General features: G+C 70.2%; 432 protein-coding genes, 9 tRNA genes, 1 other RNA gene, 1 pseudogene and 2 riboswitches (1 of these 445 cut by a window edge). Of the genes and pseudogenes, 256 read left to right on the top strand and 187 right to left on the bottom strand.

Annotated features, from left to right (window positions below; genetic code table 11):
• Positions 1-45, bottom strand: the beginning of a protein-coding gene (gene arcA, locus ACFFQA_RS21315; protein ID WP_377854866.1) for an arginine deiminase. It extends 1,203 nt beyond the left edge of the window; the window shows 45 of its 1,248 coding nt (coding positions 1-45); it begins with the start codon at positions 43-45; its stop codon lies off the left edge, out of view.
• 186 nt (positions 46-231) lie between these two features.
• Between arcA and ACFFQA_RS21310 the strand changes: the two genes are divergently transcribed.
• Positions 232-1,065, top strand: a complete 834-nt coding sequence (locus ACFFQA_RS21310) for a glutamate ABC transporter substrate-binding protein (protein ID WP_377854863.1) — start codon at positions 232-234, stop codon at positions 1,063-1,065.
• A gap of 161 nt (positions 1,066-1,226) precedes the next feature.
• Positions 1,227-2,204, top strand: a complete 978-nt coding sequence (locus tag ACFFQA_RS21305; protein ID WP_377854860.1) for an SDR family NAD(P)-dependent oxidoreductase — start codon at positions 1,227-1,229, stop codon at positions 2,202-2,204.
• A gap of 87 nt (positions 2,205-2,291) precedes the next feature.
• Here ACFFQA_RS21305 and ACFFQA_RS21300 read toward each other — a convergent pair whose 3' ends face one another.
• From ACFFQA_RS21300 to ACFFQA_RS21290, 3 genes are read right to left on the bottom strand one after another with little or no spacing between them, the layout of a single operon-like run.
• The gene (locus ACFFQA_RS21300; RefSeq protein WP_377854858.1) at positions 2,292-3,104 is read right to left on the bottom strand and encodes a CPBP family intramembrane glutamic endopeptidase; all 813 of its coding nucleotides are present in this window, start codon (positions 3,102-3,104) and stop codon (positions 2,292-2,294) included.
• Between the two features lie 26 nt (positions 3,105-3,130).
• Positions 3,131-4,252 carry a hypothetical protein gene (locus tag ACFFQA_RS21295; RefSeq protein ID WP_377854855.1) on the bottom strand — a complete coding sequence of 374 codons (1,122 nt, stop codon included), beginning with the start codon at positions 4,250-4,252 and terminating at the stop codon, positions 3,131-3,133.
• Between the two features lie 51 nt (positions 4,253-4,303).
• Entirely contained in the window at positions 4,304-5,056 is a 753-nt protein-coding gene (locus tag ACFFQA_RS21290; RefSeq protein WP_377855926.1) for a DUF2470 domain-containing protein, read from the bottom strand.
• A gap of 143 nt (positions 5,057-5,199) precedes the next feature.
• Here ACFFQA_RS21290 and ACFFQA_RS21285 point away from each other — a divergent pair, with 143 nt between their 5' ends.
• Positions 5,200-6,291 (top strand): hypothetical protein, encoded by a 1,092-nt coding sequence (locus tag ACFFQA_RS21285; RefSeq protein WP_377854853.1) that lies wholly within the window; start codon positions 5,200-5,202, stop codon positions 6,289-6,291.
• A gap of 52 nt (positions 6,292-6,343) precedes the next feature.
• A complete protein-coding gene (locus ACFFQA_RS21280; protein WP_377854850.1) occupies positions 6,344-7,456 on the top strand; it encodes a hypothetical protein in 1,113 nt (370 codons plus the stop codon).
• On the opposite strand, the gene ACFFQA_RS21275 is transcribed toward ACFFQA_RS21280, so the two are convergent.
• The gene (locus ACFFQA_RS21275; RefSeq protein ID WP_377854847.1) at positions 7,414-8,601 is read right to left on the bottom strand and encodes a homogentisate 1,2-dioxygenase; all 1,188 of its coding nucleotides are present in this window, start codon (positions 8,599-8,601) and stop codon (positions 7,414-7,416) included. The two genes, ACFFQA_RS21280 and ACFFQA_RS21275, sit on opposite strands and share 43 nt — an antisense overlap.
• Before the next feature lie 80 nt (positions 8,602-8,681).
• On the opposite strand from ACFFQA_RS21275, the gene ACFFQA_RS21270 reads away from it, so the two are divergent.
• The 8 genes from ACFFQA_RS21270 to ACFFQA_RS21235 all read left to right on the top strand — a co-directional run bounded on the left by ACFFQA_RS21270 (position 8,682) and on the right by ACFFQA_RS21235 (position 19,694).
• Positions 8,682-9,572, top strand: coding sequence for a hypothetical protein (locus tag ACFFQA_RS21270; protein ID WP_377854844.1), 891 nt, complete (start codon positions 8,682-8,684; stop codon positions 9,570-9,572).
• Between the two features lie 58 nt (positions 9,573-9,630).
• Positions 9,631-10,842: a fumarylacetoacetase gene (gene fahA, locus ACFFQA_RS21265; protein WP_377854841.1), complete on the top strand. Its 1,212-nt coding sequence runs from the start codon at positions 9,631-9,633 to the stop codon at positions 10,840-10,842.
• 3 nt (positions 10,843-10,845) lie between these two features.
• Positions 10,846-11,499 carry a helix-turn-helix domain-containing protein gene (locus tag ACFFQA_RS21260; protein WP_377854838.1) on the top strand — a complete coding sequence of 218 codons (654 nt, stop codon included), beginning with the start codon at positions 10,846-10,848 and terminating at the stop codon, positions 11,497-11,499.
• Positions 11,500-11,631: 132 nt separating this feature from the next.
• Positions 11,632-12,633 (top strand): sporulation protein, encoded by a 1,002-nt coding sequence (locus ACFFQA_RS21255; RefSeq protein ID WP_377854835.1) that lies wholly within the window; start codon positions 11,632-11,634, stop codon positions 12,631-12,633.
• Between the two features lie 117 nt (positions 12,634-12,750).
• Positions 12,751-14,253, top strand: coding sequence for a cytochrome ubiquinol oxidase subunit I (locus ACFFQA_RS21250; protein ID WP_377854833.1), 1,503 nt, complete (start codon positions 12,751-12,753; stop codon positions 14,251-14,253).
• Between the two features lie 11 nt (positions 14,254-14,264).
• Entirely contained in the window at positions 14,265-15,272 is a 1,008-nt protein-coding gene (cydB, locus tag ACFFQA_RS21245; protein ID WP_377854831.1) for a cytochrome d ubiquinol oxidase subunit II, read from the top strand.
• Between the two features lie 83 nt (positions 15,273-15,355).
• Positions 15,356-18,553, top strand: coding sequence for a thiol reductant ABC exporter subunit CydD (gene cydD / locus ACFFQA_RS21240; RefSeq protein WP_377854829.1), 3,198 nt, complete (start codon positions 15,356-15,358; stop codon positions 18,551-18,553).
• Between the two features lie 10 nt (positions 18,554-18,563).
• Positions 18,564-19,694 (top strand): GAF domain-containing sensor histidine kinase, encoded by a 1,131-nt coding sequence (locus ACFFQA_RS21235; RefSeq protein ID WP_377854826.1) that lies wholly within the window; start codon positions 18,564-18,566, stop codon positions 19,692-19,694.
• Here ACFFQA_RS21235 and ACFFQA_RS21230 read toward each other — a convergent pair.
• Entirely contained in the window at positions 19,663-20,313 is a 651-nt protein-coding gene (locus ACFFQA_RS21230; protein WP_377854824.1) for a response regulator, read from the bottom strand. The genes ACFFQA_RS21235 and ACFFQA_RS21230 overlap by 32 nt on opposite strands.
• Before the next feature lie 101 nt (positions 20,314-20,414).
• Between ACFFQA_RS21230 and ACFFQA_RS21225 the strand changes: the two genes are divergently transcribed.
• Positions 20,415-20,867: an Hsp20/alpha crystallin family protein gene (locus ACFFQA_RS21225; RefSeq protein ID WP_377854821.1), complete on the top strand. Its 453-nt coding sequence runs from the start codon at positions 20,415-20,417 to the stop codon at positions 20,865-20,867.
• A gap of 68 nt (positions 20,868-20,935) precedes the next feature.
• Here the strand turns inward: ACFFQA_RS21225 and ACFFQA_RS21220 are convergent, their stop codons facing one another.
• On the bottom strand, positions 20,936-21,451 hold the full coding sequence (locus ACFFQA_RS21220) for a macro domain-containing protein (RefSeq protein ID WP_377855924.1): 516 nt from the start codon (positions 21,449-21,451) through the stop codon (positions 20,936-20,938).
• 265 nt (positions 21,452-21,716) lie between these two features.
• On the opposite strand from ACFFQA_RS21220, the gene pheA reads away from it, so the two are divergent.
• Positions 21,717-22,643: a prephenate dehydratase gene (pheA, locus tag ACFFQA_RS21215; protein ID WP_377854818.1), complete on the top strand. Its 927-nt coding sequence runs from the start codon at positions 21,717-21,719 to the stop codon at positions 22,641-22,643.
• Positions 22,640-23,254: a histidine phosphatase family protein gene (locus ACFFQA_RS21210; RefSeq protein ID WP_377854815.1), complete on the top strand. Its 615-nt coding sequence runs from the start codon at positions 22,640-22,642 to the stop codon at positions 23,252-23,254. The genes pheA and ACFFQA_RS21210 overlap by 4 nt, the downstream gene beginning before the upstream one ends.
• A gap of 107 nt (positions 23,255-23,361) precedes the next feature.
• On the opposite strand, the gene ACFFQA_RS21205 is transcribed toward ACFFQA_RS21210, so the two are convergent.
• Complete coding sequence (locus ACFFQA_RS21205; protein ID WP_377854812.1) at positions 23,362-23,517, bottom strand: hypothetical protein; 156 nt, start codon at positions 23,515-23,517, stop codon at positions 23,362-23,364.
• A gap of 542 nt (positions 23,518-24,059) precedes the next feature.
• Between ACFFQA_RS21205 and ACFFQA_RS21200 the strand changes: the two genes are divergently transcribed.
• Positions 24,060-24,350, top strand: coding sequence for a DUF6355 family natural product biosynthesis protein (locus ACFFQA_RS21200; protein WP_377854810.1), 291 nt, complete (start codon positions 24,060-24,062; stop codon positions 24,348-24,350).
• A 308-nt stretch (positions 24,351-24,658) separates the two neighbouring features.
• Positions 24,659-25,000 (top strand): metallopeptidase family protein, encoded by a 342-nt coding sequence (locus ACFFQA_RS21195; RefSeq protein WP_377854807.1) that lies wholly within the window; start codon positions 24,659-24,661, stop codon positions 24,998-25,000.
• A 118-nt stretch (positions 25,001-25,118) separates the two neighbouring features.
• Here the strand turns inward: ACFFQA_RS21195 and ACFFQA_RS21190 are convergent, their stop codons facing one another.
• On the bottom strand, positions 25,119-26,186 hold the full coding sequence (locus ACFFQA_RS21190) for a septum formation family protein (protein WP_377854804.1): 1,068 nt from the start codon (positions 26,184-26,186) through the stop codon (positions 25,119-25,121).
• Between the two features lie 164 nt (positions 26,187-26,350).
• Here ACFFQA_RS21190 and ACFFQA_RS21185 point away from each other — a divergent pair, with 164 nt between their 5' ends.
• The 6 genes from ACFFQA_RS21185 to ACFFQA_RS21160 all read left to right on the top strand — a co-directional run bounded on the left by ACFFQA_RS21185 (position 26,351) and on the right by ACFFQA_RS21160 (position 32,456).
• Positions 26,351-27,133 carry a hypothetical protein gene (locus ACFFQA_RS21185; protein ID WP_377854801.1) on the top strand — a complete coding sequence of 261 codons (783 nt, stop codon included), beginning with the start codon at positions 26,351-26,353 and terminating at the stop codon, positions 27,131-27,133.
• Positions 27,134-28,300 carry a glutathionylspermidine synthase family protein gene (locus tag ACFFQA_RS21180; RefSeq protein WP_377854798.1) on the top strand — a complete coding sequence of 389 codons (1,167 nt, stop codon included), beginning with the start codon at positions 27,134-27,136 and terminating at the stop codon, positions 28,298-28,300.
• A 67-nt stretch (positions 28,301-28,367) separates the two neighbouring features.
• Positions 28,368-28,835, top strand: coding sequence for a DUF350 domain-containing protein (locus tag ACFFQA_RS21175; RefSeq protein WP_377854796.1), 468 nt, complete (start codon positions 28,368-28,370; stop codon positions 28,833-28,835).
• A gap of 70 nt (positions 28,836-28,905) precedes the next feature.
• Entirely contained in the window at positions 28,906-30,171 is a 1,266-nt protein-coding gene (serS, locus tag ACFFQA_RS21170) for a serine--tRNA ligase (protein ID WP_377854793.1), read from the top strand.
• Between the two features lie 195 nt (positions 30,172-30,366).
• Positions 30,367-30,918: a TetR/AcrR family transcriptional regulator gene (locus ACFFQA_RS21165; protein WP_377854790.1), complete on the top strand. Its 552-nt coding sequence runs from the start codon at positions 30,367-30,369 to the stop codon at positions 30,916-30,918.
• Positions 30,915-32,456 (top strand): MFS transporter, encoded by a 1,542-nt coding sequence (locus ACFFQA_RS21160; protein ID WP_377854787.1) that lies wholly within the window; start codon positions 30,915-30,917, stop codon positions 32,454-32,456. The genes ACFFQA_RS21165 and ACFFQA_RS21160 overlap by 4 nt, the downstream gene beginning before the upstream one ends.
• Before the next feature lie 9 nt (positions 32,457-32,465).
• Here ACFFQA_RS21160 and ACFFQA_RS21155 read toward each other — a convergent pair whose 3' ends face one another.
• Together ACFFQA_RS21155 and ACFFQA_RS21150 are read right to left on the bottom strand one after the other, a co-directional pair.
• Positions 32,466-33,281, bottom strand: coding sequence for an alpha/beta fold hydrolase (locus ACFFQA_RS21155; protein ID WP_377854784.1), 816 nt, complete (start codon positions 33,279-33,281; stop codon positions 32,466-32,468).
• A gap of 52 nt (positions 33,282-33,333) precedes the next feature.
• Entirely contained in the window at positions 33,334-34,194 is an 861-nt protein-coding gene (locus ACFFQA_RS21150; RefSeq protein ID WP_377854781.1) for an LLM class flavin-dependent oxidoreductase, read from the bottom strand.
• 73 nt (positions 34,195-34,267) lie between these two features.
• Here ACFFQA_RS21150 and ACFFQA_RS21145 point away from each other — a divergent pair, with 73 nt between their 5' ends.
• Positions 34,268-35,068 (top strand): HAD family hydrolase, encoded by an 801-nt coding sequence (locus ACFFQA_RS21145; protein WP_377854779.1) that lies wholly within the window; start codon positions 34,268-34,270, stop codon positions 35,066-35,068.
• Between the two features lie 212 nt (positions 35,069-35,280).
• On the opposite strand, the gene ACFFQA_RS21140 is transcribed toward ACFFQA_RS21145, so the two are convergent.
• Genes ACFFQA_RS21140 through ACFFQA_RS21130 form a run of 3 tightly spaced genes read right to left on the bottom strand, consistent with a single transcriptional unit; the run spans position 35,281 to position 37,833 of the window.
• The gene (locus tag ACFFQA_RS21140; protein WP_377854776.1) at positions 35,281-35,832 is read right to left on the bottom strand and encodes a hypothetical protein; all 552 of its coding nucleotides are present in this window, start codon (positions 35,830-35,832) and stop codon (positions 35,281-35,283) included.
• Entirely contained in the window at positions 35,829-36,587 is a 759-nt protein-coding gene (locus tag ACFFQA_RS21135) for a helix-turn-helix domain-containing protein (RefSeq protein ID WP_377854773.1), read from the bottom strand. The genes ACFFQA_RS21140 and ACFFQA_RS21135 overlap by 4 nt, the downstream gene beginning before the upstream one ends.
• The gene (locus ACFFQA_RS21130) at positions 36,571-37,833 is read right to left on the bottom strand and encodes an MFS transporter (protein ID WP_377854770.1); all 1,263 of its coding nucleotides are present in this window, start codon (positions 37,831-37,833) and stop codon (positions 36,571-36,573) included. The genes ACFFQA_RS21135 and ACFFQA_RS21130 overlap by 17 nt, the downstream gene beginning before the upstream one ends.
• Positions 37,834-38,094: 261 nt before the next feature.
• Between ACFFQA_RS21130 and ACFFQA_RS21125 the strand changes: the two genes are divergently transcribed.
• Together ACFFQA_RS21125 and ACFFQA_RS21120 are read left to right on the top strand one after the other, a co-directional pair.
• Positions 38,095-39,489: a hypothetical protein gene (locus ACFFQA_RS21125; RefSeq protein ID WP_377854768.1), complete on the top strand. Its 1,395-nt coding sequence runs from the start codon at positions 38,095-38,097 to the stop codon at positions 39,487-39,489.
• Positions 39,490-39,581: 92 nt separating this feature from the next.
• Positions 39,582-40,436 carry a helix-turn-helix domain-containing protein gene (locus ACFFQA_RS21120; RefSeq protein WP_377854766.1) on the top strand — a complete coding sequence of 285 codons (855 nt, stop codon included), beginning with the start codon at positions 39,582-39,584 and terminating at the stop codon, positions 40,434-40,436.
• On the opposite strand, the gene ACFFQA_RS21115 is transcribed toward ACFFQA_RS21120, so the two are convergent.
• The 8 genes from ACFFQA_RS21115 to wsfD all read right to left on the bottom strand — a co-directional run bounded on the left by ACFFQA_RS21115 (position 40,417) and on the right by wsfD (position 48,999).
• Positions 40,417-41,175, bottom strand: a complete 759-nt coding sequence (locus ACFFQA_RS21115) for an ESX secretion-associated protein EspG (protein WP_377854763.1) — start codon at positions 41,173-41,175, stop codon at positions 40,417-40,419. The genes ACFFQA_RS21120 and ACFFQA_RS21115 overlap by 20 nt on opposite strands.
• Positions 41,176-41,177: 2 nt before the next feature.
• On the bottom strand, positions 41,178-42,278 hold the full coding sequence (locus tag ACFFQA_RS21110) for a PPE domain-containing protein (protein ID WP_377854761.1): 1,101 nt from the start codon (positions 42,276-42,278) through the stop codon (positions 41,178-41,180).
• 45 nt (positions 42,279-42,323) lie between these two features.
• Positions 42,324-42,920, bottom strand: a complete 597-nt coding sequence (locus ACFFQA_RS21105) for a DUF3558 family protein (RefSeq protein WP_377854758.1) — start codon at positions 42,918-42,920, stop codon at positions 42,324-42,326.
• Positions 42,913-43,338, bottom strand: a complete 426-nt coding sequence (locus ACFFQA_RS21100) for a hypothetical protein (RefSeq protein ID WP_377854755.1) — start codon at positions 43,336-43,338, stop codon at positions 42,913-42,915. The genes ACFFQA_RS21105 and ACFFQA_RS21100 overlap by 8 nt, the downstream gene beginning before the upstream one ends.
• 74 nt (positions 43,339-43,412) lie before the next feature.
• Positions 43,413-44,402: a lysylphosphatidylglycerol synthase domain-containing protein gene (locus ACFFQA_RS21095; RefSeq protein WP_377854752.1), complete on the bottom strand. Its 990-nt coding sequence runs from the start codon at positions 44,400-44,402 to the stop codon at positions 43,413-43,415.
• Positions 44,403-44,711: 309 nt separating this feature from the next.
• Positions 44,712-46,106, bottom strand: a complete 1,395-nt coding sequence (locus tag ACFFQA_RS21090) for an AMP-binding protein (RefSeq protein WP_377854750.1) — start codon at positions 46,104-46,106, stop codon at positions 44,712-44,714.
• 222 nt (positions 46,107-46,328) lie between these two features.
• Positions 46,329-47,423: a hypothetical protein gene (locus ACFFQA_RS21085; RefSeq protein ID WP_377854747.1), complete on the bottom strand. Its 1,095-nt coding sequence runs from the start codon at positions 47,421-47,423 to the stop codon at positions 46,329-46,331.
• 103 nt (positions 47,424-47,526) lie between these two features.
• Positions 47,527-48,999: a glycan biosynthesis hexose transferase WsfD gene (gene wsfD, locus ACFFQA_RS21080; protein WP_377854744.1), complete on the bottom strand. Its 1,473-nt coding sequence runs from the start codon at positions 48,997-48,999 to the stop codon at positions 47,527-47,529.
• Positions 49,000-49,207: 208 nt separating this feature from the next.
• Between wsfD and ACFFQA_RS21075 the strand changes: the two genes are divergently transcribed.
• The 7 genes from ACFFQA_RS21075 to ACFFQA_RS21045 all read left to right on the top strand — a co-directional run bounded on the left by ACFFQA_RS21075 (position 49,208) and on the right by ACFFQA_RS21045 (position 55,471).
• Positions 49,208-50,305 carry a DegT/DnrJ/EryC1/StrS family aminotransferase gene (locus ACFFQA_RS21075; protein WP_377854741.1) on the top strand — a complete coding sequence of 366 codons (1,098 nt, stop codon included), beginning with the start codon at positions 49,208-49,210 and terminating at the stop codon, positions 50,303-50,305.
• Entirely contained in the window at positions 50,302-51,273 is a 972-nt protein-coding gene (locus ACFFQA_RS21070) for a Gfo/Idh/MocA family protein (RefSeq protein ID WP_377854738.1), read from the top strand. The genes ACFFQA_RS21075 and ACFFQA_RS21070 overlap by 4 nt, the downstream gene beginning before the upstream one ends.
• A gap of 308 nt (positions 51,274-51,581) precedes the next feature.
• Complete coding sequence (locus tag ACFFQA_RS21065) at positions 51,582-52,412, top strand: hypothetical protein (RefSeq protein WP_377854735.1); 831 nt, start codon at positions 51,582-51,584, stop codon at positions 52,410-52,412.
• A 115-nt stretch (positions 52,413-52,527) separates the two neighbouring features.
• Complete coding sequence (locus ACFFQA_RS21060; RefSeq protein ID WP_377854732.1) at positions 52,528-52,923, top strand: GntR family transcriptional regulator; 396 nt, start codon at positions 52,528-52,530, stop codon at positions 52,921-52,923.
• Positions 52,924-52,931: 8 nt separating this feature from the next.
• A complete protein-coding gene (locus ACFFQA_RS21055) occupies positions 52,932-53,810 on the top strand; it encodes an ABC transporter ATP-binding protein (RefSeq protein WP_377854729.1) in 879 nt (292 codons plus the stop codon).
• A complete protein-coding gene (locus ACFFQA_RS21050) occupies positions 53,807-54,520 on the top strand; it encodes an ABC-2 membrane transporter-related protein (protein WP_377854726.1) in 714 nt (237 codons plus the stop codon). Before ACFFQA_RS21055 ends, ACFFQA_RS21050 begins: the two co-directional genes overlap by 4 nt.
• Positions 54,521-54,598: 78 nt before the next feature.
• A complete protein-coding gene (locus ACFFQA_RS21045) occupies positions 54,599-55,471 on the top strand; it encodes an ABC-2 membrane transporter-related protein (protein WP_377854724.1) in 873 nt (290 codons plus the stop codon).
• Here ACFFQA_RS21045 and ACFFQA_RS21040 read toward each other — a convergent pair whose 3' ends face one another.
• The gene (locus ACFFQA_RS21040) at positions 55,472-57,691 is read right to left on the bottom strand and encodes a glycosyltransferase family protein (RefSeq protein ID WP_377854721.1); all 2,220 of its coding nucleotides are present in this window, start codon (positions 57,689-57,691) and stop codon (positions 55,472-55,474) included.
• 171 nt (positions 57,692-57,862) lie between these two features.
• Here ACFFQA_RS21040 and ACFFQA_RS21035 point away from each other — a divergent pair, with 171 nt between their 5' ends.
• The 3 genes from ACFFQA_RS21035 (at position 57,863) to ACFFQA_RS21025 (ending at position 61,228) form a co-directional block, all read left to right on the top strand.
• Positions 57,863-58,618, top strand: a complete 756-nt coding sequence (locus ACFFQA_RS21035; protein ID WP_377854718.1) for a glycosyltransferase — start codon at positions 57,863-57,865, stop codon at positions 58,616-58,618.
• A 4-nt stretch (positions 58,619-58,622) separates the two neighbouring features.
• Complete coding sequence (gene lhgD / locus ACFFQA_RS21030; RefSeq protein ID WP_377854716.1) at positions 58,623-59,801, top strand: L-2-hydroxyglutarate dehydrogenase; 1,179 nt, start codon at positions 58,623-58,625, stop codon at positions 59,799-59,801.
• A gap of 377 nt (positions 59,802-60,178) precedes the next feature.
• Positions 60,179-61,228, top strand: coding sequence for an HNH endonuclease signature motif containing protein (locus ACFFQA_RS21025; protein WP_377854713.1), 1,050 nt, complete (start codon positions 60,179-60,181; stop codon positions 61,226-61,228).
• A 269-nt stretch (positions 61,229-61,497) separates the two neighbouring features.
• Here the strand turns inward: ACFFQA_RS21025 and ACFFQA_RS21020 are convergent, their stop codons facing one another.
• Together ACFFQA_RS21020 and ACFFQA_RS21015 are read right to left on the bottom strand one after the other, a co-directional pair.
• The gene (locus tag ACFFQA_RS21020; RefSeq protein WP_377854711.1) at positions 61,498-61,680 is read right to left on the bottom strand and encodes a hypothetical protein; all 183 of its coding nucleotides are present in this window, start codon (positions 61,678-61,680) and stop codon (positions 61,498-61,500) included.
• A gap of 26 nt (positions 61,681-61,706) precedes the next feature.
• Positions 61,707-64,154 (bottom strand): GcvT family protein, encoded by a 2,448-nt coding sequence (locus tag ACFFQA_RS21015; protein WP_377854708.1) that lies wholly within the window; start codon positions 64,152-64,154, stop codon positions 61,707-61,709.
• Between the two features lie 117 nt (positions 64,155-64,271).
• Here ACFFQA_RS21015 and ACFFQA_RS21010 point away from each other — a divergent pair, with 117 nt between their 5' ends.
• Positions 64,272-65,198, top strand: a complete 927-nt coding sequence (locus ACFFQA_RS21010) for a phosphotransferase (RefSeq protein ID WP_377854706.1) — start codon at positions 64,272-64,274, stop codon at positions 65,196-65,198.
• A gap of 29 nt (positions 65,199-65,227) precedes the next feature.
• Complete coding sequence (locus tag ACFFQA_RS21005; RefSeq protein ID WP_377854703.1) at positions 65,228-65,782, top strand: DUF3558 family protein; 555 nt, start codon at positions 65,228-65,230, stop codon at positions 65,780-65,782.
• Between the two features lie 4 nt (positions 65,783-65,786).
• On the opposite strand, the gene ACFFQA_RS21000 is transcribed toward ACFFQA_RS21005, so the two are convergent.
• Positions 65,787-67,673: a PIG-L family deacetylase gene (locus ACFFQA_RS21000; protein ID WP_377854700.1), complete on the bottom strand. Its 1,887-nt coding sequence runs from the start codon at positions 67,671-67,673 to the stop codon at positions 65,787-65,789.
• Between the two features lie 171 nt (positions 67,674-67,844).
• Here ACFFQA_RS21000 and ACFFQA_RS20995 point away from each other — a divergent pair, with 171 nt between their 5' ends.
• The 7 genes from ACFFQA_RS20995 to ACFFQA_RS20965 all read left to right on the top strand — a co-directional run bounded on the left by ACFFQA_RS20995 (position 67,845) and on the right by ACFFQA_RS20965 (position 76,787).
• The gene (locus ACFFQA_RS20995) at positions 67,845-68,861 is read left to right on the top strand and encodes a glycosyltransferase family 2 protein (protein WP_377854697.1); all 1,017 of its coding nucleotides are present in this window, start codon (positions 67,845-67,847) and stop codon (positions 68,859-68,861) included.
• On the top strand, positions 68,858-69,292 hold the full coding sequence (locus ACFFQA_RS20990; protein WP_377854694.1) for a GtrA family protein: 435 nt from the start codon (positions 68,858-68,860) through the stop codon (positions 69,290-69,292). Before ACFFQA_RS20995 ends, ACFFQA_RS20990 begins: the two co-directional genes overlap by 4 nt.
• Positions 69,289-71,583, top strand: coding sequence for a hypothetical protein (locus ACFFQA_RS20985; protein WP_377854691.1), 2,295 nt, complete (start codon positions 69,289-69,291; stop codon positions 71,581-71,583). Before ACFFQA_RS20990 ends, ACFFQA_RS20985 begins: the two co-directional genes overlap by 4 nt.
• 481 nt (positions 71,584-72,064) lie before the next feature.
• Positions 72,065-73,255 carry a UDP-galactopyranose mutase gene (gene glf, locus ACFFQA_RS20980; RefSeq protein WP_377854688.1) on the top strand — a complete coding sequence of 397 codons (1,191 nt, stop codon included), beginning with the start codon at positions 72,065-72,067 and terminating at the stop codon, positions 73,253-73,255.
• 3 nt (positions 73,256-73,258) lie between these two features.
• Positions 73,259-75,232, top strand: a complete 1,974-nt coding sequence (locus ACFFQA_RS20975; RefSeq protein WP_377854685.1) for a glycosyltransferase — start codon at positions 73,259-73,261, stop codon at positions 75,230-75,232.
• Between the two features lie 113 nt (positions 75,233-75,345).
• Positions 75,346-75,858 (top strand): phosphatase PAP2 family protein, encoded by a 513-nt coding sequence (locus tag ACFFQA_RS20970; RefSeq protein ID WP_377854682.1) that lies wholly within the window; start codon positions 75,346-75,348, stop codon positions 75,856-75,858.
• A 2-nt stretch (positions 75,859-75,860) separates the two neighbouring features.
• A complete protein-coding gene (locus ACFFQA_RS20965) occupies positions 75,861-76,787 on the top strand; it encodes a decaprenyl-phosphate phosphoribosyltransferase (RefSeq protein WP_377854679.1) in 927 nt (308 codons plus the stop codon).
• A 135-nt stretch (positions 76,788-76,922) separates the two neighbouring features.
• On the opposite strand, the gene ACFFQA_RS20960 is transcribed toward ACFFQA_RS20965, so the two are convergent.
• The 4 genes from ACFFQA_RS20960 to dprE1 all read right to left on the bottom strand — a co-directional run bounded on the left by ACFFQA_RS20960 (position 76,923) and on the right by dprE1 (position 82,840).
• A complete protein-coding gene (locus ACFFQA_RS20960; protein ID WP_377854676.1) occupies positions 76,923-79,757 on the bottom strand; it encodes a PQQ-dependent sugar dehydrogenase in 2,835 nt (944 codons plus the stop codon).
• A gap of 143 nt (positions 79,758-79,900) precedes the next feature.
• A complete protein-coding gene (locus ACFFQA_RS20955) occupies positions 79,901-80,527 on the bottom strand; it encodes a DUF6518 family protein (protein WP_377854673.1) in 627 nt (208 codons plus the stop codon).
• A gap of 205 nt (positions 80,528-80,732) precedes the next feature.
• Entirely contained in the window at positions 80,733-81,488 is a 756-nt protein-coding gene (dprE2, locus tag ACFFQA_RS20950) for a decaprenylphospho-beta-D-erythro-pentofuranosid-2-ulose 2-reductase (protein WP_377854670.1), read from the bottom strand.
• Positions 81,485-82,840, bottom strand: coding sequence for a decaprenylphosphoryl-beta-D-ribose oxidase (gene dprE1, locus ACFFQA_RS20945; protein ID WP_377854667.1), 1,356 nt, complete (start codon positions 82,838-82,840; stop codon positions 81,485-81,487). Before dprE1 ends, dprE2 begins: the two co-directional genes overlap by 4 nt.
• Positions 82,841-83,060: 220 nt before the next feature.
• Here dprE1 and ACFFQA_RS20940 point away from each other — a divergent pair, with 220 nt between their 5' ends.
• On the top strand, positions 83,061-85,058 hold the full coding sequence (locus ACFFQA_RS20940) for an arabinofuranosyltransferase (RefSeq protein ID WP_377854664.1): 1,998 nt from the start codon (positions 83,061-83,063) through the stop codon (positions 85,056-85,058).
• Here ACFFQA_RS20940 and ACFFQA_RS20935 read toward each other — a convergent pair whose 3' ends face one another.
• Together ACFFQA_RS20935 and ACFFQA_RS20930 are read right to left on the bottom strand one after the other, a co-directional pair.
• Positions 85,059-88,109, bottom strand: a complete 3,051-nt coding sequence (locus ACFFQA_RS20935; protein WP_377854661.1) for an arabinosyltransferase domain-containing protein — start codon at positions 88,107-88,109, stop codon at positions 85,059-85,061.
• A gap of 52 nt (positions 88,110-88,161) precedes the next feature.
• Positions 88,162-90,885, bottom strand: coding sequence for an arabinosyltransferase domain-containing protein (locus ACFFQA_RS20930; RefSeq protein WP_377854658.1), 2,724 nt, complete (start codon positions 90,883-90,885; stop codon positions 88,162-88,164).
• Between the two features lie 172 nt (positions 90,886-91,057).
• Between ACFFQA_RS20930 and ACFFQA_RS20925 the strand changes: the two genes are divergently transcribed.
• Positions 91,058-91,444: a GtrA family protein gene (locus ACFFQA_RS20925; RefSeq protein WP_377854656.1), complete on the top strand. Its 387-nt coding sequence runs from the start codon at positions 91,058-91,060 to the stop codon at positions 91,442-91,444.
• 200 nt (positions 91,445-91,644) lie between these two features.
• Here ACFFQA_RS20925 and ACFFQA_RS20920 read toward each other — a convergent pair whose 3' ends face one another.
• From ACFFQA_RS20920 to wzm, 6 genes are all read right to left on the bottom strand, one after another.
• On the bottom strand, positions 91,645-94,254 hold the full coding sequence (locus ACFFQA_RS20920) for an arabinosyltransferase domain-containing protein (RefSeq protein ID WP_377854653.1): 2,610 nt from the start codon (positions 94,252-94,254) through the stop codon (positions 91,645-91,647).
• 145 nt (positions 94,255-94,399) lie between these two features.
• Positions 94,400-97,003 carry an arabinosyltransferase domain-containing protein gene (locus ACFFQA_RS20915; RefSeq protein ID WP_377854650.1) on the bottom strand — a complete coding sequence of 868 codons (2,604 nt, stop codon included), beginning with the start codon at positions 97,001-97,003 and terminating at the stop codon, positions 94,400-94,402.
• Between the two features lie 165 nt (positions 97,004-97,168).
• Complete coding sequence (locus ACFFQA_RS20910) at positions 97,169-97,432, bottom strand: hypothetical protein (RefSeq protein ID WP_377854647.1); 264 nt, start codon at positions 97,430-97,432, stop codon at positions 97,169-97,171.
• Between the two features lie 82 nt (positions 97,433-97,514).
• Positions 97,515-98,450 carry a galactofuranosyltransferase GlfT1 gene (gene glfT1, locus ACFFQA_RS20905; RefSeq protein ID WP_377854644.1) on the bottom strand — a complete coding sequence of 312 codons (936 nt, stop codon included), beginning with the start codon at positions 98,448-98,450 and terminating at the stop codon, positions 97,515-97,517.
• Positions 98,447-99,238 carry a galactan export ABC transporter ATP-binding subunit Wzt/RfbE gene (gene wzt, locus ACFFQA_RS20900; protein WP_377854642.1) on the bottom strand — a complete coding sequence of 264 codons (792 nt, stop codon included), beginning with the start codon at positions 99,236-99,238 and terminating at the stop codon, positions 98,447-98,449. The genes glfT1 and wzt overlap by 4 nt, the downstream gene beginning before the upstream one ends.
• 16 nt (positions 99,239-99,254) lie before the next feature.
• On the bottom strand, positions 99,255-100,118 hold the full coding sequence (wzm, locus tag ACFFQA_RS20895) for a galactan export ABC transporter permease subunit Wzm/RfbD (protein ID WP_377854639.1): 864 nt from the start codon (positions 100,116-100,118) through the stop codon (positions 99,255-99,257).
• A 143-nt stretch (positions 100,119-100,261) separates the two neighbouring features.
• Here wzm and ACFFQA_RS20890 point away from each other — a divergent pair, with 143 nt between their 5' ends.
• From ACFFQA_RS20890 to ACFFQA_RS20875, 4 genes are read left to right on the top strand one after another with little or no spacing between them, the layout of a single operon-like run.
• On the top strand, positions 100,262-101,248 hold the full coding sequence (locus tag ACFFQA_RS20890; RefSeq protein WP_377854637.1) for an ABC transporter substrate-binding protein: 987 nt from the start codon (positions 100,262-100,264) through the stop codon (positions 101,246-101,248).
• Complete coding sequence (locus ACFFQA_RS20885; RefSeq protein ID WP_377854634.1) at positions 101,245-102,225, top strand: FecCD family ABC transporter permease; 981 nt, start codon at positions 101,245-101,247, stop codon at positions 102,223-102,225. The genes ACFFQA_RS20890 and ACFFQA_RS20885 overlap by 4 nt, the downstream gene beginning before the upstream one ends.
• A complete protein-coding gene (locus ACFFQA_RS20880) occupies positions 102,222-103,241 on the top strand; it encodes a FecCD family ABC transporter permease (protein ID WP_377854631.1) in 1,020 nt (339 codons plus the stop codon). Before ACFFQA_RS20885 ends, ACFFQA_RS20880 begins: the two co-directional genes overlap by 4 nt.
• On the top strand, positions 103,238-104,014 hold the full coding sequence (locus ACFFQA_RS20875; RefSeq protein WP_377854628.1) for an ABC transporter ATP-binding protein: 777 nt from the start codon (positions 103,238-103,240) through the stop codon (positions 104,012-104,014). Before ACFFQA_RS20880 ends, ACFFQA_RS20875 begins: the two co-directional genes overlap by 4 nt.
• Before the next feature lie 8 nt (positions 104,015-104,022).
• Here ACFFQA_RS20875 and ACFFQA_RS20870 read toward each other — a convergent pair whose 3' ends face one another.
• Entirely contained in the window at positions 104,023-105,279 is a 1,257-nt protein-coding gene (locus ACFFQA_RS20870) for an MFS transporter (protein WP_377854625.1), read from the bottom strand.
• Between the two features lie 61 nt (positions 105,280-105,340).
• Between ACFFQA_RS20870 and amiA the strand changes: the two genes are divergently transcribed.
• The 5 genes from amiA (at position 105,341) to ACFFQA_RS20845 (ending at position 110,228) form a co-directional block, all read left to right on the top strand.
• Positions 105,341-105,505 (top strand): streptamidine family RiPP, encoded by a 165-nt coding sequence (gene amiA / locus ACFFQA_RS20865; RefSeq protein ID WP_377854622.1) that lies wholly within the window; start codon positions 105,341-105,343, stop codon positions 105,503-105,505.
• 70 nt (positions 105,506-105,575) lie between these two features.
• On the top strand, positions 105,576-106,415 hold the full coding sequence (locus tag ACFFQA_RS20860) for a hypothetical protein (RefSeq protein WP_377854619.1): 840 nt from the start codon (positions 105,576-105,578) through the stop codon (positions 106,413-106,415).
• Entirely contained in the window at positions 106,412-107,818 is a 1,407-nt protein-coding gene (locus tag ACFFQA_RS20855; protein WP_377854617.1) for a CocE/NonD family hydrolase, read from the top strand. Before ACFFQA_RS20860 ends, ACFFQA_RS20855 begins: the two co-directional genes overlap by 4 nt.
• Positions 107,815-109,170: a YcaO-like family protein gene (locus ACFFQA_RS20850; protein WP_377854614.1), complete on the top strand. Its 1,356-nt coding sequence runs from the start codon at positions 107,815-107,817 to the stop codon at positions 109,168-109,170. Before ACFFQA_RS20855 ends, ACFFQA_RS20850 begins: the two co-directional genes overlap by 4 nt.
• Positions 109,167-110,228: a hypothetical protein gene (locus ACFFQA_RS20845; protein ID WP_377854611.1), complete on the top strand. Its 1,062-nt coding sequence runs from the start codon at positions 109,167-109,169 to the stop codon at positions 110,226-110,228. The genes ACFFQA_RS20850 and ACFFQA_RS20845 overlap by 4 nt, the downstream gene beginning before the upstream one ends.
• A 59-nt stretch (positions 110,229-110,287) precedes the next feature.
• Here ACFFQA_RS20845 and ACFFQA_RS20840 read toward each other — a convergent pair whose 3' ends face one another.
• The 3 genes from ACFFQA_RS20840 to ACFFQA_RS20830 form a co-directional block, all read right to left on the bottom strand.
• Positions 110,288-110,632 carry an RNA polymerase-binding protein RbpA gene (locus ACFFQA_RS20840; protein ID WP_377854608.1) on the bottom strand — a complete coding sequence of 115 codons (345 nt, stop codon included), beginning with the start codon at positions 110,630-110,632 and terminating at the stop codon, positions 110,288-110,290.
• A 148-nt stretch (positions 110,633-110,780) separates the two neighbouring features.
• Positions 110,781-112,076: a YncE family protein gene (locus tag ACFFQA_RS20835; RefSeq protein ID WP_377854605.1), complete on the bottom strand. Its 1,296-nt coding sequence runs from the start codon at positions 112,074-112,076 to the stop codon at positions 110,781-110,783.
• Between the two features lie 96 nt (positions 112,077-112,172).
• On the bottom strand, positions 112,173-112,736 hold the full coding sequence (locus ACFFQA_RS20830; RefSeq protein ID WP_377854604.1) for a bacterial proteasome activator family protein: 564 nt from the start codon (positions 112,734-112,736) through the stop codon (positions 112,173-112,175).
• 123 nt (positions 112,737-112,859) lie between these two features.
• Between ACFFQA_RS20830 and ACFFQA_RS20825 the strand changes: the two genes are divergently transcribed.
• Together ACFFQA_RS20825 and ACFFQA_RS20820 are read left to right on the top strand one after the other, a co-directional pair.
• Positions 112,860-114,059, top strand: coding sequence for a cysteine desulfurase-like protein (locus ACFFQA_RS20825; protein ID WP_377854601.1), 1,200 nt, complete (start codon positions 112,860-112,862; stop codon positions 114,057-114,059).
• A gap of 35 nt (positions 114,060-114,094) precedes the next feature.
• The gene (locus tag ACFFQA_RS20820; protein ID WP_377854598.1) at positions 114,095-114,751 is read left to right on the top strand and encodes a class I SAM-dependent methyltransferase; all 657 of its coding nucleotides are present in this window, start codon (positions 114,095-114,097) and stop codon (positions 114,749-114,751) included.
• Between the two features lie 288 nt (positions 114,752-115,039).
• Here the strand turns inward: ACFFQA_RS20820 and ACFFQA_RS20815 are convergent, their stop codons facing one another.
• Positions 115,040-116,032, bottom strand: coding sequence for an NAD(P)H-quinone oxidoreductase (locus ACFFQA_RS20815; RefSeq protein ID WP_377854595.1), 993 nt, complete (start codon positions 116,030-116,032; stop codon positions 115,040-115,042).
• 60 nt (positions 116,033-116,092) lie between these two features.
• Between ACFFQA_RS20815 and ACFFQA_RS20810 the strand changes: the two genes are divergently transcribed.
• Together ACFFQA_RS20810 and ACFFQA_RS20805 are read left to right on the top strand one after the other, a co-directional pair.
• Positions 116,093-116,752, top strand: coding sequence for a GNAT family N-acetyltransferase (locus ACFFQA_RS20810; RefSeq protein ID WP_377854592.1), 660 nt, complete (start codon positions 116,093-116,095; stop codon positions 116,750-116,752).
• Between the two features lie 68 nt (positions 116,753-116,820).
• Positions 116,821-118,380 carry a M28 family metallopeptidase gene (locus tag ACFFQA_RS20805; RefSeq protein WP_377854590.1) on the top strand — a complete coding sequence of 520 codons (1,560 nt, stop codon included), beginning with the start codon at positions 116,821-116,823 and terminating at the stop codon, positions 118,378-118,380.
• 40 nt (positions 118,381-118,420) lie between these two features.
• On the opposite strand, the gene ypfJ is transcribed toward ACFFQA_RS20805, so the two are convergent.
• Positions 118,421-119,344, bottom strand: a complete 924-nt coding sequence (gene ypfJ, locus ACFFQA_RS20800) for a KPN_02809 family neutral zinc metallopeptidase (RefSeq protein ID WP_377854588.1) — start codon at positions 119,342-119,344, stop codon at positions 118,421-118,423.
• 89 nt (positions 119,345-119,433) lie between these two features.
• On the opposite strand from ypfJ, the gene ACFFQA_RS20795 reads away from it, so the two are divergent.
• From ACFFQA_RS20795 to ACFFQA_RS20785, 3 genes are read left to right on the top strand one after another with little or no spacing between them, the layout of a single operon-like run.
• Complete coding sequence (locus ACFFQA_RS20795; protein WP_377854585.1) at positions 119,434-120,594, top strand: alpha-hydroxy-acid oxidizing protein; 1,161 nt, start codon at positions 119,434-119,436, stop codon at positions 120,592-120,594.
• A 45-nt stretch (positions 120,595-120,639) separates the two neighbouring features.
• Entirely contained in the window at positions 120,640-121,758 is a 1,119-nt protein-coding gene (locus ACFFQA_RS20790) for an endonuclease/exonuclease/phosphatase family protein (protein WP_377855921.1), read from the top strand.
• Positions 121,755-122,333, top strand: a complete 579-nt coding sequence (locus ACFFQA_RS20785) for a GNAT family N-acetyltransferase (protein ID WP_377854582.1) — start codon at positions 121,755-121,757, stop codon at positions 122,331-122,333. Before ACFFQA_RS20790 ends, ACFFQA_RS20785 begins: the two co-directional genes overlap by 4 nt.
• Positions 122,334-122,779: 446 nt before the next feature.
• Here ACFFQA_RS20785 and ACFFQA_RS20780 read toward each other — a convergent pair whose 3' ends face one another.
• Complete coding sequence (locus ACFFQA_RS20780) at positions 122,780-124,165, bottom strand: NAD(P)/FAD-dependent oxidoreductase (protein WP_377854579.1); 1,386 nt, start codon at positions 124,163-124,165, stop codon at positions 122,780-122,782.
• A gap of 111 nt (positions 124,166-124,276) precedes the next feature.
• Positions 124,277-126,016, bottom strand: coding sequence for a bifunctional metallophosphatase/5'-nucleotidase (locus ACFFQA_RS20775; RefSeq protein WP_377854576.1), 1,740 nt, complete (start codon positions 126,014-126,016; stop codon positions 124,277-124,279).
• Between the two features lie 182 nt (positions 126,017-126,198).
• Between ACFFQA_RS20775 and ACFFQA_RS20770 the strand changes: the two genes are divergently transcribed.
• The 5 genes from ACFFQA_RS20770 to ACFFQA_RS20750 all read left to right on the top strand — a co-directional run bounded on the left by ACFFQA_RS20770 (position 126,199) and on the right by ACFFQA_RS20750 (position 128,188).
• Positions 126,199-126,630, top strand: coding sequence for a MarR family winged helix-turn-helix transcriptional regulator (locus tag ACFFQA_RS20770; protein WP_377855918.1), 432 nt, complete (start codon positions 126,199-126,201; stop codon positions 126,628-126,630).
• 38 nt (positions 126,631-126,668) lie between these two features.
• Positions 126,669-126,753 (top strand) — tRNA-Ser (locus ACFFQA_RS20765).
• Between the two features lie 173 nt (positions 126,754-126,926).
• Positions 126,927-127,694, top strand: a complete 768-nt coding sequence (locus ACFFQA_RS20760) for a DddA-like double-stranded DNA deaminase toxin (protein ID WP_377854573.1) — start codon at positions 126,927-126,929, stop codon at positions 127,692-127,694.
• Positions 127,691-128,110, top strand: coding sequence for an Imm1 family immunity protein (locus ACFFQA_RS20755; protein WP_377854570.1), 420 nt, complete (start codon positions 127,691-127,693; stop codon positions 128,108-128,110). Before ACFFQA_RS20760 ends, ACFFQA_RS20755 begins: the two co-directional genes overlap by 4 nt.
• Positions 128,076-128,188: transfer RNA gene (locus ACFFQA_RS20750), tRNA-Ser, on the top strand. The genes ACFFQA_RS20755 and ACFFQA_RS20750 overlap by 35 nt, the downstream gene beginning before the upstream one ends.
• Before the next feature lie 82 nt (positions 128,189-128,270).
• On the opposite strand, the gene ACFFQA_RS20745 is transcribed toward ACFFQA_RS20750, so the two are convergent.
• Genes ACFFQA_RS20745 through ACFFQA_RS20735 form a run of 3 tightly spaced genes read right to left on the bottom strand, consistent with a single transcriptional unit; the run spans position 128,271 to position 129,709 of the window.
• Positions 128,271-128,675 (bottom strand): hypothetical protein, encoded by a 405-nt coding sequence (locus ACFFQA_RS20745; RefSeq protein ID WP_377854567.1) that lies wholly within the window; start codon positions 128,673-128,675, stop codon positions 128,271-128,273.
• A 48-nt stretch (positions 128,676-128,723) separates the two neighbouring features.
• Positions 128,724-129,263 carry an HIT family protein gene (locus tag ACFFQA_RS20740; protein WP_377854565.1) on the bottom strand — a complete coding sequence of 180 codons (540 nt, stop codon included), beginning with the start codon at positions 129,261-129,263 and terminating at the stop codon, positions 128,724-128,726.
• Positions 129,260-129,709 (bottom strand): Lrp/AsnC family transcriptional regulator, encoded by a 450-nt coding sequence (locus tag ACFFQA_RS20735; protein WP_377854562.1) that lies wholly within the window; start codon positions 129,707-129,709, stop codon positions 129,260-129,262. Before ACFFQA_RS20735 ends, ACFFQA_RS20740 begins: the two co-directional genes overlap by 4 nt.
• Positions 129,710-129,801: 92 nt before the next feature.
• Between ACFFQA_RS20735 and ACFFQA_RS20730 the strand changes: the two genes are divergently transcribed.
• The 3 genes from ACFFQA_RS20730 to ACFFQA_RS20720 are packed head-to-tail and all read left to right on the top strand — an operon-like array spanning position 129,802 to position 131,497.
• Positions 129,802-130,611: an LLM class flavin-dependent oxidoreductase gene (locus ACFFQA_RS20730; protein WP_377854559.1), complete on the top strand. Its 810-nt coding sequence runs from the start codon at positions 129,802-129,804 to the stop codon at positions 130,609-130,611.
• Positions 130,608-131,024, top strand: a complete 417-nt coding sequence (locus ACFFQA_RS20725; protein WP_377854556.1) for a nucleoside deaminase — start codon at positions 130,608-130,610, stop codon at positions 131,022-131,024. Before ACFFQA_RS20730 ends, ACFFQA_RS20725 begins: the two co-directional genes overlap by 4 nt.
• Positions 131,025-131,062: 38 nt before the next feature.
• A complete protein-coding gene (locus tag ACFFQA_RS20720) occupies positions 131,063-131,497 on the top strand; it encodes a VOC family protein (protein WP_377854553.1) in 435 nt (144 codons plus the stop codon).
• On the opposite strand, the gene ACFFQA_RS20715 is transcribed toward ACFFQA_RS20720, so the two are convergent.
• Together ACFFQA_RS20715 and ACFFQA_RS20710 are read right to left on the bottom strand one after the other, a co-directional pair.
• Complete coding sequence (locus ACFFQA_RS20715) at positions 131,498-131,947, bottom strand: hypothetical protein (RefSeq protein ID WP_377854550.1); 450 nt, start codon at positions 131,945-131,947, stop codon at positions 131,498-131,500.
• Between the two features lie 3 nt (positions 131,948-131,950).
• Complete coding sequence (locus ACFFQA_RS20710; protein ID WP_377854547.1) at positions 131,951-132,409, bottom strand: hypothetical protein; 459 nt, start codon at positions 132,407-132,409, stop codon at positions 131,951-131,953.
• 366 nt (positions 132,410-132,775) lie between these two features.
• Here ACFFQA_RS20710 and ACFFQA_RS20705 point away from each other — a divergent pair, with 366 nt between their 5' ends.
• The 4 genes from ACFFQA_RS20705 to ACFFQA_RS20690 all read left to right on the top strand — a co-directional run bounded on the left by ACFFQA_RS20705 (position 132,776) and on the right by ACFFQA_RS20690 (position 134,787).
• Positions 132,776-133,294, top strand: a complete 519-nt coding sequence (locus tag ACFFQA_RS20705) for a hypothetical protein (RefSeq protein WP_377854544.1) — start codon at positions 132,776-132,778, stop codon at positions 133,292-133,294.
• Positions 133,295-133,456: 162 nt separating this feature from the next.
• Complete coding sequence (locus tag ACFFQA_RS20700; protein WP_377854542.1) at positions 133,457-133,978, top strand: hypothetical protein; 522 nt, start codon at positions 133,457-133,459, stop codon at positions 133,976-133,978.
• Positions 133,979-134,086: 108 nt separating this feature from the next.
• On the top strand, positions 134,087-134,347 hold the full coding sequence (locus tag ACFFQA_RS20695; RefSeq protein ID WP_377854539.1) for a hypothetical protein: 261 nt from the start codon (positions 134,087-134,089) through the stop codon (positions 134,345-134,347).
• A complete protein-coding gene (locus tag ACFFQA_RS20690; protein WP_377854537.1) occupies positions 134,344-134,787 on the top strand; it encodes a PIN domain-containing protein in 444 nt (147 codons plus the stop codon). The genes ACFFQA_RS20695 and ACFFQA_RS20690 overlap by 4 nt, the downstream gene beginning before the upstream one ends.
• A 213-nt stretch (positions 134,788-135,000) precedes the next feature.
• Here the strand turns inward: ACFFQA_RS20690 and hisC are convergent, their stop codons facing one another.
• Positions 135,001-136,056, bottom strand: a complete 1,056-nt coding sequence (gene hisC, locus ACFFQA_RS20685; protein ID WP_377854534.1) for a histidinol-phosphate transaminase — start codon at positions 136,054-136,056, stop codon at positions 135,001-135,003.
• Positions 136,057-136,242: 186 nt separating this feature from the next.
• On the opposite strand from hisC, the gene ACFFQA_RS20680 reads away from it, so the two are divergent.
• From ACFFQA_RS20680 to ACFFQA_RS20660, 5 genes are all read left to right on the top strand, one after another.
• The gene (locus ACFFQA_RS20680) at positions 136,243-136,947 is read left to right on the top strand and encodes a dienelactone hydrolase family protein (protein WP_377854531.1); all 705 of its coding nucleotides are present in this window, start codon (positions 136,243-136,245) and stop codon (positions 136,945-136,947) included.
• A gap of 51 nt (positions 136,948-136,998) precedes the next feature.
• Positions 136,999-138,987, top strand: coding sequence for an acetoacetate--CoA ligase (locus tag ACFFQA_RS20675; protein ID WP_377854528.1), 1,989 nt, complete (start codon positions 136,999-137,001; stop codon positions 138,985-138,987).
• Positions 138,988-139,312: 325 nt separating this feature from the next.
• Positions 139,313-139,402: transfer RNA gene (locus ACFFQA_RS20670), tRNA-Ser, on the top strand.
• Positions 139,403-139,440: 38 nt separating this feature from the next.
• Positions 139,441-139,513, top strand: a tRNA-Arg gene (locus tag ACFFQA_RS20665).
• Between the two features lie 144 nt (positions 139,514-139,657).
• On the top strand, positions 139,658-140,800 hold the full coding sequence (locus tag ACFFQA_RS20660) for a hypothetical protein (RefSeq protein WP_377854525.1): 1,143 nt from the start codon (positions 139,658-139,660) through the stop codon (positions 140,798-140,800).
• 5 nt (positions 140,801-140,805) lie between these two features.
• On the opposite strand, the gene ACFFQA_RS20655 is transcribed toward ACFFQA_RS20660, so the two are convergent.
• The 4 genes from ACFFQA_RS20655 to ACFFQA_RS20640 are packed head-to-tail and all read right to left on the bottom strand — an operon-like array spanning position 140,806 to position 144,309.
• Positions 140,806-141,534 (bottom strand): hypothetical protein, encoded by a 729-nt coding sequence (locus ACFFQA_RS20655; protein ID WP_377854522.1) that lies wholly within the window; start codon positions 141,532-141,534, stop codon positions 140,806-140,808.
• A 35-nt stretch (positions 141,535-141,569) separates the two neighbouring features.
• Entirely contained in the window at positions 141,570-142,376 is an 807-nt protein-coding gene (locus ACFFQA_RS20650) for a class I SAM-dependent methyltransferase (protein ID WP_377854519.1), read from the bottom strand.
• A complete protein-coding gene (locus tag ACFFQA_RS20645) occupies positions 142,376-143,020 on the bottom strand; it encodes a response regulator (protein WP_377854516.1) in 645 nt (214 codons plus the stop codon). The genes ACFFQA_RS20650 and ACFFQA_RS20645 overlap by 1 nt, the downstream gene beginning before the upstream one ends.
• Positions 143,008-144,309 carry a sensor histidine kinase gene (locus ACFFQA_RS20640; protein ID WP_377854513.1) on the bottom strand — a complete coding sequence of 434 codons (1,302 nt, stop codon included), beginning with the start codon at positions 144,307-144,309 and terminating at the stop codon, positions 143,008-143,010. The genes ACFFQA_RS20645 and ACFFQA_RS20640 overlap by 13 nt, the downstream gene beginning before the upstream one ends.
• Before the next feature lie 162 nt (positions 144,310-144,471).
• On the opposite strand from ACFFQA_RS20640, the gene ACFFQA_RS20635 reads away from it, so the two are divergent.
• Together ACFFQA_RS20635 and ACFFQA_RS20630 are read left to right on the top strand one after the other, a co-directional pair.
• Positions 144,472-144,894 carry a trypsin-like serine protease gene (locus ACFFQA_RS20635; RefSeq protein ID WP_377854510.1) on the top strand — a complete coding sequence of 141 codons (423 nt, stop codon included), beginning with the start codon at positions 144,472-144,474 and terminating at the stop codon, positions 144,892-144,894.
• A gap of 1 nt (position 144,895) precedes the next feature.
• Positions 144,896-145,693, top strand: a complete 798-nt coding sequence (locus tag ACFFQA_RS20630) for a S1 family peptidase (RefSeq protein WP_377854507.1) — start codon at positions 144,896-144,898, stop codon at positions 145,691-145,693.
• Positions 145,694-145,746: 53 nt separating this feature from the next.
• Here the strand turns inward: ACFFQA_RS20630 and ACFFQA_RS20625 are convergent, their stop codons facing one another.
• On the bottom strand, positions 145,747-146,517 hold the full coding sequence (locus ACFFQA_RS20625; RefSeq protein ID WP_377854504.1) for a glucose 1-dehydrogenase: 771 nt from the start codon (positions 146,515-146,517) through the stop codon (positions 145,747-145,749).
• A gap of 423 nt (positions 146,518-146,940) precedes the next feature.
• On the opposite strand from ACFFQA_RS20625, the gene ACFFQA_RS20620 reads away from it, so the two are divergent.
• The gene (locus tag ACFFQA_RS20620; RefSeq protein ID WP_377854501.1) at positions 146,941-148,092 is read left to right on the top strand and encodes a thioester domain-containing protein; all 1,152 of its coding nucleotides are present in this window, start codon (positions 146,941-146,943) and stop codon (positions 148,090-148,092) included.
• A 78-nt stretch (positions 148,093-148,170) separates the two neighbouring features.
• On the opposite strand, the gene ACFFQA_RS20615 is transcribed toward ACFFQA_RS20620, so the two are convergent.
• Complete coding sequence (locus ACFFQA_RS20615) at positions 148,171-149,556, bottom strand: BNR-4 repeat-containing protein (protein ID WP_377854499.1); 1,386 nt, start codon at positions 149,554-149,556, stop codon at positions 148,171-148,173.
• A gap of 278 nt (positions 149,557-149,834) precedes the next feature.
• Here ACFFQA_RS20615 and ACFFQA_RS20610 point away from each other — a divergent pair, with 278 nt between their 5' ends.
• Together ACFFQA_RS20610 and ACFFQA_RS20605 are read left to right on the top strand one after the other, a co-directional pair.
• Positions 149,835-150,011: an antitoxin gene (locus ACFFQA_RS20610; RefSeq protein WP_377854497.1), complete on the top strand. Its 177-nt coding sequence runs from the start codon at positions 149,835-149,837 to the stop codon at positions 150,009-150,011.
• A 2-nt stretch (positions 150,012-150,013) separates the two neighbouring features.
• Positions 150,014-150,634, top strand: coding sequence for a putative glycolipid-binding domain-containing protein (locus ACFFQA_RS20605; protein ID WP_377854495.1), 621 nt, complete (start codon positions 150,014-150,016; stop codon positions 150,632-150,634).
• A 211-nt stretch (positions 150,635-150,845) separates the two neighbouring features.
• On the opposite strand, the gene ACFFQA_RS20600 is transcribed toward ACFFQA_RS20605, so the two are convergent.
• From ACFFQA_RS20600 to ACFFQA_RS20585, 4 genes are all read right to left on the bottom strand, one after another.
• Positions 150,846-151,232 carry a nuclear transport factor 2 family protein gene (locus ACFFQA_RS20600; protein WP_377854493.1) on the bottom strand — a complete coding sequence of 129 codons (387 nt, stop codon included), beginning with the start codon at positions 151,230-151,232 and terminating at the stop codon, positions 150,846-150,848.
• A 76-nt stretch (positions 151,233-151,308) separates the two neighbouring features.
• Complete coding sequence (locus ACFFQA_RS20595; protein ID WP_377854491.1) at positions 151,309-152,493, bottom strand: thiolase family protein; 1,185 nt, start codon at positions 152,491-152,493, stop codon at positions 151,309-151,311.
• Positions 152,494-152,521: 28 nt separating this feature from the next.
• Positions 152,522-154,483, bottom strand: a complete 1,962-nt coding sequence (locus ACFFQA_RS20590) for a fibronectin type III domain-containing protein (protein WP_377854489.1) — start codon at positions 154,481-154,483, stop codon at positions 152,522-152,524.
• Positions 154,484-154,552: 69 nt separating this feature from the next.
• On the bottom strand, positions 154,553-155,545 hold the full coding sequence (locus tag ACFFQA_RS20585; protein WP_446681686.1) for a prephenate dehydrogenase: 993 nt from the start codon (positions 155,543-155,545) through the stop codon (positions 154,553-154,555).
• 190 nt (positions 155,546-155,735) lie between these two features.
• Here ACFFQA_RS20585 and ACFFQA_RS20580 point away from each other — a divergent pair, with 190 nt between their 5' ends.
• The 5 genes from ACFFQA_RS20580 to ACFFQA_RS20560 all read left to right on the top strand — a co-directional run bounded on the left by ACFFQA_RS20580 (position 155,736) and on the right by ACFFQA_RS20560 (position 157,397).
• A complete protein-coding gene (locus ACFFQA_RS20580; protein ID WP_377854483.1) occupies positions 155,736-156,224 on the top strand; it encodes a tRNA adenosine deaminase-associated protein in 489 nt (162 codons plus the stop codon).
• Between the two features lie 4 nt (positions 156,225-156,228).
• The gene (locus ACFFQA_RS20575; RefSeq protein ID WP_377854480.1) at positions 156,229-156,711 is read left to right on the top strand and encodes a nucleoside deaminase; all 483 of its coding nucleotides are present in this window, start codon (positions 156,229-156,231) and stop codon (positions 156,709-156,711) included.
• Between the two features lie 86 nt (positions 156,712-156,797).
• Positions 156,798-157,010, top strand: a complete 213-nt coding sequence (locus tag ACFFQA_RS20570; RefSeq protein WP_377854478.1) for a CsbD family protein — start codon at positions 156,798-156,800, stop codon at positions 157,008-157,010.
• Positions 157,011-157,104: 94 nt separating this feature from the next.
• Positions 157,105-157,257, top strand: a complete 153-nt coding sequence (locus tag ACFFQA_RS20565; RefSeq protein ID WP_377854477.1) for a hypothetical protein — start codon at positions 157,105-157,107, stop codon at positions 157,255-157,257.
• A gap of 50 nt (positions 157,258-157,307) precedes the next feature.
• Positions 157,308-157,397, top strand: a tRNA-Ser gene (locus ACFFQA_RS20560).
• 131 nt (positions 157,398-157,528) lie between these two features.
• On the opposite strand, the gene ACFFQA_RS20555 is transcribed toward ACFFQA_RS20560, so the two are convergent.
• Positions 157,529-158,281, bottom strand: coding sequence for an APH(3') family aminoglycoside O-phosphotransferase (locus ACFFQA_RS20555; protein WP_377854474.1), 753 nt, complete (start codon positions 158,279-158,281; stop codon positions 157,529-157,531).
• 127 nt (positions 158,282-158,408) lie between these two features.
• Here ACFFQA_RS20555 and ACFFQA_RS20550 point away from each other — a divergent pair, with 127 nt between their 5' ends.
• The gene (locus ACFFQA_RS20550; protein ID WP_377854471.1) at positions 158,409-160,880 is read left to right on the top strand and encodes a DUF8508 domain-containing protein; all 2,472 of its coding nucleotides are present in this window, start codon (positions 158,409-158,411) and stop codon (positions 160,878-160,880) included.
• A gap of 493 nt (positions 160,881-161,373) precedes the next feature.
• Positions 161,374-161,556 carry a hypothetical protein gene (locus ACFFQA_RS20545; RefSeq protein ID WP_377854468.1) on the top strand — a complete coding sequence of 61 codons (183 nt, stop codon included), beginning with the start codon at positions 161,374-161,376 and terminating at the stop codon, positions 161,554-161,556.
• Positions 161,557-161,605: 49 nt separating this feature from the next.
• Here ACFFQA_RS20545 and ACFFQA_RS20540 read toward each other — a convergent pair.
• The 3 genes from ACFFQA_RS20540 to ACFFQA_RS20530 form a co-directional block, all read right to left on the bottom strand.
• Positions 161,606-161,690: transfer RNA gene (locus ACFFQA_RS20540), tRNA-Ser, on the bottom strand.
• A gap of 67 nt (positions 161,691-161,757) precedes the next feature.
• Complete coding sequence (locus ACFFQA_RS20535; protein ID WP_377854465.1) at positions 161,758-162,300, bottom strand: zeta toxin family protein; 543 nt, start codon at positions 162,298-162,300, stop codon at positions 161,758-161,760.
• Positions 162,297-163,547, bottom strand: a complete 1,251-nt coding sequence (locus tag ACFFQA_RS20530; protein ID WP_377854463.1) for an ATP-grasp domain-containing protein — start codon at positions 163,545-163,547, stop codon at positions 162,297-162,299. The genes ACFFQA_RS20535 and ACFFQA_RS20530 overlap by 4 nt, the downstream gene beginning before the upstream one ends.
• Before the next feature lie 152 nt (positions 163,548-163,699).
• On the opposite strand from ACFFQA_RS20530, the gene ffs reads away from it, so the two are divergent.
• An RNA gene (ffs, locus tag ACFFQA_RS20525) (signal recognition particle sRNA small type) lies at positions 163,700-163,794 on the top strand.
• 57 nt (positions 163,795-163,851) lie between these two features.
• A complete protein-coding gene (locus tag ACFFQA_RS20520; RefSeq protein ID WP_377854460.1) occupies positions 163,852-165,918 on the top strand; it encodes a DNA polymerase III subunit gamma and tau in 2,067 nt (688 codons plus the stop codon).
• Positions 165,919-166,296: 378 nt separating this feature from the next.
• Here ACFFQA_RS20520 and ACFFQA_RS20515 read toward each other — a convergent pair whose 3' ends face one another.
• Positions 166,297-167,109: a DUF3592 domain-containing protein gene (locus ACFFQA_RS20515; RefSeq protein WP_377854457.1), complete on the bottom strand. Its 813-nt coding sequence runs from the start codon at positions 167,107-167,109 to the stop codon at positions 166,297-166,299.
• Between the two features lie 119 nt (positions 167,110-167,228).
• Positions 167,229-168,074 (bottom strand): N-acetylmuramoyl-L-alanine amidase, encoded by an 846-nt coding sequence (locus ACFFQA_RS20510; RefSeq protein WP_377854454.1) that lies wholly within the window; start codon positions 168,072-168,074, stop codon positions 167,229-167,231.
• Positions 168,075-168,188: 114 nt separating this feature from the next.
• Between ACFFQA_RS20510 and ACFFQA_RS20505 the strand changes: the two genes are divergently transcribed.
• From ACFFQA_RS20505 to ACFFQA_RS20460, 10 genes are all read left to right on the top strand, one after another.
• A complete protein-coding gene (locus tag ACFFQA_RS20505) occupies positions 168,189-168,518 on the top strand; it encodes a YbaB/EbfC family nucleoid-associated protein (RefSeq protein WP_377854451.1) in 330 nt (109 codons plus the stop codon).
• Positions 168,519-168,530: 12 nt separating this feature from the next.
• Positions 168,531-169,139 carry a recombination mediator RecR gene (gene recR / locus ACFFQA_RS20500; protein ID WP_377854448.1) on the top strand — a complete coding sequence of 203 codons (609 nt, stop codon included), beginning with the start codon at positions 168,531-168,533 and terminating at the stop codon, positions 169,137-169,139.
• A gap of 21 nt (positions 169,140-169,160) precedes the next feature.
• The gene (locus ACFFQA_RS20495; RefSeq protein ID WP_377854445.1) at positions 169,161-169,727 is read left to right on the top strand and encodes a uridine kinase family protein; all 567 of its coding nucleotides are present in this window, start codon (positions 169,161-169,163) and stop codon (positions 169,725-169,727) included.
• Positions 169,728-169,900: 173 nt separating this feature from the next.
• A complete protein-coding gene (locus tag ACFFQA_RS20490) occupies positions 169,901-171,592 on the top strand; it encodes an ABC transporter substrate-binding protein (protein ID WP_377854442.1) in 1,692 nt (563 codons plus the stop codon).
• Between the two features lie 47 nt (positions 171,593-171,639).
• On the top strand, positions 171,640-172,650 hold the full coding sequence (locus ACFFQA_RS20485) for an ABC transporter permease (protein ID WP_377854439.1): 1,011 nt from the start codon (positions 171,640-171,642) through the stop codon (positions 172,648-172,650).
• A 13-nt stretch (positions 172,651-172,663) separates the two neighbouring features.
• Positions 172,664-173,602: an ABC transporter permease gene (locus tag ACFFQA_RS20480; protein ID WP_377854436.1), complete on the top strand. Its 939-nt coding sequence runs from the start codon at positions 172,664-172,666 to the stop codon at positions 173,600-173,602.
• Between the two features lie 6 nt (positions 173,603-173,608).
• Positions 173,609-174,589 (top strand): ABC transporter ATP-binding protein, encoded by a 981-nt coding sequence (locus ACFFQA_RS20475; RefSeq protein WP_377854433.1) that lies wholly within the window; start codon positions 173,609-173,611, stop codon positions 174,587-174,589.
• Positions 174,586-175,683: an ABC transporter ATP-binding protein gene (locus ACFFQA_RS20470; protein WP_377854430.1), complete on the top strand. Its 1,098-nt coding sequence runs from the start codon at positions 174,586-174,588 to the stop codon at positions 175,681-175,683. The genes ACFFQA_RS20475 and ACFFQA_RS20470 overlap by 4 nt, the downstream gene beginning before the upstream one ends.
• Before the next feature lie 286 nt (positions 175,684-175,969).
• Positions 175,970-176,818, top strand: a complete 849-nt coding sequence (locus tag ACFFQA_RS20465) for a lysozyme (protein ID WP_377854427.1) — start codon at positions 175,970-175,972, stop codon at positions 176,816-176,818.
• 79 nt (positions 176,819-176,897) lie between these two features.
• The gene (locus ACFFQA_RS20460) at positions 176,898-177,545 is read left to right on the top strand and encodes a class II aldolase/adducin family protein (protein WP_377854424.1); all 648 of its coding nucleotides are present in this window, start codon (positions 176,898-176,900) and stop codon (positions 177,543-177,545) included.
• A gap of 4 nt (positions 177,546-177,549) precedes the next feature.
• Here the strand turns inward: ACFFQA_RS20460 and ACFFQA_RS20455 are convergent, their stop codons facing one another.
• The 3 genes from ACFFQA_RS20455 to leuA form a co-directional block, all read right to left on the bottom strand.
• Positions 177,550-178,152, bottom strand: coding sequence for a DedA family protein (locus tag ACFFQA_RS20455; RefSeq protein WP_377854421.1), 603 nt, complete (start codon positions 178,150-178,152; stop codon positions 177,550-177,552).
• A gap of 63 nt (positions 178,153-178,215) precedes the next feature.
• A complete protein-coding gene (locus ACFFQA_RS20450; RefSeq protein ID WP_377854418.1) occupies positions 178,216-179,184 on the bottom strand; it encodes a DNA topoisomerase IB in 969 nt (322 codons plus the stop codon).
• A gap of 68 nt (positions 179,185-179,252) precedes the next feature.
• A complete protein-coding gene (gene leuA, locus ACFFQA_RS20445) occupies positions 179,253-181,046 on the bottom strand; it encodes a 2-isopropylmalate synthase (protein ID WP_377854416.1) in 1,794 nt (597 codons plus the stop codon).
• 260 nt (positions 181,047-181,306) lie between these two features.
• Here leuA and ACFFQA_RS20440 point away from each other — a divergent pair, with 260 nt between their 5' ends.
• Positions 181,307-181,609: a hypothetical protein gene (locus ACFFQA_RS20440; RefSeq protein ID WP_377854413.1), complete on the top strand. Its 303-nt coding sequence runs from the start codon at positions 181,307-181,309 to the stop codon at positions 181,607-181,609.
• A 60-nt stretch (positions 181,610-181,669) separates the two neighbouring features.
• Positions 181,670-182,005, top strand: a complete 336-nt coding sequence (locus ACFFQA_RS20435; protein ID WP_377854410.1) for a hypothetical protein — start codon at positions 181,670-181,672, stop codon at positions 182,003-182,005.
• A 196-nt stretch (positions 182,006-182,201) separates the two neighbouring features.
• Here the strand turns inward: ACFFQA_RS20435 and ACFFQA_RS20430 are convergent, their stop codons facing one another.
• Both ACFFQA_RS20430 and ACFFQA_RS20425 read right to left on the bottom strand, forming a co-directional pair.
• Positions 182,202-182,840, bottom strand: coding sequence for a nitroreductase family protein (locus tag ACFFQA_RS20430; protein WP_377854407.1), 639 nt, complete (start codon positions 182,838-182,840; stop codon positions 182,202-182,204).
• Entirely contained in the window at positions 182,822-183,952 is a 1,131-nt protein-coding gene (locus tag ACFFQA_RS20425; protein WP_377854404.1) for a hypothetical protein, read from the bottom strand. Before ACFFQA_RS20425 ends, ACFFQA_RS20430 begins: the two co-directional genes overlap by 19 nt.
• A gap of 391 nt (positions 183,953-184,343) precedes the next feature.
• Here ACFFQA_RS20425 and ACFFQA_RS20420 point away from each other — a divergent pair, with 391 nt between their 5' ends.
• The 3 genes from ACFFQA_RS20420 to ACFFQA_RS20410 are packed head-to-tail and all read left to right on the top strand — an operon-like array spanning position 184,344 to position 188,177.
• Positions 184,344-185,609 (top strand): aspartate kinase, encoded by a 1,266-nt coding sequence (locus ACFFQA_RS20420; RefSeq protein ID WP_377854401.1) that lies wholly within the window; start codon positions 184,344-184,346, stop codon positions 185,607-185,609.
• Between the two features lie 5 nt (positions 185,610-185,614).
• Complete coding sequence (locus ACFFQA_RS20415; protein WP_377854398.1) at positions 185,615-186,670, top strand: aspartate-semialdehyde dehydrogenase; 1,056 nt, start codon at positions 185,615-185,617, stop codon at positions 186,668-186,670.
• Between the two features lie 19 nt (positions 186,671-186,689).
• Positions 186,690-188,177, top strand: coding sequence for a gluconokinase (locus tag ACFFQA_RS20410; protein ID WP_377854395.1), 1,488 nt, complete (start codon positions 186,690-186,692; stop codon positions 188,175-188,177).
• Here ACFFQA_RS20410 and ACFFQA_RS20405 read toward each other — a convergent pair.
• Complete coding sequence (locus tag ACFFQA_RS20405) at positions 188,114-189,313, bottom strand: MFS transporter (protein ID WP_377854392.1); 1,200 nt, start codon at positions 189,311-189,313, stop codon at positions 188,114-188,116. The genes ACFFQA_RS20410 and ACFFQA_RS20405 overlap by 64 nt on opposite strands.
• A 205-nt stretch (positions 189,314-189,518) precedes the next feature.
• Here ACFFQA_RS20405 and ACFFQA_RS20400 point away from each other — a divergent pair, with 205 nt between their 5' ends.
• The 3 genes from ACFFQA_RS20400 to ACFFQA_RS20390 all read left to right on the top strand — a co-directional run bounded on the left by ACFFQA_RS20400 (position 189,519) and on the right by ACFFQA_RS20390 (position 191,185).
• Positions 189,519-190,094, top strand: a complete 576-nt coding sequence (locus tag ACFFQA_RS20400) for an NADPH-dependent FMN reductase (protein ID WP_377854389.1) — start codon at positions 189,519-189,521, stop codon at positions 190,092-190,094.
• Positions 190,095-190,103: 9 nt separating this feature from the next.
• Entirely contained in the window at positions 190,104-190,649 is a 546-nt protein-coding gene (locus ACFFQA_RS20395) for a DUF1707 SHOCT-like domain-containing protein (RefSeq protein WP_377854386.1), read from the top strand.
• A gap of 65 nt (positions 190,650-190,714) precedes the next feature.
• Positions 190,715-191,185: a Dps family protein gene (locus ACFFQA_RS20390; RefSeq protein ID WP_377854383.1), complete on the top strand. Its 471-nt coding sequence runs from the start codon at positions 190,715-190,717 to the stop codon at positions 191,183-191,185.
• Positions 191,186-191,244: 59 nt separating this feature from the next.
• Here ACFFQA_RS20390 and ACFFQA_RS20385 read toward each other — a convergent pair whose 3' ends face one another.
• Positions 191,245-193,080 carry a S9 family peptidase gene (locus tag ACFFQA_RS20385; protein WP_377854380.1) on the bottom strand — a complete coding sequence of 612 codons (1,836 nt, stop codon included), beginning with the start codon at positions 193,078-193,080 and terminating at the stop codon, positions 191,245-191,247.
• The gene (locus tag ACFFQA_RS20380; protein WP_377854377.1) at positions 193,077-193,310 is read right to left on the bottom strand and encodes a hypothetical protein; all 234 of its coding nucleotides are present in this window, start codon (positions 193,308-193,310) and stop codon (positions 193,077-193,079) included. Before ACFFQA_RS20380 ends, ACFFQA_RS20385 begins: the two co-directional genes overlap by 4 nt.
• 409 nt (positions 193,311-193,719) lie before the next feature.
• Here ACFFQA_RS20380 and ACFFQA_RS20375 point away from each other — a divergent pair, with 409 nt between their 5' ends.
• Both ACFFQA_RS20375 and ACFFQA_RS20370 read left to right on the top strand, forming a co-directional pair.
• A complete protein-coding gene (locus ACFFQA_RS20375) occupies positions 193,720-195,033 on the top strand; it encodes a sensor histidine kinase (protein WP_377854374.1) in 1,314 nt (437 codons plus the stop codon).
• Positions 195,030-195,686, top strand: coding sequence for a response regulator (locus ACFFQA_RS20370; protein WP_377854371.1), 657 nt, complete (start codon positions 195,030-195,032; stop codon positions 195,684-195,686). The genes ACFFQA_RS20375 and ACFFQA_RS20370 overlap by 4 nt, the downstream gene beginning before the upstream one ends.
• 1,727 nt (positions 195,687-197,413) lie before the next feature.
• On the opposite strand, the gene ACFFQA_RS20365 is transcribed toward ACFFQA_RS20370, so the two are convergent.
• Positions 197,414-198,025, bottom strand: coding sequence for a GNAT family N-acetyltransferase (locus tag ACFFQA_RS20365; protein ID WP_377854369.1), 612 nt, complete (start codon positions 198,023-198,025; stop codon positions 197,414-197,416).
• A 117-nt stretch (positions 198,026-198,142) separates the two neighbouring features.
• On the opposite strand from ACFFQA_RS20365, the gene ACFFQA_RS20360 reads away from it, so the two are divergent.
• From ACFFQA_RS20360 to ACFFQA_RS20350, 3 genes are read left to right on the top strand one after another with little or no spacing between them, the layout of a single operon-like run.
• The gene (locus ACFFQA_RS20360) at positions 198,143-198,661 is read left to right on the top strand and encodes a hypothetical protein (protein WP_377854366.1); all 519 of its coding nucleotides are present in this window, start codon (positions 198,143-198,145) and stop codon (positions 198,659-198,661) included.
• A 59-nt stretch (positions 198,662-198,720) separates the two neighbouring features.
• Positions 198,721-199,167, top strand: coding sequence for a hypothetical protein (locus ACFFQA_RS20355; RefSeq protein ID WP_377854363.1), 447 nt, complete (start codon positions 198,721-198,723; stop codon positions 199,165-199,167).
• 2 nt (positions 199,168-199,169) lie between these two features.
• Positions 199,170-199,811, top strand: coding sequence for a hypothetical protein (locus tag ACFFQA_RS20350; RefSeq protein ID WP_377854360.1), 642 nt, complete (start codon positions 199,170-199,172; stop codon positions 199,809-199,811).
• A 659-nt stretch (positions 199,812-200,470) separates the two neighbouring features.
• Here ACFFQA_RS20350 and ACFFQA_RS20345 read toward each other — a convergent pair.
• Entirely contained in the window at positions 200,471-201,268 is a 798-nt protein-coding gene (locus ACFFQA_RS20345; protein WP_377854357.1) for a GntR family transcriptional regulator, read from the bottom strand.
• A gap of 707 nt (positions 201,269-201,975) precedes the next feature.
• Between ACFFQA_RS20345 and ACFFQA_RS20340 the strand changes: the two genes are divergently transcribed.
• From ACFFQA_RS20340 to ACFFQA_RS20245, 20 genes are all read left to right on the top strand, one after another.
• Positions 201,976-202,257 (top strand): hypothetical protein, encoded by a 282-nt coding sequence (locus ACFFQA_RS20340; protein ID WP_377854354.1) that lies wholly within the window; start codon positions 201,976-201,978, stop codon positions 202,255-202,257.
• Positions 202,257-202,727, top strand: coding sequence for a transcriptional regulator (locus tag ACFFQA_RS20335; protein WP_377854351.1), 471 nt, complete (start codon positions 202,257-202,259; stop codon positions 202,725-202,727). The genes ACFFQA_RS20340 and ACFFQA_RS20335 overlap by 1 nt, the downstream gene beginning before the upstream one ends.
• Positions 202,728-202,744: 17 nt before the next feature.
• On the top strand, positions 202,745-202,999 hold the full coding sequence (locus ACFFQA_RS20330) for an NUDIX hydrolase (RefSeq protein ID WP_377854348.1): 255 nt from the start codon (positions 202,745-202,747) through the stop codon (positions 202,997-202,999).
• A gap of 35 nt (positions 203,000-203,034) precedes the next feature.
• Positions 203,035-203,361, top strand: a complete 327-nt coding sequence (locus tag ACFFQA_RS20325) for a hypothetical protein (RefSeq protein WP_377854345.1) — start codon at positions 203,035-203,037, stop codon at positions 203,359-203,361.
• Positions 203,362-203,402: 41 nt separating this feature from the next.
• Complete coding sequence (locus ACFFQA_RS20320; RefSeq protein WP_377854342.1) at positions 203,403-203,723, top strand: hypothetical protein; 321 nt, start codon at positions 203,403-203,405, stop codon at positions 203,721-203,723.
• A gap of 40 nt (positions 203,724-203,763) precedes the next feature.
• Positions 203,764-203,937, top strand: a complete 174-nt coding sequence (locus tag ACFFQA_RS20315) for a hypothetical protein (RefSeq protein WP_377854339.1) — start codon at positions 203,764-203,766, stop codon at positions 203,935-203,937.
• Between the two features lie 87 nt (positions 203,938-204,024).
• Positions 204,025-204,357, top strand: coding sequence for a hypothetical protein (locus tag ACFFQA_RS20310; protein WP_377854336.1), 333 nt, complete (start codon positions 204,025-204,027; stop codon positions 204,355-204,357).
• Positions 204,357-204,605 (top strand): hypothetical protein, encoded by a 249-nt coding sequence (locus tag ACFFQA_RS20305; protein WP_377854334.1) that lies wholly within the window; start codon positions 204,357-204,359, stop codon positions 204,603-204,605. The genes ACFFQA_RS20310 and ACFFQA_RS20305 overlap by 1 nt, the downstream gene beginning before the upstream one ends.
• Positions 204,602-204,901 carry a hypothetical protein gene (locus ACFFQA_RS20300; RefSeq protein ID WP_377854332.1) on the top strand — a complete coding sequence of 100 codons (300 nt, stop codon included), beginning with the start codon at positions 204,602-204,604 and terminating at the stop codon, positions 204,899-204,901. Before ACFFQA_RS20305 ends, ACFFQA_RS20300 begins: the two co-directional genes overlap by 4 nt.
• A gap of 11 nt (positions 204,902-204,912) precedes the next feature.
• On the top strand, positions 204,913-205,905 hold the full coding sequence (locus tag ACFFQA_RS20295; protein WP_377854329.1) for a hypothetical protein: 993 nt from the start codon (positions 204,913-204,915) through the stop codon (positions 205,903-205,905).
• A complete protein-coding gene (locus ACFFQA_RS20290; RefSeq protein WP_377854326.1) occupies positions 205,902-206,108 on the top strand; it encodes a hypothetical protein in 207 nt (68 codons plus the stop codon). The genes ACFFQA_RS20295 and ACFFQA_RS20290 overlap by 4 nt, the downstream gene beginning before the upstream one ends.
• 116 nt (positions 206,109-206,224) lie before the next feature.
• Complete coding sequence (locus ACFFQA_RS20285; RefSeq protein ID WP_377854323.1) at positions 206,225-206,518, top strand: hypothetical protein; 294 nt, start codon at positions 206,225-206,227, stop codon at positions 206,516-206,518.
• Positions 206,515-208,734, top strand: coding sequence for a zonular occludens toxin domain-containing protein (locus ACFFQA_RS20280; RefSeq protein ID WP_377854320.1), 2,220 nt, complete (start codon positions 206,515-206,517; stop codon positions 208,732-208,734). The genes ACFFQA_RS20285 and ACFFQA_RS20280 overlap by 4 nt, the downstream gene beginning before the upstream one ends.
• Before the next feature lie 235 nt (positions 208,735-208,969).
• The gene (locus ACFFQA_RS20275; RefSeq protein ID WP_377854317.1) at positions 208,970-209,239 is read left to right on the top strand and encodes a hypothetical protein; all 270 of its coding nucleotides are present in this window, start codon (positions 208,970-208,972) and stop codon (positions 209,237-209,239) included.
• 95 nt (positions 209,240-209,334) lie between these two features.
• Positions 209,335-209,598 carry a hypothetical protein gene (locus ACFFQA_RS20270; protein WP_377854314.1) on the top strand — a complete coding sequence of 88 codons (264 nt, stop codon included), beginning with the start codon at positions 209,335-209,337 and terminating at the stop codon, positions 209,596-209,598.
• Positions 209,595-209,879, top strand: coding sequence for a hypothetical protein (locus ACFFQA_RS20265; protein WP_377854311.1), 285 nt, complete (start codon positions 209,595-209,597; stop codon positions 209,877-209,879). Before ACFFQA_RS20270 ends, ACFFQA_RS20265 begins: the two co-directional genes overlap by 4 nt.
• Positions 209,880-209,919: 40 nt before the next feature.
• Complete coding sequence (locus ACFFQA_RS20260) at positions 209,920-210,087, top strand: hypothetical protein (protein ID WP_377854309.1); 168 nt, start codon at positions 209,920-209,922, stop codon at positions 210,085-210,087.
• 234 nt (positions 210,088-210,321) lie between these two features.
• The gene (locus ACFFQA_RS20255) at positions 210,322-211,371 is read left to right on the top strand and encodes a bifunctional DNA primase/polymerase (RefSeq protein ID WP_377854306.1); all 1,050 of its coding nucleotides are present in this window, start codon (positions 210,322-210,324) and stop codon (positions 211,369-211,371) included.
• Positions 211,368-212,996 (top strand): hypothetical protein, encoded by a 1,629-nt coding sequence (locus ACFFQA_RS20250; RefSeq protein ID WP_377854304.1) that lies wholly within the window; start codon positions 211,368-211,370, stop codon positions 212,994-212,996. Before ACFFQA_RS20255 ends, ACFFQA_RS20250 begins: the two co-directional genes overlap by 4 nt.
• Before the next feature lie 630 nt (positions 212,997-213,626).
• On the top strand, positions 213,627-215,132 hold the full coding sequence (locus ACFFQA_RS20245; RefSeq protein WP_377854302.1) for a LacI family DNA-binding transcriptional regulator: 1,506 nt from the start codon (positions 213,627-213,629) through the stop codon (positions 215,130-215,132).
• 111 nt (positions 215,133-215,243) lie between these two features.
• Here the strand turns inward: ACFFQA_RS20245 and ACFFQA_RS20240 are convergent.
• Positions 215,244-215,317, bottom strand: a tRNA-Pro gene (locus ACFFQA_RS20240).
• 18 nt (positions 215,318-215,335) lie between these two features.
• Positions 215,336-216,337: a metallophosphoesterase gene (locus ACFFQA_RS20235; protein ID WP_377854300.1), complete on the bottom strand. Its 1,002-nt coding sequence runs from the start codon at positions 216,335-216,337 to the stop codon at positions 215,336-215,338.
• 44 nt (positions 216,338-216,381) lie between these two features.
• Here ACFFQA_RS20235 and ACFFQA_RS20230 point away from each other — a divergent pair, with 44 nt between their 5' ends.
• Positions 216,382-216,852, top strand: coding sequence for a GatB/YqeY domain-containing protein (locus ACFFQA_RS20230; RefSeq protein ID WP_377854297.1), 471 nt, complete (start codon positions 216,382-216,384; stop codon positions 216,850-216,852).
• A 92-nt stretch (positions 216,853-216,944) separates the two neighbouring features.
• On the opposite strand, the gene ACFFQA_RS20225 is transcribed toward ACFFQA_RS20230, so the two are convergent.
• Complete coding sequence (locus ACFFQA_RS20225; protein ID WP_377854295.1) at positions 216,945-219,338, bottom strand: penicillin-binding protein; 2,394 nt, start codon at positions 219,336-219,338, stop codon at positions 216,945-216,947.
• A 238-nt stretch (positions 219,339-219,576) separates the two neighbouring features.
• Here ACFFQA_RS20225 and ACFFQA_RS20220 point away from each other — a divergent pair, with 238 nt between their 5' ends.
• The gene (locus ACFFQA_RS20220; protein WP_377855915.1) at positions 219,577-219,858 is read left to right on the top strand and encodes a WhiB family transcriptional regulator; all 282 of its coding nucleotides are present in this window, start codon (positions 219,577-219,579) and stop codon (positions 219,856-219,858) included.
• Between the two features lie 185 nt (positions 219,859-220,043).
• Here the strand turns inward: ACFFQA_RS20220 and bagB are convergent, their stop codons facing one another.
• Genes bagB through ACFFQA_RS20205 form a run of 3 tightly spaced genes read right to left on the bottom strand, consistent with a single transcriptional unit; the run spans position 220,044 to position 222,469 of the window.
• Positions 220,044-221,180: an ATPase BagB gene (gene bagB, locus ACFFQA_RS20215; RefSeq protein WP_377854292.1), complete on the bottom strand. Its 1,137-nt coding sequence runs from the start codon at positions 221,178-221,180 to the stop codon at positions 220,044-220,046.
• Positions 221,177-222,178 (bottom strand): ATPase BagA, encoded by a 1,002-nt coding sequence (bagA, locus tag ACFFQA_RS20210; protein ID WP_377854289.1) that lies wholly within the window; start codon positions 222,176-222,178, stop codon positions 221,177-221,179. The genes bagB and bagA overlap by 4 nt, the downstream gene beginning before the upstream one ends.
• A 39-nt stretch (positions 222,179-222,217) precedes the next feature.
• Positions 222,218-222,469: a hypothetical protein gene (locus ACFFQA_RS20205; protein ID WP_377854286.1), complete on the bottom strand. Its 252-nt coding sequence runs from the start codon at positions 222,467-222,469 to the stop codon at positions 222,218-222,220.
• 43 nt (positions 222,470-222,512) lie between these two features.
• Between ACFFQA_RS20205 and sp36 the strand changes: the two genes are divergently transcribed.
• Both sp36 and ACFFQA_RS20195 read left to right on the top strand, forming a co-directional pair.
• A complete protein-coding gene (gene sp36 / locus ACFFQA_RS20200) occupies positions 222,513-222,671 on the top strand; it encodes a Sp36 family protein (protein ID WP_086823907.1) in 159 nt (52 codons plus the stop codon).
• A 4-nt stretch (positions 222,672-222,675) separates the two neighbouring features.
• The gene (locus ACFFQA_RS20195; protein ID WP_377854283.1) at positions 222,676-223,134 is read left to right on the top strand and encodes a RidA family protein; all 459 of its coding nucleotides are present in this window, start codon (positions 222,676-222,678) and stop codon (positions 223,132-223,134) included.
• A 52-nt stretch (positions 223,135-223,186) separates the two neighbouring features.
• Here the strand turns inward: ACFFQA_RS20195 and ACFFQA_RS20190 are convergent, their stop codons facing one another.
• The 3 genes from ACFFQA_RS20190 to ACFFQA_RS20180 all read right to left on the bottom strand — a co-directional run bounded on the left by ACFFQA_RS20190 (position 223,187) and on the right by ACFFQA_RS20180 (position 225,832).
• Positions 223,187-224,398 carry a hypothetical protein gene (locus ACFFQA_RS20190; protein ID WP_377854281.1) on the bottom strand — a complete coding sequence of 404 codons (1,212 nt, stop codon included), beginning with the start codon at positions 224,396-224,398 and terminating at the stop codon, positions 223,187-223,189.
• A gap of 75 nt (positions 224,399-224,473) precedes the next feature.
• Positions 224,474-225,364: a Gfo/Idh/MocA family protein gene (locus tag ACFFQA_RS20185; protein ID WP_377854278.1), complete on the bottom strand. Its 891-nt coding sequence runs from the start codon at positions 225,362-225,364 to the stop codon at positions 224,474-224,476.
• Positions 225,365-225,382: 18 nt separating this feature from the next.
• Positions 225,383-225,832, bottom strand: a complete 450-nt coding sequence (locus ACFFQA_RS20180) for a hypothetical protein (protein ID WP_377854275.1) — start codon at positions 225,830-225,832, stop codon at positions 225,383-225,385.
• A gap of 51 nt (positions 225,833-225,883) precedes the next feature.
• Between ACFFQA_RS20180 and ACFFQA_RS20175 the strand changes: the two genes are divergently transcribed.
• Both ACFFQA_RS20175 and ACFFQA_RS20170 read left to right on the top strand, forming a co-directional pair.
• Positions 225,884-226,753, top strand: coding sequence for an NUDIX hydrolase (locus tag ACFFQA_RS20175; protein WP_377854272.1), 870 nt, complete (start codon positions 225,884-225,886; stop codon positions 226,751-226,753).
• A gap of 79 nt (positions 226,754-226,832) precedes the next feature.
• A complete protein-coding gene (locus ACFFQA_RS20170; protein WP_377855912.1) occupies positions 226,833-227,606 on the top strand; it encodes an MBL fold metallo-hydrolase in 774 nt (257 codons plus the stop codon).
• On the opposite strand, the gene ACFFQA_RS20165 is transcribed toward ACFFQA_RS20170, so the two are convergent.
• Together ACFFQA_RS20165 and dnaN are read right to left on the bottom strand one after the other, a co-directional pair.
• Positions 227,588-228,121 (bottom strand): CGNR zinc finger domain-containing protein, encoded by a 534-nt coding sequence (locus ACFFQA_RS20165; RefSeq protein WP_377854269.1) that lies wholly within the window; start codon positions 228,119-228,121, stop codon positions 227,588-227,590. The two genes, ACFFQA_RS20170 and ACFFQA_RS20165, sit on opposite strands and share 19 nt — an antisense overlap.
• Before the next feature lie 231 nt (positions 228,122-228,352).
• Positions 228,353-229,462, bottom strand: a complete 1,110-nt coding sequence (gene dnaN, locus ACFFQA_RS20160) for a DNA polymerase III subunit beta (protein ID WP_377854267.1) — start codon at positions 229,460-229,462, stop codon at positions 228,353-228,355.
• Positions 229,463-229,577: 115 nt separating this feature from the next.
• Between dnaN and ACFFQA_RS20155 the strand changes: the two genes are divergently transcribed.
• Positions 229,578-231,041 (top strand): CehA/McbA family metallohydrolase, encoded by a 1,464-nt coding sequence (locus tag ACFFQA_RS20155; protein ID WP_377854264.1) that lies wholly within the window; start codon positions 229,578-229,580, stop codon positions 231,039-231,041.
• Positions 231,042-231,044: 3 nt separating this feature from the next.
• On the opposite strand, the gene ACFFQA_RS20150 is transcribed toward ACFFQA_RS20155, so the two are convergent.
• From ACFFQA_RS20150 to ACFFQA_RS20140, 3 genes are all read right to left on the bottom strand, one after another.
• Positions 231,045-232,310, bottom strand: coding sequence for an MFS transporter (locus ACFFQA_RS20150; RefSeq protein WP_377854262.1), 1,266 nt, complete (start codon positions 232,308-232,310; stop codon positions 231,045-231,047).
• 451 nt (positions 232,311-232,761) lie between these two features.
• Positions 232,762-233,436 carry a Crp/Fnr family transcriptional regulator gene (locus ACFFQA_RS20145; RefSeq protein WP_377854259.1) on the bottom strand — a complete coding sequence of 225 codons (675 nt, stop codon included), beginning with the start codon at positions 233,434-233,436 and terminating at the stop codon, positions 232,762-232,764.
• Positions 233,437-233,672: 236 nt separating this feature from the next.
• A complete protein-coding gene (locus ACFFQA_RS20140) occupies positions 233,673-233,936 on the bottom strand; it encodes a hypothetical protein (RefSeq protein WP_377854256.1) in 264 nt (87 codons plus the stop codon).
• 168 nt (positions 233,937-234,104) lie between these two features.
• Between ACFFQA_RS20140 and nth the strand changes: the two genes are divergently transcribed.
• From nth to ACFFQA_RS20120, 4 genes are read left to right on the top strand one after another with little or no spacing between them, the layout of a single operon-like run.
• Positions 234,105-234,800: an endonuclease III gene (gene nth, locus ACFFQA_RS20135; RefSeq protein WP_377855909.1), complete on the top strand. Its 696-nt coding sequence runs from the start codon at positions 234,105-234,107 to the stop codon at positions 234,798-234,800.
• Complete coding sequence (locus ACFFQA_RS20130; RefSeq protein ID WP_377854253.1) at positions 234,797-235,417, top strand: TlpA family protein disulfide reductase; 621 nt, start codon at positions 234,797-234,799, stop codon at positions 235,415-235,417. Before nth ends, ACFFQA_RS20130 begins: the two co-directional genes overlap by 4 nt.
• Positions 235,414-236,109 (top strand): NUDIX hydrolase, encoded by a 696-nt coding sequence (locus ACFFQA_RS20125; protein ID WP_377854250.1) that lies wholly within the window; start codon positions 235,414-235,416, stop codon positions 236,107-236,109. Before ACFFQA_RS20130 ends, ACFFQA_RS20125 begins: the two co-directional genes overlap by 4 nt.
• Complete coding sequence (locus ACFFQA_RS20120; RefSeq protein ID WP_377854247.1) at positions 236,106-237,290, top strand: MarP family serine protease; 1,185 nt, start codon at positions 236,106-236,108, stop codon at positions 237,288-237,290. The genes ACFFQA_RS20125 and ACFFQA_RS20120 overlap by 4 nt, the downstream gene beginning before the upstream one ends.
• Positions 237,291-237,299: 9 nt before the next feature.
• On the opposite strand, the gene ACFFQA_RS20115 is transcribed toward ACFFQA_RS20120, so the two are convergent.
• Both ACFFQA_RS20115 and nhaA read right to left on the bottom strand, forming a co-directional pair.
• Entirely contained in the window at positions 237,300-237,803 is a 504-nt protein-coding gene (locus tag ACFFQA_RS20115; RefSeq protein ID WP_377854245.1) for a phage holin family protein, read from the bottom strand.
• Positions 237,804-237,868: 65 nt separating this feature from the next.
• The gene (gene nhaA, locus ACFFQA_RS20110) at positions 237,869-239,065 is read right to left on the bottom strand and encodes a Na+/H+ antiporter NhaA (protein ID WP_377854242.1); all 1,197 of its coding nucleotides are present in this window, start codon (positions 239,063-239,065) and stop codon (positions 237,869-237,871) included.
• Positions 239,066-239,240: 175 nt separating this feature from the next.
• Between nhaA and ACFFQA_RS20105 the strand changes: the two genes are divergently transcribed.
• Both ACFFQA_RS20105 and ACFFQA_RS20100 read left to right on the top strand, forming a co-directional pair.
• Positions 239,241-240,020: a sulfite exporter TauE/SafE family protein gene (locus ACFFQA_RS20105; protein WP_377854239.1), complete on the top strand. Its 780-nt coding sequence runs from the start codon at positions 239,241-239,243 to the stop codon at positions 240,018-240,020.
• A 72-nt stretch (positions 240,021-240,092) separates the two neighbouring features.
• Positions 240,093-240,728, top strand: a complete 636-nt coding sequence (locus ACFFQA_RS20100) for a hypothetical protein (RefSeq protein WP_377854237.1) — start codon at positions 240,093-240,095, stop codon at positions 240,726-240,728.
• Between the two features lie 192 nt (positions 240,729-240,920).
• Here ACFFQA_RS20100 and acs read toward each other — a convergent pair whose 3' ends face one another.
• Together acs and ACFFQA_RS20090 are read right to left on the bottom strand one after the other, a co-directional pair.
• Entirely contained in the window at positions 240,921-242,906 is a 1,986-nt protein-coding gene (acs, locus tag ACFFQA_RS20095) for an acetate--CoA ligase (protein WP_377854234.1), read from the bottom strand.
• 110 nt (positions 242,907-243,016) lie between these two features.
• Positions 243,017-243,619 (bottom strand): GNAT family N-acetyltransferase, encoded by a 603-nt coding sequence (locus ACFFQA_RS20090; RefSeq protein WP_377854231.1) that lies wholly within the window; start codon positions 243,617-243,619, stop codon positions 243,017-243,019.
• A gap of 142 nt (positions 243,620-243,761) precedes the next feature.
• Here ACFFQA_RS20090 and ACFFQA_RS20085 point away from each other — a divergent pair, with 142 nt between their 5' ends.
• The gene (locus ACFFQA_RS20085; protein ID WP_377854228.1) at positions 243,762-244,466 is read left to right on the top strand and encodes an oxidoreductase; all 705 of its coding nucleotides are present in this window, start codon (positions 243,762-243,764) and stop codon (positions 244,464-244,466) included.
• A gap of 49 nt (positions 244,467-244,515) precedes the next feature.
• On the opposite strand, the gene murQ is transcribed toward ACFFQA_RS20085, so the two are convergent.
• The 6 genes from murQ to ACFFQA_RS20055 form a co-directional block, all read right to left on the bottom strand.
• Positions 244,516-245,448 (bottom strand): N-acetylmuramic acid 6-phosphate etherase, encoded by a 933-nt coding sequence (murQ, locus tag ACFFQA_RS20080; RefSeq protein ID WP_377854225.1) that lies wholly within the window; start codon positions 245,446-245,448, stop codon positions 244,516-244,518.
• On the bottom strand, positions 245,445-246,380 hold the full coding sequence (locus ACFFQA_RS20075) for a MurR/RpiR family transcriptional regulator (protein WP_377854222.1): 936 nt from the start codon (positions 246,378-246,380) through the stop codon (positions 245,445-245,447). Before ACFFQA_RS20075 ends, murQ begins: the two co-directional genes overlap by 4 nt.
• A 546-nt stretch (positions 246,381-246,926) precedes the next feature.
• On the bottom strand, positions 246,927-248,672 hold the full coding sequence (locus tag ACFFQA_RS20070) for a serine hydrolase domain-containing protein (RefSeq protein WP_377854219.1): 1,746 nt from the start codon (positions 248,670-248,672) through the stop codon (positions 246,927-246,929).
• 9 nt (positions 248,673-248,681) lie between these two features.
• A complete protein-coding gene (locus ACFFQA_RS20065; protein WP_377854217.1) occupies positions 248,682-249,965 on the bottom strand; it encodes an exo-beta-N-acetylmuramidase NamZ family protein in 1,284 nt (427 codons plus the stop codon).
• Between the two features lie 17 nt (positions 249,966-249,982).
• Positions 249,983-251,740 (bottom strand): glycoside hydrolase family 3 protein, encoded by a 1,758-nt coding sequence (locus tag ACFFQA_RS20060; protein WP_377855906.1) that lies wholly within the window; start codon positions 251,738-251,740, stop codon positions 249,983-249,985.
• Positions 251,741-252,471: 731 nt separating this feature from the next.
• On the bottom strand, positions 252,472-253,326 hold the full coding sequence (locus ACFFQA_RS20055) for an HAD family hydrolase (protein WP_377854214.1): 855 nt from the start codon (positions 253,324-253,326) through the stop codon (positions 252,472-252,474).
• A 662-nt stretch (positions 253,327-253,988) separates the two neighbouring features.
• Between ACFFQA_RS20055 and ssd the strand changes: the two genes are divergently transcribed.
• The 8 genes from ssd (at position 253,989) to ACFFQA_RS20015 (ending at position 259,623) form a co-directional block, all read left to right on the top strand.
• Entirely contained in the window at positions 253,989-255,035 is a 1,047-nt protein-coding gene (ssd, locus tag ACFFQA_RS20050) for a septum site-determining protein Ssd (protein ID WP_377854211.1), read from the top strand.
• Positions 255,014-256,201 (top strand): TadA family conjugal transfer-associated ATPase, encoded by a 1,188-nt coding sequence (locus ACFFQA_RS20045; RefSeq protein WP_377854209.1) that lies wholly within the window; start codon positions 255,014-255,016, stop codon positions 256,199-256,201. Before ssd ends, ACFFQA_RS20045 begins: the two co-directional genes overlap by 22 nt.
• An 83-nt stretch (positions 256,202-256,284) precedes the next feature.
• A complete protein-coding gene (locus ACFFQA_RS20040) occupies positions 256,285-257,004 on the top strand; it encodes a type II secretion system F family protein (RefSeq protein WP_377854207.1) in 720 nt (239 codons plus the stop codon).
• Positions 257,001-257,726, top strand: a complete 726-nt coding sequence (locus ACFFQA_RS20035; RefSeq protein ID WP_377854204.1) for a type II secretion system F family protein — start codon at positions 257,001-257,003, stop codon at positions 257,724-257,726. Before ACFFQA_RS20040 ends, ACFFQA_RS20035 begins: the two co-directional genes overlap by 4 nt.
• A gap of 102 nt (positions 257,727-257,828) precedes the next feature.
• Entirely contained in the window at positions 257,829-258,032 is a 204-nt protein-coding gene (locus ACFFQA_RS20030; RefSeq protein ID WP_377855903.1) for a DUF4244 domain-containing protein, read from the top strand.
• 2 nt (positions 258,033-258,034) lie between these two features.
• Positions 258,035-258,388, top strand: a complete 354-nt coding sequence (locus ACFFQA_RS20025; RefSeq protein WP_377854201.1) for a TadE family type IV pilus minor pilin — start codon at positions 258,035-258,037, stop codon at positions 258,386-258,388.
• Positions 258,389-258,417: 29 nt separating this feature from the next.
• On the top strand, positions 258,418-258,741 hold the full coding sequence (locus ACFFQA_RS20020; RefSeq protein WP_377854198.1) for an Rv3654c family TadE-like protein: 324 nt from the start codon (positions 258,418-258,420) through the stop codon (positions 258,739-258,741).
• Positions 258,742-259,002: 261 nt separating this feature from the next.
• Positions 259,003-259,623, top strand: coding sequence for a bifunctional DNA primase/polymerase (locus tag ACFFQA_RS20015; protein WP_377854195.1), 621 nt, complete (start codon positions 259,003-259,005; stop codon positions 259,621-259,623).
• Here the strand turns inward: ACFFQA_RS20015 and ACFFQA_RS20010 are convergent.
• Complete coding sequence (locus ACFFQA_RS20010) at positions 259,607-262,018, bottom strand: DNA 3'-5' helicase SftH (protein ID WP_377854193.1); 2,412 nt, start codon at positions 262,016-262,018, stop codon at positions 259,607-259,609. The genes ACFFQA_RS20015 and ACFFQA_RS20010 overlap by 17 nt on opposite strands.
• Before the next feature lie 264 nt (positions 262,019-262,282).
• Between ACFFQA_RS20010 and ACFFQA_RS20005 the strand changes: the two genes are divergently transcribed.
• The 7 genes from ACFFQA_RS20005 to ACFFQA_RS19975 all read left to right on the top strand — a co-directional run bounded on the left by ACFFQA_RS20005 (position 262,283) and on the right by ACFFQA_RS19975 (position 272,941).
• Positions 262,283-264,622: a sodium-translocating pyrophosphatase gene (locus ACFFQA_RS20005; RefSeq protein WP_377854190.1), complete on the top strand. Its 2,340-nt coding sequence runs from the start codon at positions 262,283-262,285 to the stop codon at positions 264,620-264,622.
• A gap of 201 nt (positions 264,623-264,823) precedes the next feature.
• Positions 264,824-265,441 (top strand): hypothetical protein, encoded by a 618-nt coding sequence (locus ACFFQA_RS20000; RefSeq protein WP_377854187.1) that lies wholly within the window; start codon positions 264,824-264,826, stop codon positions 265,439-265,441.
• A 121-nt stretch (positions 265,442-265,562) separates the two neighbouring features.
• Positions 265,563-266,144 (top strand): hypothetical protein, encoded by a 582-nt coding sequence (locus ACFFQA_RS19995; protein ID WP_377854184.1) that lies wholly within the window; start codon positions 265,563-265,565, stop codon positions 266,142-266,144.
• 171 nt (positions 266,145-266,315) lie between these two features.
• Positions 266,316-269,132, top strand: a complete 2,817-nt coding sequence (gene topA / locus ACFFQA_RS19990) for a type I DNA topoisomerase (RefSeq protein WP_377854181.1) — start codon at positions 266,316-266,318, stop codon at positions 269,130-269,132.
• 101 nt (positions 269,133-269,233) lie between these two features.
• Entirely contained in the window at positions 269,234-269,653 is a 420-nt protein-coding gene (locus ACFFQA_RS19985) for a hypothetical protein (protein ID WP_377854178.1), read from the top strand.
• 52 nt (positions 269,654-269,705) lie between these two features.
• Complete coding sequence (locus ACFFQA_RS19980; RefSeq protein ID WP_377854175.1) at positions 269,706-271,655, top strand: bifunctional MFS transporter/dTMP kinase; 1,950 nt, start codon at positions 269,706-269,708, stop codon at positions 271,653-271,655.
• Positions 271,656-271,732: 77 nt separating this feature from the next.
• Positions 271,733-272,941, top strand: a complete 1,209-nt coding sequence (locus tag ACFFQA_RS19975) for a DNA polymerase III subunit delta' (protein ID WP_377854173.1) — start codon at positions 271,733-271,735, stop codon at positions 272,939-272,941.
• Here ACFFQA_RS19975 and ACFFQA_RS19970 read toward each other — a convergent pair whose 3' ends face one another.
• A complete protein-coding gene (locus tag ACFFQA_RS19970) occupies positions 272,942-273,703 on the bottom strand; it encodes an SDR family oxidoreductase (RefSeq protein WP_377854170.1) in 762 nt (253 codons plus the stop codon).
• A 282-nt stretch (positions 273,704-273,985) separates the two neighbouring features.
• Between ACFFQA_RS19970 and ACFFQA_RS19965 the strand changes: the two genes are divergently transcribed.
• Positions 273,986-275,197 carry a glycoside hydrolase family 88 protein gene (locus ACFFQA_RS19965; protein ID WP_377854167.1) on the top strand — a complete coding sequence of 404 codons (1,212 nt, stop codon included), beginning with the start codon at positions 273,986-273,988 and terminating at the stop codon, positions 275,195-275,197.
• Here ACFFQA_RS19965 and ACFFQA_RS19960 read toward each other — a convergent pair.
• Positions 275,194-276,726, bottom strand: a complete 1,533-nt coding sequence (locus tag ACFFQA_RS19960) for a hypothetical protein (RefSeq protein ID WP_377854165.1) — start codon at positions 276,724-276,726, stop codon at positions 275,194-275,196. The genes ACFFQA_RS19965 and ACFFQA_RS19960 overlap by 4 nt on opposite strands.
• A gap of 174 nt (positions 276,727-276,900) precedes the next feature.
• Between ACFFQA_RS19960 and ACFFQA_RS19955 the strand changes: the two genes are divergently transcribed.
• Positions 276,901-276,974 (top strand) — tRNA-Thr (locus ACFFQA_RS19955).
• 564 nt (positions 276,975-277,538) lie between these two features.
• Positions 277,539-278,468 (top strand): hypothetical protein, encoded by a 930-nt coding sequence (locus tag ACFFQA_RS19950; RefSeq protein WP_377854162.1) that lies wholly within the window; start codon positions 277,539-277,541, stop codon positions 278,466-278,468.
• 135 nt (positions 278,469-278,603) lie between these two features.
• Here ACFFQA_RS19950 and ACFFQA_RS19945 read toward each other — a convergent pair whose 3' ends face one another.
• Together ACFFQA_RS19945 and ACFFQA_RS19940 are read right to left on the bottom strand one after the other, a co-directional pair.
• Complete coding sequence (locus ACFFQA_RS19945; RefSeq protein ID WP_377854159.1) at positions 278,604-279,581, bottom strand: serine hydrolase domain-containing protein; 978 nt, start codon at positions 279,579-279,581, stop codon at positions 278,604-278,606.
• Positions 279,581-280,123 carry an MOSC domain-containing protein gene (locus ACFFQA_RS19940; RefSeq protein ID WP_377854157.1) on the bottom strand — a complete coding sequence of 181 codons (543 nt, stop codon included), beginning with the start codon at positions 280,121-280,123 and terminating at the stop codon, positions 279,581-279,583. Before ACFFQA_RS19940 ends, ACFFQA_RS19945 begins: the two co-directional genes overlap by 1 nt.
• Before the next feature lie 50 nt (positions 280,124-280,173).
• Here ACFFQA_RS19940 and ACFFQA_RS19935 point away from each other — a divergent pair, with 50 nt between their 5' ends.
• Entirely contained in the window at positions 280,174-281,310 is a 1,137-nt protein-coding gene (locus ACFFQA_RS19935; protein WP_377854154.1) for a winged helix DNA-binding domain-containing protein, read from the top strand.
• A gap of 163 nt (positions 281,311-281,473) precedes the next feature.
• Positions 281,474-281,869, top strand: a complete 396-nt coding sequence (locus ACFFQA_RS19930) for a hypothetical protein (RefSeq protein WP_377854151.1) — start codon at positions 281,474-281,476, stop codon at positions 281,867-281,869.
• Here ACFFQA_RS19930 and ACFFQA_RS19925 read toward each other — a convergent pair.
• Together ACFFQA_RS19925 and ACFFQA_RS19920 are read right to left on the bottom strand one after the other, a co-directional pair.
• A complete protein-coding gene (locus tag ACFFQA_RS19925) occupies positions 281,846-282,814 on the bottom strand; it encodes an N-acetylmuramoyl-L-alanine amidase (protein WP_377854148.1) in 969 nt (322 codons plus the stop codon). The two genes, ACFFQA_RS19930 and ACFFQA_RS19925, sit on opposite strands and share 24 nt — an antisense overlap.
• 121 nt (positions 282,815-282,935) lie before the next feature.
• A complete protein-coding gene (locus ACFFQA_RS19920; RefSeq protein WP_377854145.1) occupies positions 282,936-283,394 on the bottom strand; it encodes a DUF4442 domain-containing protein in 459 nt (152 codons plus the stop codon).
• A 99-nt stretch (positions 283,395-283,493) separates the two neighbouring features.
• Here ACFFQA_RS19920 and ACFFQA_RS19915 point away from each other — a divergent pair, with 99 nt between their 5' ends.
• The 3 genes from ACFFQA_RS19915 to ACFFQA_RS19905 all read left to right on the top strand — a co-directional run bounded on the left by ACFFQA_RS19915 (position 283,494) and on the right by ACFFQA_RS19905 (position 286,177).
• Positions 283,494-283,841 carry a MerR family transcriptional regulator gene (locus tag ACFFQA_RS19915; protein ID WP_377854142.1) on the top strand — a complete coding sequence of 116 codons (348 nt, stop codon included), beginning with the start codon at positions 283,494-283,496 and terminating at the stop codon, positions 283,839-283,841.
• Between the two features lie 123 nt (positions 283,842-283,964).
• Positions 283,965-284,489: a MarR family winged helix-turn-helix transcriptional regulator gene (locus tag ACFFQA_RS19910; RefSeq protein WP_377854139.1), complete on the top strand. Its 525-nt coding sequence runs from the start codon at positions 283,965-283,967 to the stop codon at positions 284,487-284,489.
• Complete coding sequence (locus ACFFQA_RS19905; RefSeq protein ID WP_377854136.1) at positions 284,489-286,177, top strand: MDR family MFS transporter; 1,689 nt, start codon at positions 284,489-284,491, stop codon at positions 286,175-286,177. The genes ACFFQA_RS19910 and ACFFQA_RS19905 overlap by 1 nt, the downstream gene beginning before the upstream one ends.
• Before the next feature lie 84 nt (positions 286,178-286,261).
• Here the strand turns inward: ACFFQA_RS19905 and ACFFQA_RS19900 are convergent, their stop codons facing one another.
• The gene (locus ACFFQA_RS19900; RefSeq protein ID WP_377854134.1) at positions 286,262-286,771 is read right to left on the bottom strand and encodes an inorganic diphosphatase; all 510 of its coding nucleotides are present in this window, start codon (positions 286,769-286,771) and stop codon (positions 286,262-286,264) included.
• Positions 286,772-286,938: 167 nt separating this feature from the next.
• On the opposite strand from ACFFQA_RS19900, the gene dacB reads away from it, so the two are divergent.
• The 5 genes from dacB (at position 286,939) to hpt (ending at position 292,229) form a co-directional block, all read left to right on the top strand.
• On the top strand, positions 286,939-288,606 hold the full coding sequence (dacB, locus tag ACFFQA_RS19895) for a D-alanyl-D-alanine carboxypeptidase/D-alanyl-D-alanine endopeptidase (protein ID WP_377854131.1): 1,668 nt from the start codon (positions 286,939-286,941) through the stop codon (positions 288,604-288,606).
• Positions 288,607-288,686: 80 nt separating this feature from the next.
• A complete protein-coding gene (locus tag ACFFQA_RS19890; protein ID WP_377854129.1) occupies positions 288,687-289,760 on the top strand; it encodes an Rv3626c family coenzyme F420 biosynthesis-associated protein in 1,074 nt (357 codons plus the stop codon).
• A 339-nt stretch (positions 289,761-290,099) separates the two neighbouring features.
• Positions 290,100-290,525: a hypothetical protein gene (locus ACFFQA_RS19885; RefSeq protein WP_377854126.1), complete on the top strand. Its 426-nt coding sequence runs from the start codon at positions 290,100-290,102 to the stop codon at positions 290,523-290,525.
• A gap of 146 nt (positions 290,526-290,671) precedes the next feature.
• Positions 290,672-291,658: a tRNA lysidine(34) synthetase TilS gene (gene tilS / locus ACFFQA_RS19880; protein WP_377854123.1), complete on the top strand. Its 987-nt coding sequence runs from the start codon at positions 290,672-290,674 to the stop codon at positions 291,656-291,658.
• A gap of 19 nt (positions 291,659-291,677) precedes the next feature.
• Positions 291,678-292,229 (top strand): hypoxanthine phosphoribosyltransferase, encoded by a 552-nt coding sequence (gene hpt, locus ACFFQA_RS19875; protein ID WP_377854120.1) that lies wholly within the window; start codon positions 291,678-291,680, stop codon positions 292,227-292,229.
• Positions 292,230-292,232: 3 nt separating this feature from the next.
• Here hpt and ACFFQA_RS19870 read toward each other — a convergent pair whose 3' ends face one another.
• Positions 292,233-293,912: a substrate-binding and VWA domain-containing protein gene (locus ACFFQA_RS19870; RefSeq protein ID WP_377854117.1), complete on the bottom strand. Its 1,680-nt coding sequence runs from the start codon at positions 293,910-293,912 to the stop codon at positions 292,233-292,235.
• A 448-nt stretch (positions 293,913-294,360) separates the two neighbouring features.
• On the opposite strand from ACFFQA_RS19870, the gene ftsH reads away from it, so the two are divergent.
• From ftsH to ACFFQA_RS19835, 7 genes are all read left to right on the top strand, one after another.
• Positions 294,361-296,685, top strand: a complete 2,325-nt coding sequence (gene ftsH / locus ACFFQA_RS19865) for an ATP-dependent zinc metalloprotease FtsH (protein ID WP_377854115.1) — start codon at positions 294,361-294,363, stop codon at positions 296,683-296,685.
• Positions 296,682-297,290, top strand: a complete 609-nt coding sequence (folE, locus tag ACFFQA_RS19860; protein WP_377855900.1) for a GTP cyclohydrolase I FolE — start codon at positions 296,682-296,684, stop codon at positions 297,288-297,290. Before ftsH ends, folE begins: the two co-directional genes overlap by 4 nt.
• Positions 297,290-298,147, top strand: coding sequence for a dihydropteroate synthase (folP, locus tag ACFFQA_RS19855; RefSeq protein ID WP_377854112.1), 858 nt, complete (start codon positions 297,290-297,292; stop codon positions 298,145-298,147). The genes folE and folP overlap by 1 nt, the downstream gene beginning before the upstream one ends.
• Entirely contained in the window at positions 298,144-298,524 is a 381-nt protein-coding gene (folB, locus tag ACFFQA_RS19850) for a dihydroneopterin aldolase (RefSeq protein WP_377854109.1), read from the top strand. Before folP ends, folB begins: the two co-directional genes overlap by 4 nt.
• On the top strand, positions 298,521-299,006 hold the full coding sequence (gene folK, locus ACFFQA_RS19845) for a 2-amino-4-hydroxy-6-hydroxymethyldihydropteridine diphosphokinase (RefSeq protein WP_377854106.1): 486 nt from the start codon (positions 298,521-298,523) through the stop codon (positions 299,004-299,006). The genes folB and folK overlap by 4 nt, the downstream gene beginning before the upstream one ends.
• A gap of 139 nt (positions 299,007-299,145) precedes the next feature.
• Positions 299,146-299,619: a DUF3180 domain-containing protein gene (locus ACFFQA_RS19840; protein WP_377854103.1), complete on the top strand. Its 474-nt coding sequence runs from the start codon at positions 299,146-299,148 to the stop codon at positions 299,617-299,619.
• Positions 299,620-299,717: 98 nt separating this feature from the next.
• The gene (locus ACFFQA_RS19835) at positions 299,718-301,322 is read left to right on the top strand and encodes a DUF6779 domain-containing protein (RefSeq protein ID WP_377854100.1); all 1,605 of its coding nucleotides are present in this window, start codon (positions 299,718-299,720) and stop codon (positions 301,320-301,322) included.
• An 8-nt stretch (positions 301,323-301,330) separates the two neighbouring features.
• Here ACFFQA_RS19835 and ACFFQA_RS19830 read toward each other — a convergent pair whose 3' ends face one another.
• Both ACFFQA_RS19830 and ACFFQA_RS19825 read right to left on the bottom strand, forming a co-directional pair.
• Positions 301,331-302,485 carry an NADH-quinone oxidoreductase subunit D gene (locus tag ACFFQA_RS19830; RefSeq protein WP_377854097.1) on the bottom strand — a complete coding sequence of 385 codons (1,155 nt, stop codon included), beginning with the start codon at positions 302,483-302,485 and terminating at the stop codon, positions 301,331-301,333.
• A gap of 66 nt (positions 302,486-302,551) precedes the next feature.
• On the bottom strand, positions 302,552-303,505 hold the full coding sequence (locus ACFFQA_RS19825; RefSeq protein WP_377854094.1) for an SAM-dependent methyltransferase: 954 nt from the start codon (positions 303,503-303,505) through the stop codon (positions 302,552-302,554).
• 84 nt (positions 303,506-303,589) lie between these two features.
• On the opposite strand from ACFFQA_RS19825, the gene ACFFQA_RS19820 reads away from it, so the two are divergent.
• The 5 genes from ACFFQA_RS19820 (at position 303,590) to ACFFQA_RS19800 (ending at position 308,019) form a co-directional block, all read left to right on the top strand.
• A complete protein-coding gene (locus tag ACFFQA_RS19820) occupies positions 303,590-304,816 on the top strand; it encodes a PrsW family intramembrane metalloprotease (RefSeq protein WP_377854091.1) in 1,227 nt (408 codons plus the stop codon).
• Between the two features lie 106 nt (positions 304,817-304,922).
• Positions 304,923-305,819 (top strand): Rossmann-like and DUF2520 domain-containing protein, encoded by an 897-nt coding sequence (locus tag ACFFQA_RS19815; protein WP_377854088.1) that lies wholly within the window; start codon positions 304,923-304,925, stop codon positions 305,817-305,819.
• The gene (panC, locus tag ACFFQA_RS19810; protein WP_377854085.1) at positions 305,816-306,724 is read left to right on the top strand and encodes a pantoate--beta-alanine ligase; all 909 of its coding nucleotides are present in this window, start codon (positions 305,816-305,818) and stop codon (positions 306,722-306,724) included. The genes ACFFQA_RS19815 and panC overlap by 4 nt, the downstream gene beginning before the upstream one ends.
• 16 nt (positions 306,725-306,740) lie before the next feature.
• Positions 306,741-307,220, top strand: a complete 480-nt coding sequence (panD, locus tag ACFFQA_RS19805; protein WP_377854082.1) for an aspartate 1-decarboxylase — start codon at positions 306,741-306,743, stop codon at positions 307,218-307,220.
• A 13-nt stretch (positions 307,221-307,233) separates the two neighbouring features.
• Positions 307,234-308,019, top strand: a complete 786-nt coding sequence (locus tag ACFFQA_RS19800) for a type III pantothenate kinase (RefSeq protein WP_377854079.1) — start codon at positions 307,234-307,236, stop codon at positions 308,017-308,019.
• Here ACFFQA_RS19800 and ACFFQA_RS19795 read toward each other — a convergent pair.
• Positions 308,016-308,780, bottom strand: coding sequence for a class I SAM-dependent methyltransferase (locus ACFFQA_RS19795; protein WP_377854076.1), 765 nt, complete (start codon positions 308,778-308,780; stop codon positions 308,016-308,018). The two genes, ACFFQA_RS19800 and ACFFQA_RS19795, sit on opposite strands and share 4 nt — an antisense overlap.
• Before the next feature lie 113 nt (positions 308,781-308,893).
• Here ACFFQA_RS19795 and lysS point away from each other — a divergent pair, with 113 nt between their 5' ends.
• Both lysS and ACFFQA_RS19785 read left to right on the top strand, forming a co-directional pair.
• On the top strand, positions 308,894-310,348 hold the full coding sequence (lysS, locus tag ACFFQA_RS19790; protein ID WP_377855897.1) for a lysine--tRNA ligase: 1,455 nt from the start codon (positions 308,894-308,896) through the stop codon (positions 310,346-310,348).
• 139 nt (positions 310,349-310,487) lie between these two features.
• Positions 310,488-310,835: a histone-like nucleoid-structuring protein Lsr2 gene (locus ACFFQA_RS19785; protein ID WP_377854074.1), complete on the top strand. Its 348-nt coding sequence runs from the start codon at positions 310,488-310,490 to the stop codon at positions 310,833-310,835.
• Between the two features lie 105 nt (positions 310,836-310,940).
• On the opposite strand, the gene ACFFQA_RS19780 is transcribed toward ACFFQA_RS19785, so the two are convergent.
• Together ACFFQA_RS19780 and ACFFQA_RS19775 are read right to left on the bottom strand one after the other, a co-directional pair.
• Positions 310,941-311,951, bottom strand: coding sequence for an ABC transporter substrate-binding protein (locus ACFFQA_RS19780; RefSeq protein ID WP_377854071.1), 1,011 nt, complete (start codon positions 311,949-311,951; stop codon positions 310,941-310,943).
• 328 nt (positions 311,952-312,279) lie between these two features.
• Positions 312,280-313,281 carry an ABC transporter substrate-binding protein gene (locus ACFFQA_RS19775; protein ID WP_377854068.1) on the bottom strand — a complete coding sequence of 334 codons (1,002 nt, stop codon included), beginning with the start codon at positions 313,279-313,281 and terminating at the stop codon, positions 312,280-312,282.
• 91 nt (positions 313,282-313,372) lie between these two features.
• Between ACFFQA_RS19775 and ACFFQA_RS19770 the strand changes: the two genes are divergently transcribed.
• From ACFFQA_RS19770 to ACFFQA_RS19760, 3 genes are read left to right on the top strand one after another with little or no spacing between them, the layout of a single operon-like run.
• Positions 313,373-314,464, top strand: a complete 1,092-nt coding sequence (locus ACFFQA_RS19770; RefSeq protein WP_377854065.1) for a FecCD family ABC transporter permease — start codon at positions 313,373-313,375, stop codon at positions 314,462-314,464.
• Entirely contained in the window at positions 314,461-315,549 is a 1,089-nt protein-coding gene (locus ACFFQA_RS19765; protein ID WP_377854062.1) for a FecCD family ABC transporter permease, read from the top strand. The genes ACFFQA_RS19770 and ACFFQA_RS19765 overlap by 4 nt, the downstream gene beginning before the upstream one ends.
• A 31-nt stretch (positions 315,550-315,580) precedes the next feature.
• The gene (locus ACFFQA_RS19760) at positions 315,581-316,444 is read left to right on the top strand and encodes an ABC transporter ATP-binding protein (protein ID WP_377854059.1); all 864 of its coding nucleotides are present in this window, start codon (positions 315,581-315,583) and stop codon (positions 316,442-316,444) included.
• Positions 316,445-316,456: 12 nt separating this feature from the next.
• Here ACFFQA_RS19760 and ACFFQA_RS19755 read toward each other — a convergent pair whose 3' ends face one another.
• Entirely contained in the window at positions 316,457-317,314 is an 858-nt protein-coding gene (locus ACFFQA_RS19755; protein WP_377854057.1) for a (2Fe-2S)-binding protein, read from the bottom strand.
• A 352-nt stretch (positions 317,315-317,666) separates the two neighbouring features.
• On the opposite strand from ACFFQA_RS19755, the gene ACFFQA_RS19750 reads away from it, so the two are divergent.
• Together ACFFQA_RS19750 and ACFFQA_RS19745 are read left to right on the top strand one after the other, a co-directional pair.
• Positions 317,667-320,195 carry an ATP-dependent Clp protease ATP-binding subunit gene (locus tag ACFFQA_RS19750; RefSeq protein ID WP_377854054.1) on the top strand — a complete coding sequence of 843 codons (2,529 nt, stop codon included), beginning with the start codon at positions 317,667-317,669 and terminating at the stop codon, positions 320,193-320,195.
• An 89-nt stretch (positions 320,196-320,284) separates the two neighbouring features.
• Complete coding sequence (locus tag ACFFQA_RS19745) at positions 320,285-321,310, top strand: endonuclease/exonuclease/phosphatase family protein (RefSeq protein ID WP_377854051.1); 1,026 nt, start codon at positions 320,285-320,287, stop codon at positions 321,308-321,310.
• Positions 321,311-321,314: 4 nt separating this feature from the next.
• Here the strand turns inward: ACFFQA_RS19745 and ACFFQA_RS19740 are convergent, their stop codons facing one another.
• The 3 genes from ACFFQA_RS19740 to ACFFQA_RS19730 all read right to left on the bottom strand — a co-directional run bounded on the left by ACFFQA_RS19740 (position 321,315) and on the right by ACFFQA_RS19730 (position 323,273).
• Positions 321,315-321,689 carry a hypothetical protein gene (locus ACFFQA_RS19740; RefSeq protein ID WP_377854048.1) on the bottom strand — a complete coding sequence of 125 codons (375 nt, stop codon included), beginning with the start codon at positions 321,687-321,689 and terminating at the stop codon, positions 321,315-321,317.
• Between the two features lie 443 nt (positions 321,690-322,132).
• Positions 322,133-322,972, bottom strand: coding sequence for an SIR2 family NAD-dependent protein deacylase (locus ACFFQA_RS19735; protein ID WP_377854045.1), 840 nt, complete (start codon positions 322,970-322,972; stop codon positions 322,133-322,135).
• Entirely contained in the window at positions 322,959-323,273 is a 315-nt protein-coding gene (locus ACFFQA_RS19730) for an antibiotic biosynthesis monooxygenase family protein (RefSeq protein WP_377854043.1), read from the bottom strand. The genes ACFFQA_RS19735 and ACFFQA_RS19730 overlap by 14 nt, the downstream gene beginning before the upstream one ends.
• A 55-nt stretch (positions 323,274-323,328) precedes the next feature.
• Between ACFFQA_RS19730 and ACFFQA_RS19725 the strand changes: the two genes are divergently transcribed.
• The gene (locus ACFFQA_RS19725; RefSeq protein WP_377855895.1) at positions 323,329-324,081 is read left to right on the top strand and encodes an alpha/beta fold hydrolase; all 753 of its coding nucleotides are present in this window, start codon (positions 323,329-323,331) and stop codon (positions 324,079-324,081) included.
• Here the strand turns inward: ACFFQA_RS19725 and ACFFQA_RS19720 are convergent.
• The gene (locus tag ACFFQA_RS19720; protein WP_377854040.1) at positions 324,078-324,584 is read right to left on the bottom strand and encodes a 2'-5' RNA ligase family protein; all 507 of its coding nucleotides are present in this window, start codon (positions 324,582-324,584) and stop codon (positions 324,078-324,080) included. The two genes, ACFFQA_RS19725 and ACFFQA_RS19720, sit on opposite strands and share 4 nt — an antisense overlap.
• A gap of 86 nt (positions 324,585-324,670) precedes the next feature.
• Positions 324,671-325,552 carry an HhH-GPD family protein gene (locus tag ACFFQA_RS19715; RefSeq protein ID WP_377854037.1) on the bottom strand — a complete coding sequence of 294 codons (882 nt, stop codon included), beginning with the start codon at positions 325,550-325,552 and terminating at the stop codon, positions 324,671-324,673.
• A gap of 177 nt (positions 325,553-325,729) precedes the next feature.
• Between ACFFQA_RS19715 and ACFFQA_RS19710 the strand changes: the two genes are divergently transcribed.
• Positions 325,730-326,323, top strand: a complete 594-nt coding sequence (locus ACFFQA_RS19710) for a hypothetical protein (RefSeq protein WP_377854034.1) — start codon at positions 325,730-325,732, stop codon at positions 326,321-326,323.
• Positions 326,324-326,579: 256 nt separating this feature from the next.
• On the opposite strand, the gene ACFFQA_RS19705 is transcribed toward ACFFQA_RS19710, so the two are convergent.
• Complete coding sequence (locus ACFFQA_RS19705) at positions 326,580-326,915, bottom strand: hypothetical protein (RefSeq protein ID WP_377854032.1); 336 nt, start codon at positions 326,913-326,915, stop codon at positions 326,580-326,582.
• On the bottom strand, positions 326,912-327,601 hold the full coding sequence (locus tag ACFFQA_RS19700; protein ID WP_377854029.1) for a hypothetical protein: 690 nt from the start codon (positions 327,599-327,601) through the stop codon (positions 326,912-326,914). The genes ACFFQA_RS19705 and ACFFQA_RS19700 overlap by 4 nt, the downstream gene beginning before the upstream one ends.
• A gap of 67 nt (positions 327,602-327,668) precedes the next feature.
• Between ACFFQA_RS19700 and ACFFQA_RS19695 the strand changes: the two genes are divergently transcribed.
• Positions 327,669-327,932, top strand: coding sequence for a hypothetical protein (locus tag ACFFQA_RS19695; RefSeq protein ID WP_377854026.1), 264 nt, complete (start codon positions 327,669-327,671; stop codon positions 327,930-327,932).
• A 645-nt stretch (positions 327,933-328,577) separates the two neighbouring features.
• Here the strand turns inward: ACFFQA_RS19695 and ACFFQA_RS19690 are convergent.
• Positions 328,578-329,144, bottom strand: a complete 567-nt coding sequence (locus tag ACFFQA_RS19690; protein WP_377854023.1) for a hypothetical protein — start codon at positions 329,142-329,144, stop codon at positions 328,578-328,580.
• A gap of 80 nt (positions 329,145-329,224) precedes the next feature.
• The gene (locus tag ACFFQA_RS19685; RefSeq protein ID WP_377854020.1) at positions 329,225-329,734 is read right to left on the bottom strand and encodes an HNH endonuclease; all 510 of its coding nucleotides are present in this window, start codon (positions 329,732-329,734) and stop codon (positions 329,225-329,227) included.
• On the opposite strand from ACFFQA_RS19685, the pseudogene ACFFQA_RS19680 reads away from it, so the two are divergent.
• Positions 329,733-329,990 (top strand): annotated as a pseudogene (locus ACFFQA_RS19680) (TIGR00366 family protein); the annotation flags it as partial. The gene ACFFQA_RS19685 and the pseudogene ACFFQA_RS19680 sit on opposite strands and share 2 nt — an antisense overlap.
• A gap of 193 nt (positions 329,991-330,183) precedes the next feature.
• Here ACFFQA_RS19680 and ACFFQA_RS19675 read toward each other — a convergent pair.
• Positions 330,184-330,675, bottom strand: a complete 492-nt coding sequence (locus ACFFQA_RS19675) for a beta-class carbonic anhydrase (protein WP_377854018.1) — start codon at positions 330,673-330,675, stop codon at positions 330,184-330,186.
• A gap of 184 nt (positions 330,676-330,859) precedes the next feature.
• Between ACFFQA_RS19675 and ACFFQA_RS19670 the strand changes: the two genes are divergently transcribed.
• A complete protein-coding gene (locus tag ACFFQA_RS19670; RefSeq protein WP_377854016.1) occupies positions 330,860-331,594 on the top strand; it encodes a hypothetical protein in 735 nt (244 codons plus the stop codon).
• On the opposite strand, the gene disA is transcribed toward ACFFQA_RS19670, so the two are convergent.
• A complete protein-coding gene (gene disA / locus ACFFQA_RS19665; RefSeq protein ID WP_377854013.1) occupies positions 331,591-332,670 on the bottom strand; it encodes a DNA integrity scanning diadenylate cyclase DisA in 1,080 nt (359 codons plus the stop codon). The two genes, ACFFQA_RS19670 and disA, sit on opposite strands and share 4 nt — an antisense overlap.
• A 443-nt stretch (positions 332,671-333,113) precedes the next feature.
• On the opposite strand from disA, the gene ACFFQA_RS19660 reads away from it, so the two are divergent.
• Entirely contained in the window at positions 333,114-334,145 is a 1,032-nt protein-coding gene (locus ACFFQA_RS19660; RefSeq protein WP_377854010.1) for a S1 family peptidase, read from the top strand.
• On the opposite strand, the gene radA is transcribed toward ACFFQA_RS19660, so the two are convergent.
• Positions 334,142-335,539 carry a DNA repair protein RadA gene (radA, locus tag ACFFQA_RS19655; protein WP_377854008.1) on the bottom strand — a complete coding sequence of 466 codons (1,398 nt, stop codon included), beginning with the start codon at positions 335,537-335,539 and terminating at the stop codon, positions 334,142-334,144. The genes ACFFQA_RS19660 and radA overlap by 4 nt on opposite strands.
• Before the next feature lie 127 nt (positions 335,540-335,666).
• Entirely contained in the window at positions 335,667-336,473 is an 807-nt protein-coding gene (locus tag ACFFQA_RS19650; protein WP_377854005.1) for a copper chaperone PCu(A)C domain-containing protein, read from the bottom strand.
• 350 nt (positions 336,474-336,823) lie between these two features.
• Here ACFFQA_RS19650 and ACFFQA_RS19645 point away from each other — a divergent pair, with 350 nt between their 5' ends.
• The 4 genes from ACFFQA_RS19645 to ACFFQA_RS19630 are packed head-to-tail and all read left to right on the top strand — an operon-like array spanning position 336,824 to position 338,976.
• The gene (locus ACFFQA_RS19645) at positions 336,824-337,312 is read left to right on the top strand and encodes a CarD family transcriptional regulator (protein WP_030428277.1); all 489 of its coding nucleotides are present in this window, start codon (positions 336,824-336,826) and stop codon (positions 337,310-337,312) included.
• A gap of 25 nt (positions 337,313-337,337) precedes the next feature.
• Positions 337,338-338,036, top strand: coding sequence for a 2-C-methyl-D-erythritol 4-phosphate cytidylyltransferase (gene ispD, locus ACFFQA_RS19640; RefSeq protein ID WP_377854003.1), 699 nt, complete (start codon positions 337,338-337,340; stop codon positions 338,034-338,036).
• Positions 338,037-338,044: 8 nt separating this feature from the next.
• Positions 338,045-338,527, top strand: coding sequence for a 2-C-methyl-D-erythritol 2,4-cyclodiphosphate synthase (ispF, locus tag ACFFQA_RS19635; protein WP_377854000.1), 483 nt, complete (start codon positions 338,045-338,047; stop codon positions 338,525-338,527).
• Between the two features lie 56 nt (positions 338,528-338,583).
• The gene (locus ACFFQA_RS19630; protein ID WP_377853997.1) at positions 338,584-338,976 is read left to right on the top strand and encodes a PPOX class F420-dependent oxidoreductase; all 393 of its coding nucleotides are present in this window, start codon (positions 338,584-338,586) and stop codon (positions 338,974-338,976) included.
• A gap of 49 nt (positions 338,977-339,025) precedes the next feature.
• On the opposite strand, the gene ACFFQA_RS19625 is transcribed toward ACFFQA_RS19630, so the two are convergent.
• Positions 339,026-339,277: a hypothetical protein gene (locus ACFFQA_RS19625; RefSeq protein WP_377853994.1), complete on the bottom strand. Its 252-nt coding sequence runs from the start codon at positions 339,275-339,277 to the stop codon at positions 339,026-339,028.
• 216 nt (positions 339,278-339,493) lie between these two features.
• Between ACFFQA_RS19625 and ACFFQA_RS19620 the strand changes: the two genes are divergently transcribed.
• The 6 genes from ACFFQA_RS19620 (at position 339,494) to ACFFQA_RS19595 (ending at position 346,920) form a co-directional block, all read left to right on the top strand.
• Positions 339,494-340,810, top strand: a complete 1,317-nt coding sequence (locus tag ACFFQA_RS19620; RefSeq protein WP_377853991.1) for an MFS transporter — start codon at positions 339,494-339,496, stop codon at positions 340,808-340,810.
• 9 nt (positions 340,811-340,819) lie between these two features.
• Positions 340,820-341,476 carry an HAD family hydrolase gene (locus tag ACFFQA_RS19615; protein ID WP_377853988.1) on the top strand — a complete coding sequence of 219 codons (657 nt, stop codon included), beginning with the start codon at positions 340,820-340,822 and terminating at the stop codon, positions 341,474-341,476.
• Between the two features lie 56 nt (positions 341,477-341,532).
• Complete coding sequence (gene cysS, locus ACFFQA_RS19610) at positions 341,533-342,924, top strand: cysteine--tRNA ligase (protein WP_377853985.1); 1,392 nt, start codon at positions 341,533-341,535, stop codon at positions 342,922-342,924.
• Entirely contained in the window at positions 342,924-343,880 is a 957-nt protein-coding gene (gene rlmB, locus ACFFQA_RS19605; protein ID WP_377853982.1) for a 23S rRNA (guanosine(2251)-2'-O)-methyltransferase RlmB, read from the top strand. The genes cysS and rlmB overlap by 1 nt, the downstream gene beginning before the upstream one ends.
• A gap of 165 nt (positions 343,881-344,045) precedes the next feature.
• Positions 344,046-345,479 (top strand): MBOAT family O-acyltransferase, encoded by a 1,434-nt coding sequence (locus tag ACFFQA_RS19600; RefSeq protein ID WP_377853980.1) that lies wholly within the window; start codon positions 344,046-344,048, stop codon positions 345,477-345,479.
• A 91-nt stretch (positions 345,480-345,570) separates the two neighbouring features.
• Positions 345,571-346,920 (top strand): alginate O-acetyltransferase AlgX-related protein, encoded by a 1,350-nt coding sequence (locus ACFFQA_RS19595; RefSeq protein WP_377853977.1) that lies wholly within the window; start codon positions 345,571-345,573, stop codon positions 346,918-346,920.
• Here ACFFQA_RS19595 and ACFFQA_RS19590 read toward each other — a convergent pair.
• The 7 genes from ACFFQA_RS19590 to ACFFQA_RS19560 all read right to left on the bottom strand — a co-directional run bounded on the left by ACFFQA_RS19590 (position 346,917) and on the right by ACFFQA_RS19560 (position 354,161).
• Positions 346,917-347,780 (bottom strand): metal ABC transporter permease, encoded by an 864-nt coding sequence (locus ACFFQA_RS19590; protein WP_377853974.1) that lies wholly within the window; start codon positions 347,778-347,780, stop codon positions 346,917-346,919. The genes ACFFQA_RS19595 and ACFFQA_RS19590 overlap by 4 nt on opposite strands.
• 5 nt (positions 347,781-347,785) lie before the next feature.
• Complete coding sequence (locus tag ACFFQA_RS19585; RefSeq protein WP_377853972.1) at positions 347,786-348,607, bottom strand: metal ABC transporter ATP-binding protein; 822 nt, start codon at positions 348,605-348,607, stop codon at positions 347,786-347,788.
• 90 nt (positions 348,608-348,697) lie between these two features.
• Positions 348,698-349,663 carry a metal ABC transporter solute-binding protein, Zn/Mn family gene (locus ACFFQA_RS19580; protein WP_377853970.1) on the bottom strand — a complete coding sequence of 322 codons (966 nt, stop codon included), beginning with the start codon at positions 349,661-349,663 and terminating at the stop codon, positions 348,698-348,700.
• Between the two features lie 133 nt (positions 349,664-349,796).
• Positions 349,797-350,897 (bottom strand): ABC transporter ATP-binding protein, encoded by a 1,101-nt coding sequence (locus tag ACFFQA_RS19575; protein WP_377853967.1) that lies wholly within the window; start codon positions 350,895-350,897, stop codon positions 349,797-349,799.
• A gap of 124 nt (positions 350,898-351,021) precedes the next feature.
• A complete protein-coding gene (locus ACFFQA_RS19570) occupies positions 351,022-351,924 on the bottom strand; it encodes a sugar ABC transporter permease (protein ID WP_377853964.1) in 903 nt (300 codons plus the stop codon).
• Positions 351,924-352,841: a carbohydrate ABC transporter permease gene (locus ACFFQA_RS19565; protein ID WP_377853961.1), complete on the bottom strand. Its 918-nt coding sequence runs from the start codon at positions 352,839-352,841 to the stop codon at positions 351,924-351,926. The genes ACFFQA_RS19570 and ACFFQA_RS19565 overlap by 1 nt, the downstream gene beginning before the upstream one ends.
• A 60-nt stretch (positions 352,842-352,901) precedes the next feature.
• Positions 352,902-354,161: an extracellular solute-binding protein gene (locus ACFFQA_RS19560; protein WP_377853958.1), complete on the bottom strand. Its 1,260-nt coding sequence runs from the start codon at positions 354,159-354,161 to the stop codon at positions 352,902-352,904.
• 252 nt (positions 354,162-354,413) lie between these two features.
• Here ACFFQA_RS19560 and ACFFQA_RS19555 point away from each other — a divergent pair, with 252 nt between their 5' ends.
• Positions 354,414-355,442 (top strand): LacI family DNA-binding transcriptional regulator, encoded by a 1,029-nt coding sequence (locus ACFFQA_RS19555; RefSeq protein ID WP_377853955.1) that lies wholly within the window; start codon positions 354,414-354,416, stop codon positions 355,440-355,442.
• Between the two features lie 63 nt (positions 355,443-355,505).
• Here the strand turns inward: ACFFQA_RS19555 and ACFFQA_RS19550 are convergent, their stop codons facing one another.
• From ACFFQA_RS19550 to ACFFQA_RS19540, 3 genes are read right to left on the bottom strand one after another with little or no spacing between them, the layout of a single operon-like run.
• Positions 355,506-355,940: a VOC family protein gene (locus ACFFQA_RS19550; RefSeq protein WP_377853952.1), complete on the bottom strand. Its 435-nt coding sequence runs from the start codon at positions 355,938-355,940 to the stop codon at positions 355,506-355,508.
• The gene (locus ACFFQA_RS19545; protein WP_377853949.1) at positions 355,941-356,186 is read right to left on the bottom strand and encodes an acyl carrier protein; all 246 of its coding nucleotides are present in this window, start codon (positions 356,184-356,186) and stop codon (positions 355,941-355,943) included.
• A 7-nt stretch (positions 356,187-356,193) separates the two neighbouring features.
• Positions 356,194-358,050 (bottom strand): HAD-IIIC family phosphatase, encoded by a 1,857-nt coding sequence (locus ACFFQA_RS19540; protein ID WP_377853946.1) that lies wholly within the window; start codon positions 358,048-358,050, stop codon positions 356,194-356,196.
• A gap of 126 nt (positions 358,051-358,176) precedes the next feature.
• Here ACFFQA_RS19540 and ACFFQA_RS19535 point away from each other — a divergent pair, with 126 nt between their 5' ends.
• Entirely contained in the window at positions 358,177-358,863 is a 687-nt protein-coding gene (locus tag ACFFQA_RS19535) for a UDP-N-acetylglucosamine acyltransferase (protein WP_377853944.1), read from the top strand.
• A 248-nt stretch (positions 358,864-359,111) separates the two neighbouring features.
• A complete protein-coding gene (locus ACFFQA_RS19530; protein ID WP_377853941.1) occupies positions 359,112-360,209 on the top strand; it encodes a LacI family DNA-binding transcriptional regulator in 1,098 nt (365 codons plus the stop codon).
• 4 nt (positions 360,210-360,213) lie between these two features.
• Here ACFFQA_RS19530 and ACFFQA_RS19525 read toward each other — a convergent pair whose 3' ends face one another.
• From ACFFQA_RS19525 to ACFFQA_RS19510, 4 genes are all read right to left on the bottom strand, one after another.
• Entirely contained in the window at positions 360,214-361,446 is a 1,233-nt protein-coding gene (locus ACFFQA_RS19525; protein WP_377853938.1) for a hypothetical protein, read from the bottom strand.
• A gap of 109 nt (positions 361,447-361,555) precedes the next feature.
• Positions 361,556-363,529: a tachylectin-related carbohydrate-binding protein gene (locus tag ACFFQA_RS19520; RefSeq protein WP_377853935.1), complete on the bottom strand. Its 1,974-nt coding sequence runs from the start codon at positions 363,527-363,529 to the stop codon at positions 361,556-361,558.
• Positions 363,530-363,814: 285 nt separating this feature from the next.
• A complete protein-coding gene (gene otsB, locus ACFFQA_RS19515; protein ID WP_377853932.1) occupies positions 363,815-366,346 on the bottom strand; it encodes a trehalose-phosphatase in 2,532 nt (843 codons plus the stop codon).
• 79 nt (positions 366,347-366,425) lie between these two features.
• Complete coding sequence (locus ACFFQA_RS19510) at positions 366,426-367,868, bottom strand: alpha,alpha-trehalose-phosphate synthase (UDP-forming) (protein ID WP_377853929.1); 1,443 nt, start codon at positions 367,866-367,868, stop codon at positions 366,426-366,428.
• 278 nt (positions 367,869-368,146) lie between these two features.
• Between ACFFQA_RS19510 and ACFFQA_RS19505 the strand changes: the two genes are divergently transcribed.
• From ACFFQA_RS19505 to thpD, 6 genes are all read left to right on the top strand, one after another.
• Positions 368,147-368,219: transfer RNA gene (locus ACFFQA_RS19505), tRNA-Thr, on the top strand.
• Between the two features lie 347 nt (positions 368,220-368,566).
• Complete coding sequence (mgrA, locus tag ACFFQA_RS19500) at positions 368,567-369,595, top strand: L-glyceraldehyde 3-phosphate reductase (RefSeq protein WP_377853926.1); 1,029 nt, start codon at positions 368,567-368,569, stop codon at positions 369,593-369,595.
• 140 nt (positions 369,596-369,735) lie between these two features.
• Positions 369,736-370,254 carry a diaminobutyrate acetyltransferase gene (gene ectA, locus ACFFQA_RS19495; RefSeq protein WP_377853923.1) on the top strand — a complete coding sequence of 173 codons (519 nt, stop codon included), beginning with the start codon at positions 369,736-369,738 and terminating at the stop codon, positions 370,252-370,254.
• A 55-nt stretch (positions 370,255-370,309) separates the two neighbouring features.
• On the top strand, positions 370,310-371,551 hold the full coding sequence (ectB, locus tag ACFFQA_RS19490) for a diaminobutyrate--2-oxoglutarate transaminase (protein ID WP_377853920.1): 1,242 nt from the start codon (positions 370,310-370,312) through the stop codon (positions 371,549-371,551).
• Positions 371,548-371,940 (top strand): ectoine synthase, encoded by a 393-nt coding sequence (locus ACFFQA_RS19485; RefSeq protein WP_377853917.1) that lies wholly within the window; start codon positions 371,548-371,550, stop codon positions 371,938-371,940. The genes ectB and ACFFQA_RS19485 overlap by 4 nt, the downstream gene beginning before the upstream one ends.
• A gap of 20 nt (positions 371,941-371,960) precedes the next feature.
• Positions 371,961-372,890, top strand: a complete 930-nt coding sequence (gene thpD / locus ACFFQA_RS19480; RefSeq protein WP_377853914.1) for an ectoine hydroxylase — start codon at positions 371,961-371,963, stop codon at positions 372,888-372,890.
• 117 nt (positions 372,891-373,007) lie between these two features.
• Here the strand turns inward: thpD and ACFFQA_RS19475 are convergent, their stop codons facing one another.
• The 6 genes from ACFFQA_RS19475 to ACFFQA_RS19450 all read right to left on the bottom strand — a co-directional run bounded on the left by ACFFQA_RS19475 (position 373,008) and on the right by ACFFQA_RS19450 (position 377,697).
• Positions 373,008-373,448, bottom strand: coding sequence for a hypothetical protein (locus ACFFQA_RS19475; RefSeq protein ID WP_377853911.1), 441 nt, complete (start codon positions 373,446-373,448; stop codon positions 373,008-373,010).
• Between the two features lie 69 nt (positions 373,449-373,517).
• Complete coding sequence (locus ACFFQA_RS19470; protein ID WP_377853908.1) at positions 373,518-374,267, bottom strand: ESX secretion-associated protein EspG; 750 nt, start codon at positions 374,265-374,267, stop codon at positions 373,518-373,520.
• Between the two features lie 13 nt (positions 374,268-374,280).
• Complete coding sequence (locus tag ACFFQA_RS19465) at positions 374,281-375,444, bottom strand: PPE domain-containing protein (RefSeq protein WP_377853906.1); 1,164 nt, start codon at positions 375,442-375,444, stop codon at positions 374,281-374,283.
• Between the two features lie 26 nt (positions 375,445-375,470).
• Positions 375,471-376,061, bottom strand: coding sequence for a DUF3558 domain-containing protein (locus ACFFQA_RS19460; protein WP_377853904.1), 591 nt, complete (start codon positions 376,059-376,061; stop codon positions 375,471-375,473).
• 14 nt (positions 376,062-376,075) lie between these two features.
• On the bottom strand, positions 376,076-376,459 hold the full coding sequence (locus ACFFQA_RS19455; protein ID WP_377853902.1) for a PE domain-containing protein: 384 nt from the start codon (positions 376,457-376,459) through the stop codon (positions 376,076-376,078).
• Between the two features lie 131 nt (positions 376,460-376,590).
• Positions 376,591-377,697: an ADP-ribosylglycohydrolase family protein gene (locus tag ACFFQA_RS19450; protein WP_377853899.1), complete on the bottom strand. Its 1,107-nt coding sequence runs from the start codon at positions 377,695-377,697 to the stop codon at positions 376,591-376,593.
• Between the two features lie 100 nt (positions 377,698-377,797).
• Between ACFFQA_RS19450 and ACFFQA_RS19445 the strand changes: the two genes are divergently transcribed.
• From ACFFQA_RS19445 to ACFFQA_RS19435, 3 genes are all read left to right on the top strand, one after another.
• A complete protein-coding gene (locus tag ACFFQA_RS19445; protein ID WP_377853896.1) occupies positions 377,798-380,629 on the top strand; it encodes an AfsR/SARP family transcriptional regulator in 2,832 nt (943 codons plus the stop codon).
• Positions 380,626-383,439 carry an AfsR/SARP family transcriptional regulator gene (locus tag ACFFQA_RS19440; protein WP_377853893.1) on the top strand — a complete coding sequence of 938 codons (2,814 nt, stop codon included), beginning with the start codon at positions 380,626-380,628 and terminating at the stop codon, positions 383,437-383,439. Before ACFFQA_RS19445 ends, ACFFQA_RS19440 begins: the two co-directional genes overlap by 4 nt.
• 205 nt (positions 383,440-383,644) lie before the next feature.
• On the top strand, positions 383,645-384,133 hold the full coding sequence (locus tag ACFFQA_RS19435) for a hemerythrin domain-containing protein (RefSeq protein ID WP_377853890.1): 489 nt from the start codon (positions 383,645-383,647) through the stop codon (positions 384,131-384,133).
• Between the two features lie 88 nt (positions 384,134-384,221).
• On the opposite strand, the gene ACFFQA_RS19430 is transcribed toward ACFFQA_RS19435, so the two are convergent.
• From ACFFQA_RS19430 to ACFFQA_RS19400, 7 genes are all read right to left on the bottom strand, one after another.
• Positions 384,222-385,010, bottom strand: a complete 789-nt coding sequence (locus ACFFQA_RS19430) for an SGNH/GDSL hydrolase family protein (protein WP_377853887.1) — start codon at positions 385,008-385,010, stop codon at positions 384,222-384,224.
• 166 nt (positions 385,011-385,176) lie between these two features.
• Positions 385,177-386,178, bottom strand: coding sequence for an N-acetylglucosamine kinase (locus ACFFQA_RS19425; RefSeq protein WP_377853884.1), 1,002 nt, complete (start codon positions 386,176-386,178; stop codon positions 385,177-385,179).
• A 169-nt stretch (positions 386,179-386,347) separates the two neighbouring features.
• On the bottom strand, positions 386,348-387,613 hold the full coding sequence (locus tag ACFFQA_RS19420; protein WP_377853881.1) for a 6-phospho-beta-glucosidase: 1,266 nt from the start codon (positions 387,611-387,613) through the stop codon (positions 386,348-386,350).
• Positions 387,610-388,479 carry a carbohydrate ABC transporter permease gene (locus ACFFQA_RS19415; RefSeq protein WP_377853879.1) on the bottom strand — a complete coding sequence of 290 codons (870 nt, stop codon included), beginning with the start codon at positions 388,477-388,479 and terminating at the stop codon, positions 387,610-387,612. The genes ACFFQA_RS19420 and ACFFQA_RS19415 overlap by 4 nt, the downstream gene beginning before the upstream one ends.
• Entirely contained in the window at positions 388,476-389,465 is a 990-nt protein-coding gene (locus tag ACFFQA_RS19410) for a carbohydrate ABC transporter permease (RefSeq protein WP_377853876.1), read from the bottom strand. Before ACFFQA_RS19410 ends, ACFFQA_RS19415 begins: the two co-directional genes overlap by 4 nt.
• Positions 389,466-389,468: 3 nt before the next feature.
• Positions 389,469-390,803, bottom strand: coding sequence for an extracellular solute-binding protein (locus ACFFQA_RS19405; protein WP_377853873.1), 1,335 nt, complete (start codon positions 390,801-390,803; stop codon positions 389,469-389,471).
• Between the two features lie 18 nt (positions 390,804-390,821).
• Entirely contained in the window at positions 390,822-392,030 is a 1,209-nt protein-coding gene (locus tag ACFFQA_RS19400) for an ROK family transcriptional regulator (protein ID WP_377853870.1), read from the bottom strand.
• 183 nt (positions 392,031-392,213) lie between these two features.
• On the opposite strand from ACFFQA_RS19400, the gene ACFFQA_RS19395 reads away from it, so the two are divergent.
• Together ACFFQA_RS19395 and ACFFQA_RS19390 are read left to right on the top strand one after the other, a co-directional pair.
• Positions 392,214-392,876 (top strand): DUF3159 domain-containing protein, encoded by a 663-nt coding sequence (locus tag ACFFQA_RS19395; protein ID WP_377853868.1) that lies wholly within the window; start codon positions 392,214-392,216, stop codon positions 392,874-392,876.
• A gap of 45 nt (positions 392,877-392,921) precedes the next feature.
• The gene (locus ACFFQA_RS19390; protein WP_377853865.1) at positions 392,922-393,857 is read left to right on the top strand and encodes a hypothetical protein; all 936 of its coding nucleotides are present in this window, start codon (positions 392,922-392,924) and stop codon (positions 393,855-393,857) included.
• A gap of 9 nt (positions 393,858-393,866) precedes the next feature.
• Here the strand turns inward: ACFFQA_RS19390 and ACFFQA_RS19385 are convergent, their stop codons facing one another.
• Both ACFFQA_RS19385 and ACFFQA_RS19380 read right to left on the bottom strand, forming a co-directional pair.
• A complete protein-coding gene (locus ACFFQA_RS19385) occupies positions 393,867-394,817 on the bottom strand; it encodes an N-acetylglucosamine kinase (RefSeq protein WP_377853862.1) in 951 nt (316 codons plus the stop codon).
• Between the two features lie 93 nt (positions 394,818-394,910).
• Positions 394,911-398,189, bottom strand: coding sequence for a S8 family serine peptidase (locus ACFFQA_RS19380; protein WP_377853860.1), 3,279 nt, complete (start codon positions 398,187-398,189; stop codon positions 394,911-394,913).
• Between the two features lie 256 nt (positions 398,190-398,445).
• Here ACFFQA_RS19380 and ACFFQA_RS19375 point away from each other — a divergent pair, with 256 nt between their 5' ends.
• The 11 genes from ACFFQA_RS19375 to ACFFQA_RS19325 all read left to right on the top strand — a co-directional run bounded on the left by ACFFQA_RS19375 (position 398,446) and on the right by ACFFQA_RS19325 (position 408,427).
• Positions 398,446-399,300 carry a fumarylacetoacetate hydrolase family protein gene (locus ACFFQA_RS19375; protein WP_377853857.1) on the top strand — a complete coding sequence of 285 codons (855 nt, stop codon included), beginning with the start codon at positions 398,446-398,448 and terminating at the stop codon, positions 399,298-399,300.
• Position 399,301: 1 nt separating this feature from the next.
• Positions 399,302-400,690, top strand: coding sequence for an enolase C-terminal domain-like protein (locus ACFFQA_RS19370; protein WP_377853854.1), 1,389 nt, complete (start codon positions 399,302-399,304; stop codon positions 400,688-400,690).
• Positions 400,690-401,427, top strand: a complete 738-nt coding sequence (locus ACFFQA_RS19365; protein WP_377853851.1) for an SDR family NAD(P)-dependent oxidoreductase — start codon at positions 400,690-400,692, stop codon at positions 401,425-401,427. The genes ACFFQA_RS19370 and ACFFQA_RS19365 overlap by 1 nt, the downstream gene beginning before the upstream one ends.
• A gap of 31 nt (positions 401,428-401,458) precedes the next feature.
• Positions 401,459-402,484, top strand: a complete 1,026-nt coding sequence (locus ACFFQA_RS19360) for a sugar ABC transporter substrate-binding protein (RefSeq protein WP_377853848.1) — start codon at positions 401,459-401,461, stop codon at positions 402,482-402,484.
• A complete protein-coding gene (locus ACFFQA_RS19355) occupies positions 402,485-403,987 on the top strand; it encodes a sugar ABC transporter ATP-binding protein (protein ID WP_377853845.1) in 1,503 nt (500 codons plus the stop codon).
• Complete coding sequence (locus tag ACFFQA_RS19350) at positions 403,980-404,966, top strand: ABC transporter permease (protein WP_377853842.1); 987 nt, start codon at positions 403,980-403,982, stop codon at positions 404,964-404,966. Before ACFFQA_RS19355 ends, ACFFQA_RS19350 begins: the two co-directional genes overlap by 8 nt.
• Positions 404,967-404,969: 3 nt before the next feature.
• Complete coding sequence (locus tag ACFFQA_RS19345) at positions 404,970-405,293, top strand: L-rhamnose mutarotase (protein ID WP_377853839.1); 324 nt, start codon at positions 404,970-404,972, stop codon at positions 405,291-405,293.
• Positions 405,275-406,258: an aldo/keto reductase gene (locus ACFFQA_RS19340; protein ID WP_377853837.1), complete on the top strand. Its 984-nt coding sequence runs from the start codon at positions 405,275-405,277 to the stop codon at positions 406,256-406,258. The genes ACFFQA_RS19345 and ACFFQA_RS19340 overlap by 19 nt, the downstream gene beginning before the upstream one ends.
• A complete protein-coding gene (locus tag ACFFQA_RS19335) occupies positions 406,255-407,088 on the top strand; it encodes an amidohydrolase family protein (protein ID WP_377853834.1) in 834 nt (277 codons plus the stop codon). Before ACFFQA_RS19340 ends, ACFFQA_RS19335 begins: the two co-directional genes overlap by 4 nt.
• Positions 407,089-407,199: 111 nt before the next feature.
• Positions 407,200-407,736, top strand: coding sequence for a M23 family metallopeptidase (locus ACFFQA_RS19330; RefSeq protein WP_377853832.1), 537 nt, complete (start codon positions 407,200-407,202; stop codon positions 407,734-407,736).
• Between the two features lie 370 nt (positions 407,737-408,106).
• Entirely contained in the window at positions 408,107-408,427 is a 321-nt protein-coding gene (locus ACFFQA_RS19325) for a hypothetical protein (protein ID WP_377853829.1), read from the top strand.
• Positions 408,428-408,481: 54 nt separating this feature from the next.
• Here the strand turns inward: ACFFQA_RS19325 and ACFFQA_RS19320 are convergent, their stop codons facing one another.
• Positions 408,482-411,310 (bottom strand): helix-turn-helix transcriptional regulator, encoded by a 2,829-nt coding sequence (locus ACFFQA_RS19320; RefSeq protein WP_377853826.1) that lies wholly within the window; start codon positions 411,308-411,310, stop codon positions 408,482-408,484.
• Positions 411,311-411,493: 183 nt separating this feature from the next.
• On the bottom strand, positions 411,494-412,171 hold the full coding sequence (locus ACFFQA_RS19315; RefSeq protein ID WP_377853823.1) for a FadR/GntR family transcriptional regulator: 678 nt from the start codon (positions 412,169-412,171) through the stop codon (positions 411,494-411,496).
• Positions 412,172-412,428: 257 nt separating this feature from the next.
• Between ACFFQA_RS19315 and nagA the strand changes: the two genes are divergently transcribed.
• The 3 genes from nagA to ACFFQA_RS19300 all read left to right on the top strand — a co-directional run bounded on the left by nagA (position 412,429) and on the right by ACFFQA_RS19300 (position 415,049).
• Positions 412,429-413,655: an N-acetylglucosamine-6-phosphate deacetylase gene (gene nagA / locus ACFFQA_RS19310; RefSeq protein ID WP_377853820.1), complete on the top strand. Its 1,227-nt coding sequence runs from the start codon at positions 412,429-412,431 to the stop codon at positions 413,653-413,655.
• Positions 413,656-413,958: 303 nt separating this feature from the next.
• On the top strand, positions 413,959-414,585 hold the full coding sequence (locus tag ACFFQA_RS19305) for an FMN-dependent NADH-azoreductase (RefSeq protein ID WP_377853817.1): 627 nt from the start codon (positions 413,959-413,961) through the stop codon (positions 414,583-414,585).
• A gap of 26 nt (positions 414,586-414,611) precedes the next feature.
• On the top strand, positions 414,612-415,049 hold the full coding sequence (locus tag ACFFQA_RS19300; RefSeq protein ID WP_377853814.1) for a YybH family protein: 438 nt from the start codon (positions 414,612-414,614) through the stop codon (positions 415,047-415,049).
• 406 nt (positions 415,050-415,455) lie between these two features.
• Here ACFFQA_RS19300 and ACFFQA_RS19295 read toward each other — a convergent pair whose 3' ends face one another.
• From ACFFQA_RS19295 to ACFFQA_RS19275, 5 genes are read right to left on the bottom strand one after another with little or no spacing between them, the layout of a single operon-like run.
• Positions 415,456-416,508, bottom strand: coding sequence for an SIS domain-containing protein (locus tag ACFFQA_RS19295; RefSeq protein ID WP_377853811.1), 1,053 nt, complete (start codon positions 416,506-416,508; stop codon positions 415,456-415,458).
• On the bottom strand, positions 416,505-417,953 hold the full coding sequence (locus ACFFQA_RS19290) for a glycoside hydrolase family 3 protein (protein ID WP_377853808.1): 1,449 nt from the start codon (positions 417,951-417,953) through the stop codon (positions 416,505-416,507). The genes ACFFQA_RS19295 and ACFFQA_RS19290 overlap by 4 nt, the downstream gene beginning before the upstream one ends.
• A 7-nt stretch (positions 417,954-417,960) precedes the next feature.
• Positions 417,961-418,776 (bottom strand): carbohydrate ABC transporter permease, encoded by an 816-nt coding sequence (locus ACFFQA_RS19285; protein WP_377853805.1) that lies wholly within the window; start codon positions 418,774-418,776, stop codon positions 417,961-417,963.
• The gene (locus ACFFQA_RS19280) at positions 418,773-419,741 is read right to left on the bottom strand and encodes a carbohydrate ABC transporter permease (RefSeq protein ID WP_377853803.1); all 969 of its coding nucleotides are present in this window, start codon (positions 419,739-419,741) and stop codon (positions 418,773-418,775) included. The genes ACFFQA_RS19285 and ACFFQA_RS19280 overlap by 4 nt, the downstream gene beginning before the upstream one ends.
• 7 nt (positions 419,742-419,748) lie before the next feature.
• On the bottom strand, positions 419,749-421,023 hold the full coding sequence (locus ACFFQA_RS19275; protein WP_377853800.1) for an extracellular solute-binding protein: 1,275 nt from the start codon (positions 421,021-421,023) through the stop codon (positions 419,749-419,751).
• A gap of 306 nt (positions 421,024-421,329) precedes the next feature.
• Here ACFFQA_RS19275 and ACFFQA_RS19270 point away from each other — a divergent pair, with 306 nt between their 5' ends.
• Entirely contained in the window at positions 421,330-422,088 is a 759-nt protein-coding gene (locus ACFFQA_RS19270) for a GntR family transcriptional regulator (RefSeq protein WP_377853797.1), read from the top strand.
• Between the two features lie 16 nt (positions 422,089-422,104).
• Positions 422,105-423,613, top strand: coding sequence for an MFS transporter (locus ACFFQA_RS19265; protein WP_377853794.1), 1,509 nt, complete (start codon positions 422,105-422,107; stop codon positions 423,611-423,613).
• Positions 423,614-423,639: 26 nt separating this feature from the next.
• Here ACFFQA_RS19265 and ACFFQA_RS19260 read toward each other — a convergent pair whose 3' ends face one another.
• Positions 423,640-424,590: a threonine ammonia-lyase gene (locus tag ACFFQA_RS19260; protein WP_377853791.1), complete on the bottom strand. Its 951-nt coding sequence runs from the start codon at positions 424,588-424,590 to the stop codon at positions 423,640-423,642.
• Positions 424,591-424,717: 127 nt separating this feature from the next.
• Between ACFFQA_RS19260 and ACFFQA_RS19255 the strand changes: the two genes are divergently transcribed.
• The 3 genes from ACFFQA_RS19255 (at position 424,718) to ACFFQA_RS19245 (ending at position 428,432) form a co-directional block, all read left to right on the top strand.
• Entirely contained in the window at positions 424,718-425,467 is a 750-nt protein-coding gene (locus ACFFQA_RS19255; RefSeq protein ID WP_377853788.1) for a hypothetical protein, read from the top strand.
• 389 nt (positions 425,468-425,856) lie between these two features.
• Positions 425,857-426,978, top strand: coding sequence for a S1 family peptidase (locus ACFFQA_RS19250; RefSeq protein ID WP_377853785.1), 1,122 nt, complete (start codon positions 425,857-425,859; stop codon positions 426,976-426,978).
• 254 nt (positions 426,979-427,232) lie between these two features.
• Positions 427,233-428,432 (top strand): S1 family peptidase, encoded by a 1,200-nt coding sequence (locus tag ACFFQA_RS19245; RefSeq protein ID WP_377853783.1) that lies wholly within the window; start codon positions 427,233-427,235, stop codon positions 428,430-428,432.
• A 50-nt stretch (positions 428,433-428,482) separates the two neighbouring features.
• Here ACFFQA_RS19245 and ACFFQA_RS19240 read toward each other — a convergent pair whose 3' ends face one another.
• The 7 genes from ACFFQA_RS19240 to thiE form a co-directional block, all read right to left on the bottom strand.
• Complete coding sequence (locus ACFFQA_RS19240) at positions 428,483-429,220, bottom strand: ESX secretion-associated protein EspG (RefSeq protein ID WP_377853781.1); 738 nt, start codon at positions 429,218-429,220, stop codon at positions 428,483-428,485.
• Positions 429,221-429,223: 3 nt separating this feature from the next.
• Positions 429,224-430,378 (bottom strand): PPE domain-containing protein, encoded by a 1,155-nt coding sequence (locus tag ACFFQA_RS19235; protein WP_377853779.1) that lies wholly within the window; start codon positions 430,376-430,378, stop codon positions 429,224-429,226.
• Positions 430,379-430,406: 28 nt separating this feature from the next.
• Positions 430,407-430,988 (bottom strand): DUF3558 domain-containing protein, encoded by a 582-nt coding sequence (locus tag ACFFQA_RS19230; RefSeq protein ID WP_377853776.1) that lies wholly within the window; start codon positions 430,986-430,988, stop codon positions 430,407-430,409.
• On the bottom strand, positions 430,981-431,367 hold the full coding sequence (locus ACFFQA_RS19225; protein WP_377853773.1) for a hypothetical protein: 387 nt from the start codon (positions 431,365-431,367) through the stop codon (positions 430,981-430,983). Before ACFFQA_RS19225 ends, ACFFQA_RS19230 begins: the two co-directional genes overlap by 8 nt.
• A gap of 140 nt (positions 431,368-431,507) precedes the next feature.
• Complete coding sequence (locus ACFFQA_RS19220) at positions 431,508-432,086, bottom strand: DUF3558 domain-containing protein (RefSeq protein WP_377853771.1); 579 nt, start codon at positions 432,084-432,086, stop codon at positions 431,508-431,510.
• Positions 432,079-432,465, bottom strand: coding sequence for a hypothetical protein (locus tag ACFFQA_RS19215; RefSeq protein ID WP_377853768.1), 387 nt, complete (start codon positions 432,463-432,465; stop codon positions 432,079-432,081). The genes ACFFQA_RS19220 and ACFFQA_RS19215 overlap by 8 nt, the downstream gene beginning before the upstream one ends.
• Before the next feature lie 71 nt (positions 432,466-432,536).
• Positions 432,537-433,223 carry a thiamine phosphate synthase gene (gene thiE / locus ACFFQA_RS19210; protein ID WP_377853766.1) on the bottom strand — a complete coding sequence of 229 codons (687 nt, stop codon included), beginning with the start codon at positions 433,221-433,223 and terminating at the stop codon, positions 432,537-432,539.
• 45 nt (positions 433,224-433,268) lie between these two features.
• Positions 433,269-433,378: riboswitch (TPP riboswitch) on the top strand.
• On the opposite strand from thiE, the gene thiO reads away from it, so the two are divergent.
• The 3 genes from thiO (at position 433,372) to ACFFQA_RS19195 (ending at position 435,417) form a co-directional block, all read left to right on the top strand.
• A complete protein-coding gene (gene thiO / locus ACFFQA_RS19205) occupies positions 433,372-434,451 on the top strand; it encodes a glycine oxidase ThiO (RefSeq protein ID WP_377853763.1) in 1,080 nt (359 codons plus the stop codon). Its footprint overlaps the riboswitch before it by 7 nt.
• Positions 434,448-434,648, top strand: a complete 201-nt coding sequence (gene thiS, locus ACFFQA_RS19200; RefSeq protein WP_377853760.1) for a sulfur carrier protein ThiS — start codon at positions 434,448-434,450, stop codon at positions 434,646-434,648. The genes thiO and thiS overlap by 4 nt, the downstream gene beginning before the upstream one ends.
• 4 nt (positions 434,649-434,652) lie before the next feature.
• Entirely contained in the window at positions 434,653-435,417 is a 765-nt protein-coding gene (locus tag ACFFQA_RS19195; RefSeq protein WP_377853757.1) for a thiazole synthase, read from the top strand.
• Here ACFFQA_RS19195 and ACFFQA_RS19190 read toward each other — a convergent pair.
• Positions 435,414-436,340 carry an NADP-dependent oxidoreductase gene (locus ACFFQA_RS19190; RefSeq protein WP_377855892.1) on the bottom strand — a complete coding sequence of 309 codons (927 nt, stop codon included), beginning with the start codon at positions 436,338-436,340 and terminating at the stop codon, positions 435,414-435,416. The two genes, ACFFQA_RS19195 and ACFFQA_RS19190, sit on opposite strands and share 4 nt — an antisense overlap.
• 120 nt (positions 436,341-436,460) lie before the next feature.
• On the opposite strand from ACFFQA_RS19190, the gene ACFFQA_RS19185 reads away from it, so the two are divergent.
• On the top strand, positions 436,461-436,868 hold the full coding sequence (locus ACFFQA_RS19185; RefSeq protein WP_377853754.1) for a winged helix-turn-helix transcriptional regulator: 408 nt from the start codon (positions 436,461-436,463) through the stop codon (positions 436,866-436,868).
• On the opposite strand, the gene ACFFQA_RS19180 is transcribed toward ACFFQA_RS19185, so the two are convergent.
• The 5 genes from ACFFQA_RS19180 to ACFFQA_RS19160 all read right to left on the bottom strand — a co-directional run bounded on the left by ACFFQA_RS19180 (position 436,861) and on the right by ACFFQA_RS19160 (position 442,091).
• Positions 436,861-437,649, bottom strand: coding sequence for an ion transporter (locus ACFFQA_RS19180; RefSeq protein WP_377853751.1), 789 nt, complete (start codon positions 437,647-437,649; stop codon positions 436,861-436,863). The genes ACFFQA_RS19185 and ACFFQA_RS19180 overlap by 8 nt on opposite strands.
• Positions 437,650-437,721: 72 nt before the next feature.
• Entirely contained in the window at positions 437,722-438,696 is a 975-nt protein-coding gene (locus ACFFQA_RS19175; protein ID WP_377853748.1) for a GNAT family N-acetyltransferase, read from the bottom strand.
• Between the two features lie 70 nt (positions 438,697-438,766).
• Complete coding sequence (gene thiD / locus ACFFQA_RS19170; protein WP_377853745.1) at positions 438,767-439,639, bottom strand: bifunctional hydroxymethylpyrimidine kinase/phosphomethylpyrimidine kinase; 873 nt, start codon at positions 439,637-439,639, stop codon at positions 438,767-438,769.
• Positions 439,636-441,288, bottom strand: a complete 1,653-nt coding sequence (gene thiC / locus ACFFQA_RS19165; protein ID WP_377853742.1) for a phosphomethylpyrimidine synthase ThiC — start codon at positions 441,286-441,288, stop codon at positions 439,636-439,638. The genes thiD and thiC overlap by 4 nt, the downstream gene beginning before the upstream one ends.
• A riboswitch (TPP riboswitch) is annotated at positions 441,279-441,404 on the bottom strand. Its footprint overlaps the gene before it by 10 nt.
• Before the next feature lie 114 nt (positions 441,405-441,518).
• On the bottom strand, positions 441,519-442,091 hold the full coding sequence (locus ACFFQA_RS19160; protein WP_377853739.1) for a peptide deformylase: 573 nt from the start codon (positions 442,089-442,091) through the stop codon (positions 441,519-441,521).
• A gap of 151 nt (positions 442,092-442,242) precedes the next feature.
• On the opposite strand from ACFFQA_RS19160, the gene napA reads away from it, so the two are divergent.
• On the top strand, positions 442,243-442,554 hold the full coding sequence (gene napA, locus ACFFQA_RS19155) for a nucleoid-associated protein NapA (protein WP_377853737.1): 312 nt from the start codon (positions 442,243-442,245) through the stop codon (positions 442,552-442,554).
• Positions 442,555-442,591: 37 nt separating this feature from the next.
• Positions 442,592-443,209 carry a LytR C-terminal domain-containing protein gene (locus ACFFQA_RS19150; protein ID WP_377853734.1) on the top strand — a complete coding sequence of 206 codons (618 nt, stop codon included), beginning with the start codon at positions 442,592-442,594 and terminating at the stop codon, positions 443,207-443,209.
• Positions 443,210-443,263: 54 nt separating this feature from the next.
• On the opposite strand, the gene ACFFQA_RS19145 is transcribed toward ACFFQA_RS19150, so the two are convergent.
• The 6 genes from ACFFQA_RS19145 to moeA all read right to left on the bottom strand — a co-directional run bounded on the left by ACFFQA_RS19145 (position 443,264) and on the right by moeA (position 450,844).
• Complete coding sequence (locus tag ACFFQA_RS19145) at positions 443,264-445,474, bottom strand: AAA family ATPase (RefSeq protein ID WP_377853731.1); 2,211 nt, start codon at positions 445,472-445,474, stop codon at positions 443,264-443,266.
• 90 nt (positions 445,475-445,564) lie between these two features.
• Positions 445,565-446,509, bottom strand: coding sequence for a CDP-diacylglycerol--serine O-phosphatidyltransferase (gene pssA / locus ACFFQA_RS19140; RefSeq protein ID WP_377853728.1), 945 nt, complete (start codon positions 446,507-446,509; stop codon positions 445,565-445,567).
• Entirely contained in the window at positions 446,510-447,220 is a 711-nt protein-coding gene (locus tag ACFFQA_RS19135; protein WP_377853725.1) for a phosphatidylserine decarboxylase, read from the bottom strand.
• Between the two features lie 76 nt (positions 447,221-447,296).
• Positions 447,297-447,560 (bottom strand): GlsB/YeaQ/YmgE family stress response membrane protein, encoded by a 264-nt coding sequence (locus ACFFQA_RS19130; protein ID WP_377853722.1) that lies wholly within the window; start codon positions 447,558-447,560, stop codon positions 447,297-447,299.
• 4 nt (positions 447,561-447,564) lie between these two features.
• Positions 447,565-449,502 carry a M48 family metallopeptidase gene (locus ACFFQA_RS19125; RefSeq protein ID WP_377853720.1) on the bottom strand — a complete coding sequence of 646 codons (1,938 nt, stop codon included), beginning with the start codon at positions 449,500-449,502 and terminating at the stop codon, positions 447,565-447,567.
• A 130-nt stretch (positions 449,503-449,632) separates the two neighbouring features.
• On the bottom strand, positions 449,633-450,844 hold the full coding sequence (moeA, locus tag ACFFQA_RS19120) for a molybdopterin molybdotransferase MoeA (RefSeq protein ID WP_377853717.1): 1,212 nt from the start codon (positions 450,842-450,844) through the stop codon (positions 449,633-449,635).
• Positions 450,845-450,916: 72 nt separating this feature from the next.
• On the opposite strand from moeA, the gene ACFFQA_RS19115 reads away from it, so the two are divergent.
• From ACFFQA_RS19115 to ACFFQA_RS19105, 3 genes are all read left to right on the top strand, one after another.
• A complete protein-coding gene (locus tag ACFFQA_RS19115) occupies positions 450,917-451,606 on the top strand; it encodes a TIGR00266 family protein (protein WP_377853714.1) in 690 nt (229 codons plus the stop codon).
• 101 nt (positions 451,607-451,707) lie between these two features.
• Positions 451,708-451,911, top strand: a complete 204-nt coding sequence (locus tag ACFFQA_RS19110; protein WP_377853711.1) for a cold-shock protein — start codon at positions 451,708-451,710, stop codon at positions 451,909-451,911.
• 83 nt (positions 451,912-451,994) lie between these two features.
• The gene (locus ACFFQA_RS19105) at positions 451,995-453,308 is read left to right on the top strand and encodes a serine/threonine-protein kinase (protein WP_377853708.1); all 1,314 of its coding nucleotides are present in this window, start codon (positions 451,995-451,997) and stop codon (positions 453,306-453,308) included.
• The last annotated feature ends 248 nt before the right edge of the window (positions 453,309-453,556 follow it).

Raw genomic sequence — 453,556 nt, 5'->3', positions numbered from 1 at the left:
GGCCCCGGGCGTTGGCTCTGCTGTCGCGCTGGAAGGAGCTGTCACGCCGCGGAGACTAACCGGATCGCCGGTCCAGGCGGAGGGGACAAGTCGGGAATCACTCGGCCCCCGGCACCCCGTTCATTCGAAAAGACTCCAAGTGCGACATTCATCCGTTCGGGTAGGGTCCGACCAGTGCGGGCAGTGTCGCCCGTGCGAGGGAACGTGCAACCTGGCGGAGGGTCGGCACAGATGCGTCAGTTCCGTGCGCTGTCGGTCGCCGTGACCGCGGTGGCCGCGATGGCGGTCGCAGGCTGCGGCATGTTCGCCTCGTCCGAGCAGCCACCGCCGCCCAACGGCCCCAAGCTCACCGTCGGCATCAAGTTCGACCAGCCGGGCGTTGGCCTGCGGTCGCCGTCGGGCACCTTCCACGGGCTCGACGTCGAGGTGGCCCGCTACGTGGCCAAGGAGCTCGGCGTCGACCCGCGCAACATCACCTTCGTCGAGGCCCGCTCCGGGGACCGCGAGGCCATGCTGGAGCAGGGCAAGGTCGACATGATCGCGGCAAGCTACTCGATCACCGACGCGCGCAAGCAGAAGGTCGACTTCGCAGGCCCGTACTTCGTCGCGGGGCAGTCCCTGCTGGTCCGCAGGACCAACGGCGACATCACCGGGCCGGAGTCGCTGGACTACAGCGACTGGAAGCTGTGCTCGGTGACCGGCTCCACCCCGGCGCAGAAGGTCAAGGACTCCTACGCGCGCAACGTGACCCTGGAGGAGTTCTCCTCCTACAGCGAGTGCCTGACCGCGCTGGACATGGGCGAGATCGACGCGCTGACCACCGACGACGTGATCCTCGCCGGGTACGCCGCGCAGCAGCCGGAGAAGTTCAAGCTGGTCGGAAAGCCGTTCTCCACCGAGCGCTACGGGGTGGGCGTCCGCAAGGGCGACGAACGCCGCGCGAAGATCACCGAGGCATTGCGCAAGATGATCTCCGACGGCAGCTGGAAACGGATCGTCGACGACAGCGTCGGAAAATCCGGATACAAGATTCCTGAACCCCCGAAGGTTGACGAGAACCCCTGACGTCGGGTCCGCCCCCATTTCCTCCGCGCCGCTTCCTGCGGGTTCGGCCACCTCGCCAGATGTACTCCGGGTCAACCCAGGGTTGGACTACTCTCCGACTCGAGCGTGAAAGTAACCCTCGTACGGGTGAACGAAGGGGTTTCGCGGCTACTCTTCGATACATGGGCGGCAAGGGCGTTCTTGATCGCAACGTCGTGGTCGTGACCGGGGCCGGTCGTGGCCTCGGCCGGGCGATCGCGCTGGAATGCGCAAGGGAGGGCGCCGACGTCCTGGTCGCGGACTCCGTCGCCGCCGCAGGTCAGGGCGTTGTCGACGAGATCAGGGCCGAAGGCCGCCGGGCCGAGCTGGTGCTCGGCGACGTCTCCGACTCGCGGGTCGCCGACCGGCTGGTGCGGGTGGCGACGGACCGTTTCGGCAGCCTGGACGCGCTGGTGAACAACACCGACGACCTCCGCGTCGGCAACGGCCCCAGGGTGGCCGACACCGAGTGGGACGAGGTGGTCAGGGGCCACGTCAGCGGCAGCTCGGAACCGTCGAGGGCCGTCTGCGGGTACTGGAGGGAAAACCGCAGGCCAGGCCGGATGGTGCACACCACGTCGGCGCTCGGTTTCGGCGGCAGGGACGGCTACCTCGGCTACGGCGCGGCCAAGCTCGCGCTGAGCTCGCTCTCGGCCATCGTCTCGATGGAAATGGCACCTTTCGGCGTCACCAGTAATGTCATCGCTCCGGTGGCCAGAACCCGAAACTTTGCCGCGTTGACCCGATCCGGTGAAGGATCGTCGGCCAAAGCGGCCTCCGGCCGTGACTTCGAACTTTTTACCCTCGACAACGGCGCCGCTCTGGTGGCATTCTTGGTCTCGGAAGCAGCCGCTTACATCAGCGGCAAGGTGTTTGGCGTCCAGGAAAGCAATGTCGAGATCTACCAGTCCTGTGTGGCGGCCGCTGAAATCACGGCCGACTCCTCTCGGTGGAGCGCTGGCGAACTCGTCGGGCGAATTGATGAACTGTTCTTCGCGACAGGCATTCACCCGGGTGCCGAATACCGGACGGAAAGAATGCGTTACTACGACGTATTGGGACTTCCCTCGCCAAGTGGTCTGGCTCCGCCCAGTCAGACCACTCAAAGCCGGCCGGGCTAGCTGCCTGCCCTGTCGGCTTCCGGCGGGCGGAGCGGTTACTCCTTGCCCCCCACCCAAGAGACCGCTCCGCCCGCCGTATACCTCGGGTCACGGCAGCCAGGGGACGGCGCCTCTCAGCAGCGCGTAGCCGACGAAAGCCACCGTGTCGATCAGCGCGTGCGCGGCCACCAGCGCCCACAGCCGCTGGTGGCGCTGCCAGAACCGGCCGTAGACCAGGCCCATCACGATGTTGCCGACGAAACCGCCGAAGCCCTGGTAGAGGTGGTAGGAGCCGCGCAGCACCGACGACAGCAGCAGGGAGCGGTTCTCGCTCCAGCCGAGCTGGCGTAGCCGGGTGATCAGGTAGCCGACCACCAGCACCTCCTCGGCCCACGAGTTGCCGATCGCCGACAGGACCAGCACCGGCGCCCGCCACCACACGTCGTCCAGGGTGCTCGGCATGACCGTCAGGTTGAGCCCGACCGCCCGCATCACCAGGTAGAACGCCAGCCCGGGGACGCCGATCAGCGCGGCGAGGCCCAGGCCGGACGCGAGGTCCCCGCCGCGGCGCGTGCGGTCGAGGCCGATCGAGGACAGCCTGATCCCGGCGCGGTAGAGCAGGTAGGCCCCGAGCCCGCCCCATGCGACCAGCTGCACCACCCCGAGCAGCTGGTAGGCGAGGTCGATCAGGCTGAGCGCCGCGCGCGGCACGTTGATCGCGACGGACTGCTGGCTCAGCGGCTCCGGCCGCAGCAGCGAGCTGAGCAGCGACAGCAGGCTGCGCGCGCCGGAGAGACCGAAGGTGATCGAGAAGACCAGCAGGATCTCGACGCCGACGGCCCGCCGCCGCGCCGGGTCGGTGATCGTCTCGACGCCGTCCGGCCGGGCGGGCGCCAGCCAGGCGCGCAGGCGGTTGGTCACCAGCGCACGCTACCCACCCGAGGTGTTCAGCCGGTGTTCGATCCGGTGCGCAGCCGCACGTCACCGCTGGGGATCGCGCACGGCGCTCCACCGGCGTTGGTCAGCCCCTCCGGGCTCAGCGTCCACGCGGGCAGCGCGGCGGCTCCGGTGTAGTTCGTGCCGAGCCTGTTGTGGAAGAACCGGTTGTGGAACGACGAGCACTGCCTGTCGATCTTGTTATTGCGCGCACAAGCAAGATCGCAGAATTCGTCCTTGTAGTGAGCGAACCGCCCGGTGCGATCGAAGTTGTTGTGTTCGAAGGCGTTGTAGTTGCTCATGTTGCGGACCTTGATCGGATCGCCGCTGATCCACACGAACTTGTTCCTGGTGACCGTGTTCGACGAACTGAAATGCGTCACGTAGGTCCCGTGGATGTATCCGCCGTCGGGCGCGGCGTTCTCCACGTGGTCGAAGGTGTTGTTCTCGATCCGGTTGCCGGAGGAGTTGGTCAGCACCACCGCGCCGTAGCCGTAGGCCGCGCCAGGGGCGTGTTTGTTGCCGAGGTTGCGCAGCACCATGCCGAACAGGGTGTTGCCGTTGAGCCCCTTGCTGCCGCGCATCCGCAGCGGCGGGTTCAGGCTCTCGTCGCTGACGTCGCGCTCCGAGTCGCCGAAGATCGAGATCGCGCCCGCCGCGTACTCCTCGATCTGCAGGTAGTAGAAGCGCAGGCCGCTGTCGCCGCCGTTGTGGAGCGGATCAGCCGAGTCCCTTGGCAGCCGCGGCTGGAGCCAGAAACCGTTGGGGTGCGAGGAGATGTTGCGGAACACCGGTCGCCCGCCCGGCGGCAGTCCCGCGCCCTGCGCGTAGTCGGCCGGCATGAACGAGATCGTGTGCCCGGGAATGTAGAAGCGCCAGTCGTGCATGGGCGCGGAGCGGTAGGTGCCCTGCTTGATCCGCACCTCGACGTCGGAGCTCGGCCGGTGCTGCCGCAGCACCTCCTGCACGCGGGTCAGCGTGCCGACGGGTGTCCTCGCGGTCAGGCCGTCGTTGCTCGCGGGCGCGCCCGGAGCCATGTGCACGGTGAAGACCGGGGCCGCCGCCTTCGCCGGGGTGACCGCCGTGAGCGGCAGGGCGAGTGCGATGGCGGCCGCGAGCAGGGGACGGCGCATGCCGACAGCGTCTAAGAAAGTCGTTTACCGAACAAGGGTCAATCAGGGGAATCAGTGACCGTGAACCTGGGCGAGGAACGGGCAGCCCACCAGGCGGCGCAGCTCGGCGGCCAGTTGGCGCGAATCGCACACCGGCCGGGAGAACGCCAGCCGCACGTCGTGGTCCCCGGTGGGCGACTCCACTCGCAGCCGCAGGCCGTAGCGGTCAAGGCCGAGCGGCCGCACGTGCCCGCCGCGCAGGTCCTCCGGCAGGTGCCTTGCCAGCAGGTCGACCACGTCGCCGTGCGAGGACTCCAGGTGCCGCAGCCAGTTCGTCTCCATCAGGCAGAACGGGTCCGGCCTGGCGTCGGCGAACTCGGCGGGCTCCACCGACGCGGTGCCCTCGGCGTCGGCGAGCACCAGCGATGCCGGGACCAGCCGCAGCATCACCGCGCCGTGCCCGACGTCGAGCAGCCGGTGGTCGGGTCGCCGCTCGGCCACCGCGAGCGCCTCGGCCCGCGACTCCGCCGGGTCCAGCGCCTGCAGCCAGCCGGTCAGCCAGAGCAGGCCCCGGACCGGTTCCCGCAACCGGACCGGGGCCGAGTCGGTGATCTCCAGCATCGCGGTGAGCTCGCCGCGCGGCGCCTGCCACGCCGCGCCGACCAGCTCGTGGTGCGCGGGCATCAGCAGCGCGGTCGTGCCGTCCGCGTGCACGTGGTGCAGCAGCGGCTCGACCCTGGCGGGGTCGCTCACGCCGACCGGCATCAGCGCGGCCGCCCCGCCCCGCGTCGCCATGGTCCGCGCCCGCTCCGCCGGGGCCGGCATCGGGGCCTTCGTTGTCTCGACGTCCACCGCTCACCTCCAACTTAGGTGAGCCTAACCTGTGTTCGGGATAGGGGGAAGGGCCCCGTTCAGGGGTGCTGATTCAGGGGCTCACTTCCGGCGCTCCTGCCGCCACCATGGGGGGCGTGCACCCCAGCCAGGCCGCAGCGCAGTCCGTCCCGGTCCCGCCGACCGACCGTCCAGCAGCTGAGACACCCCACCTGCGGATGGCGATCCGGCTGATGAAGCGGCAGCTGCTGAGCTGGTGGCTGCTGCTCGCCGTGCTTGTCGGCCTCGCCACCTGGGCCAGCCTCGCCGACGTCTCCGGCTTCCTCCAGGTCGTGGTGTGGCTCGGCGTCAGCCTGTTCGCCGCCGTGGTCGCCGACCTGCTGCTGATGCTGGAGGGCTGGACCCGCGCGACCGGCAGGCTGCTGCCGAACAGCACCTGGCGCCCGGCGACCGCCGAGCTGGAGCAGGCGGGCCGAAACTCGCTGATGATGACCGTGACCGAGAAGGACGGCGACGCCTTCCGGCTGCGCACCCTCGGCATGCCCACCCTCCACCGCGAGGTCATCGCGCGCACCAGGAACGTGTGGGTGGTCGGTCCCGACCGCAACGGCTGGGCGGTGCTGGTGACCCCCGGCCTGCACTCGCCGCTGGGCGGGCGGCTGGAGAAGGGCAAGAGCCGCCCCGCGCACCCGGTCCTGCCGGAGGCCCCGATCACCGGGCCGGACGCCCCCGCCGCCGACGACTTCGTGGTCGCCAGTCAGGCCAAGAACAAGGCAGGTGCCGCGGGGCGCGGCTACGCGTCGGCGGGAGCGGTCGTCGCGCTCGGCGTGGTCGCGCTGGTCGTCGCCCTGCTCCTCGGTGAACCGCTGGTCGGCGCCGCCGTCCTGGTGGCATGCGTTGCCGGAGCGGTCCCGCTGTTCCTCTCCGCCCGCGCGCTCGCGGTGTGGAAGCCGCTGCCGGAGCTGCTGGCGGCGGGCACGTGGACGCGGCTGCCCGCGACCTTCGACGAGGGGTGGCGGCCGAACTCGCGCGGTCACGCAGACGCCGAGGCCGCGGTGCGGCTGCCCTCCGGCGAGACGGTCGCGGTGAAGCTGCCCCAGGTCAGCTGCGACATCGTCGAGTACACCCGCGCCACCGGCACGATGTGGTTCGCCGGAATGCCCCAGCCCGGCTCGGCCAGCGCGGTCGGCGTGCCCGGCTACCCGCTGGTCGACGTCGCGAGACTGTGATCCGGCCGGTCGGATGACCCCCGAACCGAAACCGCCCGGTTACGTTTCTCCGGTGCCGCACCAGAACCCACCGATCCCGGCCCCGCCGACCGACCGGCCGGCGGGCGAGCTCCGCTACCTCGACCTGGCGCTGCGCGCGACGCGGCGGCACGTCCGGGGCATCGCGCTCGGCGCCGTGGTCATGTGGCTGCTTGCCGCGCTCGCGTTCGGCCTCGGCGGTATGCCGCTCACGACGGTCTCCATCACCGTGCTCGCCGTGCTGTTCAGCCTCCTGGCCCTCGCCCAGTACGCGGCGGTCGGCCGATGGCTGCGCGCCGCCCCACGGCTGTTCGCCACCGAGCCGTGGCGCCCCGTGGACGTGCGCGCCGTCCGGCGGGACTCCCGCGCGACCGTCCTGGAGCTCACCGAGTCCTCCGGCGCCGAGGTGCACGTCCGGCTCACCGCCGCCGTGGACCTGCTCCGGCACGCGGTCGGTCGTGCCGAGCGGCTGTGGCTGGCCGGACCGGACGAGCACGGCTGGGTCGCGGTGCACCTCGCCGGAGTGCGGGCCCCGCTGCCCGGCCGGATCGTGCCGGAGGCGCGGCGGCGCTCCGACCTGCCGCCGATGGCGATCTCCGCGTTCGACCCGGCGGCACCCGCCTCGGCCGACGTGGTCACCGCCGGGACCGCGCGAGCGCTGCTGCGGTACTCCAGGCAGCTGTACGTGCCCGCCAAGACCCTGCTCGCCATCGGACTCGGCGTGCTCATCCCCGCACTGTGGATCAAGCAGTACGCGCTCCTGGTGATCAGCGCGGTCGCGTTCGCCGCCGCCGTTCCCGTGTTCCTGAGCGCGCGGAAACGGCTGGGGGACTGGCCGAAGCTCTTGCGGCTGCTGGACGCCGGCCCCTGGCAGCGGGTGCCCGCCGAACTCGACCCGCTGTGGCAGCCCGGAGGGCGCGGCTTCGCGGACGGCAAGGCAACGCTGACCCTGCCGACCGGCGAGAACCTGGCCGTGCGGCTGCCGATGCTGGGCTTCGACGTTGCCGAGTACGTCAGGAACACGGGCACGGTGTGGATCGCGGGCGAGCCCGGGCCGTCCTTCGCGATCGGTGTCCCGGGCAGCCCGATCCTGGCCGTGGCCCATCAGCTCCAGTCGGGTCCGCGCCGCGCCCAGCTCCACGCGTAACGCGGGTCCTCGCTCGCCTGCGCGGCCTCGCCGAGGTTGAGCGGGCGGAACGTGTCGACCATGACCGCGGTCTCGTCGAAGCGCTCAGCGCCCAGCGATGCCTCCACGGCGCCCGGCTGCGGCCCGTGCGTGCAGCCCGACGGGTGCAGCGACAGCGAACCGAGCCCGATGCCCGAGCCCTTGCGCGCCTCGTAGTCGCCGCCGACGTAGAACATCAGCTCGTCGGAGTCCACGTTGGCGTGGTTGTACGGCACCGGAACGGCGAGCGGGTGGTAGTCGACCTTGCGCGGGCAGAACGAGCACACCACGAAGTTCGGGCCCTCGAAGGTCTGGTGCACCGGCGGCGGCTGGTGCACGCGCCCGGTGATCGGCTCGAAGTCGGCGATGTTGAACACCCACGGGTAGAGGCAGCCGTCCCAGCCGACCACGTCGAACGGGTGGTTGGCGTAGGTGAACCTGGTCAGCCCGGTGCGGTGCCGGACGAGCACCGGCACGTCCTCCCCGTCGGCCAGCATCGGCGCGGTCGGCACCCGCAGGTCGCGTTCGCAGTAGGGCGCGTGCTCCAGGAACTGGCCCTTGCTGGACAGGTACCGCTTCGGCGGCCCGATGTGCCCGGTCGCCTCCAGCACGAGCAGCCGCAGCTCCTCATCGCCCTCCGGCACGATCCGGTAGGTGCACGAGGTGGGGATCACCACGTAGTCGCCGACGCCGACGGTCAGCGCGCCGTAGATCGTCTCCACGGTGCCGGCGCCGGTCTGCACGTAGAGCAGCTCGTCGCCGAAGGCGTTGCGGTAGAGCGGGCTCGCCTCGTTCGCCGCGACGAAGCAGATCGCCACGTCGGCGTTGCCGAACAGCAGCCGCCGCCCGGTCACCGCGTCAACGCGGTCCGGCTCCGCCCACTTCAGCTCCTGGGTGCGGAAGTGCCGCGGCTTCAACGGAAGGTTGGCGACGGTACCGCCCCTGGTGTCCTCCACCTGCTCGGCGTTCACGATCGCCGTCGGCAGGTGCCGGTGGTAGAGCAGCGCCGAGTCGGAGGAGAAGCCCTCCACCCCCATCAGCTCCTCGGCGTAGAGACCACCGTCCGGCCTGCGGAACTGGGTGTGGCGCTTTCGGGGTAGTTCCCCGACCGTCCGGTAGTACGGCATCGCTCCTCCGGCCCCTCTCGCAGGTGTTCGCAGAGCGGACATTTTTGTTCGTTCAGGTAGACACCACTAGCGTGTCAGGCGTGTCAAGCGTCGAGGAGCTCCGCGCGCCCGGTCCGCGCGGCACACCGCCCCTGCTAGCCCGACTGGTTGACGACGCGGCCCTGTTCCCACCGGGCAACGCCCCGATGGCGGACGCGGTGCGTCACCACCTGGACTCCCGCTCGGAGAACTGGGCCGGAATGATCGGGTTGTTCCTCTGCCCGGCGTCCCGGTTGCCCGAGCTGATCACCGAACTGATCAAGGCGAAGCCGGCCAAGCCGGTCGGCCTGTCACTGGTGATCGACACCGGGCTCGGCGGTGTCCCCAAGGCCGTTTCCATCGTTGAGTCGCGCAGCGAGCTGCTCGCGCTGCGCATGGTCGAGATGCCCGCCCCCTCCGACGTCGACGACGTCTGGCTGGAGCGCGTCTCCGAGTTCGTCCCCGAGGACGTCATCCGAGTCGTCGAACCCCGGCGGCCCGGCACCACCAACGGAACCATCAGCCACGAGGAGTGGCTGGCCAGCGTGCGCCGGGTCGCCGACCACGGCAGCTGGCCCAAGCTGCGCTGCGGCGGCATGACCGCCGACGCCTTCCCCGGAGTCAACGAGGTCGCCGACTTCCTCGCGGTCAGCAGCAGCGCGGGCGTGCCGTTCAAGGCCACCGCCGGACTGCACAACGCCGTGCGGCACGTCGACGAGAACACCGGCTTCCAGCACCACGGCTTCCTCAACCTGCTGGTCGCCACCGCGCGCACCCTCTCGGGCGGCGACGCCCGCGCGGCGCTGACCAGCGACGACCCGCAGGCACTCGCCGAGGAGGCGGGCAGCCTCTCCGAGGCGGCCGCGCACGCCGTCCGCGGCGTGTTCGCCTCCTACGGGTCGTGCTCGCTGACCGAACCCGTCGAGGACCTCCAAGGACTGGGGCTGTTGTGAGCGAGCTCGCGAGCGAACCATCCACTGCGGCAGCGCCCCTCGCTTGCGAGGTGTGGCCGTGAGCTGGATCGAGGACCCGGCCTTCGGTGCCGACCAGCCCTTCGGACCGCAGACGCTGCCCTACGGCGTCGTCGAGTCGCCTGAGCTCGACGGCCCCGCGGTGGCGGTGCGCGTCGGCGACCACGCCCTGCCGCTGCGGCCCATCGCGGGCTCCTTCAGCGACCGGCTCGCCGACCTGGTCGGCGCGGACTCCCTCGACGCGGTCCTGGCCGCGGGCCGGCCGGTGTGGAGCGAGCTGCGCGCTCGGCTGACCGAGCTCGTCACCGCGGGCTCGGCGCCACGCGGGGCGAAGCTGCTGCCCCTGGGCGAGGTCACCAACCGGCTGCCGTTCACGGTGGCCGACTACGTCGACTTCTACTCGTCGCGGCACCACGCGGAGAACGTCGGCCGGATGTTCCGCCCCGACGGCGACCCGCTACTGCCCAACTGGACCCACCTGCCGATCGGCTACCACGGTCGCGCCGGGACCGTCGTGGTCTCCGGCACCGACGTGGTGCGCCCCAACGGCCAGCGCAAGGGCCCCAAGGACCCGGCCCCGGTGTTCGGCCCCAGCATCCGCCTGGACATCGAGGCCGAGGTCGGCTTCGTCTGCGGCGGACCCGTCACCTCGCGGGTCTCCGTGAACAAGGCGCCGGAGCACATCTTCGGCGTCGCGCTGGTCAACGACTGGTCCGCGCGGGACCTCCAGGCCTGGGAGTACGTGCCGCTCGGCCCGTTCCTCGCCAAGTCCTTCCTCACCTCGGTCGCCGCGTGGATCACCCCGCTGGACGCGCTGTCCCAGGCCAGGGTCGCCCCGCCTGCCATGGGCAACGAGCTCCAGGACTACCTCGTCGAGGACCGGCCGCTGGGCCTGGACCTGCGGATGGAGGTCCGCTGGAACGACACCCTGGTCAGCCGCCCGCCGTTCGCGTCCATGGCGTGGACCTGCGCCCAGCAGCTCGCGCACATGACCGTCAACGGCGCCACGCTGCGCCCCGGCGACCTGTTCGCCTCCGGCACGGTCTCCGGGCCGGAGAAGAACGAGCGCGGCAGCTTCTTGGAACTCTCGTGGGGTGGCAAGGAGCCCGTTGTGCTCGATGATGGTGCCGAACGCACCTTCCTCGAGGACGGGGACACCGTGGTGATCACAGCGACCGCGCCGGGGCCTGACGGCTCCGTTGTCGGCTTCGCCGAGGTGAGCGGCACCGTACTGCCCGCTCCGGTGGCCTGACAGATGTCCGCGGGTGCCTCTTCGGGCGTTCCCAGGGAGAGTTCGCTGACCCTGGAGCGGGGCCTCGCCCTGCTCCAGGCGGTGGCCGACGCGGACACCGAGGCACCCAGCATCAGCGACCTGGCGGCGGCGATCGGGGCCAGCCGCGCCGCCGTCTACCGGCTGCTGGTGCCGTTGCAGGCCAGGGGACTGGTGCGCAGGGAAGGCTCCCGCGTCCGCCTCGGGCTCGGCGTCCTGCGCCTGGCCGGACGCGTCATGCCGCAACTGCGGTTCGCCGCGCTGCCCGCTCTGCGCTCCCTCGCGGAGCGGGTCGGCGCGACCGCCCACCTCACCGTCGCCGACGGCAACGAGGCGCAGGCGGTCGCGGTCGTCGAACCCTCCTGGACCGCCTACCACGTCGCCTACCGGGTCGGCACGCGTCACCCGGTGCAGCGCGGCGCTGCGGGCAAGGCGCTCACCCTGCCGCCGGACGGCCAGCCCTGGCTGGCCACCTCCGGGGAGCTGCAGCCGGGGGCGTTCGGGGTGGCCGCCCCGGTGCTCGGCGTGGTCGGGCTGCGCGCGAGCGTCGGCGTGGTGTCGATGGAAACGCTGGTCAGCGACGAGGTCGGGCCGCTGGTGGTCGCCGCGGCCACCGAGGTCGCCGCCGCGCTGAGCTAGCCGTTTTCTGGCTTTTGCTTGGTTTCGGTCCCGATCCACTCGGTCGGGCACTTTGTGAGATCCCGGTACGTTGAGCGACCAAAGGGGCCCGTGCCCGTAATGGTTGATTCATCCCAATTGAGGGGGATCTCGGTGGTCTTCAAGAAGCTGCTCGGCGCGTTGGGCATCGGCGGCCCGTCCGTTGACACCGTGTTGTTCGACCCGAACACCCGCCCCGGCGGCGTGCTCTCCGGCGAGGTCCGCATCCAGGGCGGTGACCGGGACGTGGAGATCGAGCACGTCGCGCTCGGCCTGGTCACCCGCGTCGAGGTGGAGCGCGGCGACCACGAGCGCAACATGAACGCGGAGTTCCACCGCGTCGTCGTCGAGGGCCGGTTCCGGCTCTCCGCCAAGGAGAACCGCACCATCCCGTTCCAGTTCCCGGTGCCGTGGGAGACCCCGATCACCGACGTCTACGGCCAGCGCCTGCCCGGCATGACCATCGGGCTGCGCACCGAGCTCGCCGTGGCCAGCGCCGTGGACAAGGGCGACCTCGACCCGGTCTTCGTGCAGCCGCTGCCCGCCCAGGAGCGCGTGCTCGACGCCTTCGGCCAGCTCGGGTTCCGCTTCCGCAGCGCGGACGTGGAGGGCGGCCGCATCCACGGCCTGCACCAGCAGCTGCCGTTCTTCCAGGAGATCGAGTTCCTGCCGCCGCACCAGTTCGCAGGGCGGATCAACGAGGTCGAGCTGACCTTCGTCACCGACCCGCACGGCATGACGGTGGTGCTGGAGGCCGACAAGCGCGGCGGCTTCTTCAGCTCCGGCCAGGACGCCTTCGGCCGGTTCCAGCTGACCCACGAGGACGCGATGAGCGCCGACTGGGCCGGAATGATCGACGGCTGGCTGCACGAGGTCGCCTCCCGTCGCCAGGCGCACTACGGACACCAGCAGCAGTACGGCCAGCCGCAGTACGGCCACCAGCAGTACGGACACCCGCAGTACGGGCACGACGGTCACCACGGGGGCCAGCGCGGTGGCGGCATGGGCGTCGGCGGCATGGTCGCCGCGGGCGCGGCCGGCGTGGTCGGCGGCATGATCCTCGGCGAGGTCTTCGAGGAGGCCGGCGAGGCCTTCTTCGGCGACGAAGAGGGCTGATCCGGATGTACCCCCGCTGGTCAGGACCTAGGTCCTGACCAGCGGGGGACCCTCGGTCGGGGGACTGGGGACGTGTTGACCTGATGGTGACGGGGTCCAAAGGGCACCGTTGAGCACGTGGACGTACTCGACGTTGCCCGGTGGCAGTTCGGCATCACCACCGTCTACCACTTCCTGATGGTCCCGCTGACCATCGGACTGTCCCTGCTGGTCGCGGGCATGCAGACCGCGTGGTACCGCACGGGCAAGCCCCAGTACCTGAAGATGACCAAGTTCTGGGGCAAGTTGATGTTGATCAACTTCGCCATGGGCGTGGTCACCGGAATCGTCCAGGAGTTCCAGTTCGGCATGAACTGGAGCGCCTACTCCCGCTTCGTCGGCGACGTCTTCGGCGCCCCGCTGGCCATGGAGGGCCTCCTCGCCTTCTTCGTCGAGTCCACCTTCCTCGGCCTGTGGATCTTCGGCTGGGACCGGCTGTCCAAGCGGCTGCACCTCGCGTCGGTGTGGGCCTTCTCGCTGGCCACGATGCTGTCCGCGTACTTCATCCTCGCCGCCAACTCGTGGATGCAGCACCCCGTCGGCATCGAGCTCGTCGACGGCAGACCCCAGCTGAACTCGATCTGGGCGCTGCTGAGCAACTCCACGGTGCTCGCCGCCTTCCCGCACGCGATCGCGGGCTGCTTCGCGGTCGCCGGGACCTTCCTGGTCGGCATCGCCGCGTGGCACCTCGCCCGCAAGCACCGCGACACCGCCGCCGACGACCCCGACCGCAAGGTCTGGTTCGCGTCGCTGCGCCTCGGCAGCTGGGTCGGCCTCGTCGCGTTCGCCGCTGTCGCCTTCACCGGTGACCTCCAGAGCAAGCTGATGTTCGAGCAGCAGCCGATGAAGATGGCCGCCGCGGAAGCCTTGTGCCACACCGAGCAACCAGCGGGGTTCTCGGTCTTCGCCTACGGCGACGTGCAGCGCCCGGACTGCGAGAACGTCAAGAGCATCACCGTGCCCGCGCTGCTGTCCTTCCTCGCCAACGGCGACGTCGACAGCGAGGTGAAGGGCGTCCAGCAGCTCGTCGGCGAGTACAAGGCCCGCTACGGCGAGAACTACCCGGTCGACGCGCGCCTCGGTGAGCTGTCCGGCAAGCCGATCGACTACGTGCCCAACCTGCCCGTGACCTACTGGGGCTTCCGCCTGATGATCGGCTTCGGCGCGATCGCCGCGGCCGCGGCCGCGCTGGCGCTGTGGCTGACCAGGCGCGGCCGGGTGCCGAGGAGCAGGTGGTTCGCGCCGCTGGCGCTGGCCTCGATCGCGACCCCGTTCCTGGCCAACAGCTTCGGCTGGATCTTCACCGAGATGGGCAGGCAGCCGTTCGTCGTCGCGCCCAACCCGACCGGTGTCGACGGGGTGTGGATGTACACCGCCCAGGCGGTCTCGGCAGGAGTGACCGTCAGCGAGGCGTTGTTCTCGCTGGTCGCGCTGACCACCGTCTACGGGGTGCTCGCGGTGGTGGAGGTCTTCCTGCTGCGCCGCTTCGTCCGGGCGGGCGTCGAAGGCGTGATGCCACCGGAGCCCGACTCCGGCGCCAAGCCGGACTCCGGCGACGACGTGCTGGCCTTCGCCTACTAGGAGCGTCCACAGTGGACTTGCCTGTCATCTGGTTCGTGATCATCGCCCTGCTGTGGCTGGGCTACCTGTTCCTCGAAGGCTTCGACTTCGGCGTCGGCATGCTGCTGCCGGTGCTCGGCCGCGACGAGACGGAACGCCGCGTGCTGATCAACACCATCGGCCCGGTCTGGGACGGCAACGAGGTGTGGCTGCTCGTCGCGGCCGGAGCCACCTTCGCCGCCTTCCCCGGCTGGTACGCGTCGCTGTTCAGCGCCGCCTACCTGCCGCTGCTGATCGTCCTGCTCGCCCTCATCGGCCGCGGTGTGGCGTTCGAGTACCGCGGCAAGGTGGACTCGGCGCGGTGGCGGCGCAACTGGGACCGCGTGATCGTCATCGGCTCGTGGGTGCCCGCGCTCGGCATCGGGCTCGTGTTGTCCACCAACGTCTTCGGCCTGCCGATCGACGCGAACGGCGACCGCGTCGGCTCCGCCTTCTCGGCGTTCCAGTGGCCCGCGCTGCTCGGGGCGCTGGCGGTGGCAGGCTTCGCGCTGGTGCACGGCGCGGTGTTCCTGTCGCTGAAGACGGCTGGCGAGATCCGCGCTCGTGCCCGCGCCCTGGCGCTGCGCATGGCACCGGTCGCGCTGCTGCCGCTCGTGCTGTTGCTGGTGCTCGTGCAGTTCGGCGACGGCTTCACCTGGACCGTGGCGCCCATCGCGGTCGCCATCGTCGCGGTCGTGGTCGCGCTGCTCCGCTTGCGCGTCGGCCGTGAGGGCCAGGCGTTCGCCGGACTCGGCGTCGCACTCGCCGCGACCGTGGTGACGCTGTTCGGCGCGCTGTTCCCGGACGTCCTTCCGTCCACACTGGACCCGGCGTTCTCGCTCACCGTGGACAACGCCTCGTCCAGCCCCTACACGCTCGGAGTGATGAGCTGGGTCGCGCTCTTCGGCACCCCGGCGGTCCTGGTGTACCAGGGCTGGACCTACTGGGTCTTCCGCAAGCGCATCGGCACCGACCACATCCCCCCGGTGCACGTCCCATGATCGCCCCAGCGCGCCAAGACCCCACCACCAGCGTGGTTGCCGAGAAAACGGGAACGCGCGGCCCCCTGGGTTCGTTGCCGAGAATGTCGGTGTCGGCGCGGCGGGCCCTCACCCTGGCGGGGGCGCTGTCGGTGCTCAACGCCATGGTGCTGGTCACCCAAGCCTGGGCGCTGGCCACCGCACTGGCCACGGTGGTCACCACCGGCGCTCCGGCGGGCGCGCTCCTGGAGCAGCTCCGGTTCCCGCTGGCCGTGCTCGCGGGCGCGGTCGTCGCGCGGGCGTTGCTGGCCTGGGCCACCGAAGCGGTCTCCGCGCGGGCCGCTGCGGGAGCGAAGGAGGAACTGCGCGCGCGGGTACTGGACTCCGCACTGGCCCGCGGGCCGGAGTGGATCGCCGAGCGCGGCCCTGCCGAGCTGACCGCGCTCGCGACGCGGGGACTGGACGCGCTGGACCCGTACTTCACCCGCTACCTGCCCGCGCTGCTGTCGGCGGCCACCACGCCGCTCGTGGTCGGAGCGGCGATCCTGTTCTCCGACTGGGTGTCGGCGGTGGTGATCGCCGTGACGATCCCCCTCATGCCGCTGTTCGCGATCCTGGTCGGCAAGCACACCCAGGACCAGGTCGCCCGCGCCTCGGACGCCACTGAGCGGTTGTCCGGGCACCTGCTGGAGCTGGTGCGGGCGCTGCCCGTGCTGACCTCGCTGCGGCGGGCGTCGGCGCAGGTGGAGGCGGTGCGCCGGGTCGGGGAGGCGCACCGCCGGGCCACCGGGGTGACGCTGCGGGTCGCCTTCGCGTCGGCGTTCGTGCTGGAGCTGGTCGCCACGATCTCCGTGGCCGTGGTCGCCGTGTTCATCGGCGTGCGGCTGGTCTCCGGTGATCTCACCCTCGCGGTCGGGTTGTTCGCGCTGATCCTCGCGCCGGAGTGCTACCTGCCGCTGCGCGCCGCCGGGGCGGCCCACCACGCCAGCGAGGACGGGGTCGAGGCGGTGCGCCGGGTGGCGGAGATCGTCGCCGACCCGCCGCCCGCCGGGACAGCGCGGCCGGTGTTCCGGCACGCGGTGGTCGTCGACTCGCTGCGGGTCGAGCGGCGGGGGCGGTGGGCGCCCGACGGGCTCAGCTTCACGCTGCGGCCGGGCGAGATCACGCGGCTCGACCTGCCCAGCGGGGGCGGGAAGTCGACCGCGCTTGCGGTTCTGCTCGGCTTCGCGCGCGCCGACTCCGGCACCGTGACCGTCGACGGCACCGATCTGTCCACTGTGGATTTCGAGGAGTGGCGGCGGCAGATCGCCTGGGTGCCGCAGCGGCCCGCGTTCGCGGCGGGCACGGTGGCCCAGGAGCTCGCGCTCGCCGTCGACGACCCGACCGCCGAAGAGCTGGCCGCTGCACTGGACGCCGCCGCCGCACTGCACCTCCGGTTCCGCGACATCGACGAGCTCTCCCTCGGCGAGCGGCAACGCGTCGCGGTCGCCCGTGCGCTCCTGCGCGTGAACCGTGGCGCGCGGATCCTGCTGCTGGACGAGCCGACGGCGCACCTGGACGCCCCGACCGCACGGCGCGTGATGGCCGCTGTGCATGAGGTGGCCAGTGACGGCGTCGCCGTGCTGCTCGCCGCCCACCACACCCATGAACCTGCCGCCGAACTCGACGCCGGCGGCCGGGGCGCGGTGCGGGTGATCAACCAGGCTGATCGCCCGCACCGCCAGCCCACGTCGATCCGCGGACTGATCACCGCGCGGTCGCTCGGCGGTGCGCTGCTCGGGGCCGCGGCGTTGTGCAGCGGCATCGCGCTCACCGCGTTCTCCGCGTGGCTGATCGCGAAAGCTTCGCAGCAGCCGCCGATCCTCACGCTCACGGTCACCGTCGTTTCGGTGCGCACGTTCGGCATCGGGCGGGCGCTGCTGCGGTACCTGGAACGGCTCGCCTCGCACGACGCGGCGTTCCGCCTCGCGGGCAGGCTCCGGGCGCAGCTGTGGGAGTCGCTGGTCGCGCTCGGCCCGGCCCGCGTCGACCGGGAAGCCGCCCAGCGCATGGCCGAGGACACCGACACCATCCGCGACCTCGTGCCCCGCGTGCTGGTGCCGCCGCTGGTGACGCTCGCGGTGCTCACGACGGCTGTCGTCGTCGAGGCGGTGATCCTGCCGGAGGCGGGGTTGGTGGCGCTCATCGCGTTGGGCCTGGCCGCCGTGATCGCGCCGTTGACCGCCTTGGCCGTGGAGCGGCGGGCGTCGGTCGCCCTCGCCAACGGGCGACGCGACGTGAGCGCGAAGACGCTCGTGCTGCTCGAAGCCTCGGCGGACCTGGTTTCCTTCGGCGCGCACCGCGATCGCCGCGCCGACCTCGCGGAGGCCGATGCGGACCTCGCCGCCAAGGCACGCCGACAGGCACTGGGCGCAGGGGCGGCCAACGCGGTGATCGTCCTCGCCACCGGGATCACCGCGCTCGCGGGCGTCGTGCTCGGCGCCGCCGCCGGGATCGACCCACTTCTGGTACCGGTCCTCGCGCTCATCCCCCTGGCCACCGCTGAACCCCTCTCGCTCCTCCCGCCCGCCTCCCAGCACCTCCGCCCCCTCCTCACGCTCTACCGCCGCCATTCGCGGGCTTATGGACCTCCGGAGCCCGTCAAACACGTCCATAAGCCCGCGAATGGCGTGAAGTTGCGTGGGGTGGATGTGGGGTGGGGGGAAGGAGGAGAAGGAGGAGAAGGGGTGTTGTGGGGGGTTGATGTGGAGTTGGTGGAGGGGAGCTACAACGTGGTCGTGGGGGAGTCGGGGAGCGGGAAGTCCACCCTGATGGCGTTGCTGCTCGGGTTCCTGGAGCCCAGCGCCGGACGGGTGGAGGTGCCCGAGCGGGTCGCATGGTGCCCGCAGGACGCGCAGCTCGTGTCCACCACCGTGCGGCAGAACCTGTTGCCCGCCAAACCCGACGCCGACGACGAGCAGCTGAGGGACGCGTTGCGGACCGCCGGGCTGGACGAGTGGGTCGATCGGCTCGACGTGCGGCTCGGGGCGGGAGGCGCCGCGGTGTCCGGTGGGGAGGCACAGCGGCTCGCGTTGGCACGGATGCTGCTGGCCGTGGACGACGCCGAGCTCGTGCTGCTCGACGAGCCCACTTCGCACCTGGACGAGGTGACCGCCGGCCAGGTGTTGGAGCGGCTGCGGGTCGCGCTCGCGGGGCGGACCGTCGTGCACGTGACCCACCGGCTCGACGAGATCCGCGCTGCCGACACCGTTTTCGAGGTCGCCGCAGGTCGTGTGCTGCTCCACGAGTCCGCGTATGCGTAGTCTGGAAACTGTGGACCCCACGCTCGCCGCCCGCGCGCTCGCGGCTTCCACGGAGATCACCACCGCCGCCCTCGCCGGGGACGACGTGGACGGTGTGCTGCCGTTGGTCGTGCGCAGGGCCGCCGCCCTCGCCGAGGCCGACCTCGGGCTCGTCATGGTCCGCACGGAGGACGGCAGGCTGACCGTCGAGGCCGCGCACCCCACCACGGACGACGACCCCGTGGGGCTGACGCTCTCGGCGCGGTCGGCCGCGGCGCGGGTCGCCAGGGGCGGGGTGCCGGTCGCGGTGGACGACTTCGTGGTCGATCCCCGCACGGCGCCGTTCGTCCCGCCCGCGCTCCGCGGCTACGGGCCGTTCGCCGTCGCGCCGTTCGGGACCAGGGAACGCCGTCTGGGGGCGCTCGCGGTCTACCGCCGCCGAGGGGCCGAGCCGTTCAGCCAGGTCACCGTCGACCTCTTGGCCAGCTTCGCCGCGCAGGCAGGGCTCGCGATCGTGCTCGCAGAGGGGGCGACGGCCCGCCGCCGCATCGCCGTCTACGAGGAGCGCGAGCGCATCGCCCGCGACCTGCACGACGTGATCGTGCAGCGGCTCTACGCAGCCGGAATGCAGTTGGACCTGCTCGGGCGGCGGTTGGCCTCTCGGCTGGACCGGGCCGACTCGGCGCGGCTGGCCGAGGCCGTCGACCAGCTCGACCAGACCATCGAGGAGGTCCGCGGCACCGTGCGCGCGTTGCGCTCGGCCGATCCGGAGCCGCCCGCCGACCTGCTCGCCTCCGTTCGCGCCGAGGTCGGCATCGCCGGGGAGCTGCTGGGCTTTCCGCCGCGCCTGGAGACCAAGGGGGACCTGGACAACGTGCCGTCCGAGGCCGCCGACCACGCGCGGGCCGCACTCCGGGAAGCACTGTCCAATGTGGTCAGGCACTCCGGTGCGCGGACGGTCGGCGTGCACGTCCGGCGCAAGAACTCCTTGCTGCGCCTGGAAGTCGTCGACGACGGCTGCGGGATTCCCAAGGACGTGTCCAAGCGCGGGCTGCGTCACCTCGAAGAGCGTGCCGTCGCCGCGGGCGGGCGCTGCCGGGTCACCTCCTCCGCGCGCAGCGGCACCAAGGTCACGTGGGAGATTCCCCTCGCGTTCGCTTAGCGATCCAGGCGGCGGCCTGCGTGCGCCGCTGCATGCGCAGTTTCGCGAGCACGGAGGTGACGTAGTTCTTCACCGTCTTCTCCGCGAGGAACAGCCGCTCGGCGATCTCCCGGTTCGACATGCCCTCGCCGATCAGCTCCAGGACCTTGCGCTCCTGCTCGGTCAGCGACGCCAGCTCGTCGGCGGGCTTGGACGCCTCGCGGCGCATCCGGTCCAGCACCCGCGCCGTCGTCTGCGGGTCCAGCAGTGAGCGCCCCGCGGCCACCTCGCGGATCGCGGTCACCAGGTCCTGGCCGCGCACCTGCTTGAGCAGGTAGCCCGACGCCCCGGCCAGGATCGCGCCCACCAGCGCCTGTTCGTCGTCGAAGGCCGTCAGCACCAGGCAGAACGGCGGTTCCGGCAGGGCGCGCAGCCGCTGGCACAGCGTCACGCCGTCCCCGTCCGGCAGCCGCATGTCCACCACCGCGACCCGGGGTGCGACCGCCTCCGCCCGCACCACCGCCTCGCCGGCCGTCCCGGCCTCGGCGACCACCTCGACGTCGGACTCCGAGTCGAGCAGGTCCCGCAGTCCTCTTCTGACGACCTCGTGGTCGTCGACGAGCAGCACTCTGATCGGCACGGATCACACGGTACTGGGAACAACCGCGAGGGGTCGACCGTTAGCACTCGTAGACGCCGAGTGCTAAAGCCGGTGTTCAGAATGCATAGGGAGGGATTCGGATGGCTCTCGCAGTGCGGTCACTGAGTGACCCGTTCACCACGCTGATCCGTCAGATCGACGCCGACTTCGACGCGCTCACCCGCCGTGCGAACGGTGTCAACAACCGCGCCGGGACCTTCGTTCCCCCGGCGGACGTGCACCGCGACGGCGAGGACGTCGTGATCACGCTGGAGCTGCCGGGCATCGACATCACCGACGGTGTCGATGTCGAGGTCAGCGAGGGCAAGCTCGCGATCAGCGGGCGCCGCGAGGCGGGCAAGGACGACGGAGTGCTGGTGCGCGAGCTGCGCGGTGGCGAGTTCCGTCGCGAGTTCCGCCTGCCCGAGGGCGTGACCGGCGAGAACGTCGAGGCCGACTACGACCGCGGCCTGCTCCGCGTTCGAGTGCGCGAGGTCGTTCGCAAGCCCGCCGCACCCGCGAAGATCAAGGTCCGCGGTATCGAGGGCAGCTGAGCGCTGCCACCGAGAGCGCCCCGGTTCCCCGGCCGGGGCGCTCTCGGCATGCCCGCTCCTCACACCACTCACGCCACCGGGGTCATGACCTCGTCCCACGCCGCGGCCACCTGCCGCGCGCAGGCCTTCGGGTCCACCCCGCCGACGCCCGTGCCGAGCCCGGGCATGGCCAGCGCGCTGACCGCCCTGCGCAGCGGGGTCCCGCTCTCCAGCCGCCCGCCGGACCACAGCCGGAACACCGCCCGAGCCGCCAGGTAGGGGTGCACGGTGTCCTTCGGCAGCCGTTCGCCCGGCTCCCGCATCGTCGGCGCGCTCACCAGCCACGCCGGTGTCGGCCGCCCCGTGCGCACCACCAGCGCCTCGCCGACCGGCAGCTCACCGCCGTGGTAGGCCAGCACCGCCCGGCGCACGCTCTCCTCGATCTGGGGGAACACCTGCGCGTAGGTCGCGTCGATCCCGCCGCGCATCCAGCCGTAGGAGTTCGCCGGGCTGACCACGGCGTCCACGTCCAGCTCCAGGATCGAGCCCAGGTGCACGCTGAGCTCGGGCCGGTCCTGGGCGATCTCCCGCCACGCCTCGGCCATCTCCTCGTCGACCGCGCACAGCACGAGTTGCGGGGTGCGTCGTGGGGCGGGGATCACCGTGTGGGCCTCGTAGGTGCTTCGACCGGCCGTCTCCGTGCGTTCCGCGTCACCGCTCACGTCTCAAGCATCGCCTGAGAGGGGGGAAACATTGCAAGGGGCGAACAGGGGACTGAATATGTCTTTCGCATCTCACCCTGAGCTGGCCCGTTCGGGCGCACCCGATTCGTCCTCAGGGCGTGCCGGATGCGCGGCATAAGGTGGACGCGTGCCGCGCATCGCGTATCTGGGCCCGGAGGGGACGTTCACCGAGCAGGCCGTGTGCCGGTTGCTCGCCGACTCCACCGCCACGGGGCTGAACACCGCCGAACTGATTCCCGCCGAGTCCGTCGCCGCCGCGCTGGACGCCGTCCGCTCCGGTGAACGCGACGCCGCGTGCGTGCCGATCGAGAACTCCGTCGAGGGCTCGGTCACCTCCACCATGGACGCGCTCGCCGACGGCGCCCCCCTGGTCGCGGTCGCCGAGACGATGCTGCCGGTGCGCTTCGACATCCTCGTCCGCGAGGGGACTCGCGCGGAGGACGTCCGGACGATCACCAGCCACCCGCACGCTCTCGCCCAGGTGCGCCGCTGGCTGGAGGTCCACCTGCCCGGCGCGGCCCAGTCGGCGACGACCTCCACCTCGGCCGCCGCGGTCGCCGTGCGCGACGGGCAGGCCGACGCGGCCGTGTGCTCGCCGCTGGCCGCCGAGCGCTACGGGCTGAGCGTGCTCGCCGGACAGGTCGCCGACATCGAGGACGCGGTCACCCGGTTCCTGCTGGTGCGCCGCCCCGGCGCGGTGCCGCCGCCCACCGGGGCCGACCGGACGACCGTGGTCGTGGTGACCGGCGACGCGATCGGCTCGCTGGCGCGGGTGCTCAACGAGTTCGCGCTGCGCGGGGTCAACCTCACCCGCATCGAGTCGCGGCCGATCAAGGGCAGCTTCGGCGAGTACCGCTTCTTCCTCGACTTCGCGGGGCACGTCGCACAGGCGCACGTGGGGGAGGCGCTGGCCGCGCTGCGGCGGCACTGCCAGGACGTGCGCTTCCTCGGCTCGTTCCCGCGCGCCGACGAGGGCGGCCCCAGCGGCTCCGACGAGGCGTTCACCGCGGCCGCCGAGTGGCTCGCCGAGATCAGGTCCGGAGGACGTGCGTGAGGTCCTTGCGCCTTGTTCTGGTCAGGCACGGCCAGACGCAGTCCAATGTGGACCTCGTGCTGGACGCCGTGCTGCCCGGCCCGCCGCTGACCGCCGAGGGTCACAGGCAGGCGTTGAAGGTCGGCGTCGAGCTGGCCGACGAGCCGGTGCGCGCGGTCTACGCCAGCGAGGCCGTCCGCGCGCGGGAGACCGCGGCGCCGATCGCCGACGCGCACGGGCTGGACGTCGTCGTGGTCCCCGGCGTGCACGAGGTGCAGCTCGGTGAGCTCCAGGGCCGCAACGACATGGAGTCCGTCGAGCGCTACCGCGAGGTCTTCGGCACCTGGCTGGCCGGGGACCTCGACCGCCCGATGCCCGGTGGCGGCGAGACCGGCCGTCAGATCCGCGAGCGGTTCCTCGACGCGCTCGACCGCATCACCGCCGAGCACCCCGAGGGCACGGTCGTGCTGGTCAGCCACGGTGGTGTGCTGCGCTTCATGGCTGGTCAGCTCGTCGAGGGGCTGGACAACCAGCTCGTCGGCCGGGCCTACCTGCCCAACACCGGACGCGTGGTGCTGCAGGACGACGGGGACGGCTGGCGTTGCCTGGAGTGGCCAGAAGCGCAGCTGTAGCCAGCCCCGGCCCATCTCGTGCACCTCTCGGTTGCGTGACTGCGGTTCGGGGCAGGCGCGGTGACCACCACAACCGACCGCTTCTGCCCGATCAGCGTTTCCCCTGGTCATCGGGCTTCCACGCGCACGTTGACCTGCCGGGCTTCCGTGCAGGCCTGGAAATGCTCAGAACGGGCGAGATGAGCGTCCTCATTGCCTTCAAAGTCGGTCGGGCAACGCGTCAGGGTATTCCCCAGGCTGCTGAAATCATCCGTGTTGTTCATGAGGCCGGAACGGTATCGACTCTTCTCGTGAAGGTTGGGAGATTCAACTCGTTCTTGCGGCTCCACTGTCACTCCGGAGCGGAAGCTCTCATTGCACGAGGAAGAGGCTTCGCGCATCCGCAGGACTCAGTTCGCCGCGAGTCAGGTTGTCCCTGAAGTGCACGCGGGTGCGGATGAAGGTGCGCCCCGTGTCAGGTCGGGGAGACAACGTGGTCAAGTCTGCTCACACCGGACGCGGCGGGTCCACGAATCGCGTCCCGGGTGGGTAAGAGGCGAGCGACTCGTACATGTGTTCCCCCGGGTATCACATGCTCTTGTGGTCGCTGATCAGGTGTTTCGCCTTGCTGGCGAGTCGGTCGCGGAGATCTCGGCAGTCCCGCCAAACTGACAGAGCCCGCGATTGCCGAAGCCACCCACGCGCACGTCGCGGCATCCCTCGTTCAGGTCGTCACATTCACCCTCACGTGAACTGGTTGTGCATCCGCATGGAGTAGTGGGAAAGATCGTCGCCCGTCCCTTGCGCATACGAGACGAGGAAAGTTGTGAAGAAGCGAATTCTGGGCGTGCTCGCCGCTGCCCTGACCGTCGCTGGCACGCTCGGTGGAGCCATGGTGGTCTCCAGCGGAACGGCCTCCGCAGGCCCGTGCGGTCACTGGACCTCGGGTGTGTCCTACTGGACCAAGCACTACTACAAGCACTGCGGCGGCCAGCGCGTCTGGGTGGACATCAGCATCAACAACGAGCCCCAGCCGAGCATTTGCTTCAATCCGGGGGAAGAGCTGTACATCGGCAAGAACGTCACGAAGGCTTGGTCCGGCGGCGCCCGCTGCTGATGGCTCACTGAGCCCGTACCGCCCCGGCCTTCACGGCAGCTGAGCCCCGGTTCTCGCAACGTGGCGAGGGCCGGGGTGTCCAGCGCGTCAGGCACCTGGTGCGGGCGCGACAGCACGGTGACCCCGCGCGATCCCGCGCCTGGACGGGCGGCTGCCCACCACGGCCACCGACCGGGCGTCCCGCGCTTCGAGCACGTCCCGGAGGGCGAGGAGGAGCACGGCCCGAGCCCGCACGTCCCAGGGACAAAAGCGATCATCACAAGGGGCGCACTGGCGGCACGTCTCCACGCAGAATGGGGAACGTGGAGATGGCCGCGCGAGAGTTCGACACCCTTGTTTCGGAAGCACTCGACACGATCCCGCGAGAGCTGACACGGCTCATGGACAACGTGGTCGTGCTCGTCGAAGACGAGCCGGACGGATCAGAGCCGGAACTACTGGGGCTCTACGAAGGTGTCGCGCTGACCGAGCGCACCTCGACCTACGGCGGGGTGCTCCCGGACCGGATCACCATCTACCGGGGGCCGACGCTCCGCATCTGCGAGACGCGCGACGACGTCGTGTACGAAGTCGCAACGACCGTCGTGCACGAGGTCGGTCACCACTTCGGCATCTCTGACCAGCGCCTTCACGAACTCGGCTGGGGCTAGGGGAAGCGGTGTGCGTCGTTGGGAGCCGCACCGCGGTGATCGCCACCCCGTCGACGACCTCGTAGAGCCCGAGCGGGCCGGGCTCCTCCGGGCGCCGCTCCTCGACCGGCACCGGGGATCAGCCGCCGCCCTGCTCCGTTGTCGGCGCCGGCCCGCCGCCCTCCGGGGTGGTGCCCTGCGGCTCGTTGGGCACGTCGATCTGGCCGGAGGTGTCGGTGCCCGGCGAGCCGGGCGGGGCGGGCGCGCCCGGCGGCACCAGCGGGACCTGCGCCAGCGCCGGCTCCTTGCCGACGTTGATCGCGTCCTGCTTGTCCTTGCTCACGCTGCCGCTGATCGGGGCGAGGCCGCTCTTGTCCGGCAGCTGGGCGCCGACCTTGCAGTCCACCCGGCGCGAACCAGCCATCCAGCTGTCCTGCTTGCGGGTGTCCCAGTAGACCGTCAGACCCTTCTGCTCGACCACGTTCGGGCCGCCCGCGTACTCGGCGGCCAGCTTCGGGCACTGCGCGCTCAGCAGCTGGTTCTGCTTGGTCTCGTCGGGGAACTCCGAGGGGAAGTGCGCGCCGAGGTCGACGACGCCGACCACCTCGTAGGCGTGCGCCTTGGTGCAGTCCACCGGATCGGCGACGGAGCGGCCGCTGATGCCGACGCACAGCCCGACCGAGTGCACGTCGGACTGGTCGATGGTCCTGGCACTACCCACGATCGGGTACAAAGCGCCGGACGGTCCGGCCGCCTGGACGCCGCACCAGAGCTTGCGGTCGCCGTTCTCCCAGCTCTTCTGGGTCGGTTTGAGCGCGCTCACACTGAGCCGCCCTGCGGGGTCCAGCCGCCCCTGGAGCGCCTCGACGGACTTGTCGCCGCACCACGACTGACCGATCTGGGCCCACCGCAGCGCGTCCGGGAACGCCACGTCCTCGCCGAAGTTCGGGTCGGTCGCGAGGTCCGCCGTCGCGGTCAGCTCGAACAGGTGCGGTTTCTCACAGGCCACCTTGGAGACGTCGCTGGCGTCCGGCTTCGTCCAGGTCAGGCACGTTCCCGAGGGTGCGTCGGCGAGCACGTGACCCGGTCCGTCGCTGGCGACGTCGGAGCCGAGCCGCCAGCCGAACACCGTGCTCGCCGCCAGGATGAGCAGTGCGCCGGCGAAGGCCCCCGCCATCACTCGGCGGGTGCTCTGGGTGTGATCCATGCGGCGGGTCCGATCGCGGTCTCGACGGCAACGGCTAACGGCATTTACCCCATGATGCCGGGTCCGGCCAACCCAAGCGGCTATCCGGGTGACATGGGTTGCTATTTGGCCACTGTCCTCCGTCACACGTATGACCTAGGTACGGTGCGGCGCGGGAGTGGTTGATGACGAACAACGAAACGCCGGGCGGCGAGCAGCGGCCCGAGCCGAAGGAGACCCCGTCGGCCCAACAGGGGTCGTCGGCGTCCGAGCCTGCCCCCGCAGGGGCGCACGCCGAGTCCGCCAAGACCGAGCCGACAGCCGAGCCGACACCGGAGCCGAAGGCCGAGCCCGGCGCCGGACCGGCGGCAGCGGCGAAACCGGTCGACACGCCGGAGAAACCGAAACCCCGGCGCGGCCAGATCAACTTCCAGGACCCGAACACCACGAGGGCCCGGCCGCCGACGGTCGCGGAGCAGCGGGCGCGCGAGGCGGCCCGCCGCGAGGAGCGGGAGCGGCGCGCGGCCGAGGAGGCCGAGGCCGCGCGCAAGGCCAAGCTGCGCAAGCGGCTGCTCATCGGCGGTGGCGTCTCCGTCGGCGTGGTCGCGCTGATCGCGATCTGGTACGCCGCCTCGCAGCCCGACGACGTCGAGGCGCGCTGCGTCGACAACAACAACGTCGTGGTCGACGACTACTACTGCGACGACGACTACGCGCGCAGTCACGGCGGCTACAGCAGCGGTGGCGGCAGCACGTTCATCTACCTCGGTGGTGGCGGTCGCCAGTACAGCTACAACTACGGCGGCAGCGGCGCGATCGGGCAGAGGGTGACCGGCGGGACCTCGATCAAGCCCAGCGGCGCCAACATCTCCACCCCGTCCGGCAAGTCCATCCAGCGCGGCGGCTTCGGTGTCCGCAGCGGCGGCAGCAGCGGTGGCAGCAAGGGCTCCACCAGCGGAGGAAGCTGAGTGCACAGGGAGAGCTCCGAACCGCGCGCCGACTGGGAGCGCAAGGTCGCCGACCAGGGTCTGGTCTTCGGCAGCCCCGCCGCGGGGCCGGGTGGCGTGCAACGCCCGTACTGGGACGAGTCGGTGAACTACGTCTTCAGCCTCGACGAGGTGCTCGCGCTGGAGGCCGACGTCGAGCTGCTGCACTCCATGTGCCTGGACGCGGTGGACAACGTGGTCACCACCGAGCGCTACCGCGACTTCGGGCTGCCGGAGTGGGTGTGGCCGGCGATCGCGGACTCGTGGAAGCGCGGCGACCCCCACCTCTACGGGCGCTTCGACCTGCGCTACGACGGCTCCGGCCCCGCGAAGATGCTGGAGTACAACGCCGACACGCCGACCTCGTTGCTGGAGGCGGCCGTGGTGCAGTGGCACTGGCTGACCGACACCCACGAGGGCGACGACCAGTGGAACTCCATCCACGAGAAGCTGGTCGAGCGGTGGAGCCAGCTCACCGACCGGCTGCCCGCGGGGCAGGCGCACTTCACCTGGTCGGCGGCGGACTCCTCCGGTGAGGACCACGTCACCGCCGCGTACCTGCAGGAGACCGCGGCCGAGGCCGGGCTGGACACCGTGGGCCTGGCCATCGAGGAGATCGGCTGGGACCCGGAGCTCAAGCGCTTCGTCGACCTGCGCGAGGACCCGATGTCCACCGTGGTGAAGCTCTACCCGTGGGAGTGGGTCGTCGACGACCCGTTCGGCAGGCACGCGGTGGAGAGCCAGCCCAACACGCTGTGGGTCGAGCCGCTGTGGAAGATGCTGCTGTCGAACAAGGCGCTGCTCGCGGTGCTCTGGGAGATGTACCCGGGCCACCCGAACCTGCTGCCCGCCTTCCTCGACGAACCCGGCTTCCTCACCGAGTACGTGCGCAAGCCGCGGCTCGGCAGGGAGGGGTCGAACATCCAGATCGTGGCTCCCGGCATGGAGCACGAGACCGGTGGCGTGTACGGCAAGGAGGGCTACGTCTACCAGCTCTTCGACCCGCTGCCGGAGTTCGACGGCATGCGCCCGGTGCTGGGCGCGTGGGTGGTCGGCGACCACTCGGCGGGCCTGGGCATCCGGGAGACCGTCGGCCTGGTCACCGACGACGGCGCGGCTTTCGTGCCGCACCGCATCCCTGAGTCCTGAAACCGCCAATCACTATCCATAATGGACAGTCTGGGACGTTTCCGGACTGGGTCGTAGGAGGAAGTACGTGACCACCCATCTCGCCGTCTCCAGCCTGGCGCTGGAGGAGGGCTTCGGCGGTGCGCTCCTGCGGGGCGTCGGTGCCATCGCGTTGTACGCGGTCGTCGGCCTGCTGCTCATGCTCGTCGGCTTCTACGCCATCGATTTCACCACGCCCGGCAAGCTCAGCCAGCTCGTCCGCAACGGCGCGCCGAACGCGGTGGTGATCACCTCCGCCGGCCTGATCAGCATGGCGTTCATCGTCGTCGTCGTGATCAACAACGCCGGCGGCAAGCTGTCGGAGGGCCTGCTCTCCGCGCTGGTCTTCGGCTTCGCCGGGGTGATCGTGCAGGTGCTCGCGGTGCGGCTGCTGGAGTGGGTGACCCGGATCGACATCGGCAACCTGATCCGCTCCGACGTCTACACCCCGGCCAGCCTGGTGGTGGCCTCCGCGCACATCGCGCTCGGCCTCGTGGTCGCCGTCGCCATCAGCTAGTAGATCTTGTGGGACCGGGATCGGCGGTCGGCCGACTCCCGGTTTCCCGCCACCACTAAGCTCACCTGCTGTGATCGACCTCAAGACGCTCCGCGAAGATCCGGAAGCCGTACGCGGTTCGCAGCGCGCGAGGGGCGAGGACCCGTCCCTCGTCGACGCCCTGCTCTCCGCCGACGAGCGGCGACGCTCCACGGTCTCCCGCGCGGACTCCCTGCGCGCCGAGCAGAAGCAGTTCGGCAAGCAGGTCGGCCGCGCCCAGGGCGAGGAGCGCGCCGCGCTCCTGGTCAAGGGCAAGGAGCTCGCGGCGGAGGTCAAGGCGGCCGAGGCGGAGCAGGCCGAGGCCGAAGCCGCGTTCGTCGCGGCGCACCGCCGGGTCTCCAACCTCGTCGAGGACGGCGCCCCGCACGGCGGCGAGGACGACTACGTCGTGCTCAAGCACGTCGGTGACAAGCCGAGCTTCGACTTCGAGCCCAAGGACCACCTGGAGCTCGCCGAGTCGCTCGGCGCGATCGACATGGAGCGCGGGGCCAAGGTCTCCGGCTCGCGCTTCTACTTCCTCACCGGGGTTGGCGCGCAGCTGCAACTGGCCATGCTCAACCTCGCGGCGCAGCAGGCGATCGCGGAGGGCTTCACCCTGATGATCCCGCCGGTGCTGGTGCGCCCGGAGATCATGGAGGGCACCGGCTTCCTCGGCGCGCACGCCAGCGAGGTCTACCGGCTGCGCGACGACGACCAGTACCTGGTCGGCACCTCCGAGGTGCCGCTCGCGGGCTACCACGCCGACGAGATCATCGACCTCGGCGCGGGGCCGAAGCGCTACGCGGGCTGGTCCACCTGCTTCCGCCGCGAGGCGGGCTCCTACGGCAAGGACACCAGGGGCATCATCCGCGTCCACCAGTTCGACAAGGTGGAGATGTTCGTCTACACCCGCCCCGAGGACGCCCACGACGAGCACCTGCGGCTGCTCGCCTGGGAGGAGGAGATGCTGGCCAAGGTCGAGCTGCCCTACCGGGTGATCGACGTGGCCGGTGGCGACCTCGGCAGCAGCGCGGCCCGCAAGTACGACTGCGAGGCGTGGCTGCCGACCCAGCAGGCGTTCCGCGAGGTCAGCTCGACCTCCAACTGCACCACCTTCCAGGCGCGCAGGCTGTCGGTGCGCTACCGCGACGCCGACAACAAGAGCCAGATCGCGGCCACGCTCAACGGCACGCTGGCCACCACGCGCTGGATCGTGGCGATCCTGGAGAACCACCAGCAGGCCGACGGTTCCGTTCGGGTCCCGGCGGCGCTGCGGCCGTTCATGGGCGGCAAGGACGTGCTCGAACCCATCCGCTGAACCCGTGCTCCCAGGGCGGGGGCGTGGTGTCCTTCTCGGACACCGCGCCCCCGCGCCGCCTTCGGCGGGCTGAAATACGTCTGAAGAACTCCCTGGCATTGTTGCGAGTGGACAGTTCGGCGTTGGAAGATCATTGGTTCACCACGTTCTCGCATTACTGAGACGCCACTGTCTCAGCCGTGTTAGCGTCCCGCCGTGGTGACCGATCGGGACCAGGTGCTGCGCGCCGCCGCCGCACTGCTGGTGCGCAACCACGGCGCGTCCATGACCGAGGTGGCCGAGGCCGCCGGGATCAGCAGGGCGACCCTGCACCGGGTCGTGCCCAGCCGCGACGCCCTGCTCGACCAGCTGCTCTGGCTCGGTCTCGGCGAGACCGTGGCCGCGCTCACCGCCGCCGCCCCCGAGTCCGGGGAGCCGCTGGCCGCGCTCGGCCGGGTCGTCGAGTCGCTGACCCCGGTCGCCGAGCTGTTCCGCTTCGTCACCACCCAGCCGCTGGACGCGGCCACCCCCGAGTTCCAGTCCGGCTACCACGCCCTCGACGAGCGGCTGACCGCGCTGTTCCTGCGCGGCCAGGCCTCCGGCGCCTTCCGGAGCGACCTGCCCGCGACCTGGATGGTCGACGCGCTCGCCAGCCTGCTCTTCGCCGCCGCGCTCGCGGCAAGGGAGGGCAGGCTGCCCGGGAACGACAACCCCCGCGCCGTCATCGAACTGATCGTCGGTGGCGTCACGCGAGGAGAAACCGAGTGACCGCTTTGTCCTCCGTCCACGAGACCAGTCCGGTGACCACCCGCCACCGGTGGCTCGCCCTCGCCACGCTGGTCCTGGCGATCCTGCTGGTGTCGCTGGACACCACGGTGCTCAGTCTGGCCATCCCGCACCTGACCGAGAGCCTGAAGCCGACGAGCACCCAGATCCTGTGGATCGGGGACATCTACGCGTTCGTGCTGGCCGGGTTGCTGGTCACGATGGGCACGCTGGGTGACCGGATCGGCCGCAAGAAGCTGTTGATGATCGGCTCGGCAGGGTTCGGCGTCTTCTCCGCGGTCGCCGCCTTCGCGCCCAGCGCGAACCTGCTGATCGCGGCCCGCGTGGTGCAGGGCGTCGCGGGCGCGACGCTGATGCCCTCGACGCTGTCGATCATCCGCAACATCTTCACCAACCCCAGGGAGCGCGGGTTCGCGGTCGCGGTGTGGGGCGCGATGGCCTCCGCGGGCGCGGCGCTCGGCCCGCTCGTCGGCGGTGTGCTGCTCCAGCACTTCTGGTGGGGCTCGGTCTTCCTGATCAACGTGCCGGTGATGGTGGTGCTGATCGGCGTGGGCATGTGGGTGCTGCCGGAGTCCAAGGACCCGGTGCCCGGTGCCTGGGACCTGCCGAGCGTGTTCGCCTCGCTGGTCGGCGTGGTCGCGGTCGTCTACGGCGTCAAGGAGATCGCGGTCTACGGCTGGGCGCAGCCGCTGGCGGTGGTCGCCGTGGCGCTGGGCGTGTTCGCGCTGGTCTGGTTCTCCCGCAGGCAGCTGGTGATCCCGCACCCCCTGGTCGACGTGCGGCTGTTCGCCAACCCGAGGTTCAGCAGCGCGATCCTGTCCACGCTGCTCGCCGTGCTCGGCCTCGCGGGCGCGTCGTTCATCCTCTCCCAGTTCCTGCAGCTCGTTCAGGGCTACAGCCCGCTGAGCTCCGGCCTGCTGAACCTGCCCGGCACGGTCGGCGCGGTCACCGGCGGCCTGATGTCCAGCACGATCGCGCACCGCTGGTCGGCGCGGAAGGCCACCTCGATCGGGCTGGTGGTGATCGCGGCGGGCCTGTGCATCGCGCTCGGTTTCGAGCCGGACACCAGCGCGTGGACGGTCGGTCTCGTCATGTTCACCGCGGGCGGCGGCGCCGGGCTGGCGTTCACCGTCAACGCGAACATGGTGCTGACCGCGGCCCCCAAGGAGAAGTCCGGCGCGGCCTCCGCCCTGTCCGAGACGGCCTACCAGCTCGGCGCGGCGCTGGGCATCGCGCTGCTGGGCTCGGCGACCACGATCGTCTACCGCAACAGCATGAACACGCTCGCCGCGGTGGTGCCGCCCGACGTCCTCGCGGTCGCGCGGGAGTCCATCGGCGGCGCGTTCTCCGTCGCCCCGAAGCTCCCGCCGGAGCAGGCGTCCCAGCTCATCGACGTGGCCCGGCACGCATTCGTCGACGGCGCGGTCGTCGCGGCCGGGGTCGCGGCGGCCCTGCTGGTCGGCGCCGCGGCCGTCTCCTGGTTCGCGCTCAGGGAGAAGTCCGGGCCCACCAAGGACTAGACCGGTGAGCTAGAGGACGCCCAGGTGGTCCCGGGCGGCGGTGACGAAGGCCGCCGGGTGGGACAGCTGGGGCGCGTGACCGGCTCCCGGGATCTCGCGGACCCGCGCCTCCGGCAGGCGGTCGGCGATCTCCCGGACCACGGCTCGGTAGACGGGCAGCGTCCGCTCACCCGTCGTCACCGTGACCGCGACGCCGAGCCCGGCCAGTGACGACGGGTCCACCGCCAACCGGTCCAGGTCGCGGTACTGGTCGAGCCAGGTCTCCGCGTTGGCCATCATCGCGGCGCGCTGCTCGGCGTCGAACAGGTCGAGCCAGCTGCCCTCGCCGAAGCCGACGTGCTCGACGAACATCCGCGTGCCGCCTTCGACGTCGCCGAACCCGAGCAGCTCGGCTGCCTGGCGCATCCATCGGGCGGCCGTGAGCCGCAGGTCGTCGTCCTCCGTGGGCAACAGGGCGAACGCCGGTGGCTCGTGCACCAGCGCGCTGCGCACCACCTCCGGTCGCTTCGCCGTCGCCAGCAGCACGATCGACGAGCCGTAGGAGTGCCCGACCAGGTGCGCTCGGCCGCCCGCCAAGTGCTCGACCACGGCGGAGAGGTCGTCCACGTCCTCCAGGATGCTGCCCTGGCCGCGCGGCGCTGTGCTCGCCGTGTGCCCGCGCCGGTCGTAGCGGATCACCGTGTGCCGTTCGCCGAGCGGCCCGGCCACGCGATCCCAGCTGCGGTGGTCGTCCCAGGACCCGTGCACGAGGACGACCGGATCGCCGCTGCCGGCGCTGGTCCACGCCAGCCGCGTCTGTCCGAGGTCGAGTTGTCCGGTCCGCACGGTGGCCCCCGCCTTCCCCGTTGGCAGTTCCCCCCGGGGACGCTACGCGCGCTCAGCGGTACCGCGGCATGACGCTCGTCACGACCTCCTCCAGCACGTCCACGCTGCCCGCGTACCAGTCGCTCTCGCGCGGCCAGTGCGTGATCACGTCCGTGAACCCGAGCTCCGCCGCGCGGCCGGTCGCCTCGGCGAAATAGTCCACACTGGACAGTGAGAACACCGGGCAGGCGTCGAGCGAGAGATGTCTGTCCATAGTGGACTCGTCGAGGATGTCGTCCATTCGCTTGGCCAGCTCGGCGACGCCCTGCCACCAGCCCTCGGCGTCCTCCGCCTTCGGACCGGTCGTCACCCAGCCCTTGCCGAACCGCGCGGCGACCCGCATCGACCGCGGACCGTTGGCCGCGACCACGAACGGCAGCCTCGGGCGCTGCGCGCAGCCCGGCAGCGTGCGCGCGTCCACCGCGCGGAAGTACTCGCCGTCGTAGCTCACGTGGTCGGTGGTCAGCAGCTTGTCCAGCAGCTCGACGAACTCGCCGAGCCGGGACACCAGCTGTCGCGGGGCCAGCGGGGTGTCGCCGAGGATCGTCGGGTCCAGCGCGGAAGCACCCGCGCCCACCCCGAGGGTGAACCGCCCGCCGGAGATGTCGTCCAGCCCCATCAGCTGCCGAGAGAAGGTCACCGGGTGGCGGAAGTTCGGGTTGGCGACCAGCGTGCCCAGCCTGATCCGCGAGGTGGTGAGCGCGGCGGCGGTCAGCGTGGACACCGCGTCGTACCACGGGCCGTCGGCCAGCGTCCGCCACGCCAGGTGGTCGTAGGTCCACGCGTGGTCGAAGCCGTAGGACTCCGCCCGACGCCAGCGGTCACCGCCCTGGGACCAGGGCTGATCAGGGAGGATCACGATTCCGAAGCGCATCCGGCGACGCTAGCTCACGAGTCCGACACCGTGGGTTCACCGCCCGCCCACCGCCGTTGGGCAGGATGGGCGGGTGAGGACACCCCGACTGATCGCCTCGGACGCCGACGGAACCCTGCTCAACCCGCTGGAGCGGGTCAGCGACCGCACCGGAGCGGTCGTGCGGCGGGCGCTGGACGCGGGCGCGATGTTCGTCGTCGCCACCGGCAGGCCACCGAGGTGGACCCTGCCGGTCATGCGCCAGCTGGACCTGGTCGGCCCCGCGGTCTGCAACAACGGGTCGATGGTCTACGACTTCGCGGAGAACCGGGTGATCAGCCGCTCGGCGCTCGACGCGGTCCTGCTGCGCGACGCGGCCGAGGCGGTCACCCGCGCGATCCCCGGCAGCACGCTCGCGGTGGAGCGGCTGGAGGACTCCAACGCCGACTGCTTCCTCATCGAGGACGGGTACACCCACGCGTGGCCGGACACCGAGTCGGTCCGGGTCGCGCGCGACGAGCTGCTCGGCATGCCCGCGGTCAAGCTCCTGGTCCGCAACGCCCTGATGACCAGCGACGAGATGGCCACCGCGGCGAAGGCCGTGCTCGACGGGGTGGTCGACGTGACCTTCTCGATCGGCACCGGGCTGATCGAGATCGTGGTCGCGGGTGTCACCAAGGCGACCGGCCTGGAGCTGCTCGCGGACGCCTACGGCATCGATGCCGCCGACGTCATCGCCTTCGGCGACATGCCCAACGACATCGCGATGCTGTCGTGGGCCGGGCAGGGCGTCGCGATGGGCAACGCCCACGCCTCCGTGTTGGAGGTCGCCGACGAGGTCGCGGCGCCCAACTCCGAGGACGGCGTCGCCCAGGTGCTGGAGCGCTGGTTCTAGCGCCTGTCCCGCAAGTGGTAACACCACCTCACCACCCCCTGACGCCTCATCCACGTGCCCCTCATTTCGCGTTATGTAGCCTTGATGCGACTTGGGAGCGCTCTTTTGCGCATGAAGGTGACAAAACGCGAAAACCCCGACCACGCCAGCCAGCGCACGGGGGCACGGGGTGGTGCCGCCTCGGGGCATCGGGACGACTTGCAGGACAGCGACTAGGTCGGGTTCACCAACCGCAGCATTCGGACCGCGGTCTTCGCGTCGTCGGCGTGGAAGCGGACCCGCCGCACGGCGTGCCGACCGCGTTTGCCGAGGTCCACCTCGCACGACCGGTCGAACTCGACGACGACCGTGGTGGTGTCGCCGTTGGGGAGGACCAGCGTCTCGCCGTCCACGGTGACCGAGCCCCCGTGGTTGCCCTTGCGCTCGGTCCACGCCGCTCGTACGGCAGTGACCGGAAAGGACAGTTCGACGCGCGATCCGCTGCGCAGCACCAGCTCCTCCGGCCCGACGAGATGTGGCCGGGTGATCAGGGACGCGATGTAGCCGACCAGCCACAGCACGCTGTAGACGCTGAGCGCCAACAGGATCCAGCGTACGACGGCCCACGGGACCAGGAACTCCACCGCGACCAGTTCGATCACCGAGACCACGAGCAGCGCGACCAAGGTGCTGGTGGACTCGCCGGAGCAGGGGAGAGCCGTCGCGCCCTCCGGCACGTCACGTCGCCCGCGCAGCAGCAGGAACAGCGCCCTGAACGCGATCACGACGACTCCTTTCCCACCGCGCGCTCGGCCATGAGGTAGATGAACCGTCGCTGCGCTGGTGCGAACGAGTCGATGAAGTCGGTGAACATCGCGTCCATCGGCCCGACGTCGCCGACCTCCTGCCGCTGCATCATCGCGGTGATGTTCGGGTTGTCCGCCAACAGGTTCTCCGCCAGCCGCTCGACCTCCGGGCTGTCCTCCGGCTCGCTGGCCAGCTCCTGGAAACCGCGCATCAACCGGAGCAACGACTCGGAGCGGACCGGTCCGCCCCAGAACGTGCGGTAGGCCTCGGTCAGCTGCCCGAGGCTCTCCGGTGAGGTGATGGTGACCAGCAGCAGCGCCTCCTTCTCCCAGCGGAGCAGCTTCCCGTCCACGCCCTCCGCTTCCAGTCGGCGCAGCATCTCGCCGAGCTCGCCGGGAATCTCGGGGTCCTCCGCGGACGCGCGCAGCTCGGCGATCCGCTTGCGCTGGGCCGCGATCCGCTTCTCCTGTTCGGCGAGCTCATTGTCTAATGTGGACAGAGCATCGTCGAGTGCCCGCGGTTTCTCGCCCAACAGCTCGCGAATCTGGTCCAGGGACAGGCCGAGGTCGCGCAGGCGCTTGATCCGCGAGACGGTGATCAACGCCATCGTCCCGTAGCTGCGGTAGCCGGAGGAGTTCCTCGGCGGCTCGTCGATCAGCCCCTCCGCCGTGTAGTGCCGGACCGCGCGCACGGTGGTGCCCGCGAGCCTGGCCAGCTCACCGATCGTCAGCATCGACCGGCACCTCCTCGTTCTGGCTCTCCAGCTGCCGGGCGCCCGGCAGCAGCAACGCCCCGAGTGCGAGCGCGGCCCACACCACCGTGATCAGTGTGCCGGTGCCGTGCACGCCGAGTCCGGTGATCAGCCAGCCGCCGGCGAACGCGCCGACGGGTGAGGCGCTCAGCATCACCGCGTTCTGCACGCCGAAGACCCGTCCACGCGCCTGCTCCGGCACCCGTTCGCTGGTCAGCACGAGCATCAGCGGCTGCATGGGCCCGCTGACCACGCCGAGGACGGCCGAGGCGGCCACCACCCACCAGTAGGCGGGCAGCGCGGTGAGCCAGGCGATCGCGCCGATCGAACCGAGCACGGACACCGACAGCCACGTGCGCCGCGACAACCGCGTGCCGATCGCGGAGTAGACCAGGTTGCCCCCGATCATGCCGAGGGCCGAGGCCATGATCACCGGACCCAGCTGGCCCGCCGAGCCACCCGTCTGCACGAAGTGCGCGGGCAGCAGCAACATCTGGATCGGCGCCATGACGAGCAGGCTCGCCGTGGACAGCGCGGTCAGCATGATCAGCACGGGTTCGCGGCGCAGCACGCTCGCCGCGAACCGCAGGTCCTTGGCCCAGTGCTGCTTCTCGGCCACGGTGCTGGTGCCCAGGTTCGCGGGCAGCGCGGCGGTGAGCAGCGCCGCCGTCGCCGAGGTCGCCGCGGTCACCCACAGCGCGGTCGAGCCCTCCAACCAGGTCAGCACCAGGGCGCCGAGCGCGGGTCCCACGATCAACGCGGCCCCGGTGAACGCCTGGCGCAGGCCGCTGAGCCGCTCCAGCGACATCCCGGCCGACGTGGCGACATCGGGCAGCAGGGTCTCGCGCGCGGTCATCCCGGGAATGTCGAAGACCGCGCCCGCGATGCCCAGCACGATGAACCAGCCGAGGTTCAGCCCGAAGACCGCGTCCACCACGGGCAGGGCGGCGACGCAGGCCGCGGACGCCAGGTCGGCGCCGATGGAGATCCGCCGCCTGCCGACCCGGTCGATCACCACGCCGCCCGCGACCGCGGCGACCAGCATGGGCAGTCCGGAGGCCGCGGCGACCGTGCCCGCGGCCGCGGCGTCCTCGGTCCGGACGAGGACCAGCCACGGCAGCGCGATTCCGGCGATCGAGTTCCCCAGCAGGGACAACGTCTCCGCGGCGAGGAAGAGCACCGGAACCCGTCTGCCGTGCCCCCGCTCCGCGGCCGTCAGTCTCTTCATGGGGCCAGCGTCCAGGGTTGACGCTGCGTCAGGGTCAACCCTGAACCCGGGTCGTCCGCCTGCTCGCCGCCGACAGTCCGAAAAGGACGACGGCGTCACGTCGTCCCTGCTCGTCCCGCTCGACCGGCCATTCGTGCGCTCGTGACGTGCCGAATGGACCTTGGCGGACAGCGTGATCGTCTCGCTCGTGTGGCGCTAGCTGTCACCAGCCGGCGTCACTAGCTTGGGAGATCACCACGTCGCAACGAGGGGGAGTCCAGCATGGCCGAGTTCTCCGTCGCGTTCACCCGCGCTGACATCACGCCGGGGCCCAACACCGTGCGCAACCGATGGATGGCCGGATACGGCTGGGACCCTCGTGGCAACCCCAACTTCACGGCGGCGCGGCCACTGCGCGCCGAGTGCGTCATGATCAGCCAGGCCAACGGCGACCCGCTCATCATGGTCCGCGTCGACCTGCTGAACCTGCCAACGTTCCTGTCCAGCAGGGTTCGCACGCGCGTCATCAACGAGCTCCGCCTCACCGGCAACGCGTCCTTCATGATGAACGCCAGCCACACCCACTCCGGCCCCGCGCTGCCGGAGGAACCCGACCCGTACATCATCTACGGGCTTTCCGGGAGCCAGCTCGACGAGGTCAACAACTACGCGGAATGGCTCATCAAACGGCTGGTCTCGCTCGTGCGCGAGACCAGGGCCAAGGCCACCGTCCCCGTCACGCTCTCCTACGGAGAAGGCGTCGCGAAAGCCGCCGTCAACCGCGTCGGGCTGGGCTGGCAGACCGACGAGGTTCCCGTGCTGCTCGCCAGGAGGGAAGGCACCAACACCCCCGTCCTCGCCCTCTTCGGCTACGCCTGCCACCCCGTCGCCCGCGGCAACGAACCCGTCTTCGACAGCGACTTCCCCGGGATCGCGGGCAAGCTCATCGAGACCGAGTTCGGCTGCCCCGCCTTCTTCTTCAACGGCGCGGCGGGTGACCGCAACCCCGACCGCACCGGCGGTGACGCCGACGTGGTCAACGTTGGGACCCGCGTCGGCCAGGGCGCGATCAAGGTCATCCGCGACGGCGGCCTCACTCCGGTGCACGGGCCCGTCAAGACCGTCCTGCGCGCGGCGCGGCTGCCGCTCGCCGAGGACCTCACCGACTTGGACACGTTGATCCGCCTCGACAACGCCTACGAGCAGGAACGGCTCCGTGCGGTGGAGGAGGGCGACACCCCCGGCGCGCGCTTCTGCGAGGCGATGCGCCGCGAGCTCGCCGACGGCTCCACCCCGGTGGTCTACAACGTGCCGGTGCAGTGCTGGAAGTTCGGCGCCGACTTCGCCATCCTCGCCCTCGGTGGCGAGGCGCTGTCCGGCTACAACGTCGGCACTCGCGGTCTGACCAAGCGCAAGCTCTGGGTGATGGCCTACGCCAACGAGATCCCCGGTTACGTGCCCGCCGACGACGTGCTCTGGCACTGGCCCGGCCCCGCGTGCCACTACGAGTCCGGCTGGACCAACAATCCCAAGATCACCGGCAGGGGCACCAGCATGATGGCTTTCGGCTGGCCCGTGCCCCTCGCCTCCTCGCAACCCGTCGGCACCAGTCCGGCGACCCCGCAGAGCGCGGAGGGACAGCTCATGGCGATGTGCCGGAAAGTGCTCGCCGACTGAGCCGTGTACCTACACGGTGCAGCTACCCGATCCGGTGAAGCTGCGCCACGGCCCTGGTCCGGTCCCGCCCGGCGCCACGAACATGATCGGCTGTGACCGACACGCCGACCGTGCGCAAGCGCCAGGTGGGGCGGATCCTGCGTGAGCTGCGGGAACGCGCCGGAATGACCCACGACGACGTGGCGGGCCGGATCGAGTTCTCCACCGCCAAGATCTCCAGGATCGAGAGCGGTCAGAACAAGATCGTGGTGCGGGACGTGCGCGACCTGCTCGACATCTACGGCGCTCCTGACGACCTGCGCAGCCAGGTCCTGGACCTGGTCGGGCAGGCGGAGGGACCGCGCTACTGGCAGCCGTTCGAACGGCACCTGCCCAAGGTCCAGCGCACCTACCTCAGCCTGGAGTCGGAGGCGTCGCTGCTGCGCGGCATCGACATGTACGCCTTCCACCCGCTGCTCCAGACCACCGACTACGCGCGCGCCGTGCTCGCCGCCGACTGGCGCGGCGGTGTCGACGACACCCGCAGGGCGCAGCTGCTCGCGCTGCGCGTCGCCCGGCAGGACCTCATCGGCCGCGCCGAGAACCCGCTCGGCGTCAGCCTCTTCGTTGACGAGTCGGTGCTGCGCAGACCCATCGGCGGCGTCGAGGTGCTCCGCGAGCAGCTCCACCACGTGCAGGCGCTCGTCGAGTCCCCGCACATCGACATCCGCGTCGTGCCCACCAAGGTCGGGCTGCACCCCGGCATGGACGGCGCCTTCACCCTGCTGCACTTCGACGAGCCCGACATGGAGGTCGGCTACGTCCAGCACCGCGACGGCTGCCTCTACCTGCAACGGTCCCGGGAGCTCGACGAGCTCGGCAGGAGGATCAGGACGCTCGAAGCGCTGGCGTTCCCGGCCTCGGCGACCGCCGGGTTCATCGGCTACCTCATGGGCGAGATCGGCTGACCAGCTCGGCCAGCAGCTGGTCGATCCGCGTGGCCAGCCGTCGCACATCAGCGGGCGCGACGGTGGTCCACCCGCGCTGCTCCTCCATCATGTAGCGCCCGGCCGGAGTGTCGAAGCACGCGATGACGCGGTCGGCCCGCCGCGGTTTTCCCGCACCGTCGGCCGTGGTCACCCCGAACTGGGCGCCGTTGCTCCGGCCCCGGACCATGCTCCCCAAGCGACGGGCGTCACCGCTCGGCACACCGCCGGCCGTCAACGCGTCGACCAACGCCCATTCCGAGTCGCCAGCTGACTGTGCGGCCGCGCCGAGCACCTCGCGAGGCACGCTCACGGACTGACCGGCGCCAGCCGCAAGCGGCGGGAGCACCGAGACCACGGCACGAGCGAGGTCACCGGGTTCGATCCGCTGGACGGTGAACAGATCGTCGGCGAGCACGCCGAGCACCGCACGGCCCCGCGCCCGCACGGCGAGCGCTCGCACATGCCGATCGACCCACAGCCGACCGTCCACAGAGCACTCGGCGTGCGCCAGCAGCCACAGTGCTTCCGCAAGCTCGGGATGTGGCTCCTCGCGGTAGAGAAAACCGTTGGTGCGCAACTCTTCCAGGCCGTTCGCGAGCTCAGCGCGCCGCTCGTGCTCCTCAATGCCGCGCGGCGACACCATCAACTCGATCGGCATCTGCGGCAGTGCGAGCCTTTCCCACAGCACCTGATACGCGGAGACGGTGAGCGTGAACACCGCTACTCGCCGATGACCGGAGGCGCGACCTTCGGCAACTCACCGACGAGGTCGTCGGTGACCGAGTACTTGCGCTTGTGCTCGCCGTCCTCTTCCCGCTGCGACGACGGGAGCGCGGGCTGCATGAACGATTGTCCCGGCTTGCCCGCCACGTTCCGAGCGGTACTCGGGGCGATCGGCGCAGCCGCTCCGCTTCCTCGTCCGGCACCAGTGCCCGGCTGGCCGCCGCGCACGGCACCACCACCACCACCACCGGAACCACCGAGCCTGCCACCCAGGCCCGCGACGCCTCCAGCGAAACCGCCGACCCCGGAACCGGAGTAGCCACCACCGCCAACACCACCATCTCGTGGCGAGGGCAGTGGAACCGGATCAGTGGGCGACGGACGGAATCCCTGCTGCTCCACATCGCCGCGGCGAACCGGGTCACTCTGACCAGGGTCGCGCCGGTGCTGATCGACCACCCCGCCGTCCTGCTGGTGCGAGGTGGAACGGCCGCTGTCGTCGATCCGACCACCCTTGGGGTGGCGGACGGGAGGCGTACCGCCGATCGGCGGGGTAGGCGCCGGGGCGGGCGCGTCCGGCACCTCGATCCCGATCTGGGGCGGCGGGGCGAAAACCGGGAAGCCGGACGTCGTCTCCTGAGAGCTCCGCGCGTAGGACCGCATCACCTCGACGGCCCGGACATGCGCCTCGTGCGCCGCCTTCTCCTGCACCTGCCGATCGGTGGTGATGCCGAAGAAGTTCGCCAGACCCCGGATCACGGTGTTGTCCGGCATCGCCGTCACCCGCTTCGGCTCAGGCATGCTGTCCCTGGCCCGCGTGTAGTGCGAGGACTGCCGCTCGGTCGCATTTCTGCGATCGATCGCGCTGGACGACGCGACCTCCGACCACGGCCCGAAGCGCCCGATGCTGGCCCGCGCGTTGTCGGCGGCCAGCCCGCCCCAGGCGGCGCCAAGGGCCTGCAGCCCCTTCGCCAGGTCGTCCCTGGCATCGACGTATTCCCTGAAGAGCTTGTGGTAGAACGCCCTGCTCGGCTCCGCCGCGGCCACACCGAATCCGGAGCGGATGTCCTTGTAGAGCTGTTCGTGCGGAATCGCCATCCAGTTGATGTTCGGCGCGTCGCCCATCTCGTCCCCCCGGACTTGTCAGTTCTTGTTCATGAGCGTGGTGATGGCCGCATCAGCCGCCTGAGCCGCACGCTTGCAGACGTCATCGCGGGTGAGCACAGGCGGCCCACTGCGTGCGGTTTCGGTGTACTGGGTTTCGAGCACCTGGCCTGGGGCGACGTCGACTATGACGAAGCAGAAGCGTGGAAGATCAGGGTTCCTGAGAGGGGTGAAGTTCTCCTTGGCGGGGAAGCCGCTGGCAGTGAGGTTTCGAACCTCGGCGTTGACCTTGCCGGGAGCAAACTGGTCGATGCCCTTGTGCGGGATCGGGGTGAAGCTGAGGCCTTCAAAGCCTTTCTCATTGGCAAAGTAGCAGGACTTGGCCTGGTGAACGGCGCTGTCGTCGGGGCTGGGTGGTAGATCGATGCCGAAGGTGCGTTGTTGTTCAGGCGTCAGCAGTGTGCAGGGGTCGATGTTGGTCATGTCGAGGACGCGTGGCCGCTGGACCGCAGGCGTGGTCGGTGTCGTGGTGGCGGTGTCGCCGCCCGCGACGACGGTGACGCAGCCGGTGAGGGGCAGGGCGAGCAGTGCGAGCCCGAGCAGGGCGAACCCGCGACGCGGGGTGGGATCAGCCATGGTGACCGCCCTGCAGTCCTTGACGATTGGTGTCCTCGATGGTGGTCATCGTGCGCTGTGTCGCTTCCAGTCGATCGATCATGCCTTGGAGCTGCGTGCTGAACGCCTTGATCGCGTTGTAGGCGCACTCCGGATCGGTCAGTCCCTTGGCGGTCAGCTGCTCCGACACGTACATGCTGACTCTGTCGTCAGCCATCGGCTCCGTCTTCAAAGCTCGCTGGGCTTCCACGGTCAGCTTGTCCATGCGTTGCTTGATGTTGCGGAACAGGTCGATGGCGGCCGGGATCTTGTCCCGGTTGATGCGCAGCGTTCCCGGTTGGCTCGCTTCCTCGCGGGTCGGAGGCGTGGTCCATTCGGTTCGCCATCTCGGATCCACCGGTTCCACCGGTGCGACGTACAACCCCCCGTTGTCAGTCATGCGCCGACCGTAACAAGGCCGCGGGGCCCGCGAAGGTGGCTTCGCGGGCCCCGCACTGTAGTTGACCTGGTGTTTCAGGCGTTCGCCGGCTTGCGGGACATCTGCCAGCGGGCCAGGCCGGCCGCGCCGCCCGCCATGGCGATGTCGGCGATGGTGAACATCAGGCGGGACACCACGGTGAAGGCCAGCGCCTGCTCCACCGGCATCGTCGTGCTCAGCGCCGAGATCAGCACGAGCTCACGGGCACCGGCCCCGGACGGCAGGATGAACGCGATCAGGCCGACCGTCATGCCGATCGCCGCCGCGCCCGCGCACAGCAGCAGCACGCGCACGCTGACCGGGCCGGAGCTGATCGACAGCAGCCACAGGTGCACACCGAAGAGCACGTAGGACAGCAGCGCGTAGCCCAGCGAGCGGCCGACGGTGCTCCACGGCAGGACGTGGTCGAGCGGCGCCTTCTTCAGCAGCTTCAGCACGAGCGAGGCGCCCCAGGTCAGCACCTTGGGGTGCAGCGCGATCAGGCCGATCGGCAGCGCCAGGTAGAGCCACATCAGGCCGGGCGTGGAGCTCAGCATCACGGGCAGCGCGAGCACGCCGAGCAGCAGCGAGGCCACCACGCCGACGCCCAGGTTGATCAGCGTCGCGGTGAAGACCCGCGCCCTGGGCAGGCCGGCCTGGCGGCCCAGCTCCATCTGCAGCAGGTAGGCCCACACCGAGCCCGGGACGTACTTGCCGAGCGAGCCGACCAGCATGATCTGCGCGCCCCGGAAGGCGCCGATCGGCTTGCCGAGACCGTCGACGATGGTCTGCCAGCCCAGCGTGCCCGCGGCGATGCCGAGCACGACGGCGAGCTGGCTGAGCGCGGTGGAGTGCCACGGGACCGCGACCAGCGTCTTGCTGACGCCGTCCCAGTTCGTGTAGAGCGCCCAGGCGGCCGCGGCGAGCACCAGGACCAGCAGGCCTCTGCGCAGCCAGGTCATCAGCACTGCCTTGCCGGAGCTCGGGCCCGGCTGCGGGGCGGGCGCTGCCGATGCGTCCGGCGCGGCCTCGTCCTGCACGGTCATGGGACCTCCGTTGCTCCCGTTGGCTTTCTTCGTCCTGAACAGCATGCTGCGACTACCCGCCAACCCTGGTCAGATGCCCGGCGCCGGTGACAGCGGCCTCGAAGACCACGGCGGCGCGTGATGACTGTCGACGCGACGGCGATGACGAGACCGGACCCTGTGGGGGCCGGGCGAGGGCAGCACGCCACGGGGCAGGCCCGGGCACAGCGCTCACCACCTCAAAGACGTCTGGTTCAGCCCCCGGTTGCCCCGCGCGTCGAAGTGTCATCGGATTCACCGTGATGGGGTAACCGGAACAAGGGCCGCGACTCATCGCTCCTCCAGCGCGCGGTAGTCGATCTTCCCGCTCGGCAGCAGCGGCAGCCGCTCGGCCGACAGCACCCGGAACCCGGAGACGTGCAGGTGGAGCCGCTCGGAGAGCTCCTTCGCCGCCGCCGTGCACGCCTCGGCGTCCGCGTCCTCCAGCCAGACGACCACGCGGTCGTCGTCACCGGGCACCGCCGCCGCGACCCCGTGGCCGCGCAGCAGCTGTTCCAGGTCGTCCAGGTTGACCCGGTTGCCGAAGACCTTGCCGATCCGCTTGAGCCGTCCCGTGACGTAGAGGAAGCCCTCCTCGTCCAGGTAACCCAGGTCGCCCGTCGCCAGCTCGCCGCCGAGCTCGTCCGGCCCTGCCAGCTCCTCGGCGTTCTCCGCGTAGCCCATCATCACGTTCGGGCCCCGGTAGACCACCTCGCCCTGGGCCTGCGCGGGCTCGTCGTCCAGCGGCCGGATGGTGAACTCCGCGCCCGGCAGCGCCTGCCCGGCCGAGCCGATCTTCGCCGCCAGCCGCTCCGCGGGCAGCACCGCCATCCGCGTCGTCGCCTCGGTCTGGCCGTACATCACGTACATCCGGCCGCCGACCGCCTCGATCCGCCCGGCGAACTCGGTCAGCCGGTCGGTCCGCAACCGCCCGCCCGCCTGGGTGAGCGTGCGCAGCGACGGGTGCCGTGCCGGGTCGAACCCCGCCCGGTGCAGCAGCTCGTAGTGGTACGGCACCCCGGCCAGCGAGGTCGCGCCGTGCTCGTCCACGGCCTGCCAGAACGACGGCGCGGTCACGCCGTTCGGTTCGATCAGCACCGAGGCGCCGACGACCAGATGGCTGTTCAGCACGGACATGCCGTAGGCGTAGTGCAGCGGAAGGCTGGTCGGCGCGACCTCGCGCGCGTCCAGCCGGAGCACCTGGGCGATGGCTCGCGCGTTGGACAGCACGGCCTCGCGGGAGAGCCGCACGAGCTTGGGGTTGCCGGTGGACCCGCTGGTCGACAGCAACACGGCGAGGTCCGGGTGCGGCGCGACGCCCTCGGGGTTCTCGCGGACCCAGGCCGGGCCGGTCAGGTCGGCGGGCGCGTAGCCGCTCGGAACCTCAGCCGCCGGGTCGACCCCGAGCACCGCGGCAGGCTGAAAACGTTCGACAAGGTTGTTCAGCGGTTCGGCGTCCAGGTCGGGCCCGATCACCGCGACAGCGCGTCTCGCCTGGAAAGCGCCCAGGTAGCGAAGGACGCTCGGCAGGTCCACGGCGGTCAGCGCGAGCAGGACGCCCGTCGGCAACGCGGCCAGCTTGACCGAGGTCGCCGTGATCCGCGCCTGGAGCTCCGCGCCGTCGAGCACCGTGCCCGTCGGCGCGTCGACCAGGCGCGCGCCGTCGGCGACCAGCGGGCCGCTCACCGGGCCGCCACAGGGCTGCGACCGGCGGCTTCGTCGCTGAGGTCCGTCACAGTGCTCGCTCGTCCCGTACGTCTGCGTGCCGCAGCCGTGCTGCGGGCCTTCCCCGGAAAAGCCCAGTCCGGGCCCCTGGAGGCTACCGGCCGTCTCCTCGGGAAACGCATCCGGTCCTGCGCCGATCGGCGGGAAAACGCTCTATTAGGACACCCGGGTGAAAGATCTGTGCTATTCGCCCGTCACGTGTCGGCGGTGCCCGAAACCGAGCCCGAGGTCACGCAGCGCCGTCACCGAGCAGCGCAGGACCAGCGGTCGCAGCGTCTCCGTCGCCGGCAGCGGCAGCCGTTCGACGCCGACCGCGAGTGCGCCGCCGTCCGGCAGCGCCAGCACCCCGTTCAGCGTCAGCCTGCCGCGCGGGCCCAGCGGCCTCGGCGTGCGCAGGCGGTGCCAGGTCCGCTTGGCGAGGCGGGCCGCGTAGGCGTCGTCACCCTCGGAGTAGCCGACGGAGATGCGTCCGTCCACCGCGTTGAGCTGGCCTTCGTCGCTCGGGGCCGCGGTGGTCCGCCAGCCGGAGCCGGTCCACGCCATCGCCAGCGGCGTGCGTGCCCCGGTCGCGTCGGTGCGGTAGCCGACCGCGACGGTCTCGCCGGTGTTCGAGATGCTGGCCACGTCCTGGAGGCTGTGCTCCAGCCCCGGCTCGACCGGGGTGGCGAACCGCTGCCAGTAGTCGCCGTCGTAGTGCAGCACCACGGCGGTTTCCAGGCCGTCCTCGAACGCCCAGCCCACCGCCCAGACGTCGGTGGCGGAGGTGCCGGAGATCCCGGACAGACCCCAGTGCTCCCCGAGGTCCGGCACGGTGAGCTCGGTCCAGCGGTGGCCGTCCCAGTGCTGCACCACGCCGCGCCGGTGGTTGTCCGAGCGGCGGCACGCGTCGCCGACCGCCCACACGCTGTCCGGGCCGAAATGCGTCATGCCCAGGTAGGAGCCGTGCGAGTCGGCGGGGAACGGGCTGTCCACCCGCCGCCAGCCGGTGCCGGGGTTGTGCAGCAGCCTGCCGTTGTTCCCGGCCGCCCAGATCTCGTCGCCGGGCGCGGTCGCGGCGGTGATCCGGCCGATGTCGGGAATCCCTGCCTCGCGCCAGCCGTCGGGGTCGTGCCGCAGCGCCTTGCTCGTGAAGCCGGTCCGGGTGACCAGGAAGCCCAGTGCCCACACCGCGCTCGTGGTGCTCACCACCTCGGTGAGCACCACGTTCAGCTGCGGCGTCCGCTCCTGCTGCCACAGGCGCGTCGCCGTGCCCTCCAGGGGCGAACGTGAAGCGTCCATCACTTCTGTATTCGCTTCCGGGGGCCCCGGCGTTCGCACTCCGGCACCGTGTCGTATCCCATATCCCCGAGAACGGGGGACGCAAGCGCGCCGGTCCGTGGGTTCAGGCGGTGACGAACTCGCTGACACCGACTTCGTCGGCGGGCTCGGTCGGCTTCTCGACGCGGCCCGACCACTCGTCCGGCCTTGGGAACAGACCGAACGCCGCGATCATGCCCGCGAACATCGTGGCGAATGCCGCGATCACCTGGTGCTTGACGTTTTCGATGCCCTCGCCGAGCCCTGCGACCAGGAACTGCACCAGTGCCATGCAGAGCACCATCAGCACGATCACACAGAACTCTCGCCGGTTCCGCCAGAACCGGACGGCCGCGTAGCCCGTCATCAGCCACAGGGGCAGCAACACGACCAGGCCGAACGGTGCGGCCAGGCGCATCAGGCCAGAGAGAACCGGAACCCGCCACTCCTGGGCCTTCGGCGCGAAGCCTTGGTTCTCCCCGAAGCTGCCGGATGCCTCGGGGCGGAGGGTGAGCAGGTCCTCCGCAGCCCGGTCCAGGATGCCGACCGTTCGCCAGGGATGGGTCAAGTAGAAGTTCATCAGGTTCTCCGCCGTGAACTTCCCCCGGTACTGCGGCCAGAGGGGGTCGTTCTGGGCGTTGCCCGGGCCCCAATGCATCGTGCCCCGGTACCTCTCGAACGACTCTGGCAGGCCGAGGGCGCGCAGATCGGCTCTCGCGTCGTGCTTGCCGTCGAGGACGGTGTTGAACACCGCGTGGTACGAGTTGATCTCACGGGTGTCGCTTCCGGGCAGCCCCGTCGCGGAGGACAACTGCAGGAATCCGGTCACACCGCTGACCGCGACGGCGACCAGCACGGGCAATCCCCAGCGCGCCCAGCCCTGCTGCCCGCCCTTCCGCAGCAGCAGTACCGCCACGACCAGGAACGGGAGCAGGATGACGGCCTGCATCTTGGTGTTGCACAGTACGACGCCCCCGACTGTGGTCACCGCCGCGCCCGTGTAGCGCCACCGGCCGTCCCGGCACATCAGCAGCAGTCCGCCCACCGTCACCGTGATGCCGAGGAACGAAGCTCCCTCGGTGGTCACCGAGGCGAAGTAGCCGAAGAAGGCGGAGTCGCCGAGCAGGAGCAGCAGGGCCGTTGCGGCGACCAGTCGCCACCGCAATGCGGTCCGCAGGCCCATCACGACGAGCGTGATGCCGGTGGCCACCGCCAGGCAGTAGACACCGCCGAGCAGCACGAGATTCAGGCCGGGTGCTGTGCCGAGCACCCTGCCGGCCAGCTGGGACAGCTTCGCCGGCCACAGGTGACTGGTGACGTAGTTCACGTCCGGGCAGACCGGTGTGGCTTTGTAGTGGAACCGCACGAAGAAGTCGGTGGACGGGCCGCCGAGCTCGTGGGCGCCGACCTGGCACAGCACCCGCCAGCCGTCGCCGTTGTCGGAGAACCCGACCGGTCGAGGGACGAGGAAGCGGAAGAGCAGGATGCCGAGCGAGGTGACGAAGACCCCCGCGCCGAGCAGTGCGTCCTGGGAGGCGAACCGTCTGACTCGGCTCACCGCGGCCCGACCATGTCCCGTGTGTGAGCAATCAAGGACTCGTGGTCATCCATGGGAAGCCGTTCCTCATTCAGGGGTACGAGTTGCCACAGGCCCAGCACAGGGAGACCGGCAACACATCGGTAACGTGGCGGCGCGTCAGGACAGTGCCAGGTCGGGCACTGTACCGGACGCCCCTGTTGGTCCTGCCGAGCCGAAAGACGAGTGAATGATCCCCATCACCGTCGTCGACGTCGCCGACGCGGAGCCGCTGGTCATCGAGGTCCTGCGTTCGGGCGTCATCGCCCAGGGACCGATGGTCAAGCGGTTCGAGGATGCCTTTGCCGAGGTCGCCGGAGTCCGCCACGCCGTCGCCGTGAACAGCGGCACCACAGCGCTGGTCGCCTCGATCCAGGTCTTGGACCTGAAGCCGGGCGACGAGGTCGTCACCTCCCCCTTCACCTTCGTCGCCACGCTGAACGCGATCCTGGAGGCGGGCGCGACCGCGCGCTTCGCCGACATCTCCGAGGACGACTTCTGCGTGGACCCCGACGCCGTCGCCGCGGCGATCGGCCCGCGCACCAAGGTCCTGATGCCGGTGCACCTCTACGGGCAGATGGCCGATATGAGCCGCATCGCGCCGCTCGCCCAGAACAACGGCCTCGCCCTGGTCGAGGACGCGGCGCAGGCCGTCGGCGCCAGCTTCGCCGGGAACAAGGCCGGCAGCTACGGGCTCGGCTGCTTCTCGCTGTACGCGACGAAGAACATCACCACCGCCGAGGGCGGTGTCATCACCACCAACGACGACGAGCTCGCCGACCGGCTGCGCGTGCTGCGCAACCAGGGCATGCGGGCCCGGTACCAGTACGAGGTCGCGGGGCACAACTACCGGCTCACCGACCTGCACGCCGCCGTGGGAATCCCGCAGCTGGAGAAGCTGGCCACGGTCACCGAGCAGCGCCAGCGCAACGCCGAAGCGCTGTCCAAGGGCCTGGCGGACGTGCCCGGCCTGCGGCTGCCGCAGGTGCTCGCCGACCGCACCCACGTCTGGCACCAGTACACCGTGCTGGTCGGCCCGGACGCGGCGGTCGACCGCGACGAGCTGTCGGCGAAGCTGACCGAGAAGGGTGTCGGCAACGGCATCTACTACCCCAAGGTCGTCTTCGACTACGACTGCTACCGCGACCACCCCGGCGTGATCGCCTCCGACGTGCCGGTCACCGCGCGGGTCGCCCAGCAGGCGCTGTCGCTGCCGGTGCACCCGAAGCTGACCGACTCCGACGTCGAGCGGGTCGTCGGCACCGTGCGGGAGGTGCTCGGCGCATGAGCAACCCCAGGATCGCCCTCATCGGCGGTGGGCAGATGGGCTCGCTGCACGCCCGCGTGCTCGCCCAGTCCGCGCGCGCCGACTTCGTCCAGCTGATCGAGCCGCGCCAGGAGTCCGGCCGGCTGCTCGCGGACAAGCACGGCGCGTCGTGGGCGCCGGACTTCGACAGCCTGTCCGATGTGGACGCCGTCGTGGTCGCTGCCGCGACCGAGGCGCACTACGCGCTGGCCAAGCGGGTGCTGGAGCTCGGAAAGCCGCTGCTGGTGGAGAAGCCGCTCGCGGCCACCTACGAGCAGTCCGCCGACCTGGTCGCCGAGTCCGAGCAGCGCGGCCTGCCGCTGGTGTGCGGGTTCCTCGAGCGGTTCAACCCGGCCGTGCTGACCGCCAAGCAGTTCATCGGCGACGTCGTGCAGATCAACGCGACCAGGCACTCGCCGTTCGTGTCCCGGATCAAGACCGGTGTCGCCACCGACCTGCTGATCCACGACGTGGACCTGGCGATCGGCTTCACCGGCCAGGAGCCGGACTCGGTCAAGGGCTCCTTCGGCTACTTCCACACCCAGTCGAAGTCCAACCGGTCCGAGGACAGCGCGGACGCCACCATGTCCTTCGCCAACGGCGCGCTGGCCACCATCTCGGCCAGCCGGATCAGCCAGCGCAAGATCCGCGAGATCGCGATCATGGAGCTGCACCGGCTGATCGAGGTCGACCTGCTGCGCAAGGGGATCACGATCTACCGGCACGTCGCCGACTCGCCCGCGTCTGACGGCGTCGGCTACCGGCAGCAAACGGTGATCGAGATCCCGTCCATCCAGCACAGCGCGGAGCCGCTCGCCGCGCAGCTGGACCACTTCCTCAACCTGCTCGCCACCGGCGACGGGGTGGACGCGGAGCGCAAGGCGATCCTGCCCGCCCACCGCGCCGTGCACGAGGCGACCGTCTCGGCGACCGCGGTCGCGGCCGTCTGACGGAGGAATCGCCGAACGGCGGTGACGGCCTCGGTCGTCACCGCCGTTTCGCGTATCGGGGCGCCCAGGCGCCCACGAAGACGGGGGAGCCGGCCGCACTCGCCGCACGAAGCTCTGGTTGGTGAACGCGGCGAATCCGAGCAGGAACAGCCCCGTACCTGAGCGGGGTATCCCGTTTCTTGACTTTCGTGCCATTCACTTCTGGGCGAAGTACGCCCCTCGGGGCGTTCTTTTCTGTGGCGGTGTTCTATGTTCTCGCCGTGCGTAGAACAATTGTTGCTTTTTCTGCCTTTTCCCTTGTCGTGGGCATGGCGCCCGCGGCTGTCGCCGAGTCCGTCGACATCACCGCCGCGGTCGCCGTCTACGACCGCCAACGCGCGAGGTTCTCCGTCGAACGCGACGTGGACAAGCCTTATCGCTCCGCGTCGGTGGTCAAGCTGCTGATCGCGCTCGACCACCTGTACGAGCACGACCCGGTGCTGGTCCTGGAGAACGCGAAGACCGACGCCGAGCGCAACGACATCCTCTACCTTCGCGCGATGCTGCGCGGAAGCTGGGACTACGCGGCCAGCGTTTTCTGGGTGCGCGGTGGGTACACCGACATCGTGGCGCGCATGGTCAAGCGCGTCGGGCTGAAGGGGACGCGTCCACCGGAGAAGCCCGGAATGTGGGGTTACACCGCTTTGACACCCGCCGACGTCGTGCGCGTTTACAACCACATTCTCGACGAGGCCCCGGCGAAGTACCGCGACTTCATCATGACCAACACGCACATGTGGGAGAGGTGCGGCGAGGACGCGTGGGACCAGTCCTTCGGAATTCCCCGCGCCTTCGGTCAGCCGTGGAGCGCGAAGCAGGGGTGGTCGGGTTGGGGCGCGACCCCGCCTGCCGGGCAGGACTGCTCGCTCGGCTCGCCCCGGGTCGCCGGGCCGGTCGCGGCGGCCAAGGAGGACGAGGTCGACTTCGCCAGCCCGCTGCTGCACACCACCGGCACCGTCGGCAAGGACGACCGCAGCGTGGTCGTGGTGTTCTCCACCTTCCCCAAGGGGACGACCTGGCGGCAGGGGGCCGACCGCATCACCAAGTACACCCGCGCGCTGTTGCCCTACGTGCCCGGCGCCAGGCCCGGTCGCGGATAGACCCCTCTGACCTGCTCTTTCAGGACGTGGTTCGACTTCTTGGTACCCGGCTGTGCCCCGAATGGAGGAACAGTTAACCTATGGTCGTAGGTAAATAGATCTATGGGGGAACCGCGTGATCGAGTTCCGGGTCGAGGTCGGCACCGGCGTCCCGCCGTACCGGCAGCTCGTCCACCAGGTCGAGCACGCGCTGCGGCTGGGGCACCTCCGGGTCGGCGACCGCCTGCCCACGGTCAAGGACGTGGCCAAGACCCTGGTGATCAACCCGAACACGGTGTTGAAGGCCTACCGGGAGCTGGAGCACAAGGGCCTTGTCAAGGGCAGGCCGGGCCTCGGCACGTTCGTCGAGCGCGGTCTCGGCGGGCTTCCCGTGCTGAAGCAGGCCGAGCTCCGGGCCGGTCTGGAGAAGTGGCTCGCGGAAGCCTACGAGGCGGGAATGGACGCCGACGGGGTCGCGGCACTGGTCGCCACCGTGCTGCACGAGTTCCGTACTGACGAGTTTGGTGTTTGAGGAGAACGATGACCGAGACGGCGATCGCCACCAAGAAGCTGGGTAGGCGATACGGGCGCAAATGGGGCCTGAAGGACTGTTCGCTGCGCATCCCCGCGGGCCGCGTCGTCGGCCTCGTCGGGCCCAACGGGGCGGGCAAGTCCACGCTGATGAACATGATGGTCGGCCTGCTGCGGCCGACCGAGGGGGAGCTGGAGCTGCTCGGCGAGCCGGTCGGGCCGAACAGCGTGCTGGAGCGGGTCGCCTACATCGACCAGGAGCACTCGCTCTACCGCAACTTCAAGGTGCGCGACATGCTCACCGCGGGCCGGATGCTCAACACCCGCTGGGACCAGCAGATCGCGGTGGAGCGCCTGCGGGAGCGCAACATCCCGCTCGACCGCAAGGTCGGCGAGCTCTCCGGCGGCCAGCGCGCGCAGGTGGCGCTCGCCGTCGCGCTGGCGACCACGCCGGAGCTGCTGATCCTCGACGAGCCGGTGGCCAGCCTGGACCCGTTGGCGCGCAAGGAGATGATGTCCGCGCTGATGGCGGCGAAGGCCGAGACCGGCTGCACCGTCGTGCTCTCCTCGCACGTGGTCTCCGAGCTGGAGCGGTTGTGCGACTACCTCGTCGTGCTCGACTACGGGCAGCTGCGGCTGGTCGGCGACATCGACGAGCTGCTCGACCAGCACCGGTTGCTGATCGGCCCGGTGCCCACCGCGGACCAGGTCGCCGCCGGGCAGGACGTGGTTCACCGCGAGGACGACGTGGACCGCACGACCCTGCTGGTGCGCGGTGCCCGCCCGGTCGACCATCCACAGTGGAGGGTCGAGCGGGTCAACCTGGAGACGCTGGTCATGCAGTACCTGTCCATGGCGTACCGGCCGACCCCGGAGACCGTGGCATGACCTGGGTCGCCTGGCGCCAGCACCGTTGGGTCGTCGCGGGGTTCGCGGGCCTGTTCGCGGTGCTCGGCGCGGTCTTCCTGGCCGCGGAGCTCAGCGGCAACGGTTCGCTGCTGGTCTGGGGCGGCACCGTGGTCGGTGGGGTTCCCGGGTTCCTGCGCGGCCTGGGTGAGGTGAACAACGGCTTCGCCCCGCTGCCGATCGCGGTGGGCATGCTCGCTGGCGCACCGCTGCTCGCCGCCGAGCTGGAGCACGGCTCCCACCGCTACTCATGGACCCAGGCGGTATCGCGGAACCGTTGGCTGACAACGAAAGCGTTGATGCTCGGCGGTGCCGTCACCGCGTTCAGCGCGGGCTACGCCGCCGTGCACACGTGGTGGTACGAGCCGTTCGCCGCCGAGCGCGGCTGGTTCGCGATCGCCAGCCAGGGCCTGCTCGCGCTGCCCGCCGCCTGCCTGTTCACCTTCGCACTCGGCACCGCCGCGGGCGCGGTGCTCGGCCGGACGGTGCCCGCGATGGCCACGGTGGTCATCGGGCACCTCGTGGTGCTCGGCGCGGAGCGAGTCCTGGTGCGACGGCCCTTCGTGCTGGCGTCGGGCAGCTCCGCCGACGCCTTCTGGAACTACCAGATCATTCAACTGGGAATGTACGTCGGACTCGCGGCGTGTTGTTTCGCGGTGGCCTTCTGGGCCGTGCGCAACAAGTCTTCCTGATATCGCTTTCTTTCTTTTTCGAAAGGTTCTTCCATGCTGTGGATGACCTGGCGGCAGCATCGCCTTGCCATTTTTTCGTTGGCTGTCGCCTTTCTTGGCATCGCCGCGCACTTCCTGGTTCTCGGCACCACGATGCGCGGGGAGCTCGCCCCCGACGTCCTGCCGTCCTGCTTCGGGGGCGGAGCCGGTGACGGTTGCGGGGACTGGCCGATCGCCGTCAACGGCGTGCTGAACTTCTCGGTGCTGCTGCCGGTGCTCGCCATGGCGGCCGGGGTCTTCCTCGGTGCTCCGCTGCTGGCAAGGGAGCTGGAGCAGCGGACGTACCGCTACGCCTGGACCCAGGGCGTCTCCCGGCGGAGCTGGTTGACCACCAAGCTGGCCGCGCTCGGCGGCGCCGTCGTGCTCCTCAGCGTGGCTATCGGCGGGGCGCACATGTGGTGGTACGCGCCCGCCGCCGAGACGGAGGGGCTGTTCGACATCTTCGGGATGAGCCTTCCGGTATTTCCCGCGGTGTGCCTCTTCGGTTTCGCGCTCGGTGTTCTCGCGGGCGCGCTCACCAAGCGAGTGCTCAGTGCGATCACGCTGACCGTCGTCGGTTTCCTCGCCTGCGTGGTGCCGATTCAGGCGTGGTGGCGGCCGAACTACCTTCCCGCGCTCGACGGTAGCTTCAGCGACGTCGGGAACGGCATGGTGATCGACTTCCTCTTCACCGACGGTTCGGGCACCTACACGTTTCTGAACGCCATGCGGAAGGCGGGCGTCGGCAACGGGACCTCGTTCGGCTCGCGGGACATCGAGCAGCTCAAGGCCCTCGGGTTCCGCGAACACGTGAGCTACCAGCCCGCCGACCGCTTCTGGCTCTTCCAGTTCATCGAGGCCGGGCTCTTCCTCGCCCTCGCCGCCGCCTGCGTCGCGCTCACCTACCGGTTGCTGCGCGACCGACTGGCGTGATCAGCCGGTCCGCGGCCTGCGCTTGCGGACCGCGACCAGCACGCTGAAGCCGACGCCGACCAGGACTCCGAAGCCCAGCAACGGGATGCCGAGGCTCCAGCCGGGCGGGAAGTACCGCAGTTGCACGGTGCCGTTGGCGGACTGCGGCAGGTCGAGCTGGAGCAGTCCGGCCGGTCCCTGCCGCACCTCCAGCGGCTTCCCGTCCACCGTCGCCGACCAGCCCGGCCAGGCCAGCATCGCGAAGGTCACCCGGCCGGAGCCGGAGTACTTCATCGTCTCCCCGGTGAAGCCCGTCGAGAGGTCGTCACCGACCCGGACACCCGGCGCGGCGTTGGCGAGGCGGCCCTGCGGCCAGTCGATCTTCGCGTCGCGGTGCAGCACGGTGACGATGTCCGTGGTCTGGCGGACCGACCAGCCCGCGGGCGGTCTGGACGCGTCGAATCCCGGCACGAAGCCGTTGAGCACCACCACGGTCTCCAGCCGCATCAGGTCCGCGAGCGTCCTGCCGGTGCCGCCCGCCTCCTTCCACAGCTCGTTGTAGGACTCGGGGCAGACTCCGCCGTGGTACTCCATGCACAGCGCGTTCGCGAACGAGTTGTAGCCGATGCCGGTGTAGCTGTTCTGCGCCTTCACCCCTGCTACGTGGTACATGTTGCCGAACAGCAGGTCTCGCCAAGCGCCGTTCGGTGAGTAGCCGTGCCGCTCGATCGCGGGCCAGATCTCGGCCACCTGCAACGTGTTCCCGGTGTAGCGGTCGGCGAAGCGGTCCTTGAGCTCGGCCACGTTGTGCGGGAAGTACCACGGAGTGACGTTGCCGTTCATCGGCATCACCAGCACCTGCATCAACAGCACCAGCGCGGTGCCGGTCACCAGGACCGGCGGCAGCAGCTTGGCGCGGTGCTTGAACACCACCCAGACCGCCGCCGCGGTGCCGCCCGCCGCGAGCACGAACGCGGGCGCGTGCCACTCGATGTTCTGCGGGCTCTGCGCCCAGGACTGGTACGTGCCAACGAAGATCAACGCCGCTGAGCCGAGCGCCCGCCGCCGCCAGTTGCTGGTGCGCAGGCCGACCGACAGCGCGATGGCCACCAGAACGCACACCGGAAGGTAGACGTACTGGATCAACCGCGCGGGCCACCGGAACAGCCACAGGTCCGACGGTGCGATCGTCATCAGCAGGTAGATCGTGCCGAACAGGAAGATGCCGAAGCGTTCGCGCAGGCGGGCCCGCATCGCCCGGAAGGACAGCCAGGGCGCCAGCGGCAAGATGAACCAGGCCAGGTAGGCCATGGGGAAGGTGGTGAAGTCCGGCTCGAACATCTGCACGCGGGGCAGGTAGGTCGGAGAGGACATCGCCAGCAGGTCGCCGAGCCCGGGGACCATGAAACCGCTGTTGTAGATGCCCGAGGGCTGCCGCCAGGTCACCGCCGCGCCGGTGAGCAGCGGGAGGAAGGCCACCAGGCCGGTCATCCCGACCGCGCCGCCGACGAGCACCAGCTCCCAGAACTTCCGGATGTCCTTGATCAGCAGGCGTTCCACCCCGATCACCAGCAGCACCACGATCACGCCGAGCGCGCCGTAGGGGTTGCCGGTGGTCATCGCGAGCGCGCCGAACACGAACGGCACGATCGGGTTGAGCCTGCCGCGGGAGAAGCGGCGCAGCGACCACCAGAAGTGCGTCAGGTAGGCGAAGCCGATCAGCCCGGCCACCCACGCGGAGGCGTCGACGTAGAGGGTGTAGCCCGAGACCGGCAGCGAGATCGCCACGACCGCCGCCGCGAACTCCTTGGCGCCGTACTCGCGGGCCAGGAAGTACACGCCCAGCGCGAGCACGATCATGAACTCGATCTTGACCATGGTGGCCGCGACCGCGAGGTCCGGCAGCAGCGCCACGAGCACGTAGTTCAGCAGCGACACCGGGTTCCACAGGCTGATCTGCGCCTCGCCCGCGAGGTTGCCGCCCATCCACATGTCCGGCCGCAGCACCGGCCAGGTGCCGGAGAGCAGCTGGTTGCCGATCTCGTGCCAGTACGGGAGGAACGCCGCCGCCGAGTCGTCCCAGAAGTAGAAGATCCGGTTCTTGATCAGTGGGAACAACGCGAGCAGGCCGACGACCACCGAGACCACCAGTGGGGTGCGCCAGCCGCTGAGCCGCTCGGTCGCCTGTCGCCGGTTCTCCTGAGCAGGAGCGGCGTCCGCGTCTCTGCGGGTCTCCGTCACCGTCACTGGAGTCCTTCCTGGGACCGCGCCGCGCGCGGCGAGCTGCTCGTACAGGGGCCGACGGCCGTCGCGAGTCAGCTGCGGTCGAGCCCGTCGAGCCTGCGTGTAAGGTCTGGGCCGCCGTAGCCGGACTTATGTCCACCGGCGGCCATATCGTGCCAGGGAGCTTTAGTGCCGACTTCAGGGACCACCGTCTCACTCAGCTACGTGGTGCCGGCGCACAACAGCGCCAACATCATCGAAGCCACAGTGCGCGAGCTGGGCGAAAAGCTGGCGGGTGGCAACGCCGAAATTCTAGTCGTGGAGAACGGATCCACCGACGGGACCGGTGACGTGCTCGCGCGCATCGCGAAGGACTGGTCCGTTCCCGGCGTCGAGCTCCGTCCCCTGACCAGCGTGAAGGGCCTCGGCAACGCGCTGAAGCACGGTCTGCTCGCCACCCGCGGCGAGGTCGTCGTGATCACCGCCGACGACCTGCCCTTCGGATTCGACGAGTACGAGGCAGGGCTCAAGGTCGACCTGAACCGGTTCCGGATGGTGGTCGGCTCCAAGGCGCACCGCCAGTCCGACGTGGGCCGCGGCATCGTGCGCTGGGTGGCCACCACCGGGTTCCACGTGCTGCGCACCCTGGTGCTCAACATGCGCACCGGTGACCCGCAGGGCACGTTCGTGCTCAACGGCGACTGGGCGCGCGAGGTCGCGCCGCGCCTGACCGAGCAGGGCTTCCTGCTCACCACCGAGCTGGTCTACGTCGCCGAGCGGCAGGGCATCCGCCCGATCGAGGTGCCGGTGCGGTTGCGCGCCTCGCACGGCGAGCACCGGACCCGGATCAAGATCGCCGACGTCTGGTACATGGGTGTCGGCCTGCTCAGCGTGCGGCGCAGGCACCGCAAGACCGCGAAGCTCGCCGCGCCGACACGCGTCTGAGCCCGTGCACGTCGCGGTCGTCGGCGGCGGCATCGTCGGGCTCGCCGTCGCACACGAGCTCGCCACCACCTCCGGGCACCGGGTCACGGTGCTGGAGAAGGAGTCCGACTGGGCGAGGCACCAGACCGGGCGCAACAGCGGGGTGATCCACGCCGGGCTGTACTACAAGCCGGGCAGCTTCAAGGCGAAGATGTGCGTCGCGGGCAACACCTCCATGGTCGAGTTCGCCCGCGAGCACGGCATCGCCGTCGACGTCTGCGGCAAGCTCGTGGTCGCGACGGCACCCGATGAGCTGGCCCAGCTGCGGATGCTGGAGGAGCGCGCGGCGGCCAACGGGGTGCCCGCGGAGTTCCTGGACCCCGCCGCCGCGATGGAGATCGAGCCCGAGGTGTTCTGCACCGCGGCGTTGCACGTGCGCAGCACCGGGATCATCGACTACCGCGAGGTGTGCCGGGTCCTCGTCGACCGGCTCCGCGCGCGGGGGGCGGATCTGCGCACCGGCGCAGAGGTCCTCGGCATATCGTCCACAGTGGATGGAGTGGTCGTCGCGACGGCTGCGGAGGAGATCAGGGCGGACTTCCTGGTCAACTGCGCCGGTCTGCACAGCGACCGGGTGGCAAGACTGGCCGGACTGCGCCCCGCGGCTCGGATCGTGCCGTTCCGCGGCGAGTACTACGAGCTCCGCGCCGACCGATCCGACCTGGTGCGCGGGCTGATCTACCCGGTTCCGGACCCGCGCTTCCCGTTCCTCGGCGTGCACCTGACCCGCATGATCGACGGCACGGTGCACGCGGGCCCCAACGCGGTGCTCGCGATGCGCCGTGAGGGCTACCGCAGGCGCGACATCACCCCTCGTGACGTCGCGAGCACGCTGAGCTTCCCCGGGTTCTGGCGGATGGCCCGCAAGCACACGCGCACCGGGATCGACGAGATGGCCCGCTCGATGTCCCGCAAGCGCTTCGCGGCCAGTCTCGCCCGCCTGGTCCCGGCGATCACGGCCGCGGACCTGGTCCCGGCGGAGTCGGGCGTCCGCGCCCAGGCCCTCAACCCGGACGGCAGCCTGGTGGACGACTTCCTGATCGAGACGGCCCCGCACCAGGTCCACGTGCTGAACGCCCCGTCCCCGGCCGCGACCAGTTCGCTGGAGATCGCCCGCCACATCGCCACCCGCATTCCCGCCTAGCGCTTGTCCGGTTGTCCTCGGTGGCTTCGCGGTGGGCGCGGCCGCTGGCGTTCGTAGCAGGTCGTGGCGGGCTCAGGTCCCCGGACCAACCCGCCGGTGCGCGGGTCCAGGACAGCCAGTGACTGCTCGTCGTGGTGTGCCGTCGCCCGAGACACCGTCCGCATGGGCACCCGAGCTTGCCCGGGCCATGACGTGGAACTCCACGATTCGCTGCTCGTCTCCTCTCCGGTGCGCTGCGGTGATCTCCACCTAGCGACAGCCTTTCCCGGAACACCCAAGTTTTGATGCTGTTTTCCCGTCCGCTGGCAGTGAAAGAATTGGCGCTATTTCACCCTATAGAGCCATGATCACCATTTTTGGCTAGATAGAATGGGAATATGACCCCGGATGAGACGCTCGATGCAATCGAGGACGCCTACCGCGCGGTGAATCACGCGCACGTCGGGGCATTGTTGTCGATTTCCTCGCGCAAGGCGAGCACGCTGATCTGTCACGCCGAAACCCTCGCCTCCCGCCCCGCCGTTCTCGCCGCCTTGGAGGAGGGTCGGATCGATCAGGGCAAGGCGTTGTTGATCGTGGACCAGCTGGAGCCGCTCACGGCTGTGCAGGCGGAGATCGTGGAAGCGGTGTTGATCGAGTACGCCCGTACCCACCACTACAGCCGGATCCGGCAGCGCGCCCAGCGCCTGATCGCGAAGGTGGATCCGGAGGCGGCAGCTCGGCGGCATGAGGAGAAGAAGCGCACCCGCCGGGTGGAGAAGCTGAACCTCGATGACGCGATGTGTGCGTTGCGGTTCCAGTTCACCGCCGTCCAGGGTGCGTTGGTGTGGGATCGGATCGACCGCATCGCCCGAGGTCTCGACGATGAGCGGACCATGGACCAGCGCCGCGCCGATGTCGCGTTTGACCTGTTGATGGGTAAGGAGACCGGTGCGCCGCAGGGTGAGGTGAAGGTCCTGGTCACCCTCCCCGCCACGACGTTGATGGGGATGGATCAGGAGCCGGGGATGCTGGCGGGTTATGGGCCGATCCCCGCAGATGTGGCGCGGGATATCGCGGCGGGTGGCACGTGGAAGCGGATCCTGACCGACCCCGTCACTGGGGTGGCGGTGGATGTGGGGCGGACGAACTACCGTCCCTCAGCCGCCCTCGCGGACCTGGTGAGAGCCCGCGACGTCACGTGTGTGGCGATCGGCTGTCGGCAACCGGCGCACCGCTGCGACTTGGACCATTGCGAACCCTTCGACGGCACGAACACCATCGCGGATGATCTGGGCGCGAAGTGCCGACGACATCATGTGATGAAGCATCACACTCGGTGGAAACGAACCCAGCTCCCGGGTGGTATCCATATCTGGACCACGCCGATGGGAAGAACGTATGTGCGGGAGCCTGAGCCGATAGCGGATCCTGCTCCTCCGTTTTAAAACCCGGCCCCGGCTAGCCCGCCGCCACATTAGGTGAGCGGGCTAGCGGTAGTGGGTGGTCAAGGAAATCCGCGCCCGAGTCCGGGAGAATTATCCGGCAGCACACCCGCACGGCGCAGAACCGCGCCGGAAGGAGATCGCGCTCCTCGCTGAGGTCGGCCGCGTCGCCGAGCCGCCGCCCGCGTTCTGCCGGGGAATACGAGGAGGTGGCGCACTGCCCCGCGGCCCTGGCGGCTGCTGCCGCTGACGCGGACCCCGGACGGCGCGTCCTAGACGGGGGCGACCAGGCCGGGGAGGCGGCCGCGGCCGTCGCAGGAGCGGCAGCGGCGGGTCTCGTCGAGCGTGGCCGGACGCCCCTCGGTGATGCCGCAGCGGCCGACGGTGCGTTCCCTTGTGCCCAGACACCCCGGACAGAGGGTGTAGGCCGTCGTCGCTCGATTGGGGGTGCTCACGAGTGACGAAGGTACCGGCTCGTCGCTCACTGTCGAACGCGTTCGCTTTTCGGATCGAACAGCGGTTGCTTGGACACGACCGCCGGTACCCAGGTGCCGAACAGTTCCACCTCCGCCGCGGTGCCGGGGCTGGCCAGCTCGGGCGGCAGGTAGGCGTAGGCGATCGACGCGCCGACCGTGTAGCCGAAGCCGCCGGAGGTGACCCTGGTCAGCACCGTGCCGCCGACCCGGACCGGCTCGCTGCCGAGCACCACGTGGCGCGGGTCCTCCAGCACCAGGCAGGCGAGCTTCCTGGTCAACCCGCGCTCGCGGGCGGCGAGCAGGGCCTCGCGGCCGAGGAACGGCTTGTCCGGCCGCACGCAGAAGCCCAGGCCCGCCTCGTACGGGTGAACCTCGGGGGTGAGGTCCGAGCCCCACAGCCGGTAGCCCTTCTCCAGGCGAAGGCTGTCGATCGCCCGGTAGCCGCCCGCGACGAGGCCGTGCCCCGCGCCCGCCTCCCACAACGTCCGCCACAGGGCCGCGCCGTACTCGGCCGAGCAGTACAGCTCCCAGCCGAGCTCGCCGACGAAGGTCACCCGCAGCGCCCGCACCGGCACGTCGCCGACCGTGGTCTCCTGCGCGGTCAGGTACGGGAACGCGTCGTTGCCCAGGTCGGCGGGCGTGAGCGGGGCCAGGATGTCGCGCGCTCGCGGTCCCCACAGCGCGAAGCACGCGTACTGCCCGGTCACGTCGGCGATGCGGACACCGTCGCCCGCGTGCCCGCGCAGCCACGCCATGTCGCGCGAGCCGAACGCCGTGCCCGTGACGATCATGAACTCGTCCTCGGCGAGCCGGGTGACGGTGAAGTCGCACTCGATGCCGCCGCGCTCGTTCAGCGCCTGGGTGTAGGTCACCGTGCCGATCTCGCGGTCGATGTCGTTGGCGCACAACCAGTTCAGCGACTCGGCCGCGCGCGGGCCACTGACCGAGATCTTGGCGAAGGAGGACTCGTCGAACAGTCCGGCGCGCTCGCGGGTGGCGATGTGCTCCGCGCCGATCGCCGGGGACCAGTTGCGGCCCGCCCAGTCGTGCGGGCGAAGCCCGGGATCTCCACCGTCCACATTGGACTCGTAGTGGTTCACCCGCTCCCAGCCGGACTTCTCGCCGAAGCTGGCTCCGTGCCCGACGTGCCACTGGTAGGCGGGGGAGACACGCAGCGGTCGTCCCGCCGAGCGCTCGCGGTGGGGGTACGGGATGTCGTAGTAGGTCTCGTAGTTCTCCACCACGCGCTTGCGGGTGTAGCTCGGCGAGCCGTAGTGCCTGCCGAAGCGGCGGATGTCCATGTGCGAGACGTCCAGGCCCGGATCGCCACTGACGATCCACTCGGCCATCACCTTGCCGACGCCGCCCGCCCCCGCGATCCCGTGCGCGCAGAACCCCGCCGCGACGAAGAACCCGCCGAGCTCGGTCTCGCCGAGGCAGAACTCGTTGTCCGGGGTGAACGCCTCCGGTCCGTTGATCATGCGGCGGACCCCCACCGTGCCCATGACCGGCACCCTGGCCTCGGAGTTGGCGCCGATCTCGGTGAACCGGTCCCAGTCCTCGGCGAGCAGCTTCCCGTTGAAGTCAGCGGGAACCGCCTCGAACGCCGCGCCGTTCTGCGCCCACGGCCGCGAGTCCCGCTCGTAGCCGCCCATCAGCAGCCCGTCGACCTCCTCGCGCCAGTACACGAGGTTGTCCGGGTCGCGCAGCGTCGGCAGGTGCGTGCCGTCCCGCGGCCGCACCGGGTCGGTGACCAGGTACTGGTGCGACATCGGCACGATCGGGACGCGCACGCCCGCCATCCGGCCGATCTCCGCGGCGAACATGCCGCCGCAGTTCACCACGACCTCCGCCTCGATCTCGCCCTTGTCGGTGCGCACGCGGTGCACGCGGCCGTCCCGCACGTCGATGCCGAGCACGCGGGTCCTGGTGTGGATGCGGACACCGCCCGCCCGCGCGCCCGCCGCGAGCGAGTACGTCAGCTGCGAGGGGTCCACGTAGCCGTCGGTCGGCAGGTACGAGGCGCCGAGCACGCCCTCGGTGCTCATCAGCGGGAACAGCTCCTTGGCCTCGGCCGGGGAGATCTCCCGCAGCGGCAGGTCGAAGGTGCGCGCCCAGCCGATCTGGCGACGGGTCTCCTGCAACCGCTCCGGCGTGCAGGCCAGCCGGATGCCGCCGCACGGCACCCACCCCACCGGGTGCTCGGTCCGCTGCAACCGCGCGTACAGCTCGGCCGAATAGGTGTTCATCCTGGTCAGCGTCGGGTCCGCGCGGAGCTGGCCGACCAGGCCCGCGGAGTGGAAGGTCGAGCCGCTTGTCAGCTCGTCGCGGTCGAGCAGCACGACATCGCGTTCGCCCAGCTCGGCGAGGTGGTAGGCGATGCTCGTGCCGCCGACGCCACCACCGATCACGACGACGCGGGCGCGGGCGGGGAGCGTTCGGTCCGTGGCCACGTCCCATTCGTACCGGCACGCCGCGCCGGGCGGAACGCCTTGACGGAGACGATCACCCGGCAAGACACTCTGTGACCCAGCTCTCTTCCCGGCGCGTTTCCCGAGGAGACTCCACGGATGACCGCGAACCTCTCCGACGTGCTCGCGCTGGTCCCCGGCTGGGCCGGGCGGGAGGTCGAGCGGCTTCCCCTGGTCGGCGGGCTGAGCCACCAGGTCGGACTCGTCCGGGTCGACGGCGCGGAGTTCATCGTGCGCGTGCTCGACCCCGCGGTCTCCCGCGCGGGCCTCGGCGTTCCGCTGGAGCAGGAGATCGCCAACACCGTCCGCGCCGCCGAATCCGGTGTCGGCCCCGCCGTGCTGCACGTGCTCGACGAGCCGCCGACGCTGGTCCTGGAGTACCTGCCGGGGCGCACGCTGCGCGCGGCGGACGTGCGCGACCCCGGACGCATCCCGAAGATCGCCGCCGCTGTCCGCGCCCTGCACCGCAGGACCCGGCCGTTCGTCAACGAGATGGACATCTTCGACAAGCTCACCGAGCTGCTCGGGTTGTGCGACGAGCACGGCCTGACCGTGCCGCCGGACTACCGCGACCACCTGCCGCTGGTCGCCGACGTGCGCGCGGCGCTCGCGGCGGTCCCGCTGCCCAAGGCTCCGTGCCACAACGACCTGCTCGCGGAGAACCTGATCGAGACCGACGACGGCGTGCGGATCGTCGACTACCAGCTCAGCGGCATGAACGACCCCGGCTTCGAGCTCGGCAACATCGCCGCCGAGTCGCAGCTGGCGCCCGAGCTGACCGAGCTGCTGGCCCGCGAGTACTTCGGTGCCGAGCACAGCAGGGGGCTGCTGGCCAGGGTGCGGCTGTTCTCGGTCATGTCGGACTTCACCTGGACGCTGTGGTTCTGCATCCACCACGGTCTGCTGGCCAAGCCGGGCAGCGGGTTCGACTACTGGGGCGAGGCCGCCTCGAAGTGGGGCCGGGCCAGGGCCGCGCTGACCGGCGCGGAGCTGGGTCCTCTGCTTGACCTTGCCCGCCGGGGGTGATGGACACTCTCCGGGTGAGGCGAACACCCGTGACCGCAGCAGCCCTGCTCGTCGTCGCCTTCGTCGCGACCGGATGCGCTCAGCAGGTCCGCGGTGAGGCCCTGTCCGGACCGGTGCCGACCACGACCGCCCGCCCGGCGGGCTCCGCGCCCTTCGACCCCTGCACGGTTGTGACCTGGGCCGACTTCCCGCTGGAGGTTCGCACCGTCGAGACGGTCAAGCCGAGGCACCGCCCGCCGCAGGCCGCCGACGAGGTGTTCCAGGACGGGTGCAGCTTCGACAACAACGAGATCGGCGACGACGGGTTCAAGGCCTTCATGACCCTGGTCGTCTGGGGCTCGATCGCCAAGATTCGGGTGGACCCGAAGGGCGCCGACGACAAGCCGGTCACCTACGGCACCCGGCGCGGCGTCCAGAACCGCGAGGTCGGCCCCGACAACGCCAAGCAGTGCATCACCCGGTTCACCCTCGACTACGGCCAGGTGGCCGGGGTGTCGGTGATGAACGGCCGGTTCCCGGACGTGGATCCGTGCACGGTCGCGGACGTGATCTCGCAGAAGATCGCCGCCCGCGTCGGCTCCTGATCCGTCAGGACCCGACCGCGCCCCAGCCGCCGAACGCCCCGCCGGGCGCACCCTGCCGGTTGGCGAGCAACCGGCCGTCGAGTCCGAGCGCGAGCAGCACCAGCCGCCCGTCGCGCCCGAGCACCGCCGGGCTCTCCGCGACCTGACCGGCCAGTGGTGTCCAGCGGCCGAACCCGTTGCCCGCCGACACAGCCGCCGACACACCGCCGTCGTCGCGGGCGAAGACCACCAGCTGCTCCGGCCGTTCCGTTCTGGCCAGCGCCGGGACGCCGAGGCCTCCCGGATTCGGGAGCACGACGGCGGGCCGGGTGTCGTCGGTGCGCACCACGGCGATGTCCGCGGTGTCGGCGATCCGGTAGGCCAGCGCGGCGCGGTCGCCGCCGATCCCGGTCGCGGTCAGCGGCCCGGCCGGACGCGGTGCCCGGAAGCCGGGGTCGAGCGCGGGCGGGCCACCTCGGCGGTGCCAGCGCAGCACGGCCTGCCTGGTCGGCGCGAACAGGTCCCACCCGGTGCCGGTCACCGCGACGGCCAGGCCGTCCTGCACGTCGGAGCCACCGAGGTCGGTCCACGTCGTCGGCCAGGAGCGGCCGTCGGACGAGGCCAGCATGCTCACCCCGCCGCCACCGTTGCGCACGAAGACGGCGACACCACCGTCCACCGCGGACGCCATCGGGGTGCCGACCTCGGACTCGGTCGCACCGCCGCGGTTGGGGTTGCCCAGGCTGGTCCAGGCCGTCGCGCCTTCCGCGAGCACGAGGATCTCGTTGGTGTCCAGGCGTCGCGCGAAAACGTGCTGCCGTGCCACGGACACCGTCGGAGCGAGCGGTCCGCCCGCGTCCGCCATCGGCGTCGGTCCGGCCCAGCGGCCGTCCTCGGCCTCGCTCCACCGCACGAGCCTGCCCGAGAGGACGGCGAACGCCTCTCCACGGCCGGACCGGTCGGTGCCGGCCCAGCTCACTCCGCGCGGCCAGCGGTAGTAGGTGCGCCGGGCCCAGGTGTTGTACGGCTCGCTCATGCTCACCTGGTCGTCGTGCGGGACGTAGGCGGCGAAGGTGTCCAGCTTGTCCTTCTGCTGCGCGGGGGAGAGGTTGATCGGCGCCTCGTCCACGTTGTAGTCGCGGTAGCTCACCGACACGAAGCGCGGACCGGCCCCGGACAGCTGGTAGAGCTGGGCGGCCTCCCTGGTGAACAGCGCGGCCATCACGTGGTCGGGGTGGTCGTGGAAGGGCACCCAGTTGCCGGTGTAGCGGCGGTCCGGGGCCGCGTCCTGCGAGCGGACCATCGTCGGCCGGAACCGCGCGAAGATGCCGACCAACGTGTCGATCACCGTCTGGCGGTCGTAGACGCAGTTCACGCCCTCGACCCCGCCGTTCGGCTTGAGAGCGCGCACACGCACGGCGTTCGACCGGTCCTGCCACAGCCGGACGAGCGCCCGCGCGCCGCCGAGCGCCTTCGTGTCGGCGTTCTCCGGCAGGTTCACGAACACCACCTGCACCGAGGGACGGGCCTTGAGCGTGTAGAGCTCCACGCGGTGATCGCGGTCGAGCTCCAGCGGCTCAGCCCGCCAGTCGTCGGGCGCACCCGCCATCCGCGCGTACGCCGCACGTGTACCGGCCTGGCGTTTCGCGGCGTATCCGGCGGTGTCCGCCACGTTCGCCTCGCCGGCGGTCAGGTACACGGTCATCGTGGGTCGCGAGGACCTGATCGCGGCGCTGACGTCGGGGTTCATGAACAGGATGTCGTCGTCCTGGTGCGCGACGACCTGGAGGTGCCGGATCTCGGGGACGCTCGCCGGGGCCGACGCGGGCGGCGTCACGGCCGGATCCGTGCAGGAGAGCAACGTCACCGCGAGTACCGCGGTGAAGACGACCCGGATGCCACTGCGACGCATGGTGGCGACGGTAGCCAAGTACGGAGTACGACGAAGTCGGGGCCCATACCAAGGCAACCTGAAGCGGAGCTGAACCGTCACTTTTAGCGTGATAGCTTGGCGGAGCGGCTGGTTGGGCCGTTTGTCGCAGTCATTCAGCGTCGGGCACGGGCGCTGCACGGGGGAGAACCCATGCGTCTGTCCGTAGTCGTGCCGTGCTTCAACGAGGAGCGCGGTCTTCAGCATCTGCACGATGCGCTCAGCGCCGTCCTGCCGGAGGCGTCCGAGGACTTCGAGGTGCTGCTCGTCGATGACGGCAGCAGTGACGGAACCCTCGCGGAGCTGCGTCGGATCTGTGCCGACGACCCCCGTTTCCGGTTCATCGCGCTGAGCCGCAACTTCGGCAAGGAAGCCGCGATGCTCGCCGGTCTGTCGCAGGCCACCGGCGACGCGGTCGCGCTGATGGACGCCGACCTCCAGCACCCGCCCGAGCTGCTCGCGCGGATGGTGGAGCTGCTCGGCCACGGCTACGACCAGGTCGTGGCGCGCCGGACCCGCAAGGGCGACAAGCCCGTGCGCACCCTGGTGTCGCGCCTGTACTACCGCCTGATCAACAAGATGGTGGACGTCGAGCTCAAGGACGGCGTCGGCGACTTCCGGGTGCTGTCCCGGCGCGCGGTCAAGGCGCTGCTGTCGCTCGGTGAGTACAACCGCTTCTCCAAGGGCCTGTTCTCCTGGATCGGCTTCGACACCGCGGTCGTGCCCTACGAGAACGTCCAGCGGCAGCACGGCGAGACCAAGTGGACCTTCGGCAAGCTGCTCAACTACGGCATCGACGGCGTGGTGTCGTTCAACAGCAAACCGTTGCGCATGGCCATCTACCTCGGCCTGCTCACCACCGGGCTGGCCTTCATCTACGCGGTCTACGTCATCCTCGACTCGATCATCGGCGGCGTTGACACGCCCGGCTACGCGACGGTGATGGTCGGCGTGATCGCCTTCGGCGGGCTCCAGCTGCTGTTCCTCGGCGTGATGGGCGAGTACCTCGGCCGCATCTACTACGAGAGCAAGCGCAGACCGCACTTCCTGGTCAAGGAGTCCAGCGACGGCGCACCCGTGACCGTCGCGCTCGGCACAGAGGCCATGGAGCACGCGGAGTTCCTGCAGCACGCCCACTCGCACTCGCACACCGAGGCCAAGGCCAAGTGAACTTCGGCAGATACGACCGGATCATCCGGTTCGCGGGCGTCGGCGTGATCAACACCGGCGTCTACTACGGCCTCTACCTGCTCTTCGGCCAGGTGCTGCACTACCAGGTCGCGCACATCACGGCGTTCCTCATCGCGATGGTCGGCTCGTACTTCCTCAGCTGCTACTTCACCTTCAAGGTGCGGCCGACCTGGAAGAAGTTCCTGCTCTTCCCGCTGTCCAACGCGACGAGCTTCACCGTGCAGACCCTCGGGCTCTACCTGCTCGTCGACATCATCGGCATGAACCCCGACCACGCCCCGCTGATCACCATGGCGGTGGCCATCCCGATCACCTACGTGGTCGCCAGGTTCGTGCTCACCGACCGTCCCGCCGCCGCAGGACCCGAAGTGGGTCCCCTGGCCGCCGCCCCCCAGGAGAACAAGCGGTGACCGCTGTGCCCACTTCGTCCTTCTCGGACTCTTTGGACCACAAGGCCTCTTCGCGTGAGAAGACCGAAAAGTCCCAGCGCGGCAAGGCTTCCTGGCTTGTGCACCTCGGGGTGCCCACCGGGGTCGCGTTCCTGGTCGCGGTGCTCTCGCAGATCCCGACGCTGACCAACCGCGTCTTCTACTTCTGGGACGACAGCGCCGCCCAGTTCCTGCCCATGTGGTACCGGCTCGGCCAGCGGCTGATGGCCGGCGACTTCCCGCTGCTGCTGGACACCGAGGCGTGGATCGGCGGCAACCTGACCGCCGAGGCCATGTTCGGCGTGTGGAACCCGGTCAACCTGGTCAACTACCTGCTCGTCGCGAACTTCGACGACCTGGCGACCGCGGGCGCCGTGGTGAAGGCCGAGTTCCTGGTCATCCTCGCGCTCGGCGTGTACCTGCTCGCCCGCGAGTACGGCGCCTCCCGCTGGGCCGCATCGGCCGTCGCGGTCGCGCTGCCGTTCTCCGGGTTCACCCTCTACTTCGAGGCCAGCATCTGGATCGCCGGGCTGATGGCCTTCGCGTGGGTGCCGCACTTCTGGTGGGCCGCGCGCAAGATGGCCCGTGGTCGCATCAGCACGATCTGGCCGTTCCTGCTCGGCGCGCTGTGCGTGACCGTCGGAAACCCCTACGGCCTGCTCGGAATCGGCCTCGTGCTGCTCGTGCTGCTGATCGAGTTCAAGGTCGGCGGCACCGTCAAGGGCGCGTTCACCCGGCTCTTCCTGCTGGGCGCCACGGTCGGTGGCGTCGCGCTGCTGGTGTTCCTGCCGCTGCTCGGCAACTCCGGCGTCAGCTGGCGCAACAGCAAGGAGCTGTTCAACAACACGCAGCTGGTGCCGTCACTGCAGGACTACCTGAGTTCGAGCCTGCCCAGCTACGTCCCGGACATCCACTCCTTCGCCACGGTCTCCGTGCGGATGACGTTCCCCGCGATGTACCTGGCGTGGTTCGTGGTCCCGCTGCTGGCGTGGCTGGACTGGTCGGTGCTGCGGCGCGGGTGGAAGCAGCTGCTGGGCGTGCTGGTCATCGGCGGCGTGTACCTCGTCGCCACCGTCGGCCCGTCGAACTTCTGGATGTTCCGCTGGCCGCTGCGGCTCGTGGAGTACTTCTACCTCGCGGTGATGGTGCTCTTCGCGGTCCTGCTCTCCGCAGGGCTGAAGCTCGACCACGTCCGGCGCCGCGCGTGGATCACGGTCGGCGCGCTCGCGGTGACGGCCTACCTGTCGTTCGCCTCCTGGCCGAAGATCGCCGCATGGCACATCGTCGCCGTGCTGCTCCTGGGCGTCCTGGTCGCGCTGGCGGTGATCGCGTTCCGCAACGGCGGCAGCCGGCCCCTGGTGGCGGTGCTGCACGTCGGCACCGCCGCGGCGTTGGCGCTCCAGGTGGTGTGGTTCCCGATGAACCGCGACGTGGCGCCGTACAACTTCCCCAGCTCCGTCGCGGAGCTGAAGACCTTCGCGGCGCGCTACCCCGGCACCATGGTCCAGGTCGCGGACCGGGACCCCGTCATCGCGCGCGGCAAGGGGCAGTTCCTGGAGCCGGACCCCGAGGTGTGGCGGGACCTGTTGTTCGGCAACGTCTACCGGGTCGCGGGTGTGGACACGACCACGGCGTACTCCGGCATGGGCTTCAAGCCGTTCCACAAGGCGTTGTGCCTCAACGACTACGGCGGCTCCAAGGTGCGGGAGTGCCCCGGCGACACCTTCGGCAACCTGTGGGCGCCCACCGTCGGCGGTGGGCCGCCGCTGGCCGATCTGATCAAGGCCCGCACGGTGGTCGTGCAGCGCGCGATGATCGACACTCCGCAGGTGCCACCGGGGTGGAAGGTCGCCGAGCGCACCGACTACGTGACCGTGCTGCGGCGCGAGCGGGACGTGCCGACGTGGGGCGCCGGCCGGTTGAGCCACGTCACGCCGGGCACGAAGGTCACCAACGACACGATGCCCGCTCAGCACGAGGAATCCGTGGTCTTCGAGCGCGCGACGGCCAAGGGGCCGATCTCGCTGACGTTCGCGCGGCTGAACTGGCCGGGCTACAAGGCCACCGTGGACGGTCGGCCGGTCGGCGTGCGCAACGGCCCCGGCGGACTGGTGACCGTGGACCTGCCGGAGAACCTCAGCGGCGGCAAGGTGGCGCTGACGTGGACGCCACCCGGGCTGTGGATCGGCCTCACGGGCGCGCTGGCGGGTCTTGTGGGCGCTCTGCTGCTCTCCGCCTTCCAATGGCGCCGTCGCCGGTCTGACGCCCGCTGAGCCACGTTGGACGGACCGTTCTTTGGGGGAGCGGTCCGTCCAACCTTCACCCGGCGACCATCGGCGGACGGCCCCAGTACCGGTCGACCGGTCGTGCTCGCGCTGTGCCTTCTCCGCGTGCGGAACGTGCCGAAGCTCTCCGTGGCGAGATGTGACACTCCTTCTGGTTACGGTCCGTGGTTGACCGACCCCGGAGGGAGTGGCGGCCGATCGCTCCGCCGGATGATGTCCCTGCGCGCGCCCCAAAGGGGATGAACCGGAGTCGCCGCTGTTCAGCGAGCGCCCAGAAGCCCTGTCACGTGAGTGGATCACCCGATCCGCCCCGTGGTGCGTTGGGCCGAACGGGTCAGTTGCGCCAGAAGGGACGACGGTGCCTTCGGCCATTCCGGCAATGACTGAGCGCGGTGAGTGATAACACCTGATCAAGCCCTTGACAGGGCCGGTTCGGAACCTCGGCGAGACGTCGGTACCCTGGCCAACCGTGAGCTTCGCAGGCTATGACCTGATTGTCGTCGGTTCCGGATTCTTCGGCCTTACGGTCGCCGAGCGTGTCGCCAGCCAGCTGGACAAGCGGGTGCTGGTCATCGACCGTCGCGACCACATCGGAGGCAACGCGTACTCCGAGGCCGAGCCAGAGACCGGTATCGAGGTGCACCGCTACGGCGCCCACCTCTTCCACACGTCGAACAAACGCGTCTGGGACTACGTGAACCAGTTCACTGAGTTCACCAGCTACCAGCACCGCGTCTTCGCCAAGTACCAGGAACAGGTCTACTCGTTCCCGATGAACCTGGCGTTGATCAACCAGTTCTTCGGCAAGTCGCACTCGCCGGACGAGGCTCGCGCCCTGATCGCCGAGCAGTCCTCGGAGATCAACACCGCCGACGCGCAGAACCTCGAGGAGAAGGGCATCTCCCTCATCGGGCGCCCGCTCTACGAGGCGTTCGTCCGCGGTTACACGAAGAAGCAGTGGCAGACCGACCCGACGGAGCTCCCCGCAAACGTCATCACGCGGCTCCCGGTCCGCTACAACTTCGACAACAGATACTTCAACGACACCTTCGAGGGTCTTCCGGTCGACGGCTACACCGCCTGGCTGGAGAAGATGGCGGAGCACGCCAACATCGACGTCAAGCTCGGCACGGACTTCTTCGAGATCCGCGACGAGATCCCCGCGGGCACCCCGATCGTCTACACCGGCGCGCTGGACCGCTACTTCGACTACTCCGAGGGCTGGCTGGGCTGGCGGACCCTGGACTTCGAGCAGGAAGTCCTCCCGGTCGGCGACTTCCAGGGCACCTCCGTCATGAACTACAACGACGAGGACGTCCCCTACACCCGCATCCACGAGTTCCGGCACTTCCACCCGGAGCGGGACAGCTACCCCAAGGACAAGACGGTCATCGTCCGCGAGTTCTCCCGCTCCGCGGAGAAGGACGACGAGCCGTACTACCCGATCAACACCCCCGAGGACCGCACCAAGCTGGAGCGGTACCGCGAGCTCGCCAAGGCCGAGGCCAAGAACAACAAGGTCCTCTTCGGCGGCCGCCTCGGCACCTACAAGTACCTCGACATGCACATGGCGATCGGTTCCGCGCTGAGCATGTTCGACAACAAGATCGCCCCGTACTTCACCGAGGGCCGGGCGTTCGACGGTTCGCTGGAGGATTGAAGAGTGGCCGAGCAGCAGAGCACCGCGACCGCGCAGGGGCGTGACGACGCGCCGGACGCCAAGCTGAGCGATGTCAGCTCGGTCCGCGTTGGTGGCCGGAACAGCGAGGTTCCGGCCAACCGCGTACTGCAGCGAGTGATCTTCCCCCGGGACGAGGACCCGTTGGACGTTCGCCCGCTCTACGTGGACGAGCCCGAGAACGTGGCCAACCGCGTGCACTTCACGTCGCGCCGCTCGGTGACGGTCCCGGCCTCGACCAAGACCTCCTTCGCCGCGTACTTCAACGCGTTCCCCGCCAGCTACTGGAAGCGGTGGACGTGGGTCAGCGATGTCACCCTGCGGATGACGGTCCGCGGCTCCGGGCGGGTGGACGTCTACCGCTCCAAGCCCAGCGGCGACATCGTGCACCTGCAGGGCAAGGCGGTCCGCGCCGCCAAGAACTGGACGGTGCTGGAGTTCCACGTCTCGCTGCAGCCCTTCGAGGACGGCGGCTGGATCTGGTTCGACGTCTTCACCGAGGACGCCAACCTGGAGATCAAGGACGCGGTCTGGGCAACCGACAAGGACCTGCCGGAGCAGAAGGTCTCCGTCGGCATCTGCACCATCCGGCCGCAGGACGCGGTCATCGCCCTGCACGCGCTCGGCGAGGACCCGGCCGTGCTGGACGTGGTCGGCAAGGTCTTCGTCGTCGACCAGGGCGCCAAGAAGGTCCGCGAGACCGAGGGCTACGACGAGGCGGTCCGCCGCCTCGGCGACAAGCTGGAGGTCATCGAGCAGGCCAACCTTGGCGGCTCCGGCGGCTTCACCCGCGCGCTCTACGAGGGCGTTGAGAACACCGACTGCGAGCAGATCCTGCTGCTCGACGACGACATCCGGCTGGAGCCGGACAGCGTGCTGCGCGCCAACGCCTTCGCGCGGGCCGCGTCCAGCCCGGTGGTCGTCGGCGGTCACATGCTCAACCTCCAGGCCAGGGCCCGGCTGCACAGCTTCGGCGAGGTGGTCGACCTCAAGACCGCCATGTGGCGCAAGGCTCCTGGTGCCGTCACCGACCACGACTTCGGTGCGGAGCCGCTGCGGGAGACCGAGGAACTGCACCTGCGGATCCACGGCACCTACAACGGCTGGTGGATGTGCCTGTTCCCGCGTCAGGTGATCGACCAGATCGGTCTGCCGCTCCCGCTGTTCATCAAGTGGGACGACGCCGAGTACTCGCTGCGCGCCGGTGCGCACGGTTTCCCGACCGTGTCGCTGCCCGGTGCCGCGGTGTGGCACATGCCGTGGACGGACAAGGACGACGCCACCGACTGGACGGCCTACTTCCACGTCCGCAACCGCTACATCATGGCCGCGCTGCACAGCCCGTACGACGTGCGCGGTTCGCTGCTCAAGCAGGGCCTCAAGCTCTCGCTGCGGCACCTGTTCTCCATGGAGTACTCCACGGTCGCCCTGCACCAGAAGGCGATCGAGGACTTCCTGGAGGGGCCGGGCAAGCTCTTCGAGACCCTGGGCACCAAGCGCCCGGAGATCCTCAAGATCCGCAACGAGTACACCGACGCGCACATCCTGCCCTCGGCCAGGGAGTTCCCGCCGCCGACGTTCGACCCGGTGAAGGCCGAGCGCCTGCTCAAGCCGCCGGTGAACCCGGTGGTCATCGCGGCCCGCGCCGCGCTGTCCCTGGCGCACCACCTCAAGGAGCCCGACCGCGAGACCATCGACCGCCCGCAGATCAACGTCTCGGCGCAGGCCGGTCGCTGGTTCCTGCTCGGCGCGCTCGACAGCGCGACGGTCTCCAACGCCGACGGCAGCGGTGTCGCCTTCCGGCGGCGTGACCCGAAGCTGTTCAAGCAGCTGATGGCACGGGCACTCCACAACCACAAGCGGCTCGTCCAGGAGTGGCCGCGGGTGCAGCGCGAGTACCGTCAGGCGTTGCCGCAGCTGTCCAGCCGGGACGCGTGGAAGCAGCTCTTCGGCTCCTGACACGAAAGCTCGAACAGCGGTCGCGGCGCCGAGGCACCGGGGGAGTTCCCGGGGCCGAGGCGCCGCGATCCGTTACCGGGCAAGGTGTCTCACCCGTGAACGCTGGGAGAAAGATGTCTACGCAGGAAACCGCCGCGCTCTCCGAGGTGCAGCGCCGGATCGCCAAGCCCCCGGTGGTCAAGGCGGCCCGTGCCCTGTCGTTCTTCGGTGAGCACGCGGCGGGCTGGCTGGCCATCGGCGCGCTCGGCGCGGTGGTCGACCGCAAGCGCCGCAAGCAGTGGCTGGCAGGCGCGGCCGGGGTGGCCGCGGCGCACGGCGCCTCCATCGCGGTCAAGCGCGTGGTGCGGCGGCCCCGTCCGGACAGCCCCGACGTGGAGATCCTGGTCGGGACGCCGAGCAAGCTCAGCTTCCCGTCATCGCACGCCACCTCCACCGCCGCGGCCGCGGTGATCTACGGGGGGTTGACCGGCAGGCGGTTGACGCCGCTGCTGGTCCCTCCGATGCTGGTCAGCAGGCTGGTTCTCGGCGTGCACTACCCGACCGACGTGCTGGCCGGGTCCGTCCTGGGCGCCACGATCGGCGCTGGCGTCAGCCGCTGGCTGCGCAAATCAGAACGTACGGAGTAACGATGACCTCGTCCGCCACCGAGTCCGCCACCGCGGAGCCCGGCGAGACCAAGCCCAGTCTGGTGCGCACCACGAAGGGCCTGATCAAGGCCGCCCGCCCGCGCCAGTGGATCAAGAACGTCCTCGTCCTCGCTGCACCCTTCGCGGCCGGCCAGGCGGACAACCTGCACGTGCTGGTGAACGCGCTGATCGCCTTCGTCGCGTTCTCCCTCGCCGCGTCCGCGATCTACCTGGTCAACGACAGCAAGGACGTCGAGGCCGACCGCGCCCACCCGACCAAGCGCAACCGGCCGATCGCCGCGGGCATCGTCCCGGTGCCGCTGGCCTTCGGCGCGGCGGTGGCGCTGCTGCTGGGCGCGCTGGGCGTCTCCACGCTGGCCAGCTGGGACCTGGTGATCGTGATCGCGGTCTACGAGGTCGTGCAGCTCGGGTACTGCTTCGGCCTGAAGCACCAGCCGGTGATCGACATGTGCATCGTGGCCTCGGGCTTCCTGATGCGCGCCATCGCGGGCGGCGCGGCGACGGGTATCGCGCTCTCCCAATGGTTCCTGCTGGTCACCGCGTTCGGGTCGCTGTTCATGGTGGCGGGCAAGCGCTACGCCGAGATCCGGCTCGCCGAGCGCACCGGCGCCAAGATCCGCAAGTCGCTGGAGAGCTACACCGCCAGCTACCTGCGCTTCGTCTGGGCCATCGCGGCCGCGATCGTGATCATGACCTACGGCCTGTGGGCGTTCGAGATCAACGAGCGGGTGGACTCGGCCTGGTCGGTGGTCTCGATGGTGCCCTTCGTCGTCGCGGTGCTGCGCTACGCGGTGGACGTGGACAGCGGCAACGGCGGTGAGCCGGAGGAGATCGTGCTCAAGGACCGCTGGCTGCAGATCCTCGGCGTCGCCTGGGTCGTCTTCCTCGGCCTCGGTTACTACTCCTAGCCCTTTTCCTCGCGCAGAGCCGCTGTCCCGTTCCGGGGCGGCGGCTCTTGTGCTTGCTCCACCAGAAAAAACGGCGGCGACGGTGCCCTGCACACCGTCGCCGCCGTCCGTCCACAAGGGACATTCAGGTGGTCCTCATCGCGGGCTGTCGACGGCCCTGTTGGCCGCCCGGTCCCAGTCGATCTTCCCGTTCTGGAAGGTGTTGCGGCGCCCGCCGGGGATGTCGTGCTCGCCGCTGGTCGGGTAGCCGAGGTAGGACCGTTCCCAGCCCAGCGCCGCCCACCGGTCCTTGATCGCGCCGTAGATGTCGTGCGGACCCGTGGCATAGGTCCAGTAGATCGAGCCGCCCTTGCTGAAGTGGTTGTAGCGGCCGATGCCGTCCGGGGTGCCGAGCTCGTCGGTCGTCGGGTAGCCGAGCGGTCCGAGCTCCCAGCCGCTGCGCTCCCACGCCTCGCGGATGCCGCCGTAGATCACGTGCGAACCCGTCGCGGGCGTCCAGTAGGCCGAGGCGGCCTTGCTGAAGTGGTTGAACCGGCCGATCCCGTCCGGAGTGCCCAGCTCGCTGGTGACCGGGTAGCCGAGCGGACCGGCCTCCCAGCCCGAGCGGGCCCACGCGCCCCGGATGTCGCCCCAGATCGCGTGCGCGCCGGTCTGCGGGGTCCAGTACACCGACGCGACGCCGGTGTACTGGGTGCCGGCGAAGTGGTTGTACCGGCCGATCCCGTCCGCCGTGCCCAGCTCGTCGGTGGTCGGCGCGCCGAAGCGCGCGTGCCCGCCGCTGGCCAGGTAGGTGTCCATGATCGCGCCGTAGACGGCCTTCACCCCGGCCTCCGGCGTCCAGTACAGCCTGCCGCCCTGGTACCTGCGGTAGCGCAGACCGCCCTCGGCCACCTCCGGCTCCAGCGGCGTCCCGAACTGCGCGCGCACTGCGGCGTCGCTGGCGTAGCGGCGGTCGATCGGCGTCACGTACTCCGCCGTCACGGTGATGTCGGAGCCGGCCATCACCACGTTGCGGGTGCGCGCGGTCGAACCGTCGGTCCACTTCGCGAAGGTCGACGCGCCGTCGGAGGCGGTCTCGGCGGCCTCGATGCCGACCTCGGAGCCCACGGTCATCAACGCGGAGGTGGTCGCGCCGTTGGAGCCGATCCGCACCGCAGCCGGGATGTTGCTGGCCACGGTGAGTCGCTGCTGCCAGGGCTTGGCGGAGTAGGTCCGGACGGTGGTCACGCCGTACCGGTCGGTCGCCTTGGCGGTGATGTCCACCCGGGACTCGGGGTGGTCGGTGAACGGCATGCCGAAGTTCGGGCCGGTGCCGCCGACGTCCGGGTGCGAGTGGCACGCGGCGTTGGTCGGGCAGTGCACCAGGTCGCTGGTCCACGTCACGGTGAGCGCGCCGTCCTCGACGTCGTTCGCGGTCGCGCTGAGCTGGATCTGCTCGTTGACCGCGAAGACCTTGCCCGGCTGCGGCGCGGTCATGGAGATCGTGGGCGCGTTGTTGGACGGTGCCACGGTCAGCTGGATGGTGCTGGACTTGCCGAGGGCGTCGGTCACCGTGAGCTTCGCGGTCAGCACGTTCGGACCGGACGCGTACTTGTGCGTCGCCGCGACGCCCTCACCGGTCGTGCCGTCGCCGAAGTCCCACTTGTAGGTCAGCGCGTCGCCGTCGAAGTCGTAGGAGCTGCTGGCGTCGAAGCTGACCTCGCGCGTGGCCGGTGTCGTCTTCGTGGTCGCCTTGGCGACCGGCGCGTGGTTGGCCGAGGAGTAGCTGAGCCTGCGCAGCTGGCCCCCGTAGATGTCGGCCATCACGATGTCGCCGTTGCTGGCCGCGCCGAACTTCACCGGGCCGCCGATCTGGGTGCCGAAGGGCGGCTTCTGCGAGCCGGGCACGAGCTTGCCGTCGCTGGTGTAGCGCAGCGTCCAGATCTTCTTCTGCGCGTAGTCGCCGTAGAAGTACGCGCCCCGGTACTCCTCGGGGTAGGAGCTGCCGGAGTAGACGATGCCGCCGGTGATGGCGTTGCCCTCGTTGCGCAGGTAGGTCAGCAGTGGCGGGGTGTTGACCAGGGTGGTGCACACCGGGATCTGGCTGTAGGCGGGCGTGGGGATGTCGCCTTCCCAGCACGGCCACTTGTAGTTCTGGCCGGGCTGCACCAGGTTGATCTCCTCGCGGCGCTCCCAGCCGACGTCGGCGAGCACCGGCGCGCCGGAGGACGGGTCGAGCGAGAAGCGGAACGGGCTGCGGAAGCCGCTCGCGTAGACCTTGCTGCGCCACGAGCTCGGGTTGTCGGCCTGGTAGAACGGGTTGCCCCGCACGCCGCTGCCGTCGGGGTTGAGGCGGAAGAGCTTGCCGTAGGGCTCGTCGATCTCCAGCGAGCGCAGCGCGAACTTGTCCACGTTGTCGGGGGTCGCGCCCTCGGAGTAGCGCACGCCCGCGCTGTCGCCGACCGAGACCCACAGCGAGTTGTCCGGGCCGACGGCGAGGCCGGTGATGCCGTGGATGTCGGTGTTGCCGGGTATCTGCAGCAGCGGCACCTCGTCGGTGAGCCCGGTCGGCTGCTGCTGCGCGTCCACCGTCAGCGTCCAGCGGCTCATCCGCAGCTCTTTGCCGCTGCCCACGTTCAGTGCCCGCGTGGTGTAGAGCTGCCGGGTGGTGGCGAAGTCGTTGGCCAGCACGAGCGAGGTCAGGCCGAGGTCACCCGCGGAGCGGGTCGGAATGGTCGCGATGGTGCGCGGTTCGCCCGTGGTCGGCACCCAGGCGACGGTGCCCTTCTTGCCCGAGGTCAGCACGCTGCCGTCGGGCAGGTAGGCGAAGTCGGTCAGCTCGAAGGGTTCCTGGCCGCTCTTCTGGTCGGTGAAGACGAAACCGGCGGGCAGGACGGGGACCTCGTCAGCGGCGGCCGTGCCCGGCACGGCGACCATGGTGGAGACAACCGCGGTGGTCACGGCGGCGGACAAGAACTGGCGAAGGCGCACGATCCCTCATTCGTAGGACTGGCCAGCCGTGTTACCGACCGTGGATAACGTCTTGGACAGCGACAAGCCCCAGGTCAAGGGCGTGGAACGTGGTCGGAAAAGAACCACCCGGCTAGCGCTGGATCGGGTTGGGGCTCGCATCGTCACACCGACAGGAAGGCGAGCTCGATGAGCTTCTCGGCGGCCATCATGGCCACCGCGCCACCCGCGGTCGACGCGAGCGCGAGGAGCCGGTCCCACGTCGAGCGGCCGAGCGCGAGCGCCACGACGACACCGACGACGATCTGCACCCAGCCGGTCGGCCCGTAGCCGGACTGCTCGGTCAGGCCGAGGACGTGGATGCCCTCGCCGACCCAGATCCCGCCGAACAGACCACCGGCGAGCCACGGCCACCGCCGCTGCCGCCACAGGGCTCCGGCCAGCGTGAAGACCGGGCCGCCGACCACGCCGACCAGGCACCACAACAGGACCGAGCGCGGCGACGAGGCGTAGCCCGCGAGCGGGGCCGCGCCGTAGTAGCCGAGCACCAGGGCGATCTCGACGGCCGCGCCGGACAGCAGCGCCGTGACGGTCGTCAGCCCCGGCAGCACCATGCCGAGCACCAGCGCGACGGTCAGCCAGACCGCGCCGGAGTTGGCCAGGACCGACCAGCCGTCCGGCAGCACTCCCTGGAGCAGGAAGGTGATCACGCCCAGCACGGCGCCGACACCGACCGCGATACCCGAGGACGCCCACCAGGAACGGGTCCCTGGTTCGTCAGTGCCGATCACAATAATGATGATATTGCGCTGGTCCATACCACTTGACCAGCGCAAAAGGCCGAACGCTATTACCGGAAGTCACGCACCTCGCCGGTCGCGGCGGTCCATTGTGTCTGCGCACATGTGGGGGTCGTCCGGTATGCGGCTTTTGTTGGCTTGCTCAGCAGAAAGGCGTACCCGCTGAGCAGCGGATACGCCTTTCTGTGAGTGAAGATCAGATCGGCAGCTTGCGGAAGATCGCCCTCGGGATGTGCCGCAGCGCCGACATCACGAACCGCCACTGACCCGGAGCCCACACCAGGTCCTGACGCCGCCGCACCGCGGTCACCGCGATCTCGGCGACCTGCTCCGGCTGCGCGGCGAGAGGAGCCGCCTTGAGGCCCTTGGTCATCTTCGTGTGCACGAAACCGGGGCGCACCACGGCCACGTGCACGCCGTGCGGCTTGAGCGCCTCACCGAGGCCGAGGTAGAACCCGTCCAGGCCCGCCTTGGTGGAGCCGTAGACGAAGTTCGACCTGCGGACCCGCTCACCGGCCACCGAGGACAGCGCGACCACGGAGCCGTGGCCCTGCTGCCGCAGGCGGTTCGCCAGCGCGACACCGACGGTCACCGGCGCGAGGAAGTTGACCTCGGCCATCTCCCGCGCGTGCTCCACGTCCTGCCACGCCCGCTCCGCGTCACCGAGCACGCCGAAGGCCACGACGGTCACGTCGATGTCGCCGTCGGCGAAGGCCTTGTCCACGATCTCCGCGTGCGTCTCCGGCTTGCGCGCGTCGAAGGCCAGCGTGCTGACCGTGCAGCCCTTGGCGCGCAGGCGCTCCGCGGCCTCGTCGAGCCGCTCGGACGGGCGTGCGGCGAGCACGACGCGCAGGGGACGCTGGCTGGCGAAGCGGTCCACGATCGCCAGGCCGATCTCGGAGGTGCCCCCGAGCAGCAGCAGGGACTGGGGGTTGCCAACAGCGTCGATCACAGCATCAGCCTTCTGGAGAGGTCGGAGTTGAACACGCCGCGCGGGTCGACCGCGTCCCGGACCTTCTGCCACTCGGCCAGGCGCGGGTACATCGAACGCAGCGCGTCCGGGGTCAGCCTGGAGTCCTTGGCCAGGTACAGCCGGCCACCGGCCTCCAGCACGAGCTGGTCCAGCTTGTCCAGCAGCGGCGCGAGGTTGTCGGTGATGGGGATGTCCACCGCGAGGGTCCAGCCCGGGGACGGGAAGGACAGCGGGGCGGCGTTGCCGGCACCGAAGCGCTTGAGCACGTTGAGGAACGACACCGCGCCGGACGCGGAGATCAGCTCCATCGACCTGCGGACGGTGTCCTCCGCGCCGTAGGGCACGACGTACTGGTACTGCAGGAAACCGCGTGGTCCGTAGACCCGGTTCCACTGCCCGACGATGTCCAGCGGGTGGAAGAACTGGGTGATGTTCTGCACCTCGCCGCGCCGCTCCTTGGGCGCCTTGCGGTACCAGACCTCGTTGAACGCGCTCACGGTCAGCTTGTTCAGCAGGCCGCTGGGGAACACCGGCGGCACGGTCGCCAGCTGCGGCGCGTTGAACTTCAGCGGCTCGTCGCGCAGCTTCGCTGGCAGGTCGTCGCGCTTGGCCGACCAGCCGCGGGTGAGCACGGCGCGGCCCATCTTCGAGCCGGTGGACGCGGAGTCGAACCAGGCGACCGAGTAGGTGTACTGGTCGTCGTTGTCCATCAGCCTGGCCATCAGGTCGTCCAGGTCCGCGGTGCGCTCGGTGTCGACGAGGAAGTACGCCGTCTCCACCGACTTGAGCTGGATGGTGGCCCGCAGCACCACGCCGGTCAGGCCCATCCCGCCCGCGGTCGCCCAGAACAGCTCCGAGCCGGGGCCGTCCGGGGTCACCGTCCTGATCTCGCCGTCGGCGGTGAGCAGCTCGATCGCCAGCACGTGGTTGCAGAAGCTGCCTTCCACGTGGTGGTTCTTGCCGTGGATGTCCGCGGCGATGGCGCCGCCGACGGTGACCTGGCGGGTGCCCGGAAGCACCGGGATCCACAGTCCGAACGGCAGCATCTGCCGCATCAGCTTGTCCAGGCTGACCCCGGCGTCCACCGTGACGATGCCGGTCTCGCTGTCGACGTGGTGGATCTCGTCGAGCGCGGTCATGTCCACGACCAGGCCGCCCGCGTTCTGCGCGGCGTCGCCGTAGCTGCGGCCGAGCCCGCGCGGGATGACGCCCCGCGCCCCGCTCTCGCGGACGGCGGCTGCCAGCTCCTTCGCGGCCGTGACCTGGCGCACGGTGGCCGTGCTCGGCGCGGTCCGCCCCCAGCCGGTGAGCCTCCGAGTCGCCTCGGGCATCGAGTCCGCCTTTCGCCTTCGACCAGCTCGGAACTTCGCAGCCAGGCTACTCGTTTCGCATCTCCGGTCCCGTCCAGGGGCGAGGCGGTGTGGAGGTCACCCGGCCGGGCGGTTACCGTGCCGCTTTAACCTGGGTCGTCGGACTCGGGCTCCTTGGGGTGCAGGAGTAGTCGTCGTGAATGGATCTGCTGCGGCCGAATCGCCAGTCGTCGATCCGACCGTGGAACACGGAGTCAACACCTCGCAGTCGGTGAACACCGGTTCCAGCGAGCCGTCCGGCCCGCGTTCGGCGCTGGGGATCGTCGGCGAGCTGGCTGTGGGGATCACCGTGGCCACGGTGACATCGGTTGTGCTCCAGTGGCTGGTCAACCGGCTGCACTGGCCGACTCCGACGCACGCTCCGACCGCCGTGCTGTCGCTGCTGGCGGTGCCGCTGATGGCCGGGCTCGCGGCACTGGTGATGATTCGCCGCCCCTGGTCGGTGCTTTCACGGATCGGCGCGTGGAGCGGCCTGTCCGCGTTGACCACTCTCGGACTGGCGCTGCCGCTGTCCGGAACCCTTTTCTATTACGGCGGAATCTCCGTCGACCAGCTCTTCCGCACCCAGTACCTGGTGCGGATGACGTCCACGTCCGGCTTCGCGGACATGAACTACGTCGATCTTCCGCCCTTCTACCCGGCGGGCTGGTTCTGGCTGGGCGGCCGGTTCGCGAACCTGCTCGGGCTGCCCGGCTGGGTCGCGTTCAAGCCGTGGGCGATCCTGACCATGGCGGTCACGGCCGTGATCGTCTTCGTGCTGTGGAGCACGGTCGTGCGCCGCAGGACCGCGGTGCTGATGGCCGTGGCGACCTCGATGGTCGGCATGCTCGCCGGGGCCACCGAGCCCTACGCCTGGTTGATCATCGCGAACACGCCGCCGCTGCTGGTGATCGCGCAGCGGGCCCTGCGCTCGGCGCTGCTGGACGAACGCGGACCGGGCCGTCGGCACGGCTGGGGCGCCATGGTCGGCATCGGTGTCTTCGTGGGCATCTCCGGTTCGATCTACACCTTGTACACCGGCTTCGTCGTCGTCGGCCTCGCCGTTGTCGCGGTGACCAGCGTGGTCGAGGCGCACCGGGCCGCTCGGACCCGGCCGGGAGTGCCGCGCTGGCCCGCAGCGCTGCGCATGGTGCTGCTCCGGCTGATCGGCGCGGCAGCGGTGTCCGTGCCGATCATGTTGCTGGTGTGGGCGCCGTTCCTGCTCAAGGCGTTGAGCACGGGCATGCCCCCCGGGATGGCCCAGCGGTACCTGCCGCCGGACAGCGCGGTGTTCCCGACACCGATGTTCGAGCTGTCGGTGCAGGGTCTGCTCTGCCTGGCAGGCACCGTGTGGCTGATCTTCGCCGCGCGCCGGGACCAGGTCGCGCGGGCGCTGCTGACCGTGGTGCTCGTGGTCTACGCCTGGTTCGCGCTGTCGACGTTGATGCTGGCGCTCGACACGAGCCTGCTGGCGTTCCGGATGCGGGGCGTGCTGCTGGTCGTGCTGTACTGCGCCGGAGCGCTCGCGGTGCGGGAGGGCTGGCGCTGGGCGCGCGGCCGGATCACGGCCCAGCACCTGCGGACCACGACGGTCGCGGTCGTCGTGTTCGGGGTGTTCGGTGCGGTCTCGATCGTCCAGTCGGTGCCGCAGGCGCACAGCGGCGAGATCAACGCCGCCTACTACGACTACTACCCGACCGGGCACAACTCGACCCAGAACCCGAAGTCGCCGCTCAAGGAAGACCGTCCGGACCCGAGCAACGACGGGGCCGTCTACGACGAGCTGATCGGCAGCATCCAGGAGATGACCGGCAAGAAGCCGAAGGACCTCGTGCTGCTGACGACCGTGTACCCGCTCATGGCCTTCGAGCCCTACTGGGGCTTCCAGATGATCACCGATCACTACGCCAACCCGCTGGCGCAGTACAAGGAGCGCGCGGCGGAGATGGCGCGGTGGGCGAGCGCGAAGAACGGTGACGAGCTCGCGCGGATGCTCGACAAGAGCAAGTTCCGGGTGCCGGACGTGTTCGTGCTGCGCGGGAACAACAACGGCGGTCTGACGATCCAGCTGAGCGAGGACAGGTTCCCCCGGTACCTCAACACCATGTCCTACGAGATGGTGTTCCCGGAGAAGATCTTCGACCCGGCGCACTTCACCAGCAAGAACGTCGGCCCGTTCCGGATCCTGGTCCGGAAGTGATCAGCCCATCGGGTCGTCGGTCCCCGGGGTGTTGAGCCTGCCGGGGCCGCCGATGCCGGAGACCTGTTCGCGGTGCACCTCGGCCTCGGGGAGTCCGAGGTGCTGCGTTGGCACGATGCGGTAGACCACGGCCGCCTCGCGCTGCCAGTCGTTGACCAGGTAGGTGGGCAGCGGCTGCTGCGTCGCCAACGCGTTGACGGGGGCGAACGGGCCGCCTCCCTGGGCGGAGTAGGACATGCCGGTCAGCTGGTCGTAGCCCCCGGCGGGACCGATCCGGAAGTGCGGCATCTCGACCGTGCCCAGGCGCAGCGCCGCCGGTCGGTTGCAGGGGAACAACGCGGCAACCGGCCAGTCGATGATCGTGGCATCGGTGCTGGGCACCACGTCCGGCATCGGCACCAGGACCGGGGCCTTGGGCGGGCTGAACGCCAGCCAGCCACCCGCGCCCACCGAGGAGTCGGTGGCGACCACCCGGACCGCGTCGGCGTCGGCGACCGCCTCCCGCACGTCGATCCGCACGTCCCTCCACTGTGGACCGTCAAGGGGGGAGTCGACCGGCATGCGCCCCCGAGGCCGCACCTCCTCACCTGAGGTGGCACCGAATTCGAGCGCGATCTCGTTGCCCCCGTGCAGCCGTCCGGCGACCGAGAGCACCAAGGGCGCGTTGCCCCTGCGCAGCGACTCGTCCACCCGGTACCAGCCGGTGGTGGCGGTGCCGGTGGTGCGGTCACCGTCGACGAGGCTGCCCCACACGGGAACCCCGGTGCTCGGCTTGTCGAACAGGTAGGGCGGCCCGTGCTCGGGGTCGTAGCCGCCGTTGACCGCGAACGGCCCGACGTCTCCGCGACCCGCCTCTCCCGGCAGCGGAGTCAGGATGCCGCGTTCCGGTGTCGGTTCGACCTTCAACGCGGAAGCCAGCCCGCAGTCCTGAGCGAGCACGCTTCGAACGTTCTGCTTGGCCAGCGAGTACGTGTTCGTGCGCGCCTCGGTCACCACGACGAACGTGCCCACCTGGAGCACCACCGAAGCCGCGCAGCCGATCACCATGATCAGCGCGGGGCTGGGCAGCCAGGTCGGCCGCTCGGGCCGCCGGTGCGCTACCCGCCACGCGGCCTGCGTGACGGCGGCCAGCGCCACGAGCACGCCGACCACCAGGAGAGCTGTGTTCAGTTGTATGCCGAAGACGTTGGGCAGCTCAGTGGTCCACGGGCCGTCCGGCGCGGAGATGAGCCACCAGCGGTTCGGGCTGCTGAGCGCCAGGGCGAAGGCGACCATGAGACAGCAGACCGCGGCCGCCCTGGCCCTGGTCGAGCGGAACGCGGGGGTGCTGAGCGCCCACATGCCGAGCACGACGACCGCGACACCGAGTCCGGCGAAGGCGCCGAAGTGGTGCGTCCACTTGGTCGGGGTGAACGCGATCGCCCCCAGCGACAACACGGTCACCGACAACAGCCGGACAGCAGGTCCGGTCGCGACTCCGTGGATTCGCTTGTGCCGCAACAGGATCGAGGACACCAGGGCCAACGACGCCAGCAGCATCAGCACGGGGACCCGCCGGGTCAGCGAGCCTTCGTCGAAGATCGGGTTCAGCAGCCGGGCGTAGCGTTCGAACTCCGTGTCCCACGTCAGGCTCGGGCCGATCGCGCTGCGGGAGCGCGTCGCCTCCATCACCGCGCTGAAGGTCTGGTCGTAGAACATCAGCAGCAGTCCGAACAACCCGCTCGCGGCCACCACCGACAGCAGCGGCATCCAACGCAGGTCCGAGCGCTCCCTGAGCACCGCCAACAACCTGCGCGGAGCCACCAGCATCGGCAGGAACGCGATCACACCGGTCGGCGTGATGCCCACGGCCGCGACGGCGACCAGCACACCGAAGGCCAGCGGCAGGAGCCGCCTCGTCGCGAGAACCCGTTCCACCGCACAGAAAACCCCGAGCGTGCCGACCACGATGAAGGGCTCGGGGCGGATGCCGTTGTTGTAGGGCAGCCACCACGCCAGGAACACCGCGGCCGCGCCCCAGGGCACCCAACGGGACCTCGCGAACGCGCCACCGAGGCGGGGCAGCACCAGCCTGCTCAGCAGCAGCCAGGCCGTGATCGCCAGTCCGACGGCGGGCAGCCGCATCCACAGCAGCGAGTCGCTGATCCGGGTCAACGCGTAGTACAGCTCGTAGAAGTAGCCGAACGGCGCCTCGGGCGCGTTGAACCACCGGTAGTAGTTCCCGACGAACCCGGTCGCCTCCCGTGCCCTGATCATGGTCAGGATGTAGCCGTCGTCGACGGTGAGCGAGCCGATCACCGCCCAGCCCAGCACGGTGCCGCCGACCACGTAGTCCGGCGCGCGTGGCCGCCAGAACCGCTCGGGGAGCAGGCGGCGCACGGGCAGGCCCCGTTCCCGGTCGGCCCGGCGCAGCGCCAGCAGCGCGACCGCCAACGCGATCACCGACAGCGCCATCAGGCCGTACTTCCACACCGACGGGGAGGTCTGGAACCGGGTGTCGGCGACCACTCGGACGCTGAGCCCGTCCAGGTCGCGAACCGCTCCGTCCACTGTGGAGAACACCCCGAGCACGTGCGGCCGCGCGTCCGAGTCCACTCCGGCCACCCGTCGGCCGTCCAGGGTCACCGTGGTGCCCGTGCTCGTGGACGAGATCCGCCACGAGCACGCGGTCCGCTGGGCATCCACCTGTTCACGGTGCAGCAGGCGACCCCGGTTGCTGATGGTCAGCGCGGAACCCGCCGTCTCGACGACCAGACCGTCGCCGCGCCCCTCCTCGGTGTCCGGTGTGGTGCTCAGCACCACCGTCCGCTCGGCCCCGCGTCGCGCCGCCTCGGCGACCGTCGCGCAGCTGAACGTCGCGTCCAAGCTGGCGGGCTGGTACGGGTAGAGCAGGAGCTGCACCGGTTGCGCGGAGCCCTCGACCGGCCAGGAGAACGTCGCTTTGTCCTGGTTCACCGGAGCGAAGGGCACCAGCAGCGCGGACAAAACGCTGATCAGCCCGGCTACCAGCACCAATGTGCGGGCACGTGGTCGCGAAAAGGGCGTCGACACGGCAACACAGGCTACCGAGCGCCCTCAGCTCCCCGCCCGATAGGTCCGTTCGTCAGTTGCGCCAGGACTCCCTTCGCACCTCGTTGAGCCAACCGTTGCGCGTCTCCACGTAGTCCAACTGGGCCAGTCGCGGTCCGCCCGCGAGGCCGGACTCCACCCTCGTGGTCCGCGAGAGCGTGTAGCGGCCCGGTGGGTGCCGGTAGACGACGCGCTCCAGGTGTCCCCACGGCGCGCGCGGCCTTTCGGTGTGCTGCACGTTCACGGGGATGCGCTCGAACGTGGCGACCCGCCGCTGGAACGCCTGGGTGCCGCCGACCATCTCGTTGATCGCGACCGAGCTGCTACCGGCGAGCATGTCCGACGCGATCAGCCGGTACTCCGACGGCGTCGCCATCCCGTCGGTCACCGGCAGCACCGGAACGCACGGGTACGCCATGGAGACCGGCCAGTCCACGAAGGTCGGCTGGCCGCGCAGCAACTCGGTCAACCGCACCTCCTCGCCCGCGTGCAGGGCCGGACGGTCGGGGCCGCGCATGACGTCGGTCAGCTTCGCCACCGGCACGGTCAGGTCGTCCGCCAAGCCGCAGGAGGTGCCGGTGACGCTGCGCGCGTTGTTCTTCGCGATCGACCACTGGGGGTACTGCCGGATCGGGGCGGCGACGAAGACCGTCAGCAGCAACAGGACCACCACGCCCTGCACCAGCACCAGGAACCGGGTGGTGCCGACCCCGACCCACTGGCGCTTGCGGGCCCGCGCGGCCAACCAGAGGCAGACGCCGAGCACCGCGGCCCACACCAGCGGACTGTTCAGCCACACCGGGCCGAGGTGGGTGATCTGGGTGTCGAGCACCTGTCGCATGAGGGGCTGGCTGAGGTCCTCCGGCGGCGCGTAGATGTCGACCACCGTGGTGTGGTCACCGAACGCCTGCCCCCAGTCGGAGAACGCGTACCAGGTGTTGGGGCCGCTGAAGATCACCGCGGTCAGCAGCACCGCGCCCGCCGCCGCGACCAGGCTCGGCCCCGCCCGCCGGACCGTCGCCGGGATCGGCACGGAGAGCATCGTGACCGCGAGCAGCACGGTCGCCGGAACGGCGAGACCGCCGAAGTGGTGCACCCACTTGGTCGGTGAGATCGCCAGCGTGACCATGCCGAACACGACCAGCCCACCGCAGTGCAGCAGCATTCGCTGCCTGGCGTCCAGTCGTCCCCGTGAGGTCAGCCAACGCACTGCGGCCAGCCCGAGCGCGAGCAGCGTGAGCAGCACTGCGGCGCGCTTGGCCCAGTTGCCGAGCGGTCCGGGGTACAGCAGGCTCCGGTAACGCTCGATCTCCTGGAACCACGGTGTGACGAACCAGTACCAGGAGTGAATCCGGGTCGTCTCAACGAGATCACTGAGACGCAGGTCGGCGAAGAGCACGCTGAACGCGGCGGTGCCGGAGGCGACGAGCGCGGTGCCGTAAGCCACTCGCTGCGCGACGGGCCGCGCCTGGAGCTCACGGAACAGGTACGGAGCGGAGAACAGCAGCGGCCCCCACGCCAGCAGACCGGTCGCCGTGGTCAGCGTGGTCAGTGACGCCACGACCACGGCGGGTGCGAACACCCCGAGACGCCCACGTTCGCGAGCGTGGGCGCACAGTGCGAGCGTCGCGGCAACACCAAGGCACACAAGGGATTCCGGTCGCAGCGTGAGGTTGAAGGGCAGCCACCACACCAAGAGCGCGAGCCCCATCAGGTAGGGCAGCACCCGATACGCCCGACGCAGCATCCGCTGTGGCCCCAACACGATGTGCAGGTACCACCGCAGCAGGAACCACACCGCGATGCCGATCGCGGTGGGCAGCAACCGCAGCCACAGCATCGACGTGTTGATCGAGGCCCACCCGGCGAGCACGTACTGGCTGAGCAGGAAAGGCGCTTCCGGTGCGTTGAACGAGTGGTAGTAGTTCCCGACGTAGCCCACGTTCGGCAGGTTCAGCGCGTGCCGCAGGTACCAGCCGTCGTCGTCGTTGACCGGACCGATCACCGACCACGTGACCAGCAGCGCGGGCACTCCCAGATCCGCCCACGTCAGCCGCAGCCGTCCCGGGGTCGGTCGCCGCTCCTGCCGATAGCGGAGCAGGCACAGCGCCGCGCACCCGAGCAGCGACAGCCCGTGCAGCACGAGCAGCGCCATCTTCAGCGGTGACGGCGAGGACTGGAACCGCGCGTCGGTCTCCAGCTCCGCGAGCAGCCCGACCGCCTCGGGGAAGCCCTCCGCCGCCGTCTCCAGCATCGCGACCTGCGGCGGCAGCAGCTCCTCCGCACGGGTCAGTTGCTCGCCGTCGCGCAGCACCGTGACACCGGCCTGATCGGCTTCGAGCCGGTAGGTGCACGAGCCGGTCGGCCGCTGCTCGTCGACGAGGGTCCGGCCGGACGCCGAGATGAGCACCCGTCCCGCCTTCGTCCGCGCCAGCAGCCCCCGCTCGGCCCCGGCGTCCCCGTTCCCGCCCTCCGAGGGGGGAAGGGTGCGCAGCAGGTCGGCCCACTGGCCGTCGGCGGCGAACCGGCTGCGGTCCAGCGCGTCCATCGTGGCGCAGGGAAAAGTTGCCGACATGCGCAGGGGCCGGTATGGCACGAGCGGGACCACCGTGGAGCGCGGCGCCGCTCCGGCTTGCGGCCAGGACAGCACGGGCTGCTGCACCACTACCGGAGCGAGCGGCAGCAGTGCGGCCAGTGCCAGCGTGACCAGGGAAAACGCACACAGCAGCCAAGCGCTGCTGAAGGAACGGCGTAGCATGCCCAGGCAGCCATTTCGTGAAGTGAGATGGGTGTGGAGATCGCCGTTTCGGCGACGAACGACTATCGGCAGCCGGGAATGGTGGCTCAAGTTGACCGAGCAGATCCGCGAAAAGGTAGCTGGAGCGAGTGAAGGCGTTCCCCCGATCAGGGAAGCTGAGCAACCTCGTCCCATGAGTGCGTTTTCGCAGCTCCTGCGCTTCGTCGCAGTCGGTGGCTTCTCCGCGTTGATCGACTACGGCAGCTACCAGGGGCTGCTGGCGCTGGGTCTCTGGGTACACGCGGCGAAGGCGCTGGGATTCGTGGCGGGCACCACGACGGCGTACTTCCTGAACAGGAAGTTCACCTTCCAGACCACCCAGGGCGGCGCGGGCCGGATCGGCGGCTTCGTCCTGCTCTACGGCGTGACGTTCTTCGTCAACGTCGGGGTGAACGCCCTGTTCCTCGCGGTGCTCCCGGAGTCCTTCCTCAAGATCACCCTCGCCTGGGTGATCGCGCAGGGCACCGCCACCGCGATCAACTTCGTGATGCTCCGCATGGTCATCTTCAAGCAGCGCTGACGCCGGTCCTGCACATCCCGACGCCCCGGAACAGCGGGCCGACCCGGCACCGCACTGCGGCGTGCGCGCTAACTGGCGTGGCCGAGACTTTGGCGTTTTGTCACCTTATTGCGCAAAAGAGCGCTCCCATTTCGCATTAAGGCGCAAAAACGCGAAGAAGGGGGCGCCGAGGTGACCGCGTTCCTCCGGTCCCGGGAACCTCAGCGCAGTCCGAGGGTGTCGTAGCGGTCGTCGTCGATGTCGGAGGGCAGCCGCGACGGGTCGATCGCCTGCTTGACGTACCCCGCGGGGAGACCGACGTAGTCGAACTGCGCGATGGTCGGCGGGGCCTGGAGGCCGTTCTCCACGCGGTGGGTCATCGTCGTGGTGAAGCGACCCGGCGGGTGGAGGTACTTGACCTTCTCCAGGCCGCCCCACGGCGAGTCCCCGCTGTTGGGCGCGTCCGCCGGCACCTTGACCATCTCGGCCACCCTGCCGAGGAAGCCGTGGGTGCCGCCGATGCCCTCGTACACCGACACCAGGCCGCCCATCGTGAACTTCTCCGCCGCGAGCACCCGGAACTCCGGCGGCGTCACCATGCCGTCCTTCACCGGAACGACCGGGACGCACGGGTAGCCGATGCCGATGCTCCAGTCCACGTAGGCCGGCCGGTCCGCCAGGTACTCGGTGAGGGTCCTGCCGTCGTGCACCCGCACGGTGTCGGCGAGCCCGCAGCCGTTGCGCAGCGTGCCGCTGGCCAGCGACCAGCCGGGCAGCTGGCGCAGCGGCGCGACCACGAACAGCGCCAGCAGCAGGCCGACCGTGAGCACCTGCGTGCCCGCGAGCACCCGCGCCGAGCCCGTGTTCGCCCAGCGCCTTCGGCGGCGCAGCAGGAACCACGCCAGCCCCAGCAGACCGGCCCAGACCAGCATGTTGTTGACCTTCACCGGGCCCACCGCGAGCATCAGCGACTCGACCAGGTCCTTCTCGTCCGGGTCGAGGGTGCGCATCGGGTCGATGGTGCCGCGCACCGAGAACGGCTGGCCCCAGTTGCCGAAGCCGTGCCACATGTTGGGGCCGCTGAAGATCACCACGCCGGTGAAGGCGATGAACAACCCCGCCGCGACCGCTGGCGCGACGCGGCGCACCCGTGCCGGCAGCGGTCCGGTCAGCGTGGTCAGCGCCAGCAGCGCGATCGCGGGCGCGGCGATGCCGACGAAGTGGTGCGTCCACTTGGTCGGGATGATCGCCAGCGCCACCACGCCGAAGCCGAGCACCCCGGCCAGCCGCAGCATCACCGAGTCGATCCGCCACCGCCGTCGCCGCGCCCGCACCCCGACGAACACCAGGCAGACGATCATCAGCAGCACCGGGGCGCGCTTGGCCCAGTTGCCGGAGCCGGTGGGCACGAGCAGCGTGCCGTAGCGGCCCCACTCCTCGGTCCAGCTCATGGTGATCCAGTAGTAATAGTGGATCCTGGTTGCTTCGAGCAGGTCGGCGAGCTTGCCGTCGGCGAAGAGCACAGTGAACGCCACGGTGCCCGAGGTGAGCGTGGCCGCGGCCAGGGCGAGCCGGTCCCGCACCGGGGTCGCCCTCATCGAGCGCCACAGCCACGGCAGCTGCATCGCCACCGGAGCCCACGCGACCAGCCCGGCGCCCATGGTCAGCGTCGTGAGCGCGGCCAGCAGCACTGCGGGCGCCATCAGACCGGGCCACTCGCGGCGCCGCGCGTACTCGCACAGCGCCAGCGTCACCGCGACGCCGAGGCAGGTGACGGGCTCCGGCCGGAGCGTCGGGTTGTACGGCAGCCACCACACGAGGAACGCCAGTGCCAACAGCCACGGCAGCGCGCGGTAGGCCCGGCGCTCACCCAGCGCGCTGTGCAGGAACCACCGCAGCGCGAACCACACGCCGATGCCGATCACCGTCGGGAACAGCCGCACCCACAGCATCGAGGTGCTCACCGACGTCCACCCCGCCAGCAGGTACTGGGCGAACAGGAACGGCGACTCGGGCGCGTTGAACGAGTGGTAGTAGTTGCCGACATAACCGGAGTTGCCGAGGTTGAGCGCGTGCCGCAGGTACCAGCCGTCGTCGTCGTTCGTCGGCCCGATCACCGCCCACGCGAGAAGTGCGCCGGGCACGAGGAAATCGGCCACACGCCACCGCATCCGGCTTTCGGCGGCACGCTTCGCCCGGTATCGAATAATCGCAAGCGCGACGCAACCGGCCAGCAGAAATCCATGCATGAGCAGAAGTGCGAATTTCGCGTCGGTCGGCGAGGACTGGAAGCGCGCATCCGTGTTGATCACAACACGCATGCCTTCGGACTCCGCGAGCCCGGCGGCCCCGGTCTCCAGCATGGCGACCTGGGGCGGCAGCAGCCCGGCGTGCTTCGCCAGCAGCATGCCGTCCCGCCACACCTCGGTCCCCGCGGTGGTGGAGCGCACCCGGTAGGTGCAGTCGACGACCGGCAGGTGCTCCTCGACTATGGACTTGCCGGACACCCTGACCTGCACAATGCCGTTCACCACGCGCATCGTCATGCCGTGGTTCTGTTGCGCGGCGTCCCGCGCGGGCGGCAGGGTGCGCAGCACCTCCCCGCCTCGCGCGTTCACCGCGGAGATCGCCCGGCAGGGCACCTCGGCGGTCAGCTCAAGCGGCCGGTAGGGCAGCAGGGGGACCACGGTGTTGCTGACCCGCTCGCCCTCTTCCGGCCAGGTCAGCACCGGCTGGTCGACCCGGACGGGGGCCAGCGGAAGGATCAGTGCCAGTGCTGCGGTGATGAGCGTTGCGCCCAGGAAAATCCACGCGGTGAAGCGCTGTGGCATTGGGCATCCCCGATCGCGGTTACGAGCTTACGCAAATTTTGTAACCGAGACCCGTGCGTTATTGCCACTCGCAATGAAGATGTCGAAGCCTCGCAATCTTAATCGGTTAAGTAGAAAGATCGATGTTTAACGTGGCGAATTGTGGTTATCGGGGAGGTCCGGCGGCGTTGTCATCTCCAGGTGACTGGAAGACGCGCATGAAGCCCTCGGGCACGCCGACGTAGCTGAACTGCGCCAGTGTCGGCGCGCCGTCCAGACCACTGACCGTCCGCGAGGTGTGCGTGACGGTGTACCTGCCGACGGGGTGCGCGTAGAGCACCCGCTGCAACTCGCCCCATGCCGGGACGCTCCCGTCGTTCAAGGGGCCGAAAGTCGGTACCGGTTCGGTGCGGCCCACCTGGCTCAGGAAGCCGTGGGTGCCGCCCGCGAACTCGCCGGTCTGCATGGAACCACCCATGGCGCCCTGTCCCGCGGGCAGCACCCGGTACTCCGGCGGTGTGCTGAGCCCGTCGGCGACCGCCGGGATCGGCACACACGGGTAGACCAGGCCGATGCCCCAGTCCACCGAGGTCGGCCGGGTTCGCGCCAGCTCGGCCAGCGTTGTGCCCTCCGGCAGCCTGACCTGGTCGGCGAGCCCGCAGTCGTCGCGCAGCACGCTCCCGGCCAGCGACCAGCCGGGCGTGCGCAGTGGAGCGATGGTGAACACCGACACGAGCAGCACCACAGCGGTCGCCTGGACGGCCACCAGCAACCGGGCGGAGCCGACCGACGCCCACCGCCCGCCGCGCCCGCGAAGCCCGAGAAGCAGGCACACGGCGAGCGCCAGGCCCCACAGCAACGGGCTGTCCAGCGACACCGGCCCGAGCGCGGGCCGCATCGTCTCCGCCTGGGCCGTGGCGTCCGCGATCTGCTGCTTCGTGAACGCGAACTGCGGGATCGGCACGCTGTGGTCACCGAACGGCTGGCCCCAGTTGGAGAAGCCGTACCAGAAGTTCGGCCCGCCGAAGGTCAGCACAGCGGCCACCCCGGTCAACGCGGCGGCGACCAGCCCGGGCACCAGCGCGCGTGCCCCGCGCGGCGTGGGAGTCCCGATCGCGCTCAACCCGAGCAGCGCGATCGCGGGCGGAGCGACGGCCAGGAAGTGGTGCGCCCACTTCGTCGGCGACAGGGCGAGAGCCGCGAGCCCCACGGCCACGACGACAGCCAGCCGCAGCATCGTGCCGTCGAGCTGGGCGCGGCGCCGCCTGATGCGGAACAGCACGAAGACCAGTGCCGCCAACGTCAGGAGCACCGCGGCGCGCTTCGCCCAGTTGCCGTGGTGGTCGAACCCGAGGAGCTTGGAGTAGCGGAACCACTCCTCGTACCACCGCATCGCGATCCAGTAGTGGTAGTGCACGCGAGTGGCTTCGACGACGTCGGTGAACTTCGCGTCGGCGAACACCGCTACGAACGCGGTCGTCCCGGACGCCAGGGTCGCGCCGACGTAGGCGAGGCGGTCACGCACCGGGCGCGTCCGCAACCACCGCCACAGCCACGGCAACTGCACCAGGACGGCACCCCAGGCCACGAGCCCGGCCACGGTGGTCAACGTGGTGAGCGCGGCGATGCCGACTGCGGGAGCGACCAAGCCCGGCCACTCGCGGCGCCGCGCGTACTCGCACAGCGCCAGCGTCGCGGCGACCCCGAGACACGCCACCGGCTCCGGGCGCAGCGTGGGGGTGAACGGCAGCCACCACACCAGGAACGCCAACGCCGTCAGCCACGGCACCGCCCGGTACGCGCGTCGGTCGCCCAGCGCGCTCGCGAGGAACCACCGCAGCAGGAACCAGACGCCGATCCCGAGCACTCCGGCGAACAATCTCAGCCACAGCAGCGAAGTGCTCACCGACGCCCAGCCGCCGAGCACGTACTGCGACACCACGAACGGCAGTTCTGAGGTGTTGAACGAGTGGTAGTAGTTGCCGATGTAGCCGCTGTTGGCCGAGTTCAGCGCGTGCCGCAGGTACCAGCCGTCGTCGTCGTTGGTCGGCCCGATCACGGTCCAGCCCAGCAGGACGGCGGGCACGACGAGGTCGACGGGGGACAAGCGCAACCGGCTGCCCGCGCGGTTCGCCCCGAAGCGGAGCACGGCGAGCACTCCGCAGCCAACGAGCAGAATCCCGTGCAGCACAAGGAGAACAGCCTTGAGCGGGCTGGGCGAGGACTGGAAGCGCGCATCGGTGTGCAGCGTGACCTTGAGCCCGTCCGCCTCGGCGCGGCCGACACCGGCCGTCTCGAACATCGCCACCTGCGGCGGCAGCAGCCCGGCGTGCTGGGCGATGACGCGGCCGTCGCGCAGCACTCTGGTCCCGCTCGCGTCGGCGCGCACCTGGTAGGCGCAGTCACCGGTCGGCCGGGCCTCGTCCAGCAGCCGCGTCGACGAGGAGCTGATCAGCAGCCTGCCATCGTTTGCCTGGACCACGAGGCCGCGGCCGGGGTTCTGGTCCTGGCGCTGCGGGAGCGTGCGCAGCACATCGCCGTCAACGGCGGCCAAGGTGCGGCACGGCAGGTCCGCGGTGAGCTCAAGCGGACGGTAGGGAACCAGGGGCACGACCGTGTTCTCCACCCGGCCGCCCGCCTGCGGCCAGCTCAGCACGGGGTCGTCCTGGTTGACCGGAGCGAGGGGGAGCAGCAGCGCGAACACCGCGGTCAGCAGTGCCGCGCCGAGCAGAACCCAGGTTGTCAGCGCATGACGAAGCCCTCGTGCCATTGGGCAAGTGTGTTGCCCATTCGGCTCGTCCCTCTATCTCGATTCAGAAACCTTGAGGCGAACCGTCGAAATATGCCGCTCAAGTTTCAGGCTCTGGGAACTTGAGTCATATTTTGCGCCGATTATCGCCCATTGGTGCGTCATTCGACCGAGGTATTGACTCGCTCAGCTCAGTCCGCGCATTCGCCGTCCCGGCGCGCCGTAGACCTCGCCGACGGTCGGCAGCAGGCCGATGTGCGCGGTCACGATCTTGCCGAAGTCCACCACCACGTCGGAGTCATCGGCGCAGCGCACCGAGGAGGTGGTGCCGGAGCGGACGAGCTCGGGCAGCCTGCCGGTCAGCTCGACGGCGGTCTCGTCGCTGATCGCGAACATCAACGGGGTGGACACTCCGGTCTGGTGCAGCACGAGGGTCTTCTTCTCAGCCATGCCCCCACCAGACCAGCGCACGGAGATGGCGACAAGACGGGTTCGCCGTCAGCGGATCAGCTGACGGCGAACCCGGCTTTCCTCAACGGCGGAAGAACTTCTCCGAGCGGCCCTGGTTGACCAGTTTCGCCCATTCCACGAATGCCTTCGGGTCCTTGCGCTGGGCGAGGAAGTACAGCCCGAAACGGGCCACCTCCAGCATCCCGAGCTTGCGCATTCCCGGCTGCGAGAGCAGGTACCCGCGGTTGCGGTAGGTGTAGTAGCGCTTGGTCGAGTCGCCGGGGTCCTGGGCGTGGAACCGGCCGCCCAGCATCGGCTTGAACTCGTCGGAGCCGTCCGGGTGCGCGTAGGCCACCCGCAGCGTGGTGCCGAACCGCAGCCCGGTGCGCACGATCCTGCGGTGGATCTCCACCTCGTCGCCGCGCACGAACAGCCGGTAGTCCGGGACGCCGATGACGTCCAAAGTGGACGCCCGGAACAGCGCGCCGTTGAAGAACGAGGCGATGCCGGGCAGGAAGTCCGGGCTCTCCGCCGAGGACAGCTCCTCGCGCTCGCGCTTCCAGGTCAGGCCGCGGCGCAGCGGGAAGGCGAGCTTGTCCGGGTGGTTGATGTTCACCACCACCGGGGAGACGGCCGCGAGCTTGCGCTTGTCGGCCTCCTCCAGCAGCACCTCCAGCACGGAGTCGTCCGCGGGCCTGCCGTCGTCGTCGGCCAGCCACACCCACTCCGCGCCCATGGCGAGCGCGTGCAGCATGCCCAGCGCGAACCCGCCCGCGCCGCCCAGGTTGCGCCGGGACAGCAGGTAGGTGGTGTTCAGCGGGCAGTTGTCGACGATGTCCTTCACCGGCTGGTCCGGCCCGTTGTCGACGACGATGAGGTGGTCCGGCTGCCGGGTCTGCGTCGCCATCACCTTCAGCGACTGCGTGAGCAGCTCGCGACGGCGGCACGTGACGATGACCGCGACGACCGCCCCCGCCGGCAACGCTGGCGGGTTCTCGGGGGTGGTCTCGTTGCTCATCGGCTCTCGCCGATCCTTTCCAGAACGTGCTGGGGGAGGTTCTCGAACGGGTCGCGGCCCTTGTAGTCGGTCAGCACCTCGCGCAGGCTGCCCTGCTGCTTGATCTGGCCCCGGTCCATCCAGATGACCGAGTCGCACAGCTCGATGAGCAGCTCGTCGGAGTGGCTGGCGAACACCAGCAGACCGGAGCGCTTGACCAGGTCTTTGAGCCGGTCGCGCGCCTTCTCCATGAACTCCGCGTCGACGGCGCCGATGCCCTCGTCGAGCAGCAGGATCTCCGGGTCGATCGAGGTCACCACGCCGAGCGCGAGGCGGACCCGCATACCGGTGGAGTAGGTGCGCAGCGGCATGGATAGGTAGTTGCCGAGACCGCTGAAGTCGGCGATGTCGTCGACCCGCTTCAGCATCTCCTTGCGGCTCATGCCGAGGAACAGGCCGCGGATCATGATGTTGTCGTAGCCGGAGATCTCCGGGTCCATGCCGACGCCGAGGTCGAACACGGGTGCCACCCGGCCGATGATGCGCGAGCGGCCCCTTGTCGGCTCGTAGATGCCGGACAGCAGCCGCAGCAGCGTGGACTTGCCCGCTCCGTTGTGGCCGACCAGGCCGATCCGGTCGCCGTGCTGGATCGACAGGTTGATGTCCTGCAGTGCCTCGATGATGGGCACCTTCTGGTCGGTGCCGATCTTGCCGCCCGCCTTGCCGAGCACGGCCTTCTTCAGCGATCGGGTCTTCGCGTCGAAGATCGGAAACTCGACGGAAGCGTTCCAGACGTCAATGCTGACCATTGGTTTTCGGCCTCACTCAGACCCAGTAGGACACGCGGGCGCGGTAGTTGCGCATGAACAGCAGGGCCAGCGCCCAGCCCACGACGGTGATGATGCCGGCGACCACCCAGTGGTGCCAGATGATGTCCCTGCCCAGCATCGGCTGCCGGACCATCTCGACGAAGTGCAGGAACGGGTTGAACTCCAGCACGCCGCCGGTGATCCCCGTGCGCTGGCTGATCTTGTCCAGCTCCCAGACGATCGGGGTGCCGAAGAACAGCAGCTGCATGACGCTGCCGATGATCGGCGGGATGTCCCGGAACCGCGTGGAGATCACACCGGTCAGGAAGGCCACCCAGAGCCCGTTCAGCGCGAGGATGACGAACGCGGGGATCGCCATCAGCATGGTGAACTTCCAGTGCGCCACCTCGCCGTCCGGCGGGAAGACGGCCAGCATCACGACCCAGACGATCAGGTTGTGCAGGAAGAACAGCACCTGCCGCCAGATCAGGCGGTAGACGTGCACCGACAGGGGTGATGGCAGGAACTTGATCAGGCCCTCGTTGGCGATGAAGACCTCGGCGCCCTCGGACACGCAGCCGGAGACGAAGTTCCAGACGATGAAGCCGACGGTGACGTACGGCAGGAAGTTGTGGAGCTCGGTCTCGAAGAGCTGCGAGTACAACAGGCCCAGACCGGTGGCGGTGACCGCCATGCTGAGCGTGATCCAGATCGGGCCGAGCACCGAGCGGCGGTATCGCTGCTTGATGTCCTGCCAGCCCAGATGGCCCCACAGTTCCTTCTGCTGCCAACCGCGACGCAGGTCGTCGAAGGCCTTGCCCCAGCTGCGGTGCGTGTGAACCGGCGGGGCGGCGTGCTCGTCAATGGTGCTGGTGGACACGCGGACGAGAGTACCGGCGGTCGAAGTCGTCTCTGGCTGGCCCTCGACTGTGCCGGTTATGCCTTGATAACGATGCTCGACAGGCGGTTTTGAAAACCGTTATCGTCTTCGGTGTTTCCCGCGGCCGACCCCGGAGGTGACCTGTGCGCAGCTCGCGCACCCTGCCCGCCTTATTCGCCCTGTTCGCCCTCGCCGGGTGCACCTCGGCGCCCGCGGAAGCCCCTGCCGCGCAACGGCGGGTGGATCAAGTGAGCACCCAGGTCGCGCCCCTGGAGGCGGCGCTGGGCATCACCGACCCGCGTGGCACCGCGATCACCCTGCGCAAGGCCCCGGAACGCGTCGTCTGCCTCACCGGCCTCTGCGACGACATCCTGGCCGAGCTGGGCATGCGACCGGCCGGGACGAGCAATGCGGCCCTGCTGACCCACCCCGCGCTGCTCGGCGAGGAGGGCAGGGCGGTCCCGGTGGTGCCGGGCAGCTTCGGCTCCGAGGACGTCGAGGCGATCGCGGGGATGCGCCCGGACCTGGTGATCGGCCTCGCCGGAGTGCACGACCAGCTGCGCCAGGCGATCGGCAAGTTCAACACTCCACTGTGGACCGTCGATCCGAGGGACTGGCAGGACTCGGTCGGCTACCTCCGCAACGTGGGCGCGCTGACCGGCCGCGTCCAGCAGGCGACGGACGCCGAACACCGCTTCCGCGACAAGCTGGCCGCCGCGGTGCGGACGAGCCGCGACAAGGGCTACGACAAGAAGACGGTCCTGCTGATGTACGGCAGCGCCGACTCGATCGGCGTGGACACCACGGACTCGGTGACGGGCAAGCTCCTCGGCGCGCTCTACACCTACCCCTGGACGGCCAAGGGCACGAACGCGGAGACGGCGAGCACGTTCAGCGTCGAGGAGATCCTGGCGAAACAACCAGACACCGTCTTCGTCTACTCGCTGTTGTTCGGCACGGACAAGAAGCTGTCCGAGCAGTTGGCGACCAACCCGGTCTGGTCCCAGGTCAAGGCGGTCAAGGCGGGCCAGGTCCACGAGGTGGCCCCCAAGCCCTGGGGCTCCGGCAGGGGGACCCGTTCCCTGTCCTTGATCATCGACGAGTCCCAGTCCCTGCTAGCCAAGGCATGAGCAGAAGCGTGGTGGTGGCCGCGCTCGCCCTCCTGGTGGTGAGCGCGGCCGCGCTCTGCCTCGGCACTCCGCTCGTCGGGGTGAACCGGCTGCCCGCCGCGTTCGCGGGCGAGACCGACCTCGAACACGCGGTCGTCGTGCTGCTCCGCGCCCCACGACTGGTGCTCGGCCTGCTCGTCGGCGCCGCGCTCGCGGTCGCGGGGCTGCTGCTCCAGGAATCCCTGCGCAACCCGCTCGCGGTGCCCGAGCTGCTCGGAGTCTCCAGCGGTGCGGCGGTCTTCGTCGCGGTCTGCGTGGTGTGGGCCGTCCCGATCCCCGGAGCGCCCCTGGTCCCCGCACTGATCGGTGCGGTCATCGGCGGCCTCATCACGTTGCTCGCCGCGCGCCGCGTGGTCGGTCCCGCCGCGGTGCTCCTCGTCGGAGCGGCGGTGAACGCGGCCATGCAGGCGTTGATGCTCACCGCCGTCTCGCTCTCCGACTCCCGCGAACAGGGCGTGCTGTTCCGCTATCTCCTCGGTTCGCTCACCGGCACCACCTGGTCCTCCGTCGGCCTGGCAGCCCCCGGTCTGATCGCGTTGCTGCCACTGGCCCTGCTGTGCGTTCCGCTGCTCGGCGTGCTCCGGCTCGGCGACGAGACCGCCTCAGCCCTGGGAGTCCGGGCCGACCGCGCGCGGATGATCGTCCTCGTGGTCGCCTGCGCCCTGGTGGCGATCGCCGTGGGGCCGTCCGGCCCGATCGCCTGGGTCGGCTTCCTCGGCCCGCATCTCGCCCGCCGTCTCCGCCCCGGCGCCGACCCGAGGATCTGGCTGGGCTGGTCGGCGCTGTTCGGCGCGTTGCTGGTGGTGGTCGCGGACCTGGCCGCGCGCACGGTCATCTACCCGGTGGAGCTCCCGGTCGGCGGTCTCACCGCACTCGTCGCGATCGCGCTCGCCGCCCTGCTCGTCCGCAGGCGCTCCGCTCGTGAGGTGCTCGGATGAGGAAGCCGGTCGTCGTCCTACCCGTCCTGGCGGTGCTCGCGGCTGTCGCCGCCCTCGCCGCTCTCCTCGTCGGAGCGACAGTCTCACCCGCGGACACCCTCGCAGCGGTGTTCGGCGGAGGAGACGACCTCACCCGCGGTGTCCTCACAGAGCTCCGGGTCCCGCGAGTGCTTGTCGGCCTCGGCGTCGGCGCCGCGCTCGGCCTTTCCGGCACCGTCCTGCAAGCGGTCCTCCGCAACCCGCTCGCCTCACCGGAGGTGACCGGGGTCGGCTCCGGCGCGGTCCTCGGCGCGGTCGCGGGCACGGTGTTCCTCGGCATCGCCGACCAGCCGGAGGCGTTGACGATCACCGCTGTGCTCGGCGGAGTGCTCGGCGGCGCGTCGCTGTGGCTGATCGCGGCGAAGGCGGAGCCGTTGCGGCTGGCGGTGCTCGGAGTGCTGGTCTCCGCGGTCCTCGCGGGCGCGTCCCTGGTCCTGCTGACGGCCCGCCCGCAGCTCGCGGGAGCGGCGGCGAGGTGGCTGGTCGGTTCGTTGTCCGGGCGCACCTGGGAGCACTGGAACGGTCTGTGGCCGTGGTTGCTGCTGGTGGCGCTCGCGTCGGTGGTGCTCGCCCCGGCGCTCGACCTGCTCGCCGTCGACGACGACCACGCCCGCACCGTCGGCCTCGCGGTGGTGCCCTGGCGGCTGACCGCTCTCGGAGCGGCAGTGCTCGCGACGGCGGCTGCGGTTGCCGCCGCGGGCACGGTCTCGTTCGTCGGCCTGCTCGCGCCGCACGCGGTCCGCAAGGTCCTTGGGGCCGAACACCGATGGCTCCTGCCCGCGTCCGCGCTGGTCGGAGCGGCCTGCGTGGGTGGAGCGGACTTCGCGGCGCAAGCCCTCACCGCCCTGGTCCCGTCGGTGGGCTCGCAACGGCTCGGCATCCCGACCGGAGCGGTGACGGCGGTCCTCGGCGCGGTCGTACTCGTGGTGGTGGCCCGGCGTGCGTCGAGGGCACCCTTGGAAGGAGGTTCGCGGTGATCACCGCCTCCGAAGTGACCGTCCGGTTCGGGCAGCGCACCGTGTTGTCCACAGTGGACATAAAGATCGACGAGGGCCAGTGGGTGGCGCTCGTCGGGAGGAACGGCTGTGGCAAGAGCACGCTGCTCCGGGTGATCGGTGGCCTGCACAAGCCAGACTCGGGAGCCGTCCTCCTGGGGGAGCGGAACCTGGAGTCCTTGTCCCGCAGGCAGATCGCTCGACAAGTCGCGACGCTGCCGCAGGCGATGCCCGCCGTTCCCGGCATGACGGTCCGCCAACTCGTCCGCCAAGGCCGCTACGCGGTCCGAGGACCGTTGGGGATGCTCAGGACGGGCGACGACGACCAGGTCCGCACGGCACTCGCCGCGACTGGTGTGGAGACCTACGCGGACACCGCGGTCGACCACCTCTCCGGCGGCGAACGCCAGCGAGTCCGCCTCGCCCTCGCGCTGGCCCAGGACGCCCCGGTGCTGCTGCTGGACGAACCGACGACCTACCTGGACGTCCGGCACCAGCTCGAAGTCCTTGAGCTGATCGCGCGTCTGCGGTCAGAGCGCGGTCTGACAGTGGTGAGCGTGCTGCACGACCTGCAACAGGCGGCGCGGTACGCGGACCGAATCGTGGCTCTGCACAAGGGAACCGTGCACACCGACACCAACGCCGCCGAAGCCGTGGACACCGCGCTGCTCGCCGACGTGTTCGGAGTCCGAGGCCGCGTGTGGAACGACGACATCACCGGCCGCCCCGCCTGCACCTACGACGCGGTCCTCTGAGCTCGGGTTCACGCCACGGCAGGAGCGCGGTCACGGGCCTCCGCGCGCAGCGGTGAACACCAAGCGGCGACGACACCCACGGCCAGCACGGCCACGGCGGAGGCCAGCCCAACGCGCGGGTCGGTCCACACCGCGACAGCACCCGCCAGCGCGGCGCCGACCGGGTGCCCGACACCCCACGCCAACATGCGCGCGGTGGTGTTCACCCGCCCCTGCAACTCGTCGGGCGTGACCTGCTGCCGGTACGTGATCGCGTTGATCACCACGGTCGTGTAAGCCATCCCCCACAACGTGATCGCGAAAACCGCCACCACCCAGTGCGACGTGGCGATCACCACCAGCCCGGCCCCCAGCGACGCCGGCAGCGCGAACAACGCCAGCCGCGCCGCGCCGAGCGCCTTGGTGAGCCGGGGGACCAGCCGCGACGCGACCAGGCCGCCGACCGCCCAGCAGCTCAACAGCACGGCCAGCCGCGCGTCGCCGGACGGTGCGACCCCGAGGACGCGGTCGGCCCACGGGAGCTGCATCGCGATCCACGCACCGCCGACGGCGGAGTGCGTCGCGCCGACCAACGTGAGTGTGCGCACGGTCTTGTTCTGCCACAGGAAAACGAGTCCGCCGCGCACGTCGGCGAGCACATCGTTCGCCGAGCGCGGGCGTCCTCGGTCCGATGTGGACAGAGGACGGACGATGGCCCTGATCAACATCGCGGAGGCGGCATAGGTCAAGGCGTCCAACGCGATCAGCGGCGCGGGTGCCCACATCGTGACCGCGAGCGCGGCGAGCGGGGGCACCGCCAGCTCGACGACCGTGGTGGTGCCGAAGACCGCGGAGAAGGCGGCCGTGGTGCGCTCGCGGCCCACGAGGGTCGGCAGCGCGCCGAAGTTCGCCGCGTCGAAGAGCACGAACATCGTCTGCGTGACAAACGCCACGACGAGGACGTGCGGCGCCGTGAGCGTCCCCGTGGCCCACGCGAGCGGCACGCTCGCCAGCAGGACACCGCTGACGACGTCGGCCCACACCATCAGCCGCCGCCGGTCGAGCCGGTCGGCGAACGCGCCCGCGAAGAGGCCGAAGAGCAGGTACGGCAAGGCTTCCGTCGCGGCAACGGCCGAGGTCCAGCCCGGGGAGCCGGTCAGTTGGTAGACCAGGACGGGCAGGGCGACGACGCTCACCAGGGTGCCCGCGACGGAGATCGCCCTGGCCAGCAGGTAGCGCCGGAAGTCGGGGTCCTGGCGCAGGTGCTCGGCTGACACGAGCCGCATGCTAGCTGATAACGGTTGTCAAAGTCGTCACCCGTTCAGCCCTGTTGGTAATGATTATCGTTTGTGGTACTCCTGGAAACCGGTACGCAGCAACGACATCGTCGAGGAGGTGAACTGCGAGATGGAGAAGATCTTCGTGCGCGTCGAGTCCGAGCGGGAGCTGCCGCACAACTCGGCCAGCCACAGCAACGCCCTGGTGGAGAACCCGTTCGACGACCAGGACTGACCCCTGCCGGTGGCCGTCGCGTCCCTCGTGGACGCGGCGGCCACCGCCGTGCACGACCTTGGAGATCCCAGTGGGCGAACGACTCGTTCCCGGAGCGGTCCTCTTCGACGTCCCCGGCCGGGGGGCCGCGCTGCGCTGCCCGGACGGCGAGATCGTGGACGTCGCGCTGCCCGCCGAGCGGACGGTCGCGGTCCGTGCCGCGCTGGCTGTGGACGACTCCGGCGACCCGCCCGCTGAGCTGGGCGCCTTCCGCGCGGCCGGTTACCTGGGTGGTCGCTCACAGTGGCCTGTGGATAACTCCTTCGTGGGAATCATCGGCTCATCTGGGCTGGTCGAGGCCGTGCACGCGGCCCTGAGCAGGGCGGGCGCACAACCCTGCGTTCTTCCTCCGCTCACTGGGGAAGGTGATCTGTGGACAACTGGCGCCCTGTTGTCCACAGAGTTGTCCACAGGTCGACTCGGGGCTGTGTGTGCCGTGCACGACGGCCCCGCTCCCGCGTGGTGGAGCAACCTCGATGACCTGCCCGAACACGGGATCGCGTGGCAGCGCGTGAGCCGTGAGGGCAGACACGCCCTGCTGGAGCCGATCGCCGCTCAGCCTGGGGACACCCGCCACTCCGACGTGCGCAAGCGCCGCCTCGCCGCCGCCGGGTCCGGCCACGAGCACCTCACCGCTTTCTGGTCCGCGCAGGAGCCGGTCACCGGCGACGACGCCATGGACGAGCTCGACCGCGCCGCCGTGGCGACGCTGGCCGCCCTCGACCTGCGCGCGTGGGCCGTCCAAGCTGCCGAGCGCGACGGATCGCTCACCTCGCCGCTCCCGGCCCGCCGACGCCTTCGCGTGCTCGACCTGGACTCGGCCGCGATCACCGACCACCCGGTGCTGCCGGTGCCCGGGGCAGCCCCGTGATCTCCGAGCACGTGATCGACGCCGACGGCGCCCGCTTGGCGGCCACCGTCGTCAGGGCCGCGGACCCCGGCCCGGCGGTCCTGTTGAGAACCCCGTACGGCCGCCACCAGCACCTGGCCGAGGCGTTCGGCTGGGCGAAGCGAGGCTTCACCTGCGTCGTGGTCGACGTGCGCGGTCGCTACGGCTCCACAGGGGAGTTCCTGCCATACGCCCACGAGCGCGCTGACGGTCGCGTAGCCCTGGAGTGGTTGCGCGACAACGATTTCTGCGACGGCAGGGTGATCGCTGTCGGGGCCTCCTACGCCGCGTACTGCGCGGTCGCGACCGCCCTGGAAGGCCAACTCGCCGGAGTGATCGCCGCCGTCCCCGCGTTGGGCCTCGGCGAAACGGCACGCGAGCCCGGCGGAGCGGCGCGCCTGGCCTGCCGCCTCGGCTGGTGGAGCGAGCACGGCGGCACCTCCGTCGCCCGCACGACGCCGCTGGACCACGACCTGGAAGCCCTGCCGATCCGCGATTCCCTCGACGTTCCCGGCTGGTCCACCCTCTGGGACGCACCACCGCTGTCCCCACTGTGGACAGAATTGTCCGAAGTGGACACCCCACTGCTCGCGGTCGGCGGCCTCCGCGACCCGTTCCTCCGCCACACCCTCCGCCTCGCGGACACCTGGCGCGGCCCCACCACCCTGGTGGTCGGCCTCTGGGGCCACAACCTCGACACAACCCAAGCGCTCGGTGGCAAGCGCATCGGCGCCCTCTACACCGCCTGGGCCCGCGCGCTCCACGCCACACCCCCCACCTCCACCCCCACCCCCAACTCCTGGGTCGGCGCTTCTTCGCGTTTTGTAGGCTTAATGCGAGATGGGTGCGCTCTTTCTCGCATTAAGCCTACAAAACGCGAGTTCAGCGCCGACCCACTGCGGCCGTTCCCGTCCCGCGACGTGGGCGTGGACCTGCGGTGCGATGCGGATCGGACGGATCGGGCGCTCGCCGTGACGGACGAGCTCGGCGGCGGAGTCCTGGCGGGGCTCGTGCGCGTGGAGATCGACGCGGTCGCCGACGCTCCGGACGCCGACTGGGTCTTCCGGTTGGCGGTCGAGCTGCCCGACGGGACCTGGCCGCAGCTCGGCCACGCTGTGGAGCGGCGCAGGCACACGCCGGGCGAGCCCACGACCGTCACCGCCGAGATCGGACCGGTGGGGTTCGAAGTGCCCCCGAACGCGCGGTTGCGGCTGGAGATCGCCGGGCACCACTGGCCCCGCCACGCCCGCAATCCGCACACCGGGGTCGATGCCGTTGACGCCACCGAGCTGCTGTCCAGCCGCCGCGAGGTCCGCTCGTGCGCGGTCGAGCTGCCGTGGACCACGGCCGAGCCCGTCGACGTGATCAAGGAGGTCGCCAGGTGACACTGCCCGTTGACGCGCTGATCGACCCGCTGACCGGGGTGATCCGCAGGCTGGTCGACGTCGAGCACGTGCCCGGCGCGCCCACCCGCTACCGAGGCGTGACCGCGGAGGTCGCCGACGCGCGCAGGCTCGGGGCCTGGCCCGCCGACCGGGTCAGCCTCGGCACCACCTTCGGCGACGTGGACGGTGCGCGCATCGCCGCGATCGGTGAGGCCGTCGAGCGGTACTGCGGCAACCGGGTGCCGACCGGGCTGCGCCGCGCGACCGCGGCAGAGCTCGAAGCGGAAGGTTCGCGGTTGTTCGGGCCGACGGACCTGCCGTTCTTCGCACCGTGGCAGCACGAGCTGCCCAAGTTCCCCTACAAGCCCTTCGACCGCGATCTGCCCCAGCTGTGGGTGGCAGGCGAGGAAGATCAACTTCCGTGCTGGCTGCCCGCGTCGTGGGTGTACCTCAACTTCTTCTCCGGGCAGCGCCGCGGCGAGCCGCGCACGCATCACCTCAACTACGCGGGCATCGCCACCGGGGCCGACGGTGACGACGCGTTCCGGCGCGGGCTGCTGGAGCTGCTGGAGCGCGACGCTCTGGAGCTGTGGTGGCACCTCGGCGGGCCGAGCCGGGGCATCGACCTGGACTCGGTGCCCGGCCTCGCGGGGGAGCTGACCGGGTCACGGCTGCGCGTTCACCTCGTCGAGCTGCCGACCGAGCACCCCGTCGCCTGCGTCGCGGCCGTCGCGGTCGACGAGGTGACCGGCATCGTCGCCGGAGGGGGCGCCGCGCGGTTCGATCCGGCCGAGGCGTGCGTGAAGGCCGTGCTGGAGGCGGTGCACACGTGGGTCTTCACGCTCGGCCTGCTCGACGCGGACGGGTGGGTCTTCGCCGCGATCAAGGCGGGAGTGCTCGCTGAGGGGTTGTACCTCCAGCACCGCGAGGACCGCGCCTACGCCGAGGACACCGGTGTCCACTTCGGACGGGTCCGCGATCTCGGCGCGCAGCCGCAGGTCTGGCTGGACAAGCGCGTCCAGGACCGCCTCCTGCCGAGGTTCACCGCACCGGCCGAGGTGATCGGCGTCGACGGGCTGCCGCGTGGTGATCTCCCGTCGCTGCTGGCCAGCCTGCGCGCGAGCGGCTGCCGAGTGGCCAGCGCCGACCTCACCACTCCCGACATCGCCGAGACGCCGCTGCGGGTGCGGCGCGTGTGCGCGACCGGCCTGGTGCCCAACGCGCCCGCGGCCTTCCGCTACCTCGGCCTGCCGCGGTGGCGGCAGGTGATCGCCGAGCGCGGGTGGGCGCGCGGAGCAGATCCGCTCGCGGGCCCGGACGGCCTGGTGCTCGACCCGCCGCCGTTCCTGTGAGCGCGGTCCTCGAAGCGCTGCGCGCCGCCTGGTCCGGCGCCGACCCCGGTCCGACCGTGCCGGAGCACCGCCCACCGGCGCATCGGAGCTGGCCGGGCGAGCTGCTTCCCCTGCCGCGCTGGCCAGACGACGGGGTCGGCGGTCTGCTCGACCTCGCGTTGGCCGCCGATCCGGTGCGAAAGCTCGGCGGAGTCCGGTTGCGCCGGGTGCCTTCGGCCGGCGGGCGCTACCCGATCGACGCGCACGTGGTCATCGACGGCGTCGCGTGGAGCTACGACCCGCTCGCCCACGCTCTTGCCGCGCCCCGCGAGGTCGGCGGGACGGGCACCGCGATCGTGCTCTCCGTGGTTCCGTCGCGGACGACCTGGCGTTATGGGCCCCGCTCGCTGCCGGTGCTGCTGCTGGACCTGGGGCACGCGCTGGCCGGGTTCGCCGGGGCGGAGATGGTCGTCGGCGGCGTCGCGCCCCGGTTGGGCTGGCCGGGGCGGGCGACCGAGTACCCGCTCGCGATGATCACCCCGGCCGCCGGTGTCCACTGTGGAGCGCCACCCGCGCCGGAGCCGGATGCGACCGTGCCGGTGCTGCCGCTGATCGAGAACGCGCTTGCCGAGCTGGCGGAGCTGCCGCCGACGCCGGTGCCGCGGACCACGCCACCCGTGCCGGGACAGGTCCTGGCAAGGCACAGCGCCCCATGGCCCCTGTCCGGGCGGCTCACCTCGGCGGTGGCCGAAGAGGTGCTGGCCGCGGCGGACGGGGTCGGGGCGCTGCTGGTCGAACCGGCGGAACACCCCGAGCTGGCCGAAGCGCTCTCCGTCCGGTCGTGCGGGCAGCCCGAGGTGGCTGAGAGCGGCGCGCTGCTGCTCGTGCCAGGCGAAGTGGAGCCGACACCGCAGCAGGCGTTGCGCAGGCACGTGCTCGCCGGGATGGCCGTGCACCGGGCGTGGTTGCGCGCGACGGGGCTCGGGCTGCGGTGCCGCCCGGTGGGGTGCTGGACCGACGCCGTGCTCGATCTGGGGGAGCGGCACAGGCTTGTTCACGCGCTCGCGATCAGTGCGTGAGATTCGGTCAATCGATTGCGTGAATAGGTTGCCGAAAAAATCGGCGGTGCGTTTTTCGGCTAGGTCACTTCGTTGTCGAGTTCACGCCGCTGACGCAGGATCTCCAACCGCTCGTCGAGCAGCTCCTCAAGATCGCTGATGGTGCGCCGCTCGCGCAGCATGTCCCACGGCGTTCGGCCGGACTTCGCCTGCTGCTCGGCGGGCTTGCCGTCGACGATGACGGCCGTGACCCCGTGCTTTCGGCAGATCCAGGTGTCCTGCGGCTCTGCGTCGGCGGCGAAGATGACACCGAACTCGTGGCCGCGTGGGCAGGCGAAGCGGGTCACCTGACGCGGTGCCAGATCCTTGTCGGTGTCGGCTTCGTAGCTCACGCCGCCGATTTTGCTGCCACGGAGCGCATTCACAGGGGGCTCCTCCGAATTAGAGGTCAGGGACACTGCTGCGCCCCCCAGTGTGCAACCCGGCGCAAATTCCCGCTCCTCCAGCTGTTTCCCCTTCCGGTGGAAAGAAGCGCGCGTCCCACGACTGGGCGAGACGCGCGCCTTCCCGGCATCAGCGACCGACGGTGTCCGCGTGCGACACGCCGGGCTCCCAGACGGCGACCGCCCCGCCGCGGTCGAGCGCGCTCGGCACCTTCAGCGACCCGGTGACCCGCCCGCTCGCGGTCTCCACGACGTCCACCCTGCCCTGGCCGCCGGCCGTCAGGAACGCCGTCCGCCCCGCGTCGTCCAGCGCGATCTTCCTGGTCTGCGCGGTGAACGGATCCGTGCCGCTCTGCGGGCCACCGGGCAGGACGCCGAGGTCGATCCGCCGGGTGAGCTCGCCGAAGCCGCCGTCGCGGGCGTTGACGTCGACGAGAACCAGCTCGTCCCGCGCCGCGCCGTGCACCACGTAGCCCGCCAGCGAGTCGGAGAGCCCGAACCGGAACACGTAGCCGTTGCCCAGCGGTGTCCGGGTGGCCCTGCCGCTGCGCACGTCGAGCAGGTACGCGTGCTCCGTCCACTTCGTCCAGTCGGGTGAGGTGCTGTCGCGCACGTAGGTCACCGCCGTGTCGGCGTCGTCGTGCAGCCGCAGGTAGAAGCCGCGTCCGGGGCCGCCCCACGTGGCAAGGCGCTGCGCGCCGAATCCACCCGAGCGGGTCACCTCGGTGAGGTCCACCCCGTGTTCGGTCGCGGTGACCGCCCGTCGGTGCTTGGGGGAGAACGCTTCGCCGTGCCCGTGCTCGCCGATCGCCTTGGTGGCGCCGACGGTCAGGTGCGCACCGCCCGCCTTGGTGATCGCGTCGAGCCGGTAGCTCTCCAGCTGCGCGGGCGCGTCGTTGCGGTGCAGGACCGTGGTGTTGTCGATCAGCACGCCCGGTTCGCCGCTGTGCACCACGCCGTGTCCCGACGTGAAGGTCGTGAGATCGACCGCGGTGAGCGCCGCGTGCCCGTGCTCGTGGTCGTGGTCGGAAGGGTGTTCGTGGCCCTCGCTGCCCGCGACGACGGCGAAGCGGCCGGTGGCGTCCACGGCGAAGTGGGAGACCTCGCCTTCGACGTGGGCCGTGCCGACGACGCGGGGCCGGCCGCTGACGTTGACCACGACGAGCTCGTTGGCCGCGTCGTCGACGAAGACCACGCGGCCGTCGGCCAGGGTGACCGTGCCCGCGTGATCGTTGAGCTTGCGCCCGGGGAAGGTGCCGGTGACCTGCCCGGCGCTGGGGTCGAGCACGTACACGGCGCTCGCGGCGGGATCGGCCACCAGCAGCCTGGTGGTGGCCGGCGCGGCCTGGGCGGACCCGGCGAGCGGGAGCAGGCCCGCCGCGGTGAGCAGCGCGGTCGCGACAGGGGTGAACAAGCGCACGGTCATCGCCTCTCTGGAGTGAACATCCAGAGAAGACGATAACCATTTTCAATTACGGTTGGGTTCCGCCGGATGGAGCAAGGCCGCGGCGGACCCGCTGCCTCACAGGTACTGGCCGGTCCCGCTGATCTTCGGGCCGCCGTGCTCGCCGTGCTCGCCGCCGAGACCGGGCGGCAGCGCGCCCCGCCGCATCTGCTCCAGCTGCACCCGCGCGGCCATCTGCTGCGCGAACAGCGCCGTCTGGATGCCGTGGAACAGCCCCTCCAGCCAGCCGACCAGCTGGGCCTGGGCGATCCGCAGCTCCGCGTCCGATGGCGTCGAGCCCTCCTCGAAGGGCAGCGTCAGCCGCTCCAGCTCCTCGCGCAGCTCCGGGGCCAGCCCCTGTTCGAGCTCGCTGATCGAGGAACGGTGGATCTCGCGGAGCCGGTTGCGGCTGGCCTCGTCCAGCGGCGCCGCCCGCACCTCCTCCAGCAGCTGTTTGATCATGGTGCCGATCCGCATGACCTTGGCGGGCTGCTCGACGAGATCGGTCACCTCCTGCTGGCCCTCGGCGGGCTCCTCCCCGTTGTGGTCGAAAGCTCCGGACGGCAGCGCGCCCATCGGGGTGCCGTCCGGTCCGATGACCACGACCCGCTGCTCGCCGTCGTTGTCGCTGGGCTGAGTCATGCCTCCATCCTGGCCCGATCCAGGGCTTCGATGCGAGCCGATCGCTGTAACCGACCGACTCTGCTCCGTGACGTCGCCTACCCGCCGACCACGCGGCTGGACATCCTCCGTACGGTGTGTCGCATGGCGTTCGACGTCGCTCAAGTCCGTGGGCTGTTCCCCGCGCTGGGCGACGGTTGGGTGCACCTGGACACACCGGCCGGTATGCAAGTACCTGAACAGGTGGCAACCGCGGTGTCGACGGCGTTGCGCGCCCCCGTCTCCGGCCCTGGGGGAATTTTCCCTGCCTCCCAACGGGCGGAGGCGATCGTCGAGGCCGCTCGCCGCGCCTTCGCCGACCTGGTCGGAGCCGACCCCGCCGGGGTGGTGCTCGGGCCCAGCTCACCCGTTCTGCTCGACCGGCTCGCCGACGCCGTCGGCCAGGGCTGGCTGCTCGGCGACGAGGTCGTCGTCTCCCGTCTCGACCACCCCGGCAACTGCCTGCCCTGGCAGCGCGCCGCCCAGCGCTCCGGCTGCACCGTCCGCTGGGGCGAGGTCGACATCGAGACCTGCGAGCTGCCCGCGTGGCAGTACGACGACCTGGTCAGCTCCCGGACCAAGGTGGTGGCGATCACCGCTGCCTCCGGCGCCGTCGGCACCCGCCCGGACGTCCGCAAGATCGCCGACTACGCCAGGGCGGCGGGCGCGCTCGTGGTGGTCGACGCCTCGGCGGCTGCCCCGTTCCTGCCGCTGGACATGACCGCGATGGGCGCCGACGTGGTCGCCGTCTCGGCGTCGGCCTGGGGCGGCCCGCCCGTCGGGGCGCTGGTCTTCCGGGACGCGAGCCTGCTCGACCGGCTGCCGTCCTGCTCGCTGGACCCCGGCGCGCGCGGCCCGGAGCGGCTGGAGCTCGGCCCGCACGCCTACCCGCTGCTCGCCGGGGTGGTGGCCTCGGTCGACTACCTCGCGGCCCTGGACGACGCCGCGGTCGGCCCCCGCCGCGAGCGGCTGCTGACCTCGCTGGGCTCGGTCAAGGCGTACCAGGCGGGCCTGATGGCGAGCCTGATCAACGAGCTGCGCGCCCTGCGCCACGTCATGGTCATCGGCGACGCGATGCGCCGGATCCCGTCCGTGGCCTTCACCGTCGCGGGCACCAAGGCGTGGGCCGCCGTTGAGCACCTCGCCGACCGGGGCGTCTGCGCCTTCTCCGACAACGGCCAGAACGGCGTGTTCGCCGCGCTCGGCGTCGGAGAGGTCGGCGGTGCCGTCCGCATCGGCCTCGCGCACTACACCAACACCGTCGAGGTGGACCAGCTCGTGCGGGCCATCGCCGAGCTGCGCTGATCCGCGCTCGGTCGGCAAACGAAGCTGGAGGCTGGGTGGACGAGTCGCTGCGCCGTGCGATGGCGGACCTGAACGCGTGGATACGCCTCGCGCCGCTGCTCACGGAGTACCTGCCGTTCTCGGCGACCGCGACGCTGCGCCCCACCGGCCTGACCGCGCTGCTGGACGAGGTCCTGCTCGGCAGCCGCACGGTGCTGGTGGAGTGCGGCAGCGGCCCGTCGTCGATCGTGCTGGCCAGACTGCTCGCCAGGCGCGGTTTCGGGCACCTGCTCTCGATCGAGAACGACCAGCGGTGGGCGGCCTACGTCGACACCCAGCTGCGCCGAGAGGGCCTGCACGGCATCGCCAAGGTGGTGCACGCCCCGCTGGCCAAGAACGCCAGCGGCCTGCTCTGGTACTCCTCGGAGGTCGTCTCGGAGGCGGTCGCGGCCTACGTCGACCAGCACGGCCTGGTGGACATGCTGATCGTGGACGGACCGCCCAGCACGGACCCGGGCCAGTCGATGATCAGGTACCCCGCCCTGCCGTCCCTGCGCTGGGCGCTGGCCCCCGGAGCCACCCTGGTCCTCGACGACGTGGACCGGCCCGGAGAGCTGACGGTCGCGGCCCGCTGGCAGGACGAGTACGACCTGCGCACCCGCTCCGACCCCTCCGGCACCCGCCTGGCGATCGCCACCCTCAACACGGAGTGACCCCGCCCCGCGCCGGCGTGTTGGCGCTGTGGGGGAACTGAGGCCCCCCGAATCCACATGGTCGCGCGTGGGGGTGTCGGCGTGGTGGTCGGGAGCGCCGGCGGAAGGGGAGTTATCCACAAGTGGCGGAGTTGTCCACAGTTTGTGGGTAGGTGCTTTCGGGCTGGTCACACCGTGCTGAACACTGGAAATGGGGGATCCCCGCGCCGGGGGCCCGCGCTGCGTGCTGCCCTCATCCACAGCGTCGACCCGGTTGTGGGCCGACGCTGTGGACAACCCGGTTCCGGGTCAGGAACGGACAACGAGGATGATCTTGCCGATCACGCCGCCCGCCTCCAGGATGCGGTGCGCGTCGCCGGCGTCCTTGACCGGCAGCTTCGTGTGGACCACCGGCTTCACCCGGCCACTGGCGATCAGCGGCCACAGGTTCTTGCGGACCTGGGCGACGATCTCGCCCTTGCCGTTGCGGCCGTCCACCGGGCGCCCGCGCAGGCCCGTGGCGGTCACCGTCGCCCGCTTCGCGAGCAGCGAGCCCACGTTGAGCTCCGTCTTCACGCCGCCCTGCATGCCGATGATCACCAGGCGGCCGTCCGGCGCGAGCACCTCGACGTTGCGCTCGAAGTACGCCGCGCCCATGTTGTCCAGCACCACGTCCGCGCCGTGGTCACCGGTCGCCTTGCGCACCACCTCGACGAAGTCCTCGGTGCGGTAGTTCACCGTGATCTCCGCGCCCAGCTCCCGGCAGCGCTCCAGGCCGGTGTCCGTGCCCGCGGTGACCGCGACCCTGGCGCCCAGTGCCCGGCCGACCTGCACCGCGAACGTGCCGATGCCCCCGGCTCCTCCGTGCACCAGCAGCGTCTCGCCCTCGGTCAGACCGGCGCTCATCACCACGTTCGACCACACGGTGCACGCCACCTCGGGCAGGCCCGCCGCGGTCACCATGTCCACGCCCTGCGGGATCGGCAGCAACTGCGCGGCGGGCACCACGACCCGTTCGGCGTAGCCGCCGCCCGCGAGCAGCGCGCACACCTGGTTGCCGACCTTCCAGCCGCTCACCTCGGGGCCGACGGCCGCGATCGTGCCGGAGCACTCCAGGCCGAGCACCTTCGACGCCCCGGGCGGCGGCGGGTAGAAACCCTTGCGCTGCAACAGGTCGGCGCGGTTGACGGCTGTCGCCGTCACCTCGATGAGCACCTCGCCCTTGCCCGGCTTCGGGTCGGGGAGCGGTGCCCAGCGGAGCACCTCGGGGCCACCTGGTTCACGGATCACGATCGCCTGCATGGTTCCGACGCTATCGGCAAATGGCTGGCGTGCCTCGCCGATCACCGCCAGCATCACCCCATGAATGCCGACCCCTGGCCGCTGCGCGGACTCGTCGTCCGGACGCCGAGGCTCGAACTGCGCCCAGAGGACGACCCCGGCATCTTCGAGCTTGCCGAGGTCGCGGCGCGTGGCGTGCACCCGCCGGAGGTGATGCCCTTCGTGCCCGAGTGGACCGACGCGCCCCCGGAGAAGCTGCGCACGAACCTCCTCCAGTTCTACTGGCGCTCGCGCGCGTCGTTCACCCCGGAGAAGTGGACGCTCCACTTCCTCGTCCGGCTCGACGGCCGGGTCATCGGCACCCAGGCCATCGGCGGCGAGCACTTCGCGATCACCAGGGAGCTCGGCACCGGTTCCTGGATCGGCATGGACCACCAGCGCAACGGTTACGGAACCGAGATGCGCGCGGCGGCCCTCATGTTCGCCTTCGACCACCTCGGCGCGGAACGGGTCAACTCCACCGCCATGGCCGACAACCCGAAGTCGCGCGCGGTGAGCCGCAAGCTCGGATACACCGAGGAGACGGGCCCCCGCGCCGTCCGAAGGGGGCGGTCGACCGAGACCGTGCGGTTCGCGCTGGACGCCGACCGCTTCGCCCGGCACCGCCCCGACTGGGACGTCACCGTCACCGGCCTGCCCGCCTGCCTAGGGCTGCTTGGCCTAACCGACAAGGCCGTATAACCCCTTGAACAGGGAGGATGTGCGCATAAGGGTGACGTCCAATGGGCGGAACTAATTCAGGAGCGTGCATGCGTCCTCCCCGTACGGCTCTTCGAACAAGCCTGATCGCGTCCGCGGTGTGCGCGGGCCTGGCGATCAGCTCCGCGTCGGCCGGTGCGATCCCCGGTCCCGCGGCTCCCGGCGGCGCGATCGACGGACCCGCGCTCGCCAAGCAGCTCGACCGCAAGGTCAACGTCGACAACGTGCAGCGGCACCTGCGCGCCCTGCAGCGCATCGCCGACGCCAACGGCGGCAACCGAGCGGCGGGCAGCAAGGGCTACGACGCCAGCGTCGAGTACGTGGCGGGCAAGCTCCGCGACGCGGGCTTCGACGTCACGACGCCGACCTTCACCTACGACGAGGAGGTCATCGACGCGGGCCTGGTGGACGCGGGTGGACTGAAGGCAACGGCCGACCCGCTGGAGTTCTCGCCGAACACCGCGGTCGGCGGCATCAGCGGCCCGCTGGTCGTCGTCCCCGAGGACGGCACGCCCGGCTGCGAGACCAGCGACTTCGCCGGGCTGCCGATCAGCGGCGCGGTCGTGCTGATCCGCCGGGGCGCGTGCTCGTTCGCGCAGAAGCAGCTCAACGCCGCGGGGCTCGGCGCCAAGGCCGTGATCATCTCCGACAACAGCGACACCGGGCCCGAGGGCTGGACCCTCGGCGACGCGGCCAGCGCGAAGGTCCCGACCGGCGGCGTGAGCAAGGCGGAGGGCACCGCGCTCGCGGCCAAGGCGGGCGCGGCCACCACCGTGGACCTGCGCGTGCACACCGAGCAGCGGACCAACCGCAACGTGGTCGCGCAGACCCGCACCGGCCGTGTCGACAACGTGGTGATGGCCGGGGCGCACCTGGACAGCGTGGGGCTCGGCCCCGGCATCAACGACAACGGCACCGGCTCCGCGGCGCTGCTGGAGACCGCGCTCCAGCTCGGCGGCACCGCGAAGGTCAAGAACGCCGTGCGCTTCGCCTGGTGGGGCGCTGAGGAGCTCGGCCTGGTCGGCTCCACCAAGTACGTCCAGAGCCTGGACTTCGAGCAGCAGGTGGACATCGCGCTCTACCTGAACTTCGACATGGTGGGCTCGCCGAACGCGGCGTACTTCGTCTACGACGGCGACAACTCCGACAACACCGGTGCGGGCCCCGGCCCGTACGGCTCGGCGCAGATCGAGAAGACCTTCGTCGACTACTTCGCCGCCCGGGGCATCCCCAGTGAGGGCACGGACTTCTCCGGCCGCTCCGACTACGGCGAGTTCATCAAGGTCGGCATCCCGGCCGGTGGACTGTTCACCGGGGCCGAGGGCATCAAGACCGCCGCGCAGGCCGAGAAGTGGGGCGGCCAGGCCGACGTGGCCTACGACAAGTGCTACCACAAGGCCTGCGACAACCTGGGCAACATCGACCGGACGGCGCTCAACCGGAACTCCGGCGCGATCGCCTGGTCCGTCGGCGTCTACGCGACCAGCACGGAGGACGTCAACGGAGTGCCCTCGCGCGCGGTCCGCAAGAACGCCAGGCTCGCGGCGCTGCGTTCGGCCCCCGCGCTGAAGCTCGCCAAGCCGCACGCGCACGACCACGTCACCGCCTGACCCACCGCGGCCCCGGGTCAACGCCCGGGGCCGCGCGGTGTCAGCCGAGGTCGTTGGCGCGGAAGGTGTCGCAGGAGCCGGGGTCGCCGGTGCGCAGGCCCGTGGTGAACCACTTCTGCCGCTGCTTCGAGGTGCCGTGGCTGAACTGGCTCGGATCGACCTGCCTGCCGCCCAGCTGGGACTGGATGAAGTCGTCGCCGATGCGCGCCGCCGCGTCGAGCGCTCCGTTGATGTCCTGCTGCGTGACCTGGGTGATCAACGGCTTGCCGGAGCTGGTCGGCGTCGTGGTCGCGTGGTTCGCCCACGCCCCCGCGTAGCAGTCGGCCTGGAGCTCCAGGCGCACCGAGCCGGACGTCGGGCCGGTCGCGTTGCCCCGCACCTGCCGTGAGGTGCCGAGCAGGTTCTGCACGTGGTGCCCGTACTCGTGGGCCAGTACGTACGCCTGGGTGAACGTGCCGCCCTGCGCCCCGAACTTCTCGCGCAGGTCCTTGAAGAAGCCCAGGTCGATGTAGACGTCGGAGTCCGCGGGGCAGTAGAACGGCCCCACGTCCGACGTGGCGCTGCCGCAGCGGGTGTTCACGCCGCCACGGAAGAACTTCGTCGGCGCGGCCTCGTAGGTCTTGCCCTGGGCGGCGAACTGCTGCTTCCAGTAGCCCTGGATCGAGTTGATCACCGCGACCAGCGCGCAGTCCTGCTTGGAGTTCGCGTCCGCGCCGCTGCGGCACTCCTCGGCCAGCCGGGTGTTGTCGGCCTGTCCGCCGCGCTCCACCTGGTCCAGGCTGAAGCCCGGCACCGCAGGCAGCCCGGCCCCGCCGCCGAACTGGGAGAACAGGAAGTAGATCACCAGGCCGACGATGCCGAGGCCGCCGCCGCCGATGGCGACCCGGCCGCCGACCCCGCCGGAGGACTCGCGCAGGTCCTCCACCTGTGAGACGTCGAGATCGGCGTCCTCGTTGAACCGCACCTTGCCTCCAGCAGTGACATCCCCCAGCGCTGTCGAAGATATCGCCGATGCGCTTCCCAGCACTCCGCGTGGCAGGTAGACATACCCCGGTGGGCCACTTCGGGGACTTCCAGCACGAGATCTACGCCGATGACGGCGAAGGGCTGCCGATCAGCTACGACGGGCTGGAACAGGCCGCCAAGGCCGCGATGACCCCCCAGTCGTTCGCCTTCGTCGCGGGCGCGGCGGGCACCGAACGCACCGCGCGGGCCAACCTCTCCGCCTTCGACCGCTGGCGCCTGGTGCCCCGGGTGCTGCGCGACGTCTCCGAGCGCGACCTGTCCACCACGCTGTTCGGCACGCCGATGGCCGCGCCCGTGCTGCTCGCGCCGGTCGGGCTCAACAGCATCGTGCACGACGACGCCGAGTCCGCCCCGGCAGCCGCGGCCGCCGCGCTCGGGCTGGTGCACGTCGTCTCCACCGCGTCGACCACCCCGCTTGAGAAGATCGCCAGCGCCGAACCGGAAGGTCGCCGCTGGTTCCAGCTGTACTGGCCGCGCACGGACGAGCTGGCCAAATCCCTTGTGACACGGGCGGAACGCGCCGGGTACCAGGCGATCGTGCTCACCGTCGACACCTGCGCCGTGTCGTGGCGGCCGCGCGACCTCGCCTACCGCAACCTGCCGTTCCACACCGGCCAGGGCATCGGCAACTACCTCACCGACCCGGTGTTCCGCGCCGGGCTCGCCGAGCCGCCGGAGTCCAGCGAGGACGCGCTCCGGGCCGCCATCGGCGAGTGGTCCAGGCAGTTCGGCAACCCCACGCTGACCTTCGCCGACCTCGCCCGGTTGAAGTCCTGGACCAGCCTCCCCGTTGTGGTCAAAGGGATCTGTCACGCCGAGGACGCCCGCGCCGTGCTCGACGCCGGGGCGGACGGGATCATCGTGTCCAACCACGGCGGCCGCCAGGTCGACGGAGCGCGGGCCGCGCTCGACTGCCTGCCCGACGTGGTCGCCGCCGTCTCCGGCCGGGTCCCGGTGCTGTTCGACTCCGGAATCCGCTGCGGCGCCGACATCCTGGTCGCCCTCGCGCTCGGCGCGTCCGCCGTTCTCGTCGGCAGGCACTGGGTCTACGGCCTCGGCGTCGGCGGACGGCGCGGTGTCGAACACGCCATGCGCTGCCTGCTCGCCGAGTTCGACCTGATGCTCGCGCTCTCCGGTTACGCCCGCCCTGCCCAGTTGGACCGCACCAGTGTGGTGCGGGAGTCCTGAGGAGTTCCGAAGTTGTTCCGTCGCAGTCTCGCCGTGGCGCTGGCGATGGTCGTCGTGGCCGCGCCGACCGCCTATGCCGCAGACAAACCGATCACCCGCTTCGCCACCTTCAACGCTTCGCTGAACCGCGCGACCGAGGGCGAGCTGCTGGCAAATCTGTCCACTAAGGACGATCCGCAGGCGCGCAAGGTCGCCGAGGTCGTGCAGCGGGTCCGGCCGGACGTGTTGCTGCTCAACGAGTTCGACTACGTTTCCGGCAACAGGGCGGTGGACGCCTTCCGGCGGAACTACCTCGAAGTCGGCCAGCAGGGCGCGAGCCCGATCACGTACCCCCACGCCTTCACCGCGCCGGTCAACACCGGTGTGCCGACCGGGGTCGACCTCAACAACGACGGCAAGATCGGCGGCGGGGACGACGCGTACGGCTTCGGGCTGTTCCCCGGGCAGTACGGCATGGTCGTGCTCTCGAAGCACCCGATCGACACCGCGGCGATCAGGACCTTCCAGAAGTTCCGCTGGGCGGACATGCCGAACTCCTTGTTGCCCAAGGACTTCTACTCCAAGCAGGCTCAGGAGATCCTGCGGCTGTCGTCGAAGTCGCACTGGGACATCCCCATCCGGACCGGCCGCGACCAGGTCCACTTCCTCGTCTCACACCCCACCCCGCCCACCTTCGACGGGCCGGAGGACCGCAACGGCAAGCGCAACCACGACGAGATCCGCTTCTGGGCCGACTACGTCAACCCGGGGCACGGCGGCTACATCTACGACGACGCGGGCAAGCGCGGCGGGCTGCGCACCGGCCCGTTCGTCATCGCCGGAGACCAGAACGCCGACCCCGTGGACGGCGACAGCGTCGACCGCGCCGCGAAGCAGCTCCTCAACGCCCGCAGGGTGATCGACCCGATGCCGTACAGCGTCGGAGCCGTCGAGGCCGCCCGCGTCCAGGGCGGCGCGAACAAGGACCACCGTGGCGCGCCCTGGCTGGACACCGGCGACTTCAACGACAAGAGCCCCGGCAACCTGCGCATCGACTACGTGCTGCCGTCGTGGCCGCTGGTCCCGGTGCGGGCCGGGGTGTTCTGGGAGCCGAGCGGCTCGCCGCTCGCGCGCCTGAACGACGCCTCCGACCACCACGCCGTCTGGGTGGACGTGATCAGATGAGCCGGCAGGTGGTGACAACGTGGTCGCTCCAGCAGACCACGCCGGACAGCCTCCGCCCCGCCAAGCCACCGGCCGAGCCGGTCGACCTGGTCCGCGTCGACGTGCCGAGCCCGGAGTTCAGCCGCTTCCTCTACACGGCAGTCGGCGGCGACTGGCACTGGACCGACCGGCTGGGCTGGTCCCACCGGCGCTGGTCGCACTGGCTGGAGCGGCCGGGGAGCGAGACGTGGGTGCTGTGGTCGCGCGGCACCCCGGCCGGGTACGTGGAGCTGGACGCGCAGCCCGAGGACCAGGTCGAGATCACCTGCTTCGGGCTGCTGCCCGGCTTCCTCGGTCGCGGCCTCGGCGGGCACATGCTGCACGAGGCCGGAGTCCGCGCGTGGAACCTCGCCCAGCGCTGGCCGCAGCTCCGGCCGACCAGGCGCGTGTGGGTGCACACGTGTTCGCTGGACGGCCCGGCGGCGCTCGCCAACTACAAGGCCCGCGGGTTCGAGGTCTTCCGAGTGGAGGACGAGCCCGTTGAGGTCGCCGACACCCCGATCGGCCCGTGGCCCGGAGCCAGAGACCCCGACTAGCGCCTGTCCTGCAAGTCGTCCCGATCCCCCGGCCTCGCCCCCTCACCCCCGTACCCCCGTACCCCCGTGCACGCGAGGGCTGGCCGGCGTGGTCGAGGTTTTCGCGTTTTGTCACCTTGATGCGCAAAGGAGCGCTCTCATTTCGCGTTAAGTTTCCAAAACGCGAAGAGAGGGGCGCGGGGGTGAGGGGGCCAGGGGGATGGTGAGGTGGTGTTACCACTTGCAGGACACGACCTAGCTGGTGTCCCGGGGCTGCCCGGATGACCGCATCGGTGCGGCACCCCCGGCGCTCCGAGGCGCTGCGCGTGGGCTGGCGTGGCCGGGGTTTCGCGTTTTGTCACCTTGTTGCGCGAAAGAGCGCTCTCAATTCGCATCAAGGTGACAAAACGCGAACACGGGGACTGGCGTGATGGGGTTCCGGGGGTGGAGGGGAGGGTCTGTCGGCCCTAGCCGATGCGCAGCGCGGCGCGTTCCCGTTCGGTCAGCGGAGGTTCGGTCGGGCCCGTCGCGCGTGGCCTGCGCATCGCCTGCCGGATGATCTTCGGTGCGAGCAGCTGCGTCGGCGGCCCGGCCAGCTCGAAGACGGACAGCTGTGCGGCGACGATGTCCCGCGAGCCGATCGCCGCCCGCTGCAACCGCCGCCCGTAAGCCTCCTGTACGCGGTCGAGCATGGTCATCCGCGTGCCCGTGGTGCCGCGGAACCGGACGTCCTGGCTGCGCGCCATCGCCCACACCGGGTCCGTCGCGCGCGCGACCGCCTTCTGCGCGAGGCGTGCGGTGCTCGGCTGAAGACCTTGCCGCCCAAGCGTTTCGTGCAGTGCGAGCGCGCCGAACACCGACACGGTCATGCCGTGCCCGTACACCGGGTTGAAGCTGCAGTGCGCGTCGCCGATCGCGACGAACCCCTCCGGCGCCGGACGCAGCCGGTCGTAGCGCCGCCGCCGGTTGCTCGTCAGGTCGTAGCGGAACATCCGGGACACCGGCTCCGCCATCTCGATGATCTTGCTCAGGATCGGGTGCGGCAGCTCGCGGGCGAACGCGTGGAAACCCTCGTCGTCGGAGGGCGGGGTGACACCCCGGCGGCCGGAGAGCGTCAGCATCCACTGGCCGTCCTCGACCGGCAGCAGCAGCGCTCCCCGGCCCGGCCGCTCGGACCGGGGGTCATCGGCGATCATGATCGCTGGGAAGTCGTCCTCGGTGCCGGGCAGCGCGCGGAACACCTTGGTGACGTAGACGATCCCGGGATCGACCAGCTCCTCGCGCACCTCGGGAACCCCGATCTCGCGCAGCCACCTCGGCGCGTGCGAGCCGCGGCCGGTCGCGTCGACCACCAGGTCCGCGGCGAGCTCGTCGGTCGCCCTGGTCTCCCGCGACCGCAGCCGCACCCCGGTGACCCTGCCCGCGTCCCCGGCCAGCCCGGTCACGTCGGTGGCCTGCCGCACGGAGATCCGGACGTCGGCCAGCACCCGCTCCCGGATGCTCCAGTCGATGACCCGCCTGCTGGCGCTGAGGAAGGACTCCATGTCCTGGTAGCGCGGCAGCCACCCGGCGGTGGTCAGGATCAGCACGTCCTCCGGGTTGCGGATCCGCCGCGCGCCCGCCTTGACCAGCTCGTCGACCATGCCGGGCAACAGCCGGTCCAGCGCGGCCACGCCGCCCCCGGCGAACGCGTGCGTGTGCCGCCCCTGCGGAGAACCGGCCCGGTCGAGCGGTCCGGCGGGCAGTCGGTCCCGCTCGATCACCGTGACCGCGTCCAGGTGCCGCGCGAGCACCGACGCGGTCAGCATCCCCGCGAGCCCGCCCCCGAGAACAACTCCGTGCCGCATTCCCATGAACCCGAAGCTAGTTCGGGTCGAAACGCGAAAGGACGCCCTGAGAGCGTTTCCACCTACTCAGGGCGTCCCTGCACCTGACCCAGTGACTACTGAAGTCGTGCCGTCACATCACGGAGCGGCGGTGATCCGGTCCGTCGCGGGCGGGGCCGCGTTCGGCTTCAGCTTCAGGTAGTCGATGAACGAGTCCAGGTCGATCGGGCCACCGGTGAGCTCGGTGCCCTTGGACAGCTCGGTGAAGCCGTCACCGCCAGCCTGGAGGAAGTTGTTCACCGTCACCCGGTACTTCGTGTCCGGCTGGACCGGTTGGCCGCCGACGGTGATCCCGGAGATCTTGGAGCCCTTGGGAGCCGAAGCCGACCACGAGTACTTCAGCGTGCTCGACGGCTGCAGGATGCGCACGATCGGAGCGCCGTCCGGCCCGGTCTGGAACTGCTGCTCCAGCACCGCCTTCAGCTGCGCGCCGGTCAGCGAGATCGTCTGCAGGATGTTGGCGAAGGGCTGCACGGTGAACGCCTCGCCGTAGGTGACAACGCCGTCGCCCTCGTTGGCGGGGGAGGACTTGTAGACCAGGTCGGCCCGCACACCGCCGGGGTTCATCAGCGCCAGCTGCGCGCCCGCGCTCTTGGTGGACTCCAGCTGCGCGTCGGCGATCATGTTGCCCAGCTGCGACTCGCCGGAGGGCACCGCGGCGCGCAGCACGTCTGCGCTGATGGTGCCGACCGGCCGGTTCGCGATCGGGGCGGCCTTGGTCCTGGCCTCGTCGACGAGGGCCTTCGCGGCCTTGTCCTCGGGAACGTCACGGGTGACGACCTGGTTGAACGCCTTCACCGAGGAGCGGACGATGTCGCGCGTCCGCCAGTCGATCTTGGCGTCCACCACGGACAGGATGCGGCCGAAGGACGCGCCCTGCAGCACCGGACGGGGCTGGCCGGACGGGTCGTTGATGGAGCAGACGTACTGCTGGTGGCTGTGCCCGGTGAAGATCACGTCGACCTTCGAGCTGGCCCGCTGCGCGATGTCACGGGCGGGACCGGGCGTGGTGCGGCAGTCGTTGGGGCCGCCGCCCTCGGTGTTGTCGCCCTGGTGCAGCAGCACGACCTGCGCCTTGACACCGAGCCGGTCGAGCAGGTTGGCGGTGCGGTCGATCGCGGCGACCTCGTCGGAGAACTTCAGGCCCTTCACGGCCTCGGCGGAGACGACGGTCGGCAGGTCCTTCAGCGGCACACCGATGATGCCGACGGGCATCGGTCCGGAGAACTCGATCGAGAACGGCAGCAGGGCGGGCAGGCCGGTCTTCTCGAAGGTCATGTTGGCGGCGAGCATGGGGAACTTGGCACCGCGGAAGTTCTTGCGGAACTGGCAACCGTCCTTGGGGTGGCAGCCGCCGCGGGCCATCCGCAGCAGCTCCTGGTAGCCCTCGTCGAGCTCGTGGTTGCCGATCGCCGACGCCTTCAGGTCGAGCGAGTTCAGCAGCTCGATGGTCGGCTCGTCGTGGAACAGCGCCGAGACGGCGGGCGACCCGCCGATGTTGTCACCCGCGGACAACACGATCGAGTCGCGTGCCTGCCCACGCAGCTTCTTGAGGTGGGTGGCAAGGTAGGCCGCCCCACCCGCGTCGACGGTCTTGCCGTCGGAGAGGGTGATCCGGCCCGACGAGCCGGATGGCGGTTCGAGGTTGCCGTGGAAGTCATTGAAGGCGATCAGACGGACATCGCTCGTCCAACCTCCTGGGGCGGCGGTGGCGGTCCCGCTCGTGCCCGTCACCAGTGCGGCGGCGGCAAGGGCGACAACCGCCACGGCGCGGCGGCGCCGGTGCGGCCTGGTCGCCGACCGGGTGGTCGTTGTCATACTGCTTCCTCCTCCAGGGCGCCTGCTGGGCGCACGGGCGAGGAGTGTGCCTGCTACCGCTCGCCGACACCAGGCCAGACGGTTACATCACGATGAAGGGCGGGTACCGGGTGGGTACGCATAGCCTTGACGGCGTGACGTGGGCTGCTGATACCGAGCCGCGCTGGCTCGACGACAAAGAGATGCGGGCGTGGCGCGCCTACATCGTCGGCTCCCAGATGCTGTCCTACCGGCTGCACAGGGAGCTCCAGGACAACCACGGACTGGCACTCGGGGACTACGAGATCCTGGTCCGGCTCTCCGAACAGCCCGGCCTGCGCATGCGGATGAGCGTGCTCGCGGGCGAGCTGGCCTCCTCCAAGAGCAGGCTCTCGCACCAGATCTCCAGGATGGAACAGGCGGACCTGGTGACCCGCACGGAGTGCCCCAGCGACGGCAGAGGCGTCTTCGCGGAGCTGACGGAGAAGGGCATGGCCGTGCTGCGCGCCGCAGCCCCCACCCACCTCGACGGTGTCCGCACCCACCTGATCGACCTGATCAGCGATGAGGAGCAGGCGGTCCTGGCCAGGGTCTTCGAGCGCGTCGACGACCACCTGCGCGGCCAACGAAACTGATCTTGACGCGTCGGGTTAGGCTGCCCATGACGCACCAGGGAAGTGTGGCAGAGCGGCCGAATGCACCCGCCTTGAAAGCGGGAGACCTTCACGGGTCCGGGGGTTCAAATCCCTCCACTTCCGCAAACCAACTCTGACCATGGGCGATGCCTTCATGTCCGGGTCTCCCGGTGTCCGCCGCCGAGCGTGCACACCACGTCCAGTGCATGCGCTTGGCTCCATGCCAGCCGCACTGATCGAGTGGAGCGCGCTGGAACTGGTCCATCGATGAGTCGGCAGCGGCAGGGTCGAGTTCCGTGTCCCTTCGCAGTGAGGTCGCCGACGCCGCTCGTCGAGCGGTGGCCGCGTTGCCCGTCGAGCTGGTCGACGCCGCTGAGGACGCCATCGACTCCGCCGCTACGCACTGGCAGCACGCCACCCAGGGTGGACTCGATGACGCGGTCAGCGAGGTGCACACCAGGTTCGAGGCCGTCAAGGACGATCTGCACGCGGTGCGGCAACTCCTGGCCCAGGTGCCTGTCCGAGTCGAGGCGTGGATCGCCGGTCTTGGCGGTCACCGTGTCCCGGACGGCAGTCCCACCGTGGCCGAACCGCCGGACCACACGACACTCGCGCCAACTCAGGCCGAGCGCGCCCAGCTGTTCGAACGTGCCCGCGCCGAGCTGCCGGTTCCCCTGGACCATGGCCGTACATCGGGTGCGTGGGTCGCTCCGGACGGGACGGTCGTGCCGCTGGTCTCCGGTGAGAACAGCCGGTGGTTCGGTGTGGCGGCGAAGCACGCACAGGCGCTGGGGCTGTGTCGGCCGATCGCGCCGCCGACGTTGGCACGTCACGTGGAGATCCAGTTCGCCATGCGCATGCGCGAGATGACCGCCGCCCGACCTCCCGGTGCGGAGCCGATGCGCGAGACCATCGTGATCAACCGCAAACCGTGCGGTATCGACCCACCGCCCCAGGATCTGTCGTGCGACAAGCACCTGGCAGTGTTTCTGCCACCCGGAGCCGAACTCACAGTCGTGGTCCGTGACGGCAGCAGCTACACCTATCGAGGAGTCGAGCAGTGATCGACGTGATCTTCCGGGACCTGAGCACCTCGGACGGTCGACAGGTTGGCCTTCAAGCCCGTACGGCCGACGATGTCGAGGTGGTCATCGATGCCCTCGCGCAGCCGAAGTCCGCTTCTGGCATGGTCACCCACGACGGCCGCGAGCTTTGGGAGGGCAAGTATCCCGATCACGAACTCGTGGTCGTGATCGACGGCGCTCTGGACCTCGGCGCGCTCTGCTACTGGGACCGCGACACGCCGCGAGCGCGGACACTCGGCCCAGGTGACGGCCCCGACTTCGAAGACGAGAACGTCGACTTCCCACCTGACTCTTGGCTTCCTCGCGCCCAGATCACCGAGGCGTTGGCGGAGTTCGTCACCACCGGTAACAGGCCGACGTGCGTGAGCTGGCAGGTCATCCCCCAGACCTGGTAACCAGAGCGGCCGAATGCACCCGCCTTGAAAGCGGGAGACCTTCACGGGTCCGGGGGTTCACATCCCTCCACTTCCGCAGGAGCTGAGCAGCAGGAACGGGGATGTCCCGCCACCGGCGGAGCATCCCCGTTCCCCTCTGTCGACGAAGCCGTCGAGCCGCTCAGCCGCGGGTCGCGTAGGGGCTGCAGAACGTCACAGTCCCCACGTTCGCCTTACCGCACACCCGGTAGGTGCCGTGGCTTCTCCACGAGCTGGTGTCGACCGAGAACTTGTTCGCGGGCACGACGGCGCTGCCGACGACGTTGCCCCACCAGTTCTCCGCCCAGACCCGGTCGCCCTCGGCGCCGTACTCCAGGTGCCCGTGCCAGGTCAGGTCTCGGGTGACCCACAGGTTGATCTTGCGTCCGAGGTGCTGGGCCGACGCGGCCAGCTCAGGGACCTCCGCGGTGCCCGCAGTGCTCGGGGAGGTGATGGGTGCCGCCGTCGCGGTGGCCTGGCTTGCCAGGGTGAACGACGCAGCAAGGGCCGCGACGCACGCCCCCAGCTTCTTCCGTGTGACCGACACAGGTTCTCCCGTTCTCGCTTGCCCTCGCACCGGTTCGCGGGGTCTCCCTCAGCGTTGACCGTCGTGGCGGCCGTGCCGTCCGACCGACGAAGGACCCTCGTGTCCACCGGGTGACCGATGCGGGCGGGCGAGCTCGCGCGAGAATCGCCGCAGCAGGTGCGCGCGGTCCAGCTGTTCGGCGTGATCCGGGTAGTGGGTCTCGGCTGAGCGCTCGTACAGGTTGTCGTCGGTCCACCGAGGGAACACGTGGACGTGCAGGTGCCAGACGTCCTGGTTGCCCGCGGGTTCGTTGTGCTGCCGGATCGACGTGCCATCGCAGCCGTCGGCCCTTGTCAGGAGGACGGCCGTTCTCCTGACCGTGCGCATCAGGGGACCTGCGACCTCGTCTGGCAGGTCGTAGATGTTCTCCACGTGGGCTGTCGGCACCACCAGGACGTGACCGGGACTTGCCTTCCACCACTTGCCGCTCACCAGCGCGACTGTGTGGTCGTCGCGGTAGAAGACCGCCTCTGGCGGGCTCATCCGGGTGCCGACGCCCCGCACGAGGCGGCACATCGGGCAGTCGTAGCCCTCCGGCGCGTGGGTCACGGGGCCCGCTGGGGGCCGCGGTAGGGCAGGGTCTGGCTGTAGACCACGTTCGTCGTGGTGCTGCCGAAGCGGGCCAGGTCGTCGATGATCTCTTCGAGGTGCGCCATCGATCCGGCGGCCACCTTCAGGGTGTAGCAGTCGTCGCCGGTGGTGCGCAGGCACTCCATGATCTCCATGCGCTCCCCGAGCAGCTGGTGCAGCGGCTGGTGCTGGCTGCCGGGGTACTTGAGGCGCACGACCGCCATGACCGCGTAGCCGACCTTCGTCAGGTCGACCTGCGCCCGGTAGCCGGTGATCACGCCGGCCGCCTCCAGGCGCTTCACCCGCTCCGTCGTCGCGGACGCGCTGAGGTTGACCCGCCGCCCCAGCTCGGTCAGCGGGATGCGGCCGTCGCGCTGGACCTCGACGAGGATCTCCCAGTCGGTCTGGTCAAGGCTCTCGGACATCTGCCGAAAATACCGGCAGATCCACGGTGAACGGGGTGATATGCCGTGATGAGTCTCTTCACTGGCCGCGGCCCGTTTCCTAGCCTTGAGCTGTGCGAATTGGTGTGAACGTCCCCAACTTCGGCCCCGGGACCGACCCGGGGATGCTGCGCGAGTGGGCCCGGACGGCGGAGGGTCTCGGCTACGACCTGCTGATGGTGTCCGACCACGTCGCGGTCACCCCGGATGTCGCCGGGCAGTACCCGGCGCCGTTCTACGAGCCCTTCACCACGTTGTCCTGGCTCGCCGGGATCACGCAGAAGATCCATCTGGGCACCACGGTGCTCGTCGCGCCGTACCGTCATCCGCTGCTCGTGGCGCGGATGGCCGCCAACCTCAACGACCTCAGCGGCGGGAGGTTCGTCCTCGGCGTCGGGGTCGGCTGGGCACGGCAGGAGTTCGAGGCGCTCGGTGTGCCCTTCGAGAAGCGCGGGCGGCTGACGGACGACCTGCTCCAAGTGCTCCGCGACGCCTGGGCTGACGAGAGCGACTACCGCAGCGGACAGCCGCCGATCTGGGTCGGTGGCAACAGCGCGGCCGCGCAGCGCAGGGCGGTGCGCTTCGGCGCGGCGTGGCATCCGCTGCGGTTCACCATGCCTTGGCTGCGCGAGGCGGTGCAGCGGTGCGAGGTGCCCGCGTTGACCCCGCGGATCGCGTTGCGGCTGACCGAGAAGCCGGTCACCGAGCCCGAGCGGATGGCCGGAACGGGCACTGTCGACCAAGTTGTCGACGACCTCGACCAGTTGCGGTCGCTCGGAGCGGACACCGTTCTGCTCGACCCGTTCAACGGTGATCCAGAAGAGACGCGGCGTCCCGAAGCCGCCTGGGAAGCACTCGCCATCGTGCGGAAGGAGCACAAGTGAACGAGGACTTTCTCCGCAGGGCGATCCAGCTCGCCGCGGTGGCACGGGAGAGCGGGAACCCGCCGTTCGGCTCGTTGTTGGTCGGACCCGGCGGCGAGGTGCTCGCCGAGGAGCACAACACCTCGGTCACCGATGCCGACATCACGGCTCACCCCGAGCTGAAGTTGGCGCGGTGGGCGGCGCGCGAGCTCGATCCGGCGACCGCCGCCGGGACGACCATGTACACCAGCTGCCAGCCCTGCGGCATGTGCGCGGGGGCGATCGCGCGGTCCGGCCTCGGGCGTGTGGTGTTCGCGTTGTCGACCGAGCAGTTGCTCACCCTCAAGCCCGGGGGCGACTTCCCAGTGGTGCCGCAGGATGGACCGGCGTTGTTCGACGAGGCGCGGATTCCCGTTGAGGGCTACTACCGCTGAGGACATCATCTGACCTACATGGCTGTCATGGTCGCCCCATGACCACTGAGACCACGCGCCCCGCCGCGCTGCACGCCTACTTCAGCTACCGCGACGCGCCCGCCGCTCTGCGCTGGTTGGAGCGGGCCTTCGGCTTCGAGACCACCTCGGAGTTCCCCGACGACAAGGGCGGGATCATGCACGCCGAGCTGCGGCGCGAGGACGTCGCGATCATCGTCTTCAGCGACGACGGCGCCGGGTATGACCGCTGCGAACAGCGCGGACCGACCGTTGGTCACGGGGCCTACATCAGCGTCGCGTCCAAGGAGGCGGTCGACGCGCTTTACGCCAGTGCCGTCGCCGGTGGCGCCACGGTGGTGTGGAAGCCCGAGGCCACCGAGTGGGGCAACTACCGGTTCCGGGTGCTGGACCCCGAGGGCTACGAGTGGACCTTCGGCATCCACCGGCCGGGACTGAGCTCCAACGGCGGCTGATCAGCGCCGGAACTGGTTGCGGTGCTTGCGGCCGATGGCGCGGGCCCGCTGGAAGAGGTCGTCGACCACTTCGGCACTGGTCAGCGGCGCTTCGCCGGTGGGGGAGCAGCACTCCGGGCGGGTGCGCTTCCAGCCGGCGGGCGGGCGCACTCCGGCGAGCTCGTAGAGCCGGTCGTAGACGTTGCGGCCGGGGTCGTCCTCGTGCGGGCCGACCAGCAGGATCCACACCGACGTCCGGTTCTCGAAGGCGACCACCACGCGGTCGTTGCCCCGCAGGTGTTTCACGCACAGGCGGGGCAGCGGCTCCGGCCCCGTGACGCGGTAGCCCAGTGCCGCGCAGCCGCGGTTGGCGAGATCGTCGAGGAACGTTTCGTACGCCTTGCGCGCCGGGCCGCGCAGCCCGGCGACCTGGGTGCTGGCGAGCCAGGTCTCAGCAACGTTGACCGGCACGTCTCAGCTGTCCGCCTTCGCCTGCCGGACCACTCGGCCCTCACCGCGGTGCATCTGGTCGATGCTCCTCGCCAGGTCTTCGCGGTCCAGCAACGCCTGGTCGCTGAGCCGCCGGTAGACCTCGTCGAGCAGGCCTCGCGTCTTGCCCGCCCGCCGCAGGTCCGTCACCAGGTGCAGCACCTCGTGCAGCCGCGCCGGGTCCAGCAGCATCCGCGGCTCCGTGCTGAGCACCGTCAGCACGCCCTCGTTCGCCCACGCCCGGACCGTCTTGTCCGTCATGTCCAGCAGGGCACCCGCGACGACCGGCCGGACCGGGGGCACCTTCGCCAGGATGCGGTCGGCGACGTCGGCCAGCTTCTTGCGGCGGTGGTCGTCCAGCGGCAGCGACTCCGCCACCTCTTCGATGTCCTCGACCTGCTCGAACAGCTCCATCAGCAGGCGGGTCTCCTCCGTGACCGTCATCGCGACCTCCCGGTTCCACTACCGAGTATGACCCCGTTTTTCGGTAGTCGTCAAGGTGGCCGATGTGGACGCTTTGGCTGGGGCCGAAGCATTGAAGATGTGAAAGTGAGCGATCTACGCGTTGTGGCGTCCACTTGATGTGCGCTTGACCTGCGCTTTTGGCGAACGGAGTAGCGCGTGATCGGTTCGCAGCGTATTCGGTCGCTCACATAAAGCTCTCTCGCCGATCGAATGTCCGTCGATGCATGTTGTTCAAGTAATGTCAATATGGTTCCACGAAAAAGCGCTGACTAGTCTCTTGGCTACTAGGGGAACTGAGGTGCCGATCACATCGGCGCTTTGGTGTGAAAAACATCAGGAGACTTGATGCGAATCCGGACCGCGGTTACATCGACCGCCCTCGCATTGACCGCCGTCGTCGGGCCCGCCGCGGCCGGCATCGGCGCCCAGGCGCTCGCGGCCTGCCCGGAGGTCGGGCAGAACTTCTACGCGATCTCCAACGGCAAGGTGGCCTGGAAGGCCACCAACCTGCGCAGCGACTACCTCACGGGTCCGGGTGCGATCACCTACAGCAAGAACTCCACCTCGGAGACCAACGCCTCGCTCACCGGCACGACCACCGCCGAGGCCGGTGCCATCTTCGCCAAGGCCAGCGTCTCCCTGGGGGTCCAGGTCGGCAAGAGCTGGTCCAAGGGTGACACCTGGTCCTACCGCGCCGACGTTCCCGCCGGAAAGACGATGCGCCTCCAGCAGTTCAAGGAAGCACGTTCTTTCACGGTCAAGAAAACGACCATCGTGGCGCCGTGCAACGTCAAGACGGTGTGGACGAAGAGCGTCGTCGCGCCGGTCAAGAACAACAACTTCAAGTGGAGCCTTGTGGGCTGAGGCTCTGGGGGTAATGGGGCGGTCGGTGGCGGCCGCCCCATTTTTTTGCCCAGTGAACGGAAACATGAGTCGCATTCGGCGCAATGTCCTGCGTCCGGCATTTCATCAGCTTTGCTGATATGACGGTCGCCAGCCATTCGGATAATGCCATTATCACACCCCGTGATACGCATCCGGAGTGCCGCGGCCTCAGCCGCCCTCGCCTGCGCCGCCGTGCTGGCGCCGGCGGTCACCGGGCTCGGAGCACAGGCGTTCGCGGCCTGTCCCGAGGTCGGCCAGACCAGCTACGCCGCGACCGACATCGCCAAGGCGTGGTTGCCGACGAACCTCACCAGCGACTACCTCGTCGGCCCTGGCGCGATCGGCATCGACCGCAAGGCCAAGTCACGGGCCAAGGCCGCACTCGCCGGGATCACCCCCGACGAGGCCAAGAGCGTCTTCGGCAGGACGAAGCGCTCGCTCACCGTGGCTGTGGGCGTCAGCTACTCGCGTAGCCAGCACTGGGCCTACAGCGCCGAGGTGCCCGCCGGGCAGACGCGTCGCCTCCAGCACTTCAAGGAGGCCCGCTCGTTCACGGTCAAGAAGACCACCATCGTGGCGCCATGCAAGGTCAAGACCTTGTGGACGAAGCAAATCGTCGCGCCGGTCATGAACGACAGCTTTCGCTGGGGCCTGGTGAGCTGAGCCCCCTTCACAGCGGGGCGGCCGGACGTCGGCCGCCCCTTTTCCGTGCCCGCCGCCTCCTTGTGGGAAGCATCGACACCGTCCCACCCCGGGCGTACCGTGGGTGATGTGACCAGTTACCGGCTCGTCCTCGACGCCAAGCGACGGCCGACCCTGCCCGCGCAGCTGCTGCGCGACGCGGAGCTGCCCGAGGCGAAAGAGCTGGTGGCCAGGGTGATCGGGCCCGGCCGCATCGTGCTGGAGGACCCCAGGGCAGCGCTCGGCAGGCTTCAGGCCGCCGTCGCGGAGGGCAAGCGCGCCAGGAAGGTCTCCGCCTCCCTGGAGGCCGAGCTGCTGGAGACGCGAGCCCAGGACACCGAGCGCGGGTGAGCCTTCCGGAAGGGCCGGTGCTGCTCGACGCCTCGTTCGTGCTCGCGTTGCTGGACGGCACGCCGCAGGCCCAGCCCTACGCGGACGTCCTGCCGAGCTCGGTGATCACCTCGGTGAACCTCGGCGAGGTGCTGTACTGCCTCGCGTCCTTGGCCGGGATCGACCCGGAGGAGGCCACCGCCGAGATCCAGGCGATGGGCATCGCCGTTGCGCCCCTGGAGGCCGAGCACGCCCTGCGCTTCGCCGAGCTGAAGCGGATCGACGCGGGCATCCGCCGGGACCGGGGACGCAGGCACGGCAGGCTCTCGCTCGGCGACCTGTGCTGCCTCGCCTTCGCGTGGGAGGAGGGCGTGCCCGTCCTCACCGGTGACCGGCACTGGACCACCGTGGCCGAGGCGGGCATGCCCGTGGAAGTGATCGACTTCCGGCTGGCGAACTAGCTGCACGTGGTAACACCACCCCACCGCCCCTGGCGCCCTCACCCGCATGCCCCTCATTTCGCGTTGTGGAGCCTCAACGCGAAATGAGAGCGCTCTTTCGCGCAACAAGGTGACAAAACGCGAAAACCCTGGCCACGGCAGGCCACGTCGGCGTGTGCGCGGGGGTGCGGGGGCGGCGCCATCTCGGGGGATCGGACCCGTAGGGCTGGTGAACTAGCCCTGGGGGAACGAGCGGGCCGCCGCGAGGAAGAGGTCGTTCTCCTCCGCGGTGCTGATGGTGACGCGCGCGCCCTCCTCGCCGAACGCGCGCACCACGAGCTTGTGCTCCAGGCAGTGCGCGTTGAACACCGGAGTGCGCTCCGCGAGCGGCAGCCACACGAAGTTGGCCTGCGTCTCGGGCACCTCGTAGCCCATCGCCAGCAGCTCCGCGCGCACCCGCTCCCGCTCGGCGGAGATCATCTGGCAGCGCTGCATGAGCTCGTCCTCGGCGTCCAGCGAGGCGATCGCCGCGGCCTGCGCGACCAGGTTCACGCTGAACGGCACGCAGACCTTGCGCAGCGTCTCGGCCACCTCCTCCGGCGCGTAGCAGTAGCCGATCCGCAGTCCGGCCAGGCCGTACGCCTTGGAGAAGGTCCGCAGCACGGCCACGTTGCCGCGGGTGCGCGCGAGGTCGACGCCGTCCGGCACGTCGGTGTCGGTGATGAACTCCTTGTACGCCTCGTCCAGCACGACCAGCGGGCCCTGCGGGACGGCGTCGAGGAACCGCTCAAGCTCCTCGCGGCGCAGCGTGGTGCCCGTCGGGTTGTTCGGCGTGCACACGAAGACCAGGCGGGTGTTCGGCGTGATCGCGGCGAGCATCGCGTCGAGGTCGAGAGCGTGGTCGGCGGTCAGCGGAACCTTGATCGCCTGCGCGCCCGCGATCTGGGTGACGATCGGGTACGCCTCGAACGAGCGCCACGGGAACAGCACCGCGTCCTGCGGGCCGCACAGCGCCTGCACCAGCTGCTGGCACAGCGCGACCGAGCCGCAGCCGACCGCGAGCCGGGACCCCGGCACGTCCAGCTTCGCGGCCAGCCGGTCGACCAGCGCGGTCACGCCCATGTCCGGGTAGCGGTTGACGCCCGCCGCCGCCTCGGCGATCACACCGCGCACGCTGGGCAGCGGGCCGAGGGAGACCTCGTTGCTGGCCAGCTTGATCGCGCCCGGGATCGTCCTGCCGGGCTGGTAACCGGGAAGGGTCTCCAGGTCCGGGCGGGTCCGCACGGTCATCGCCGCTCCTTGGTTCTCGACTTGGGGTTCTCGACTTGGTTCTCGACGTGAAACAGCCTCGGGGCGAACCTAATGTACGAGTGACGGGACACGACGGACTGAAATTCCAACGCCGCGCTCACGGTTGTTGCTCCGTATGGTTGGTCACGTTGACTGGTGTTCACCCTCACGTGATTGGGTGGCTTCATGACGCAGACCCGCACCGAAACGCTCCAGCTCACCGACGGCAGCGAGCTCCGCTGCACTGTCGCGGAACCGGACACGGCGGTTCGTGGCGGTCTTGTCCTGCTGCACCAGGCCAGGGGCGTTACCGACGCGATCCGCGACGTCGCGGCCAGCCTCGCGCAGGAGGGCTGGCTGACCATCGCGCCGCACCTCTACCACCGCGACGGCGACGACCAGGTGCACGACCCCGCGGATGCCGAGAGCATCCTCGACCAGGTCAGCAGGCTCTCCGCCGACTCCGTGCTCGCCGACACCGACGCCGCCTTCGTCTGGCTGGCCCAGCAGGGCGTCGAGTCCGACCGGATGGGCGTCGTCGGCTTCGGCATCGGCGGCTCGGTCGCCATGATCGTGGCCACCAACCGCAGCCTCGGCGCGGCGGTCACCGTCGCTGGCGCGGGCATCGTCTCCCCGCTCTCGCCGAACCTGCCGCCGCTGGTGGACGTGGCGGGCGAGCTGACCTGTCCGTGGCTGGGCATCTACAGCGAGCAGTACACGATGATCCCGCGCGAGGACGTCGAGAAGCTGCGCGACGCCGCGTCCTCGGCGAAGGTCGCCACCGACGTGGTGCTCTACTCCGGGCCGATCGACCCGCACGCCGAGGACCCGCGCGCCGCTGCCGAGACCTGGCAGCGCACGCTGAACTGGTTCGACTCGCACCTGCGCTAGATGTGAAACACATCCCTGGTCCTTCGCCTGCCGATGGGTTAGGAAGCAGGCATGAGCGAGAACCTCACCGCCGAGGACCCCGAGCTGCTGTGGCGGCCCGACGCCGACCGGGTCGCCGCCAGCAGGATCACCGCGTTCCGCGACTGGCTGCGCGCCGAGCGTGACCTGGACCTGCCGGACTACCCGGCGCTCTGGCAGTGGTCGGTCGACGACCTCTCCGGGTTCTGGGGCGCGCTCGCGGAGTTCTCCGGCGTGCGCTTCCACGACCGGCCGCGGGCGGTGCTCGACGGCGAGGAGATGCCGGGGACGCGCTGGTTCCCCGGCGCCACGCTGAACTACGCCGAGCACGCGCTGCGCGACGGCGACGGCAAGGGCGACGACGAGCCCGCGGTGATCTTCGCGCGGGAGGACGGTCTCGGTGCCACGCTGACCTACGGGCAGCTGCGGGCCGAGGTCGCGGCGGCGCGCGCCGGACTCGTGGAGCTCGGTGTGCGCAAGGGCGACCGGGTCGCCGCGCTGGTGCCGAACTCGCCCGAGGCGCTGATCGCCTTCCTCGCCGCCGCGAGCCTCGGCGCGACCTGGTCGTCCTGCTCCCCGGACTTCGGCGCGCGGGCGATCTCCGACCGGTTCACCCAGATCGAGCCGACCGTGCTCGTCGCGGTGAACGGCTACGTCTACAACGGACGGAAGTTCGACACCCGGTCCACTGTGGACGAACTTCGCGGGAGGATCCCCGGCCTCAAGGCGACCGTGCTCGTCGACTACCTCGCGACCGGCGCCGCGCTGCCCGGCGTCCTCGACTGGCGCGAGCTGCTGGACCGCAACGCTGGTGCGGCGCTGGAGTTCGACCCGGTGCCGTTCGACCACCCGCTGTGGGTGCTGTACTCCTCGGGAACCACCGGGTTGCCGAAGGGGATCGTCCAGGGGCACGGCGGGATCGTGCTCGAACACATCAAAGCCCTTGCGCTGCAGTGCGACCTGGGTCCGGGCGAGCGGTTCTTCTGGTTCACGACCACCGGCTGGATGATGTGGAACTTCCTGATCTCGGGCCTGGTCGTCGGCAGCACGATCGTGCTCTTCGACGGCAACCCGGCCTACCCGGACCTCGGCGCGCTGTGGCAGCTCGCCGAGCGGCAGCGGATCAGCTTCTTCGGCACGTCCGCCCCCTACATCCAGTCCTGCCTGAAACGCGGTCTCAGGCCCGCGCAGGAGCACGATCTCTCGGCGCTGAAGGTGCTGGGCTCCACCGGCGCCCCGCTCTCGCCAGAGGGCTTCCGGTGGATCATCGACGAGGTCGGCGGGGTGCAGATCGCCAGCGTCTCCGGCGGGACCGACCTGTGCACCGCCTTCGTCGGCGCGGCGCCCGACGTGCCGGTGTGGCTCGGCGAGATCTCCTGCCGGATGCTCGGCGCGGCCGTGGACTCCTTCGACGAGGCGGGGAAACCCGTCTCCGACGAGGTCGGTGAGCTGGTGGTCACCAAGCCGATGCCGTCGATGCCGGTGTCGTTCTGGAACGACTCCGACGGCGCCCGCCTGCGTGAGGCGTACTTCGAGACCTTCCCCGGAGTCTGGCGGCACGGCGACTGGATCCGGATCACCCCGCGCGGGTCCTGCGTGATCTACGGCCGCAGCGACTCCACGCTCAACCGGGGCGGCGTCCGGATGGGCACCAGCGAGTTCTACCGCGTCGTCGAGGGCTTCGACGAGGTGCTGGACTCGCTGGTGATCGACACCTCCGGCGCGGGCGAGAGCGACGGCGAGCTGCTGTGCTTCCTGGTGCTGGAAACCGGTGTGGCGCTCGCGGACGTGGAGCCGCGACTGCGCGCGGAGCTGCGCTCGCAGCTCTCGCCGAGACACGTGCCGAACCAGTTCGTGGCCGTCGCCGACGTGCCGCGCACGCTCAACGGCAAGAAGTGCGAGGTGCCGGTGAAGAAGATCCTCACCGGCACGCCCGCCGACCGCGCCGTGAGCCGCGAGGCGCTGAGCAACCCCGACGCGCTGCGGCCGTTCGAGGAGCTCGCCAGGAAGGCCCAGCGGTAACGCCGCGTCACCGCGCGGCGCCACCCGTTTGGGGCGTTGCCGCGCCGATCGCCCCCTGGAAGCTTCTCCGCATGGCCTTGGACGAGCAGGACCTCTGTGGGCACACCCCGGATCCGGACGGCTACGGCGAGACCAGTCGCTCGGGATCGGGATTCGGCACGGTCGACGCGGACCGCGAGGAGATGTAGCTGGCAGGAGTGGCCGGGGAGCCGACTGGCTCCCCGGTACCCCCGCTGAGCTGGGCAAACGCGCTTAGGGGACCCCCGTTTTGCTTTGCGGGAGACGCTCTGTGTAAGGTTTACCCCGGCGGTCAGAGATGGCCCCGGGAGGCTTCGCCTAGTCCGGTCTATGGCGCCGCACTGCTAATGCGGTTTGGGCTTATCACCCATCCCGGGTTCAAATCCCGGAGCCTCCGCAAGGTTCGACCCCGGTCGGGCCACAACTGAAGAACACGCGCTCGTAGCTCAACGGATAGAGCACTTGACTACGGATCAAGAGGTTACAGGTTCGAATCCTGTCGAGCGCACGTCTGGTTGAGACAGTGAGAAGGGTCGTCCGCGAGGACGGCCCTTCTTTCTTGTGCGGACCGTCCCGCGTTTCCCGCACCGGGGCCAGGCGGTTCCCTCCGCGGAGGGAGGTCCGCTCCCGACCTGCTGCCGAGACTCGGTCCATGACCGATCGAGCCCTGACCCGGATCTCCGCGCTCACCCTGTTCTGGTCGCTGCTCGCCACCGCGTTCGGGTTGTGGTGGGCCGTCGACACCACCGCGTATCCGTTCGGAGCCAACGACTCCCGCCCCGGTGGTGGTTCCCTGCTCGCCTTCGTGGACGTGCGGGTCGGCGCGATCGTCCTGCTCGCGCTCGGGGTGCTCGGTGTCGCCGCCGCGCTCTCGTTGCGCAGGGGCATCGGCAGAGCCGTCGTGCCGTGGCTCGGCGGTCTCCATGCCGTGCTCTTCGGCTTGTGCGTGCCGGACATGCAGGTGGTGATCCTGGTTGGTTACCTCGTCGCGCTGGTCGGTCCGATCGTCTTGGTGGTGGCCCTGGTCGCCGGGGCGCTGCGCAGCCTCCGGAGCTCGCTGATCGTGTTCGGCGGGCTGATTCTGATTGGGCTGATCGGGTGGTGGAGCGGAATCCTCGACGGCACAGCGTTCTCCGCGCTCGTGAACGCCGGGGTGGCGCCGGAGAACCAGCTCTCGGCGCGACCGCTGTACATGGTGTTCTTCCTCGCCGGTGGCCTGGCGTGGGGCTGGGCGGCCGTGGTCGCCTTCCGCACGCGGAAGGACCGCTGCGGGTCTTGCGGGCGGCAGGGAGCCGCGTGGACCGAGCCCGCCGAGGCCGCGCGCTGGGGGCGGGTGGTGACCATCGCCGCCGCGCTGTGCCCGTTGCCGTACGGGTTGTTGCGGATGACGTGGCTGACCCCGGTCGCGGTGCTCGGACCGGAGGACGTCTCGTCCGAGCCGGGGATCCGGTTGATGGGCTTGCTGCTGGGGTTCGCCGCGATCGGCGGAAGTGTGCTGACGCTCGGGCTGATCCAGCGGTGGGGCGAGATCTGGCCACGTTGGGTGCCCGTCCTGCGCGGCCGGCCGGTGCCGCTCGCCTTCCCCGTGGTCTTCGGCTCGCTCATCGCCGCCGTGATGGCCTTCGCCGGGGTCTCGTTCGGGATCACGGCGTTCTCCGGGCCGGACCCACGACCGTTGTTGCTACTGGTCTTCCCGTTCCCGCTGTGGGCGCCGTTGCTCGCGGCGGCGGTGCTCGCGCACTACTACCGCCGCCGCCCGGCCTGCCGCCACTGCGCGGTGGCGGCAGGCCGATGAGCGGTCTACTCGGCGTCGGTGTCCGGGAAGCCCGCGCTGGCCGCCAGCTCGAAGGCGGCGGAGCGCGCCACGATCTCCATGGGCGCGTCAGCGAGGTTCCACTCGACCATGTCCAGCACGTCGGGGTTGCCGGAGACGCGATCGCGCAGCTCCTCCGGGTCCAGCTCCTCGCCGCGCAGCAGCGCCACCGCGATCCACGCGGCCGCGGCCAGGTCACCGCCACCGGTGGCCAGCTTGGCGAACTCCTCGACCAGCAGCGGCGACACCGCCTCCGGCGCGACCGTGGCCAGCGCGACCATGCCCGCGGCGTCGCGGTCGATCGTCAGGTGCTCGAAGAGCGCGGGGGCGACCTCGGCGACGGCGGCCCGTGCGGCGAGCACCGTCTCCGGGATGTCGGTCTCCGCACCGGACTCGTCGTAGGAGGCGCACACGATCTCCGTGCCGTCCTCGGAGAACGCCGAGGTCGTGTTGGCGATCCCGGCGACGAAGAAGGTCAGGTGCGTGCGGATCTCCGCGTCCAGGTCCGGCCGCGGGATCAGCGCGGCGAGCAGCGGGACGGCGTGCGGAGTGGCCTCGGACAGCGTGTCCTGGTGCAGCAGCCTGCCGTAGAGGTCGTTGATCGCCGACTGGCGGCCGGCCTCCTCCGTGCCGGTCAGGGCGTCCAGCAGACCCGGAACCTCGGTCGCGTGCCCGTAGGCGTCGCGCAGCCCGCTCCAGTCGAGAACCCCGGTCACTTTTCCTCCTGGCCTGCCGATGGTGATGGCCGAGGCTAGTGGATCACTGGTGGCCGCCACGACAGGGTGACAACGTCGTCGCCTGAGGAACCGAGGTCCGGCGGCAGCGCGGGGTCGATCCCGAACTCGCGCAGCTGAACGTCTACTTCGGACAGACGACTCGGTGGCAGGCACAGCCGCCGCCTGGTGGCCTCGACGAGCGCGGCGAAGTCGGGGTGCTCGGCGGCCGGGGCTCGGCGCCAGCGGTCGACCCTCGGCTCGATCCCCAGCTCGCGCAGGCAGTCCACGAGGTCATCGGCGGTGGGGCCGCTCGGCCGCTCGACGCCGTGGAAGTGCCGCCACAGCGGGTTCAACGCGGTCAGCGGGTGCCGCTCGGCGGTCTCCAGCACGACGAGCCGCCTCGCGTGCGCGGTCAGCGCGGCCACGAACGGCGCGAGGTCGGGCACGTTGTAGGCGACGTGGTGGCACACGACGACGTCCGCGACGGTGCAGCTCGCCGCGACCGCGGGCCAGTGACCGAGCACGGTTCGCGCCCCATCGGCTCGCCGGGAGAACTCCGCGAGCAGCTCGGCGTCGCCGTCAACGGCGGTGATCTCGGTGGCTCCTCGCAGCGGGAGGCTGGCCGCGCCCGCCGCCGCTCCGATGTCCAGCACCGTGCCGCCGCTCGGGCCGATGGCCTCCTCCGCCAGCCGCAGCGACGCGCCCTCACGCCGTTCGAGCTGCCGGTCGGCGCGGCGGACGAAGACCTCGCGCGGCAGCACCCACGGCGACTCCTCGGCCCGGATCTCCGGCGGAATCGCCCACGCGGCAAGGGATTCACGCCACCTCAGCAATGCGGACATCAGCTCTCCAAGTAGCGCAGCACGGCCAGCACCCTGCGGTGGTCCGACCCGGCGGGGGGCAGGTCGAGCTTGCCGAGGATGCTGCCGACGTACTTCTCCACCGCGCGCTCGGTGATGGTCAGCGCCGTGGCGATCCCCGCGTTGGACCTGCCCTCCGCCATCAGCTGGAGCACCTCCCGCTCGCGCGGGGTGAGCGGGCCGAGTGGGTCACGGCGGCGGTTGCGCGCCAGGATCTGCGCCACCACGTCCGGGTCGAAGACCGCCCCGCCCGCCGCGACCCGCTCCAGCGCGTCGAGGAAGTCCGACACGTCGGCGACCCGGTCCTTGAGCAGGTAACCGACCCCGTTGAGCGCGCCGCTGATCAGGTCGGCCGCGTAGCGCTCCTCGACCCACTGCGAGAGCACCAGCACACCGGTGGGCCGCTGCGAGCTCCTGATCAGCAGCGCGGCCCGCAGGCCCTCGTCGGTGAAGGTCGGCGGCATCCGCACATCGACCACGGCGACGTCCGGCTGGTGCGTCGCGACAGCGCGCAGCAGCTGCTCGGCGTCGCCGACCGCTTCGACGACCTCGTGCCCGTTCTCGGTGAGCAGCAGGCTCAGTCCGGTGCGCAGCAGCGCGGAGTCCTCGGCGATCACGATGCGCATGGCAGCTCCATGGTCAGGGTGGTCGGCCCGCCCTCCGGGCTGTCCACGGTCAGGATCCCGTCCACTCCGCTCGCGCGGTCGGCCAGCCCGGCCAGCCCGTGCCCCGGCCGGGCGACCGCGCCGCCGACCCCGTTGTCCCGCACGGTGATCCGCAGCACGATGCCGGACTGCTCCACCGTCACCGACACCCGGCTGGCGTCCGCGTGCTTGGCGATGTTGGTCAGCGCCTCGGCCACCATGAAGTAGGCGATGGCCTCGATTGTCCTGGGTGGACGGTCGGGAACGTCGTAGCGCACCTTCACCGGGACCGGGGACCGCGCGGCCAGCCCGGACAGCGCGGCGTCCAGGCCGCGGTCGGCGAGCACCGGCGGATGCAGGCCGCGGACCAGGTCGCGCAGCTCGGTGATGGCCTCCTTGGCCTCCTTGTGCGCCTGTTCCAGCAGGACGCTCGCCCCGTCCGGGTCGGAGTCCTTCTTGCTGCGCGCCCGGCCGAGGGTCATCGCGAGGGACACCAGCCGCTGCTGCGCGCCGTCGTGCAGGTCGCGTTCGATGCGCCTGCGCTCCGCCTCGACCGAGTCCACCGTCGCCGCCCTGCTCACTTCGAGCACGCCGACCCGCTCAGTGAGCTCGTGCACCTTGCTGCCGCGCAACAACAACTTCGCGAGTCCGATGTGGACGTTGGCGAGCGCGCGCCAGAGCAGGGGAGCGCCGATCAGCAGCGGCAGCCCCAGCGCGATGCAGAGCGGGCCGAGGGAGAGCAGCTTCTCCGGGCCGTGCAGGAAGGCGAAGACGGGCGTGGGGTTCGGGGCCAGTGCCAGCCGCACCGGTTCCTCGACCAGCACGACCCCGGCGACCACCGCGAGCAGCGGCAGCGCCATCGTCAGCCAGGCCAGCGGCAGCCGCACCAGGTTGTACGCGGCGAGCAGCCAGAAGCCGGAGTCGGTGAGCAGCGCTCGCGCGTCGCCGAGCATCGACGCGCCGCTGGGCACCGTGCGCGGGGAGATCCGGATCTCGACGCCGAAGATCCGGCGGAACCACACAGCTTCCGTCCGGGCCGCGCTGATGAGCAGGTCACCGGTGACCACGAACAACGGGACCCCGAGCAGCAGCAGCGGAAGCCCCATCAGGGCACCGGCCAGACCCACGACGGTGGCGAGCGCGGTCAACAGCGCCCACCACGGGGCGAGCAGCAGGTGCAGTGCGCCGAGCCAGCTCCGCCTGCCAAACACGTACCCGAGCACAGCGCCAGCCTCGCGCCTCCGGCCGCTCGCGGCCAAGTCGCTCCTCACGAACCCATCCTTTAGGGGCCCTGGTGACCTGCGCCAACCCGTGAGCAGGTGAGTCCGCACACCGGCTAGCACCCCTGTGGATTCCGGTGTTGCCCCCGCAGACTCCGCCCGCTCCGTTCGCCAGCCTTACCGGTAAGCGCACCGGAGGGAGAGGAGGCGACCATGGCGAAGGCCCTTCTGCCGTGCCTGTTGATGATCGCCGCCACGGCCGTCGTCGTTCCCGCGTTGGGCGGTGACAAGGAGTTCGTGGCCTCGCTGCGCAGCGCGGAGACCGGCACGTACCTGTGCGACGCGACGATCGTCTCGCCGGAGTGGCTGGTGACTGCCGCCCGCTGCCTGGAGTCCCGCGGCCCGGCGGAGCTGACCGTGCGCATCAGTCCCCGGCGCGGTGAAGGCCTCAGCGCGACCGTCGGTGTCGCCGAGCGCATCACGCATCCCGACTACACGCCGAGCACTCCGCCGCGCGCGGACGTCGGCCTCGTCCGGCTGAGCATCCCGGTGTCGATGAGCTCCACCGCTCGCCCCGCACCCGATGTGAGCGCTCATCGCGACTGGATCGCCCACCACCTGAACAAGGAGTCCTGAAGTGCGGAAGAAGTCCCTCTTGGTCGGCCTGCTCGTCGCCGCGACCGCGGTGCTGAGCGCGACTCCCGCCGGAGCGATCGTCGGTGGCAAGAAGGCCGACGAGAACTACCCGTTCATGGCGTCGTTGCAGCACCCGGTCATGCCGTGGAAGCCCAACCACTACTGCGGTGGCGCGGTGATCGCACCGGCGTGGGTGCTGACGGCCGCCCACTGCGTCGACTCGGTCGGTGAGGCGGAGATGCCGATCGAGGAGTTCGCCGTCCGCGTCGGCTCCAACCGCACCGACAGCGGTGGTGAGGTCGCCAAGGCGAAGCGGGTCGTGGTCCACCCGGACTACCGCCCAGCGGGGCCGGGCGAGGGCAACGACATCGCGCTCGTGGAGCTGGCCGAGCCGGTCTCGGTGCGCCCGGTCGCGCTTCCGGCGCGCACTCCGGGCCCGGGCACGCCCGCTCGCGCGATCGGGTGGGGCAGGACGTGCGCCAAGGACACCGAGAAGAACTGCCTCACCCCGCCGCGCGAGCTCAAGCAGCTGGAGGAGACGGTCGTGGCGGGGAAGACCTGTGCCCGGCTGTCCACCGCCGGGGCCGAGCTGTGCGTTCAGACCCCGGAGAAGGCCGGAGCCATCTGCTTCGCCGACTCCGGCAGCCCGCTGATCGGCAAGGTCGACGGCAGGTGGACCGTGCTCGGTTCGGCTGACAGGTTCGGCACGTCCAATGGCAGGGACGACTGCGACGACTCGACCGCGCTCTACGCCGACGTGAGCGCCCACCTGAGCTGGATCGCCCGGTACGTCCGCTGACCCGGCACCGCGCGCGGGCCGCCCCGGGGAGACCGGGACGGCCCGCTTTCGTCTCACACCAGGCCGCCCGCCGCGACGATGGACTGCCCGGTCACCCAGCGCGCGTCGTCGCCGGCCAGGAACGCCACGATGTCGGCGATGTCCTGCGGCTGTCCCAGCCTGCCCAGCGGCGTCATCCCGATGAACTCGTCCAGGTTGGCCCGCACGTCGTCGGTGATGCCGTCGGTGTCGGTGATCCCCGGCAGCACCGAGTTCACCGTGATCCCGCGCGGCCCCAGCTCCTTCGCCGCCGAGATCGCGAACTGCTCCACGGCGGCCTTCGTCCCCGCGTACACGCCGACGAAGGGACTGGGGTAGCGGGTGTAGCCGGTGGAGATGTTGATGATCCGCCCGCCGTCGCGCAGCTCCCGCGCCGCGTGCCGCAGCGCCAGGAACGTGCCCTTGAAGTTGACCGCGACGGAGCGGTCGATGTCGGCGTCGGTCACCTCGGCGAGCGGGCTCGGGGTCGCGATCACCGCCGCGTTGTTGACCAGGATGTCCAGCCCGCCGAACTCCCGCAGCGTCACCGCGAACAACCGGTCCACGTCGGCGGGCACGCCGATGTCGGCCTGGACCTCGATGGCGGTGCCGCCGGCCCCGGTGATCGCGGCGACGACCTCCTCGGCCGCCTCGGCGTTGCGGTGCCAGTTCACCGCCACCCGCGCCCCGTCCGCGGCGAGGCGGAGCGCGATGGCCCGGCCGATCCCGCGCGAGGCCGCGGTGACGATGGCGGTCTTACCGGTGAGCTTTCCGTTGAGCGGCAACGGTTCCACGGTGGCTGTCATGGCTTCGACGCTAAAGTTTGACACCGATGTCAAGGTCAACGTGCCGTGCGCCACAGGTCGCGCCGCCCGTTATGGTCGACGTGCCTTGAGGATTCGGAAACGGGCGCGAAGCGTTTTCCGCCGCGTTACACACAATGCGTGTCTTCGCCCGTTCGGACTCATTTCGGTAACGCTGTCCAGGGCTTTTGTCGGGCGTTACCCAGCGTGAAGATCGTTTTCCCGCTAAGGGGCACCCCCGCGTTCTGGCGTTGACACGAACGAGTATTGTTCTGCGCGTCGTTCCGCGAACCTGAGATTTCTCGCCGAGGAACTAGCCCGAACGGGCTAACCGGCTCGACGTTGAGCGACTGTGCGCGTCCACCTCAACAATTCCAGCCCTTTATGGCCCGTTTCCGGGAGCGATCCCGAGCGGGAAGGAGAGTTATGGCATCCGGGTTGCGTTCCGCGCGTCTCGGCGCAGTGCTGCTCAGCACGGCGGCGATCACCCTGGCCGTCGCGGGTCCGGCGTTCGCCGAGGCCGCCAAGGCCAAGGTCGACCACTCGGCCAACGTCGACGGCCTGCACGTGAAGCTCACCGACGGCTCCTCGTGGCACGCCAAGCTGCTCGGCGTCCAGCTCGAGGACGGCACCAAGGTCAAGACCTACTGCGTCGAGCTGACCGTCAACAACGTCAACGGCGCGCCGCTGGTCGAGTCGCCGTGGGAGAAGTACCCCGACGGCTCGAAGAGCTTCAAGTCGCAGCCGGAGAAGGTCAACTGGATCCTGCACCACTCCTACCCGGCGGAGAAGGACCTCGTCGCCCTGGCCAAGGCCGCGGGCAGTGGCACGCTGGACGAGCGCGAGGCCATCTCCGGCACCCAGGCCGCGATCTGGCACTTCAGCAACAACATCGCGCTCAGCGACAAGGCGGGCGACAACCCGGCCGACGTCGTCGCGCTCTACAAGTACCTGACCGGTCCGAAGAACGTGGGCATGAAGAACCAGCCCGCGCCCGCGCTGAAGGTCGAGCCCGCCGAGAAGTCCGGCGTCGCGGGCAAGCCGATCGGCCCGTTCAAGGTCAACACCACCGCCGACAAGGTCAACGTCGAGCTCAAGGGCGCCGAGGGCGCCAAGCTCGTCGACGCCAAGGGCGCCGTCGTGGACGGTGCCAAGGACGGCAGCGAGCTGTTCGTCTCGGTCCCGGCCGACGCCAAGGCGGGCAAGGCCACCATCGACTTCAACGCCAAGGCCACCCTGCAGAAGGGCCGCCTGTTCGTCGGTGACGGCACCCGCACCCAGACGCTGATCCTGGCGCAGGCGGAGAACACCAAGGTCAAGGCGAAGGCCAAGGCGGAGTGGACGGCCGCTCCGGTCACCACCACCACGCCCGCGCCGACCACCACGCCCGCCCCGAGCACCACCCCGGCGCCCACCACGGCCCCGGTCACGACCAGCCCCGCGCCGGTCGTGGACACCAACACCGACAACCTGGCCAACACCGGCGCGTCGATCCTGTTCCCGTCGATCCTCGGCGGTCTGCTCGTCGCCGGTGGCGCCACCGCACTGGTGCTGCAGCGCAAGCGCAAGAAGGCGTAACGCCTGACCCAGCGCGCTGAGGCGGGGCCGTGTCCACTGTGGACACGGCCCCGCTTCGCGTCTTCAAGGAGGAACGGGTCAGCGGGAGAGGCAGCCCAGCACTGGTAGCTGAAGCCTGCAAGGCCTGAGCCCCGCCACGTAGATGTCGCCGTCGGCCACCTTCACGTCGCGGTCACTGGAGGCCCCGGTGGCGATGATCCTCGCGGGATCGCGGAACCCGGTCACCAGCTCGACTCGCTGGACCGGCTTCGCGGTGGGGATCACCGTCTCCGCCCGCCAGCGCTCCCCGTCGGAGAGCAGGTGGGTCTCGATGTCCGGTTTGCCGTCCCGCGTGGCGTAGACCCGCCAGGTCGACGCGTCCACCCGCTCCGCCTCGCGCACCCGCAGCCCGGTGGCCACCTCCGTCGTCCGCCAGCGGGTCCCGGTCCACACCGACGCGAAGTCGTGCAGCACCTTGTTGTCGTCGCCGGTGAACCACAGCACGAACGGCCTGGCACCCGTCACGCCGACCAGCTGGATGTAGTCCGGGGTCTTCATCCCACCCGGCAGCACCAACGGGGTGTCGGCGATCTTGAGGTGCTGCTCCTGGTCGGCGTCGTCGATCTGCGTGCCGAGATCCCGCCCGCCCGCGGAGTGGAACGTCCGGTCGGCCGGGTCGAACCACGCGTAGTACATGTTGCGGTGGTAGCGGTCGTGCTTGTGGCCTTCCGGACCGCCACCGGCCAGCGTGTAGACGAGGTGCACCCGTTCCCGGCCGCCGACCCGCTCGTAGCGCATCTGGCCGATATAGATCTCGTTCATGTTGTCCGCGCGGCCCGTCGAACCGATTGCGAACGGCTTGCCGGTGAGCTGCTCGGAGTTGCGCCAGGTGCGCCCGTCGTCGGTGGAGACCACGTAGCGCATCGGGCGCGTGTCGGTGGGCACCGACGGGTCGAGCTCCTGGGTGGTCTCGCGGAAGAACACGTAGATGTCGCCGTTGGCGGTCTTGAACGGCATCGGGTAGCTCGCCGCCTTGCCCTGGGAGATCTCCGTCTGCGTCCACTCGCCCTCCGCCGAGTGCGGACGGGCGGAGCGGGTCATCACCAGCGCCTTGTTGTGCATGCCCTGGAAGACCAGCACGTGACCGTCGTCGGCGAGCAGCATCGTCGGGTAGTTGTGCGGGTCCGACTCACCCGCGGCGATCTTCCGCGGCGGGCTCCACGTGCCGCGCCGGTGGTCGTAGGCCTGCACGTAGTTGTCGGCGTGCTGGCCCGACCAGGTGATGTAGGTGGAGCCGGACACCGGGTCGTGCACCGCTCCGGCCATCGGCCTGCGGTCGGTGCGCGAGGCCACGGTGCTCGCCGTGGTGGTCACGGTGAACTCGGGAGCCACCGAGCCCGCGACCGCCGCCGAGGCGGCCGGTGTTGCGGTGACCGTCGCCGCGAGCAGCGACAACGGCACGAGGGCGCGAAACAATCGCGACATTGGCGGGGACCTCCTGGTAGCGACCCCTGCGGGGCCGCGCTCCAGGCGGCGGCAAGACATGGTCGCACGCGGCTACCGGCCGGGGCCACAACGGCGGTAGCGTGATCTTGTGCCCGGCTGGCTCGTGGCTCTTGGTGACTCACCGCCACGGGCATGCGGGCTTGTCGGGGCGACGGTAGGAACGCACGGGTGAAGTCGAGTACGCTGCGTGGCTGGTGCTCGGCTCACATTGTTCGTGATCCGGCCGGGCCGGAACGCGGTGAGCACGAGGAGCGCCAGTGAACTTCGACGAACTCCTGAAGAAGGCCCAGGGGCTGGCCGAGGAGCACTCCGACAAGCTGGAGTCGGCGGCGGACTCCCTCGGCGACTTCGCGAAGACGAAGTTCGAGGGACACGACGAACAGATCGACACCGCCGTGCAGAAGGTCAAAGACCTCATCCCGAACAAGGAATGAGCGTGCCCAACACCGACCGCGTCACCGCGGCCACCCCCGGCCAGCGCCGCCCGCTGCTGCTGACCTGGCAGGGCGTCGGCGCCCCGCGCCTGGAGTCGGCGCGGCTGCTGCTCTCCGACAACCGCAGGCTGCGCGCCGCGGGCCGGATGATCGCCCCTCGCACCCGCGAGACCGAGGCGTTCAACGCCACCTACGACGTGACGGTCGGCGAGAACGGCGTGGTGAAGCGGGTCTTCCTGCACAGCATCACCGCCGAGGTCGAGCGGCAGCTCTCCTTCAGCCGCTCCGACGACGGCTTCTGGCTGATGGACCGGGGCCAGGGCGCCCAGCGCACCCAGTTCGACGGCGCGGCCGAGGTGGACGTGCAGCACTGCGTGCTGTTCAACACCCTGCCGGTGCGGCGGCTCAACCTGCACCGCGAGGCCGGTGAGCACGACCTGCCGATCGCCTACGTGAGCCTGCCGGACCTCACGGTGGAGATCAAAAGGCAGAGCTACCGCACGGTCTCGGTCGGGGAGAGCACCTCGGTGGTCAACTACTCCTCCGAGGGCTTCAGCTCCGACATCACCGTCGACCCGGACGGCATCGTGGTCGACTACCCCGAGATCGCCCGCCAAATCTAGGTCGTGTCCCGCACGTGGTGACACCACCTCACCATCCCGGCCGCCCGCACTCGCATACCCCCAAATCGCGTTTTGTCACCTCGATGCGAAATGAGAGCGCTCTTTTGCGCATTAAGGTGACAAAACGCGAAACCCTGACCACGCCAGCCAACCCACGAGTGCACCGGGGCGGCGCGGCCTCGGGGCATCGGGACGACTTGGCGGACAGGCGCTAGCCGGTCACCGCGGCGATCGCGGCGGTGTCCCAGTAGAACGGGCGCACCTCGCTGATGCGTCCGCCGGTGACGGTGATCGTCTGCAGGATGCGGAAGTCGATCTCCTTGGCCGTCGCGCGAGCGTGCGCGTGCACGTCGGTCAGCACCACGAGCGGTCCCTCGGTCGCCAGGAACTCCTGCCGCACCATCTCGAAGGACTCCCACGTCTTGCTCATCGCGACGAAGAACCGCTCCATGCCGTCGTGCCCGCGCCAGAGCCCGCCGTAGGGCAGCGCGTCGGCCTGGTGCAACACGACGTCCTCGGCGAAGAACGGCGCCAGCTCCGCGAAGCTCGCCTTTCCTGGTCCGCCCGCGGCGAGGTACCTGGACTCGGCTGCGTACATCCCTTTCAACACCTTCAGCATTCCCTGAGCCTGCCCGCGCCCCGCCCCGGGTTCTCGCGGCGATCGGACCTCGGGATCAGGCTCGGATGGCGACGGCTTGTGCCTGGCCGACCGCGATGCTGGTGACCGCGATGCCGGTGCCGCCGCCGCGGGCTCTGAGGTGGCGGCAGAGATCCGCGATCACCCGGGGCATCGAGGCGCCGAGCGGGTGTCCGTAGGCGATCGCCCCGCCGTGCACGTTGACCCGTTCCGGTGCGATCTCCGGCAGGTGGCGCAGCACCGACAGCACCACCGCCGCGAACGCCTCGTTGATCTCCCACAGCGCCACGTCCTCGGCGCGCACGACCATCCTGGTCAGGAGCTTCCGCACCGCCGAGACCGCCGCGAGCGGGAAGCACTGCGGTTCGCAGGCGACCACCGCGCTGCCGACGACCTCCCCGAGCGGCTCGATCGCGAGCTCCGCCGCCGTGCGCTCCGAGCCGAGCAGCAGCGCCACCGCGCCGTCGCTGAACGGGGAGGAGTTGCCCGCCGTCACCGGCCCGTCCGTGGAGAACGCCGAGCTCAGGGCTGCCAGCTTCTGCGCACTCGTCTCGTGGCGCACCGACTCGTCGCGGCGCAGCGGATGGGACGAGTCCGGAGCCAGCACCGGGAACACGAAGCCGTCGTGCACGCCCGCGTCCCAGGCCGCCGCGGCTCTGCGGTGCGAGCGGAGCGCGAAGTGGTCCATCTCCGCCCGGTCGATGCCCAGCCGCACCGCGACCCGCTCCGCGCCCAGCCCCATCGGCACTGTCCACTCCGGACGCATCCGCCGGTTCACCAGCCGCCAGCCCAGCGTCGTGACCAGCTCCATCCGGTCCGGCATCGCGCGCTCCGGCCGGGGCATCACGAACGGCGCGCGGCTCATGCCCTCCACGCCGCCGGCGACGACCAGCTCCGCGTCGCCCGCCGCGATCGCGCGCCCCGCCTGCGCGACGGCCTCGCCGCCCGAGCCGCACAGCCGGTTGACCGTGCTGCCCGGCACCGTGACCGGCAGCCCGGCCAGCAGCGCCGCCATCCTTCCGACGTTGCGGTTCTCCTCGCCCGCTCCGTTGGTGTTGCCGTAGACCACGTCGTCGATCCGGGTCGGGTCCAGGGTCGCGCAGTGCCGCTTCAGCAGCTCCACGATCGGCAGGGCGGCGAGGTCGTCCACCCGGACGCTGGAGAGGCCACCTCGGTAACGGCCGAACGGAGTGCGTGCTGCGTCCAGGATGAGCGCGGGCATGAACCCCATGCTGCCCTGTTCCAGCGGGCTACGCGGGCCCGAGCAGGAAGGACACGAACGCCTGCGCTGGTGGGGTTTCCGGATTCACCCCGATGGCCCGCACCTCGATGGTGTGCGGGCCGAACGGCAGCTCCCCGGTGCTCAGCCCGAACCGCCAGCGGCCCGCGACGCCCGGTCCCTGCGCGGTCGTCGGCAGCCGCGCGACGCGCTCGTTGTCCACGAGCACCTCCAGCCCGGCGAGCGGGGCCAACTCCCCGGCGACGATCTGCGCGACCGGGCCGTCCAGCTCGACCTCCAGCACCACCCGCCCCCGTGTCAGGGTCTTGCCTGGCGTGAGCGGCTTCGCCGCGGCGTCCAGCAGCTCCGCGCGCGGTTCGGCGACCACCGGCTTGTTGCGACGGGTCACCGGGCGGCTGGGCGGGGGCGTCGGCGGTGCGACCCGAGCTCCCGGCTCCGGCACGACCTCGATCCCGGCCTGCACGATCTCCAGCGGCCCGTCGTTCTCCACCACCACGTTCAGCGTGTTCTGCTCGCCGACGACCGCGAGCGCCTCCTTGGGCAGGTCAACGACCACCGGGAAGCCCGCGCCGGGGATGATCTCCGTGCCGGGAACGGCCATCCGCACCGGCAACCGGAGACCGCCGACCCGCACGGTGAGCTTGTCCAGCCGCACGGTGCCCCGGGAGAGCAGGCCGAGCCGCAGCTGCCCGCCGGAGAACTCGGTCAGCTGACGCGCTCCCGCCGGCCGTTCCACCGACGCCGACGGGCTGCCCTGCGACCAGTTCAGCCTCGGTGGCGTCACCGCGGGCGGTGTGGTGGTCGGCGCGCCGAGGAAGCCGACGAGGTCCACCGCGCTGCGGGTCTGGCCGGTGCCCCTGCCGGTGAAGCCGAGCAGCATCGTGGCCTCGCGCCAACCGACCACGATGTTCGCCGCGGCCACGGGTTGCTTGTCCCGCAACACTTCCACGCGATCGGTGTAGACGACGACCTCCCAGCGCTGTCGCACCGAGATCGGCATCGGCGGCAGGGCCGCGGGCACGGACCTCGGGTCGATCACCGCCGAGGACCTCGGCGTCCCCGGCGGCACCAGCAGCTGGGCAGCGCCGCTGTGGCTGAAGGAGGTCGCGCGCAGCCGCACGGTCCCCGGCGGCAGCGACTGGTCCTCCTGGGCGGCGGTCGGCCGGGTCGAACCCTCGACCTCCTTGACGTTGCCCAGCACCAGGTCCACCGGTCCGGGCACGAGGTCGATGGTGAACTGCTGCGCGGTGCCGGAGCCGTCGGTCTCCACCACCGCGCGCCCCAGCTCGCCGTTGGCCTGCGGGGTCTGCGCGAGCCGGAACGGCGTGCGGGGCCGCAGCACCGCCGGTTCGCTGCCGCAGTTTCCGGTGATCACCAGCCGCCCGGCGTCCTCGCCCTCACCCGGCAGCGCGGTACCGCAGGAGCCCCGCTGCGACAGCCGCCAGTTCTCCGCGATGGTCCTGGCGTCGTCGAACTCCTCGACGTAGCTCCACGGCTCGCGCAGCACGTAGGGCTCGGGGCGGCCGGTGCCGCCCACCGCCGCCGAGCGCTGGCCGAAGGAGTCCACCGAGCGCACCTCGACGCGGTACTCAGCACCGTTCTCAAGGCCGCCGAGCTGCACCAGGGACCGCGACACCAGCCGGGTGTGCTCCAGCTCGCGGCCCTTGCCCCACCGCACCTCGTAGCCCGCCGCCCCCGCCGGTTCCACACCGTCGGCGAGCGAGCTGCCCCAGCGCACCAGGAGCTGGCGCGGACCGGACTCGACGGAGAGCACGGAGACGGGCGCCGGTGGCCCCGACGGGTTCGGCAGGATCACGCCCGAGGTCGAGAAGCGCTCCAGGTGCCTCGGTTCCGTGCCGCGCGAGCCCTGCCGGACCGGGTCCGGGCCGTCGCCGGTCGCGCGCAGCACCGCGACGGCCCCGACGAGTACCACCACTGCTCCGAGCAGGATCGCGAGACGCCGACGTTCCACCCGGCCACGCTAGTCCCGGCGCGTGACAGCGGTCACGACTAGTTGCCGAGCCGCAACCCGCTCCGATCTTCAGATCGGCCAGTCGGCGTACTCGCCGATCGCGGTCATGCCGTCCAGCGACGTGATCCGCCCGCCGAGGATGCCGAGGCTGCGCAGCAGCTCCATGGCCTCGGGCGCGGTCAGCTCGACGCTGGTCAGCGGCTCTGGCGACTGCTCGCGACCGGCCTCCCAGGCCCGCCGCGCCTTGTACCCGGACTCCAGCGTCGCGCCGAGCGAGCCGGTCGAGGCCAGCGAGCCGCGCGCCGCGCCGAGCCTGCCGAGCGCGTCGTCCACCGCGTCCAGCAGCGCGTCCCGGTTGCCCTCGCACATCGCCCTGACCAACGCGGGATCGCTGCCCGCGACGCGGGTGCCGTCCGCGAAGGACCCGGCGGCCAGCGCCATCGCCATCGGCCCACCGTCGGCGCCGACCGCGGCGAGCACGGCGGCCAGCACGTGCGGCAGGTGCGAGATCCGCGCGACCGCGGCGTCGTGGTCGCCCTCGCCCGCCGGGACCACGTACGCGCCGCACTCCAGCGCGAGCGTGGCCACCTCGGCCCAGACGATCGGGTCGGTGCCCTCGTCGGCGGCGACCACCCAGGCCGCGCCCTCGAAGAGCTTGGCGTCGCCCGCGGCCCAGCCGGACTCCGCCTTGCCCGCCATGGGGTGCCCGCCGACGTAGCGGGCCTCGGGCGCGTAGCGCCGGACCGCCTCCGCGATCGGGCCCTTCACGCTGACCACGTCGGTCAGCCGGGTCTTCGCCGCGAACCGGTTGATGATCGTCAGCACGTCCGGAGCCGCGGTCAGCGGCACGGCGAGCACGATCAGCGAGTCCCGTTCGGCGGCGTGGATCACCGCCTCGTCCACCGTGGACACCACGGTGAAGCCGTCGGCCTCCGCCGCGGCCCGGTCACCGGCGGAGGCCGCCGTGCCGAACACCTGGTAACCGGCGGCGGCAGCTGCCCGCAGCACCGACCCGCCGATCAGACCCAACCCGATCACACACACCGAACGCACCCCGCACATCCTGCCCGTAGCCCGCCCGTTCCGTCAGCAGGTGATCGGGTCGAACCTTCACCCGATCACGTGAGTCGTCGCTCTCAGCGCGCCTCCCGGGCGGTGCCGGCCCGCCCCAGGTGGCCCGTATCGGGAATTCGCAGGTCTCCGGACGCGCTTTCGGCTTTCGGGGCGGCCCGGATGCGCATAACGTGTTGCCATGACGGTGCAGGAACCGATCGGGGGAATTGCGGTCGCCGTCGTCCGCGAGGACGGCAGGTGGCGGTGCAGCCCCATGGACAGCTCGGTGCTCACCGATCTCGACAAGGCGATCACCGAGCTGCGCGGGCTGCGGTCCACCGGCGCGGTCTTCGGCCTGCTCGATGTCGACGACGAGTTCTTTGTTGTTGTCCGCCCGACCCCGGGCGGAGTTGACCTGCTGCTCTCCGACGCGGGAGCGGCGCTGGACTACGACGTGGCGGCGGACGTGCTCGACCTGCTCCGGGTCGACCCGCCCGACCCCGACGACGAGGAGATCTGGCCGGAGGGCGACGTCGGGCTGCTCAGCGACGTCGGCATGCCCGAGCCGGAGCTGCGCCTGATCGTCGGTGAGATCGAGCTCTACCCCGACGAGCAGCTGCGCATGATCGCCCAGCGCTGCGGTTTCGTCGACGAGTTCGACAAGGTCGCAGAGCCTCTGCTGACCTGAGCGCATGAGACCGTTCGTCCTCCCGGCCGACCGGGCGCTGATGCGCGCCGCCCTCGACGCGGCCCGCACCGCGCCGGACACCGGTGACGTGCCGATCGGCGCGGTGGTCCTCGCCCCGGACGGCACCGAGCTGGCCCGCGCGTGCAATGCCCGCGAAGCGCTCGGCGACCCGACGGCGCACGCCGAGATCCTCGCGCTGCGCGCCGCCGCGGCCCGATACGGCGACGGCTGGCGGCTGGAGGGCTGCACCCTGGCGGTGACCGTCGAGCCCTGCACGATGTGCGCGGGCGCACTGGTGCTCGCCCGGATCGGCCGGGTCGTCTTCGGGGCGTGGGAGCCGAAGACCGGGGCCGCCGGATCGCTGTGGGACGTGCTCCGCGATCGCAGGTCCACTCACCGCCCCGAGGTGGTCGGCGGTGTTTTGGAGGCCGAATGCGCGGAGCTGATGAACGCGTTCTTCGCCACCCTCTCTCACCGTAATGAGTGATCTGTCTCACGGCGCCGTGATGTTTTCGACAAGCGGGGCATCTCTGCTGTTGACCCGCCCGAACGCACGAGAGGGAGAAAGCGGCGATGAGCGTTTTCGACAAGGCCAAGGACAAGGCTGAGCAGCTCGTCGGTCAGGCCAAGGAGGGTCTTGGCAAGCTCACCGGAAACGAGGAGCTGGAAAACGCGGGCAAGCGCGACCAGCTTTCCGGCGAGATGAAGGAAGCCGGTCACGACCTCAAGGACAAGGCGGCCGGTGTGGTTCAGGACGCCAAGGACAAGCTTTCCGGTGACAAGTGACCGAGTGAGCGCCTGATCCGCGGCTCACGAATTCTCGTCGGCCCGTCCCCGTTCTCGGTGGGCGGGCCGACGTGTGTGCCGTGGGAGGGCGCTGGTGGCTGGGGTGACACCGGCCGAGCTATGGCGCGGTGTGCGCGCGGTCCTGGAGCAGGTGATCGCCCAGGAGGTGGCGGTGCCGCCGTGCCTGCCGGAGCGCGCGATGCGGGCCGTTCGTGCCGATCAGGTCGCTGAACAGGGAAAACCCTGATCGAGGGGCTGCGTGAAAACTCGGCTGAGGCCTCGGGTAGGCTGTCCCGCGGTAGCGTGTCCGAGCGGCCGAAGGAGCACGCCTCGAAAGCGTGTGAGGGTTCACGCCCTCCGTGGGTTCAAATCCCACCGCTACCGCCAGCTACGAAGAAAGCGCCCGGGTGCCTGAACTGGCACACCGGGCGCTTTCTCGTTGTGGTCTCGATCCTCCGCCAGGGCGGGGTCGAGCGGCAGCCTCACCGCCCGCGTTTCGTGTCCTCGGGACCGTCGCGTCAGAAGAACTCGTCCAGCAGTTGGTAGAAGGCGAGGCGTTCAGGGACCGGGACCTCGCCGTAGCTGTCGAAGAACCGCTGGGCGCTCGTCGGGCCGAGGCTGCGCGCGGTGAGCGCGAGGTCGTTGTAGCGATCCGCGACCCCGAGCCGCCCCACGTCGATCAGCCCGGTCACCGCGAACGTCTCGGGATCGAGCAGCACGTTGGGCGTGCACAGATCGCCGTGGCAGACCACGAGGTCCTCGTGGGCGGGGCGGGTTGCCTCAAGTTCCTCGAACAGCTCCATCGCGGTGCGACCGAGCCGGTGCTCGTCGAAGTCGGTCTCGTCGACCAGCCCGGCCTCGGCGTTGCGCAGAGCCTGCGGGACGACCACGTCGAGAGTGCGGTCGAACGGGCAGTCCGCCACCGGGAGCGCGTGCAGCTCACGGGTGATCGCGGCCAGCGCGTCGATCTCGCGGAAGCCCCAGATCCGGTCGTCACCGCCGAGCTCGGCGAGTGAGCGTCCGGGCACCGCCGTGGTCACCATCCAGCTCGACCGCTCGTCCCCGCCGAGCTCGACCACCTCGGGCGCGGGCAGGCCCTGGGCCCGGAGCCAGTGGAGTCGTTCCGCCTCCTCGGCCAGCTCCGTGCTGTTCTCGACGGTCTTCAGGTAGTAGGCGGGCGAACCCGTCAGGCGCCAGACACCGGCACCGGAACAGCCGATGGTGACCGGCTCCCACGTGTGCTGGGGGTAGCGCGAGCGCAGCGTGGTCATCACTCTTCCAGCTTCGGCCACCACGCAATCGGTTTTGAACTGGTGGCAAGTCGTTGCATACAGGTCTGGGAAAGTTCACCCGCCCGGGGAAAGATTCCACCTCCCGAACACCTGCACGGGAGGACGCGTGACCCTGCACCGCCGCCGAACCACCCTGTCGGCGCTGGCCGGCACAACCCTGCTGGTAGCGCTCGCCCCCGCCGCGACCGCGGCTCCCTCGACCGATGCGGTCATCGCCGAGGTCTACGGCGGCGGTGGCAACTCCGGAGCCGCGCTGACCACGGACTTCGTCGAGCTGACCAGCCCGACGGCCGTCTCCCTCGACGGCTGGAGCGTGCAGTACCTGCCCGCCTCACCGTCGCCGACCAGCAAGTGGCAGGTCACCAAGCTCGCCGGGAGCATCGCCGCGGGCAAGCGCTACCTGGTCGCGCAGGCCAAGGGCAGCGGCGGCACGGTGGCCCTGCCGACCCCGGACGCGACCGGCTCGACCAACCTGTCCGGCACCGGGGGCACCGTCGCGCTCGTCCGGAGCGACCAGGCCCTGACCTGTCTCACCGCGGCGGACTGCGCCGCCGTCCCCGTCATCCGTGACCTGGTCGGTTTCGGCTCCGCCGTGGTCCGCGAGGGTTCCCCGGCCCCCGCCGCGAGCAACACCACCTCGGTCGCGCGCAAGGCCACGCCGGTCGACAACGACGACAACTCGGCTGACTTCGTGGCGGGTGAGCCGACTCCGGAGAACAGCAAGGGCGAGCGTCCCGGCGGTGGCGAGCCCGGCCCCGCGCCGGAGAAGGCCCGCATCCACCAGATCCAGGGCACCACGCGGCTGTCCCCGTTCGTCGGCAAGCAGGTCGCGGACGTGCCCGGCGTGGTCACCGCCGTCAGGACCTTCGGCTCCTCGCGCGGCTTCTGGTTCCAGGACCCCGAGCCGGACGCCGACCCGCGCACCAGTGAGGGCCTGTTCGTCTTCACCGGCACCACCACCCCCGACGTCAAGGTGGGCGACTCGGTCCTCGTCGCGGGCAATGTCGCGGAGTTCTACCCGCTGGCCAGCGGAGAGACCGTCGCGACCACCGCGAACCAGTCGATCACCCAGCTGACCGGTGCGCGGTGGACGGTGCGGTCCGCTGGCAACGCCCTCCCCGCGGCCGAGGTGCTCAAGCCCGACACCGTGCCCGTCGCGCTCGCGCCGAGCCCGGGCGGCAACATCGAGTCGCTCGACCTGGAGCCCGCCAAGTACGCGCTCGACTTCTACGAGTCCCGCGAGGGCATGCGACTGCGGCTCGACGACGCGCGGGTGGTCGGCCCGACCGACGGTTTCAACGCGCTGTGGGTGACCAGCAAGCCCGACCAGAACCGCACCCCGCGCGGCGGCTCGAACTACCAGTCCTACGTGGACGCCAACACCGGGCGGGTCAAGATCGAGTCGCTGATCCCCTTCGCGGAGCGCCCGTTCCCGATCGCCAACGTCGGCGACCAGCTGACCGGCACGACCGAAGGGCCGCTGGACTACAGCCGCTTCGGCGGCTACGTGCTCCAGGCGAGCACCCTCGGCAAGCACGTCGCCGGTCCGCTCGCCCCGGAGACCACGCGCAAGCAGCGCACCCACGAGCTGGCCACCGCGACCTACAACGTGGAGAATCTGTCCACAAAGGATGCCCAGGCCAAGTTCGACCGCCTCGCCACGGGCGTCGTACGCAACCTGGCCGCCCCGGACATCGTTGCCCTGGAAGAGATCCAGGACGACAACGGGCCCACCAACGACGCGGTCGTCTCCGCCGAACAGACCCTGCGCCGCTTCACCGACGCGGTCGCAGCCGCCGGTGGTCCCCGCTACGAGTGGCGCCAGATCAACCCGATCGACGACGCCGACGGCGGTCAGCCGGGCGGCAACATCCGGGTCGCCTTCCTGTTCAACCCGCTCCGAGTGTCCTTTGTGGACCGACCGGGCGGCGACGCGGTCACCCCGGTCAAGGTCGAGCGGGAGCGGGGCCGCGCCAAGCTGAGCGTCTCCCCGGGCCGCGTCGCTCCGACCGACCCCGCGTGGCAGGCCAGCCGCAAGCCGCTCGTCGGCGAGTTCCGCTTCCCGGCCGACGGGCCGCTCCAGCGCAGCGTCTTCGTGGTGGCCAACCACTTCAACTCCAAGGGCGGCGACCAGCCGCTGCACGGCCGCATCCAGCCGCCCGTGCGCTCCAGCGAGGTCCAGCGGGTCGCCCAGGCCAAACTCGTGCGCGGGTTCGTCGACAGCCTGATGAAGACCGACCGCAACGCCAACTTGGTGGTCCTCGGCGACCTCAACGACTACGTGTTCTCCCCGGCTGTGCAGACCCTGATCGACCCGAACGCGCTCGCCGCGCCGATGGACCGGCTGCCGGTTGGGGAGCGCTACAGCTACGTCTACGAGGGCAACTCGCAGACGCTGGACCACATCCTGGTCGGCAGCAAGCTGCTGAAGCGGACCAACCTCGACGTGGTGCACATCAACGCCGAGTTCCACGACCAGGCCAGCGACCACGACCCGCAGGTGGTGCGCTTCCTGCCGCGCACCGGCATCGACTGGCTCGACGACCTGGAGCACCTGCTGTACGGCCTGCTCGGCTGACGTCCCGTGTGCGGGTCCGGTGCTTGCCGGACCCGCACACGGCAATCCTGTGCACTGAGCCAGCACATCGGGTGACGCATTGCTGTGTCGGCAACGGCTTCTGCGATGGGAGCCTGGTGCTTGACCGCGACGGGATGACGAGGGAGGCGGTGCTGGATGCGGATCCGCTGCTGACGGCGTCACAAACCGGTCTGCATTTGCGTATCCCACCATTCACCGTTCGGAACCGGCTGGCGCACGGCCTGGTGCACCCAGTTCTCCGTCGCGGAGCACCAGGTGTTCCGCGCGTTTCGGCAAGCTGGTGTGAAATGAAAGTCGCTGCGTCGCTCCGTGAAGCTCGGGCATCCATGTGAGAGCCGTCTGTGCTGCTGGGAATGCATCTTGGTCGTTCTCTTGTGAGCGGCTCGGCGCCGCATGGCATTAGTGAGAACTCGTGCTTGTCCGAGCCTCTTGGGCGATGTATTGCCATAGTGGCAAATGGGAGAATGGCACTGTGTCGGACTCAGAGATTCGAAAGCCGTTGTTCGCCGCCGCGCAGGTGGTCTCATTCCCGGAGGAGGCCGCCTCGACGGCCGTGGACAACGCGGCGGTGCTGGAGACGCTGATCAACGTCACCGAGGCGCTGCTCATGGTGCTGCACAACGCCAGGGGGTCTGACGCGCTCGGCGGCCGGTGAGCGCGCAACGCGAGAGGCCCCGGCGCGTGAGCGTCCGGGGCCTCGTCAGCGGAGGATGCGGGATTTGAACCCGCGAGGGTTTTACCCCAACACGATTTCCAATCGTGCGCACTAGGCCACTATGCGAATCCTCCGTCGAAGACCTTACCGGAGGAGGGGTGAGCGCCCAAAACCGGGGGTCAGACGGGGTGCGTCGAGCGGTCAGGGCTCCTCGGCGGGCAGCCGGTAGACGCCCCGCGCGATGCCGTCCAGCACCTCGGTGGCCGTGGCGTCCGCGTCGAGGCCGCTGGAGTCCACCACGTGGCGTTCGAGCTCGCCCAGGTCGGCGAACTGCCGGTGCATCTCCCGCACCGGGTCCTCCGCCGTGAGCTCCCCCTCTCCCCGGCTCACCGCGCGGGCCACGGTGGTCGCCTCGTTCGGCCGCAGCACCACGTAGTGCACTGTGATCTCGGTGTCCCCCTTGCGGAACGCGTCCAGGAACCACGGGCCGAGCACTCCGTCGCAGACCACGTCGTAGCCGCCCGTCGCATAGCCGAACGCGGCGGTGGCGAAGACACCGACGACGACCTCGTTCTGCTTCTGGGCCTCCGGCAGGTAGGGCTCGATCCCTCCGCGCCGGATGTAGCGGTAGAAGTCGTCGGTGTGCAGGTGCACGCTGGGCGAAAGTTCGTCGGCGACCAGCCTGGCCACGGTGGTCTTTCCGGCTCCGGGTGGTCCGGTGAGGACGATGACCTGTCCGCTCATGCCGTCGATGATGACGGCTCGACGCTGAGTTCGGACTCGATTTTCCTGATCAGCTGCTCGTCGGCCTCGATGGCTGCCGCGTCGTCGGAGGCGAGGACCACGTGCCCGAGGCTGGTCCACAGGTCCACGGTGCGCGAGACCGTCGAGCCTTCGCGATGCGCGATCACCGCGCTGTGGAAGGTCGGCAGCAGCTCATCCAGGCGGGCCAGCCGTTCCGCGTTGCGCAGCACGCCCGTGCTCGGCGCCGACAGGTACACCGAGCGGACGTGCCGCAGCAGCTCGTAGCCGCTGACCGCGTGCTTGCGGTCCACCCAGTGCCGCACCGTGCGGTCCACCTGCGAGTCGCCGACCGCGAGCCGGGTGACGTCCTGCTGGTCGGAGCCCGCGAGCCGCGCACCGACCTCGATCAGCCTGGGACCCGACGGAGTCAGCATCACCTCGACGTGCGCGGGGCCGTTGCGCAGACCCACCGCGTCGAGCACCCGGCGCACGTAGGCGAACAGGGGCGCGATGACCTCGTCGCCCGGCGGGACCACCGTGGTGGACAGGTACACGCCGAGCCGGTTTCCCTGACGCTGCTTGGCATACCGCCACACCGAGACCAGTCCGTGCGCGCCGTCGACGGAGTAGGTGTCGACCTCGTACTCCACGCCCTCGGCCAGCTCCTGCACCAGGACCTGGGTGTTGGGCAGCTCCAACCTGTTGACGCTGCCCAGGATCCGGTCGAACAGCGGTCGCCAGTCCTCGCCCGGCCGCGTGACGAACACGTCGTCGGCGCCCGCGCTGTTCTGCGGCTTCACCACGATCGCCGAGTCGCTGAGATCGTTGGCGCGCAACCACTCCGCGACCTCGCCGGGGTCGGAGGAGCTCAGCTGCCGCAGGTGCGGGACGCCGGCGTCGGCCAACGCCACGCCCATCAGCCACTTGTCGCGACGCGCGGCGGACAGCTCCAGCACGTTGCTCTGTCCCGGCAGGACCAGCTCCGACAGGTGCTCGGCCGCCTCGACCCCGGTCTCGGTCCCCGGCAGCACGCACAGCGGGTCCAGCTCGCGCAGGCGGCGTGCGAGCTTGTCCACGTCGTCGAGCACGAAGGTCTCGACGAAGTTCTCCTGGTGCCACGTCGACGCGAAGGACGCCGTCGGTTCCGGCGTGGTGAGCACCGCGACCGCGGGGACACCGCGCTCGGCGAAGGCCGGGGCGAGCGCGCTGCCCGCCGAGTACGGGTCGACGAGTACCACGTTGCGCATTGGCGCAGGTTAGCGGCCGATTCGACGCTTCTTCGCCCTGATATCAGGCTCTTGGCGGGCGGGTGTCCTCCGACCGGCGTACGGGTGTGTCCGAGACCTCCTGCCCGTTCGCGACCCCGTACACGTCGAGCCCAGCGGGGCGCTACACTGGCCGTGGACCCCATGCGGTGCGCATCTCGTGAACCTCCCCAGGGCCGGAAGGCAGCAAGGATAAGCGGGCTCTGGCAGGTGCGTGGGGTCCCCTTATATCTCCCGACGGCCCGGATGCGGGCATTGTCGGTGTCCGCCAGTAAGGTGCGAGACCGTGGCGCTGGCTCTGTATCGCAAGTACCGCCCGGCGAGCTTCTCCGAGGTCGTCGGGCAGGAGCACGTCACCGACCCGCTGCGCATGGCGCTGCAGGCCGGGCGGATCAACCACGCCTACCTCTTCTCCGGGCCGCGCGGCTGCGGGAAGACTTCGAGCGCGCGCATCCTCGCGCGCTCGCTGAACTGCGCGCAGGGGCCCACGCCCGACCCGTGTGGCGAGTGCAGTTCCTGCGTCGCGCTGGCCCCCGAGGGCAGCGGCAACGTCGACGTCGTCGAGCTCGACGCGGCCAGCCACGGTGGTGTCGACGACACCAGGGAGCTGCGCGACCGCGCCTTCTACGCGCCTGCCGAGTCGCGCTACCGCGTCTTCATCATCGACGAGGCGCACATGGTCACCACGCAGGGCTTCAACGCCCTGCTGAAGATCGTGGAGGAGCCGCCGGACCACCTGATCTTCATCTTCGCCACCACCGAGCCGGAGAAGGTGCTCGGCACCATCCGCTCGCGGACCCACCACTACCCGTTCCGGTTGATGCCGCCCGGCGTCATGCGGGAGCTGGTCGAGCGGATCTGCGCCGACGAGGGCGTTCAGGTCGAGCCCGCGGTGTTCCCGCTGGTCATCCGCGCGGGTGGGGGCTCGGCCCGCGACACGCTCTCGGTCATGGACCAGCTGCTCGCCGGTGCCGGGCCGGAGGGCGTCACCTACGCGCGCGCCGTCTCGCTGCTGGGCGTCACCGACGTCGCGTTGATCGACGAGATGGTCGACGCGCTCGGCGACCAGGACGGCGCCGGGGTCTTCGGCACGGTGAACCGCCTGGTCGAGGCCGGGCACGACCCGCGCCGCTTCGCCACCGACCTGCTCGACCGGCTGCGCGACCTGGTGCTGCTGCACGCGGTCCGCGACGCGGGGGAGCGCGGTCTGGTCGACGCGCCCGCCGAGCAGCTCACCAAGATGCTCGGCCAGGTGGAGAAGATCGGTCCCGGCACGCTGACCCGCTACGCCGAGATCGTCCACACAGGACTGATCGACATGCGCGGGGCGACGGCGCCGCGTCTGGTCCTGGAGCTGCTCTGCTCCCGGATGCTGCTGCCCGGCGCCTCCGACACCGAGTCCGCGCTGCTCGACCGCATGGACCGCCTTGAACGGCGTGCCGCCGTCGCCGCCCCCGCGGCACCAACCGCACCAGCCGCACCAGCCGCACCCGTGGCCTCGGCTGTCGCTCCCGCCGCGACCCCGGTCGCCGCGCCGCCCGCTGGGGACCGCCCGGTGTTCCAGCGCCGCTCGCAGGCGCCCGCGCCCGTCGCCGAACCGCAGCCCGAGGCGCCCACACCACCGCCACCCGCCACTCAGCCCCGCCAGGCGGCGCCCGCGCCGGTCGCCGAGCCCACTCCGGCCCCGGCGGCCCCGCCCGCCCCCGAACCCGAGCCCGCCGCCGCTCCGGCGGCGTCCGGTGGCGTGGACGTGGCGGCGGTCCGGCAGTCGTGGCCCGCCCTGCTCGCGGCGGTCCGCACCCAGAGCCGCAGCACCGAGGCGATGCTGACCAACGCGACGGTGCTGTCGGTCGAGGGCAACACGATCACGCTCACCCACACCGCGGAACCGCTGGCGAAGCGGCTGTCGGACCCGCGCAACAGCGACGCCATCGCCGCGGCGGTGGAGAGCGTCCTCGGCGGCAAGTGGCAGGTTCGCTGCGTGCACGGCAGCGCGCCCGCCCCGGCGCGTCCGGCTCCCGCCGCCAAGCCCGCGGCGGAGCGGCCCGTTGTGCAGCGGCGCAGCCAGCAGCAGCAACAGCAGTCGTCCGCCGACTCCGCCGCGCCCGCGCCGAGCAGGCCGGAGCCGGTGCGCCGGTCCACCCAGGTCTCCGAAGAGCCCCCGCCGCCGGAGCCGCCCGCCGACCTGGACGAGCAGCTCCCGCCCGATCCCGCCAGCGAGCGCGAGGACGAGGAAGCGATGCTGGACGAGGTCGCCGCCGCTCCGATGGGCAGCCCGGACGTGAAACAGCACGATCCGGACGAGGAGATCATCAAGCTGTTCAGCCCACTCGGCGCCCGCCGCATCGACTAGGCCGCCTCCGGCACTCGCCGTCGTGCGCTGAATGAGTCATTCACGTGACCGCACCCGGTGCGCGCCCCGGGTTTTCCGTTCGGCGCCGCCGCTGGAGGACTCGCAGGTCAGAACCCGGCCCGTGTCCTCCACGTAGCGCCACCACGTCGCTGGCGCACACCCCCAACACCCCGGCGCCTCCACCACACGCGCCCCCCATTTTTCGCGTTTTTCCACCTTGACGTGAAATGAGAGCGCTCTTTTGCGCATCAAGGTGACAAAACGCGAATAGCCGCGGGCGCGAGCGGCCACGAGCGGCCGCGTGAGCCCGCGAGAGCCCGTGTGCGGTGCGGCCAGGTCGGGGTTCCGTGGGCTGGTGGGGCCAGCCGACGTACGCCTTCACCACCAGCGCAGGAAGGCCACGCCGGTGGTCAGCCCGACCAGCCCGAGCACGAGCAGCGTGACCGGGAAGATCCACGTCCACACCGTGTAGAGCGTGCCGATCGCGGGTGCTCTCGGGTCCACGTACACGCACACCCTCTTGCCCACCCCGAACGAGCTCTGCCGCCGGGTACCGGTCCAGCTCCGTCGCACCCGGCCGTCGATCTCGTACTCCACCTGCGGCTCGTACCCGCTCTCCCCGGCGCGCGAGCGGTTGGCGACGATCATGCCGCCGACCTTGCGGGAGGCGCGCGCGAAGCGGAGGGCGCCCACGAGCACGCCGAGCCCCGCCACCCCGAGCAGGGCGGAGAACAGCGGGAACACCAGCGGGGCCAGCTCGACCAGACCGGCGGTCGCGTGCGCCGGGGCCAGCCAGGCCGCGACCAGCAGCAGGACTCCGTAGCCGACCAGCGCGCCCGGCATGACCGTGCGCGGTGTGGTGGTCAGCCGCAGCGCCGAGGGGTGCTGGCGGCAGGGGTGCACCAGGATCTCGTCGCCGACCTCGACGGCGAGGCGGGTGGGCGCCAGCTCGATCCGCTCGCCGTCACGCGGACCGGCCAGCAGCCGTAACGTCGCGGTCCGCTTCCCTCCGGTGCTCGGCACCACCTCCTCGACCCGCGCCCGTGCCAGGGAACGCATCGCGGTGCGCCGTTGCAGCAGCCAGCCGACGCCACTGACCAGCACGAGCCCGCCGATGACGGACAGGGCGATGCGGGTGGTGTCCTTGGCGACCACGACGTCGGTGGCGAAGTCGGCGAGGATGCTGCTCATGGCTCCGTGATAGCTCTCTCACCCGTTCGTGTTGCTACTCCGGTGGCGATCGATACCAACTCGGCGCATGCCGGAGGCCGCTCGGCCCAGTCGGCGGAGCCGCTCGGAGCAGCCCGGTCTCAGCCGAGGTAACGAAGCAGTCCGTCGGTGATCGCGTCCGCGTACCGGGCCCGCCCCGCCGCGCTGGAGATCTGCGCGGCGTCCTCGGGATGGCGCATGTTGCCACATTCGATCATCACGGCGGGCCGCGTGGAGTGGTTCACGCCCGCGATGTCCGCCCTGCCGTGCAGCCCGTTGGAGCCGATGTAGTTCGACAGCGGGAAACCCTTGGCGCGCAGGGTGTCCCGCAGCGCCGCGGCCAGCTTCGCGGTGGGTGCGCCCTGTGCCGAGTTCAGCGGTGGGGCGGAGTAGATGATGTGGAAGCCGCGGGCGGTCGGCGAGTTGGAGCCGTCGGCGTGGATGGAGACCACCGCGTCGGCCCCGGCCTGGTTGCCGATCCTGGCGCGCTCGTCGACGCAGGGCCCGACGCCGCTGTCGCTGTCGCGGGTCATGACCACCTTGACGCCCTTGGCGGTCAGCTCCTCGCGCACCCTGACGGCGACGTCCCAGGTGAAGGAGTGCTCGGCGTACCCGGCGTTGGTGGACGCGCCGGTGGTGTTGCACGCCTTCGTCCCGCCGCGCCCGTCCGGGACCTGCTTCTTGATCGCCGACGAGTTGGTGCCGTTGCCGCCGTTGTGCCCCGGATCGAGCACGACGGTCCTCCCCGCCGGTTTGGCCGTGGTGGTCGGTGCGGGCGGCTGGGAGGTCGTCGGCGACGGGTCGGCCGGCAGCGGCGGCGCCGCGTCCGACGTCGCCGCGGGTGGCGGGGCCGTGCCGGACGGCGGGGCCGCGGAGGGGTCCCCGCACGCGGTGAAGACCAACGCAACGGAACCGGCCAGCAGGATGCTCAAGTCGCGGCGTCGCACGTGCTACACGGTGCCAGACGCGACGCGACTACCCTGAACCACGCTTGTTCTGCGCGTTCGACGACGCGCGCCCCGCCGAGAGGAGCCGTTTTGCAGCCCGGTGGCATGCCTGACATGCAGCAGATCCTGCAGCAGGCCCAGCAGATGCAGCAGCAGCTCATGGTCGCCCAGCAGGAGCTGGCCGAGGCCGAGGTGACCGGCAACGCCGGTGGCGGCCTGGTCACCGCGACCGTCTCCGGTGCGGGTGAGCTCAAGGCGCTCACCATCGACCCCAAGGTGATCGACCCGGAGGACCCGGACACGCTGGCCGACCTGGTGGTCGCCGCGGTCCGCGACGCCAACACCAACGCGCAGCAGCTCGCCGCGCGCACCATGGGCCCGCTCGCCGGCGGCCTCGGTGGCTTCGGTGACGGTCCCGGCGGTCTCGCGCTGCCCGGGATGTAGGCGAAGGCAGACGTGTACGAAGGACCGGTCCAGGACCTGATCGACGAGCTCGGCCGACTGCCGGGCGTCGGGCCCAAGAGCGCGCAGCGCATCGCCTTCCACCTGCTGGCCGCCGAGCCCGCGGACATCACGCGGCTCCAGGAGGTGCTGCAGAAGGTCAAGGAGGGCATCCAGTTCTGCGAGGTGTGCGGCAACGTCTCCGAGGAGACGACCTGCCGCATCTGCCGCGACCCGCGCCGCGACCTGTCCATGGTGTGCGTCGTGGAGGAGCCGAAGGACGTGCTCGCCATCGAGCGCACCCGCGAGTTCAAGGGCCGCTACCACGTGCTGGGCGGCGCGCTCGACCCGTTGTCCGGCGTGGGCCCCGACCAGCTGCGCATCCGCGACCTGCTGTCCAGGATCGGCACCACCCTGGACGGCGTGGACATCACGGAGATCATCATCGCCACCGACCCGAACACCGAGGGCGAGGCGACGGCGACCTACCTGACGCGCATGCTCAAGGACTTCCCCGGTCTCACGGTCACCCGCCTCGCCTCCGGCCTGCCGATGGGGGGCGACCTGGAGTTCGCCGACGAGCTCACCCTGGGCCGGGCCCTCTCCGGCCGCCGCGCCATGTGACCTTCCCTTCCGCGGGAGGAGATGCGCGTGGGGATCGACGAGGTCGTGGGGTTGGTCGAGGCGGCTCCGGCCAGGCTCGGCGCGGTGAAGCTGGTCGCCGTGGACGGGCCGTCCGGGGCGGGCAAGACCACCGCCGCCGCCCGGCTGGTCGAGGCGCTGGGCGTCGAGCGGACCGCGCTCGTGCCGACCGACCACTTCGCCACCTGGGACGAGCCCGTGTCGTGGTGGCCGAGGCTGGTCGCCGGGGTGCTCGACCCTTTCCGGCGTGGGGAGCCCGCACGGTACCGGCGGGTCGAATGGTCGGATGGGTCGCCCCGGGAGGGCGCCGAGGTGCGTCTCGACACGCCCGAGATCCTCGTGCTGGAGGGAGTTTCCAGCGGGCGTCGTTCGATCGGCCCGTTGCTGTCCGTGTTGGTATGGGTCCGTTCCGGTGATCGTGAGAGTCGCCTGATCAGGGCGGTTGCCCGAGACGGCGAAGCGTGCCGGGAACCGCTCCGGCGCTGGCAGGACTTCGAGTCCGGCTGGTTCGCGGTGGACGGGACCGCCTCACGCGCCGACTGCGCGCTGTCCGGACACCGCCGTGAGTAGCAGCGCATTGACGCCAGAAAGCGGTGTGACTCGCAGGTAACACCGGCGAAAATTCACCCGATCTTACGGCGTTCTGCGTGGCCGGATCGTGACCTCAGACACTCGGCAACAGAGCCGTAAGGGGTTAGTGTCGGCCACCACACACAGTGACATCGGACCATGAGGTGTGCGCGATGCCCAAGAATTTCACTGCGCTCAGATCCCCCATGCGCAGGTTGGCGGTGGTCGGCGTCGCCGGCGCCACCGTGCTGTCTCTGGCGGCGTGTGCCCAGTCTCAGCGCGGCAACGACACCGCGGGACAGGGCAAGGTCGGCGGGACCATGACCTTCGGCGCTGAGGGTGCGCCGAAGCTGTTCGACCCGTTCTACGCCACCGACGGCGCCACCTTCCGCATCTCCCGGCAGATCTTCGAGGGTCTGGTCGGCTTCGAGCCGGGCACCGCCAAGGCCACGCCAGAGCTCGCCGAGAAGTGGGCATCGAGTCCGGACGGCAAGACCTGGACCTTCACGCTGCGGGAGGGCGTGAAGTTCCACGACAACACCGACTTCAACGCCGAGGCGGTCTGCTTCAACTTCAACCGCTGGTACAACCAGAAGGGCGCGGGGCAGAGCGACGCCGTCTCGCAGTACTGGGTGGACAACTTCGGCGGGTTCTCCGACGGCGCCAAGCCCTCGCTGTACAAGTCCTGCACCGCCAAGGACCCCAAGACCGCCGTCGTCGAGCTGACCGCGACCACGTCGAAGTTCCCCGACGTGCTCGGCCTGCCGTCGTTCTCGATGCAGAGCCCGACCGCGATGCAGAAGTTCAAGGCCGACGACGTCGAGGCCCAGGGCGACAGCTTCAAGTTCAACGACTACGCGCTGAAGAACCCGACCGGCACCGGGCCGTTCAAGTTCGTCAACTACGACACCGCGAACAACTCGGTCGAGCTGGCCCGCTTCGACGGCTACCGCGGTGACAAGGCCAAGCTGGACAAGCTGATCTTCAAGATCATCCCCGACGAGACCGCGCGCAAGCAGGCGCTGCAGACCGGGGACATCGACGGCTACGACTACCCGGCCCCCGCGGACTGGGCGCAGCTGAAGAACCAGGGCTTCAACGTGGCGATCCGCCCGGCGTTCAACATCATGTACCTGGGCTTCACCCAGAAGAACAACGCCAAGCTCAAGGACATCAAGGTCCGGCAGGCCATCGCGCACGCGATCAACCGCGAGCAGCTGGTCAAGTCGCAGCTGCCCGAGGGCGCGAGCGTGGCCACCCAGTTCATCCCGGACACCGTCGACGGCTACAACCCCGACGTCAAGAAGATCGAGTACAGCACCGCGAAGGCGAAGCAGCTGCTCGCCGAGGCGGGCGCGTCCGACCTGACGGTCAACTTCTACTGGCCCAGCGAGGTCACCCGGCCGTACATGCCCAACCCGAAGGACATCTTCGGCGCGATCTCGGCCGACCTCCAGGCCGCGGGCATCAAGGTCAACGTCACCACCAAGCCGTGGAACGGCGGCTACCTGACCGACGTTGACCAGGGCAAGGCCGACCTGTTCCTGCTCGGCTGGACCGGTGACTACAACACCGTGGACAACTTCGTCGGCACCTTCTTCGGCAACCCGGAGAACCGCTTCTACACCGCGGGCTCCGCGTGGGGCACCAAGCTCGCCGCCGACCTGAAGAAGGCCGACGCCGAGCCGAACAAGGCCGCCCGCGACCAGCTCTACAAGGGGCTGAACAAGCAGATCATGGAGGAGTACCTGCCGGGTGTCCCGCTGTCGCACTCGCCGCCGGCGCTGGTGCTGAAGAAGGACATCAAGGGCCTGGTTCCCAGCCCGCTGACCGCAGAGGAGTTCGGTCCCGTCAGCAAGGGCTGACGAGCGGTACCGAACTCGCTCCCACCACGAGAACAACGGGATAGCCAGTGCTCCGCTTCACCGTGCGGCGGCTGATCCAGCTTGTCGGGGTCGTCGCGGTGTTGTCACTGCTGCTCTTCGCGTGGCTGCGCTCGCTCCCAGGAGGGCCGGTAACGGCCCTCCTGGGTGAGCGCGGCACCGAGGAGTCGCGCGCGCGACTCACCGCCGAGCTCGGCCTCGACCAGCCGATCATCACGCAGTACTTCAAGTTCATCGGTCGTGCCCTCTCCGGCGACTTCGGGACATCGACGGGGGTGCAGCCGGGGACGCCAGCCATGGACATCTTCCTGGAGCGCTTCCCTGCCACGTTGGAGCTGAGCATCTTCGCGATCATCATCGCGGTGGCGTTCGGCATCCCGCTCGGCTACCTCGCGGCCAAGCGCCGCGGTGGCTGGCTGGACAACGCCGGTGTCGTCGGCTCGCTGGTCGGCGTCGCCGTGCCCGTCTTCTTCCTCGCGTTCCTGCTGAAGTACGTCTTCGCGGTGAACCTCCAGTGGCTTCCCTCCTACGGGCGCCAGTCCGACGCGCTGGAGGCAACGCGGGTCACCGGGTTCTTCGTGCTCGACGGCATCCTGACGCAGGAGTGGGACGCCGCGTGGGACGCCTTCGTGCACCTCATCCTGCCCGGCGTCGCGCTCGCGACCATCCCGTTCGCGGTGATCTTCCGGATCACCCGCGCCGCGGTGCTGGACGTGCTGGACGAGGACTACGTGCGGACCGCGGAGTCCAAGGGCCTCACCCTCCAGACCATCCGGACCAGGCACGTCGTGCGCAACGCGATGCTGCCGGTGGTCACCACGATCGGCCTGCAGACCGGCGCCCTGCTCGCGGGGGCGGTGCTGACCGAGAAGGTCTTCGCCTACCCGGGGCTCGGCGAGGCGCTGGCGATCAGCTTCGAGCGCCGGGACTACGCCGTGCTCCAGATGGTGATCCTGATGGCCGCGCTGGTGTACGTGGTGATCAACCTGTTGGTCGACCTGTCCTACGCGTTGATCGATCCGCGCATCCGGACCAGGTGAGGGGAGGAAAGCAGTGACCACAACTCGTAAGGAGCGCCTCGACGCGCTCGCCTCCACCTCAGGAGCCAAGGCCGACGACAGCGGTGTCAGCCTGGCCGCCAGCGCGTGGCGCAGGCTCCGCCGCAACCCGGTCTTCCTGCTGGGTGCGGGGATCGTGGCGGCGTTCGTGCTCGTCGCGCTGCTCTCGCCGTTGCTGGCGCCGCACGACCCGAGCGCCCGCATGCTGGCCGACCAGGTCATCAAGGCGCGCAACGAGATCCCGCCCGCCCAGGCGGGGCATCCGCTCGGCGGCGATCTCCAGGGGCGGGACCTGTTGTCCCGCTTGCTGATCGGCTCCCAGCAGACGCTGATGGTCGGCGTGCTGGCCACGTTCCTCGGCCTGATCGGCGGCATGGTGCTCGGCACGCTCGCCGGCGCGCTCGGCGGCTGGGTCGACTCGCTGGTGATGCGCGCGGTCGACGTCATGCTCTCCATCCCGAGCCTGCTGCTGGCGGTCTCGGTCGGGGTGCTGTTCTCGCCGCCGAACATCTACACGGTCATCGTGGCGGTGGCCATCGTCCAGGTGCCGATCTTCGCCCGGCTGCTGCGCGGATCGATGCTGGCGCAACGGCACAGCGACCACGTGCTGGCCGCGCGCTCGCTCGGTGTCAAGCCGGGGGCGATCGTGTTCCGGCACATGCTGCCGAACTCGCTCGGCCCGGTGATCGTGCAGTCGACCCTGGTGCTCGCGGTGGCCATCATCGACGCCGCCGCGCTGTCCTTCCTCGGCCTCGGCAACCCCGACGACTCCATTCCGGAGTGGGGCCAGATGCTGGGCACCTCGCAGCAGGTCTTCGACAGCCACCCCAACCTGGCGTTCTGGCCCGCGGGCTGCATCATCGTGGTCGCGCTCGGCTTCACCCTCATGGGCGAGGCGCTGCGCGAGGCACTCGACCCGAAGAACCGGCGGTGATTTCCCTTGGCACTGCTTGAGGTTCGCGATCTCAGCGTCGTGTTCCAGCGCAAGGGCGAACAGCCCTTCACCGCGGTGGACGGCGTGAGCTTCGACGTGGAGCCCGGCCAGACGGTCGGGCTGGTCGGTGAGTCCGGCTGCGGCAAGTCGGTCACCTCACTGGCGATCATGGGTCTGCTGCCCCGGCGCGGCCCGAAGATCTCCGGCTCCGTGCGCTTCGAGGGCACCGAGCTGTTGTCCTTGTCGGACAAGCAGATGCGCGACCGCCGCGGTCGCGACCTCGGCATGGTCTTCCAGGACCCGTTGTCCTCGCTGAACCCGGTCATCCCGATCGGGCTCCAGGTCACCGAGGTGCTGGAGCGGCACCGGGGGATGAGCCGCAAGGCCGCCCAGCCGCACGCCGCCGACCTGCTGGACAAGGTGGGAATCCCGGACCCGAAGCGGCGGCTGGACGAGTACCCGCACCAGCTCTCCGGCGGCATGCGCCAGCGCGCGCTGATCGCGATGGCGCTGGCGTGCAAGCCGAGGCTGCTCATCGCCGACGAGCCCACCACCGCGCTCGACGTGACCATCCAGGCCCAGATCCTGTCGCTGCTGGCGGAGCTGGTGAAGGACACCGAGACCGCGCTGGTCATGATCACCCACGACCTCGGGGTGGTCGCGGGCCTGTGCGACGAGGTGAACGTGCTCTACGGCGGGCGCGTCGTGGAGCGGGCGCAGCGGCACGAGCTGTTCAAGCGGCCACGGCACCCGTACACCCACGGCCTGCTGGAGTCGATTCCCCGGCTGGACGCGCCGCGCGGTGAGCGGCTGCGGCCGATCAAGGGCTCCGTCGCGGACAACATCCCGTGGACCGGTGGGTGCGCGTTCGCGCCGCGCTGTCCGAACGCGCTGGACACCTGCGTGGAGCGGACCCCGGCGATGGAGGCCGACGACGGCCGCCTGCTGCGCTGCCACAACCCGGTTGAGCAGGAGGTGCCCGCATGAGCACGTTGGTCAGCGTCCAGGACCTGAAGGTGCACTTCCCGATCAAGCGCGGCATCGTGCTCGATCGCACCGTCGGCTACGTCTACGCGGTGGACGGGGTCGACCTGGAGATCCGCAAGGGTGAGACCTACGGCCTGGTCGGCGAGTCCGGCTGCGGCAAGTCCACCCTGGGCAGGGCGATGCTGCGGCTGACCGAGCCCACCGGCGGCAAGGTCGTCTTCGACGGCACCGACCTGTCCACCATGAAGGGCGAGCCGCTGCGGAAGATGCGGCGCCGCATGCAGATGGTGTTCCAGGACCCGCTGTCCTCCTTGGACCCGCGCCAGTCGGTGGAGTCCATCCTCGTCGAGGGCCTGCGCGCGCACGACCTCGACAAGGACAAGGCGGCCACCGCCAAGCGGCTGCGCGAGCTGCTCTCCGCCGTCGGCCTGCCGTCGACCTCGCTGCGCAAGTACCCGCACGAGTTCTCCGGCGGTCAGCGGCAGCGCATCGGCATCGCCAGATCGCTGTCGGTCAACCCGGACCTGATCGTGGCCGACGAGCCGGTCTCCGCGCTCGACGTGTCGGTGCAGGCCCAGGTGGTGAACCTGCTGGAGGACCTCCAGGTCGAGTTCGGCCTCACCTACCTGGTGATCGCGCACGACCTGGCGGTGGTGCGGCACATCTCCGACCGGGTCGGCGTGATGTACCTGGGCGGCCTGGTCGAGGAGGCCACCTCCGACACCCTCTACGCCCAGCCGCTGCACCCCTACACCCGGGCGCTGCTGTCCGCGGTGCCGGTGCCCGACCCGGAGCTGGAGGACCGCCGCGAGCGGATCCTGCTCACCGGCGACCTGCCCTCGCCCGCCGCGCCGCCCGCCGGCTGCCGGTTCCACACCCGCTGCCCGTGGCGGCAGCCGGGCAAGTGCGACACCGAGCGGCCCGTCCTGCGCGAACTGGCGCCGGGGCACCGGGTGGCCTGCCACTGGGCCGAGGACATCCGCGACGGCAAGATCCAGCCGCACTCGGTGGAGCCGGAGCTGGTCGAGGTCACCGACGCGATCTCCCCGGATCTCAGCGCGGCCGGCCCAGCCTCGGTCACCGAGGTGATCTAGCCGCTGCGTCCGAGGAGGGGCGTCCGACCGGGCGCCCCTCCTGCGTTCTCCCGGCTGCTCCGCGTGAGGTCTCTGGGGAGGTGCGCCCCTCGACGGGGCGAAACGGTGACGCCGAACAGTGGAAACCCGCGCGACTCCCATCAGAGGTCAGCGCTTTTTTAGTCCGCTTTGTGAACATCAGACGCAGCCCGGTCGGTGTGTGCGCAAACACGTGTCGACCGGGTGAGTCCGGTGGATGGCCTGCCCCATCCACTCCCTGCACACGGACTGAGAAAGAGGGCCGAGCATGTCTATCACCGTTCGGACTGCACGTTCCGCCGCCGTCGCCATCACCGCCCTCGTCGCGGCGCTTGGCATGAGCACGCTGGCCCCGGCCGGGGCCGACCCGCTGGTGGGCGGGCTGAACGCACCGATCGGCGACACCGCGATGGGGTCGCAGATCGCCAAGCACGAGGGCGTCTCCGCCGAGCGCGCCCGCAGCATCACCGACCTGGCTCCGGTCGACGCGAGCGCCGTGGCCTCGGTGCCGGGCATCGACGTCAGTGGCCACCAGGGCAACGTGAACTGGCAGGCCTACTGGAACCAGGGCAAGCGGTTCGCCTACGTCAAGGCCACCGAGGGCACCGGCTACAAGAACCCGTACTTCGCCCAGCAGTACAACGGCTCCTTCAACGTGGGCATGATCCGGGGCTCGTACCACTTCGCGCTGCCGAACCGCTCCAGCGGCGCCGCCCAGGCCAACTACTTCGTCAACAACGGCGGTGGCTGGTCGGGCGACGGCAAGACGCTGCCCGGTGCGCTGGACATCGAGTACAACCCGTACGGCGCGACCTGCTACGGCCTGAGCCAGGCCGCGATGGTCAGTTGGATCAAGGACTTCTCCGACACCTACCGCAGCCGCACCGGTCGCTACCCGACGATCTACACCAGCACCAGCTGGTGGTCGCAGTGCACCGGCAACCGTGGCGACTTCAGCAAGACCAACCCGCTGTGGGTCGCCCGTTACGCCGCCAGCGTCGGCCCCCTGCCGCACGCGTGGGGCTTCTACACCATCTGGCAGTACTCCGAGTCCCCGATCGACCAGAACTCCTTCAACGGCGCCTACGACCGTCTGCAGGCGCTGGCCAGGGGCTGATCGGTTCCCTGTGACATGTGATGTGCGATGAGAGCGGCCGCCGACACCCGTGTCGGCGGCCGTTTCGCATACTGGGCTCGTGTTGCTCAGAGAAGAACGCGAAGCCGTCGTCCGCATCTGCCGCCTCATGTCCGCCGAAGGACTCGTGGTGGGTACCGCGGGCAACATCAGCGTGCGCAAGGACGAGCTGATCGCGATCACGCCGAGCGGGCTGGCCTACGACGCGCTGACGCCCGAGCTCGTGTCCGTGTGCGACCTGAGCGGGACACCCGTCGACTCGCCCCTCAAGCCGACCAGTGAGCTGCCCATGCACTCCGCGGCTTACCTCCAGTCCATGCCCGGCGCCGTCGTGCACACGCACTCCGTCGCGGCGACCGCGTTGTCCTGCCTGGTGGACGAGATCCCACCGGTGCACTACTACCTGGGCCTGTTCGGCGGGAGCGTGCGCGTGGCGCCGTATGCGCTCTACGGCAGCCCTGAGCTGGCCGAGAACATGTGCCGGGCGATGACCGACCGTTCGGCCTGCCTGCTCGCCAACCACGGCGCGGTCGTCCTCGGGACCACGCTGGAGGAGACCTACGAGCGGGCGAAGTACCTGGAATGGATCTGTGAGGTCGCGCTGCGCGTCCAGTCGGCCGGGCTGCCCCCGCGGCTGCTGGGGGAGGAGCGGATGGCCGAGGCGGTCGGGCGCCTGGCGACCTACGGCCAGAAGGCGCCCCGGAAGTAGCGGCTCAGTAGTTCGCGGCGCGTTCGCGCTGCTCGGCCAGGGACTCGGCGGCCTTGGCCTGCGCCCGCTTCACCGCGTAGCCGATCGGCAGGCTGACCAGCACGGTCATCCCGATCGACAGGGCGATCGCGACGAACGGCTCGGAGATCAGCTGGCCGCCGGTGTAGCCGATCAGGGTGGCGTAGGTGGACCACAGGGCGGAGCCGATCGTGGCCACCGGGAGGAACCTCGGCATGCCCATCCGGAACGCGCCCGCGAGCACGGCGCCGACGATGCCGCCACCGGGGATGAACCGCCCGGCGACCATCATCGGCTCGCCGCGGTCGTCCAGCTGCGCGCGCAGCCAGGCGAGGGCGGCGGCGGTGCGCGGCTTGTCCTCGAAGCGCTCGACGGCACGCATCCCGACCCGGCTGCCGATGGTGTAGTTGAACAGGTCCGATGCCAGGCAGCCCGCCGTCGCGACCAGGATGACCGTGATCAGCTGCACCTGACCGTTCGCGGCGAGCACCGCGCATCCGATGACGGCGGCCTCGGTCGGCAGCAGCGGCACGGCCGCGACGACGAACATCAGCAGCAGCGCCAGCTCGGGTGCCTGGGCGAAGGTCACGAGTCCAGTAACGCCTTACCTCGGCCGCGGGGCACCTGCCTCGCGGGCATCTTCAGCAAGTCATCAGCTCTTGCTCGGTGGGGCCAGCTCCGTGCGAGCCCGGCGCAGCAGGGACAACACCGCGCGGTCCACTCTGTTGCTCGTGCCGGCCCGGGCGAGAGCCGTCGGACCGACTCGGCGCACTCTACTGCCCATCGTGATTCCGTGCTCGAACGCATCGATGACATACGGGTCCACATAGGATTTTCGACACACCGCCGGAGTGTTTCCCAGCTCCTCGGCCACTTCCCGCACCGCGGCTGTCACAGCCCGTTGCCGACCCCGCTTCGACTCCGGCCGCGGCGCCGCTGCCAGCGCGATCGCCGCCAGAACTGTCGCATTCCAGGTTCTGAGATCTTTGATCGTGAATGGACCCCCGCTGATCTCCCTGAAGAAGTGGTTCATTTCCTCGGAGCGCACGTTGTGCCAGCTTCGACTGTCCCAATAGGACAAAAGTTCTGGATTCGGGTCATGTCGCCGCACCAGTGCGCGAACAACCTCGCGGACCTGGTCGTCCTCGATGACCACCTCGCGGTCGAGACCGCCCTTGGCGACATAGCTCACACGGACGCGGCCGCCCCGAAGCGCGATGTGCTCCCGCAGCAGCGTGGCCAGTCCGAAGCTGCCGTTGTCCCTGGCGTAGCTGTGCCCGCCCGATCGGAACGCGCCGAGCTCCGCCATCCGCACGGCGGCCGCGAGCACCCGGTCCCTGCTCAACCCCCGTCCGGCGAGCAGCTCGGCGACCTTGTCGCGCACCCTGGGCATGCGCGCGCCGAGCCTGAGCACGCGGTCGAACTTCTCGGAGTTCCGCCGCTCGGTCCAGACGGGGTGGTAGAGGTACTGCCTGCGCCCGGCCTCGTCGACCCCGACGGCCTGGATGTGCCCGTTCGGCGCGGCACAGATCCACACGTCCCGCCACGCCGGCGGGATCACCAGCGCCTTGATCCGCCGCAGCCGCACCCACGACCAGTACCCGCCACCCCCTTCGGCCATTCGCGGGCTTATGGACCTGTTCAGAGCTCCGAACACGTCCTAAAGCCCGCGAATGGCCGGTAAGGGGCTCAGCGGTAGGCGCGGTTGACGGCGGAGAGGACCGCGCGCAGGGAGGCGGTGACGATCGAGCCGTCCACGCCGACGCCCCACAGGACGCGGTCGCCGACGGTGGTCTCGACGTAGGCGGCGGCGCGGGCGTCGTCACCAGCCGACATGGCGTGCTCGGCGTAGTCCAGCACTCGCACGTCGTAGCCCACTGTGGCCAGCGCGTCCACGAACGCCGCGATCGGGCCGTTGCCGCGGCCGGTCACCTCGTGGCCCTCGTCCTCGACGCGCACGACGGCCTCGATCTCGTCGTGGCCGTGACCGTCGTCGGAGAGGCGGTGCCGGACGAGCCGGACCGGGCTGACCCGGTCCAGGTACTCGGTGGCGAAGACGTCCCAGATGCCCTTGGGGTCGATCTCGCCGCCCTCGTTGTCGGTGACCTCCTGGACCAGCTTGGAGAACTCGATCTGCAGGCGGCGCGGCAGGTCGAGCTGGTGCTCGGCCTTCATCACGTAGGCGACGCCGCCCTTGCCGGACTGCGAGTTCACCCGGATCACGGCCTCGTAGCTGCGGCCGACGTCCTTGGGGTCGATCGGCAGGTACGGGACCTCCCACGGGAAGTCGTCAACGTGCTCGCCCGCGGCCTTGGCCTCGCGCTCCAGGGCCTCGAAGCCCTTCTTGATCGCGTCCTGGTGGCTGCCGGAGAACGCCGTGTAGACCAGGTCGCCGCCGTAGGGGTGGCGCTCCGGGACGGCCAGCTGGTTGCAGTACTCGACCGTGCGGCGGATCTCGTCGATGTCGGAGAGGTCGACCTGCGGGTCGATGCCCTGGCTGAACAGGTTCATCGCCAGCGTGACCAGGCAGACGTTGCCGGTGCGCTCGCCGTTGCCGAACAGGCAGCCCTCGATGCGGTCCGCCCCGGCCTGGTAGCCCAGCTCGGCCGCCGCGACGCCGGTGCCGCGGTCGTTGTGCGGGTGCAGGCTGAGCACCACCGCGTCGCGGCGCTCCAGGTTGCGGTGCATCCACTCGATGGAGTCCGCGTAGACGTTGGGCGTGGCCATCTCGACCGTGGCGGGCAGGTTGATGATCGCCGGGCGCTGCGGGGTCGGCTGCCAGATCTCGGTGACGGCGTTGCAGACCTCGACGGCGTAGCTCAGCTCGGTGCCGGTGTAGGACTCCGGGGAGTACTGGAAGCGGAAGTTGGTCTCCGGGTGCTTGCCCGCCAGGTCCTGCACCAGGTGCGCGGCGTCGGTCGCGATCTTCTTGATGCCCGCGCGCTCGGAGTTGAACACCACGCGGCGCTGCAGCACCGAGGTCGAGTTGTAGATGTGCACGATCGCGTTCTGCGCGCCCTCCAGTGCCTGGAAGGTGCGCTCGATCAGCTCGGCGCGGCACTGGGTCAGCACCTGGATGGTGACGTCCGACGGGATCGCGTCGTCGGTGATGATCTCGCGGACGAAGTCGTAGTCGGTCTGGCTGGCCGCGGGGAAGCCGACCTCGATCTCCTTGTAGCCCATGCGCACCAGCAGGTCGAACATCCGCCGCTTGCGCGCCGGGGACATCGGGTCGATCAGCGCCTGGTTGCCGTCGCGCAGGTCCACGGCGCACCACTGCGGCGCCCGGTCGATGATCTTGTCCGGCCAGGTGCGGTCGGCCAGCGAGACCGGCTCGACGAGCTCGGCGAACGGCCGGTACCGGTGGTACGGCATCGAGCTGCCGCGCTGGGTGTTCCACGCGGGCTGGTCGGCCGGGGCGGGCCTGGAGGGCGTGTTCAGCCTGCTGGCCGAGGCGGAGAAGGTGGCGGGGTCGATCGTCATCGCTGGGTGGCTCCTGCGTGCCGGGGAAGAGGCGACCGGCGCGGTGAAGGCCGCAGCCGTATCCCGCGACGGGGGGCCGGTCTGGTCAGACCCCGTCGCGGCGAAGAAGGAGCAGGGCACGCGCCACGGGGTCAGGGTAACCACGCGGGGGTCGGTGGGTGAAACCCGTGTCCCACATGCTGAGCGCGCTTGGGGAGCCGTCGCGTTGGGTACCCGGTCGGGTGACAGCAGTGGCAGCAGTCGAGCAAGGGGTGACGTCCATGGTTGCCAGGGACCGCGTCCGCAGTGGTGGCTCCGTCGTCGCGTCGGTCGTCCGCGCCGTCGGCACGGTCATCGCGCTCATCCTCCTCGCCCACGTGATCTTCGCACTGACCTCGGTCAACGAGGCCAACGTCCTGGTCCAGTTCGTCGCGAGCTGGGCGAACGCGCTGGCGCTGTGGTTCGTCAACCTCTTCGTCACCGGCAACGGCACGATGGACCTGATCCTCAACTTCGGGCTGGCCATCCTGTTCTGGCTGGTCGTGACCAACATCGTGGTCCGGCTGGTCCGCCGCTCCGCCTGATGTCCGATCGTTGTTACTCGTGCGTAGTCCGTCGCGTCGGGTCGTGTCAGACTCCCGGACATGGCCAACCACGCTGAGCGTGACCGGACCGGGGACGCCAAGGCGATCGCCGTCCGCTCCGCAGGCGTGCTCGCCCAGGTCATCCGCTGGGCGGGCACGCTGATCGCCGCGCTGCTCGTCGTGCACGTGATCCTCACCGTCGGCGGAGCGAACCAGGACAACGGCATCACCCGCTTCGTGCGCGAGTGGGCCGACCCGCTGGCGCTCGGGTTCCGCGACCTGTTCCCGGCCGACCGCCCGGAGACGGCCGTCCTGGTGAACTACGGCGTCGCGGCGATCTTCTGGCTGGTGGCCACCTCGATCGTGGTCCGGCTCCTCCGCCGGGTGACTGCTTAGCTCGGCGCGACCAGGTCGTGTCCTGCAAGTGGCACCACCACCCCATCACCGCACCACCCCCTGACACCCTCACCCACGTGCCCCTCATTTCGCGTTTTGTAGCCTTAATGCGAAACGAGAGCGCTCTTTTGCGCATTTAGGTGACAAAACGCGAAAACCCGGCCACGCGTGCACGGGGGGACGTGCGGGGCAGGCGCTAGAAGGCCGGAGTGCCCCAGTCCGAGCCGAAGACCAGCTCGTCGAGCGGCTTGCGGCTGCGTGGCTTGGTGTCCCGCTCCACCAGGCCCGGGTCCACGCCCTCGCCGTCGCCGAAGTGGCCGATCGCTATGGCCACCAACGGTTCCATGCCTTCTGGCAGTTCGAAGGCCGCCTTGGCGGCATCGGGGCTGAAGCCCGCCATCTGGTGCGCCACAAGGCCTTCCGCCACCGCTTGCAGCACCAGGTTCTGCGTCGCGAGACCGAGGCCGTACTCGGCGTAGGGGACCGGTTCGCCGTCCTCGCCCCGCGTCACGGCGATGCCGAGGACCAGCGCTCCGGCCGACCCCGCCCAGCTCTTGTTGCCGCGGGTCAGGGTCGCGTAGATGCGCTCGAACGTCGGGTCGCCGCGCTTGCCGACCAGGTACCGCGCCGGTTGGCTGTTGCCCCAGGACGGCGCCCATCGCGCGGCCTCGAACAGCGCGCGCAGCTGCCCGTCGGTGATCTCCGCCTTCGGGTCGAGCACCCGCGGGCTCCACCGCTCGGCGATCACCTGGTGCAGCGGCGCACTCGTCTCGGCGGGACGGTGCGCACTCAGTTCGGCCACCACAAACTCCCTAGCTAGATCGCATAGGCCCATGAGGTGATCGCGTAGGCCCCGAACCACGCGCTCAGCGAGGCCACCGCGACCAGGACGCCGACCACTGTGCCAGTGCGGCGCTTCGCCAGCCCAACGGCGATCGGCACCAGCAACACGAACGCTGGCAACAGCAGCCGCAACTTCGAGCTCATCAGCCCGTTGGAGGCGTAGTCCATCAGCATCAGCACCGCCGCGTAGACCAGCAGTGGCACCGGCAGCTTCTGCGCGACTCCCAACGCGAACAGCACGATCGCCGCGACGAGCAGCACCACAGTCGCCACTTCGAGTACCGACCTGCCGGAGACCAACGCGTTGACGCTGAACCGCAGGGTCGCCGCACCACCGTCGAAGCGCGAGTCCCAGCCGCGTTGCTGCAGGGCGAACCAGCCGCCCCACTCGCCGGTGCGCGAGGCGACCCAAGCGAGGTAGCCCGCCAGTCCGCTCGGTGCGATCACCGCCGCCGCCCACGGGCGCCACCCGTCTTCGCGGCGCACGATCGCGATCACCGCCGCGACGCCGACCGCCGCGACCACCGCCGCCGCCGACGGCCGGACCAGCCCGGCGAGCGCGCACAGGACTCCCGCCGAGAGCCAGTGCCGCTCCACGACCATCACCAGCGCCCACACCGCCAGCGCGCAGAACAGCGCCTCGGAGTAAGCCATCGACAGCACGACCGCCATCGGCGAGGACGCGAAGAGGACCACCAGGACCAGGCCGAGCCGTCGGCCAGTGAACCGGTTGCCGAACTGTTCGCTGATTCGCTGGCCGAGTCGGACCAGGCCGTACGAACAGACCACCCCGGCAACCACGCTCACCGCGAGCGCGCCGGAGACCAGTCCGACGCCCGGCAGCTCCGACAACACGCGCACGAGCACGGGGTAGCCGGGGAAGAACGCCAGCGGGGTCTCGGCGCTGCGCCGGTGGAAGGCGTCCACCAGTCCCGGGCCGACGCCGTCGTAGCCGTGTTCGGCCAGCGCGAGGTACCACTGGCCGTCCCAGGACAGCAGCGCCGAGCCCGCGCTCATGCGGTTGGCGCCCGCCATCCACTCCAGGACCAGGACCGCGAACTGCCGCACCGCCAGGTAGAGCGCGCCGGGTGTGAGTACCGCCACGATCGCACCCGCCTTGGCTGGCAATTGCCACAGGCGCGGAAAGGAGTTCCCGGTGACCTCCGACACGGGCCCGGAGCCGGCCGTCACCTGCGTCACCGAAGATCCTCCACGGGAAGTCCGGACCGGCGAACGGATCTCCTCCAGCCCCGGCGCGTCATCGTGTGGTCTGCCACACGGCCGCTGAGGCTATGCCCATTCCGAACGCGAGTGTTGGCACGTCACCCAAGGTGGTGGCGTCCCGAAGTGCGAAAACGAGCTGGTGGACTGGTACCGCCTCGTGAGTAGGCTGGCCCGCAGACTGCGATGGCGCGGTCCCAGGTCTTGCCTGCACCAGGCCCGTCGCGCCCGCGCCACAGCGGGCACGGCCGGGCCGTCGTTCGGAGGAGGTTCGGTGGCGCTCGTCGTCCAGAAGTACGGCGGATCATCGCTGGAAAACGCTGAGCGAATCAAACGAGTGGCCGAACGGATCGTCGAGACCCGCAAAGCGGGCAACGACGTGGTCGTGGCCGTCTCGGCCATGGGTGACACGACCGACGACCTGCTCGACCTCGCCAGCCAGGTCTCCCCGGTGCCGCCGGACCGCGAGCTCGACATGCTGCTCACCTCGGGTGAGCGGATCTCGATGTCCCTGCTGGCCATGGCGATCCACTCGCTCGGCGCGGAGGCGCGGTCCTACACCGGCTCGCAGGCCGGCGTGATCACCACGTCCGTGCACGGCAAGGCGCGCATCATCGACGTGACGCCCAGCCGCATCCAGGAGTCGCTGGACGCGGGCGCGATCACCATCGTCGCCGGGTTCCAGGGCGTCAGCCAGGACACCAAGGACATCACCACCCTCGGCAGGGGTGGCACCGACACGACCGCCGTCGCGCTGGCCGCCGCGCTCGGCGCCGACGTCTGCGAGATCTACACCGACGTGGACGGCGTCTACAGCGCCGACCCGCGCATCGTGCCCAACGCCAAGAAGCTCGACAGCATCACCTACGAGGAGATGCTGGAGATGGCCGCGTGCGGCGCGAAGGTGCTGATGCTGCGCTGTGTGGAGTACGGGCGCCGCAACAACGTCGCCATCCATGTCCGCTCGTCGTTCAACAACAAGCCCGGAACCATCGTGTCCGGGTCCATGGAGGACCTTCCCGTGGAACAGGCCATGATCACCGGCGTCGCGCACGACCGGTCCGAAGCCAAGATCACCGTCACCGGCGTCCCGGACCACCCCGGCGTCGCAGCCAGGATCTTCCGCGTGATCGCCGAGGCCGAGCTGAACATCGACATGGTGGTGCAGAACATCTCCCAGGTCGCCACCGGCCGCACCGACCTGACCTTCACCCTGCCCAAGACCGACGGCCCCGTCGCGGTCGAGGCGCTGGAGCGGGTCCGCGAGGAGATCGGCTTCGAGCAGGTCCGCTTCGACGAGCACGTCGGCAAGGTCTCGCTGGTCGGCGCGGGCATGCGCTCGCACCCCGGCGTCACCGCCGTCTTCTGCGAGGCCCTCGCCGAGGCCGGGGTCAACATCGAGATCATCTCCACCTCGGAGATCCGCATCTCGGTGGTCTGCCGCGACACCCAGCTCGACGACGCCGTGCGCGCGCTGCACGAGGCCTTCGACCTGGGCAGCTCCGAGGAAGCCGTCGTCTACGCCGGAACCGGGAGGTGAGCGGGATGTCGCGTCCCACCCTCGCCCTGGTCGGCGCGACCGGAGCCGTCGGCACGGTCATGATCGACATCATCAACGGCCGCGAGTCCGTGCCGTGGGGGGAGATCCGGCTGATCGCCTCCCCGCGCTCCGCGGGCAAGCGGATCACCGTTCGCGGCGAGTCCCTTGAGGTCATCGCGCTGTCGGCGGAGGCCTTCGACGGCGTCGACGTGGCCATGTTCGACGTGCCGGACGCGGTCTCCGCGGAGTGGGCGCCGATCGCCGCCGCGCGTGGCGCCGTCGCCGTGGACAACTCCGGCGCGTTCCGGATGGACGACGACGTGCCACTGGTGGTGCCGGAGGTGAACGCCGACCAGGTCGCCAACCGGCCGCGCGGCATCATCGCCAACCCCAACTGCACGACGCTGTCGATGATGGCGGCGCTCGGCGCGCTGCATCACCGCTTCGGCCTGCGTGAGCTGGTCGTCGCGTCCTACCAGGCCGCCTCCGGTGCGGGGCAGGAAGGCATCGACCGCCTCTACGCCGAGGCCGCAGCGGTCGCGGGCAAGGGCGTCGGCAACCGCGCCGGTGACGTGCGCGAGGCGCTTGAGGCCGCCGGACTGTCCTCTTCGGACTCCCCGTTCCCGGCCCCGTTGGCGTTCAACGTGGTTCCGTGGGCGGGCTCGCAGCGCGACGGCGGCTGGTCGAGCGAGGAGCTGAAGGTGCGCAACGAGTCCCGCAAGATCCTGGGCATCCCGGACCTGAAGGTCTCCGCCACCTGCGTGCGCGTTCCCGTTGTCACCACGCACTCCCTCGCGGTGCACGCGGTCTTCGTCGAGGAGGTCACCGTCGCGCAGGCGCGGGAGATCTTCGAGGCGCAGCCCAGCATCCGCCTCGTCGACGACGCGGCCAACGGGGTGTTCCCGACCCCCGCGGACGTGGTCGGCGGTGACCCCACCTATGTGGGCCGCATCCGGCAGGCGCTGGACTTCCCGAACACCCTGGACTTCTTCGTCTGCGGTGACAACCTGCGCAAGGGCGCGGCGCTCAACACCTACGAGATCGCCGAGTCCCTCGCCTGAGTCCTGGTAGGAATGACCCGTGACGACACGGGTTGTGCTTGGGGTCGACCTGGGCAGCACGGCCACGAAGGTGGTCGCAGCTGACTCCTCGGCCGAGGTGCGTGTGCTCGCCGAGCGCGGTTATCCGATGCTCGGCGAGCACCCCGGCGAAGCGGTGCACGACCCGATCCAGGTCCTCACCGCCGCCCTCGAAGCGCTCACCGAGTGCGTTGTCCACTGTGAGCAGAAGGGGCTGGAGGTCGCGGGGCTCGCGCTCACCGGCGCGATGCACACCCTGATGGCCCTCGACGCCGACAACACTCCGCTCACGCACGCGTTGAGCTGGGCCGACAACCGGGCCGCCGACCAGGCCGCCCGCATCAAGGCCAGTCCCGCCGGAAGCGCTCTGCACCACGCCACCGGCACTCCCGTGCACCCGTTCGCCCCGCTGTCCAAGCTCGTGTGGTTCCAGGAGAAGTCCACCGTTCGAGCGGCGAAATGGTGCAGCCTCAAGGACTTCGTGCTTCTGCACCTCACCGGTCGCCTCGCGACCGAGCACTCCTACGCCTCCGGCTCCGGCCTGATGAACATGCGGACCCTGGACTGGCACCCGGAGTCGTTGCGGCTGGCGGGAATCACCGCTGACCAGCTGCCGGAGTTGCTGGCGCCCACCGATGTTCTGCCGCTCACCGCCAACATCGATGGCCTGCCCACCGGTCTTCCCGTTGTCGCTGGCGGGGGAGACGGCCCGCTGGCCAACCTCGGCGTCGGCGCCGTCGTGCCGGGCATGGCCGCGTTGTCGCTGGGCACCAGCGGAGCGCTGCGCGTGGTCCGTGACGAGCCCGGCATCGACGAGCACTGCCGCGTGTTCTGCTACGCGATCGGCGACGGCCTTTGGGTGCTCGGCGGCGCGGTCAGCAACGGCGGCAGCGTCGCGAAGTGGGCGGCGGAAGCCTTTGGCGCCAACGACATCGGTGACCTGCTCGTCGAGGCGGAGAGCGTCCCGCCCGGCGCGCGCGGACTGTTGGCACTGCCGTACCTGCTCGGCGAGCGCGCACCGTGGTGGGACCCGGACCCGCGCGCGATGATCATCGGACTGCGCCGCGAGCACGGCCGCGCGGAGATCGTCCGCGCCCTGGTCGAAGGCGTCGGCCAGCAGCTGGCCCTGGTCCGGGACGCGGTCGCCGCGACGGGAGCCGCCATCGACCGCGTCCGCGCCACCGGCGGTGCGTTCCGGTCGCCGGTCTGGGCCGACGTGGTCTCCGCCTGCCTGGGCACGGATCTCGAACTCGCCGAGGACAGCGAGGGATCGGGTCTCGGCGCGGCACTGCTCGGCTGGCGCGCGCTCGGCGAGCTCTCCTCGCTGCGCGCTGCCGCCGACCTCGTCGAGCCGGTCGGCATCGTGCGGCCCCACCCGGCGAACGCGGCACGCTCGGCCGCGGCCAGGCCGGTGGTCGAGCGCGCCTACGAGGCGCTGCGCACGCTCTCCGCCGAGCTGACCGACGCGGTCGCCGGGGTCGAGCGCTGAAACATCAGCACGAGGGCGACCAGCGCGGCCAAGGCGCCCGCGGTCACGAAGCCCATGGCGGGCGTGGTCGCGTCCATGACCGCTCCCACGATCGGCGCCCCCATCGCGCTGCCGAGGGTGAGCGCGGACTGCTGGAGGCCCATCACCTCACCGCGCACCGCCTCCGGCGCGAGCCTGCTGATCCACTCGCTGGTCGCTGAGATGACCGGGGCGCACAGCGCGCCCGCCGGCAGGATCGCCAAGCACAGCCACCACCAGTCGGTGGCGATGCCGATCGGGATGGTCAACAGCCCCATCACGCCCATCAGCGCCAACGGTGAGACCGACCTGCTCATGCCGCCGTAGACGAAACCGCCGGTCAGCGAGGCCAGGCACCACACGACGATCACGACCCCGGTCCACGAGACCTGGCCGTGGCGCTCGAGGGTGGCCACGACGGCGACGTCGGTGCCCGCGAGCACCAGGGTCGCGCCCGCGGAGATCGCCAGCGCGCCGACGAGCTCCTTGGTCAGCCACTCCTTGCGCGGGACCGGGCGCACCGGGCCGGAGCTCTCCCCGGAGCGGATCGGCGGGTTGACCAGGTAGAGCACGAGCCCGGAGAGCACGAGGCCACCGCCGATGGCCACCAGGGTGACCGTGGTGGAGACCTGGGTCGCCAGCAGCACGCCCAGCGCCGGGCCGAGCATGTAGCTGGTCTCCACGAAGATCGAGTCCAGCGAGAACGCCGCCTTGCGGTGCTCCGGCGGCACGATCGCGGCCATCGCCTGCCGTGAGGTCGCGCCAACCGGCAAGGTCATGAACCCGCCGAGCAGGGCGGTGCCGAGCAGCGCCGCGTAGGGCAGCGACGGCGCGATGAACCAGAACGTGGCCTCGCCGATCGTGGTGATCACCAGCATCAGCCGCAGCCCGCGCCGGTCGACCAGCCTGCCGAACAGCGGCCCGCTCAGCGTCATGCCGATGGTGGCGAACGCGGTGACCAGGCCGGCGGCCCCGTAACCCTCTTTCAGGGACAGCACCACGTGCAGCGTGATCGCGACGCCGACGGCGCTGCCGGGGATCCGGGCCAACAACGAGATCAGCAGCAGGCGCCGAACACCCGGCAGGGCGAACACCTGCCGGTACGGGGAGAGGGCCACCCGCTCATGAGACTCCTGTTCCTCGTGGGTGCTCAACAGGTTTTTTCGCGGGTTGTCGAGTTTTCGACACCGCGACCGGCTCCAGAAGAGGCGGGGGACTGAGGGCCGTTCCCCGCGCTCTTGACCTCAACGTAGGTCGAGGTCCTAGCGTGAAGGTCTTCACGACGACGGTTCGCGGCCCGGCCGCGGTGGAAGGATCAGGTGCATGACGGTCACGGTGGTGGGCATCGGCGGCTCGATCCGGGCGGACTCGCAGTCCGAACGCGCGCTGCGGGTCGCCCTGGCGGGAGCGGAGGAGGCTGGGGCGCGCACGGTCGCGATCTCCGGCTCCGACCTGGTGCTGCCGTTCTACGACCCCGCCGTCTCCGCCCGCACCGACGCCGCCCGCAGACTGGTGGACACCGTGCGCGGGGCCGACGGCGTCGTCCTCGTCTCGCCGGGCTACCACGGCACCGTCTCCGGTCTGCTCAAGAACGCACTCGACTACATCGAGGACCTGCGCGACGAGCCGCATCCGTACCTCGACGGCCGAGCGGTCGGCTGCGTCGCGACGGCCTACGGCTGGCAGGCGTCGGTGACCACGCTGACCGCGCTGCGCGCGATCGTGCACGCCCTCCGCGGCTGGCCGACCCCGCTCGGCGTGGCGCTGAACTCCACCGAAGTGATCTTCGACGGCGATGGCTGCTGCTCGGACGAGAAGGCCAACGGCAACCTCCGCACGATCGGCCGCCAGGTCGTCGAGTTCGCTCTTTCCCGCAGGGAACCCGTTTCCCCTCGTTAGAGTCGTGACGTGACCGAGAAACCGCTCATCGAGCTGCAACCGGCCAAGGAGAACGCCCAGAAGGCGTTGGAACGCGCGGTCGGCCAGGGCAGGCTGACCCTCGACCAGTTCACCGAGCGCGTGGACCAGGTCTGGCAGGCCGAGAGCCACACCGAGCTGGCGAAGGCGACCACCGGCCTGCCGGAGCCGCTCGGCCAGGAGAACGTCGTCGTGGTCGGCAGTGTGCGGAACTCGGTCTTCGACGACGTCGAGCGCAGCGGCCGGTTCGCGCTGCGCTCCGGCACCACGGTCTCCTCGGTCTTCGGCGACGTGCGCCTGGACCTGCGGAACGCGGTGATCACCGACGACGTCGTGGAGATCACCGGCAGCACGGTCTTCGGCGACATCAAGGTGACGGTGCCCGAAGGCGTCCAGGTCGAGGTGAGCTCGAAGCTGTTCTTCGGCACGGAGAAGCTGCGCGTCGCCGAGGTGCCCCGCATCCCGGGCTCCCCGGTGATCAGGCTGGTGGCGAAGACCTTCTTCGGCGACGTGAAGGTCCGCAGCAAGCGGACGTGACCCGAGTCGCTGTTAGCGGCGCCCGTACGCGGGTATCCGTCTCCTGCGGAGTTGAGGAGGAGACGATGAGTCCGATCACGAGCCCCTTGAGTGACGCCGCGACGCAGGCGACCGGTGCCGCGTTGCAGGGTGCCCTCGTCGACCTGGTGGATCTGTCCCTGGTGGCCAAGCAGGCGCACTGGAACGTGGTGGGCAGGCAGTTCCGCGACGTCCACCTCCAGCTCGACGAGCTGGTCACGGCGAGCCGGGAGTTCACCGACCAGGTCGCGGAGCGAGCCGCTGCGATCGGCGTCTCCCCGGACGGCCGGGCGGCCACGGTGGTGCAGACCTCGGGTGTGCCGCGCTTCCCAGAGGGCTGGCAGCAGGCGTCCGACGTGGTGAACGCGGTGGTCGCCGCCTTGGACACGGTGGTCCAGCGCATGAGGGCCAGGGTGGACGAGACGGAGAAGGCCGACCCGGTCACCCAGGACCTGCTGATCGCGGTCACGGCGAAGCTGGAGGAGGCCCGCTGGATGTGGCAGGCCCAACTCACCTGACCACGTCCCCCGAGTCACGGCCCCTCGCGCACTCCCCCCAGCGCGAGGGGCCGTCCCCTTCAGAGGTTCAGCACGCGGCGGGTGAACGCCACCTCCGCCGCGGTCTGCTTGATGGTCTCCGCCACCACCAGCGAGCCGTGGCCCGCGTCGTAGCGGTAGACCTCGTACTTCGACCCGCGCGCCGCCAGCCGCTCCAGGTAGTTCTCGATCTGTCGGATCGGGCAGCGCGGGTCGTTCTCGCCCGCCAGCACGAGCACTGGCGCCCGCACCGAGTCCACATAGGTCAGTGGCGAGCATTCCTTGTACAGCGCGGGCAGTTCTTCCGGGGAACCGCCGAACAAAGCACGGTCGTAGGCGCGCAGAGGCTCCATCTCGTCCTCGTAGGCCGCCACGTAGTCCGCGACCGGCACGCCCGCGACGCCCGCCGCCCAGCGCTCCGGCTGCGTACCCAGGGCGAGGAGCGTCAGGTAGCCGCCCCACGAGGCGCCGTTGACCACGCACCGCGCCGGGTCGGCCAGGCCGGACTCGACCGCCCAGTCCTGAACCGCCGCAACGTCTTCCAGCTCTGTGAGGCCGGGGCGTCCTTCGATGGCGTCCCGCCACGCCGAGCCGTAGCCCGTCGAGCCGCGGTAGTTCACGTGCACCACCGCGAAGCCCGCGTCCAGCCACACCGCGCGGTAGGCGGAGAAGCGGTCCTCATCGGCCGCGTGCGGGCCGCCGTGCAGCAGGAAGACCGTGGGCAGTGGCCCCTCCGCGCCTTCCGGGCGGGCGACCAGCGCGTGCACGTCGCCGCCCACGGTCGGCACAAAGGCGTCTTCGAGGTCCTGCGAGGGCGCGGGCTTGTGCCCCGCGGGCTCCAACAGGACGCGGTCCGAACCGTCCGTCGCCATAGCGCGCACGACCGGCGGCTGGCCCGCCGAGGACCACGAGTACTCGATCGTCCCGTCCGGCCGCGCCGAAGCGGATCCGACCGTCCCCTTTGGAATGTCCAAAGCGGACAGTGATCCGGTCGCGAAGTCATAGCGGTACAAGGTGTTGCGGCTCTGGTGTGTGTGCACGACGAGCAGGCCGGAACCGTCCGGGTACCAGTCGGCGACGATCTCGCCCGGCAGGTCGAACTCCAGCAGGCTCTCCGTGTCGGCCTCCACGTCCCAGACCAACAGCTCCTCCCGGCCACGCCGCTCGTGCAGCACCAGCAGCCGCGGGTCGCCCGCGATCGGCGAGAAGCCGATGGAGTCCAGGCCCTTGCCCTCGCCGTCCCACTTCTCGGCCACCACGGAACCGTCCGCGACGCGCAGCACCCGCAGTGCCGGGTGCCTGGAGTCACCGTGCTCGGAGTGCGAGATCGACAGCAGCCGCTCGTCCTTGGACAGCGAACCCGCGCCCGCGTCGTGCTCGCTCTGGTAGATCACCGTCGCCTCGCCGCCGACGGGAGCCGTCCAGATCGTGGTGCCGTCGTCGGTGGACATGCCGACGGCGACCACCTTCGCCCCGACCTGCAACCCGGCCGGGTAGCCCGCGTGCGTGCCCGGCACCGCCTCGGCGGGCTCGGTGCCCGCCGCGCGCCCGGCGAAGGGCTCGACGACCCACGAGCCGAACTCGTCGCCGTCGGTGTCGGCGAACCACCACACCTGCTCACCGTCCGGGGTCAGCGTGGCGTGGTAGGTGCCGTTGGGGCGGTCGGTGACCTGGCGGTGGGTGTCGGTCGCCCGGTCCCACGCGTAGACCTCCCACACTCCGCTGGCGTTGGAGACGTAGAGGTTGCGGTCGGGCGCGTCCTCGGCCCAGCCGGGCAGCGAGGTGCGGCGAGCGGTGAACCGCTCCTTCCACCGGGCCTCGGCCTGCGGGTCGTCGAAGAGCTGCTCGGGGATGTCCGTGCTGGGGTGGTCCGTCACGTGTCCGATCCTGCCTTAACGCGGGCGTTCGGTGGTGGCGACGTGACCGACCGGAGCTGGCGGGCACCCAGGACGACGAACCAGAGCTGGCTGCCGCGCCGCGCGAACCCGGTGAGGGCCAGACCGGTGTTGCCCGCGCCCATGATGAGGAAAGCGCCGATGACGTGGGGAGTCAGGTTGACATCGGCGGGGGCGAGGCCCGCCAGGACGAACCCGGCTCCGCCGCACAACAGCAGTGCACGCCCGATCCGAGTGACCCAGCTCGGACGCCACAGCTCCGGCGGGAGGAGCAGACGAACCTCGGGACTCCCTCCTTCGACGGTGCGCAGTGCACATGCCCCAGGTCGCTGATGTTGTTGTCCGCCAGGCTGAACGGAGTTGTCCACGCGAGTTGGCCGACGACGTTGGCCACCGCGAACTGCGTCGGCCCGACGATGAACGCCGTCGCGGCAAATCTGGATCGAGTTCTCAACGCCATGGCGGTCTTGCCATTCTGACTGGGAGACGGCACGAGTCCACCAACCGCCGCCGCGTGCCCGCACTACGCGTAGTGACCCGGTCCGGGGTAGGGAAAGCCATACCTTCGAACTACGCGTAAACACCTGGGCTCGCACGTGGACTGCGGTCTAGCTTCGGCACATGAGCACTCCGCCTGACCTGTCATCGCTGAAAACCCTTGTCTCACCGCATTTTCTGTTCACGAGCCGCCCTTGGCGCGCCTTGGCGCACGTGGTCACCACTCCCGCCGTTTCCTGCGTCGCGCTGGCCGCCCTGGCGCTGCCGGGGTTGCCCCTGCTCACTGCGGTCAGTGGAAAAGGGGAGACGTGGTGGTCGGCGGTGCTGCTCGCGGCGCTGGGCGTCGTGCTCGTCGCGGTGCTGGGTCCGGTGCTCGTTGCGCCGGTGGCGGCGTGCGAACGCCATCGCCTGAAGCTGATCGACCGCATGCCTGCCGAGCGCATTTGGCGCGAGACCTCCGGTTCGGGACTCCGCGCGTGGCTCCAGACGCGCTACACGAGAACCAGTTCCTGGTGTGAACTGGCGTACTCCCTGCTCTTGGCGGTGGTAGCCCCGATGCTGTACGGGGCGTTGGCGTTGCTCCTCATGGTGCTCGCGACGGCGGTCGCGAGCCCCTTCCTGCTGGGGGACAACGGGCTTGCGTTGGCATTCGGGCACATCGAGCTCCGATCCACCCGTGATGCCGTGCCGTGGGCGATCGGCGCGTTGGTGTTGATCCTCGCGCTGCCCGCGGTGTGGACACTCCTGGCAGAGGCGCACGGCCGAGTCGCACGGTGCCTGTTGCGCAGGACCGCCGAGGCCGGACTGCGCACCGAGCTGGAAGAGGTGTCGCGCTCCCGGGCACGGTTGGTCAACGCCTTCGAGTCGGAGCGCCGCCGCATCGAACGGGATCTCCACGACGGTGCCCAACAACGGCTCGTCAGCCTCACCCTGCAACTCGGACTCGCGCGCGTGGACCTGCCGCCGGACTCACCGGCGACCCAGAGCGTCGGCGCCGCGCACGACCAGGCCAAGCAGCTGATGACGGAGTTGCGGGAGCTGATCAACGGCATCCACCCGCAGGTCCTCACCGATCGCGGACTCGTCGCGGCGCTGCACGAGCTGGCCGGGTGCTCACCGTTGCGGGTGGAGGTGGACGCCGATGTGCCAACGAGACCGGCGCCGCACGTGGAGGCGACGGCGTACTTCGTCGTCGCGGAGGCACTGGCCAACGTCGCCAAGCACAGCGGAGCCCCCGCCGCCGCGGTTGTGGTGCGCGGTCGCGGCGGGACTCTGGAGATGACGATCACCGACAACGGTCGGGGCGGGGCCGATCCCCTGCGCGGCACCGGCCTGACCGGGCTGGCCGATCGCGTGGCCGTTGTCGGCGGCACGCTGGCGCTCACCAGCCCGGTGGGCGGTCCCACCACGGTGACCGTGGAGCTCCCGTGCACGTGAACAGGCTCGTCCTCGCCGAAGACGGCGTCCTGCTCCGAGAAGGCCTTGCGGGTCTGTTGAGCCGTTTCGGGTTCGACGTCGTCGCGGCGGTCGGTGACGGACAGGCGTTGAAGGCCGCTGTCGCCGAGCTCCGCCCGGACTTGGTGGTCACCGACATCCGGATGCCCCCGGGCTTCACCGACGAGGGCCTGCGGGCAGCCGTGGAACTCCGCCGCACCCGGCCCGGCCTGCCGGTGGTCGCGCTGAGCCAGTACGTCCAGCTGAGCTACGCGGCCGAACTCCTGGACTCCGACAACGGACGGGCCGTCGGCTACCTCCTCAAAGATCGCGTCGTCGACGTCGAGGAGTTCATCGGCACCCTGCGCAAGGTCCTCGACGGCGGCACGGTGGTCGACCCGGCCGTCGTGCGCCAGCTGCTGCGCCGCCGGGCGAGCCCCCTGGAGCGCCTCTCCCCACGCGAACGGGAGGTGCTCGCCCTGATCGCCCAAGGGCATTCCAACACCGCGATCGCGGCGGACCTGGTGATCTCCGAGGCCGCTGTGGGCAAGCACATCGGCAACATCCTGGCCAAGCTCGACCTGCCACCGACGGAGGACAGCAACCGCAGGGTCCTCGCGGTCCTGGCCTACCTGCGGGACGGCCCCCTCGCCTGACCCCGGAGACGAGTCAGGGCCTGTCCGCAATGGACAGGCCCTGATCTGCGTCGGGGTGACAGGATTTGAACCTGCGACCTCTTCGTCCCGAACAAGGTCCCGGGCTGCTCGCGACCTGCTAGCAACCGTAAAAGAGCTGGTCAGGCCGTTGGTCGCTGTTGGTCCACGTTGGCCGTTGGAGGTCCCTGGGAGAGGTTTCTCTCCCAGATTTCTCCCAGCGGCCACCCCCGGTCCCTCCCAACTACAACCCAACTCTTCTCAGAGTCGAAAAGAAACCCGCAAACCCGGTTGATCTTGGTCGCGGGTGCTCTGACCAGGGCTGATGGGTGCCGGGTTTGGGGCGGACGTCAAACCCGGCGAAACCCGGCGCAAACCCGCAAACCCGGTGCCTACGGTCCCAGGTTTGGGGCCCTACTAGCCCCTGGGGAGGTAGTAGGGCAGCTCGTCTGCTGCTGGTTCAGGGGTCCGATCCCACCGGGGGGCCGCTGTTCGGCGTTCTCCGGCGTTCTCACGGCTCTGTGAGACGGCGTGTGAACGCTCGGCGTGGCCGGGTGGCCTGCCGCTACGGTTCGAGGCATGACCGGGCAGAGGCGGTTGTGGGACGAAGCTCTCGGGTGAGGAACGGAGCTGGCCGAGCGGGCGATCTTCAACGACTACAACCGTCGCGCGGCTGCGACGATCATCGCGATGGCTGGCTACGCCCTGGCCCTGCGGGACGGGCTACCGGCTGTCCGGGACCTCGGACTGTGTCCACGCGAGTTGACGTCGAGCGGAGGCCAGCACGGGCACGCTCACCTCGTGCAGCGGGTTCGGTTGCTCCGGTCGTTGCCGTCGGTGCAACAACTTGCCTGAGGGGCATCGGTGTTTGCCTTGGTGGAGGCGTTGCTAGCAGCTTCATGCGGGTGCGTGAACTTGCGTCAGTGGCAAAGTTTGTCGGGTCCCTCAGAAGACATTGCGTTCCATGTCAAGTTACCCTTTGAATGGCAACTCATGTGGACGGCATTGTGATCGTGCGCGTCGTTGCCAGGTAGGAGGACCAGGACCCCAGCTCGGTGTTGTGACCACCGAGAACTCTCTGAGGCCCTGGCCCTGGATACACCGCTAGTTCAGCTGCTGAGCTGTCCAGCGAAGTACGAGTCCGGTCAGCCCGGCCGCCGCGTGCGTGCCGGGCTGATCGCTATAGACGATCATCGCCGCGTCACACACCCGGCCACCTGCTTCGCAGGCCGTGGCCCAGATCTGTCGGTCTCGCCACCACGCAGGTCTTCGCGGTGTCCCCTCCTCGTTCCGTGCCTGCTCTGTCATGAAACTGCTTCTCCTCACTCTTCGGCCGGGTCACGGGTTCGTGAGCCGTACCGGCAGCAGGAGAGGCGACCCGGGTTAGGACCGGAGAGCGCCGGAGAAGCCGGAAGAACAAGCACTGGAACGCTGGTCGCGATCCTAAAGGAGGAAACAGCACCAGTACCCGTCGGCAGCCCTGCCGGAGAGGGAACTTCCTTTCCGAGGACACAAACCGCCATTTCAATCAAGAGGCCGGAGCGGAGAAACTCCAGGTCAGAGCCCGGGCATAGGCGTGGCCCGGAATCTGTCTGCCCTCCAGGTGAAGCGTTGGCAAAAGCCATAGTCAGAACTGGTAGTAGGCCTCGTCCAGATGACAGGCCCAGAGTGGGCGGCGCCGCCAACACACCGCTGACTGCTGCCCCGGCGTCGCGCTGATGCCGACTTGGTCACGACGTCTGGTCGTCGGCGGCGCGCATGTGCGCGCAGTACCGGGCATCGCCAGGACGACCCGACGCGGGCAGGACGACCTCCCAGAACTGGGCCGCGCCCGGGGCGACGGGCGAGGTCGTCCACGCCACGGCCGCGTGCCGGTCGAGAACCGTGCGCACGAGCTGGGTACCCAGGCCTCGTCGCCGGTGGTCGGCGGCTATCCGCATGTGCTCGATCACCCCGAGCCGACACGGCATGCAGAGCCGGTAGTCGAGGTCCCCGACCAGGACGCCGTGGACGTGGAGTTCCAGCGTCACCACCGCACCCTCGACGGCGTCGCCAGGCCTGAACCGCTCGGTCACGATCACCGGCTGGTCGGCCACGCTCCAGGACGCCCCGCTCGCGCCGGTGCTCTGGCAGGTCACGCAGGTGTAGAGCCGCCGGCGCGCCCCGTAGTGCTGCCCCAGCAGCACCCGCCCCAGCCCCAGCACGTGCCCGGCGGGACACCTCGGCGGCGTGACCTCGGCGTACCCGCCGCCGCTGTTCGGCGCGTACCGCATCCGCCCGACCACCGGGACCTCGTCGACCGGGTCACAGGCACGCCCCACCCCGAAGCCACGTTCGCTCATGTGTTCGATTATGCTGGCGTATGCCCAATGGTCGTGGCCTCCACGCTGGGCACGGGCCCGCTGGTGGGGGAAGCACCAGCGGGCCCTCTCCGTTGGTCAGCGGCCTAGGTTGAGAACGTGACGGACACCCACACCTGGACGCCCTGGACCGCCGCACTGGCCTGGGGCGAGGCGGTCGTCGAGTGGCACCTGGCCGTCCACCCCGCTCCCTGGGACACCCAGCCGCCGGAGTGGGCCCGCTACACGGCGGTGGCCTACGCCCACGGCACGCTCGCCGTGGCCGCCCGCACCGCGCTCCCGATCGCCGAGGTGACCCACCCCGACCAGCTGGCCGGGCTGTCCCTGGCCGCGGTCGTCCTGGACGTCGTCGACTCCCGGCGCCTGACCACCGTGGTGCCCGGCCCCGCCGAGACCGGCCACGCCGACCACGTCGCGCTCGCCGGACTGCTCGCCCAAGGCGGCGCTGAGCCGGGCCGGTTCCGCCGGTGGTGCCTGGAGGTCGGGACGCGGCACCTCGCCGACGTCGACCACCGCCAGGACGCGAGGTTGGGAGAGCGCTGCGACGCGCTGCTCCGCGTCCGCCGCCAGGAGCTGCTCGCCGGGATCGGCGAGGTCGTCGGCAACCTCGACACCTGACCCGCAACCCGCGTCGGTGGGGTGGCCTTCGACGGCCCTGGGGCGGGAGACTGGCACGCATGGAGATGGAGATCAGCATCCACTCGGGGCAGGTCCCGCTCGCCGTCGCTGCCCAGGCGCTGCGCCGCAAGGTCAGTCGCGCCACGTGGCAGCGCGCCGTCGATGGCGCCGAGGCGCTGTTCGCCCCGGCCTGGCCCGGCATGCGGATCTTCGGCGGCGGCGAACAGCGCGCGTTGGCCGCGGGTGCGGTGCTGGCCTACGTCGCCGCTGGCGACCCCGCCCGGCTCCGTGCCCTGGTCGCGCTGCCACACGCCGAGCTCGTCGCCGCCGTGGACCAGGCCCTCGCCGCCGCGCCCGATCCCGACGCGGCCCGCGAGTGGGCCAGCCTGGTGCAGCGCGCGCCCATGCCAGCCGAGGCCGGTGCCTGCGAGTGGGGTCCGGAGCAGGACCTGCCCGACGCGCGAGACCGACTCGCGCGCGTCCTGTCCGGCGAGACGACGTTCTGACCATGTTGCTGGGGTGGCGGGTCATCGAGGTCGACCTCGACGGCCAAGAGCAGCGCACCGACTACCACGCCGCCCTGCGGGACGCCGCTGTCGCGCACCTGACGGCCACCGGGGACCGGCCTGCCTCGCTGCGCAAACTCGTCGCCGCCGGGGATCGGGTGTACGAGCCGTACGGGGTGCGCCCGGACACGCCCGCGCAGTGTCAGGAGTGGTCCGTGGTCGGCCTGGCCGGGTTGGAGTGGATGGGCGTGGCCGCGGCCTGCCCGGACTGCGTGGCGACCGGGCCGCTGGCGGTGCGGGCCTGGACCGAGCCCGGGCTGGACGGCGTCCGCGCGGAGATGACCTGCCCTGACGGCCACACCAGCACCCACCCCCTGGTCTACCCGGAGGCGGTCCTGCCGCTGCACGCCTGGTCCCACACCCCGCCGCAAGACCGGCCCAGCATCGACGCGCTGATGGCGGGTTTGCAGCCGCACTACGCCGCCCTGGACCCCGACACGACGACCCTCGCGTGGCGGCCATGGGTGTGCCATGACGGCCACCGGTGGGGGCTGGACCCCGCCGCCGAGGCGCAGCGGTGGCCGGCACTCCAGGCGGCGGTGCTGGACTGGCTGGCCACTCAGCCCCCGCCCCCGCTGCGCTGACCGCCCGCCGTGCTGGCAAGCCTCGCCAAGCCGGAATCACCGCAAATGAATTCCTGAAACACGTCAACTGAAAAAAGCCCCTGACCTCCCCGTGTATCGGGAGAGGTCGGGGCTTTTTGGCTTCTGCCGCATCCCTAATTCATCGCATGATGAATTAGGGATGCGGCGGTAGACGCGCTTGTGGTTCCAGTGTCAATAATCAGGTCGGCACCCGGAAGCGGTTCTGTCTCATCCCACGCCCGCAAGCGGGCTTCGGTGTCGCCCGTGGACCGCTCCACAATGCGAGAATATGCGACTTCTCGACTGCACCACAAGCAGACAACGAGCCATCTAGCAGGAGCTGATCTCTTAATTGCTTCGATTGCCCCGGGCTGGCCAACGTGAATCACGGGAATTGAGCGCGACAGGTCGAGGTTCAGCGCCTGCTGTTCAATGACGTAAGTGGCGCCGTAGCGACGATTTTCCCACACTACGCTCCCTGAGCTGCGGAGGGATTCTAGATGATCGTGCGAAATCTGCGTGTAGGTGGACATTCTTCCACTGCCCACCTTGAGTCTCGCGTGCAGCAGGTAGGAGCCCGAAATCCCGATTAGAGACTGTGTAACGGTGTCTTTCCCAGATGCGGGCGGCCCGTAGATAATGACGCCTCTCTGCATGATTTACCCCGCGCTAGGCAGCGAATTTACCAGGTCTCGGGCCTGCTTTTGCAGAGGCGAACCGGACGAGCTGTTATCGATAACCACGTGGTCTACGGCTGGCCGGAAGTCGATGTTGAGCGCACTCGAATACGTTTCCCAGTTCTCAATTTTGGATGCATCTCGGGCGGCGCCGCGCTGGCGAATATAAGTGCGCATGGTCTCCATGTCGCAATAAACCCATACCAGTGAAAGATTTGCATTCAGGTCGGAGAATTGAGCCTGAACCCTTGAGATCCATGCACGATCGCCGAACTCGCGAATGAATGGGGCGGTTGCGATCACGCTGTTACCGCACTGAAGGTTCTCAAGGGTGGCGCTTATGAGTGCTTCGTACTCGCGCGGGCGAATGCGCGAAATGTAAGTTTCTGACTCCCTGTCATTGGGTGAGCAGCCCAGCGTCTCCAATGCTGCCTCAACCACTGGGCGAGTCAACGTGTCTTTATCGAGCATAGGCCAACCGCTCTCGCGGGCCAGAATTCGACCCAGTTCAGTCTTGCCGCTTCCCGCGTATCCGCCTATGAGTAGAACCTGAGGCTGTGCGCCCCGGATTTCATTTCGGTAAGCCTGGTCTGGCGCCGTTACGACTCTTCCAGCACGGGGCTTACTTGTCACAAGACCCTGTTCGGCAAGGGTCTTCATTGCCTCGTTGATCGTGAAGACGCTCACTCCCCATTCCTCCGCCATGTCCCGCGTAGACGGCAGCGGTTGCCCGTCGCGAAGGACGCCTGCGGAGATCTGGTTCCGGATGTTGCGAGCCACCTGTAGATGCAGGGACTCGCTCCGCGAGACGCGTGAGCCGTCGGCTGACATGCCACCTCCACAACTGGGCCCCTGGTCTGCTGACCCTACCAGATCCCTAACAGGCTTCTCCTTGCGTTTTCGCAGGTAGAACGCGAGTTTGGTCAAGTTCACACCTAACAGTTGACCGGCACTCATAACAACTGTTAGCTTCATTCCCGTTGTTGATGTGGCGCCCGGCACAGCAAGCGCCAAGCCACACCGACACCGCCGCTCACGCGGCGTTAGGCGGTCGCTCCACCAGGGGCCAGTACGTCCGACCCGGGAGGGTCTGGCAGTGGCGTACTCGCTACGTGAGATATGGCTCGCGTTCGCGCGGGCTCCATCGATGTCAGGTGTCCCGGTTCGGGCTACGGCGCGTAGCGCGATGCGTCGCCAGTGAGGACCTTCCGCTTTCAGCGCGAGAGCGAGCGCTTCCAACGGGTTCGGCTGGTTCACCTGATGTTGCGCAAGGACGCGCCGAGATCGGCTCACCACTCATTGGCACGGGGGGTTGCCGCGTCCGCTGTCCCGACCATGACGACGCCCGGTCGGTGACGAGAAGCCCAAGCCTGCTCGTGGCTTGCCGGTTCCCACCAGCCCGCGCTGACGGGCTGGTGGGGATAGGCGGGAGGTCCACGAGCCCCACGCGCTTCCCCCTTTTCCCTTATGCCCCTGGAGGTTTCAGCATGTCCGCATTCCCGCTCCGAAAGCCCACCGACCTTGTGTTCCGCTCGACCCCCAGGCACAGCCCGGACGGGCTGACCGAGTCCAGCATCAACCGCCTGTTGCGCGAGGTGTACGAGGAGCTGGACCACGCCCCGCCGCCCGCACCGACCACGGCACTGCTGGACGACAGCGCGGCCGAGCGCCGGGAGCGCCGGATCATGCAGCGTCGTCTCGGCGCCACGGTCCGGGTGCTGCGTGTGCACCGCACGGCGCCCGTCCCGGCCGGGACGGAGGCCGCCTGATGGGTACGACGTTCGCGGTGGTCTTCGTCGCCTTGTATGCGGCGCACCTGGTCATGGACCACTGGGGCCAGACCAGCCACCAGGCTGCCAACAAAGGCCGTTGCGGTAGTAGGACGGAGAACCGAGCTGGGCGGCTCGCGTGCGCTTCGCACGTGGCGACCTACACCGCCGGGACCGCGCTGACGACGCTGCTGGTCGCCCTCGTCTTCGCCGATGTGGCGGTCAGCCCGCTCGGTTTCGTGGTGGGACAAGCGGTGTCGGCGCTCACGCACTACTGGGCCGACCGCAGGCACACCCTCGCTCGGCTGGCCGCCGCGACCGGCAAGGCCGGGTTCTACGCCCTCGGCGCTCCCCGCCCCGGCCGCGACGACAACCCCAGCTTGGGCACCGGGTCCTACGCCTTGGATCAGTCGTGGCACATCGGCTGGCTCGCCGTCTCTGCGTTCCTGACCGCGCTTCTCGGCGGGTGAGCCTGTGGGCCGCGCGTATGTGGCCATGGAATGGCAAGCCGTTCTGTTTCGGCCTCTACGACGAGCCCGGCCGCGACCCGCGCGGTGAGGTCAGGAGCTTCGACTTCACCGCCGCTGTGCCCTCGCTGCTCAAGGCCCGGGCCGGTGACGACGCCAAGAACGTCAAGTGGGTGCCGGTCGCCGACGCGCTCACCGGCGAGGTCCCGCTCGCGTTTGACCACGTGCGCATCCTGCGCAACGCGTTGACCGTCCTCGCCACGCTGCGCCGCTGAGCAGCGGGACCGTTGCGCCACAACGAAAGGATGTCATGAGCCGCAAGAAGCCCGCGTTCGTCGTGCTCGTGTTCCCCGACACCGCGCAGACCGGTTGGTGCGCCACCGTGATGTGCACGCACCGCCCGATGGTGGCGCTCGGCCCGCGCGGCTACGCCTCGACGCTCGCCCGCGTGCGGCAGGACGTGCGCGATACCTGCAAGCTCCTGCCGCCCGGGGACGTCGACCTGGTCCAGATCGAGACCGACGCGGACACCGCGCCGTTCCTGGAGGGCATGGGTCCGGCGTGGGTGATGGACAACCTCACCCAGGTCAAGCGCAAGGAATTCCAGGTCACCCACACCATCTTCACCCCCCGCTAGTGGGGGTGAAGCCGTTGCACGACAACAGGAATGAGGAGAACGTGAAGAACCCCGCGATCGTGCTGCTGATGAGCCAGCGTGAGAACAGCTCGCAGTGGCAGTACACGGCCATCGTCGATGAGCGGATGGTGTCGGGAACCGCGCGGTCACAGGCCAACGCCAAGGCGGAAGGGCTCGCCGCCATCCAGCGGCTGTGCGCGCACCTGTCCGGACAGTCGGCGGAGGTCGCTTGTGTCGTCACCTCCGCCGACCGCCACAACCGCGCTCGTGCTCAGGGCGCGCGGTGGGTCCACGCGAAGCTCTCGACGCTGCGCGCCACGGGTACGAGCGTCCAGCGCTGTGACGTGTTCGGTTCCCGCTAGCCCGCTGATTCGCTTGCACCACAACGAAAGGAACGCTCGCATGGCCACGTCCAAGGCCGCCCGCCACGTCCGCCAGGGCGAGTTCGTCTTCGCCGAGAACAAGGGCTTCATCGTCGTCGAGAAGGTGGACCGGGGTCGGGAGATCGACCTCATCGGCAAGAGCAAGCGCGTGACGCTCGCGGCGGACGCGCTGGTGCTGACCCGCGACAAGTAGCGGTGCCCCGGTCCGGCGGTCATCGCCTGGCAGCTACCCCGCCGGACCGGGCCTCACCACTCCACTCCTCGTAGAGAGGGAAACCCCATGGTACGACAGAGCTTTGTGCTGTCCGCGCACTGCGGGCGCACCCGCACCGAGACCCGGCTCGACACCACCAGCCACGCCGCGCAGGTCCGGGACCTGCTGTGCTCCGGCTACATCGTCACCGCCGCCGGTCGCCTGCTGTGTCCGCACTGCGCCTGCGCCGCCGCTGGCCACCGCCTCCCGCCGATTTACCGGCCCTGCCCCTGCACCGCCACCCCCGGCCACCCCCGTGACGGGCGCGGCCGGTGCGCGGTGACCGTCCGCGCCTGCACCCACTGCGGCCACCACGACGAGCGCGGGACGATCCCCGCCGCCCGCAAGGCGGTGGCGTGATGCTGCGCCTGCGAGAGATAGCCGCGTTCTTCCGCGAGATGACCGCGCTCGCCCTGGTCATGTGGCTCGTGCTGGGCGGGCTCACCCTCGCCCTGCGCGCGCTCTCCAGCACCGCCGCCCTGCTCGCGGTGGTCTCCGAGCAGGTCGCCAACGCCTCCAGCCACGGCCGCACCTACCTCCGCCGCGCGTCTGCGGCCCGCCCCGATCGGCGCTTCCAGCCGGTCATGCCCTCCGGGAGCACCCGATGAACAACACGATGACCACGATCACGGTGCAGGTCCCGACCCCGGTGCTCACCGAGGTCGAGCAGGCACGGGAGGCCGAGCAGGCCGCCACCACCGCCTTCCTGGAGGACGTCACGCCGGGCCGCTTGCGGGAGCTGGCCGCCACCCGCCGCGCCCTGGCCGAGGCATACGCCCACCTCCACGAGCACCTTTACGGCACCCCGTTCGCGGCCCCGCTGGTGCACGCCTTCGTGCTGCAGGACCGCTGCGCCCGCGAGGACGACCGCGCCGCCGACCGGCTCAGCGGAGGTGCCCGGTGAGCGTGATGCCGATGAGCCCGACCCCGGAGCCGGAAGACGGGCGGCTGATGGCCGATGAGGTCGAGGCGTGGCTGGCCGCACACACCCCGACCGTCGAGCCTGAGCAGGCCCGGTCGGTGATGCCGAAGCCGCGGGGCGGTCGCCAGGCCGATGGGCATACCCGCGACGTGGCGGACCTGGCCGCCGAGCTGGCCGAAGCCCGCCGCGTGCACGAGCTGCTCGCCGAGGGCGACCCGCGCCTGAGTGTGCCCACGCCGCGCGTGCTGCGCGCCCAGCGCGCGGCGCACGAAGCGCTGCTGCTGCGTCAGGCCGCCCAGTCCCCGGCGCTGCTGGCGCTGCGCGATGCCCGGGTCCGGTTGTGGACCACGGTCCTGGCCATGACCTCGGCGTTGTTCGGCCTGGCGTGGTCGGCTTCCGGCGTCCGCGACTCCGTCATGACCGCTCTGGGCATCAAGCCCGGCGAGGCCGGGGCGTGGTTCGCGTGGGCGGTCGAGCCGTCGCTGTCTCTGACCCTGCTGGCCACGGTCGGGGTCCAGGCGTACGCGGCGATGCGTGGACGCCCCGTCGACCCCGCCAGCGCCGCTGGGAAGACGTTGCGCCGCACGGAGACGATCGCGCTCGGGCTGATCCTCGCCCTGGTCTGCTGGCCCGCCTTCGCGGGGCTGTTCAAGCACTTCGAGGTGCTGCCGCTGCTGGTGCACGCACTCGGCCCGATCGCTGCGGTGGTCGGGGTCCGCACGCTGCCCGCTCTGTGGTCGATCCTGGGGTGCCTGCCGACCCCGGGAACGGCGGGGGCTACCCCGCCCCCTACGGCCCTACGTACTGGGCAAACAGCCCCCGCGGTGAGCGCCGTCGTCGCCCAGTTGGTAGCCGACGCTCGCGGGCTGATCGCCGCCGGGCAGCTGCCTGCCCAGCCGTCCGCTACGCGCCTGCAGAAGGTCCTGCGGTGCGGCATGGATGACGCCCGCGCGGTCCGCGACGAGCTGTCCGGGGGTGCGCGGTGACCACCGAGCAGAAGGCCCAAGCACACCTGAAGAAGCAACTGGAGCAGGAAGCCAGGGTGGCTGACCTGAACGCCACGGTCGGCAGCCTCAAGAAGCTCCGGGCAACCATGCAGGCCAAGTGTGAGTGCGACCCGGCGTCTCGGCCTCCCACCGCGGCTGACGGCTACTGCCCGGCGTGCAACAAGCGCCGCAACCGCCGCTGAACCCCCAGGTGGGGGCGGCAGAACCTGGCCGCCCCCACCTCGCCCCGGTTCCGACTCTGCGCAGAGGAGCGAGCACCGGATGACCAACCGTCCCCGACCCGCCGGAGGTGGTGACCATGCCCGTCCCTGACCCCGACACGACCACCCCCCAGGCACCGGCCCGCCAGGCCGGTGCCTGGCTCGTTTGGCACGCCGGTGAGCTGGCCGGAATCGCCGTCCCGCTCGTGCTGTCCGCCACGACCCACCCGGCGCTGGCCGTGGTGTCGGTCGCCGTGGCGATCCGGTGGGCCGTGCACGAGCACCGCCAGGCGGCCGAAGCCGCCCAGGCGCGGCAGGCCGGAAACCGCCGGCCGTTTCTCGACTCGACGTCCCCGACCACCACCGACTCCGGACAGGAGGCAAGCGCATGACCAGCACCAACAACCCCAACGACAACAGCGGCTTGGCGCAGGTGCACTACCTCACCAGCGACGCCGACCGCGCCGGTGAGGTGGTCGAAGGCGCAGTCGTCGAGACCCCAGGCACCGCGTTGGTCACCCAGCGGGACAAAGCCATCGCCCGGTACCGGGGCTACCGGGACGACGTGGTGGTCACCGGCCGGATCATCCGCACCGCGGTCACCCACCAGCGCACCCGGGCCACGGGAAAGGCCGTGGTCCGGCACGTGCTCTACCCGATCGCGGGCGCGGGTGTGGTGCTCCGCCGGTGGCGCGACACCCACGGCGCCAGCCGGTATGAGCGGATGATGCAGGCCGCTGAGATGGCCGGTGACCGCGAGGCGCTGCTGGAGTGGGAAGCCCGCGACGTCGCGGAGAAGCAGGCCCGGCACGCCCGGGTCATGGACTGGGTCCGCAGCCCCCTGGACCTGCTGAAAGCGGTCGCGGTCGCGGTCGTGTCAGTGGCCGGGCTGCTGCTGGTGCTCGGGATCATCCTCGCCGTCGCCGACAAGGAACTCGCCCGGGTCCTGGACCCGATCATGGGCGTGATCCACCTGATCTCGTGGTGCTCGTGGTTCCTGGCCGCCTACGGGGCGCTGCTGCTCACCGGCGGCACCGTCGCCGGGATCGCCTACCTGTGGGCGGTCGGTCGCCGCTACACCGAGCCTCCGGCGTGGGTGGCTCCGTCCACTGTGGCCGATGGGAGCGAGGGGCGGGAGATCTTCCACGACGCGGGCAGCATCCTGGAGGCGTTGAAGTTCCTCAAGATCAGCGGTCTGAACGACGCGTTCAAGGCCGGGTGGGCCAGTGCGGGGAACCCGATGCAGGTGTGGGAGCAGGAACCGCACCGCGACGGCAAGGGCATCCGCTGCCAGATCCGCCTGCCTAAGGGCGCCAGCGTCGAGGACATCAACAAGAAGAAGGACCTGTTGGCGCACAACCTGGTGCGCAAAAACGTTGAGGTGTGGGCGACCGAGCCGCGCAACAAGGCCGCCGTGCTCGATCTGTGGATCGCCAACCCCGGCGCGCTCACCGGCCCCGTGCCGGAGTGGCCGATCCTGGCCAAGCTGGAATCGTTCGTGGGCAACTACTTCGAGTCCATCCCGGTCGCGTTCAACATCCGGGGCGACATCGTCAAGGGTCGCCTGTCGGAGGCCAACCACGCCTACGCCGGGATCATGGGCTCGGGCAAGTCGACGCTGGCCATCACGATGATCCTGGGCGCGATCCTGGACCCCACGTGCGAGGTCGACGTCTTCGTGATGGCGCAGAACGCCGATTACGAGCCCATGCGCCCGCGTCTGCGGACGCTGGTCACTGGTGCCAGCACGGACACGGTGAAGGCCGCTATGGCGTGCCTGCGCGCGGCCTATGAGGACCTGGAGGTGCGCGGGCGGGCGCTCAAGGAGCACGACGCCCGCGCGAACAACCGTCAGCTCGCCGACAAGGACGCTCGGCTCCGGCCGCAGGTCATCGTCATTGACGAGTGCCAGGCGCTCTACATGGACGAGAACCACGGTGAGGCCGCCGCCGACCTCACGGTGAAGCTGGTCAACGCCGCCCGTAAGTACGGCATCACGCTCCTTCTGCTGACGCCAGAACCCTCCAGCGCCAGCCTGCCCCGGCGGGTCATGGCCGTCATGTCGCACAAGGCGTCCTTCGCGACCGGTGACCAGCACTCCAACGACGCCGTCCTGGGCACCGGCTCCTACAAGTCCGGCATCAGCGCAGTGGGGTTGAAGCCGAAGACCGACGAGGACATGGGCGACGTCGGCACCGCCATGACCAGGGGCTTCATGTCCGAGCCGGGGCTAATGCGTTGCTGCTTCAACAGCCAGGAAGTTGCCCACCGGGTCACCGCGCGGGCGCTGGAGATCCGCGCACAGGCTGGGATCACCGGCGGCGAGCCGATCGAGCCGGTGGACACCCTCGCCGACATCCTCGCCGTGCTCGGCGACCAGGAGCGCATGCGCACCCACGAGGTGCTGCAGAAGCTGGTCGAAGGCAACCGCGCCGTCTACCGCGACTGGGGTCCTGAGGACCTCTCGAAGTTCCTGCGCGAGCACGACGCCGCCCCCTACAAGTCCGGCGGCATCATGCACGTCCGCCGCGCCCGCGTCGCCGACGCAATCACTGTCCGTGACGAACTGGTGGACGTTGACGGCGACGAAGGCACCGTCGAGGACTGAGGGAGTCAGCCGTGGGGGAGGGAGTTCTCCCTCACGGCCCGATCCCCGCTCCCTCCCTCACCTGAACAGCCCGAACACCCCCACGGGGAGGCCAGGGAGACACCTTCGCCGACCTGCGGAAACCCCCGAAAACAGCCCTTCCGGCACCCGCCAGGCGACTCCCTTCCGGGTCGTCGCCCCGGCGGAGCCATGCCCACATCCAGTTACACAACGTCACAACATTGGGAGTTGCTTCATGGGTACCACGCCCGTCAGCAAGACCGTCATGACCGCGCTGACCAACCAGTTCGAGCGGCTGATGCAGGACGTCAAGGCCCTCGGCGGACGGCTTCCCCGGGCGCAGCGCGCCGCCTGGGACGACTACTGCGCCGCGATCAAGCGGGCGAAGAAGTCTCGCGACCCGGCCGACGTCGAGGCCGTCCAGCGCGCCGAGGGCGCGCTGCGCGTCGCCTTCCCCCAGTCCAAGGACAAGGACGTGGCCAAGAACGCCAAGGCCAAGAAGTAGCCAGGGCCGTCCGGCGCTCCACCTTCCACAGCGCGCGCCGGACGGCCCCTTCTCCATCCACCCCAGCCCAACCAGAACCGGGAGGGACACCACCAGTGTCCAGCATCCTCAAGAGCCTCACGGACAAGGCCGCCGCCAAGACCAAGACCAAGCTGACGTCGTTCTTCAAGCGCAACAAGTGCGTCGTGGGTCGCTGCTCCCGCCGCCTGCGCAAGATCAGCCGCACCGCCGGGTACGGGCTCACCTGCGGCCGGTACGAGTGCGAGATGTGGCTCTACTCCGCCGACCCGGGCGAGGTCGCCAAGCTGCTCGGCGTCGATGCCAAGGACGTGCCGCAGGTCATCGAGGCGGCAGCGTGATCGTCTGGATCGTGCTCGGCGCCGTGGCGCTGCTGACCGTCAACGACGTCGCGCCGCCCGTGCGGGTCCTGGCCACGGTCGTGCTGCTCGGCGCGGCCGTGCTCTACCCGCTGATCTGCGCGGCGTTCCCGTACCGCGTCTGCCGCGCGTGCCGCGGCTCGATGCGCCAAGCCAGCCCGGTCTTCGGCGGGTTCCGCGAGTGCCGGGCCTGCTCCGGCACCGGCGAACGACTCCGCCTCGGCGCCCGGCTGGCGCGTCGCCGCCGCGACCGCGTCCGCTGACCCGCCCGACCACCACCGCCCCGATCGACAGGAGGACGGCATGGGGCGCCCGATCATCCACACCGAGGTCAGCCGGAGCTGGTGGAACGGCTCCGCGCGCACCGCGTGCGGTCGGACCATCACCCGCGTGACCTACGTCGGCTACTCGTGGCTCGGATCGAGCCTGACCTGCCCGACCTGCAAGGCACTCAAGAAGGCCAGCAAGTGAGCCCTGGAAGGAAAGCGCCTATGAGCATCTGGACTGGATTCGACGAAGCTGACATCGAGATCCACATGGACGAGATGGCCGCCGAAGCGGCGGACTTCGACCAGGAATAACCACTCCTGGCCACCAGACCACCACGACCGTGCACGAGCAGGCCCCACTACCCCCGGCGCGGGTGGTGGGGCCTTCTGGCGCTCGCGTCGCCCCCTGCCCACGCACTCTTGGAAGGAGCCGACCATGCCTGTGCCTGGATCGCCGGATGCCGCCACCGTCGCACTGTGGATGGCTGCCAACCTCGGCTGGCACGTCCTGCCGCTGCACCCGCACAAGAAGTCCGTGCTCGGCAACTGCCGCACCTGCCACAAGGACGACCACCACGCCACCGTCTGCCCGTGCCTGGCGCGCGGTGACGGTGCGCTGTGCCACGGCGTGTGGGCCGCCACCAACGCCCCGGACGTGATCCGCCGGTGGGCTCGCGCACGGCTCTCGCCGGTGTGGGGCTTGTCCCTCGGCGCCTCCGGTCTGCTCGGGTTCGACCTGGATGCCCACGGCGGCACGGCGCCCGCTCAGCCGCTGCACGGCTTGGACTGGCCGACCAGCACGCCGCTGCCCGTTGACGGGGTGGAGTGCTACGCGACGCTGGCCGCGCTGCACGGCGCCGGGCTCGACACCGACGCGACGCTCACCGTCGCCACGCCGTCCGGCGGGCTGCACCTGATCTACGCCGCCGAGGTCGGCCGGTGGAAGTCCAGCAGCGTCGGCAAGAGCATCCGCGACGGCCGCGTCCGCTCCGGCCTGGCCTGGCAGGTCGACATCAAGGCCCACGCGGGCTACGTCGTCATCCCGGGCTCCCGCACCCCATCCGGGCTCTACGAACGGGTGTCCTCAACCACCACGCCGGACGCGCTCGCGCCGTGGCAGATCGAGCGCCTGGTCGCCACCGGCCACGACCGCCACGCCACCCCAGCGAAACCGCCGGCGGTTTCGGCGACCCCGGTCGCCATCCGCAGCGACCGCGCGGGCCGGTACGCGGCCAGCGCGTTGCGCTCGGCGTGCGTGGAGCTGGCCGGGATGAGCCCGAACAGCGGACGTAACGCGAAGTTGTTCCGCAGCGCGTCCCGGTTGGCCGGGATGGTCGAGGCCGGATGGATCGACGCCGACACCGTCCAGGCCGCGCTCGCCGAGGCCGCCCGCGCCGCCCGCCTGCCCGCCGGAGAGATCCGCTACGCCCTGGCCTCCGGGATGCGCAGCCCATGGCCCGCGCCTGATCTGGAGGCCGCCGCATGACCGCGATCCGTGACAGCCCGCCGCCGCTGGCCGAGGACGAACTGCCCGCCGACCGGCCCGCGATCCACCTCGGCGGCGAAGCCGAGTCCATCCGTGTCCTCACCAAGACGTTGGCCGAGGGGGCGCTGCCCGACACCTACGTCGCCAGCGGCGCCCTGGTGCACCTGACGCGGATCTCCGGTCAGGACAACGGCACCGTCGCCGCCGAACCGCTCACCGCCGCGGCGCTCTCGGCGCTGCTGGCACACCACACCTTCTGCTACCGGCTCCGCGACGCCGGAAAGGACGACAACGGCAAACCGTTGCCGCCCAGGCGCGTGGAGGGCTCGCCCACCAAAGCCGCGCTCGCGGCGGTGCTCTCGCAAAAGTACTGGCCGGACGTGCGACCGCTCGCCGGGATCGTCACCGCCCCTGTCCTGCGCCCCGACGGGTCACTACTCCAGACGCAGGGCTACGACCCCACGACCGCGCTCTACTACGCCCCGGGAACCGACATGCCCACCATTCCCACCAAGCCCACCGCCGACCAGGTCCACGAAGCACGGGAGTTCATTCTCGGCCGGTTGCTGCGCGACTTCCCCTTCGTCGCGCCCGCCGACCGCGCCAACCACGGCGGCTTGCTGGTCGCGCCGATCCTGCGGCCGATGCTGAACAGTCTGATTCCGTTCGGCTTGATCTCCGCGACCACGCAGTCATCCGGCAAGACGCTGTTGGCGGAAATCCCTGGCCACGTCTACGGCTCCAAAATTCTCACCTGGCGCTCGGGTGATGACGCCGAACTTGAAAAGGCCATCACCAGCGCCCTGCACTCGCCGTCACCGGTGATGTTGTGGGACAACCTCAAAGAGGGCTCCGAAGTCTCCTCGCCGGTGCTCGCGCAACTCCTGACGTCGCCGGAATGGTCCGCGCGCATGCTCGGCTCCAGCGGTGCCGGGTTCACCGCGAAAAACGATCGACTGTGGCTCGCCACGGGCAACAACATCCGGCTGGGCGGGGACATGGCCACCCGCACCGTCCTCATTCGCCTCGACCCGGACATGCCCCACCCCGACCAGCGCGACCAATCCGGTTTCGGCATCCCGCACTTGGATGCCTGGCTCCGCGAACCGCAAAACAGGGCAACGGTTCTGCGGCACCTGCTCGTGCTCGTCATGGACTGGATCGCCGCAGGTGCGCCGAAAAGCGAGCACACGATGCGGCAGTTCACCACGTGGGCGCAGGCCACCGGCGGACTGCTCGCCCACCACGGCATCGAGGGCTTTCTCGACAACCTTGACGAGTTGCGCCAGGCCGACGACGAAAACGCCGACTGGGTGGCATTCCTCGCCCAATGGCGCGGGCTGTTCAAGGACGACAAGAAGCCTAGCAAGAGAGTGCACGAGACCTACACATTCGAGCCCTCCCAATGGGACGGCAACTTCTTCACCGACGACGACGGCCGCGCCGTCTCCGTCAAGTCCCTCGGACGCCTGCTCACCGCCCACGTCGGCCGCTGGCACGGCGACTACGTCCTGCGCTCCGCCCACGACCGCCGCGCCAACTCCAAGGTCTTCTGGGTCGAACAGGCCGAGCCGGGCGACGCCGACGAGACCACCCAGGAGCCCGTCCAGCAGCCCCTCGCCTAGCCGCGCGCGGGTTTGCCGGGTTTGGCGCGGGTTTGCGCCGGGTTTGGCCGCCAGCCAAACCCGGCGCACGTCCCCGCAGTTCACGGCCCCGAAACCATGATCAACCGGGTTTGCGGGTTTGGAACCCGCATCCCCGCACGCCCACGTCTCGCGCCGCAGAGCGCGACCACCAGCAGCCCCCGCCGGGGCGCGAACAGGAGGTGCGAATGACCAGCAACCGAGCGGCGGCAACCCGAACGCCGCCCAGCGGGCAGGGGTCGACCCTGTACCGCCCGAACGAAGTCGCGACACGTCTCGGCTGCTCGGAGTGGTGGATCAAAGAGCAGGCACGCAAACGAAGAATCCCCTTTAGCTGGATCGGCGGGCGCTACCTGTTCACGGATGAGCACGTTGCGGCAATCGTCGTGATCTTCGAGAAACGACCGGTTGACCAACCTGTTCCTGCAAGCGGCACGTCAACGAAGGAAGCCAGCAGGCGCCATCACGCGGTCGCCCCTGTCGCGAGGCTGCGGGCACGTAGTCCGAGGCGCGCACGCATAGCGCGCGCACAGCAGGACGTAGCCTGACGAAAAATCGCGCCCGCCGCAGCTCTTGGCTGCGGCGGGCGCTTTGTCTTTACGGAGCATCTTCATGGGTTATGCGGAAAAGCGCGGGACCTACTGGCGTGGGCGATACAAGATCGCGCCGGGAAAGTATGGCACCGTCGCGGATGGAGACGGAAACACCATCCGCTTTGCCAAGAAGCGAGATGCCGAGAACGCAGCCAACGAGGCCGAGGCTGAAATCCGTAATGGCAATCGTAAGGCTGCGAAGGAAGATGAACTCTTCGGGGTCTATGTTAATCGGTGGTATTCGAATCAGGATCTCGCTGCCTCAACGATGCAAAACTACCGGAGACACATCGAAGAGCACTTGTTGCCCACCTTCGAGAACTTCATCATCCGCGACATTGACAAGCAGCAGATTGCCGACTGGGAGAGATCGAAGCGGGAGGCTGGCTACAGTGAATCAAGCATCAAGACATGGCGCGGCACGCTGCACCTGATCCTCGAAGACGCCTTCGAGGAAGGGCTCGCCGAATTCAACCCCGCGACTAAGCGACGTGGGCGTGGCAAGCGGGCGGGACGCTCACGGAGTCGGGGACCTGAGAAGGCCATCACCACCGCGCTCGGGATTCTCCTGATCGCGGAACGCGCCGCCCTGCTGTCCGGACGGGATGACGAATTTGTCGCGATCGTCACCAAGGGATTCACCGCGATGCGCTGGGGCGAACTGGTCGGGCTCGAAGTCCCGTACGTGAACACGGCCAGCATCCGGATTGAGTCGCAGCTCTACGAGTTGGACACAGGCGTTCTGCACCGCTGCCCGCCCAAGGACGATTCGTACCGGACGCTCGACATCCCAGAGTGGCATTCGAGGCTGCTGGCGGCACACCTGGCAGCTAAGGCGCCGCAACCGTGCTCATGTCACGAGCGGCGCTACGTGTTCAGCGGTCACCGCGGCGCGAATGGGTCGGTCCGCAAGGTCGGCGCGAAGCTGGTCGATGTCGCCCGGCGCGCCGGGGTTTCGGTCGGCACGGTGTCGGCGGTGCTCAACCGCACGGGCACCGTCGCGACGACAACCGCGGCCGAGGTCGAGGCCGCCATTGCTGAACTTGGCTACGTACGAGGGGGAGCGCCCGCGCAGCTCGCTGCGCACTGGCGCCGGAACGGATTCGCCACGTGGCTTTTCCGGCCAGCAGCAACGGGCTGGTACCCGAGCAAGGCGCCCTCGCCTGCGCGACCGGTGCCGATCCTCGGTGAACCGTGGCCGGGTATACCGGTTCGCGGGCGGAACGCGCCGGGGCGTGCCGATGCGTGCTGGCTTCCGATCGCACCGCGGCTGACACCGCACGGGCTACGCCACACGCACAGGACGTTGCTGGTGGAGCTGGGGATGCCGGGCGTACTGATCGATGAGCGGATGGGGCACGAAGATGGCTCGGTTCAAGGGCGCTACACGCACGTGACCGCTGCGATGCGCCAAGCGCTCCTGGATGGCCTGACCGAGGTCTGGGAGGCCGCTTTGGAGGCTCGCAGGCGGATGCACCCCGCGTCGCCTGTGCATGTGCTGAACGAGCTCCTACGGGCGACGTGACCGGGCAATCGGGGAGAAGTTCTCCCAGATTTCTCCCAGAACGACCCCGAGACGCAAATCAGGCCCTGTCCACGTCTACTGTGGACAGGGCCTGACCTGGGTTTTTACTTGTCGGGGTGACAGGATTTGAACCTGCGACCTCTTCGTCCCGAACGAAGCGCGCTACCAAGCTGCGCCACACCCCGAGTGGAACGAGAGGAAGCCTATCTCATCTCCGCTCCAGCTCCGAATCGGGTGGGTGCTTGTGCATCCGAACCCGTCGCCGAGACCTCCTGCGAGCGCGGGACCAGCGTCAACAGGCTCGCCTCCGGCGGGCAGGCGAAGCGGACGGGGGCGTAGGGGGAGGTGCCGAGGCCCGCCGAGACGTGCAGCCACGTCCGCTCGCCCCACCGGGACGCGCCCTTCACCCGCTTGCGGTCGAGGCCGCAGTTGGTCACCAGCGCGCCGTAGAACGGGACGCAGAGCTGGCCGCCGTGGGTGTGACCGGCCAGGACCAGGTCGTATCCGTCCTGCGCGAACGCGTCGAGGATGCGCGGCTCCGGGGAGTGCGTGACGCCGATGCTCAGCTGGGTCTGCGGGCCGGGGCGCCCGGCGATCTCGTCGTAGCGGTCCCGCTTCAGGTGCGGGTCGTCCACGCCGGCCGCCGTGACCGTGACTCCTGCCACAGTCGCGGTGTGCCGCAGGTGGGTCAGGTCCTGCCAGCCGCGCTCGGTCATGGCCGCGCGCAGGTCCCGCCACGGCAGCTGGGTGCCGTGGATGCGCTTCGCCTTGTGCGCGGGGAGCAGGTAGCGGGCAGGGTTCTTCGGCTTCGGCGCGTAGTAGTCGTTGCTGCCGAAGACGAACATGCCGGGGAAGTCCAGCAGCGGGCCGAGCGCGCGCATGACCGCCGGGACCGCCTTGGCGTGCGCGAGGTTGTCGCCGGTGTTGATCACCAGGTCCGGTTCGAGCCTGGCCAGCTCGGCCACCCAGCGCTGCTTCTTGGTCTGGTTGGGCGTCATGTGCAGGTCGGAGACGTGCAGGATGCGCAGTGGCCGCGCGTTCTCCGGCAGCACCGGCAGTGTCGCGTGCCGCAGGGTGAAACGCAGGCGCTCGATGCCCGCGGCGTAGCCGACCGTCGCGGCGCCCAGCGCCGTCGTTCCCAGCAGAATCCGACCGAACGTGTTCACCTGCCCGAGCCTACGGAATCCCGTGCGCGGCCCGTTCATCGCCGGAACGGGTGAGCACCTTCACCGCGGGTAATCTCCCTGCCATGGCAGAGCTGAAGGCACGGCTGAAGTCCGATCTCACGGTGGCGCTCAAGGCACGCGACACGATGGTGCTGGACACCCTGCGGATGGCGCTGGCCGCGATCGGCGTCGAGGAGGTCGCGGGCAAGGAGTCCCGGGAGCTCACCGACGACGAGGTGCTCAAGGTGCTCGCCCGTGAGGCGAAGAAGCGCAAGGAGGCCGCCGAGGCGTTCGCCGCCGCCGGGCGTGACGAGCTGGCCGCCAAGGAGCGCGCCGAGGGCGAGGTGCTCTCCGCCTACCTGCCCAAGCAGCTCGACGACGCCGAGCTGGCCGCCGTGGTCCGCGAGGCCGTCGAGGAGGTCGCCGCCCAGGTCGGCAGCACCCCGAGCCCGAAGCAGATGGGCCTGGTCATGAAGGCCGCCAACGCGAAGGTCGCAGGCCGCGCCGAAGGCGGCCGCGTAGCCGCCCTTGTCAAGTCCGCCCTCACCCCCTGACCTTCCCCATCTCCGCCATTCGCGGGCTTATGGACGCCTCCAGAGCTCCGAAGAGGTCCATAAGCCCGCGAATGGCAGGTGGGGCAGCTCGGTCAGCCGGGTGGGGCGGGGCCGCCGGTCTCGTCCGGTGGTGTCGGGGCGCCTGGAGTGGGGGTGGGCGGTTCCGTGGTGGTTGTGGGGGCGACGCCGTTGCTCACGACCAGTGAGATCGTCTCGCCGGGCAGCGCGGCCCCACGCGGGGTCTGGCCGAGCACCGTGCCCTTGGGCTTGAGGCTGTCCTTGCTGGACGTGGAGACCTGGTAGCCCGCGTCCTCCAGCTTGACGCGGGCGAAGCCCTCGCTGAGCCCGACGACGTTGGGCACCTTCGCCTCGCTGCCGCCCTCGGCGTAGCGGTCCTCGACGTCCGGCAGCTTCGCCACGTCCATGTCGGTCATGATCCCCGGCGCCGCGCCGATCCCGTTCATCGCCGCGAACCAGGTGCGCGCGGGCGACTTGCCGCCGTAGATGAAGGTTCCGGAGCTGCAGGGCCGCGGCGGCGCGTTGCCGGCCGGGTCGCACAGCGTCTTCGGCGCGGGTGAGTCGTCGAAGGTGAACACCGCGCCCGCCAGCTGCGGGGTGTAGCCGAAGAAGCCCGAGGACTTGTGCTCCTGGGTGGTCCCGGTCTTGCCCGCCACCGGCCGGTTCCACCCGAACGCCCGGGCCGCGTCCTTGGCCGTTCCGGAGATCGCGTCCTTGCTCAGGCCCACGGTCATCGCGTTGGCCAGCCCGGCGGGCACCACCTGCTCGCAGGAGTCCTCGCGCAGCGCAACCGGGCGGCCGTTGCGGTCGAGCACCTGCTCGATCGGACTCGGCGGGCACCAGGTGCCCTCGCTGGCCAGCGTCGCGCCGACGTTTGCGAGCTCCAGCGTGCTGGTCGGCGTCGGGCCGAGGGTGAACGAGCCGAGGTTCTGCTCGGCGAAGAACTTGCCGATCGGCCGCTTCTTCGGGTCCTCGGCCGCGGGCACGGTGCCCAGCGAGCGCAGTCCGAGCCGCACGGCCATGTCCACTGCGGAGGACACCGATGTGCGTTCGAGCAACTGCACGAAACCAGTGTTCGGCGACTGCGCGAGCGCGTCCTGGAGGGTCATCCGGTCCGGGTACTTGCCCGCGTTCTGCACGCAGTACTTCTTCGCCCCCGCGGGACCGGGGCAGCTCGCCGCACCGCCCTTGAAGACGTCGGAGACGTAGGTCCCCGGCACGGAGATCGAGTTGTTGATCCCCATGCCCTTCTCCAGGGCCGCGGCGGCGGTGAAGATCTTGTAGATCGAACCGGCGCCCAGGTTCTGCATCGCGTAGGGCAGCCCGAGCGTGGTCTCGTGCTCGTCCCGGTCCAGGCCGTACTTGCGGTTGGCGGTGATGGCGACGACGCGGTGCTTGTCCTTGCCGGGCTTGACGATCGCCATCGCGTTGGCCACGTGGTCGGTGTCCGGCGGGACCTCGCCGTCCACCGCGGCCTTGGCCTTGGTCAGCGCGTCGCGGTCCAGCGTCGTCTTGATCGTGTAGCCGCCCCTGCGCAGGTTCTCCCGCGAGAAGCCCGCGGCCTCCAGGTACTTGAGCACGTAGTCGCAGAAGTAGCCCGCGTCGCCGGTGCCGATGCAGCCGTTGGGCGGCGCGCCGATGTCCGGCCGCGTGCCGAGCTGGGTCTTCTTCTCCGCCTCGGCGACGTCCTTGGGGATGCGGTTCTGCTTGGCCATCTCGTCGATGACGACGTTGCGCCTGGCGAGCGCGCGTTCCGGATGCCGCCCCGGGTTCAGGCCGCTCGGCTCGTTGACGATGCCCGCGAGCAGGGCGGCCTGGGCCACGGTGAGCTTGTCCGGCGTGGTGTCGAAGTAGGTCTTCGCCGCCGCGGCGATGCCGTACGCGCCGTTGCCGAAGGGCACGGTGTTCAGGTAGCGGGTGAGGATCTCGTCCTTGCTGAGCTTGTTCTCCAGCTGGAGCGCGATCCGCAGCTCGCGCAGCTTGCGCGCCGGCGACTGCTCCTGCGCCTTGGCCTGCTCGGCCTTGGAGGTCGCCACGACGTGCATGAGGTAGTTCTTCACGTACTGCTGGGTCAGCGTCGAGCCGCCCTGCGCGACCTTGCCCTGGATGGTGTTGGTGATCAGCGCGCGCATGGCCGAGCGCCAGTCGACGCCCTGGTGCTCGTAGAAGCGCTGGTCCTCGATGGCCACGATGGCGGCCTTCATGGTGGTGGCGATCTTGTCGGGCGCCACCAGCACCCGGTACTGGTCGAACAGGTGCGCGAGCGGGTTGCCGCTGGTGTCCAGGATCGTGGTGAGCAGCGGCGGGTCCTTCTGCACCAGGTCCGACGAGGTGCTGTCCACGGTGTCGCTGGCCCGGTTGGACACCACGCCGATGGCCCCGACCGCGGGGAACATCATTCCGGCCAGCAGCACACCCGCCAGGACGCAGAGGCCGACGAGCTTGAGTACCGCACGGCGAACACGCACGTCCGTCAATGTACGCGCGGCCCGGATGGAGTAGTGACCGCGAACACGTTCCGGTGATGTCAGATAACGGGTGGGCAAACGCCTCTTGGACGGGGAACCGGGAGCCTCTACAGTCCGTCAACGTCTCACGACGGCGAACCGGACAACGTGTTATGTCTCTGTGACACGTCGGTTTGCGGCTCGGCACCGGGGGGTGGCGAGTAGGTCGCGACGACGGTTAGGGAGCTGGGGGAACATGATGTTCAGCCAGGGGGACTGGCGGGTCTACGCGTCGTGTCGCGACGAGGACCCGGACCAACTGTTCGTTCGAGGCGCGGAGCAGCGCAAGGCCAAGACGGTCTGCATGGGCTGCCCGGTGCGCACGGAATGCCTCGCCGAAGCGCTCGACAACCGCATCGAGTTCGGTGTCTGGGGCGGGATGACGGAACGGGAGCGTCGCGCACTGCTGCGTCGTCGCCCGGACGTCGACTCGTGGGTGGACCTGCTCGACGAGGCTCGCCGCGAACGTCAGGTGAGCTAGGGCCTGTGCGAGGGGCCCGTGTTCGCGATAGCCGAGCCCAGCCCGCCCCTGGCCGCGCCGACGCGAAGGCCGCGTACAACACCGGTACGCGCCCTCCCCGTCGTCTTGCCAGGAACGACCTGAATCTCGACTCTCATCGAACGAGACCCCTCACACAGGCCCGCAAACCATTGCCCTGATCGGGGTCACTCGCCCGCCAGCCGGTGGCCGATCTCGCGCAGTCCGTCGAGGTCGTGCACGTCGGAGGGCAGCGCGGGGACCCCGACCAGGGCGACAGCCGGATGCGCCTTGGTGAATCGCGCGAGCATCCGCTTCTCGCGGTCCGCCGCGGCGACCCGGTCCGCGTGCAGCCGCAGCACCGCGCTCGCCAGCGGTGCCGTCCCGGCTCGCTCCAGGTCCTCCGCCGCGGCCAGCGCCCTGGTGGCGGGAAGCTCGGCGAGCACGGGGTGCGTGCGGTTGACCACGAGCCCCGCCAACGGCATCTCGTCACCACCGAGCCGGTCGACGAAGTAGGACGCCTCGCGCAGCGCGTCCGGCTCCGGCGCGGCGATCACCAGGAACGCGGTGCCCGGTGAGCGCAGCAGGTCGTAGGTCGCCTGCGCCCGCTGGCGGAACCCGCCGAACATGCTGTCGAAGGCCTGGACGAACGCGGAGGCGTCGGCGAGCAGCTGGCCGCCGATGATCGTGGAGACGGCCTTGGTGAAAAGTCCGAAACCCGCACCCACCAACCGTTTGAGCCCCAGCCCGCCCGCGCGCGCCGGTGCGGACAACATGCGGATGATCTTGCCGTCGAGCACCGTGGACAGCCGCTGCGGCGCGTCGAGGAAGTCCAGCGCTGACCGGCTCGGCGGGGTGTCCACGACGACGAGGTCCCACTGGTCGTCGTGCACGAGCTGGCCGAGCTTCTCCATCGCCATGTACTCCTGCGTCCCGGAGAACGACGAGGAAATGGTCTGGTAGAAGGGATTTCCCAGGATCTGTTGCGCCCGTTGGCCTCCGGCGTGCGCCAGCACCATGTCGTCGAAGGTCCGGCGCATGTCCAGCATCATCGCGTGCAGCTCGCCGCCGCTGGTCTCGCCGAGGTCGACCACGCGCGGGTGGTTGCTCAGCTCGCTGAGCCCCAGCGACTGCGCGAGCCTGCGCGCGGGGTCGATGGTCAGCACGACCACGCGCCTGCCCCGGCCCGCCGCGCGCAGGGCGAGCGCCGCGGCGGTGGTGGTCTTGCCGACTCCGCCGGAGCCGCAGCACACCAGGATCCTGGTGTCCGGGTCGTCGATCAGCTTGTCGATGTCCAGCAGGGGCGGACGGGTTCGCGCGTTCACCGCACTCCCTGCTCGCCGAGCAGCTCGGCCAGTTCGTAGAGCGCGCCGGTGTCCACGGCGTCGGTCAGCTCCGGCAGCTCCAGCGCGGGCAGGTCGGCGGTGCCCAGGTCGGCGCGGGCGCGTTGCTCCGCCTGGACCCGGATCGCGTGTTCCACCGTCTCCTCCACCAGCCCCTCCAGCACGTCGGAGTCCAGGTCCAGCCCGGCGGCGACCAGGCCCGTGCGCACCCGGTCGGCGTCCACCCGCCCGTCGGCCGCCGCGTTCACCGACCGCGCGGGCAGCCGGGGCGGGCGCACCCGGTTGGTGATCACCGCGCCCGGCCGCAGGTCGGCCGCGTCGAGCTCGGCGACCGCGTCCAGGGTCTCCCGGACGGGCATCTCCTCCAGCAGCGTGACCAGGTGCACCGCGGTGTCGCCTGAGTGCAGCAGCCGGACAACGCCGTCGCTCTGCGAACGGATCGGACCGACCTTGGCCAGGTCCGCCATGGCCTTGGTGACGTCGAGGAACTTGACAACGCGGCCGGTCGGCGGGGCGTCGAGCACCACCGCGTCGTAGACGTGCCTGCCGCCGGAGTCGGTGCGCCGCACGCACTCCTTGACCTTGCCGGTGAGCAGCACGTCGCGCAGGCCGGGAGCGAGCGTCGTCGCGAACTCGATGGCGCCCATCTTGCGCAGCGTGCGACCGGCGAAGCCCAGGTTGTAGAACATCGACAGGTACTCCAGCAGCGCCGCCTCGGCGTCGACCGCCAGCGCGCGGACCTCGCCGCCGCCGGGCGCCGCGGCGATGCGCTCCTCGGAGTAGGGCAGCGGTGCGGTGTCGAAGACCTGGGCGATGCCCTGCCTGCCCTCGACCTCGACCAGCAGCACCCGCCTGCCACCGGAGGCCAGGGCCAGCGCGAGCGCGGCGGCCACCGTCGTCTTGCCGGTGCCGCCCTTGCCGGTGACCACGTGCAACCGGGCACGGCTGAGCTCATCGGTCCACTGGGCGGAGCTACTCACACGATCAGCGTAAGCGCGCTTCCGGTGCCCTGCCCGTGCTCAGCCGACCATGGTGAGCGTCAACACGATCAACGCGACGAAGGCGACGAGCGCCCACGCGATGGTCTCCGGCAGCACGGTCGCCACCAGCGCGGTGAGCACCGACAGCACGGCGAGCGAGATCAGGCCGGTCTGCGTCACCTGGGCGCGGGTGCTGTGTTTGCGGTCACGCACCTGCGCCATCGCGACGAGCACCAGCACCAGCCCGCCAAGACCGAACACACCGGTCGCGATCATCCGCCAGGTTTCCACGCGCCCACCGTAGCGGTCGCGGCACCCCGTTAGGCTGCGTTCCATGACGAAGTGGGAGTACGCGACCGTCCCACTGCTGATCCACGCCACGAAGCAGATCCTGGATCAGTGGGGCGTTGACGGCTGGGAACTGGTGACGGTCCTGCCGAACCCGAGCGGCGAGCAGCACGTCGCCTACCTGAAGCGACCGAAGGGCGAGTAGAGAAGTGGCTGACTGGAAGCAGCGCCTGGCCGACCTGGGCCTCGAACTGCCGGTGGTGGCGGCCCCGGTGGCCGCGTACGTGCCCGCGGTGCGCACCGGCTCGCACGTGTTCACCTCCGGCCAGCTGCCGTTCGTCGACGGCGCTCTCGCCGCGACCGGCAAGGTCGGCGCGGAGGTCGGCCCCGAGGAGGCCAAGGAGCACGCCCGGCTGTGCGCGCTCAACGCGCTGGCCGCCGTTGACGCGCTCGTCGGCGTCGACGCCATCGTGAAGATCGTCAAGGTGGTGGGCTTCGTGGCCTCCGCCGAGGGCTTCACCGGCCAGCCCGCCGTGATCAACGGCGCGTCCGAGCTGTTCGCCGAGGTCTTCGGCGAGGCGGGCGCGCACGCCCGGTCCGCGGTCGGCGTCGCCGAGCTGCCGCTGGGCGCCCCGGTCGAGGTGGAGCTGATCGTCGAGGTCGCCTGACCCGGACACGACGATGGCGGCGCCGGATCGTCCCGGCGCCGCCTTCGCCGTTTCAGGACGGGAGCGTGTGCAACGCCGCGATCAACCGCGCGCGCTGCTCCGGCTCGATCCTGCGGTACGGCCGCGCTGCCACACGGCCGGTAGCTGCCTCGATCCGCCTGCGCACCGGGTCGCTGTCGCGCAGCGCGCGCACGCCGTCGGCGGTCAGGCCCTCCGCCTGCCAGGCCGCGGCGTGCGCGTCGGCCCGGTGGTACCGCAACGCGCTCAGCCGGTCGAGCAGCCTGCCCGCGACCGAGCCCACCGGCGGCCGGGCGGCGAGCGCGTCGAAGACCACCCCGGCCGACGTGCCCGTGGCGCGCTCGACCACCAGCTGCGCCATGGCCAGCAGCTCCTCCGGCTCGCCCCACAGCTCGGTCGCCGCCGCGTCGAGCCGCTCGGAGACCTCCGCGAGCAGCTCGCGGGATCGCGGCGTCATCGCGACGCCGTCCCCGCGCCGCAGCAGCCAGCCGTCTCCGACGAGCGTTTCGAGCGCCGCGTCCAGCTTCGGCACGTAGCGGTGCACCGCGCGCACGAGCGCCATCGGCACCACACCGTCTGCGAGCGGACCGCGCAGATCCACGAGCAGTTCGGCGCGAGCGGGAAGGTCGCTCAGCCGGGCGTGCGCCGCGGGCACCAGCCGGTCGAGCTCCTGCGCGGCGAGCCGCCCGGTGAAGCACGCGTCGGCGGCGTTGAGAGCCTGGCTGGAGGACGCGATCAGCTCCGGGTCTGCGTCGGAGGCCAGCCGCAGCCGCAGCGCCATCGCGAAGTGACCGCGGGCGACCTCCCAGTTCCCCGCGTCGTAGTGGCATTTCCCCGCGTGCTGGAAAGCGAAGTACTTCCGTGAGCTGAGGCTGCCGATGCGACCGCTTTCCTCGATGCAGCGGTCGAACTCCACGATCGCCTCGTCGAAGCGGCCCTGCCACTGCAACACGTGCGCGAGGCGGATCCTGGCGAAGACCGCTTCCTCGTCGCGGCCGTGTTCCGATGCCAGCAGCAGTGCGCTCGCCAGGTGCTGCTCGGCGATGTCGAGCCTGCGCAGCATGCGCGCCGCGGTGCCGATGCGGGTGTGGTGCTGCCGCGCGTCACCGGGATCGGTGGGTAACGGTTCCGCGAGCGCCCGCCGCAGCCAGTCCGTTGCGGCGGCCGGATCGTCGAACGAGTCCTGCAGCGTCTCGTCGTCAGTGCTGAAGGCGAGCGTGTAGAACTCGATGTGGGGCGGAGTCACGATGCTCCCTTGTGGACGGTTGCAAGTGCCTCTTCGTGCTTGTAAATCGCTGACGGGATCGATCCGTTACCTGGCTCACTCGGCCCGGTGACGCACCTCGTGCAGCAACCGCTGCAGGTGCAGGCCCCTGTGGACGTCGCACGGGTGCGACGACGTTCCACTGTGGATCATCGCGAGGAAGTCGTCGAGCAACGCGGTGTAGCAGTCCGCTCCGGTCGAGTTGTTGGTGGCCAGCTCGCGGTAGCCGTGCTCGCCGAAGACCGAGATCTGCCACAGCGTCGGCCGGACCGGCATCCGCATCGACAAGCTCGCCGTGCTGACCGCTCCGGTCGCGTGGCCGAACATCACGTGCCACAGATCAGTGGTGGATTCGTGTTTGGCCGCAAGCACTTCGCTGATCTCACCGAGGGTCGCGTCGAGCAGGTCGAACATGTGCGGGCCGATGTCGGCGAGCGCGCCCCCGCTGTGCCGCCACGCCGAGTTCGAGTAGTCCCCGCCGAGCAGGGCGCCGGAGAACCACTTCGCCGAGCCGCCGGTCCAGGTGCCCGCGCGGGCGATGCCGGCGAGCCACTCCTGGGTCTCGGCGGCGAACCGTCTCGTCAGCACGACCAGCGACGCGACCCCGGCGCCCTCGACGGCGTCGGCGAGGCGCTTGGCCTGCTCAAGGGAGCCCGCGATCGGCTTCTCCAGGATCACGTGCTTGCCCGCGTTCACCGCGCGCAGCGCCAGCTCGCCCTGGACCTCGGGCGGGACCGCGAACGCGACCGCATCCACAGTGGACAGAAACTGGTCGAAGTCGTCGTACGCCTCGGCGCAGTAGGGGCTCGCGAGCTCCCGCCCCGCCTCGGCGCGGCGGGTGTGGACCGAGGTGAGCCGGATGCCCGGATGGTCGGCGAGTCGTGGCGCGTGCACCGCGCGGGCCCAGGGCCCCGCGCCGACCAGGCCGGTCCGGAGTTGTGCTTCCATCCGGCTAATCCTGCCCGGTCACCGCGTGTCCCTGAACACGCGAACCGGAACCCGGACCTCCACGCCCGCGGTGAAGCGCAGAACAGCCGCGTCTGCCAGCCATTCCACCCGCAGACCCGACTCCGGACCCCAGCCGGGCGAGACCTCGACTACGTGACCGCGAGTGACGTCCCCGCCACTGCGGCGACCGAGCCACACGGCCACCGAGTCCCCGCCGAAGACGCGCGAGGTCCGCTTCACCGCCGCCGCGTACCCGTCGTAGCCGTTGGGCGCCGCGACCTCCGCCGGGGCGTCGTGCACCGCGACCGTGCTCGTGCTCGGCAGGAACAACAGCACACCCGCGACCACGGTCATCACGGTGCCGATGAGGGCGCCGAGGATCACCGACACGACGTTGGCGAGGCAGCCGAAGGCGGCGGGCCGGGCGGGGCGTGCGACGGACACCTGGGCGGGCTCCTGGTCAGCCATGGCGCAATCCTGCCCGAGCCTTTTCCGCCCCCGCCGTTCTAGGCTGCTGGGATGCCCAAGCTGCCCGAGGAACTCACCCTGCCCAAGGACTACGTCGCGGACAGCCCGCCCGCCGTTCCCGTCACGCCGAAGGACTCGGCGACCGTGGTGCTGCTGCGGGACGCTCCGTCGGGCATCGAGGTCTTCCTGCTGCGGCGCGTGGTCGGCATGGCCTTCGCGGGCGGGATGACCGCCTTCCCCGGCGGCGGGCTTGACCGGCGCGACGCGGACACCTCGGTGGCGTGGGCCGGGCCGGAGCCCGCGTGGTGGGCGCGCCAGTTCGGCTGCGAGCCGGAGATGGCGCGGGCCCTGGTGTGCGCTGCCGTGCGGGAGACCTTCGAGGAGGCGGGCGTGCTGCTCGCGGGCCCCGACGGTGACAGCGTGGTCGGCGACACCAGCCGGTACGCGGAGTCCAGGGCAGCGCTCGTGGGCAGGCAGGTCTCGCTCGCCCAGTTCCTCGCCGAGGAAGGGCTCGTGCTGCGCGCCGACCTGCTGCGGCCGTGGGCGAACTGGGTGACCCCGGTCGACGAGCCCCGCCGCCACGACACGCGCTTCTTCGTGGCCGCGCTGCCGGAGGGCCAGCGGGCCGACGGCGTCACCACCGAGGCGGAGGACGTGGAGTGGAACACCCCCGCCGACGCGCTCACCGCGTGGCGCGAGGGGCGGCGGGGGCTGCTGCCGCCGACCTGGATGACCCTGGCCGAGCTCGCCGAGCACGCCAGCGTCGCGTCGGCGCTGACCGCCGACCGGCAGATCAGCAAGATCATCCCGAGGGTGGTCCGGGACGGCTCGGTGATCCGCGCGGTGCTGCCGGGCGACCCGCGCTACGACGCCGCCCCCGGGCACGTCGACGCCCGGCCCGGTGACCGGATCGAGCGCTGACCCGGCCTTGGGCGCCCTCTGCCGATCCGATGTTCGTCACACTTCGGGTGGGCCCGACCGCCCCTAGTCTGAAGCGGTGATCAGCCATCCCGCGTACGGCGAGCTGCGTGCGGTCACCCCGTACGCCTCGGTGCTGTTGGCCGACAACCCCTCGGGCATGACCCTGGAGGGCACCAACACCTGGTTGCTGCGCGCGCCGGGCTCCGAGTCGTGCGTCGTGGTGGACCCCGGTCCCGCCGATGACGGGCACCTCGGCCGCATCGCCGAGCACGGCCCGGTCGAGCTGATCGTGCTCACCCACTTCCACGGCGACCACAGCGACGGCGCGAGCCGGCTGGCCGAGCTGGTCGGCGCGCCGATCCGGGCCATCGACCCGGAGCTGTGCCTGCGCGCCGGACCGCTGGCCGACGGCGAGACCGTGCACGCGGCCGGACTCGACATCAAGGTCGTCGCGACGCCTGGTCACACCGCCGACTCGCTGTGCCTGCTCGTCGAGGACGCCGTGTTCACCGGCGACACCATCCTCGGTCGCGGCACCACCGTGGTCGCGCACCCTGAGGGCAGCCTCGCGCCGTACCTCGACTCGTTGCGCAAGCTCGCCAAGCTGCCGAAGGGCACCCCGGCCTTCCCCGGCCACGGCCCGGAGCTCCCCGACGTCGTCCCGGTCGCCGAGCAGTACCTCGCGCACCGGGTCCAGCGGCTCGAACAGGTTCGCGGTGCCCTGGAGACCCTCGGCGCGGACGCGACCGCGCGCCAGGTGGTCGAGCTGGTCTACGCCGAGGTGGACCAGTCCCTGTGGTGGGCGGCGGAGATGTCGGTCCGCGCGCAGCTGGACTACTTGCGAGCCCGGTAAGCGCGCATCTTCGCGATGCTGCCGCAGGCCCGTCCCTGCGGGCTCTCGGCGTACATCCCGCACCACGTCCGGCTGCCGTTGCGACTGTGGTCGTAGAAGACCCACTTGCAGTCCGGGCAGGCCTTCAACCGGTCCCAGAGTCCCAGCGCGAGCGCGTCGACCACGACACCGGTCAGCACGCCCGCCGCGCCCGCCCGCAGCGGAACGTGGGTGATCGGCGGCTGCCCGGCCTCCTCGGACCCGATCACCGCGACCACCGGGTGCTGCCGCAACAGCTCGGCGAGATCCGGTCGAGCCTGACCGAGCGCGCCCCGCAGCTCCTCGCGCAGCCGGGTGAGCTCCGGCAGCGTGCGCGGTCCCGTCACCCCCGGCAGCTCGTCCTGCCAGGCACCGTCGTCCTTGATCAGCTCCGGTAGCAGGTCGGTGACCACGCGGGTGTCGTTGGGGATTCTCCAGGTGTTGAGGAACTTCCTGACCTGCTCCAACGCGTTCGGTGCCGCACTGCGCGCGCCCATGTTTACCAGTGTAGGCGTTGACTGGTAGCGCCTCGCTCGTTACCGACAAACAATACGACTGGTAACAGCTACCGCGAAGCGGCGCGCACGCCCGGCATCGGCGCACGGCGCTGCCGGACTGGTCACCGCGGGCGCGCTGACCCTGGTCGGCCGGTCGGCCGCGAGCGTCCTCCGCGGACTGTCCGCGTTGGTGATCACGTTGGCCGCCGTGCTCGTCGAACGCCGGGCGACTCAGCCGGTGGGCATGCGGATCGGCATCACGACATAGCGCAGGTTCGCCTCCTCCGGGTTGAAGTCGGACACGGCGAGCACGGTCGAACGCATGCCGTGGCGCATGCTCATGCGGAGCCGGGCAGGGCCGAACACCCGCAGCGCGTCGGCCAGGTAGCGCGCCTGGTAGCCGTGGGTGAACCGGTCGCCGTCCACGGTCGCCTTCACCGTCTCCTCGGCTTCGCCGTTCTGCGGGTCGGCCGCCCTGATCCGCAGCTCGGTGTCGCCGACCTCCACCGTGACCACGGCGCGGGGCCCCGCGTACGGAGCGACCCGGCGGACCGCGCCCGCCAGCGCGTCGCCGTCCACCTCCACCACCGCGTCGACCGGCGCGTCGGTGTGCCGGGACTCGTCGGGGTACGGCGAGGCCAGCAGCACCGTGCCGAGCTGGGTGCCCGGCCAGCTCAGCCCGAAGCGGGTGCCGTCGGCGTGCACGGTGATCACCTCGGCCGCCCGCGCCTGCTTGGCGACCTCGGCCAGCAGCGGCGCGGGCACCAGGACGTCCAGTTCGCCCTCCGGCCGCCACGGCAGGTCACCGATCGCCATCCGGTAGCGGTCGGTGGCCACCAGCGCCAGCCGGTCCCCGCGCCCCTGCACGTGGACCCCGGTGAACAACGGCAGCGCGTCGTCCCTGGACGCGGCCGAGGCCACCTTGCCGACCAGCGCGATCAGCTCGGCGGCGTTCACCTGGCCGACCGCGGCGGGGAGCGCGCCGACCCCCGGGTGCAGCTCGCCGTCCATCAGCGGCAGCGCGAAGCGTCCGCCCGGCGTGCGGATCGCCAGCCTGCTGCCTTCGACCACCAGCCGGACCTCCGGCTCCTCCAGCGCGCCGAGGGTGTCCGCCAGCGGCTTCGCCGGGACGAGCACCTGACCGTCGGTGTGCACGAAAGCGTTGCGGCGCAGGCGGATCGAGTTCTCGCGGTCGGTCCCGGAGAGCACCACCTCGTCGTCGAGGCCGCTCAGCAGCAGACCTGTCAGCAGCGGGTCGATGCCCTTGACCGGCAGCAGCCGTGCGGCGTCGGCGACGGCGGCGGCGAGGACGGAGGTGTCCGCGGTGAGGTCCAGGCTCATGGTGCGGACGCTACGACAGCCCCCTGACAGTGACCGCCTGCCGACGTTTCCGGCTCAGCGGGCTTCATCCCGATCGCGGTGTGCTGTTCACGTTCCGCTGCCTAGCCTTCGGCGCATGTGCGACTGCGCGAACCGGGTGACCAGGCGGTCGGTGGTGCTCGCGGGGGCGGCGAGCCTCTTCCTGCCCGCCGTCGCGTTCGCGACCGAGGCCGACGACCGGACGAAGACGATCACCGGCCGGTTCGAGCCGGGCGCGCCGGACTGGGTCTACCTGCCGGTCGAGGTGCCGCGCGGGGTGCGCGAGATCGAGGTCGTCTACCGCTACGACAAGCCCTCGGTGCCGCCGGGCGCCAACGGCAACGCCCTCGACATCGGGATCTTCGGCCCCGAGGGCCACGGGCTCGGTGACCACCGCGGCTTCCGCGGCTGGTCCGGCGGCGCCCGTGACCGCTTCACCATCAGCGCGTCCGACGCGACTCCCGGCTACCTGCCCGGACCGATCGACGCGGGCACCTGGCACGTGGTCCTCGGGCCGTACACGGTCGCGCCGCAGGGGATGAACTACCAGGTCGACGTCACCCTCCGGTTCGGTGCGCCGGGCAGACCCGCGAGGCCGAACCCGGCTCCGCAACACGCGGAGGGGCGTGGCCGAGCCTGGTACCGCGGCGACTGCCACCTGCACACCGTGCACTCCGACGGCAGACGCACACCCGCCGAGCTGGTCGCCGCCGCGCGCGCCGCCGGGCTGGACTTCTTCGTCTCCACCGAGCACAACACCAGCTCCGCGAGCCTGCGCTGGGGCGACCACGCCCGCCCGGACCTGTTGATCATCAACGGCGAGGAGATCACCACGCGCTCCGGGCACTGGCCCGCGCTCGGGCTGCCGCCCGGCTACTGGGTCGACTGGCGCTACCGGCATTCCGAGCCGGGCGCGTTCGACCGCTTCGCCCGGCGGGTCCGCTCCGTCGGTGGCCTCGTCGTCGCGGCGCATCCGCACTGCCCGTTCGTGGGCTGCTCGTGGGAGTTCGGCTACGACCACGTCGACGCGATCGAGGTGTGGAACGGCGACTGGACCCAGGACGACGAGGGCTCGGTCCGGCTCTGGGACGCTCTGCTGCGCGCGGGCAGGTGGGTGCCCGCGATCGGCGCGAGCGACGCGCACCGCGAGCCTCAGCCCGTCGGGCTGCCGCACACGGTGGTGCTCGCCGACGGTCTCGACACCCGCGCGATCCTGGCCGGAGTCGCGGCGGGCCGGTCCTGGCTCGCCGAGTCCGCCCGCGTTGACCTCGCCATGAAGGCCGTCGCGGGCAGGCGGGAAGCGGGCATCGGCGATCGGCTGCGGGTGGCCGAGGCGCGGATCGAGCTCGACGTCTCCGGGGTTCCGGGCTGCGAGGTCCGGCTGATCACGCCGACCGGCGTCGCGCACACCGCCCGGGTCCCTGACAGCGGTCGCACCGAGGTCCGCTGGACGACCACGGCTGCCTGGGTGCGGGCCGAGGTGCGCAGGCCGGTGCCGACGGCGACGACCCCGGACACGATGGTGGCCATGACCAACCCCGTGTTCCTGGGCCGTCGCTAGGCGTCAGCGCCCGGCGAGCTCGACCTCGTCGCGCGTGCAGCTGGCCGCGTTCTCCATCCACTGCCTGCCGTCGCGCACCGTGTGCCGCCGCAGCCACACCACGCTCGCGATCAGCAGGCCGAAGGTGGCCGAGGCGAGGAACGCGGCCGGGGGGCCGAACAGCTCGACGAGCTGGCCGCTCAGCGACTGGCCGAAGGCGAGGCCGACCGTGACCGAGGTGATCACCCAGCCGAACGCCTCGGTGGCGGTGCCGGGCAGCGCGACCTCCTCGATCGCCGCCGAGTGCGTCATCGCCTGCGGGGTGATCAGGGTGCCGACCACGAACAGCGCGACGGCGAGGCCGACCAGCGTCGTCGGGATCGACAGCAGCGTCACCAGCACGGAGAAACCGCCGAGCAGCACCGGCAGCCGCAGGTACATCGGCCGCGGCCAGGGGCGGGTGCCGTAGAGCACCCCGAAGATCACCGAGCTGACCGACCAGATGCTCAGCAGCACTCCGCCCAGCGCGCCGTGTCCCGCCTGCGTGGCGGCCGCGGGCACCGCGACCTCGACGAAGCCGATGGTCACGCCGAAGCCGAGCGCGGCGATGGCCACCGTGCGCATGCCGGGGGTGCTGAGCGCGCCGAGCACTCCGACGCCTGCCCGCTCGTCGCGGCGCGGGCGCCAGGCGCGCACCGTGCGGGTCAGCGCGAAGCCGGTGGCGCCGACGACCTCGCAGACCGCGCCGAGCAGGACGCCCGTGCCCGCCCACGGCAGCGCCGTGAACAGGCCGGCGAGGCCGGGCCCGAGGATGAAGAAGACCTCCATGCTGATCGCCTCGTAGGAGTAGGCGGCCTGCCTGGCGGGGCCGGGCGGCAGCAGCCTGGTCCACAACGACCTCGACGCGGAGCCGACCATCGGCTGGCTGGTGCCCAGCGCGAGCGCGAGCACCGTCAGCAGCCAGACCGGCGCGTGCGACTCGATCGCGACGATCTCGGCGGTCACCATCGCGCTGAACAGCGCGGAGGCCACCAGCAGCACCCGGGTCGGGCCGATCCGGTCCACCAGCCTGCCCTGCACGACAGAGCCGAACGCGACACCGACGAGCGCGCCCGCGGAGACCAGCCCGGCCGCGGCGTAGGAGCCGCTGACCCGTTGCACGTAGAACAGCAGGGCGATACCGACCATGGCAACGGGCAGGCGGGCGAGCAGGGACGTCAGTACGGGACCGCGCGCGCCGGGCGCGGTCAGCGCCTCGCGGTAGGCGGCGACGGAGGCATTCTGGGACACGCGTACCAGTATGCAGCACTCTGGTACGCATGTACCAGTAATGAGCGGTGGCGTTGCTCACCGCGACCGGATTTATGTTTCAATTTGATAACAACGTTGGGATGTATGGGTGAACCTGGACAACGAACAGGCCCCCGCTGACGTCCTTGAGGGTGAAAGCAATTGAGTAAAAGGGCACTTCGGGGCCATGGTGAGCACCTGGGCCGGGCTGGTATCGGCCGCGTTACACCGATGGACCACAATTGCTCGTAGTTGCTTCGCCTCAAGAAGCACCAGACCTCCTTCGACGTTGACGGGTCGGGGCCGGGCGTCGGAGGTCGGGAAAAGCGTGGCCGGTCGGGGGACGGGTCGCGCACACGCAAGGAGGCCGGTGCGCCGCGTCGGGGGCGGCGCCCGGCCTCCTTGTCGTATGTCCGGGTCTTGACGATCGCGGCCCGTGGCCGCGAAGGCCCTAGCGAGCCCGCCGGGCCAGTCGCTCCGGGTCCAGGATCAGCACGCTCTTGCCTTCCAGGCGCAGCCAGCCGCGGTGCGCGAAGTCGGCGAGCGCCTTGTTCACGGTCTCCCGGGAGGCGCCGACGTACTGGGCGATCTCCTCCTGGGTCAGGTCGTGGGTGACCCGCAGCAGACCGGCCTCCTGCGAACCGAAGCGCTGGGCGAACTGCAGCAGCGCGCGCGCCACCCGGCCCGGGACGTCGGTGAAGATCAGGTCGGCCAGCATGTTGTTGGTGCGGCGGAGTCTGCGGGCCAGCACGCGCAGCAGCTGCTCCGCGATCTCCGGCCGCTTGTTGATCCACTCGCGCAGCGCCGGGCGGTCCATCGTCAGCGCGCGCACCTCGGTCACCGCGCTCGCGGTCGAGGTCCTCGGTCCGGGGTCGAAGATCGACAGCTCGCCGAACATGTCCGAGGGGCCCATGATGGACAGCAGGTTCTCGCGGCCGTCCGGCGATTTCCGGCCGACCTTCACCTTGCCCGACTGGATGATGTACAGCCGGTCACCGGGCTCACCTTCCGCGAAGATGACGTGACCGCGCGGGAACTCCACCATTTCCAACGAACTCGCGAGCGCCTCGGCAGCAGCCGGTTCAACGCCCTGGAAAATGCCCGCGCGGGCCAGGGTCTCGTCCACCTCGTCCCTCCTGTTGAGACGCGACGGTTCACGTGAGCGGCCAGTACCGCAGGAGTGCGGTCTTCGGCCACGTGCCGCCGATCACTCCGAGCAGTCTAGGCCGTCTTCGGCAATGATCTGTTCGGCTCGCCGGTTGAAACCGATCAGACGACTGACCGGTCTGTTGAATGACGACCTGACCAGCGGCGACGGGGTGAAAAACCGGATGTCGCCGAGCGGTCGGACCGCGCCGGGGATCAGACCCGGCTGCGGGTGCGGCGCGGCTTGCGCGGGGGACGGGCCGTCCCGCCGACGCGGCGCCTGCGCCGGAACAGCTCAAGGGCACGGCCGATGCCGTGGCCGTAGAGCGCGCGGACCTCGTCCGGCCGCGCCTTCTCCAGGAACTCCTCGACCTCGTCCTCCTGCACCGCCACGTGCCGGAGCCGAGCTTCAACGCGCTCCATGAACAGCGCGAAGAACATCACGATGAGTGGGACCACTACTACGAGCCATGCAGTCATAGTGGGTCCGATCCTCCAACACCTCGCTCCCGTCCGCGCATCCGGGGTCGGTTCCACCGCCGTTGTCACCCGTACGCTGGAGGGGTGCCAGCGCAGACCCGCCAGAAGCCAGGCAGATCACCTTCCCCGGCGGAGACAAGACTCGGCCTCGTGCGGCGGGCGCGGCGGATGCTCCGCAGCCTGGAGGCGGCCTTTCCCGACGCCCACTGCGAGCTCGACTTCGGCACGCCCCTCGACCTCGCGGTCGCGGTGATCCTCTCCGCCCAGTGCACCGACAAGCGGGTCAACGAGGTCACCCCGGCGCTGTTCGCCCGCTACCGCACGGCCGCCGACTACGCGGGCGCGGACCGGGCCGAGCTGGAGGAGCTGATCCGGCCGACCGGCTTCTTCCGCAACAAGGCCACCGCGCTGATGGGGCTGGGCGCCGCGCTGGTGGAGCGCTTCGACGGCGAGCTGCCCGGCAGGCTCAAGGACCTGGTGACGCTGCCGGGAGTCGGCCGCAAGACCGCCAACGTGATCCTCGGCGAGGCGTTCGGGGTGCCGGGCATCACCGTGGACACCCACTTCGGCCGCCTGGTGCGGCGGTGGGGCTGGACGGAGCTCGAAGACCCGGTGAAGGTCGAGCACGCGGTCGGCGAGCTGATCCCGCGCAAGGACTGGACCATGCTCTCGCACCGGGTGATCTTCCACGGCCGCCGCGTCTGCCACGCCCGCAAGCCCGCGTGCGGCGCGTGCGTGCTCGCCAAGGACTGCCCCTCCTTCGGGGAGGGGCCGACCGGCTTCGTCGAGGCGGCCAAGCTCGTGCGCGGCCCGGAGACCGAGCACCTGCTCGCCCTGGTCGCCGACGGCGGGGCCGCCCGGTGAGCGAACGCGGACAGGCGGTGCGGTGGCTGGTCGTCGTGGTGGTGCTCGGCGTCGCCGGGATCATCGCGATCTGGCCGCGCGGCTCCGCGGACGGGGACTCGCCCGGCACGCCGTCCGCCGACATCGTCGCGGCGCGGACGAAGGCGGCGTTACCGGCGTGCCCAACTGCCAAGGAGGGCGCCGCGCCGGTGGCCGAGCTGTCCGGGGTCCAGGTGACGTGCATGGCCGACGGCGGTCGGATCGACCTCGGAGCCGCGCTCGCCGGGAGGCCTGCCCTGGTCAACGTCTGGGCGACCTGGTGCACGCCGTGCCGGGAGGAGCTGCCAGCGCTGGCGGCCTACGCGGCATCGCCCGGCGCGGTCGGCGTGCTGGGTGTGCAGGTCAGGAGCTCCGAGGCGGACGGACTGGAGATGCTCGCCGCGTTGAACTCACGCATTCCCTCGGTCGTCGACACCGGCCAGGAGAAGGCCATGGCCGCGCTGAAGCCACCCGTGATGCCCACGTCCTACGTGGTCAGTGCCTCCGGCAGGATCGAGCGGATCAACCCGGCGGTGGTGTTCACCTCGCCGGAACAGGTGCGGACGACAGTCGAGGACTACCTGAGGCGGCTCGGATGAAGCCGGGAGCACTGGTCGGCCAGGACGACGTCCCGGAGTGGATGCGGCCCCTGCTGCTCGCCGCGACCACTGTGGACAAGAAGGCGCTTGAGCGCGTCAAGCCGCCCGCGGACGGGTCGGGCCGCCCCGCCGCCGTGCTGATCCTGCTCGGCGAGGGCACCGACGGCCCGGACGTGCTGCTGCTGCGCCGCGCGGACACGCTGAACTCGCACGCGGGTCAGGTCGCCTTCCCCGGTGGCACCATCGACCCCGAGGACGACGGCCCGGTCGCCGCCGCGCTCCGGGAGGCGGTCGAGGAGACCGGAGTGCTGCCGGAGGGCGTCCGGCCCGTCGCGTTGCTGCCCGAGCTCTACCTGACACCGACGGGTTTCCTGGTCAGCCCGGTGCTCGCGCACTGGGTCGAGCCGAGCCCGATCACCGCGGTCGACCTCAACGAGACCGCGGCCGTGGCTCGGGTGCCGCTCGCGCACCTCGCCGACCCTGCCAACCGCTGCACCGTGGCACATCGCGGCTACCGGGGGCCGGCGTTCCTGGTTCCGGGGATGCTGGTGTGGGGCTTCACGGCGTGGCTGCTGACCGGCGTGCTGGCGATGGGCGGCTGGGAACGCCCGTGGAACCGCAAGGACGTCCGCGACCTCGACGAGGCTTGGCGGGCCACCGAGACGCCCACGAGCGCGAAGGAACAGACGTGAACTGGGTCGATCTGCTGATTGTGCTGCTCGCTGTCCTCGCTGCCGTCTCCGGAGCGCGACAGGGCATGGTGGTCTCCATCTGCTCGGTCGCCGGGGTGCTCGCGGGCGCGATGCTCGGTCTGTGGCTGGCCCCGATGCTGGTGGCCAACTTCGCCGACGTCACGACTCGGGTCGCCATCGGCGTCGCGCTGGTGGTGCTGATGATCGCGCTCGGCGAGATGCTCGGCGTGTGGGTCGGCAGGCCGATCAAGGAGAAGCTGAACGCCAGCCGCCTCACGGTCGTGGACAACAGCCTCGGTGCGATCACCATGAGCGCGGTGGTCTTCGTGGTCGCCTGGCTGCTCGCGGTGCCGCTGACCTCGGCGGCCGGCCTGCCCAGCCTGTCCTCGGCGGTCAAGCGCTCCACGGTGCTCGGCGTCGTCGACGACGTGATGCCGCCCTCCGCGCAGAGCCTGCCGGGGTCGCTGCGGCAGCTGCTGGACTCGTCGGGCTTCCCGGCTGCGCTGGACCCGTTCGCATCGACCCCGCGCGCCGAGGTGGGACCGCCGGACCTGGCGTTGCAGACCGATCCGGTCGTGCAGCGCGTGCGCTCCAGCGTGCTCAAGGTCCGCGGCAGGGCGTCGTCCTGCTCGCGGGCGCTCGAAGGCACCGGCTTCGTGATCGCGCCGCAGCGCGTCATGACCAACGCGCACGTGGTCGCGGGCACCGACAAGGTCACCATCGAGGTCGGCCGAGGTGACTTCGAGGCCACCGTGGTGCTCTACGACCCGCAGACCGACGTGGCGATCCTGGACGTGCCGGACCTGAGCGCTCCGGTGCTGCCGTGGGCGGCCACCGACGCCAGGCCCGGACAGGACGGGGTGGTCGTCGGCTACCCGCTGGACGGCCCGTACACCCCGTCCGCGGCTCGGGTTCGCGACCGCATCAACCTGCGCGGACCGGACATCTACGGGGCGAAGACCGTGATCCGCGACGTCTACACGGTCCGGGCGAAGGTCCGCAGCGGAAACTCCGGCGGCCCGCTCATCGACCCGAGCGGCCGCGTCCTGGGTGTCGTCTTCGGAGCGGCCGTCGACGACCACGAGACGGGCTTCGTGCTCACGGCGAAGGAAGTGGCCGACGAGCTGGCCTCGGCCCCGAGGCTGCACAGCCGGGTCTCCACCGGCACGTGCGCCAACTGACCCCGGAGGTCAGTACTTGGCGGGGACCTCGGGCTCCTCGTCGTGCGAGCGACGTGCGATCGAGGCGTTCTCGCGCATCGTGCGGATGGTGCGCTCCGGCGCGCGGATCTTGCTCACCTTGCGGTAGCCCATCAGCCCGAACAGGCCCGCTCCCGCCAGCATCAGCAGGAAGACGATGCCGAACGCGGCCCACCGGTACAGCCAGACCGAGAGCAGCTCACCGAGGAAGAAGAACAGGAAGAACAGGCTGAAGACCAGGATGGCGAGCGCGAGGATGAAGTACACGCTGCCCTTGAGGCCCTTGCGCACCTCGTCCTTGAGCTCGATCTTGGCGAGTTCGAGCTCGGCCCTGATCAGCGTGGAGACGTGTGTGGTGGCCTCGCGGACCAGTCCGCCGATGGACTGCTCCGCCGCGGTGCTGGCGCTGTCGTCGGTCAGCGGGATGGACGCGACGGGCGGCAGCTCGGCGCCGCTGCCGTTGCCGTTGTGCTGGGCGCTGGTCACGACGGTCATCGTGCCATGCGTCCCCGACACCGGCGTGCTGGCCGTCCACCCTGGCATGTCACGCCCGGAGATGATCATGTAGGAGCGCGGTGCGCCCTGCTCCTCCTGATCAGCATCGCCGCCGCCAGCAGCGCCGCGGCGGCGGAGGCGACCAGCACCGCGGCCTTGGCCAGCTCGGCGATCTCCCTCGGCAGGGCCAGCTCGGCGATCAGCAGGCTCACCGTGAAGCCGACGCCGCCGAGCATCGACACGGCCGCCATGTCCCGCCACGCCAGGTCTCGGGGTTTGGCGGCGAGACCGAGCTTCACCGACAGCAGCGAGAAGCCGAAGATCCCGACCAGCTTGCCGACGACGAGCCCGGCGATCACCGCGAGCGCGACGCGGTCGGTTGTGAGCGCGGACAGCGCGTCGGCCCCGACCGGCACACCCGCGGCGAACAGCGCGAACACCGGAACGGCCAGGCCGGCCGACCAGGGCTGGAGCCGGTGCTCCAGGCGCACGGCGGGCGCCTCGGGCTCGTACCGGTCGCGCTTGACGCGGGTGAGCAGGCCGAGCGCGACCCCGGCGATCGTCGCGTGCACACCGGCGGAGTGGACCGCGACCCACACCGCGACGGCCAGCGGGACGTAGATCCACGCCGATGTCACCCTGCGCCGCTGGAGGTACCAGTACAGCGCCAGCAGCGCGCCAGCCACGGCGAACGCCAGGAGGTTGAAGGTGCTGGTGAACAGCACCGCGATCACCAGGATCGCGCCGAGGTCGTCCACCACGGCCAGGCTCAGCAGGAAGATCCGCGCGCTGTTCGGCAGCCCGGATCCGGTGATCGCTAGCACGCCGAGCGCGAAGGCGATGTCGGTGGCCACCGGGATCGCCCACGCCTGCGCCGAGCCGGGGGCGCCCCAGCTCACCGCGAGCGCGATGCCCGCGGGCACCAGCATCCCGCCGAGCGCGGCGATCACCGGCAGGGTGGCGGCCTTGCGGTCGGACAGCTCGCCGACGACCAGCTCGCGCTTGAGCTCCAGCCCCGCGACGAAGAAGAACAGCGCGAGCAGTCCGTCCTTGGCCCACTCCCCGACGGTGAGGTTGAGGTGCAGCGCTTCCGGCCCGATCCGCCAGTCCCGCAGCCAGCGGTACGCCTCGTCCCAGGGGGAGTTCGCCCACAGCAGCGCGATGGCGGTGGCGACCAGGAGGACGATGCCGCCCACGGTCTCGGTACGGAGGTAACGGGCCAGATCCGGCAGGACGGTGGTGGCGCGGCGGGCTCGCGACAAGATCGTGCTCCTTGGTCTGGGGACGGCTGTACGCCTGCCGACCAGACTTCCCGGCTCACCTATGCGCAATCTTAACGGCGATTTCGGGAACCTGAAAATCGTTAGCGCAACCACATCACAGCGTGTGAGTAGGTTCATGCACGTCGTGGGGTGTGTCGCACCTAGGGTGCAGGCTGTGACCGAGCGCTTCCAGGCAGGCAGGCTGGCCGTCATCGGCACCGTCGCGGGCGCGCTGTCCGGCTTGTTCGGCGTCGGCGGGGGAGTGCTCGTCGTGCCCGCGCTGGTGGCCTGGTGCCGCAGGGACCATCGGCAGGCGGTGGCCACCTCGCTGATCGCGCTCGGCCCGCTCGCTGTCGCCGGGGCGGTCAGCTACGCGCTGCACCACGAGGTCGACCTCGTCGTCGCGGTTCCCCTGGTGCTCGGCTCGCTGGCCGGGGCCTGGCTGGGCGCCGCACTGCTCAGCAGGGCTCCGCTCCTCGCGCTGAGATGGCTGTTCGCGGTGATCGCCACCGGCACCGCCGTGCGGCTGTGGATGGCCCCCGGCGAGACGCTCGGCGTGGCGAGCCACGGCATCTGGACGCTGGCGTTGCTGCTGCCGGTGGGAGTGGCCGTGGGGCTGCTGTCCGGGCTGACCGGGATCGGTGGTGGGACCGTGCTGGTGCCGATCATGCAGCTGGGGTTCTCGCTGCCCGCCGCGCTGGCCAAGGGAACCTCACTTCTCGTGATAATACCGACTTCGATCCTCGGTGGCTACCGAAATGCCCAAAAAGGAAACGGATCGTTGCGGGACGCGTTGTGGATCGGCTTCAGCGGTGTCGTGGCAACCGTGGTGGCAAGCCAGTTCGCTGTGTTCATGGACCACGCGCTCTCCGACATCCTGCTGGCATTTCTGCTGCTAGCAGTGGGTTTGAGTGCGGTATGGCAAGACCTTCGGGGCTTTTTCGGGTCCGTGTAGAACCAGCTTATAATCTATTTCAAAAAAGAACAAGGCTTGTTCTTCTTCTTTCGGGTTTCCACACTTTCTCCCATGGGGACAGTGCTGTGGATTGGTGGGGCGCAGTGGGCTGGCAAGTCCACGACCGCCCGGATACTCGTCGAACGATTCGGACTGACCGCCTATCACTACGACTTCCACGACTCCAGGGGCCACTACGACCGAGCACTGGCCGACGCGAGCCGGTTCCCGCACCGGCACGCGTTCGCCCAAGCCGATCCCGACGAGAGGTGGGTGCGCCGATCACCCGTGCGGATGGCCGCGGAGTGCCTGCGTGACTTCGCCGAGCGCTTCGAGATGGTCCTCGACGACCTGCGCGCGCTGTCCTGCGGGCGGCCGCTGATCGCCGAGGGCTGGGGGCTGCGGCCGGAGCTGGTGTCCGCCAAGGTCTCCGCGCCGGACGAGGCGGTGTTCCTGGTGCCATCGGAGGAGTTCCGGCAGCGGCAGCTGCGCGAGCTCGACCGGGCTCGGCGCCTGACCGCCGAGGTGAGCGACCCCGTTCTCGCGCAGGCCAACCGCGTCGCCAGGGACCGCCTGCTCGCCGACGACGTGGTGCGGTCGGCGCGGCTGTGCGGTTTCCGGGTGATCACAGTGGACGGCCGGGTCGACGCGGGTGGCGTCGCCGACGAGGTGCAGGAGCACTTCCGCAGGCACCTTCCCCGGCTCTGACAAGGAAACGGGCCCGCCGACGCTGGTCGGCGGGCCCATCGTCCGTCGTGCCCCTCATTTCGCGTTTTGTAGCCTTAACGCGAAATGAGAGCGCTCTTTCGCGCAATAAGGCTACAAAACGCGAAAACACCGACCACGCGTGCACGGGGGTGGGGCCGCCTCGGGGCAATGGGACGACTCGCAGGACAGCGACTAGTCCTCCGAGCCCTTGTTCAGGCCCGAGCTGATCAGGTCCATCACCGTCGAGTCGGCGAGCGTGGTCACGTCACCGATCTGCCGGTTCTCCGCGACATCGCGCAGCAGCCGCCGCATGATCTTGCCGGAGCGGGTCTTCGGCAGCTCGGGGACGACCATGATCTGCCTGGGCTTGGCGATCGGGCCGATCTCCTTGGCCACGTGGTCGCGCAGCTCCTTGACCACGTCATCGCCCGCCTCGACGCCGCCGCGCAGGATCACGAACGCGACGATGCCCTGGCCGGTCGTCGGGTCGGTCGCGCCGACCACCGCGGCCTCGGCCACCTTCGCGTGCGAGACCAGCGCCGACTCCACCTCGGTGGTGGAGATCCGGTGGCCGGACACGTTCATCACGTCGTCGACCCGGCCGAGCAGCCAGATCGCGCCGTCGTCGTCGTACTTCGCACCGTCACCGGCGAAGTAGAAGCCCTGGTCGGCGAAGCGGGACCAGTAGGTGTCGCGGAAGCGCTCCTCATCGCCCCAGATGCCGCGCAGCATCGCCGGCCACGGCTGGTCGAGCACCAGGTACCCGCCGCCGCCCTTGCCGACCGCGACGCCCGCCTCGTCGACGACCTTCGCGCCGATGCCCGGCAGCGGGCCCATGGCCGAGCCCGGCTTGCACGCGGTGACCCCGGGCAACGGGGCGATCATGATCGCACCCGTCTCGGTCTGCCACCAGGTGTCCACGATGGGGCAGCGGTTGGCGCCGACGTGCTCGCGGTACCACATCCACGCCTCGGGGTTGATCGGCTCGCCGACGCTGCCGAGCACCCGCAGCGAGGACAGGTCGTACCCGGCGGGGATGTCCGCGCCCCACTTCATGAACGTGCGGATCAGCGTGGGCGCCGTGTAGTAGATGGAGACCTTGTACTTCTGCACGATCTCCCAGTGGCGGCCCTCGTTCGGGGTGTTCGGCGTGCCCTCGTAGACGACCTGCGTCGCGCGGTTGGCCAACGGGCCGTAGACGATGTAGGAGTGCCCGGTGACCCAGCCGATGTCGGCGGTGCACCAGTAGACGTCCTGGCCCGCCTTGTGGTCGAAGACGTTGTGGTGGGTGTAGGCGGCCTGGGTCAGGTAGCCGCCGGAGGTGTGCAGGATGCCCTTGGGTCTCCCGGTCGTGCCCGACGTGTAGAGGATGAACAGCGGGTGCTCGGCGTCGAAGGACTCCGGCGTGTGCTCGGTCGACTGGTCGGCGACCACGTCGTGCCACCAGACGTCGCGGCCCTCGGTCCACTCGACCTCGGTGTCGGTCCGCTTGACCACCAACACCTTCTGGATGGTCGGTGTCTGCGCGACGGCCTCGTCCACGGCGGCCTTGAGCGGGGCGGGCTTGCCCCTGCGGTACTGGCCGTCGGTGGTGATCACCAGCTTGGCCTCGGCGTCGTCGATCCGCGAGCGCAGCGCCTCCGCGGAGAACCCGGCGAAGACCACGCTGTGGGTCAGGCCGAGCCGCGCGCACGCGAGCATCGAGTAGATCGCCTCGGGCACCATCGGCATGTAGATCGCCACGCGGTCACCGGCGACCAGGCCGAGCGAGGAGAGCGCGTTGGCCGTCCTGCTCACCTCGTCCTTGAGGTCGGCGTAGGTGATGGTGCGGGAGTCGCCGGGCTCACCCTCCCAGTGGATCGCCACCTGCTCGCCGTGACCGTCCTCGACGTGCCGGTCGACGCAGTTGTAGGCGACGTTGAGCTTCCCGCCGACGAACCACTTCGCGAACGGGGCGCCCGACCAGTCCAGCACCTGGTCCCACTCCGCGGTCCAGCTCAGCCGCCTGGCCTGCTCGGCCCAGAAGGCGTCCCGGTCGGCGGCCGCCCGCTCCGCCAGGTCGGCTTTCGCGTTCGCCTTGTCCGCGAACTCCGCGCTGGGCGGGAACGTCCGACTCTCTGTGAGCAGGTTGTCCAGAGCGTTCGCGCTCTGTCCGGCTTCGTTGCTCGGCGGGGTCATCGTGCTGGACCTCCTGATCGTCGAACGCTTCACATTCGTGTTCACGTTCGACCGTAGTGCGATCCAGCTCACGAAAACAGCCGGGCGTCTGTGGTCCAGACCACTCCGGGCTAGCGGGTCAGCCGTTCCGACAACCGTGCGCGAGCGCCCGGCCACTCCTCGGCGATCATCGAGAAGGTGACGGTGTCCCGCAGCGAACCGTCCGGGCGGACCCGGTGGTGCCGGTGCACGCCTTCGCGCAGCGCGCCGAGCCGGGTGATGGCCTGCTGCGAACGGTGGTTGTTGATGTCGGTGTGCCAGGTGACCCGGTGCGCGCCGAGCGTCTCGAAAGCCCGGCCCAGCAACAACAACTTGGCCTCGGTGTTCAGCGCGGTCCGCTGCCAGGGCGCGCCGATCCAGGTGTAGCCGATCGCGATGCCGCCGTGCGCGGGCACGATCTCGTAGAACGAGGTCGTTCCGGCCACCTCGCCGGTGCGCTGGTCGATCTGCGCCCACGGCAGCCGGACGCCCCGCTCCCGGTCGGCGACGCCGGACTCGATGATCTTCCGGGTGCCCGCCAGGTCCGCGGGCTGGCGCCAGCTCAGCCAGCGCCAGATCTCCGGGTCCTCGCCCGCCGCGTGCAGCCCCTCGGCGTGCTCCAGGGTCAACGGTTCGAGCCGGACGTGGCGGCCGATCAGGACCGGCTGCTCCCACCACCTGCTGTCAACAGTCACAACCCGAAGGTAGGTATCAAGCCACCGAAGGGGGAACGTCCACATCGCGACGATCGCGCTAGGCCACTGCTGGCGGTAACGTCCCCGTCTCGTGAGTGCCTTGGTCGCTGACCCACTGCGTCCGCTACTCGACCTGCCTCGGGTGTCCGAGGCCGTGAAAGCCGCCAGGGAGGCGATCGACGAGCTGCACCGGCACCCGGCCAACCGCAAGGGCTGGCCGACCACCGCCGCCGAGGCGTCGGTACGTGCCGCGCGGGCCTCGGCGGTCCTCGACGGTGGCAGCGCGGAGATCCCGGCAGGGGGAGAGGTGAGCGACCCCGTGCTCGCCGGCTCCCTGCGCGTGGCCGAGTCCGTCGGTTTACTCCTCACCACCTGGCAGCGCGCGCCCTTGCAGGCCCTCGCCCGGCTGCACGTGCTCGCCGCCGCGGACCTGGTGCCGATCGCCCAGTCCGACGCGCTCGGCAGGCCCAAGGGTGACGCCGAGACCTCCACCCGGCTCGACCTGCTCGCCCAGCTGGTCGCGGGCGGCACCGAGGTCCCGGGCCCGGTGCTGGTCGCCGTGGTGCACGGCGAGCTGCTCGCGCTGGACGCCTTCGGCACGGCCGACGGCGTTGTCGCACGGGCCGCGGGCAGGCTCACGGCCATCGCGACCGGCCTGGACCCCAAGGGCCTCGCGGTCCCGGAGGTGCAGTGGATGCGCAAGCCGGAGGAGTACCGCAAGGCGGTCAGCGGCTTCGCGGGCGGCACCCCCGAGGGCGTCGGCGAGTGGATCCTGTTCTGCTGCGCGTCCCTGGAATCCGGGGCGCGCGAAGGCAAGAGCATCGCCGACGCGGCGCTGGAGTCCTGACGACAACGGCCCCGGACCTCGCCGAGGTCCGGGGCCGACGCGGGAGCTCTCAGGTGGTCGCGGCGCCCAGGGTCACCAGCGCGTCGCGCACGTGACCGTCGGTCTCGTTGAGCGCCAGCGCGGCCTGCGCACTGTCCACACCGGACAGAAGGCAGACCAGCGCCACCTTCACGTCGCCGTCGGCGGCCAGCAGCGCGTCGGAGCACTCCTGCTCGCCGAGCCCGGTCGCCTCGCGCAGGATCGTCACGTTCCGCCCGCGCAGCTTCGCGTTGGTGGCCCGCATGCTGACCATCAGGTTCGAGTACGTGCGGCCCAGCTTGATCATCACAGCGGTGGAGAACGAGGTCAGCACGAGCTTCTGCGCCGTGCCCGCCTTCATCCGGGTCGAGCCCGCGATCGCCTCGGGGCCGGTCTCCAGCGCGATCACCACGTCCACGTCCACCAGCGACGCGGTCGCCGGGTTGGAGGAGACGAAGCCGGTGTGCGCGCCGATCCGTCTGGCCTCGGCGAGCGCGCCCAGGACGAACGGCGTCCGGCCGGAGGCCGCCAGGCCGAGCACGAAGTCACCGGCGACGGCGTGCTCGCGGATGACCGCCGCGCCCGCCTCGTCGTTGTCCTCGGCGTTCTCCACGGCCTTCACCAGCGCGGCGCTGCCGCCCGCGTGGTGGGCGAGGAACCAGTCGTGCGGCGCGTTGAACGTCGGCGAGAGCTCGGCCGCGTCCAGCGTCGCCAGCCGGCCGGAGGTGCCCGCGCCGACGTAGTGCACGCGCCCGCCGCCGCGCAGCGCGGCGACGGCGAAGTCCACGGCCCGCGCGAGCTGCGGCAGGGTGGCCGCGACCGCGTCCGGGACCGTCCGGTCCTCGTTGTTGATCAGTTGCAGGATCTCCTGCGTCGGCAGCAGGTCGATGTCCAGCGTGCGCGGGTTGCGGCGCTCGGTGGGAGCATCGACCTGGACCGCCGGGCGAGGACTAGGCACTGTCATTTTCCCGACTCCCGTTGGCGACGGCGGCCGTCCGGCCGCGGTCCGAGGCGGTGTCCGCTCACCGCCTCGTAGGTGGCCTCCAGGGCCGTGGTCGCCGAGTCGTGGTGTCGCTGGGCGATACCGACGAACAGGCAGTCGATCACGGTCAGCTGGGCGATCCGGCTCGCGGTGGCGCCGGAGCGGAAGGTGGTCTCGCGCGCGGCGGTGGTCAGCACGTAGTCGGAGACCTCGGTGACCGGCGAGCGCGGGAAGTTGGTCAGGGCGACGGTGATCGCGCCCCTGCTGCGCGCGACCCGCAGCGCCTCGATGGTGTCCGAGGTGGCGCCGCTGTGGGTGATGCCGACGGCGACGTCGCCCTCGGTGAGCACGGCGGCCGAGGTCAACGCGATGTGCGTGTCGCTCCACGCGAAGGAGGTGCGGCCGATGCGGTGCAGCTTCTGCTGGAGGTCCATGGCGACGAACGCGCTCGCGCCGACGCCGTAGACGTCGACCCTGCGTGCGATGGCCATGGCCTCGACAACGCGCTCCAGCTCGGCGATGTCGATCTGGTCGGCGGTCTCCTCGACCGCGCGGGCGTCGGAGAAGGCGACCTTGTTCACGACCGCCCGCAGGTCGTCGCCGGGGCCGATGTCACTGCCGAGGTCGCGGTCCGCGCGCGCGGCCGTCCGCGCCGTGTCGGCGGCAAGCGCGATGCGCAGATCCGGGTAACCGCCTACGCCGATCGCCTTGCAGAACCGGGTCACCGTCGTTTCACTGGTACCGGCCTGCTCTGCCACCTCGGTGATGCTGCGATGGGCGACCGTCGCGGGATCCGCCAGCACCACCTGGGCGACCCGCTGTTCCGCGCGGGCCAGGCCCGGGAACAGTGAACGGATCCGAACGAGGGGGCTTGCTTCGCCGGTGTCCATAGCTACGCCGTTCTCTGAGGCCATGTCGGAAACTTACTAACAAGTAGGTTGCAGATCAACCCCAGGCGGAGTCCTTGTCGCGGAGACTGCTCCGCCACCATAACTCAGCTGTGCAGGGCTGTTGATGAAGAACTTGCGCCGTTCGGGAAAGGCAAAGTGCTTTCCGGTGTCCTTCGTTCGGACGACAGGTTGTAGCACGTTCAACTTAATGGGGGCCAGGCATGAGGCTGGTAGGAGGCGTGCCGGCTCATCCGGTTGGGAGCCCTCTCATGCACCGGCAACGCAGTTGACAACGTTTGTTCCGGATCGGTCCAGCTCACGAAGAATACGTAGAAGATTCATCTGTCTGCGCCTTGCGCGAGGCCGAATCGTTACCCGCTGACCGCGACCCGGTGGCCACCAGATGTGACGAACGCGTCATCGCCGCGGCGCCCGAGCGGGTGACGCTGCCCGAGCGGGTGACAACGGCACGAAGCCCCATCTCCCGCGCTGGTGGAGATGGGGCTTCGTGGCAGGTGCCGACAGGGGCCTTTCACCTCGTCGAGGTGGGGGAAAGGCCCCCGCCGACCGTCATCGGCGAGCGGCTGACCACCCGTCCGCCGTGAGGCGCTGCGGCTGGTGCTCACCGTCGAGCAGCAGCCCATCGGAACCCCATACCCGGATCCCGTCGAGGTAGACGCCGCGCCCGGACGCCTGCGCGTCGGTGCTGTAGCGCCACCGCAGCGTCACGTCCTTCGCCGCCGGCAGCTCGGCGCGGACGCTCCACCACGAGCGGTGCCCGCTGCCGCTGAGCGCCTCCTGCGTGCCGTCCGGGGCGCCCCTGCCGTCGGCCCGCAGCCCCACCGGCTGCCAGCTCGCGCCGCCGTCCACGCTGGACTCCACGGTCAGCTTGTCCAGCTCCGGCTCGGTGTCCACGAACGCCTCGAAGGTCACCGCCCGTGCCCCGGAGAGCACCGGGCTGGTCAGCGTCGCGTTGCGCGCGTCACCGACCCCGGAGAACCACGAGTCCCTGCCCTCCAACGGCTTCACGGCCATCGCCTGCGCCAGTCCCCTGGCGAAGGCCCGCCGTGCCGGGTTGTTCGAGCCCCAGTTGCGGGTCGGGTGCACCCGGTTGGTGAGCAGCACCGCGATCGACCGCGAGGTCGGGTCGATCACCAGCGAGGTGCCGGTGAAGCCGGTGTGCCCTGCCGTGCGGTACCCGGCCAGGCCGTCCATGTACCAGTGCTGGTTGAGCTCGAAGCCCAGCCCGCGCTGGTTCGGCGCGAACTGCGGGATGTAGTTGACCAGCATGTCCCGCAGCGTGTCCGGCCGCAGCACGCGCTTGCCGCCGTAGCTGCCGCCGTTGAGCACCATCTGCCCGAACACGGTCATGTCCCGCGCCGTGGAGAACACCCCGGCGTGCCCGGCGACCCCGCCCAGCGACCACGCGTTCTCGTCGTGCACCTCGCCGCGGACCATGCCGCGCGGGGGCACCGCCTCGAACTCCGTCGCCGCGACGCGGTGCAGCTTCTCCTTCGGCGGGTTGTAGCCGGTGTCGGTCATGCCCAGCGGCTCGGTGACCCCCTTGCGCACCAGCACGTCCAGCGGCGAGCCGGTGACCTGCTCGGCCAGCACCGCCAGCGTGATCAGGTTGAGGTCGGAGTAGATGTAGGCGGAGTTCGGCGGCTGCTGGAGCTTGGACTCCAGCGTCGCCTTGATCCGCGACGCCTTGTCCGGCCAGTCCCGCCACAGCGGGATGAACGGCTGCATACCGGTGGTGTGGGTGAGCAGCTGCCGGACCTTGATGCCCTCCTTGCCGTTGGCGGCGAAGGCGGGCAGGTAGCTGGCGACCGTGCGGTCCAGGTCGATCCGGCCGCGCTCGACCTGCTGCATCACCACCGTGGTGGTGAACAGCTTGGAGATCGAGGCCATGTCGAAGATCGTGTCGGCGCCCATCGGCACCCACTGGTCCTTCGGCAGCTCGGTGCCCTTGTCGTCGGCGTAGCGCAGGGCGTACCCGGTCGCGCCCTTGCTGACGACGACGCCGTCGTGCACCAGGACGCCGACCGCGCCCGCGTAGAGCGGGTTGGTCGTGCCCTGTTTCTCCGTCCAGGACCGCAGTTGGCTCCATGCGGCGTCGATCGGCGCGCGGTCGAGTCCGACCTGCTCCGGGCTGCCGTCGCGCAACTTCGTCCACTGTGGAGCGAAGCCGCTGTGCGGGCGGTCGAACCGCCCGGCCGAGCCGAAGGAGGAACCCTCCGGGGCGGCCGACGCGGTGCCGCCGAGCACGGCCAGTCCGGTGAGCAGGGCAACACAGGTCAGTGCTGGGGAACGCATGTCACCCTCTCACCGGTAGAGCAGGTACGGGGCGCGGTGCTTGCGGAACTCGGCCTGTTCGGCCTGGTAGGAGCCGACGATCTCGTCGACGCCCGCACCGCGCTCGATCATGTCCTTGAGCCGGTCGGTGCCCCACAGCTTCGCGATGAAGTTGTCGGTGCGCCACGCGAACAGGCCCGGGTACAGCCGCTTGGCCTCCACCAGCATCGCCACCCCGGCCCGGATCGGGTCGAAGCGGCGCGGGTCGGTGATCATCAGCTGCACGCCGCCGCAGTTCACACCGACGTGCTTGTTGAAGGTCGGCTGGAAGTAGGTCTCCCGGAAGGTCACACCGGGCATCCGGTAGCCGTTGAGCTTCTCGGCCCACCGCCAGTCCACCTTCGGCGCGCCGATGATCTCGAACGGCCGCGTGGTGCCCCGCCCCTCCGACCACAGGGTGCCCTCGAACAGGCAGGTCCCCGGGTACGCGAGGACGGTCTCCGGCGTGGGGACGTTGGGGCTGGGCGGGATCCACAGCAGTCCGGTGTCGTCGAACAGCGTGTCCCGCCGCCAGCCGCGCACCTCGACGACGTCCAGCTTCGCGACCCTGGAACCGGTCTCCTGCGGCAGGAACGTGTCGTTGTAGAGCCGCGCGAGCTCACCCATGGTCATGCCGTGGCGCATCGCGATGGGCTTGCGGCCGACACCGGAGGAGTGCTTCGGGTCCAGCTGCGGACCGTACGCTTGGCCGCCGATCGGGTTCGGCCGGTCCAGCACGATGACCGAGACGTTGGTGGCCAGCACCGCGGCGTGCATCGCGGTGTAGAGCATCCAGATGTAGGTGTAGAACCGCACACCCGCGTCGCAGATGTCGAAGACCACGGTGTCCACACCGGCCTTCTTGTACAGCTCGGCGAGCTTGGCCGCGTTGATGCCGTAGGCGTCGTAGACCCGCAACCCGGTGCGCGGGTCGTCGAACTCGCCTTCGGAGCCACCTGCCTGCGCGGTGCCGCGGAAACCGTGCTCGGGTCCGAAGATGCCGACCACGTTGACCTTTTTGCTGTCGGCCATCGCGTCGACGATGTGCCGCATGTCGGAGAGCACGCCGGTCGGGTTGGTGACCACGCCGACCTTCTTGCCCGCCAGCATCCGCCAGTCACCCGCGGCGAGCTGGTCGGCTCCCGTCAGCACCCTGCGGTGCCCGCCGAAAGCCTCGGCCTCGGGCTGCGCCGCGGCCGTGCCCACGCCAATGCCCAGCGCGGGGGCCGCCAGCGCGCTCGCGGTGAGGAACCTGCGCCTGTTCAGACCATCCATTGTGGACAATTCCTCCGCTACCAGGTCAGGCCGTGGCCGAACGGGAACCGGACGACGGTCGGGTCGCCGGCGCTGGGCACGCTGACCGGCAGCTTGCCCTTGGGGGAGAGCTCGCCGAGCACGACCTTGGCGACGGACTCCATCGAGCCCGCGCTGAAGGAGTAGGTGTTCAGCCACGTCTTCACGGCGTCGACGTGCGCGGCGTCGTAGGGGTCGCGCACCGCGACCGCGATGACCGGCTTGCCCGTCGACGCGAGCTTGGTGAGCAGCTGCTGCTGCGTCGGCTCCTTGGCCGCGCGGTTGGTCAGCACGATCACGGCGTCGTTCTGCCCGGCCGCGGCGACCGCGGAGTCGATCGCCTGCGGAGTCGGCTTGAGTCCCGTGGTCAGCGCGGTTGTGGCGACACCCCGCGCGCTGAGCTGCTTGGCGAGCGTCTGCGTGCTCGCGGTGCCCCACGTCGCCGCGGGGTCGCTCCAGCCGGTGACCAGCACCTTGCCGGGCTTGGTGCGCATCGGCAGCAGCTTGTCGTCGTTGCGGACGGCGGTCACCGTTGCGTCGGTGACCTTCTGCGCGGCGGCTTGGTTCGCCTTGCTGCCGACGGTCTTCTCCGCCGCCGCCGGGTCGACGAACGGCGTGGTCAGGATGCCGCGCTTGAGCTTCATCAGCAGGATGCGCAGCACGCTCTCGTCGATGCGCTGCTCGGTCAGCTCACCGGTGCGCACCGCGTTGATCACGCTCTTGATCGCGACGTCCAGGTACTGCGGCATCAGCAGGACGTCGACGCCCGCCTTCAGCGCGAGCACGGGCAGCCGGTCGTCCGGGTGCTTCTTGCGCGCGCCCTCCATCCGCAGCGAGTCGGTGTAGACCACGCCGCGGAAGCCCAGCTCGCCGCGCAGCATCCCGGTGATCACCTTGGAGGACAACGTCGACGGTTCGCCGGAGTCGTCCAGCTTCGGCACCACGATGTGCGCCGTCATGATCGAGTCCACGCCCTTGGCGATGGCCGCGCGGAACGGCGGGGCGTCCAGCTGCGCCCACTGCTCGGGGGTGTGGTTGATGACCGGGAGGCCGTAGTGGCTGTCCACGTCGGTGTCGCCGTGGCCGGGGAAGTGCTTGACGTTGGCCGAGACGCCCTGCGTCGGCAGACCGCCCTGGTAGCCCTGCACCTGCGCGGTGACCATGTCGGAGACGAGCTTGGGGTCCGAGGAGAACGACCGCACGCCGATGACCGGGTTGGCCGGGTTGACGTTGACGTCCGCGTCCGGCGCGAAGTTCTGGTTGATGCCGACCGCCCGCAGCTCCCTGCCGGTGATCTCGGCGGCCTTGCGGGCGTTCTCGGTGGACCGGGTCGCGCCCAGCGCCATGCTGCCGGGGAACTGGGTGGCCGGCGGCCCGAACCGGGTCACCACGCCCTGCTCCTGGTCGGTGCTGACGAGCAGCGGCAGGTTCCCGGAGCTCACCGCGGCGCGCTGAAGGCCGTTGGAGAGCTCGGCGACCTGCCGCGTGTTGTGGAAGCTGTCGGTCCACGAGAAGTAGATGACCCCGCCGAGGTGGTAGCGCTTGACCACCTCCGCAGCGGTGTCGACGCCGAACTCCTCGCGGTTCTTCGGGTGGGGGGTGTCGGCCGTCTTGCCGTAGACGTTGGCGACGAAGAGCTGGCCGACCTTCTGCTCCAGCGTCATGCCGCGGAGCGCGCTTGCCGCCGCGGTCATCGTGGCCGCCTCCGCGTTCTGCACGGGAGCCTCCGGGGCGGCGGCCGCCGGGAAGGCACCCATGGTGGCGGTGGCGAGGGCTGCTGTCAGCAGCACCGCGACTTGCCTGCGGGGGATGGACTTGACGTGACGCAACGGAGCCTCCCGACATCGCTGGCGGCCAATTCTCAACTGGATGCCCGATAGACACGGCAAGTTACCCACGGGAATCGTGGGGGTCAACGCGTGTGATGGGCCTGCAACGAACACATGAGCCCTGGTCGCCCGCTTGCCGGACGAGCCGTGCCGGTCACTGGTGCATCTGGCGCAGTCCCCGGAGCGGGCTCCGGGACGGGGTGCAGGCTTTCACGAACCGTGCCAGCGCGCACACCCTCTGTGGCAGGGAATGAAGGTTGCGCGACTAAGACGCGACAAAAAAGGGGGCGGCGCCCGTCGACTTGCGTCGAGGGCGCCGCCCCATCAGCGAGGAGGATCGGGGTACCAAGCGTGCATCTCGTGTCGTACCTGGTTAGGGCTCGGCGTCCAGCGTCCCGGTACGCAGCCCTGTGACGACATGCCTCCCGCGGCGTGCTGCGCGTGGGTTCCCAATCTCCTCGCACGGAGCCCTAGGGGGTGAACGGTACTTCTCTTCGTAACGTCCCTGGCCTCTAGAGGTCCGCACCTCCTTTGTAGTCCGTGACTGCCATCACAGCAAGGGCACGGACGGGTGCACCGTTTCAGCAAGGTCGACACGCCTTGCGGCAACCCACGAGTAGGGCTGCGCCTTCGGCTGGAACCCGCTAGCCCTAACAGGTTCAGTCGCCTTGTTCCTCTTGCCCTTTGCTCCGCCGCTGGTGCCTGCGGATGCCGTAGAAAGCGACCCCGGCTGCCGCGACGACGCCGAGCCCGACCGCCGCCGCGGCCACGGCCGTGCCCGAGGGGCTGGGGATGCGTGAGCGCAGCGAGACGGGGTCGGAGAAGGTCAGCACCGGCCAGCCGCGCTGCGCGGCGACCTTGCGCAACGAGCGGTCCGGGTTCACCGCCGTGGGGTGCCCGACCGCCTCCAGCAGCGGCAGGTCGGTGATCGAGTCGGAGTACGCGTAGCAGTCGGCGAGGTCGTAGCCGTTGGCCTGGGCCAGCTCGCGCGCGGCAACGACCTTGTTCTCGCCGTAGCAGTAGAAGTCGACCTCGCCGGTGTAGCGGCCCTCCGCCGCGACCATCCTGGTGCCGACGCTCTGGGTCGCGCCGACCATCTCCGCGATCGGCTGGACGATCTCCGCGCCGGAGGCAGAGACGACGATCACATCGTGACCTTCGGTCTTGTGGTCGGAGATCAGCTCGGCGGCTTCGGCGTAGACCAGGGGGTTGACGATGTCGTGCAGCGTCTCGTCGACGATCGCGCGGACCTGCTCGACGTCCCAGCCGGTGCACAGCGAGGTCAGGTGCTCGCGCATCCGCTCGGTCTGGTCCGCGTCCGCTCCGGCGAGCATGAACATGAACTGGGCGTAGGCGCTCTTCAGCACGGCGCGCCGGTTGATCAACCCCTCCTGGAAGAAGGGCCTGCTGAAGGCCAGGGTGCTCGATTTGGCGATGACGGTCTTGTCGAGGTCGAAGAACGCCGCGACCCGGTTCTCTGCCGTCTTTCGCCCGCTCTCACCAGGAACGATCACGGACTCAGCATAGGTCTCGTTGCGGCACCGGTGCCGAATCGTCACCTGTCGCTCGAACGGACGAGAGGCAACTTCTGGCGGCGGGGGGATACAGTAGTGACGTCCGGCTGTGCCGGACGGGTTCAGTCCGACCCCCCGGGACTGAACCTATGACGACCCCCGTCCCTCCCCCCTGGCGGGGGTCGTCCCATGTCCGGGGTCGGACGCGTTTCCCCAGGATCCCTGCTACGAGGCGGTTTCCGGCTCCCGGGCCCCGTTGGCTCGGTCTCACCCTCGGTGCCAGATCCGAGACGTGGAGCACCCTTGCCGCCGTTCTCCTGTGGGTCTGTGCGCGATCTTGTCGCTTTGTGAGGGGGCATCCTTCCGGACACCTCGACGTGGCGTTCCCCTCGCGACGGCTCCGGCTCGTCGCGGGAGCCGTTGTTCGCGCGCGCGAGGGGTACCCCCGACTTCAATTTTTCCTCAGCGCACCGACATTCCCGGCGCCACAACCGCCGCACAAGCCGAGTTGTCCACATCGACCCCCGTTGTCCACAGATTGCCCCGGCCCCGTGGCCCGAGCCCCGATCCCGAGTGACCGTGGGGAAGCCGCCGGAACGCACCTCCGGCGCGACGGGACACGGCGGGGGGAACCAGTGGACACGGCACGACCTCTGGTGTTGATGGACGACACCGAACTGCTTGACGAGGCCCTGCGGCTGGCCGCGGCGGCGGGCTGCGAGGTGCAGCGGGTGCCCGACGCGGCCGCCGCCCGGCGGCTGTGGTCGTCGGCGCCGCTGGTGCTGCTCGACGAGGCGGGCCTCAAGCGGTGCGCCGACGCCGACCTGCCGCGCCGGGCCGGGGTCGTCGTGCTGACCGAGACCGAACCGGACCCCGGTCTGTGGCGGCAGGCGGTCGAGGTCGGCGTGCACAAGGTCCTCGCCCTGCCCCGGGCGGAACCCTGGCTGGCCTCGACCCTTGCCGACATCGCGGAAGGGCCGGAGACCGACGCGGGCCGCGTGCTGGCCGTGGTCGGTGGGCGCGGCGGAGCCGGAGCCTCGGTGTTCGCCTGCGCCACCTCCGTGGTCGCGCTCGGCAGGGGTGAGCAGGTGCTGCTCGTCGACTGCGACCCGTTCGGTGGTGGCCTCGACCTGGTGCTCGGCGCCGAGCACACCGAAGGACTGCGCTGGCCGGGACTGACGCCGACTCGGGGCCGGATGTCGTCCTCCTCGTTGCGCTCGGCGTTGCCGGAGGCCGAAGTCAAGGGCGGCGGGCTCACGGTCCTGTCCTGCGACCGGGACGGGGGCGGGCCGGAACCGGCGGCCGTGGACGCGGTGGTGTCGGCGGGCAGGCGTGGCGGCGGGATCGTGGTCTGCGACCTGCCGAGGCATCTGCCGGACGCCGCGCTCACCGCGCTCGACCTCGCCGACCTGGCCGTTCTCGTGGTCCCCGCCGAGGTTCGGGCGTGTGCCGCCGCGTCCCGGGTCGCCGAACGAGCACTGAGCCGCGGGGTCGATCTCCGCGTCGTGGTTCGCGGCCCGGCACCGGGCGGGCTCAAGGCGGAGGACGTCGAACGGTCCCTCGCCCTGCCCTTGCTGGCCGCGATGCGCCCGGAACCCGGACTCGGCCGCGCGCTCGACAACGGGCACCCGCCGGCGCAGACCAAGGGACCTCTCGCCGCGACGGCCGGCCAGGTTCTCGACGTGCTGTGCGACGGGCGGACGCGGTGAGCGGGGATCTCGCCGACCGCGTTCGGCACCGGCTGGCGACCTCGAACGCACCGGTGACCGCGGGAGCCGTCGCCGACGCCGTTCGCGCGGAAGCCGGGGGAGTCATCGGCGACACCACCCTGCTGCGGACAATCCGTGTGCTGCACCAGGAGTTCGTCGGTGCGGGACCACTCGAACCCCTGCTCCGCGATCCGGCGACCACGGACGTGCTTGTCGCGGGCGCGGGGCAGGCGTGGGTGGATCGGGGCCGAGGACTGCGACCGGTGCTGATCGACCTGCCCGACGAGGAATCGGTGCGGCGACTGGCACAACGGCTCGCACTCGCGGCCGGACGGCGCATCGACGACGCGCAGCCCTATGTGGACGGTTGGCTTCCCGACTGCGGCGCCAGCGGCAGCGTCCGGTTGCATGCCGTGCTCTCGCCGATCGCCGCGGACGGCACCTGCATCTCGCTCCGCGTGCTGCGTCCGGCGACGCACGACCTGGACACCTTGTGCGCGCTGGGCACCTTCGACCGCTCCATGGCGCACGTGCTCCGTTCGTTGATCACCGCGCGGCTGGCCTTCCTCGTCGTCGGCAACACCGGCTCCGGCAAGACGACGCTCCTGGCGGCTCTGCTCGGCTGCGTCCCCGAGGAGGAGCGCATCGTCAGTGTCGAGGAAGCGGCAGAGCTCCAGCCGGGACACCCGCACGTCGTCCGGCTCATCGCCCGGCCGCCCAATGTCGAGGGCGCGGGTGAGATCACGCTGCGACAACTCGTCCGCCAGGCGCTGCGGATGCGTCCCGACCGCCTCGTGCTCGGCGAGGTCCGCGGTGCGGAGGTCTGCGAGATGCTCGCCGCGCTCAACACCGGTCACGACGGCGGAGCGGGCACTGTGCACGCGAACTCTCCAGCGGAGGTGCCTGCGCGGTTGGAAGCCCTGGCAGCGCTCGGCGGCCTGTCCCGCGACGCCCTGCACAGCCAGCTCAGCGCGGCGGTCCAGGTCGTGCTGCACATGAAGCGCGAGCCGGACGGACGTCGTCGGCTGGCGGCCGTTGGCGTGCTCACCCGTGTCGGTGAGCGCGCGCAGGTCGTGCCCGCCTGGCACCACGAGAGCGGGTGGCTGCCCGGCAAGGGGCTGCTCGCCGATCTGCTGAAGGCGAGGGAGGTGAACCCGCCGTGGTAGCCCTCGCTCCCCTCTGCCTCGCACTAGCGATCACGTTGTGGCCCACTGCTTCTGCGCGATCCAGGCTGGCGGCGCTGTCCGGCGTGACCAGGCGGTCCGGATGGGCGCGGTACCGGCCGGGCACGACGCCGCTCATCGCGGTCACCGCGATCGTGGTGGCCCTGTTCGCCGGGATCGGTGGGGCAGTCGCGGTCGCGGTTCTGACGTGGACGGTGCACCGGCACCTGCGTCGGCGCCGTGTTGAGAGCCGCCGCATGGTCGCTGCGAACGGCCTTGCCGAAGCGCTGGAACTCCTCGTCGGGGACCTTCGATCCGGTGCTCACCCCGCGAGCGCGATCGAGAGCGTGATCGCCGACGTGGACCAGGAGACCGAGAAACCCTTGCGCGCCATGCTTTCCACCGCACGACTGGGGGGAGACGTCCGCTCCGCCCTTGACCGCTTCATCGAGGTCGATCCGGTGTGCGGGCCGGCGTTGAGGCACCTCGGTGCGGTGTGGGACACGGCGGAGAAACACGGCGTGCCCTTGGCGGAGCTGGTGGAAGCGGTGCACCGGGACCTGGGGCAACGAATCCGGTTCGCGCACCAAGTGGACTCGCGCATGGCCGGTCCACGTGCCACCGCCGCCGTGCTCGCGGCGCTGCCGGTGGTCGGCCTGCTGCTCGGAGAGGCCATGGGAGCGGCACCGCTCGTGGTGCTCGTGCGGACCGGGTTCGGCCAGGTGCTGCTGGTTCTCGGAGCGGTGCTGATGTGTGCGGGCTTGGCGTGGAGCACGCACCTCACCTCCCGGGCGGTGGCCGTATGACCACTCAGTCCTTGGCGGCGCTCGCCCTGGCGGCGGCACTCATCGCCGCGCCGACGGCACGAAGCAGCAGACCGCGACTCGATGCCTTGTTCGGTCAACCACGTGCCACGGCACCGCCAGCCACCCGCAGGAGGTGGCTGGCGGTGCTGGCAGGACTGAGCTTGGGCGGCTGCGTCGCGGTTCTCGCTCCGGACGCGGTTCTGCTCAGTCCTCTCGTCGCGTTCGGAGCGTGGTTCGGTGCTCGTTGGGTGTTGAACAGGCCGCCCGACGTTCCGGAGACCGATCCGTTGGCGCTCGCCGCGGCATGGGACGTGCTCGCCGCGTGCCTGAGCTCAGGGATGCCGGTGCCCACGGCTGTGCGGGTGGTCGCCGAGCGGCTTCCCGGCTCGGCCCGGACCGCTTTGGCGGAGACCGCGGAGCTGCTCGCGCTCGGCGCTGATCCCGTGGCGGCGTGGCAGCCCGCCCTTGCCGTGCCGGAGACCGCGCGATTAGCCAGGGCGGCTCGCGGAACGGCTCGGTCGGGCTCCGCGCTCGCCCAGCTCGTCCGTGAGCTCGCCACGACGTTGCGGGCGACGGCCGCCGACCGGGCGGAGGCCCTCGCCCAGCGCGCGGCGGTGCTGGTGGCCGCGCCGCTGGGGCTGTGCTTCCTGCCCGCCTTCCTCTGCCTCGGCGTCGTCCCGGTGGTCGCCGGGCTGGCGAACGGGCTGCTCGCCTCCTGGTGACGGAGTCGGCCCCGCTGGTGGAGATGGCCGGAATGTCCGAAGTGGACAGCGCGAGAAATACATGGAGAACCACCTTTCACGAGGGAAAAGGGGTTGTTGAAAATGGAATGGAAAATCTTCTCGGGCTCGCGGACCGGCCTTGTCGGACTCGTCGGCACTGATGCGGGGACGGCCAGCTCGGAATACGCGATCGCCACCATTGCGGCCGCCGCATTCGCCGCCATCCTCTATGCGGTCATCACCGGGGAGCCGATCACCGCGGCGCTGGAGGGACTGGTCCGGCGTGCGCTCGACGTCGCCTTCTAGCCGTGTCCGACCGCGGTGCGGCGACCGTCGAGGCCGCCATCGCGGTGGCCTCCCTCCTGCTCGTGCTCGGTCTCGCGCTGACCGGGCTGCGCGCCGTCGCCGACCAACTCCGGTGCGTCGACGCCGCCCGCGAGATCGCCCGGCTGATCTCCCGGGGCGACCATGGAGGCTCCGCCGAGGCGTTGCGCCGGATCGCTCCGGCCGGTGCTGGGCTGATCGTCCAGCAGGACGGCGAGACCGTGTCCGTGGTCGTCGAAGTGGCCGTCCTCGGTCGTCTGCTGCCGGGCCTGCGGTTGCGAGGCAGCGCGTTCGCGGTGCTCGAACCCGGAGTCGGCGACGCCGAGGAAAGCCCTTGAACTGGGCAAACCGGTCCGATCGGGGTTCGGTGACCGTTCCGGCGGCGGTCGGAGTGGCGGGCCTGCTCTCCGTCTTGTTCCTGTTCCTCTGTCTCGGCGGGGCGCAGATCCACCGGCATCGGGCCGAGGCGGCGGCCGATCTCGCGGCCCTCGCCGCGGCCGCGCGGGCCCCCTCCGGAACGTCGAGCGCCTGCCGCGCGGCGGCCCGGGTCGGCGAGCGGATGGGGGTGGTGGTGACCGGCTGCCGGCTCGACGGATGGGACGCGCTCGTCGAGGTTCGGGCCACGGTGACCGGTCGGCTGCCGTTCGTCGTACCGGTCGTCGCACGGGCACGGGCCGGTCCGGCTGAGTGATCGAGAACGGTCGGCTGCGATGAGCGGTCGATGAGCCACGGCGAGCGGCAGAGAGATCGACTGTGATCGGTATTACCCCCGGAGACGACGGTGCCGACGGCGCCGGTCGTCGCAGTCGAATGGTCGGCAGAGTTCGTTCCGCCTGCGATCTAGGTCTCATTCGCCGTGCCGTAGCTACCGGTTGTCGACGCGGGGTTACGCAAGGTGGCAGTTGTGCCGTTTGGTTTTGATGGAAGCGAGAAGCACCGTTGGAGGCAGAAAATGGATTGGTCGGATAGCTGGCGCGGAGCATTCCGGATCGAGCTGCGCGCGGAGGCCATCGGCCTCGCGTGGCGCGGCTGGCCGGTCCTGCCGGGCACCTACCCGACCGCCGCCGGCTGGGCGGGCCGGGACGGCCTGCAGACCGACGGTCCCGTCCCCGTGCACCGCGACTGGGCCGAGCGCGTCGGCACCCAGCCCGACCAGGTGGCCACCTGGTGGAGCGGCCGCCCCTACTCGCTGCTCGTGGCCACCGGAATCGTCCTCGACGCGATCGAGGTGGACGCGGAGCTCGGTCGCCGCGCCGCCATCGAGCTGCGCGCCGCCGGTGTCGTCGTGCCGATCGCGGCCACCCCCTCCGGCCGCTGGCTGTTCCTCACCGACTCCGGCGCCCAGCTGCGCGCCGAGCTCGCCGCCGAGGACGGCATCGTCCTGCACGGCAAGGACAGCTTCATCCCGCTTCCGCCTTCGCCTTTCCAGCACGGCGTCGCCCACTGGCGGGTCAAGCCGCAGGTCTGCGGCTGGAACCTGCCGAGCTCGGAGATCGTTCAGGACGCTCTGTCCCTGGCTCTGCGCTCCGACGTCGTCGACAACGCTGCGCGGCTGGTTACCGCGGAGCGCTAGGGGATCGGTCAGCCGGCTCGACGCGACTCGACCCCACAACGGCGAGTACCGCATCGAGTACGGCGACCGCCCCCGCCTTGTCCAGCGGTTCGTTGCCATTCCCGCACTTTGGCGACTGAACGCAGGACGGGCACCCCGCCGGGCACTCGCAGGAAACGATCGCCTCCCGCGTAGCTGCTAGCCAAGGGACAATCGCGGCATGACCGCGATCGGCAAAGCCGGCTCCCCCCGGATGCCCATCGTGCACGAACACCGTCGCCTCCCCGGTGTCAGCGTGCGAAGCGGTGGACACCCCGCCGATGTCCCAACGGTCGCAGGTCGCAAACAGCGGTAGCAGGCCGATCGCCGCGTGCTCGGCAGCGTGTAGCGCGCCGGGAGTGCGCGCCGGTTCGATTCCGGCGCCCCCCGGCGCGCTACCGCGCAGCAACTCCTCCGACAGCGTGTACCAGACCGCCCGCGTGGTCAGGGTCTGCGCGGGGAGTTCGAGCGGAACCTGGTCGAGAACCCGGCCGGAGGGCAGCTTCCGCAGGTAGCCCACCACCTCGGAGGTCACCTCCACCTCACCGAGGCAGACCGACACCCCACCTGAATAGCGACGTTCCTCCACGGTGCGCACCACGGAGATGTCCACGACCGTCCTCGGCGAGGTCGTCCACTCCGGATCCTCGGCGTGCACCAGCGCGAGCCCTCCGTCGAGGTCGAGCTCGTCGACCACGTAGGACTCACCGCGGTGCAGGTAGACCGCGCCCGGATGCACTGTGGCGCAAGCGGAATCCGGGTCGACCGTGCCGAGCATCCTGCCGGAGTCGCCCTCGACGACCGCGACCTGCTCGCCGCCGGAGCCACGGATGTCGACCGTCCCATGTGGACTTTCCCGGTCGGTCCAGAACCACCCGGTCGGCCGCCGCCGCAGGACCCCGTCCGCGACGAGCCCGTCCAGCACCGGGCGGGCGGCGGCGCCGAAGCCGGCGAGGCAGTCCTCGGTCAGCGGCAGCTCCGCCGCCGCGCAGGCCAGGTGCGGCGCGAGGACGTACGGGTTGGACGGGTCCAGCACCGTGGCCTCGACCGGGCGGCTGAGCAGCGCCGCGGGATGGTGCACGAGGTAGGTGTCCAGCGGGTCGTCCCTGGCGACGAAGACGACCAGCGCCTCCTCGCCGTCCCGCCCGGCGCGCCCCGCCTGCTGCCAGAACGAGGACAGCGTGCCCGGCCAGCCCGCCACCAGCACCGCGTCCAGCCCGGCGATGTCCACGCCCAGCTCCAGGGCGCTGGTGGTGGCGACCCCGAGCAACCGGCCGTCGAGCAAGGCCCGTTCCAGCGCTCGCCGTTCCTCCGGGAGGTAGCCGCCGCGGTAGGAGTCCACGAACCGCGCGAGCTCGGGATCGACGTCGGCGAGGATCCGCCGCGCGCCGAGCGACGCCAGCTCCACACCGCGCCTCGACCGGATGAAGGCCAGCGTGCGGGCGCCCTGGAGCACCAGGTCAGCGAGGATGCGCGCGGCCTCGGCCCCGGCGGAACGCCGGATCGGCGCACCGTTCTCCCCGGTCAGGTCCTCCAGCAGCGGCGGCTCCCACAACGCGACCGTGCGCCCGCCGCTCGGGGAGCTGTCCACCGTCACCGCCTGGCACGGTGTTCCGGTCAGCAGCGAGGCGGACTCGGCGGGACTGGCCGCCGTGGCCGACGCGAGCACGAACACCGGATCGGAGCCGTACCTGCGCGCCACCCGCCGCAACCTGCGCAGCAGCAGCGCCACGTGTGAGCCGAAGACCCCGCGGTACGCGTGGCACTCGTCGACCACCACATGGGTCAGCCTGCGGAAGAAGCCCGACCAGCGGGCGTGCGCCGGGAGGATTCCCCGGTGCAGCATGTCCGGGTTGGTGAAGATCCACCGCGAGTGCGCGCGGACCCAGTCCCGGTCGACTCGCGGGGTGTCGCCGTCGAAGGACGCGGCCCTGACGTCGGGCAGCCCGAAACCGGTGACCGATCGGAGCTGGTCGGCGCCGAGGGCCTTGGTCGGGGCGAGGTAGAGCGCACGGGCCTTCGGGTCCTCCGCGAGCGTCGCGAGGACGGGCAGTTGGTAGGCGAGCGACTTGCCGGACGCGGTGCCCGTCGCGATTACCACGTTATGGCCCGCTTTCGCCAGTTCAGCGGCTTCGACCTGGTGCCGCCACGGCCGTTGCACTCCGTCCACGCGCAGTGACTCGACCAGCTCCTCCGGTGCCCACTCCGGCCAGTCGGCGAACTCCGCCCGCCGCGGCGGGACCCTGGCGACGTGGGTGAGCGGGTGCTCGTCGGGCCCGGTGCCCGCGACGACCTGATCCAGCAGGTCACGGCCGCGAAGCCGCCGGTACGACGCACCGCCGGGGTTGTCCTGTCGTCCTTCCGTCCGCCCACGCACGTTCGGAGTCTGACAGCAGGTACCGACAGCGCGGACGGGCCAGGGGCCCAGGGGTGGACACAAGATCAATCAGCGCGGAATGATCACGTTCCGTGTTCGTGTAGGGACGGCGTGAAGGCGCGTGTGACGTTGGCAATAGACTCCGCCACCGTTGCATCGCCGGGACCGCGCCGTCCCGGCGATGCACATGCCTTTTATCCGCGTCGGAGCTGACGCAGCTGGTGGCTCCTGGCGTGGCATAACCGCGACAGACCAGGAGGACGGATGTCCCGCCTCAACCTCGCCCAGAGCATGTGGGCGCAGGGCATCGAGCTCACCGGAGGTGATCGCGGCCTGGTCGCGATCGTCGCCGTGGTGGCTCTTGCCGCGCTCGCCATTGGGTATGTCCTGCTGCGGGAGGTGCTGGCCGCCGGCCAGGGCACCCCGAAGATGCAGGAGATCGCCAAGGCGGTGCAGGAGGGCGCGGCCGCGTACCTGAACCGCCAGTTCCGCACGCTCGGCATCTTCGTCGTGATCGTGTTCGTGCTGCTGTTCGCGCTGCCAGCGGAAGACTGGTCGGAGAGGATCGGCCGCTCACTGTTCTTCATCGTGGGTGCCGTGTTCTCCGCGGCCATCGGCTACCTCGGCATGTGGCTCTCGACCAGGGCCAACGTCCGGGTGGCCGCGGCCGCCAACGAAGGAGAGGGTGGCCGCGAGAAGGCCGCCCGCGTCGCCTTCCGCACCGGTGGTGTGGTCGGCATGATGACCGTCGGCCTCGGCCTGTTCGGCGCCGCGATCGTGGTGCTCGCCTACGCGGGCGCCGCGCCGAAGGTGCTGGAGGGCTTCGGTTTCGGCGCCGCGCTGCTCGCCATGTTCATGCGTGTCGGCGGCGGCATCTTCACCAAGGCCGCCGATGTCGGCGCCGACCTCGTCGGCAAGGTCGAGCAGAACATCCCCGAGGACGACCCCCGCAACGCGGCCACCATCGCCGACAACGTCGGTGACAACGTGGGTGACTGCGCGGGCATGGCGGCGGACCTGTTCGAGTCCTATGCCGTCACCCTGGTCGCCGCCCTGATCCTGGGCACCGCGGCCTTCGGCACCCAGGGCCTGCTGTTCCCGCTGATCGTGCCCGCGATCGGTGTGGTGACCGCGATCATCGGTGTCTACATCACCAGGACCAAGCCCGGTGAGAGCGGCTTGACCGCGATCAACCGGTCCTTCTACATCTCGGCGATCATCTCCGCGGTCCTGTGCACCATCGCGGCGTTCGTCTACCTGCCCGGTGCGTTCTCCGGTCTGACCAGCCTGTCGCCCGAGCTGGCCTCGCTTGAGGGCAGCCCGGCCATGATCGCGGCTGTCGCGGTGATCATCGGCATCGTGCTCGCCGGTGTCATCCTGTGGCTGACCGGCTACTTCACCGGCACCGACTACCGCCCGGTCAAGGACGTCGGCAAGACCTCGCTGACCGGCGCGGCCACCGTGGTGCTCTCTGGCATCTCGGTCGGTTTCGAGTCGGCGGTCTACACCGCGCTGGTCATCGGCGCCGCGGTCTACGGGGCGTTCCTGCTCTCCGGCTCGGTCATCGTCGCGCTGTTCGCGATCGCGCTCGCGGGCTGCGGCCTGCTCACCACGGTCGGCGTCATCGTCGCGATGGACACCTTCGGCCCGGTCAGCGACAACGCCCAGGGCATCGCGGAGATGTCCGGCGACGTCGAGGGCGACGGCGCGAAGATCCTCACCGAGCTCGACGCGGTCGGCAACACCACCAAGGCGATCACCAAGGGCATCGCGATCGCGACCGCCGTGCTCGCGGCGACCGCGCTGTTCGGCTCCTACACCGACGCCATCAGCAAGGCGCTCAGCGCCGCGCAGGACGCGATCGTCGGGGCCGGTGAGCTGGGGCTGGCGTTCCGCTACGAGATCTTCCAGCCGAACGTGCTGGTGGGTCTGGCCATCGGCGCGGCTGTGGTGTTCATGTTCTCCGGTCTCGCGGTCAACGCGGTGACCAGGGCCGCGGGCGCGATCGTCTTCGAGGTCCGGCGCCAGTTCCGGGACAACCCCGGGATCATGGACGGCACCACCAAGCCGGAGTACGGCCGGGTCGTGGACATCTGCACCAAGGACTCGCTGCGCGAGCTGGCCACCCCCGGCCTGCTCGCGGTGCTCGCCCCGATCGCCGTCGGCTTCGGCCTCGGCGTCGGCCCGCTCGCCGGCTACCTGGCCGGCGCCATCGCCACCGGCACGCTGATGGCCGTGTTCCTGGCCAACGCCGGTGGCGCGTGGGACAACGCCAAGAAGCTGGTCGAGGACGGCAACCACGGTGGCAAGGGCTCCGACGCCCACGCTGCGACCGTCATCGGTGACACCGTCGGTGACCCGTTCAAGGACACCGCGGGCCCGGCGATCAACCCGCTGCTGAAGGTCATGAACCTGGTGTCGGTGCTGATCGCGCCGGCCATCGTGACGCTGTCCATCGGCGAGTACGCCTCTCCGGGGCTGCGCGCGGTGATCTCGGTCGCCGCGATCGTGGTGATCGTGGCCGCCGTGGTGATCTCCAAGCGCCGTCCCACCTCCATCGCGGACGACAACGCCGCCGACAACGCGGCCAGCACCAGCGCCTGACCCTCTGAGGCGCGTCCTGCCTGACGCAGGCATCAACTCGGCCCACTCCGGGAACACCTCCGGGGTGGGCCGATGTTGTTGTCAGGCGATGACCTGAATTTAGTAACTCGTTCGGGGGTACCCCGTCATGAGAGTGTCAGAGGGTGCCGGTAACTTCCGGATCAGTTGCTGAAGATCACTGAAGCGCTGGGGGGTAGTCAGGTGAATCGCAAGCTTCTGGTGGTGACGGTGGCTGCGGGCGTGCTCGCGGCGGTGGTGGGCTGCGCGCGGGGGACGAACGTGGCCGAGCCGGGCGACCGCCCCGCGGAGGCGACCACGGCCGGCGTGCGCAAGGCACCGGTGAGCACCTGGGCCGCCACCACCTGCACCGGATTCGTCGACACGCTCAGGACCATCGCGACCTTCATCGACTACGACCCGACGGCGCACGGCAGCTCCGCGCGCGCGAAGCAGGCGGCGTTGGACCTGCTCAACGCGGCTATCAAGCGCACATCGGAGATCAAGAAGAAGCTGGCGGACGGCGGTGCGCCTGACATCGCGGACGGCGAGCGGATCCAGCAGGTCCTGCTCACCGACTTCGCCGGGCAGATCGGTGTCTTCGAGACCTCGCGCCGCGACGCGGAGGCGATCAACCCGTCCGCGCCGAACTTCACCGAGGCGGTGATGCGGGCGCTCAGCGGTGAGGGCAATCCCGCCGCGCAGGGCGAGCCGAAGGTCCTCGTCGAGCTGGAGAACAACGCCGAGATCAAGCAGGCGATGGACGCGCACGCCTCCTGCCGGGACCTGCGGGGCGCCCTGACGGGGCAGAGCGCGCTGTAGGAACTGCTTCACCCTTCAACCGGTGTAGCTCGCCCGCCCGTCATCCGGACGAGCGAAATCGCCTGCTCGCTCCGCGTGATCAGGACTGCCCCGAGTCGAACATCTGTTCTACGCTGCCCGCGTGGGACAGCTGTCCTTCTACTCCGCGGAGGCCGCGCTGCCCGAGGTCGGCGACCTGGCCGGGTTGCTGTGCGCCCCGGGCCGGGTAGTCGGTTTCGGCAGGGGCACCACGGCCAGGGTCTCCGTAGAGCTGGATCGGCGGGGACGGGTCGGCCCGGTCGCGGCGGCCTGCGCCGATCGCGGCGTGCTCACCCATCTGACCAGCTCCGATGCCGGTCTGCCGGTGCTGAGCACGGCCTTCCGGGCCGACCTCACGGGCCTGGCCGCCGCGTGGTCGCGTGGCGGGACCAAGCGGGTCCCGGCTAGCTTCACCACCGACGGACGGGTGCTGCGGATGTGGGCGCTGGCCGCCGGGCGGGTCGAGTCCTCGGCCTACCTGCTCGGTCTGGACCCGGCAGCACCCGGCACCCATGATCCACTTGTCGGGGCCTTGACCGCGGCGGGTCTGGCGGCGACGGTGATCGCCGCCAGTGACGGCCTGCCGGTGCTGCGGATCACCGGCAGGCGGCGACTCGCCCGGCTCGCCGAGCTTGTCGGGCCGGCCCCCGCCGGGGCCGTCGAGGGGACCTGGCCGGTCGCCTGAGCGGCTGACCAGGGAATCCGTTGTTCGGCGAGCGTGTTCACAGGGTGAGAAACACAGCCTCGGCGCGAGGGTGTGCCACTCTGTCAGCTCACCCGCAACACCGAGGGTGACTGCGCTCGGTGCACACTTGCGAACCGGGACGTACTACAGGGACGAGAGAGCGGTATAGGCGTGGCAGGGTCGACACGGGCGAAGAAGGACGGCGGTGACGGGGGCTCGGGCAACCGTCGCCTGGTGATCGTCGAGTCACCGGCGAAGGCGCGCAAGATCGCCTCCTACCTGGGCAGGAACTTCGTGGTGGAGTCCTCACGGGGGCACATCCGCGACCTGCCGAGGGGCGCCGCCGACGTGCCAGCCAAGTACAAGGGCCAGTCGTGGGCCCGGCTCGGCGTGGACGTCGACAACGACTTCGAGCCGCTCTACATCGTCACTCCGGACAAGAAGTCCACGGTCACCGAGCTCAAGGAGGCGCTCAAGAGCGTCGACGAGCTCTACCTCGCGACAGACGGTGACCGCGAGGGCGAGGCCATCGCGTGGCACCTGATGCAGACCCTCAAGCCCAAGGTCCCGGTGCGGCGGATGGTCTTCCACGAGATCACCGAGCCCGCGATCCGCGCCGCCGCCGCCAACCCGCGCGACCTGGACCAGCACCTGGTCGACGCCCAGGAGACCCGCCGCATCCTGGACCGGCTCTACGGCTACGAGGTCAGCCCCGTGCTGTGGAAGAAGGTCATGCCGAAGCTCTCGGCGGGCCGGGTCCAGTCGGTGGCGACCCGGATCGTGGTGGAGCGCGAGCGCGAGCGGATCCGCTTCGTGCCCGCCTCGTACTGGGACATCTCGGCGGTCATGGAGACCGAGAAGGCCGACGGCGACGCGGCCAACCCGCGCTCCTTCAGCACCCGGCTGGTCTCCGTCGACGGCGCGCGCCTGGCCACCGGCCGCGACTTCGGCCCGGACGGCACCCTCCGCGCCTCCGCCGACGTGCGCAGGCTGGACGAGGCCGAGGCCCGCCGGCTGGTCGAGAGCCTTGCCAACGCGGCAATGGCCGTCTCCAGCGTCGAGGAGAAGCCCTACACCCGGAAGCCCTACGCGCCGTTCATGACCTCGACCCTCCAGCAGGAGGCCGGTCGCAAGCTGCGCTTCACCGCCGACCGGGCGATGCGCACCGCGCAACGGCTGTACGAGAACGGCTACATCACCTACATGCGTACCGACAGCACCACGCTGTCGGAGACCGCCATCGCGGCGGCGCGCTCGCAGGCCACCGAGCTCTACGGCGCGCAGTTCGTCTCGGACAAGCCGAGGCAGTACACCCGCAAGGTCAAGAACGCCCAGGAGGCGCACGAGGCGATCCGCCCCGCCGGTGAGGTCTTCCGCACCCCCGGCCAGGTCGCGCGTGAGCTGGAGGCCGACGAGTTCAAGCTCTACGAGCTGATCTGGCAGCGGACCATCGCCTCGCAGATGGCCGACGCCAAGGGCACCACGCTGACCGTGCGCATCACCGGCACCGCCACCAGCGGTGAGGAGTGCACCTTCGCCGCGTCTGGCCGCACGATCACCTTCCCCGGCTTCCTCAAGGCCTACGTCGAGACGGTGGACTCCGAGGCAGGTGGCGAGGCGGACGACGCCGAGACCCGCCTGCCGCGGCTGACCAAGGACCAGCCGGTCACCGCCACCGAGCTCACCCCGGACGGGCACACCACCAACCCGCCGCCCCGCCTGACCGAGGCCAGCCTGGTCAAGACGATGGAGGAGATGGGCATCGGCCGCCCCTCCACCTACGCCTCGATCATCAGCACCGTCCAGGACCGCGGCTACGTGTGGAAGAAGGGCTCCGCGCTGGTGCCCTCCTGGGTAGCCTTCGCGGTGGTCGGGCTGCTGGAGCGGCACTTCGGCCGCCTGGTCGACTACGACTTCACCGCCGCGCTGGAGGACGAGCTCGACGGCATCGCCGCCGGGCGCCAGGAGCGCACGCAGTGGCTGTCCGGGTTCTACTTCGGCGGGGACGTCGGCCCGGACGGCTCGATCGGCCGCACCGGCGGGCTGAAGAAGCTGGTCGGCTCCTCGGTGGAGCAGATCGACGCCCGCGAGGTGAACTCGATCCCGATGTTCTCCGACGACAAGGGCCGCACGGTGATGGTCCGCGTCGGTCGCTACGGCCCCTACCTGGAGCGCGACGGCGACAGCGGCGAGGAGGGCGACGTCCAGCGGGCGAACCTGCCGGACGACCTGCCGCCGGACGAGCTCACCTCGGAGATCGCCGAGAAGCTGTTCGCGACCCCGATGGAGGGCCGTTCGCTCGGCAAGGACCCGGTCAGCGGCAACGAGATCGTGGCGAAGGACGGCCGCTTCGGGCCCTACGTCACCGAGGTGCTGCCGGAGAGCGCGGGCAAGGCGAAGCCGCGCACGGGCTCGCTGCTCAAGTCCATGTCGCTGGCGACGGTGACGCTGGAGGACGCGCTCAAACTGCTGTCGCTGCCCAGGCTCGTCGGCAAGGACCCGGAGTCCGGCGACGAGATCACCGCGCAGAACGGCCGTTACGGCCCGTACCTGAAGAAGGGCACCGACTCCCGGTCGTTGGCCACGGAGAACGAGATCTTCACCGTCACCCTGGAGGAGGCGCTGAAGATCTACGCCGAGCCGAAGAAGCGGGGCAGGCAGTCGGCCGCGTCGGCGCCGCCGCTGAAGGAGCTCGGCGAGGACCCTGTCTCCAAGAAGCCGATGATCGTCAAGGAGGGGCGGTTCGGCCCCTACGTGACCGATGGCGAGTACAACGCGTCGCTGCGCAAGGGCGATGACGTGGAGACGCTGACCGACGAGCGCGCTTCGGAGCTGCTCGCCGAGAAGCGGGCCAAGGGACCGGCGCCGAAGAAGAAGGCGGCGGCCAAGAAGCCCGCGGCGAAGAAGACGACCACCAAGGCGGCTGCGGAGAAGAAGCCCGCCGCCAAGAAGCCGGCCGCGAAGAAGGCTTCCGCCTCGAAGTCCTGACCCAACGCGCGCAGAGGGGCCCGTCGTGGCCCCTCTGTTGCGTTGTCCGGGCTTGAAGGCGCCGCATCGGGGTAGGACACTCGCGCGAGGAGGTGAGGGCGATGGGTTCGGACGCGCTGTTCGGCCAGGACGGCACGCAGGCTCCACCGCCGCCCAGGTTCTTCCCGGACGCGTTGAGCTCGCCGCCGGAGTCCGCAGACGGTTTCGCCGACGACCAGCCGAGGATCTCCGTCCGGCCACCGGGCCTGCCCGATCCCGATGCCGTCCAGCGCGCCATCGACGAGGCCGTCGCCGCCGAGCGGGCCCAGCCCGGGGCTGGGAAGCGTCCGCGGCAGAAGCGGTCGGGCGGTCCAGGTCCGGCTCGGCCGCCGATGCGGCCCATGCCACCGCCCCCGCAGCCCCAACCCCAGCCGCAGCAGCCCGGAAACCCGGGTGCGGGCTGCGGTGTGGCCGTGCTGGTCTTCTTCGCGATCGTGCTGGCCAGCGTCTTCTTCGCCGTTGTCGGTCACCTGTCCCGCTGACTCGCGGTTACGCTGAACGCTGCTTCGGCTGACGCGAACGGGTGATGTTTACGTGGGTGACGCGGGAACGGAGCCGGTCTCGACCGCACACCGGGTCCGCAGTGTGCTGGCGATCCAGCCGTTCCGCAGGCTGTGGGCGGTCAACGCCCTGAGCAGCGTCGGCGACTGGTTGTCCCTGCTCGCGCTGTCCGCGCTGGCGACCAACATGACCAGCGGTTACCAGGCGCAGAGCTTCGCGCTCGGCGGCGTCGTCGTGACGAAGCTGCTGCCCGCGCTGCTGTTCGCCCCGGTCGCCGGCGCGCTCGCTGACAAGGTCGACCGGCGAGCGCTGATGGCGATCTGCGACGTCCTGCGCTGCCTGCTGCTGGTCAGCGTGCCGCTGGTGGGCTCGCTGTGGTGGCTGTTCGCGGCGACCTTCCTGCTGGAGCTGGTCACGCTGTTCTGGGCGCCTGCCAAGGACGCGGCCGTGCCGAACCTCCTGCGCAGGCCGGACCAGGTCGAGACGGCCAACCAGTTGAACATGGTGATGACCTACGGCGTCTCGGTGGTGACCGCCTCCGGCCTGTTCACCGCGCTGACCGTGGTCGGCCCGACGCTCGCGCTGCAGCTCAGCCCGACCGGGACCATCGCCGTCGCGCTGGTGCTCAACGCGGTGATCTACCTGGGCAACGCGATCACCGTGGCGACCAGGGTCCCGGAGATCTCCAGCCGCGCCCACGACGCCGGGAAGCTGGCGGGCGAGAGCCTGTTCTCGCTGGTCAGGGATGGCCTCAAGTTCGTGGGAACGACCCCGTTGGTGCGCGGCCTGGTCATCGGCATCGCGGGCGCGTTCGCCGCGGGCGGCGCGGTGATCGCCTGCGCCAAGCTCTACGCGGTCAGCCTCTCCGGCGGGGACGGCACCTACGGCTTGCTGTTCGTCTCAGTGTTCTCCGGCCTGGGCGTCGGCATGGTGTTCGCGCCCCGGCTCGCCGCGCGGATGCCGCACAACCGGCTCTTCGGCGCCGCGATCATCGCCGCCGGGGTCGCGATGATCCCCGCCTCGCTCGCTCCGCACCTGTGGGTCGCGCTGGTGACCGTGGCGCTGGTCGGCGCCTCGGCGGGGGCGGCCTTCCTGACCGGCATGACGATCATCGGGGCGCAGGTGGAGGACACCGTGCGCGGCCGGACCGTCGCGTTCATGCAGTCGCTGGTGCGGCTGGTGCTGATGGGCGCGATGGCGCTGGTGCCAGTGCTGGTCGCGGTGGTCCCACCGGTGAGCTTCGAGGTGCTCGGCCGCGTGGTGCGGATCGACCCGACCAGGCCGGTGCTGCTGACCGCCGGACTCGTCGCCGCCCTCGCCGGAGTCGTGGCCTACCGGCAGATGGACGACCGGCGCTCCGGCGTGCGCGACCTGCTGGCCGCGCTGGTCAGGACGCCGCGAACCGGCAGCGGACTGTTGTTGTCGGTGGAGGGGGATACCGTCACGGAGACGGCCGCGCAGGCACGTCTGCTCGCTGGCTGGCTTCGTGAGGGTGGACACGGAGTGCTGCTGGCGGGCGACCCGGCACTGGAGGGCGAGCGCCTGCGCGACCTGGCCGAACACAGCGGCCTGACCGGTCGGCGCGCGCACACGCTCCTGGCCGCGGCGGTGCGCGCCGACGTGGTGGAGCGGCAGGTGCTCCCCGCGCTGGAGGCCGGTTCGGTCGTGGTGCTGGTGTGCGAGCCGACCTCGGACGCTCCCGAGGGGCTCGCGGACTGGGCGACCGGCCGGCTGCGGCCGGAGGTCACGGTGCTGCTCGACCGTGCCCCCGCCGTGCCGACCGGCCGGATCGAGCACACCTGGCGACACGTGCTGACCGAGCTCGCCGCGGCGGACCCGGACCGGTACGTGGTCGTCGACGCGGACGGAGATCGGGAGGAGGTGGCACAACGCGTGCGGGAGGCGGTGCTTCCCGCGCTGTCGGCGCGGCGCGTTACGGTGCCTCCGACCGATGGCTCCCTGGCGAGTTCCGAAGCGGGGTAAGACGTGAGCGCGCGTGCGAGCGAACCAATCACCACAGCGGCTTTGCTCGGAGCGCACCGCGTTCGCGGGGTGCGCCCGTGACCACTGGGGTGTGGGCCGAGGTGGTCGGCCAGCCGGAGGCGGTCGACGTGCTCGGCGCCGCGGCCCGCGCGGCCGACGAGCTGGTGTGCGGACGGCCCGTCACGCCCGGGGCGATGACCCACGCGTGGTTGTTCACCGGTCCGCCCGGATCAGGGCGCTCCACGGCTGCCAGGGCCTTCGCGGCGGCGTTGCAGTGTTCCTCGGCCGGGTGGGGCGACGTTCCCGGCTGCGGGGAGTGCCAGGCGTGCCGCACGGTGCTCGCGGGCACCCACCCGGACGTCCGGGTCGTGGTGCCGGAGGGGCTGTCCATCGCGGTGGCGGAGATGCGCGCGCTGGTGCAGATCTCCGCGCGCAGGCCGACGACGGGCCGCTGGCAGGTCGTGATCATCTCCGACGCCGACCGGCTCACGGAGGGCGCGGCCAACGCGCTGCTCAAGGCGATCGAGGAGCCGCCGGAACGCACGGTGTTCCTGTTGTGCGCGCCGTCGGACCACCCCGAGGACATCTCGGTGACGATCCGCTCGCGGTGCCGTGCGCTGAACCTCCGCACGCCACCGGCCTGGGCCATCGCACAGGTGCTCCAGGAGCGCCACGGCGTCCCCGGCGACATGGCGGAGTGGGCGGCCTCGGTCAGCGCCGGTCACATCGGCCGGGCGCACCGGCTCGCCACGGACCCGGCGGTGCGGGCCCGGCGCGAGGCGGTGCTGGGCATCCCGCTCGGCCTGCGCAGGCTGGGTGATGTCTTCACCAAGGCCGACGAGCTGGTGAAGACCGCGGAGGCCGAGGCCAGCGCGGTCAGCGAGACCCGGGACGAGGCGGAGAAGGACGCGCTGAAGACGGCGATGGGCTCCGGCGGCACCGGACGCGGTGTCGCGGCGGCGGAGCGCGGTGCCAAGGCGGCGCTGCGGGAGCTGGAGAAGCGGCAGAAGTCCAGGGCGACGAGGACTCAGCGGGACGCGTTGGACCTGGCGCTGATCGACCTCGCCGGGTTCTACCGCGACGTGCTGACCGCCTCGATGGGCGCCGAGGTCACGCTGAACCACCCCGACCGCGCCGCCGACGTCCGGACCGCGGCCGCCTCGTGGAGCGCCGACTCGACGCTGCGCAGGCTGGAAGCGGTGCTGCGGTGCCGGGAGGCGCTGGGGCAGAACGTGAAGCCCCGCATCGCCATCGAGGCGATGCTCACCTCTCTGCACCAGGGCTGATCACCGGCCGAGCCAGCCGCCGTCCACGACGAGCGTGTGCCCGTTGACGTAGTCCGACGCCGACGACGCCAGGAACACCGCGGCGCCGACGATGTCGCTCGGCTCGCCCCACCTGCCCGCCGGGATGCGGGAGCGGATCGCGGGCTCACGCACGGGGTCCACCTGGAGCGGCGCGGTGTTGTTGGTCCGGATGTAGCCGGGGGCGATCGCGTTGACCTGCACCCCGCGCTCGGCCCACTCGTTGGCCAGCGCCTTGGTCAGCCCCGCGAGCGCGTGCTTGCTCGCGGTGTAGCCGGAGACCAGGATGCCGCCCTGGAAGCTGAGCAGCGACGCGATGTTGATGATCTTCCCGCGACCCCTGGCGAGCATCGGCCCGCCGACCGCCTGGGCCAGCGCGAACGCCGAGTCCAGGTTCACCGACAGCACCCGCCGCCACTGGTGGAGGGGCAGCTCAGCGGCGGGTTCGCGGTGGATCATCGCGGCGTTGTTGACCAGCACGTCGATCTGGCACTCGGCGAGCAGCCCGGAGATGGCGGGTCCGACGGCCTCGGGGTCGCTGAGGTCGAGCACGACCCGGTGGGCGTCCGCCCCGGTCGCGCGGACCTCCGACTCCACCTCGTCGAGGTCGTCGGTCCGGCCGAGCAGCACCACGTCGGCGCCCGCCGCGCCGAGGCCGACCGCAACGGCCCTGCCGATGCCGGTGCGAGCCCCGGTGACCAGCGCGGTGCGGCCGCGGAGCGAGAACAGCTCAGAAACATCCACTGTGGACTCCAGCAGGTCCCGTCCGGTCCACAGTGGAGCACGTGACCGGGGATTTCACCATGGTGAAAGGGAACCCGGTGCGGCCGTGCCATGCCGCCATGCGCATCCTCCCCGAAGCGTCGGTTCCGCCCGGTGGCCTATTCCGCTCACCCGGCAGTCGGTGCCACCATGTCCTTCGCAGCACATGGAACTACGTTCCGCCCGGCGGAACAAGGTTCCGCAAGCCGCCTCGTATCCCCCTTGCTCACGCCTCAAAGCCGCCGCCGCGACGAAAGGGCAGTGATGACAGCGCTTTCCAGGAGGCTGGTCCTCGGCGGAGCCGCGGCGGCGGCCGCCGGCCTTCCCCTTGTGGCACAGCCGGTCCAGGCGGCCCCGGCCAAAGCCGACCCGCGAGCCCTGCGCGACGGGCTCGACTACGCCGTGCGCAAGCTGCGCGCGGTGGCGCCGGGCATCACCCGGTTCCCGGAGGAGACGAAGTTCGAGAAGTGGATCTACACCGACGGTGGGGGCTGGGTCGGTGGCTTCTGGCCGGGACTGCTCTGGCTCGCCCACCTGGAGACCAAGGACCCGTTGTTCCGGCGGCTCGCGGAGGAGTCGGCCCGGCGCCTGGCCCCGCGCCGCACCGACCTGGGCACCCATGACCTGGGCTTCCTGTTCTACCCGTCGTGGGTGACGGCGTGGCGGCTCACCGGCAACCGCGAGTGGCGCGACGGCGCGATCCAGGCCGCGGACTCGCTGATCCGGCGGTACAACGCCAAGGGCAGGTTCCTCCGCGCCTGGGGCCACATCAACGACCCCGGCAACGCGGGCCGAGTCATCATCGACACGATGATGAACCTGGACCTGCTGTTCTTCGCCAGCAAGGAGACCGGGGACAGCAAGTACGCCGACATCGCCGTCGACCACGCCAGGACGACCGCGAGGCACTTCGTCCGGCCCGACGGCTCCACCCCGCACGTGTTCGACTTCGACCCGGCCACCGGGGCGCCGGTCGGCCCGAACACCGTGCAGGGCTACAGCCCGACCTCGTGCTGGTCACGCGGCCAGTCGTGGGCCATCTACGGGTTCACCACGGTCTACCGGCGGACCGGTCAGCGCGAGTTCCTCGACGTGGCGACCAAGCTCGCCGACCACGTGCTGCCGTACCTGCGCACCGACCCGGTGCCGATCTGGGACTACCGCTCCCCGTACGCGCCCAACGACATCAGGGACTCCTCGGCGGGCGCGATCACCGCGTGCGGCCTGCTGGACCTCGCCAAGATCACCGGCAACGCCCGTTACCGCGACACGGCGACGACGGTCTTGGGCGCGATCACCGACACCTGCCTCACCACGAGGTCCACGCGCGCTGAAGCGATCGTCGCGCGCGGAACTCGCCACCGCAGCGCTGAGGGCGGCATCGAGGTGTCGCTGCCCTACGGCGACTACTACTACGTGGAGGCGCTGTTGAGGCTGTTCCGGCCCGCGGAGCTCGGCGCGGCGATCGGCCTCTAGGCGCGTCGGCGGTCCGGCAGGGCCGAAACCATGATCACGCCGACCAGCAGCAGCACCGTCCCGACCCAGAACAGCGGAACCGTCTGATAGGCCGCGTTGGTGTATGCCAGCTCGGGACCGGGCGGGGATCCCTGCGGCTGCGGTGGGGCAACGGCCTGCGGGCTGGTCGGCGTGATCGCCTTGCACACCACCCCACCCGCGGGCGCCGCCGCACGCGCGACCTGCTCACCGAAGGCGACCTGGGCGAGCGCGGCGGGTAGCCCCGGCAGCGCGAGCGCGTCGGTCGGCAGCAGCTGAAGGTCCATCAGCCGCGCGACCGCGCCCACCGAGCTGCCGTCGCGCTTCTCGTTGAGCTGCCCCACCTGCAACCGCAGCACGCCGATGTCGAGCTTGCGCAGGTTCGCTGGCAGCGCGGCACCGTTGCCGAGCAGCCCGCCGATGATCGGCAGCTTCGGCAGATCACCCAAGCCCGGCAAGGGAATTCCCACCGGCACGTCCAGCCTCGGATTGGCGGCGTCGAGCGTGCCGAGCGTCTTGCCGCCCTGCGACACCCGGAGCACCGGCGCGGTGTAGGTGACCTTGGACGTCTTGGGATCGCCGGTGGACAGCGCGGCCAGAGTCGGTTTGCTGACCACGTCGATCCGGATCTCCTGCGGAGTACCCGCGAGCAGCTGGACGCTCGCGAGCTGGACCGTGGAGACGGAGCTGACCGCCTTGCCGCTCTGCCCGGGAACGTCCACCAGTCGCACGGTGGACTGCGCACTCATTGTTTCCGGCAGCCGCACGAGGGAGCCGCTGGTGGAGAGCAGCCCACCGAGCTGGCTCAGCGGAGCGGCCAGCTGCTTGGCGGCTTCGATCAGGTCCGTCCTGCCGGGAGCGGTCGAGGTGAGGTCGGCGACCTTGGGCAGAGAGGGGATCATGGTGATCGCGGACAGGCTGGCCAGCGAGGTCCTGGCGTCGGCGATCGGCTCCACGCACGGCCCGAGCTTGTCGTCCCACCGCGCGTGCACCGATCCTTCGAGCAGCCCGAGGGTGATCAACGGGTTCGCCGGCGGGGTCAGCCCGCCGACGGTCGGCTTCGCGTTGTCCGGAACGGCGGTCTGCGCCAACGCCCCCGGCACCCTCGGCGCCCGCCCGCCGAGAGCGAACCCGAACGGCGAGGACTCCGCGATCGCCCGGTCGTGCGCGTAGACGGCGTGCGAGTTGGCCTGCGCGATGGCCAGTCCGACCCCGAGCTCGCCGGCCGACTGCTTCGGCAGCTGCTTCTCCTGCTCGTCGGTCAGCCCAGGCGCGTCGGTCTGCACCGATCCGGGCAGCACCCTGATCAACCCGAGCCCCGCGCCCGCATCACCGACGACGGGTCCCGGCTGTGGAATGGGGTTCGGGTTGGTGAAAGGCGGCTGGTTCGGGTCGACAGGCGTGGGCACCGGCGTCGTCGGCGGAGCCGCGAGCGCGGGCGCGGCGCAGAGCGCGGAGAGGAGCGCGACGGTCGGCAGAGCGACGGCGATCGACAAGCGGCGGGCACGCATCGGCGGGCGTCCTCCTCGCAGGGCTGGTGTGACGCAGGGCACCACACCGTGCCTAACGACGCCGGTACCGAAAGGGTGACGCCCAGTGCGGACTTCACCGTTCCCGCAGGTCAGGGCGAAGTGGGGATACCTGCTCGGAGCCTGAGCCCCGGCCCGCTACACTGATCTCGCCTCGCCGCCTTAGCTCAGTCGGCCAGAGCGACGCACTCGTAATGCGTAGGTCAAGGGTTCGATTCCCTTAGGCGGCTCAGCGAGGACCAGGGCGCTTCCCACCGGGAGGCGCCCTGGTTCGTTCTCGGGTCAGGTTGGCAGGTCTTGTTCGCCGCCCGGGTCTTCAGTAGCCGTATGCTTCGTCCTCGTGTTCGCCGGCCTCTGGGCCGCCGCGGCGGGCCTCCGGACCGTCCCTGGTCTGAGGAGCACCTTGGCGTATGTCAAGACATCCGATCGCCGGTCTCGATCACGTGACACGGCTATCACGAATAGGCACAGCAACAGGGCGATCCACCTCGCTGTCACCCCGATCATGACTATGCCAAACGTGAGAACGGCAACTTGGACGGGGTGTCCAGCAATCTCGATCACGAAGATCCGTGCTCCTCAAATCGTGCAGGTCTCTGATCGACTGATCGTTGCGCAGCTCCTGGTTGCCTAGACGATCTCTGACACTTTTAGACAAAACTTGACAGAAGGCATCGGCTGAGCGGACTCGTTCGCGCTGAGATTAGCGACGGTTGCCGCGGCTGAAGAAAGACGGAGGTAGGGCAGTGAAGTCAGGGTCGAAAGGAATGTCTCCGGGGCCGCAGAGAGATTTTGTGGCAGCGCTCGAAGAGTTGCATGCGGCGGCAGGCTATCCGTCGTTGAGGGGAATGAGTAAAAGTATCGCAGAAGGAGATTATCCTGCGACGGCCAGTCATGAGAGCATTAGGTCTGTCTTTATTGGCCAGGGCAAGCCTCGTTGGGAGACAGTTCAGACGATTGTCATGATGCTTGTTGATAGCTGTACTTCGATAAGGAATCCTGAAGTCGAAATTGTTAGGTTCATTCGCCTTTGGAGGGCTGCTTTTGGTGATGCGATCGGCGGAGATCGGGCTCCGGATTCTGTGCGCGGCGAGGAAGGCGCCTTTATTGATGAGGAGGAAGGTGATGGGTGGACGGCGGGAAAGGTTGCGATGCTGATGATGAACCCAGTGAATGCTATCGAAATAGACCCTACTCTCGCGCTTCCGCACGAACCCATTATTTCTGCTGAAGACTGGGTGAAGGTGAATCAAAGATTGGTAGCCGAACTGGGAGAAGAAAGATATCTGCGTAAGCTCCTTGAGATCTTGCAGGGCGGCTACCTGTGCGGCGACAGCTCTCCTTATTGGGGGCCTTTTATCTTGGATGACGACTCGATCGAGATCGACGAAGAGTTCGTTCATGAGCGTATTTCGAAAATGGTTATTTCTCGTCTGGACTCGGAGCCGGCTCTTCTTGCTCGCGCCGTAGCTGGACGCTATGCGGCAGAGGTGCGCGACCCTGATCGTTTGGCGGACTTTGAGTCACTTGAAGCAAATCCGATTTTTGTCAGGGAGGCCATGATGGCTTCCGGTGACACGTGGGAGAGCATCTCCAAATCGGGACGTAGGTTGGTCTTTCACTACCTTATCGATGAGGTCTATCTCGGGGCAAATTGCTTGCCTGAGGAGGAGCGTGTGCGTGTGGAGTGGTACATCCCCGAGTCTCGCGTGAAGTTGGACTAGTGAGCTTGTCCTATCTATTGAGGTCGCACATCGCGTGCTGCTTTGGTGTATTAGTGCTCACTCGTGTTATCTCGATATTGTTCGGGCTGGAACTTATTCAAAATTGTATATTGGTTCCTCAATAAACTATGCTACTCACAGTGCGTCGAGGTGCCGGGTGATGGGCCAGGCGCCGTCCGAGCTGTTGGAGATCACCGTGTGCGTCAGGCGCGTGTGAGGGGCGTGCACGCTGCGGAACGACACTCCGGCGTCGTAGCCCTCCAGCATCACCACGTCCCGCGACGCGTGCAGCCAGAAGCCGAGGCCGTAGCGCATTGAGCCCGCATCACTGCGCGGGCGCGTCATCTCGTCGGCCCATGAACGCGACACGATGCGGCCCGTGAAGAGGGCTGGCCAGAAGGAGTTGAAGTCGGCGGCGGTCGTGTAGATGCCGCCGTCTCCGTTGCCGCGCACTGGCAGATGGAACACGTTGGTGCGCGAATCTGGGAGATAGCCCAGCGCAGTGCGCGAGGGGAGTGCGTCGGAGCGCAGGAACTCCGTGTCGTGCATGCCTGCTGGAGCGCAGACCCGTGCGCGGACCAGGTCGTGGAATGGCACTCCGCTCACGCGTTCCGCGATCAGTGCGAGAACGACGAAACCGCCGTTGCAGTAAGAGAATCGTGAATCCGGTGGGAACTTGGTGGGGTGACCGTCAAGCACCGCAAGGAACTGTTCCGTTGTCGCCAGTTCGTGCACCGGTACCGGCAACGCGTAGTCCGAGATGTCTCCCGTGGACTCTTCGTCGAAGTAGTCGCCGATGCCCGAGCGGTGTGACAGGAGGTGTTCGACGGTTACGCGGGAGTCGATGAGCGGTAGGTCTTCGCCGAGCACCGAGCGCGCGGTGGTGGACAGGCTGAGGTCGCCGCTCTCGATCAGGCTCACCACGGTGAGGGCCGTCAAACCCTTGGTGCCACTGGCAATCGCGAAGCGAGTGTCGAGCTCGTTGGGGATGTCGAAGCCTCGGTGGGCCAGGCCGTACGCCTTGGCGAACTCCACCGACCCGCCACGGCTCACCGAGACGACGCCGGAGAAGCCGGTCTCGGCGGCGAGTGCGTCGATCGCCGAGCCGTCCATCAGACCGGCCGGAGGGGCTCGTGGGGCTGTGCGGGCATTTCTGCCCGGATCTGGTCGCCTGGCCGGACTTCGCCTTCGGTCAGGACCACGCTCATGATTCCGGCCTTGCGCACCACCTGGCCGTTCTCGTCACGGCCGAGTACCGCGGGCAGCACGCCCTTCTGGAACAGGTCGATCTGCGCACACGGATTGCGCAGGCCGGTCACCCGGACCACCGCGGTCTCGCCGATGTGCAGCAGCGTGCCGGTTGGCAGGCCGAGCAGGTCGATGCCGCTGGTGGTGATGTTCTCGCCCAGGTCGCCCGCTCGGACGGTGAAACCCGCTTCCGCCAGTTCGGCGTGCAGTTCGCTGTGGATGAGGTGGACCTGCCGCAGGTTCGGCTGGTTGGGGTCGCGAGCCACGCGGGAGCGGTGTTTGACCGTTTCGCCCATGTGCGCGTCGCCTTCGACGCCAAGTCCCGCCAGCAGCCGGATCGACTCGTGGTTGGGCTTGGTGAACGAGTAGGTGGCGTTGCGGCTCACGGCCGTGACTGTTCCGCTCATCGAGTCGCTTCCTCCGGCGGCTGTCGGTGGTCAGGGCTAGCTTCTCCATCATGGGTGAACGGCTGTCACTGGTCGAACAGAATCGTGCGCTTCTGGCCAGGCAGGGGTTGCTCGACCGGTGGAACGCGCCACTGACCGACGTCGTCGAGGCCGTCGGCGCACTGCAAGCCCAACAGTGGGGCGCTCTACCGGTTGCCCTGTGGTCGCGGCTGCACGACTTCAGCACCGAGGATCTCCACCGCGCCTTCGAGGGGCAGGAGCTTGTTGCCGGGCAGTTCCTGCGCGGGACGCTGCATGCGGTGAGCGCGCGGGAACAGCCGGAATACTCGATGGTTGTCGACGCCGGTGGTCTGAACACGTGGCAGCGCACCAAGTCCGAGAGTTCTCCACGGGCGGCGGAGCTTCGCGCGGCACTGCGCGAGTACACCCTCGGCGTCACGCGCACGGTCGATGAGACGTGTCTGTTCATTGAGGACTGGTTGGCCGCGAACCCCGGTGTCGTCGCGGAGGAGGAGGCGCAGTTCCAACGGGAACGCAAGTGGCGGCCGTTCCGTGCGACGAGCGACTTCATGCGGTGGCCCGCGAACGGCGAGTGGGGCGGCAAGGCGCCGGAGGCGTTTCGAGCCGCGCCGTGTCCGCCGGGGGAGGGGCCGGGCGCCGAGGAGGCTCTGAGCGTGGTTGTCCGTTGCCATGTAAGGGCTTTCGGTCCGGTCACCGTTGAGGACGTCGCGTACTGGATGGGGTGGAAGGTGCCGCCCGTGCGAAAAGTCCTTGAGAAACAAGGAGATCTGCTGCGGTTCACCGATGAGGCCGGGCGGACGCTCTACGACCTTCCCGACTCGCCGCGTCCGGATGCGGAAACCGTTGCGCCAGTGCGATTTCTGGCTCCTTTCGACAGTGTTTTGCTTGCGTACGAGGCGAAGCGACGGCAGCGGATTCTGCCCGACGAGCACAAGGCCGCCGTGTACATGAAGGCGAACCTGCGGGTACTGCCCACGTTCCTGGTGGACGGGTTGGTTGCCGGCTTGTGGAGCAGCGAGGTCAAGCGGCGTGAGGCCACGCTGACGCTTCGGCCGTTCGGCAAGCTGTCGGCGAAGGTGCGGAAGGCGTTGGTTGCGGAGGGCGAGCGGTTGGCGCGTTTCTCGCATCCCGAGGCCAAGGGGCATCACGTCGTGGTCGGCGGATAGGTCACCACTCCGGTGGACCACAAGGTGGGGGAGCCGTTGTCGCGCTGTGTGCTTGAAAGTCCGGTCCGTACACCCGAGAGCAGGATTGCTGCTCGGCTTCATGACCGGTAAAGCACCCGTCTGGTCGATAGCCGCCAAAAGTGTGACGGCGAACACTCCCGGCATGCGTTCAGACCTCGCGGAGCCGCTGTCCGTCATGTCCCGCCGGATGCGGTCGCGGCACGGCCCCCTCGCCCATTCCCTGGAAGTCATGCTGGCCAGGGACGAGCGCGTCCGCGCCGTGACCGCGGGACTGCTGCCCGGCGTCGGCGCCGTCCTGCTCGCGGCCACCACGAGGCGGATGGTCGCGGTGAGCCGCGAGGGCTGGTCGATCTCCGTGTTCTACCCGCAGATCTCCAGCGTCGTGGCCAGCGGCTGGCTCGGCGTGACCGCGACGGTCACCATCAACGCCGCCGGCACGGTGCTGGCCATCCGCGCGCCGTGGCACACCGGCCGCGAGTTCGCCGACGCCGTTCGGATCGGCACGCCGATCGTGTCAGGCGGCCTTGCGGCGCTCTAGCTCTTCCTGTGCCGCCTGGAGCACCGCCGCGAGCTGCTCGTCGCTGAGGTCCGCCCGCCGCTGCCGCACGGTGTCCACGGCCGCGCCCGCCAGCCTCTTGTTGATGTCCGGGTCGCTGATCTCCGTGAGCTTGTTGGGCTCGCCCGCCGCCTTCCACGCCGCGAGGTTGGCGTAGGTCAGCCACACCCAGGCCGCGTGCTTGATGTTCGGGTCCTCCGGGTTGTCCAGCACCTGGTTCCACACCGCCGCCGGCAGCTGCGGCAGGGTGTCCGCCGCTCGCCAGGACGCCACGTTGGTCCATGTCAGCCACACCCAAGCCGCGTGCTTCATGTTGGGATCCTGGGGGTTCTCCAGGATGTGGCTCCACACCGCCGTGGCGATCTCCTCTGCGCTTGGCATGCCACCCTCCATCCATTCCCCGACGGAGCCCCGGAAGCCGCCCATGTCGCCGGGCCAGCCGGCGGGGTCGATCTTGCGGCCGGGGGCCCATTCCTTGTGTGCCAGCGCGCGCTCGGGCCCCAGTCCCAGGTGGCCGAGCAGCGCCGCGACGCCGCGCGGGTACGACTCCACCTGGGCGGGGGTCCAGTCGCCCCGTCCGGTCGACTCCGCCTCGACGCCGATCAGGTGGTTGTTCCCGTTGTCCCTTCCGCACCACGACACCGAGCCGGCACCCGCGTGGTACGCGAGGCCGGCCGCGACGACGAACCAGGTGCCGTCCCGGCCGAGGCCCAGGTTGCACAGCGGGCCCGCCAGACCGGGGCGGCCGTTGACGAGCACGCCCTGGGACGGGAAGTTTCCGCTGGCGGGACCGGCGGTGTGGTGCAGGAGCACGCCCCGGGCGTCGGAGAAGTTGCCGTGCCCCCGGTTCTCCCAACCGCCGATCTCCACCACGGTCAAACCTGCTTCGCGCAGGACTCCTGGCATCCAGGTCAGCGCGTAGACCACGGGTATCACCTCCAGAAACCTGGTCGGTGCGGTCCGCTCGTGATCCAGTCTGGTGGTGGACGAGAAACGGGGGATAGGGCCGGTCGGATGACGTTTCCGCGTGTCCGCCCGGAAAGGTGGGCTACCCCTTGGCGTGCGGCTTCAGCGTCCAGATGATGTCGAGCCGCCCGGTTTCCACGCCGTCGGCGTTGCTGATGGTGACGTGGACCGGGACGTCGGGACGGCTGCCGGACTCCAGCTCGGCGACGGCCTCGGCGGCGGGCCTGCCGAGCACCGCGGTCGCGGTCAGCCTGCCGAGCGCGAGCTTGGCGTAGGTGATCTCGCCCTTGGTCGGCAGCGGAGTCGAGATGGCCAGCTGCTCGATGAAGGCGGCCGCGACGAGCGCCCCCGAGGCGGTCTCGGCCGCGCCGAACATCATCGCCGCGTGCGGGCCGCCGACGTGGTTGCGGTTGTCCTCCAGGTCCGGCAGCTCGACGACCACCTTCTCGGGTCCCGCCTCGATGAACTGGATGCCCGCAGTGCGCACCCACGGCACGATCTGTCGCATCATCTCGCCGACCTGGCTGGTGTCTACGCTCATGCCGCGAATATTACTCACGAGTAACAAGTGCTGGCCAGGTCCACTTCGGGAATGTCCGCGCACCCCGCTTCCGTTGACGCCGGAGACCGAGGGGGCGCGATGCAGATCGGAGAGCTCGCCGAGCGCACGGGAGTCAGTCCGCGCTCGCTGCGCTACTACGAGCGTCAGGGGTTGCTGGTGCCCGTGCGCAAAGGCAACGGCTACCGCGAGTACGACGGCGAGGCCGTGCGAACGGTGTGCGTGATCCGTTCACTGCTCGCCGCGGGGCTCAACACCGAGACGATCGCCCGGATGCTGCCGTGCATGCGGATCGACGAGGGGCGGGTCGTGCCGTGCGCGGGCCTGGTCGCCGACCTCGCGGTGGAGCGGAAGCGGATCGAGCGCGAGATCGCGGCGCTCCGGCACTCCCAGGGGCTGTTGGACCAGGTCATCGGCGCCGCACGGTGACGTCGCAGTGACCGTGCGTGGGTGAGAGTTCTCCCACAGCATATTTCAGTTGCTAAGAGAACCGGTTCATCGCATGCTTGTACCCAGCAACTAGTTGGCTGATGCAATCAAGCGGGGCGAAACGTGAGCACATCCGTGAGGAACGCGGTTCCGGACGAGACCGACCTGGAGGTCGCCGACCAGCTCGGCATGGCCCTGGTGCGGCTCAACCGGGTACAGGCGTGCATCGCGGGCCACGCCTCCAGGAACGGGGGGATGGACAAGTCCTCCTTCATCCTGCTGGCCACGTTGGTCGCGCAGGGGCCCGCCCGGTCGAGCGCGCTCGCCGACGCGGTCCACTCCGACCCGTCCACCATCAGCCGTCAGGTCGCGCAACTCGTCAGGGACGGTCTCGTGGAACGCCGGGCCGATCCCGTTGACGGGCGGGCGACGCTGCTCGCCGCCACCGATGCCGGGATCGAGCTGCTTCGAGTGCACCGCCGCCGTCGCAACGAGGCCATCGCGGGGATGGTCGAGGGGTGGTCGGCACAGGACCGTCGGCTTTTCGCGGAGCTGCTGGGGCGCTTCGCCACCGACTACGAGGAATACATGCCTATCGCAATCGCCGAGCTCAGCCAGCAGGGGAGCTCGGAAGAGGGGAAGCACTGATGTCCGAATCCGCAACGCGCGCCGCCGCGGCGCCCGCGGAGGACGCCGACGGGGGACTCAGCCACCGGCAGGTCCTCGTCGTTCTCTCCGGGCTCCTGCTCGGGATGCTGCTCGCCGCGCTGGACCAGACGATCGTCTCGGCCGCGATGCGCACCATCGCCGACCAGTTGCACGGCCAGACCATCCAGGCGTGGGCGACCACCGCCTACCTGATCACCGCGACGATCTCCACGCCGATCTACGGCAAGCTCTCCGACATCTACGGCCGCCGCCCGATGTACCTGGCGGCGATCTCGATCTTCCTGGTCGGCTCCGCGCTCTGCGGCATCTCGTCCAACATGTACGAGCTCGCGGGCGCCCGCGCCGTCCAGGGCCTCGGCGCCGGTGGCCTGATGTCGCTGGCCTTCGCGATCCTGGCGGACATCGTCCCGCCCAGGGAGCGCAGCCGGTACCAGGGCTACTTCATGGCCGTCTTCGGCACCTCCAGCGTGCTGGGCCCGGTCGCGGGCGGCTTCTTCGCCGGGCTGAACGACTTCCTCGGCATCGACGGCTGGCGCTGGGTCTTCCTGATCAACCTCCCGGTCGGCGTGATCGCGCTGGTCGTGGTGAGCCGGGTGCTCAACATCCCGCACACCCGCGTCGACCACCGCGTCGACTACCTGGGCGCTGCGACCCTGTCGCTCGGCCTGGTCCCGCTGCTGGTCGTCGCGGAGCAGGGCCGGGAGTGGGGCTGGACCTCCGCCGCCTCGCTGGGGCTGATCGCGCTGTCGGTCGTCGGCATCGTGCTGTTCATCCTCGCCGAGCGGCGCGCGGGTGACGAGGCGCTGCTGCCGCTGCGGCTGTTCCGCAGCTCGGTGTTCAGCGTCGGCAACGCGCTGAACTTCATCGTCGGCATCGGCATGTTCGGCGGCCTGCTCTCGCTGCCGCTGTACATGCAGATCGTCAAGGGCGCCTCGCCGACCGAGGCCGGTCTGCTCATGCTGCCGCTGACCTTCGGCATCATGTCCGCCTCCGCCATCAGCGGCGTGATGACGTCGAGGACCGGGCGCTACAAGGCGTTCCCGATCATCGGCATCGCCATGATGATCATCGCGATGCTCGTCTGGAGCGGCATCGGCGTGGACACCCCGCTGTGGCAGACCTCCGCGGTGATGGTGCTGATGGGCGCCGGACTGGGCCTGTGCATGCAGACCCTGGTGCTGGCGGTGCAGAACGACGTGCCGCCGTCGGACATGGGCGTCGCGACCGCGTCGGCCACGTTCTTCCGGCAGATGGGCGGCACCATCGGCGCAGCGGCCTTCCTGTCCGTGCTGTTCGGCGTCGTCGGCGACCGGATCGCCGACTCCTTCCGGGTGGCCGCGGGCTCGGCGGACTTCCGCTCCGCGCTGACCGACCCGGCGGTGCTCGCCGACCCGGCCAACCGGCCGGTGCTGGAGATGATGAGCAGCGGCGGGGCCGGTGCCGGCCCGTCGCTGGACGACACCACGTTCCTCAACCACCTGGACCCGCGGCTGGCACGTCCGTTCCTGGAGGGCTTCTCCAGCGCGATGGACACGGTGTTCTTCACCGGGGCCATGGTCATGGTCGGCGCCTTCATCCTGATCTGGTTCCTCAAGGAGAAGCCGCTGTCCACGCAGTCCGGCATGCAGGCAAGGGCCGCCGAGGCCCGCGCCGCCGCCGCGCACTGACCCACGCGCTGGAACTGGCACCGCCCACCACAACGAAGGGCGCCCCCGGAACTCCGGGGGCGCCCTTCGCGGTGTGCGGGCGGCTCAGGCCTCGTGCGCGCCGTGCTCGGCCTCGTGGTCGAGCTGGCGCTGGTAGGAGCGCTTGATCTCGGCCTCCGCCTCGGTGCGACCGACCCAGGTCGCGCCCTCGACGCTCTTGCCGGGCTCCAGGTCCTTGTAGACCTCGAAGAAGTGCTGGATCTCCAGGCGGTAGAACTCGCTCAGGTGGTGGATGTCGCGCAGGTGCTCGGTGCGCGGGTCGTCCGCCGGGACGCAGAGCAGCTTGTCGTCGCCGCCCTTCTCGTCGGTCATCCGGAACATGCCGATCGCGCGGGCGCGGATCAGGCAGCCGGGGAACGTCGGCTCCTGGACGAGCACTAGCGCGTCGAGCGGGTCGCCGTCCTCACCGAGCGTGTTGTCCACGAAGCCGTAGTCAGCCGGGTACTGCGTGGCCGTGAACAGGGTGCGGTCCAGCCGGATGCGACCGGTTTTGTGGTCCACCTCGTACTTGTTGCGCACGCCCTTGGGGATCTCGATCGTGACGTCGAACTCCACGCTCTTCCTCGCTCGTTGTTGTTGCTCGCGACCGAGGGCTGCGCCGCACGGCCATGTCAAGACGCGTCTAGTGTGAACCAAGAGTCGCACCGAACCCGCATCCGAGTGGGACGTCCACTGTGTGACATTGCTTGTGTTTCGCTCACGACGCCGCACGGGAGGGCCGGGTGTCCGACGCTGGACAGCCACACGGCGAGGACCCGCAGCAGGAGCCGCCGAAGCCGCCGCAGCCGACTCAACCCGGCCCCAACCTCGACCAGGCGACGGTTCGCCTGCAACGAGCGCACGCCCAGCCGATGCGCGTCGGCCCGCTGCCGCCCGGACGGCCGCAGCCCCAGGTGTTCCCGGTGGGTCCCACGGTGCCCGCGCGCACGCCCGCCGAGCCCGAGCAGTCCGTGACGGATGACACACCGGACGCACCGCCCCAGCGCCGCACGGGCCGCCGGGTGGCGCTGGTGCTGACCGCGCTGGTGGTGGTCGCCGGGCTGGCTGTCGGCGGCGTGTTCTACGGACCGCAGGCTCTGCGCGCGGTCGGCCTCGGTGGCGTGGTCGAGGACCCCACGACCGCCCCGGCTCCGCCCGCGCAGGTGCGGGCCGCGCTCAAGCCGCTCAGCGCGCAGGGCCCCGTCCCGAGCAAGCAGGGCGTGCAGAACGCTCTGGCCGGACCGTCCGGCGCGTCCGTGCTGGGAACCCTCGGCGGGACCGTGGTCGACCCCGCGAGCGGAGAAGTGTTGTGGGACAAGGGTGCCGCCACTCCGATGACGCCCGCGTCCACCGGCAAGCTCGTCACCTCCGCGGCGGCGCTGCTGTCGATCGACCCGCAGTCGACGCTGACCACCAAGGTCGTCGAGGGCCCCGAACCGGGGACCGTCGTGCTCGTCGGTGGCGGTGACCCGACGCTGTCCGCAGGGAGCAAGGGGTTCTACCCGGGGGCGGCGAAGCTGGACGACCTGGTCGCCAAGGTCAAGTCGGCCATGGGCGGCCAGCAGGTGCGCAAGGTCCTGGTGGACACCAGCGCCTACGCCGGGGACACCAAGGGGCCGGGCTGGCTGGCTCCGGACATCGACGGCGCGGGACAGGACTACGCCGCGCCGATGGAGCCGGTGATGCTCGACGGCGGTCGCCAGGACCCCACGGACGACAACTCGGCCCGCTCGACCACGCCAGCCAAGACGGCCGCGTCCAAGCTCGCCGAGCGCCTCGGCGTCTCCGGCGGAGCATCCGTCGGCAGCGCGCAGCCGGGCGCGAGGGTGCTGGCCGATGTGCACTCGCCGCCGATCCGCCAGCTGGTCGAGACGCTGTTGCTGACCTCGGACAACGTCCTCGCCGAGGCGATGGCGCGGCAGGTGGCGAAGGCGTCGGGGGCCGAGATGTCCTTCGCCGGTGGGGCGAAGGCGGTCGCGGACGTGCTGACCCGCAACGGCTTCGACCTCAGCGGCGCCAGGATGGTCGACGGCAGCGGTCTCTCCGCCCAGAACAAGGTCCCGCCGAAGCTGCTCGGCTCGTTGGTCGCCGCCGCGGCCGCGCCGTCCGGGCAGCACGCCGAGCGGACCGCGAAGCTGCGGCCGCTGCTGAGCGGGCTGCCGGTGGCGGGCGGCAGCGGCACGCTCTCGGAGCGCTACGGCTCGTCGGGGGCCTCGGCGTCCGGGCGCGGCTGGGTGCGGGCCAAGACCGGCACCCTGGACGGCGTCAACAGCCTCGCCGGAGTGGTCACCGACAGCGACGGCAAGCTGCTGGCGTTCGCCTTCGTCGCCAACAACGCCGGCCCGGCGAACGCGGCCCGTCCCGCGCTGGACGTGCTGGCCTCGGCCTTGCGGGCGTGCGGCTGCCGCTGATCCCGCCCCGCCGGAAACGTCGGGGGGACGGCCCGGTTGGCTGATGCTTGCGTGGGATGGCTACGGGTAGCGTCGGTGAGGTGAACGCCGGATCGGCAGCACCCGACCTGCCACCGGTCGAGGGCCAGGGGCCCATCGACTGGGGGATCGCCTCTGCCACCGCCCAGCGCTTCATCGGCGCCGGCCCCGCCATTCCGCGGGAGGAGGCCGGCGAGGCCGTCCGCCGGATGCGGGAGCAGACCGTCCAGGCCGAGGGGCACGTCCGTGACCTCACCGGTCTCGGCCACGGCCTGCCGGTGCTGCCGGGCGACGTCGTCGACCGCGCCGGGTGGGTGCGGGCCGCCACCGCCGGGCTCGCCGCGCTGACCGACCACGCGCTGCCGCGCGCCACGCCCGGACTGCGCGGCAACGTGCTCGCGCGCACCGCCGGGTTCCAGGCCGGGATGGTGCTCGCCTACCTCGGTGGCCGGGTGCTCGGCCAGTACGACCCGTTCGGCGGGGACGGTCCCGGCGGCAGGCTGCTCGTGGTCGCGCCGAACGTGGTGGCGACGCAGCGCGCGCTGCGCGTGCCCGAGGACGACTTCGCGCTGTGGGTCTGCCTGCACGAGGCCACCCACCGGCTCCAGTTCACCGCCGTGCCGTGGCTGCGCGACTTCTTCGCCGCGCAGGTCGGCGAACTGCTCTCGATCATGGACGAGTCGACGGCCAGCGTGCTCACCCGGCTCGCCGAGGCGCTGAAGACCGCTCGCACCAACAAGGACAACGACAAGGACAGCGTCGGGCTGCTCGAACTGCTGCAGAGCCCGGAGCAGCGCGTCGTGCTCGATCGGTTGATCGCGCTGTCCACGCTGCTCGAAGGACACGCGGAGCACGTGATGGACGCCGTCGGCCCGTCCGTCGTGCCCAGCGTGAGCACGATCCGCGCGCGGTTCAGCGTGCGCCGAGGTCCGCGCGGCAACGTCGACCGGCTGCTGCGCGCGCTGCTCGGTGTGGACGCGAAGGTGCGGCAGTACGCGCAGGGCTCGGCCTTCGTCGACCACGTCGTCGCGGCCGTGGGCATGGACGGCTTCAACGCGGTGTGGACCTCGCCGGAGACACTGCCGACCCGCGCGGAGATCGCCGACCCGTCGCTCTGGCTGCGCCGGGTCCGCTAGGCCGGGCGCTACGGCGGTGACACCACCTCACCACCCCTGGCGCCCTCACCCGCGCGCCCCCTCATTTCGCGTTTTGTAGCCTTGATGCGAAATGAGAGCGCTCTTTCGCGCAATAAGGCTACAAAACGCGAAAACACCGACCACGCCAGCCAGTCCACGCGGACACACGGGGGCGCGGGGTGAGTGCGCCATGTCGGGGTATCGGGACTATTTGCAGGCCGGCGCTACGGCGGTCACCGAAATCCTTGCGACCGGCCTTCCCCCACGGTGATCATCACCGACCGCAAGTGCCAAGGGCCCTGTCCTCGCGGTCAGGTGGTCAATCCGTGTGAGGAACACATGACGACTCGTATGTCCATGCGCTCGTTCGGCGCCTTCTGCTCGGTTCTCGGTCTTACGACACTGTCCATGGTGGCCGGAGGGCCAGTCGCCTCCGCGAGCGCCAGCGGGTGCGTCGACGAGGGCAACACCAACAGTTCCTGCATCAGGATCCACGGGTCCGGTCTCCACGTGGACTGGATTCAGCCGGGCTCTCTGGTAGCGCCCTTCAGGACCATGCGGGGCAGCTTCACCGTCAGCGACTCAGCCGGTCTCATCGACAAGGACACGAAGTCGTACACGTACAAGAGCTACTCGCCGCTCCCGGTCTACATGTGGGGCGATCGGATCAAGATCGACAAGAACTTTCCCCACAACGACAAGGTGTGCGTCACGCTCCACGACGGCGTCTACCACCCGCCCGCGTGCAAGACGATCCACAGGTGAGGCACTTCGCGCAGCGGGGCTCGGTTGGCCGATGACCGGGTGCGGCACCAGCCGGTAGCGTCGCCGGAGTGAACGCTGGATCGGCAGCACCACGAAGATCGCATGTCGCGGTCAGGCTCGGCTCGACGAGTCGGGTCGCCTGACCCATGGCCGGCCCCGATCCGGCGGTCGCCGCGGTGCGCACCGCCGTCCGACGTCTGCTCGACCTCGTCCAGCCGCGTGAGCACGTCGCAGTCGCCTGTTCTGGTGGAGCCGACTCGCTCGCGCTCGCCGCGGCCACCGCGCACGTCGCGGAGCGCAGGGGCCTCGTGGTGCACGGCCTCGTCGTCGACCACAGGCTCCAGGCGGGCTCCGCCGAGATCGCGGAGCAGGCGGCCGCCCAGCTCTCCTCGCTCGGCGCCCGACCCCGCGTGCTCCCCGTGCGGGTCGAAGGTCCAGGTGGGCCGGAGGCGGCGGCGCGGCGGGCGCGGTACACCGCCCTGCTGGACGCGCGGCCGAGTCCCGACTGCGTCGTTCTGCTCGGCCACACCCTTGATGACCAGGCAGAAACCGTGCTTCTCGGTCTCGGGCGCGGTTCCGGGGCGCGGTCGATCGCCGGGATGCGCCCGCTGGACCCGCCCTGGGTGCGGCCGTTGCTCGGAGTGCGCAGGAGCACGACGCGGGCAGCGTGCGCCGCGCTCGGCCTCGAACCGTGGGAGGACCCGCACAACCTCGATCCGGCCTTCACCAGGGTTCGGCTCCGCCGCGAGGTGGTGCCGCTGCTGGAGAACGTGCTGCACGGCGGGGTCGCGGAGGCGCTGGCCCGCACGGCGGCGCAGGTGCGCGAGGACGGCGAGGCGCTCGACGAGCTCGCCGTCGCGCTGCTGCGGCGGGCCGAGGACGGACACGAGCTGGAGGCCGCGACGCTGGCGCAGGCCCATCCCGCCGTGCGGCGGCGGGCGCTGCGCGGGTGGCTGCTCGCCGGAGGCGTGACCGAAGTCACCGACGCGCACCTGCGCTCTGTTGACGCGTTGGTGGGGAACTGGCGTGGTCAGGGCGGTGTCGCGCTACCCGGCGGGTTGGTGGCAGAGCGCTCGCATGGCAGGCTTCACCTCGACCTGGGCGGCTCCGGCGCGGAGCGGCTGAACCCGTAGCTAGCAGGGGAGTCCGGCCTTGTACGACGGCGACATCTCGTCCGTCCTCGTGACCGAGCAGCAGATCAACGACAAGATCTCTGAGCTGGCGAAGCAGGTGGCCGCCGACTACCCGGAGGGCAGGGGATCGGACCTGCTGCTGGTCGGCGTGCTCAAGGGCGCGGTGATGTTCATGACCGACTTCGCCCGCGCGCTGCCGGTGCCGGTGCAGCTGGAGTTCATGGCCGTCAGCTCCTACGGCTCGGCCACCTCGTCCTCCGGCGTCGTGCGCATCCTCAAGGACCTCGACCGCGACATCGCGGGCCGCGACGTGCTGATCGTCGAGGACATCATCGACTCCGGCCTGACGCTGTCCTGGCTGCTGAAGAACCTCCAGTCGCGCAACCCCGCGTCGCTGGAGGTGTGCACGCTGCTGCGCAAGCCGGACGCGGTGCAGGTGGACGTGCCGGTGAAGTACGTCGGTTTCGACATCCCCAACGAGTTCGTCGTCGGCTACGGCCTTGACTACGCCGAGCGCTACCGCGACCTGCCCTACATCGGCACGCTCGACCCCAAGGTCTACTCCAGCTGACGCTCAGCAGTTCGGGCGGCAACGGCGCTGGATGACGGCGTCCACCAGCACGCCGCGGACGTCCTGGGCCTCACGCGCCGCGTAGGCCTTGCCGCCCGTTGCCGTTCCGATCTGCTGCAACGCCTCCATGTCCACCTCGGGACCGAGCCCGATGAGGATGATCGGCACGGGCTGCGCGGGGTTCGCCTCCGCGCGCAGCGTCTGGAGCAGCCCGGCCAGGTCCAGCCCCTGCTGGTCCTCGTTGCGGCCGTCGGTGATCAGCACCACCGAGTTGACCTTGGTCGGGTCGTGGTCGGCGCGCACGGTCCGCCACGCGGCGAGCGCGGTGTCGTAGAGCCCGGTCGCGCCCCTGGTCCGGTTGGGCAGCGTGGCCGCCGCCGCCTTCAACGCGTCCCGGCGGGTGCCACCGTTCATCCGCTCCATCAGCGGTCCGAGCGAGACCAGCTGGGTCCAGTCCTGGCTGCCGGAGTGGTTGGTGGAGAAGATCCACAACCCGAGCTGGGTGGAGTCCGGCAGCACGCCGAGCGCGGTCAGCGCGGCGTCCCTCGCCAGCTCCATCCGCGTCTGGCCGTTGCCCGCCTTGGCCTGCATGGAGCCGGAGACGTCGATGACGGTGAGCATCCGCGCGTCCAGCGTCGCCGCGCTGAAGGTGCGCAGGACCTCGGTGGCCTCGGCGGGGGTCGGCGTCGGCAGCAGCTTCGCGGCGGCGGCGCGCACGCCGAGCCCCTCCGGCCAGCCCGAGGACGCGGCGCCCTGCGGATCGCGGAACCCGGCCTCGGCGAACCGCTTCGCCGCCACCGGGGCGCGCAGCGCGGTCTCCAGCAGGTCCACCGCGCGGTCCAGCCCCGCCGGCTCACCCCTGCTGGTCACCCGGACCAGCGGGTGGTCCAGGTTCAGCGTGCCCTCCTCGGCGTAGCGCAGGGTGACCTTGTTGGCCGCCGTCGCGTTGTAGGCGATCACCGCCTGCTCGGTCGCGCTGAAGGCGGGCGCGGTGAGCGGGTCCTGCTCGACCTTGGCGAAGGCGTCGCGCATGGACGGCAGGGAGTTGCGACCGACCCGCATCAGCGTCTCGACCAGCTCCGGGCGCGGGGTGCCGTCGCTGTTGCCCAGCAGGGAGCGGATCAGCATCAGCGTGGCAAGGCCCTCGGTGGAGCTGGTCGGGTCGCCGATCACCGCGGGCACGCCGCCCTGGATCATCTTCCGCCAGCCGGAGGCGTCGCCGAGCCGGTCGGACACCGGCATGCTGGTGGCGATCACCAGCGGCGACCCGGCCAGCGAGCCCCTGATGTCCAGCTCCGGCACGGGCCCGCTGGCGCTGCCCGCCTGCTGGAGCACGCGCGCGGGCCACAGCCCGGAGTCGGGCAGCCACACGTTGGGCGTGCGCGTGCCGCCCGGCATGACGTTGACCAGGTCGTTCGCCACCGCCGACGCGGCCTTGGTCGCGACCCTGACCTGCACGCAGGTGCCGTCGACCGCGGGCTTGCCCGCCTGGAACTCGTCGACGACCGCGCGCACCGGTCGCTCCATGTTCGCCGTCACCGCCAGGTTCACCGGCAGCTCGCCCGAACACGTGCCGTCCCAGCCGCGCAGCGCGACGATGGTGGTGGCCGCCGCCGCGGTGACGCCCAGGAGCACCCCGAGGGGCAGGGCGACGCGCTTGAGCCGGGTGCTCGGTCGGGGCATGTGATGTCTGCCAGGCATGGTCTTCGTGGCTTTCCAACGGGGGAGGAGCTTCGGTCCGTGAGTCCTTTGCATGAGCAACGGACTGCCGCGCGCAGGGAGACTGACACGCCTCACTCGCCGGAGTGAAGCATCCTCGCCTTTGCTCACTCGGAAAGCCGAATAACGATTGCGCCACGTGACCAGCATCAACCGGCCGAGTGGCGGGGTGGCCAGGCTCACGTCCGGCGGATATCGCCCCATCGGGAACCCGGTGCGCGTCTCGCCCGTTGGCCGGGAGACCGGTGCGCCCGTGCCCCGTCAGCGCCGTCAAGGAGCCGACATCCACACGGGCGGTACGCTGGTCGGACGACGGCCGCCGGACACCACGCGTTTCTCCGTGTCCCCGTGGCGGCCCGTCACCCGGCATGCAAGTCAGGGAGGGGCGAGGCCGCCCGACGGCCGTAAGTTAATGGACCGTAAGCGCCTGCTTCGGAACCCGCTGATCTGGATTCTCGCGGCGTTCCTGCTGTTCTACGCCTTCAGCGTGCTGCTGGACGACACCCGCGGCTACGAGGAGGTGCCCACCTCCCGCGCCCTGGAACAGCTCAACAACGGCAACGTCAAGAGCGCGATCCTCCAGGACAAGGAACAGCGGCTCAAACTCGATCTCAACAACCCGGTCGACGGCAACAAGACCCGGCTGATCACGCAGTTCCCGCGCGGCGGGGACACCATGCTCGTCCAGGCCCTCACCAACGCCAAGAACATGACCGGCGGCTGGAAGACCGAGGTCACGCAGGAGTCGCTGTTCGTGACGGCGCTGCTGTACCTGATCCCGGTCGGCCTGGTTCTCGTCCTGCTGATGTGGATGATGAACAACTCGCAGGGCGGCGGCAGCCGGGTGCTGAACTTCGGCAAGTCCAAGGCCAAGCAGTTGTCCAAGGACATGCCGAAGACCACCTTCGCCGACGTGGCGGGCGCCAACGAGGCGGTGGAGGAGCTCTACGAGATCAAGGACTTCCTCCAGAACCCCGGCCGCTACCAGGCCCTCGGGGCCAAGATCCCCAAGGGCGTGCTGCTCTACGGTCCGCCGGGAACCGGCAAGACGCTGCTGGCCCGCGCCGTCGCCGGTGAGGCCGGCGTGCCGTTCTACTCCATCTCCGGCTCCGACTTCGTCGAGATGTTCGTCGGTGTCGGCGCCTCGCGGGTGCGCGACCTGTTCGAGCAGGCCAAGCAGAACGCGCCGTGCATCATCTTCGTCGACGAGATCGACGCGGTGGGACGGCACCGAGGGGCAGGTCTCGGCGGCGGCCACGACGAGCGCGAGCAGACCCTCAACCAGCTGCTGGTCGAGATGGACGGCTTCGACTCGCGCGGCGGGATCATCCTGATCGCGGCGACCAACCGCCCGGACATCCTGGACCCGGCGCTGCTGCGCCCCGGCCGCTTCGACCGCCAGATCCCGGTGGCGGCCCCGGACCTCTCCGGCCGCAAGGCGATCCTGCGGGTGCACTCCAAGGGCAAGCCGCTCGGCCCGGACGCCGACCTGGACTCGCTGGCCAAGCGCACCGTGGGCTTCTCCGGCGCCGACCTGGCCAACGTGATCAACGAGGCCGCGCTGCTCACCGCGCGGCACAACGGCCAGCTGATCACCGCCGAGGCACTTGAGGAGTCGGTCGACCGCGTCGTCGGCGGCCCTGCCCGCAAGAGCAGACTGATCTCCGAGAAGGAGAAGAAGGTCGCGGCCTACCACGAGGCGGGCCACGCGTTGGCCGCCTGGGCCATGCCGGACCTGGAGCCGGTCTACAAGGTCACGATCATGCCGCGCGGCCGCACCGGCGGGCACGCGCTGGTGGTGCCCGAGGACGACAAGGAGCTGATGACCCGCTCCGAGATGATCGCCAGGCTGGTGTTCGCGATGGGCGGCCGCTCGGCGGAGGAGCTGATCTTCCACGAGCCGACCACCGGCGCCTCCAGCGACATCGAGCAGGCGACCAAGATCGCCCGTGCCATGGTCACCGAGTACGGCATGAGCGCCAAGCTCGGCGCGGTGAAGTACGGCACCAACCAGGGCGAGCCGTTCCTCGGCAGGCAGATGGGCCACCAGCCGGACTACTCGCTGGAGGTCGCGCACGAGATCGACGAGGAGGTGCGCAAGCTCATCGAGGTCGCGCACACCGAGGCCTGGGAGATCCTGTCCCAGTACCGCGACGTCCTCGACGAGCTGGTCCGCGAGCTGCTGGACAAGGAGACCCTGCAGCGCAAGGACCTGGAGCGCGTCTTCGCCTCGGTGCAGAAGCGGCCGAGGATCACCGCGTTCAACGACTTCGGCGGGCGCACGCCCTCGGACAAGCCGCCGATCAAGACCAGGGGCGAGCTGGCCATCGAGCGCGGCGAGCCGTGGCCGCCGGTCGTCGAGGAGCCGGCGCCGACCCCCGTCGGCACCGCCCCCGGCGGCGGCGACCTGCCTGGCGGACCGCCGCACGGCAGCGGCGAGACCCCCGGCCCGAACGGCAGCGGCCCGCAGCAGCACCCGCCCGCGTGGCAGGCGCGGCAGGCCCCGGCCGAGCAGCAGGGCGCCGAGCAGCCGCAGGGACAGCAGCCGCCGCACGCCGCGGGCCCGCCGTACTACGGCGCGCCTCCCGGCTGGACCCCGGCGACCGCCCCCGGCGGTGCGGGCGGCTCGTGGCCGACCGGCCAGAACCCGCAGCAGGGTGCGGAGCGTCCGGCGGAGCAGCCGCAGCCGGAGGCGCAGCGCTCGATCGACTCCGATCCCCAGGACGGCAGACGCTGAACGCGAACGACGGCACAGCCAGCCTCGGCGCGAGTCCGGTCTTCGACCAGGCTCGCGCCGAGGCCGCTGTCAGGGAGCTGCTCGCGGCGGTCGGTGAGGACCCCAGCCGCGAGGGGCTGCGGGACACCCCGGCCCGGGTCGCCAGGGCCTACCGGGAGCTGTTCGCCGGCCTCTACACCGAGCCGGACTCGGTGCTGGACAAGACCTTCGACGAGAGCCACGAGGAGCTCGTCCTGGTCACCGACATCCCGGTGTACTCCACCTGCGAGCACCACCTGCTGCCGTTCCACGGGGTGGCGCACGTCGGCTACATCCCCAACGCGCGCGGCCGGGTCACCGGGCTGTCCAAGCTGGCGCGGCTGATCGACCTCTACGCGCGCCGCCCGCAGGTGCAGGAACGACTGACCTCGCAGGTCGCCGACGCCCTCGTGCGCAGGCTCGACCCCCGCGGTGTGATCGTGGTGGTGCAGGCGGAACATCTGTGCATGGGAATGCGCGGGATCAAGAAGCCCGGATCGCGGACGACGACCTCGGCCGTGCGCGGACTGATGCGGGACTCCGCGTCGACGCGGGCGGAGGCCATCGAGCTGATCAAGGCCCGTTGATGGCAGGGAAGCCGCACCCGGCACTGCCCGATCCCGGCCGCTGCGCGGTCATGGGCATCCTCAACGTCACCCCGGACTCCTTCTCCGACGGCGGGCGCTACCTCGACCACGACGACGCGGTCGCGCACGGCGTCGAGATGTTCCGCAGGGGAGCGGACCTGATCGACGTCGGTGGCGAGTCCACCCGGCCCGGCGCGCAGCGGGTCGATCCCGCCGTCGAGGCGGGGCGCGTGGTCCCGGTGATCCGCGACCTGACCGCCAGCGGGGTCCGCACGAGCGTGGACACGATGCGCTCCGAGGTGGCGGCCGCGGCGCTGGAGGCGGGGGCCACTGTGGTCAACGACGTCTCCGGCGGCCTCGCCGACGAGCGGATGGCGCACGTGGTCGCCGAGGCGGGCTGCCCGTGGGTCCTGATGCACTGGCGCGGTCACAGCAGCGAGATGGACCTGCTCGCCAGCTACACCGACGTGGTGACCGACGTGCGCACCGAGCTGCTGGCGCGGGTGGACACGGCCATCGCCGCCGGGGTCGCCGAGGACGCGCTCGTGCTGGACCCCGGTCTCGGCTTCGCCAAGAGCCGCAGGCACGACTGGGAGCTGCTGCGGCGGCTGGACGAGCTGATCGCGCTGGACTTCCCTGTGCTGCTCGGCGCGTCCCGCAAGCGGTTCCTCGGCGCGTTGCTCGCTGACGCCGAAGGGGTGCCGCGCGCGCCGGACGGCCGTGAGTTCGCCACCTCCGCGATCACCGCGCTGGCCGCCGCCGCGGGCGTCTGGGGCGTGCGGGTGCACGATGTCGCGGGATCGCTGGACGCGGTCGCCGTTGCGGCCGCCTGGGACCGAGGCTGGGAGAACCGATGACGGACCGGATCACGCTGACCGGGCTGCGGGTGCGCGGCAACCACGGCGTCTTCGACCACGAGAAGCGTGACGGCCAGGAGTTCGTCGTCGACATCACGGTCTGGATCGACCTCGGCCGCGCCGCCGAGACCGACGACCTCAAGCACACCCTGCACTACGGCGTCCTCGCCGAGCGCGCGGCGGAGATCGTCGGCGGCAAGTCCTACGACCTGATCGAGTCGGTCGCCGCCCGCGTCGCCGACGACGTGATGATGGACGATCGCGCCCACGCCGCCGAGGTGACGATCCACAAGCCGAACGCGCCGATCCCGCTGGAGTTCGCCGACGTGGCCGTGACCGTGCGCCGCTCGCGACGCAAAGGACGTGCGGAGGCATGAGCCGGGCGGTCCTGTCGCTCGGTTCGAACATGGGGGACCGGCTGGCGTTCCTCCAGCGCGCGGTCGACGGCTTCCGCGCGGAGCTGGTCGCGGTGTCCCCGGTGTACGAGACGGCTCCGTGGGGCGGCGTCGAGCAGGACGACTTCCTCAACGCGATCCTCGTGGTCGAAGCCGACGGCGTCGACGAGTGGCAGTGGCTGCGCCGCGGCCAGGCCCTGGAGAACGAAGCGGGACGCGAGCGCCTGGTCCGGTGGGGACCACGGGTGCTCGACGTCGACGTGGTGACCGTCGACGGCGTCACCTCCGACCACCCCGACCTCGTGCTGCCGCATCCCGGCACACCGGAACGCGCCACGGTGCTGATCCCGTGGCTCGACGTCGAACCCGACGCGGTCCTGCCGGGCCACGGTCCGGTCCGCGACCTGCTCGCGCGGCTGTCGAGCGACGGCGTCCACCGGCGGGACGACCTCCACCTCTCGTGACCTTTCGGCGTGATCGGTACCGCGCGCTTGTCGCATTGAGGACGTCGATGGGCTTGTCCTGCGTCACAGGTGTTCCCCGGCGGGGCGGGCACACCCGGCGCGTTGCCCGGTCACGTTCCCGGTTTGCCAGGATGGGCATGTGAGATTCACCAGGCCACGGGATCTGGTCGCCGCAGGAGTGGTCGCGGCGCTGGTGACCCACCTGCTGCTGATCGCCGCGTACAACACGTTGCCCCGGCTGCCCGCCTTCGTCGGGCTGACCTTCCTCGTGCTCGGCGGCATCGAGCTGTGGTTCGGGTTCGCCCTCCGCGCGCGCATCCAGCGCAAGCCGGGGACGCTGCCGGTCGAGGCGCTCGTCGCGGCCCGCGCTGTGGCGCTGGCGAAGGCGTCCTCGCTGGCCGGAGCCATCATGTCGGGGGTGTGGGTGGCGGTGCTGCTCTACGTCGCGCCGCGCTTCGCCGATCTTGAGGCGGCCGCGGGGGACACCCTGTCGGCGACCGTCGGACTGGTCAGCTCTGCGGCCCTCGTCGGCGGCGCGCTGTGGCTGGAGCACTGCTGCCGGACACCCGACGACCCGGACGGACCGGACAGGCCCGGCGGGCGCCGAAGCTGAGCAAGAAATCAAATACGGACCCGAATGTGCCTGCACCGAGACGAGAATGAGCCCGCGAGCAGGTCTCGTTCGGATAACCGCCAGGTACCGTAGAACCCATGACCGGCCGCAGCGACTCGACCGAGCGCAGCACTGGCCGTGGCATGGGCTTGGCGTTGGTCGTTGCGGTTCTGTCCTTCGCCGTGGTCGCCGCGGCCGTGTTGGTGTTCAGTGACTCGTCCCGCTGGTTACGGCTGGCCGTGGTCGCCGCACTCTGGGCGGCCCTGCTCGCCGCCTTCGCCGCCGCCCGCTACCGCAGCCAGGCGGTGGAGCGCAAGGAGCGCGAGGACGAGATGCAGCGCGTCTACGAGCTGGAGCTCGAACGCGAGTGCGCCGCCCGCCGCGAGTACGAGCTGGAGGTCGAGGCGGAGACCCGGCGCCAGCTGGAGGACGACTCCCGCAGCGAGCTCGACGAGCTCCGCAACGAGCTGCGCACCCTGCGCGAGAACCTGGAGGCGCTGCTCGGCGGCGAGGTTCTCGTCGAGCGGGTGGCGTTGCGCGCGGAGGCGACCCGGATGCGCGCGCTGGACCAGGCCCGTCTGGTGGGCATCGGCGACAGCCGCGAGAGCCGCATCATCACCACCACCGAGGAGACCCGCCGCAAGCTCGCGCCCGCGCAGCAGTCGCGTCCGCAGCCGGTGCGCGCCGACGCCGCGCACACCCAGGTGATGTCCAAGGACACCGCCCGCCGGACCGACTCCGGCCGCATGCAGCCCGCGCGCAACGAGCCGAGCCGCCCGCAACGCCAGCACCCCGCCCCGCGTCCCGAGCCGACCCGCGCGATGCCGCAGCGCCGCGAGCAGCAGATGCAGCCCGCCGCCGCGATGCCCGAGGTCGTTGACGCGTGGCCCCCCTCGCGCCCGGCGGCTCCGGCCGCGACCTCGGTCGTTCCGCCGGTCTCCGCAGCGGAGGCCACCCAGGTCCACGAGCGCAGGCCCGCCGAGCCGCAGCGTCCGCGCCAGGAGGAGTCGACCCGCGTGGTCAGCTCGACCCCGGTCCGGCCGCAGCGACCGGACCCGCAGGTGGTCAACCGCCCGCCGGTCCGCGAGCCCCAGGTGGTCAGCCGCCCACCGGTGCGCCCGCAGCCCGAACCCGTCGCGGAGTCCCGCCCCGAGCCGCCTCAGCCCGAGTTCCGCAAGACCGACCCCGTCGTGCGCCGTGCCGAGCCCACGCGCCGCCAGGAGCCGGAGCCGGAGCGCCCGGCCGAGCCGGAGTTCCACGCGCCGGAGCCCGTCGCGCCGCCCGCCGCCGCCCCGCCCGAGCCGGAACCGGAGGACTTCGTCGAGCCGGTGCGCTCGACCGGCCGCAGGCATCGCGGTGACTCCGAGCCGAGCTGGCTGGAGAAGCTCTCGGCGAGCAAGCGCGAGACCCCCAAGCCGCCCCCGCCGCCGAAGGTCGACGTGAACGCGGAGTGGGCCACCCAGGACGACCCTCCGGCCCGCCGCGACACGTCCTCGTCGACGGGTCGCCGTCGTCGCCCGGAGAACGCGAAGCCGTCCTGGGACGTCACCGGCGCCTGGAACCCGGAGCTCTCCGACGCCCAACCGGCCACGGCGAGCGCGAACGCGGGCCAGCACGCCTCCGGGCTCTCGGTCAGCGACCTCCTCGCGGCCAACGGCGTGGACGACACCCCGCGCCGTCGCCGCCGCCGCTCCGACGACTGACCGCGCCGCTACTTGTCGATGTCGCCGACGACGAGGGCGAAGGAGCCGAGCACGGCGGGCAGGTCGGCCACGCGCGTTCCCGGCAGCAGCGCCGCGAGTGCCTGCACGTTGTTGAACGACGGCGTGCGGAGCTTCAGGCGCCACGGGGTCTTCTCGCCGCGCGAGGCCAGGTAGACGCCGGTGACTCCGAGCGGCGCCTCGGTCCAGGTGTAGACGGAGCCCTCCGGGGCCTTCACCGCCTTCGGCAGGCGCACGTTGACGGCCCCACCCGGCAGGCGGTCCAGGCATTCGCGGGCGAGGCGGACCGACTGCGCGATCTCGCCCACCAGGCACGAGACCCTGGCCAGGGCGTCCCCCGTCGTGCCGAGGACGGGGTGCACGGTCAGCTCGCCGTACGCGCAGCTCGGGTCGTCGCGGCGCAGGTCGATGTCCACCCCGCTGGCGCGCGCGGCCGGGCCGGTGACACCGAGCTCCAGTGCGTCGTCGGCCGACAGGACGCCGATTCCGGCGTGCCTGGAACGAAAGTCATCACTGTCCACAGTGGATGACGTGATCGCGGGGAACTCTCTGTCCACTGTGGATAGAGCGGCCGCGACGTTGTCGGTCCAGCCAGCTGGCACGTCCTCGCGCAGACCGCCGATCCTCGTTGCCATGAAATGGATCCGGCCGCCAGTGGCCTCTTCCATGACGGCTTGGACGGCGCTCGTGCCACGTTGTGCGGCAGTCGTGCCCGGGGTCGGCTCACCGGAGGGGGTGCGGGTCAGCGGGGTCAGGAAGGCGAGGTGAGCCAGGATCCTGTTCAGCTCGCACAGCAGGGTGCGCAGCCACAGTGCGCGCGGTGGCACGTCCATGCCGGTCATCCGCTCGACGGCCATCGCGAGCGTGACCTCGTTGCAGAACGCGGCGAGCCAGTCGTGCCGGTTGGCCAGTGCCAGGGCCTGGCGGTAGTCGCGGACCTCGAACAGCTTCTCCGCGCCCCGGTGCAGGTGGCCGACCAGCGGCTCCGCCTCGGCCACGACAGGAGCATCGTCGGGGCCGTCCAGCCGCAGCCGCAGCCGATAAGCCCCGTGCGCCGCGGGGTGCAGCGGTCCGAGGTCGATCACGCGGTCGACGCCGAGATAGGCGGCTCCCGCGCCGACTCCGATGGTCTCCTGCCTGCTCACAGTCGCGCCTCGCAAGCTCGGCGGGCCGTGAGCAGAGCTGCTGTGCTGAATGGCTCGCTCACGTGCTCATGCTTCCATGCCCGCCCAGTGCAGCAGCCAGTGGAAGCCGCCGAGGCCCGCCGGATCGGTCAGCTCGGCGATCCGGCCCGCCCGCGCCACCTCGTCGAGCCAGCGAACCGGATCGGTCGCCGCGATCCCGGCTGCCGGTGCGGATGCGCTGAGCCCCAACGCGGCCAGCGCGCTCGCCTGCGACGTGATCACGCCGCCACCGGCCGCCTCGGCGCAGGAGTCCATGGCGACGTGGGCGGTCAGGTCGCGACTGCCGTCGGGGATCGGGCGCACCTGGCGCCCCGCCAGGTAGCCGGTCAGCGTCCCCTCGCGGTGCCGCCCCGCCGCGCGGTCGGCCAGCACGTGCCCGTAGTCCACCGCGAGCGCGGCCCCGGCGCGCACCCGCCGGACGGCGTCCGCCCATGCGGTGTCCCTGGACAAGCCCACCTCGGCGCGGACCGGCCACGGCCACCACCGGTTCAGCCAGTCCAGCTCCGCGCCGGTCACGGGTGGCCCCAGTGACTCCGTGCCGTGGTCGTCCACGTGCACCTCGCGGATCTGTCCATTGTGGACTTCGACGACCTGGCAGGGGATGGAGTCGAGCCACTCGTGGCCGACCAGCAGCCCGACCACGTCGGAGGGGAGGTCGGTCCGCACCCGCACACCCGCGGGCACGGCGGGCGGCGTGACCTCCACGGCGGTCACGCACAGGCGTCGCCGCAGCGCCGCCGGGGCGAGGTCGTGCACCGACACGGCCAGCTCGCCGCCGCCGGCGCCCACGTCGACGAAGTCCACCTCGGCGGGCCGGTCCAGGGCGAAGTCCACCCGGTCGAGCAGCTCCAGCAGCGCTTCCGCGAGCTCGGGGCCGACCAGCGGCGAGGTCCTGAAGTGCGCGGACGGTCGCTCACCCCGGGCGAAGAAGCCGCGGGGGGAGTACAGCGCCGCCTGCCACGCCCGTCGCCAGTCCCGCACGGGACGGGCACCTTACCCGCCGTCCGTTCGATGCCGGGAAGTCCGATCCGGCGTGCCAGGAGCGAAACCGTAGGCTCACTGATCGTGACCACGGATGAGCTCCCGGCCGAGCGCCGTCAGCCAGCCCAGCAGCGCCGCCAGCAGCGCGCCGTCCTCGGCTCGGTGATCGGCCTGATCCTGCTCGGCACCTGTGGCCTGATCCTGCTGGGGATGGCCACCTCCCGCGTCGGCCTGCTGGCCGTGCTGATCGGCGCGGGCACCGCGCTGGTGCCGGTCGGTTTCGTCGTCGGCGCGTTCCTGTGGATCGACCGCTGGGAACCCGAGCCGACCAAGCTGCTGCTCGCGGCGTTCCTCTGGGGAGCGTGCGGCGCGACCATCAGCGCGCTGCTGATCAACGACACCGCCAGGACCGTCGGCGACATGCTGCTCGGCCAGGGCGGCGGCGACCTGCTCAGCTCCGTGGTCTCCGCGCCGCTGGTCGAGGAGACGGCCAAGGCCCTGTTCCCGCTCGCCCTGCTCTGGCGGCGCAGGCAGGAGTTCGACGGCGTGGTGGACGGCATCGTCTACGCGGGCATCACCGCGGCCGGGTTCGCCTTCACCGAGAACATCTTCTACTTCGGTCAGGCGTTCGCCCAGGACGGTTTCGGCAACGCCACCGGCGGTGTCATCGCGGTGTTCATCCTGCGCGGTGTGCTCTCGCCGTTCGCGCACCCGCTGTTCACCGTGATGACCGGCATCGGCGTCGGGCTCGCCGCGGGCAGCACCCGGGCCGGGGTGCGGTTCTTCGCGCCGCTGCTGGGTTTTCTGCTCGCGGTCGGCCTGCACGTGCTGTGGAACGGCGCGGCGACCCTCGGCGGCGGCCTGGACTTCCTGAACATCTACTTCCTGATCATGGTGCCGATCTTCGCCGCCACGGTCTGGCTCGTCGTCTGGCAGCGCCGCCGCGAGCAGCGCATCGTCGTCGCCGAGCTGCCCTTCATGGCCGACTCGGGCTGGATCGCGCCGAGCGAGGTGGCGCTGCTGGCCAGCATGGCCGGTCGCCGCTGGTGGCTCGGCCGCGTCCGGCAGCGCGCGGGGGAGGAGGCCGCCCGCGCGGTCGCCGGCTACCAGACCGCCGTCACCGAGCTCGCGTTCCTGCGGTACCGCATGGCCAACGGCACCTGCGGCGGCGACTCCGAGCGGCGGCACGACGAGCTGCTGACTACGCTGCACCGGGCCAGGGCCGCCGCGGTGAACGCTCCCGGCGCACTCGGTCTCGCGGGTGCCCGCACGGCCAAGCGCCGTCCCCGGCGCGCGGGCAGCACCGGGTGAAGCTGGTCACCAGCGCCGTCGCGACGCGGGTGTCGCCGGTTAGTCTCGCGCCGCTGTCCGGTACCCGCGGAGGTCGTGGGCCTGGAACACCAAGAGGAGCAGGACGATGACGTCAGAGCGCCCAGCTCGGCTTGCCGTCGGAGTGGTCTCCGCCGGTCGGGTCGGCGCGGTGCTCGGTGCCGCCCTCGCCAGGACCGGGCACGTCGTCAACGGGGTCTCCGCCGTCTCCAGCGCCTCCCGCGCGCGAGCGGAGCTGTTGCTCCCCGACGTTCCGGTGCTCGCACCCGACGAGGTCGCCCGCGCCGCCGACCTGGTGTTGCTCGCGGTTCCCGACGACGAGCTCGCCGGGCTGGTCCGGGGACTGGTCGCGACCGGTTCGCTGCGGGCGGGGCAGATCGTGGTGCACACCTCCGGCGCGCACGGCGTCGAGGTGCTGCGGCCGGCCACCGAGATCGGCGTGCTGCCGCTGGCCCTGCACCCGGTGATGACCTTCACCGGCCGCCAGGAGGACCTCCAGCGGATGGCGGCCTGCTGCGTCGGCATCACCGCCACCGACGGCGACGAGGTCGCCTGGCACGTGGCGGAGGCCCTGGTCGTGGAGATGGGCGCCGAGCCCGTCCGCGTCCCCGAGGCCGCCCGACCGCTCTACCACGCCGCGCTCGCGCACGGCTCGAACCACCTGATCACCCTGGTCGCCGAGTGCGCGGACCTGTTGCGGGAGGCGGGAATCGGCTCGGTGGAGCGCCTGCTCGCGCCGCTGCTGTCCGCGTCGCTGGACAACGTGCTCCGGCTCGGCGACCGCGCGCTCACCGGACCGGTCGCCCGCGGCGACGCGGGAACCGTGCACGCCCACGTCGACGTGCTCGCCCGCACCGCGCCCGAGGTGCTGCCCGGCTACCGGGAGCTGGCGCTGCGCACCGCCGACCGCGCCGAGCGGTCCGGCATGCTGCGCCCCGACGCCGCCGACGCCGTCCGCTCCGAACTTCACGAGGACCCCCGATGACCAGCACGCCGAGCTTCACCCGAGACGAACTCACCGTGCACACCGACCCCGCCGAGCTGGGCAAGGTCACCAGGGCGCTGCGCGGCGTCGGCCGCCGGATCGCACTGGTGCCGACCATGGGCGCGCTGCACGACGGCCACCTGGAGCTGATCAAGCGGGCGCGGCGCGTCCCGAACACGGTCACCGTGGTGTCGATCTTCGTGAACCCGTTGCAGTTCGGGCCGAACGAGGACCTCGCCAAGTACCCGCGCACCATGGACGCGGACCTGGAGAAGTGCCGCGAGGCCGGGGTGGAGCTGGTGCTCGCGCCCGCGGTCGAGGCGATCTACGGCGACGACCCGCAGGTGACCGTGCACCCCGGCCCGCTGGGCGAGGAGCTGGAGGGCGCGGTCCGGCCGGGCCACTTCGCCGGCGTGCTCACCGTGGTGGCGAAGCTGTTCAACATCGTGCGGCCGGACTACTCGTTCTTCGGCGAGAAGGACTACCAGCAGCTCGTGCTGATCAAGCGGATGGCGCGGGAGCTGAACTTCGAGACCTCGGTGGTCGGGGTGCCGATCGTGCGGGACCCGCACGACCACCTGGCGCTGTCCTCGCGCAACCGCTTCCTGTCGGAGGCGGAGCGGGCCAGCGCGCTGACGCTGCCCAACGCGCTGTCCGCGGGCACCGCCGCCGCGATCGAGGGCGCCGAGCAGGGGCTGGCCGCTGCCCGCGCGGTGCTCGACGCCAGCCCCGAGGTGGCCGTGGACTACCTGGAGCTGCGCGGCACCGACCTCGGCCCGGCCCCGGCGACCGGCGAGGCGAGGCTGCTCGTCGCCGCCACGGTCGGCCAGACCAGACTCATCGACAACACCCCTGTGCTGCTCGGCGTGCCCGAAGGCCAGGGGACACAGGAACTCCACGGGTGAGAGGGGGATCTCAACCATGTTCCGCACCATGCTCAAGTCGAAGATCCACAGGGCCACGGTGACCCAGGCCGACCTCGACTACGTCGGGTCGGTGACGGTCGACGAGGACCTGATGGACGCCGCCGACCTGCTGGCAGGCGAGCAGGTCGCGATCGTCGACGTCACCAACGGCGCCCGGCTGGAGACCTACGTGATCCCCGGTGAGCGGGGCAGCGGGGTGCTGGGCATCAACGGCGCCGCCGCCCACCTGGTGCACCCGGGCGACCTGGTGATCCTGATCGCCTACGGCGTGATGGACGACGCCGAGGCCAGGACCCACCAGCCGAAGGTGATCTTCGTCGACGCGGCCAACTCCATCGTCGAGCTCGGCGCCGACCCGGCCCACGCCCCGGAGGGCTCCGGCCTCACCAGCGGCGCGGAGACCGAGTCCGAGGAGCCGGCGGCGGAGACGGTCGACGCGGCCCGGCTGGACAAGCTCATCCAGGCAGAGGACTGAGAGGCGGTACGCGGTGCTGCTCGCCGTAGACGTCGGCAACACCAACATCGTGCTGGGCCTGTACGCGGGCGACGGCACGGACACCACGCTGCTCAGGGACTGGCGCATGCGCACCGACGCCAGGATGACCGCGGACGAGCTCGCGCTGACAACGCGGGGGCTGCTCGGCGAGCACGCCGACAAGATCACCGGGGTCTCCGCGCTGTCCACGGTGCCGTCCGTGCTGCGCGAGCTGCGGGTGATGCTGGGCCGCTACTGGGGCGACGTGCCACGGGTGATCGTCCAGCCCGGCGTGCGCACCGGGGTGCCGCTGCTGGTGGACAACCCGAAGGAGGTCGGGGCCGACCGCGTGATCAACACGCTGGCCGCGCACCACCTCTTCGACACGGCGTGCGTCGTGGTGGACTTCGGCACCTCGACCAACATCGACGTGATCTCGGCGAAGGGCGAGTTCCTCGGCGGCGTCTTCGCCCCCGGCATCGAGATCTCGGTGGACGCCCTCGCCGCGCGCGCCGCCCAGCTGCGCAAGGTGGAGCTGGTCCGGCCGAGGTCGGTGATCGGCAAGAACACGGTGGAGTGCCTGCAGTCCGGCATCCTCTACGGCTTCGCCAGCCAGGTCGACGGCCTGGTCCAGCGCATCGTGGCGGAGCTGGAGGCCACGGAGGCCGGCCCGGTCACGGTGATCGCCACCGGCGGTCTCGCCCCGCTGGTGCTCTCGGAGTCCTCGACCATCCAGCACCACGTCTCCGACCTGACCCTGCTCGGCCTCAAGCTCGTCTACGAGCGCAACACCCGCTAGAGCTTGCGGGTGCGGGCGGCGATCGTGACCAGTGGGAGGTCGAACTCGCCGTTCGCCGTCTCCGGCTGCGCGTCGAGGTAGGCGCGGACCTCCGCCAGGGTCGCCGCCCGCTGCCGCTCGTCCTTGAGCAGCGTCACGGAGTGGGTGGCGATCGTCTCGGTCAGGCTGGCCGCCGTCCTGCGGTGGGTGTGGCCGAACGTGGTCTGCTCGAACGGCCCGAAGTAGCCGTTGTCTGGCAGCGTCTCGCCCCTGTCGTGCCTGCGGTCGGTGTAGCGGACCCCGGTGCCGGTGATGCCGGCGAGCCCCGCCACCCACGGCACCCGGTCGTCGTCGGTGTTCCACAGCGCCGCCAGGACGCCGCCGGGCTTGAGCACCCTGGCGATCTCCGGCAGCGCCAGCTCCGGGTCGAACCAGTGGAAGGCCTGGCCGACCAGGACCGCGTCCACCCGCTCGTCCGGCAGCGGGATGTCCTCCGCCGTGCCCGCCAGCGCCGCCACCCCGGCCAGCCTGCCGAGCAGCTGGGCGCGCATGGCGGCGTCCGGCTCCACCGCGATCACGCTGACCGGTTCGCCCAGCAGCACCTCGGTCAGCCGCCCGGTGCCGGCTGCCAGGTCCAGCACGCGCACCACCTCGCGGTCGCGCACCGGTTCCAGTGCCCAGCGGACCGCGTCGGCCGGGTAGTCGGGGCGGTGTTCGGCGTACTGCGCCGCCCGCTCGCCGAACGACCGGGCGCGGCGGGCCCGCAGCTCAGAGTCCTCCATCGGCAGACCGTATCCCGTTCGCTCCGCGCGCACGGGATTACGTAACCTTTCCCCCCGTGAACTCAAAGCCCCAGCAGCAGCCTGTAACCAGCGAAGACGATCTGCCGGAGCAGATGCGAGTACGCCGGGAAAAGCGGGAACGCCTGCTGGAGGCAGGCGTGGACCCGTATCCCGTCGTTCTCGACCGCACGCACACGTTGCGCGAGATTCGTGAGGCATATCCGGATCTCGCGCCGGACACCGCGACGGGCCTGGTCGTCGGGGTCACCGGGCGCGTGATGTTCGTGCGCAACACCGGCAAGCTCTGTTTCGCGACTCTGCGCGAGGGCGACGGCGTCGAACTCCAGGCGATGCTCAGCCTTGATCGCGTCGGCGCCGAGGCCCTTGCCGCGTGGAAGAGCGATGTCGACCTCGGTGACCACGTGTTCGTGCGCGGTGAGGTCGCCACCTCGCGTCGTGGTGAATTGTCCGTGATGGTCACCGAATGGCAAATGGCCGCGAAGACCATGCGGCCGCTGCCCGTCGCGCACAAGGAGCTCTCCGAGGAGACCCGCGTCCGGCAGCGTTACGTCGATCTTCTGCTGCGCCCGCAGGCCAGGGATACCGTTCGCCTGCGCTCCGGCGTCATGCGTTCACTGCGCGAGTCGTTCCACCGGCGTGGATTCCTTGAGGTCGAAACGCCGATGTTGCAGACCCTGCATGGGGGTGCATCCGCTAGGCCATTCGTCACGCACTCCAATGCCATGGACACCGATCTGTACCTCCGAATCGCGCCGGAGCTCTACCTCAAGCGGTGCGTCGTCGGTGGTATCGAGAAGGTCTTTGAGATCAACCGCAACTTCCGAAACGAGGGCATGGACTCCTCGCACTCGCCGGAGTTCGCGATGCTGGAGGCCTACGAGGCCTACGGTTCCTATGACACCATCGGCGTGCTGACCAGGGAGTTGATCCAAGAAGCCGCCCAGTCGGTATTCGGCTCGCACGTGGCGACGCTGGCCGACGGCACGGAGTACGACCTCTCCGGCGAGTGGACCGCAATTACGATGTACGGCTCGCTGTCGGAGGCCCTTGGCGAGGAGGTCACTCCGAACACCTCGGTGGACCTGCTGCGTAAGCACGCGGAAACGCACGGTATCTCCACCGACCCGGCGCTCGGCCACGGAAAGCTGGTCGAGGAGCTTTGGGAGCACCTGGTGGGAGACCACTTGCATGCGCCTACCTTTGTCCGTGACTTCCCAACCGAGACCGCGCCGCTGACCCGTCAGCACCGAAGCACGCCGGGCCTCACGGAAAAGTGGGACCTCTACGTGCGCGGCTTCGAGTTGGCCACCGGTTACTCCGAACTGGTCGATCCGGTTGTGCAGCGCCAGCGCTTCGAGGACCAGGCCCGCCTGGCAGCCTCCGGAGATGACGAGGCTATGCGCCTGGACGAGGACTTCTTGCGTGCGCTTGAGTACGGAATGCCACCGAGCGGCGGCATGGGAATGGGCATGGACCGGCTGTTGATGGCCCTGACCGGCCTCGGTATCCGGGAGACGATCCTGTTCCCACTTGTACGACCTGAATGACGTTCACCACTTTGAGACCGAGCGACGTCTGCTCTTTTGAGTAGAGCTACGCTAATGTCGCGCATAGTCTCGTTGCCGAGCTGGCGACTGGGAACGCATCCGGAACAGCATGTCGCCGGATTTCAGGGAAGGAAGACGCATGGCTGAGAAGGTCATCCGGACCTTGGTGGACGACCTCGACGGTTCCGAGGCCGAGGAGACTGTCGAGTTTGCGATCGACGGGGTCTCGTACGAGATCGACCTTTCCAGTGGCAACGCTGGAAAGCTGCGTGACTCGCTGGCGGACTTCATCGGCAGTGCGCGTCGTGTCGGTGGTCGGCGTCGTTCCGCCGGTGGGCGTTCCGCCGCACGTCCGGGCCGTCCCGCGGCCGCGGACCGCGAGCAGAACCAGGCAATTCGGGAGTGGGCGCGTAAGCGCGGCATGAAGGTCTCCGACCGCGGCCGTATCCCGGCCGACGTGCTGGAGTCCTACCACAACGAAAACTGAAGTCATCCCCTCGTACTGGGAAAACCCGGTGCAGATGCGCAAAAGGACCCCTTCAGCAGCCCCGAACTGCTGAAGGGGTCCTCGTGTTTGTGCCCGCGGGGCGAATCAGCTCCTGGCGGGATCCACGCCGAAGGCCTTGGCGAGGTCGTCGAGGACGGCGTGCGCCCCCTGCAGGCTCACCGACGCGATCCAGGTGCCGTCCTGGACCTCGGTGACCTGGCCCTTGATCTGCTTCCACAGCGGGTTCGCCAGGTACTTCTCCTTGGCCTTCGCCGCGTCACCCTTGGCATCGGGGAAAACCGATACGAAGACGTGATCGGCGTCCGCGTCCAGGATGCGCTCCTCCGAGACGTTCACCGAGATGTCCTTGGCCTTGGAGTCGTCCTGCGAGGCGGGCCGGGCCAGGCCGGCGTCCTTCAGCACGATGCCGACGAAGCTGTTCGGCGTGTAGAGCCGGGTCGGGCCGTTGACGAAGCGCACGACCGAGATGGTCGGGTTCTTGCCCGCCTTGGCCCGGATCGCGTCGCCGACCTTGCGGGCCCGCTCCTCGTAGGCCTTGATCTTCTTGTCGGCCAGCTCCTCCTTGCCGAGCGCGGTGCCGAGGAGGCGGATGTTGTCCTTCCAGGTCAGCCCGGTGGTCTGGCTGTAGATCGTGGGCTTGCGCGCGGACAGCTGCCCGTAGAGCTGCTCGTGCCGGACCTTGGCCGAGACGATCAGGTCCGGGTTGAGCGCCAGGGTCTCCTCGACCTTGGGCTGCTCCAGAGAGCCGACCGCCTTGGCGTTGCGGCCGTAGACGGCGGCGTCGGCCTTGAGGTAGTCCGGGAACTTGTCCCCGGTCAGCGGGAACAGCGTGAACGCGACGACCTCGGTCTCCAGCGCGAACGCCGCGTCCACGTAGCTGCTGTCCAGCGCCGCGACCTTCTTCGGCGCGGTGGGAATGGTGGTCTCGCCCATCGCGTGCTTGACCGTCCTGGGGAAACCCGCCTCCGCCTGTCCGGAGCCCGGTGCCGGCGAGCTCGGAGCGGCACCGCCGCCGCACCCGGCCACGACGACCGCGACGGTCACGGCGGCCACTCCGGCGAACGCGCGCCGAGCCAACAGCGCCCTTGTCCTCAACTGTCCTCCCAAAGTCGTCATCCGGTTCCCAGTGAGGATAGGTTGCCCTAACTTTCGGCGATGCGCGGCGGGTGAGCCGCAACGCAGCCGGAACCGTCGCGTGACTAGCGCCTGTCCGGCAAGTCGTCCCGATGCCCCGCGCTGGCGGCGCCCCGCACCCCCGTGCACGCGTGAGCCGGCTGGCGTGGTCGGGGTTGTCGCGTTTTGTCACCTTGACGCGACTTGGGAGCGCTCTTTCGCGCGTCAAGGTGGCAAAACGCGAAATGAGGGGCACGTGGGTGGAGGGCGCCAGGGGGGTGAGGCGGTGTCACCACGTGCAGGACACGACCTAGCTCTTGGCGGGATCCACGCCGAAGGCCTTGGCGAGGTCGTCGAGGATGATGTGCGCGCCCTGCAGGCTGACCGCGGTCACCCAGGTCAGGTCCTCGACCTCGACCGCCTTGCCCGCGAGCGGGCGCCACAGCGGGTTGGTCTCGAACCGCTGCCTGGTGCTGGCCGACGCGCCCTTCTCGTCCGGGTAGGTGGCCACGAAGATCTTGTCGGCGTCGGCGTCGCTGATCCGCTCCTCGCTGATCTCGGCGGCGAAGGAGTTCGCGGCCTGGGCGGGCGGCCGGGCCAGGCCCGCGTCCTTCATCACGATCCCGGAGAAGCTGGCCTGCTGGTAGAGCCGGGTCGGGCCGTCGACGAAGCGCACGATGGAGACGGTGGGGTTGCGGCCCTCCTTGGCCCGGATCGCGTCGCCGATCCGGCGCGCCCGGTCCTCGTAGTCCTTGATCTTCTTCTCGGCCAGGTCCTCCTTGCCGAGGGCGCGGCCGACCAGCCGGATGTTCTCCTTCCAGGTGGGCCCGGTGGTGTCGCTGAACACCGTCGGGACCTTCGCGCTGAGCTGGCCGTAGATCTGCTCGTGCCGGACCTTCGCGGAGAGGATCAGGTCGGGCTTCTGGTTCAGGATCAGCTCGATCTTGGGCGCGGCGAGCGGGCCGACCGCCTTCGCGCCCGCGCTGAGCCGCTTGCCCGGCTCGCCGAGGTAGGCGGGCACGGTGTCGCCGATCGAGCGGTAGCTGGTGAAGGCGACGACCTCGGCCTCCAGGGCGATGGCGGCGTCGACGAAGCTGGCGTCCAGCGCGGCGACGCGCTTCGGCGCGGCGGGAACGGTGGTCTCGCCCATCGCGTGCTTGACCGTCCTGGGGAACCCGGCGGACTGCGCGGCCTGCCCGGACGGGGCACCGCCCTGCGGTGCGGGAGCGGGGCCGCAGGCGACGACGGCGGTCGCGGCGGCGATGATCATCAAGCCGGCGAGGCCCCGTCTCGCCAACAACGCTCTGGTCAAGGTTCCTCCACAGTTCGGTTAGGCTTGCCTGACTAACGCTAGGTCGGCCTAACCTTGACGGGCGAACGGACCAGAGGGAAGGAGATGTTCCTTGGAACGCAGTGTGACCGTGGCGACGCCACAGCGGTCACGGCGCTTCCTCCGGTCGGGTGTCGGCTCCCCCGGGGATCCCGACGCCACCGTTCGCCGCCGCCGTCGCAGGCTCACCGGCCTGCTCCTGCTCCTCGCCGCACTGGTCGTGACCGTGCTGGCCAGCATCGCCATCGGCTCCAAGCCCATCGCGCTCGCCGACGTCTGGCACGCCCTGGTCAGCCCGACCGGGACCGAGGACGACATCGTGGTCGGTTCGCTGCGGGTGCCCAGGACCATGCTCGGCCTGGTCGTCGGCATCGCGCTCGGGGTCGCGGGCGCGCTCATGCAGGGCCACACCCGCAACCCGATCGCCGATCCCGGCCTGCTCGGCGTCAACCAGGGCGCGGCCTTCGCCATCGTGCTCTCGATCTTCCTGACCGGCACCGACGACCTCTACACGCTGGTCTGGTTCGGCTTCGCGGGAGCCCTGGTCGCCACGGTCGCGGTGTTCGCGCTCGGCTCTGTCGGCAAGGGCGGTCCCACGCCGGTCACCCTCGCGCTGGCGGGGGCGGCGCTGAGCGCGCTGCTCTACGCGCTGACCTCGGCGCTGGTGCTGCTGGACGCGCAGAGCCTGGAGGCGTTCCGGTTCTGGCGCTCCGGCTCGCTCTCCGGCAGGGACCCCGAGATCGTCGTGCAGGTGCTGCCGTTCCTGGCGGCGGGCCTGGTGCTGGCGCTGGTCAACTCGCCGGGGCTGAACGCGCTGTCCCTCGGCGAGGACGTCGCCCGCTCGCTCGGGCAGAGCGTCGTGCGGACCAGGGTCGTCGGCATCGCGGCGGTCACGCTGCTCACCGGCGCCGCGGTGTCCGCCTGCGGTCCGATCGGCTTCGTCGGTCTGATCGTGCCGCACATGGCGCGGGCGGTCACCGGCCCGGACTACCGCTGGCTGCTGCCGTACTCCGGGCTGCTCGGCGCGGTGCTGCTGCTGGCCTCCGACGTGCTCGGCCGGGTCGTCGCGCGACCGGGAGAGCTGCAGGTCGGCATCATGCTCGCGCTGGTCGGCGCCCCGTTCTTCCTGTTCCTGGTCCGGCGCAAGAGGATGGTGCGGCTGTGAGGCCTCTGCTCCAGCGGGAGACCTCCATCCCGGGCCGTCCGGCGCTGCGCGTCGGTCCCGCCTCGTGGATGGTCCGGCTGCGGCCGGTGATGGTGCCGGTGGTCGGCATCGGCCTGCTGCTGCTGGCCATGGCGGTCAACCTCGGCCGAGGCGACTTCCCGATCAGCGTCGGCGACGTGCTCGCGGTGCTCCTCGGTGGCGGCGACGACACGCACGCCTACATCGTGCTGGAGCTGCGGCTGCCGCGAGCGCTCACCGGAGCGCTGGTCGGCGGTGCCCTTGCGCTCGCGGGCGCGATCACCCAGTCCATCGCCCGCAACCCGCTGGCCAGCCCGGACATCCTCGGGGTGACCGCGGGCGCCGGCGTCGGCGCGGTCGCGGTGATCATGCTCGGCGGCAGCGCGGGCGGGATCAGCGGCGACATCGCCGAGTTCGGGCTGCCCGCGGCGGCGCTCGGCGGTGGCCTGGTCGCCGCGGTCCTGGTGTTCGTCATCGCCTGGCAGCGCGGCATCGACGGCTACCGGCTGGTGCTGGTCGGCCTGGGGATCACCGCGGTGCTGGTGGCGGTCAAGTTCTACCTGCTGACCCTGTCCGAGGTGGCCGACGCGGGCCGGGCGATGGTGTGGATCACCGGCAGCCTCAACGGCCGGGGCTGGGAGCACGTCATGCCGGTGGCGCTGGCCCTGCTGGTGCTGGTGCCGCTCGCGCTGTTCACCGCCCGCCCGCTCGGCGGCCTGCAGTTCGGCGACGACACCGCGCGCGGGCTGGGCATCCGGGTCAACCGGGCCCGCGCCGCGCTGATCCTGATCGCGGTCGCGCTGGCCGCCACCGCGACCGCTTCGGCGGGGCCGGTGGAGTTCGTGGCGCTGGCCACCCCGCAGATCGCCATGCGCATGGCAGGCACCCCCCAGCCACCGCTGGTGGGCTCCGCGGTGCTCGGCGCCGCCCTCACGGTGCTCGCCGACGTCATCGCCCGCACGGCCTTCGGCTCGATCGAGCTGCCGGTGGGCATCGTGACCGCGGTGCTCGGCGCGCCGTACCTGATGTACCTCCTGGTCCGCCGCTACCGGGAGGTCCGGACATGACCCACTCGACTCGCTCGGCGGAGGCACCGCGATGACAGCTTCTATGGAGACGGCCCCCGGCCCGGTGCGGCTCCGTGCCGAGGGGCTCAGCCTCGGCTACGGCGAGAACCGCGTCGTCGAGGACCTGGACCTGGACGTCATCAACGGCACGATCACCGCGGTGATCGGCCCCAACGGCTGCGGCAAGTCCACGCTGCTGCGCGCGCTCGGTCGCCTGCTCGCGCCGCAGGAGGGCCACGTCCTGCTGGACGGCAAGCGCATCGACAAGACCCCGACGCGCGAGGTCGCCAAGATCGTCGGTGTGCTGCCGCAGACCCCGGTGGCCCCGGACGGGCTGACCGTCGGCGACCTGGTCGCCCGCGGCAGGCACCCGCACCAGGCCTGGTACCGGCAGTGGTCCTCCGACGACGAGGGCGCGGTGTCCGAGGCGCTGCGGATGACCGGGATGCTGGAGTTCTCCGAGCGCACCCTCGACCAGCTCTCCGGTGGCCAGCGGCAGCGCGCGTGGATCTCGATGGCGCTGGCCCAGGGCACCGACCTGCTGCTGCTGGACGAGCCCACCACCTACCTCGACCTGGCCCACCAGGTCGACGTGCTCGACCTGGTGCAGCAGCTGCACGACCAGGCGGGCCGCACGGTGATCATGGTGCTGCACGACCTGAACCTGGCTGCCAGGTACTCCGACCGGCTGATCGCGATGCGGGCCGGCAAGATCGTCGCGCAGGGCGACCCCAAGGACGTGCTGACCGAACAGCTGCTCAGCGACGTCTTCGACCTGGAGGCCCGTGTGGTGGAGGACCCGGTCGCGGGCACTCCGCTGGTCGTCCCGATCGGCAGCAGGCACCGGGTTCGGGTCGACTCCGCCGCCCTCACCGACGACACCATGCAGCGGTAAGCGCTGAGGCTGTCAGCGGCTGAGTGCGCGGACCGCTCGCTCGTCCTCGGTGAGGCGGGGGCAGGTCGTGCAGGCGGGCTGGTCCGGCAACGCGAAGTGGAAGCAGCAGCTCTCGCGGCGGCGGGTCCACACCGTTGCGTTCTCGCCCGTGATCGCGCGCAGGGTCGACGCGGAGGTCAGCGGCTCCTCGGCGGTGGGCAGCAGCAGCGCGGAGTCCGCGACGCCCGCGCCCTCGTCGCCGCAGCTGCGGCCGGCCAGCCAGCCCGCGCTGTCCAACGCGTCCGTCGCCGCGGCCCACAGCGTGCGCCTGCCGAAGCGGGTGCCGGGACCGAAGGCGGTCACGAACTTCGCCGCGTGCGCGGTGTAGCGGGCGCGCAGCAGCGCCGCCAGCGCGCGGTCGTCGGCGACCGTGGTGGCTTCGGGCCGGTGCGACTCCGGGTCGTCGGGCAGGCAGGCGAACTCGTCGCTGAGCAGGGCGATGCCGTCCGGGTGCGGCCGGTCGCCGGAGAGCCGGAAGGCGATGTCGCGCGGGCGCAGCGACGGGACCCTGCGGGCGGTGTGGAACAGCAGGCCCGCGAGGAAGCCGGGGACCTGGAGGTACCAGGACATGATGTAGCCGGAGGTGGTGCGCTCCGGGATCTGGCCCTTGTGCCGCTCGCTCAGCCAGTCGGCGAGCCGCTTGCGCCAGCGGTCGAACACCGCAGGGTCGCCGAGGACCTCCGCGCAGCCGATCCACTGCTCGCCGGTGTCAGGAAGGCCGTGCCTGACCTCGATCGCGGGCACCGCGCCGACCCGGTCCAGGGTCCTGGCGAGCGGGCCGCGCCCGTCGTCCACGGTGTCGATCGGGCCCAGGCCCGCGGTCACGGTCACCCGCGCGCCCCGGCGGCGGAGGTGGCGGTGCGCGGCATGGCGGCTCCTGCGTGCTCGGCGTGTGTCGCCGGTATATCGATTCGGCAACCCGGTCAGGCTTGCCTAACCTTACATATCGTCACGCCGCGTTGCTCCGCAAGGGTGGTCCAGCCAACACGCGGGTCGACGGTTCGTTGTTCGCGCTGAGCGGACACCACCGGGTTGGCGGAATCCTGCCGCGTCCGAGCACGTTGAGCGTGGTGTCGGGAGGGGACGGCCGGTTCACCGGAGTCATGCCGGGAACCGAGCGCGACTGGCCAGGCGACTACAGTGGTCATACGGTGCCGGTCCCAAAGTGCGGCAGGGAGTGCGAATGTTCGAAAGATTCACCGACCGCGCAAGGCGGGTGGTCGTCCTGGCTCAGGAAGAGGCCAGGATGCTGAACCACAACTACATCGGCACCGAGCACATCCTCTTGGGCTTGATCCACGAGGGTGAGGGTGTCGCCGCCAAGGCGTTGGAGTCGCTGGGTATCGCGCTCGAAGGGGTACGCCAGCAGGTCGAGGAGATCATCGGCCAGGGACAACAGGCCCCCAGTGGGCACATCCCCTTCACGCCTCGGGCGAAGAAGGTGCTCGAACTGTCGCTGCGTGAGGCGCTGCAGCTCGGCCACAACTACATCGGCACCGAGCACATCCTGCTCGGGCTGATCCGTGAGGGCGAGGGCGTCGCGGCGCAGGTGCTGGTCAAGCTTGGTGCTGACCTCAATCGCGTCCGCCAGCAGGTCCTTCAGCTGCTGTCGGGCTACCAGGGCAAGGAGCCGGCCGAGTCCGGCGGTGGCCGCGGCGAGGGCACTCCGTCCTCCTCGCTGGTCCTCGACCAGTTCGGCAGGAACCTGACCTCCTCCGCCCGCGAGGGCAAGCTCGACCCGGTCATCGGGCGCGAGAAGGAGATCGAGCGGGTCATGCAGGTGCTGTCCCGCCGCACCAAGAACAACCCCGTGCTGATCGGTGAGCCCGGCGTCGGCAAGACCGCCGTCGTCGAGGGCCTCGCCCAGCGCATCGTGAAGGGCGAGGTGCCCGAGACGCTGAAGGACAAGCAGCTCTACACGCTTGACCTCGGCTCCCTCGTGGCCGGCTCGCGCTACCGCGGTGACTTCGAGGAGCGCCTGAAGAAGGTGCTCAAGGAGATCAAGACCCGCGGCGACATCATCCTGTTCATCGACGAGATCCACACCCTGGTCGGCGCCGGCGCCGCCGAGGGCGCGATCGACGCGGCGAGCATCCTCAAGCCGATGCTGGCTCGCGGCGAGCTGCAGACGATCGGTGCGACCACCCTCGACGAGTACCGCAAGTACGTCGAGAAGGACCCCGCGCTGGAGCGCCGTTTCCAGCCGATCCAGGTGGGCGAGCCCTCGCTGGAGCACACGATCGAGATCCTCAAGGGGCTGCGGGACCGGTACGAGGCGCACCACCGCGTCTCGATCACCGACTCCGCGCTGGTGGCCGCCGCCACCCTCGCGGACCGCTACATCAACGACCGCTACCTGCCGGACAAGGCGATCGACCTGATCGACGAGGCCGGCGCCCGGATGCGCATCCGCAGGATGACGGCTCCGCCGGACCTGCGCGAGTTCGACGAGAAGATCGCCGACGTGCGCCGGGAGAAGGAGTCCGCGATCGACGCGCAGGACTTCGAGCGGGCCGCTAAGCTCCGCGACTCCGAGAAGCAGCTGCTCGGCCAGAAGTCGGAGCGGGAGAAGCAGTGGAAGGCCGGTGACCTGGACGTCGTCGCGGAGGTCGACGACGAGCAGATCGCCGAGGTGCTGGCCAACTGGACCGGCATCCCCGTCTTCAAGCTCACCGAGGAGGAGACCTCGCGTCTGCTCCGCATGGAGGACGAGCTGCACAAGCGGATCATCGGTCAGAAGGAGGCCGTCAAGGCGGTCTCCCAGGCGATCCGCCGCACCCGCGCCGGTCTGAAGGACCCGAAGCGCCCGTCCGGCTCGTTCATCTTCGCCGGCCCGTCCGGTGTCGGTAAGACCGAGCTGTCCAAGGCGCTGGCGAACTTCCTGTTCGGCGACGACGACGCGCTCATCCAGATCGACATGGGCGAGTTCCACGACCGGTACACCGCGTCGCGGCTCTTCGGTGCCCCTCCCGGCTACGTCGGGTACGAGGAGGGCGGCCAGCTCACCGAGAAGGTGCGCCGCAAGCCGTTCTCCGTCGTGCTCTTCGACGAGATCGAGAAGGCGCACCAGGAGGTGTACAACACGCTGCTCCAGGTGCTGGAGGACGGCCGCCTGACCGACGGTCAGGGCCGCACGGTGGACTTCAAGAACACCGTGATCATCTTCACCTCGAACCTGGGCACGCAGGACATCTCCAAGGCCGTCGGCCTCGGCTTCGCCAGCAGCAACACGGACGGCTCGAACTACGAGCGGATGAAGCAGAAGGTCCACGACGAGCTGAAGAAGCACTTCCGCCCGGAGTTCCTGAACCGGATCGACGACATCATCGTCTTCCACCAGCTCACCCAGGACGAGATCATCCAGATGGTGGATCTGATGATCAACCGGGTCGAGGTCCAGCTGCGCAACAAGGACATGGCGCTGGAGCTCACCCCGCTGGCCAAGAAGCTGCTGGCCAAGCGCGGGTTCGACCCGGTGCTCGGTGCCCGGCCGCTGCGCAGGACCATCCAGCGCGAGATCGAGGACCAGCTGTCGGAGAAGATCCTGTTCGGCGAGCTGGCCCCCGGCCAGATCATCCTCGGCGACGTCGAGGAGTGGGACGGCGAGGGCTCGGACGACCGCGCCCGGTTCGTCTTCCGCGGTGAGTCCCGCGGTGTGACGGTGCCGGACGCGCCGCCGGTCGACGTCGTCGCCGACGGCGACGCCGAGTAAGGCGCCGGACCGAGCAACAACAGCGACAACCGATGGGGCGGGTGCGGAGAACGCACCCGCCCCATCGGCGTTTCGGGCACTCTGGAGACGTGCGCCCGGAGACGACCTACCCCGCTCACGCCGTCGAACGCCCGGCGGAGCCGATGCGGCGCACCCGCGGTGGCGTGGCGGTCGGCCTCCTGCTGTGGCTGTTCGTGGTGCCCTACTTCGCGGTGAGCCTGCTCCGGCTGCTCGGCCTGGACGGTGGGCACGGCATCTCGGTCGCGGCGGTGGCGCTGACGCCCTACGCGCTGCCGTTGGGGGCTGTGCTCACCGCGATCCTGCTCTTCACGCGCAGGTGGATCGTCGGGCTGGTCTCGTTGCTGCTGACGGTTCTGCTCGTCACCGTGGTCGCACCGCGCACCATGGCGGCGGCGCGCCCCAACGGCACCGGTCAGGTCCTGCGAGTGCTCAGCGTCAACATCTCGATGGACCGGGGCGACGCGGCGGCAGTGGTGCGCCTGGTCCGGGAGCGCGCGGTCGACCTGCTCAGCATCCAGGAGCTGACCCCGGGCGCGGAACGCGCGCTCGACGCGGCCGGGTTGGCGGAAGTGTTGCCGCACAGGGTCTTCAAGGCCCAGCCGGGTGCGGTCGGGGGTGGGCTGGCGTCCCGGTTCCCGTTGCGGGAGAAGGTGATCACCAAGCCGACCACGGCGGAGCATCCCGCCGCGCTCGTCGACCTGCCGAACGAGCCGGACGTGGAGATCGTCTCGGTACACCCGTGGTACCCGGTGGGGCCCAGGGGAACCGAGCCGTGGCTGCGCGACCTGGCCGGGCTGCCGGTGCCCGACGCCAGGCGGACCCCGAGGATCCTGGCCGGGGACTTCAACGCCTCGCTCGACCACTCGTCGTTCCGGGGGCTGCTCAACCAGGGCTATCTCGACGCGGCGGAACAGGTCGGGGCCGGGCTGACCCCGACCTGGCCCACCAACGTGCGTTACGTGCCCGCCCTCGTCGCGCTCGACCACGTCCTGGTGGACGACAAGAACTTCCTCGTGGAGTCCTTCAGCACGGCGGCGGTCCCTGGGACGGACCACCACGCGGTGCTGGCCGAGGTCAGGCTGGCACGCGGCTGATCGATCAGGGGCAGAAGCTCTTGGACTTCAGCGCGTTGGCCACCTCGGAGCCCTCGGGCAGCACCGCGCCCTGGACGCAGGTGTTGGCGACGTGGCTGAAGGACAGCTTCACGGTCTGGCTCTGGCCCGAGCGCGCCGGCCGGTAGGTGCTGTCCCACTTGTAGGAGCTGCCCTGGCGGTAGCCGAGCTTGACCCAGACCTCGCCGCCGCTGGTCTTGGTGTAGGTGACCTCGATCTGGTTGCCGGTCTTGTGCGCGCAGACCTTGCCGTTGCTGTGCGTCTGGCAGTTCGAGCTCGACGCGAGGGCGGTACCCGGCGCCAGGAGGGTCGCACCCGCGACGAGGGCCGCCAGGCCCAGGACCGTTGCCTGCTTGCGCATCACACTTCTCCTCGATCTCGTGATCCGCTCCGGATCACCAACTGGTAACGACGCTATCCGGAGATTCGTGAGAAGTTAACCGCAGGACGGTATCAGTGGTTTGAAACTTACCTTGCATTGCGCTGTGGCTGGTGAGGGGTGGTGCTTCGGGATGATCCGGAGTGTCGGTTCGACTGCCCGATGGCTCACAGGCGGGAGATAACGTCAATATATCTTCACTGGAGTTTGGCGTTTGCAGCACTCGACTTGCGATCTTTGTCCCGGCCCTGAACTGCGGTTTTGATGCCCCTGGTGTCCCTGGTTTCGGTCTGGGTCGAATTCCCTGCGATCAGCGATTCTGTGGGTCCATCCGTCACTCGGCCGTGGTGGAGGGGGCGGGTCGGCTACTTACCGCCCACGAACTCCCACGGTTAGTGACCGTTATCCCTGTCTGAACCTGCACATTACGCAGAACGTATTGCATCCAACCGCGTGAGCGTGGTCAGCGCGTTCGCCGGAATCGACACGCCTCGGCCATGTCGAACTTCGGCTTCGCGCGAATTGATCCTGATGAGCGATTGTGAAGCCGCGCTGGCCAGTTCGGCGTACCTGCGCACGGTGGGGATGGCTTGTCCGGCACCGATCTCGACGACCACGAGGCGCTTGCCGTGCAGGCCCCTGCGCCACGCGTTGAGCGCGTCGAGCTGCGCCTGGCCGCGATCGGGCACCCAGTGGCCGTCGCCGAACATCAGGATGTTCGGCCGTGCCAGGTCGCCGCAGTCCGGGCACTCCGGCAGCGGGGCGCTCGCGCGCATCGTTCCCGGATCGACCGGCACGTCGAGGTCGTCGGCGGGGCGGATGCGCCGGGAACAGGGGAACACGCACTGGAGGTGGTGGATCGAGCCGTGGCACTCGGCGATGAGGTCCTCGGCGAAGCCCGCGCGCTGGAACTGACCGTCCACATTGGACGTGAACACCCGGACCCCGCCTGGGAGCTCCGAACCCCAGCGGCGCAGGATCTCGAAGCCCTGGTGCGGAACGGTGTCGCGGTAGAGGTGCATGCGGTGGCCGTAGAAGCCCCACGCCAACTCGGGATCGGCCGAGAAGTGCACCGGGTCGGCGAGCTCCTCGAAGCGCAGGCCGAGCCGCTCGTACGGCGGGTAGGCGCGCCAGAACCCCTCGCCGCCGCGGAAGTCCGGCAGGCCGCTGTCCACGCCCATGCCCGCTCCGGCGCAGACCAGCAGCGCCTCGGCCTCGTCGAGCAGGGCAGCGGCCCGCCGCAGTGCCTCGTCAGTTCCCGGCATCGGGCTTGGAGCCCAGCACGACCTCGAACTCCAGCAGGCTGGAGCCGGACGCGACCGGCTTCGCCCGCTCGCCCGCGTGCGCCTCCTTCGCGGAGCCGCCCATCCAGTTCCGGAAGTCCTCGTCGGTCTCCCAGTGCGTGACCACGAAGTAGCGGTTCTCGCCCGCGACCGGGCGGAGCAGCTCGAAGCCCAGGAAGCCGGGGGAGTTGTCCACCGCGCCCAGCCGCGCGGCGAAGCGCTTCTCCAGCTCGGGGCCCGCGCCCTCGGGAACCTCGATCGCGTTGATCTTCACAACGGCCATGGTTCCCAGCGTATCCGTCCCGCGTGGTAGATCTCGATGTGTGCAACGCCGCGATGTGGTCGACTTCGGTGGCTCCGGCCAGCCGATCCTGTTGCTGCACGGGCTGATGGGGCGGGCTCGGACGTGGTGGCCCGTCGCGCGGTGGCTCCAGCGCTACGGCCGGGTCTACGGCCTGGACCAGCGCGGCCACGGCCACAGCCCGCACCGGGGTTTCACCACGGTCAGCACCGAGGACTTCGTCGCCGACGCCGCGGAGCTGCTCACCGAGCTCGGCCCCGCCGTGGTGATCGGGCACTCGATGGGCGGACTGCACGCGTGGGTGCTCGCCGCGCACCACCCGGAGCTGGTGAGCGCGGTCGTGGTCGAGGACATGGCACCCGACCAGCGCGGCAAGACGGTGGACGTCTGGCGGGACTACTTCGACTCGTGGCCGGTGCCGTTCCAGGCCCTCGACCACGTGCGTTCGTTCTTCGGCGGTGGACCGGTCGGCGACTACTTCACCGAGTGCGTCACGGAGCGCGCCGACGGCTACCACCTGCTCGCCGACCTCGAAGACCTCTACGTGATCGCGGCGGAGTGGGGGAGGCGCTCGTACTGGTCCTCCGTCGCCGGCGTGCGCTGCCCGCTGCTGGCGATCGAGGCCGAGCACACCGCCATGCCACCCGGCCAGATCCGCGAGCTCGCCGACCGCGCGCCGGACGCCAGGTACGTACTGGTGGAGGGGGCGGGCCACGTCGTGCACCGCGACCGCCCGGACGTGTACCGAGGCGCGGTGGAAGCGTTTCTCTCCGAGGTGCTCGGCCGCTAGAGCAGCACCTCTGCCTCACCCGTGCGCGTGTTCACGATCGCGATCTCGGCGACGTCGGCCCGGATCGGCTCAACCGGGTGCAACGCGGTGAACCCGGTGACGACCTCGGCGTCGGAGCAGCCCTGGGCGAGCACGCAGTGCGGCAGCCACGACCCCGGCAGGTAGTACGCCGACGGGTTCTTCACCTTGCCCGCCAACACGTCGTGCACGGTGGAGTGCACCGCGAGCAGCTCGCCGTCCACGACCGCGCCGAGCATCAGCACGCTCTCCGTCGACGTGAACGTGCCGAGCGTCCGAAGCCACAGCGACGGCATCGCGAGCATGCCCAGCTCGTCCCGCAGCTCGCCCCTCGTCCGCTGCGGGATCGCGCTCGCCGCCGCCAGGGTCAGATGCGGCCGCTGGTCGCTCGGCGTCGGAACCCCCGCCGCGCTCAGCCTCCGCCACAACCCCTTGACCGCGACCTCCGCCTCACCGTCGAAGAACACCCGCACCACATCACCCACGCCCCCGATCGTGCCATTCGCGGGCTTATGGACCTCTCCGGAGCTCTGAACACGTCCATAAGCCCGCGAATGGCGGGGGAGGGGGCTCAGTGGTCGCCGGGGAGGGAGAAGAGGCCGTTGGGGGTTTGTTCGATCAGGCCGTCGACCAGGAGGGAGTCCAGGCAGCGGTCGCGTTGGCCAGGGTCGGACCAGGCGGCGTCCAGTTGGGCGCGGGTGACGGGGCCGGGGGCGTCGCGGAGCACGTCCAGGAGGCGCCCGCGGACCTGGCGGTCGGTGCCCGCGAACTTCTGCACCGCCTTGGCCGGGCCGGCGTAGGCCGGGCGTCCCGCGTGCTGCCACGCGCAGGTGTCGAAGACCGGACAGTCCGCGCAGCGCGGAGTGCGGGCTACGCACACGATCGCGCCCAGCTCCATCAGCGCGGCCGAGTAGCGCGCCGCGAAGCTGTCTTCCTTGGGCAGCAAGACTTCCACGTCGGCGAGGTCGCGCTTGGTCGACGGCGGTCCCGCGTCGCCCGCGCCGTGCACCGCACGGGCGACCACGCGGCGGACGTTGGTGTCCACCACGGGGCAGCGCTGCCCGTAGGCGAAGGCCGCCACGGCGCGCGCGGTGTACTCACCGATGCCCGGCAACGACAACAGAGTGTCCACATCGGACGGAACGATGTCGTTGTGGTCGGTCGTGATCGCCGTCGCCGCCGCGTGCAGCCGCAGCGCCCGGCGCGGGTAACCGAGCTTGCCCCAGGCACGGACCACGTCGCCCTGGCTCGCCGCGGCCAGCGCCGAGGGCGTCGGCCAGCGCTCCATCCACTCCAGCCAGATCGGCTGCACCCGGTTGACCGGGGTCTGCTGGAGCATGATCTCGCTGACCAACACCCCCCAGGCACCGCAGTCGGGCCGTCGCCACGGCAGGTCGCGGGCCACCTGGTCGAACCAGCCGACCATCACCTCTGGATCCAGTCTCACGCTCATCGCGCCGTCGATCCTGCCAGGTCCCTTCCCCGGCGCGGCGCTGACCTTTCCAGTGCCCTCCTAGGCGAGCGCAATCGCAGCTCAGAGCATCGGTAGGAGTTGGAAGGCACTGCGGGTGCGTCGTTGGAAGTGTCCGACGGGCCGCTTCCCCCGGATTGGTGCCCAATGGAAAGCGACATGACTATCGACCACCACGTCCGGCTTGAAACTGGCTTCACGGCTGTCGAGGGACTCGTGCACCGGCTAGCACCCCTGCGCATTGAGGTGCTGGCCCCGCAGACACGGGCCTGCGGCAACGCCAGACTTGATGCCGAGTTCAGTGAACTGCTGTTCAACACCCGCTTCGGCCGAGTCACCCGAGAACCGTCCTCGTACCGCCTATTTCCCGAAGGTTTCGACATGCGACGAAATGTGTCCGCAATCGCGCTTGCCGCGCTGGCCGTCACGCTGGGGAGCGCCCCGGTCGCCCTTGCCAAGACCACCGAGTCCGCCCGCGCGAGCTGCACCTTCACCCACACCTCCAAGTCGCCGGGTGAGACCGGCCGGGGGCTGCGTGTCGGTGCGACGGTCAAGGGCGGTTGCAAGGTCACGGCAAAGCTGGAGAAGAAGACGGACGGCTGGCACCAGGTGGAGTCCAAGAGCCAGTCACCCGGCAAGGACGGGGCCGTGATCTTCAACTTCGGTTGTCACGGCCGGGCCGAGTACCGCGTCAAGCTGACCATGTCGGGTGACAGCGCGACCGCTTCTTCGTCCCCGTACAAAGAGTGCTGACAAGCCCCTCAGCACACGAAGCGGGTTATCGACTCCGTGAGCCCGGCCGAGTCCAGGCCGTGGATCACGTCAGTGGTGCGCCCGAGGAGATCGCGCGCTTGATCGCGGCCCTGGAGACGGTCTACGCCCAGTGGCGAGCGAAGTACGTCCAGCTCCCCACCACGCGCACGCGCCCCTAGAGGCGTACTGACCGCCAGTCAACGCAAAACGGGCGCACGCTGACCAGCTCAGCGTGCGCCCGTTGGCGTTGGTGGCACTAGCGGGGGAAGTCCTCCGGCGCGGTGAACCACGCGATCTCGCCGACGTTCAGTTCATAGGTACGCGTCGCTAGTTCGGCCGTCTCGGCTTCGATTCGCGCGGCGGACTCCTCCGGGCTGGTCGGCCAGGGCTTGAACCCGTCGTCGATGTCGCCGGGAATCATCGCACCGTCGCGAACGAGCTGTGCGGCGGCGGCTGCGCCCTGCAACAGCAAGTCGGTCGGGTCCGCGTCTTCGTCGGCGTTCTCATGGAAGTACGCGACGATGTCGAGCAGGGTCATCCAGTCGTACGCGAAGGACGCAGCCACGTATTTCTTCAGGTCCTCGTAGTTCACGACGTGCCGTCCTGTTCCTCGTGGCTCACATGCACCTTCAGGGTCGTCTTCTGCTTACCGGGGACCGCAAGATCCATCGTTGGGTCATTATCTCCGCCGCTACGGCTGCTCGTGCGGTACGCGATCCTGGTGCCGTCCGGAAATCGGTACATACGACCCTTGTAGTGCGGGATGTCCTCCCGCTCAGCACCCACACGCAGCGTCGCGAATATCTCGTCCAGCTCCTCCACAGAGTCCACGAGTCGGATGGGCATTGACTTGCTGCCGCGCGGTTTCCGGCCGATGTCCTCCCCACCGTTGAGCACATGCTCCTTCGCGGTCTTGCCCTTCCAGCGTCCCAGCGTCGGCGGAGCCTTCGCCGGGTCCGGCCGCGCGGGCGCTGAGGCCGCCGGAGCCACGACAGATCCCGTCCCGGCTCCCCGCCCCGTCCCCATTCGATCAGCGAACGCGATCAGAGCGGCGCTGAGCGCTCCGGCGTAGTCGGCCGCGTCCCCGATCGCGGACACGGCGGTGGTCAGCACACCGACCACACCCGCGTGGATCTCCGGCTCGCTCCCGTCCAGCGCGAGCGCCAGGCCATCGCGTGCGTCGGCCGCCAGCTCCTGCGCCGCGAGCACGACCGCGCGAGCCGCCTTCACCGTGTCGGCCGTCGTGCGGACGCGGTCCCCAACTTCCCCCTGAGACACGCGTCAGCCCCGACAGGACCTGTTGCCGCGCATGGTGTTCGTCCCGACAATCGAGTTGTCTGCCGTCGTGCGGACCGTGACCGACATCAAGTCCGGCACGGTCGGTTTCGCCGCTGTGAACGCGGCGTCACAGACCTTCACCGCCGTGGCCTTGTCGGTCTTCACCAGGCTGGTGACCACGAGAACGCCGCGACCGTCCAGACGCGCGGAGGTCACGCTCCCCTTCCACGGCGCGGACGCCGAGTCGGCCGTGAATCTGTCGCTGAACGTCTTTCCGGCGTCGGAGGGAGCGGTCTCCGTGGTGATGTTCGGAGCCGGAGCGAGCCCCTGAGCACCGCACGCGGGCACGACGAGCACGGCTCCGATCACGACCGCGAACCAACCGCCAGCTCGCCCGATCGGAGTAACGACATGATGCACAGTAGCCCCCTGCTGAATACCGTTCCTGGGCTTCATCGTCGTGGCTGTGAGCCGCAGTTACCCGGGCTTGGAGTGCACCGCCTAGGCAAACGCTCAAGCCCCGCCCGTTTGCTCAATGCGGCTGTCCCTTGGTGTGCACACCACAAACGCCTTGGTGCGTATACGAAAAAAGCTCCGCCACCCTGGGATGGGTGGTGGGGCTTCAGTGGCTCGCAGGCGGGTGACAGTACCCAGGTATCGACGTGGTGTTACGCGGCTCCTGCTCCCATGACTCACGTCGCCGCGTTCAGGATGTCCGTCACCCGCTCGCCCAGCGCCTTGAACGCGAGCGCCAACGCGACCACAGGCGGGGTCATCCGCGCGATGCACGAAGCGATCTTGGACATGGGAAACGCCATCCGCGCCGGTAATGTGCCCGCGGTCCGAAGGGCAGGTGACATCATTCAGGACCTTGCCCGCTCCTTCGCAGAGTGGATCGAGGCGATCCGCTCCCAGAAGTGACCGAGGGCTCACCCCGGTCCAGTCGGAGAGCATGTCGCCGTGCAGGTCGAAGACACTACGAAGCGAGCAGGTCAAAATGGAATCCAACTGCCAGCAAGGCAATCCCCAGCCAGCGAATGAACTGCGCGGGCTTTTTTTGTGCCATCATAGGGTAAAGGAGCCATATAAATGCCAACCGCATGGAGTGCAACGTCAACAAGATCGTAGCCCCAAGGGCGAACGTGATCAAATAGTCGGCAACCATGGGGAATTGCGCCTCGATGTCGTCCCGCCATACGATGGTCAGTACAGTCAGGATTCCAAACAGTGCAAGGGCCAGCACGGGCAGCATGAATTTGGTGCGCCATTCTCGCTGTTCTAGGCGGTATCTCCAGCGATTGCCCCATTCCCCCAACTTCTCCGGGCCGATAACGTCCAGCAGAATGGTTGCGCCCCCTAGGAAGGCCAGGCACTTTCCCAGGCGTCCCCAGTAGAGCAACGGCCAGCCGAACAAAATCGTCATCTCGTCAAGCTTCTGCCCCGAGAACCAAGCAAACCACGCATCCACAATGTCGGTGACATGCACTCGGTGATCGTAACGTGCCACGGCGTCGTCATGGCTGTTTCGCAGCAAGTTCAGCACCGTTCAAGGCCGTTCGCAAGAGCTTAATCAGCCTGTTCGCGCACTGGTCGCGAAACAAAATAGCTGGTCACGCGGGTAGGTCATATGAAAAAATGTTTCACGCCCAGGGCGAGCGCAAAGAAGGCCGGGTCGTTCCGGCGGTCAGGCCGCCCGAACTTCCGACCCGCCCCGCGTAGCGCATGCTCCGCGTTCGCCTTGTCCAAGTGGCACTCACTGCACAGTGTCTGCACGTTCGCGGGCTCGTCACGGCCCCCGTCGACCAGGGTCGCAACGTGATCAACGCGGACGCGGTCGGCCTTATATATGTGGCCGCCCGAGCAGCGCCGGGCGCGGCTGACGCCGTTCACCGCACGGTGCGCGCTCTCCGTCCCGGACTCCCGCCGCCGTCCGCCGCAACGGGCGCACAGCGGTACTTCGCCAACGCACAAGGGAATCCGCTCAACGCGCTGGACCTCAACAGCGTCAACTTGATCCTCATCCTGGTTGCGCTGATCCCGCACTGGCGCCCGCGCAGGCTCGTCGCCGCCGTGCGCCCCGGCGGCCGCGGGTGTCCTGCTCCAGATCCCCTTGTACGGCGGCCTCTTCGGCATGATCGCCTACACCGGGCTGTCGTCGACGATCGCGGGCTGGCAGGAGAGCGTGCCGAACACGTTCTTCTGCCCGGCCCTGATCGCGATCTACTCGTGCGTGCTCGGCGTGCACCAGGGGTGGATGGTCGTGGCCTACGACCTCGGCGAGGCGAGCGCGAATCTGTTGCAGCCCTTCTGGACGCTGCCGACGCTGGCCGTGCTCGTGCTCAAGGCGCGCGACATCATGGGCTACACCTTTCCCACCGTGCTCGTGCTGGTGACGCTCCTCGTTCCCTGGCGCACCTCGTCGAGCAGTCCCGTTGCCACACCGAGGCGTGCGCACTGGCTGGCGCGGCTGGGGGACTTGCGCGTTTTGTCACCTTGTTGCGCGAGAAAGCGTTCCCAATTCGCGTTAGGGCTCCACAACACGAACGGGGGCAGGTGTGGTGGCGCTACTCGCAGGACACGGCTCAGACCACCTCGTCGAGCAGGCCCGTCGCCACGTCGTAGACGAAGCCGCGCACGTTGTCGGTGTGCAGGAGGAAGGCGCTGCGCCGCGCGCGTTCCACCGACACCCGCACGCTGTCCTTGACCTCGCGGAAGGCCTCGACCGCCCAGGTCGGCCGCAGACCGGTGTCCTCCCACACGTCGGTCTTGAACTCGTCGTCGGTGATCTGGGACAGCCCGCAGTTCGTGTGCTGCATGACGATCACCTCGCGGGTGCCGAGCTTGCGCTGGCTGATCGTCAGCGACCGGATCACGTCATCGGTCACCACCCCGCCCGCGTTGCGCAGGATGTGGGCCTCGCCGTGCTTGAGCCCGAAGACGTCGAAGACCTTGATCCGGGCGTCCATGCACGTGACGATCGTCAGGGCGAGGCTCGGTACCGGCGTCGGGATCTCCGGGTGGCCGAGGTCCCTGGTCCGGGAGTGCCTCGCGAGCAGTTCGTTGATCGCGGTCACGTCGCCGCCTCCTGAAGTCACTCGTGCACGGGCCGCGACGCTGCGGCATCTGTCACGACCATGAAAACCTGAGGTGAACCAGCTGACAACCGTTCCTAGTTGAATGTCACGCCGGTGCGACACAACCCGTCCGAGTTACAGTGACCTCCACCACTGTCCGCGGTCGCGGAGTTACGGTCAGCGCGTGTTGCAGCCGGTGGGTCCCCTACCCGAGTCGGTGTACTGGCGCCGACGCGCGGTGGCTATTGCGGTCGGCGTGGGCTTCCTCCTCGTCGGCGTCTGGGGCGTGGCAGCGTTGGCGGGCGGGGAGGACGACCCCGTGGTGCAGACGGCCTCGGCCAACCAGAGCGCGGAGGCGGTCAAGCCGCCGAAATCCTCGAATCCGCCGTCCGAACAGCCGCCGCCACCGAACCCCTCGGTGTCCGGATCGGCCGCGCCCACGTCCGGGCCGCCGCCGAGCGGGAGCTCGGAGCCCGCTCCGCCGCCCCCTCCTCCGCCACCACCGCCCCCGCCACCCCCTCCGCCGGGGCCCTGCTCCGACCAGGCGATGAAGCTGACCGCGGAGGTGGGGCAGCCGGAGTACCGCGTCGGGCAGCGGCCCGAGCTGCGGCTGGTCATCGCCAACTCCGGAACCGTCGCCTGCTACCGGGACCTGGACGCCGGTCTCCGTGAGATCGTCGTGACCAGTGTGGATGGTGGAACCCGGCTCTGGTCCAGCAACGACTGCTACGCCTCGAACTCGCCGAACTCGCGGTTGCTCCAGCCGGGCGAGAGCCAGATGTTCAAGGTCGCGTGGGCCGGACGGACCTCGGCGCCCGGATGCGCGGGCAAGCGCACGACGGTGCAGGCCGGTGACTACATGGTGGTGCCGAAGCTCGGCGCGCTCCAGGGCCAGCCGACCCCGTTGCGGCTGAACTAGCCGTAGCGCTCGACGATGGAGGACTCGGCGAGCCGGGACAGGCCCTCGCGCACCACGCGCGCCCTGGTCTCGCCGACTCCCTCGACGGCCTGCAGGTCGCTCACGGTCGCCGACAACAGCGCCTGCAACGAGCCGAAGTGCTCGACCAGCCGGTGCTGCACCGGTCCCGGCAGGCGTGGAACCCTTGCCAGCAAACGATATCCGCGCGGCCGGACCTGGGTCTCCAACGCGTTGACCTCCGCCGGGTAGCCGAAGGCGTACGCGATCGTGCACAGGTCCAGCAGCTCCGTGCTGTCCAGTTCGGTGAGCGCGGCGGCGACCCCGTCCAGCTCCGAGGGGTTGAGCTCCTCGACGACGTAGTCCCGCAGCACCAGCTCGCGGTCGAGCTCGACGCCGCCGATGAGCTCGTCGAGCTGCAGCTCGATCAGCCGCCCGTCGACCCCGAGCTCCACGACGTGCCCGGTGATCTCGTTCGCGATGCGCTCCACCATCTCCAGGCGCTGCACCACCGTCATCGCGTCCCTGAGGAGCACGAAGTCCTCTATCTCCAGGGCGGACAACGCCTGGGTGACCTCGTCCAGCCGCGCGCGGTAGCGCTCCAGGGTGGCCAGCGCCTGGTTGGCCAGCGACATGATCGTGGCGGAGTCGTTGAGCACGTGGCGCCCACCGTCGGCGTAGACGCTGATGATGCTCATCGACTGGCTGACCGAGACCACCGGATGGCCGGTCTGGATCGCGGTGCGCTCCGCGGTGCGGTGCCGGGTGCCGGACTCCTCGGTCGGGATCGTCGCGTCGGGCACCAGTTGCACGTTGGCCCGCACGATCCGCTTCGCGTCGGTGGACAGCACCAGCGCTCCGTCCATTTTGGACAGTTCGCGGAGCCTGGTCGCGCTGAACTCCACGTCCAGCTCGAAGCCGCCGTCGCAGATCGACTCCACCGCCTCGTCGTGGCCGAGCACGATCAACCCGCCGGTGCGTCCGCGCAGGATTCGTTCGAGCCCGTCCCGCAGCGGCGTGCCCGGCGCCAGCCGGGCCAGGGTCGCGCGGACCAGTTCGGACTGCCCCCGTTCACTCACAGTTGCCCCTCCCGCTGGTCTCCCCTGTTCCGAGTCTACGTACCAACACCTGCGGAAACCGGTTCGTTTTCAGGACGTGTATCCGTGCACGAGGCTGCGTCGCAGCGGCGGTATCGGCCACCTGGCGACGCAGCGTGTCCGGGCGATGACCCGCAAACGATGGCACCGGGCGCGAGCGCGGTGACCGGTGCTGAAAGGATTGGGGGGTATCGGCCGCGGTGCTCGGGGTACGAGGCCGGTCGTTTTGGTCGGCCCGCACGCAGCTCGGGGGCGTGCGGGCCGCCACTTCTCCCGGTCGCGAACGCCGCATCGTCCTGCGGCTCGGGGTGAGATGAGGCGCGGTTCATCCGAGGTCGCCATCACCCGGGTGGGCAACCGGCGAGGTGGTCAAGACTGCGGGCTATCGTGGTCACTCCTTGTGGTCGAGTGGGTTCGGAGCGCGCATGTTCGGTCGACGCCTGATGGTGCTTGTCTCCGTGCTCGCGCTCAGCCCGGTCAGCGGGGCAGTCGCCGCTCCGTCCACTGTGGACACTTTGTTTTCCTCGCAGGCCAAGGAACTTCCCGCTGACCTGATCGACGCGGTGCGCCGGGACCTCGGCATCGACGCGCCCACGTACCTGGAACAGGCGTGGCGGGCTTCCGGTCGGCCGGAGTCGCCGCTGGAGCGCCCGCTGCGGACGCTGCTGCCCTCGCGCGGCATCGCCGCGGGCATGGGGCTGCGGCTCACCGACGCCTCGCGAGCCCCCGCCGGTCTGTGCACGCTCGGCTTCCTCGCCGTGGACGGCAAGGGCCGCTCCACTCCGCTGACCGCGGGGCACTGCGCGGCACTGACCCGTGCCGAGAACGCCTCCCTGGAGCAGGGCGGCGTCGTCGGCCGCTTCGACACGGTCCGCTTCGACGACCTGGGTTCCGGTGGCAAGGGCGAGGACTACGCCACCCTGCGCGTCACCAACCCGTGGCTGCGCCCGGCGGCCGAGGTGATCGACCAGCGCGGCGGCCGGGTTCCGGTGGAGGGCGTGGTGGCACCGGTCGAAGGCATGCCGGTGTGCAAGTCCGGTCGCACCACGGGCTGGACCTGCGGCCGGGTGCGCAAGGAGCGAGTGCACGCCGTCTCCGGCACCACCGGCCGCAGGATCGCGGCGTTCGCGCACACCGCCTGCTCCGGCATCGGCGACAGCGGCGCTCCGGTGCTGTCCGGCACGATGGCCGTCGGCATCCTCCAGGGCGGCACCCAGGGGCCCGGTGGCCGCTGTCGCGCGGACTCCGGCGGTGAGGACGCCGCGGTGGCCGAGAGCCTGGTGCAGGACGTGCTGCCGAACTTCCCCGGCTCGCTGTACGTGCTGACCACGACGGGGGACCAGGACGGCGACGGAGTGCCGGACATCGACGAGCTGGCCGCCGACCCCACCGCCGTGCGCGATGACAACGGCAACGGGGTCCCGGCCTTCCTCGACCCGGCTGAGCGGGCGCGCTAGTCCTCGGTCTCCTTGCTCTCGTCCCGGAGCGCCTTGCCCTCCTTGCGGAGGATGCGCAGCGCCGCCTGGACGTCCTGGACGACGCTGACCCGCATCCCCGAGGGCATCGGGCCGGAGTCCGGTGGCACCAGCGCCCTGGTGAAGCCCAGCCGCATCGCCTCGGTCAGCCGCCGCCCGGTGCCGCTGACCCGCCGCACCTCGCCCGCGAGCCCGACCTCACCGATCGCCACCATGTCCGGTGGCAGCGCGATGTCCCTGGCCGCCGACGCCACCGCGAGCGCCAGCGCGAGGTCCGCCGAGGGCTCGGTGACCTTCATCCCGCCCACCGTGGCCGCGTACACGTCGGCGTTGCCCAGCCGCACCTTGCCCCGGCGCTCCAGCACCGCCAGCACCATCGCCACCCGCGCCGAGTCCAGCCCGCTCACCGCGCGCCTCGGCGTCGGCATGCTCGAACTGGCCACCAGCGCCTGCACCTCGGCCATCAGCGGCCGCTTGCCCTCGACCACCACCGTCACGGCGGTGCCAGCGACCGCCGCCTCGCGCTTGTTCAGGAACAGCCCCGACGGATCGGGCACCCCGACGATGCCCTCCTCGACCAGCTCGAAGCAGCCCACCTCGTCGGAGGGGCCGAAGCGGTTCTTCACCCCGCGCAGCAGCCGCAGCGTGGAGTGGCGGTCGCCCTCGAACTGGAGCACGACGTCGACCAGGTGCTCCAGCACGCGGGGGCCCGCAACCGAGCCGTCCTTGGTCACGTGGCCGACGAGCACCACCGGCAGGCCGCGCTCCTTGGCCAGCGCGACCAGGGCTGTGGCCACCGCGCGCACCTGGGTCACCCCGCCGGCCGAGCCCTCAGCGGTCGCGGTGGACATGGTCTGCACCGAGTCGACGATCAGCAGCCCCGGCTTGACCACGTCCACGTGCCCCAGCAGCCCGCCCAGGTCGCTCTCCGCCGCCAGGTAGAGCTCGTCGTGCAGCGCGCCAGTGCGCTCCGCCCGCAGCCGCACCTGGCCCGCCGACTCCTCGCCGGTGACGTAGAGCGCCGGGGTGCCGGAGCCAGCCGCCCAGCGGTAGGTGGCCTCCAGCAGCAGCGTGGACTTGCCGACACCCGGCTCGCCCGCGAGCAGGATCACCGCGCCGGGGACGAGACCGCCGCCGAGCACGCGGTCCAGCTCGGCGACCCCGGAGGTCTTCGCGCGCGCCGACTCCACGTCCACCCTGGCGATGGGCATCGCGGGCGCGGCCGGTGCGCCCGCCGCGACCTTGGCCAGCGCCGGTCGCGCCGCCGCGGCCTCGGCGATGGTTCCCCACGCCTGGCACTCGGGGCAGCGCCCGACCCACTTGGCCACTTCGTGCCCGCAGTCGGCGCAGCGGTAGATCGCTCGGGTTTTCGCCACGACCGCAACGCTAGGGCCACCCCCCGACAGCCCGGTGCGCGGCCGCCGCCCTCGGGGACAGACGACTGCGGCGTTCACCACATCGTGGTGAACGCCGCAGTCGGAACGAACGGGTCGGGCGGTGCCGTCAGTGGCCTTCGCCCGCGGGCTTGGTCCCGGGCTTGGTCTCCGCGCCGTGGTCCCCGCCACCGCCGTGGCCGGAGCCGTGGCCCGCGCCGCCGGTTGCCGGGGGACGGGGCTCGCTGTCGTTGGCGATCGGCACCTGGAGGGTCACCTGGCCGGAGTTCTGGAAGGTGAAGGTGACCGGGATGGTCTGGCCGGGGCGGATCTCCCTGGACAGCCCGGAGACCACGAGCTCGACGGTGCCCACAGCGGCGGCACCGGTGGGGCGCGCCGACGTGGCGGCGGGCGTCGTCGTGGTGCCGCCACCGGGGGGCGTCGTGGTGGTCGTCGGCGAACCGGTCGAGGTCGCCGCGCCGGAGGAGCTGGTAGGCGCACCCGAGGCGGAGGTGCTCGGCGCGCTCTCGCGCTCCAGGACCTTGCCGTTGAGCGCGAAGCCCGCGGGCAGGTCGGTGCTGCCGCTGATCCGCACCGAGGACGCGGCGGGGCTGCTGACGTTGAGCAGCTTGTCCGCCTTGGTGCCCTGGTTGACGATCGTCACCTTCAGCGGGGCGTCGGAGCCCGCGGTGTAGAACTTCTCGGCCGGGAAGGCGAGCTCGGCCTCGCGCAGCGCGATCGCGCCGTCCTTGGTCTGGCCGAAGGCGCCGTTGACCGCGGCGACCTGCTGGTCGGTCTGGGTGTGCTGACCGGCGCTGCACCCGGCGACGACCAACGCGACACCGAGTCCAACGGCGGCCGGGACCATCCGGAGGCGCGACGCCCTCGGGCTCCCGGCCGGGGCGACCATGCTGACGGCCTGCTCTGCGCGGCTCACGGTGCTCCGATCCTCCATGTCGATGATCATGTCGGTGATCGACTGCCGGTGGTCGGTACGCCGACCAACCTGGCGATCTGGCAGCGGGAAGCCTAACCGGGCCTCCGGAGTGCCTCGCGCCCGCCTCGGTTGTGAGCGCGGGCACGGTTTCCTTGCGGCGCGCGGCAATCGGCACCGCATTGCGCCGACGGTGGGCGGAAAGATTCCCCCAAACGGTTGCCCATGGCATGGGGTTCGCGGGTTTGTCAACCCCATGTCTGGGCGCTGACCTGCGGTTACGGATCGCCCGGCGGCCGATGCGGCAGCGGCGGACGTGTTAGGATGGTGTCAGCGAAAGGGGCAGAGGACACATGGTTTTTAAGGTCGGAGAGACCGTCGTCTACCCGCACCACGGTGCCGCTCTCATCGAAGCCATCGAGACCCGGACGATCAAGGGCGAGGAAAAGAAGTACCTCGTTCTGAAGGTCGCTCAGGGTGACCTGACGGTGCGAGTTCCCGCCGACAACGCCGAGATCGTCGGCGTTAGGGACGTCGTGGGTCAGGAAGGCCTGAACCGGGTCTTCGAGGTGCTGCGTGCTCCCCACACCGAGGAGCCGACCAACTGGTCTCGGCGGTACAAGGCAAACCTGGAGAAGCTCGCCTCCGGCGATGTGAACAAGGTTGCCGAAGTGGTGCGCGATCTCTGGCGGCGGGAGAAGGACCGCGGCCTGTCCGCTGGTGAGAAGCGCATGCTCGCCAAGGCTCGGCAGATACTGGTGAGCGAGCTGGCGTTGGCCGAAGGCACCGACGAGGACAAGGCCGAGGTTCTCCTCGACGAAGTCCTCGCCACCGCCTCCTGACCGCACGCCTGCGCAGCCGTCCACCGTGAGCGTTGTCGCGCTCGTGCCCGCCGCGGGGCGTGGTGAGCGGCTCGGTGCCGCTGTGCCGAAGGCGCTCGTCGAGCTCAACGGCGAGTCGCTCTTGGCGCACGCGGTGCGTGGACTGTGGGCGTCGGGCTGTGTGCAGCACGTGGTCGTGGCCGCGCCACCTACCCGAATTGATGTCGTGACCGCCGCACTGGGTTCGCTCGGTGCGGCGGTCACTGTCGTTCCGGGGGGCTCCGAGCGCACCGAGTCGGTGTGGCTCGCCCTCCGGGCCGCGGTCGCGGCGGTGCCGGACACCGAGGTCGTGCTCGTCCACGACGCCGCCCGCGCGTTCACCCCGCCGGAGATGATCCGCTCGGTCGTCGACGCGGTCCGCGGCGGCGCCCCCGCCGTCGTCCCCGTGCTCCCGCTCGCCGACACCGTCAAGCAGGTCGACGCCGACGGCCGCGTGCTCGCCACGGTGGACCGCGCGTCCCTGCGGGCCGTGCAGACCCCCCAGGGCTTCGCCCGCGACGTCCTGGTCCGAGCGCACGAGGCGGCGGCCGCCGCCGCGCTCGGCGCGACCGACGACGCCGGGCTGGTCGAGCGGCTGGGGGAGCCGGTGCTGACCGTCCCCGGCCACGTCGACGCCATGAAGATCACCACGCCGTTCGACCTCGCGGTCGCCCAGGCACTGCTCACCCAGCGAATCACCCACTGAGGACGTCCGTGACCCAGCAGAAGTGGCCGCGCGTCGGCGTCGGAACCGATGTGCACCCGGTCGAGCCGGGCCGGGAGTGCTGGATGGCCGGGCTGCTCTGGGAGGGCGCCGACGGCTGCGCCGGGCACTCCGACGGCGACGTCGCCGCGCACGCACTCTGCGACGCCATGCTCTCCGCGATCGGCCTCGGCGACCTCGGCGCCGTGTTCGGCACCGGTGACCCCCGCTGGTCCGGCGCGCACGGCGCGGAGCTGCTCGCCGAGGTGCGCAGGCGGGTCGAGGCCGAGGGCTGGCGGCTGGGCAACGCCGTGGTCCAGGTGATCGGCAACGCGCCGCGCATCGGCAAGCGCAGGGACGAGGCGCAGCGGGCGCTGTCGGCGGCCGCGGGCGGCGAGGTCGCGGTGTCCGGCACCACCACCGACGGGCTCGGGCTCACCGGGCGGGGCGAGGGCGTCGCCGCCGTGGCCACCGCGATGCTGGTCCCCGCCTGAGCGATCGGCGCACCTGGATCGGAATGGGTCTGGGGGTTCGCCGCGTTGGCGCGGGTATGGCCACTCTCAACGACAACGTGCGCGCGCTGCTCGACGGCACCAGCTACGTGACCCTGGCGACCCTCAACCCGGACGGCAGCCCGCAGACCTCGGTGCTCTGGGTGAAGCGGGACGGCGACGACGTGCTGTTGTCGACCGTGGTCGGGCGGAGGAAGGACAAAAACCTCCGACGTGATCCCCGAGCGAGCCTCACGGTGTTCGACACGGCGAATCCGTACCAGTACGCCGAGATTCGCGGTACCGCGGCACTGGATGAACGGGGTGGCCGGGAACTCATCGACGAACTCGCGAGGAAATACACCGGAAACGACTATCCGGGAGAGGCCGACGGCGTCGTGCGAGTTGTCGTGAGGATTACTCCGGAACGAGTAACCGGAACGCTTGCCTGAATAACGTGAAGGGGCTGACGCCGGGCGGGTCCCAAGCCGCCACCCGGCGTCAGCCGAACTCGGAGGGCGCGGTGCGCGCCAGCACGGTCATCGGGCGAATGGCCAGCTCACAGCTGCGGACGACCACGCGATCGCAGTGCGCGAGCGCCGCGGGCCTGCGGCGGGCACGGATCTCCCTGGTCGCGCGGCGAGCCTGTCGCCGAGCACGTGCAAAATGCAGTTTTTCGGAGTTGCGAATCGCGTCCCACACGAGCAGCGAAACCAACGCGGAACCGAGGAGCAGTGACACCAGGTCGAACATCGCTGGCCTCCTTTGCGATCCCCCGGCTGTGTCGTGCGTCTCGCAGTGGTTGATGTAGAAGGTCCCGGTTGATCGCCCGGTACTAAAGGGCTGAATAAAAGTTTGTTACCTTAAATTTCTGTCAACTGGGCTCAAGTTCGTCGCTCCGTGTTCTCGCGACTACGAGCCGTGTAGTTTTCGGTCTCCCGGCGGGGTCCGGGCAGCGAGGAGAGCGCGATGACGGACACCACCCCGATCGACGACGCGGCGCGGTCCCAGCCCCGCATCGGCACCATCGCACTGGCGAGCTTCATCGGCACCGCCATCGAGTTCTACGACTTCTACATCTACGGGACCGCCGCCGCCCTGGTGCTCAACGCGGCGTTCTTCCCGAACCTCTCGCCCCTGGCAGGCCAGCTCGCCGCGTTCTCGACCTTCGCGGTGGCCTTCATCGCCCGTCCACTGGGCTCGCTGCTGTTCGGCCACTTCGGTGACCGGGTCGGCCGCAAGTCGATGCTGGTGGCCTCGTTGCTGACGATGGGCCTGTCCACCGTCGTGATCGGTCTGCTGCCCGGCTACGACACGATCGGCGTGGCCGCGCCGCTGCTGCTGGTGGCCCTGCGCTTCGTCCAGGGCCTCGGGCTCGGCGGGGAGTGGGGCGGCGCCGCGCTGCTGGCCGCCGAGAACGCGCCCAACGGCAAGCGCGGTTGGTACGGGGCCTTCCCGCAGTTCGGGCCCGCCGTGGGCTTCTTCGCGGCGAGCGGGTCGTTCCTGTTGCTGTCCTCGGTGCTGTCCGACGAGGCCTTCCGCGACTGGGGCTGGCGGGTGCCCTTCCTCGCGTCGGCGGTGCTGGTGCTGGTCGGTCTGCTGGTCCGGTTGAAGATCGCCGAGACGCCCGCCTTCGCCGAGGTGCTGCGCAAGCAGGAGCGCAGCTCGATGCCGCTGGTGGACATGTTCCGGCGGGCTCCGGCCCGGCTGCTGCTCGGCGGCGGCACCGTGATCATCTGCTACGTGCTGTTCTACACGGCGACGACGTTCATGCTCTCCTACGGAACGTCGTCGCTGAAGATCTCGCGCGACACCATGCTGGTGCTGTCGATCGTGACGATCTGGGCGATGGTCGCCGGCACCGGGGTCTCCGCGCTCGCCTCGGACAAGTGGGGCCGCAAGCCGGTGCTGATCGCTGGTTGCGTTGTCGCGGCTGCCTCGGGGTTGTTGCTGTTCCCGCTCGTCGGCGGTGGTGACGTCACGCTCGTCGCGATCGCGCTGGCGCTGATGCTCGCGGCCATGGGCGCGGTGTACGGCCCGCTCGGTGCTTACCTGCCCGAGCTGTTCGACGTGCGCTACCGGTACTCGGCGTCGTCGTTCGCGTACAACCTCGGCGGTGTGCTCGGTGGCGGGCTCGCGCCGATCGTCGCCGCGGAGCTGGCCGCGAGCCGTGGCATCTCGGCGGTCGGGTGGTACCTGGCGGGCGCGGCCGTGCTGAGCCTGGTGTGCGTTCTCGCGTTGCCGGAGACCAAGAACACGAGCCTGCGGCCGGTCGGCGACGGCTAGCGTGGCGGAGTGACCATTCGCGGGGTGTTGTTCGACTTCTCCGGCACGCTGTTCCGGCTTGAGGCCACCGAGGGCTGGCTCGACGGTCTGATGGACGACGCGGAGGCGGCCGAGATGATGCGGCGGCTCACCGCGCCCGTCGCCTCGGAGGAGGGGCTCCCGGAGGACTTCGAGCGGCGAGACCTGGATCAGGCAGCGCACCGCTCGGTGCACGTGGAGATGCTGGTGCGCTCCGGCGTGCCCGGCTACGACGTCGCAGAGGCGATCTACGACCGGTTGCTGGAACCCACCTCGTGGCGGCCGTACCCGGATACCGCGTCGGCGTTGCGGACCTTGCGCGAACAGGGTGTTCCGGCCGCCGTCGTCAGCAACATCGGCTGGGACATCCGAGTCGTCTTCAAGCACTACGACCTGCTCGACCAGGTCGACGAGGTCTTCATGTCCTACGTCGAGGGCATGATCAAGCCGGAGCCGGAGTTCTTCCGCATCGCGTGCGAGCGCATCGGCCTGCCGCCCGATCAGGTGCTGATGATCGGTGACAGCGAGGAGGCCGACGGTGGCGCCGCCGCGCTCGGCTGCTCCGTCGCGATCGTCCCGCCCCTGCCCTCCGACCAGCGGACGGACGCGCTCATTGGTGCTTTGAAAGCACACGGACTGATCACATAAGGCACTTGCGGTCAATACCGCGAAGACGACGTCGAGCAGCGCCGTACCATCGACGGGTGAGTCTGCGCATATATGACACCGGGACGAGGAGCGTGCGGGAGTTCTCCCCGCTGCGGAGCGGAACGGCGTCGATCTACCTGTGTGGAGCCACCGTGCAAGGGGTTCCGCACATCGGGCACGTGCGCAGCGGTCTCAACTTCGACGTACTTCGACGGTGGCTGACGCACCAGGGCAACGAGGTCCTGTTCGTCCGCAACGTCACCGACATCGACGACAAGATCCTCACCAAGGCCGCCGCAGCCGGCCGCCCGTGGTGGGAGTGGGCCGCTACGCACGAGCGCGAGTTCATCTCTGCCTATGACGCGCTCGGCTGTCTGCCCGCCTCCGTCGAGCCTCGGGCGACCGGCCACGTGACGCAGATGGTCGAACTGATGCAGCGGTTGATCGACACCGGCCACGCGTACGCGGCGGGGGGCGACGTCTACTTCTCCGTCGCCTCCTTCCCCGAGTACGGGGCACTGTCCGGGCAGCGGCCCGACGAGGTCCAGCAGGGCGAGTCGGCGATGGAGGGCAAGCGGGACCCCCGCGACTTCACGCTGTGGAAGAGCGCCAAGCCCGGCGAGCCCTCGTGGCCGACGCCGTGGGGGCCGGGCCGTCCCGGCTGGCACCTGGAGTGCTCGGCGATGGCCGGCGCCTACCTCGGGCGCGAGTTCGACATCCACGGCGGCGGGCTGGACCTGGTCTTCCCGCACCACGAGAACGAGCAGGCCCAGTCCAGGGCGGCCGGTGACGGTTTCGCCAGGTACTGGATGCACAACGCCTGGGTCACCATGAGCGGCGAGAAGATGTCCAAGTCGCTCGGCAACACGGTGTCCATCCCGGCGATGCTGGAGCGCGTCCGCGCGGCCGAGCTGCGCTACTACCTGGTCACCCCGCACTACCGCTCGAACATCGAGTACTCGGAGGAGGCGCTCAACGACGCCACTCTCGGCTACCGGCGGATCGAGTCGTTCCTGCGCCGGGTGGTCGAGCGCGTCGGCGCTCCGGAACCGGGCGTGCTGGCCGGGGACTTCGTCAACGCGATGAACGACGACCTCGCCACCCCGGCCGCGCTGGCCGCGGTGCACACCGCCGTGCGCGAGGGCAACGCGGCGCTGGACGCGGGGGACCGGGACGCCGTGCTGGCCGCGGCCGGTTCGGTGCGCGCGATGATGGGCGTGCTCGGCCTCGACCCGCTCGACTGCTCGTGGAGCGGTAAGTCCACTGTGGACACCGGGGCGCAGAAGGTGCTCGGCGCGCTCGTCGATGAGATGCTCGAACAGCGCAAGAACGCCAGAAAGAACAAGGATTTCGCAGCAGCGGACGCGATCCGGGACCGCCTGATCGCCGTCGGCGTCGCCGTCGAGGACACCCCCGACGGTCCGAAGTGGACATTGAAGGACTGCTGATGGCAGGCAACTCCCGGCGCAAGGGCGCCATGCGTAAGCCCGGTACGAAGAAGGGGGCAGTGGTCGGTTCCGGCGGCCAGCGGCGCAAGGGACTCGAAGGCAAGGGACCGACTCCCTCCGCGGCGAACCGCCCGCACCACCCGGCGGCCAAGCGCGCCGCGGCCTCGGCGAAGGCGGATGCGGCTCGTAAGAAGAAGGAAGCGGGTCCCGAGCACGTCGCGGGTCGCAACCCGGTCGTGGAGTGCCTGCGCGCCGGCGTGCCCGCCACGGCGCTGTACGTGGCGCTCGGCATCGAAGCCGACGAGCGGGTGGCCGAAGCGGTCCGGCTCGCCGCGGACAAGGGCATCTCGGTGCTGGAGGTCTCCAAGACCGAGATCGACCGGCTGACCGGCAACGCCATGCACCAGGGCCTCGCGCTCCAGGTGCCGCCGTTCTCCTACACCCACCCCGACGACCTGCTGTCGCTCGCGGTGGACTCCGGGGACCCGCCGCTGATCGTGGCCCTGGACGGTGTGACCGACCCGCGCAACCTCGGCGCCGTCATCCGCTCGGCGGCGGCGTTCGGCGCGCACGGCGTCGTGGTGCCGCAGCGCCGCAGCGCCGGTATGACGGCGGTGGCGTGGCGGACCAGCGCGGGCACGGCGGCGAAGCTGCCGGTGGCGCTGACGGTCAACCTCAACCGCACGCTCAAGGACTGGGCGAAGGAGGGGCTGATGATCGTCGGCCTCGACGCGGACGCCACGGTCAGCGTCGACGACCTCGACGTGGCCACGTCGCCGATGGTGCTCGTCGTCGGCTCGGAGGGCCGAGGCATGTCACGGTTGGCGCGCGAGTACTGCGACCAGACCGTCGGTATCCCGATGGCGGCGGGCGTGGAGTCCCTCAACGCCTCCGTCGCGACGGGCGTCGTCCTCGCGGAGATCGCCCGCCGCCGCCGCGTGGCCGGCCGCGTCTAGCCCCCTTCCGCAGCCCGAAAAACGGCCATTCGCGGGCTTATGGACCTCACAGCTGGCGCTGGAGGGTCCATAAGCCCGCGAATGGCGTTCGGGGTGCCGGTTGAGCGGGGGTGATGCGTCGTTCGTTAGTTTCTGGTGGCGAACGGCGGACGGGGGGAGGACTGGATGTCTTTCGCGAGCCCGTTGTTCCTGTGGTACTTCATGCCGATCGTGCTGGGCGCGATCCTGGTGTTCCCCGGCCGGTGGCGCAACGCCGTGGTCGCCGTCGCCAGCCTGGTGTTCTACGCCAGCGGCGCGGGCGGGACGACGCTGCTGCTGCTCGCGTGCATCGTGGTCAACTACCTCGTCGGCCCCTCGCTCGAACCCGACGAGTGGGACCTGAACCCCCGGCGGCGGCGGTGGCTGCTGATCGGCGTGATCGCCTTCGACGTCACCGTGCTCGTGGTGTGGAAGTACGCGGGGTTCGCCACGCAGCAGGCCGCCGCGCTCGCCGGGCTGATCGGGCTCGACCTGCCCGTGGTGCAGCTGGCCCTGCCGATCGGGATCTCCTTCTACACCTTCCACCACATCTCCTACGTGGTGGACATCTACCGCGGTGAGCGGCCCGCGCTGCGCAACCCGGTCTCGTTCGTCACCTACATCGCGATGTTCCCGCAGCTCGTGGCCGGACCGATCGTCCGCTACCGGGAGATCTCCGACCAGCTCCCGCAGATCCGCACCCACCGCGTCGACGACATCGCGTCGGGGTTCCCGAGGTTCGCGCTGGGACTGACCAAGAAGGTCGTGGTCGCGGACTCGCTCGCGCCTCTGGTCGACGCGTGCTTCAAGACGCCGCCGGATCAGATGACCTTCGCCATCGCGTGGCTCGGCGCGATCGGCTACACGCTCCAGCTGTACTTCGACTTCTCCGGCTACTCGGACATGGCCATCGGCCTCGGTCGGATGCTCGGGTTCCGGTTGCCGGAGAACTTCGCGCGGCCGTACTCCTCGGTGACCGTCACGGAGTTCTGGCGGCGCTGGCACATGTCGCTGTCGCGGTGGTTCCGGGACTACGTCTACATCCCGCTCGGCGGCAACCGGCACGGCGTCGCCAAGACCTACCGCAACCTGACGATCGTGTTCGTGCTGACCGGTTTCTGGCACGGTCCGAACTGGACGTTCCTGGTGTGGGGCATGTTCCACGGGCTGCTGCTGGTGATCGAACGGTGGCGGCGGTGGGACTCCGCGCCGCGTCCGGGCTGGCCTCGCGTCGGCCGGCGCGCGCTGACTCTGCTGCTCGTGGTGTTCGGGTGGGTGTTCTTCAAGTCCAACGACCTCGGCGCGGCGTTCTCGATGATCGGGCACATGCTGGTGCCGGACTTCGGCGGAGTGACCGACCTGGTGGAGTCCGCCTTCACCAACCAGCGGACGCTGATCCTGGTGGTGGCGATGTCGGTGTTCTTCCTGCCGGCAGGGCCGGTGACCGGGCCGTACCTGGAGTCCGTCCGCGGGCGGCTCGCCACGTCGCTGCGCGTCGGCGTGATGACCGCCGGGCTGGCCTACTCCGCCATCCTCGTCGCCACCGGGACGTTCTCGCCCTTTCTGTACTACCAGTTCTAGGCGGCTCCGCCGTCGGGCTTGAGGGTTGTGGCCTTCGTCATGCCGACAGGGCTTCACTGTGGCCAGCACTCCAGGGAAGTACCGTGAGGCCGTGACTGTGCAGGACGGGCGGGCCGTGCCGGGCAAGGAAACCGCGGGTTTCACGCTGCCCCAGGTGCACGAGGCATGGCTGCCCCGAGAGCACTCACTGCACCGGCCGAGGCACGGCAAGCGGCAGTTCGTCGCGCTGGTCTCCGCGGTGGCGTTCTTCGCCACTCCGCTGGTGGCGTGGACCTTCGGGGCGCGGCCGGTGGCGTTCGAGAACCGGGAGCTCGTGGCGTTCCCGTCGCTGTCCGACGGGGCGAAGTTCTTCACCAAGCTGCCGCAGTGGGCCACCGACCACCTGGTGTTCCGGCAGGACGCCGTGCACGCGACCGACTGGATCAGCGAGACGTTCTTCGGCGAGCCCGTGCCGCTGGACGGTGGGCAGAACGGCGGCGGACCGGTGCCGGGCAACCCGGTCGCTCCGCCCGCTCCCAGCCCCGGGGAGCCGGCCGGGCCCGAACAGAGCCAGCCACCGGACAGCTCCGGCTTCGCCAAGGTGGTGCAGGGACGCGACGGCTGGCTGTACTTCGGCGGCGACGCGCAGAGCAAGTGCCAGCCCGCGCAGCCGTTGGACCGCACGATCGCCCAGATGAACCGGTTGCGGCAGATCGTGGAGCGTTCCGGTAGGCGGTTCGTGCTCGTTGTCGCGCCCGACAAGACCACTGCGGTGCCGGAGCGGTTGCCGTCGAGCTATCCGGGGAAGGACTGCTCACGGCAGCCGAGCATCGACTTCTGGAACCGGATCGTCGCGGAGGCCGGGGCACTGGACCTGCGACCGCAGCTGCGCGAGGCCGCCACGGTCGTGAAGCACGAGGTCTACCACCGACAGGACACGCACTGGACCGACGAGGGCGCCCTGGTGATGACCCGTCGCCTCGCCGAGGCCGTGCAGCCAGGGGTCACGCGGACCTGGGTGACCGAGGTCGAGCAGCAGTGGAAGTCCAACGGCGGCGACCTTTCCGCGCTGATGGGGCGGAAGGGCGAGATGTCCGGCGCGCAGTACCGGCTGCGGCCCGACGGCAAGGTCGACCGGACGCGCGCGCTCGGCTCCAAGTTCGTCGAGCCGATGGTGACGCGGACCGCGCAGGGCTCCGGGGTCGTTCCGCAGCGCGTCGCGGTGTTGATGGACTCGTTCAGCCTTGCCGCCGCGCGCTACCTCGGAGCGGGCTTCGCCAACCTGACGTTGCAGAACTACCTGGACTTCGCCAAGACCCCCGAGTCCGCCGCCGCGACCATCGCAGGGCAGGACGTCGTGGTCGTGGAGATGGTCGAACGGGCGCTCGCCGCCGGTGGGGGCACGCTGATCTCGCCGCAGTTCCTCGACCGGTTCGAGCAGCTGCTGCCGCCGAGGGGTTAGCCGCGGCGGGCGGAGAGCTTGCGCAGGCGGGCCGTGCCGACCACCCGGCAGACCAGGTAGATCATGAACGAGATCGCCGTGATGAACGCGCTCACCGGGACGCCGGGGGCGAGCGAGAGCAGGATCCCGCCCAGCGCGGCGACTTCGGCGAACAGCACCGAAAGCACGATCGCCAGCGTCGGGTTCGCGGTCAGCCGGGCCGCCGCGGCACCGGGCGTGACCATCAGGGCCAGCACGAGGAGTGCGCCGACGGTCTGCACGCCGAGTGCGGTCGCGACGCCGACCAGGACGGCGAACAGTGGCGTCAGCACTCGCACCGGGACCCCGCGGGCCACCGCGACCTCGGCGTCCACGCTCGCGAACAGCAGCGGCCGGTAGATCAGCGCGTAGACCACGAGAACCGCGAGCGCGGCGACCGTCAGCAGCGCCAGGTCCGCCGAGTCGACCCCGACAATCTGCCCGATCAGCAGACTGAACTTGTTTGCTGTGCGCCCGGGATACAACGCAAGCAACAGGACACCGAGGCCGAGTCCGAAGGACAGAACGGCGCCGATGACCGAGTCCCGTTCGCCGTCGCGCTGGCCGAGCAGCCCCAGCAGCAACGCCGCGACAACCGATCCGGCCAGCGCGCCGCCGCCGACGCTGGCGCCGACGAGCAGGGCAGCCGCCGCGCCGGTGAAGGCGAGCTCCGCCGTGCCGTGCACGGCGAAGGACATCCGCCTCGCGACGACCATCGGCGCCAGTGCGCCGGAGACGAGGCCGAGCACGGCCGCCGCGAGCAGCGCGTTCTGGACGAAGTCGTAGCCCAGCAGCTCGAAGGTCGCGTCGATGTCGAAGAGCTTGGAGAAGAACTCGCCCACGCCCGTCAGCCTCCCGTCTCGACGTGGTGGTGCACGTCGGTGGCGCCCAGCGCGCCGTCCTGCTCCGCGCCGACCACCACGAGGCGGTCGTGCACCCGCAGCACCTCCACCGGGGTCCGGTAGAGCTCGCTGAGCGTCTCCGAGGTCATCACCTCGTCCGGAGTGCCGATCCGGAAGCGCCCTTCGACCAGGTACAGCACCCGGTCCACGAACGGCAGGATCGGGTTGATCTCGTGGGTCACGAACAGCACGCCCGCTCCGCGCAGCCTGGCCTGCTCGGCGATCAGGCCGCTGACGATCCGCTGCTGGGCCAGGTCGAGTGAGAGCAGCGGCTCGTCGCACAGCAGCACCTCGGGCCCGGCGACCAGGGCCTGGGCCACCCGCAGCCGCTGCTGCTCGCCGCCGGAGAGCAGGCCGATCGGCATGTGCGCGTAGTCCTGCGCCCCGACCTCGGCGAGCACCTCGTCCACCCGCGCCCGCCTGGAGCGACCGGCCCCGAAGGGCAGGCCGAAGCCCCAGCGGTGGCCCTCCAGGCCCAGCGTCACCAGGTCCCGACCGCGCACGCTGAGCGTGGCGTCGACGGCGCGCTGCTGCGGGATGTAGCCGACGCGGGTGCTGCCCCGGCTGACCGGCTCGCCGTGGATCTCCACGGTGCCCGAGGACAGCGGCTGGAGCCCGAGCAGCACCCGCAGCAGGCTGGTCTTGCCGGAGCCGTTGGGGCCGAGCACGGCGAGGAACTCGCCCGGCGCGACATCGAGGTCGAGACCGTCCCACAGCACGCGTGGCCCGTAGGCCAACCGCGCGTCCCGCAACCGCACGACACTCACGCTGTCCTCCTGTGGCCATTCGCGGGCTTATGGACCTGTTCGGAGCTCCGGAGACGTCCTTAAGCCCGCGAATGGCGCTTTCTCAGTGCTTCAGTGCTTGGGCAGGGCCTTGGCGAGGGCGTCGACCTGGTCGCTCATCCACTGCTGGTAGTTCTTGCCCTCGGGCAGCGTTTCAGTCAACTCCACGACCGGCAGGCCCGCCGCGGCGGCCTTGGCCTTCACCTGCTTGGTCACGCCGGACTCGGTCTGCGGGTTGTAGATCAGCAGCGCCGCCTGCTTGCCGGTGATCAGCTTCTCCATCTCCGCGACCGCGGCGGCCGGCGGGTCGTTGCCCTCCTCGACGGCCTTGCTGAACTGCTCCGGAGTCACGTCCTCCAGGCCCGCGTGGCTGATCAGGTTGGCCGCGACCGGCTCGGTCGCGATCACCTTGGCGCCCTTGTTGGCCTCGCCGAAGGCGTGCACGCGCTTGTCGAGCGCGCCCACCTCGTTCTTGAACTTGTCGGCGTTCGCGGTGAACTTCGCCCGCGCGTCCGGCTTGAGGTCGCCGAGGCGACCGGCGAGCTCGTCGGCCACCTTGCTGACCGTGTCCAGCTCGTACCAGACGTGCTCGTTGTGCTCGCCGTTGCCGTGCGAGTGGCCGTGCTCGTCCTTCTCGGCGGGGTTGTCCGGCTTGGTCTCGTTGAGGTGCTCGTCGAGCTTGGCCGCCTCGATCAGCAGCTTGTCCTGCGGGACCAGCTTGCCGATGGCGTCGTCGTAGCCGCCGCCGTTGACCAGGACCAGTCCCGCGTTCTTCACCGCGGCGCTGTCGGCCGGGGTGACCTGGTAGGAGTGCGGGTCCACCCCACCGCCGGAGATGAGCGCCCTGACCTCGACCTCCTCGCCGCCGACCGACCTGGCCACGCTGCCCCACACATCGGTGGAGGCGACGACCTTGATCTTGCCGGTCGCGGTGGTGGCCGGGGACTGGGGCGTGCCGCCGCCGCAACCGGTGAGCACGAGCGCGGTGGCGGTCAGCCCGGCCAGCGCGGCGGTGAGCCGAGAGCTACGGATGGTCATGGACGGCACTCCTAGGCGACGCTCGATCAGGTAATGGAAACCGTTGTCGAGTTCACTTTAGAAGTACGAGACCGGCCCCCGTCCACCTCGAGGCGGACGGGGGCCGGAATTGTGATGCGATAGACGCTGGAGGTCAGCCCTCGATGCGGGCGCCGGTCTCCGGGTGGAACAGGTGGATCTCGCCGGCGTCGCGCAGGCCGACCCGGACGGTCTGGCCCAGCGCCGGTGGGGTGCGGCCGTCGACCCGGACGATGAAGCGCTCCGGCCGGTCGGCGATGCGCACCGAGCCGTAGACGTAGGCGTCCGCGCCGAGCTCCTCGACCAGCTCGACGGTCAGCTCCATGCCCTCCTCGTCCGCGCCGACCAGGCCGAGCGACTCCGGACGGACACCGAAAGTGACCTCCTTGAGGCCGTCGGCGCCGACCTTGTCCAGCGTGGTGCGCGGCAGCGGGACCTCAAGGCCGTCCAGCTGCGCGCCCGCGGCGGACAGCGGAACCGTCTTCAGGTTCATGCCGGGCGAGCCGATGAAGGCCGCCACGAACGCGTTGGCCGGGGTCTCGTACAGCGCGCGCGGGGTGTCGCACTGCTGGAGCAGGCCGTCCTTGAGCACCGCGACCCGGTGGCCCATGGTCATGGCCTCGACCTGGTCGTGGGTCACGTAGATCGTGGTGGTGCCCAGCCGCCGCTGGAGCGCGGCGATGTTGGCGCGGGTCTCCACCCGCAGCTTGGCGTCGAGGTTGGACAGCGGCTCGTCCATGAGGAACACGCTGGGCTCGCGCACGATGGCGCGGCCCATCGCGACGCGCTGCCGCTGGCCACCGGAGAGGGCCTTGGGCTTGCGGTCGAGGTACTTCTCCAGGTCGAGCATCTTGGCCGCCTCGGCGACCTTCGCCTTGATCTCCGGCTTGGGCACACCGCGCAGCTTCAGCGCGAAGCCCATGTTCTCGCCGACGGTCATGTGCGGGTACAGCGCGTAGGACTGGAACACCATCGCGATGTCGCGGCCCTTGGGCGGGACGTTGGTGACGTCCTTCCCGCCGATCTCGATGGCGCCCTCGTCAACGTCCTCCAGGCCGGCGAGCATCCGCAGCGCGGTCGACTTGCCCGAACCCGACGGCCCGACCAGGACCAGGAACTCGCCGTCGGCGATGTCGAGCTGGAGTTCGTCGACCGCCCGCACCGGCGGGCTGCCCGGGTACACCCGGGACGCGTTGACGTAGGCGACCTCGGCCATGTGTGGTCCCTTTCACTGTGCTGCGGGATACGTCAAGGTAACTGTTCAGAACGATTCCGTCAGCCCCCGGAGTGACACCGAAACGGTAAAGGTACAGACCAATTACCGAGTGTGTCCGAGGCCTCTACCCCTTCACAGCTCCTGAGGCAAGCCCGGCAACGAGGAATTTCTGGACCAGGTAGAAGACGATTACCGCGGGAATGGCGACCAGGATCGAGGCGGCCGCGAGGTGGCCCCACTCCGTCCGGTTCTGCTGGACGAACACCTGGAGCCCGACCGCCAGCGTCTTGGACTCGTCCGACGCCGACAGGAACGCCGAGGCGAAGGCGACCTCGCCCCATGCGGTGAGGAACGCGTAGAACGCGGTCACCGCCACGCCCGGCTTGGACAGCGGCAGGACCAGCCGCCAGAAGACCGAGAACGCCGAGAGCCCGTCGATCCGGCCCGCCTCGTCGATGTCGCGCGGGATCGCGTCGAAGTAGCCCTTGAGCATGTACGCGCAGAACGGAACGGCGGTCGTGCAGTAGACCAATACCAATCCGAAACTCGTGCCCTGGAGTCCCAACATCAGCAGGATGTTGTAGAGCGGCACGATCAGAACCGCGAACGGGAACATCTGGATCAACAGGAACGACATCATCATTCCCCGGTGGCCGGGGAAGCGGAACCGGCTCACCGCGTAGGCGGCGGTGGCCGACAGGAACACCGAGATGACCGTCGTGAGGATCGCGATCACCGCGGAGTTGGCGAACCACGCCAGGAACGAGCCCTTCTCGCCGGAGAGGATGCTCGTGTAGTTGTCGAAGCTGGAGTCGTTGAACAGCGTCGGCGTTGTCTCCGCTGCCTTGGCGTCGGGCTTCAACGAGGTGATGAAGACCCAGAACACCGGGAAGACGGCGATCAGCGAGGCGAACACGAGCGCGCCGTGCAGGCCGGCGCTGGCCAGCCGGGAGCGCTTCGCCCTGCCCATGGGTCTTGCGGCCGCGACGTTCTCCGTCGCCTTGATGGAAGCGGCGTCGAGGCTCATCACCACACCTCACCCTGCCGGCGCAGCGCCCGGCGGTAGACGGAAGCGAACACCAGCAGCACGGACAGGATCAGCACGCCGTAGGTCGACGCGATGGCGTAGTCCCGCGAGGCGCCGTTGAAGAAGCGCTCGAAGGCGTAGGTGATCAGCAGCCGCGTGTTCGGGTTGATGCCGGTGATCAGGTAGACCACCGCGAACATGTTGAAGGTCCAGATGGTGCCGAGCAGGATCACCGTGCTGGACACCGAGCGCAGCCCGGGCATGGTCACGTTGCGGAACTTCTGCCACGCGCTGGCGCCGTCGATCTCCGCCGCCTCGTAGAGCGAGCTCGGGATCGACTGCAGGCCGCCGAGGATGGAGACCATCATGAACGGCACGCCGAGCCAGACGTTGACCAGGATGACCGCGACCAGCGCGAGGTCGGACTGGCCCAGCCACACCGGGTCCGGAAGACCGAGCGCGCGCAGGACCTGGTTGATGATCCCGTACTGCGCGTTGAACATGTACTTCCAGGCGAAGGCGCTGATGAACGCGGGCACCGCCCACGGCAGGATCAGCAGCACCCGGTAGACCCCGCGGCCGCGCATCGGGCGGTTGAGCAGCATCGCCAGCCCGAGGCCGATCACGAAGTGCAGGAACACGCAGGCGAAGGTCCAGATCAGCGTGCGCAGCAGGATCGCCCAGAACCCGCCGTAGGACGCGTCACCGCTGAGGACGTTCGCGTAGTTCTCCAAGCCGGTGAACTCGTAGCTCGCCGGGCGGTCGAGCACCGGGTTGGCGATGTTCGACTCGTTGATGTTGGTGAAGCTGTAGAAGGCGCCCTGCACCAGCGGCAGGATCACCAGCACGCCCGTCACGATCACGGCGGGCAGCACCATCGCGTAGGCGTACCAGTGCCGGCTGAAGAACCCTCGCACTCTCGACTCCTGTGTCCAAGAACGGGAGGGCGCCCCTCATGTGAGGGGCGCCCTGTCCGATCAGCCCTGCGAGTACTCCTTGACGACCTGGTCCTTGTAGGTCTTGGCGACCTCGTCCATCGCCGCCTTCGCGGTCTTCTTGCCGGAGAGGACGTCGGCGTAGCCGATCTTCAGCGGGTCGAAGAGCTGGCCGCCCTCGGGGATCCAGGCGCGGGCGTGCGCCGACTTGATGGCCTCGGAGAAGCCGGTGACCACGGCCTGCGACTTGACGTCGGCGTTGTCGTAGACGGCCTTGCGGGTGGGCAGCAGGCCGAGCTCCTTGGCGATGGTGGTCTGGGACTCGACGCCGCTCATGCACTGGATGAACTTGATCGCGTTGTCCTTGGCCTTGGTGCCCTGGCGGATCACGTAGTTGTGCCCGCCGACCGGACCCGAGCCCTTGCCAGCGGCGGCGCCGGGGACCGGGGCGATGCCGAGGTTCGACGCGTCCTTGAACGCGTCGCTCTTGAGGATGTCCACCACGGCCCAGGGGCCGTCGATGATCATGGCGACCTGGCCGGAGGAGAACGCGGCCTTCATGTTGTTGTAGGAGTTGCTGGGGTCCTGCGCGGTCTGCGCGGCCTTCGCGTCCAGCAGCGCCTTCGCGGTCTCCACGCCCTTGACCGAGGCGGCGGAGTTCACGGTGATCTTCTTCGCGGAGGTGTCGACCAGGTCACCGCCGTCGCCGTAGATGAACGGCAGCGCGTAGTACGCGTCGTTGTTGATGAAGAGGGTCTTGTCGCCGAGCTTCGCGGCCGCGGCCTTGACCTCGTCCCATGTCTTCGGCGGCTGCACACCGGCGTCGGCCAGCATCTTCTTGTTGTAGAGCAGGCCGAGGGTGTCGGTGACCTGCGGAACGCCGTAGGTCTTGCCCTCGTAGGAGTTGGAGCCGACCGCCACGTCGAGGTAGTCCGCGCTGTCCTTGGCCAGGTCGGTCGCGGAGAGGTCCTGGATCAGGCCGTTCTTGGCGAACTCGGCGACCCAGGCGACCTCGGCGCGGAAGACGTCGGGGCCCTGCCCGCCCTGCGCGTTGGTCTTGTAGTTGCTGCGGGCCTGGTCGAAGGCGACCTGCTCGGGCTGCACCTGGTAGCCGCCCTTGGTGCCGCAGTCCTCGGCGAGCTTCTTGAACACCGAGTGCTCGTTGGGACCACTGGTGTCCCAGAAAACGATCTTGTTGGCGTTGCCGCCGGAGCCACCGCCGCAGGCGGTCAGGGCGAGCGCGCCGGCCGCGGTCAGCGCGGCGGCCCGGATGAGGTTCTTCGCGAGGGGTGTGCGTCGCATCGTTGCTGTCGTTCCCTCCGTGTACCTGCGCGTCCTGACGGCGGCAGGCGGGTCAGCTTCTGCAAGCTTTTGCGTTGAGGATGACGCGGATTTCATACCCGGAAGCCCTGTTTGGTCAAGAGTTGTCGCGTAACCAAGCCGTAACGGGCCAACATTCACTGCAACATTCTTCAGGGCATTGCAAAAACTTGCTGTGATCGGCAGGCTAGGCGCGTCAGGTCTGGGGACGCGGGCTAGGAAGCGGAGGGGCGCGTGGCGGGTCTTGCCGAGATCGCCAATGCCGCCGGCGTGAGCATCTCGACGGTGAGCCGGGTGCTGAACCGGCGCGCCGGTGTCAACGAGGCGACCAGGCGCCGGGTGCTGGAAGTGCTGGGGGAGCTGCCGTACAGCCCGCGCGGGCTGGGCGCCCTGCAGCGCACCGGCGTGATCGGCCTGCTGGTGCCGGAGCTGTCGAACCCGATCTTCCCGGCCTACGCGGAGGCGCTGGAGACGCGCGCCTCGCTCGCCGGGTACTCCTCGCTGCTGTGCAACACCCGCTCCGAGGGCTGGGCGCTGCGCGAGGAGGAGTACGTCCGGATGCTGCTCGCCCGTGGCGTCGAGGGCATGGTCTTCGTGTCCCCGGAGATAACGAACGTCGAAGCGGGCGGGGAGACCTACTACTCGCGGCTGCTGGCCGACGGGGTGCAGATGGTCTTCGTCAACGGCGGAGCCCCCGGGCTGGACGTCCCCGACGTGACCGTGGACGAACAGGTCGCGGGTTATCTCGCGACGCGGCACCTGGTGGAGCTGGGCCACAAGCGCATCGGCTTCGTGTGCGGACCGGCGAGGTCGCTGCCGACGCGGCTGAAGCGCGCGGGCTGGGCCGCTGCGTTGGAGGAGGCGGGGCTGAGCGCGGACGAGAACCTGGTCGCGCACGCCCCGTACGGTGCGGAAGGCGGCGCCGCGGCGATGGCGACGTTGCTGGACTCCGCTGCCGCCCCCACCGCGGTGATCTGCTCGTCGGACCACATGGCGCTCGGCGCGATGCGGGAGTCGCACCGGCGTGGCCTCACGGTGCCGACGCAGATGTCGATCGTGGGCTTCGACGACATCCCGCTGGCGGCCTACTGCACGCCCGCGTTGACCACGCTCGCCCAGCCGATCGCGGAGATGGCCCGCGCCGCGGTGGACGAGCTCGTCCAACGACTCACCCCGGGCGGCCGCCGGTCCTCGGGCACCTACAGCCGCGTCTTCCGCCCCCGCCTGGTCGTGCGCGAGTCCACCGCCCCACCCGCACCCTGACGCCATTCGCGGGCTTATGGACCTTCGCGAGCGCGCTCAGAGGTCCATAAGCCCGCGAATGGCTCAAGAGGTGGTGCGGCGGGGGGTGTCGTACTGGACGAGTTCGATGAGGAAGCCCGCCGCTCGGCCCAGGTAGAAGAAGGCGACCCGCATGCCTTCGCGGGCGCCCGCGCACGGCTCGGCGTCGAGCTGGACGAAGCCCTGCGAGCGCAGCCTGGTCATCTCCGCCGCGATGTCGTCGACCTCCAGCGCGATGTGGTACGCGCCGGGGCCCTTCTTGGCCAGCTGCGACTGCACCGAGGAGTCCTCGCGGGTCGGTGAGACCAGCTCCACCGCGACCTCGTCCGGCTTGCCGGACAGACCCCAGAACTCACAGGCGACGCCGTACTCATCCGCGGTGCCGGTCTCGCCCTGGGCCATGCCCAGGGCGGTCAGCAGCTTGCCCGCGGCCTCGGGGTCCTTGACCGCGACACCGACGTGGTCGATTCCGAGGATCAACTACTTCATCCCCGCGCTCACGGCCGCGGCCAGCTCGTCGACGGTCTTCGCCGAGTTGAACTCGCGCAGGTCGAGCTGCACGCCGTAGCGGCTCTCCACCTGGGACAGGATCTCCAGCGCGCCCATGCTGTCCCAGTTCTCGTGGTCACGGAGGGTCGGGTGGGCCTGGAGGTCCGCGCGCGGGATCTCCAGAACGTCCTCCAGGATGTCCAGAACCCCGTCGGTCACCGACTGCGTCTCCGCCATGACTTCGTCACTTCTCCTTGAGTTGGATCGAATCGGGGACGAGGTCGGCGGCGCCGTCCACGGCCAGCTCGTAGACCTTGGTCTCGTCCCGTTCGCCGACGAGCTCGAAGCCCGACTGCGACCACAGCTTCGCCGAGACCCCGTTGCGGGCCGACGGCGTGAAGTTCCCGCGCAGCGTCGGCACTCCGGCCTTCTTCGCCTGCCTGGCCAGCCAGCCGACCATGGCCTGCTCGACGCCCCTGCCGAGGACCCGGCAGCTCATCACGAGGTTGAGCACCTCCCACGCGTCCTCGGAGGTGCGCACCCACGCCGCGCCGACCATGCCCTCGTCGCCGAACCGGTCGGCAACCGAGCAGGACAGCACCACGTGGTCGGCGCTGTCCGCCATGGTGGTGGTCTCTGCCTGGTCGTAGCGCAGGCCGGTGAGGTTGAACTGGTTGGTGCGCGCGGCCATCTGCGCGATCCGGGGCACGTCGAACGGCGTGGCCTCGGCGATGGTCACCACGACCTCAAGGGCGCGCAGGTAGTCCTCGGCGGAACCGAAGCCCTCGGCGAAGGTGCCCCGCTCCGCGCGGGCCTTGTAGAGACCGGGCCGCTTGCGGTCGGTGTCGGTCAGCTCCAGCGTGTCGAACCAGCCGCCGCGCAACAGGTTCCGGACCAGGTAGGCAGGGTCGCCGTCGGCAGCGATGACCATGACTTCTGGCAGGGCCGCGGCGACCTCACCGCGCTCGAACCGCGAGTCGTCCATGAACACGAACGAGTTCGGCGACAGGCTCAGCTGCGCGGCCATCGCCTTGAGGTTGCCGGACTTCGGCGACCAGTTGACCGCGCTGGCGGAGAACATCTCCGGCCGCAGCAGCACCTCGGGGTGCTCGGTCAGCGCCGACTCGACGTGGTCGGCGTCGTTCTTGCTCGCCAGCGCCAGGATCACGCCCTGGTCGCGCAGCCGCAGCACGCTGCGCTGGAGCTCCTTGTAGGAGTTCCCGGGGTACAGCCCACCCAGCTCCACGCCGGCGGCGCCGACCTCGCCGAGGACCCCGCCCCACTGGGTGTTGTCGAGGTCGAGCGCGAGCACCTTGCGGGAGAGCCCGGTCTTGGCCTGGAGGAACCGCCGCACCTCGCGGGCGAGCACCAGCAGCGCGGCGTCGGTGTAGGGCAGGTCGGCGAAGCGCAGCAGCCGGTCGTCCTGCGCGGCGACGGCCTCGTCGGCGAGCGCGCTGACGAAGTCGGCGACGGCGATCGTCGAGTGCTCCTCGGCCAGCTCCAGGATCGCGGCGTTGAGCTGCGCCCAGCAGCGGCTGACCTTCGCCCGGCCCTGCCAGCTGACCAGGCCGTCGCGCACCACGGCTGGCAGCGGCACGGTGTGCGTGAGCACGGTCGTCTTGCCGCGCGTGACCACGTCGGCCAGCAGGCCGCGCAGTGCCTGGACGCGCTCGGTGATGAAGGAGGTCAGCGCGTCGACATCGCTGCCGCTCCAGTCCTTCGGCAGGAAGTAGGAGGAGTCCAGGGTGCAGAACAGCACGTCCTGGCCCGCGTCGAAGAGCGGGTCGTCCGACCGCGAGAGGGTCAGGTCGAACGAGGCGTAGTCGCCGACGGTGAACGTCGGCAGCATCCCTCCCGCGGCCAGTCCGGCGCGCAGGATGTGCTCAAGCGGGCCGACCGTGTAGGTGGCCAGCACCCCGACCTTCGGCGCGGTCAGCCCGGCGTCCTCCGCCGTTGCCGACCTGAGCGCCCTGCCGATCTTGCGGAAGGCCGCGGGGTCGTCGCTCTGGGCGAGAGCGGCCAGGTCCGTCCGGCTCAGGGGGCTCTTCGCCTTCGCCGCGGCCGTGAGGTTGGCGAGGAACCCGTCGGTCGCGTCCACCACGTTCTGATCCTCAATTCGCGTGCTCGGGGGTCTCGCGGTCCGGGCGAGTCTACCGAAACGGGTGAGGCGGTCCCGGGGCGATCCGACTGGTCAGGGCTCCATTGCGGGCGTGACAGTATGGCGCGCATGGCGAACCGCATTCACCCCACGGCGATCATCGGCGACGGTGTCGAGCTCGGCGAGGACAACGTCATCGGGCCACACGCGGTCATTCTCGGACCGACGCGGATCGGCGACGGGAACTGGATCGGGCCCGGCGCCGTCATCGGGACGCCGCCGGAGAACCGGGGCACCCCGCACGTGGTCGGCTGGGAGGGTGAGCAGGGCGAGTTCGGGGTCGTCATCGGCGACCGCAACCGGTTCCGGGAGCACATCTCGATCCACGGAGGGACCCACCGGGCGACGCGGGTCGGCGACGACTGCTTCTTCCTGGTCTACAGCCACATCGGGCACGACGTCCGGGTGGACGACAACGTGACCCTCGCGCCTTCGGCGCGGGTCGCCGGGCACAACCACGTGTGGTCCTACGCGAACATCGGCATGTCCGCGGCCGTGCACCAGCAGGTGGACATCGGGCCAGGAGCGATGATTGGGATGTCCGCCGCGGTGCGGAAGGTCGTCAAGCCGTTCACCACGTGCGTTGGCAACCCGGCCAAGGCCGTCGGCATCAACACCGTTGGCCTGTCCCGCCTCGGCTGTGACGAGGCGACCGTCGAGGCCGTGTCCGACTACCTGATGGGCGGGACCTCCGAGCTGCCCGCCGGAGTGCCCGAGGTCCTGGCTTCGTTGCTCAAGGAGTGGGCGGGCGCCTGAGCCCCTGCGGTGCGCGTGGCGCGGGCGCGTCACGCGCACCCGACCCGGTCCGGATCGCCTACCAAGCAGTACGGAGAGCGCTCTCTGCGGCGAAACGGGCAGCCCTGTCCCGGCAGGTGAACAGATGCGCAAATTGGTCTGAACCAATGACAGTGCAGTTCAGAGGCCTGACCAGCGGATTTGTTGACAAGAACACAGAGTGGTCACCTGGACTTCTCTCACTGGTTCTGAACCGTTACGGTCACGTCATGGCGCGGTCGATGAACACGCGGCGCCCCGCGACTTTGGCGTCACTCGCAGCGGAACTCGGGGTCTCGCGGACGACTGTGTCCAACGCGTACAACCGACCCGACCAGCTCTCACCTGAGCTGCGCCGCCGGGTGCTGGAGACCGCGCGGCGCCTGGGCTACCCCGGTCCCGACCCGGTGGCGAGGTCGCTGCGCACCCGCAAAGCGGGTGCCGTGGGGCTGCTGCTCACCGAGAACCTCTCCTACGCCTTCCGCGACCCGGCAGCCGTCGGGTTCCTCGAAGGTCTCTCGCTGGCCTGTGAGGAAGCCGGACAGGGCCTGCTGCTCGTCCCGGCCAACCCCGAGCGCGAGGACGTCGCCGCCGTGCACCGCGCGGGCGTCGACGGCTTCGTCGTCTACTCGGTGCCCGACGACGACCCGCACCTGGCCGCCGTGCTCGAACGGCCCGTGCCGACCGTGGTCTGCGACCAGCCCGACGTCGACTCCGTCGACCGCGTCGGCATCGACGACCGCGAGGCGATCGCCGGGGTCGCCAGGCACCTCATCGAGCTCGGGCACCGGCGGATCGGCGTGGTCTGCATGCGCCTCGCGCGCGACCGCAACGACGGGTTCGTGTCGCTGGAGCGGCAGCGCGACGCGCACTTCCACGTGCAGCGCGCCCGGCTCTCCGCGCTCGCCGACACCTTCGGCTCCGTCGGCGTGGACTGGGCGAGCGTCCCGGTCGTCGAGCGCTTCGACCACACCATCGCGTGCGGGGCCACCGCGGCCGCCCAGCTGCTGGACCGCGACCCCGAGCTGACCGCGATCATCTGCACCTCCGACATCCTCGGGCTCGGCGCCCTCAACGAGGCCCGCAGGCGCGGGCTGCGGGTGCCGCAGGACCTGACGGTCACCGGCTTCGACGGCATCACCGAGGCCGAGCGCGCCGGGCTCACCACGGTCCGCCAGCCCGTGCTGGAGAAGGGCAGGGCAGCCGGTCGACTGCTGATGGACAACGTCGACCCCGGCCGCCCGCGCACCGTCACCCTCGACACCGAGCTGGTCATCGGCTCCACCGCCGCCCCGCCGAAGCCCTCGGAGCAGTGGTACGGGCCCTGAGGGGTCAGCCGAAGGGGATCAGCGAGTCATCGGGCTCGTCGTCCGACGGCGGGTCCACCCTGGTGACCTTGCCGTTGTGGTCGACGACCGCGTTCCAGCCCCACGGCAGCTGCACGCGGTTGTCGCGGTTGGTCAGCTCCACGTCCTGCAGGCCGATCAGCTCGTCACCGATGGTCGCGTCGGCGAGCACCAGCGTGGCGATGGTGGACTCGTCGAAGAGCACGCCGTGGTGGAAGTTGGACCGCTGCATGTCCACGTACTTGGTCGCCTCGATGCCGAAGAACACCGGCGTGTCCCAGAACTCGGCCTCCACTGCCCGCAGCTCGCCGTGGAACTTGGCGCCGCTGAAGCTGATCGCGCCCCACACGTGGCACCGCCCGAGGTCGACGTCACCGCTGAACCGGCTGCCGTCGAAGGTGGCGTCCGCGTAGAGCTGGGCGTTGCGCAGGTTCAGCGCGCCGAGCCTGGCGTTCGGCAGCGACAGCGTGTCCAGCACCGCGCCGGTCAGGTCCAGGTCGCAGCCGGGCTCGTTGTGCAGCGCGTCGCCGATCAACCGTTGCGCGGCCATCCGGACCTGCCGTTCGCGGTCCAGCGCCGGGTCGTTGTCGAAGTCGCCCACGTCGAGCTCGTAGTCCGTCGGCACCTCGCTCTCGGAGTGGTAGCGGGTGCGCAGCGCCGAGTAGCGCGGGTGGTCGAAGGGCCTGCGCAGGTAGGAGCAGAGGATGTCCACGACGGTCTGGGTCCGGTGCGGGTGGCTGCGCGCGAGCCCGGCGAGCGCGTGCAGCGCCCCGACGCGGACCTGGTCGGCGTCGTGGCCGAGCAGCTCGATGGCGCGGGCGAAGCGCTCGTCCGCCGTCTTCTCGCGCTCGTGCTCGGTGCGCATCCGTTCGAGCTCCTGGCGCTGGTGCTCGATCCGCTGCCGGTCCTCCTCGATCACCTGCCGCGACTCGTCGGTGCGACGCCTGCGGTCGTTGAGCCACAACGCGTACAGCGCCACGATCGAGCCGGAGGCGAGCCCGCCGGTCTTCAGCGCCTCGGTGCGGTTGACGTAGGGATCGGTGGCGATCAGCCAGCCGACGACGAGGCACAGCGCCCCGGCCGCGCCGAGGATCGTGGTGGTCAGCATCGGTGCGTACTTGGCCGGGTTGGTCTCCGCCCGGCGGCGGTGCAGCACGAAGAAACCGATGGCCGCCACCAGGCACGCGGCGCCACCACCCGTCCACACCCACTGCTCCATACCGCGATTGTCGCGCGTGGACGGTCCAACACCGACAACGTTCACCTTGTTGCCCCACAACGAAAGGCCGCTCACCCCGGAAGGTGAACGGCCCTTCGTCCCGCGTTCGCTAGCGGTTCTTCTTGACCTTGGTGAAGGTCACCTTCTTCGGCGCGGCGGCCTTCGTGCCGCCGGGGGCCTGCGCCCGCCATTCGAGCGAGCCGACGTAGAGCTGGTCGTCGGCGTCGCGGAAGCTCAGCACCACCGTGTCGGGGCCGTAGCGGACCATGCTCAGCTCGGTCGCGGACGGCGCGCCGTTGTTCATCAGCTCCCACTCGGTGAAGCTGCCGTCCGAGAGCTGCTCGGCGAAGTACAGGTTGCCCGAGCCGTCCCTGGCGCCGATCGCGGGCACGCCGTTGGGGCTGGTGGTGGCCTGCGGTTCACCGACGAAGGTGCGACCAGGACCGACGATCTTCCATGTCGCGTCCCGGAACCCGCCCCAGGACGAGGTCCCGGTGATGACCCGGACCTGACCGTCCGCGCCGCGGGCGACGACGGACTGCCCGCCGCCCGGCTGCTCGATGATCGAGGCGCGGCCGGTGAACTTCACGTCCGAGGGCAACGGCTGCCAGTAGGTGCCGGTGTTCGGCACGTTCTCCGGCGCGATGTCGACGTACTGGAGGACACCGGTGCGGTCCAGCGCCACGAGCCTGCTGTCCCGCTGGGAACGCAGAACGGCGGGGGCGTCGGCGGTGAAGGTGGTTCCGGGGTGCGGGGCGAGCTTGCGCCACGGACCGAACGGGCCGTCCGGCCGGACCTGCGTGCGCTGCCAGAGGAGGCCGTCGCCGTCGAAGGCGAAGGCCGACAGCTGGTTGAGCTCGTTCCTGACCAGCGTCGGCGCACTGGCCATCCGGCCGCCGAACTCCTCGGCCCCCGTCCACTCCCCGGCGAGGCGGCCGGCGTAGACGTCGCTGCTGGTGTTGAGGGACAACAGGTTCAGCTCACCGTTGGCGCTCGGCGCGACGGTGGGCGTGCCCGAGGCCCCTCGGTGCCCCGGAGCCAGCTTGAACTCCAGCTCCAGGTTGTCCGGCCGGGTCTGGACCGCGTCGTAGACCTCGCGGTCGTGGCCGACGAACGTGTGGTGGATCCGCGAGTCCGCGGTCACGGTCAGCTGGGTGCGGGAGTTCGCCTTCCACGGCACCGACGGGCGCGGCGGCGCGAAGTCGGAGTTGAGGCGGCAGCCGTCGGTGGTCGCCGCGATGTCCGCCTCCGCCGTCCAGCCGGACACCAGGACCCTGCCGGAGCCCGCGGTGAGCTTGCCGTCGACGACCCGGTGCCACTTCAGCTCGCCGTTGGCGGTCATGCCGTAGATGACGTCGCCGCCGGGGGAGAACAGCCGGGTGAACTGCCCCCAGCCACCGCCGAGCGCGACACCGCTCTCCTGCAGCCAGCGCTGCGACGCGGCGTTGTACTGGTGCCGGAACAGCTGGCCCTGCTTGTCCCGTGCGTAGATCACGCCGTCGCCGGAGGCGAAGATCGCGTCGTAGCGGTCCCAGCCCGCCGCCAGCACCCGCGCCGGGGCCCACCTGCGGGTGCTCTCCTCGAAGCGGTGCCGGATCAGCTCGCCGCTCGGCTCGATCGTGTAGAGGTCGCCGTTGGCGTCGAAGGTCAGCCGGTTGCGGTACTCCGGGGTGACGAACTTCTTGATCCAGTCGCCGGTGGCGATCACGTCGTAGGTCTGCCCGGGCGGCGGCGCGTCCCAGCCGGTGCCGTTGTAGCGCCAGCGGTGGATCTCGCCGTCGGCGAGCACCGCGTAGACGCGGCCGTCCGCGCCCGTGATGGTGCGGCCGTACCAGTGCTGGCCGATCAGCTTGCCCCTGCTGGTCCAGTCGGCCGTGCCGTTCTCCGGGTCGGCGTGCAGGTTGTGCCAGAGCCCGCCGTTCGGGTCGACGCCGACGATCATGACGTCCTGGGCGCAGACGAGATCCGGGGCCGCCTTGGTCCTCGGCGCCGCGGTCGCGGTGCCGGAGAGCAGCAGCGTCGAGCCGACGGCAGCCGTCAGTGCGAGTGCGCGTAAACGCGCACTCGTGTTACCGAGTGTCATGTTTCCCCCATGCCAGGCCGGGCCTAAAGGCACCGGCGCCCCTGCCGATCCGCCTCACCAGACGGACCGTCGGGAGAGAATCTCTCCCGAAAAGCCGGTCCGGTCAATGCGCCGAATGCCTCAACATGGGGTGGTTTCAACCCACGCGACAAAGGGATCTTCCCTGGTGGGACGTGGTCGTGAAATAGGTGGACCGATACTGCCCACTAACGCGACCATGGCCTGTCGCTCTCCCGTGAGCGACAGGCCATGGTCAGGTTTTCCGGTGTTGCTTCGAGATTTCTCCTACTGCTTGGACAGCAGCTGGGCGCAGCGGATCAGCCCGATGTGGGAGTAGGCCTGCGGGTGGTTGCCCAGCGAGCGCTCCGCGATCGGGTCGTACTCCTCCGGCAGCAGCCCGGTCGGCCCGGCGCAGTCGACCATCTGCTGGAACAGTTCCTCGGCCTCGGTGCGGCGGCCGGTCAGCAGGTAGGACTCGATCATCCACGCCGCGCAGATGTGCCAGCCGCCCTCGGTGCCGGGAAGGCCGTCGTCGCGGTGGTAGCGGTAGACGGTGACCCCGGAGCGCAGCTCGGCCTCGGTTGCGGTGACGGTGGCCTGGAACCGCTCGTCCTGCGGGTCGATCAGCCCGGACAGTCCGATGTGGAGGGTCGCGGCGTCCAGGTCCGGTCCGTCGTACGCGGTCGCGTAGGACTGGACCTCCTCGTTCCAGCCGTGCTCCAGCACGTCGGCGCGGATGGTGTCGCGCAGCTCCGGCCAGCTCGCGTCCGCCGTGCGGCCGTAGGTCTCCGCCAGCTTGATCGCGCGGTCCAGCGTCACCCAGCACATGACCTTGGAGTACACGCGGTGCCGCGGCGCGGCGCGCTCCTCCCAGATGCCGTGGTCCGGCTCGTGCCAACGGCGGCTGACGGCCTCGGCCATGGCCTCGACCATGCGCCAGTCCTCGTCGGTGAGCTTGCCGCGAGCGTCGGTGACCATCGCGACGAGGTCCACGATCGGGCCGAACACGTCGAGCTGGACCTGCTGGTTGGCCAGGTTGCCCACCCGCACCGGACGCGAACCCGCGTAGCCGGGCAGCGTGTCGATGACCGCCTCAGGACCCAGGTGCGTGCCGTGCAGCGTGTACAGCGGGTGCAGCCGCTCCGGGCCCGGCAGCGTGGCGAGCACGCCGTGCACCCAGTTCAGGTACTTCTCGGCCTCCGCAGTGGAGCCCAGCGCGACGAGCGCCTGCGCGGACAGGGCGGCGTCGCGGATCCAGCAGTAGCGGTAGTCCCAGTTGCGGACACCGCCGATCTCCTCCGGCAGCGACGTCGTCGCCGCGGCCAGGAACGCGCCGGTCTCGTCGTGCTGCAAGCCCTTCAGCGTCAACGCGGACCGCGCCACCAGGTCGCGCTGGACCTCCGGCAGCTTCAGCCCCGCCAGCCAGTCCGACCAGTAGGCACCCGCACGGGCGCGGCGGTCGGCCTCGCTGACCTTCGCGGGGCTCAGATCGTCGCTGCCGCACCGGAGTTCGAGCACGATCGGCTGTTCCGGGGTGACCTCGACGACCGCGCGGGCGGACTCGTGCAGCCCGTCGGAGGTGATGGTCCACTCCACGCCGGGCGCGCGCAGCACCATCGGGTCGGAGGTGCCGAGCACGCGCAGGCCGTCCGCCTCGGCGGAGAGCCGGACCGGGACCTGGCCGAACTCCGGGCGCGGCGCGAAGTCGATCACCGCGCGGCTGGAGCCGGAGATCACCCGGACGATCTCGGTGCGGTGCTGCGGGGCGTAGTGGTCGAGGTAGTCGGTCACCAGCAGCTTCGACCACCGGGTCTCCACCGTCATGGTGCCCGGCAGGTAGCGCTGGCCGAGCGGAAGACCGTTGTGCTCCGGCTTGATGCCGAACACGCCGGCGGTCGGCCCGCCGAGCAGGTCGGCGAACACCGCGCCGGAGTCCGGCTCCGGGTGGCACAGCCAGGTGATCTTGGCGTCCGGGGTGAGCAGCGCGACGGAGCGCTCGTTGGCCAGCATCGAGATGCGCTCGATCGGCACGGCCTGCTCACCGTAGAGCCAGGTGCGCCGCTCCTCGACGAGGAAGGCCAGCGCCTTGGCGACGTCGGTGGTGTCGGCGATCTTGTGCGCCGCGAGGGTCTCGCCGTCGCCGACCTTGATGCCCAGGTCCGGGCCGGTCAGCCGGGCGAAGGCCTTCTCGTCGGTCACGTCGTCGCCGAGGAACACCGCCGCGGTCGCGCCGACCTGGTGCCGCAGCACGTCCAGCGCGTGGCCCTTGTCGGTCTGCACGACGGCCAGCTCGATCACGGCCTTGCCCTCGGTGACCTGGACGCCGTCCCAGGTGCACGGGCCACGGCGAACGGCGTCGAAGACGCGCTCGCCGGTCTCGGCCTCCGCGCGGCGCACGTGCACCGCGACACTGGCCGGCTTCAGCTCCAGGTGCACGCCTTCGGCACCGTCGATGAGCTGTTCCAGCTCGTTCTTGATCTTGGTGAGCAGCGTGCGGGCCGTGGCGTCCAGCGCGTGCACGAAACCGACGTCGAACTCGGAGCCGTGGCTGCCGACGAGGTGCACCTCGGAGGGCAGCCGGGACAGCGTGGCGAGGTCGCGCAGCGCGCGTCCGGAGATCACCGCGACGGTCGTGGACGACAGGGTGGCCAGTGACCGCAACGCGTTCACCGACTCGGGCAGTGGGCGGGCCTGCTCGGGATCGGCGACGATGGGAGCCATCGTTCCGTCGTAGTCACACGCGATCAGCAACCGGGGAGTGCGGGCCAGCTGCACGAGCGCGCGACGAAGCTCGGCGGGAAGGGCATCGGCGGTCAACGCCTGCTCCTACGGGGGCGTCGAAGGGGCAACGGAAATATGTGGAAAGTCGTTGTCCGACAACGTCTTTCTTTATGCGCTATGCGTTGTGCGTCTCTTGCGCGCCGAGTGCCTCAAGGAACGAGCGTGCCCAGCGGTCGACGTCGTGTGTGAGAACTTGGCGGCGTAGAGCGCGCATCCTACGGCGGCCCTCGGCCGGGTCGACGTCGAGGGCGGCCTGCAGCGCGTTCTTCACGCCGTCCAAATCGTGTGGATTGACGAGGAACGCACTGGTGAGCTCGGCGGCGGCGCCGGCGAACTCACTGAGTACGAGCGCACCCCCCAGGTCGTGTCGAGTGGCGACGTACTCCTTGCACACCAGGTTCATACCATCCCGGACCGGCGTCACCACCATCACGTCGGCGGCGCAGAAGTAGGCGACCAGCTCCTTGCGGTCGACCGACTGGTGCAGGTAGTGCACCGCGGGATGGCCGATCTTGCCGAACTGGCCGTTGATCCGGCCGACGAGGCCCTCGATGTCGTCGCGCATCTGCTGGTAGTGCTCGACCCGCTCGCGACTCGGCGTCGCCAGCTGGACCATGATCACGTCCTCCGGGTCGATGCGGCCCTCCGCCAGCATCTCCCCGAGCGCGTGCAGCCGGACGTCGATGCCCTTGGTGTAGTCCAGCCGGTCGACACCCAACATGATCTTCTTCGGGTTGCCGAGCTCGTTGCGGATCTCCTGCGACCGCTTCTGCACGTCCGGGTCGTGCGCAAGCGCGTCCAGCCCCGCGGAGTCGATGGAGATCGGGAAGGCCCCCACCCGCACCATCCGGTCCCCGTTGGGCACCACGCCCGGCCGGGTCCGCACGCCGACCGCGCCCCGGCTCGGCTCCAGCCCCAGCAGCCTGCGCGCCAGCCACAGGAAGTTCTGCGCGCCACCCGGCCGGTGGAACCCGACCAGGTCGGCGCCGAGCAGCCCCCGGATGATCTCCGTCCGCCACGGCAGCTGCTGGAACAGCTCCACCGGCGGGAACGGGATGTGCAGGAAGAACCCGATCCGCACGTCCGGCCTGCGCTCGCGCAGCATCGCGGGCACCAGCTGCAGCTGGTAGTCCTGGATCCACACCGTCGCCCCGGGCGCCGCGGCCTCCGCGGTGGCGTCGGCGAAGCGCCGGTTCACCCGGACGTATGCCTCCCACCAGTGCCGGTGGTAGACCGGCGGCGCCACGACATCGTGGTAGAGCGGCCACAGCGTGCCGTTGGAGAAACCCTCGTAGTAGTCGGCGACCTCCTTGGCCGACAACGGAACCGGGTGCAGGTGCACCCCGGTGTCCTCGAACGGCTCGACCTCGACGTCCGGCACGCCCGGCCAGCCGACCCACGCCCCGCTGCGGCTGCGCAGGAAGGGCTCCAGCGCCGAGACCAGCCCTCCGGGACTGCGCTTCCAGCGTTCTGTGCCGTCATCCAGCCGCTCCAGGTCGACCGGCAAGCGGTTGGCTACAACGATGAAATCGGCCTTCGACACTGGCGAGCTCGCCACCGGAAAACGCCTCCTCGGCTGCCTGGCTGGATGAGCGCGGAGATACAGGCGACCAAGGGGAGATTAGCCACATTCGACACACCCCACGCGCAGCCGTTATCGCCGTCACATTCCGTGAGGTCATCGGCGCCCGAGCGCGCGCCTTGAGGCTCCGATCGGCGGCTTGACCTGCGCCGAGTGCTGGCAGTGATCATCTCTAGGTCGGTTGTGCCGGGGGGCCGTCCCGGTCTGCACGCTCCATCGGTGTGCTTACGATGTGCACGGGTCACGCGACCCAAGCTGGTGTAGCTCAATTGGCAGAGCACCCGCCTTGTAAGCGGAAGGTTGCGGGTTCGAGTCCCGCCACCAGCTCTTGACTCGCTGTGTTCGTCGGCCGTTGGCCGACTTCCCGGTCTCCTCGTGTCTGCCCGGGGGCCGAGCCCCCGGAACCCCCACGGTGCGGGCTCCTCGCCTTCCGGCGTTGTGCCGTTGGGGCTTGACCAGCTTCCGTTCGTCGGGCTTGACCAGCTTCCGTTCGTCGGGCTTGACCAGCTTCCGTTCGTCGGGCTTGACCAGCTTCTGATCGTCGGGTCGTGGGGCCTGATCGGCTTCGGCTTTGGTCGGTCGTGGGTGTTGTGTGGGTTGTAAGCCTGCGGATGATGGGTGGGGGCTGGGCGCTTAAGCTCGGGGCAGCGATGCCGACCCGTGATGGGAGCTCCATGCCCTACCAGGCCGAACCCAGCCGCTACGACCGCATGACCTACCGCAGGTGCGGACGCAGTGGACTGGACCTGCCCGCCGTCTCGCTGGGGCTGTGGCAGAACTTCGGCGCCGACCGGGGCTACGAGGGCGGGCGCGAGATCGTGCTGCGCGCCTTCGACTGGGGCGTGACCCACTTCGACCTCGCCAACAACTACGGCCCGCCGTACGGCTCCGCCGAGGAGAACTTCGGCCGGATGCTCGCCACCGACCTGCGCGGCTACCGCGACGAGCTGGTGATCTCCACCAAGGCGGGCTACGACATGTGGCCCGGCCCGTACGGCAACGGCGGCTCGCGCAAGTACCTGCTCAGCTCGCTGGACGCCTCGCTCGGCCGGATGGGCCTGGACTACGTCGACATCTTCTACTCGCACCGCTTCGACCCGGACACGCCGCTGGAGGAGACCATGGGCGCGCTCGCGTCCGCGGTCACCCAGGGCAAGGCACTCTACGTCGGCATCTCGTCGTACTCGCCCGCCAAGACCCGCGAGGCGCACGCCATCCTGCGTGAGCTCGGCGTGCCGGTGCTGATCCACCAGCCGTCCTACTCGATGCTCAACCGCTGGATCGAGGCCGAGCTGCTGGACACCCTCGGTGAGCTGGGGATCGGCTGCATCGCGTTCTCGCCGCTGGGGCAGGGCATGCTGACCGACCGCTACCTCGACGGCGTTCCCGAGGGCTCGCGCGCCAGCCTGGCGGGCTCGCTGCGGCCCGAGCACCTCAGCGAGGAGAACCTGGCACGGGTGCGGGCGCTCAACGAGATCGCGGCCGCGCGCGGGCAGAGCCTGGCCCAGCTCGCGTTGTCGTGGGCGCTGCGTGATGACCGGGTCACCTCGGTGCTGATCGGCGCGAGCTCGGTGCGGCAGCTGGAGCAGAACCTCACCTCGCTGGACCGCCTCGACCTCTCCGCTGACGAGCTGACCGAGATCGACAAGCACGCCGTCGAGTCGGGCATCGACCTCTGGGCGACCTCGCGCACCTCCGACTGAGCGCCTCTAACAGAGGCTCTCACGCGAGGGCAAGCGTTACGTAGTCCTTGTCACGCATGTTTTTGTGAATGCGCAGGTAAGCGCGATCCGTGATCATGCCGGGCTGGCGTGAAATAATTACTCTGTTACGTTCACATGACATGGCAGAAGTCCGCCAGCAACTCCTACGGATCGATCAGCCGACGCTTGTCGACGGTGCCGCCATGTGGCGCATCGCGCGCGATTCCGGAACCCTCGACCTCAATGCTCCCTACGCTTACCTGCTGTGGTGCAGAGATTTTTCACAAACTTCCGCGGTAGCACGTTTCGACTCCGGTGGAAGTGGGTATGAAAACGGGGTTGGCGGGTTCGTGACCGGTTACCTGCGTCCCGACGCGCCCGACACCCTGATGATCTGGCAGGTCGCCGTCGACGCCGCCCACCGTGGCAAGGGAGTGGCATCCGCGCTGCTCCAGGTCGTGGTGGACCGTGCGATCGAGCAGGGGGCGCGGTGGTTGGAAACCACCATCACCTCCGACAACCGCGCCTCGATCTCCCTGTTCTCCGCACTCGCGCAGTCCAGAGGGGCACGGTTGTCAGTCGGTGGGCTCTTCGGTGACGAGCTGTTCGCCGACTCCCATATCGCAGAGGATCTCTACCGGATAGGTCCTTTCGTCTAGTCAATCTCCTCCACAAGTATCCCGAGTCCGCTGACGGATGATCGGACGGTTTCGCATGGACATTTTCGAGTCGCTTGAGTCAGAAGTGCGGTCGTATTGCCGTGGTTGGCCGACGGTATTCGACAACGCCTCCGGCAGTCATATGACGGACGAAGACGGCAAGACCTACCTCGACTTCTTCGCCGGTGCCGGGGCGCTCAACTACGGGCACAACCCGCCCGCGCTGAAGCGCGAGCTCCTCGACTACCTCCAGCGCGACGGCGTCACCCACGGGCTGGACATGAGCACCACCGCCAAGCGGCGGTTCCTGGAGTCCTTCCAGCGTCGCGTGCTCGCGCCGAGGGGCCTGGACTACAAGGTGCAGTTCCCCGGGCCGACCGGGGCGAACTCGGTGGAGTCCGCGCTGAAGCTGGCCCGCAAGGTCACCGGCCGCGAACCGGTCATCAGCTTCACCAACGCCTTCCACGGCATGACCCTCGGGGCGCTGGCGGTCACCGGCAACGCGATGAAGCGCGGCGGTGCCGGAGTGCCGCTGGCGCACACCATGCCGATGCCCTACGACAACTACTTCGACGGGCGGGTGCCGGACTTCCTGTGGTTCGAGCGCCTGCTGCAGGACAGCGGCAGCGGCCTCGACGAGCCCGCCGCGGTGATCGTGGAGACGGTGCAGGGCGAGGGCGGCATCAACGTCGCGCGCCCGGAGTGGCTGAGAGGCCTCGCCGAGCTGTGCCAGCGGCACGGCATGCTGCTGATCGTCGACGACGTGCAGATGGGCTGCGGCCGGACCGGCCCGTTCTTCAGCTTCGAGGAGGCCGGGATCACCCCGGACATCGTCTGCCTGTCGAAGTCGATCAGCGGCTACGGACTGCCCCTGTCGCTCACCCTGATCAAGCCCGAGCACGACGTCTGGGAGCCGGGCGAGCACAACGGCACCTTCCGCGGCAACAACCCCGCCTTCGTCACCGCGACGGCCGCGCTGGAGAACTACTGGGCCGACGACGCGCTGGAGCGGTCCACCCTCGCCAAGGGCGCGTGGATCAACCAGGAGCTGACCGCCCTCGCCGCCTCCGGCGAGGGGATGTCGGTGCGCGGCAGAGGGCTCGCGCAGGGGCTGGCCTTCGAGCAGCCCGACCGCGCCGGCAAGGCGTGCCGCGCCGCGTTCGACCGCGGCCTGCTCGTGGAGACCTCCGGTCCGGAGAGCGAGGTCGCCAAGCTGATGCCCGCGCTGACCATCACCGACGCCGAGCTCGAACAGGGGCTGGCCCTGTTCGCCGATGCCGTGAGGAGCTGCCAGTGATCGTCCGTTCCCTCTCCGACGTCGAGAACACCGAGTACGACGTCCGCGCCGAGACATGGCGCAGCAGGCGGATCATCCTCGCCAAGGAGGGCGTCGGGTTCTCCGTGCACGACACCGTCCTCTACGCGGGAACCGAGACCGCCATGTGGTACGCGAACCACGTCGAGGCCGTGTACTGCATCGAGGGCGAGGGCGAGCTCATCAACGACGAGACCGGTGAGGTGCACCCGATCTCGCCGGGCACGCTCTACCTGCTCGACGGCCACGAGAAGCACCGCCTCCGTTGCAAGACCGACGTGCGCACGGTCTGCGTGTTCAACCCACCGGTGACCGGCAGGGAGGTGCACGACGAACACGGGGTCTACCCGCTGTTGACCGAGTCCGCATGACACGACGCGAGGAGCGTGAGATGACCACCTTCGACACCTTGGCCGACACCACCGTCGAGGACAGGTACCCGACCCGCTGCAAGAACTACCCGATGATGCTGCGCAGGCCGGACCCTGTTGTGTGGCCCGCGGAGTCCGGCGCGACGAGCACCGGTCCGATCGACGCGGACACCGTCTCCGACTACGACGCCAAGGGCTTCCTGACCGTCGACTCGCTGCTCTCCTCGGAGGAGGTGGCGCGCTACCGGGACGAGCTGGACCGGCTGGCGAGCGACCCCGCGGTCAAGTCCGACGAGCGCACGGTGGTGGAGAAGACCTCCCAAGAGGTCCGGTCGATCTTCGAGGTGCACCGGATCAGCCCGGCCATCGCGGAGCTGGTGCGCGACCCCAGGGTCGTCGACCGCGCGCGGCAGCTGCTGGGCTCCGACGTCTACGTGCACCAGAGCCGGATCAACTACAAGCCGGGCTTCAAGGGCGGCTCGTTCTACTGGCACTCCGACTTCGAGACCTGGCACGCCGAGGACGGCATGCCCGCGATGCGCGCGGTCAGCATCTCCATCGCGCTCACCGACAACCACCCGTTCAACGGCGGCCTGATGATCATGCCGGGCTCGCACCGCACGTTCGTCAGCTGCGTCGGTGAGACCCCCAACGACCACTACAAGGAGTCGTTGCGGGAACAGGAGATCGGCACGCCGGACAACGACAGCCTCACCGTCCTGGCCGGCCGCTACGGCATCGAGCAGTTCACCGGCCCAGCGGGTTCGGCGGTGATGTTCGACTCGAACTGCATGCACGGCTCCAACGGAAACATCACGCCGTTCCCGCGCTCCAACATCTTCGTGGTGTTCAACAGCGTCGAGAACACGCTCGTCGAACCGTTCGCCGCACCGCAGCCGCGGCCGCCGTTCATCGCGAGCAGGGACTTCACCCCGGTCGGGAACGGGTGAGGAAGGTGGTGGCGGACCATCACACGGGGTCGATGGTCCGCCTCCACCGACACAGCACTGGAGGGCCGTCATGGGGATGGACGGCCCTCCAGCACTCCCCGAGCGAGGGTCTGGACATCAGTAGGGCGGGACGTTGTTGCCGTTCATGGCGGGGTTCACCATGGGCTGCTGCTCCTCGTGCCTGCGCTCCTCGAACTGCGCGCTGGTCTCCTGGGTGAGCCGCTGCGAACTCTGCCGCTCCCGGATGTTGCCGAGCACCGACAACGTCACAGCGTGCGCGGCCCCGAGCAGCAGCAGGATGATGCCGAGCTTGGTCACGACCTGCTGCACGGGGCCATCGACCGGGATGTCGACCGTCGAGATCAGCATCAGTACGCCCAGCGTCACGATGTGGAAGAGCACGCCGATCATGCGGCCCATCGAGCTCGCGGCGCCCTCGTCGGAGTGCGCGGACCGGAGGTAGGTCCGGCCGGCGCGCATGATCAGCTGGCCGTCCGCGGCGACCAGGATGGCGCCGAGTACGAGAAACGCGATGTAGGCGCTGAGGTTTTCTTCCATCGACCTCCGCCTTTCGTCGCGCTGACTGCGATCAGCCGGGGAGTACCCCCTCCTGGCGGAGGGGAAACCTCAGCGCACGCCGTCCAGCAGGCCGTGCAGCCGCTCGACCAGAACTCCAGGACTGCCTGGCACAGCGTGAATCCAGCTCTGTCCACTGTGGTCAGTGCTGGTGTAGGTGACCCAACGCCCGTCCACGGTGTCGACATAGCTGAGCGTCCCCGCGCTGCGGCGACGCGTTCCCGACCCGACCCGCCGTGCCGCGACGAGCTGGCCGCCGCCGAGCCGGGGCCGCGCCATCAGCGCCCGCAGCGCATGCACCTCAGGATCCTCCTTCGGCCTGGCGAGCCCGGTGAACTCGTCCGAGTCCGGCTCTGGGCGCTCTCCGTCGAAGTCCGCCTCGCGCACGCTGATCGAGCGGTTCCGTCCCACCGTCGCGACCGGCAACTGCATGCAGACGCACTGCGCCAAGTCCTTGGTGGGCAGGGGAGAGATCTGCACCGTCTCGGCATTCCGGCTCACCACAACACCATCCTCCTCGGCTGTCGCCGCGAGGACGCTGATGTTGGCCGTGCGCAAGGAAAACCATCCGTAGATCTCGGTGTCGGGCCGCGCCACCACCCGCATCGCGCTGAGCAGCCAAGGGGCCAGGCGCCGTTGTCTCGCCAACCCGCGCTGCGACAGCTCCGCCCAGGCGCGCTCATCGGCCGCATGGCGCGCCTCGTCGCTGAGCCACAGCGGTTGGCTGCCAAGGACATTGTGCGGTTCGTCAACCCCGTGCCAGCGCAGCGCGGTGATCAGGCTGTCCAGGGACACGGTCATGTGCGCCACGCCTTCACTCCCCGATGACGGGCGGAGCGGTCAACGGCAGTTCCCCGACGAGGTCGCCGCTGTAGTCACCCCGCAGATACTCCTTGATCGCGTGCTCGTCGTCCTGCTGCCCCTGTCCTGCCGCCGCGCCGGGAGCACCGGTCATCGCCCCGCCAGTCGCCGCGTTCCGTCCCGGCGTAGCGGAATGTGGCTCTGCGGCACGGTTTGCCGGTCCGGCACCGCCACTTCCCGCGCCTGGTGGGATGCGTCCCGCTGTGCTGCCTGCGCCTCCTCCGGAGGTCATGCCGCCGAGCATCCCCGCTCCTGCGCCCGCCGCGACCGCGCTACTGCCACCGCCGAAACCCCCGGCTCCCGCCGCGCCGCCGATGCCGTCGTTGCTCCGTTGCGTGCGCTGATCCCATTGGGAGCCAAGGGAACCATCTCGTTCGTCTGGCGCGCCCTGAAGCTCGGTGTGCCCGTACTTCGGGCCACCGTGATCGACCTTCCCGCTCTCCCAGTCAGAGCCCGGTGGCGGGGCTTGTTCAGGGATTCCTTGCGGGACAACAGGTTGCGGAGCCTGTCTGCCCCAGCTTCCACTGCCGACTCCGCCACCGCGACCTCCGGGGAGCCGACCTCCTGGACGAGGAGGGCCAGGTTCCGGCCCGGGCGACGGCGGCTTGTCGATGGGGATCTCCGAGTCGTCGTTCTTGAGATCTCCGTAGTCGGTGGGCAGGGACCTGGCATTGTCCTCGCTGGCACGGTGGTAGGTGCCGTAGACGCGGACGTTGTGGCTGGCGTCGGCCTCGTGCTTCTCGATCGCCCGGTCCAGGTCCGTTTTCCACGGTGTGATGTCGTTGAGGAAGTTGCTCTGCGGTGCTGTGGCGCTCACAGGTCGCACATCGTGGTACGCCCTGGTGAAAGAACCGCTCTGCTTGAACAACGCCTGCTCGGTTCTCTTGAGCTCCTCCTTCGAGCGCTCGATCGCGTCGAGCAGCGGTTGTGCGTTCTTCTGTGCGGCTTCGGACGCACTGCCCTGCCACACTTCGGCTGTCTTCCTGATGAGCTCGCCGACGCGTGCGCTGATGTCGCCGTGCACCTTGCGCAGCTCCTGCGTGACGTGCTGCGCGCCGTCGAGGCTCTTCGTCCCGGGGCCGGTACGGATCCGGCGGTAGATCTCTGAAGGGGTCATCAGAACACACGGCTCGATGTTCACGGCTACCCCTTCTTCATTGTTGTCAGAACTGCGTCTGCGAACTTCCTCGCCGACTCGCAGGGATGTGCTCGCTCCGGGCCGTCGGGGATTGAGTTGGTGACGGCGAACGTTAGTTGGTCGCTGACACCGACGGCGATTCCGCACTCGCCTTTTGAAAGGAGTTCTGGGGTTGACGTAAAAATTATCGCAGGATGGTCCTGGATGTCCGGAATTCGCTCTAGGTGAATTTCATTGTCGTCCCGTTTCTTGTCGTAAAGATTTTGCAGTCCTTTGGGGTTGGCGGTGTTGAAATGTAGGGCGAAGTTGGTGAGTTCGATGTCGTTGGACCAGCTGCACTGCGGTGCGAGCGGGTTTTCGGTGTTCTCTCCCCTCGGGTTCAGTCGCAGTGCGACTGCCTGGACTTCGGTGAGTACGGCGCAGGGGTCTCGCTGGAAGCGTTCAGTGTTCAACGGTGTTCGGACGCTGGGAGCGTCGTTGTGTGCGGCCCGCGTCGGAGTAATGGGATTCGCAGCTGGTTCAGGCTCTGGCGTGGAGCATGCGGAGAGTAGGAGTACGGATGCGGCGATCGTGGCCGCGGCCTGTTTGATGGGCATGGATGACATCCGTTCTACCTCTGAGTCTCCTCGATTTGACCTGCTGTGAACTTCTCGCGGCTTCGATATGTCGCCAGCGTGCTCTTGAGCTTCTTGATGTAGCTGGCCACGTATTCGCATGTGGCGTTGTTGTGTCTTATGTATGCCTTGGCTGACTCTTTGGTGGCTCTGGCTACCCTTGTGCTGACTTCCTCATCCCCAGGGCCCTTGACGAACTCAAGTGAGCGCGCAAGGTTGCGGGCTTTCAGCAGGTCCTTGAACAGGAGTTCCCACTCCTTGATCAGCGCTTCCAGCTTCGCCTCGTCCAGCTGGTAGCCGCCGTTCGGACTCGTTGCCGGGAGCAGTTGTGCGGTGACCGGATCCGGCGCCGGGCGCGCGGCGATGTCCTTCTCAGCCATTTGACCGACCCCCCGTGGTCGCACACATAGCGTGACGTGATGGTAGCCACATGTGTTGGCCGGTTGGTCGAAAGTGAACCGCCGAAGCATTGGCAATCGCCATAGGTGGCGGGGGCGGGCAAATGCCCGGTTCAGAACTGGTAGTAGGCCTCGTCGAACTGGGTGCCCATGCAGGAGGCGGCGAGGTCCCGGCCGACCTGGTCGATCAGGTCGGACAGTTCGAGGCGGCCCACCCATTCGCGGGGCAGGGCCGCGGCTCCGTGCACCGCGCCGAGCAGGTTGCCGGTGATCGCGGCGGTGGAGTCGCTGTCGCCGGAGTGGTTGGCCGCGAGCCGGAGCGCGTCGGGGAAGCGCTCCGGGGTGCGGTAGGACAGGGCGGCGTAGACCGCGATCGCCAGCGCCTCCGGGCCCAGCCAGCCCGCGCCGAGTCGCTCCACGGAGCGGTGGGACGGGCCACCGGTGATCGCCTCGCGGCCGAACGCCTTGGCTTCGCGGGCCTGTTCCGCGCGGGAGCTGTCGTAACCGGCGAGTGCGGTCGCGGCGGCGAGGGCGTGCGCCGTCTCGCGGTCGTCGCGCAGGACCCGGCCTGTCGCCTGGTCGACCGCTTCGACGAGGGAGCGCCTGCGGACCGCGACGAGGTGGACGATCATCGCCAGCGCGCCGCCTGGCGCCCAGCCGCCGGGGTGGCCGTGGGTGAGCGCGGCGAACTCGCACCCAAGGCCGTAGGCGGTCTCCGCGGTCGGGGCGAAGCCCGCGGGGGCCGCGCGCATCACTCCGCCGCAGCCCCGGGAGTCGTTGATCGGGTGCTCCGGGTCGGGGACCTCGGTGACCTCGTTGGCCGCCTGTAAGACCCGCAGGCAGGTCACGCCGGGGGCGCGGCTGGCGTAGAGGCGCTTGTCGGTGAGCAGGCCCACCGCCGCCGGGTCGGGGACGCGTTGCTGCTGGGTGTCCAGCCAGCGGCGGTAGCTCAGCCACACCATCGCCGCCGGGCCCCACATGCCCTGGTGCTTGCCGCGCACCCAGGCCCGCAGGTAGCCCTCCGCGGTGAACAGCGTCATCTGGGTGTCGTCGGTGATCAGGCCGAGCCGGGGCGGGTGGGTCACCCCGGCGGTGCCGTACTCCTTGCGGATCTCGTCGAGCCGCATGAACTCCACGGGGGCACCGAGCGCGTCGCCGAGTGCCCCGCCGAGCAGACACCCCGCGCCACGGTCGGCGACGACGGTCGGGTCCAGGGGCACAGTGAAGACCCTAGTGGGCACCAGAGGTCTGAAGACCTTCTTGTGGACAGCCTGGCCGTTCGACCCCGGGCCGGGATCCGGCTCGTCGTATTGTTTGCGGGTGCGATCACCGGCGGGGGAGGCAAGGGAGCTGGAGTTCCGGCTGCTCGGCCAGGTCGAGGTGCTCGCGGCGGGCGTACCGGTCGCGCTGGGCGGGGCCGGGGTGCGCAGGCTGCTGGCGCTGCTCGTCCTGGAGGCCAACCAGGTCGTCGGCCGTGGCCGGATCGCCGAGGTGCTGTGGGAGGACGAGCCGCCCTCCACCTCGCGGACGATCATCCAGGGCTACGTCTCCAAGCTGCGCAAGCTGCTCGGCGCGGTGGATCCGGCCGGGCGAGTGGAGATCATCACACGGTCCTCCGGCTACCAGCTGCGGGTCGACCACGACCTGATCGACCTGCGCCGGGCGACCGCGCTGATCGACAGGGCGCGCGGGTTGCCGCCTGCCGGGCGGGCGGAGCTGCTTGCCGAGGCGCTGCGGTTGTGGCGAGGCCCCGTGCTCGGCGGGGTGACCGCCGGGCGGCTGGAGCACGTCGTCTACGAGCTGGAGGAGCTGCGGCTGGTCGCGCTGGAGGACCGGATCGCCGCCGACCTGGAGCTGGGGCGGCACGCGGAGCTGGTGGTCGAGCTCTCCGGACTGCTCTCGCGGCACCCGTTCCGCGAGCGGATGGTCTCGCAGCTCGTCCTCGCCCTGCACCGCAGCGGCAGGCGCGCGACGGCGCTGAGCACCTTCCAGGGCTTCACCACCCGCCTGGCCGACGAGCTGGGCATCGACCCCGGTCCGCAGCTGCGGGCACTGCACGAGCGCGTCGTGCGGGACGACCCGTCGCTGCGGTGGGCGCCCGCCACGAGCGAGCAGAGCTCCTCTGTCCCGCGCAGGCCCGCCCAGCTGCCGCCCACTCCCGCCGGGTTCACCGGCCGGGAACGCGAGGTCGCCGCGCTGGACGCGCTGCTCGTCGGACGGGATGAGCGGCCGAGCCCGGTGATCGCCACCGTGGTCGGCGCGGCCGGTGTCGGCAAGAGCGCGCTCGCGGTGACCTGGTCGCGGCTGGTCGCGCCGGAGTTCCCGGACGGGCAGCTCTTCGCCGGGCTGCACGGGTTCGACCCGGAGCACCCCGCCGCCGAGCCGACGCAGGTGCTGCGCAAGTTCCTCATCGCGCTCGGCGTCGCCCCCGAGGCGGTCCCGGTCGAGGAGGACGAGCGCGTCGCGCTGTACCGGTCGCTGCTGGCGGGGCGGCGGATGCTGGTGCTGCTGGACGACGCGCGCGACTCCGAGCAGGTCCGGCCGCTGCTGCCGGGGGACAGCGGGTCGCTGGTGCTGGTGACCAGCAGGCGGCGGCTCGGGGGGCTGGCCGTGTCGGTCGGCGCGAGCGTGCTGACGCTGGACACGCTGCCCGAGGCCGAGGCCGTGCGGATCATCGAGGCGGCGGCGGGGGACCGCGCGGTCAGCGAGGCACCGCAGCTGCGCCTGCTCGCCGAGCTCTGCGGTGGTCTGCCGCTGGCGCTGCGGATCGTCGCAGCGCGGCTCGCGGTCAACCCGGACCGCCCGGCCGCCGATCTGGTCGCCGAGCTCTCCGACGAGCGGGACCGGCTGGCGGCGCTGGACACCGAGGACGACGACATCTCCGTGCGCGGGGTCTTCGACGTCTCCTACCGGCACCTCTCCGAGCAGGCCGCGACGCTGTTCCGGCTGATCGGCCTGGTTCCGGGGCGGGAGGTCACCCCGCTGCTGGTTGCCGCGATGGCGGGGATCGAACCGAGCGCCGCGCGCCGCGGGCTGCGCTCGCTCGCCGCCGCCCACCTGATCTCCGAGCAGCGCCCGGACCGGTTCGTCATGCACGACCTGCTCCGCCTGCACGGCAGGGAGCGGGCGCGCACGGACCTCACCGAGCGGGACCGGGCCTGGGCCCGCCAGCAGCTGGTGCTGTTCTACCTGGCCACCGCCGACCTGGCCCGGCGCTCGATCCGGCCGGCCGGTGACGACCTCAGCTTCCCAGCGGCGCCGGGGCACCAGCTGCCCGAGGTCGGCACCCCCGCTGCGGCGCTGGAGTGGTTCGACGCCGAGCTGGGCAACCTGCTCGAACTCCAGCGCGGCCTGCTGGAGGACGGCCAGGACGCCGAGGCGTGGGTGCTGCCGAGGCTGATGCTGAACTTCCTGTCCGCCCGCTTCCTGGTCGACGAGTGGATCACCACCCACCGCCGCGCGCTGCCCGCGACCGACCGGCTGGCCGACCCGCACGCCGAGGTCTCCACCCGCATCGGCCTGACCGTGGCGCTGGCCAGGGCGAACCGCCACGCCGAGGCCCTCGAACAGGCGATGGCGGCGCGCACCGCGGCCAAGGCGCTCGGTAGCGCCAGGGACATCGCGACGACGACGGCGAACGTGGGCATGGTGCTGATGGAGCTGGCCCGCTTCACCGACGCCTTGTCCTATGTGGACGAAGCGCTGCGGCTGGCCGAGGCGTCCGGGGACACCCTCAACCAGGCCAGCTGCATGCTCAACCTCGGCTTCATCCAGAAGGCGCTCGGCGACACCGGGGCGGCCGTCGACGGGCTGCGCAAGGGGATCGAGCTCAGCAGGCGCACCGGTGACCGGGAGACCCTCGCGCTCGGCCTGGTCTGGCTCGGCGACACCATGGTCGAGACGGGCGATGTCGCAGGGGCGCGACGACTTTTCGCCGAAGCGCTGGAGATCTCCGAGCACCTCGGCGTTCCGGTCGAGCAGGCGCGGGCGCGGCGCGGGCTTGGCGATGTCGCGCTGGCCAACGGTGACCCGGCCACGGCGGCGGGCGAGTGGTCCCGGGCCCTCGAACTGTTCGAGCGCCTCGGACTTGCCGAGGTGGAAACCGTCCGGAGCAGGCTCTCCGCCTTGTCCGCTCAGGAGAACCGCGGGTGAGCGAACTGGAGTTCCGGGTGCTCGGCCCGGTGGAGATCCTCGCAGGCGGTGAGCCGGTCGCGGTCGGCAGCCCCGGTGCGCGGACGCTGCTGGCCGTGCTGCTGCTTGAGGTCAACCAGGTCGTCCCGGTGGCGCGCATCGAGGACGTGCTGTGGGACCACAACCCGCCGTCGACCGGGCGCACGATCATGCAGAGCTACATCTCGCGGCTGCGCAAGCTGCTCGCCGAGATCGCGCCCGGCGGCGAGGTGGAGATCCAGACGCGCGCGCCCGGCTACCTGCTGCGCGCCGACCCGGACCTGATCGACGTGCACCGCGCGCAGTCGCTGGTGGACGGCGTCGCCGACCTCGACGCCGAGCGGCGCTCCGTCGTGCTGCGCAGCGCGTTGTCCTTGTGGCGCGGGGAGGTTCTCGCCGATCTGCCGTCGGAACGGTTGCGCAGCGGCGTCGCCGCCGACCTTGAGGAGTTCCGGCTCGGCCTCCTGGAGGACCGCATCGACGCGGACCTGGAGCTCGGCAGGCACACGGAGCTGCTCGGTGAGCTGTCCGGCCTGCTCGCGCGCCAGCCGTTCCGCGAGCGGATGATCGGCCAGCTCATGATCGCGATGCACCGCTGCGGTCAGCGCGCCGAAGCGCTCGGCACCTACCTGCGCTACCGCCGCCTGCTGGCCGACGAGCTGGGGGTGGACCCGGGCAGCAGGCTGCAGGAGCTCTACGCCAGCCTGCTGCGCGACGACGAGGAGGTCCGGCCCGCCGAGGAGCCCGTTCCGGAGCGCACCGCGGTGGTGCTGCGCCCGGCGCAGCTGCCGCCGGAGCCCGCCGGGTTCGCCGGGCGGGAGGCGGAACTGTCCTGGATGGACAGTCTGCTCAGCGGGCGGACGGGCTCCGCGCCCCAGGTCGCTCTCGTCGTCGGCAACGGCGGCATGGGCAAGAGCGCGTTCACGGTGAGCTGGGCCCGCCGCGTCGCGGGCCGCTTCCCCGACGGCCAGCTCTACGCGTCGCTGCGCGGCTTCGACCCGGAGCGGCCGCCGGTGGAGCCCGCCGAGGTGCTGCGGCAGTTCCTGGTGGCACTGGGGATCGCTCCCGCGGGCGTGCCGGTGGACTTCGACGAGCGCGTTGCGCTGTACCGGTCGCTGCTCGCCGACCGGCGGGTGCTGGTGCTGCTGGACGACGCGCGCGACGTCGAACAGGTGCGCGACCTGCTGCCGGTGGCGTCCGGGTCGCTCGCGGTGGTCGCGAGCAGGCGCCGGCTCGGCGGGCTCGCGGTGTCCTCGGCGGCACGGGTGCTGACGCTGGACGCCCTGCCCGCCGACGACGCCGTGCGGATCCTGACGAACGCGCTCGGCGAGGACCGCGCGGAGGACCCCGGCGAGCTGCGGCGGCTCGCCGAGCTGTGCGGAGGTCTGCCGCTGGCGCTGCGCATCGTGGCGGCCCGGCTCGCGGTCAACCCCAACCGGTCGGTGGCCACGCTCGTCGCGGAGCTCACCGACGAGCAGCAGCGGCTTGGCGCGTTGGGCACCGAGGACGACGACATCTCCGTGCGCGGCGCTTTCGACGTGACCTTCCGCAGCCTCGACGAGTCGCACGCACGGGTCTTCCGGCTGCTCGGAGTGCCGCCGGGGCCGGACGTGACGCCGCACCTGGTCTCCGTTCTTGCCGGAGTGGACATCGCGACCGCCCGCCGCGTGCTCCGGGTGCTCGCCACCGCCCACCTGGTCACCGAGCACCGCGCGGACCGCTTCGCCATGCACGACCTCACGCGGCTCTACGCCCGCTCGCTCGCGCGCACCGAGCTGAGCCCGACCGCGCGCGAGGACGCCACCCGGCGCGTCGTCGACTACTACCTCGCGGGGCTGGACCACACCCGGCGCGCGCTGCGGCCGACCTTCACCGGCCCGCACTACGCCGCCGAGCACCCGGAGATCGTGCCCGCCGAGGTCGTCGACCGCAGGACCGCGATGGCCTGGCTGGACGACGAGTGGCCGAACGTGGTGGCGCTGCTGCGCTTCGCGCACGGCACCGGCAGGTACGAGGCGACCTGGGCGGGGACCCACATGCTCAGCGCCTACCTGTTCGCCAGGTGCCCGTGGGAGGAGTGGTTCGAGTTCACCAGGCTTGGCATCGACGCGGCTCGGCGGCTCGGTGACCGCTTCGCCGAGGTGCGGATGCTCAACATGGCGGGGCTGGCGTACCGCAACAGCGAGCAGAACGAGCTGTCGATGTCCTACTACCTGCAGGGCTACCGGCTCGCGGAGGAGATCGGCGACCCGCAGCACGTGGCCTTGATCGCGGTCAACATGGTGCCCGGCCTGTTCGAACGCGGGGACACCGAGGAGGCGGAGCGCTACTGCCGCCTCGGTGTCGAGCTCAGCAGGCGCATCGACGACCTGTTCGTGCTGCCGCTTGCCCTGACCAACCTCGGCGAGATCTGCAAGCGCAAGGGGGAGCACCAGCAGGCTCTTGAGCACTTCCAGGAGGTGCTGGAGCTGCACCAGCGGATGGAGAACACCGACCGCATCGGCATGGCGTGGCTCAACCTCGGCCAGGTCAGCGAGGCCATGGGCGAGCTGGCCGACGCCGAGCGGTACCTGCGCGACGCCGCGCGGGAGGCGGCCGCCGCGGACTCGGTGCTGCTGGAGGCGTGGTCCTGCCAGAGCCTGGGCCGGGTGCTGCGGATGCGCGGCGGTGACCTGGACGAGGCCGCGGTCGTGCTGGCCAGGGCACTGGAGCTGTTCGGGCGGCTGGGGCTCAGCGCGGCCGAGGAGGTCCGCGAGGAGCTGACCAAACTCGCCGCTGAACGAGCCGTTTAGCGATCGTTTAGCGCTCCGTCAGCCGGGCCTGGCAACCTACCCATAGACGTCGTTTGGTTCGCGCTGGATCGGCGTCACCGGGTGGTCCTGGGGGATCCCCTCTTCGGAGGTCAAGATCATCCGCTCGTCTCGGCCGGCACCCGCGTCCCCGGGTGCCGGCCGATGGCGGTTTCGGGGTCGTCCGCCGGAGGGTACCTCCGAGGCCATGGCCACTGACGTCGTAGAACTCATCCTCGCCGATCACCGCCGCTTCGAGGAGCTCTTCCGCGCCCTGCGTGACCGCACGAGCGACCGCGGCGCCCTCCTCGGCGAGCTCTCCGCCCTCCTCGTCGCGCACGCCGAAGCCGAGGAGAGCGAGGTCTACCCGGCGCTCAGGCGTTTCAAGAAGGTGGACGACGACGAGATCGACCACGGAGCGGAGGAGCACGCGGAGGGCCACCAGGCGCTGCTCTCGCTGCTGGAGGTGCGGGACACGGCCTCCCAGGAATGGGAGGACAAGCTGGAGGACCTGGTCAAGGCGCTCAGCCACCACGTCGACGAGGAAGAGCGGACCATCCTCAACGACGCCAGGGACACGGTGCCCGACCAACGCCGCGCCGAACTGGGCAAGGCCTTCACGAAAGCCCGCGGCGACCGCCTGAACGCCGACTGCGGCTCCATCACCCACGTCCGCACCCTCGTCAACACCCCCTGACCCCGTCCCCCTCCGGCCATTCGCGGGCTTATGGACCTGTTTGAGGGCGCGGGGAGGTCCATAAGCCCGCGAATGGCGCGTTTGGGTCTTAGCGGTCGGCCGCGCCACCGCAGCTGGACTCCGCCAGCTCGGCGAGCTCGGGGCGCTTCGGCTGGATGTTGTCGCCCGCGGAGATGCCGCGCAGGTGCCTGCCCAGCCACGGCACCAGGTGCACCCGCGCCCAGTGCAGGTCGTCGCGGCGCAAGGTCACCCAGGTCGCGGGCGGGACCTCGGGCAGCGGGGCGGACCAGTCCTCGTCCACCGGGACGCCGAGCACCTCGCACGTCCGCAGCGCGACCCGGTGGTGGCCCTCCGGGGTGAGGTGCAGCCGGTCCTCGCTCCACATCCTGCGGTCCTGGAGCACGCGCATCGACCACATGTCGACGACGAGGCAGTCGTGCCGGTCGGCGATCGCGCGCAGGTGCGCGTTGTACGTGGCGACCTTGCCGCGCACGCGGCGCAGCACGGGGGTGTCACGCGTGTCGAAGCCGGTGAAGACCACCACCTGGCTGCCCGCCGCGCGCAGCTGGCTCACCGCGCTCTCGTAGAGCTCGGCGAGCGCGTCGGGGTCGGCGGCCGGCTTGATCAGGTCGTTGCCGCCGCCGCAGAAGGTGACCAGGTCGGGGTGCAGCGTGCTGGCCAGCGGGACCTGCTCGGCGACGATCTCGTCGAGCAGCTTGCCGCGGATCGCCAGGTTCGCGTAGCGCAGTCCCGGGTTGTTCTGGGCCATCCGCTCGGCCGTGCGATCCGCCCAGCCGCGGTACTGCCCATCGAGACCAGGGTCGTCCAACCCCTCCGTGAAGGAGTCACCGATAGCGACAAAAGTTCCCCACTGCACGACGTCCCTCCCAGTCCTGCCGGTCCTACACCGCCGTAACCCTCCCACCGTAACTTGACACACCGTCAGATAACCTGCGCGACCCCCCGATGCGGGGACCGTCACGTCGGACGCGAGAACCCCCGAGATCCAGGGCGCGGACCTCGGGGGTTCTCGGGTTCCGGCGCTACGCCGCCGCCGGTGCGGGCAGTGCCGCACCCCGTAGCGCCGCCTCCGCCGCCTGGCCGGCGCCGAGGGAGTCCAGCCCCCAGAGCGCGGCCCCCACCACCGGCGGAAGGTCGACCAGCCGCAGCTCCGCCCGCGGCGCGACCTCCTTGCACCTGCGCTCGACGTCGGCGAGCAGCTGGCCGGACGCGCCGGTCAGCACGCCGCCGCCGAGCACGACCGGCACCGGCTGGCCGGTCAGGCCGAGCCGCCGCAGGCTCACCCCGGCCAGCAGCCCGATCTCCTCGGAGAGCCGGGCGACGACCCGCGCCGCCACCGGGTCCCCGGCCGCCGCCACCTCGAACAGCACCGGTGACAGCGCGTGCTGGGCCACACCCAGGTCGAGGTCGCCGAAGTGCAGCCCTTCGATCACCTCGGCCATGCTCGTCGCGCCGAAGTGCGCGAGCACCGCGGGCAGCAGCTCCGTGGGCTCGCCCCGCCCGTCGTCGGCGCGGACGGCCAGCCACAGCGCCTCGCCGCCCATCTGCGCACCGCCGCCCCAGTCGCCGGAGATCCGGCCGAGCGCGGGGAAGCGGTGCGTGCGCCCGTCCGGTGCCACCCCGACGGCGTTGATGCCCGCGCCGCACACCACGGCGACACCGATGCCGTCGCTGGTTCCCGCGCGCAGCAACGCGAAGGTGTCGTTCGCGACCACCGTGGTCGCCGACCAGCCGCGCGCGCTCACCGCCTCGCTCAGGATCTGTTCCTCGCGGGGGAGATCGGCTCCGGCGAGGTACGCGGCGGTGTGCGTGGCGAACGGTGCCTCGCCGGAGAGGCCCGCCGCGCGGGACGCGCGGGACGCCAGCTCACCGAAGCAGTCCAGACTCCGTTGCAGACCAACGGTTTGCGGTGACGCGCCGGGGCCGCGCACCCGAGAGAGCACGGTTCCCTCCGCGTTCACCAGCATCACGTCCGTCTTGCTGTTGCCGCCGTCGATGGCGAGCACGATCTGCTCGGTCTTCACGTCGTCTCCCCCTGCCGCCTGATCGCGGCCAACCCGCGGATGGCGATCTCCCGTGCTCGGTCCGCTGTCCGGAAACAGGGGAAGCCCGAGTGGGAGCGCTCTCTTCTTGGGCGCACCTCCGCGGCCAGCAGCTCGCGGAGGGTCCTGATCGGCCGACCCTCCTGCTGGTTCACAACTTGGCCCAGGGCAGGTGGTCGCGGTTCTCCGCGACGAGGTCGTCGGCCAGCTTCTCCGCGAGGGAGAACTGGCCGATCAGCGGGTGAGCGAGCAGCGCGTCGGCGACTCGGTCCCGGCCGCCGTGCACCGCCGCCTTCAGTGCCAGGTGCTCGTAAGCGGTCACGTGGGAGATCAGCCCGGAGAACTCCGGCGGCACATCGGCGACCGGGAGCGGCGTCGCACCCGTGGTGTCCACAGTGGATGGAACCTCGATCACCGCGTCGGACGGCAGGAACGGCAGCGTGGCACCGTTGCGCACGTTGACGACGTGCTCCTCCGCGCCGCCACCACTGGTCAGCGCGTGCACCAGCTGGACGGCCGCCTCGGAGTAGTACGCGCCGCCGCGCTCGGCGAGCTCCTTCGGCTTGGTGGACACGTTCTCGTCGGAGTAGATCTTCAGCAGCTCGTGCTCGACGTCGGTGACCACGTCGGCGCGCGGGCGTTCCGTGCGCTGCTTCCGCACGATCTCGTCGTGGGAGTAGAAGTACTTCAGGTAGTACGACGGCAGCACGCCGAGCCGCCGCAGCAGCTCGACCGGCAGCTCCAGGTCCTCGGCCAGCGCCTCGCCGTGGTCGGCGATCAGCTGCGGCAGCACGTCCTGACCGTCCACGACCACCCGCCGGGTCCAGGTGAGGTGGTTGAGGCCGACGTGGTCGAGCTTCACGTCATCGGGGGCGCGGTCGAGCAGTGTGGAAACCAAGCGCTGCAAGGTGATCGCCACGTTGCACAGTCCGACCGCGCGGTGCCCGGCCTCCAGCAGCGCCCGCGTCACGATGCCGACGGGGTTGGTGAAGTTGACGATCCACGTGTCCGGACCGGTGACCGCGCGCACCCGCTCGGCGATGTCGAGCACCACCGGCACCGTGCGCAGCGCCTTGGCGAGCCCGCCCGCCCCCGTGGTCTCCTGGCCGACGCAGCCGCAGTCCAGGGGGAAGGTCTCGTCGGAGCGCCGTGCGGCCTGGCCGCCCACCCGCAGCTGGAACAGCACCGCGGACGCGCCCTCCGCGCCCTCCTCCAGGTTCGAGGTGGTGCGCACGCGCGCCGGGTGCCCGGCGTGGTCGAGCAGGCGCTGGGAGAACGGCCCCACGACGGAGAGGCGGTCGTGGTCGGGGTCGACGAGCACGATCTCGTCCACGGCCAGACTCGTCCGCCTGCCCGCGATCCCGTCGATGAGTTCCGGTGTGTAGGTCGACCCGCCGCCGACAACGGTGAGCTTCATCCTTTGACCCCCGTGAACGTGATGCCTTTGACGAAAGACTTCTGGGCGAACAGGAACAGCACGATGGCCGGGGCCATGATCAGCACCGTTGCCGCCATGGTCAGGTTCCACTCGACCTGGTGCGAACCGCGGAAGGACGCCAGCGCGAGGGACAGCGGCCAGTTCTCCGGGTTCTCGCCGGTGTAGAGCAGCGGGCCGAAGTAGTCGTTCCAGGTGAACAGGAAGCAGAACAGCGCGGTGGCGGCGATGCCAGGCCGCGCCATCGGGACGAGCACCCGCACCAGTGCGGTGAACTCCGAGCAGCCGTCGATCTTCGCCGCGTCGATGTAGTCCTGCGGGATCGTCAGGAAGAACTGGCGCAGCAGGAACACGCTGAACGCGTCGAAGAGGAAGTACGGGATCACCAAGGGCCACAACGTTCCGGTGAGCCCGAAGCTGATCCACATGTCGTACAACGGGACCGACACCACCTGCGGCGGCAGCATCATCGCCGCGACCACGAGCAGGAAGACCACGTTGCGCCCGCGCCACTTCATCCGCGCCAGCGCGTAGGCGGTCGGGATCGCCGACAGCAGCACGCCCGCCGTTGCCAACAGCGAGTACAGCAGCGAGTTGGCCATGTACTCCAGCATCGGGGCCTTCTCGAACACCCGGAGGAAGTTCTCGAAGTGCCACTCCTGCGGCCACAGGTTCGACGACAGCGCCTGCTTGTCCGACATCACCGCGGTGAGGAAGACGAACACGATCGGTGTCGTGAAGCCGACCGCCAGCGCGATGCCGATGCTGTGGGTGGCCACCCAGTGCAGCTTGCGGTCCCAGGAACCCTTGGGCCGCTTGGCTTTGGCGCTCAGGACTGCGGTGCTCATGTGCCCTCCTCGACGTGCGAGGCCCGACGCATCTGGCGCACCAGGATCGCGGTGAAGACGAAGGAGACCACGAACAGCAGCACCGCCATCGCCGCCGCGTAGCCCATGTTGAAGTAGCGGAAACCCTGTGTGTACAACCACATCGGGTAGGTCAGGGTGGAGTTCTGCGGGAAGCCGAGGATCTTCGTCGAGCCCGCGACGTCGGCGGAGCCGGAGGCGACCGAGCCCGCGACGACGGCCTGGGTGAAGAACTGCAACGCGAAGATGATCGAGTTGACCACGCCGAACATCAGCACCGGCGAGATCGTCGGGAGCGTGATGTGCCAGAACCGGCGGACGGCGTTGGCGCCGTCCAGCTCAGCCGCCTCGTACTGCTCCTGCGGCACGTCCAGCAGCGCCGCCAGGATGATGATCATCAGCTCGCCGGAGCCCCACAGCACCAGCAGGGTCAGCGCGGGCTTGGCCCAGTCGGGGTCGCTGAACCACAACGGCGACTCGATGCCGACGAAGTTCAGGAACGCGTTGACCGGACCGAACTCCGGGTTCAGCAGGAAGCTGAACACCAGCGTCGCGGCCACGGGCGGCGCGAGCGACGGCAGGTAGCACAGCGTCCGGACGATGCCGACGCCGCTCTTGAGCCGTGCGATCACCGAAGCGACCCCGAGCGCGAAGAGCACCCGGGCGACCGTCAGCACCACGACCAGCCACAGCGTGTTCCACGCGGCGACCTTCACCAGCGGCTCGCTGGTGAACATCCGCACGTAGTTGTCGAACCCGATCCACTCCGGGGCGTTGATCAGGTCGTAGCGGGTGAAGGAGAAGTACACGGTGGCGATCAGCGGGTAGCCGAAGAAGACGACGAACCCGATGATCGCGGGGGACAGGAAGGCCAGCACCGTCCAGCGGTGCCGCGACCGCACCCGCGCCCTGCCCTCGGCGGGACGCAGCGGTCGCGACACGGCTCCGCGCTCCAGAGTCGCGGTCATGGGCTACTTGCCGCTCTGGGCGAGTGCGTCGTTGATCTGCTGGTCGACCTTCTTCAGGCCCTCGTCGAGGTTGGCGACCTTGCCCGCCTGCCACTCCGCCGCGAAGTCGTTGACCGCCTTGAGGTGCGCGTCGCCGATCGGGGTCGGCGGGTTGGACCACAGCTTGCCGCTGCCGTAGAGGTCGATGAAGGTCTTGAACTGCGGGGTGATCTGCAGCCGGGGGTCCTTCAGCGCCGCCTCGGTGCTCGGCACGTTCTTGATCGCGTTGGACAGGTTGACCAGGGTCTCGGTCTCCAGCGACATGTGCTTGATCAGCTCCCACGCCGCGCCGGGGTTCTTGGCGCCCTTGGGGATCCCGATGATCGTGCCGGTGGCGAACGCGCCACCGTCGCGGTCCGGCCGCGCCGCCGAGTGCGGGAACGGGGCCGTGCCGAAGGAGATGTTCGGCGCCTGGTCGGCGATGAACGCGGTCCGGTACTCGCCGTCCATGATCATCGCGAGCTTGCCCTGCTGGAAGGCGTGGTCGGCGGAGTACTCCTGGCCGAGCCCGGCGCGGAAGCGCTCCAGGTTGTCGTAGCCGTAGAAGTCCACCAGCTTCTTCTGGAACTCGAACATGGCCTTCCACTCGGCGCTGCCCGCGAGCGCGGACTTGCCGTTGCCGTCGAGGTAGCGCGCGCCCCAGGACGGCGCCCAGATCTGCGCCTGGTTGTTGTAGAAGGGCATCGACGGCAGGAAGCCCGCGACCTTGATCGAGCCGTCCGGGTTCTTCTGCGTCAGCCGCTTGGCCGCGTCCAGCAGCTGGTCGGTGGTCTTGGGCACCTCGGTGATGCCCGCGGCGGCGAACTGGTCCTTGTTGTAGAACAGCCCGTAGACGTCGGCCAGCATCGGCAGCGCGCAGCGGGTGCCCCGGAAGTCGGTGTACTCGCGCACCGCCTGCGGGATCACGTTCAGGTCGATCTTGTCGCGCTCGATGTAGCCCTTGAGGTCCTGCCAGGAGCCGCTGGAGCAGAACTGGCCGAGGTTGTCGGTCATGAACGTCATGGCGACGTCCGGCGGGTTGCCGCCGCGCACCGCTCCGGTGATCTTGTCGTCGTCCTGGTTGCCCTCGTGCTTGATCTCGATGTTGGGGAACTTCGACTTGATCGTGTTGAGGGCCTTGGTGACCTCCAGCTCCTCCCGGTCGGAGTACTTGGAGAACACGGTGAGCGTGAGCTTGTCGTCCTTCTTGGGCGGCTCGGCGACCGCGCCGGAGCCACCGCGGGCGCCACCACCGGCGCACGCCGTCGCCAGCACCGCCGTGGCCGCACAGAGCACAACGGCGCGTGAGGTCTTGCGCATCAGCCCTCCAGGAACTGATCAGGCGGGTCTCGGGGACCCGCGGAAGGGTTCGGCAGTGGCGGCGGTGAGTCCAAAAACCTTCTCCCTGGCCAGCGCGAGCGCGGAGTGCAGCGCGCCGGAGCGCACCGGGTTCCCGGTGACCAGGGTCGGAGCGACCGGGGTGCGGGGCACCACCAGCCGGTGCAGCTCGGCGGCGACGAGCTCGCAGAGCTCCTCCCCGCCCGCCTGACCGGTCTCCCCTGCCAGCAGCACGAGCTGCGGGTCGACCACGCTGACCACCCCGGCGACGCCGGTGGCGATCCGCCTGGCCAGGTCGGTCAGGAACGGCTTGCCCTCCTCGCCCGAGGCGAGGGCCTTGCGCACGGCCGTCCACGCGTTGCGGGCGGGCAGCCCGTGCGCGCGGGCCAGCTTGACCACGGTCGGCGAGCCCAGCAGGTTGCCGAGCCGGACGCCGGTGCGGTCGATGCCGGTGTCCGCGGTGGCCAGGTCCGGCACCCGCATCCAGTCGATCTCGCCCGCGCCGCCGGTCGCCCCGCGCAGCAGCCTGCGGTTGATCACCACGGCGGAGCCGATGCCCAGGCTGAGCCAGAGCAGCACGAAGTCCTCGACCCCGGTGGCCCGCCCTGCGGCCATCTCCTCCAGTGCGACCAGGTTGACGTCGTTCTCCACGGTGACCGGCGCGTCGAACAGCTCGCGCAGCCTGCCGGGCATGTCGAAGCCCTCCCAGCCGGGCAGGTGGGGGGCGAAGCCGAGGTGACCGTCCGCGGGGTTCACCGCGCCGGGCGAGCCCACGACGATCGCGCACAGCCGCGCGGGGGTCAGCCCGGCCCGGCCGACGACCTCGCGCACCGCGTCGGCGAAGGCGAGCACCACGTCGGGGCCGCCGCCGGTTGGCAGCTTCGCCTGGTGCTCAACCAGGATCGCGCCGGTGACGTCGGCGACCACGATGTCGGCGTGGCTCGGCGTGAGGTCGACGGCGGCGACGTGCGCCAGCCCGCCGTTGACCGCCCACAGCTGGGCGCGCGGGCCCCGGCTGCCGCCGCGCAGGCCGTCCCGGACGACGGCGCCGTCCTGTTCGAGCCGGGTCAGCAGCTGGGCGGTCGCGGGCTTGGAGAGTCCGATGATCGCCTCCAGCTCGGAGCGCGTCATCGCGCCCCGCTGCAGCAGCGCCTCGATCGCCGCGCGGTCGTTGATCTCCCGCAGCAGGCGTGGGCTCCCCGCTCGCATGGCCGCCTCCGTCCCGGACTGGTTCGGTCTTGTCTGTTAACTTTCCAGACGATTTCCGGTCACGGTAGTGAGCGCGGTCACCGCGGTCAATCCCCGAAGCAGGCCGGAGCCGGGAGAGGGGTGGGTCACAAAGGGTTGCCTAAGTGGTGTTGGCGGAAGGGGGATTCGGGCAGGCTGGAGGGCGTGACGGAACGGTCAACCGCCCAGCCGGCCGCGAACCCCGGCGAGGAGTCGCTCGCGACCCTGCTCGGTGGGCGCCGCGCCGCCATCGACGCGACGCTGCCGCCGGTGGCCTTCGTCATCGGCTGGCTGCTCTTCGACGACTCCGTGCTGCTCGGCGCGGTGGCCGCGGTGCTGGTCGGCGGTGTGCTGGCGATCGTCCGCCAGCGGCGCGGCGACCGGCCGCGCGCGGTGCTGCTGGGCATGCTCGGCGTGGTGGTCGCCGCCCTGATCCCGCTCTACACCGGTCGCGCGTCGGACTTCTTCCTGTTGCAGCTGATCGCCAACGCGGGCAGCGCACTCGCCTGGGCGGTCAGCATCGTGATCCGCTGGCCGCTGCTGGGCGTCGTGGTCGGCACGGCGCTCGGCCAGCGCACCCGCTGGCGCAAGGACCCCGCGCTGCTGCGCGCCTACAGCCTGGCGAGCTGGTCGTGGGTCCTGCAGTACGTGATCAGGCTGGCCGTGTTCATCCCGCTGTGGTGGATCGACGCGACCGTCGCGCTCGGCACCACCCGCGCCGCGCTGACCTACCCGTTGGTGGCGCTGAACCTCGCGGTGAGCTGGTGGATCTTCCGCCGGGCGCTGCCCGCCGATCACCCTGGCATCCGGCACCCTCAGGTTCCCTGAAACCCGGGTACTCTCCCGCCACGGACAACCGGGAGATCGACTGCGATGACCGAGGTGAACCCCGGGACCGACCCGGACAGCGCGAGCTCCCCTGCCGAGTACGTCACGCTGCTGCGCGCGCTCAAGGACCGGTCGGGGCTGACCTTCCGGCAGATCGAGCGCCAGGCCGAGAGCCTCGGTGAGACGCTGCCGCGCAGCACGGCCGCCTCGATGCTCACCCGCACGACCCTCCCGCGCGCGGAGCTGGTGTCCGCGCTGCTCAAAGCCTGCGGTGAGAACGACGAGACGGTCCGCGCCTGGCTGCACGCCTACGACCGCCTCGCGAGCCAGGCTCCGGCGCGGTCCCAGGCCGCCGAACCCGAGCAGCCGCACCAGGGAGCACCCGTCACGTACGAGGAGCGGCCGAAGCGCCGGTGGGCCTGGCCGGTCGGGGCCGCCGCCGTGGTGCTCGTCGCCGTCGCCGTCGTCGTCCCGATGCTCTTCACCGCCGACCGCTCTGAGGACGAGCCGCACGCCATCAGTCCCAAGGCGAACCCCGCTGCCCCGGCGGAGGGCAGCTACCTGATCCGCGCGGTCCATTCGAACCTGTGCCTGTCCGAGCGCGCGGGCTCCGACAGCGGAAGCCTCTACCAGAAGAACTGCGCGGACACGCTGCCCCGCTTCTCGCTGGACCGGCTCAACGACGGCTCGTACCGCATCCGCACGGACCACCCGGACTACGGCCCGGGGTGCACGGGTGTGCGCAAGGGCGGGATGAGCGTCGACGGGGTGGTCTCCGACGGCGAGTGCAACGCGGGCAACGCCGAGCTCTACAACCTCGAATCCGCGGGCACGGCGGGCTTCCACATCCGGGCCCTGCACAGCAACCTGTGCCTGGGCGTCGTGAACGGTTCGAAGGACGAGTGGGCCAACGTGCGCCAGGTCGTGTGCGACTCGCCCACGTCAGGCACCGTTTTCGCCTTCGACCCCGTCAAGCCCTGATCCGCGTCCTCAGCCCAGGAGCTTCGTGTGCAGCTCCTGGCGCTGTGACTCGTCCTCGACCAGCTCCGTCGCGGCGAGCCAAGCCGCCCCTGCCGCCCCGTCGCGGGCCTCGCCGATCTCGGTGAAGCCGTTCGCGGTGAGGCCGACCCGCAGCGCGTCGCCGAAGGGGTTGCCCGCCTCGGTGAGGCTGCCGATCAGCACGACCGGAGTGCCGTCCGCGGTGGGGGCGGCCGCGAGCGTGATGTCCACCAGGTGCAGCACGCCACGGCGCACGATGTCCTGGGCGATCTCGTCGCCCGCCGCCGCTGCCGTGCTGACCAGCGGTGCGAACCTGGCGAGGCGGACCGGCTCGTCTGCGTTGGAGCGGGTGATCAGCAGCCGCCTGCGGTCGGTGGAGTCGGTCCCGCCGACCTCGGCGAGCACCGCGTCGGCCAGCGCGGTGAACGGTGCGCGGCCCTCGATGGCCTTCAGCGTCGCGCGCACCGCCTCGCGACCCACCCAGTAGCCGGAGCCCTCGTCGCCGAGCAGCCAGCCGTTGCCGCCGAAGATCGCCGTCATCCGGTGGTCGACGATCCGCATCGCGACCGAGCCGGTGCCCGCGACCAGCGCCGTTCCGGTGGCCTTCGGGGTGCCCGCCGCGTAGCCGACCTCGCAGTCGGTCACCACGCGCATCGGGCAGCGCAGGCCGACCTCGTGCCACATGTCCGTGAACAGCGCGGCGATCACGGGGTCGGACATCTTGCTCGCGCCGGCCATGCCGACCACGGCGGCCCGCACCCCGGCGGGGTCGCGGCCGTCCAGCGCGGCCTTGAGCGCGCCCGCCACCTCGGCCGCCGCCTGCTCGGGGGCGTGCGAGTTCGGGTTGCCGCCGCCCGCGCGGCCCCAGCCCAGCCGGTTCCCGTCCAGGTCGGCCACCAACGCCCTGGTGGAGGTGCCACCGATGTCAACGCCGAGGATCACGCACCGACCCTAACCGCGCGCTTCCGTGGGAAAAAGACCAATAAGGGCCTACTTATCGTGAATCTTGGCCACGACAAGTAGGCCCTTCGGGTGCTACGGCTGCATCGGCACCAGCGCGGCGCGCTGACCGCGCAGGTTGTGGTGGTGCAGCACCAGCAGTTCCTTGGGCGTGGTGCCAGGCCCCGGCTTGACCTGCAGCGTCGCCCGGTCGCGCGCGAGGTGCGCCACGGCGGGGGCCGACCCGATCACCACACCCGGCTTCAGCGGGTCGTACGTCACCGGCGTGCCGCTCGTGTCGAGCAGGCCGTCGGAGTCGCTCGGCGCCACGTAGTACCCCCGGACGCCGATCACGTACTTCAGCGGGGCCGAGGTCGCCCCCGGTGCGATCCCGAGCGCCTTCAACGAGGTCGGCAACGCGATCACGTTGGTGTCGTAGACGTTGGTGTCCACGTCGCCGTACTGGGTGTTGACCGGTTGGGCCTCGATGAGCGCGTACGTGCCGTCCGGCTGGCGATTGGTCAGGTCTCGGGTCTGCGCCAGCAGCAGGTCGGTCTGCGGCTGCCTGCCGACCTCGACCCGGCGGTCCGGCTTGTTGTCGCCGTTGGTGTCGATGTCGATGAACGGCACCGTGTTGCCGCCGAGGCTCGCCCAGTCGCCCCAGGTCGCGATGCCGAAGGTGACCAGCCCCTGCGGCGTGCTGTTCGCGCCGAACCACCGCAGGTCGCCGCCGCGCGCCGTCTGGTTGATCGTGCAGTTGTCGACCACGGTGCCGCCGCACTCGCGCTGCTGCGGCGAACTGCCGTGCAGCTCGAAGACGCTGACCAGCGAGCGGTACGCCTGGCCGCCGGTGCCTTGGTCGAGCGCGCGGCCGGTCAGTGAGACCAGCCGCTGCGCGCCGACGTCCAGCTTCTGCGCGGTCATCTGCGCGACCGGCTTCGGCGCCGCGTAGACCGGGACCCGCAGCGGGGAACCGCCGTTGGGCGTGACGGTCAGCCAGCCTGAGGAGTCGGCGAGGAACTGCCGGGCCTTTCCGCCCTGCTTCTCGTCCATCGTCGGGTCGATGGCCTTGCGCAGCATCCGCGCGTCGTCGATCCGCAGTGTGACGGTGAAGGTCCTGGTCAGCTTCGGCCCTAGCTCCAGCTCGTTCGGCGTGACCTCATAGCGGACTCCGGGCATCTTGGTCGCCGCGACGTAGTCGATCTTCACGCGGGCGGCCCGGTCGCCCTTGTTGACGACCTTGACGGTCCTGGTCGCGCGGACCCGGTCGATCACCTCGACGGTGCCGAAGGAGACGCTGACCGAACGCGAGTCGTCGTCGGCCATCGCCAGGATCTGGTTCTGCTGCGCGGCGAGCGCGTCGACGCGGCCGGAGCCGACCCGCTGCGGGCCCTCCGCGACCTTCTTGTCCGCCGCCGCGGTGATGGTCGCGGTCGCGGTGTTCATCACCGACGCCTTGACCTCCTCCGGGCTCCAGTCCGGGTGCGCCTGGCGGACCAGCGCGGCGATGCCCGCGACGTGCGGGCTGGCCATGGAGGTGCCGCCGAGTACGAGGACCTCGTTGCCGCTGCCCGCCTTCGCCGAGGAGATCGTGTCGCCGGGGGCGGCCACGTCCGGCTTCACCGCCGGCCCTCGGCCGCCGCGGGAGGAGGACGGCGTCACGGTGTCGGCGATCTTCGGCTCGACGTTGGGGGTCGAGCCGCGCAGCGAGCCGCGCAGCCGCACGCTCAGCTGGCCGAGCACCGGGCGCAGCTGCTCGCTGGCCTGGCGGGTGAGCTGGAACATCGGGACGTTCTTGTTGCCCGCGATGCCCGCGGTGAACTCGAAGACCGTGCTGGGCAACAGGACCGCCTTGGCGCCGGCGGCCTCTGCGTTGTTGGCGCGCACCGCCGAGCCGCACTTGCGGGTGGCGTCGTCGTCGTCCCAGTCCAGCCAGACGATCTTGTCGGCGGCCGCTGCCTTGTCCGAGGCGGAGTAGGCCTTGCAGCCGTCCTTGTTGGCCTCGTCCGACATCGTCACGACCTGCCTGGTGAGGTCCAGCGAGTCGAAGCCGGTGTACTCCGAGCTGTACTGACCGGCCTTGCGACCGGCCACTGTGGACGGAGCGGTGACGTCGAGTCCGTCCCGCAGCGCGTAGGCGTCCCTGGTGTTCGCGACGGCCAATGTGGACGGTGCGTTGGCCGGGGAGCCGCCGACGTCGTTGATGTCGCCGCCGTTGCCGTTGGCCGCGACCACCAGAACGCCGTGCTCGGCCAGGGTCTTGATGATCTTGTTCTCGGGGGTGTCCGGGGTGCCGAAGTCGGTGCCGAGCGACAGGTTCACCACGTCCAGCCGGTCGCTGAAGTCGCCGTCGCCGTTGGGGTCGAGCACCAGGTCCATCGCCTTGGACGTGACGCTGGTGCTGCCCTTGCAGCCGAAGACCTTGTAGGCGTAGATCTTCGCCTTGGGCGCGGTGCCCGGTCCGATCCGCATCCCGGCGAGCTGCTGGCCGCCAAGGGTGTTGTAGTCGCCCTTGAAGGTGCTGCCGTCGCCGTTCACGCCGTACCCGGCGGCGGTGCCCGCGACGTGCGTGCCGTGCTGCCCGCAGGCCAACGGGTTCGGGTCCGGCTTCGGGGTGCGCGAGCCGAAGCGGCCGGAGGCGTCGTAGTCGTCGCCCGCGAGGTCGGTCCCGCCGACCACCTTGGCGGTGGGGAAGTACGAGGGATCGGTCTTGGTGGAGTCGATCGCCTTGTACGCCGCCTTGGTGCCCGGTCCGCCGAAGGTCGCGTGCGTGTAGTCCACGCCGTCGTCGACGATGCCGATGCGGATGTTCTCGCCGAGCCGCCCGGTGGACTTCCACGCGGTGACGGCCTTCGTGAGCTGCGCCGCGCTCGCGTTCATCCGGCCGGTCGGCAGGCTGCGGCGCACGGAGCGGACTTCTGGCAGCTCGCCGAGCGCGGCCAGCTTGCGCGCCTCCCCGCTGACCATGAGGCCGCTGAGCGCGTTGCTGGTGCGGTAGAGCTCCGTGCCGCCGGAGCCGAGCGCCTTGACCACGCGGTCGGCCTGCTGGCTCATCCGGTCGCGGTTGGCGCGCACGGCTTGCGCGGTCTGCTCCGTGGTCGCGCGGTTGCGGCGCTGCTCGGCGTAGACGTCGACGAGCGGGCGCTCGGTCAGCTCGACGAAAGCCGTTGCGGTGCCGTCCATCGCGAGCAGGTCGGGATCCACCCGGTCGCGCTCGGCCAGCGCGGGCCACGGCGCGGTCGGCGGCGCCGGGGTGAGCGGGTCGGCGGGCGGGGTGGGCTGTGCGGTCGCGTGTCCCGCGAAACCGGTCGCGACGAGGGCGGCGACGAGCACCACCGCCCCGCCGCGCAACGTGTGTCCTCGGCGGCGTGCCATGCGCGTCCTCTCCGAAGGGGGTGATCACCGACCGGTCCATCAGACCCGTACCGGGGCCCCGGCGACGGCGCAAGGCCGGGGAACCACCCGTTGGGGGAGGTCGGCGCGGTTGTCACAAGAAGTTGATCATGCGGCGGTACACGTCGATTCATCGGACCTTCCTGCGGATCGTTGGCGAGAAGGGTCTGGACTTCGCGGAATCGGAGGGTTATACATCGGATGTCTGGGAGAGCCGTCCAGCGAGGAGGAACCGCCAGTGCAGCTCATGCGACTTGGTCCGCCCGGAGCGGAGCGGCCGGTGGTCCGCGGCGACGACGGAGTGCTGCACGACCTGGGTGGGCTGACCGCCGACATCGGCGGCGCCTTCCTCGCCAACGGGGGCATCGGCGTGGTGCGCGCCGCGCTGGAGGCGGGAACGCTGCCCGTGCTCGCCGACGCGGACCCGCGGGTCGGGCCGCCCGTCGCCACACCGGGCAAGATCGTCTGCATTGGGCTGAACTACCGCGACCACGCGGCCGAGACCGGCGCCGCGATCCCCGCTGAACCGGTGGTGTTCATGAAGGCCCCGGACACGATCGTCGGCGCGAACGACGAGGTGCTGGTCCCGCGCGGCTCCACCAGGACGGACTGGGAGGTCGAGCTGGGCGTCGTCATCGGCAGGACCGCGCGCTACCTCACCGGCGAGGACGACCCACTGTCCTATGTGGCCGGTTACGTGCTCTCGCACGACGTCTCGGAGCGGGAGTTCCAGCTCGACCGCGGCGGCACCTGGGACAAGGGCAAGTCCTGCGAGACGTTCAACCCGCTCGGGCCGTGGCTGGTGCCCGCCGACGAGGTGCCCGATCCGCAGGACCTGGGGCTGCGGCTGTGGGTCAACGGCGTCCAGCGGCAGGACGGCAGCACCCGCGACATGATCTTCAGCGTCGCCGAGGTGGTCCGCTACGTCAGCCGGTTCATGGTGCTGCGGCCGGGCGACCTGATCAACACCGGTACTCCGGCGGGCGTCGCGCTCGGGCAGCCGGAGCCCAAGCCGTACCTGCGCGCGGGCGACGTGGTGGAGCTGGAGATCGACGGCCTCGGCAGGCAGCGGCAGACACTGGGGCAGGGCTGACATGGCGCGCATCGTCGACGTCGACGTCATGGACATCCGGTTCCCCACCTCGCGGGAGCTGGACGGCTCGGACGCGATGAACCCCGATCCGGACTACTCGGCCGCCTACGTCGTGCTGCGGACGGACACCGACGCCGAGGGCCACGGCCTGGCCTTCACCATCGGCAGGGGCAACGACGTGCAGGCGGCGGCGATCCGGGCGCTCGCCCCGCACGTGGTCGGCAGGCAGGTGCCCAGGGACGCGGCGGCGCTCGGCGCGTTGTCCCGCGAGCTGGTCGGGGACTCGCAGCTGCGCTGGCTCGGCCCGGAGAAGGGCGTCGTGCACATGGCGGTCGGCGCGGTGGTCAACGCCGCGTGGGATCTCGCGGCCAAGCTCGCCGGTCGTCCACTGTGGATGTTCCTGGCGGAGATGCGGCCGGAGGAGCTCGTCGGGCTCGTCGACTTCCGCTACCTCAGCGACGCGCTCACCCGCGACGAGGCGCTCGCGATCCTGCGCGCCGCGGAGCCCGGCCGCGCGGAGCGGACGAAGCTGTTGCTGGACAAGGGGTACCCGGCCTACACCACCTCGCCGGGCTGGTTGGGCTACTCCGACGCCAAGCTCACCCACCTGGCCCGCAGCGCGGTCGCGGACGGCTTCGACATGATCAAGCTCAAGGTGGGCGGTGACCTCGGCGACGACGTGCGGCGGATGCGGCTGGCGCGCGAGGCGGTCGGCGACGGCGTGCGCATCGCGGTGGACGCCAACCAGAGGTGGGACGTGGCGGACGCGGTGAGCTGGATGAGCGCGCTCGCCGAGTTCGACCCGTACTGGATCGAGGAGCCCACCTCGCCGGACGACGTGCTCGGGCACCTCGCGATCGCGCGGGCGCTGCGCCCGATCCGCGTCGCCACCGGCGAGCACGTGCACAACCGCGTGATGTTCAAGCAGCTGCTGGCCTCCGGCGCGATCGACGTGCTCCAGCTGGACGCGGCGCGGGTCGGCGGCGTGAACGAGAACATCGCGATCCTGTTGCTGGCGGCCAAGTTCGGCGTCCCGGTCTGCCCGCACGCGGGCGGGGTCGGGCTGTGCGAGCTCGTCCAGCACCTGGCGATGTTCGACTTCGTCGCGGTCTCCGGCACCTGGGAGAACCGGGTGATCGAGTGGGTTGACCACCTGCACGAGCACTTCACCGACCCGGCGACCGTCCGCAACGGCCGCTACACCACCCCCACCACCCCCGGCTTCTCCGCCCAGCTCCGCCCCTCCTCCCTCCACCACTTCACCTACCCCTCCGGCCCCGCCTGGGCCCCCACCCCTGGCCATTCGCGGGCTTATGGACCACTTTCAGAGGCGCAACACGTCCATAAGCCCGCGAATGGCGAAGAAGGGGACGAAGGGGGTACTGCGTGATGAGGGACTTCGAGGGACTGGTGGCGGCGGTGACGGGTGGGGCTTCGGGAATCGGAGCCGCCACGGCGGAGGAGCTGGAGGAGCGGGGAGCGCGGGTCGCGAGGCTGGACATCAACCCCGGCCAGGACGGGATCCGGTGCGACGTCACCGACGACGAGTCCGTCCGCGCGGCCGTCACCGAGACCGTCGAGCGCTTCGGGCGGCTCGACGTACTGATCAACAACGCCGGGATCGGCGCGCAGGGCGACGTCGGCGCCAACGACGACGCCGAGTGGCACCGGGTGCTCGACGTCAACGTCGTCGGCATCGCTCGCGTCAGCAGGGCCGCTCTGCCGCACCTGCGCCGATCCCCGTCCGCCGCCATCGTCAACACCTGCTCCATCGCCGCGTGGGCGGGGCTGCCCCAGCGCGCGCTGTACTCCGCCTCCAAAGGAGCGGTGTACGCGCTCACGCTGGCCATGGCCGCCGACCACGTGCGCGAGGGGATCAGGGTCAACTGCGTCGCGCCCGGCACCGTCGACACCCCGTGGGTCGGCAGGCTGCTGGACGCGGCGGAGGACCCGGCAGCGGAGCGGGCCGCGCTCCAGGCCCGCCAGCCCACCGGCCGGTTGGTCTCCGCCGAAGAGGTGGCACAAGCGATCACCTACTTGGCCAGTCCGCTCTCCGGGGCCAGTGTGGGCACCGTGCTCGCCGTCGACGGCGGCATGCACGGGCTGCGGCTGCGGCCGCACAGCTGAACCGGGTCCACAACGACACAAGAGGAACTCCATGCAACGACGCAGAATCCTCAGCATCGTCTCCGGAATCGCCCTGCTCGGCTCCGTCGCGGCCTGCGGTGGTGGCGCGGCGGGCGGCGGTGGGCAGATCGGCGTTGACTTCCCGCGCGCGGACTCCGACTTCTGGAACTCCTACATCAAGTACACGCCGCAGTTCGCCAAGGAGCTCGACGTGCGGCTGATGTCGCCGACGAACTCGCAGAACGACGTGGCCAAGCTGGTCGCCAACGTCCAGGCCATGACCAGCCAGGGCGCCAAGGCGATCGTGATGGCGCCGCAGGACACCGGGGCCATCGCGACCACGCTCGGACAGCTGGAGCAGAAGAAGATCCCGGTCGTCACCGTCGACACCCGCCCGGACAAGGGCAAGGCGTACATGGTGGTGCGCGCCGACAACAAGGCGTACGGCGAGAAGGCGTGCAAGTACCTCGGCGAGAAGCTCGGCAACAAGGGCAAGGTCGTGGAGTTCCAGGGCGCGCTGTCCTCGATCAACGGCCGGGACCGCTCCGAGGCGTTCGCCTCGTGCATGAAGCAGAACTACCCCGGCATCACCGTCTTCGAGGAGCCGACGGACTGGCTGGACACCAAGGCCGCGGCGGCGTTGCAGACGAGGCTGACCCAGCACCCGGACATCAACGGGATCTACATGCAGGCCGGTGGCGTGTACCTGGCGTCCACGCTCCAGGTGCTGCGCTCGGCGGGCAAGCTGTTCCCCGCTGGCGACCCCCGGCACATCACCATCGTCTCCAACGACGGCATCCCGCAGGAGTTCGACGCGATCCGCAAGGGCGAGATCGACGCGACGGTCTCCCAGCCCGCCGACTCGTACGCGAAGTGGGCGCTGTTCTACGCGAAGGCCGCGATCGAGGGCAAGACCTTCAAGCCGGGCCCGACCGACCACGACAGCACGATCATCGAGGTCGGCAACGGGGTGCTGGAGGACCAGCTGCCCGCGCCGCTGGTGACCAAGGACAACGTCGACGACCCCAAGCTGTGGGGCAACCAGATCGGCAAGTAGATGAGCGCAGTGCAAGCCACTGGAGTGACCAAGCGCTACGGTTCGACCGTCGCGCTCGACGACGTCGGCATCACCGTCGCCGACGGGGAGTCGCACGCGCTCGTCGGGCGCAACGGCGCGGGCAAGTCCACCCTGGTCTCCATCCTGACCGGACTCAACCGCGCGGACGCCGGGGAGGTCAGCTTCAACGGCGAACCGGCTCCGGCGCTGGCCGACCGGGACGCCTGGCGGCGCAGGGTCGCCTGCGTCTACCAGAAGTCCACGATCATCCCGGCGCTCACGGTCGCGGAGAACCTGTTCATCAACCGGCAGTCGCTCGGCCGCCGGTCGCTGATCAACTGGAGGTCCTTGCGCACCAAGGCTTCCGAGGTTCTGGAGTCCTACGGCGTCGAGGTCGACCCCTCGCGACCCGCCGCCGAGCTCAGCGTGGAACAGCGGCAGCTGGTGGAGATCGCCAGGGCGCTGTCCTTCGGCGCGCGGTTCATCATCCTCGACGAACCGACCGCGCAGCTGGACGGCCCGGCGATCGAACGGCTCTTCGAGCGCATGCGCGGCCTCCAGGACGCCGGCGTCACGTTCCTGTTCATCTCCCACCACCTCCAGGAGATCTTCGAGATCTGCCAGACGGTGACGGTGTTCCGCGACGCGCGGCACGTGCTCACCAGACCGGTGGCGGAGCTGTCCACCGACAGCCTGGTGGCGGCGATGACCGGGGACGCGGTCGGTCTCCGCGTCGGGCACACCCGCCCAGCGCTGCCCGCGGACGCCCCCGTTGTGCTGTCGGTGTCCGGCCTCGGCGCGAGCGCGTTCCGGGACGTCGACCTCAGCGTGCGCGCGGGCGAGGTCGTCGGCGTCGCGGGCTCGGCGAGCAGCGGCAAGGTCGAGCTCGGCGAGGCAATCGTTGGTCTGCGCAAAGCGACGTCTGGAACCGTCCACGTAGGACAGACGTGGGTGCGGCCGGGGAGCGTCCCGGCCGCGCTGAAGGCCGGGATCGGCTTCGTGCCGGAGGACAGGCACAAGGAGGGGCTGGTCCCGACACTGGGGGTGGGCGAGAACGCGACGATGCCGATCACCGACCGGCTGGGCCGCTTGGGTGCGATCTCGCCCACCCGCCAGCGCGCCGTCGCCGAGAAGATGATCACCGACCTCGGCATCAAGACCTCGGGGCCCGAGCAGCCGGTGTCCGGGCTCTCCGGCGGCAACCAGCAGAAGGTCGTGCTGGCCCGTGCGCTCTCCAGCGACCCGGCGGTGCTGGTGCTGACCGATCCGACCGCGGGCGTGGACGTGCGCTCCAAGGAGTCGCTGCTCGGCGTGGTCGACCGGGTCGCGGCGGAGGGCACGGCGGTGCTGGTGATCTCCGACGAGCTCGACGACCTGCGCCCGTGCGACCGGGTGCTGGTGATGTTCCACGGCGAGGTGACGGCGAGCTTCCCGCACAGCTGGACCGACGGGGAGCTGGTCGCGGCGATCGAAGGCGTTTCCCAAGGAGCAGGACATGACTGAGACGGCAACCGCGCCGAGGCTGCGGTTCGCGCGCTTCCGGGACCTCGCGCTGCTCCCGGCGATCGTGGTGCTGATGATCGTGGGAGCGCTGGTGGACCCCGTGTTCCTGAGCGCGGACAACCTCACCAACGTGCTGCAGCAGCGCACCGAGCTGAGCCTGCTGGTGCTCGGCCAGGCACTGGTGCTGATCAGCGGCAAGATCGACCTGTCGCTGGAGTCGACCATCGGCCTCGCCCCGGCGCTGGCGCTCGGCCTGATCATCCCGGCCTCCGCGCACGGGCTCGGCGTCGAGCTGCCGGAGTGGACCGCGATCCCGCTGTGCCTGCTGATTGGCGTGCTGATCGGCGCGTTCAACGGGTTCCTGATCCTCAAGCTCCAGCTCTCGGCGTTCATCGTGACGCTCGGCATGCTGACCGTGCTGCGCGGTCTGCAGATCGGCTTCACGGAGGGCCAGAACCTCTTCGAGGTGCCCCTGTCGTTCACCTACCTCGGCAGCGCGCGGTGGTTCGGGCTGCCCGCCTCGGTGCTGATCTGCCTGGTCGCCTTCGTGCTGGGCATCGTGGCGCTGGCGTACTTCCGGCAGGGGCGGTCCATCTACGCGATCGGCGGCAACGTCGAGGCGGCCCGCGCCGCGGGTATCCGCACCGAGCGCGTGCTGTGGACGGTGCTGGTCATCGCCAGCCTGCTGGCGGCGCTGGCGGGGCTGTTGATGACCGGGCGGCTCGGCTCGGTCGGACCGGCCCAGGGCCAGGGAATGATCTTCACGGTGTTCGCGGCCGCGGTGATCGGCGGCGTGAGCCTCGACGGCGGCAAGGGCACGCTCTTCGGCGCCCTGACCGGTGTTCTGGCGCTCGGGCTGATCGAGAACATCCTGACCCTGGGCGGGGTCTCGCCGCACTGGATCCAGGCGATCTACGGTGCGATCATCCTCATCGCGCTGATGCTGGCGCGGCTGACCTCCGGCAAGGCGCAGGACTAAGCGATGGAGGTCGCGCTGCACACCCGGCTCCGCGAGGGTAGGGAAGCCGAGTACGACCGCGTGCACGCGACGATCCCGGCCGCGCTCGACGAGGCGTTGCGCGCGGCCGGGGTACGGTCCTGGCGGATCTGGCGCAGCGGCCGGGACCTGTTCCACCTGGTGGAGTGCGAGGACTACACCGCGATGCGGGCGTACCTGCGCGACCACCCGGCCAACGTGCCGTGGCAGGCGCGCATGGCCGAACTGCTCGACGTCGCCGACGACTACTCCGGAGCCGGGTCCGGGGTCGGGCTTGTCTGGGAGCTTCCATGCGAAAAGTCCCATTAGGACGAACATCGGTCGAGGTCAGCGCCTTGGGCTTCGGCGCTGCCCCGATGGCCGGGCTCTACCGGTCGGTGTCCGAAGAGGTCGCGGCGGAGTCGGTGGCGGCGGCGCTGGAGGCCGGGGTCTCGTACTTCGACACCGCGCCGCACTACGGCCTCGGCCTCTCGGAGCGGCGGCTCGGCAAGGCTCTCGCGTCCGCCTCGGACTTCGTCGTCTCCACGAAGGTGGGCCGACGGCTGGAGCCGATTCCGGTGGCGGGGGACGACCTGGCGAACGGGTTCGCCGTTCCCGCGACGCACCGGCGCTTCTGGGACTTCAGCGCGGCCGGGGTGCTCGCCTCTGTTGAGTCCTCTTTGGACAGACTGGGGCTGTCGCGGGTGGACATCCTGCTCCTGCACGATCCGGACGACCACTGGGACCGGGCCGTCGGCGAGGCCCTGCCCGCTCTGGAGGAACTCCGCGCGAAGGGTTCCGTCGGCGCGATCGGCGCCGGGATGAACCAGTGGCAGATGCTGGCCCGCCTGGTCGCGGAGACGTCGGTGGACGTGGTGATGCTGGCGGGCCGCTACACGCTGCTCGAACAGTCGGCGTTGGACGAGCTGCTGCCGCTGTGCTCGCAACGCCAGGTGTCCGTGCTGGCGGCGGGCGTGTTCAACTCCGGCCTGCTGTCGCGCCCGGTGGTGGCGCCCGACGCGAAGTACAACTACGAGGAAGCACCGCCCGAGCTGATCAAGACCGCGCGGCGGATGGCGGAGGTCTGCGGCCGGTTCGGAGTGACGCTGCCGCAAGCGGCGTTGCAGTTCCCGCTGGGGCACCCGGCGGTGGCGTCGGTGGTGATCGGCGCGCGGACCGCGGAGCAGATGGCGGAGAACGCCCGGCTGTTCGCGTCGCCGGTGCCGCAGGAGTGCTGGGCGGCGCTGAAGTCCGAAGGGCTGCTGCGCCAGGACGCCCCGGTGCCGAGCTCATGATCGACGCGCATCAGCACTTCTGGGACCTGGGCGTACGCGACCAGGAGTGGATCACAGGTCCGTCGATGGCTCCGCTGCGACGGAACTTCGGCGTAGCGGATCTGGCGGCGGTGGCCACCGGTGTGCGGGCGACCGTGCTCGTGCAGACGGTCACGGTCGCGGAGGAGACCCCGGAGTTCCTTGCTGTGGCAGAGGAATCCGACCTGGTTGGCGCGGTCGTCGGCTGGGCGGACCTGACCTCGCCCGCGGTCGCCGACCACATCGAGTCCTATATGGATGGACGAGGCGGTCGTTGGCTGCGCGGGATCAGGCACCAGGCCCAGGGTGAGCAGGACCCGCGCTGGCTGTGCCGACCGGATGTCCGCCGTGGGCTGTCGGCGGTGTCCGACCGTGGCCTGCTGTACGAGCTGCTGACGCTGCCGCACCAGCTCCCCGCGGCGGTGGAGACCGTCGCAGCGCTGCCCTCGACGCCGTTCGTGCTTGACCACTGCTCGAAACCGCCGATCGCGTCGGGGGAGCTTTCCCCCTGGGCGGAAGGCATTCGGGACCTCGCGCGGAACGAGAACGTGATCTGCAAGCTCTCCGGTCTCGTCACGGAGGCCGACTGGACACAGTGGACGGTTGACGACCTGCGCCCGTACTTCGACGTGGTGCTGGAGTCGTTCGGGCCGTCGAGGTTGATGTTCGGCTCCGACTGGCCGGTCTGCCTGCTCGCGGCGAACTACACCGAGGTGGTCTCCGCCGCGCGGGCGCTCACGGCCGAGCTGACACCGTCGGAGCAGAACGCGATCTTCGAGTCCACGGCGGCGCGGACGTACCGGATCGCGTAGTACCTCGCAAGCGTTTTGGCTCTGTTCAAACGGGATCGCCGGTTCCTTGACCAGGCGCGGGCGCGGTCATCAACCTGGCTGACGGGTCCCACCCCTGCTGAGGAGCCAACGATGAGAATGCGCCCCGCCACCGCGCTGGCCGCCGCCACCGCGCTCGTCCTGACCATGTCGGGCGGCACCGCGTCCGCCGCACCGCGCCCGAACTTCCAACTGCCGTTCGCCTGCGGGCAGACCTGGGCGATGACCACTTATGTCGGCCACGCCCCCGACGACAAGAAGGTGGACATGTTCCACGTCGACGGCCCGACCGAAGGCGCGCACGTGGTCGCGGCGGCTCCAGGCGTGGTCAACGAGATCCACCCCAACTCCGGCGGTGTGGAGATCAACCACGGTGACGGCTGGTTCACCCTGTACCTGCACATGAGCATCCGAACGGTCAACGTCGGCGACCGCGTCCTGCGCGGCCAGCGCATCGGTACGGTCGGCAAGGTCAACACCAGCGTGGCCCACCTGCACTACGAACTCCTGCGCGACGCCAACGGGAACAACAACGGCGAAAACGGCGAGTGGGTCAAACCCATCTTCAACAACGTCGAATACACAATGGACCCGAATCGCCCGTTCAACCTCCGGAGCAATAACTGCTGAGGTTGATCCCGGAACGAAGACCCCCCGTTTCAACGCTGCCATGAGGCACGGACAACGACGCTGACCAAGCCGCGCGCAGCACGGAGTTGTCCACAACCGTCCCGCCTGTCCACAGCCTGACAACCGCAGCTCCATGACGCCCCCACCTCTGCCGATAACAGGAGTGGGGGCGTTTTCGCGTGCCGCCGCGCCGGCGCCTGCCCGGACCAGGGGCTGCGGGATACCGAAGTACGACACCGATACCGAAGCGGCGATCGACACCGCGCGGTGCTTCGGGTTTCTCCGTTGTCCGCAACGGTTTTCCCGACCCACTATTGGGGGGCCTTGGCAGCAGCACCCCTTATCGCCCTCAATAGCAAGGAGTAGGGACATGTCGATTTCCGCGAAGCGTGTCGCGGCCGGTATCGCCGCCGTCGCCCTGTCCGGTGGGATCCTGCTCGGCGCCGCTCCGGCGTTCGCCGCCCCGACGGCCAGCACCTCCGCCGCCGCCGAGATCGTGCTGAACAGCGCGACCGTGGTCTCGGTGGACGCCGGCAAGGTCAGCCTGAAGCTCAGCACCGGCGCCAGCGCGACCGTGAAGGTCACCTCGGGCACCAAGATCACCGGCAGCCTCGTGGCCGGTGTGAAGGTCAAGGTTCTCTGCGTCCAGGTGGACGGCTCCCTGGTCGCCAACACCGTCGTCGTCCTGTAGTCCACAACAACGAGGCAGGCGCCCTTCCCCGAAGGGCGCCTGCTTCTTGTGTTGCTACTGCCCGCGATCGCTTTCCTGGAGCGCGATCCCGAGCTGGGACCGCCGACTGATCCCGAGCTTGCGGTAGACCCGCGTGAGGTGCTGTTCCACCGCGCGCTGCGTGACCAGGAACGCCTCCGCGATCTCCCGGTTGGTCATGCCGCGCACCGCCAGGTCGGCGATCCGGCGCTCGTGCGGAGTGAGCCCACCGCTGGGGCAACGTCGGGGAGTCCCACCGTCACGCGCACCCCGGACGGCGGCGATCACCGCCTCCGAACCGCAGCTGGTCGCGATCTCCATCGCCACCCGCAGGTGCGGGTCGGCCTCATCCGCCCGCCCGGCCCGAACGAGTTCGGCGCCGAGCTCCGCCAGCGACCACGCACGCTCAAGCCGGAACGTGGACGAGGACAGGGTGCACGAGGACGCCGCCAGCAGCTCAAGCCGTTCCGGCCCTTCGGCTACCAGCCCGGCCACTCGCAGCGCCGCACCGAGGCGGACTGGACCCGCCCACTCCCGCGCGTGCCCCAACTCGACGGCGGCCAGCTCGCGGGCCGCTCCGGTCTCTCCGAGCGCGTGGTGCGCGAGCGCCGCCAGCATCCGCCAGCCGAGGGGATCGCGACCGGTCATCCCGCGCTGTGCGTAGCGACGACCGCATTCGAGCGCGTCCTCCAACGCCCGCCGAGGTTCACCGAGCGCGAGCCAGAGCCGTCCCCTGGACACCAGCAGGTAGTTGTACCGCCAGGACGGCGGCAGTTCTCCGGCCAGTGCCCGCCGTTCCAGCTCAGCGGCGGCCTCGCCGGGCTTGCCCTGGTCGATCAGTGTCTCGACCAAAGTGGACAGTGCGAAGACCGTGCCCGTCCTGGTGCCGGTCCTGATCTCGTCCAGCACGGCGAGCGCCGACCGCGCGTCGTTTTCGGCGGCGGCCAGCGCCCCGGACCGGAAGCGGGCCTGGGCGCGCAGCGCCTCCGACGCCGCGCTGCCCAGCGAGAGCCCGAGCGCGGTGGTCTCGGCGAGCATCTCCGAGCAGTACTGGTCGGCCAGCTCCAGCTTCTCGGTGATGATCAGCGATACCGCGAGGTACACGTACTGCCAGCCGCTGGTGACGTCCCACGGCGTGCCCTGCCACGAGCGCGGCGGAACCCGCTGGGTCCAGGCCGAGGTCACCGCCTCCGACGCCCTGGCGTAGGAGGCGCCGCCGACCGAGGAGAGGAAGGTCAGCAGCGCGTTGAGGAACCGCGTCGTGTCGGGCGGCAGGTTGTCGTGCTCGCGGATCTTGGCGAGCCGTTCGTCCAGCGCGGACGCCACGTAGTGCGCGTCGAGCGAGACGCAGAGAAGGCACAGCTCCAGCCGTACCGCGACATCCCGGTCCACGGGCCGGACCTCGTTGGCCGCGGCGTCGAGCAGCTCCATCGCCTCGGTGTAGCGCTCCCGCTCACCCAGCTCCTGCGCGAGCACCACCGCGATGTTGGCCCTGGCCAAGGGATCCACGGCGCGGGCGTGCGCCTTGGTGAGGTTGTCCAGCGCGGACTGCGGGTCCAGGCTCAGCTCCGCCATGCCCAACTGGAACAGGAGGTTGGGCATGGCGTGCTCGGACAGCGGTTCCCGCAGCGCCCGCCGAAGGCACGCGGCGGCGACCTCCGGAGCGCCGCCGAGCATCGCCTCGCGGCAGGCCCGCTCCAAGGCGCCGACCACCCACGGGCCACGTGCCACACCGGTGCGCAGCAGGTACGGCGCAATCTGCCCCGCGGTCGCCCCCGTGCCGTGCAGGTGCTCCGCCGCGCGGGCGTTGGCCAACTCGTGGTCCACAGTGGACAGATCCTCGGCGACGGCTGCCCTGACGATCGAGTGCTCGAACGCCAGCGGCTTGCCGACCCGGAACACCCCTCTGGCCACCAGGGTCTGCACGGCCTCGCCCGCCGCGGCGAGGTCCAGCTCGGCGGCGGCAGCGGCGATCGCCAGGTCCGGTTCACCCAGCGCGGCAACGGCGCGGGCCATCGCCGCGAGCGCGGGATCCCGCGCCCGTAACCGCGTCAGCACGGTCCTGGTGAGCTGCGCCGGACACAGGTCGTGCAGTTCCTCCGCCGCGGCCGGGTTCGGACGTGTCCCACCGGCCGCGAGTGCCTTCGACAGCTCCCGGACCAGGAAAGGGTTGCCACCGGTGGCCGCCCGGCACGCCGCGGTGAACTCCAACGCGGGCGACTCGCCGAACTCCTGCTCGATCAACGCCTCGCAGCCACCGTGGTCCAACCCCTCCACCGCGATCCGCACGGCATCCACCGTCAGCCCGGCGAGCTGCGTCGGGTCGGTCCACTTGCTGCCCGCGCCCACGGTCATCGCGACGGCGACCGGCAGTGCGCTCATCCGTCGCGCCAGGTACGCGAGCCACCGCAGCGAGCAGGCGTCGGTCTGCTCGACATCGTCGACGGTCAGCAGCAGCGGCTGCCGCGCCGCCAGGTTGACGGTCAGGTGGAACAGCCCGTGCAGCGTCGCGTAGACGTCCGGCCCCGGCGCCTCCTGGGCGGTGACACCGGAAACGCCGAGCACCCGCTCGGCGGGCTCCGCCATCCCGGACAGCAACGCCCGCCGGTCCCGCTCGGGAACCGCGAGGACACCCGGTTCCAGGAGTTGGCGCACCACTCCGAAGGCGAAGTCCTGCTCCGCCGTTGACGCCTGCGCGTTCAGCACCAGGAAACCGGCGTCCCGCGCCTGCTCCGCAGCGGCTCGCAGCAGCGTGGTCTTCCCGGCTCCGCTCGGCCCCTCGATCACGAGCAGCGCCGAAGCGCCCCGCGCCGCCCGATCGAGGTGCGCCGCGACCGCATTCAGCTCACGGTCGCGACCGACCACCGTTGGTTCCGTTCGCGCCGGCATGTCGCCCGATGTCGGCACGGGGTGCCTCCGTTGCTCTCACCCACCCAGACCAGCCGAAGCTAGTTCGTGCCAAGTTCGACCAAAAGGCCGCATCGGGAACTCAAGGCAAGCCCTTTCCTGCTGGTCAGTGCCTGAAGTACCCTGCGCGTCGACGCGGTGTCACTCCCGGATCTCGCGCAGCCACTGCTCGACGCCCGCCACGTGCACGGTGGACCACGAGCGCGCCAGCTCCGGCTCACCGGCGGCCAGCGCGGCCACGATCGCCCGGTGCTCGGCGATGGTCCGATCGGTCGCCCCGCCCTGGCTGATGCCGCGCCATATCCGGGCGCGCACCGTCGGCCCGGCGAGGGTGTCCAGCAGCTGCGCGAGGTAGGCGTTGCCCGACACCTGGGCGATCCGCCGGTGGAACTCCAGGTCGTGCTCCACCAAGCGCTCCACCGAGTCGGCGGTCTCGCTCTCGTCGCACAGGGACCGCAGGACCGCGATGTCCTCGGTGCTCGCCCGAGTCGCGGCCATCGCCGCCGCCGCCGGTTCGAGCACCCGGCGCACTTCGAGCACCTCCAGCACCGAGTCATCGCCCCGGTGCAGGTCGAGCACGAAGGACAGCGCGCCGAGCAGCTCGTCGGCCCGCAGGCTGGACACGTAGGTGCCGTCACCCTGGCGCACGTCGAGCACGCGCACCAGCGACAGCGCCTTCACCGCCTCTCGCAGCGAGTTGCGGGACAGGCCGAGCCGCTCGGCGAGGTCGGCCTCGCGGGGCAGCCGGTCACCGGGCCGGAGCTCGCCGGAGACGATCATGCCGCGGACTCGCAGGATCGCGTCGTCGGTGACAGCCACGTGGGTCTCCCGGCTGGGTCGAGGAGGCAGGCGAAACAGACCTCCGATGTTTGAACACTCTAAGTCTCGACGTTCGCCGGCCCCGGCTGGTTCCCGTGGCGCTCGTTGCTCCATTTGGCGTAACCTCAACCCGGCCCGCCTCGTCCCGCCCCCTCGACGAGGCGGGCTTTGACATTTCTCCTCCCGTCTTGGTGAATGATTCACTGGACTGACACGATTCCGGGCCGCATAATGGTCTAAACCATTGGGAGGGCAGTTTGGACGCCGTTGTCGCAGCTCAGCGCGCACTGCTCGGTCGGGAGCTGGTCGGCCCGGTGACGGTCCGCATCAGTGCCGGCCGGATCACCGAGGTCACCGTGGGTGAGCCGCCCGGCTCCGACGCCACCCACGTGCTTGAGGACGGGGTGCTCAGCCCCGGCCTGGTCGACGTCCAGATCAACGGTGCCGTGGGCGTCGACTTCGCCGAGGTCGACGCCGAGAGCATGGCCGCCGTCGCCTCGGCCCTGCCGCAGACCGGCGTCACCAGGTTCGTGCCGACGCTGATCACCGCGCCGGTGGACACCATCGTCAAGCAGTCGCACGCGGTGCTCGACGCCGTCGCCGCCCTGCCACTGCGCCCGGCCGCGCGCCCGCTCGGCCTGCACCTCGAAGGCCCGTTCCTGTCGCCGCTGCGGCACGGCGTGCACGATCCGAACCTGATGGCCGACCCGGTTCCGGCCCACATCGACCAGCTCCTCGGTGACGAGCGACTGCGCGCGGCGCTGCGCGTGGTCACCCTGGCGCCGGAGCGGCCGGGTGGCCTCGACGCGGTGCGGCGGCTGACCGAGGCCGGGGTGCTGGTGTCGGTCGGGCACACCGACGCCACCGGCGAGCAGACCAGGGCGGCCGCCGAGGCGGGCGCTGCGATGGTGACGCACCTGTTCAACGCCCAGCGCGGACTCGGTCACCGCGAGCCGGGCGTCCCCGGCACCGCGCTGGTCGACGAGCGCTTCACCCTCGGCCTGATCGCCGACCTCGCCCACGTCGACGCTGACGTGTGCCGCCTGGTGTTCAACGCGGCCGCCGAGCGGGTCGCGCTGACCACTGACGCGGTCGCCGCCGCCGGGATGCCGCCGGGTCGGTACCAGCTCGGCGGATCCGACGTGCTGCTGACGGAGGAGGGCGTTCCGCGCTCGCCCGAGGGCACCATCGCGGGCAGCGCGCTCACCATGGACCGGGCGGTCCGCAACATCGTCTCCCTCGGCGTGGACCCCGCGGTGGTCCTCGCCTCGGCGAGCACGGTGCCCGCGGACGCCCTGGGGGAGCGTGGGCTCGGCCGCATCGAGCCCGGTGCCGTAGCCGACCTGGTGTGGTGGGATCCCGAACTTCGGCCACGCCAGGTGTGGGTGGACGGCGAGGTCGCCTTCGACGCCCGTGGCGGTCGCGCCACCCGTCACAACGCTGTGAAGGCCGGGGAGGTGCGCCTCCCCGCCGCCGGGCGCTGACCGGCGGTCCTCGCTGGTCCGTCCACTTCGTCACTGGCCCTCCTCCGCTTCCTGTGCCCTGGCATCGACGATCCAGGCTGGAGCGGGGGAGGGCCAGCGCCGTTCCGCGATCTGTGGACAGCGGGGCCCGATGGGGACAACTCGCGATCATCGGCCACGTTGAACGGCTTCGATGTCGGTGGCTCGTGCTCCGCACCACAAAAACGGACCGTGGTCCATTTAGTCTTGACCTAAACGGACCGTGGTCCTTATCGTCGTCTCGTCGAACAAGCGGACTGTGGTCCGATTCTGAGGAGTGCGACGATGAACAAGGTGCTGCACATCTCCGCATCTCCGCGTGGTGAGGCGTCGGAGTCGCTGCGGATCGCGCAGGAGTTCCTTGACGCGTACCGAGAGGTCAACCCCGGCGACGAAATCGAGCACTGGGACCTGTGGGACGGCTCGCTGCCGGACTTCGCGGCAGGAGCGCGGGCGAAGATGACAGTGTTCGGCGGCGGGGAGCCGCAGGGCGAGGAGGGCGACGCGTGGGCTGCGGCGCGCCGGGTGTTCGAGCGGTTCGATTCGGCTGACCGACTGCTGTTCAGCGTGCCGATGTGGAACTCGTCGGTGCCTTACGTCCTCAAGCAGTTCATCGACGTCGTCAGTCAGCCCGGTTGGGTCTTCGGCGTGGATGTGGAGACCGGCTACCAGCACCTGCTGGCGGGACGGGGCAAGAAGGCCGCCACCGTCTACACGAGCGCGGTGTGGGCGCCCGGGATCGCGCCGGAGTTCGGCAGCGACTTCCACTCCTCCTACTTCAGCGATTGGCTGCGCTGGACCGGCATCACCGACCTCAGAGAGGTCCGCTTCCATCCCACGTTGACCGGCGACGCCGACGCCGAGCGCCGCCGTGCGCACGCGCAGGCGCGTGAGCTCGGCAAGTCCTTCTGACACCCCTGCAACGACCTGGAGCCGTCATGCACGCGACACGTCCCGAAGACGTGGATTACCTGCTCGCGCACGCCTTCAACGCCAACGATCTCGAAACCGCGACCAGCCTCTACGAGTCCGAAGCCAGCGTCCGCAAGCTCCCAGAGTCGGGCGGCAGCCTTGCCACTGGCAGCGCCGCGGTCCGCGAGGTCATGGCGAGCTACGTGGGGCTCAACCCGCGTATGGACCTAGTCGTCCACCACGTCACTCAGTCCGGAGACATCGCGCTCCTGCGCTCGCAATGGCGAATCACCGGAACGGGTCCTGACGGCGAACCGGTCGAGCTCAAGCACCACGGCTGCGAGGTAGTGCGCAGGCAGGCCGACGGCACGTGGCGCTTCGTCATTGACCACCCGTTCGGCGCTGACCCGGAACTCGCTGTCGACTACGACGCGATTCCCGAACTGCCATCGGTCGCATCGTGAACGGCCGGTCCTGCTGACCAGCAGTACAGGGCTGGTCAGCAGGTACTTGCTCCAGCGGCTGACGGACTTGGGCCACCAGGTCGAGCCCGCCGCCGAGCACTTAAGCCGTCACGCACGTTCAGGGCGAACTCGGGTACACCTCTCGAAGAGGGGCTCGCCGACTACATCGCCTGGATCGCGGACGCAGATCAGCGCTCCGGCCGTTCCAGGTCCGCCATGCTGACGGCGAGCCCGATCCGAAGACGCCTGGTCGACAGTGAACCAAAGGCTTACGAACGTTCGAGATCGGTGACCCGGCGGGCGATGTGGTGCACGCCGGGCGTGGAGAAGCTCGTTGGCGGGACACTACGACGCAGAAAGACAAGAACCGCGTTGGTCGTGACCAACGCGGTTCTGAGTCGTCCGCTCAGCGGGTCTTGGTGACCTTCAGGAGGCCACGCGGGCTGTCCGGGTCGCCACCGCGAGCGAGCGCGAGCCCGAGCGCGAGGCGCTGCAACGGCAGGATCTCCAGTACCGGAGACAGCTCCTCCGCGCACACCGGAACGTCAATCCGCAGTGCTGCGGCCACATCCGCCGACGCCGAGCCGACCGCGCACACGTCGGCGCCCCGACCCCGCACAACCTCAAGGACCTCGCGCATCGCCTCTCCGCCCTTGCCCGCGCTGGTCACCGCGAGCACAGCGGTCTCACCGTCCACCGCGGCCACTGGGCCGTGCAGCAAGTCGGCGCCGCTGTAGGCACGTGCAGCGAGGTAGCTGGTCTCCGCGAGCTTCAGGGCTGCCTCGGCCGCGCTGGCGTAGGAGTAGCCACGGCCCGTGGCGAGGATCCGCTCCACGAAGCGGTAGCGCTGCACGGCCTCCGCGACCGCGACCTCGGAACCATCCAAAGTGGACTGCGCGAGTGATCCGATCTCCAGCGCGGACTCCGCCTTCCCGCCCCGGATCGCGTCCACGAGCAGGTACAGCGCGAGCAGCGTCGTGCTGTAGGTCTTCGTCGCAGCGACCGCCAGCTCCTTGCCGGCGCCCACGTCCACCGACAGCTCGGCGACCTGGTTGAGCGGCGAGTCGCTGGTGTTGGTCACCGCGACGGTCAGCGCGCCACGGCGGCGGGCCGACTCGGTCACCTCGACCAGGTCGGGCGAGCCGCCGCTCTGGCTGACCGTGATCAACAGGACGTCGGTGAGGTCCGGCTGCGCGCCGTAGAGCGTCGTGGTCGACGCGGACACCAACCCCGCAGGCAGCTGGAGCAGCACCTCGATCAGGTACTTGGCGTACAGCGCGGCGTGGTCGCTGGAGCCGCGGGCGGCGAGCAGGACGAAGCGCGGCTTGCGGCGGTTGATCTGCTCGGCGATCGCCGCGATCTCAGCGGCCCGGCGCACCAGGTTGTCGAACAGCACCGGCTGCTCGGCGATCTCTGCCGTCATGTGACGGCCCGGCGCGTTGGTGGTGTGGCTGGTCATCGGCTGTCCTCCCCCGCCGCGTGCGCGGCGAGCAGCTCGGCGGCGGCGCGCAGGCACACGTACGAGCCACCGTGGGTGTCGATGCGGGCGGCACTGCCCAGGTCGGGACCGGGGACGCCCGTTTCCACGTGCACCAGGTCTAGACCAATCTTAGCTAGGTCCGTGACCAGATCGCGAGCTTCAGGATGCCTCTGGGCGTCCCGCGTCACAACCACAACGGGCCGGCCCCGTGCCGCGGCGAGCACCTCGGCGGTGCCCCGGCCGGTGGTCCGCAGCACCTCGGTGCCCGGGACCAGCTCCGACAGGTGCGGTCCCAGGCCCCACGGAACCGGTCCCGCGGCGATCGTCGGGGCCACCTCCACGTCCACCACCAGCGGTGGAGCCGTCAGGTCGAGCGAGCCGGTCACCCGCAGCGCCCGCCGGGCGGCGAGCATGCCGAGCGCGGGGTCCCACGTGCCGTACGGCGTGACCGGCCCGCCCAGCGCCCGCGCCCGCTCGGCCGCCTCAGCCAAGCGTTCCTCCGGGAGCCTGCCCGCGCGCACGGCAGCGACGAGCGCTTCGGCCAGCCGGTCGACGATCTCCGCGTCGGCCAGCTCGCCGCCGACGCACAGCACGTCGGCTCCGGCCAGCAGTGCCTGGACCGCGCCGTCGGAGATCCCGGCGGTCCCCGCCACCGCGCCCATCTCCAGCGCGTCGGTGATCACCGCGCCGGTGAAGCCGAGCTCGCCGCGCAGCACCTCCGTCAGCGCCCTCCGGTTCGTCGTCGCCGGTTCCGGACCCCACTCGGGAACGACCAGGTGGCCGCTCATGACCGAGCGCACGCCCGCGTCGACCGCTGCGCGGAACGGTACGAGCTCGGTCTCCCACAGCTCCTGCTCCGTCCGCGGCAGCACGGGAAGCGTGTGGTGCGAGTCCACGGTGGACGCGCCATGGCCGGGGAAGTGCTTGGCGCAGGCCGCGATCCCCGCGCTCTGCATGCCGGACACATAGGCGGCGACATGCGCTGCCGCCCGGTGCGGGTCGGAGCCGAACGCGCGCACCCCGATGATCGGGTCCTCCGGGGTGAGCGTGAGGTCGGCGGACGGGGCGAGGTCGACGGTCACGCCGCACGCCGCCAGCCTGCCGCCGAGGGCCGAGGCGACCGCCGAGGTGAGGCCGACGTCGTCCACCACGCCGAGCGCGAGGCTGCCTGGCACCAGCGAGCCGGTCGCCGCGTCGAGCCGGGTGACGTCGCCACCCTCCTCGTCGATGCCGACCACCACCTCGGGCCGCTCGGCGCGCAGCCGCGCGGTCAGCGCCGCCACCTGCTCGTCGTCGGTGACGTTGCGGGCGAAGAGCACCACGCCCCCCAGACCCTCCGCGACCCGCCGCAGCACCCAGTCCGGGGGTGTCGTGCCGAGGAAACCGGGCAGCAGAACGGAATCCACGAGCTGCCGAAGCTCCATAGCGGAGTTATCCCTTCACGGCGCCGGCGGTCGAGCCGGCGACCAGGTTGCGCTGCACGATGAGGAAGAACGTCAGCACCGGGACCGCGAAGACCACCGAGGCCGCCATCGCGCCGCCCCAGTCCGTGCCGAACGCGGTCTTGAACGACGACAGCCACACCGGCAGCGTCTGGTTCGTCTTGTCCCGCATGAACACCAGCGCGTAGAGGAACTCGTTCCACGCGGTGACGAAGGCGAACACCGACGTCGAGACCAGCGCCGGCCCCAGCAGTGGCAGGGTCACCCGGCGGAACGCCTGCCAGCGGCTGCACCCGTCCACCATCGCGGCCTCCTCCAGCTCGGCCGGAATCCCGTTCACGAAGCCACGAAGGGTCCAGATCGTGAACGGCAGGGTGGTCGCGAAGTAGACCAACAGCAGCGATGGCAACGTGTTCAGCAGGTCCAGGTCCCGCATCATCAGGTACATCGGGATCAGCAGCGCTTCGAGCGGTGCCATCTGGGCGATGAGGACCAGCAGCAGGAAACCCTTGCGGCCACGGAACTTCAGCCTGGACAACGGGATCGCGGCGAGCAGCCCGGCGACCAGCGCGAGCAGCACCGCGCCGATGGTCACCACCAGGCTGTTGGTCAGGAAGTTGCCGAAGTTCGGCTTGGTGACCGCGGTGACGAAGTTGTCGAAGGTGAACTCGAACGGGACCAGGTCGTAGCGCGAGCTCAGCACCTGGCCGCTCGGCTTGAACGCGGTCGAGATCATCCAGTACGTCGGGAAAGCGAACAGCGCGGCGATCAGCAGAGCCAACGCCGACAAGGAGAATCGCTTCACAGTTCCTCCTTGCCGGAACGCAGCAGCATGCGCAGGTACTGCGCGGTGAACACGACCAGCACCAGCGTCATCACGACGGCGACCGCGGCGGCGACACCGAAGTGGCTGCTCGCGATGCCCTTGAGGTACTGCAGCACCGGCAGCGTGGTGCTCCCGCCGTCCGGGCCGCCCTCGCGGATCGCCCAGACCTGCGCGAAGACCTTGAAGTCCCACAGCACCGACAGGAACGTCGACATGGTCACCAGCGGCGCGATCGACGGCCAGGTCACCGCGCGGAAGGTCTGCGGCGCGCTCGCGCCGTCCATGCCCGCTGCCTCGTAGAGGTCACGCGGCACCGACAACAGCCCGGCGTAGAGGGTGAACGCGATGAACGGCACGGCCTGCCAGATGATCAGCAGAGCGATCACCACCAGGGTGGACGCGCCCGTCGCGAACCACGAGTGCCCGGCGAAGGAGTCGAAACCCAGCAGCACCAACGTCTTGTTCAGGATCCCGTACTGCTGGTCGAAGATCCACTGGAAGACGGTGGTCGCCGCCAGGATCGGCACCGCCCACGCCAGCACCAGGGTGATCTGCAGCGTGATGCGCACCTTCGGGCCGATGTGCCGCATCAGCACCGCGATGCCCAGCCCGGCCAGCATCGTCCCGGCGACGCACCCCGCGGTGAACAGCACCGTCCGCAGCGTGATGCTCCAGAACTCCGGATCGGCCATCACCTCGGCGTAGTTGTCGAATCCGGTCCACACCACCTCGCCCCGGACCAGCTCCCCGAGGTCGAGCTTGCGGAAGCTGATCAGGACCACCTGCAGCGCCGGCCAGCCCAGCATCACCAGCAGCGCGAGCACCGCGGGAGCGAGCAGCAGGTACGGCAGGACGCGCTCACCGACAGGGCGGCGCCTGCGCACAGCGGGAGGCGCCGGGGGGACGGATCCCGCCGGCGCCACCGCGTTGACCGTCGCGGTCACGGCCGACTCAGCCGAGCAGGCCGTTGAGCTTGGCCGCCGCGTCCGCTGTCGCCTTGGTCGCGTCCTTGGCGCCGGTGAGGTACGCGGTCAGCATGTCCTTCAGCGGGTTCTGGCCCTCCTCGACCGTGCTCCACTTGGGGCTGGCCGGGACGGCCTTGCCGTTGCGCGAGGCTTTGGCCATGGCGGCGCCGAACGGGGTGGCCTCCAGCTCGCCGGTGTCCTTGGAGGTGCCGGGCACCATGCCCGCCTTGGCCAGCTGCGACTGGTACTTCGCGCTGGTGATCAGCTTCAGGTAGTCCTTGGCCAGGTCGGCGTTCTTGGTGCCTGCCGGAATGGCCAGGTTGGAGCCGCCCTGGAAGACCGGCGCGGTGCTGCCCGCGTTCTTCGACGGGATCGCGAAGGCCGCGGAGTTCTTCTTGATGTCCGGGTTGGTCTTGGCCGCGGTGTCGACCTCCCACGGCAGGCCGATGATCATGCCGACCTTGCCCTGGCCGTAGACGCCCGCCTGCTCCGGCTTCTGCTCGTCGGCGTCCTTCGGGGCCTTGGTGCCGGAGACCTCCACGAGCTGCTTGTAGAACTCCAGCGCCGACTTGACCTGAGCGGTCTCCAGCGTGGCGGTGAACTTCTCGCCCTCCTGCTTGGCGATGTCACCGCCCTCGTCCCAGATGAACGACAGCAGCGAGTACCAGTTCTGCCCCGCCAGGTACAGCGGCTGGAACTCGGGGTCGGAGGCGTTGGCCGCCTTCAGCTTGCGGATGGCCTCCAGCCACTCCTCGCGCGAGGTCGGCTCCTTGATGCCCGCCTTGTCGAAGAGGTCCTTGCGGTAGATGACCTCGCGGTTGGCCGCGTAGAACGGCACGCCGTACTGCTTGCCCTGCCAGGCCCCGGACTGCTTGAGGCCCTCCAGCCACTGGCCGCCGCTGAGCTCGCTGACGTCCGCGGAGACGTCGGTGAGCACGCCCTCCTTGGAGAACTTCGGGTTCTGCGTGTTGCCGAGCTCGACGACGTCCGGGGGTTCGTTGCTGGCCAGCGCGGTGGTCAGCTTGTCCTGGATGCCGGTCCACTGCTGGATCTCGTACTTGACCTTCACACCGGGGTGCTTGGCCTCGAACTCCTTGTGGAGCTCGTCGGTCAGCGACGTCGGTGCCGACCCGTTCATCAACCACACGGTGAGCGAGCGCTCTCCGCCCGCGGCGTTGTTCTGTCCGGAACCGCCGCCACACCCGGCCACGGTCAGGGCCACCGCCATGGCGCCCGCCGCCGCTTTTGCCCAAGCCTTCACTGATGCCGCCCTTCACAACAGCCCGGCCACGGTGTCCACACGCGACGAGATCGGCCTGGGACTGTCTCGCCACAGTCCCGCTGCCCCGACGGCCGCCCGTCACGCCTGATCAGTGGCCAGGCGAACAGAAGTGGTGTAGACCAATGCGTGCAGAGTGGTCCGGACCACTCGGGCATGTCAAGGCAGTTGCCAAGACGTTGTAAAGCCGAGCGCCGGAGGGGTTCCACCGAGGACGGCGCTGCTTAGGGCATGCTTGTCAAGAAGAGAACCGGGTTGTGTCGATGCCATGGAAGGGAGCGGGAGGCCATGCTTGACGCGACGTCGTCGGAAGCCGGGGTGAACCCCCGGACCCAGCGCGAGCCGAAGTACTGGGGGCTCAAGCGCCACCTGCTCGACCTGCTGCGCTCGATGCCGCCGGGCTCGCCGATCCCGACCGAGCGCTCACTCGCCTCGGACTTCGACGTCTCGCGCACCACGGTCCGGCAGGCGCTCGCCGAGCTGACCGTCGAGGGCAGGCTGCTGCGGGTCCAGGGCAAGGGCACCTTCGCCGCGGCGCCCAAGGTCGCCCAGCGGCTGCAGCTGTCCTCCTACACCGAGGACATGCGCGCCCAGGGCCGCCAGCCCGCCTCCCGGCTGCTGGAGTCCAGTGAGCAGCCCGCCGAGGCCGAGCTCGCCAGGTTCCTCGGGGTGCGGCCGGGCGCGAAGGTGCTGCGCCTGCGGCGCCTGCGGCTGGCCGACGGCGAGCCGATGGCCATCGAGACCACGCACCTCGCGCTCGGGCGCTTCCGGGGGCTGCGCCGCTACGTCGGCGTCGGCGGCTCGCTCTACCAGGTGCTGCGCGAGCGCTTCGGCGTGGAGATGGCGCACGCCGACGAGACGATCGAGACCGCGCTGGCCACGCCGGAGGAGGCGGAGCTGCTCGGCGCGGACATCGGCCTGCCGATGCTGCTGCTGTCCCGGCACTCCTTCGACACCGAGGGCAACCCGGTGGAGTGGGTGCGCTCGATCTACCGGGGCGACCGCTACAAGTTCGTGGCGCGGCTGAACCCGCCGGCCTCCGGCTGAGGCGGACAATGCCCGTATGAGCGCGGGCACTCTCACCTGGGGTTCGCCCCAGGCCAAGGCGGTACTTGCCACCACCATCCTCGGCTCCGGCATGGCCATGCTGGACGGCACGATCGTCAACGTCGCGCTGCCCGTGATCGGCCGCGAGCTGGAGGCCTCCGTCGCCGGGTTGCAGTGGATCCTCGACGGCTACCTGCTCTCCCTCGCCGCGCTGATCCTGGTGGCCGGGTCGCTCGGGGACATCTTCGGACGCAGGCGGGTGTTCGTGGTCGGCACGATCTGGTTCGGCCTCGCCTCCCTGCTGTGCGGCCTCGCGCCGACGACGGAGCTGCTCGTGGCGGCCCGCGTCCTGCAAGGCGTCGGCGGCGCGCTGCTCGCGCCCGGCGCACTGGCGATCCTCCAGTCGGCGTTCCGGCGGGACCAGCGGGCGCGGGCGATCGGTGCGTGGTCCGGTCTTTCCGGTGTCGCAACGGCTGTCGGTCCGCTGATCGGCGGGCTGCTGATCCAGGCGGGCTCGTGGCGGCTGGCGTTCCTGATCAACCTGCCGCTGGCCGCGGTGTGCGTCTGGCTGGCGGTCCGGCACGTCCCGGAGTCCAGCGACCCGGAGGCCGCCCGCCGCCCCGACGTGCTCAGCGCCGTTGTCGGAGCCCTCGGGCTCGCCGGGGTGACCGCCGCGCTGGTGGAGGCTCCAGTGCGGGGTGTGAGCGACCCGTTGGTGCTGGTCGGCGGCATCGGCGGGCTGGTCGCGATGACCGTCTTCTGCGTGCTGCAGACCCGGCGCGCGGTGCCGCTCGTGCCGCCAGGGCTGTTCGCCAACCGGACGTTCCTGCTGTCCAACGCGCTGACCCTGGTGGTGTACGCGGCGCTCGGCTCGATCATGGTGCTGCTGGTGCTCCAGCTCCAGGTCTCCCTCGGCTACTCGCCGACCGCCGCCGGGCTGGCCGGGCTGCCGATCACCGGGCTGATGCTGGTGCTCTCCGCCCGTTCCGGGAAGCTCGCGCAGCGCATCGGCCCGCGCCTGCAACTGGTCGTCGGACCGTTCCTGATCGCGGCGGGCATCGCGCTGCTGCACCTGGTGACGCCAGGCGCGAGCTACCTGACGGGGGTGCTGCCGGGGCTGATCGTGTTCGGCTTCGGTCTGGCCGCGGTGGTCGCTCCGGTGACCGCGACGGTGCTCGCCGCCGCTCCGGACCGGTACGCGGGAGTGGCGTCAGGGGTGAACAACGCGGTGGCGCGGACCGGCACGCTGCTGGCGGTCGCGGTGCTGCCCGCGGTGGCGGGACTGACCGGTGACGCCTACACCGACCCGGTGGCGATGACGGCGGGTTGGCAGGTCGCGCTCGTGGTGTGCGCGGTGCTCGCGGCCCTGGGCGGAGTACTGGCGCTCGGCATCGACAACTCCGTGCTCGGTTCCGAGGAGCAGCCCGCCGAGGTGCCTGAGCAACCGCGGCCAGGAGAGTGCCTGTCCTGCGGGGTGGAAGGTCCACCCACCCACGTCCGCAACCCAGTGAACAAGCCAGTTTGACGTTCACTGGGTTGCGTGCCCGCAGGTCAGACGAGTCGTGCGAAGAGGTCGGCGTCCATGTTGCCGCCGCTGACCAGGACGACGGTCCGGCCGCGCGGCAGCTCGTCAGCCCGGTTGAGGTAGGCCGCGACCGGGACCGCGCCGCTGGGTTCGGCGACCAGTCGCGCGTTGTGCGCCAGCCAGCCGACGGCCGAGGTGATCTCGTCTTCGCTCACGGTCACGATGTCGTCCACGCGAGCCGTGAGGTGCGCGAGGGTCCGCTCGGACAGGTAGCTGCGCAGACCGTCGGCAATGGTGCGACCGCGCTGCTCGGCGGTCCACCGGTCCAGGGTGCCGGAGCGGAAGCTGGCCTGGGCGTCGGCGGCCAGCTCCGGCTCGACGCCGATCACCTTCGCTCGGGGGCACAGGGCCTTGACAGCGGTCGCCACGCCGGAGAGCAGCCCACCGCCGCTGACGGGGACGAGCACGAGCTCGACCTCCGGCAGGTCCTCGGCGATCTCCAGCCCCGCCGTGCCCTGGCCCGCGATCACGTGGGGGTTGTCGTAGGGCGGGATCATCGGCAGCCCGCGCTCCCGGGAGATCGTCTCCGCGGTCTCCTGGCGCACCGCCAGCTCGCACTGCACGATCTCGGCGCCGTGCCGCCGCGCCGCGTCGATCTTCGCTTGCGGTGTGCCGTAAGGGACCACGACCACCGAGGGCACGCCGACCACCTTCGCGGCGTAGGCGAGCGCTTGCGCGTGGTTACCGCTGGAGTGGGTCACCACCCCGCGTTCGCGCTCTGCGTCCGACAGGCGCAGCAACGCGTTCACCGCACCCCGGATCTTGAACGCGCCCGTGGGTTGCAGGCTTTCCGGTTTGATCCACAGTGGACGGTCGGAATCCCCTGCGAGACAAGGCAGGAGCGGCGTTCGCACCGCGGTGCCGCGCAGGAGCTCCGCCGCGGAACGGATGTCGTCGATCGTGATCAGCTCGGGCATGGCCCCATCATCTCCTCATGGTGGCCGCGCTCACGTGCCGACAACCCTTCACGCCGTGTTCCCGTCCACGTTGGTGGGAAGACAAAGAGGGCGAGCGAGAGAGCGGACGAAGACGGCGCGTGGGGCGATGAGCGAGGAAACCAAAGGAACCAAGGGAACCAAGGAAGAGCGCAAGCTGGACATCACGACCACCAAGGTGGTCGCGGGCGCGCTGGCGGCGGTGACGGCCGCCGTGCTCGGCGCACAGCTCGGCGTCGCGGGAACCGTGATCGGCGCGGCCCTCGCCAGCGTCGTCAGCACCATCGGCGGCGCGCTCTACCAGCACTCCCTCGACCGCAGCCGGGACGCGGTCCGCACGAAGATCGCCACCAGCAGGACCGCTGAGAAGTCGCTCGACGCTCCCAGCGCCACGATCGACCTCAACGCCCCTTTCACACCGGACGACGCGCCGACCGAGGTGATGGCCAAGCCGGGGGCGCGACGCGAGCCGTGGTGGACCCGGCGGCGCTGGCAGGTGGTCGCGGCGACCAGCGCGCTGGCGTTCCTGCTGGCGATGGCCGTGGTCACCGGGATCGAACTGATCGGCGGCCGGCCGCTGTCCGGCAACGGCTCCGGCTCCACCATCGGCAAGATCTTCCAGGGCGGCTCCACCGAGCGCCGCGACCGGGATCAGCCCGTCGAGCAGCCGTCGCCGACCAGCGAGAAGCCCGAGACCAGCTCGCACCAGCCGCCGCCGACCACCTCCATGGCCCCGACGACGACCGCGCCGCCGACCACCACCGCGCCGCCGGTCACCACGATCAGGCCGTCGACCACGGCCCCGCCGACGCGAGCGACGACCCAGCCCGGCGGGAACGAGCCCCAGCAGGAGGGCTGACGCGCGTTGCCTGTCAACACGCTGGACGACGTGAACAAAACGGACCTACCGGCTAGTGCTCGACGCTCCCTACGAAAGTAGGGATATGACACGACACGCCGCGAAAGCGCGTGAACTGACATCTGTTGCCCCGAATGGCGGATACCAAGCGCGGTCACGGCTACATAACGTCCCCCAAAAGTGATTCAGCTCTCACTGTGAGTCACCGTGCGAGTGCAGCTCTGCTCACCAGGAGGACGTCGCATGGGCCATCACGGCCTCGCAAGCCAGCGTCGCGACCGGCCGCGCCTCACCCCTGCGTGGCATGTGCCGACCTCCTAGCTCGAGATCTTCCGCGGGCGCCCCCTGCCCTGGCCCGCGGATGAACCCTGCAGCAAGAGGGAGATGTCATGAAGCCGAAGAACGCGGTCCGCTTCGTCGGAACCGCTCTGCTGGCCATCGGGTCGGCGGCGGCCCTCACCCTTCCGGCGGTGGCCGCCGAGAGTGACTCGGTCGCTTCCCCGGAGATGCTCACCGCGATGCAGCGCGACCTGGGCCTGACCGCCCACGAGGCGAAGGCCAGGGCCGCGAACGAGATGAAGGCGGCCGAGACCGAGGCCGGCCTGCGCGGCGTGCTCGGCGACAGCTACGCCGGCGCCCACTTCGCCAACGGCAGCTCGAAGCTCACCGTCTCGGTGACCGACGCGGCCAAGGCCGACGCGGTCCGCGCGGCCGGTGCCGACGTCCGGCTGGTCGCCCGCAGCGCCGCCCAGCTCGACGCGGTCAAGACCACCCTCGACAAGGCCGACCAGCACGCCAACGGCGTGAGCGGCTGGTACGTGGACACCGTGAACAACCGCGTCGTGGTGACCGCGAAGGTCACCGCGGACGGTGAGAAGTTCGTCAAGGCCAGTGGGGTCGACGCCAGCGCGGTCACCGTGCAGCAGAGCGACGAGACCCCGGTCCCGCTCTACGACACCCGCGGCGGCGACGCCTATTACATGGGCGGCGGCCGCTGCTCGGTCGGCTTCTCCGTCCAGGGCGGCTACGTCACCGCCGGTCACTGCGGCACCGTCGGCACCGCGACCCAGGGCTTCAACCGGGTCGCCTCCGGCAGCTTCCGCGGCTCCAGCTTCCCCGGCAACGACTACGCCTGGGTCGGCACCAACTCCAACTGGGTCTCCCGTGGCGTGGTGAACCGCTACAACGGCGGCACCGTCGCCGTTGGCGGCTCCACCGAGGCGGCCGTCGGCGCGTCGATCTGCCGCTCCGGCTCCACCACCGGATGGCGCTGCGGCACCATCCAGGCCAAGAACCAGACCGTCCGCTACCCCCAGGGCACGGTCAACGGCATGACCCGCACCAACGCCTGCGCCGAGCCGGGTGACTCCGGTGGCTCCTGGCTGTCCGGCAACCAGGCCCAGGGCGTGACCTCCGGTGGGTCCGGCAACTGCACCTCCGGCGGTACGACCTACTTCTACCCGGTCAACCCGATCCTCTCGCGCTTCGGGCTGCGCCTGGTCACCAGCTGAACGAGCTGATCACGGGGAGGGGCCAGACCGCCGCCCTCCGGCGGCGCCTGCCCCCACGAAGAGCACCCACGGGAACCCTGCACCCGTGGGTGCTCTTCTTTGTGCGCTGCGTGCCCGAAGAGCGACCTAAGTGAGATGGATTAAAAACTTTTAGCCCAAAAGGGTGATAGCAGGGGTTCATATGTTGCACAGAGTCGCATAGCTTGCCGCCAGACGGGCTAAGGCTCGGTCCACCTGACGGAAGGACGACTCGGATGTCTCGACGCACCGCGACTCGTGCCCTCGGCGTCGCACTGCTTGTGACCGCTACCGCTGGTTCCCTCTCCGCGCCCGCCTTCGCGGTCGACAACACCTCGCCGAACGGCGCAGTCCTCTCCGCGATGCAGCGGGATTTCGGCCTCTCCGCTGAGCAGGCCAAGCAGCGCGTCCGCCAGGAGACCGACGCCGCCCAGGTCGCGGCCCGCGCCAGCGCGGACGCGAGCTACGCGGGCTCGTGGATCGAGTCCGGCAAGCCGGTCGTCGCCGTCTCCGACCCCGCCCGCGCCGACGCCGTCCGCGCCACCGGCGCGGAGGTCCGGGTCGTCCGCGGCAGTCGCGCCCAGCTCGACGGCGCCAAGGCCGAGCTCGACCGCCGCACCAGCTCCTCGCCAGCCGAGGTCGGCAGCTGGTACGTGGACGAGCCCACCAACTCCGTCGTCGTCACCGTCACCAAGGGCAAGCGCTCCGCGGCCACCGAGAGCTTCGTCGCCGAGGCCGCCAAGACCGGCCAGAACGTCCGCGTTGAGGAGACCGAGGGAGTCGCGGTCGCCACCAGTGACCTGGTCGGTGGCAACGCGATCTACATGGGTGGTGGCACCGCGGGCCGCTGCTCCGCGGGTTTCGCCGCGAAGACCTCCTCCGGCGAGCCGCGGCTGGTCACCGCGGGCCACTGCTCCAAGCCCGGCCCGGTCGTCGCGCTCGGCAACCTGGGCATCGGGGAGTTCGTGAACACGAACTGGAAGGACGGCAACGACTTCGCCGCCGTCGCCGTGAACCCGCTGACCTGGACCGTCCAGCCGCTGGTGAACCAGTGGGACGGCAACAACGTCACGGTGAAGGGCTCGGAGGAGGCCCCGCTCGGCGGCACGGTCTGCAAGTCGGGCTCCACCACCCAGTGGACCTGCGGCACCATCCGTGCCCGCAACGTCACCGTGAAGTACGGCCAGGCCGACGGCTCCACCGTGGTCGTGCGTGGCCTCACCCAGTACACCGCCTGCGTCGAGCAGGGCGACAGCGGTGGTTCCAACATCTCCGGCGACCAGGCGCAGGGCCTCACCAGCGGCGCGCGGCTGAAGGACGTCAACGGCAAGCTCCGCTGCTACGCCAACGCCGAGCCCGGCATGAACTCGGTGTCCTGGTTCCAGCCGATCAACGAGGCGCTGAAGGAGTACAGCCTCACGCTCGTCACCGGCTGAGCCGCTCCAAGACGGAAGGTTGCCCCAGCGCGCACTGGGGCAACCTTCTTCTATTGCGCTGTCTCGCTCAACAACCGGTTCACCTGTCCGACAAGAACCCGGAAGTCGGCAGGTGCCACCGTGAGCCATCCACGGAGTTCTTTGATCAGGTACCGTCCGTGCGCGGTATCGAAGTAGGACACCACGTGATCGCCTCGCCGCCGGATCCCGTTGCGCCCCAACACAGTCACGCCGAACTGTCCACTGCTGTGCCGGTCCTTGACCATCAACGCGAACTGTTCCGAGTCTTCAGTACGCACCCCAAGCCGGATGAGCTCGGAACAGAGCACGCTCTCCGAAGTACCGGCCACCGAGGCCGCCGTGGCGACGACATCACTCGGCACACAAACGGAACTGCCCGGCCCCGAAGAGGCTGCGGGCAACATTCCAACGGCAGCACGGCACATGTCGTACGGGCTGATCTCGGCGATCCGCACGCGATCGCCGCTGAGCACAGCGATCACAGCGTGCTCGTCGTCGGTCGCCGCCAGCGCCCGAACCATCGGCAGGCGCGCGTCCACTGAACGCGACGGCCGCGCGAGTACCCGTAGCGCGTGCTCCAAGCCGTCGGCGTCAATCCCGCTCAGTTCCTCCAGCGCCGCATGGACCACGGCCCGCCGCTGGGCCTCTTCGACACCAGCGGGCATGACCAGCAGCTCGGGCGGCATGTCCGGCAGGTCGAGCCGCTCCCACGCGACCTGAAAGGCCGACGCGGACATGCCGAACTCACGCTGAGTCTCGGTGAACACGGCTTACCTGTCGTCGGTGTGCTCGCCGATGACCGCCGGAGCGACCAACGGCAACTCACCGACGATGTCCTCGATGATCGAGTACTTCCGCGTGTGCTCGGAGTCCTCCTCGCGCTGCGCCTGACCGAGCGCGGACTGCATGAACGACTGCCCCGGCTTGCCGGAAGCACCACGTGCGACGGCGCCTTTACCCGCTGGCGCGTTGCGAGGTGCTGGCATGGCCTTGTTGTTCGGCCCGCCGACCGGGACACCGCTGGCCCCACCGGCAGACCTACCGACGCTTCCAAGCCCACCAGCGCCACCGAAACTGTTACCAGCCATGGGGATTCCGGCGAAACCGCCCGGCGTGCCAACCGCCCCGCCAGCGGTGATGGGTGACGCGCCCTGACCCATTACCGGCGGCGGTGTGACCGGCATCGGCGCGGCCTGCTGCTGCTCGACTCCGCCAAGATCGAGGTTTCCGCCGTGATCGTCCGGTACAGGAACCGCGTTGACGGACTGCTCGCTGGTGTAGCTGGTGTCGGTGCTGCCGCCCCGGAATCGAGGAGCTGGGCGGGAACCCCCGCCTCCGATGGGCGGACGCGGTGCGGGAACGGGCGCATCCGGCACGTCGACGCTGACCTCCGGCGGCGGGTTGTACGCGGTGAAACCGCCCACCGTCCCGGCGGAGCTCTTCGAGTAGGTCTCCATGACCTCGGCGGCCCGCAGGTGCGCCTGTTGCGCCACGGCCTCATGGACGTGCCGGTCAACGGGAATGGTGAGGAACCCCGCGAGTGACTTGATCAGTTCGCCGCCCGGCATCGGTGGCACAGGCTCTGGCTTGGGCATGCTGTTGCGCGCCTGCGCGTAGTGCCCCATCTGCGTCGTCGTCGACGAGCTCCGGCTCCTGGACGCTTCCCCGGCATGGCCCGCCCACGGCGAGAACTGCTCGATCCTGTCCGCCGCGGAGCTGGCCGCGATGCCCTCCCAGGAGATCTTGAGATCCCGGAGTCCCTGCTCCAGCCTGCTGCGGATGGCGACGAACTTCGCCTCCATCGCGCGATAGGTGGCTTCCGCGCTGTGCGCCCCCGCCACCCCCGGGCCGTTGTGGATGTCGTCGTAGAGCTTCTGGTGCGGAATCGCCAACCAGTTGATGTTGACGTCGAGTTCCTCGGTCATCACGTCCCCCTCAAGCCGTGTGGTTCCGTCAGCGCATCGCCATCAAGGTGGTGACCGCCGCTTCCGCCCCCTGTTTCGCCTTGGCGCAGACCTGCTCCCGCGTCAGGCGTTCCTTGTCAATACTCTTGTCGAACATCGTGTGCAGCACCTGTCCCTTGGCGACATCCACCACGATCGTGCAGAAAGGGTCGAGGTGAGAAGCGAGTGGGGTGAACATTTCACGAGCTCGAAAGCCGATGATGTCGAGATCGCGTAGTTCTGCGTTGATGTTCTTCTTGGCAAAAAAGTCGATTCCTGCGTTTTTGATCAAAGTGAACGAGAGACCTGATCGGTCGGCCCAGGCTGAGTAGTTGCATACGGAGCCGTTTTCAAACATCGTACTCGTCGCTGGTCGTCCTGGTGCATCGATAGCGAATGTGCGTTGCTGCTCGGATGTGAGCAACTGACACGGATCGACCTTGTCGAGTGGTAGATCTCGCGGGCGCTGTACGGTAGGCGGCGTGTCTTGTGGCGGCGATGCGTTGCCGCCGACGGCCTGTTGGCAAGCGGTGCAGATCATCGCGAGAGCGGCAGCGCTGGCAAGCGTTCGCGTCACTTTGTTGTCAAACACGTGCGCCACCGCGGAAGCTGGCTCGGTTGTTCGCCTCAAGCCTGCGGTAATGGGCCAACGTTGCCTCGAGTTTGTCGACTATTGCTGCTAGTTGATTTCGAAAAGCCTGTACAGCTCCCAGCGCGGAATCTGTGCCGTCCATGCCCTTGCGGCTGAGGACCTCGGCCACCTTTGCGCTCACCCTATCGGCGGCCATCGACAGGAACTGCAGCGTGCCCCGCGACTCCTTGAGCAGGTCGTCCACGTCGTCGCGTGCCTGTTTGAACAGGGCTATGGCTGCTGGGAGCTTGTCCCGGTCGACGTGGAGTCGGTTGGTCGCGACCGCGTAGGGCGATGGCGCGCCGCTTTGGTCATGGTGTTTCCCCCCGTTGTTGCCCATGGGCGGAGTGTAACAATGGTGAGTGCTTTCGCAAACGGTGTATGACCTGGTCGGGGGCAGATTGAGGGGAACTACCTAGATGGCGCTGATGGTCGGGCTGTCCGCTGCGGGTCATGTCCCCCTCAAGTGGTGTGGTTTCGTCAGCGCATCGCCATCAAGGTGGTGACCGCCGCTTCCGCCCCCTGCTTCGCCTTGGCGCAGACCTGCTCCCGCGTCAGGCGTGGTGTGTTACCTCTCTCGCTGAACATCGCGTGCAGAACCTGATCTTTGGCGGTGTCCACCACCACTGTGCAGAAGGCCCAGAGCTCGGGTGCCAACGGAGTGAACATTTCACGCGCCCGAAAGCCCCTGATGTCGAGATCACGCAGTTCTGCGTTGACGTTGTTCTTGGTGAAGAAATCAATCCCCTTGTTCTTTACCAAGGTGAACGAGACGCCGGTGCTCTGAACTTCGGACGAGTAGTTGCACACGGGTCCGTTGTCGAACGTTGGGCTCGTCTCCGGTCGCCCTGGTGCGTTGATCGCGAAGTCGCGTTGCTGCTCAGGCGTGAGCAGCTGACATGGAGCAACTTTGTCGAGCGGTAGGTCTCGCGGTCGCTGAGCAGGAAGAGGTGCGGAGGGCAATGTGGATGCCTCGCCGTCAACGAGCTGCTGGCAAGCGGTGCAGGCGATCGCCAATGTGACCGCGCTGACGAGCGTCCGCACTGTCTTGTCAAACATTCGTGCCACTGCGGATACCGTCTCGGTTGTTCGCCTCGAGCCTGTGGTAATGGGCCAGCGTCGCCTCGAGCTTTGTCACGATGTTTTTGAGCTGTGTGTGGAACTGTTGCATGGTTCCCAGTGCGGAGTTGGTCCCTCCCATCCCCTTGTGGTTCAGGACCTCGGCGACCCTTGTGCTCACCCGGTCGGCGGCCATCGGACGCATCTGGATGTTCCTGCCTGATTCGCTCAGCAGCTCATCCATCTCGTCGCGTGCCTGTTTGAACAGGGCTATGGCTGCTGGGAGCTTGTCCCGGTCGACGTGGAGTCGGTTGGTCGCGACCGCGTAGGGCGATGGCGCGCCGTTCTGGTCATGGTGTTTCCCCCCGTTGTTGCCCATGGGCGGAGTGTAACAATGGGGAGTGCTTTCGCAAACGGTGTATGACCTGGTCGGGGGCAGATTGAGGGGAATTACCTATACGAAGTCGGTGGCTTGGTCTCCGCCGTGCGCAAGCGGGATGCGAAGTGTTCGGCGGCCGCTTTGGGGTCGGCGGCTTCGGTGATCGCGCGGACCACCACCACCCGGCGGGCGCCTGATTCGATCACTTCGTCCAGGCGGGTCTCGTCGATGCCGCCGATGGCGAACCACGGGCGTTCGTGGTTGCGCTGCCCCGTGTGGCGGACGAGGCCCAGGCCCGCGGCGGGGCGGCCCGGCTTCGTCGGGGTCGGCCAGCACGGACCGGTGCAGAAGTAGTCGACGCCAGCCTCGTGGGCCGCGTGGTCGGACTGCTCGGGGTCGTGGGTGGAGCGGCCGATCGCCACGTCCTCACCGAGGACCCGCCTCGCCCATGCCACCGGCAGGTCGTTCTGGCCGAGGTGGAGGACGTCCGCTCCGGCGGCGAGAGCCACGTCGGCGCGGTCGTTCACCGCGAGCAGCGCGTCGTGGCGGGTGCACGCCTCCGCAAGGACCTCCAGCGCTTCGAGCTCCTGCTTGGCCTCCAGGTTCTTGTCCCGCAGCTGGATGATGTCCACTCCGCCCGCGAGTGCGGCGTCGGCCAGGTCGGCGAGGTCGCCTCGTTCCGTTCGCGCGTCGGTGCACAGGTACAGGCGCGCCGCCTGGAGCTTGCGGCGGATCTCCTTGCCATCGCGTAGGGGCATTCGGTCACAGTACAAAGCCGTGCCGGGGGAGCGGGTATGGTGGGAGGCGGTCCGCACGGGAGCCTGGAAAGACCGGGCTGAGAGGGAGTCTGGCGACTCCGACCGTCGAACCTGATCCGGGTAATGCCGGCGCAGGGAGCGTGAGGTCGTGTCCAGTGGTGCGCGTGGTTCGGTCGCCGTCGTGGGCGGTGGTGTCATCGGCCTGTCCGTGGCGTGGCGGGCGGCTTCGGCGGGGTTCGCCGTCACGGTGTTCGACCCCGCCCCCGGTGCGGGGGCTTCCGCTGTCGCCGGAGGCATGCTGGCGCCGGTCACGGAGGCGTGGCCCGGTGAGGAAACCCTGCTGGAGCTGGGATCGGAGTCGTTGCGGCGCTGGCCCGGCTTCGCCGGGGAGCTGGCGGCGGCGAGCGGAAGGGATCCCGGGCTGCGTGCTGAGGGCACGCTCGTCGTGGCCGTGGACGCCGCCGACCGGGCCGAGCTCACCGCGTTGGCGGAGTACCTCGGCACGCTGGGGCGGGACACGGAGGCGCTGACGGGGCGCCAGGTCCGCGCGCTGGAGCCCGCACTCGGGCCGTCTGTCCGAAGTGGACTGTCCGTCCCCGGGGACCTCGCGGTGGACAACCGGATGGTGCTCGCCGCGCTGCTGGCGGCCTGCGGGGAGATCGACCGGGCAGAGGTCGCCGAGGTCGGGCCTGGGACAGTGCGGCTCACCGACGGGGCCACGAGGGGCTTCGACACGGTTGTGCTCGCCGCGGGTGCGTGGAGCGGCCGGTTGTACGAGCCGTTGCGGCAGGTGGTGCGGCCGGTGAAGGGGGAGATCCTTCGCTTGCGCGCCACGAGGTTCACGGTTCCTCCGCCCACCAGGACCGTGCGCTGTTCGGTGCAGGGCAACCACGTCTATCTGGTGCCACGTGACGACGGTGGGCTGGTGGTGGGTGCGACGCAGTACGAAGCCGGGTTCGACACCGTGGTCACAGCCGGTGGGGTTCGCAACCTGTTGCGGTGGGCCGAACAGGTGTTGCCGTCGATCTCGGAGTACGAGTTCGTCGAATGCGCCGCCGGGCTTCGGCCGGGAAGCAAGGACAACTTGCCGTTGATCGGCGAGCTCGAACCCGGACTGCTTGTCGCGACAGGGCATCACCGCAACGGCATGCTGCTCGCGCCGATCACCGCCGACCTGGTGCTGTCCTGCTTGCTCGGCGAGAAACCGCCTACTGGAGGAGTGCTGTGAGGATTCGGCTCAACGGCAAGGAAACTTCGGTCGAAGTCGGGAGCACGGTGGCTGATGTGGTCGCGTCGCTCGGGGCACCGAGCTCCGGGGTGGCGGTCGCGGTGGACGGTGACGTGGTACCCCGGGGCGCGTGGGCGGAGACGCCCGTGCGTGACGGGGCGGTCGTGGAGGTTCTCACCGCGGTGCAGGGAGGTTGAGGCGATGTCGGACGACCAGCTGGTGATCGCGGGCCGTGAGTTCGGGTCCCGCCTGATCATGGGGACAGGCGGCGCGAGCAGTCTCTCCGTGTTGGAGCGGGCCTTGGTCGCCTCGGGGACCGAGCTGACCACTGTCGCGATGCGCAGGATGGATGCCGAGGGTGGTACCGGGGTGCTGGAGTTGTTGCGGCGCTTGGCGATCCAGCCCCTCCCGAACACCGCGGGCTGCCGCAGCGCCGCCGAGGCCGTGCTCACGGCGCGGCTGGCGCGCGAGGCGCTGGGCACGGACTGGGTGAAGCTGGAGGTCGTCGCGGACGAGGACACCTTGCTGCCCGATCCGCACGAGCTGCTGGATGCCGCGGAAACCCTTGTGGCGGACGGGTTCTTGGTACTGCCGTACAGCAACGACGATCCAGTGCTGGCCAGCAAGCTCCAGGACGTGGGCTGCGTCGCCGTGATGCCGCTGGGATCGCCGATCGGGACCGGGCTCGGCATCCGCAACCCGCACAACATCGAGCTGATCGTCTCCAGGGCGACGGTTCCGGTCGTCCTGGACGCGGGGATCGGCACGGCCTCCGACGCCGCTTTGGCCATGGAGCTGGGCTGTGACGCCGTGCTGCTGGCCACTGCCGTGACCAGGGCTCAGCATCCGGAGCTGATGGCCGCCGCGATGCGGGCCGCGGTCGAGGCCGGCCGTCTCGCACGGCGGGCCGGACGCATTCCCCAGCGGTTCTGGGCGCATGCGTCCAGCCCGGCCCGCGAGAGCTAGACCGTCAGCACCAGCTTTCCGGTGACCCGGCCCGCTTCGCCGAGCTCGTGCGCCTTGGCGGCCTCGGCGAGCGGGAAGGTCTGCTCGACGACGACGCGCAGCTTGCCCGCCTCGATCAGCTCGACCATCGCCTGGAGCTGCGCGTGGTCCGGCTCCACCAGTACGCCGGAGGCGCGGACCTTGCGCGTGGCGGCGGCCTCGGCGAGCTCGAGGGAGACCCCGCCCGCGACCGAGACGATCAGGCCCCCCTCGCGCAGAGTGCCGACCGCGGGTTCACCAGCGAGGTGCAGGACCAGGTCGACGTCGCTGACCGTCTGGTTCACGTCGACCTCGTGGTAGTCGATCGCCTCGTCGACGCCGATGGAGCGCAGGAAGTCGTGCTTGGCCGCGCTCGCGGTGCCGATCACGTACGCGCCGTGCGCCTTGGCGAGCTGCACGGCGAGGTGACCGACGCCGCCGGCCGCCGCCTGCACCAGAACCCGATGCCCCGGCTGGAGATCCGCCACGTCGAAGAGGATCTGGTATGCGGTGAGCCCGGCCAGTGGCAGCGCCGCCGCCTCCTCGTGGCTCAGCCCGGCGGGCTTGCGGACGAAGTGCCGTGACGGCGCGGTCACGTACTCCGCGTAGGCACCCGCCCTGCGCGGAAACCACGGCATGCCAAGGACTTCGTCGCCGACCTCGAGGTGCGAGGTGCCGAAGCCGACCTCCTCGACCACACCGGAGACGTCCCAGCCCAGGACCAGCGGCGGGTCGCCGAGGAACCACGCCATGCCCGCGCCGGAGCGGGTCTTCCAGTCGACCGGGTTGATCCCCGCCGCGCGCACCCGCACCAGGACCTCGGTCGGGGCGGGCTCGGGCCGGTCGGTCTCGATGACCTCCAGGACCTCGGGCCCGCCGAACCCCCGCTGCGACACCGCCCGCATCCGTGCTGCCATGGAACCGCTCTCCTCGTGTCTCGCCGAACGTCTTCCTGGAACACGGGAAATTCTGGGAGAGTTGGTTCCCAACCGCTAGAAGGCACTTGAAGGTGGTGTAGGTACCTGATGGAAACTACCTGTGAACAGCGAGGAGTGCTGCACAGCGTCTACCTGCGCGGGTGTCCGTCCCGGGACCTGCTCGAACTGATCGCCAACAAGTGGACCGCGCTGCTCGTCGGAGCGCTGGAGGAGGGGCCGAAGCGCTTCGGAGAGCTGCGCCGCCGGGTGGAGGGGATCAGCCAGAAGGTGCTGACGCAGAACCTGCGCACCCTGGAGCGCGACGGCATGATCACCCGCACCGTGTTCCCGACGACGCCGCCGAGCGTGGAGTACGCGCTGACTCCGCTCGGCCGCACCGTCACGATGCACCTCGCCGCGATCCGGGGCTGGGCCGAGCAGCACACCGCCGAGATCTACTCGGCGCGCGCCGCATTCGACGCGCGCGCGGCCCAGTCGCCGGAGCCGGTCAGCTAGCGCGCTCCTCCCGCATCTCCCGCAGTTCAGCCCGCAGCGCCTGAACCTCGGCGAGCAGCATGTCGTTGGAGATCAGCGTCTCCTCCTGCTGCTCGCGCTCGGCGGCGACCTGGTGCTCCATCGCGCTCACACCGACCGCGATGAACAGGTTCAGCACGGTGAAGGAGGTGATCAGGATGAAGCCGACGAAGAACACCCACGCCCAGGGCTGCTGCTCCATGATCGGCCGGGCCACGTCCGACCACGCCTCGCCGGTCATCACCTGGAACAGGGTGAACAGGGACCGGCCGAGGTCGCCGAAGTACTCCGGCGAGATCTCGCCGTAGAGCTTGGTGGCCATGACGCCGCCGACGTAGATCACCAGCGACAGCAGCGCGGCGATCGACGCCATGCCGGGGATCGCGGTCAGCAGCGCCGAGACCACCCGCCGCATGCTCTTGATCATCGAGACCAGCCGCAGCGCGCGCAGGATGCGCAGCGCGCGCAGCACCGCGAACGAGCCGGAGGTCGGCAGCAGCGCGACGGCGATGATCACCGTGTCGAAGCAGTTCCACGGGTCTTTGAAGAAGCTCCCGCCGTGGGCGTAGAGCCGCAGCACCAGCTCGATGACGAAGATCGTCAACGCCAGCCGGTCCAACCCGTGCAACAGGGTGCCGTAGCCGGCTACCAGCGCGTCGGATGTCTCCAGTCCCAACGTGATCGCGTTGATGATGATCACAACGATGACGAGGTGCTGGAAACGAGGTGCGTCGACTAACCGCCGAAGGCGAGCACGCGTCATGAGCCGGGCTCCAGGTGGTGAAACGATCAACAGGGCTGGAGCGGAGCCTAATGCTTCATCAGCACAAAGTGCTCAGTTGGTGACTGACAGTACCCGTGCGTGGACCGACCGCCGACGTGCGAGCTCGAACCCGCACCGCTGGTAGATGCCGAGCGCGCCGGTCGGGTTGTTCGCGTCCACGGAGAGCGCCGCCCTGGCGAAGCCCGCCTCGCGGCTGTCCGCCAACGCTCGCGTGATCATCACTGTCGCCAGGCTGTTCCCGCGCCACGCGCGACGGACACCGATGGTGTCGTACCGGATCTCGCGCACGCCGGTCACCGCCGTGTCCGCCTCGAACTCCTTGGACAGCAAGTAGCCGACGACCTCCTCGCCGTCGAGCACGAGGTAGGACAAGGCCGGGCGGAACCAGCTGTTGCCCGTGTACCACTGCCGCCAGCTCGACGGCTCGACCTCGGAGCTGCCCCAGTGGTCGAGGAAGGCCTCGTTGTGGGCGAGCCGGACCGCGTCGTCGTAGCGCGCGTCGTACGGGACCAGCCGCAGGCCCTCGCGCGGTTGTTGCCGCGGGAGGTCGCTCCCGCCCGCGATGGCCCGCTCCATCTCGAAGAACCACCGCTGGGGCACGAAGCCCGCGGCGTCGACGAGCGCACGGAGAGCCGAGTTGTGCTCACTGCAGGCGATGCTCACCTCGCCGGGCAGGTCGGGGCGCTCCGCCTGATGGATCTCGGCCGCGCGCCTCTCTGTCCAGGCGAGCAGCTCGGTGCCGATCCCCCGGCCGCGCCAGTCCGGGTGCACGGTGCTCTCTGAAGGCACGCGGTACTTGCCATCCGGCGTGACTCGCTTGTGCAGCAACGAATACGCCACCAGCGTGTCCGCGTCGAGCACGGCGATCGTGTCGCGCTCGGAGTTCAGCTCGGGGTTCGCCCACTCCTCGCGGAGGTCGTCCTCGCTGTAGTTCTCGCCCAGCTCGTCGACGCGCTCGGACGCGGCCAGCAACGCCGCCCACCCGGGGATGTCGCTCGCCGTCATCGGCCGCCACAGCAGGTCCATGGTGGCCGAAGCTACGGACGAGCTTGTCCCGCCGCGACCGAATTTCACTTCCGGGCAGTCGGTTGTGCCGCTATATGGGTTTTGTCGACACCCGCCAGAACGTCGACACCGGGCCGACTCCCGCGCCGAGCGGGTAGGAGTGCGCCACCGCGCGCTGCACGAACCGCTTCCCGAAACGGACCGCATCCAGCACGGACGCGCCCCGTGCCAGCGCCGAGGTGATCGCCGAGGCCATGGTGTCGCCGCCGCCGTGGGTGTGCGGGGTGTCGAACCGCGCGCCGGGCAGCTCGTAGAACTCGGTGCCGTCGAAGAGCAGGTCGACGCACTCGGGGTCCTCGGTGAGGTGGCCGCTCTTGATCAGAGTCCACTGTGGACCCAATGCGTGCACGGCGCGCGCCGCGTCGGCGAGCTGGTCGCGGGTGCGCACGTCGACACCGGTGAGCAGCCGCACCTCGTCCAGGTTCGGTGTCACGAGCGTCGCCATCGGGAAGAGCTCGTCCCGCAACGCGTCCAGCGCGTCGGCGTGCAGCAGCGGGTCGCCGTGCATCGACGCCGCGACCGGGTCGACGACGAAGGGCGCCGCGGCGTCACGGCCGATCCCGGCCTGGTGGCACGCCTTGGCGACCGCCCGGATGATCGACGCCGATGCCAGCATCCCGGTCTTCGCCGCGTCCACCCCGATGTCGCTGGTGACCGCTTCGATCTGCGCGGCGACCGTCTCCGCCGGGATCTCGACGAAGCTCTTGACCCCCAAGGAGTCCTGCACGGTGACCGCCGTGACCGCGGTCATCCCGTGCACCCCGCAGGTCAGGAACGCGCGCAGGTCGGCGTGCATGCCCGCGCCGCCCGCCGAGTCCGATCCCGCGATGGACAACGCGCGCGGCGGTGTCTCCCAGGTCGCGCCCGAACACAGGGCGCGACCCGGGAGGCCGGGTTGGTTCACGGGTTCACCACTGGTAGGTACACCCTGCCGCCCTGCTCCTCGAACTCGTCCGCCTTCTCGCGCATCCCGGCCTCGATGGCCTCCACAGTGGACAAACCGTGCTCCTCTGCGTACTTGCGGACGTCCTGGGTGATCTTCATCGAGCAGAACTTGGGCCCGCACATCGAGCAGAAGTGCGCGGTCTTGGCGGGCGCGGCCGGCAGCGTCTCGTCGTGGAAGGAGCGCGCGGTGTCCGGGTCGAGCGAGAGGTTGAACTGGTCCTCCCACCGGAACTCGAAGCGCGCCCTGGACAACGCGTCGTCGCGCTGCTGCGCCTTGGGATGCCCCTTGGCCAGGTCGGCGGAGTGCGCCGCGATCTTGTAGGCGATCACGCCCGCCTTTACGTCGTCGCGGTTGGGCAGGCCGAGGTGCTCCTTCGGCGTGACGTAGCAGAGCATCGCCGTGCCGTGCCAGGCGATCTGCGCGGCTCCGATCGCGGAGGTGATGTGGTCGTAGGCGGGTGCGATGTCCGTCGCGAGCGGGCCGAGCGTGTAGAACGGCGCCTCACCGCACAGCTCCTCCTCCAGCCGGACGTTCTCGGCGATCTTGTGCATCGGCACGTGGCCGGGCCCCTCGATCATCACCTGCACGTCGTGCGCGCGGGCGATGTGGGTGAGCTCGCCGAGCGTGCGCAGCTCGGCGAACTGGGCCTCGTCGTTGGCGTCGGCGATCGAGCCGGGCCGCAGCCCGTCACCGAGGGAGAAGGTCACGTCGTAGGTGCGCAGGATCTCGCAGAGCTCCTCGAAGTGCGTGTAGAGGAAGCTCTCCCGGTGGTGCGCCAGGCACCACGCCGCCATGATCGAGCCACCCCGCGAGACGATGCCGGTGACCCGGCGCGCGGTCAGCGGCACGTACCGGAGCAGCACGCCGGCGTGCACGGTCATGTAGTCCACGCCCTGCTCGCACTGCTCGACCACGGTGTCCCGGTAGACCTCCCAGGACAGCTTCGCCGGATCGCCGTCGACCTTCTCCAGCGCCTGGTAGATCGGCACCGTGCCGACCGGCACGGGGGAGTTGCGCAGGATCCACTCGCGCGTCTCGTGGATCCGCCTGCCGGTGGACAGGTCCATGATGGTGTCAGCGCCCCACCTGGTCGCCCACACCATCTTCTCGACCTCCTCGGCGACCGAGGAGGTCACCGCGGAGTTGCCGAGATTGCCGTTGATCTTCACGAGGAACCGCTTGCCGATGATCATCGGCTCGGTCTCCGGGTGGCACCGGTTGGCCGGGATCACCGCACGGCCGATGGCCACCTCGTGCCGGACGAGGTCCACGTCGACGCCCTCGCGCGCCGCGACGTACTCCATCTCGCGGGTGACGATGCCCGCCTTGGCGTACGCCAGCTGGGAAACCGCGCCGTTGACCGGCTCGCGCGCCGCGATCCACGGCGCGCGCAGCCCGGGAAGTCCACTGTGGACGTCGATCTTCGTTTCGGGGTCGGTGTAGGGCCCCGAGGTGTCGTAGATGTCCAGGTGCTCGCCGTTGGTCAGTTCCACCCTGCGCTGCGGGATCCGCAGTCCGCCAGGGGTTTCGGTGTAAACCTTGCGCGATCCGGTGATCGGACCGGTTGTCACGGTCGGACTGACAGAGCTGTCGGCGAAAGCCGTCATGGCGAATCCTCCCTACGCCGGCATTACCCGGTACAGGTTCAGGCGGTCGGCGGCGCCGGGAGTTGTCCCAGCCGCCCTCTCAGCCCGCTTCGCCGCGAGCTCCCGCGTTCGGTGTGAAGTTGTGCTCCTCGGTGCCCGAGGCTAACCACAGCCGCGCCGCCCTGCCAGACCCGGGCCGGGTTTCCGCTGGTCGCCTCGTGGAATTCCGCCGAAACGACCAGCGGGCGCGCTCAGTGACCGAACGGGTCCTCGACCTCGCCCGGCATCCAGGACAGCCCGGGAACGCCCCAGCCGTTGCGCTTGAGCATCCGCTTGGACTCCTTGGCGTGCCTGCCGACCAGCCGGTGCAGGTACAGGAAGCCGTCCAGGTGGTCGGTCTCGTGCTGCAGGCAGCGCGCCAGGAAGCCGGTCGCCTCGACCTCCACCGGCTTGCCGTCGCCGTCGAAGCCGGTGACCTTGGCCCACCGCGCGCGGCCGGTCGGGTAGGACTCGCCGGGGGCGGACAGGCAGCCCTCCCAGTCGTCGTCCGGGTCCGGCATGGTCTCCGGGCGCTCGGAGGTCTCCAGCACGGGGTTCACCACGACGCCGCGGTGCCGCTGACCCTCGTCGTCGGGGCAGTCGTAGACGAACAGCCGCAGGTCGACGCCGATCTGGTTGGCGGCGAGGCCGACCCCGTTCGCCGCGTCCATCGTCTCGTACATGTCGTCGATGAGGGTGCGGAGCTCGTCGTCGAAGGTCTCGACGGGGCGGGTCGGGTTGTGCAGCACCGGGTCGCCCGCGATCCGGATCGCGTGAATGGCCATGCGCGAAACCCTAACGGCGTGTCTCGCCGTGACGCGCCGGGTTGTACCCGAGCCAGTGTCGGTCCCTCGTGATGTAATGGAAGTCCTGGAAATCACATCTCTGTGATTACCGCTGGCCGAGGAGATCCCGACCCTGGGGACGAGGAGCAGGATGGACGCCGAGTTGAGGGCCCAGGCCCGCGACCAGGCCACTTCCGCGCCGGGAACCGGCGGCCTCAGTGCCAGGGAGCACGAGATCCTGGCCTTCGAGCGGCAGTGGTGGAAGTACGCCGGCGCGAAGGAGCAGGCCATCCGGGAGCTGTTCGACATGTCGGCGACCCGGTACTACCAACAGCTCAACGCGCTGATCGAGAAGCCTGAGGCGCTCGCGGCCGACCCGATGCTGGTCCGCAGGCTCCGCCGGTTGCGCACCGGCCGCCAGCGAGTCCGCTCCGCCCGCCGCCTCGGCCTGGATCCACGCTGAGCACCGCGAAGAAGTGCCGCACTAGGAGGCAGCTGAGATGAGTTCGGTCGAGCCGCCAAGCGCACCCCGCCCCCTGTGGGTGGCCGGGGTCGTGGCGCTCGGGGTCGCCGCGGTCGCGCTGGCGTTCGGCGTCTTCTCCCTGTTCGGCGGGGACACGCCAACCGACCCGCTCGGTCAGCAGACGACCACGACAGCCGAACCGGCGCCGGTGACCACACCGCCTCCCGCGGTGACGACCACCCAGGCGCCGCCGGTGACCACCACGTCGCAGGCGACGACACCGTCGCCGACAACGACCCAGGCCCCGCCCACCACCAGCTCCAACAGCGGCGGCGGGGGCGGCGTCCCGGCGAAGCCGCGCACCGGCATCCGGGTCTACAACAACAGCACCATCCCCAAGCTCGCCGACCGCGCCGCCCAGGACATCCGCGAGGCGGGCTGGACGGTGGACGCGGTGGACAACTACCCGCACGGCGTCATCTACACGACGACGGTCTACTACACGCCCGGCTCCGACGAGGAGACCACGGCGCGCGGGCTGGCCAGCGAGTTCGGCATGCGCGTCGAACCCCGTTTCGACGGCATCAAGGACGCGAAGGCCGGTGTGATAGTGATCGTGACGAAGGACTACAAGCACGCCGACAGCGCCAAGTAGCCACCCACGACGTGAAGCCCGGCCCCGGACACCTCGGGGCCGGGCTTCCCCGTGTCAGGGGCGGTGCGCGGCGGCGTAGGACTCCAGGGCCGCCAGCTGCGCCGGGTCGAGGGAGGGGCGCACGGACTCGCGGGCCCGGTTCAGGTGGGCCAGGCCGACCTCCGCCGCCGCCAGCGACTCGCGCATCGCGGTCAGCGCCGCCTCCCGGATCAGCGCGGAGCAGTCCGCCGCCGAGTAGCCCTCCAGCTCCTCGGCCAGGCTCACCAGGTCCACGTCGTCGCCCAGCGGGGTGTGCTTGGCGGCCGACTTGAGGATCTCCGCGCGGGCCGCCGCGTCCGGCGGCGGCACGTAGACCAGGCGCTCCAGCCGACCCGGCCGCAGCAGCGCCGGGTCGATCAGCTCGGGCCGGTTGGTCGCGCCGACCACCACGACCTCGTTCAGCGGTTCCACGCCGTCCAGCTCGGTCAGCAGCGCGGCGACCACGCGGTCGGCGACTCCGGAGTCCGACGACTGGCCGCGGCGCGGCGCGAGCGCGTCCACCTCGTCCAGGAACAGCATCGCGGGCGCCGCCTCGGCCGCTCTGCGGAACAGCTCCCGCACCGCGCGTTCGGACTCGCCGACCCACTTGTCGAGCAGCTCCGCGCCCTTGACCGACATCACGTTGAGCTGTCCGGTCCCGGCCAGCGCGCGCACCAGGAAGGTCTTGCCGCAGCCGGGAGGGCCGTAGAGCAGCACTCCGCGTGGAGGCTGAACACCAAGGCGCGCAAAGGAGTCCGGGTACTGCAACGGCCACAGGACCGCTTCGGTCAGCGCCTGCTTCACCTCGGTCATGTCGCCGACGTCGTCCAGGGTGAGGCCGCCGGTGGACAGGTTGTCCGAAGTGGACATCGAGATCGGCCGCACCGTCTCCAGCGCGCCGAGCAGGTCCTCCTGGCCGATCCTGGGCTCGTCGGAGTCGCGCTGCCGCAACGCCGCCCGCACCGCGGCCTCACGTCGCAGCGCCACCAGGTCGGCCGCGACGAAGCCGGGAGTGCGGTCGGCGACGGCCCTGAAGTCGATGCCGTCCTCAAGGGGCGCGTCACGCAGCAGGACCCGCAACAGCTCGGTGCGCACCGGCCCGTCCGGCAACGGCAGGCTCAGCTCGCGGTCGATGATCTCGGGGCTGCGCAGCTTGGGGTGCACCGACTCCGCGGCGGCGGTCGTGGCCACGACGGCGAGCTTCGGGGTCTGGATCGCGGCGCGCAGCGCGTCGAGGACCACAGTGGACAGTGGGGGCGGGTTGTTCGCGGGCAGCAGTGCCTCCACATCGGACACCAGCAGCACACAGGCGGTACCGCTGCGAGCGGCCGAGACCGCGGCGTTGATCGCGTCGTGCGCCCGCTGCGACGCCGTCGCCGGTTCGAGCGCGGCGGCGCTGGGCGCGACCAGCTCGACGACCTCGGCCTCCACCGCGGCGGCCACCGAGCGCACCAGCGTCGCCTTGCCGACCCCGGACGGACCGGAGACCAGGACGCCGAGCCGGGACTCCGCGCCGAGCTTCGCCAGCAGCTCCGGGCGCCGGAACGCCAGGTCGAACCACTCGGTCAACCGGCGCACCGCGTCCTTGGCGCCCGCCAGGTCCGCCAGGGCGAGCGCGGGCTCGGCCTCCGCCTGCTGGGCGACCGGAGCGGGCGCGGAGGCCATCACAGCGGGAGGCAGCGCCGCGGTCCGCGCCCCGTCCCGCCAGCCGACCACGGTCGCGGGCTGCACGGCGACCACACCGGGCGGCTCGACCCCGGTGACCGTGAGCAGCTCGTTGGTCCACGTCATGCCGATCGCCAGCGACAGCTTGCGGCGCGCGGTGCTCACATCGGAGCCGGGCGGTGGCGCGAGGTCCTGCGGCAGCAGCGACACGGCGTCCCCGACGGTGAGCACCTTGCCCATCAACGCCAGCCGCAGGGTCTCCGGGGTGAGCGAGGCCGAGGCGAGCTGCGATCCCGCCACGGTCACCGACCGCGCCGTGGAGACCTCGACCGGGGCGACGACGACCTCGGAGTCCTCGGTGAGACCGAGGTTGGACATGGTGATGTCGTCGACCAGGACGACCCCGGGCGAGTGCGACCCGTCCGACGCGGCGGCCAGCGCGGCGGTCTCCCGCGTGCCGGTCAGCCGCACGGCGTCCCACGCCCGCAGTCCCAGCGCGTCGAGCACCTCGGGATGCAGCCGGACGACGCCCCGGCGGGTGTCCAATGCGGACGGGGACAACCGGATGGTCAGCGTGATCACGCCGCAGACCCTACGCCGCACCGATCGCCATTCGCGGGCTTATGGACCGCTCCGGAGCACCGAAAGAGTCCATAAGCCCGCGAATGGCCGTCAGTCGCGGCGGTCGCGGCGGAGGCCCAGGCGGCGCCAGCTGGTGCGGGACGCGGGGCCGGGGCCGGTGGTGCCGTTGCGGCGGGGGAGGCGGGGCAGGCGGATCGCCGCTCCCGCGACGCGACGGCGCAGCGGCGGGCGCAGGCCGAGGCGGCGGGTGCTGCGGGCGCCGCGACGCAGCGCCCTGCGCTCCGCGGGCTCCACGTCCCACGCCTCCGGGTGCCTGGACAGCCAGTAGTAGCGGTAGACCGCGTACGGGATGTGCGCCAGGTACAGCGCCACCACGACCGCCAGCATCAGGAACGGGTAGGTCAGCAGCGCGGCCCCGGCGATGCCGATGATCACCAGCACCGGGGCGATCGCCTTGGCAGGGATGCGCAGCTTCTTCAGCGACAGCGTGGGAATCCGGCTGATCAGCAGCATCGCCACCAGCAGGGTCCACACCAGCAGCACCGGCTTGGTCGACCACCAGCCCTCACCGGCGCCCAGCGTCACCACCAGCGGCAGCAACGCCAGGACCGCCCCCGCGGGCGCGGGGACGCCGACGAAGAACTCCTTGGTGAAGGAGGGCTGCTCGGTGTCGTCGAGCAGGGTGTTGAAGCGGGCCAGCCGCAGCACCATGCACACCGCGAACACCAGCGCGACCAGCCAGCCGGTGCGCTCCCCGTCCCAGCCCCAGATGAACAGCACGATGGCGGGGACGACGCCGAAGGAGATGCCGTCGCACAGCGAGTCCAGCTCGGCGCCGATCTTGCTGGTCGCGTCGAGCATCCGCGCCAGCCTGCCGTCGAGGCCGTCGAGCACCGCGGCGACGCCGATCGCCAGCACCGCGGCGCTGTACTCCTTGTTCAGCGCGAACTGGATCGCCGAGAGTCCCGAGCACAGCGCGAGGATGGTGATCGCGTTGGGCAGCAGCCGCACCCCCGGCGCGGTGCGTGCGTCCACTTAGGACTCCGCTCCTGGCAGCCGGCCGAGCACGGTCTCGCCGCCGATCGTCTTCTGGCCGGGCTCGACCAGCACCTCGCTGCCCTTCGGCAGGTAGACGTCGACCCGGGAGCCGAAGCGGATCAGGCCGTAGGTGGCGCCCGCGGCGGCCTGCTGGCCCTCCTCGACGAAGCAGACGATCCTGCGGGCGATCAGCCCGGCGATCTGCACGACCGCGATCTGGTGCCCGTCCCCGGTCCGCAGCAGCAGGCTGTTGCGCTCGTTGTCCTCGCTGGCCTTGTCCAGGTCAGCGGAGAGGAACTTGCCGGGGCGGTAGGAGATCCTGCTGACCTCACCGGTGGCGGGCATCCGCTGCACGTGCACGTCGAAGATCGACAGGAACACGCTGACCCTGGGCACCGGCTCCGAGCCGAGGCCGAGCTCGGCGGGCGGGACGGCGGGGCCCACCGTGGAGACCGTGCCGTCGGCAGCGGAGACCACCAGGCCGGGCCGGGTCGGGGTGACCCGCTTGGGCTCCCGGAAGAACCAGGCGCACCAGGCGGTCACGACCATGCCGATCACACCGGCACGGCGGGAGAACCGCCTGATCAGGAATGTGGCGACGGCCGCGCCCAACACGAACGGCCGGCCGGCGGGGTGCATGGGGGGAACCGTGCTGCGGGCGAGTTCGACAAGGTGTGCGAGCGGGCCCGAACGTTCTTCCGCGGTCATCGTCAGGTGATCCGTGATCCTCGGCCGTGAAGAGAGCTGAATGGACTCTTCACCGTACGCCAGCGGCCCGCCCGGCTCACCTGCGGGACTGCACCAGCCGGACGATCATGAGCAGCAGGATCGAGCCCAGCGCGGCGACGCCGAAGCTGCCGAAGCTGAACTCGAAGTCCCACCGCTCCCCGGTCAGCAGCTTGTAGACCAGGCCGCCCAGCGCCGCGCCGACGATCCCGACGACGATGCTGAACAGGCAGCCGAGCGGGCGCCGGTCACGCCCGCCGACGACGAGGTTGGCCGCCCAGCCCGCGAGCGCGCCGAAGATGATCCACGAGAGGAAGCTCACGCCGTCAGCCTACGGGCGCGGGACCCGCCTGTGGGGCCACGCCGCCCCGCGCCGCGAAGGACTGCTGGACGAAGCCGGTGAGGCACTCGAACGCCTCGTCGGTGGCGCCCCGCAGCTCGACCTGGCTGCCGTCGGCGAGGACCAGGTTGAGCCGGCCGCCGCCGCTGAGGAACTTCTTGTCCGTGGCGTTGACGATCTGCTCCGCGCCGATCCACCGCGCGTTGGGCAGCCCGCGGTTCTCGCTCGCGGACGCCTCGACCAGCGGGGTCAGCCGCTTGCGCCGGATGCCAGCGCCGACGCCGATCCGGTCGCCGGACTGCTCCTTGAGCACGGTCCCGAACGGCAGCCGGAGCAGCAGCAGCCCGGTGTCGTAGGCCAGCAGGTCGTGCCAGGTGTTGCGCCCGATGGTCACCTGCGTGCCGAAGACGTGGGTGAGCTGCGGCTCACCGCTGATCTTCGGGTCGTCCGCGCTCGGCCAGCGCACGTACCCGAACGGGACGCCGAGGGCGGTGAGCCGCTCCCACAGCTCGCCGACCTTGGCCGGGTCGTGCGCCGCGGGCGCGACCAGCTGCTCGGCGTCGAGCTCCGAGCCGTCGTCCAGCCGCAGCACCCAGCCACCGCCCCAGTTCAGCTCGTGCCGCGCCCTGCCCTCGGCCAGCAGCGCCGCCACCACCACGTCGGCGAGCAGCTCGGTGGCCACCGAGCGGGCGGCCCTCGGCACCTCCTCGAAGGGGATGGTCGGCTTCAGCAGCGGCTTGACCAGCTGCTCGACCTGGCCCCGGCCCAGGGCCTTGAGGATGTCGCCGAGCACACCGCGCGGCGCGACCTGGCTGTCCGCCGCGGCCTTGGCCAGCATCGCCGCGCCCCGCTCCGCCGACCGGGCCCCGGCGAGCCGGACGATCTCCGGCCACTGCGCGCGGGGGCCGAGGCCGTCCACCAGCAGGGCGCCCTCCACGAGGGGGACGCTGTTCTGCGGGTCGTGCAGCAGCGACCACGCGGGCCGGTCGTCGCCGGGCGCCGGGCGGTCGGCGAGGCGGGTGATCGTCGAGATCCGCTGGCGGATCGGCGGGTGGCTGTCGAACAGCGAGGTGGACTCGGCGTCCAGCAGCTGCTCCTCGGCCTGGGCGACCCACTCCTTCTGGTTGGGGTGCAACAGGAACGCGCGATAGCCCAGCAACAGGTCCGGCGTGCGGCCCGCCATCCCGGCGAGGGAGACGTAGCGCTGCGAGAAGGCGTCCCAGGTGTGGCTGAGCGTCGGCAGCTTGCGCAGCGCGGCGATCGCGACTGCCTGCCCGGAGGTCCGCACCATCGCCCGGTCCGCCTCGAGCTCCTGCTGCCGGTTGGCCGAGCTCGCGACGAGCATGTAGAGCTTCGCGTAGTTGGTGAGCAGGAAGCGGGCCGGCCCGCCGTCCAGCCGGGCAACGGTCCGCTGCAGCGTCTCGGTGCCGCGGTAGGTGACCGCGAGCATCCGGGTGTGGCCGCCGCTGTAGTGACCGAGCTCATGCGCCAGCACCGCGCGCAGCTCGTCGACGCTCATCCCGGCGAGCAACGGGAGGCCGATCATCATGTACCGCCTGCCCGCGCGCAGCCCGAGCATCCTGGAGTCCTCGGAGACCGCCGCGTTGACGTCCGGGATCAGGATGATCTCGTCGGGGGAGCGGGTCTGCACCTGTGCGGAGAGCTCGTCGACGCACGCCCACAGCTGGGGCTGCTCCTGCCTGCTCAGCCGCGGTCCCTGCGGTGGTTCCACCCGGGTCCGCAACGCGCTGACCAGCGCGATCCCGAAGGTGATCAGCACGCCGACGCTGGCGACGAGCAGGTAGGCCAACGCCCGGCCGCTGGCCGAGAACGCCAGCACGATCCCGCCGACCCCGATCCCGACCACCAGGAACGGGAAGGCGATCAACAGCGCGATGGCGACGAAGGCTCGGAAAGATCGCACGGTGTTTCCTCCGCGGTGACGACTCCGCTCTCCCCCCTTGCGGAGAGCAGCGCGAGAGTCTGCGGTGCGGCGGCGGGATTGGCAAGTTCTGCGCGCGGTGGCCACAACGCCGGCTCAGCCGGCTGGAAGATCAACGCGTCAGCAGCACCGTGACCTCGGCTCCCGCCTTGAGATCGGTCTCGTCCTCGGTGATCTCCATCAAACAGTTCGAAGCCGACAGCGCGGAGAGCAGGTGCGAGCCGGGGCCGCCGACGACCGACACCGTGTTCGCGTCCGCGTCGTGGAACCCGCGCCGGTACTGCCGCTTGCCGAGCGCCGAGCGCAGCGGCTCGGTGAGCCGCGCCCGCCGGGTGGGCCTGCCGGGGTCGGCATCCCCGGCCGCCGCGCGCAACGCCGGTCTCACGAACACCTCGAAGGACACCAGCGAGCTGACCGGGTTGCCGGGCAACGTGATCACCGGTGTGCCCTCGTAGGTTCCGGCCCCCTGCGGCATTCCCGGCTGCATCGCGACCTTGACGAAGTCGACGCCGCGGCCGGAGAACGCGTCCTTGACCACCTCGTAGGCGCCCGCGCTCACCCCGCCCGAGGTGAGCACCAAGTCCACAGTGGACAGATGAGGGGCGAGCGCCGCGTGGAACTGCTCGACGTCGTCGGGGACGAAGCGCAACAGGCGTGCCGAGCAGCCGGCCTGCTCGACGGCGGCCGCGAGCATCACCCCGTTGGACTCGTAGATCTGCCCGTGCCGCAGAGGTTTCCCGGGCTCGACCAGTTCCGAGCCGGTGGACAGCACCAGCACACTCGGCTTCCGGTGCACGGGCAGCTCGCCCGCCCCGACGGCCGCGGCGAGCCCGAGCTCGGGCGCGCCGAGGCGGGTTCCCGCGGTGAGCACCGTCGCGCCCGCGCGCACGTCCTCACCGGCGCGGCGGATGTGGGCGCCCGCCTCCCTGGCCTGGCGCACCGCGACCCGCTCGACGCCGCCGTCGGTGAGCTCCACCTGCACGACCGCGTCGGCTCCCGGCGGAACCGGCGCGCCCGTCATGATCCGGTGCGCCGTGCCGGGAACCAGGGCCGGTGAGTCGGTGCGCCCGGCGGGCACGTCCTCGGCGACCGGAAGCACCACCGGCGCGTCCTCGCTCGCCGTCGCGATGTCCGCGGCCAGCACGGCGTACCCGTCCATCGCGGAGTTGTCGAACGGCGGCAGGCTGATCGCAGCGCGCAGGTCCTCGGCGAGCACGAGTCCGAGGCAGTCGGTGAGCGGGCGGGACTCCACCTGCGTCCTGGCGATCAGCGCGGCGACAGCGGCGCGGTGCTCGGCGACCGGGCGCAGGGTGGTCGATGGCATGTTCGGCACCAGCCCATCCTGCCGTGTCAGACTGCTCGACGCGCTTGCGGCGGTCGTCGTACGGAGGTCTTCATGCAGGTCCGGACCAGGCACACGCCGAACTTCGGGGTGGCGAGGCTGATCCTGGCCCCCAGCGAGCCGGTGCGGTCGGAGCCCGGCTCGATGGTGGCGACGAGCTACGGCGTCGCGGTGGAACAGCGGGCATCGGCCGCGCTGCTGAAGTCGCTGACCAAGGCGGGCTGGGGTGCCGACCCGGTGCCGTCGGCCACCTACACCGCGCCGCCGCAGGGCGGATGGGTGGACGTCGCCCCGCACCTGCCGGGCGACCTGCACGTGGTCGACCTGACCGGAGCGGCGGGCGGTGGCTGGTGCGTCGCCCGCTCCCGGTGGCTGGCCTCCGCCGCGACGGTGCTGCTGGACAACGCCTGGCCGGGCTTCCGGTCGCTGTTCGGCGCGGACAGCGGGTTCCTCGTGCACGTCGGCGGACAGGGGCCGCTGGTGCTGTCGTGCTTCGGCGCGCTCGACGTGATCACCTTGCAGGCGGGCGAGCTGGTGACCGTCGACTCGGGACACCTGGTCGGCTACTCCGATGGCGTGCAGGCGCGGCTGCGCGCGCTGTCCCAGAGCGGCCCGCAGTCGATCAAGACCGGCGAGGGGCTGGTCTTCGACTTCGCCGGACCCGGCGAGGTGCTGACGCAGACCAGGAACCCGAGGACGCTCGCGTCCTCACTGCACTCGGCGGGCGGCGGTTCTCGTCTGTAGCAAAGGAATCCGCGTTCTGGAAGCCTCGATTTCGTAGGGGACTTCTGTGCCGTGCTCGGGTAGCGTTGACCGCGCTTCATCGGATGCGGCAAGGAGGATCCGTGGCTCAGGGCACGGTCAAGTGGTTCAACTCGGAAAAGGGCTACGGCTTCATCGCCACCGACGGTGGGCCCGACGTCTTCGTGCACTACTCCGCCATCGAGATGGACGGGTTCCGCACCCTCGCCGAGGGTGACCGGGTCGAGTTCGAGGTGCAGGACGGCGGGGACGGCCGCAAGCAGGCGGCCTCGGTCCGCAAGGCCTGAGCGCCAGCCGAGCCGGTGTTTCCGCCACGACTTGTGGGGGTTACTCCTTCCCTCCGGCGCGACAAGCCCTAAGCTGCTCGTTTGTGTCGGAGGACCTCACCGGACGCCGTCTTGGTCACTACCGCATCGACGGTGTGATCGGCCACGGCGGTATGAGCGTCATGTACCGCGCCACCGACGTCCGGTTGGGCAGAAAGGTCGCGCTGAAGGTGATCGCCGATCACCTCACGGTCGATGCCGAGTTCCGTGAACGGTTCGTCGACGAGGCGCGCAACACCTCGGCGATCGACCACTCGCACGTGGTGCCGCTCTACGACTTCGGCGAGGTCGACGGGCTGCTCTACATCGCGATGCGGTTCGTCGACGGCTCGGACCTGGCCAGCCTGATCAAGGACGGCCCGATCTCCCCGGAGCGCACGCTGCGGCTGATCGGCCAGGTCGCCGACGCGCTGGACATGCTGCACGGCAGGGGCCTGGTGCACCTGGACATCAAGCCGGCCAACATGCTCGTCACTCAGCACGAGTCCGCGAGCGAGCACGTCTACCTCGCCGACTTCGGGCTCACCAGGCGCGGCGCGACCGGCCACCGCACCAGGGGCGGCGACTTCCTCGGCTCGCCGACCTACGCCGCCCCCGAGCACCTGCGCGGTGAGCCGGTCGACCCGCGCACGGACGCGTACTCGCTGGCGTGCGTGCTCTTCGCCTGCCTCACCGGCCGCCCGCCGTTCCAGGGCAAGGTGCCCGAGGTGATCCAGGGGCACCTCGGCGGAGAGGTGCCCGCGGTCAGCTCGCTGGTGACGCTGCCGCCGTCGATCGACGAGGTCATCCGCAGGGGCATGGCCAAGGAGCCCGCCAAGCGCTACGCGAACTGCCGCGAACTGGTGGCCGCCGCGACCGCGGCGCTGGCGAACCTGCCCCAGCCGACCGTGCCGCCCACGCGGCGCCCGCCAGCGCAGAAGGCCGCCGCCGCGCCGCCCCCGCCGCCCAAGCCGCAGCAGCCCGCGCCGCAGGGCCTGGTCAGCAGGCCGCAGATGCCGCACCAGGGCTATCACCAGCAGCCGCAGCCGCAGCAGCAGCCACCGCACCAGCAGCCGCAGCAGGTGCAGCAGCCGCCGCGCCCGCTGCCCCAGCCCGCCTACCAGGCCCCGCCGTCGAGCGGGGAGCCGATGCGGCTGCGCCCGCCGATGCCCGCTGGAACGACCGCCTTCGGCAAGAGCAGCGACAGCGGCCTGGCGCGCTGGGTCATCCCGGTGCTCGCGGTGGTGGCCGTCGCCGTGGTCGTCCTTGTGGTTGTGCTCATCGTCAACGGCGGTGGCGGCGAACCGGAAAACCCGGTGCAGCCAGGCACGACGACCTCGCGCGGGCTCCCAACGAAGGTGCCGACGGTCACCCGCTGAGCTTGCACTCACCCCCGTCGAGTGCTAAACCTGGGCTTAGCACTCGCTACCGGTGAGTGCTAAGAGGTCGGGACGGTGAGTCCGGTGATCGCCGGGCGTCCGTCGCGGGCACCGAGCCTGGCCGAGCATCGTGTCATCCATGCACCGGAGGACTACGCCGCAATGGCCAAGATGATCGCGTTCGACGAGGAAGCCCGTCGCGGTCTCGAGCGGGGCATGAACACCCTCGCCGACGCCGTCAAGGTGAC

Origin of the sequence: Allokutzneria oryzae (genome assembly GCF_042429765.1) — a bacterium.
In the GTDB taxonomy this organism is placed as follows: Bacteria; Actinomycetota; Actinomycetes; order Mycobacteriales; family Pseudonocardiaceae; genus Allokutzneria; species Allokutzneria oryzae.
Note: the sequence above shows the minus strand (reverse complement) of the source record. Positions and strands in the feature narration are given on the sequence as shown.

Excerpts from the sequence above, each read along its gene's own strand:
- ACFFQA_RS21310 (WP_377854863.1), top strand. The coding sequence starts at position 232 with ATGCGTCAGTTCCGTGCGCTGTCGGTCGCCGTGACCGCGGTGGCCGCG.
- ACFFQA_RS21305 (WP_377854860.1), top strand. The coding sequence starts at position 1,227 with ATGGGCGGCAAGGGCGTTCTTGATCGCAACGTCGTGGTCGTGACCGGG.
- ACFFQA_RS21295 (WP_377854855.1), bottom strand. The coding sequence starts at position 4,252 with ATGCGCCGTCCCCTGCTCGCGGCCGCCATCGCACTCGCCCTGCCGCTC.
- ACFFQA_RS21290 (WP_377855926.1), bottom strand. The coding sequence starts at position 5,056 with ATGCCGGCCCCGGCGGAGCGGGCGCGGACCATGGCGACGCGGGGCGGG.
- ACFFQA_RS21275 (WP_377854847.1), bottom strand. The coding sequence starts at position 8,601 with ATGCCGTACTACCGGACGGTCGGGGAACTACCCCGAAAGCGCCACACC.
- ACFFQA_RS21260 (WP_377854838.1), top strand. The coding sequence starts at position 10,846 with ATGTCCGCGGGTGCCTCTTCGGGCGTTCCCAGGGAGAGTTCGCTGACC.
- cydD (WP_377854829.1), top strand. The coding sequence starts at position 15,356 with ATGTCGGTGTCGGCGCGGCGGGCCCTCACCCTGGCGGGGGCGCTGTCG.
- ACFFQA_RS21225 (WP_377854821.1), top strand. The coding sequence starts at position 20,415 with ATGGCTCTCGCAGTGCGGTCACTGAGTGACCCGTTCACCACGCTGATC.
- ACFFQA_RS21220 (WP_377855924.1), bottom strand. The coding sequence starts at position 21,451 with ATGGCCGAGGCGTGGCGGGAGATCGCCCAGGACCGGCCCGAGCTCAGC.
- ACFFQA_RS21205 (WP_377854812.1), bottom strand. The coding sequence starts at position 23,517 with ATGAACAACACGGATGATTTCAGCAGCCTGGGGAATACCCTGACGCGT.
- ACFFQA_RS21195 (WP_377854807.1), top strand. The coding sequence starts at position 24,659 with ATGGCCGCGCGAGAGTTCGACACCCTTGTTTCGGAAGCACTCGACACG.
- ACFFQA_RS21190 (WP_377854804.1), bottom strand. The coding sequence starts at position 26,186 with ATGGATCACACCCAGAGCACCCGCCGAGTGATGGCGGGGGCCTTCGCC.
- ACFFQA_RS21185 (WP_377854801.1), top strand. The coding sequence starts at position 26,351 with ATGACGAACAACGAAACGCCGGGCGGCGAGCAGCGGCCCGAGCCGAAG.
- ACFFQA_RS21150 (WP_377854781.1), bottom strand. The coding sequence starts at position 34,194 with ATGCGCTTCGGAATCGTGATCCTCCCTGATCAGCCCTGGTCCCAGGGC.
- ACFFQA_RS21135 (WP_377854773.1), bottom strand. The coding sequence starts at position 36,587 with ATGCTGACGATCGGTGAGCTGGCCAGGCTCGCGGGCACCACCGTGCGC.
- ACFFQA_RS21130 (WP_377854770.1), bottom strand. The coding sequence starts at position 37,833 with ATGAAGAGACTGACGGCCGCGGAGCGGGGGCACGGCAGACGGGTTCCG.
- ACFFQA_RS21125 (WP_377854768.1), top strand. The coding sequence starts at position 38,095 with ATGGCCGAGTTCTCCGTCGCGTTCACCCGCGCTGACATCACGCCGGGG.
- ACFFQA_RS21110 (WP_377854761.1), bottom strand. The coding sequence starts at position 42,278 with ATGGCGATTCCGCACGAACAGCTCTACAAGGACATCCGCTCCGGATTC.
- ACFFQA_RS21105 (WP_377854758.1), bottom strand. The coding sequence starts at position 42,920 with ATGGCTGATCCCACCCCGCGTCGCGGGTTCGCCCTGCTCGGGCTCGCA.
- ACFFQA_RS21100 (WP_377854755.1), bottom strand. The coding sequence starts at position 43,338 with ATGACTGACAACGGGGGGTTGTACGTCGCACCGGTGGAACCGGTGGAT.
- ACFFQA_RS21095 (WP_377854752.1), bottom strand. The coding sequence starts at position 44,402 with ATGACCGTGCAGGACGAGGCCGCGCCGGACGCATCGGCAGCGCCCGCC.
- ACFFQA_RS21085 (WP_377854747.1), bottom strand. The coding sequence starts at position 47,423 with ATGGACGCTTCACGTTCGCCCCTGGAGGGCACGGCGACGCGCCTGTGG.
- ACFFQA_RS21075 (WP_377854741.1), top strand. The coding sequence starts at position 49,208 with ATGATCCCCATCACCGTCGTCGACGTCGCCGACGCGGAGCCGCTGGTC.
- ACFFQA_RS21070 (WP_377854738.1), top strand. The coding sequence starts at position 50,302 with ATGAGCAACCCCAGGATCGCCCTCATCGGCGGTGGGCAGATGGGCTCG.
- ACFFQA_RS21065 (WP_377854735.1), top strand. The coding sequence starts at position 51,582 with ATGGCGCCCGCGGCTGTCGCCGAGTCCGTCGACATCACCGCCGCGGTC.
- ACFFQA_RS21055 (WP_377854729.1), top strand. The coding sequence starts at position 52,932 with ATGACCGAGACGGCGATCGCCACCAAGAAGCTGGGTAGGCGATACGGG.
- ACFFQA_RS21050 (WP_377854726.1), top strand. The coding sequence starts at position 53,807 with ATGACCTGGGTCGCCTGGCGCCAGCACCGTTGGGTCGTCGCGGGGTTC.
- ACFFQA_RS21025 (WP_377854713.1), top strand. The coding sequence starts at position 60,179 with ATGACCCCGGATGAGACGCTCGATGCAATCGAGGACGCCTACCGCGCG.
- ACFFQA_RS21010 (WP_377854706.1), top strand. The coding sequence starts at position 64,272 with ATGACCGCGAACCTCTCCGACGTGCTCGCGCTGGTCCCCGGCTGGGCC.
- ACFFQA_RS21000 (WP_377854700.1), bottom strand. The coding sequence starts at position 67,673 with ATGCGTCGCAGTGGCATCCGGGTCGTCTTCACCGCGGTACTCGCGGTG.
- ACFFQA_RS20995 (WP_377854697.1), top strand. The coding sequence starts at position 67,845 with ATGCGTCTGTCCGTAGTCGTGCCGTGCTTCAACGAGGAGCGCGGTCTT.
- ACFFQA_RS20970 (WP_377854682.1), top strand. The coding sequence starts at position 75,346 with ATGTCTACGCAGGAAACCGCCGCGCTCTCCGAGGTGCAGCGCCGGATC.
- ACFFQA_RS20965 (WP_377854679.1), top strand. The coding sequence starts at position 75,861 with ATGACCTCGTCCGCCACCGAGTCCGCCACCGCGGAGCCCGGCGAGACC.
- dprE1 (WP_377854667.1), bottom strand. The coding sequence starts at position 82,840 with ATGCCCGAGGCGACTCGGAGGCTCACCGGCTGGGGGCGGACCGCGCCG.
- ACFFQA_RS20930 (WP_377854658.1), bottom strand. The coding sequence starts at position 90,885 with ATGCTACGCCGTTCCTTCAGCAGCGCTTGGCTGCTGTGTGCGTTTTCC.
- ACFFQA_RS20925 (WP_377854656.1), top strand. The coding sequence starts at position 91,058 with ATGAGTGCGTTTTCGCAGCTCCTGCGCTTCGTCGCAGTCGGTGGCTTC.
- ACFFQA_RS20920 (WP_377854653.1), bottom strand. The coding sequence starts at position 94,254 with ATGCCACAGCGCTTCACCGCGTGGATTTTCCTGGGCGCAACGCTCATC.
- ACFFQA_RS20915 (WP_377854650.1), bottom strand. The coding sequence starts at position 97,003 with ATGGCACGAGGGCTTCGTCATGCGCTGACAACCTGGGTTCTGCTCGGC.
- ACFFQA_RS20910 (WP_377854647.1), bottom strand. The coding sequence starts at position 97,432 with ATGGCTGAGAAGAAGACCCTCGTGCTGCACCAGACCGGAGTGTCCACC.
- glfT1 (WP_377854644.1), bottom strand. The coding sequence starts at position 98,450 with ATGAGCAACGAGACCACCCCCGAGAACCCGCCAGCGTTGCCGGCGGGG.
- wzt (WP_377854642.1), bottom strand. The coding sequence starts at position 99,238 with ATGGTCAGCATTGACGTCTGGAACGCTTCCGTCGAGTTTCCGATCTTC.
- ACFFQA_RS20885 (WP_377854634.1), top strand. The coding sequence starts at position 101,245 with ATGAGCAGAAGCGTGGTGGTGGCCGCGCTCGCCCTCCTGGTGGTGAGC.
- ACFFQA_RS20880 (WP_377854631.1), top strand. The coding sequence starts at position 102,222 with ATGAGGAAGCCGGTCGTCGTCCTACCCGTCCTGGCGGTGCTCGCGGCT.
- ACFFQA_RS20870 (WP_377854625.1), bottom strand. The coding sequence starts at position 105,279 with ATGCGGCTCGTGTCAGCCGAGCACCTGCGCCAGGACCCCGACTTCCGG.
- ACFFQA_RS20835 (WP_377854605.1), bottom strand. The coding sequence starts at position 112,076 with ATGACCGTGCGCTTGTTCACCCCTGTCGCGACCGCGCTGCTCACCGCG.
- ACFFQA_RS20830 (WP_377854604.1), bottom strand. The coding sequence starts at position 112,736 with ATGACTCAGCCCAGCGACAACGACGGCGAGCAGCGGGTCGTGGTCATC.
- ACFFQA_RS20825 (WP_377854601.1), top strand. The coding sequence starts at position 112,860 with ATGGCGTTCGACGTCGCTCAAGTCCGTGGGCTGTTCCCCGCGCTGGGC.
- ACFFQA_RS20815 (WP_377854595.1), bottom strand. The coding sequence starts at position 116,032 with ATGCAGGCGATCGTGATCCGTGAACCAGGTGGCCCCGAGGTGCTCCGC.
- ACFFQA_RS20810 (WP_377854592.1), top strand. The coding sequence starts at position 116,093 with ATGAATGCCGACCCCTGGCCGCTGCGCGGACTCGTCGTCCGGACGCCG.
- ACFFQA_RS20805 (WP_377854590.1), top strand. The coding sequence starts at position 116,821 with ATGCGTCCTCCCCGTACGGCTCTTCGAACAAGCCTGATCGCGTCCGCG.
- ACFFQA_RS20790 (WP_377855921.1), top strand. The coding sequence starts at position 120,640 with ATGGTCGTCGTGGCCGCGCCGACCGCCTATGCCGCAGACAAACCGATC.
- ACFFQA_RS20785 (WP_377854582.1), top strand. The coding sequence starts at position 121,755 with ATGAGCCGGCAGGTGGTGACAACGTGGTCGCTCCAGCAGACCACGCCG.
- ACFFQA_RS20780 (WP_377854579.1), bottom strand. The coding sequence starts at position 124,165 with ATGGGAATGCGGCACGGAGTTGTTCTCGGGGGCGGGCTCGCGGGGATG.
- ACFFQA_RS20775 (WP_377854576.1), bottom strand. The coding sequence starts at position 126,016 with ATGACAACGACCACCCGGTCGGCGACCAGGCCGCACCGGCGCCGCCGC.
- ACFFQA_RS20770 (WP_377855918.1), top strand. The coding sequence starts at position 126,199 with ATGCGGGCGTGGCGCGCCTACATCGTCGGCTCCCAGATGCTGTCCTAC.
- ACFFQA_RS20735 (WP_377854562.1), bottom strand. The coding sequence starts at position 129,709 with ATGTCCGAGAGCCTTGACCAGACCGACTGGGAGATCCTCGTCGAGGTC.
- ACFFQA_RS20720 (WP_377854553.1), top strand. The coding sequence starts at position 131,063 with ATGACCACTGAGACCACGCGCCCCGCCGCGCTGCACGCCTACTTCAGC.
- ACFFQA_RS20710 (WP_377854547.1), bottom strand. The coding sequence starts at position 132,409 with ATGACGGTCACGGAGGAGACCCGCCTGCTGATGGAGCTGTTCGAGCAG.
- ACFFQA_RS20705 (WP_377854544.1), top strand. The coding sequence starts at position 132,776 with ATGCGAATCCGGACCGCGGTTACATCGACCGCCCTCGCATTGACCGCC.
- hisC (WP_377854534.1), bottom strand. The coding sequence starts at position 136,056 with ATGACCGTGCGGACCCGCCCGGACCTGGAGACCCTTCCCGGTTACCAG.
- ACFFQA_RS20680 (WP_377854531.1), top strand. The coding sequence starts at position 136,243 with ATGACGCAGACCCGCACCGAAACGCTCCAGCTCACCGACGGCAGCGAG.
- ACFFQA_RS20675 (WP_377854528.1), top strand. The coding sequence starts at position 136,999 with ATGAGCGAGAACCTCACCGCCGAGGACCCCGAGCTGCTGTGGCGGCCC.
- ACFFQA_RS20660 (WP_377854525.1), top strand. The coding sequence starts at position 139,658 with ATGACCGATCGAGCCCTGACCCGGATCTCCGCGCTCACCCTGTTCTGG.
- ACFFQA_RS20650 (WP_377854519.1), bottom strand. The coding sequence starts at position 142,376 with ATGTCCGCATTGCTGAGGTGGCGTGAATCCCTTGCCGCGTGGGCGATT.
- ACFFQA_RS20645 (WP_377854516.1), bottom strand. The coding sequence starts at position 143,020 with ATGCGCATCGTGATCGCCGAGGACTCCGCGCTGCTGCGCACCGGACTG.
- ACFFQA_RS20635 (WP_377854510.1), top strand. The coding sequence starts at position 144,472 with ATGGCGAAGGCCCTTCTGCCGTGCCTGTTGATGATCGCCGCCACGGCC.
- ACFFQA_RS20625 (WP_377854504.1), bottom strand. The coding sequence starts at position 146,517 with ATGACAGCCACCGTGGAACCGTTGCCGCTCAACGGAAAGCTCACCGGT.
- ACFFQA_RS20620 (WP_377854501.1), top strand. The coding sequence starts at position 146,941 with ATGGCATCCGGGTTGCGTTCCGCGCGTCTCGGCGCAGTGCTGCTCAGC.
- ACFFQA_RS20615 (WP_377854499.1), bottom strand. The coding sequence starts at position 149,556 with ATGTCGCGATTGTTTCGCGCCCTCGTGCCGTTGTCGCTGCTCGCGGCG.
- ACFFQA_RS20600 (WP_377854493.1), bottom strand. The coding sequence starts at position 151,232 with ATGTACGCAGCCGAGTCCAGGTACCTCGCCGCGGGCGGACCAGGAAAG.
- ACFFQA_RS20595 (WP_377854491.1), bottom strand. The coding sequence starts at position 152,493 with ATGCCCGCGCTCATCCTGGACGCAGCACGCACTCCGTTCGGCCGTTAC.
- ACFFQA_RS20585 (WP_446681686.1), bottom strand. The coding sequence starts at position 155,545 with ATGTGCGGGGTGCGTTCGGTGTGTGTGATCGGGTTGGGTCTGATCGGC.
- ACFFQA_RS20580 (WP_377854483.1), top strand. The coding sequence starts at position 155,736 with ATGACGGTGCAGGAACCGATCGGGGGAATTGCGGTCGCCGTCGTCCGC.
- ACFFQA_RS20575 (WP_377854480.1), top strand. The coding sequence starts at position 156,229 with ATGAGACCGTTCGTCCTCCCGGCCGACCGGGCGCTGATGCGCGCCGCC.
- ACFFQA_RS20570 (WP_377854478.1), top strand. The coding sequence starts at position 156,798 with ATGAGCGTTTTCGACAAGGCCAAGGACAAGGCTGAGCAGCTCGTCGGT.
- ACFFQA_RS20555 (WP_377854474.1), bottom strand. The coding sequence starts at position 158,281 with ATGACCACGCTGCGCTCGCGCTACCCCCAGCACACGTGGGAGCCGGTC.
- ACFFQA_RS20535 (WP_377854465.1), bottom strand. The coding sequence starts at position 162,300 with ATGAGCGGACAGGTCATCGTCCTCACCGGACCACCCGGAGCCGGAAAG.
- ACFFQA_RS20530 (WP_377854463.1), bottom strand. The coding sequence starts at position 163,547 with ATGCGCAACGTGGTACTCGTCGACCCGTACTCGGCGGGCAGCGCGCTC.
- ACFFQA_RS20515 (WP_377854457.1), bottom strand. The coding sequence starts at position 167,109 with ATGAGCAGCATCCTCGCCGACTTCGCCACCGACGTCGTGGTCGCCAAG.
- ACFFQA_RS20505 (WP_377854451.1), top strand. The coding sequence starts at position 168,189 with ATGCAGCAGATCCTGCAGCAGGCCCAGCAGATGCAGCAGCAGCTCATG.
- ACFFQA_RS20495 (WP_377854445.1), top strand. The coding sequence starts at position 169,161 with ATGCGCGTGGGGATCGACGAGGTCGTGGGGTTGGTCGAGGCGGCTCCG.
- ACFFQA_RS20490 (WP_377854442.1), top strand. The coding sequence starts at position 169,901 with ATGCCCAAGAATTTCACTGCGCTCAGATCCCCCATGCGCAGGTTGGCG.
- ACFFQA_RS20470 (WP_377854430.1), top strand. The coding sequence starts at position 174,586 with ATGAGCACGTTGGTCAGCGTCCAGGACCTGAAGGTGCACTTCCCGATC.
- ACFFQA_RS20465 (WP_377854427.1), top strand. The coding sequence starts at position 175,970 with ATGTCTATCACCGTTCGGACTGCACGTTCCGCCGCCGTCGCCATCACC.
- ACFFQA_RS20450 (WP_377854418.1), bottom strand. The coding sequence starts at position 179,184 with ATGGCCGAAGGGGGTGGCGGGTACTGGTCGTGGGTGCGGCTGCGGCGG.
- leuA (WP_377854416.1), bottom strand. The coding sequence starts at position 181,046 with ATGACGATCGACCCCGCCACCTTCTCCGCCTCGGCCAGCAGGCTGAAC.
- ACFFQA_RS20440 (WP_377854413.1), top strand. The coding sequence starts at position 181,307 with ATGGTTGCCAGGGACCGCGTCCGCAGTGGTGGCTCCGTCGTCGCGTCG.
- ACFFQA_RS20435 (WP_377854410.1), top strand. The coding sequence starts at position 181,670 with ATGGCCAACCACGCTGAGCGTGACCGGACCGGGGACGCCAAGGCGATC.
- ACFFQA_RS20430 (WP_377854407.1), bottom strand. The coding sequence starts at position 182,840 with ATGGGCCTATGCGATCTAGCTAGGGAGTTTGTGGTGGCCGAACTGAGT.
- ACFFQA_RS20415 (WP_377854398.1), top strand. The coding sequence starts at position 185,615 with ATGTCGCGTCCCACCCTCGCCCTGGTCGGCGCGACCGGAGCCGTCGGC.
- ACFFQA_RS20400 (WP_377854389.1), top strand. The coding sequence starts at position 189,519 with ATGACGGTCACGGTGGTGGGCATCGGCGGCTCGATCCGGGCGGACTCG.
- ACFFQA_RS20390 (WP_377854383.1), top strand. The coding sequence starts at position 190,715 with ATGAGTCCGATCACGAGCCCCTTGAGTGACGCCGCGACGCAGGCGACC.
- ACFFQA_RS20375 (WP_377854374.1), top strand. The coding sequence starts at position 193,720 with ATGAGCACTCCGCCTGACCTGTCATCGCTGAAAACCCTTGTCTCACCG.
- ACFFQA_RS20365 (WP_377854369.1), bottom strand. The coding sequence starts at position 198,025 with ATGAGCGAACGTGGCTTCGGGGTGGGGCGTGCCTGTGACCCGGTCGAC.
- ACFFQA_RS20355 (WP_377854363.1), top strand. The coding sequence starts at position 198,721 with ATGGAGATGGAGATCAGCATCCACTCGGGGCAGGTCCCGCTCGCCGTC.
- ACFFQA_RS20350 (WP_377854360.1), top strand. The coding sequence starts at position 199,170 with ATGTTGCTGGGGTGGCGGGTCATCGAGGTCGACCTCGACGGCCAAGAG.
- ACFFQA_RS20340 (WP_377854354.1), top strand. The coding sequence starts at position 201,976 with ATGTCCGCATTCCCGCTCCGAAAGCCCACCGACCTTGTGTTCCGCTCG.
- ACFFQA_RS20335 (WP_377854351.1), top strand. The coding sequence starts at position 202,257 with ATGGGTACGACGTTCGCGGTGGTCTTCGTCGCCTTGTATGCGGCGCAC.
- ACFFQA_RS20330 (WP_377854348.1), top strand. The coding sequence starts at position 202,745 with ATGTGGCCATGGAATGGCAAGCCGTTCTGTTTCGGCCTCTACGACGAG.
- ACFFQA_RS20325 (WP_377854345.1), top strand. The coding sequence starts at position 203,035 with ATGAGCCGCAAGAAGCCCGCGTTCGTCGTGCTCGTGTTCCCCGACACC.
- ACFFQA_RS20315 (WP_377854339.1), top strand. The coding sequence starts at position 203,764 with ATGGCCACGTCCAAGGCCGCCCGCCACGTCCGCCAGGGCGAGTTCGTC.
- ACFFQA_RS20310 (WP_377854336.1), top strand. The coding sequence starts at position 204,025 with ATGGTACGACAGAGCTTTGTGCTGTCCGCGCACTGCGGGCGCACCCGC.
- ACFFQA_RS20305 (WP_377854334.1), top strand. The coding sequence starts at position 204,357 with ATGCTGCGCCTGCGAGAGATAGCCGCGTTCTTCCGCGAGATGACCGCG.
- ACFFQA_RS20300 (WP_377854332.1), top strand. The coding sequence starts at position 204,602 with ATGAACAACACGATGACCACGATCACGGTGCAGGTCCCGACCCCGGTG.
- ACFFQA_RS20295 (WP_377854329.1), top strand. The coding sequence starts at position 204,913 with ATGAGCCCGACCCCGGAGCCGGAAGACGGGCGGCTGATGGCCGATGAG.
- ACFFQA_RS20285 (WP_377854323.1), top strand. The coding sequence starts at position 206,225 with ATGCCCGTCCCTGACCCCGACACGACCACCCCCCAGGCACCGGCCCGC.
- ACFFQA_RS20280 (WP_377854320.1), top strand. The coding sequence starts at position 206,515 with ATGACCAGCACCAACAACCCCAACGACAACAGCGGCTTGGCGCAGGTG.
- ACFFQA_RS20275 (WP_377854317.1), top strand. The coding sequence starts at position 208,970 with ATGGGTACCACGCCCGTCAGCAAGACCGTCATGACCGCGCTGACCAAC.
- ACFFQA_RS20260 (WP_377854309.1), top strand. The coding sequence starts at position 209,920 with ATGGGGCGCCCGATCATCCACACCGAGGTCAGCCGGAGCTGGTGGAAC.
- ACFFQA_RS20255 (WP_377854306.1), top strand. The coding sequence starts at position 210,322 with ATGCCTGTGCCTGGATCGCCGGATGCCGCCACCGTCGCACTGTGGATG.
- ACFFQA_RS20250 (WP_377854304.1), top strand. The coding sequence starts at position 211,368 with ATGACCGCGATCCGTGACAGCCCGCCGCCGCTGGCCGAGGACGAACTG.
- ACFFQA_RS20245 (WP_377854302.1), top strand. The coding sequence starts at position 213,627 with ATGGGTTATGCGGAAAAGCGCGGGACCTACTGGCGTGGGCGATACAAG.
- ACFFQA_RS20235 (WP_377854300.1), bottom strand. The coding sequence starts at position 216,337 with ATGAACGGGCCGCGCACGGGATTCCGTAGGCTCGGGCAGGTGAACACG.
- ACFFQA_RS20230 (WP_377854297.1), top strand. The coding sequence starts at position 216,382 with ATGGCAGAGCTGAAGGCACGGCTGAAGTCCGATCTCACGGTGGCGCTC.
- ACFFQA_RS20220 (WP_377855915.1), top strand. The coding sequence starts at position 219,577 with ATGTTCAGCCAGGGGGACTGGCGGGTCTACGCGTCGTGTCGCGACGAG.
- sp36 (WP_086823907.1), top strand. The coding sequence starts at position 222,513 with ATGACGAAGTGGGAGTACGCGACCGTCCCACTGCTGATCCACGCCACG.
- ACFFQA_RS20185 (WP_377854278.1), bottom strand. The coding sequence starts at position 225,364 with ATGGAAGCACAACTCCGGACCGGCCTGGTCGGCGCGGGGCCCTGGGCC.
- ACFFQA_RS20180 (WP_377854275.1), bottom strand. The coding sequence starts at position 225,832 with ATGGCTGACCAGGAGCCCGCCCAGGTGTCCGTCGCACGCCCCGCCCGG.
- ACFFQA_RS20175 (WP_377854272.1), top strand. The coding sequence starts at position 225,884 with ATGCCCAAGCTGCCCGAGGAACTCACCCTGCCCAAGGACTACGTCGCG.
- ACFFQA_RS20165 (WP_377854269.1), bottom strand. The coding sequence starts at position 228,121 with ATGGGCGCGCGCAGTGCGGCACCGAACGCGTTGGAGCAGGTCAGGAAG.
- dnaN (WP_377854267.1), bottom strand. The coding sequence starts at position 229,462 with ATGAGCCTGGACCTCACCGCGGACACCTCCGTCCTCGCCGCCGCCGTC.
- ACFFQA_RS20155 (WP_377854264.1), top strand. The coding sequence starts at position 229,578 with ATGTGCGACTGCGCGAACCGGGTGACCAGGCGGTCGGTGGTGCTCGCG.
- ACFFQA_RS20140 (WP_377854256.1), bottom strand. The coding sequence starts at position 233,936 with ATGACTGCATGGCTCGTAGTAGTGGTCCCACTCATCGTGATGTTCTTC.
- nth (WP_377855909.1), top strand. The coding sequence starts at position 234,105 with ATGCTCCGCAGCCTGGAGGCGGCCTTTCCCGACGCCCACTGCGAGCTC.
- ACFFQA_RS20125 (WP_377854250.1), top strand. The coding sequence starts at position 235,414 with ATGAAGCCGGGAGCACTGGTCGGCCAGGACGACGTCCCGGAGTGGATG.
- ACFFQA_RS20115 (WP_377854245.1), bottom strand. The coding sequence starts at position 237,803 with ATGACCGTCGTGACCAGCGCCCAGCACAACGGCAACGGCAGCGGCGCC.
- ACFFQA_RS20100 (WP_377854237.1), top strand. The coding sequence starts at position 240,093 with ATGGGGACAGTGCTGTGGATTGGTGGGGCGCAGTGGGCTGGCAAGTCC.
- acs (WP_377854234.1), bottom strand. The coding sequence starts at position 242,906 with ATGACCCCGCCGAGCAACGAAGCCGGACAGAGCGCGAACGCTCTGGAC.
- murQ (WP_377854225.1), bottom strand. The coding sequence starts at position 245,448 with ATGACAGTGCCTAGTCCTCGCCCGGCGGTCCAGGTCGATGCTCCCACC.
- ACFFQA_RS20075 (WP_377854222.1), bottom strand. The coding sequence starts at position 246,380 with ATGGCCTCAGAGAACGGCGTAGCTATGGACACCGGCGAAGCAAGCCCC.
- ACFFQA_RS20070 (WP_377854219.1), bottom strand. The coding sequence starts at position 248,672 with ATGCGTTCCCCAGCACTGACCTGTGTTGCCCTGCTCACCGGACTGGCC.
- ACFFQA_RS20065 (WP_377854217.1), bottom strand. The coding sequence starts at position 249,965 with ATGGATGGTCTGAACAGGCGCAGGTTCCTCACCGCGAGCGCGCTGGCG.
- ACFFQA_RS20060 (WP_377855906.1), bottom strand. The coding sequence starts at position 251,740 with ATGGGTGCCTTCCCGGCGGCCGCCGCCCCGGAGGCTCCCGTGCAGAAC.
- ssd (WP_377854211.1), top strand. The coding sequence starts at position 253,989 with ATGGACGACACCGAACTGCTTGACGAGGCCCTGCGGCTGGCCGCGGCG.
- ACFFQA_RS20035 (WP_377854204.1), top strand. The coding sequence starts at position 257,001 with ATGACCACTCAGTCCTTGGCGGCGCTCGCCCTGGCGGCGGCACTCATC.
- ACFFQA_RS20030 (WP_377855903.1), top strand. The coding sequence starts at position 257,829 with ATGGAATGGAAAATCTTCTCGGGCTCGCGGACCGGCCTTGTCGGACTC.
- ACFFQA_RS20015 (WP_377854195.1), top strand. The coding sequence starts at position 259,003 with ATGGATTGGTCGGATAGCTGGCGCGGAGCATTCCGGATCGAGCTGCGC.
- ACFFQA_RS20005 (WP_377854190.1), top strand. The coding sequence starts at position 262,283 with ATGTCCCGCCTCAACCTCGCCCAGAGCATGTGGGCGCAGGGCATCGAG.
- ACFFQA_RS19985 (WP_377854178.1), top strand. The coding sequence starts at position 269,234 with ATGGGTTCGGACGCGCTGTTCGGCCAGGACGGCACGCAGGCTCCACCG.
- ACFFQA_RS19965 (WP_377854167.1), top strand. The coding sequence starts at position 273,986 with ATGACAGCGCTTTCCAGGAGGCTGGTCCTCGGCGGAGCCGCGGCGGCG.
- ACFFQA_RS19960 (WP_377854165.1), bottom strand. The coding sequence starts at position 276,726 with ATGCGTGCCCGCCGCTTGTCGATCGCCGTCGCTCTGCCGACCGTCGCG.
- ACFFQA_RS19945 (WP_377854159.1), bottom strand. The coding sequence starts at position 279,581 with ATGGACGGCTCGGCGATCGACGCACTCGCCGCCGAGACCGGCTTCTCC.
- ACFFQA_RS19940 (WP_377854157.1), bottom strand. The coding sequence starts at position 280,123 with ATGAGCGGAACAGTCACGGCCGTGAGCCGCAACGCCACCTACTCGTTC.
- ACFFQA_RS19935 (WP_377854154.1), top strand. The coding sequence starts at position 280,174 with ATGGGTGAACGGCTGTCACTGGTCGAACAGAATCGTGCGCTTCTGGCC.
- ACFFQA_RS19930 (WP_377854151.1), top strand. The coding sequence starts at position 281,474 with ATGCGTTCAGACCTCGCGGAGCCGCTGTCCGTCATGTCCCGCCGGATG.
- ACFFQA_RS19920 (WP_377854145.1), bottom strand. The coding sequence starts at position 283,394 with ATGAGCGTAGACACCAGCCAGGTCGGCGAGATGATGCGACAGATCGTG.
- ACFFQA_RS19915 (WP_377854142.1), top strand. The coding sequence starts at position 283,494 with ATGCAGATCGGAGAGCTCGCCGAGCGCACGGGAGTCAGTCCGCGCTCG.
- ACFFQA_RS19905 (WP_377854136.1), top strand. The coding sequence starts at position 284,489 with ATGTCCGAATCCGCAACGCGCGCCGCCGCGGCGCCCGCGGAGGACGCC.
- ACFFQA_RS19885 (WP_377854126.1), top strand. The coding sequence starts at position 290,100 with ATGACGACTCGTATGTCCATGCGCTCGTTCGGCGCCTTCTGCTCGGTT.
- tilS (WP_377854123.1), top strand. The coding sequence starts at position 290,672 with ATGGCCGGCCCCGATCCGGCGGTCGCCGCGGTGCGCACCGCCGTCCGA.
- ACFFQA_RS19870 (WP_377854117.1), bottom strand. The coding sequence starts at position 293,912 with ATGCCCCGACCGAGCACCCGGCTCAAGCGCGTCGCCCTGCCCCTCGGG.
- ftsH (WP_377854115.1), top strand. The coding sequence starts at position 294,361 with ATGGACCGTAAGCGCCTGCTTCGGAACCCGCTGATCTGGATTCTCGCG.
- folP (WP_377854112.1), top strand. The coding sequence starts at position 297,290 with ATGGCAGGGAAGCCGCACCCGGCACTGCCCGATCCCGGCCGCTGCGCG.
- folB (WP_377854109.1), top strand. The coding sequence starts at position 298,144 with ATGACGGACCGGATCACGCTGACCGGGCTGCGGGTGCGCGGCAACCAC.
- folK (WP_377854106.1), top strand. The coding sequence starts at position 298,521 with ATGAGCCGGGCGGTCCTGTCGCTCGGTTCGAACATGGGGGACCGGCTG.
- ACFFQA_RS19835 (WP_377854100.1), top strand. The coding sequence starts at position 299,718 with ATGACCGGCCGCAGCGACTCGACCGAGCGCAGCACTGGCCGTGGCATG.
- ACFFQA_RS19815 (WP_377854088.1), top strand. The coding sequence starts at position 304,923 with ATGACGTCAGAGCGCCCAGCTCGGCTTGCCGTCGGAGTGGTCTCCGCC.
- panC (WP_377854085.1), top strand. The coding sequence starts at position 305,816 with ATGACCAGCACGCCGAGCTTCACCCGAGACGAACTCACCGTGCACACC.
- panD (WP_377854082.1), top strand. The coding sequence starts at position 306,741 with ATGTTCCGCACCATGCTCAAGTCGAAGATCCACAGGGCCACGGTGACC.
- ACFFQA_RS19795 (WP_377854076.1), bottom strand. The coding sequence starts at position 308,780 with ATGGAGGACTCTGAGCTGCGGGCCCGCCGCGCCCGGTCGTTCGGCGAG.
- lysS (WP_377855897.1), top strand. The coding sequence starts at position 308,894 with ATGCGAGTACGCCGGGAAAAGCGGGAACGCCTGCTGGAGGCAGGCGTG.
- ACFFQA_RS19785 (WP_377854074.1), top strand. The coding sequence starts at position 310,488 with ATGGCTGAGAAGGTCATCCGGACCTTGGTGGACGACCTCGACGGTTCC.
- ACFFQA_RS19760 (WP_377854059.1), top strand. The coding sequence starts at position 315,581 with ATGACAGCTTCTATGGAGACGGCCCCCGGCCCGGTGCGGCTCCGTGCC.
- ACFFQA_RS19750 (WP_377854054.1), top strand. The coding sequence starts at position 317,667 with ATGTTCGAAAGATTCACCGACCGCGCAAGGCGGGTGGTCGTCCTGGCT.
- ACFFQA_RS19740 (WP_377854048.1), bottom strand. The coding sequence starts at position 321,689 with ATGCGCAAGCAGGCAACGGTCCTGGGCCTGGCGGCCCTCGTCGCGGGT.
- ACFFQA_RS19735 (WP_377854045.1), bottom strand. The coding sequence starts at position 322,972 with ATGCCGGGAACTGACGAGGCACTGCGGCGGGCCGCTGCCCTGCTCGAC.
- ACFFQA_RS19730 (WP_377854043.1), bottom strand. The coding sequence starts at position 323,273 with ATGGCCGTTGTGAAGATCAACGCGATCGAGGTTCCCGAGGGCGCGGGC.
- ACFFQA_RS19715 (WP_377854037.1), bottom strand. The coding sequence starts at position 325,552 with ATGAGCGTGAGACTGGATCCAGAGGTGATGGTCGGCTGGTTCGACCAG.
- ACFFQA_RS19710 (WP_377854034.1), top strand. The coding sequence starts at position 325,730 with ATGACTATCGACCACCACGTCCGGCTTGAAACTGGCTTCACGGCTGTC.
- ACFFQA_RS19685 (WP_377854020.1), bottom strand. The coding sequence starts at position 329,734 with ATGCCGAAGAGGCCGCCGTACAAGGGGATCTGGAGCAGGACACCCGCG.
- ACFFQA_RS19660 (WP_377854010.1), top strand. The coding sequence starts at position 333,114 with ATGTTCGGTCGACGCCTGATGGTGCTTGTCTCCGTGCTCGCGCTCAGC.
- ACFFQA_RS19645 (WP_030428277.1), top strand. The coding sequence starts at position 336,824 with ATGGTTTTTAAGGTCGGAGAGACCGTCGTCTACCCGCACCACGGTGCC.
- ACFFQA_RS19630 (WP_377853997.1), top strand. The coding sequence starts at position 338,584 with ATGGCCACTCTCAACGACAACGTGCGCGCGCTGCTCGACGGCACCAGC.
- ACFFQA_RS19625 (WP_377853994.1), bottom strand. The coding sequence starts at position 339,277 with ATGTTCGACCTGGTGTCACTGCTCCTCGGTTCCGCGTTGGTTTCGCTG.
- ACFFQA_RS19620 (WP_377853991.1), top strand. The coding sequence starts at position 339,494 with ATGACGGACACCACCCCGATCGACGACGCGGCGCGGTCCCAGCCCCGC.
- rlmB (WP_377853982.1), top strand. The coding sequence starts at position 342,924 with ATGGCAGGCAACTCCCGGCGCAAGGGCGCCATGCGTAAGCCCGGTACG.
- ACFFQA_RS19600 (WP_377853980.1), top strand. The coding sequence starts at position 344,046 with ATGTCTTTCGCGAGCCCGTTGTTCCTGTGGTACTTCATGCCGATCGTG.
- ACFFQA_RS19580 (WP_377853970.1), bottom strand. The coding sequence starts at position 349,663 with ATGACCATCCGTAGCTCTCGGCTCACCGCCGCGCTGGCCGGGCTGACC.
- ACFFQA_RS19575 (WP_377853967.1), bottom strand. The coding sequence starts at position 350,897 with ATGGCCGAGGTCGCCTACGTCAACGCGTCCCGGGTGTACCCGGGCAGC.
- ACFFQA_RS19570 (WP_377853964.1), bottom strand. The coding sequence starts at position 351,924 with ATGAGCCTCGACGCCGCTTCCATCAAGGCGACGGAGAACGTCGCGGCC.
- ACFFQA_RS19560 (WP_377853958.1), bottom strand. The coding sequence starts at position 354,161 with ATGCGACGCACACCCCTCGCGAAGAACCTCATCCGGGCCGCCGCGCTG.
- ACFFQA_RS19545 (WP_377853949.1), bottom strand. The coding sequence starts at position 356,186 with ATGGCGGAGACGCAGTCGGTGACCGACGGGGTTCTGGACATCCTGGAG.
- ACFFQA_RS19535 (WP_377853944.1), top strand. The coding sequence starts at position 358,177 with ATGGCGAACCGCATTCACCCCACGGCGATCATCGGCGACGGTGTCGAG.
- ACFFQA_RS19530 (WP_377853941.1), top strand. The coding sequence starts at position 359,112 with ATGGCGCGGTCGATGAACACGCGGCGCCCCGCGACTTTGGCGTCACTC.
- ACFFQA_RS19525 (WP_377853938.1), bottom strand. The coding sequence starts at position 361,446 with ATGGAGCAGTGGGTGTGGACGGGTGGTGGCGCCGCGTGCCTGGTGGCG.
- ACFFQA_RS19520 (WP_377853935.1), bottom strand. The coding sequence starts at position 363,529 with ATGACACTCGGTAACACGAGTGCGCGTTTACGCGCACTCGCACTGACG.
- mgrA (WP_377853926.1), top strand. The coding sequence starts at position 368,567 with ATGCCCTACCAGGCCGAACCCAGCCGCTACGACCGCATGACCTACCGC.
- ectA (WP_377853923.1), top strand. The coding sequence starts at position 369,736 with ATGGCAGAAGTCCGCCAGCAACTCCTACGGATCGATCAGCCGACGCTT.
- ectB (WP_377853920.1), top strand. The coding sequence starts at position 370,310 with ATGGACATTTTCGAGTCGCTTGAGTCAGAAGTGCGGTCGTATTGCCGT.
- thpD (WP_377853914.1), top strand. The coding sequence starts at position 371,961 with ATGACCACCTTCGACACCTTGGCCGACACCACCGTCGAGGACAGGTAC.
- ACFFQA_RS19475 (WP_377853911.1), bottom strand. The coding sequence starts at position 373,448 with ATGGAAGAAAACCTCAGCGCCTACATCGCGTTTCTCGTACTCGGCGCC.
- ACFFQA_RS19470 (WP_377853908.1), bottom strand. The coding sequence starts at position 374,267 with ATGACCGTGTCCCTGGACAGCCTGATCACCGCGCTGCGCTGGCACGGG.
- ACFFQA_RS19465 (WP_377853906.1), bottom strand. The coding sequence starts at position 375,444 with ATGACCCCTTCAGAGATCTACCGCCGGATCCGTACCGGCCCCGGGACG.
- ACFFQA_RS19460 (WP_377853904.1), bottom strand. The coding sequence starts at position 376,061 with ATGCCCATCAAACAGGCCGCGGCCACGATCGCCGCATCCGTACTCCTA.
- ACFFQA_RS19455 (WP_377853902.1), bottom strand. The coding sequence starts at position 376,459 with ATGGCTGAGAAGGACATCGCCGCGCGCCCGGCGCCGGATCCGGTCACC.
- ACFFQA_RS19435 (WP_377853890.1), top strand. The coding sequence starts at position 383,645 with ATGGCCACTGACGTCGTAGAACTCATCCTCGCCGATCACCGCCGCTTC.
- ACFFQA_RS19420 (WP_377853881.1), bottom strand. The coding sequence starts at position 387,613 with ATGAAGCTCACCGTTGTCGGCGGCGGGTCGACCTACACACCGGAACTC.
- ACFFQA_RS19415 (WP_377853879.1), bottom strand. The coding sequence starts at position 388,479 with ATGAGCACCGCAGTCCTGAGCGCCAAAGCCAAGCGGCCCAAGGGTTCC.
- ACFFQA_RS19410 (WP_377853876.1), bottom strand. The coding sequence starts at position 389,465 with ATGACCGCGACTCTGGAGCGCGGAGCCGTGTCGCGACCGCTGCGTCCC.
- ACFFQA_RS19405 (WP_377853873.1), bottom strand. The coding sequence starts at position 390,803 with ATGCGCAAGACCTCACGCGCCGTTGTGCTCTGTGCGGCCACGGCGGTG.
- ACFFQA_RS19400 (WP_377853870.1), bottom strand. The coding sequence starts at position 392,030 with ATGCGAGCGGGGAGCCCACGCCTGCTGCGGGAGATCAACGACCGCGCG.
- ACFFQA_RS19390 (WP_377853865.1), top strand. The coding sequence starts at position 392,922 with ATGACCGAGGTGAACCCCGGGACCGACCCGGACAGCGCGAGCTCCCCT.
- ACFFQA_RS19380 (WP_377853860.1), bottom strand. The coding sequence starts at position 398,189 with ATGGCACGCCGCCGAGGACACACGTTGCGCGGCGGGGCGGTGGTGCTC.
- ACFFQA_RS19370 (WP_377853854.1), top strand. The coding sequence starts at position 399,302 with ATGGCGCGCATCGTCGACGTCGACGTCATGGACATCCGGTTCCCCACC.
- ACFFQA_RS19365 (WP_377853851.1), top strand. The coding sequence starts at position 400,690 with ATGAGGGACTTCGAGGGACTGGTGGCGGCGGTGACGGGTGGGGCTTCG.
- ACFFQA_RS19360 (WP_377853848.1), top strand. The coding sequence starts at position 401,459 with ATGCAACGACGCAGAATCCTCAGCATCGTCTCCGGAATCGCCCTGCTC.
- ACFFQA_RS19355 (WP_377853845.1), top strand. The coding sequence starts at position 402,485 with ATGAGCGCAGTGCAAGCCACTGGAGTGACCAAGCGCTACGGTTCGACC.
- ACFFQA_RS19350 (WP_377853842.1), top strand. The coding sequence starts at position 403,980 with ATGACTGAGACGGCAACCGCGCCGAGGCTGCGGTTCGCGCGCTTCCGG.
- ACFFQA_RS19345 (WP_377853839.1), top strand. The coding sequence starts at position 404,970 with ATGGAGGTCGCGCTGCACACCCGGCTCCGCGAGGGTAGGGAAGCCGAG.
- ACFFQA_RS19340 (WP_377853837.1), top strand. The coding sequence starts at position 405,275 with ATGCGAAAAGTCCCATTAGGACGAACATCGGTCGAGGTCAGCGCCTTG.
- ACFFQA_RS19335 (WP_377853834.1), top strand. The coding sequence starts at position 406,255 with ATGATCGACGCGCATCAGCACTTCTGGGACCTGGGCGTACGCGACCAG.
- ACFFQA_RS19330 (WP_377853832.1), top strand. The coding sequence starts at position 407,200 with ATGAGAATGCGCCCCGCCACCGCGCTGGCCGCCGCCACCGCGCTCGTC.
- ACFFQA_RS19325 (WP_377853829.1), top strand. The coding sequence starts at position 408,107 with ATGTCGATTTCCGCGAAGCGTGTCGCGGCCGGTATCGCCGCCGTCGCC.
- ACFFQA_RS19305 (WP_377853817.1), top strand. The coding sequence starts at position 413,959 with ATGAACAAGGTGCTGCACATCTCCGCATCTCCGCGTGGTGAGGCGTCG.
- ACFFQA_RS19300 (WP_377853814.1), top strand. The coding sequence starts at position 414,612 with ATGCACGCGACACGTCCCGAAGACGTGGATTACCTGCTCGCGCACGCC.
- ACFFQA_RS19295 (WP_377853811.1), bottom strand. The coding sequence starts at position 416,508 with ATGACCAGCCACACCACCAACGCGCCGGGCCGTCACATGACGGCAGAG.
- ACFFQA_RS19290 (WP_377853808.1), bottom strand. The coding sequence starts at position 417,953 with ATGGAGCTTCGGCAGCTCGTGGATTCCGTTCTGCTGCCCGGTTTCCTC.
- ACFFQA_RS19270 (WP_377853797.1), top strand. The coding sequence starts at position 421,330 with ATGCTTGACGCGACGTCGTCGGAAGCCGGGGTGAACCCCCGGACCCAG.
- ACFFQA_RS19265 (WP_377853794.1), top strand. The coding sequence starts at position 422,105 with ATGAGCGCGGGCACTCTCACCTGGGGTTCGCCCCAGGCCAAGGCGGTA.
- ACFFQA_RS19260 (WP_377853791.1), bottom strand. The coding sequence starts at position 424,590 with ATGCCCGAGCTGATCACGATCGACGACATCCGTTCCGCGGCGGAGCTC.
- ACFFQA_RS19255 (WP_377853788.1), top strand. The coding sequence starts at position 424,718 with ATGAGCGAGGAAACCAAAGGAACCAAGGGAACCAAGGAAGAGCGCAAG.
- ACFFQA_RS19250 (WP_377853785.1), top strand. The coding sequence starts at position 425,857 with ATGAAGCCGAAGAACGCGGTCCGCTTCGTCGGAACCGCTCTGCTGGCC.
- ACFFQA_RS19245 (WP_377853783.1), top strand. The coding sequence starts at position 427,233 with ATGTCTCGACGCACCGCGACTCGTGCCCTCGGCGTCGCACTGCTTGTG.
- ACFFQA_RS19235 (WP_377853779.1), bottom strand. The coding sequence starts at position 430,378 with ATGACCGAGGAACTCGACGTCAACATCAACTGGTTGGCGATTCCGCAC.
- ACFFQA_RS19225 (WP_377853773.1), bottom strand. The coding sequence starts at position 431,367 with ATGGGCAACAACGGGGGGAAACACCATGACCAAAGCGGCGCGCCATCG.
- ACFFQA_RS19220 (WP_377853771.1), bottom strand. The coding sequence starts at position 432,086 with ATGTTTGACAAGACAGTGCGGACGCTCGTCAGCGCGGTCACATTGGCG.
- ACFFQA_RS19215 (WP_377853768.1), bottom strand. The coding sequence starts at position 432,465 with ATGGGCAACAACGGGGGGAAACACCATGACCAGAACGGCGCGCCATCG.
- thiE (WP_377853766.1), bottom strand. The coding sequence starts at position 433,223 with ATGCCCCTACGCGATGGCAAGGAGATCCGCCGCAAGCTCCAGGCGGCG.
- ACFFQA_RS19195 (WP_377853757.1), top strand. The coding sequence starts at position 434,653 with ATGTCGGACGACCAGCTGGTGATCGCGGGCCGTGAGTTCGGGTCCCGC.
- ACFFQA_RS19190 (WP_377855892.1), bottom strand. The coding sequence starts at position 436,340 with ATGCGGGCGGTGTCGCAGCGGGGGTTCGGCGGGCCCGAGGTCCTGGAG.
- ACFFQA_RS19185 (WP_377853754.1), top strand. The coding sequence starts at position 436,461 with ATGGAAACTACCTGTGAACAGCGAGGAGTGCTGCACAGCGTCTACCTG.
- ACFFQA_RS19180 (WP_377853751.1), bottom strand. The coding sequence starts at position 437,649 with ATGACGCGTGCTCGCCTTCGGCGGTTAGTCGACGCACCTCGTTTCCAG.
- ACFFQA_RS19175 (WP_377853748.1), bottom strand. The coding sequence starts at position 438,696 with ATGGACCTGCTGTGGCGGCCGATGACGGCGAGCGACATCCCCGGGTGG.
- thiC (WP_377853742.1), bottom strand. The coding sequence starts at position 441,288 with ATGACGGCTTTCGCCGACAGCTCTGTCAGTCCGACCGTGACAACCGGT.
- ACFFQA_RS19160 (WP_377853739.1), bottom strand. The coding sequence starts at position 442,091 with ATGGCCATTCACGCGATCCGGATCGCGGGCGACCCGGTGCTGCACAAC.
- napA (WP_377853737.1), top strand. The coding sequence starts at position 442,243 with ATGGACGCCGAGTTGAGGGCCCAGGCCCGCGACCAGGCCACTTCCGCG.
- ACFFQA_RS19150 (WP_377853734.1), top strand. The coding sequence starts at position 442,592 with ATGAGTTCGGTCGAGCCGCCAAGCGCACCCCGCCCCCTGTGGGTGGCC.
- ACFFQA_RS19135 (WP_377853725.1), bottom strand. The coding sequence starts at position 447,220 with ATGACCGCGGAAGAACGTTCGGGCCCGCTCGCACACCTTGTCGAACTC.
- moeA (WP_377853717.1), bottom strand. The coding sequence starts at position 450,844 with ATGCCATCGACCACCCTGCGCCCGGTCGCCGAGCACCGCGCCGCTGTC.
- ACFFQA_RS19115 (WP_377853714.1), top strand. The coding sequence starts at position 450,917 with ATGCAGGTCCGGACCAGGCACACGCCGAACTTCGGGGTGGCGAGGCTG.